Origin of the sequence: Sphingomonas pseudosanguinis (assembly GCF_052056765.1) — a bacterium.
In the GTDB taxonomy this organism is placed as follows: domain Bacteria; phylum Pseudomonadota; class Alphaproteobacteria; order Sphingomonadales; family Sphingomonadaceae; genus Sphingomonas; species Sphingomonas pseudosanguinis.
Genome location: NZ_CP189888.1, coordinates 2,481,410 through 2,935,611, shown reverse-complemented (window position 1 = coordinate 2,935,611; position 454,202 = coordinate 2,481,410). Strand labels below are relative to the sequence as shown.

General features: G+C 67.0%; 421 protein-coding genes and 6 tRNA genes (1 of these 427 cut by a window edge). 246 read left to right on the top strand and 181 right to left on the bottom strand.

All coding sequences use genetic code 11. The annotated features are described in order from the left end of the window. The 8 genes from ACQHGV_RS13280 to ACQHGV_RS13245 all read left to right on the top strand — a co-directional run. On the top strand, positions 1-247 hold the final stretch of the coding sequence (locus tag ACQHGV_RS13280) for a methyl-accepting chemotaxis protein (protein WP_440978544.1). It extends 1,553 nt beyond the left edge of the window; only the last 247 of its 1,800 coding nucleotides appear in the window; its start codon lies beyond the left edge, outside the window; it ends in the stop codon at positions 245-247. A 208-nt stretch (positions 248-455) separates the two neighbouring features. Then, on the top strand, positions 456-2,138 hold the full coding sequence (locus tag ACQHGV_RS13275; RefSeq protein ID WP_440978543.1) for a methyl-accepting chemotaxis protein: 1,683 nt from the start codon (positions 456-458) through the stop codon (positions 2,136-2,138). Then, positions 2,135-2,632, top strand: coding sequence for a chemotaxis protein CheW (locus ACQHGV_RS13270; protein ID WP_183950081.1), 498 nt, complete (start codon positions 2,135-2,137; stop codon positions 2,630-2,632). The genes ACQHGV_RS13275 and ACQHGV_RS13270 overlap by 4 nt, the downstream gene beginning before the upstream one ends. 75 nt (positions 2,633-2,707) lie before the next feature. Continuing rightward, complete coding sequence (locus ACQHGV_RS13265) at positions 2,708-3,559, top strand: CheR family methyltransferase (protein ID WP_440978542.1); 852 nt, start codon at positions 2,708-2,710, stop codon at positions 3,557-3,559. 4 nt (positions 3,560-3,563) lie between these two features. Continuing rightward, complete coding sequence (locus ACQHGV_RS13260; RefSeq protein WP_440978541.1) at positions 3,564-4,637, top strand: protein-glutamate methylesterase/protein-glutamine glutaminase; 1,074 nt, start codon at positions 3,564-3,566, stop codon at positions 4,635-4,637. A gap of 19 nt (positions 4,638-4,656) precedes the next feature. After that, a complete protein-coding gene (locus tag ACQHGV_RS13255; protein WP_440978540.1) occupies positions 4,657-6,366 on the top strand; it encodes a hypothetical protein in 1,710 nt (569 codons plus the stop codon). A gap of 134 nt (positions 6,367-6,500) precedes the next feature. Then, on the top strand, positions 6,501-8,225 hold the full coding sequence (gene poxB / locus ACQHGV_RS13250; protein ID WP_440978539.1) for a ubiquinone-dependent pyruvate dehydrogenase: 1,725 nt from the start codon (positions 6,501-6,503) through the stop codon (positions 8,223-8,225). Beyond that, complete coding sequence (locus tag ACQHGV_RS13245) at positions 8,222-8,773, top strand: FUSC family protein (RefSeq protein ID WP_440978538.1); 552 nt, start codon at positions 8,222-8,224, stop codon at positions 8,771-8,773. The genes poxB and ACQHGV_RS13245 overlap by 4 nt, the downstream gene beginning before the upstream one ends. On the opposite strand, the gene ACQHGV_RS13240 is transcribed toward ACQHGV_RS13245, so the two are convergent. From ACQHGV_RS13240 to ACQHGV_RS13230, 3 genes are read right to left on the bottom strand one after another with little or no spacing between them, the layout of a single operon-like run. Next, positions 8,751-11,333: a cellulosome protein gene (locus ACQHGV_RS13240; protein ID WP_440978537.1), complete on the bottom strand. Its 2,583-nt coding sequence runs from the start codon at positions 11,331-11,333 to the stop codon at positions 8,751-8,753. The two genes, ACQHGV_RS13245 and ACQHGV_RS13240, sit on opposite strands and share 23 nt — an antisense overlap. 23 nt (positions 11,334-11,356) lie before the next feature. After that, positions 11,357-12,745 carry an MFS transporter gene (locus ACQHGV_RS13235; protein ID WP_440978536.1) on the bottom strand — a complete coding sequence of 463 codons (1,389 nt, stop codon included), beginning with the start codon at positions 12,743-12,745 and terminating at the stop codon, positions 11,357-11,359. 17 nt (positions 12,746-12,762) lie between these two features. Beyond that, positions 12,763-14,814, bottom strand: a complete 2,052-nt coding sequence (locus ACQHGV_RS13230) for a glycoside hydrolase family 31 protein (protein WP_440978535.1) — start codon at positions 14,812-14,814, stop codon at positions 12,763-12,765. A 123-nt stretch (positions 14,815-14,937) separates the two neighbouring features. On the opposite strand from ACQHGV_RS13230, the gene ACQHGV_RS13225 reads away from it, so the two are divergent. Further along, positions 14,938-15,999, top strand: a complete 1,062-nt coding sequence (locus ACQHGV_RS13225; RefSeq protein ID WP_440978534.1) for a substrate-binding domain-containing protein — start codon at positions 14,938-14,940, stop codon at positions 15,997-15,999. Positions 16,000-16,275: 276 nt separating this feature from the next. Next, entirely contained in the window at positions 16,276-18,153 is a 1,878-nt protein-coding gene (locus ACQHGV_RS13220; RefSeq protein ID WP_440978533.1) for a beta-L-arabinofuranosidase domain-containing protein, read from the top strand. A 435-nt stretch (positions 18,154-18,588) separates the two neighbouring features. Here the strand turns inward: ACQHGV_RS13220 and ACQHGV_RS13215 are convergent. Further along, a tRNA-Val gene (locus ACQHGV_RS13215) sits at positions 18,589-18,664 on the bottom strand. Between the two features lie 187 nt (positions 18,665-18,851). Between ACQHGV_RS13215 and ACQHGV_RS13210 the strand changes: the two genes are divergently transcribed. From ACQHGV_RS13210 to ACQHGV_RS13120, 19 genes are all read left to right on the top strand, one after another. Further along, a complete protein-coding gene (locus tag ACQHGV_RS13210) occupies positions 18,852-19,325 on the top strand; it encodes a hypothetical protein (protein WP_440978532.1) in 474 nt (157 codons plus the stop codon). After that, complete coding sequence (locus ACQHGV_RS13205) at positions 19,325-20,635, top strand: DNA-packaging protein (RefSeq protein ID WP_440978531.1); 1,311 nt, start codon at positions 19,325-19,327, stop codon at positions 20,633-20,635. Before ACQHGV_RS13210 ends, ACQHGV_RS13205 begins: the two co-directional genes overlap by 1 nt. A gap of 151 nt (positions 20,636-20,786) precedes the next feature. Further along, a complete protein-coding gene (locus ACQHGV_RS13200) occupies positions 20,787-21,890 on the top strand; it encodes a phage portal protein (protein WP_440978530.1) in 1,104 nt (367 codons plus the stop codon). Then, the gene (locus ACQHGV_RS13195) at positions 21,887-22,207 is read left to right on the top strand and encodes a DUF6127 family protein (RefSeq protein WP_183950168.1); all 321 of its coding nucleotides are present in this window, start codon (positions 21,887-21,889) and stop codon (positions 22,205-22,207) included. Before ACQHGV_RS13200 ends, ACQHGV_RS13195 begins: the two co-directional genes overlap by 4 nt. Continuing rightward, positions 22,204-22,584 (top strand): HK97 family phage prohead protease, encoded by a 381-nt coding sequence (locus ACQHGV_RS13190; RefSeq protein WP_440978529.1) that lies wholly within the window; start codon positions 22,204-22,206, stop codon positions 22,582-22,584. The genes ACQHGV_RS13195 and ACQHGV_RS13190 overlap by 4 nt, the downstream gene beginning before the upstream one ends. A gap of 1 nt (position 22,585) precedes the next feature. Continuing rightward, the gene (locus ACQHGV_RS13185; protein WP_440978528.1) at positions 22,586-23,584 is read left to right on the top strand and encodes a phage major capsid protein; all 999 of its coding nucleotides are present in this window, start codon (positions 22,586-22,588) and stop codon (positions 23,582-23,584) included. Between the two features lie 219 nt (positions 23,585-23,803). Further along, entirely contained in the window at positions 23,804-24,277 is a 474-nt protein-coding gene (locus ACQHGV_RS13180; RefSeq protein ID WP_440978527.1) for a hypothetical protein, read from the top strand. Further along, positions 24,274-24,663: a tail completion protein gp17 gene (gene gp17 / locus ACQHGV_RS13175; RefSeq protein WP_440978526.1), complete on the top strand. Its 390-nt coding sequence runs from the start codon at positions 24,274-24,276 to the stop codon at positions 24,661-24,663. The genes ACQHGV_RS13180 and gp17 overlap by 4 nt, the downstream gene beginning before the upstream one ends. A gap of 12 nt (positions 24,664-24,675) precedes the next feature. Next, a complete protein-coding gene (locus ACQHGV_RS13170; RefSeq protein WP_440978525.1) occupies positions 24,676-25,083 on the top strand; it encodes a phage major tail protein, TP901-1 family in 408 nt (135 codons plus the stop codon). Continuing rightward, positions 25,080-25,388, top strand: coding sequence for a gene transfer agent family protein (locus ACQHGV_RS13165; protein ID WP_440978524.1), 309 nt, complete (start codon positions 25,080-25,082; stop codon positions 25,386-25,388). Before ACQHGV_RS13170 ends, ACQHGV_RS13165 begins: the two co-directional genes overlap by 4 nt. Beyond that, positions 25,385-25,582 (top strand): phage tail assembly chaperone, encoded by a 198-nt coding sequence (locus ACQHGV_RS13160; RefSeq protein WP_183950174.1) that lies wholly within the window; start codon positions 25,385-25,387, stop codon positions 25,580-25,582. Before ACQHGV_RS13165 ends, ACQHGV_RS13160 begins: the two co-directional genes overlap by 4 nt. Beyond that, positions 25,575-26,114 carry a tail tape measure protein gene (locus tag ACQHGV_RS13155; protein WP_440978523.1) on the top strand — a complete coding sequence of 180 codons (540 nt, stop codon included), beginning with the start codon at positions 25,575-25,577 and terminating at the stop codon, positions 26,112-26,114. The genes ACQHGV_RS13160 and ACQHGV_RS13155 overlap by 8 nt, the downstream gene beginning before the upstream one ends. A 171-nt stretch (positions 26,115-26,285) precedes the next feature. Then, positions 26,286-28,559, top strand: coding sequence for a DUF2460 domain-containing protein (locus ACQHGV_RS13150; RefSeq protein ID WP_440978522.1), 2,274 nt, complete (start codon positions 26,286-26,288; stop codon positions 28,557-28,559). Beyond that, entirely contained in the window at positions 28,556-29,362 is an 807-nt protein-coding gene (locus ACQHGV_RS13145; protein ID WP_440978521.1) for a DUF2163 domain-containing protein, read from the top strand. Before ACQHGV_RS13150 ends, ACQHGV_RS13145 begins: the two co-directional genes overlap by 4 nt. Continuing rightward, complete coding sequence (locus ACQHGV_RS13140) at positions 29,359-29,727, top strand: peptidoglycan endopeptidase (protein ID WP_440978520.1); 369 nt, start codon at positions 29,359-29,361, stop codon at positions 29,725-29,727. The genes ACQHGV_RS13145 and ACQHGV_RS13140 overlap by 4 nt, the downstream gene beginning before the upstream one ends. Next, positions 29,727-31,859: a phage tail protein gene (locus ACQHGV_RS13135; protein ID WP_440978519.1), complete on the top strand. Its 2,133-nt coding sequence runs from the start codon at positions 29,727-29,729 to the stop codon at positions 31,857-31,859. Before ACQHGV_RS13140 ends, ACQHGV_RS13135 begins: the two co-directional genes overlap by 1 nt. Continuing rightward, a complete protein-coding gene (locus tag ACQHGV_RS13130) occupies positions 31,856-32,359 on the top strand; it encodes a DUF2793 domain-containing protein (protein ID WP_440978518.1) in 504 nt (167 codons plus the stop codon). Before ACQHGV_RS13135 ends, ACQHGV_RS13130 begins: the two co-directional genes overlap by 4 nt. Before the next feature lie 116 nt (positions 32,360-32,475). After that, positions 32,476-33,603, top strand: a complete 1,128-nt coding sequence (locus ACQHGV_RS13125; protein WP_440980211.1) for an OmpA family protein — start codon at positions 32,476-32,478, stop codon at positions 33,601-33,603. A 328-nt stretch (positions 33,604-33,931) separates the two neighbouring features. Next, the gene (locus tag ACQHGV_RS13120; RefSeq protein ID WP_440978517.1) at positions 33,932-34,510 is read left to right on the top strand and encodes a PilZ domain-containing protein; all 579 of its coding nucleotides are present in this window, start codon (positions 33,932-33,934) and stop codon (positions 34,508-34,510) included. Between the two features lie 43 nt (positions 34,511-34,553). On the opposite strand, the gene ygfZ is transcribed toward ACQHGV_RS13120, so the two are convergent. After that, the gene (gene ygfZ / locus ACQHGV_RS13115; protein ID WP_440978516.1) at positions 34,554-35,333 is read right to left on the bottom strand and encodes a CAF17-like 4Fe-4S cluster assembly/insertion protein YgfZ; all 780 of its coding nucleotides are present in this window, start codon (positions 35,331-35,333) and stop codon (positions 34,554-34,556) included. Between the two features lie 47 nt (positions 35,334-35,380). Between ygfZ and ACQHGV_RS13110 the strand changes: the two genes are divergently transcribed. Beyond that, positions 35,381-36,700, top strand: coding sequence for a dihydroorotase (locus ACQHGV_RS13110; RefSeq protein WP_440978515.1), 1,320 nt, complete (start codon positions 35,381-35,383; stop codon positions 36,698-36,700). Next, positions 36,697-37,098: a hypothetical protein gene (locus ACQHGV_RS13105; protein ID WP_440978514.1), complete on the top strand. Its 402-nt coding sequence runs from the start codon at positions 36,697-36,699 to the stop codon at positions 37,096-37,098. Before ACQHGV_RS13110 ends, ACQHGV_RS13105 begins: the two co-directional genes overlap by 4 nt. A 120-nt stretch (positions 37,099-37,218) precedes the next feature. Here the strand turns inward: ACQHGV_RS13105 and ACQHGV_RS13100 are convergent, their stop codons facing one another. Continuing rightward, entirely contained in the window at positions 37,219-37,980 is a 762-nt protein-coding gene (locus ACQHGV_RS13100) for a DUF1134 domain-containing protein (RefSeq protein WP_440978513.1), read from the bottom strand. 165 nt (positions 37,981-38,145) lie between these two features. On the opposite strand from ACQHGV_RS13100, the gene ACQHGV_RS13095 reads away from it, so the two are divergent. The 9 genes from ACQHGV_RS13095 to ACQHGV_RS13055 all read left to right on the top strand — a co-directional run bounded on the left by ACQHGV_RS13095 (position 38,146) and on the right by ACQHGV_RS13055 (position 53,013). Further along, positions 38,146-38,235, top strand: a tRNA-Ser gene (locus ACQHGV_RS13095). 294 nt (positions 38,236-38,529) lie between these two features. Beyond that, complete coding sequence (locus ACQHGV_RS13090; RefSeq protein ID WP_440978512.1) at positions 38,530-39,468, top strand: helix-turn-helix domain-containing protein; 939 nt, start codon at positions 38,530-38,532, stop codon at positions 39,466-39,468. Between the two features lie 346 nt (positions 39,469-39,814). Continuing rightward, positions 39,815-46,981: an Ig-like domain-containing protein gene (locus tag ACQHGV_RS13085; protein WP_440978511.1), complete on the top strand. Its 7,167-nt coding sequence runs from the start codon at positions 39,815-39,817 to the stop codon at positions 46,979-46,981. Positions 46,982-46,996: 15 nt separating this feature from the next. Next, positions 46,997-47,446 (top strand): hypothetical protein, encoded by a 450-nt coding sequence (locus ACQHGV_RS13080; RefSeq protein ID WP_440978510.1) that lies wholly within the window; start codon positions 46,997-46,999, stop codon positions 47,444-47,446. Positions 47,447-47,629: 183 nt separating this feature from the next. Continuing rightward, on the top strand, positions 47,630-49,237 hold the full coding sequence (locus ACQHGV_RS13075) for a TolC family protein (protein WP_440978509.1): 1,608 nt from the start codon (positions 47,630-47,632) through the stop codon (positions 49,235-49,237). Next, on the top strand, positions 49,234-50,967 hold the full coding sequence (locus tag ACQHGV_RS13070) for a type I secretion system permease/ATPase (protein ID WP_440978508.1): 1,734 nt from the start codon (positions 49,234-49,236) through the stop codon (positions 50,965-50,967). The genes ACQHGV_RS13075 and ACQHGV_RS13070 overlap by 4 nt, the downstream gene beginning before the upstream one ends. Further along, positions 50,967-52,283: an HlyD family type I secretion periplasmic adaptor subunit gene (locus ACQHGV_RS13065; protein WP_440978507.1), complete on the top strand. Its 1,317-nt coding sequence runs from the start codon at positions 50,967-50,969 to the stop codon at positions 52,281-52,283. The genes ACQHGV_RS13070 and ACQHGV_RS13065 overlap by 1 nt, the downstream gene beginning before the upstream one ends. 161 nt (positions 52,284-52,444) lie before the next feature. Then, the gene (locus tag ACQHGV_RS13060) at positions 52,445-52,597 is read left to right on the top strand and encodes a hypothetical protein (protein WP_440978506.1); all 153 of its coding nucleotides are present in this window, start codon (positions 52,445-52,447) and stop codon (positions 52,595-52,597) included. 47 nt (positions 52,598-52,644) lie between these two features. Continuing rightward, positions 52,645-53,013 (top strand): DUF4440 domain-containing protein, encoded by a 369-nt coding sequence (locus ACQHGV_RS13055; protein ID WP_440978505.1) that lies wholly within the window; start codon positions 52,645-52,647, stop codon positions 53,011-53,013. A gap of 97 nt (positions 53,014-53,110) precedes the next feature. Here the strand turns inward: ACQHGV_RS13055 and ACQHGV_RS13050 are convergent, their stop codons facing one another. Next, entirely contained in the window at positions 53,111-55,981 is a 2,871-nt protein-coding gene (locus ACQHGV_RS13050; protein WP_440978504.1) for a TonB-dependent receptor, read from the bottom strand. A 232-nt stretch (positions 55,982-56,213) separates the two neighbouring features. Between ACQHGV_RS13050 and ACQHGV_RS13045 the strand changes: the two genes are divergently transcribed. The 4 genes from ACQHGV_RS13045 to ACQHGV_RS13030 all read left to right on the top strand — a co-directional run bounded on the left by ACQHGV_RS13045 (position 56,214) and on the right by ACQHGV_RS13030 (position 61,682). After that, positions 56,214-57,170, top strand: a complete 957-nt coding sequence (locus tag ACQHGV_RS13045) for a ferritin-like domain-containing protein (RefSeq protein ID WP_440978503.1) — start codon at positions 56,214-56,216, stop codon at positions 57,168-57,170. Between the two features lie 32 nt (positions 57,171-57,202). Continuing rightward, positions 57,203-58,246 carry a ferritin-like domain-containing protein gene (locus ACQHGV_RS13040; protein ID WP_440978502.1) on the top strand — a complete coding sequence of 348 codons (1,044 nt, stop codon included), beginning with the start codon at positions 57,203-57,205 and terminating at the stop codon, positions 58,244-58,246. Between the two features lie 237 nt (positions 58,247-58,483). Further along, a complete protein-coding gene (locus tag ACQHGV_RS13035) occupies positions 58,484-58,978 on the top strand; it encodes a nucleoside deaminase (protein ID WP_440978501.1) in 495 nt (164 codons plus the stop codon). A gap of 160 nt (positions 58,979-59,138) precedes the next feature. Then, a complete protein-coding gene (locus tag ACQHGV_RS13030) occupies positions 59,139-61,682 on the top strand; it encodes a PAS domain-containing protein (protein WP_440978500.1) in 2,544 nt (847 codons plus the stop codon). A 14-nt stretch (positions 61,683-61,696) separates the two neighbouring features. Here ACQHGV_RS13030 and ACQHGV_RS13025 read toward each other — a convergent pair whose 3' ends face one another. Continuing rightward, entirely contained in the window at positions 61,697-62,968 is a 1,272-nt protein-coding gene (locus ACQHGV_RS13025) for an MFS transporter (protein ID WP_440978499.1), read from the bottom strand. 163 nt (positions 62,969-63,131) lie between these two features. On the opposite strand from ACQHGV_RS13025, the gene ACQHGV_RS13020 reads away from it, so the two are divergent. Next, positions 63,132-65,630 carry a PAS domain-containing protein gene (locus tag ACQHGV_RS13020; RefSeq protein ID WP_440978498.1) on the top strand — a complete coding sequence of 833 codons (2,499 nt, stop codon included), beginning with the start codon at positions 63,132-63,134 and terminating at the stop codon, positions 65,628-65,630. A gap of 23 nt (positions 65,631-65,653) precedes the next feature. After that, positions 65,654-66,010: a VOC family protein gene (locus ACQHGV_RS13015; protein ID WP_440978497.1), complete on the top strand. Its 357-nt coding sequence runs from the start codon at positions 65,654-65,656 to the stop codon at positions 66,008-66,010. A 172-nt stretch (positions 66,011-66,182) separates the two neighbouring features. Here ACQHGV_RS13015 and ACQHGV_RS13010 read toward each other — a convergent pair whose 3' ends face one another. Continuing rightward, complete coding sequence (locus ACQHGV_RS13010; RefSeq protein WP_007403839.1) at positions 66,183-66,362, bottom strand: hypothetical protein; 180 nt, start codon at positions 66,360-66,362, stop codon at positions 66,183-66,185. Between the two features lie 156 nt (positions 66,363-66,518). On the opposite strand from ACQHGV_RS13010, the gene ACQHGV_RS13005 reads away from it, so the two are divergent. The 4 genes from ACQHGV_RS13005 to ACQHGV_RS12990 all read left to right on the top strand — a co-directional run bounded on the left by ACQHGV_RS13005 (position 66,519) and on the right by ACQHGV_RS12990 (position 72,497). Next, the gene (locus tag ACQHGV_RS13005) at positions 66,519-68,654 is read left to right on the top strand and encodes a TonB-dependent receptor (RefSeq protein WP_440978496.1); all 2,136 of its coding nucleotides are present in this window, start codon (positions 66,519-66,521) and stop codon (positions 68,652-68,654) included. Positions 68,655-68,848: 194 nt separating this feature from the next. Continuing rightward, the gene (locus tag ACQHGV_RS13000; RefSeq protein ID WP_440978495.1) at positions 68,849-70,147 is read left to right on the top strand and encodes an MFS transporter; all 1,299 of its coding nucleotides are present in this window, start codon (positions 68,849-68,851) and stop codon (positions 70,145-70,147) included. Further along, the gene (locus ACQHGV_RS12995) at positions 70,144-71,250 is read left to right on the top strand and encodes a metallophosphoesterase family protein (RefSeq protein WP_440978494.1); all 1,107 of its coding nucleotides are present in this window, start codon (positions 70,144-70,146) and stop codon (positions 71,248-71,250) included. Before ACQHGV_RS13000 ends, ACQHGV_RS12995 begins: the two co-directional genes overlap by 4 nt. After that, a complete protein-coding gene (locus tag ACQHGV_RS12990; protein WP_440980210.1) occupies positions 71,247-72,497 on the top strand; it encodes an arsenic transporter in 1,251 nt (416 codons plus the stop codon). The genes ACQHGV_RS12995 and ACQHGV_RS12990 overlap by 4 nt, the downstream gene beginning before the upstream one ends. A 160-nt stretch (positions 72,498-72,657) precedes the next feature. On the opposite strand, the gene ACQHGV_RS12985 is transcribed toward ACQHGV_RS12990, so the two are convergent. After that, complete coding sequence (locus ACQHGV_RS12985) at positions 72,658-73,881, bottom strand: threonine synthase (protein WP_440978493.1); 1,224 nt, start codon at positions 73,879-73,881, stop codon at positions 72,658-72,660. Between the two features lie 248 nt (positions 73,882-74,129). On the opposite strand from ACQHGV_RS12985, the gene ACQHGV_RS12980 reads away from it, so the two are divergent. The 4 genes from ACQHGV_RS12980 to ACQHGV_RS12965 all read left to right on the top strand — a co-directional run bounded on the left by ACQHGV_RS12980 (position 74,130) and on the right by ACQHGV_RS12965 (position 77,438). Continuing rightward, the gene (locus ACQHGV_RS12980; protein WP_440978492.1) at positions 74,130-74,879 is read left to right on the top strand and encodes a dienelactone hydrolase family protein; all 750 of its coding nucleotides are present in this window, start codon (positions 74,130-74,132) and stop codon (positions 74,877-74,879) included. A 95-nt stretch (positions 74,880-74,974) separates the two neighbouring features. Beyond that, positions 74,975-75,556 (top strand): TadE/TadG family type IV pilus assembly protein, encoded by a 582-nt coding sequence (locus tag ACQHGV_RS12975; protein ID WP_440978491.1) that lies wholly within the window; start codon positions 74,975-74,977, stop codon positions 75,554-75,556. Then, the gene (locus ACQHGV_RS12970; protein ID WP_440978490.1) at positions 75,556-76,116 is read left to right on the top strand and encodes a TadE/TadG family type IV pilus assembly protein; all 561 of its coding nucleotides are present in this window, start codon (positions 75,556-75,558) and stop codon (positions 76,114-76,116) included. The genes ACQHGV_RS12975 and ACQHGV_RS12970 overlap by 1 nt, the downstream gene beginning before the upstream one ends. 62 nt (positions 76,117-76,178) lie before the next feature. Next, positions 76,179-77,438 (top strand): pilus assembly protein TadG-related protein, encoded by a 1,260-nt coding sequence (locus ACQHGV_RS12965; RefSeq protein WP_440978489.1) that lies wholly within the window; start codon positions 76,179-76,181, stop codon positions 77,436-77,438. Between the two features lie 25 nt (positions 77,439-77,463). Here ACQHGV_RS12965 and ACQHGV_RS12960 read toward each other — a convergent pair whose 3' ends face one another. Continuing rightward, on the bottom strand, positions 77,464-79,248 hold the full coding sequence (locus ACQHGV_RS12960; protein WP_440978488.1) for an ABC-F family ATP-binding cassette domain-containing protein: 1,785 nt from the start codon (positions 79,246-79,248) through the stop codon (positions 77,464-77,466). A gap of 113 nt (positions 79,249-79,361) precedes the next feature. Between ACQHGV_RS12960 and ACQHGV_RS12955 the strand changes: the two genes are divergently transcribed. From ACQHGV_RS12955 to ACQHGV_RS12945, 3 genes are all read left to right on the top strand, one after another. Next, positions 79,362-79,679, top strand: a complete 318-nt coding sequence (locus ACQHGV_RS12955) for a hypothetical protein (protein ID WP_183950212.1) — start codon at positions 79,362-79,364, stop codon at positions 79,677-79,679. 46 nt (positions 79,680-79,725) lie between these two features. After that, positions 79,726-80,415 (top strand): response regulator transcription factor, encoded by a 690-nt coding sequence (locus ACQHGV_RS12950; protein WP_183950213.1) that lies wholly within the window; start codon positions 79,726-79,728, stop codon positions 80,413-80,415. Between the two features lie 70 nt (positions 80,416-80,485). Next, on the top strand, positions 80,486-81,793 hold the full coding sequence (locus ACQHGV_RS12945; protein ID WP_183950601.1) for a sensor histidine kinase: 1,308 nt from the start codon (positions 80,486-80,488) through the stop codon (positions 81,791-81,793). Between the two features lie 306 nt (positions 81,794-82,099). On the opposite strand, the gene ACQHGV_RS12940 is transcribed toward ACQHGV_RS12945, so the two are convergent. Together ACQHGV_RS12940 and ACQHGV_RS12935 are read right to left on the bottom strand one after the other, a co-directional pair. Continuing rightward, positions 82,100-83,101: an LLM class flavin-dependent oxidoreductase gene (locus ACQHGV_RS12940; protein ID WP_440978487.1), complete on the bottom strand. Its 1,002-nt coding sequence runs from the start codon at positions 83,099-83,101 to the stop codon at positions 82,100-82,102. 49 nt (positions 83,102-83,150) lie between these two features. Then, complete coding sequence (locus tag ACQHGV_RS12935; protein WP_440980209.1) at positions 83,151-85,397, bottom strand: S8 family serine peptidase; 2,247 nt, start codon at positions 85,395-85,397, stop codon at positions 83,151-83,153. A 111-nt stretch (positions 85,398-85,508) separates the two neighbouring features. Here ACQHGV_RS12935 and ACQHGV_RS12930 point away from each other — a divergent pair, with 111 nt between their 5' ends. Together ACQHGV_RS12930 and dapD are read left to right on the top strand one after the other, a co-directional pair. Continuing rightward, positions 85,509-86,174, top strand: coding sequence for a pyrimidine 5'-nucleotidase (locus ACQHGV_RS12930; RefSeq protein WP_440978486.1), 666 nt, complete (start codon positions 85,509-85,511; stop codon positions 86,172-86,174). Positions 86,175-86,176: 2 nt separating this feature from the next. After that, complete coding sequence (dapD, locus tag ACQHGV_RS12925; RefSeq protein ID WP_183950217.1) at positions 86,177-87,004, top strand: 2,3,4,5-tetrahydropyridine-2,6-dicarboxylate N-succinyltransferase; 828 nt, start codon at positions 86,177-86,179, stop codon at positions 87,002-87,004. Positions 87,005-87,393: 389 nt separating this feature from the next. On the opposite strand, the gene ACQHGV_RS12920 is transcribed toward dapD, so the two are convergent. Together ACQHGV_RS12920 and ACQHGV_RS12915 are read right to left on the bottom strand one after the other, a co-directional pair. Then, entirely contained in the window at positions 87,394-88,935 is a 1,542-nt protein-coding gene (locus ACQHGV_RS12920; RefSeq protein ID WP_440978485.1) for a glycine betaine ABC transporter substrate-binding protein, read from the bottom strand. Next, entirely contained in the window at positions 88,932-89,675 is a 744-nt protein-coding gene (locus tag ACQHGV_RS12915) for an ATP-binding cassette domain-containing protein (protein ID WP_440978484.1), read from the bottom strand. Before ACQHGV_RS12915 ends, ACQHGV_RS12920 begins: the two co-directional genes overlap by 4 nt. 151 nt (positions 89,676-89,826) lie before the next feature. Here ACQHGV_RS12915 and glpX point away from each other — a divergent pair, with 151 nt between their 5' ends. Then, positions 89,827-90,789, top strand: coding sequence for a class II fructose-bisphosphatase (gene glpX, locus ACQHGV_RS12910; protein ID WP_183950220.1), 963 nt, complete (start codon positions 89,827-89,829; stop codon positions 90,787-90,789). Between the two features lie 142 nt (positions 90,790-90,931). Next, positions 90,932-91,657 (top strand): CPBP family intramembrane glutamic endopeptidase, encoded by a 726-nt coding sequence (locus tag ACQHGV_RS12905; RefSeq protein WP_440978483.1) that lies wholly within the window; start codon positions 90,932-90,934, stop codon positions 91,655-91,657. Between the two features lie 123 nt (positions 91,658-91,780). Here ACQHGV_RS12905 and ACQHGV_RS12900 read toward each other — a convergent pair whose 3' ends face one another. Genes ACQHGV_RS12900 through ACQHGV_RS12885 form a run of 4 tightly spaced genes read right to left on the bottom strand, consistent with a single transcriptional unit; the run spans position 91,781 to position 95,558 of the window. Then, positions 91,781-92,542 (bottom strand): ABC transporter permease, encoded by a 762-nt coding sequence (locus ACQHGV_RS12900; protein ID WP_183950222.1) that lies wholly within the window; start codon positions 92,540-92,542, stop codon positions 91,781-91,783. Continuing rightward, positions 92,539-93,471, bottom strand: a complete 933-nt coding sequence (locus ACQHGV_RS12895; RefSeq protein WP_440978482.1) for an ABC transporter ATP-binding protein — start codon at positions 93,469-93,471, stop codon at positions 92,539-92,541. Before ACQHGV_RS12895 ends, ACQHGV_RS12900 begins: the two co-directional genes overlap by 4 nt. Positions 93,472-93,504: 33 nt before the next feature. After that, the gene (locus tag ACQHGV_RS12890; RefSeq protein WP_183950224.1) at positions 93,505-94,212 is read right to left on the bottom strand and encodes a DsbA family protein; all 708 of its coding nucleotides are present in this window, start codon (positions 94,210-94,212) and stop codon (positions 93,505-93,507) included. After that, positions 94,209-95,558, bottom strand: coding sequence for a M48 family metalloprotease (locus ACQHGV_RS12885; protein WP_440978481.1), 1,350 nt, complete (start codon positions 95,556-95,558; stop codon positions 94,209-94,211). The genes ACQHGV_RS12890 and ACQHGV_RS12885 overlap by 4 nt, the downstream gene beginning before the upstream one ends. Before the next feature lie 112 nt (positions 95,559-95,670). Here ACQHGV_RS12885 and ACQHGV_RS12880 point away from each other — a divergent pair, with 112 nt between their 5' ends. Next, a complete protein-coding gene (locus ACQHGV_RS12880) occupies positions 95,671-96,051 on the top strand; it encodes a hypothetical protein (protein WP_440978480.1) in 381 nt (126 codons plus the stop codon). Between the two features lie 329 nt (positions 96,052-96,380). Here ACQHGV_RS12880 and ACQHGV_RS12875 read toward each other — a convergent pair whose 3' ends face one another. After that, complete coding sequence (locus tag ACQHGV_RS12875) at positions 96,381-99,044, bottom strand: Rne/Rng family ribonuclease (protein WP_440980208.1); 2,664 nt, start codon at positions 99,042-99,044, stop codon at positions 96,381-96,383. Positions 99,045-99,548: 504 nt separating this feature from the next. Between ACQHGV_RS12875 and ACQHGV_RS12870 the strand changes: the two genes are divergently transcribed. Next, complete coding sequence (locus tag ACQHGV_RS12870; protein ID WP_440978479.1) at positions 99,549-100,796, top strand: N-acetylmuramoyl-L-alanine amidase; 1,248 nt, start codon at positions 99,549-99,551, stop codon at positions 100,794-100,796. Between the two features lie 80 nt (positions 100,797-100,876). Here ACQHGV_RS12870 and ACQHGV_RS12865 read toward each other — a convergent pair whose 3' ends face one another. Then, entirely contained in the window at positions 100,877-101,089 is a 213-nt protein-coding gene (locus tag ACQHGV_RS12865; RefSeq protein WP_183950228.1) for a DUF6289 family protein, read from the bottom strand. A gap of 236 nt (positions 101,090-101,325) precedes the next feature. Here ACQHGV_RS12865 and trhO point away from each other — a divergent pair, with 236 nt between their 5' ends. The 6 genes from trhO to ACQHGV_RS12835 all read left to right on the top strand — a co-directional run bounded on the left by trhO (position 101,326) and on the right by ACQHGV_RS12835 (position 108,112). Further along, positions 101,326-102,279: an oxygen-dependent tRNA uridine(34) hydroxylase TrhO gene (gene trhO, locus ACQHGV_RS12860; RefSeq protein WP_440978478.1), complete on the top strand. Its 954-nt coding sequence runs from the start codon at positions 101,326-101,328 to the stop codon at positions 102,277-102,279. Positions 102,280-102,345: 66 nt separating this feature from the next. Beyond that, positions 102,346-104,844, top strand: coding sequence for a penicillin-binding protein 1A (locus tag ACQHGV_RS12855; protein WP_440978477.1), 2,499 nt, complete (start codon positions 102,346-102,348; stop codon positions 104,842-104,844). Between the two features lie 64 nt (positions 104,845-104,908). Next, positions 104,909-106,036 carry a peptide chain release factor 2 gene (gene prfB, locus ACQHGV_RS12850; RefSeq protein ID WP_183950231.1) on the top strand — a complete coding sequence of 376 codons (1,128 nt, stop codon included), beginning with the start codon at positions 104,909-104,911 and terminating at the stop codon, positions 106,034-106,036. A gap of 25 nt (positions 106,037-106,061) precedes the next feature. Then, on the top strand, positions 106,062-106,790 hold the full coding sequence (locus ACQHGV_RS12845) for a class I SAM-dependent methyltransferase (RefSeq protein ID WP_440980207.1): 729 nt from the start codon (positions 106,062-106,064) through the stop codon (positions 106,788-106,790). Between the two features lie 126 nt (positions 106,791-106,916). After that, positions 106,917-107,363 carry a hypothetical protein gene (locus ACQHGV_RS12840; RefSeq protein ID WP_440978476.1) on the top strand — a complete coding sequence of 149 codons (447 nt, stop codon included), beginning with the start codon at positions 106,917-106,919 and terminating at the stop codon, positions 107,361-107,363. Between the two features lie 8 nt (positions 107,364-107,371). Next, positions 107,372-108,112, top strand: a complete 741-nt coding sequence (locus ACQHGV_RS12835) for a TorF family putative porin (protein WP_440978475.1) — start codon at positions 107,372-107,374, stop codon at positions 108,110-108,112. A gap of 347 nt (positions 108,113-108,459) precedes the next feature. On the opposite strand, the gene ACQHGV_RS12830 is transcribed toward ACQHGV_RS12835, so the two are convergent. Next, complete coding sequence (locus ACQHGV_RS12830; protein ID WP_440978474.1) at positions 108,460-108,855, bottom strand: JAB domain-containing protein; 396 nt, start codon at positions 108,853-108,855, stop codon at positions 108,460-108,462. A gap of 85 nt (positions 108,856-108,940) precedes the next feature. Here ACQHGV_RS12830 and ACQHGV_RS12825 point away from each other — a divergent pair, with 85 nt between their 5' ends. From ACQHGV_RS12825 to ACQHGV_RS12795, 7 genes are all read left to right on the top strand, one after another. Then, positions 108,941-109,735, top strand: coding sequence for a thymidylate synthase (locus ACQHGV_RS12825; protein WP_440978473.1), 795 nt, complete (start codon positions 108,941-108,943; stop codon positions 109,733-109,735). Further along, on the top strand, positions 109,732-110,202 hold the full coding sequence (locus tag ACQHGV_RS12820) for a dihydrofolate reductase (protein ID WP_440978472.1): 471 nt from the start codon (positions 109,732-109,734) through the stop codon (positions 110,200-110,202). Before ACQHGV_RS12825 ends, ACQHGV_RS12820 begins: the two co-directional genes overlap by 4 nt. A 125-nt stretch (positions 110,203-110,327) precedes the next feature. Then, positions 110,328-111,353, top strand: a complete 1,026-nt coding sequence (locus ACQHGV_RS12815; protein WP_440978471.1) for a GGDEF domain-containing protein — start codon at positions 110,328-110,330, stop codon at positions 111,351-111,353. Positions 111,354-111,386: 33 nt separating this feature from the next. Beyond that, entirely contained in the window at positions 111,387-112,337 is a 951-nt protein-coding gene (locus ACQHGV_RS12810; RefSeq protein ID WP_183950237.1) for a bifunctional riboflavin kinase/FAD synthetase, read from the top strand. A gap of 35 nt (positions 112,338-112,372) precedes the next feature. After that, on the top strand, positions 112,373-115,204 hold the full coding sequence (ileS, locus tag ACQHGV_RS12805; protein WP_440978470.1) for an isoleucine--tRNA ligase: 2,832 nt from the start codon (positions 112,373-112,375) through the stop codon (positions 115,202-115,204). Beyond that, a complete protein-coding gene (lspA, locus tag ACQHGV_RS12800) occupies positions 115,197-115,703 on the top strand; it encodes a signal peptidase II (RefSeq protein ID WP_440978469.1) in 507 nt (168 codons plus the stop codon). Before ileS ends, lspA begins: the two co-directional genes overlap by 8 nt. Continuing rightward, entirely contained in the window at positions 115,696-116,115 is a 420-nt protein-coding gene (locus tag ACQHGV_RS12795) for a DUF3035 domain-containing protein (protein ID WP_183950240.1), read from the top strand. Before lspA ends, ACQHGV_RS12795 begins: the two co-directional genes overlap by 8 nt. A gap of 197 nt (positions 116,116-116,312) precedes the next feature. On the opposite strand, the gene ACQHGV_RS12790 is transcribed toward ACQHGV_RS12795, so the two are convergent. From ACQHGV_RS12790 to ACQHGV_RS12765, 6 genes are all read right to left on the bottom strand, one after another. Further along, the gene (locus tag ACQHGV_RS12790; RefSeq protein ID WP_440978468.1) at positions 116,313-117,482 is read right to left on the bottom strand and encodes a TonB family protein; all 1,170 of its coding nucleotides are present in this window, start codon (positions 117,480-117,482) and stop codon (positions 116,313-116,315) included. Positions 117,483-117,642: 160 nt separating this feature from the next. After that, positions 117,643-118,479, bottom strand: coding sequence for a TorF family putative porin (locus ACQHGV_RS12785; RefSeq protein ID WP_183950241.1), 837 nt, complete (start codon positions 118,477-118,479; stop codon positions 117,643-117,645). Between the two features lie 190 nt (positions 118,480-118,669). After that, positions 118,670-119,980 carry a mechanosensitive ion channel family protein gene (locus tag ACQHGV_RS12780; protein ID WP_440978467.1) on the bottom strand — a complete coding sequence of 437 codons (1,311 nt, stop codon included), beginning with the start codon at positions 119,978-119,980 and terminating at the stop codon, positions 118,670-118,672. Next, positions 119,977-121,173, bottom strand: coding sequence for a cystathionine beta-lyase (gene metC, locus ACQHGV_RS12775; RefSeq protein WP_440980206.1), 1,197 nt, complete (start codon positions 121,171-121,173; stop codon positions 119,977-119,979). Before metC ends, ACQHGV_RS12780 begins: the two co-directional genes overlap by 4 nt. 5 nt (positions 121,174-121,178) lie before the next feature. Next, entirely contained in the window at positions 121,179-122,024 is an 846-nt protein-coding gene (locus ACQHGV_RS12770; protein WP_440978466.1) for a sulfurtransferase, read from the bottom strand. A gap of 344 nt (positions 122,025-122,368) precedes the next feature. Next, positions 122,369-123,901, bottom strand: coding sequence for a cryptochrome/photolyase family protein (locus tag ACQHGV_RS12765; RefSeq protein WP_440978465.1), 1,533 nt, complete (start codon positions 123,899-123,901; stop codon positions 122,369-122,371). A 21-nt stretch (positions 123,902-123,922) separates the two neighbouring features. Between ACQHGV_RS12765 and queF the strand changes: the two genes are divergently transcribed. Continuing rightward, positions 123,923-124,363 (top strand): preQ(1) synthase, encoded by a 441-nt coding sequence (gene queF, locus ACQHGV_RS12760; RefSeq protein ID WP_440978464.1) that lies wholly within the window; start codon positions 123,923-123,925, stop codon positions 124,361-124,363. Between the two features lie 68 nt (positions 124,364-124,431). On the opposite strand, the gene ACQHGV_RS12755 is transcribed toward queF, so the two are convergent. Continuing rightward, entirely contained in the window at positions 124,432-124,923 is a 492-nt protein-coding gene (locus ACQHGV_RS12755; RefSeq protein ID WP_440978463.1) for a hypothetical protein, read from the bottom strand. Positions 124,924-125,217: 294 nt separating this feature from the next. On the opposite strand from ACQHGV_RS12755, the gene ACQHGV_RS12750 reads away from it, so the two are divergent. Both ACQHGV_RS12750 and ACQHGV_RS12745 read left to right on the top strand, forming a co-directional pair. Next, on the top strand, positions 125,218-127,488 hold the full coding sequence (locus ACQHGV_RS12750; protein ID WP_440978462.1) for a glycosyltransferase: 2,271 nt from the start codon (positions 125,218-125,220) through the stop codon (positions 127,486-127,488). Positions 127,489-127,553: 65 nt separating this feature from the next. Beyond that, complete coding sequence (locus tag ACQHGV_RS12745) at positions 127,554-128,837, top strand: glycoside hydrolase family 130 protein (RefSeq protein ID WP_440978461.1); 1,284 nt, start codon at positions 127,554-127,556, stop codon at positions 128,835-128,837. Positions 128,838-129,019: 182 nt separating this feature from the next. Here the strand turns inward: ACQHGV_RS12745 and ACQHGV_RS12740 are convergent, their stop codons facing one another. The 5 genes from ACQHGV_RS12740 to hflK all read right to left on the bottom strand — a co-directional run bounded on the left by ACQHGV_RS12740 (position 129,020) and on the right by hflK (position 136,685). Continuing rightward, complete coding sequence (locus ACQHGV_RS12740) at positions 129,020-130,993, bottom strand: OPT family oligopeptide transporter (protein WP_440978460.1); 1,974 nt, start codon at positions 130,991-130,993, stop codon at positions 129,020-129,022. A 325-nt stretch (positions 130,994-131,318) separates the two neighbouring features. Next, positions 131,319-132,929, bottom strand: coding sequence for a helicase HerA-like domain-containing protein (locus ACQHGV_RS12735; protein WP_440978459.1), 1,611 nt, complete (start codon positions 132,927-132,929; stop codon positions 131,319-131,321). A gap of 120 nt (positions 132,930-133,049) precedes the next feature. Then, a complete protein-coding gene (locus ACQHGV_RS12730) occupies positions 133,050-134,579 on the bottom strand; it encodes a Do family serine endopeptidase (protein WP_183950250.1) in 1,530 nt (509 codons plus the stop codon). Between the two features lie 106 nt (positions 134,580-134,685). Beyond that, positions 134,686-135,552: an SPFH domain-containing protein gene (hflC, locus tag ACQHGV_RS12725; protein WP_183950251.1), complete on the bottom strand. Its 867-nt coding sequence runs from the start codon at positions 135,550-135,552 to the stop codon at positions 134,686-134,688. After that, complete coding sequence (gene hflK / locus ACQHGV_RS12720) at positions 135,549-136,685, bottom strand: protease modulator HflK (protein ID WP_440978458.1); 1,137 nt, start codon at positions 136,683-136,685, stop codon at positions 135,549-135,551. Before hflK ends, hflC begins: the two co-directional genes overlap by 4 nt. Before the next feature lie 72 nt (positions 136,686-136,757). Here hflK and ACQHGV_RS12715 point away from each other — a divergent pair, with 72 nt between their 5' ends. The 5 genes from ACQHGV_RS12715 to ACQHGV_RS12695 all read left to right on the top strand — a co-directional run bounded on the left by ACQHGV_RS12715 (position 136,758) and on the right by ACQHGV_RS12695 (position 139,448). After that, the gene (locus tag ACQHGV_RS12715; protein WP_440978457.1) at positions 136,758-137,720 is read left to right on the top strand and encodes an Mrp/NBP35 family ATP-binding protein; all 963 of its coding nucleotides are present in this window, start codon (positions 136,758-136,760) and stop codon (positions 137,718-137,720) included. A gap of 90 nt (positions 137,721-137,810) precedes the next feature. Further along, positions 137,811-138,245, top strand: coding sequence for a CoA-binding protein (locus ACQHGV_RS12710; protein ID WP_440978456.1), 435 nt, complete (start codon positions 137,811-137,813; stop codon positions 138,243-138,245). A gap of 36 nt (positions 138,246-138,281) precedes the next feature. After that, positions 138,282-138,542, top strand: a complete 261-nt coding sequence (locus ACQHGV_RS12705) for a hypothetical protein (RefSeq protein ID WP_440978455.1) — start codon at positions 138,282-138,284, stop codon at positions 138,540-138,542. An 80-nt stretch (positions 138,543-138,622) separates the two neighbouring features. After that, the gene (locus tag ACQHGV_RS12700) at positions 138,623-139,003 is read left to right on the top strand and encodes a hypothetical protein (protein WP_440978454.1); all 381 of its coding nucleotides are present in this window, start codon (positions 138,623-138,625) and stop codon (positions 139,001-139,003) included. Between the two features lie 16 nt (positions 139,004-139,019). Then, positions 139,020-139,448 (top strand): hypothetical protein, encoded by a 429-nt coding sequence (locus tag ACQHGV_RS12695; RefSeq protein ID WP_440978453.1) that lies wholly within the window; start codon positions 139,020-139,022, stop codon positions 139,446-139,448. A gap of 131 nt (positions 139,449-139,579) precedes the next feature. On the opposite strand, the gene ACQHGV_RS12690 is transcribed toward ACQHGV_RS12695, so the two are convergent. Continuing rightward, positions 139,580-140,155 (bottom strand): 3'-5' exonuclease, encoded by a 576-nt coding sequence (locus ACQHGV_RS12690; protein ID WP_440978452.1) that lies wholly within the window; start codon positions 140,153-140,155, stop codon positions 139,580-139,582. A gap of 124 nt (positions 140,156-140,279) precedes the next feature. Between ACQHGV_RS12690 and ACQHGV_RS12685 the strand changes: the two genes are divergently transcribed. Next, positions 140,280-141,569: a homoserine dehydrogenase gene (locus tag ACQHGV_RS12685; protein WP_440978451.1), complete on the top strand. Its 1,290-nt coding sequence runs from the start codon at positions 140,280-140,282 to the stop codon at positions 141,567-141,569. Between the two features lie 175 nt (positions 141,570-141,744). On the opposite strand, the gene ACQHGV_RS12680 is transcribed toward ACQHGV_RS12685, so the two are convergent. After that, on the bottom strand, positions 141,745-142,701 hold the full coding sequence (locus ACQHGV_RS12680; RefSeq protein WP_440978450.1) for an isopenicillin N synthase family dioxygenase: 957 nt from the start codon (positions 142,699-142,701) through the stop codon (positions 141,745-141,747). A 69-nt stretch (positions 142,702-142,770) separates the two neighbouring features. Continuing rightward, complete coding sequence (locus ACQHGV_RS12675) at positions 142,771-143,268, bottom strand: hypothetical protein (protein ID WP_440978449.1); 498 nt, start codon at positions 143,266-143,268, stop codon at positions 142,771-142,773. A 162-nt stretch (positions 143,269-143,430) separates the two neighbouring features. Between ACQHGV_RS12675 and ACQHGV_RS12670 the strand changes: the two genes are divergently transcribed. From ACQHGV_RS12670 to ACQHGV_RS12645, 6 genes are all read left to right on the top strand, one after another. Then, positions 143,431-144,012, top strand: coding sequence for a class I SAM-dependent methyltransferase (locus ACQHGV_RS12670; RefSeq protein WP_440978448.1), 582 nt, complete (start codon positions 143,431-143,433; stop codon positions 144,010-144,012). Between the two features lie 104 nt (positions 144,013-144,116). Then, positions 144,117-145,364, top strand: a complete 1,248-nt coding sequence (locus tag ACQHGV_RS12665) for a multidrug effflux MFS transporter (RefSeq protein ID WP_440978447.1) — start codon at positions 144,117-144,119, stop codon at positions 145,362-145,364. 85 nt (positions 145,365-145,449) lie between these two features. Next, on the top strand, positions 145,450-145,791 hold the full coding sequence (locus ACQHGV_RS12660) for a DNA primase (RefSeq protein ID WP_440978446.1): 342 nt from the start codon (positions 145,450-145,452) through the stop codon (positions 145,789-145,791). Further along, positions 145,788-146,111: an MliC family protein gene (locus ACQHGV_RS12655; RefSeq protein ID WP_440978445.1), complete on the top strand. Its 324-nt coding sequence runs from the start codon at positions 145,788-145,790 to the stop codon at positions 146,109-146,111. Before ACQHGV_RS12660 ends, ACQHGV_RS12655 begins: the two co-directional genes overlap by 4 nt. Positions 146,112-146,340: 229 nt before the next feature. Further along, positions 146,341-146,976 carry an outer membrane protein gene (locus tag ACQHGV_RS12650; RefSeq protein WP_409787598.1) on the top strand — a complete coding sequence of 212 codons (636 nt, stop codon included), beginning with the start codon at positions 146,341-146,343 and terminating at the stop codon, positions 146,974-146,976. A gap of 94 nt (positions 146,977-147,070) precedes the next feature. Next, the gene (locus tag ACQHGV_RS12645; protein WP_440978444.1) at positions 147,071-147,403 is read left to right on the top strand and encodes an HNH endonuclease; all 333 of its coding nucleotides are present in this window, start codon (positions 147,071-147,073) and stop codon (positions 147,401-147,403) included. 419 nt (positions 147,404-147,822) lie between these two features. Here the strand turns inward: ACQHGV_RS12645 and ACQHGV_RS12640 are convergent, their stop codons facing one another. Beyond that, positions 147,823-148,878 (bottom strand): ribonucleotide-diphosphate reductase subunit beta, encoded by a 1,056-nt coding sequence (locus ACQHGV_RS12640; RefSeq protein WP_261268832.1) that lies wholly within the window; start codon positions 148,876-148,878, stop codon positions 147,823-147,825. Positions 148,879-148,929: 51 nt separating this feature from the next. Next, the gene (locus tag ACQHGV_RS12635) at positions 148,930-149,127 is read right to left on the bottom strand and encodes a hypothetical protein (protein ID WP_440978443.1); all 198 of its coding nucleotides are present in this window, start codon (positions 149,125-149,127) and stop codon (positions 148,930-148,932) included. A 56-nt stretch (positions 149,128-149,183) separates the two neighbouring features. Here ACQHGV_RS12635 and ACQHGV_RS12630 point away from each other — a divergent pair, with 56 nt between their 5' ends. Then, a complete protein-coding gene (locus ACQHGV_RS12630; protein WP_183950269.1) occupies positions 149,184-149,435 on the top strand; it encodes a DUF2171 domain-containing protein in 252 nt (83 codons plus the stop codon). Between the two features lie 74 nt (positions 149,436-149,509). On the opposite strand, the gene ACQHGV_RS12625 is transcribed toward ACQHGV_RS12630, so the two are convergent. From ACQHGV_RS12625 to ACQHGV_RS12610, 4 genes are all read right to left on the bottom strand, one after another. Next, positions 149,510-149,938, bottom strand: coding sequence for an endonuclease domain-containing protein (locus ACQHGV_RS12625; RefSeq protein WP_440978442.1), 429 nt, complete (start codon positions 149,936-149,938; stop codon positions 149,510-149,512). Between the two features lie 152 nt (positions 149,939-150,090). Next, positions 150,091-152,004, bottom strand: a complete 1,914-nt coding sequence (locus ACQHGV_RS12620; RefSeq protein ID WP_440980205.1) for a ribonucleoside-diphosphate reductase subunit alpha — start codon at positions 152,002-152,004, stop codon at positions 150,091-150,093. A 371-nt stretch (positions 152,005-152,375) separates the two neighbouring features. Continuing rightward, positions 152,376-152,834: a DUF3429 domain-containing protein gene (locus ACQHGV_RS12615; RefSeq protein WP_440978441.1), complete on the bottom strand. Its 459-nt coding sequence runs from the start codon at positions 152,832-152,834 to the stop codon at positions 152,376-152,378. Positions 152,835-153,216: 382 nt separating this feature from the next. Then, positions 153,217-155,871, bottom strand: a complete 2,655-nt coding sequence (locus ACQHGV_RS12610) for a putative bifunctional diguanylate cyclase/phosphodiesterase (protein ID WP_440978440.1) — start codon at positions 155,869-155,871, stop codon at positions 153,217-153,219. A gap of 146 nt (positions 155,872-156,017) precedes the next feature. Between ACQHGV_RS12610 and ACQHGV_RS12605 the strand changes: the two genes are divergently transcribed. Then, a complete protein-coding gene (locus ACQHGV_RS12605; RefSeq protein WP_183950272.1) occupies positions 156,018-157,541 on the top strand; it encodes a fumarate hydratase in 1,524 nt (507 codons plus the stop codon). A 247-nt stretch (positions 157,542-157,788) separates the two neighbouring features. Here ACQHGV_RS12605 and ACQHGV_RS12600 read toward each other — a convergent pair whose 3' ends face one another. From ACQHGV_RS12600 to ACQHGV_RS12590, 3 genes are all read right to left on the bottom strand, one after another. Then, the gene (locus ACQHGV_RS12600) at positions 157,789-159,576 is read right to left on the bottom strand and encodes an AMP-dependent synthetase/ligase (protein WP_440978439.1); all 1,788 of its coding nucleotides are present in this window, start codon (positions 159,574-159,576) and stop codon (positions 157,789-157,791) included. Positions 159,577-159,640: 64 nt separating this feature from the next. Then, entirely contained in the window at positions 159,641-161,398 is a 1,758-nt protein-coding gene (ggt, locus tag ACQHGV_RS12595) for a gamma-glutamyltransferase (protein WP_440978438.1), read from the bottom strand. Positions 161,399-161,444: 46 nt separating this feature from the next. Continuing rightward, complete coding sequence (locus tag ACQHGV_RS12590) at positions 161,445-162,473, bottom strand: quinone-dependent dihydroorotate dehydrogenase (RefSeq protein ID WP_440978437.1); 1,029 nt, start codon at positions 162,471-162,473, stop codon at positions 161,445-161,447. A gap of 255 nt (positions 162,474-162,728) precedes the next feature. Between ACQHGV_RS12590 and ACQHGV_RS12585 the strand changes: the two genes are divergently transcribed. After that, entirely contained in the window at positions 162,729-163,817 is a 1,089-nt protein-coding gene (locus tag ACQHGV_RS12585) for a catalase family protein (RefSeq protein ID WP_440978436.1), read from the top strand. 28 nt (positions 163,818-163,845) lie between these two features. Further along, complete coding sequence (locus ACQHGV_RS12580; protein ID WP_440978435.1) at positions 163,846-164,619, top strand: metallophosphoesterase family protein; 774 nt, start codon at positions 163,846-163,848, stop codon at positions 164,617-164,619. 4 nt (positions 164,620-164,623) lie between these two features. On the opposite strand, the gene ACQHGV_RS12575 is transcribed toward ACQHGV_RS12580, so the two are convergent. The 3 genes from ACQHGV_RS12575 to ACQHGV_RS12565 form a co-directional block, all read right to left on the bottom strand. Continuing rightward, positions 164,624-165,121: a hypothetical protein gene (locus tag ACQHGV_RS12575; protein ID WP_440978434.1), complete on the bottom strand. Its 498-nt coding sequence runs from the start codon at positions 165,119-165,121 to the stop codon at positions 164,624-164,626. Between the two features lie 14 nt (positions 165,122-165,135). Further along, on the bottom strand, positions 165,136-166,023 hold the full coding sequence (locus ACQHGV_RS12570) for a M15 family metallopeptidase (protein WP_440978433.1): 888 nt from the start codon (positions 166,021-166,023) through the stop codon (positions 165,136-165,138). A 173-nt stretch (positions 166,024-166,196) separates the two neighbouring features. Beyond that, positions 166,197-167,441, bottom strand: a complete 1,245-nt coding sequence (locus tag ACQHGV_RS12565) for a hypothetical protein (RefSeq protein ID WP_440978432.1) — start codon at positions 167,439-167,441, stop codon at positions 166,197-166,199. Positions 167,442-167,795: 354 nt separating this feature from the next. Between ACQHGV_RS12565 and rpoB the strand changes: the two genes are divergently transcribed. The 3 genes from rpoB (at position 167,796) to ACQHGV_RS12550 (ending at position 176,796) form a co-directional block, all read left to right on the top strand. Then, the gene (gene rpoB, locus ACQHGV_RS12560) at positions 167,796-171,974 is read left to right on the top strand and encodes a DNA-directed RNA polymerase subunit beta (RefSeq protein WP_440978431.1); all 4,179 of its coding nucleotides are present in this window, start codon (positions 167,796-167,798) and stop codon (positions 171,972-171,974) included. 86 nt (positions 171,975-172,060) lie between these two features. Continuing rightward, the gene (gene rpoC / locus ACQHGV_RS12555) at positions 172,061-176,347 is read left to right on the top strand and encodes a DNA-directed RNA polymerase subunit beta' (protein WP_440978430.1); all 4,287 of its coding nucleotides are present in this window, start codon (positions 172,061-172,063) and stop codon (positions 176,345-176,347) included. A 269-nt stretch (positions 176,348-176,616) separates the two neighbouring features. Then, positions 176,617-176,796 carry a hypothetical protein gene (locus tag ACQHGV_RS12550; RefSeq protein WP_440978429.1) on the top strand — a complete coding sequence of 60 codons (180 nt, stop codon included), beginning with the start codon at positions 176,617-176,619 and terminating at the stop codon, positions 176,794-176,796. Between the two features lie 1,105 nt (positions 176,797-177,901). Here ACQHGV_RS12550 and ACQHGV_RS12545 read toward each other — a convergent pair. From ACQHGV_RS12545 to rplJ, 3 genes are all read right to left on the bottom strand, one after another. After that, entirely contained in the window at positions 177,902-178,342 is a 441-nt protein-coding gene (locus ACQHGV_RS12545; protein WP_440978428.1) for a nuclear transport factor 2 family protein, read from the bottom strand. 183 nt (positions 178,343-178,525) lie between these two features. Further along, positions 178,526-178,900, bottom strand: a complete 375-nt coding sequence (gene rplL, locus ACQHGV_RS12540; RefSeq protein WP_007403895.1) for a 50S ribosomal protein L7/L12 — start codon at positions 178,898-178,900, stop codon at positions 178,526-178,528. A gap of 70 nt (positions 178,901-178,970) precedes the next feature. Further along, positions 178,971-179,492 (bottom strand): 50S ribosomal protein L10, encoded by a 522-nt coding sequence (gene rplJ, locus ACQHGV_RS12535; protein WP_312488366.1) that lies wholly within the window; start codon positions 179,490-179,492, stop codon positions 178,971-178,973. Between the two features lie 441 nt (positions 179,493-179,933). Here rplJ and ACQHGV_RS12530 point away from each other — a divergent pair, with 441 nt between their 5' ends. The 3 genes from ACQHGV_RS12530 to ACQHGV_RS12520 all read left to right on the top strand — a co-directional run bounded on the left by ACQHGV_RS12530 (position 179,934) and on the right by ACQHGV_RS12520 (position 184,490). Beyond that, positions 179,934-182,414, top strand: a complete 2,481-nt coding sequence (locus ACQHGV_RS12530) for an alkaline phosphatase PhoX (RefSeq protein ID WP_440978427.1) — start codon at positions 179,934-179,936, stop codon at positions 182,412-182,414. Positions 182,415-182,506: 92 nt separating this feature from the next. Continuing rightward, positions 182,507-183,598 (top strand): lactonase family protein, encoded by a 1,092-nt coding sequence (locus tag ACQHGV_RS12525; protein WP_440978426.1) that lies wholly within the window; start codon positions 182,507-182,509, stop codon positions 183,596-183,598. A 187-nt stretch (positions 183,599-183,785) separates the two neighbouring features. After that, entirely contained in the window at positions 183,786-184,490 is a 705-nt protein-coding gene (locus tag ACQHGV_RS12520; RefSeq protein WP_440978425.1) for an HPP family protein, read from the top strand. A gap of 484 nt (positions 184,491-184,974) precedes the next feature. On the opposite strand, the gene ACQHGV_RS12515 is transcribed toward ACQHGV_RS12520, so the two are convergent. After that, positions 184,975-187,299 (bottom strand): TonB-dependent receptor, encoded by a 2,325-nt coding sequence (locus ACQHGV_RS12515; RefSeq protein WP_440978424.1) that lies wholly within the window; start codon positions 187,297-187,299, stop codon positions 184,975-184,977. A gap of 233 nt (positions 187,300-187,532) precedes the next feature. Between ACQHGV_RS12515 and ACQHGV_RS12510 the strand changes: the two genes are divergently transcribed. The 3 genes from ACQHGV_RS12510 (at position 187,533) to ACQHGV_RS12500 (ending at position 190,828) form a co-directional block, all read left to right on the top strand. Beyond that, the gene (locus ACQHGV_RS12510) at positions 187,533-188,981 is read left to right on the top strand and encodes a short-chain fatty acid transporter (RefSeq protein WP_440978423.1); all 1,449 of its coding nucleotides are present in this window, start codon (positions 187,533-187,535) and stop codon (positions 188,979-188,981) included. Between the two features lie 178 nt (positions 188,982-189,159). Beyond that, positions 189,160-189,804 (top strand): DUF47 domain-containing protein, encoded by a 645-nt coding sequence (locus ACQHGV_RS12505; RefSeq protein ID WP_440978422.1) that lies wholly within the window; start codon positions 189,160-189,162, stop codon positions 189,802-189,804. Positions 189,805-189,814: 10 nt separating this feature from the next. Further along, a complete protein-coding gene (locus ACQHGV_RS12500; RefSeq protein ID WP_440978421.1) occupies positions 189,815-190,828 on the top strand; it encodes an anion permease in 1,014 nt (337 codons plus the stop codon). A 276-nt stretch (positions 190,829-191,104) separates the two neighbouring features. Here ACQHGV_RS12500 and ACQHGV_RS12495 read toward each other — a convergent pair whose 3' ends face one another. From ACQHGV_RS12495 to ACQHGV_RS12485, 3 genes are read right to left on the bottom strand one after another with little or no spacing between them, the layout of a single operon-like run. Further along, positions 191,105-192,526 (bottom strand): efflux transporter outer membrane subunit, encoded by a 1,422-nt coding sequence (locus ACQHGV_RS12495; protein ID WP_440978420.1) that lies wholly within the window; start codon positions 192,524-192,526, stop codon positions 191,105-191,107. After that, positions 192,523-195,702: an efflux RND transporter permease subunit gene (locus ACQHGV_RS12490; protein WP_440978419.1), complete on the bottom strand. Its 3,180-nt coding sequence runs from the start codon at positions 195,700-195,702 to the stop codon at positions 192,523-192,525. Before ACQHGV_RS12490 ends, ACQHGV_RS12495 begins: the two co-directional genes overlap by 4 nt. Next, entirely contained in the window at positions 195,702-196,964 is a 1,263-nt protein-coding gene (locus tag ACQHGV_RS12485) for an efflux RND transporter periplasmic adaptor subunit (RefSeq protein ID WP_440978418.1), read from the bottom strand. The genes ACQHGV_RS12490 and ACQHGV_RS12485 overlap by 1 nt, the downstream gene beginning before the upstream one ends. 240 nt (positions 196,965-197,204) lie before the next feature. Between ACQHGV_RS12485 and ACQHGV_RS12480 the strand changes: the two genes are divergently transcribed. Then, the gene (locus ACQHGV_RS12480; RefSeq protein ID WP_409787644.1) at positions 197,205-197,360 is read left to right on the top strand and encodes a hypothetical protein; all 156 of its coding nucleotides are present in this window, start codon (positions 197,205-197,207) and stop codon (positions 197,358-197,360) included. 38 nt (positions 197,361-197,398) lie between these two features. Here ACQHGV_RS12480 and ACQHGV_RS12475 read toward each other — a convergent pair whose 3' ends face one another. Then, positions 197,399-197,575 carry a hypothetical protein gene (locus ACQHGV_RS12475; RefSeq protein ID WP_409787645.1) on the bottom strand — a complete coding sequence of 59 codons (177 nt, stop codon included), beginning with the start codon at positions 197,573-197,575 and terminating at the stop codon, positions 197,399-197,401. Positions 197,576-197,723: 148 nt separating this feature from the next. Here ACQHGV_RS12475 and ACQHGV_RS12470 point away from each other — a divergent pair, with 148 nt between their 5' ends. From ACQHGV_RS12470 to alr, 7 genes are all read left to right on the top strand, one after another. Further along, a complete protein-coding gene (locus ACQHGV_RS12470) occupies positions 197,724-198,356 on the top strand; it encodes a YoaK family protein (protein ID WP_440978417.1) in 633 nt (210 codons plus the stop codon). A 113-nt stretch (positions 198,357-198,469) separates the two neighbouring features. Beyond that, positions 198,470-199,987: a CoA-acylating methylmalonate-semialdehyde dehydrogenase gene (locus tag ACQHGV_RS12465; protein WP_440978416.1), complete on the top strand. Its 1,518-nt coding sequence runs from the start codon at positions 198,470-198,472 to the stop codon at positions 199,985-199,987. A 127-nt stretch (positions 199,988-200,114) separates the two neighbouring features. Next, positions 200,115-201,257, top strand: coding sequence for an acyl-CoA dehydrogenase family protein (locus ACQHGV_RS12460; protein ID WP_440978415.1), 1,143 nt, complete (start codon positions 200,115-200,117; stop codon positions 201,255-201,257). Positions 201,258-201,373: 116 nt separating this feature from the next. Then, entirely contained in the window at positions 201,374-202,423 is a 1,050-nt protein-coding gene (locus tag ACQHGV_RS12455; RefSeq protein ID WP_440978414.1) for an enoyl-CoA hydratase/isomerase family protein, read from the top strand. Positions 202,424-202,449: 26 nt separating this feature from the next. Further along, positions 202,450-203,226 carry an enoyl-CoA hydratase gene (locus ACQHGV_RS12450; RefSeq protein ID WP_440980204.1) on the top strand — a complete coding sequence of 259 codons (777 nt, stop codon included), beginning with the start codon at positions 202,450-202,452 and terminating at the stop codon, positions 203,224-203,226. Between the two features lie 93 nt (positions 203,227-203,319). Further along, positions 203,320-204,309 (top strand): 3-hydroxyisobutyrate dehydrogenase, encoded by a 990-nt coding sequence (gene mmsB / locus ACQHGV_RS12445; RefSeq protein WP_440978413.1) that lies wholly within the window; start codon positions 203,320-203,322, stop codon positions 204,307-204,309. Positions 204,310-204,508: 199 nt separating this feature from the next. Then, the gene (gene alr, locus ACQHGV_RS12440; RefSeq protein WP_440980203.1) at positions 204,509-205,531 is read left to right on the top strand and encodes an alanine racemase; all 1,023 of its coding nucleotides are present in this window, start codon (positions 204,509-204,511) and stop codon (positions 205,529-205,531) included. 51 nt (positions 205,532-205,582) lie between these two features. Here alr and ACQHGV_RS12435 read toward each other — a convergent pair whose 3' ends face one another. The 3 genes from ACQHGV_RS12435 to ACQHGV_RS12425 form a co-directional block, all read right to left on the bottom strand. Continuing rightward, positions 205,583-208,762, bottom strand: coding sequence for a TonB-dependent receptor domain-containing protein (locus ACQHGV_RS12435; RefSeq protein WP_440978412.1), 3,180 nt, complete (start codon positions 208,760-208,762; stop codon positions 205,583-205,585). Positions 208,763-208,950: 188 nt separating this feature from the next. Beyond that, complete coding sequence (locus tag ACQHGV_RS12430; protein WP_440978411.1) at positions 208,951-210,123, bottom strand: acetyl-CoA C-acetyltransferase; 1,173 nt, start codon at positions 210,121-210,123, stop codon at positions 208,951-208,953. Between the two features lie 22 nt (positions 210,124-210,145). Continuing rightward, on the bottom strand, positions 210,146-211,198 hold the full coding sequence (locus ACQHGV_RS12425; protein ID WP_440978410.1) for an alpha/beta fold hydrolase: 1,053 nt from the start codon (positions 211,196-211,198) through the stop codon (positions 210,146-210,148). Positions 211,199-211,237: 39 nt separating this feature from the next. Here ACQHGV_RS12425 and phaR point away from each other — a divergent pair, with 39 nt between their 5' ends. From phaR to hslU, 3 genes are all read left to right on the top strand, one after another. Continuing rightward, positions 211,238-211,801, top strand: coding sequence for a polyhydroxyalkanoate synthesis repressor PhaR (phaR, locus tag ACQHGV_RS12420; protein WP_183950308.1), 564 nt, complete (start codon positions 211,238-211,240; stop codon positions 211,799-211,801). A 364-nt stretch (positions 211,802-212,165) separates the two neighbouring features. Beyond that, positions 212,166-212,708, top strand: a complete 543-nt coding sequence (hslV, locus tag ACQHGV_RS12415) for an ATP-dependent protease subunit HslV (RefSeq protein ID WP_440978409.1) — start codon at positions 212,166-212,168, stop codon at positions 212,706-212,708. Positions 212,709-212,720: 12 nt separating this feature from the next. Further along, positions 212,721-214,016 (top strand): ATP-dependent protease ATPase subunit HslU, encoded by a 1,296-nt coding sequence (hslU, locus tag ACQHGV_RS12410; RefSeq protein WP_440978408.1) that lies wholly within the window; start codon positions 212,721-212,723, stop codon positions 214,014-214,016. Between the two features lie 226 nt (positions 214,017-214,242). Here hslU and ACQHGV_RS12405 read toward each other — a convergent pair whose 3' ends face one another. The 8 genes from ACQHGV_RS12405 to ACQHGV_RS12370 form a co-directional block, all read right to left on the bottom strand. Beyond that, positions 214,243-214,608, bottom strand: coding sequence for a hypothetical protein (locus ACQHGV_RS12405; RefSeq protein WP_440978407.1), 366 nt, complete (start codon positions 214,606-214,608; stop codon positions 214,243-214,245). Then, positions 214,608-215,036: a hypothetical protein gene (locus ACQHGV_RS12400; RefSeq protein WP_409787666.1), complete on the bottom strand. Its 429-nt coding sequence runs from the start codon at positions 215,034-215,036 to the stop codon at positions 214,608-214,610. Before ACQHGV_RS12400 ends, ACQHGV_RS12405 begins: the two co-directional genes overlap by 1 nt. Before the next feature lie 40 nt (positions 215,037-215,076). Then, positions 215,077-215,793, bottom strand: coding sequence for a hydroxyacylglutathione hydrolase (gene gloB / locus ACQHGV_RS12395; protein ID WP_440978406.1), 717 nt, complete (start codon positions 215,791-215,793; stop codon positions 215,077-215,079). Positions 215,794-215,802: 9 nt separating this feature from the next. Then, on the bottom strand, positions 215,803-216,219 hold the full coding sequence (locus ACQHGV_RS12390; protein WP_183950313.1) for a VOC family protein: 417 nt from the start codon (positions 216,217-216,219) through the stop codon (positions 215,803-215,805). Positions 216,220-216,295: 76 nt separating this feature from the next. Further along, positions 216,296-217,075: a tetratricopeptide repeat protein gene (locus tag ACQHGV_RS12385; protein ID WP_440978405.1), complete on the bottom strand. Its 780-nt coding sequence runs from the start codon at positions 217,073-217,075 to the stop codon at positions 216,296-216,298. After that, the gene (locus ACQHGV_RS12380) at positions 217,072-217,800 is read right to left on the bottom strand and encodes an alpha/beta hydrolase (protein ID WP_440978404.1); all 729 of its coding nucleotides are present in this window, start codon (positions 217,798-217,800) and stop codon (positions 217,072-217,074) included. The genes ACQHGV_RS12385 and ACQHGV_RS12380 overlap by 4 nt, the downstream gene beginning before the upstream one ends. A gap of 489 nt (positions 217,801-218,289) precedes the next feature. Next, positions 218,290-218,553, bottom strand: coding sequence for a DUF6356 family protein (locus tag ACQHGV_RS12375; protein WP_440978403.1), 264 nt, complete (start codon positions 218,551-218,553; stop codon positions 218,290-218,292). 62 nt (positions 218,554-218,615) lie between these two features. After that, entirely contained in the window at positions 218,616-220,010 is a 1,395-nt protein-coding gene (locus tag ACQHGV_RS12370) for a UDP-N-acetylmuramate--L-alanine ligase (protein WP_440978402.1), read from the bottom strand. A 74-nt stretch (positions 220,011-220,084) separates the two neighbouring features. Between ACQHGV_RS12370 and ACQHGV_RS12365 the strand changes: the two genes are divergently transcribed. The 6 genes from ACQHGV_RS12365 to infC all read left to right on the top strand — a co-directional run bounded on the left by ACQHGV_RS12365 (position 220,085) and on the right by infC (position 225,602). Further along, entirely contained in the window at positions 220,085-220,900 is an 816-nt protein-coding gene (locus tag ACQHGV_RS12365; RefSeq protein ID WP_440978401.1) for an LD-carboxypeptidase, read from the top strand. Between the two features lie 97 nt (positions 220,901-220,997). Then, positions 220,998-221,663: an SIMPL domain-containing protein gene (locus tag ACQHGV_RS12360; protein WP_440978400.1), complete on the top strand. Its 666-nt coding sequence runs from the start codon at positions 220,998-221,000 to the stop codon at positions 221,661-221,663. A 236-nt stretch (positions 221,664-221,899) separates the two neighbouring features. Further along, complete coding sequence (locus ACQHGV_RS12355; protein ID WP_440978399.1) at positions 221,900-222,103, top strand: general stress protein; 204 nt, start codon at positions 221,900-221,902, stop codon at positions 222,101-222,103. A 124-nt stretch (positions 222,104-222,227) separates the two neighbouring features. Continuing rightward, positions 222,228-222,839 (top strand): hypothetical protein, encoded by a 612-nt coding sequence (locus ACQHGV_RS12350; protein WP_440978398.1) that lies wholly within the window; start codon positions 222,228-222,230, stop codon positions 222,837-222,839. 111 nt (positions 222,840-222,950) lie between these two features. Next, positions 222,951-224,954 (top strand): threonine--tRNA ligase, encoded by a 2,004-nt coding sequence (gene thrS, locus ACQHGV_RS12345; RefSeq protein ID WP_440978397.1) that lies wholly within the window; start codon positions 222,951-222,953, stop codon positions 224,952-224,954. A 114-nt stretch (positions 224,955-225,068) separates the two neighbouring features. After that, positions 225,069-225,602 (top strand): translation initiation factor IF-3, encoded by a 534-nt coding sequence (gene infC, locus ACQHGV_RS12340; protein ID WP_037569087.1) that lies wholly within the window; start codon positions 225,069-225,071, stop codon positions 225,600-225,602. Between the two features lie 732 nt (positions 225,603-226,334). On the opposite strand, the gene ACQHGV_RS12335 is transcribed toward infC, so the two are convergent. Next, positions 226,335-229,079 carry a [protein-PII] uridylyltransferase gene (locus ACQHGV_RS12335; RefSeq protein ID WP_440978396.1) on the bottom strand — a complete coding sequence of 915 codons (2,745 nt, stop codon included), beginning with the start codon at positions 229,077-229,079 and terminating at the stop codon, positions 226,335-226,337. 261 nt (positions 229,080-229,340) lie between these two features. On the opposite strand from ACQHGV_RS12335, the gene ACQHGV_RS12330 reads away from it, so the two are divergent. The 10 genes from ACQHGV_RS12330 (at position 229,341) to ACQHGV_RS12285 (ending at position 236,928) form a co-directional block, all read left to right on the top strand. Next, on the top strand, positions 229,341-230,615 hold the full coding sequence (locus ACQHGV_RS12330; protein ID WP_440978395.1) for a glutamate-5-semialdehyde dehydrogenase: 1,275 nt from the start codon (positions 229,341-229,343) through the stop codon (positions 230,613-230,615). Continuing rightward, positions 230,612-231,211 carry a nicotinate-nucleotide adenylyltransferase gene (locus tag ACQHGV_RS12325; RefSeq protein WP_440978394.1) on the top strand — a complete coding sequence of 200 codons (600 nt, stop codon included), beginning with the start codon at positions 230,612-230,614 and terminating at the stop codon, positions 231,209-231,211. The genes ACQHGV_RS12330 and ACQHGV_RS12325 overlap by 4 nt, the downstream gene beginning before the upstream one ends. 12 nt (positions 231,212-231,223) lie before the next feature. Continuing rightward, positions 231,224-231,628: a ribosome silencing factor gene (gene rsfS, locus ACQHGV_RS12320; RefSeq protein ID WP_058734175.1), complete on the top strand. Its 405-nt coding sequence runs from the start codon at positions 231,224-231,226 to the stop codon at positions 231,626-231,628. 17 nt (positions 231,629-231,645) lie between these two features. Further along, positions 231,646-232,068: a 23S rRNA (pseudouridine(1915)-N(3))-methyltransferase RlmH gene (locus ACQHGV_RS12315; protein ID WP_409787688.1), complete on the top strand. Its 423-nt coding sequence runs from the start codon at positions 231,646-231,648 to the stop codon at positions 232,066-232,068. A 4-nt stretch (positions 232,069-232,072) separates the two neighbouring features. Beyond that, entirely contained in the window at positions 232,073-233,230 is a 1,158-nt protein-coding gene (locus ACQHGV_RS12310) for a murein hydrolase activator EnvC family protein (RefSeq protein WP_440978393.1), read from the top strand. A gap of 244 nt (positions 233,231-233,474) precedes the next feature. Then, the gene (locus ACQHGV_RS12305) at positions 233,475-233,900 is read left to right on the top strand and encodes a hypothetical protein (protein WP_440978392.1); all 426 of its coding nucleotides are present in this window, start codon (positions 233,475-233,477) and stop codon (positions 233,898-233,900) included. Between the two features lie 154 nt (positions 233,901-234,054). Next, positions 234,055-235,404 (top strand): S41 family peptidase, encoded by a 1,350-nt coding sequence (locus ACQHGV_RS12300; protein WP_440978391.1) that lies wholly within the window; start codon positions 234,055-234,057, stop codon positions 235,402-235,404. Positions 235,405-235,406: 2 nt separating this feature from the next. Next, positions 235,407-235,901, top strand: coding sequence for a disulfide bond formation protein B (locus ACQHGV_RS12295; RefSeq protein ID WP_440978390.1), 495 nt, complete (start codon positions 235,407-235,409; stop codon positions 235,899-235,901). Next, complete coding sequence (locus ACQHGV_RS12290) at positions 235,898-236,440, top strand: demethoxyubiquinone hydroxylase family protein (protein WP_409787697.1); 543 nt, start codon at positions 235,898-235,900, stop codon at positions 236,438-236,440. The genes ACQHGV_RS12295 and ACQHGV_RS12290 overlap by 4 nt, the downstream gene beginning before the upstream one ends. A 23-nt stretch (positions 236,441-236,463) precedes the next feature. Beyond that, a complete protein-coding gene (locus ACQHGV_RS12285; RefSeq protein ID WP_183950331.1) occupies positions 236,464-236,928 on the top strand; it encodes a hypothetical protein in 465 nt (154 codons plus the stop codon). Between the two features lie 450 nt (positions 236,929-237,378). On the opposite strand, the gene ACQHGV_RS12280 is transcribed toward ACQHGV_RS12285, so the two are convergent. Continuing rightward, positions 237,379-238,443 (bottom strand): Glu/Leu/Phe/Val family dehydrogenase, encoded by a 1,065-nt coding sequence (locus tag ACQHGV_RS12280; protein ID WP_440980202.1) that lies wholly within the window; start codon positions 238,441-238,443, stop codon positions 237,379-237,381. Between the two features lie 126 nt (positions 238,444-238,569). Here ACQHGV_RS12280 and ACQHGV_RS12275 point away from each other — a divergent pair, with 126 nt between their 5' ends. Together ACQHGV_RS12275 and ACQHGV_RS12270 are read left to right on the top strand one after the other, a co-directional pair. Continuing rightward, the gene (locus ACQHGV_RS12275) at positions 238,570-239,040 is read left to right on the top strand and encodes an Lrp/AsnC family transcriptional regulator (protein ID WP_440978389.1); all 471 of its coding nucleotides are present in this window, start codon (positions 238,570-238,572) and stop codon (positions 239,038-239,040) included. A gap of 196 nt (positions 239,041-239,236) precedes the next feature. Then, entirely contained in the window at positions 239,237-240,652 is a 1,416-nt protein-coding gene (locus ACQHGV_RS12270) for a hypothetical protein (protein WP_440978388.1), read from the top strand. Here the strand turns inward: ACQHGV_RS12270 and ACQHGV_RS12265 are convergent. After that, entirely contained in the window at positions 240,607-241,242 is a 636-nt protein-coding gene (locus ACQHGV_RS12265; RefSeq protein WP_183950335.1) for a DedA family protein, read from the bottom strand. The two genes, ACQHGV_RS12270 and ACQHGV_RS12265, sit on opposite strands and share 46 nt — an antisense overlap. Before the next feature lie 75 nt (positions 241,243-241,317). On the opposite strand from ACQHGV_RS12265, the gene ACQHGV_RS12260 reads away from it, so the two are divergent. Continuing rightward, positions 241,318-242,121, top strand: coding sequence for an aldo/keto reductase (locus tag ACQHGV_RS12260; RefSeq protein ID WP_440978387.1), 804 nt, complete (start codon positions 241,318-241,320; stop codon positions 242,119-242,121). A 17-nt stretch (positions 242,122-242,138) separates the two neighbouring features. Here ACQHGV_RS12260 and ACQHGV_RS12255 read toward each other — a convergent pair whose 3' ends face one another. From ACQHGV_RS12255 to ACQHGV_RS12240, 4 genes are all read right to left on the bottom strand, one after another. Next, positions 242,139-243,227 carry an acyltransferase family protein gene (locus ACQHGV_RS12255; RefSeq protein WP_440978386.1) on the bottom strand — a complete coding sequence of 363 codons (1,089 nt, stop codon included), beginning with the start codon at positions 243,225-243,227 and terminating at the stop codon, positions 242,139-242,141. A 247-nt stretch (positions 243,228-243,474) separates the two neighbouring features. After that, positions 243,475-244,881, bottom strand: coding sequence for a UdgX family uracil-DNA binding protein (locus tag ACQHGV_RS12250; protein WP_440978385.1), 1,407 nt, complete (start codon positions 244,879-244,881; stop codon positions 243,475-243,477). Between the two features lie 162 nt (positions 244,882-245,043). Next, positions 245,044-245,529, bottom strand: coding sequence for a hemerythrin domain-containing protein (locus tag ACQHGV_RS12245; RefSeq protein WP_440978384.1), 486 nt, complete (start codon positions 245,527-245,529; stop codon positions 245,044-245,046). Between the two features lie 80 nt (positions 245,530-245,609). Next, positions 245,610-246,854: a putative DNA modification/repair radical SAM protein gene (locus ACQHGV_RS12240; protein WP_440978383.1), complete on the bottom strand. Its 1,245-nt coding sequence runs from the start codon at positions 246,852-246,854 to the stop codon at positions 245,610-245,612. A 103-nt stretch (positions 246,855-246,957) separates the two neighbouring features. Between ACQHGV_RS12240 and ACQHGV_RS12235 the strand changes: the two genes are divergently transcribed. Next, complete coding sequence (locus tag ACQHGV_RS12235) at positions 246,958-247,689, top strand: DUF4163 domain-containing protein (RefSeq protein WP_440978382.1); 732 nt, start codon at positions 246,958-246,960, stop codon at positions 247,687-247,689. Positions 247,690-247,773: 84 nt separating this feature from the next. Continuing rightward, a complete protein-coding gene (locus ACQHGV_RS12230; RefSeq protein WP_440978381.1) occupies positions 247,774-248,220 on the top strand; it encodes a GFA family protein in 447 nt (148 codons plus the stop codon). Here the strand turns inward: ACQHGV_RS12230 and ACQHGV_RS12225 are convergent. Together ACQHGV_RS12225 and mnmA are read right to left on the bottom strand one after the other, a co-directional pair. After that, the gene (locus ACQHGV_RS12225) at positions 248,211-248,483 is read right to left on the bottom strand and encodes a UvrB/UvrC motif-containing protein (RefSeq protein WP_183950342.1); all 273 of its coding nucleotides are present in this window, start codon (positions 248,481-248,483) and stop codon (positions 248,211-248,213) included. The two genes, ACQHGV_RS12230 and ACQHGV_RS12225, sit on opposite strands and share 10 nt — an antisense overlap. A 15-nt stretch (positions 248,484-248,498) precedes the next feature. Continuing rightward, a complete protein-coding gene (mnmA, locus tag ACQHGV_RS12220) occupies positions 248,499-249,596 on the bottom strand; it encodes a tRNA 2-thiouridine(34) synthase MnmA (RefSeq protein ID WP_440980201.1) in 1,098 nt (365 codons plus the stop codon). Between the two features lie 176 nt (positions 249,597-249,772). Here mnmA and ACQHGV_RS12215 point away from each other — a divergent pair, with 176 nt between their 5' ends. The 3 genes from ACQHGV_RS12215 (at position 249,773) to ACQHGV_RS12205 (ending at position 250,760) form a co-directional block, all read left to right on the top strand. Further along, a complete protein-coding gene (locus tag ACQHGV_RS12215) occupies positions 249,773-250,003 on the top strand; it encodes a hypothetical protein (RefSeq protein WP_183950343.1) in 231 nt (76 codons plus the stop codon). A 95-nt stretch (positions 250,004-250,098) separates the two neighbouring features. Continuing rightward, positions 250,099-250,398, top strand: a complete 300-nt coding sequence (gene sciP, locus ACQHGV_RS12210; protein ID WP_042484057.1) for a CtrA inhibitor SciP — start codon at positions 250,099-250,101, stop codon at positions 250,396-250,398. 104 nt (positions 250,399-250,502) lie between these two features. Then, entirely contained in the window at positions 250,503-250,760 is a 258-nt protein-coding gene (locus tag ACQHGV_RS12205) for a GlsB/YeaQ/YmgE family stress response membrane protein (protein ID WP_042483991.1), read from the top strand. Between the two features lie 180 nt (positions 250,761-250,940). Here the strand turns inward: ACQHGV_RS12205 and ACQHGV_RS12200 are convergent, their stop codons facing one another. Further along, entirely contained in the window at positions 250,941-251,681 is a 741-nt protein-coding gene (locus ACQHGV_RS12200; protein ID WP_183950344.1) for an SIMPL domain-containing protein, read from the bottom strand. 207 nt (positions 251,682-251,888) lie between these two features. Here ACQHGV_RS12200 and ACQHGV_RS12195 point away from each other — a divergent pair, with 207 nt between their 5' ends. The 7 genes from ACQHGV_RS12195 (at position 251,889) to ACQHGV_RS12165 (ending at position 261,426) form a co-directional block, all read left to right on the top strand. Continuing rightward, positions 251,889-253,067: an efflux RND transporter periplasmic adaptor subunit gene (locus tag ACQHGV_RS12195; RefSeq protein WP_440980200.1), complete on the top strand. Its 1,179-nt coding sequence runs from the start codon at positions 251,889-251,891 to the stop codon at positions 253,065-253,067. A gap of 1 nt (position 253,068) precedes the next feature. Further along, a complete protein-coding gene (locus ACQHGV_RS12190) occupies positions 253,069-256,272 on the top strand; it encodes an efflux RND transporter permease subunit (RefSeq protein WP_440978380.1) in 3,204 nt (1,067 codons plus the stop codon). Positions 256,273-256,535: 263 nt separating this feature from the next. Then, a complete protein-coding gene (locus ACQHGV_RS12185; RefSeq protein ID WP_440980199.1) occupies positions 256,536-257,741 on the top strand; it encodes a DUF445 domain-containing protein in 1,206 nt (401 codons plus the stop codon). Between the two features lie 97 nt (positions 257,742-257,838). Then, positions 257,839-258,945 (top strand): ABC transporter permease, encoded by a 1,107-nt coding sequence (locus tag ACQHGV_RS12180; protein WP_409787478.1) that lies wholly within the window; start codon positions 257,839-257,841, stop codon positions 258,943-258,945. Continuing rightward, positions 258,945-259,859 (top strand): ABC transporter ATP-binding protein, encoded by a 915-nt coding sequence (locus ACQHGV_RS12175; protein WP_440978379.1) that lies wholly within the window; start codon positions 258,945-258,947, stop codon positions 259,857-259,859. The genes ACQHGV_RS12180 and ACQHGV_RS12175 overlap by 1 nt, the downstream gene beginning before the upstream one ends. Next, a complete protein-coding gene (locus ACQHGV_RS12170) occupies positions 259,859-260,821 on the top strand; it encodes an MlaD family protein (protein ID WP_440978378.1) in 963 nt (320 codons plus the stop codon). The genes ACQHGV_RS12175 and ACQHGV_RS12170 overlap by 1 nt, the downstream gene beginning before the upstream one ends. A gap of 20 nt (positions 260,822-260,841) precedes the next feature. After that, complete coding sequence (locus ACQHGV_RS12165) at positions 260,842-261,426, top strand: ABC-type transport auxiliary lipoprotein family protein (RefSeq protein WP_440978377.1); 585 nt, start codon at positions 260,842-260,844, stop codon at positions 261,424-261,426. A 634-nt stretch (positions 261,427-262,060) separates the two neighbouring features. Here the strand turns inward: ACQHGV_RS12165 and ACQHGV_RS12160 are convergent. Then, on the bottom strand, positions 262,061-262,903 hold the full coding sequence (locus tag ACQHGV_RS12160; RefSeq protein WP_440978376.1) for an HpcH/HpaI aldolase/citrate lyase family protein: 843 nt from the start codon (positions 262,901-262,903) through the stop codon (positions 262,061-262,063). A gap of 102 nt (positions 262,904-263,005) precedes the next feature. On the opposite strand from ACQHGV_RS12160, the gene ACQHGV_RS12155 reads away from it, so the two are divergent. From ACQHGV_RS12155 to cyoD, 5 genes are read left to right on the top strand one after another with little or no spacing between them, the layout of a single operon-like run. Then, entirely contained in the window at positions 263,006-263,449 is a 444-nt protein-coding gene (locus ACQHGV_RS12155; RefSeq protein ID WP_440978375.1) for a hypothetical protein, read from the top strand. A 50-nt stretch (positions 263,450-263,499) separates the two neighbouring features. Next, positions 263,500-264,387 (top strand): ubiquinol oxidase subunit II, encoded by an 888-nt coding sequence (gene cyoA / locus ACQHGV_RS12150; protein WP_440978374.1) that lies wholly within the window; start codon positions 263,500-263,502, stop codon positions 264,385-264,387. After that, positions 264,384-266,396, top strand: a complete 2,013-nt coding sequence (cyoB, locus tag ACQHGV_RS12145) for a cytochrome o ubiquinol oxidase subunit I (protein ID WP_440978373.1) — start codon at positions 264,384-264,386, stop codon at positions 266,394-266,396. Before cyoA ends, cyoB begins: the two co-directional genes overlap by 4 nt. Beyond that, positions 266,393-267,022: a cytochrome (ubi)quinol oxidase subunit III gene (locus tag ACQHGV_RS12140; protein ID WP_440978372.1), complete on the top strand. Its 630-nt coding sequence runs from the start codon at positions 266,393-266,395 to the stop codon at positions 267,020-267,022. The genes cyoB and ACQHGV_RS12140 overlap by 4 nt, the downstream gene beginning before the upstream one ends. Further along, positions 267,019-267,402, top strand: a complete 384-nt coding sequence (cyoD, locus tag ACQHGV_RS12135) for a cytochrome o ubiquinol oxidase subunit IV (protein WP_183950353.1) — start codon at positions 267,019-267,021, stop codon at positions 267,400-267,402. The genes ACQHGV_RS12140 and cyoD overlap by 4 nt, the downstream gene beginning before the upstream one ends. Before the next feature lie 121 nt (positions 267,403-267,523). On the opposite strand, the gene glgX is transcribed toward cyoD, so the two are convergent. The 8 genes from glgX to ubiA form a co-directional block, all read right to left on the bottom strand. After that, entirely contained in the window at positions 267,524-269,320 is a 1,797-nt protein-coding gene (glgX, locus tag ACQHGV_RS12130; protein WP_440978371.1) for a glycogen debranching protein GlgX, read from the bottom strand. Positions 269,321-269,460: 140 nt separating this feature from the next. Continuing rightward, positions 269,461-271,086 (bottom strand): alpha-D-glucose phosphate-specific phosphoglucomutase, encoded by a 1,626-nt coding sequence (locus ACQHGV_RS12125; RefSeq protein WP_440978370.1) that lies wholly within the window; start codon positions 271,084-271,086, stop codon positions 269,461-269,463. After that, positions 271,083-272,537 carry a glycogen synthase GlgA gene (glgA, locus tag ACQHGV_RS12120; protein ID WP_440978369.1) on the bottom strand — a complete coding sequence of 485 codons (1,455 nt, stop codon included), beginning with the start codon at positions 272,535-272,537 and terminating at the stop codon, positions 271,083-271,085. Before glgA ends, ACQHGV_RS12125 begins: the two co-directional genes overlap by 4 nt. 8 nt (positions 272,538-272,545) lie before the next feature. After that, positions 272,546-273,808 (bottom strand): glucose-1-phosphate adenylyltransferase, encoded by a 1,263-nt coding sequence (gene glgC / locus ACQHGV_RS12115; RefSeq protein ID WP_409787462.1) that lies wholly within the window; start codon positions 273,806-273,808, stop codon positions 272,546-272,548. 78 nt (positions 273,809-273,886) lie between these two features. Beyond that, a complete protein-coding gene (gene glgB / locus ACQHGV_RS12110; RefSeq protein ID WP_440978368.1) occupies positions 273,887-276,040 on the bottom strand; it encodes a 1,4-alpha-glucan branching protein GlgB in 2,154 nt (717 codons plus the stop codon). Then, a complete protein-coding gene (locus ACQHGV_RS12105; protein ID WP_440978367.1) occupies positions 276,037-278,469 on the bottom strand; it encodes a glycogen/starch/alpha-glucan phosphorylase in 2,433 nt (810 codons plus the stop codon). The genes glgB and ACQHGV_RS12105 overlap by 4 nt, the downstream gene beginning before the upstream one ends. A gap of 92 nt (positions 278,470-278,561) precedes the next feature. Next, positions 278,562-279,872, bottom strand: coding sequence for an Nramp family divalent metal transporter (locus ACQHGV_RS12100; protein WP_440978366.1), 1,311 nt, complete (start codon positions 279,870-279,872; stop codon positions 278,562-278,564). A gap of 201 nt (positions 279,873-280,073) precedes the next feature. Beyond that, a complete protein-coding gene (ubiA, locus tag ACQHGV_RS12095) occupies positions 280,074-280,982 on the bottom strand; it encodes a 4-hydroxybenzoate octaprenyltransferase (protein WP_440978365.1) in 909 nt (302 codons plus the stop codon). Positions 280,983-281,151: 169 nt separating this feature from the next. On the opposite strand from ubiA, the gene ACQHGV_RS12090 reads away from it, so the two are divergent. Together ACQHGV_RS12090 and ACQHGV_RS12085 are read left to right on the top strand one after the other, a co-directional pair. Next, positions 281,152-282,204: a hypothetical protein gene (locus ACQHGV_RS12090; protein WP_440978364.1), complete on the top strand. Its 1,053-nt coding sequence runs from the start codon at positions 281,152-281,154 to the stop codon at positions 282,202-282,204. A gap of 67 nt (positions 282,205-282,271) precedes the next feature. Further along, positions 282,272-282,421: a hypothetical protein gene (locus ACQHGV_RS12085; protein WP_409787450.1), complete on the top strand. Its 150-nt coding sequence runs from the start codon at positions 282,272-282,274 to the stop codon at positions 282,419-282,421. Here ACQHGV_RS12085 and ACQHGV_RS12080 read toward each other — a convergent pair. The 3 genes from ACQHGV_RS12080 to ppk2 all read right to left on the bottom strand — a co-directional run bounded on the left by ACQHGV_RS12080 (position 282,418) and on the right by ppk2 (position 285,373). Beyond that, on the bottom strand, positions 282,418-283,425 hold the full coding sequence (locus ACQHGV_RS12080; protein ID WP_440978363.1) for a glycosyltransferase: 1,008 nt from the start codon (positions 283,423-283,425) through the stop codon (positions 282,418-282,420). The genes ACQHGV_RS12085 and ACQHGV_RS12080 overlap by 4 nt on opposite strands. A 101-nt stretch (positions 283,426-283,526) precedes the next feature. After that, positions 283,527-284,537, bottom strand: coding sequence for a glycosyltransferase (locus ACQHGV_RS12075; protein ID WP_440978362.1), 1,011 nt, complete (start codon positions 284,535-284,537; stop codon positions 283,527-283,529). A gap of 80 nt (positions 284,538-284,617) precedes the next feature. Continuing rightward, entirely contained in the window at positions 284,618-285,373 is a 756-nt protein-coding gene (gene ppk2, locus ACQHGV_RS12070; RefSeq protein WP_440978361.1) for a polyphosphate kinase 2, read from the bottom strand. A gap of 77 nt (positions 285,374-285,450) precedes the next feature. Here ppk2 and ACQHGV_RS12065 point away from each other — a divergent pair, with 77 nt between their 5' ends. Together ACQHGV_RS12065 and ACQHGV_RS12060 are read left to right on the top strand one after the other, a co-directional pair. Then, complete coding sequence (locus ACQHGV_RS12065) at positions 285,451-286,194, top strand: 16S rRNA (uracil(1498)-N(3))-methyltransferase (protein WP_440978360.1); 744 nt, start codon at positions 285,451-285,453, stop codon at positions 286,192-286,194. A 45-nt stretch (positions 286,195-286,239) separates the two neighbouring features. Further along, positions 286,240-287,613: a glutamate--cysteine ligase gene (locus ACQHGV_RS12060; RefSeq protein ID WP_440978359.1), complete on the top strand. Its 1,374-nt coding sequence runs from the start codon at positions 286,240-286,242 to the stop codon at positions 287,611-287,613. Positions 287,614-287,713: 100 nt separating this feature from the next. On the opposite strand, the gene ACQHGV_RS12055 is transcribed toward ACQHGV_RS12060, so the two are convergent. The 4 genes from ACQHGV_RS12055 to ACQHGV_RS12040 all read right to left on the bottom strand — a co-directional run bounded on the left by ACQHGV_RS12055 (position 287,714) and on the right by ACQHGV_RS12040 (position 290,425). Further along, a complete protein-coding gene (locus ACQHGV_RS12055) occupies positions 287,714-288,982 on the bottom strand; it encodes a methyltransferase family protein (RefSeq protein WP_440978358.1) in 1,269 nt (422 codons plus the stop codon). Between the two features lie 810 nt (positions 288,983-289,792). Then, entirely contained in the window at positions 289,793-290,101 is a 309-nt protein-coding gene (locus tag ACQHGV_RS12050) for a polyhydroxyalkanoic acid system family protein (protein WP_440978357.1), read from the bottom strand. A gap of 122 nt (positions 290,102-290,223) precedes the next feature. Beyond that, positions 290,224-290,297 (bottom strand) — tRNA-Gly (locus ACQHGV_RS12045). A gap of 42 nt (positions 290,298-290,339) precedes the next feature. Then, positions 290,340-290,425 (bottom strand) — tRNA-Tyr (locus tag ACQHGV_RS12040). 167 nt (positions 290,426-290,592) lie between these two features. Between ACQHGV_RS12040 and ACQHGV_RS12035 the strand changes: the two genes are divergently transcribed. Further along, positions 290,593-292,230, top strand: a complete 1,638-nt coding sequence (locus tag ACQHGV_RS12035; RefSeq protein WP_440978356.1) for a M20/M25/M40 family metallo-hydrolase — start codon at positions 290,593-290,595, stop codon at positions 292,228-292,230. Continuing rightward, positions 292,230-292,973 (top strand): 23S rRNA (guanosine(2251)-2'-O)-methyltransferase RlmB, encoded by a 744-nt coding sequence (rlmB, locus tag ACQHGV_RS12030; RefSeq protein ID WP_183950372.1) that lies wholly within the window; start codon positions 292,230-292,232, stop codon positions 292,971-292,973. The genes ACQHGV_RS12035 and rlmB overlap by 1 nt, the downstream gene beginning before the upstream one ends. A gap of 433 nt (positions 292,974-293,406) precedes the next feature. Here the strand turns inward: rlmB and ACQHGV_RS12025 are convergent, their stop codons facing one another. Further along, complete coding sequence (locus ACQHGV_RS12025; RefSeq protein WP_294199758.1) at positions 293,407-293,724, bottom strand: 2Fe-2S iron-sulfur cluster-binding protein; 318 nt, start codon at positions 293,722-293,724, stop codon at positions 293,407-293,409. Positions 293,725-293,781: 57 nt separating this feature from the next. Here ACQHGV_RS12025 and ACQHGV_RS12020 point away from each other — a divergent pair, with 57 nt between their 5' ends. Continuing rightward, the gene (locus ACQHGV_RS12020) at positions 293,782-294,411 is read left to right on the top strand and encodes a DNA-3-methyladenine glycosylase family protein (RefSeq protein ID WP_440978355.1); all 630 of its coding nucleotides are present in this window, start codon (positions 293,782-293,784) and stop codon (positions 294,409-294,411) included. 3 nt (positions 294,412-294,414) lie between these two features. Here ACQHGV_RS12020 and ACQHGV_RS12015 read toward each other — a convergent pair whose 3' ends face one another. Together ACQHGV_RS12015 and ACQHGV_RS12010 are read right to left on the bottom strand one after the other, a co-directional pair. Continuing rightward, the gene (locus tag ACQHGV_RS12015; RefSeq protein ID WP_440978354.1) at positions 294,415-294,567 is read right to left on the bottom strand and encodes a hypothetical protein; all 153 of its coding nucleotides are present in this window, start codon (positions 294,565-294,567) and stop codon (positions 294,415-294,417) included. Positions 294,568-294,689: 122 nt separating this feature from the next. Continuing rightward, positions 294,690-295,073: a VOC family protein gene (locus tag ACQHGV_RS12010; RefSeq protein ID WP_440978353.1), complete on the bottom strand. Its 384-nt coding sequence runs from the start codon at positions 295,071-295,073 to the stop codon at positions 294,690-294,692. A gap of 142 nt (positions 295,074-295,215) precedes the next feature. Between ACQHGV_RS12010 and ACQHGV_RS12005 the strand changes: the two genes are divergently transcribed. Then, a complete protein-coding gene (locus ACQHGV_RS12005; RefSeq protein WP_183950376.1) occupies positions 295,216-296,562 on the top strand; it encodes a TldD/PmbA family protein in 1,347 nt (448 codons plus the stop codon). 19 nt (positions 296,563-296,581) lie between these two features. Beyond that, entirely contained in the window at positions 296,582-297,358 is a 777-nt protein-coding gene (locus tag ACQHGV_RS12000) for a 3'(2'),5'-bisphosphate nucleotidase CysQ (RefSeq protein WP_183950617.1), read from the top strand. On the opposite strand, the gene ACQHGV_RS11995 is transcribed toward ACQHGV_RS12000, so the two are convergent. After that, positions 297,348-298,049 carry an NAD-dependent deacylase gene (locus ACQHGV_RS11995; protein WP_440980198.1) on the bottom strand — a complete coding sequence of 234 codons (702 nt, stop codon included), beginning with the start codon at positions 298,047-298,049 and terminating at the stop codon, positions 297,348-297,350. The genes ACQHGV_RS12000 and ACQHGV_RS11995 overlap by 11 nt on opposite strands. 40 nt (positions 298,050-298,089) lie before the next feature. After that, positions 298,090-298,437 (bottom strand): hypothetical protein, encoded by a 348-nt coding sequence (locus ACQHGV_RS11990; RefSeq protein WP_440978352.1) that lies wholly within the window; start codon positions 298,435-298,437, stop codon positions 298,090-298,092. A gap of 290 nt (positions 298,438-298,727) precedes the next feature. On the opposite strand from ACQHGV_RS11990, the gene dapB reads away from it, so the two are divergent. From dapB to ACQHGV_RS11970, 4 genes are all read left to right on the top strand, one after another. Next, complete coding sequence (gene dapB, locus ACQHGV_RS11985) at positions 298,728-299,456, top strand: 4-hydroxy-tetrahydrodipicolinate reductase (RefSeq protein ID WP_440978351.1); 729 nt, start codon at positions 298,728-298,730, stop codon at positions 299,454-299,456. 5 nt (positions 299,457-299,461) lie between these two features. After that, positions 299,462-300,124 (top strand): endonuclease III, encoded by a 663-nt coding sequence (gene nth, locus ACQHGV_RS11980; protein ID WP_440978350.1) that lies wholly within the window; start codon positions 299,462-299,464, stop codon positions 300,122-300,124. 55 nt (positions 300,125-300,179) lie between these two features. Then, a tRNA-Arg gene (locus ACQHGV_RS11975) sits at positions 300,180-300,256 on the top strand. Positions 300,257-300,489: 233 nt separating this feature from the next. Then, positions 300,490-301,593, top strand: a complete 1,104-nt coding sequence (locus tag ACQHGV_RS11970; protein ID WP_440978349.1) for an RICIN domain-containing protein — start codon at positions 300,490-300,492, stop codon at positions 301,591-301,593. A 78-nt stretch (positions 301,594-301,671) separates the two neighbouring features. On the opposite strand, the gene ACQHGV_RS11965 is transcribed toward ACQHGV_RS11970, so the two are convergent. Both ACQHGV_RS11965 and ACQHGV_RS11960 read right to left on the bottom strand, forming a co-directional pair. Beyond that, a complete protein-coding gene (locus ACQHGV_RS11965) occupies positions 301,672-301,833 on the bottom strand; it encodes a hypothetical protein (RefSeq protein WP_440978348.1) in 162 nt (53 codons plus the stop codon). Positions 301,834-301,851: 18 nt separating this feature from the next. Continuing rightward, complete coding sequence (locus ACQHGV_RS11960; protein ID WP_183950382.1) at positions 301,852-302,367, bottom strand: DUF4142 domain-containing protein; 516 nt, start codon at positions 302,365-302,367, stop codon at positions 301,852-301,854. Between the two features lie 186 nt (positions 302,368-302,553). On the opposite strand from ACQHGV_RS11960, the gene ptsP reads away from it, so the two are divergent. The 5 genes from ptsP to ftsH all read left to right on the top strand — a co-directional run bounded on the left by ptsP (position 302,554) and on the right by ftsH (position 310,092). Beyond that, positions 302,554-304,827: a phosphoenolpyruvate--protein phosphotransferase gene (ptsP, locus tag ACQHGV_RS11955; protein ID WP_440978347.1), complete on the top strand. Its 2,274-nt coding sequence runs from the start codon at positions 302,554-302,556 to the stop codon at positions 304,825-304,827. A gap of 91 nt (positions 304,828-304,918) precedes the next feature. Beyond that, on the top strand, positions 304,919-305,845 hold the full coding sequence (locus ACQHGV_RS11950) for a helix-turn-helix domain-containing protein (protein ID WP_440978346.1): 927 nt from the start codon (positions 304,919-304,921) through the stop codon (positions 305,843-305,845). A gap of 87 nt (positions 305,846-305,932) precedes the next feature. Beyond that, the gene (locus ACQHGV_RS11945) at positions 305,933-306,871 is read left to right on the top strand and encodes a tetratricopeptide repeat protein (RefSeq protein ID WP_440978345.1); all 939 of its coding nucleotides are present in this window, start codon (positions 305,933-305,935) and stop codon (positions 306,869-306,871) included. Positions 306,872-307,019: 148 nt separating this feature from the next. Then, entirely contained in the window at positions 307,020-308,012 is a 993-nt protein-coding gene (tilS, locus tag ACQHGV_RS11940) for a tRNA lysidine(34) synthetase TilS (protein WP_440978344.1), read from the top strand. A gap of 112 nt (positions 308,013-308,124) precedes the next feature. Then, positions 308,125-310,092 carry an ATP-dependent zinc metalloprotease FtsH gene (gene ftsH / locus ACQHGV_RS11935; RefSeq protein ID WP_409787406.1) on the top strand — a complete coding sequence of 656 codons (1,968 nt, stop codon included), beginning with the start codon at positions 308,125-308,127 and terminating at the stop codon, positions 310,090-310,092. A gap of 213 nt (positions 310,093-310,305) precedes the next feature. Here the strand turns inward: ftsH and ACQHGV_RS11930 are convergent, their stop codons facing one another. Further along, positions 310,306-311,160 (bottom strand): hypothetical protein, encoded by an 855-nt coding sequence (locus ACQHGV_RS11930; RefSeq protein ID WP_440978343.1) that lies wholly within the window; start codon positions 311,158-311,160, stop codon positions 310,306-310,308. Between the two features lie 127 nt (positions 311,161-311,287). Between ACQHGV_RS11930 and ACQHGV_RS11925 the strand changes: the two genes are divergently transcribed. Both ACQHGV_RS11925 and ACQHGV_RS11920 read left to right on the top strand, forming a co-directional pair. Then, positions 311,288-312,196 (top strand): dienelactone hydrolase family protein, encoded by a 909-nt coding sequence (locus ACQHGV_RS11925; protein ID WP_440978342.1) that lies wholly within the window; start codon positions 311,288-311,290, stop codon positions 312,194-312,196. A gap of 40 nt (positions 312,197-312,236) precedes the next feature. Continuing rightward, positions 312,237-312,863 (top strand): glutathione S-transferase family protein, encoded by a 627-nt coding sequence (locus ACQHGV_RS11920; RefSeq protein ID WP_440978341.1) that lies wholly within the window; start codon positions 312,237-312,239, stop codon positions 312,861-312,863. Between the two features lie 35 nt (positions 312,864-312,898). Here ACQHGV_RS11920 and ACQHGV_RS11915 read toward each other — a convergent pair whose 3' ends face one another. From ACQHGV_RS11915 to sppA, 6 genes are all read right to left on the bottom strand, one after another. Continuing rightward, a complete protein-coding gene (locus ACQHGV_RS11915) occupies positions 312,899-313,066 on the bottom strand; it encodes a hypothetical protein (protein WP_183950391.1) in 168 nt (55 codons plus the stop codon). Between the two features lie 166 nt (positions 313,067-313,232). Then, positions 313,233-314,582, bottom strand: coding sequence for a glutathione-disulfide reductase (gene gorA, locus ACQHGV_RS11910; protein ID WP_440978340.1), 1,350 nt, complete (start codon positions 314,580-314,582; stop codon positions 313,233-313,235). A gap of 238 nt (positions 314,583-314,820) precedes the next feature. Continuing rightward, the gene (pgi, locus tag ACQHGV_RS11905) at positions 314,821-316,311 is read right to left on the bottom strand and encodes a glucose-6-phosphate isomerase (protein ID WP_440978339.1); all 1,491 of its coding nucleotides are present in this window, start codon (positions 316,309-316,311) and stop codon (positions 314,821-314,823) included. A gap of 153 nt (positions 316,312-316,464) precedes the next feature. Next, complete coding sequence (locus ACQHGV_RS11900) at positions 316,465-317,229, bottom strand: hypothetical protein (protein ID WP_440978338.1); 765 nt, start codon at positions 317,227-317,229, stop codon at positions 316,465-316,467. A 139-nt stretch (positions 317,230-317,368) separates the two neighbouring features. Then, positions 317,369-317,959, bottom strand: coding sequence for a GNAT family N-acetyltransferase (locus tag ACQHGV_RS11895; protein ID WP_183950395.1), 591 nt, complete (start codon positions 317,957-317,959; stop codon positions 317,369-317,371). Between the two features lie 242 nt (positions 317,960-318,201). Continuing rightward, positions 318,202-320,166, bottom strand: coding sequence for a signal peptide peptidase SppA (gene sppA, locus ACQHGV_RS11890; RefSeq protein ID WP_440978337.1), 1,965 nt, complete (start codon positions 320,164-320,166; stop codon positions 318,202-318,204). A 225-nt stretch (positions 320,167-320,391) separates the two neighbouring features. Here sppA and groES point away from each other — a divergent pair, with 225 nt between their 5' ends. Together groES and groL are read left to right on the top strand one after the other, a co-directional pair. Continuing rightward, on the top strand, positions 320,392-320,679 hold the full coding sequence (gene groES, locus ACQHGV_RS11885; protein ID WP_042484184.1) for a co-chaperone GroES: 288 nt from the start codon (positions 320,392-320,394) through the stop codon (positions 320,677-320,679). 86 nt (positions 320,680-320,765) lie between these two features. Further along, on the top strand, positions 320,766-322,409 hold the full coding sequence (gene groL, locus ACQHGV_RS11880; protein WP_312489483.1) for a chaperonin GroEL: 1,644 nt from the start codon (positions 320,766-320,768) through the stop codon (positions 322,407-322,409). A 633-nt stretch (positions 322,410-323,042) separates the two neighbouring features. Here groL and ACQHGV_RS11875 read toward each other — a convergent pair. Genes ACQHGV_RS11875 through ACQHGV_RS11865 form a run of 3 tightly spaced genes read right to left on the bottom strand, consistent with a single transcriptional unit; the run spans position 323,043 to position 325,070 of the window. Then, positions 323,043-323,783: a DsbA family protein gene (locus ACQHGV_RS11875; protein WP_440978336.1), complete on the bottom strand. Its 741-nt coding sequence runs from the start codon at positions 323,781-323,783 to the stop codon at positions 323,043-323,045. A 28-nt stretch (positions 323,784-323,811) separates the two neighbouring features. Then, a complete protein-coding gene (locus tag ACQHGV_RS11870; RefSeq protein WP_440978335.1) occupies positions 323,812-324,510 on the bottom strand; it encodes a thioredoxin domain-containing protein in 699 nt (232 codons plus the stop codon). Next, the gene (locus ACQHGV_RS11865) at positions 324,510-325,070 is read right to left on the bottom strand and encodes a DUF721 domain-containing protein (protein WP_440980197.1); all 561 of its coding nucleotides are present in this window, start codon (positions 325,068-325,070) and stop codon (positions 324,510-324,512) included. Before ACQHGV_RS11865 ends, ACQHGV_RS11870 begins: the two co-directional genes overlap by 1 nt. Between ACQHGV_RS11865 and mutY the strand changes: the two genes are divergently transcribed. The 3 genes from mutY to nudC are packed head-to-tail and all read left to right on the top strand — an operon-like array spanning position 325,052 to position 328,296. Further along, a complete protein-coding gene (gene mutY, locus ACQHGV_RS11860; protein ID WP_440978334.1) occupies positions 325,052-326,113 on the top strand; it encodes an A/G-specific adenine glycosylase in 1,062 nt (353 codons plus the stop codon). The two genes, ACQHGV_RS11865 and mutY, sit on opposite strands and share 19 nt — an antisense overlap. A 3-nt stretch (positions 326,114-326,116) precedes the next feature. Beyond that, entirely contained in the window at positions 326,117-327,442 is a 1,326-nt protein-coding gene (locus ACQHGV_RS11855; protein ID WP_440978333.1) for a serine hydrolase domain-containing protein, read from the top strand. Further along, positions 327,439-328,296, top strand: coding sequence for an NAD(+) diphosphatase (nudC, locus tag ACQHGV_RS11850; protein WP_440978332.1), 858 nt, complete (start codon positions 327,439-327,441; stop codon positions 328,294-328,296). Before ACQHGV_RS11855 ends, nudC begins: the two co-directional genes overlap by 4 nt. Before the next feature lie 42 nt (positions 328,297-328,338). Here the strand turns inward: nudC and ACQHGV_RS11845 are convergent, their stop codons facing one another. Beyond that, positions 328,339-329,229, bottom strand: a complete 891-nt coding sequence (locus ACQHGV_RS11845) for a prephenate dehydratase (protein WP_440978331.1) — start codon at positions 329,227-329,229, stop codon at positions 328,339-328,341. 127 nt (positions 329,230-329,356) lie between these two features. Here ACQHGV_RS11845 and ACQHGV_RS11840 point away from each other — a divergent pair, with 127 nt between their 5' ends. Continuing rightward, positions 329,357-330,067: a c-type cytochrome gene (locus ACQHGV_RS11840; protein WP_440978330.1), complete on the top strand. Its 711-nt coding sequence runs from the start codon at positions 329,357-329,359 to the stop codon at positions 330,065-330,067. A 167-nt stretch (positions 330,068-330,234) separates the two neighbouring features. Beyond that, positions 330,235-331,293, top strand: coding sequence for an NAD(P)H-dependent flavin oxidoreductase (locus tag ACQHGV_RS11835; protein WP_440978329.1), 1,059 nt, complete (start codon positions 330,235-330,237; stop codon positions 331,291-331,293). 171 nt (positions 331,294-331,464) lie between these two features. Here ACQHGV_RS11835 and ACQHGV_RS11830 read toward each other — a convergent pair whose 3' ends face one another. From ACQHGV_RS11830 to ACQHGV_RS11810, 5 genes are all read right to left on the bottom strand, one after another. Next, entirely contained in the window at positions 331,465-332,352 is an 888-nt protein-coding gene (locus tag ACQHGV_RS11830) for an LOG family protein (protein WP_183950404.1), read from the bottom strand. Between the two features lie 33 nt (positions 332,353-332,385). After that, positions 332,386-333,048, bottom strand: a complete 663-nt coding sequence (locus ACQHGV_RS11825; protein WP_440978328.1) for an extensin family protein — start codon at positions 333,046-333,048, stop codon at positions 332,386-332,388. Positions 333,049-333,090: 42 nt separating this feature from the next. After that, positions 333,091-333,312 carry a helix-turn-helix domain-containing protein gene (locus ACQHGV_RS11820; protein WP_409787373.1) on the bottom strand — a complete coding sequence of 74 codons (222 nt, stop codon included), beginning with the start codon at positions 333,310-333,312 and terminating at the stop codon, positions 333,091-333,093. Beyond that, the gene (locus ACQHGV_RS11815; protein WP_440978327.1) at positions 333,312-333,818 is read right to left on the bottom strand and encodes a DUF2975 domain-containing protein; all 507 of its coding nucleotides are present in this window, start codon (positions 333,816-333,818) and stop codon (positions 333,312-333,314) included. Before ACQHGV_RS11815 ends, ACQHGV_RS11820 begins: the two co-directional genes overlap by 1 nt. A 100-nt stretch (positions 333,819-333,918) precedes the next feature. Then, positions 333,919-334,482 (bottom strand): DUF4328 domain-containing protein, encoded by a 564-nt coding sequence (locus tag ACQHGV_RS11810; RefSeq protein ID WP_440978326.1) that lies wholly within the window; start codon positions 334,480-334,482, stop codon positions 333,919-333,921. 253 nt (positions 334,483-334,735) lie between these two features. Here ACQHGV_RS11810 and ACQHGV_RS11805 point away from each other — a divergent pair, with 253 nt between their 5' ends. Further along, positions 334,736-335,893, top strand: a complete 1,158-nt coding sequence (locus tag ACQHGV_RS11805) for a phosphoserine transaminase (RefSeq protein ID WP_440978325.1) — start codon at positions 334,736-334,738, stop codon at positions 335,891-335,893. Between the two features lie 81 nt (positions 335,894-335,974). Continuing rightward, positions 335,975-337,552: a phosphoglycerate dehydrogenase gene (serA, locus tag ACQHGV_RS11800; protein WP_183950410.1), complete on the top strand. Its 1,578-nt coding sequence runs from the start codon at positions 335,975-335,977 to the stop codon at positions 337,550-337,552. Between the two features lie 52 nt (positions 337,553-337,604). Here the strand turns inward: serA and ACQHGV_RS11795 are convergent, their stop codons facing one another. Both ACQHGV_RS11795 and ACQHGV_RS11790 read right to left on the bottom strand, forming a co-directional pair. Beyond that, positions 337,605-337,994, bottom strand: coding sequence for a hypothetical protein (locus ACQHGV_RS11795; RefSeq protein ID WP_183950411.1), 390 nt, complete (start codon positions 337,992-337,994; stop codon positions 337,605-337,607). 74 nt (positions 337,995-338,068) lie between these two features. Further along, on the bottom strand, positions 338,069-338,665 hold the full coding sequence (locus tag ACQHGV_RS11790; RefSeq protein ID WP_440978324.1) for an exopolysaccharide biosynthesis protein: 597 nt from the start codon (positions 338,663-338,665) through the stop codon (positions 338,069-338,071). Positions 338,666-338,805: 140 nt separating this feature from the next. Between ACQHGV_RS11790 and ACQHGV_RS11785 the strand changes: the two genes are divergently transcribed. Next, complete coding sequence (locus ACQHGV_RS11785; protein WP_440978323.1) at positions 338,806-339,912, top strand: ATP phosphoribosyltransferase regulatory subunit; 1,107 nt, start codon at positions 338,806-338,808, stop codon at positions 339,910-339,912. A gap of 112 nt (positions 339,913-340,024) precedes the next feature. Next, positions 340,025-341,314: an adenylosuccinate synthase gene (locus ACQHGV_RS11780; RefSeq protein ID WP_440978322.1), complete on the top strand. Its 1,290-nt coding sequence runs from the start codon at positions 340,025-340,027 to the stop codon at positions 341,312-341,314. A gap of 242 nt (positions 341,315-341,556) precedes the next feature. Here ACQHGV_RS11780 and ACQHGV_RS11775 read toward each other — a convergent pair whose 3' ends face one another. The 6 genes from ACQHGV_RS11775 to ACQHGV_RS11750 all read right to left on the bottom strand — a co-directional run bounded on the left by ACQHGV_RS11775 (position 341,557) and on the right by ACQHGV_RS11750 (position 346,576). Further along, the gene (locus ACQHGV_RS11775) at positions 341,557-341,982 is read right to left on the bottom strand and encodes a hypothetical protein (protein WP_409787360.1); all 426 of its coding nucleotides are present in this window, start codon (positions 341,980-341,982) and stop codon (positions 341,557-341,559) included. A gap of 62 nt (positions 341,983-342,044) precedes the next feature. Continuing rightward, complete coding sequence (gene aroC / locus ACQHGV_RS11770; protein WP_440978321.1) at positions 342,045-343,112, bottom strand: chorismate synthase; 1,068 nt, start codon at positions 343,110-343,112, stop codon at positions 342,045-342,047. Further along, positions 343,109-343,654: a GNAT family N-acetyltransferase gene (locus ACQHGV_RS11765; RefSeq protein ID WP_440978320.1), complete on the bottom strand. Its 546-nt coding sequence runs from the start codon at positions 343,652-343,654 to the stop codon at positions 343,109-343,111. Before ACQHGV_RS11765 ends, aroC begins: the two co-directional genes overlap by 4 nt. A 201-nt stretch (positions 343,655-343,855) precedes the next feature. Further along, a complete protein-coding gene (gene fabI, locus ACQHGV_RS11760) occupies positions 343,856-344,647 on the bottom strand; it encodes an enoyl-ACP reductase FabI (RefSeq protein ID WP_440980196.1) in 792 nt (263 codons plus the stop codon). 8 nt (positions 344,648-344,655) lie between these two features. Then, entirely contained in the window at positions 344,656-345,627 is a 972-nt protein-coding gene (locus ACQHGV_RS11755; protein WP_440978319.1) for a YihY/virulence factor BrkB family protein, read from the bottom strand. A 7-nt stretch (positions 345,628-345,634) separates the two neighbouring features. Then, positions 345,635-346,576: a DnaJ C-terminal domain-containing protein gene (locus tag ACQHGV_RS11750; protein ID WP_440978318.1), complete on the bottom strand. Its 942-nt coding sequence runs from the start codon at positions 346,574-346,576 to the stop codon at positions 345,635-345,637. Between the two features lie 101 nt (positions 346,577-346,677). Here ACQHGV_RS11750 and ACQHGV_RS11745 point away from each other — a divergent pair, with 101 nt between their 5' ends. Then, positions 346,678-346,908 carry a hypothetical protein gene (locus ACQHGV_RS11745; protein ID WP_183950419.1) on the top strand — a complete coding sequence of 77 codons (231 nt, stop codon included), beginning with the start codon at positions 346,678-346,680 and terminating at the stop codon, positions 346,906-346,908. A gap of 201 nt (positions 346,909-347,109) precedes the next feature. Here ACQHGV_RS11745 and ACQHGV_RS11740 read toward each other — a convergent pair whose 3' ends face one another. Both ACQHGV_RS11740 and ACQHGV_RS11735 read right to left on the bottom strand, forming a co-directional pair. Next, positions 347,110-348,003, bottom strand: a complete 894-nt coding sequence (locus ACQHGV_RS11740; protein ID WP_440978317.1) for a transglutaminase family protein — start codon at positions 348,001-348,003, stop codon at positions 347,110-347,112. Beyond that, positions 348,000-350,453, bottom strand: coding sequence for a circularly permuted type 2 ATP-grasp protein (locus ACQHGV_RS11735; RefSeq protein WP_440978316.1), 2,454 nt, complete (start codon positions 350,451-350,453; stop codon positions 348,000-348,002). Before ACQHGV_RS11735 ends, ACQHGV_RS11740 begins: the two co-directional genes overlap by 4 nt. Before the next feature lie 222 nt (positions 350,454-350,675). Between ACQHGV_RS11735 and pdxH the strand changes: the two genes are divergently transcribed. From pdxH to ACQHGV_RS11720, 3 genes are read left to right on the top strand one after another with little or no spacing between them, the layout of a single operon-like run. Next, positions 350,676-351,257, top strand: coding sequence for a pyridoxamine 5'-phosphate oxidase (pdxH, locus tag ACQHGV_RS11730; RefSeq protein WP_440978315.1), 582 nt, complete (start codon positions 350,676-350,678; stop codon positions 351,255-351,257). After that, on the top strand, positions 351,254-352,204 hold the full coding sequence (locus ACQHGV_RS11725) for a cation diffusion facilitator family transporter (protein ID WP_409787345.1): 951 nt from the start codon (positions 351,254-351,256) through the stop codon (positions 352,202-352,204). Before pdxH ends, ACQHGV_RS11725 begins: the two co-directional genes overlap by 4 nt. Further along, complete coding sequence (locus ACQHGV_RS11720; protein WP_440978314.1) at positions 352,204-353,007, top strand: PhzF family phenazine biosynthesis protein; 804 nt, start codon at positions 352,204-352,206, stop codon at positions 353,005-353,007. Before ACQHGV_RS11725 ends, ACQHGV_RS11720 begins: the two co-directional genes overlap by 1 nt. 137 nt (positions 353,008-353,144) lie before the next feature. Here the strand turns inward: ACQHGV_RS11720 and ACQHGV_RS11715 are convergent, their stop codons facing one another. From ACQHGV_RS11715 to ACQHGV_RS11705, 3 genes are all read right to left on the bottom strand, one after another. Further along, positions 353,145-356,531: a chromosome segregation SMC family protein gene (locus ACQHGV_RS11715; protein ID WP_440978313.1), complete on the bottom strand. Its 3,387-nt coding sequence runs from the start codon at positions 356,529-356,531 to the stop codon at positions 353,145-353,147. 107 nt (positions 356,532-356,638) lie between these two features. Then, positions 356,639-357,049, bottom strand: a complete 411-nt coding sequence (locus tag ACQHGV_RS11710) for a hypothetical protein (protein ID WP_440978312.1) — start codon at positions 357,047-357,049, stop codon at positions 356,639-356,641. 649 nt (positions 357,050-357,698) lie between these two features. Continuing rightward, a complete protein-coding gene (locus tag ACQHGV_RS11705; RefSeq protein WP_440978311.1) occupies positions 357,699-358,934 on the bottom strand; it encodes an NAD(P)/FAD-dependent oxidoreductase in 1,236 nt (411 codons plus the stop codon). Positions 358,935-359,009: 75 nt separating this feature from the next. On the opposite strand from ACQHGV_RS11705, the gene ACQHGV_RS11700 reads away from it, so the two are divergent. Beyond that, entirely contained in the window at positions 359,010-360,023 is a 1,014-nt protein-coding gene (locus ACQHGV_RS11700) for a 4-hydroxyproline epimerase (RefSeq protein WP_440978310.1), read from the top strand. A 227-nt stretch (positions 360,024-360,250) separates the two neighbouring features. Here the strand turns inward: ACQHGV_RS11700 and ACQHGV_RS11695 are convergent, their stop codons facing one another. The 3 genes from ACQHGV_RS11695 to ACQHGV_RS11685 form a co-directional block, all read right to left on the bottom strand. Beyond that, complete coding sequence (locus tag ACQHGV_RS11695) at positions 360,251-361,453, bottom strand: M24 family metallopeptidase (protein WP_440978309.1); 1,203 nt, start codon at positions 361,451-361,453, stop codon at positions 360,251-360,253. A 51-nt stretch (positions 361,454-361,504) separates the two neighbouring features. Then, a complete protein-coding gene (locus ACQHGV_RS11690) occupies positions 361,505-364,843 on the bottom strand; it encodes a class I SAM-dependent DNA methyltransferase (RefSeq protein ID WP_440978308.1) in 3,339 nt (1,112 codons plus the stop codon). Between the two features lie 238 nt (positions 364,844-365,081). Further along, positions 365,082-366,587: a S10 family peptidase gene (locus tag ACQHGV_RS11685; protein ID WP_409787332.1), complete on the bottom strand. Its 1,506-nt coding sequence runs from the start codon at positions 366,585-366,587 to the stop codon at positions 365,082-365,084. A gap of 149 nt (positions 366,588-366,736) precedes the next feature. Between ACQHGV_RS11685 and uvrA the strand changes: the two genes are divergently transcribed. The 3 genes from uvrA to ACQHGV_RS11670 all read left to right on the top strand — a co-directional run bounded on the left by uvrA (position 366,737) and on the right by ACQHGV_RS11670 (position 371,050). Next, entirely contained in the window at positions 366,737-369,637 is a 2,901-nt protein-coding gene (gene uvrA, locus ACQHGV_RS11680) for an excinuclease ABC subunit UvrA (protein ID WP_440978307.1), read from the top strand. Between the two features lie 381 nt (positions 369,638-370,018). Then, on the top strand, positions 370,019-370,426 hold the full coding sequence (locus ACQHGV_RS11675) for a glycine zipper 2TM domain-containing protein (RefSeq protein WP_183950433.1): 408 nt from the start codon (positions 370,019-370,021) through the stop codon (positions 370,424-370,426). A 297-nt stretch (positions 370,427-370,723) separates the two neighbouring features. Beyond that, positions 370,724-371,050, top strand: coding sequence for a hypothetical protein (locus ACQHGV_RS11670; RefSeq protein WP_409787326.1), 327 nt, complete (start codon positions 370,724-370,726; stop codon positions 371,048-371,050). A 4-nt stretch (positions 371,051-371,054) separates the two neighbouring features. Here ACQHGV_RS11670 and ACQHGV_RS11665 read toward each other — a convergent pair whose 3' ends face one another. From ACQHGV_RS11665 to ACQHGV_RS11600, 14 genes are all read right to left on the bottom strand, one after another. Continuing rightward, positions 371,055-372,050, bottom strand: coding sequence for a cell wall hydrolase (locus ACQHGV_RS11665; protein ID WP_440978306.1), 996 nt, complete (start codon positions 372,048-372,050; stop codon positions 371,055-371,057). Positions 372,051-372,209: 159 nt separating this feature from the next. Further along, positions 372,210-375,053, bottom strand: a complete 2,844-nt coding sequence (locus ACQHGV_RS11660) for a M16 family metallopeptidase (protein ID WP_440978305.1) — start codon at positions 375,051-375,053, stop codon at positions 372,210-372,212. 25 nt (positions 375,054-375,078) lie between these two features. Next, a complete protein-coding gene (locus ACQHGV_RS11655) occupies positions 375,079-375,291 on the bottom strand; it encodes a hypothetical protein (RefSeq protein ID WP_183950436.1) in 213 nt (70 codons plus the stop codon). 23 nt (positions 375,292-375,314) lie between these two features. Then, positions 375,315-376,445: a tRNA guanosine(34) transglycosylase Tgt gene (tgt, locus tag ACQHGV_RS11650; protein WP_440978304.1), complete on the bottom strand. Its 1,131-nt coding sequence runs from the start codon at positions 376,443-376,445 to the stop codon at positions 375,315-375,317. Further along, positions 376,442-376,951: an EF-hand domain-containing protein gene (locus ACQHGV_RS11645; protein ID WP_440978303.1), complete on the bottom strand. Its 510-nt coding sequence runs from the start codon at positions 376,949-376,951 to the stop codon at positions 376,442-376,444. The genes tgt and ACQHGV_RS11645 overlap by 4 nt, the downstream gene beginning before the upstream one ends. Further along, on the bottom strand, positions 376,948-377,985 hold the full coding sequence (gene queA / locus ACQHGV_RS11640; RefSeq protein ID WP_440978302.1) for a tRNA preQ1(34) S-adenosylmethionine ribosyltransferase-isomerase QueA: 1,038 nt from the start codon (positions 377,983-377,985) through the stop codon (positions 376,948-376,950). Before queA ends, ACQHGV_RS11645 begins: the two co-directional genes overlap by 4 nt. Further along, complete coding sequence (locus ACQHGV_RS11635; protein ID WP_440978301.1) at positions 377,982-378,734, bottom strand: peptidylprolyl isomerase; 753 nt, start codon at positions 378,732-378,734, stop codon at positions 377,982-377,984. The genes queA and ACQHGV_RS11635 overlap by 4 nt, the downstream gene beginning before the upstream one ends. A gap of 226 nt (positions 378,735-378,960) precedes the next feature. Next, the gene (gene coaD / locus ACQHGV_RS11630; protein WP_440978300.1) at positions 378,961-379,464 is read right to left on the bottom strand and encodes a pantetheine-phosphate adenylyltransferase; all 504 of its coding nucleotides are present in this window, start codon (positions 379,462-379,464) and stop codon (positions 378,961-378,963) included. Further along, positions 379,461-380,348, bottom strand: coding sequence for a polyprenyl synthetase family protein (locus ACQHGV_RS11625; protein WP_440980195.1), 888 nt, complete (start codon positions 380,346-380,348; stop codon positions 379,461-379,463). Before ACQHGV_RS11625 ends, coaD begins: the two co-directional genes overlap by 4 nt. A 17-nt stretch (positions 380,349-380,365) precedes the next feature. Next, positions 380,366-380,605 (bottom strand): exodeoxyribonuclease VII small subunit, encoded by a 240-nt coding sequence (locus ACQHGV_RS11620; protein WP_440978299.1) that lies wholly within the window; start codon positions 380,603-380,605, stop codon positions 380,366-380,368. A 70-nt stretch (positions 380,606-380,675) separates the two neighbouring features. Continuing rightward, positions 380,676-380,873 (bottom strand): hypothetical protein, encoded by a 198-nt coding sequence (locus ACQHGV_RS11615; RefSeq protein WP_183950640.1) that lies wholly within the window; start codon positions 380,871-380,873, stop codon positions 380,676-380,678. Positions 380,874-380,897: 24 nt separating this feature from the next. Further along, entirely contained in the window at positions 380,898-382,622 is a 1,725-nt protein-coding gene (locus ACQHGV_RS11610; RefSeq protein WP_440978298.1) for a diguanylate cyclase domain-containing protein, read from the bottom strand. Positions 382,623-382,863: 241 nt separating this feature from the next. Further along, positions 382,864-385,182 (bottom strand): ATP-dependent Clp protease ATP-binding subunit ClpA, encoded by a 2,319-nt coding sequence (gene clpA, locus ACQHGV_RS11605; RefSeq protein WP_440978297.1) that lies wholly within the window; start codon positions 385,180-385,182, stop codon positions 382,864-382,866. A 203-nt stretch (positions 385,183-385,385) separates the two neighbouring features. After that, the gene (locus tag ACQHGV_RS11600) at positions 385,386-385,580 is read right to left on the bottom strand and encodes a DUF1192 domain-containing protein (RefSeq protein WP_440978296.1); all 195 of its coding nucleotides are present in this window, start codon (positions 385,578-385,580) and stop codon (positions 385,386-385,388) included. A 99-nt stretch (positions 385,581-385,679) separates the two neighbouring features. Between ACQHGV_RS11600 and ACQHGV_RS11595 the strand changes: the two genes are divergently transcribed. The 4 genes from ACQHGV_RS11595 to ACQHGV_RS11580 all read left to right on the top strand — a co-directional run bounded on the left by ACQHGV_RS11595 (position 385,680) and on the right by ACQHGV_RS11580 (position 388,801). Continuing rightward, on the top strand, positions 385,680-386,699 hold the full coding sequence (locus ACQHGV_RS11595; protein ID WP_183950445.1) for an NAD(P)H-quinone oxidoreductase: 1,020 nt from the start codon (positions 385,680-385,682) through the stop codon (positions 386,697-386,699). A gap of 106 nt (positions 386,700-386,805) precedes the next feature. Further along, positions 386,806-387,510, top strand: a complete 705-nt coding sequence (locus ACQHGV_RS11590; RefSeq protein WP_440978295.1) for a hypothetical protein — start codon at positions 386,806-386,808, stop codon at positions 387,508-387,510. Between the two features lie 168 nt (positions 387,511-387,678). Further along, a complete protein-coding gene (locus tag ACQHGV_RS11585) occupies positions 387,679-388,356 on the top strand; it encodes a DUF1013 domain-containing protein (protein ID WP_440978294.1) in 678 nt (225 codons plus the stop codon). A gap of 124 nt (positions 388,357-388,480) precedes the next feature. Then, positions 388,481-388,801, top strand: coding sequence for a hypothetical protein (locus ACQHGV_RS11580; protein WP_440978293.1), 321 nt, complete (start codon positions 388,481-388,483; stop codon positions 388,799-388,801). Between the two features lie 206 nt (positions 388,802-389,007). Here ACQHGV_RS11580 and ACQHGV_RS11575 read toward each other — a convergent pair. Next, positions 389,008-389,083, bottom strand: a tRNA-Trp gene (locus ACQHGV_RS11575). 305 nt (positions 389,084-389,388) lie between these two features. On the opposite strand from ACQHGV_RS11575, the gene rpsL reads away from it, so the two are divergent. From rpsL to ACQHGV_RS11435, 28 genes are all read left to right on the top strand, one after another. Continuing rightward, on the top strand, positions 389,389-389,760 hold the full coding sequence (gene rpsL / locus ACQHGV_RS11570) for a 30S ribosomal protein S12 (RefSeq protein ID WP_007406072.1): 372 nt from the start codon (positions 389,389-389,391) through the stop codon (positions 389,758-389,760). 66 nt (positions 389,761-389,826) lie between these two features. After that, positions 389,827-390,297, top strand: coding sequence for a 30S ribosomal protein S7 (rpsG, locus tag ACQHGV_RS11565; RefSeq protein WP_042491196.1), 471 nt, complete (start codon positions 389,827-389,829; stop codon positions 390,295-390,297). 147 nt (positions 390,298-390,444) lie between these two features. After that, positions 390,445-392,520 carry an elongation factor G gene (gene fusA / locus ACQHGV_RS11560; RefSeq protein WP_183950449.1) on the top strand — a complete coding sequence of 692 codons (2,076 nt, stop codon included), beginning with the start codon at positions 390,445-390,447 and terminating at the stop codon, positions 392,518-392,520. Positions 392,521-392,655: 135 nt separating this feature from the next. Beyond that, complete coding sequence (gene tuf / locus ACQHGV_RS11555) at positions 392,656-393,849, top strand: elongation factor Tu (protein ID WP_183950625.1); 1,194 nt, start codon at positions 392,656-392,658, stop codon at positions 393,847-393,849. 596 nt (positions 393,850-394,445) lie between these two features. Further along, the gene (rpsJ, locus tag ACQHGV_RS11550; RefSeq protein WP_007406109.1) at positions 394,446-394,754 is read left to right on the top strand and encodes a 30S ribosomal protein S10; all 309 of its coding nucleotides are present in this window, start codon (positions 394,446-394,448) and stop codon (positions 394,752-394,754) included. Positions 394,755-395,038: 284 nt separating this feature from the next. Continuing rightward, positions 395,039-395,773 carry a 50S ribosomal protein L3 gene (rplC, locus tag ACQHGV_RS11545; RefSeq protein ID WP_056430750.1) on the top strand — a complete coding sequence of 245 codons (735 nt, stop codon included), beginning with the start codon at positions 395,039-395,041 and terminating at the stop codon, positions 395,771-395,773. 3 nt (positions 395,774-395,776) lie between these two features. After that, positions 395,777-396,403: a 50S ribosomal protein L4 gene (rplD, locus tag ACQHGV_RS11540; protein WP_175313821.1), complete on the top strand. Its 627-nt coding sequence runs from the start codon at positions 395,777-395,779 to the stop codon at positions 396,401-396,403. Beyond that, positions 396,396-396,707, top strand: a complete 312-nt coding sequence (locus ACQHGV_RS11535) for a 50S ribosomal protein L23 (RefSeq protein WP_042491181.1) — start codon at positions 396,396-396,398, stop codon at positions 396,705-396,707. Before rplD ends, ACQHGV_RS11535 begins: the two co-directional genes overlap by 8 nt. Before the next feature lie 4 nt (positions 396,708-396,711). After that, positions 396,712-397,563 carry a 50S ribosomal protein L2 gene (gene rplB / locus ACQHGV_RS11530; protein WP_440978292.1) on the top strand — a complete coding sequence of 284 codons (852 nt, stop codon included), beginning with the start codon at positions 396,712-396,714 and terminating at the stop codon, positions 397,561-397,563. Between the two features lie 6 nt (positions 397,564-397,569). Further along, positions 397,570-397,848, top strand: coding sequence for a 30S ribosomal protein S19 (gene rpsS, locus ACQHGV_RS11525; protein WP_037569384.1), 279 nt, complete (start codon positions 397,570-397,572; stop codon positions 397,846-397,848). Beyond that, positions 397,848-398,225 (top strand): 50S ribosomal protein L22, encoded by a 378-nt coding sequence (rplV, locus tag ACQHGV_RS11520; RefSeq protein WP_007406087.1) that lies wholly within the window; start codon positions 397,848-397,850, stop codon positions 398,223-398,225. Before rpsS ends, rplV begins: the two co-directional genes overlap by 1 nt. Continuing rightward, positions 398,225-398,935 (top strand): 30S ribosomal protein S3, encoded by a 711-nt coding sequence (gene rpsC, locus ACQHGV_RS11515; RefSeq protein ID WP_007406047.1) that lies wholly within the window; start codon positions 398,225-398,227, stop codon positions 398,933-398,935. The genes rplV and rpsC overlap by 1 nt, the downstream gene beginning before the upstream one ends. Before the next feature lie 12 nt (positions 398,936-398,947). Next, positions 398,948-399,382 carry a 50S ribosomal protein L16 gene (gene rplP, locus ACQHGV_RS11510; protein WP_007406071.1) on the top strand — a complete coding sequence of 145 codons (435 nt, stop codon included), beginning with the start codon at positions 398,948-398,950 and terminating at the stop codon, positions 399,380-399,382. Further along, positions 399,382-399,582, top strand: coding sequence for a 50S ribosomal protein L29 (gene rpmC / locus ACQHGV_RS11505; protein WP_007406063.1), 201 nt, complete (start codon positions 399,382-399,384; stop codon positions 399,580-399,582). The genes rplP and rpmC overlap by 1 nt, the downstream gene beginning before the upstream one ends. 12 nt (positions 399,583-399,594) lie before the next feature. After that, complete coding sequence (rpsQ, locus tag ACQHGV_RS11500) at positions 399,595-399,867, top strand: 30S ribosomal protein S17 (protein WP_183950452.1); 273 nt, start codon at positions 399,595-399,597, stop codon at positions 399,865-399,867. 232 nt (positions 399,868-400,099) lie between these two features. Further along, positions 400,100-400,468, top strand: coding sequence for a 50S ribosomal protein L14 (gene rplN / locus ACQHGV_RS11495; RefSeq protein WP_007406105.1), 369 nt, complete (start codon positions 400,100-400,102; stop codon positions 400,466-400,468). Further along, positions 400,468-400,785, top strand: coding sequence for a 50S ribosomal protein L24 (rplX, locus tag ACQHGV_RS11490; RefSeq protein WP_183950453.1), 318 nt, complete (start codon positions 400,468-400,470; stop codon positions 400,783-400,785). Before rplN ends, rplX begins: the two co-directional genes overlap by 1 nt. Beyond that, positions 400,778-401,359 carry a 50S ribosomal protein L5 gene (gene rplE, locus ACQHGV_RS11485; RefSeq protein WP_037569379.1) on the top strand — a complete coding sequence of 194 codons (582 nt, stop codon included), beginning with the start codon at positions 400,778-400,780 and terminating at the stop codon, positions 401,357-401,359. Before rplX ends, rplE begins: the two co-directional genes overlap by 8 nt. 57 nt (positions 401,360-401,416) lie before the next feature. Further along, positions 401,417-401,722: a 30S ribosomal protein S14 gene (gene rpsN, locus ACQHGV_RS11480; protein WP_007406083.1), complete on the top strand. Its 306-nt coding sequence runs from the start codon at positions 401,417-401,419 to the stop codon at positions 401,720-401,722. Between the two features lie 12 nt (positions 401,723-401,734). Continuing rightward, entirely contained in the window at positions 401,735-402,130 is a 396-nt protein-coding gene (rpsH, locus tag ACQHGV_RS11475) for a 30S ribosomal protein S8 (RefSeq protein WP_037569377.1), read from the top strand. Beyond that, positions 402,130-402,663, top strand: a complete 534-nt coding sequence (gene rplF, locus ACQHGV_RS11470) for a 50S ribosomal protein L6 (protein WP_183950454.1) — start codon at positions 402,130-402,132, stop codon at positions 402,661-402,663. The genes rpsH and rplF overlap by 1 nt, the downstream gene beginning before the upstream one ends. Next, on the top strand, positions 402,663-403,019 hold the full coding sequence (gene rplR, locus ACQHGV_RS11465) for a 50S ribosomal protein L18 (protein WP_058733095.1): 357 nt from the start codon (positions 402,663-402,665) through the stop codon (positions 403,017-403,019). The genes rplF and rplR overlap by 1 nt, the downstream gene beginning before the upstream one ends. A gap of 1 nt (position 403,020) precedes the next feature. Continuing rightward, positions 403,021-403,737: a 30S ribosomal protein S5 gene (rpsE, locus tag ACQHGV_RS11460; RefSeq protein WP_007406126.1), complete on the top strand. Its 717-nt coding sequence runs from the start codon at positions 403,021-403,023 to the stop codon at positions 403,735-403,737. A 6-nt stretch (positions 403,738-403,743) separates the two neighbouring features. Beyond that, complete coding sequence (gene rpmD / locus ACQHGV_RS11455) at positions 403,744-403,920, top strand: 50S ribosomal protein L30 (protein WP_183950455.1); 177 nt, start codon at positions 403,744-403,746, stop codon at positions 403,918-403,920. Positions 403,921-404,159: 239 nt separating this feature from the next. Beyond that, the gene (rplO, locus tag ACQHGV_RS11450; protein ID WP_440978291.1) at positions 404,160-404,690 is read left to right on the top strand and encodes a 50S ribosomal protein L15; all 531 of its coding nucleotides are present in this window, start codon (positions 404,160-404,162) and stop codon (positions 404,688-404,690) included. A 157-nt stretch (positions 404,691-404,847) separates the two neighbouring features. Beyond that, positions 404,848-406,212 carry a preprotein translocase subunit SecY gene (gene secY, locus ACQHGV_RS11445; protein WP_183950457.1) on the top strand — a complete coding sequence of 455 codons (1,365 nt, stop codon included), beginning with the start codon at positions 404,848-404,850 and terminating at the stop codon, positions 406,210-406,212. 43 nt (positions 406,213-406,255) lie between these two features. Next, positions 406,256-406,903 (top strand): adenylate kinase, encoded by a 648-nt coding sequence (locus ACQHGV_RS11440; protein WP_183950626.1) that lies wholly within the window; start codon positions 406,256-406,258, stop codon positions 406,901-406,903. 310 nt (positions 406,904-407,213) lie between these two features. Further along, entirely contained in the window at positions 407,214-408,092 is an 879-nt protein-coding gene (locus ACQHGV_RS11435; protein WP_440978290.1) for a tyrosine recombinase XerC, read from the top strand. 6 nt (positions 408,093-408,098) lie between these two features. Here the strand turns inward: ACQHGV_RS11435 and ACQHGV_RS11430 are convergent, their stop codons facing one another. Beyond that, positions 408,099-408,704, bottom strand: coding sequence for a DedA family protein (locus tag ACQHGV_RS11430; RefSeq protein WP_409787116.1), 606 nt, complete (start codon positions 408,702-408,704; stop codon positions 408,099-408,101). A 111-nt stretch (positions 408,705-408,815) separates the two neighbouring features. Here ACQHGV_RS11430 and lepB point away from each other — a divergent pair, with 111 nt between their 5' ends. Both lepB and rnc read left to right on the top strand, forming a co-directional pair. Next, entirely contained in the window at positions 408,816-409,613 is a 798-nt protein-coding gene (gene lepB / locus ACQHGV_RS11425) for a signal peptidase I (RefSeq protein ID WP_440978289.1), read from the top strand. A 26-nt stretch (positions 409,614-409,639) separates the two neighbouring features. Then, complete coding sequence (gene rnc, locus ACQHGV_RS11420; RefSeq protein ID WP_440980194.1) at positions 409,640-410,275, top strand: ribonuclease III; 636 nt, start codon at positions 409,640-409,642, stop codon at positions 410,273-410,275. 127 nt (positions 410,276-410,402) lie between these two features. On the opposite strand, the gene ACQHGV_RS11415 is transcribed toward rnc, so the two are convergent. After that, the gene (locus tag ACQHGV_RS11415) at positions 410,403-410,624 is read right to left on the bottom strand and encodes a hypothetical protein (RefSeq protein WP_440978288.1); all 222 of its coding nucleotides are present in this window, start codon (positions 410,622-410,624) and stop codon (positions 410,403-410,405) included. 138 nt (positions 410,625-410,762) lie between these two features. On the opposite strand from ACQHGV_RS11415, the gene era reads away from it, so the two are divergent. Then, complete coding sequence (era, locus tag ACQHGV_RS11410; RefSeq protein ID WP_183950462.1) at positions 410,763-411,659, top strand: GTPase Era; 897 nt, start codon at positions 410,763-410,765, stop codon at positions 411,657-411,659. A gap of 182 nt (positions 411,660-411,841) precedes the next feature. Here era and queG read toward each other — a convergent pair whose 3' ends face one another. Next, positions 411,842-412,891 (bottom strand): tRNA epoxyqueuosine(34) reductase QueG, encoded by a 1,050-nt coding sequence (gene queG, locus ACQHGV_RS11405; RefSeq protein ID WP_440978287.1) that lies wholly within the window; start codon positions 412,889-412,891, stop codon positions 411,842-411,844. A gap of 39 nt (positions 412,892-412,930) precedes the next feature. On the opposite strand from queG, the gene ACQHGV_RS11400 reads away from it, so the two are divergent. From ACQHGV_RS11400 to msrB, 3 genes are read left to right on the top strand one after another with little or no spacing between them, the layout of a single operon-like run. Then, positions 412,931-413,848, top strand: coding sequence for an ABC transporter ATP-binding protein (locus ACQHGV_RS11400; protein WP_440978286.1), 918 nt, complete (start codon positions 412,931-412,933; stop codon positions 413,846-413,848). Beyond that, on the top strand, positions 413,845-415,068 hold the full coding sequence (locus tag ACQHGV_RS11395) for an ABC transporter permease (protein ID WP_440978285.1): 1,224 nt from the start codon (positions 413,845-413,847) through the stop codon (positions 415,066-415,068). Before ACQHGV_RS11400 ends, ACQHGV_RS11395 begins: the two co-directional genes overlap by 4 nt. 56 nt (positions 415,069-415,124) lie before the next feature. Further along, positions 415,125-415,619 (top strand): peptide-methionine (R)-S-oxide reductase MsrB, encoded by a 495-nt coding sequence (gene msrB / locus ACQHGV_RS11390; RefSeq protein ID WP_440978284.1) that lies wholly within the window; start codon positions 415,125-415,127, stop codon positions 415,617-415,619. A gap of 151 nt (positions 415,620-415,770) precedes the next feature. On the opposite strand, the gene ACQHGV_RS11385 is transcribed toward msrB, so the two are convergent. Together ACQHGV_RS11385 and ACQHGV_RS11380 are read right to left on the bottom strand one after the other, a co-directional pair. Then, positions 415,771-416,283, bottom strand: coding sequence for a CHAP domain-containing protein (locus ACQHGV_RS11385; RefSeq protein ID WP_409787295.1), 513 nt, complete (start codon positions 416,281-416,283; stop codon positions 415,771-415,773). A gap of 206 nt (positions 416,284-416,489) precedes the next feature. Then, positions 416,490-418,352: a M1 family metallopeptidase gene (locus ACQHGV_RS11380; RefSeq protein ID WP_440978283.1), complete on the bottom strand. Its 1,863-nt coding sequence runs from the start codon at positions 418,350-418,352 to the stop codon at positions 416,490-416,492. Positions 418,353-418,458: 106 nt separating this feature from the next. Here ACQHGV_RS11380 and ACQHGV_RS11375 point away from each other — a divergent pair, with 106 nt between their 5' ends. Then, positions 418,459-418,866: an HIRAN domain-containing protein gene (locus ACQHGV_RS11375; RefSeq protein WP_440978282.1), complete on the top strand. Its 408-nt coding sequence runs from the start codon at positions 418,459-418,461 to the stop codon at positions 418,864-418,866. 91 nt (positions 418,867-418,957) lie between these two features. Here ACQHGV_RS11375 and ACQHGV_RS11370 read toward each other — a convergent pair whose 3' ends face one another. The 3 genes from ACQHGV_RS11370 to ACQHGV_RS11360 form a co-directional block, all read right to left on the bottom strand. Further along, entirely contained in the window at positions 418,958-419,194 is a 237-nt protein-coding gene (locus ACQHGV_RS11370) for a hypothetical protein (RefSeq protein ID WP_183950469.1), read from the bottom strand. Between the two features lie 176 nt (positions 419,195-419,370). Beyond that, positions 419,371-419,754: a hypothetical protein gene (locus ACQHGV_RS11365; RefSeq protein WP_312488047.1), complete on the bottom strand. Its 384-nt coding sequence runs from the start codon at positions 419,752-419,754 to the stop codon at positions 419,371-419,373. Further along, positions 419,751-420,428: an EI24 domain-containing protein gene (locus ACQHGV_RS11360; protein ID WP_440978281.1), complete on the bottom strand. Its 678-nt coding sequence runs from the start codon at positions 420,426-420,428 to the stop codon at positions 419,751-419,753. Before ACQHGV_RS11360 ends, ACQHGV_RS11365 begins: the two co-directional genes overlap by 4 nt. A 154-nt stretch (positions 420,429-420,582) precedes the next feature. On the opposite strand from ACQHGV_RS11360, the gene ACQHGV_RS11355 reads away from it, so the two are divergent. Beyond that, positions 420,583-421,575, top strand: coding sequence for an adenosine kinase (locus tag ACQHGV_RS11355; RefSeq protein WP_440978280.1), 993 nt, complete (start codon positions 420,583-420,585; stop codon positions 421,573-421,575). A gap of 183 nt (positions 421,576-421,758) precedes the next feature. Here ACQHGV_RS11355 and ACQHGV_RS11350 read toward each other — a convergent pair whose 3' ends face one another. From ACQHGV_RS11350 to hisB, 8 genes are all read right to left on the bottom strand, one after another. After that, positions 421,759-423,297 (bottom strand): amino acid permease, encoded by a 1,539-nt coding sequence (locus tag ACQHGV_RS11350; protein ID WP_183950473.1) that lies wholly within the window; start codon positions 423,295-423,297, stop codon positions 421,759-421,761. Between the two features lie 377 nt (positions 423,298-423,674). Next, positions 423,675-424,052, bottom strand: coding sequence for a histidine triad nucleotide-binding protein (locus tag ACQHGV_RS11345; RefSeq protein WP_440978279.1), 378 nt, complete (start codon positions 424,050-424,052; stop codon positions 423,675-423,677). Positions 424,053-424,069: 17 nt separating this feature from the next. Beyond that, the gene (locus ACQHGV_RS11340; RefSeq protein WP_183950629.1) at positions 424,070-424,384 is read right to left on the bottom strand and encodes a phosphoribosyl-ATP diphosphatase; all 315 of its coding nucleotides are present in this window, start codon (positions 424,382-424,384) and stop codon (positions 424,070-424,072) included. Positions 424,385-424,416: 32 nt separating this feature from the next. Then, the gene (locus ACQHGV_RS11335) at positions 424,417-424,572 is read right to left on the bottom strand and encodes a hypothetical protein (RefSeq protein WP_183950475.1); all 156 of its coding nucleotides are present in this window, start codon (positions 424,570-424,572) and stop codon (positions 424,417-424,419) included. 391 nt (positions 424,573-424,963) lie between these two features. Beyond that, positions 424,964-425,725 carry an imidazole glycerol phosphate synthase subunit HisF gene (hisF, locus tag ACQHGV_RS11330; RefSeq protein ID WP_440978278.1) on the bottom strand — a complete coding sequence of 254 codons (762 nt, stop codon included), beginning with the start codon at positions 425,723-425,725 and terminating at the stop codon, positions 424,964-424,966. Next, positions 425,722-426,456, bottom strand: coding sequence for a 1-(5-phosphoribosyl)-5-[(5-phosphoribosylamino)methylideneamino]imidazole-4-carboxamide isomerase (gene hisA / locus ACQHGV_RS11325; RefSeq protein ID WP_440978277.1), 735 nt, complete (start codon positions 426,454-426,456; stop codon positions 425,722-425,724). Before hisA ends, hisF begins: the two co-directional genes overlap by 4 nt. Beyond that, complete coding sequence (gene hisH / locus ACQHGV_RS11320; RefSeq protein ID WP_440978276.1) at positions 426,453-427,058, bottom strand: imidazole glycerol phosphate synthase subunit HisH; 606 nt, start codon at positions 427,056-427,058, stop codon at positions 426,453-426,455. Before hisH ends, hisA begins: the two co-directional genes overlap by 4 nt. Continuing rightward, positions 427,055-427,642, bottom strand: coding sequence for an imidazoleglycerol-phosphate dehydratase HisB (gene hisB / locus ACQHGV_RS11315; protein ID WP_440978275.1), 588 nt, complete (start codon positions 427,640-427,642; stop codon positions 427,055-427,057). The genes hisH and hisB overlap by 4 nt, the downstream gene beginning before the upstream one ends. 72 nt (positions 427,643-427,714) lie before the next feature. On the opposite strand from hisB, the gene ACQHGV_RS11310 reads away from it, so the two are divergent. After that, positions 427,715-428,200 carry an SspB family protein gene (locus ACQHGV_RS11310; RefSeq protein ID WP_183950479.1) on the top strand — a complete coding sequence of 162 codons (486 nt, stop codon included), beginning with the start codon at positions 427,715-427,717 and terminating at the stop codon, positions 428,198-428,200. 712 nt (positions 428,201-428,912) lie between these two features. Next, on the top strand, positions 428,913-430,304 hold the full coding sequence (fumC, locus tag ACQHGV_RS11305) for a class II fumarate hydratase (protein WP_440978274.1): 1,392 nt from the start codon (positions 428,913-428,915) through the stop codon (positions 430,302-430,304). Positions 430,305-430,401: 97 nt separating this feature from the next. On the opposite strand, the gene ACQHGV_RS11300 is transcribed toward fumC, so the two are convergent. Then, positions 430,402-431,040, bottom strand: a complete 639-nt coding sequence (locus ACQHGV_RS11300; protein ID WP_440978273.1) for a trimeric intracellular cation channel family protein — start codon at positions 431,038-431,040, stop codon at positions 430,402-430,404. A 147-nt stretch (positions 431,041-431,187) separates the two neighbouring features. Here ACQHGV_RS11300 and ACQHGV_RS11295 point away from each other — a divergent pair, with 147 nt between their 5' ends. Together ACQHGV_RS11295 and ACQHGV_RS11290 are read left to right on the top strand one after the other, a co-directional pair. Next, on the top strand, positions 431,188-431,496 hold the full coding sequence (locus ACQHGV_RS11295) for a glycine zipper 2TM domain-containing protein (RefSeq protein ID WP_183950481.1): 309 nt from the start codon (positions 431,188-431,190) through the stop codon (positions 431,494-431,496). Positions 431,497-431,673: 177 nt separating this feature from the next. Then, positions 431,674-432,237 (top strand): glycine zipper 2TM domain-containing protein, encoded by a 564-nt coding sequence (locus ACQHGV_RS11290; RefSeq protein ID WP_440978272.1) that lies wholly within the window; start codon positions 431,674-431,676, stop codon positions 432,235-432,237. 60 nt (positions 432,238-432,297) lie between these two features. Here ACQHGV_RS11290 and ACQHGV_RS11285 read toward each other — a convergent pair whose 3' ends face one another. After that, a complete protein-coding gene (locus ACQHGV_RS11285; RefSeq protein ID WP_183950631.1) occupies positions 432,298-432,519 on the bottom strand; it encodes a hypothetical protein in 222 nt (73 codons plus the stop codon). A gap of 133 nt (positions 432,520-432,652) precedes the next feature. Here ACQHGV_RS11285 and ACQHGV_RS11280 point away from each other — a divergent pair, with 133 nt between their 5' ends. The 3 genes from ACQHGV_RS11280 (at position 432,653) to ACQHGV_RS11270 (ending at position 434,920) form a co-directional block, all read left to right on the top strand. Next, positions 432,653-433,387 (top strand): hypothetical protein, encoded by a 735-nt coding sequence (locus ACQHGV_RS11280; RefSeq protein WP_440978271.1) that lies wholly within the window; start codon positions 432,653-432,655, stop codon positions 433,385-433,387. Between the two features lie 64 nt (positions 433,388-433,451). Next, the gene (gene crcB, locus ACQHGV_RS11275) at positions 433,452-433,826 is read left to right on the top strand and encodes a fluoride efflux transporter CrcB (RefSeq protein WP_440978270.1); all 375 of its coding nucleotides are present in this window, start codon (positions 433,452-433,454) and stop codon (positions 433,824-433,826) included. Beyond that, positions 433,823-434,920: an RluA family pseudouridine synthase gene (locus ACQHGV_RS11270; protein ID WP_440978269.1), complete on the top strand. Its 1,098-nt coding sequence runs from the start codon at positions 433,823-433,825 to the stop codon at positions 434,918-434,920. Before crcB ends, ACQHGV_RS11270 begins: the two co-directional genes overlap by 4 nt. 252 nt (positions 434,921-435,172) lie before the next feature. Here the strand turns inward: ACQHGV_RS11270 and ACQHGV_RS11265 are convergent, their stop codons facing one another. Next, the gene (locus tag ACQHGV_RS11265) at positions 435,173-435,547 is read right to left on the bottom strand and encodes a glycine zipper 2TM domain-containing protein (protein ID WP_440978268.1); all 375 of its coding nucleotides are present in this window, start codon (positions 435,545-435,547) and stop codon (positions 435,173-435,175) included. Between the two features lie 93 nt (positions 435,548-435,640). Here ACQHGV_RS11265 and ACQHGV_RS11260 point away from each other — a divergent pair, with 93 nt between their 5' ends. The 4 genes from ACQHGV_RS11260 to ACQHGV_RS11245 are packed head-to-tail and all read left to right on the top strand — an operon-like array spanning position 435,641 to position 437,631. Then, positions 435,641-436,018 (top strand): hypothetical protein, encoded by a 378-nt coding sequence (locus tag ACQHGV_RS11260; protein ID WP_440978267.1) that lies wholly within the window; start codon positions 435,641-435,643, stop codon positions 436,016-436,018. A gap of 55 nt (positions 436,019-436,073) precedes the next feature. After that, on the top strand, positions 436,074-436,739 hold the full coding sequence (locus ACQHGV_RS11255) for an HAD-IA family hydrolase (RefSeq protein WP_440978266.1): 666 nt from the start codon (positions 436,074-436,076) through the stop codon (positions 436,737-436,739). Beyond that, entirely contained in the window at positions 436,736-436,951 is a 216-nt protein-coding gene (locus ACQHGV_RS11250; RefSeq protein WP_440978265.1) for a hypothetical protein, read from the top strand. Before ACQHGV_RS11255 ends, ACQHGV_RS11250 begins: the two co-directional genes overlap by 4 nt. Further along, entirely contained in the window at positions 436,948-437,631 is a 684-nt protein-coding gene (locus ACQHGV_RS11245; protein WP_440978264.1) for an ATP12 family chaperone protein, read from the top strand. Before ACQHGV_RS11250 ends, ACQHGV_RS11245 begins: the two co-directional genes overlap by 4 nt. 418 nt (positions 437,632-438,049) lie before the next feature. Here ACQHGV_RS11245 and gmk read toward each other — a convergent pair whose 3' ends face one another. From gmk to rsmI, 8 genes are all read right to left on the bottom strand, one after another. Continuing rightward, complete coding sequence (gmk, locus tag ACQHGV_RS11240; RefSeq protein ID WP_409787138.1) at positions 438,050-438,709, bottom strand: guanylate kinase; 660 nt, start codon at positions 438,707-438,709, stop codon at positions 438,050-438,052. An 80-nt stretch (positions 438,710-438,789) separates the two neighbouring features. Further along, a complete protein-coding gene (locus ACQHGV_RS11235) occupies positions 438,790-438,996 on the bottom strand; it encodes a hypothetical protein (protein WP_183950491.1) in 207 nt (68 codons plus the stop codon). Continuing rightward, on the bottom strand, positions 438,993-439,211 hold the full coding sequence (locus ACQHGV_RS11230) for a hypothetical protein (protein WP_440978263.1): 219 nt from the start codon (positions 439,209-439,211) through the stop codon (positions 438,993-438,995). Before ACQHGV_RS11230 ends, ACQHGV_RS11235 begins: the two co-directional genes overlap by 4 nt. Before the next feature lie 59 nt (positions 439,212-439,270). Continuing rightward, the gene (gene gshB / locus ACQHGV_RS11225) at positions 439,271-440,233 is read right to left on the bottom strand and encodes a glutathione synthase (protein ID WP_440978262.1); all 963 of its coding nucleotides are present in this window, start codon (positions 440,231-440,233) and stop codon (positions 439,271-439,273) included. A 61-nt stretch (positions 440,234-440,294) separates the two neighbouring features. After that, the gene (locus tag ACQHGV_RS11220) at positions 440,295-440,669 is read right to left on the bottom strand and encodes a YraN family protein (protein ID WP_440978261.1); all 375 of its coding nucleotides are present in this window, start codon (positions 440,667-440,669) and stop codon (positions 440,295-440,297) included. Positions 440,670-440,671: 2 nt separating this feature from the next. After that, entirely contained in the window at positions 440,672-441,112 is a 441-nt protein-coding gene (locus tag ACQHGV_RS11215) for a hypothetical protein (RefSeq protein WP_440978260.1), read from the bottom strand. Positions 441,113-441,200: 88 nt separating this feature from the next. Next, positions 441,201-441,569: an STAS/SEC14 domain-containing protein gene (locus tag ACQHGV_RS11210; RefSeq protein WP_440978259.1), complete on the bottom strand. Its 369-nt coding sequence runs from the start codon at positions 441,567-441,569 to the stop codon at positions 441,201-441,203. 61 nt (positions 441,570-441,630) lie between these two features. Beyond that, positions 441,631-442,500 (bottom strand): 16S rRNA (cytidine(1402)-2'-O)-methyltransferase, encoded by an 870-nt coding sequence (gene rsmI / locus ACQHGV_RS11205; protein ID WP_440978258.1) that lies wholly within the window; start codon positions 442,498-442,500, stop codon positions 441,631-441,633. On the opposite strand from rsmI, the gene ACQHGV_RS11200 reads away from it, so the two are divergent. Then, positions 442,499-443,731 carry a penicillin-binding protein activator gene (locus tag ACQHGV_RS11200; RefSeq protein WP_420854081.1) on the top strand — a complete coding sequence of 411 codons (1,233 nt, stop codon included), beginning with the start codon at positions 442,499-442,501 and terminating at the stop codon, positions 443,729-443,731. The two genes, rsmI and ACQHGV_RS11200, sit on opposite strands and share 2 nt — an antisense overlap. Before the next feature lie 681 nt (positions 443,732-444,412). On the opposite strand, the gene hemW is transcribed toward ACQHGV_RS11200, so the two are convergent. Then, the gene (gene hemW / locus ACQHGV_RS11195) at positions 444,413-445,567 is read right to left on the bottom strand and encodes a radical SAM family heme chaperone HemW (protein ID WP_440978257.1); all 1,155 of its coding nucleotides are present in this window, start codon (positions 445,565-445,567) and stop codon (positions 444,413-444,415) included. Between hemW and ACQHGV_RS11190 the strand changes: the two genes are divergently transcribed. Both ACQHGV_RS11190 and ACQHGV_RS11185 read left to right on the top strand, forming a co-directional pair. Continuing rightward, positions 445,566-446,186: a CAP domain-containing protein gene (locus tag ACQHGV_RS11190; protein ID WP_440978256.1), complete on the top strand. Its 621-nt coding sequence runs from the start codon at positions 445,566-445,568 to the stop codon at positions 446,184-446,186. The genes hemW and ACQHGV_RS11190 overlap by 2 nt on opposite strands. Before the next feature lie 29 nt (positions 446,187-446,215). Continuing rightward, positions 446,216-446,602: a hypothetical protein gene (locus ACQHGV_RS11185; protein WP_183950499.1), complete on the top strand. Its 387-nt coding sequence runs from the start codon at positions 446,216-446,218 to the stop codon at positions 446,600-446,602. Between the two features lie 130 nt (positions 446,603-446,732). Here ACQHGV_RS11185 and rdgB read toward each other — a convergent pair whose 3' ends face one another. Beyond that, complete coding sequence (gene rdgB / locus ACQHGV_RS11180) at positions 446,733-447,359, bottom strand: RdgB/HAM1 family non-canonical purine NTP pyrophosphatase (protein WP_440978255.1); 627 nt, start codon at positions 447,357-447,359, stop codon at positions 446,733-446,735. Beyond that, positions 447,356-448,072, bottom strand: coding sequence for a ribonuclease PH (gene rph, locus ACQHGV_RS11175; RefSeq protein WP_440978254.1), 717 nt, complete (start codon positions 448,070-448,072; stop codon positions 447,356-447,358). The genes rdgB and rph overlap by 4 nt, the downstream gene beginning before the upstream one ends. Positions 448,073-448,369: 297 nt before the next feature. Between rph and hrcA the strand changes: the two genes are divergently transcribed. After that, positions 448,370-449,410 carry a heat-inducible transcriptional repressor HrcA gene (gene hrcA, locus ACQHGV_RS11170; RefSeq protein ID WP_409787152.1) on the top strand — a complete coding sequence of 347 codons (1,041 nt, stop codon included), beginning with the start codon at positions 448,370-448,372 and terminating at the stop codon, positions 449,408-449,410. 12 nt (positions 449,411-449,422) lie between these two features. Beyond that, the gene (grpE, locus tag ACQHGV_RS11165; RefSeq protein ID WP_183950503.1) at positions 449,423-449,968 is read left to right on the top strand and encodes a nucleotide exchange factor GrpE; all 546 of its coding nucleotides are present in this window, start codon (positions 449,423-449,425) and stop codon (positions 449,966-449,968) included. Between the two features lie 165 nt (positions 449,969-450,133). Here grpE and ACQHGV_RS11160 read toward each other — a convergent pair whose 3' ends face one another. From ACQHGV_RS11160 to ACQHGV_RS11150, 3 genes are all read right to left on the bottom strand, one after another. Beyond that, on the bottom strand, positions 450,134-451,252 hold the full coding sequence (locus tag ACQHGV_RS11160) for a flagellin N-terminal helical domain-containing protein (protein WP_440978253.1): 1,119 nt from the start codon (positions 451,250-451,252) through the stop codon (positions 450,134-450,136). A gap of 158 nt (positions 451,253-451,410) precedes the next feature. Further along, the gene (locus ACQHGV_RS11155; RefSeq protein WP_440978252.1) at positions 451,411-453,492 is read right to left on the bottom strand and encodes a LamG-like jellyroll fold domain-containing protein; all 2,082 of its coding nucleotides are present in this window, start codon (positions 453,490-453,492) and stop codon (positions 451,411-451,413) included. 158 nt (positions 453,493-453,650) lie between these two features. Further along, positions 453,651-454,085, bottom strand: a complete 435-nt coding sequence (locus tag ACQHGV_RS11150) for a copper chaperone PCu(A)C (protein WP_440978251.1) — start codon at positions 454,083-454,085, stop codon at positions 453,651-453,653. Positions 454,086-454,202: the final 117 nt, after the last annotated feature.

Sequence of the window (454,202 nt, the reverse complement as noted above, 5' to 3'; positions counted from 1 at the left end):
CGCCAGCCAGGCCGAGGAACTGCAAGAGAGCATCGCCTATTTCACGGTCACCCAGGCGGCGCGTGCGAACCCCGGCCGCGGTGCGGCGCCGGTCCGCAAGCCGGCGGCACCGGTGAAGAAAGGCAAGGCGGCAGCGTCGCGCCCCGGCTCGGTCGCCGACCAGCAGGCGCGGGTACGCGGCTTCGCGCTCGACCTGACCAATGGCGGGCCGGACGGCGAGGATGCCGAGTTCGGACGCGCCGCCTGACCTTGCGGGCGGCGAGGCGGGAGTATTGCTTCGCCGCCGGCAAGTGAAGATGTCGGGCTGCTATTATGTATTTGTTATGACAACAGATATATCCACTTTGAACGCAGAAGACCAAAAGCAAACCAATCTTTCATTTCTTGCACTGTAAATCGATTGCAGGGGCCGGCGAGGGGTATGGTGTCGGCCTGTGTTTCAACGGGGATTTGCTATGCGCGCGACGATCAAGATGAAATTGGGGATGACCTTTGCCATTGTCATCGCACTCTTATGTGCGGTCGTAGGGGTTGGCGTCGCCAAGATCGGCACGTTGAATGCCATGATCGCCGACATCGTCGACGGGCCGTCGCGCCGCATTCAACTGTCGTTGACCGCCGATGGCGATATCGGTCGGGCGATTCGCAACGAAAAGAACATGATGATGACCGAGGATCTGGCGTTGAAGCGCGGCTTCGACGTCAAGTTCGCGGACTATAACGGCAAGATCGACGACAGTCTGAACGCGGGCTTGAAGATCGCCACGGAACAGGGGCGTCCGGTATGGACGGCGGCGCTGGAGGAATGGCACGCCTATAAGGGGGTCAGCGACCGCGCTCGCGCCCTGGCGATGCAGAACCGCAATGCCGAGGCCGCACAGATCTCGATGACCGAAGGGCGTGAGATTGCGATTCGGTTGAGCGCCACATTGCTGAAGCTGGCGGGCATCACTCAAGGGCAGATGACGACCGCCACCCGCGAGGCGAATGAATTGTACGACACGGCACGCACGACGTTGCTGGTCACGGCGCTGGTCGCGCTGCTGATCGCGGTGGCGGGCGCGGTCTGGGTGGCCCGACTGGTGTCGAAGGGGCTGCGTACCGTCGGGGAAGCCGTCATGGCGGTCGCCGATGGCGATCTGAGCAAGGAGGTCGTGGTGAACAGCAATGACGAGATCAGGGACCTGGTCGATACGGTCAATCGCATGACCGAGCGCCTGCGCGAGACGATCGGCGAGACGGCGCAGGCCGCGCACAATGTCGCATCGGGCAGTCAGGAACTCTCCTCCTCCTCCGAGCAGGTGAGCCAGGGCGCGACCGAACAGGCCGCCGCCGCTGAGGAGGCCTCGGCCTCGATGGAGCAGATGGCCGCCAACATCAAACAGAATGCCGACAACGCGACCCAGACCGAGAAGATCGCGCGCCAGTCGAGCCAAGACGCCGAACAGAGCGGCGTGGCGGTGCAGGAGGCGGTCGTGGCGATGCGCACCATCGCCGAGAAGATCGGCATCGTGCAGGAGATCGCACGCCAGACCGACCTGCTGGCGCTGAACGCGGCGGTCGAGGCGGCGCGCGCGGGCGAACATGGTCGCGGCTTCGCGGTCGTCGCCGCCGAGGTCCGCAAGCTGGCCGAACGCAGCCAGACGGCGGCGGCCGAGATCAGCGGCATGTCGTCGGCCACCGTCACCGCCGCGACGCAGGCCGGCGAGATGCTGACCCGGCTGGTACCCGACATCCGCCGCACCGCCGAACTGGTCGCCGAGATCAGCGCGGCATGCCGCGAACAGGACATCGGTGCGAACCAGATCAACGAGGCGATCCAGCAGCTCGACAAGGTGACGCAGCAGAACGCCTCGGCCTCCGAGCAGATTTCCTCGACCTCCGAGGAACTCGCCAGCCAGGCCGAGGAATTGCAGCAGAATATCGCCTTCTTCCGTGTCGGCGACGAAGAGCCGCGCCGCTTCCGCGCGACGGGGGGCACCGCCAAGGCGCGCGCCGTCGCGGCGAAGGCGGCCCGACCGGCGGCGTCGCGTCCCGGCTCGATCGCCGACCAGCAGGCGCGGGTGCGTGGTTTCGCGCTCGACCTGACCAATGGCGGTCCTGACGGCGAAGACGCCGAATTCGGGCGCGCGGCATGAGCGCCCCGTCCGGAGACATCCAGGTCGTCGTGTTCGGCCTGGGCGAGGAGGAATTTGCCCTGCCGGTGACGGCGGTGCGTGAAATCCTGGACCATCGTCCCGCCTATCGGATGCCGGGCGCGCCCGCCTGGTTCCTGGGGCTGACCGATGTGCGCGGCGATTCGGTGCCGATGGTCGACCTGCGCGTGCGGCTGGGGATGATCGCGGCGGATACGACGCTGGCGACCCGTATCCTGGTCGTCGACATTCCCCAGGGCCAGGACGGCACGCCGGCGATGGCATTGGGGCTGGTCGTCGACCGGGTGCTGGATGTCAGTACCTTCGGCCCCGACGCGATCGAAGCCTCGCCCGACATTGGCGGCCGCTGGCGGTCCGACCAGATCGCGGCGATCCTGCGCCGCGGCACCGGCTTCGTCGCGCTACTCGACCCGGCGCGCCTGTTCGCGGGCACCGACGGCGTGAATGCCCTGAACGGACTGGGCCTGGCGGCCTGATCCCTCGCTACGCCGGCCGCCATGTCGTGACGTGGTGGCCGGCGATCTTCCACGGACGACATAGGAGCCGTCTTCTTGAGCAATCTGGCCCGTCAGGCGGTGATGTCCGATGCGCTTCGGCGCAGCGATTTCGATCGCATCGCCGCCTATGTCTACCGGGAATGCGGCATTCGCCTGCCGCCGGTGAAGATCACGATGATCGAGGGCCGGTTGCGCCGCCGGGTGCGCGCGCACGGCCATAGCAGCCTGAGCGATTATTGCGGCTGGCTGTTCGACGGCGACAATCTGGCGACCGAGCGCGAGCATCTGCTGAACGCGGTCACGACCAATAAGACCGACTTCTTCCGCGAGCCCAAGCATTTCGACTATCTGGTCGGCACCGCGCTGCCACAGATGCGCGATGCGGGGATCGATCGGCTGCGCGTGTGGAGCGCGGCCTGCTCGACCGGCGCGGAACCCTATACGCTGGCCATGCTGCTCGACGCCTTCGCGCAGGATCGCCAGGGGCCCAATTACGGCATACTCGCCACCGATCTGGACAGCGAAGTACTGCGCATCGCCCGGCGCGGCGTCTATCCCGCGGCGATGCTCGATCCCGTGCCGGCGGCGTTGCGCGCGCGCTATGCGATGCGCGCCAATGACCCCAAGCGCGGCGAGATGCGGATCGCGGCCAGTCTGCGCGCCGCGATCGGCTTTGCCCAGATGAACCTGATGGACGAACGCTATCCGGTCGGCGATCCGATGGACATCGTCTTCTGCCGCAACGTCCTGATCTATTTCGACAAGCCGACCCAGGAAAAGGTCGTGCGACGCCTGACCGAATGCCTTCGCCCCGGCGGCCTGCTGTTCCTGGGCCATTCGGAATCGATCGCCGGCTTCGACCTGCCGCTCAAGACGGTCGCCAACACCGTCTTCGCACGGGTCTGACGCGATGAAGACAATCCGTGTGCTGATCATCGACGACAGCGCCAGCGTCCGCCAGGCGATGACCGCGATCCTGTCCGCCGACCCACAGATCGAGGTGATCGCCGCCGCCGCCGATCCCTTCGCCGCCGCGCGTTACATTCAGGAAGAGGTGCCCGACGTCATCACGCTGGACGTCGAGATGCCGCGCATGGACGGTATCACCTTCCTGCGCAAACTGATGGCGCAGCGGCCGGTGCCGGTCGTCATGTGCTCCTCGCTGGTCGAGGAAGGGTCGGAGACGTTGCTCCAGGCGTTGGAGGCCGGCGCGGTCGACGTCATCCTGAAGCCGCGCGTCGGCGTCGCCGATCATCTGGCCGAGGCGCATATGATGATCCGCGAGACGGTGAAGGGCGCCGCCACCGCGCGGCTGGGCGCGCGTCGCCAGACCCGCACCGCGTCCCCTGCGCAGAAGCTGACCGCCGATGCCGTCCTGCCGCCGCCCACCGGCCGCGCGATGAGCCGTACGACCGAGATGGTGGTGTGCATCGGCGCCTCGACCGGCGGGACCGAGGCGCTGCGCGAGGTGCTGGAGGCGCTGCCCGCCAATTCGCCGGGCATCGTCATCGTCCAGCATATGCCCGAGAGCTTCACCCGCGCCTTTGCCAAGCGGCTCGACGGGCTGTGCCAGGTCGACGTCAAGGAGGCCGAGGACGGCGACACGGTGATGCGCGGCCGGGTGCTGATCGCGCCGGGCGGGCTGCGCCACACCATGCTGGAGCGGCAGGGCGCACGCTATGTCGTGTCGGTGCGCGAAGGGCCGCTGGTGTCGCGCCATCGCCCCTCGGTCGACGTGCTGTTCCGCTCGGCGGCGCGCAATGCGGGGGCCAATGCGGTCGGCATCATCCTGACCGGCATGGGCGACGACGGCGCGCGCGGGCTGCTGGAAATGAAACAGGCGGGCGCGCGCACCTTCGCGCAGGACGAGGCGACGTCGATCGTGTTCGGCATGCCCAAGGAAGCGATCGCGCGCGGCGCGGCCGACAAGATCATCCCGCTGGGCAGCGTCGCGCGCGAACTGCTGCACGCCACCGCCCGCTGACCGGAGAGGACACGCCACCATGTTCATGGAACGCATCACGCCCGATTCGGTGATCCTGACGCCGGTCGTCGCGCTGGCCGACCAGCTGGAAGCGGAGATGAGCGGGCTGGAGGATGCGTTCCGACAGACCGGCGAGACGCTGGCCTCCGCGATCGACACGATCGACGGCATGGCGCGCGGCGTCGCCGACATCCGCCGGTCGCTGTCGCCCGAGACGGCAGGGGCGGCGGTGGAGCGGTTGCGCCAGGTCGCCTATCGTCTGACCGCGCTGCCCGTGATCCAGCGTCGCCGCGCGGTGGAGGTCGAGACGCTGACCGGCCGCGCGCGTGAACTGCGCCGCCTGTTGGAAGAGGTCGGCACCATCCTGAAGCTGCTCGGCATCTATGGGATGAACATCAAGATCGCCTCGTCGGGCGAGGCGGCGTTCTTCAACTTCGTCGTTGGCATGGACGAGAAGCTGGCGAGTGGCCGGCAGGAACTGCACCATATCGAAAAGGAGCTGGACCAGTTCGGGCAGGTGGTCAGCGAGGTGCAGAAGGCCGATCGCTCGCTCGCCGCCGAATGCCAGCGTGCAGGGGATGCCCTGCCGACCGAGCTGACGAGCAACGCCAACGCGCTGCAGGAGCATGTCGAGGCGGTGATGCGCATGACCGACGAGGCCGATGGCGTCATGCGCACGGTGCAGGGCGAGGTCGCGCGTATCCTGGGCGCGATCCAGATCGGCGACAGCGTGCGCCAGCGTGCCGAACATGGCATCACGATCCTGCGCCGGATCGCCGCGCACGACGCGGGCGAGATGACCGTGCCCGTTTATGCATCGGCGCATATGGCGCGGCTGGTGGCGGCGCAGCTGGAGGCGATGGCGGCGGATTTCGGGCAGGAGATCAACGCGATCGTACCCTCGCTCGAACGGCTGGGGCCGCTTGCCGACACGCTGCGCATGCTGTTGGAAGCGAACGGCGGCGATGACGGGCGGATTCTGGTCGAGCTGGAGACCGGCATCGCCAAGCTGGGCCATGTTACCGACCAGCTTTGCCAGGCCGATGCGCAGCTGGCCGAATTGACCGGCTTTGTCGGGCAGACGCTGGCCGATCTGACCAGCGGGCTGGCACGTATCCAGAATATCGCGGTCAATGTGCAGGACATCTCGACCAACACCCAGCTGCTGTGCCGGCGGCACGGCACGCTGGGCCGTGCGGTGGCGGTGATCGCCAAGGAGGTGGCGCCGTGCGCCAGCCGCCTCGACCAGTTAAGCATCGCGGTCGGGCAGCTGATCGGCGTGCTGGCCGCGATCGATCTGGTCCAGGATGCCGGCGCGGCGGATACCCGCCATGTGCTCAGCGATGCGCTGACCGTGGTGCGCGGCGCGTGCGACAGCTCTGGCGCGGCGATGGCGCGCGCCGGGGGGCAGGCTTTGCGCATCGCCGCCTCGCTGGAGGCGACCGCCAGCGATCTGGCGCAGCAGCGCGGCTTCGTCGAGACGCTGCTGCTAGCCGGGCAGTCGTTGTCGCTCTATGCCGATCATGTCGCGCCCCCGGTCGATCCGGATGGCGGTTTCAGCGAGGCGGATGAGGAATCCCTGCGCGAGCTGATGCCATGGGCCGCGCGGCTCTATACGATGGCGTGCGAGCGCGACATCCATGCCGCCTTCCTGCGGCCCGGCATGGCGCCCATGGCGGCGCCCGTCTCGGCGGTGACCTTCGACGATGACGATGACGGGCTGTTTTGACGCCTGTCTGATGTCTTGGTGAAAACAATTTCACATCGTCAGGGGAAGCCAATCGCCGTCCCCATCGTTTCGCTGATGCAGCATGGGCAGGCCCCTCTGGCGGCCGCCCCCTTTCAGCAATGGGATGATGGCATATGGCCGAGACGATCGCCGACCTTCTGAACCGGACCCTGGTCGAAGCCGGGGTGGAGCGCATCTGGGGCGTGACGGGCGACAGCCTGAACGCGCTGAACGACAGCCTGCGCAAGTCGGGCCAGATCGACTGGATGCATGTCCGCAACGAGGAGGCGGGGGCTTTCGCCGCCGGGGCCGAGGCCGCGGCGACCGGCGCGCTGGCGGTCTGTGCCGGCAGCTGCGGTCCGGGCAATCTCCACCTGATCAACGGCCTGTACGACTGCCACCGCAACCGCGTGCCGGTGCTGGCGATCGCGGCGCACATCCCGTCGAGCGAGATCGGCCTCGGCTATTTCCAGGAAACCCATCCGACCGAGCTGTTCCGCGAATGCAGCCATTTCTGCGAGATGGTGCAGGACGCCCGGCAGATGCCCGAAATCCTCCACCGCGCGATCCGCACCGCGATCGGTGAGCGCGGGGTGGCGGTGCTGGTCATCCCCGGCGACGTCGCATTGCAAACGGCCCCCGAAACCCGTGCGGTGCCCTTCCCGCCGCTGGCCGCGCCGCGCATCCTGCCCGATGACGGCGTGCTGGCGCAGGTCGCCGAGCTGCTGAACGGGTCGAAGGCGGTAACGATGCTGTGCGGTGCGGGCACGGCGGGCGCGCATGACGAGGTCGTCGCGCTCGCCGCCGCGCTGAAGGCGCCGATCGTCCATGCCTATCGCGGCAAGGAATGGATCGAGTGGGACAATCCGTACGATGTCGGGATGACCGGGCTGATCGGCTTTTCCTCGGGCTATCATGCGATGATGGATTGCGACACGCTGCTGATGCTCGGCACCGATTTCCCCTATCGCAACTTCTATCCCGAAAAGGCCAAGGTCGTGCAGATCGACCGCGATCCCGGTGCGCTGGGCCGGCGCGTGCCGATCGACCTCGGCGTCGTCGCCGATGTGCGCGAGGCGGCGCGCGGCCTGTTGCCGCTGATCCAGGACGGCCGCGACGACCGGTTCTTGGAAAAGGCGCGCGCGCATTACCGCGATGCGCGCAAAGGGCTGGACGACCTCGCCACGCCGCGCAAGGACGACCAGCCGCTCCATCCGCAATATGTCGCCCGCCTGGTCGACCGGATCGCGGCCGAGGATGCGGTCTTCACCGCCGATGTCGGCACGCCCGCCGTCTGGGCGGCGCGCTATCTGACGATGAACGGCAAGCGGCGGCTGATCGGGTCGTTCAACCATGGCTCGATGGCCAATGCGCTGCCCCAGGCGCTGGGTGTGCAGGGCGCGTTCGCGGGTCGGCAGGTGGTGTCGCTGTCGGGCGATGGCGGTCTGGCCATGCTGATGGGCGACATGCTGACGGCGGTGCAGATGCGGTTGCCGATCAAGGTCGTCGTCTTCAACAACGCCTCGCTGGGCTTCGTCCAGATGGAGCAGAAGGCGGCCGGCTATGTCGACACCAATGTCTCGCTGCAAAATCCCGACTTCGCCGCGATTGCGCGCGAAATGGGGTATCTGGGCGTGCGCGTCACCCGTTCGGATGCGCTGGAGGCGGCGCTGCGCCAGGCGTTCGCGCATGACGGCCCGGCGCTGGTCGATGTCGTGACCGAGACGCAGGAACTGATCATGCCGCCCAAGATCCAGGCCGAGCAGGTGAAGGGCTTCAGCCTCTACGCCGCGCGCGCGGTTCTGAGCGGGCGGGGCGACGAAGTGCTGGAGCTGGCCAGGGCCAATCTGTTCCGGTGACGCCGCGCCCGGCCCTGCGCACCTGGGTCACCGCGCGGTGGCCGCTGACCGAGACGATCCGCACGGTCGCGTTCATCGCGCGCTGCACCGGCGCGGCGGTGGCGGCGCTGGTCATCGCGCAGCAATGGCACCTGAACCACCCCGTCTGGGCCAGCGTCTCGGCGCTGGTCGTCTCGCAGGATCAGCTGGGCGACACCAACCGCTCGCTGGCGTGGCGGATCGCGGGAACGATGATCGGCGTCGGCGTGGCGATCCTCGTCGCGCTCGTGATGACGGAGGCGAGCGCGGTGGCGATGCTGGCGGTCGCGGTCGGCATCACCTCGGCGATCGCCCGGCTGCGCAGCGAACTTCGGCTGTGCATGTGGACGGCGGTGATCGTCCTCCTGACCGTGCCCGCCGGCGGCTCGGTGCTGTCGGCGGCACTCGACCGCGCGCAGGAAGTGCTGCTGGGCGTCGCGGTCGGGGCGGTGCTGCACTGGGCGGCCGACCGGCTGCTCTTCCGGCGGAAGGTGCAGCCGGAGGTGGTCACGGCATCGGCGTCACCGTGATCCGGTCGATATTGGGTGCATAGGCCGAACGCAGCAGCACGCCGGGCCAGGTCTGCGAGGCATAGCTGCGGCCGTCCCAATCGGGCTGTTCCTCGCCCGCGATCCGGATGCTGTTGGCCCCCGCGCGCAAGGCGACGGGCACGGTCATCTCCCACCAGTTATTGGCGTGGAAGCTGTTGGGGAAGGTCGCCAGGACGGGCTTGGCACCGTTGACGGAAATGCGTGCGGTGCGGGCGAGGGGGTCCGGGTTGTAATGCGTCGCCTTGGACTGTTCGTCGTTGGAGAAGCGGATGGTCAGCGCATAGCTGCCCGCCTTTTCCACGGTCACATTCGGGAAGGTCAGCGTGTTGCCGTTGCCGGGCACACCGCCGATGTCGAACACCGCCCGGCCGCCACTGGCGAGCGACACCGCACTGATCCGCGCGCTGCCCGCGACCTGCGCGGCTTCGGCCTCGTAATGGCGGGACGCGGCATCGGGGGCGGGGGCGACGCGCAAGGTGCGGAGCGTGGCGAGCGGCCCCGTCACCACGACCTTGTTGATCCCGCCGAGCAGGAAGGCGGTCTCGCCCGCGACCGGGCGGCCATTGACCGTCATGCGCATCCGCCCGCGCGCGTCGGGCGTCAGCCGCGCCAGACCATCCTGCGCGCCATATACCCAGAAGGTCGCCCGGCCATCCTTCACCATCGCGTCGCGCACGTCATAGGTGGTGGTCGTCTCGGCCGGATCGGCGGCGGTCAGGGTGATACGGTCGACCAGCGCATTGCCCCGCGTCTGCCGCTGTCCGTCCAGGCTGCGCGTCGCGAGCGTCAATATGTGGCGGCCCTGCGGCAGCGAGACGACCGTATCGACATGGTCGAGCACCGAGGGCTTGTAGCCGAGCGGCAGCAGGAGTTCGGTCTCGCCCGCCGCCTGGTTGTCGATGCGCAGGAAGACGTTGGTCGGCCCCTGCGCCTCGGCCAGCGGGTCCTTGTTGAAGGTGCTGGCCAGCACACGCAGATCGTAGCGGCCGGCGCGCGGCACATCGACCGCGAAGTCGAGTGCGGCGTCGGCGCCGGTCTTGAACCCCTCGACCGTATAGGCGCCCGAGACGTGGAAGCGGTCGACATTCTTGGGCGAACCCTCGGGGCCGCGGATGCTCAGGCCGGTGCCGCGCCGGGTCGCCGTTTCCGCCTCGTAATCCTGGGTCCAAGGAATCGCGACCGGGGCGGGGGGCGCGCCCTCGGCGGGGGTCACGACCAGTTCATAGGCGGCTTCCTTGCGCAAAGCCGGCAGCCCGTCCCGGCCGAAGGTCAGCGCCACACCGCCGTCGCGCACCGGCAGGATGCGATCGGCCAGGAGGGCGGGCGGGGTGGCATCACCGAGCTGCCCGGTCCAGCCGATCATCCGCACCCGCACGTGGACACTCGCGCCGAAGGCGGCGGGGAGGCGGTTCAGCGCGATGGTCGCATCGCCGCTCTTGCCGCCGAACAGCACGCGCGACTGGCGACGCGCAGGGTCGAGCGTCGCGACGCCCTGCAGCGTATAGCTCTGGTCGGGATGCGGCGGGGTGACGGCCAGCGTATGGCCGCTCATCGTCGCATAGGCGTTGAGCAGCCACCATTGCCCGTTGCCGCGATTGGCCTGGACGGCGGAGTCGCTCAGATTGCCGTCGATATTCCAATAGGCGATATCGGCATCGACCTTGGAATCCTCGATCGCCGCCACCCATTGCACCATCTGGCCGGGAACCGAGGTGTGATAGTTATAGGCATATTCGTTGATGTTGATGGGCAGATGGCGGCCCTGCCACTTGGTCCCGGCGAACAGCCGATCCTCCCACGCGCGATATTTCCGCACGCTGGTGCGCACCGTCGCGGGATTGCTGAGTTCGTGCCACGTCACGATGTCGGGCATGGTGTCCGCCGCGATGGCGTGGCGCAGGAAACCCTCCACCTCGGGGTAGAGGATGCTGGTGTTCGGCCCCGCGATCCGCGCGCCGGGCAGTTCCTGGCGGATCATACGCACCGCGCGGTCCCAGGCGTCGTTGAACGCGGTCGGGTCCTTTTGCCACCGTATATTGTTGCAGCTCTTGGGACCTTCGGCGAACATGTTCCCGTCGGGCTCGTTATAGGGCACGAAGACGATGCGGTCGCGGTAACGCTTGTCCATGCCCTTCACCTGGCGGACTTGGGCGCGCAGCTTTTCGATATAGGCGGTGACCGATTGCGCGCAGTCGCCGGTCTTCCAGTTATACGGAAACTCGCGGTTGATGTCGGTCATGTAGATATAGGTGTCGCCGCCCGACGCATCGGTCAGCAGCGTCGACACCTCTAGCGCGTCGGCGCCGGGATGCTGGGGCCCGTCCTGCGCCTTGGTCGAGACGGTGCGCAGGCCGATGCCCTCGACCAAATTGGGATGCGGCAGGCGCGCGTCATACAGGCCATAGAGCGTGCCCGACGCCCCGCCATGAAAGGCGCCGGTGTCGCTCGCCATGTCGACCTCCAACCGCTCCTGCGCGACGGCGGGCAGGGCGGCGGAGCCGAGAAGGGCTGCCAGCAACAGGCGAAGCGGGGAGGACATGAGGCGGGCTTTCGTTGAGGGGGTCACTGGCCGCGCTCGGCGGTCATGCGCGCGATCGTCGCGCCGTTCAGGATCAGGCGAGCCGCGGTGATCGCCAGCGCCAGGTGCATCAGGCCGGGGATGATCGTCGACAGCGCACGGATACCGGCCAGCGACGTCGGAGTCTGGTTGCCGGCACCGGCCTTGTAGGAGACGATCACCAGCACCCCACTGATCAACACGCCGGCTAGCGCCCAGGCGAGCTTCACGAAGAACTGGTTGAAGGCGAAGCTCATGCCCGAGGATCGCATCCCCAGCTTCCATTCGCCATATTGGTCGGCCAGCTGGATCAGGGTGAAGTGGAGCGGCAGCGTACAGCCCAGCACGATGCAGCATAAGCCGACCAGCGCCAGCCACAGTATCGGATAACCGCCCGGCACGAAGAAGGCGGCGAAATGCCCGGCGACCAGGATCAGGTTCACCCAGACATAGACGGTCTTCACGTCGAAGCGCCGGGTGAAGAAGGGGACGATCACCGAGCCCAGAAAGCCGCCGGCGGTCGCGGTGCCGAAGAACAGCGCCTGATAGGTCGCGTCGCCGCCCAGCACATAGGTGATGAAATAGAGCGCCGCGCCGCCCTTGGTATTGAAGATGCCGATCAGCAGCAGCGTCATGATGAAGGTCAGCCGCAGCTGATCGTTCTTCAACGTGGTGGCGACCGCGACCTTCAGCGGCACCTCGGCGGAATCGGCGGCGACCACGCGCTCGCGGACGAACAGGAAGCAGATCAGGAACATCGCCACCGCCGCCAGGCTGAGGATCGCCACCCCGTCGCGATAGCCGCGCGCGATGTCGCCGCCGCCCAGTTCGCGCACCATGATCGGCAGGCCGACCGACACGCAGAACGACGCGATCGCGACCAGCGCGAAGCGTACCGACTGGCACGCCACGCCCTCGCGCGCGCTGTCGGTCATGCGGGTGATCAGCGCACAATAGGGCACGTTGTTGAGCGAATAGGAGAAGGCGAGTAGGAAATAGGTCACCGCCGCATAGGCGACCTTGCCGTTATAGCCGAGGTCGGGCGACTGGAAGGTCAGGAAACAGCTGAGCCCCACCGGAATCGCGGTCCACAGCAGATAGGGGCGGAACCGCCCCCAGCGGGTCGAGGTGCGGTCCGCCATGATGCCGATCAGCGGGTCTGAGATCGCGTCGAAGATGCGCAGCGACAGGAACAGGATGCCGACGATCCCCGGCGCCAGTCCGAAGACGTCGGTGTAATAGAAGGTCAGGAAATTGGCGATCAGCCCGGTGACGATCGTGCCCCCGGCATCGCCCAGGCCGTAGCAGATTTTTTCGAAGAACGGGATGTGCGGGTCCGCCGTGCCGATCCGATCCGTATCCCCCGCTCCCGGGGCCGCTGCGATAGCTGTCATGACATCCACCCCCCTTGTCAGTCGATCCGGTCGAACGCCGCTTCGACCGCGGCCCCGGCGCGGACGAACACCGGCAGGCGATCGAGCGGTGCGTCGCACCAGATCTGGCATCCCCCCGCGACCGCCTCGCCCGTCCAGGCATCACGCCATTGCCCGGCGGGCAGATAGACGTCGCGCTCCGACTGGCCGGCGGTCGTCACCGGCGCGACCAGCAGGTCGGGGCCGAACATATATTGGTCGTCCAGCCGCCAGCATTCCGGATCGTCGGGATGGTCGTAGAACATCGGCCGCATCAGCGGATCGCCCGTCTCATGCGCCGCACGCATCAGGCCCGCGACATAGGGGCGCAGCCGTTCGCGCAGCGCCGCGTACCGACGCAGCACGTCGAACACCGGCGCGCCAAAGCTCCACAGTTCGTTGCCGGCCCCCGTATCGCATTGCGCGACGCCGTCGCGGAACGGCTCGGCCGGCGGGGTGATCGGATCGCGGTGGCCGTGCATGCGCAGCACGGGGGTGAAGACGGCCCATTGGAACCAGCGGATCATCAGTTCGTGAAAGCCCGGGTCCTCGACATGGCCGCCATGGAAGCCGCCAATGTCGGTCGTCCACCACGGGATGCCCGCCATTCCCATGTTCAACCCGGCGCTCAGCTGGTTGCGCATCGCCTCGAACGAGGAATGGATGTCGCCCGACCAGACGAGCGCGCCGTAACGCTGGCTGCCCGCCCAGGCGCAGCGAACCAGGCTGACGATCTCGCTTTCCCCCTCGGCGCGCAGCCCGTCGTAAAAGGCCTGCGCATAGTGCAGCGGATAGGCGTTGCCGATCTCCAGCACCGGGCCGGCATGATAGCGGTAATTGTCGAAGTCATAGGCGCTATATTCCGGCTCGGCCTCGTCCAGCCAGAACATCGCCACGCCCTGATCGCGGTAATTGCGCTTTGCCGTGTCCCACAGGAATGCGCGCGCGCCGGGGTGGGTGGTGTCGATGAAGCGCGTATTGCCCAGAAATTCCTGCTGCACATCCAGCCCGCGATTGGCGCGGACCAGATAGCCCTTCTCTGCCATCGTCGCGTAATTCTCCGATCGCGGATCGACCGTGGGCCAGACCGAGACGAGCAGTTCGGTGCCCATCGCCTTCAACTCGGCGGTCATCGCCGCCGGGTCGGGCCATTCGCGCGGGTCGAACCGCCAGTCGCCCTGGACCGGCCAGTGGAAGAAGTCGGCGACGATCACCGCCAGCGGGATGCCCCGCGCATGATAATCGCGCGCCACCGCCAGCAGCTCGTCTTGCGTGCGATAGCGCAGCTTGCTCTGCCACAGGCCCAGCGCATAGTCGGGCATCATCGGCACGGTGCCGGTCACCGCCGCATAGTTGCGCACGATTGCGGCGGGCGTGTCGGCGGCGGTGATCCAGTAATCGATCTCGCGTGCGGCCTGCGCGGTCCAGATCGTGCCGTTGGCGGCGAAATGTGCCTCGCCTACCGCCGGCATGTTCCAGAGGAAGCCATAGCCTTCGCTCGACACGACGAAGGGGACGCTCGCCTGCGAATTGCGCTGCGCCAGTTCCAGCGTGCAGCCGGCGAGATCGAGATTGGGCTGTTGATACTGGCCCATGCCATAGAGGCGCTCGCCCGGCTTCGCCTCGAACCGGACGGCGATTCGCGCGGCGCCGCCGGGCAGCGGCTTGAACTCGCGCCCCGACAGGCCGAGCGCGCTGATCATCCGCACGTCCTTGGTGCCGACCGTCCAGAATTTGGACGTCGTATCGCGCTGCCGCCACTTCTCCTCCAGCAGCAGCGTGCCGTCCGCATTCAGGAAGCGGACCCGGCCCTGAAGGTCGACCTCGGCGGTGATCCGGCCATTGGTGATGCGCGCGGTCGCGCCGTCGCGGGTGACGATCGGTGCCGCGCCATCCGTGCCGTCGTCGAGCAGCGCGCCGGGCCGGGCCGGCTCGGGCGCGAAGGGCGAGGCACGCAGGCGCAGGCCGTCGCGGCCATGCGCCACGATCCGCAGCCACGCCCCGTCATAGGCCCAGGCGATGGCGCGATCCTCAAGCGCGAGCGTGTCCAAGCGGCCAGTCCTCCCCGGGCCGTTCTTTGGCGGCCGTAAACGTTTCCGCATTTGTCATGCAATTGGACTGATCTGTCAACAGTCCCTCTTGTGCGAACCAAAATGTATCGCGATCACGGGGACATGGACATCCGTACCCTCGCCCGGCATCTGGGTCTCTCGATCGGCACCGTGTCGCGTGCGCTGAACGACCGCAAGGACGTCAGCCCCGAGACGCGCAAACGCGTGATCGCGGCGGCGGCGACGCATGGCTATATCCCCAACCAGTCGGGGCGGACGCTGCGCAGCGGGCGGACGGGGACGATCGGCTTCATGCTGACCCTCGAGCATGACAGCGCGATTCACGGCGACCCCTTCTTCATGGCGCTGTTGGAGGGATTGCAGAACGGGTTGAGCGAGCATGACCTCGACCTCGTCGTCCTGCTGGCGCGAAAGGGCGAGGATGGGCTGACGTTCCTGCGACGCCATGTCGCGCGCGGCACCGTCGATGGCTGGGTGTTGTCGGGCACGCATCAGGCCGATCCGCGAATCGACTTCCTGCTCGATCGCGCCATCCCGTTCGTCGCGCTGGGGCGGACGGCGACGGCGCGCGACTATGCCTGGATCGATCTGGACTTCGAAGGGGTGGTGACCCAGGCCATGGCGCTGCTCACCGATGCCGGGCACCACCGGATCGGTCTGGTCGCGCCGCCGGTGACGATCAACAACAGCCATATCGTCGTCGAACGCTACCGTACCGCGCTGTCGCGTGCGGGCCTGCCCTTCGACCCCATGCTGGTCCATCATGGCGAGACGGACGAGAACGATGGCGAGGCGACGGCGCGCGAGCTGATGACGCTGTCCGACCGGCCGACCGCGCTGCTGCTGATGGGCGAGACCGCGCCGGTGGGGGCGTATCGCGCGCTGCGCGGCATGGGGCTGGAGCCGGGGCGCGATGTCGCAGTGATCGGCCTGCGCGACAATCCGGCCTGCCGCGCGCTGTCGCCCGACTTGACCTGCTTCACACTGAATCTCGACGAACTGGGCCTCGCGTTGGCGCAGGCGGTGGTCAGCCTGCTCCCCGGCCATCGGCGGCCGGCGGAGCCGCTGGTCCAATCGCTATGGGTCATGGACCTGCGGCTGGGGCAGAGCCATGCGGTCGTGGCGGGGGCACCGTTGGAGCGGGGGCTTACCGCCGCAGAGTGACATAACAGTCAGACAAATCATAAGTTGGTGCGGTACGGGCCTGATGAGCCGATCCGCCGGACGATTGATCCAGGCGACGTCGGCTTCTTAAAAATACAGTTAAAGACAACGAGCTAGCACGACGTGCGCGCGCCGGATCACGAAAGCGGTTGCTGATCGGGGTGCGAAGTCGCTACGCAAGGGCAAAAGATAAATAGTCGGAGAAGAACGGTGCGCTCATGCTGCCCTGCCTCGCTGTCGCGTCGCGACGTCCTTGCCACCGCCAGCGTGGGGGCCATGGCGACAGGCCTTGGCGGCGCGATGCCGGCCAGCGCCTGGGTTGCCCCGCAAGCGGCCACGCAGCCGCCTGCCACCGTCGTCCAGCCCTTCGACATGGCCGATGTGACGCTGGGCGACAGCCCCTTCCTGCATGCGCAGAAGATGACCGAGGCGTATCTGATGCGCCTGCAGCCCGACCGGCTGCTCGCCAATTTCCGTACCAATGCCGGGCTGAAGCCCAAGGCGCCCGTCTATGGCGGTTGGGAATCGGAGGCGCAATGGGCCGACATCAACTGCCATGGCCATACGCTGGGCCATTATCTGTCCGCCTGCGCGCTCGCGTACCGCGCGACCAAGGACAAGCGCTATCGCCAGCGCATCGACTATATCGCGAACGAGCTGGCGGCGTGCCAGAAGGCATCGGGCAGCGGCCTGGTCTGCGCCTTCCCCAAGGGGCCGGCCCTGGTCGCGGCGCATCTGCGCGGCGAGCCGATCACCGGCGTGCCCTGGTACACGCTGCACAAGGTCTATGCGGGTCTTCGCGACGCGGCGCTGCTGGCGGACAGCGAGCCGTCGCGCGCGGTGCTGATCCGGCTGGCCGATTGGGGCGTTGTCGCCACCCGGCCGCTGTCGGACGACCAGTTCGAAAAGATGCTGGAAACCGAATATGGCGGCATGAACGAGATCTATGCCGATCTGTATTTCATGACCGGCAATGCCGACTATCGCCGGCTCGCCGAGCGCTTCTCGCAAAAGGCGGTGATGAACCCGCTGGTGCAGGGGCGCGACTATCTCGACGGCATGCACGCCAATACGCAGATTCCGAAGATCATCGGGTTCCAGCGCGTGTTCGAGGCGAATGGCGACGCCAAATATCACGACGCCGCCGCCTTTTTCTGGCGCACGGTCGCGCATACCCGCGCCTTCGCGACCGGCGGCCACGGCGACAACGAGCATTTCTTCGCGATGGCCGATTTTGACAAGCACGTCTTCTCGGCCAAGGGATCGGAGACCTGCTGTCAGCACAATATGCTGAAGCTGACCCGCGCGCTGTTCCTGCGCGATCCGCGCGCCGAATATGCCGATTACTATGAGCGGACGCTCTATAACGGCATCCTCGCGTCGCAGGACCCGGATTCGGGCATGGCGACCTATTTCCAGGGCGCACGGCCCGGCTACATGAAGCTCTATCACACGCCCGAGGACAGCTTCTGGTGCTGCACCGGCACGGGGATGGAAAATCATGTGAAGTATCGCGACTCGATCTACTTCCATGACGATCGTGCGCTCTATGTGAACCTGTTCATCCCCTCGACCGTGACCTGGGCCGACAAGGGCGCGGTGCTGACCCAGGCGACCAGCTTTCCGGAGGCGGCGAACACCCGGTTCCGCTGGCAGTTGCGCCAGCCGACCGAGTTGACGCTGAAGCTGCGCCATCCAAAGTGGAGCCCGACCGCGACCCTGCTGGTCAACGGTGCGGAAGTGTCGCGCTCGGACAATCCCGGCAGCTATGCCGAACTGACCCGGACCTGGAAGACCGGCGACACGGTGGAGCTGCGCCTGGTCATGCAGCCCGCCGCCGAAAGCGCGCCCGCCGCGCCGGAGATCGTCGCCTTCACCTATGGCCCGCTCGTGCTGGCGGGTGCGCTGGGCCGCGACGGGCTGGCGCCGGGGGCGGACATCATCGTCAGCGAGCGCAAATACGGCGAGTATAATGACACCCCGTTCCAGGCGCCGACGCTGTCGGGTGAGCCGGATGCTCTGGCGAATAAGATCCGCGCGACGGGCAAGCCGCTGGAATTCACGCTCTCGGCGGCGGACGGCCAGCCGGTGCGACTGGTCCCATACCACCGCATCGCGCATGAGCGGTATGCGACGTATTGGAAGCTGGCCTGAATCTAAGCTCAACGACCGCGGCGAAGGCCGGGGTCCAGTTGCCACGTCGTCGAGACCGACGGCACAATAGGATTTGTTCGCGCGGAGGCGCGGAGGACGCAGAGAGCATGTCCGATCGGCTGCGGCACGGCGTCATCAACACATGGCGGAGAGAGGCATAGAGCGGGATGACATGAGATGAAATCGTCATTGCGAGCGTAGCGAAGCAATCCAGTGTCCGGGCAATATGCTCTGGATTGCTTCGCTACGCTCGCAATGACGTTGTGGGTCACATCGGCGTCGTCGCGTTCCAGAGCCGTCACGGACGATACATCTCCGCGTCCTCCGCGCCTCCGCGCGAACAAACTCTCTTTCGACGCATCAGCGCTCCGCCGACCGCTGACAACTGGGCCCCGGCCTCCGCCGGGGAGGTGTTCTTGAGTGAATGTCGGAAAATGGTGGGCGATGACGGGCTCGAACCGCCGACATTCTCGGTGTAAACGAGACGCTCTACCAACTGAGCTAATCGCCCCCTCTCGGGAAGCCATGCCTAATGCCGATGCGCTTGGCGTCTGGCAAGCCGCTTTTATGCGGCCAACCTATCTGGTTCGTTTGTTGGATACAAACCCCACTGCAGACGGTACATAACAGGAACATCGAGAGGTGGATGCGACCGGGGGAGCGGTCGGGTTCGCGCTCGATGCTTCGGGGGAGTGGGAATGGCCGGAACGGGGGAGGGCGCGCGATGGACGCTGGCGCGGCGACGGCAATTCCTGGCGGCGCTGGCGGTCAGCGCCGATGCGGGGGCGGCGGCACGGGCGGTGGGAGAGACGCTGCGGGCCGCGCGCGCCTTGCGGGCACGCGACCGGGCCTTTGGCGAGGCCTGGGACGCGGCGATCGGCGCGGCACATGCGCTGGTCGAGGAAGGGCTGTTGCGCCGGATGCTCGCCCTGTTGGCCGGGGAGCAGGAGGGGGGAGAGGTCGGTGCGGGGACCACCGGCCTCTCCATCACCCCGCCGCTCTCGGCCACCGAAGTGCAATTCTATCTGAAGCTGCTCGCCCGTCGCGATGCGCTGGCCAAGGCCGGTGGCGGCGTAAGCGAGGCGGCGCGGGTCGATGCGGCCGAGACCGATGCGGCGCTGGAACGCGCGCTTGATGGCCTGGCGCGGCGGCGGTTGAAGGGGATGGCGTGATGGCGGGACAGGATGCGGCAACGCGGCTCGCCACGCTGGCGATGCTGGAACCGGGCGCGCGCGAACAGGCGCTGGCCGCGCTGACGGCGGCGCAAAAGCGCGAGCTGGTCGAGCGATGGGAATTATGGGCGCATGACGGACAGATCGCGCCGCCGGGCGACTGGCGGGTCTGGCTGATCCGGGCAGGGCGTGGCTTCGGCAAGACGCGCGCAGGCGCGGAATGGGTGAGTGCGCTCGCCCGCGACAATCCGGCGGCGCGGATCGCGCTGATGGGCGCGACCTGGCGCGATGTCGAGCGGGTGATGGTGCGCGGCGAAAGCGGGCTGCTGGCGGTGGCGCGCAAAGGCGAGACGCCCAAGTGGATCGGTAGCTTGGGGCAGCTGCATTTCGCGTCCGGCGCGATCGGCTTCGCCTATTCGGCCGCCGCGCCCGAGGCGTTGCGCGGGCCGCAGCATCATGCCGCCTGGTGCGACGAACTGGGCAAATGGAAGGGGGAGGCCGGATGGGACAATCTGATGATGACGCTCCGGCTGGGCGAACGGCCGCGCGTGCTGGTCACGACCACGCCGCGCGCGACCCCCTTGATGCGCAAGGTCATGGCGCTGCCCGATTGCGTCGAGACGATCGGGCGGACCAGCGACAATGCGCATCTGCCCGACAGTTTTCAGGACGCGATGCTGGCGCAATATGGCGACACGCGGCTGGGGCGGCAGGAACTGGACGGCGAGATGGTCGACGACCGCGAGGGGGCCTTGTGGACCCGCGCTTTGCTCGACCGGCAGCGGGCGAAGACGGTGCCCGCGCTCGACCGGGTGGTGGTCGGCGTCGACCCGCCCGCGACCAGCAGCGGCGATGCCTGCGGGATCGTCGCGGTCGGGCTGGGGCGCGACGGCCATGGCTATGTATTGGAGGACGCCAGCGAGGCGGGGCTGTCGCCGGAGGGCTGGGCGGCGCGGGTGGCGGGCTGTGCCCGGCGCAACCGCGCGGACCGGGTGGTGGCGGAGCGCAACCAGGGCGGGGACATGGTCGAAAGCGTGCTGCGGCTGGCCGACCCGACCCTGCCGGTGCATCTGGTCTATGCCTCGATCGGCAAAGCGGCGCGGGCGGAGCCGGTGTCCTTTCTCTATGCGCAGGGGCGGGTGTGGCATTCTCGGGGGTTCCCGGCGCTGGAGGACGAACTCTGCTGGCTGGGGGTGGCGGGGGCCTATGACGGGCCGGGCCGCTCGCCGGATCGCGCCGATGCGCTGGTCTGGGCGCTGACCGAGCTGATGCTGTCCGGGCGGGGCCCGCCGGGGATACGGAATTTGTGAACTGATCCTCCCCGCTCGCGGGGAGGGGGACCGCCGCGCAGCGGGGGTGGAGGGGGATCGCCGCTGGGCGAGTCCCGTGTGGAAGCCCCCCTCCGTCAGCGCTGCGCGCTGCCACCTCCCCGTGCCGGGGAGGAGCTAGAGGAGTTCGATCATGAGGATGTTCGGTCGCAAGACCGGGCGGGGGGCGGCGCGTCCTCTGCTCGGGCTGGGGTTGGCGCGGTCTGGGGTGCCTTTGACGGGGGCCGCCCCTTCCTATGAAACGCAGGTGCGCGAGGGGTATCTGCGCAACCCGGTGGCGCAGCGGGCGGTGCGGATGGTCGCGGGTGGCCTTGCCGACGCGCCGTTGATCGCCTCGCACCCCGAGCTGATCGCGCTGGTCGCGGCGCGCAGCGAGGGGCAGGCGCTGCTGGAGACCGTAGCGACGCATATGCTGTTGCACGGCAATGCCTATGTGCAGGTGCTGCGCGACGCCGATGGCAATGTGGCGGAGCTGTTCGCGCTACGCCCCGAACGGGTCACGATGGAGCTGGACGCGAGCGGCTGGCCCGCCGCGTACCTCTACCGCGCGGGCGGTCGCGTGACGACTTTGCCGGTCGATCCGGTGAGGCCGTCGGTCGTGCACCTGAAGAGCTGCCATCCGCTCGACGATCATTATGGTCTTGGCTGTCTGGGCGCGGCGGCGGGTGCCATCGCGATCCACAATGCGGCGGCGGTCTGGAACCGCGCGCTGCTCGACAATGCGGCGCGGCCTTCGGGGGCTTTGGTCTATGATCCGGGTGACGGCTCGACGCTGACGCCCGACCAGTTCGAGCGGCTGCGCGCCGAGATGGAGGGCTTTGCAGGCAGCGGCAATGCGGGACGTCCGCTGCTGCTGGAAGGCGGGCTGAAATGGCAGGCGATGAGCCTGACGCCCGCCGAACTCGACTTCATCGCGGCGAAGGCGTCGGCGGCGCGCGAGATCGCGCTGGCCTTCGGTGTGCCGCCGATGCTGCTCGGCCTGCCGGGTGACAATACCTATGCCAATTACCGCGAGGCCAATCGCGCGCTCTGGCGACAGGCGATCCTGCCGCTGGCGGGGGGTATCCTCGGTGGCCTGGCGCAGGGGCTGGCGGGCTGGTTCGAGGGGGCGAGCCTGTCGGTCGACGTCAACCGCGTCACCGCGCTGGCCGAGGAACGCCAGATGCTGTGGGCCATGGCGGCGAGCGCCGACTTTCTCGATTCGGCGGAGAAGCGCGCCATGGTCGGCCTGGCATGAGCGGGCCCCAGCTCGACACCAACGTTCTGGCGCGGCTGCTGGCGCAGGCGGCGGACAGCGGCGCGGATCTCGTGACGCTGCGCGCGGTCGCCGAGGAGGCGGGTGAGCTGGGCGCGACGCGGGCGCTCACCCGGCTGGGCCTGTCGGATGCCGATGCCGCCGAGGATGTCGCCGAACTGCGCGAGCTGTTGTCGGCGTGGCGCGAGGCCAAGTCGTCGGTGTGGAAAAGCGCGGTCGGCTGGCTGACCCGGCTGCTCGGCGCGCTGCTGCTGGCGGGAATCGCGATGCGGCTGGGGATGGAGGACTGGCTGAAATGAGCCTGACCTTCACCGGCTATGCCGCGATCTGGGACCGGATGGACCGGGCGGGCGACGTCATGCGGCGCGGGGCCTTTGTGGGGGCGGGCGATGTGCCGCTCCTCTGGCAGCATCGCGGTGGCCCGATGGGGCGGATCGCGACCTTGACCGAGGACGACAGGGGCCTGTCGGTCGAGGGGCGGGTCGACGACCCCGCACTCGCCGCGCTGGTTCGCGCAGGCGCGGTCGCCGGGCTGTCGGTCGGGTATCGGCCGCGCGTCGTCCATCAGGGGGCGGCCCGCGCGATCCTGTCGGCCGAGCTTCTGGAGATCAGCCTGGTGACGGTGCCGATGCAGCCGCTCGCCCGCGTAACTCATGTTTTGACCAAGGGGGACTGATATGGACGTGATCGAACGACCCGTGCTGGACGGCGCGCGGACGACGACGAACGGCGCTTTCGACGGCTATGTGCGCAGCGGCACCACCGTCGAACTGAAGGCCTTTACCGGCACCACCGGCGACAGCGGCGGTTTCGCCGTGCCGCGCGAGATCGATGCGGCGATCGCCTCGGTCCTGAAATCCATCTCGCCGATCCGCAGCATCGCCAACGTCGTGACGGTCGGCTCGGCGGGCTATCGCAAGCTGGTGACCACCGGCGGCACGCCCTCGGGCTGGGCGAGCGAGACGGCGGCCCGGCCCGAGACGGCGACGCCCAGCTTCGTCGAACTCGCGCCGCCGATGGGCGAGCTCTACGCCAATCCGTCCGCCAGCCAGGCGATGCTCGACGATGCGGCGTTCGACGTCGAGGGCTGGCTGGCCGGCGAGATCGCCACCGAGTTCGCGCGTGCCGAGGGGCAGGCGTTCGTCGCCGGCTCGGGCGTCAATCGGCCCAAGGGGTTTCTGACCAACCCGGTCTCGGCCGCCAGGGACGGGGTGCGCCCCTTCGGCACGCTGCAATATCTGGCGAGCGGCGCGGCGGGCGCGTTCGGGGCGAACGCCGACGAGCGGCTGGTCGATCTGGTCCAGTCGCTGCGTGCGCCCTATCGCCAGGGGGCGTGCTTCGTGATGAACGCCGCGACCTCGGCGCGCATCCGCAAGATGAAGTCGGCGGACGGCCAGTTTCTCTGGGCACCGGGTCTGGTCGCGGGACAGCCCGCCACGCTGCTCGGCTATCCGGTGGTCGAGGCGGAGGACATGCCCGACATCGCCGCCGACGCCCCCGCCATCGCCTTCGGCAATTTCCAGGCGGGCTATCTGATCACCGAGCGCGCCGAGACCGCGATCCTGCGCGATCCGTACAGCAACAAGCCGTTCGTGACCTTCTACGCCACGCGCCGCGTCGGCGGCTGCGTCAGCGATTCGGAGGCGATCAAGCTGATGAAGTTCGCGGCGAACTGAAGGTCCTGAAAAGTCGGGGCAGCCCTTCGCAGGCTGCCCCGTAGTTCAGGGAGGATGCCGGACCCGGCCGGGGGGCGCGGGGTCGGCATGGCCGGTGCCCAGGGGGGGCGGGCAGCGGCTGATCCCGTCTCTGCGCCCCGAGTGTGACGCCCGTGTGTCGGACCTGTCGCAACCTGTATCGGTGAAGGAGAATTCATGATGAGCGGGACGAGGGAGCCCATGCCGCCCGCGACCGTCGCAGGCGCGACCGGCGCGGTGCGCGCACTGTTGCGGCTGGAGGAGGGGAATGAGGCGGCGCTGGTCGCGCAGGTGGCTGGCGTCGCGCTGGGACTGGCCGAGGCCTTTTGTGGGCAGATGCTGATCGAGCGGGCGGTCGAAGAGACCGTGGCCGGCTCGGTCGCGTGGCAACCGCTGTCGGCGATGCCGGTGCGCGCGATCCTGTCGGGTGGCGAAGGGGCGGTGGACCGTGACGGGCGTGGCTGGCTGCGTACCGGCGACGCGCTGACCGTGCGCTACCGCGCGGGACTGGCGATGGACTGGGCGGGCCTGCCGCCAGAGATCGCGCATGGCGTGGCGATCATGGGCGCGCATCTGTTCGACAATCGCGATGCCGCCGCCGTACCGCCCGCCGCCGTCGCCGCCTTGTGGCGGCCCTGGCGGCGGATGCGCCTCGATATGGCCAAGCGGGCATGACCGCGCGCGAGGCCCTGCGGGCGGGGCTGATGGCCGGATTGCGCACGACCCTGCAGCCGCTGGGCGTGACGGTGTTCGACGCCGTGCCGGTGCGCGCGAGCGTGCCGCAGGCGGTGCTGGGCGAGCCGGGCGACAGCGACTGGGGCGCGGCGGGGATCGAGGGGCGCGAACTGCGCGTGACCGTGAGCTTGAGCGACGAGGGGGAACAGCCCCGGCGGCTGCGCGCCTGTGTCCAGGCGGTCGAGGCGATCAGGCTGCCGGAGGTGCTGGCCGATGGCTGGCGGGTCGCGGGGCTGAGCGTGATCGCGACGCGCATGGCGAAGACGGGCGCGCGCTGGACCGCGAGCGTCGAATGGCGCGCCCGGCTGTGGCGCGTGGGACAATAGGGGGAAGCAAACATGGCAATCGAAAAGGGAAGCGCCTTTCTGCTCAAGGTCGGCGACGGGGCCGAGCCGCCCGCCTTCGCGACGATGGCGGGGCTGCGCACCACGCAGCTGTCGATCAATGGTGAGACGGTGGTGGTGACCAACAAGGATTCGGGCGGCTGGCGCGAACTCTTGTCGGGCGCGGGTGTGCGGCATGTCAGCGTGGCCGGCGCGGGCGTCTTCACCGGATCGGCGGCCGAGGCGCGGATGCGCGGCCATGCGCTGGCGGGCACGATCGAGACCTATCGGCTGAGCTTCGAGAGCGGTGGGTCGATGACCGGGCGGTTCCTGGTCACGCGGCTGGATTATAGCGGCGATTTCGGCGGCGAGCGGACCTATACGCTGGCGCTGGAAAGCTCCGGCGCGGTGGTGTCGGCATGAGCGCGAATCCGGTGCGCGGCGAGGCGGCCTTGCGGGTCGGGGGTGCCGAACTGGTCGTGCGGCCGAGCTTCCAGGCGCTGGTCGCGGCGGAGGGCGAACTGGGGCCGTTGTTCGAACTGGTCGAGCGGGCGGGCGAGGGCAAACTCTCGCTGGCCGAAGCGGCGGCGCTGATCTGGCACTGCCTGCGCGAGGTGCCGGAGGGGCTGAGCCGCGAGCAGCTGGGCGAGGCGCTGGTCGAATTGGGGCTGGCGGCGCTGGCGCCCGTGCTGCGCCAATTGCTGCGCCAGATACTGGGCGGCCAATGACCTTCGCCGAGGAAGCGGGGCGGCTGGCGGGGATGGCGGGGGCGATGCTGGGCTGGTCGCCCGACCGCTTCTGGCGTGCCACCCCCGCCGAACTTCGGGGAATCGTGACGGCGATGACGGGTGGAGACGGCGGCAGCGAACCGCCTTCGTCCGCCACGCTCGCCCGGTTGCGGGAGATGTATCCGGATGGATGAGCAGGATGTCGCGCCGCGTATCGATATGCGCGGCTTCACCGCCGACATGGCGGCAATGCGCGCCGAATTGTCGCGCGGGCTGGGCGATGCCGCCGAACTGGGCGCACGTTCGGTCGAGGGCGCGCTGCTGCGCGCGGCGCGGACCGGCAAGTTCGGTTTCGAGGAACTGAAGGCGACCGCTTTGTCGGTGCTCGATCAGATCGCGCGGGCCGCGCTGCGGCAGGGCGTCGGGGCGGTCGGCGGCGGATCGGGGTTTGCCGGGTTGCTCGGCAGGCTGGTATCGGGCCTGCCCGGTCGCGCAACCGGGGGACCGGTATCGCCCGATCGTCCCTATCTGGTCGGCGAGCGTGGGCCGGAGGTCTTCGTGCCGACCAGCAGCGGGCGGGTCGAGACGCTGCGCGCCGGGGGGGCTCCGCGCGAGGTGCGGGTGGCGATCACGATCAATGCCGGGGCGGGCGAGGCGGGCGGCGTGCTGCAACGCTCCAGCCGCCAGGTCGCACGCGCGGTGCGTGCGGCGCTGGCCGAGGATTGAGGGCGCGGGGGGCCTTGCCCCTCCACCACGTCCTGCGGACGCGGTCCCCCTCCCCATCAGAGATGGGGGGGATTTGAAGGACCCATTCCTCCCCAAGCTCGGCTTGGGGAGGGGGACCGCCGCGAAGCGGTGGTGGAGGGGCGGCAGCCTCGCAGTTTGGGAGACGAACCCATGCCATGGTGTCTGCACGAGCAGCGTTGCGACCAGCGGAGCGACGTGTTGTCGCGCTTCGATCCGCGATACTGGACGGTCGATTTCCCGCGCCCGATGATGGCGTCCGTCGTCGCGACCGCGCCTGACGCCTTGCGCGTCGATACGGTCTTCTATCGCACCGACGATCTGGCGGGGCTGATCTGGGAGTCCGCCGACCGGCACGACCATGTTCTGCTGCGCTACGACACGGCGCGCGACTATCGGGACTGTCGGTTGCGGTTCCGCTGGCGCTCGGGCGGGATCAAGCCGCTCGATGCGCGGCACGGCCCGACGCTGACCATCGAGGGACGGGACGAGAGCGGCAAGGCCCGGGCATGGTATGTTCGGTTGTGGAACTATGCGAGCGGTACGCCGGAGGATGCCGAGGTCGCGATCGACTTCGCCGACCTGGCCGGCGGGTTCCGCTTTCCCGAGGATCGCGATCCCGTCTGGGCGGGCAATGTCGACCGGATGTTCGTCTCGCTGGTCGCGCCCGATTATGACGCGGGTGCGGGTTTCCTGACGCAGCCGCAGGAGGGTTGGGTCGAACTGACCGGCATCGCCTGCGACGGTCCCGGCGCAGTGATCGGGATCGGCGCGGCGGTGTTGCCCGAACAGGGGTTCCGGATCGCCAGCGGCTATGACGACAGCTATCACCTGACGCCGCAGCGTCTGCTGCGCAACATGCTGCATCTCGGCTACCGTGACGCCATCGTCCATTATGTCGGGATGAGCCATTATTTCCGGCTCGAGCGCAGTGGCGAGGGGCTGTACGCCAGCCTGAACGGCGGGGTGCTGAACGTCGCCTGTGCGGTTTGGCATCGCGCCTTCGCGGGCGAGGCGAAGGCGTTGGGCTACGATCTGATCTGGTCGCTGTCCTACGAGCTGTTCGACGCGCATTGCTGGGGTGACTGGAAACAGCGCTCGGCGGACGGCGCGCCGGCATTGACCGGCTGGGAGCCGCCCTCGACGCTGCTCAGTCCCGCGCATGGCGGCGCGATGGCCTATCTGCAGGCGGTGGCGCGCGCGTTTCTGGCGATCGGACAGGCCACGGGCTTGGCCCCGACATTCCAGGTCGGCGAGCCATGGTGGTGGGTGCGCCCATCGGACGGCGCGCCGTGCCTCTATGACGCGGCGGCGGTGGCGGCGTTCGCGCCGGTGCCGATGGCGAGCATCGCGGGCGCGAAAAGCCAGGCGCAGCGCGACACGCTCGACCGGGCGGGGGCGTGTCTCGCGGCCTCGACGGCGGCCTTGTGCGCGGCGGCGCGGGCGGCGGCACCGGGCTGCGTCACGCATCTGCTGACCTATCTGCCGACCGTGCTCGACCCTCATGCGCCCGAGGCCAAACGCGCCAACATGCCGGTCGGCTGGGCCAGTCCGGCCTTCGATGTGCTGCAACTGGAGGATTATGACTGGGTGACGGCGGGCGACACCGCCTCGACCCGCAAGGGCATCGCGCTGGCCGAGGCGCGGCTGGGCTATCCGCCCGAGCGGCAACATTATTTTTCGGGCTTCGTGCTGCGCGGCGACCAGCGCGGGCAATGGCGCTGGATCGCCGATGCCGCGCGGGTCGCGCGTGCGCGGGGCGTCGCCGCGACCTTCCTGTGGGCGATGCCGCAGGTGATGCGCGACGGGTTCGTCTGTTGGGATGGGGGAGAGGACGCGGTGCAGGCTTTCGACGATGTGCTGTTCCCGCTGGCGCTGGGGCGCGAGGCGGAGGTGACGCCCGGTTTCTCCACCGCGATCCTGACCGGCGCGGGCGGGCGCGAGGCGCGCAATGCTGCCTGGGCGGAGGCACGCACGACCTATGATGTCGGCCCCGGCATCCGTTCGGCGGCGGACATCGCGGCATTGCTGTCCTTCTTTCGCGCACGGCTGGGGCCGGCGCGCGGGTTCCGGCTGCGCGATCCGTTCGACAGCATCGGCACCGACGAGGCGATCGGCACTGGCGACGGCACCACCCGCCGCTTCGCGCTGGTCCGCCATTATGGCGATCAGGCCCGGCGGATCACCCGGCCGGTGGCGGGCAGCGTCTCGGTCACGGTGGCGGGGCGGAGCGTGACCGGCTTCGTCGTCGAACCCGGTGGCTGGCTGCTGCTCGATCCCGCGCCCGCCGATGGTGCCGGCATCACCGCCAGCTTCACCTTCGACGTGCCCGTCCGCTTCGCCGAGGACCGGCTGAGCGTGACGCTGGCGGGGTTCCAGGCGGGGGCCGCCGCGTCCGTGCCGCTGGTTGAGGTGCGCGAGGCATGAGCGGCGACACGCTGACCGGCTGGGTGTTATGCTGGCGGATCGACCGGCGCGACGGGGTGACGATCGGGCTGACCGGGCATGACCATGATCTGTGGATCGACGGCCTCCACTATCGCGCCGCACCCGGCCTGACGCCCAGCGCGATTCTGCGCGGCGATGGCCTCGACGCCGATCTGATGGAGGCCTCGGGCGCGCTGACGAGCGAGGCGATCGGTGAGCATGACCTGCTCGGCGGGCGCTGGGACGGCGCGCGGGTGTCGGCGTTCGCGGTCGACTGGGCGGACAGAACGGCGTCGGTGCCGCTGGGCGAAGGTACGATCGGCGCGGTGCAGCTGGGCGAGGGCGGCTTCAGTGCCGAGCTGCGCGGGATCGGCGCGTCGCTCGACCGGCCGGTGGCGGAGGAGACTTCGCCCGATTGCCGCGCAACGCTGGGCGACCGGCGTTGCCGCGTGGCGATGGCGGGGCGACGGCGGTTCGCGCGCGTGACGGGGTGGGACGACGCGGTGATGCTGACCCTCGATACCGCAGAGCCGAGCGCCAATGCCTATGGTCAGGGCCGCCTGGTCTGGTTCGGCGGGGCCAATGCCGGGCTGGAGACGGTGATCGCGCGGTCGGAAGGCAAGGAGGTCTGGCTGTCCGCCGCGCCGTCCTTCGCGATCGAGGGGCAGCCGCTGATCGAATTGGTCGAGGGCTGCGACAAGCGTCTGCACACCTGCCTGTCGCGCTTCGGCAATGTCGTGAATTTCCGGGGCGAGCCGTTCCTGCCTGGCATCGACCTGCTCACTCGCTATCCCGGCGCATGAGTGCGGTGGAGGCGGCGGCGCGGGCGCTGGTCGGCACGCGGTTCCGGCTGCACGGGCGCGACCCCGCGCACGGGCTGGACTGTGTCGGGCTGGTCGCGGCGGCGACGGGGCGGGGCGCGCCGACCGGCTATGGCTGGCGCAGCGGGGATGCGCGGCGGGTGGCGGCGCTGCTCGACGCGGCGTTCGCGCGCGGCGGGGATGCGCCGGGCGCGGTGCTGTTGCTGCGCGCCGGGCCGGAGCAGCTGCATCTGGCGATCCGGGTGAGCGATGGGATCGTCCATGCCGATGCGGGGCTGCGCCGTGTCGTCTGGCGGCCGGGCGCGCCGCCCTGGCCGGTGCTGGGATATTGGAAGGGGGAGGGGTGATGGCGACCTTGGTCTTGGGGACGGTGGGCCGTGCGCTGCTAGGCCCGGTGGGCGGCGCGATCGGGGCGTTGATCGGCAACCGGGTCGATCATGCGGTGCTGGGCACGCCCCGCCGGCAAGGCCCGCGCCTGGCCGAGCTGTCGGTGCAGACTTCCACCTATGGCACGCAGATGCCCGCGATCTTCGGCACGATGCGCGTCGCCGGGCCGGTGATCTGGGCGACCGATCTGATCGAGGCGCGGGGGACGACCGGCGGGGGCAAGGGGCGGCCGGGCACCGAAAGCTATAGCTATTCGGCCAATTTCGCGGTCGCCTTGTCGGGGCGGGCGATCCTGCGGGTGGGGCGGATCTGGGCCGATGGCCGGCTGCTGCGCGGCGCGGCGGGCGACTTCAAGGTGGCGACGGGGTTCCGCCTGCATCCGGGCACCGAGGATCAGGCGGTCGATCCGCTGATCGCCTCGGTCGAGGGGCCGCGCGCCTCGGCCTTTCGGGGCATCGCCTATGCGGTGTTCGAGGGGCTGGCGCTGGCCGAATTCGGCAATCGCATCCCGCAACTGACCTTCGAGGTGGAGGCCGATGCCGGCCCCCTGTCGTGCGAGGCCATCGCACAGAGCCTGTCGTCCAGCGTGCGGCCGGGCGATGGCGGGACCATGGTCGCGGGCTTTGCGGCGAGCGGGGGCAGTGCGCGCGCGGTCCTGGCGATGCTGGCCGATATGAGTGGTGGGCAATGGGTGGCCGAGGGCGATGGCCTTCGCCTGTCGGTGCCGCCGGGTGAGGCGGCCGCGCGCATGATCAGGGACGAGGGGATGGCTGCGCAAGGAGCCGGCCGTCGCGGCCAGCGGGCGATCGTGGCCGATGCCAGCCTGCCCGCCAGCGTGACGATCGCCCATTACGACCCGGCCCGTGATTACCAGATCGGGATGCAGCGCGCGTCGCGGCCCGGTGGTGTGCGCGACGAGCGGCGTGATCTGGCGGCGGCGCTCGATGCGACGACCGCGCGGACGATGGCACAGGACGGGCTGGCGCGGCTGGCGGCCGAGCGGGTGCGGCGCACCGTGACGCTGGGGCCGGACGCGCTGGCCATCGCACCGGGCACTGTCGTCGCGATCGACGGCGAGCCGGGGCGCTGGCGCGTGATCGAGGCCGCCTGGGAAGCGATGGCGGTGCGGCTGACCTGCGTGCCCATCGGCCATGCCGGGCCGATCCAGCCCGCTTCGCCCGGCCGGATCGCGCGCGACGACGACCGGACGGTCGGCGCGACCCGTCTGATCGCCTTCGAGCTGCCCCCGCTCGACGATCAGCCGCTGGCCGGTCCCCGCCTGTCCGTCGTCGCGGCCGGTGGTCCGGGATGGCGACAGGCCGGCCTGTCCTACAGCCTGGATGACGGCGCGAGCTGGATCGCCCTGGCCGGGACGGCGATGCCCGGCCTGATCGGTCGCCTGGTGTCGGCTGTCCCCGGCGGGGGTGCCGCGCTGCTCGATCGGCGCGGGGCCTTGGTCGTGGCGCTGGCCGGGGATCTCGCCGATGCGGATGCGGCGGCGATCGACGCGGGCGGCAATCTGGCGTGGCTGGGCGGCGAGCTGCTCCAGTTCGGGCGCGCCGAGCCCTTGGGGGACGGCCATTGGCGGCTCACCCGATTGCGGCGCGGCCTGCGCGGGACCGAGGCGATGATCGGTGGCGCGAAACCGGGCGACCCCTTCGTCCTGATCGACGCGGTCAGCATGCGATTGGTCGACCTGCCCCCGACCATGGTCGGCCGGACAGTGCGCGTCCTGGCACATGGCGTGGGCGACGGGATCGACGGGGTGCAGACGCTCGCGGCGGTGACCGGCCAGTCGGTGCGACCGCCGGCACCGGTGCACTGGCGTTGCGTGCGCGGCACGGATGGCCGGGTCACCATCGGCTGGACCCGGCGCAGCCGGATCGGCTGGCGCTGGATTGACCGGGTCGACACGCCGCTGGGCGAGGAGGCGGAACGCTACCGGCTGACCATCGGCGCGCGGGAAGAAGAAGTGTCGGTGCCCGGCTGGACCGGCGCGGCACCCGACGGGACCCGCGTGACGGTGCGACAGATCGGCACCTGGGCGGAATCGCCGCCGCTGGTCGGGATCATTGGGGGAGAGATGGAATGACCGATGCGACGCCGCGCTGGCGGCTGCCGTTCCTGGCGGCCGGACAGGCGCAAAAGGAATTGACTCATAACGAGGCGCTGATGCTGCTCGACCTGTTGTCGAACCCTTGTGTCGAGGCGGTGGGGGTGAACGCGCCCCCCGCCGACCCGACGCCGGGGCAATGCTGGATCGTCGGGGACGATCCGATGGGGGCGTGGGGCGGGCAGGCACGGACGCTCGCCGCATGGACCGATGGCGGGTGGCGGTTCCTGTCGCCGCATGCCGGGCTGAGCGTGTGGAGCCGGGCGGATCGCTATCGCTGCCACTGGGACGGCGATGGGTGGCGACGGGGTTTGGTTCCGGCCCTAGCTATTCATATCGACGGAAAAAAAGTTGTTGGCGCGCAACAACCCGCCGTGGCGATCGGTGGCGGCGGTCAAGTCATTGATTCCGAAGCGCGTTTGGCGCTCAAGGCGGTGATAGGGGCGCTGCAGGCGCATGGTTTGCTGGCGTCGGGGTAGGCCGAAATCTGTGCTCTTAATGCAACACTGGCGGGCTTTTGTTTCCTTGCGTGGAAACCAACGCTCCGATAGTGGGTTTGCGCTGTCCGTAGTGACAACCAAGAAAGGGGACTATGATGCGGAAGATTGCCATTGTTCTGGCACTCGCCTCCACCGCTCTGGCTTCGCCTGCCCTCGCCCGCGACAAGTCGTGGTACGTCGGCATCGAAGGCGGCGGGATGATCGTCGAAGACATCGATTATGATGTCGTCGGCACCAACCGCACTGGCGTTGCCAGCGTCGATCACGACTATGGCTACGACGTCGACGCCGTGATGGGTTATGACTTCGGTGGTTTCCGTCTGGAGACCGAAGTCGGCTACCGCCGCGCTACCGTTGACGGCTTCAGCTCGACCACGCTGACCAACACCGGCATCGGTGCTGGCACCGTTCCGGCCGGCAACTACGACTATGCCGGTGGCTCGACCTCGGCGCTCAGCTTCATGCTGAACGGCCTGCTCGACTTCGGTGCCGATGACGGCATCCAGGGCTTCGTCGGCGGCGGTGTCGGTGTGGCTCGCGTCAAGGCGAACTATGCCCTCAACAACCGTGCGGACTTCCTGAACGACTCGGACACCGTGTTCGCGTGGCAGGCTCTGGCGGGCATCCGTGCTCCGCTGACCGACCACATCGACGCGACGCTGAAGTATCGCTTCTTCAACGCCGAGAACGTCAAGCTGGTCGACGTCGCGAACAACACGTTCGACGGCCGCTTCCGTTCGCACTCGATCCTGGGTGGCGTGGCGTACAACTTCGGCGAACCGGCAGCTCCGCCGCCGCCGCCCCCGCCCCCGCCGCCCCCGCCGCCTCCTCCCCCGCCCCCGCCGCCGGCTCCCGAGCCTGTGGTCTGCTCGCCGGGTCCGTTCATTGTCTTCTTCGAGTGGGACAAGTCGGACATCACCCCGGAAGCAGCGTCGATCCTCGACAACGCGATCACCCAGTACCAGAGCTGCGGCAATGCCCGCGTGATGGTTGCCGGCTTCACCGATACCTCGGGTACGCCGCGCTACAACCAGGGTCTGTCGCAGCGTCGTGCCGACGCGGTGAAGGCGTACATGACGTCGCGTTCGATCCCGGATGGCTCGATCACGACCGAAGCGTTCGGCGAGCAGCGCGACAAGCTGCGCGTTCAGACCGCGGACGGCGTCCGCGAGGTCCAGAACCGTCGCGTCGAAATCACCTACGGTCCGGGCGCTGGCCAGTAAGCCACGCTCAGCCAAGGCTGATTGTAGAAAGAGGGAGGTCGGCGAAAGCCGGCCTCCCTTTTTTGTGCGAATTCCGGGCGGAAAGGCGTGGCCGCTACACAGGCTCTGCCAAGGGCGCTATCACCGATATTTCGGCTGATCCGGCCGCTTCGACCCCTGCTCCTGACGGAATGGCATCCAGATCGCGGTCGCCTTCTGTCGAGGCGGGCTCCCGATCGCAGCCCATGCATGCGCTCGATGTTATGCGGCTCTACCTCGCACCCGTGATTCATCTTTTATTGGCGGCTTGTCCGATATGGGCATGAGGCTTGGGCACAGGGAGAGTCGGATGCCACTTGCAACGCAGTACTTCAAAGCGCGCGAAGCGCGGCGGCAAGTGCTGATCGCCTGCCGGATGAAGTCGGCCACGGGATGGGGGGATGTGTGCATCCACAACATCTCGTCGCGCGGGATGATGATCGCCTCCGATGCCGCGCTTTTCCCCGGTGCCTATATCGAGATCCGACGCGGTCAGCAGACGGTGATCGGGCGCGTCGTCTGGCAGCGCGAACGGTTTTCCGGCGTGCGCACCCAGGATGCCATCGACATCGACGCCCTGTTGCGCGAACCGCGTCTGCAACAGGCGCCCTTACAAGGAAGCGGTGGCGATCGCCGCCGCGACGCGGATCGCCAGCCTTTGCCCAAGCCCGCCAACGACCGGATTGCGATCGAGATCGATGCGGCCCGACGGATCGAACGCAGCCAGGCGATTTCCAGCCGGCTGCAGTTCAGCGCGCTGTGCCTGTTCGGACTGGTCGCGGCGATCGCCATCGCCATGCAGGTGGCGCAGATGCTGGGTAATCCGGCGCAGCGACTGGACGCCGCCCTGTCGATGGACAAGCCTGAGGCCGCCGCGCTGGTGAACTGACCCGGACAGACCAGGCGCCGGCGCATCGAAAGGCCGGCCCGGCTTATTCCGACTCGGGTGCCTGAAGCGCCTGTTCCAGCCATGCCGGCCGCAGCGCATCGCCCAATGCCTCGACCCGGCGATGTTCGACCATCAGCCCCAGCGCGGGATAGCGCGCGCGTGTCCGATCGCCCGCCTCGGCCAGCGGAGCCACCACGAGCCGCCGGTTGACCTTCGAGCGGTGATGCATCCGCGCCGTATTCTCCTGCCCGACATAGCAGCCCTTGGTGAAGCTGACCCCGTTCAGCTCGCGCGCATTGCACTCCAGCCACAGCGTCTCGCCCGACCCCAGTTCGCTCACGCCCTCGGTCACGCCCAGCGACAGACGATGCGCGGTCCAATCGGTCGTCACCTCTCCGGCCGGGGCCAGCCAGCGCTTGCCCAACGCCGCCAGGCGCGGATCGTCGGGCCGTCCCTCCGCCGTCCGACTCCAATGCACCGCCAAATCCGCGACCGGATCGATCGTGATCGCGCGGCGCAGGCGATAGATGGCCAGCCGCCGCGCCAGCCCCTCTGCCTGGGTCGCCTCGGCATCGATCAGCACCGCATCGCCGTCCGCCCACAGGATGAAGTCGAACAGCGCCTTGCCCTGCGGAGTGAGCAGCCCGGCCCAGCGCGGATGGTCCGGCGCCAGCCCGATCACGTCCTGCGTCACCAGACCCTGCAGAAAGCCACGCACATCCTCGCCCGCGACGCGGATCAGGCGGCGGTCGGGCAGGGTGGTGGCGCCCAGGGTCGTGCCGGACATGATGCCGGGCTGCGTCGTCGGGGTGGTATCGGTCATGCCGGCAAGGTAGGAGGGCGCGACCCCATGCGAAAGGCCCGTTTGCCATGACCTTCGATCTGCTTCTCTCCGGCGGCACCGTTCACACCCCCGGCGGCCCGGTTCGTGCCGATGTCGGCGTGGTGGGTGGCCGGATCGTCGAGATCGGCGCGAAAGGCGATGCGGGCCGGGTGATCGACTGTACCGGGCTCGACATCCTGCCCGGCGTCATCGACAGCCAGGTGCATTTCCGCGAGCCCGGCCTGATGCACAAGGAAGACCTCGCCTCGGGCAGCCGCGCGGCGGTAATGGGCGGCGTGACCGCCGTCTTCGAGATGCCCAACACCAAGCCGAACACCGATTCGGCCGACGCGATCACCGACAAGCTGACCCGCGCCCAGACGATGTATTGCGACCACGCCTTTTACGTCGGCGCGACCAACCATAATGCGCGCGACCTCGCCGAACTGGAGCGGATGCCCGGCACGGCGGGGGTGAAGATCTTCATGGGCGCCTCGACTGGCGATCTGCTGGTGTCGGAGGATGCGCGGCTGGCCGAAGTGCTTGCTTCGGGCCATCGTCGCGTCGCCATCCATGCCGAGGACGAGGACCGGATGAACGCGCGTGCGGGCGAGCGGATCGAGGGCGATCCGTCCTCGCACCCCGTCTGGCGCGATGATGAGAGCGCGCTGCTCGCCACCCGCCGCATCCTGCGTCTGGCGCGCGCGGCGAACCGCCGTATCCATATCCTGCACGTCACCACGCCTGCCGAGCTGGAATATATTGCGCAGCATAAGGACATCGCCACCTGCGAAGTCACGCCGCAGCATCTGACCCTGGCAGGGGAGGAAGCCTATCCGCGCCTGGGCACGCTGGCGCAGATGAACCCGCCGATCCGCTCGGGCGCGCATCGCGACGGGCTGTGGCACTGGCTGAACCAGGGGGTGCCTGACGTGATCGGCTCGGACCATGCGCCGCACACGCTGGAGGAAAAGGCCAAGCCCTATCCGGGCAGCCCCAGCGGGATGCCGGGCGTGCAGACGCTGCTGCCGCTGTTGCTTGACCATGCGGCGAACGGCCGCCTGTCGCTCCAGCGCGTGATCGAGCTGACCAGCGCCGGCGCGCAGCGCATCTTCGGCATCGTCGGCAAGGGGCGGATCGCGGCGGGTTACGACGCCGACTTCACCATCGTCGACCTCAAGAAGCGCTGGACCATCGAGGATCAATGGCTCCAGTCCAAGTGCGGCTGGTCGCCTTTCACCGGCATGGAACTGACCGGCAAGCCGATCGGCACGATCGTACGCGGGCAGGTGGCGATGTGGGAGGACCAGCTCGCCGATGCGCCGACCGGTCAGCCGATCCGCTTCGAGGCGGTCGACTTCGGATGAGCGACAGCCGCTGGGTGCGCGACATCCGGGTCTATTGCCCGGTCGCGCGCCCGACGCTGGCGGCGCTGATCGCCGGCGATCCGGGTGCGGTGGAACGCGACGCCACCGCCGCCCCGCTGCTGGCGATCCTGCGCACGCCGCCGCTGGGCGATTTCGGCCGGTATCGCGAGGTGGTGGAACTCGCGATCGGCTATGAGGGGTTCCGGCCGGGCGAGGGCGCTGTGCCGACGCTGGGCGCGGTGGGCGAGGCGAGCTGGTCGCCGACCGTTATTCTGACCGCGATCTATGATGCGGAGGCGGATGTGAAGGCGCTGGCGGATGCCCTGCTCGCCGCGCATCCGTGGGACGTGCCGGTGATCGCGGTCAGTGAGCCTTATCGGTTGCTGGTGCGGGGATAGGATGGCGCGTGGCCTTCGACTTCGCTCAGGCTGAACGGCTGTTTGAGCGCAGCTCCAATCCCAACCTCCGTTCAGCCTGAGCGAAGTCGAAGGCCAAGGGAAAACCTCAGCCTCGAAACCTCAAAACGGCAACCACCGCGCCTTATGCGTGAAGTTCATATACCCCACATTCACGCCCGCACGCCAACCGACGCCCAGCCGCACCGGGATCAGCACGACATTGCCGCGCCGCAAATAGGTCGCCGCGAACCCGCCGACGAAATACAGCCGCCCCTCGGCCGCCGGGAAGCGGTGAAACAGCTCCTCGGTGTCATAGAGATTATAGACCAGCACGAACACCTTGTTCGCATCGCCGCCGATGTCGAAGCCCAGCGACGGCCCGGTCCAATAGACGGGCATCTGCCCCTCGACCTTATGCGTCATGATGCCCGAGCCATAGCGCAGTCCGACGACGAACGCGCCCGAGGCCTCGCGCCCCGCGATATAGGCGTTGGGGCGACCCTGTTCGCGCAGGATGCGCTCGATGATGCCGCCCAGGCCCTCGGCGCCCTTGCCGAACACGCCCTCGCCGGCGGCCAGCAGATCGTCACGTTCGAAGGTATCGGCGGCCTGGCTGGTCTGCGTCGCGCGGCTCTCGGGTGTCTGCGTCGTGGTGACGGGCGGGGGGGCGCTATCCTGCGGCGTCTGCGATTGCGGATAGGAGGGCACGGGGTCGGCCGGCACCTGCTGGCGCGGGGCGGGGCGCGAGGGCTGCGTCGCCAGATCGCTGTCGATTCCCTGATTGGGGTCGATCGTGCGAACCTGCGCCAGGGACGGCGAGGCGGTCGCACCCGCGACCGACAGACCGCAGAGGACCGACAGGCCCAGACAGACGAAACGCATGAACTTCAACTCCCCCGGCGAACCGATGCCGCAACGTTAACCAGTCGCCGCCTTGCAGCGCAATGAATGACACGGCAGGCTCTAGTCGATTTTCTATGAAAAATCGCGCGCAGACCCGGTTGATTGCCTCCGCCGGCCCCGCTATAGCCGCACCTCGCCGCAGCCGGAGACGTGGGTGAGTGGCTGAAACCAACGCTTTGCTAAAGCGTCGTACGGGAAACCGTACCGAGGGTTCGAATCCCTCCGTCTCCGCCATATCGCGCCTCTGAGCGTCAGTGCGGCTCTTCCAAATCGACAGTCAAACGCTCAGCTTTCCTACCTGCAAACCGCATGGCCACGCCGGCCGTGCCAAAACGATGCTGCGCCGTCTCACCGTCCGGCTTTGCTTCGGGATCGATCCATGGCAGCAGCCTGTGTTAATAAACGGGGTGAATGAGCTGAGGGGATGATGCTCGCGGCGCGCATGGTTGGGCAGTGCGCGGCGAGTGCGTTATGTCCGATCGAAGGCTGGCGCCCCGAGGAATTCCTCGAAGGTAGCGGCCCATTTCCATGACCCAAGGCGTCCTGACCAAGTCGCTGGTGCAAACCGATGCCGTGCCGCCCGAGCGGCGCGAGGCGGTGTATCAGGGCGGCATCAACAACACGCTGGCCACCACGTTCCTGAGCCAGCCGGTCTTCGCCGATCTGCGGTCCTGTTTCGTCGGGCCGTTCCACATCATCGAACTCGTGGCGTCGCCGCGGCGGTCGGAGCGGACGGCGGCGCAGATCGCGCGCGATCGGCATGACGGCATCAGCGTCCAGCTGGCGCGTCGCGGCGTGTCGCGCGGCGAGGCGGGGCGGCGCAAGGTTCTCAGCACGCCCGGCACGGTCATGCTGCTCGATTTCGCGCAGCCCTTTTATATGGTCGACGAGGGCGAGCGCGACGTCATCAACGTCTCGGTCCCGCGCGTCATGCTGGCGGAGCGGGTGGACGATGTGCGCGCGCTGCACGGGCGGGTGCTCGATGCGGAGGACAGCGCGCTGCTGGCGGCCCATCTGAACGCGATCGCGCCCCGGCTGGAGACCATGCCGACCAGCGCCGCGTCCGTGCTGGCGGATGTGCTGATGCAGCTCGTCACGCTGGCGATCGGCCAGCCCTCGGGGCCGCCATCGGCCACCGACCGGCGCACGGCGCTGGCGCAGCAGGCGCGGCGGCAGATCGAGGCGCGGCTGGGGTCGAGCGACCTGAGCCCCGAATGGCTGTTCGCGCGCCTCAATATCTCACGCTCCGAACTTTATGCTTTGTTCGAGGAGGAGGGCGGCGTGGTGCGCTATATCTGGCGACGGCGGCTGGAGGCGGCGCGCGACGCGCTGCTCGACGCGAGCGAAAAGCGGCGTATCGGCGAAATCGCTTTTCACTTCGGCTTTTCCAGCGAGGCCCATTTTGCCCGAGCGTTTCGCAGCGCGTTCGGCAAGACGGCCAGCGAAACGCGGCGCACGCGTGGTTAATGTCTTCGAAAGGGACAAAGCGGCGCCGGCTGAACGGTCAGTCAAGTAAATTGGACGCCCGGCCAATTGCGGCTCGGTGAACGAACCTTAAAAAGATCGTCATCGGCAGGGTTCGATCGATTGGCGGTCGAGCGGTCCGGGGGAACAGGGACGAGCGCGCCGCGGGCGCGCCAAGGGGACGGAACGCCGCTGATCCGGGGGGATAAGCGGTGGTATCACAGCTTTTGACGAACGCGGTCGCATCGCAGGGTGCGGCACTGATCGCTGGCACGCGCCCGATACCGGTCGGGCGTGACCCCTTGTCGTTTCCAAACACCCGGACGCCTCGCCCTTTGGGAGACGCGCAGTGACCATCAATCTCGGCCTTGGCATCAGCATCGGCAACGGTACCAGCAACGCGAACCAGACGATCACCGGCAACGACGCCTCGAACGTCCTGCGCGGCGGCAATGGCAATGACCGGATCACCGGCGGCGCCGGCAACGACGTGATCCATGCCGGCGCGGGCAATGACCAGGTCGATGCGGGGGCGGGCAACGACCTCGTCTTTGGCGGCGACGGCAATGACAGCATCCTGGGCGGCACCGGCAACGACTCGCTCTATGGCGACAGTGGCAACGACACGCTCGACGGTGGCGAGGGCAATGACACCCTGTCCGGGGGCGAGGGCAACGACACGCTGCTGGGCGGGGCGGGCAATGACCTGCTCGATGGCGGTATCGGCAACGATTATCTCGATGGCGGTGCGGGGCTGGACACCGTGCTCGGCGGGCTGGGCAACGACACGCTGGTCTATCGGCTGGCCGATCATGGCCCGGCGTCCAAGTCATGGTTCGCGCCGCAGGATTCCTATGACGGCGGCAGCGACACCGACACGCTGCGGCTTGTCTTCACGCGCGACGAATGGCTGCGCAGCGACATCCAGGCCGATGTCGCGCGCTATGTCGCCTTTCTGAACCAGGAGGCGAACAGCGTCCTCGCGCGCGTGTCCGCCAAGCTGGGCACCAACGAATATTATGGCACGTTCCAGTTCGACGCCTTCGACCTGACGGTCAGCCGGGTCGAGAAGTTCGAGGTCATGATCGACGGCCTGCTGCTCGATCCGCGCGACGAAGCCGTGATCGCACGCGCCGATGCGATCACCACCGACGAGGATCACGCATCGCTGGCGTTCAACCTGCTCGCCAACGACTCGGTGCCCGATCAGGTGCGTTCGGTCTCGGTCGGCAATCCCGCGCATGGCACGGTGACGCTGACCCAGAATTATGCCGATCCCGCCAATCCGGTCGCCAATGTCGTCTACACGCCCAACGCGGCCTATTATCAGTATCTCGCACAGGGCGAGAAGGCGGTCGACAGCTTCACCTATACGGTGACCGATGCGGACGGCGACGTGTCGACCGCGACCGTCACGGTGACGATCACCGGCCAGAATGACGGCCCCGCGATCGTCTCGGGCCGCTATCAGGGCGCGGTGGTCGAGGATGCGGCGGCGACGCTGACCAGCGACGGCACGATCACCTTCAGCGACATCGATCTGACCGACACGCACAGCGTCAGCGTCGGTGCCGCGCGCGTCGCCGTCACGGGCGGCGTTCCGGCGGGCTTCGCGCCGGCGGGCGGCTTCGGCACGCTGAGCGCCCAGGTCGTCGAGAATACCGCCGACCAGAATGCGCAAGGGACCATCAACTGGCGCTTCACGGCCGACAATGCCAGCGTGCGGAGGCTCGCCGCCGGCCAGATCGCGACCCAGGTCTATACGCTGACCCTGACCGACAAGTTCGGTGCGACGACGACCCAGGACGTGACGGTCACGCTGACCGGCACCAACGACGCGCCGACCGTCACCGCCGCCGTGGCGAGCGGCGAGGTCATCGAGGATGCGACGACCGCCATCGCCGGCACCATCGCCTTCGCCGATGCGGACCTGATTGACACGCATAAGGTGAGCGTCGCGGCGCAAGAGGATTATTATCGCGGCCATTTCGCGACCGTCATCGACGACACGGCGACGGGCGACGGTGCGGGCAAGGTCCGTTGGACCTTCGCGGTCGACAATGCCGACCTGCAGGACCTCGCCGAGGGTGAGACGATGGTCCAGCACTATATCGTCACGGTCACCGACCAGAATGGCGCCAAGGTGGACCAGCAGGTGACGGTGACCCTGATCGGCACCAACGACGCCCCGGTCGCCATCGCCGATGTCGCCGATCCGGCGATCGAGGACGGCGCGGTCGTCACCGGCTCGGTCGCGGGCAACGACCATGACGTCGATTACTACGCGCAGCTCACCTACGCCCTGAACGCGCCGGTCGCGGGCCTGACGCTAAATGCCGATGGCAGCTACGGCTTCGATCCCGGCAACGCGGCCTATCAGGCGCTGGCCAAGGGCGAGGTGCAGACCGTTGTGGCGGCCTACACCGTCACCGACGAATATGGTGCGACCGCCACGTCGACACTGACGCTGACCATCACAGGCACGAACGACGCGCCGGTTGCGGTCGTGGACGCCGGTTCGGTTGTCGAAGATACGGTCCTGACGGGTTCGGTCGCGGCGAACGATAGCGACGTCGATCACGGCGCGAAGCTGGCGTACTCGCTGAACGCACCGGTCGCGGGGCTGACGCTCAACGCCGACGGCAGCTACAGCTTCGACGCCGGCAATACGGCGTATCAGGCTCTGGCCAAAGATGAAGTCCAGACCATCGTCGCGAACTACACCGTCGCCGACGAACATGGCGCGACGGCCGTCTCGACGCTGACGTTGACCATCACCGGCACGAACGATGCGCCGGTTGCGGTCGTGGATGCTGGTTCGGTTGTCGAAGACGCGATCCTGACCGGTTCGGTCGCGACGAACGACAGCGACGTCGATCATGGTGCGAAGCTGGCGTATACGCTCAACGCGCCGGTCGCAGGTCTTACGCTCAACGCCGACGGCAGCTACAGCTTCGACGCTGGCAACGCAGCGTATCAGGCACTGGCCAAGGACGAAGTCCAGACCATCGTCGTAAGCTACACCGTCACTGATGAACATGGCGCGACGGCCGTCTCGACGCTGACGCTGACGATCACCGGCACGAACGATGCGCCGATTGCGGTCGTGGACGCCGGTTCGGTTGTCGAAGATGCAGTCCTGACGGGTTCGGTCGCGACTAACGACAGCGACGTCGATCATGGCGCGAAGCTGGCGTACTCGCTCAACGCACCGGTCGCTGGCCTGACGCTGAACGCGGACGGCAGCTACAGCTTCGACGCTGGTAACGCGGCCTATCAAGCGCTGGCCAAGGGCGAAGTGCAGACCGTCGTTGCGAGCTACACCGTCACCGATGAGCATGGCGCGACCGCCACGTCGACGCTGACGCTGACGATCACCGGCACGAACGATGCGCCGGTTGCGGTCGTGGATGCTGGTTCGGTTGTCGAAGATGCGATCCTGACGGGTTCGGTCGCGGCGAACGATAGCGACGTCGATCGTGGTGCCAAGCTGGCGTACTCGCTCGACGCACCGGTCGCGGGCCTGACGCTGAACGCGGACGGCAGCTACAGCTTCGACGCTGGTAACGCGGCCTATCAAGCGCTGGCCAAGGGCGAAGTGCAGACCGTCGTTGCGAGCTATACCGTCACCGACGAACATGGGTCGACTGCCACGTCGACGCTGACGCTGACGATCACCGGCACGAACGCTGCGCCGGTTGCGGTCGTGGACGCCGGTTCTGTTGTCGAAGACGCGATCCTGACTGGCTCGGTTGCAACCAATGACAGCGACATCGATCGTGGTGCCAAGCTGGCGTACTCGTTGAACGTACCGGTCGCGGGCCTGACGCTCAATGCGGACGGCAGCTACAGCTTCGATGCCGGCAACGCGGCCTATCAGGCGCTCGCCAAGGACGAGGTCCAGACCGTCGTTGCGACCTATACCGTCACCGACGAGCATGGCGCGACCGCGACGTCGACGCTCAGCATTGCCGTCACCGGCACCAATGACGCGCCGACTGCCGTCGCGGACACGGTGAGCGTGGTCGAGGACAAGATCGTCACCGGCTCACTGGCGACCAATGACGGCGATCCGGATCATGGCACCGTCCTGACCTATACGCTCGACGCGCCGGTCGCGGGTCTGACCCTGAATGCCGATGGCAGCTACAGCTTCGACGCCGGCAACGCCGCCTATCAGGCGCTGGCCGAGGGCGAGGTGCAGACGATCGTCGCCGGCTATGGCGTATCGGACGGGCAGGGCGGCACCGCCGCCGCGACGCTGACCATCACGGTCACCGGGCGGAACGACGGCCCCGTCGCGGTCGCCGACACGGCGGTCGCGGTCGAGGACAGCGCGAAGGTGACCGGCAATGTCGGCGCCAATGACAGCGACGTCGATCACGGCGCGGTGCTGACCTATGCCGCGACCAACACCGTCGCCGGGCTGACGATCAACGCCGATGGCAGCTATGTCTTCGATCCGTCGAACGCGGCCTATCAGAACCTGGCCGCCGGCGCGACGCGGGTCGTCACCGGCACCTATTCGGTCACCGACGCCTCGGGCGCGGTCGCCAATGCCAGCCTGGCGATCACCGTCACCGGCACCAACGACGCGCCGGTCGTCGGCAATGTCGCACTGCCCGGCAACGCCACGGTCGTCGCCAACCGCCTGGTCAATGGCGATTTCAGCGATCCGATCGCGCTGAACGGCTGGACCGTCAGCACGGCGTCCTCGGGCACCAGCTCGGTGTCGACCTCGACCGCGACGGTGCAGCGCAACACCAGCATCATCCCGGGGGACAAGGATGTCGCGGCGCTGCGCTACAGCGCGACCGTCCCCACCGGCTATGGCACCGGGCAGGGGCCGAGCATCACCAGCACCGCCTTTTCGGGCAATGCGGGCGACACGATCCGCTTCGTCTATGTCCTGTCCTCGGGCAGCGATCAGGCGATCGGCACCGGCTATATCCGCGATGCGGCGACGGGCGCGATCGTCCAGACCATCTTCGACTATAAGGTGCCCGTCATCGGATCGACCGGGGTCCAGACGGTCGAGCTGACGCTGGCCCAGTCGGGCAACTACACGATCGACTTCCGCGTCGGCTCCTATGATGCGACCGGCGGGCGGGCGATCGGCGCGACGCTGTATATCGGCACCGCGCAGATCATCCAGACCGGCATCACCGAGGATGGCAGCTTCGCCAACCCCAATGGCCGTAACCTGCTGCTGACCCAGGCGACCGATGTCGACACGGGCGACGTGCTGACCGTGCCCGCCTTCTCGACCACCAGCGCGCAGGGCGCGACCGTGGTGATGGCGGCCGACGGCACGCTGACCATCACGCCTGCCGGTTCGGCGGCGGCACAGGCGCTGGCGCTGGGGGAGACGGCGACCGACACCTTCACCTATCAGGTCTCGGACGGGCATGGCGGACTGACCAGCGCGACGGGCAGCTATACGCTGGTCGGCCAGAACGACGCCCCCGTCGCCCTCGCCGATACCGCGGCGGTGGCCGAGGATGCCACGATCAGCGGCAGCGTCGCAGCAAACGACTATGACGTCGATCATGGCGCCAAGCTGAGCTTCGCGCTGACGGCGCCGGTCGCGGGGCTGACGCTGAACGCCGATGGCAGCTATGTCTTCGACGCGGGCAACGCGGCCTATCAGGCGCTGGGCGAGGGCGAGACGCGCGTCGTCACCGCGACCTACACGGTCACCGACGAGAACAAGGCCAGCGCGACCCAGACTCTGTCGATCACCGTCACCGGCACCAATGACGCGCCGGTCGCGGTGGGCGACACGCTGCGGGTCAGCGAGGACGGTGCGACGGTCGTCACGGCGGCGACGCTGACCGCCAATGACAGCGATGCGGACAAGGACACGCTGACCATCACCGGCGTCGGTGCGACTGGGACGATCGGCACCGTCGCGCTGGTCGACGGCAATGTCAGCTATGCGGCGGGCAGCGCCTTCCAGTATCTGAAGGCCGGCGAGACCGCGACCGACAGCTTCACCTATACGGTGTCGGACGGCCATGGCGGCGTGTCGACCGCCACGACCATGGTGACGATCACCGGCGAGAATGACGCGCCCAAGGCCGCCGACGACACGCTGTTCGCATCGCCCGGCGTTGCAGCGACGGTGGCGGTGCTCGCCAACGACTCCGATCCGGAGGGCGACGCGATCACGGTGCAGAGCGTGACCAACGGCGCGCACGGCACGGTGTCGATCAACAGCGACGGCACGCTCAGCTATACGGCGGCGGCCGGCTATTCGGGCAATGACAGCTTCACCTATACCGCGACCGACGGGGCCGGCCTGACCTCGACCGCGACGGTGGCGGTCGTGGTCGGCGTGCTCGACCATGACACGGTCGGCAACGACGTGTTCCTGCAGGGCAATTATATGGAGATCGGCGTATCGAGCGCGGGCTCGCTCGGCACCGCCAGTGCCGCGCCGGCCAATTATCACCCGACCAACGGCGCGCGCCGGATCTCGTATGTGGTCGACACCGATGGCTGGAATGCGGGGGCGGCGCCCAAGTCGGGCGATTTCACCCTGCCGGGCTCGCCGGTCGACACGATCGGCTTCGGCTTTAACGGCCGCTCGTTCATCCAGGACCAGCGCAGCGGGCGCAACGACATCGCCACCACGACTGTCGACACGACGGTGGGCACGACCCTGTCGACCACCACCACCGGCACCGCCAGCTATAATGGCGGGACCATGGCGGTGAAGCAGGTGATCGAGCTCGACGCCAACGCCACCTATTACAAGACCACGATCACGGTGACGAACACCGGCAGCTCGACCCTGAGCGATGTGCGCTTCCTGCGCAGCTTCGACCCCGATCAGGACGTCGACAAGGGCGGGTCGTTCGCCACCTATAACGACGTGCTGTCCAACCCGACGGCGGGCAACGCACTGGCGATCTCGCGGGCGACGGGGCCGATGTCGGGCGTGTCGGTCAACCTGTTGTCGTTCGATGCCGCCGCGCGCAGCTCGAACTATGGTTTCGCCAATTACGACGTCTATGCCGGTTCGGCCTATGCCAATCCGGTAGACCGCAACGGGACGATGGCGGACGAGGCGATCACCCTGGCCTTCGGCTTCGGCAATCTGGGCGTCGGTGAGACGATGACCAAGACCTTCTACACCAGCCTGAACGGCAGTTCGGGGGCGAACGACATGCTGATCGGCGGCAACGGCAATGACGTGCTGAATGCCGGTGCGGGCGACGACATCCTGCTGGGCCTGACCGGCAACGACACGCTGACCGGCGGCACGGGCAACGATACGTTTGTGTTCACCAAGGGCAGCGGTGCCGACACGATCACCGACTTCACCGGCGGCGCCGGGACCAGCGACGTGATCGAGTTGCGCGGCATGGGCTTCACCAGCTTCGCCGACGTCAAGGCCTCGGCCTTCCAGGCGGCGGACGGGGTGCATATCGATCTGCACAATGGCGACTCGCTGGTGCTGTCGGGCGTGTCGCTCGCCTCGCTCAACGCCGACGACTTCCTGTTCGCCTGAGCCGGAGGCACCGTCATGGCATGGATTCCGTCGAACATCTTCGGGCTGGCGGGGCGGTCGGTGGCCGTCCCCGTCGACAGTCTCTGGGCGCCGCGCGAGGAGGACGGGCCGATGGCCCTGCCCGAACCGGCGGCGCCGGTGATCCGTCCGGGACGTCCGCAATGGGCGGATCATGAACTGATCGCGCATGGCGACGGTGCGGCGGCGATCGATCTGGCGCTGCTGCTCGGCGCTCAGGACGACGTGCGATCGGATACCGCCGTTCCTCAGGTCGCGGTCGAGGGGACGGCTCCGGCACAGGCGGTGATCGTCTCGGCAGTCGCGGAGGATACCGGCGATTTCGCGCAGGTTCCGCTTGCCGCGTTCCAGGCGGCGGACAATGCCCGGATCGATCCGCACGAGGCGTTCACGATGCTTCTGCCCGAGCAGGTTGCGATGGATAGCGGGATGTTCATGATCGTCTGATAGAAATGATCCAAACTCGGTTCGGGGGAGCCGCACCATGGTCGGTGCGGCTCCCCTCGGCCGTTTGCGGCGGCCGGGGGGCCGGCGGGGCTTTCGCCGAACAGGGTATATGGGGTGGGTGCGCGTAGGATGAGGGGGTGTCAGCAAAGGGCCGGAACGGGCGGCCGCGCCATATGGCGGGCCATGCCGATGCTCGTCATCATGGCCACGTCCGCCACCGCGCAGACGAACGGCGCGCCGGGCCCGTCGCCGCTGCAACAAAATCCCCAGATCGGCGCGACGCCCACCCGCCTGCCGCCGTCGCCGACGCTGGCCCCGGCGGGCGACCCGGCATCGCTTCCCGCACCATCCATCCCGGCGGGGTCGCCGGTGCGCATCGGTGGCATGCCCGCGCCGCCCGCCGCTCCGATGGCGTCCCCGGCCCCGGTGATCCCGCGCAGCGGCCTGTGGGTGCAGAATGTCCCCGGCGGCCTGCCTGCCCCCAGCGAAGACCCGCTGCGTATCGATCCGGCGACCGATCCGATCCTGCGACTGGCGCAGACGCAGACGCCGCTCGACGGCTTTCGCCGGGCGGTCGCGCAGGCGGTCCGCCGCAATCCGTCGCTCGCGGAAACGGCGGCGCAGGCCGAGGAGGCCGCCGCCGCGCGCGACGAGGCGCAGGCGCGGCAATATCCCACCGCCGATTTGTCGCTCTCGACCTTCAAGATCGTCAGTCGCGCCTTTTCCAACGATCCGGGCAATGTGCTGGAACGCTCGCGCCCCGACAGCCGGACCGATGGCCTGATCCGCATCCAGCAGCCGGTGGTCGACTTCGGCGCCAGCAACAGCCGCATCGCGGCGGCCGAGGCGCGGATCAAGGCGTCGATGGCCGGCCAGGACGATGTCAGCGCGCAGATCGCGCTGCGCACGATTTCGGTCTGGTACAATGTCTATGGCTATCGCGCGCTGGTCCGGCTGGGCGAGGTGTTCGCCGAAAGCCAGCGCGATCTGCGCGCGCGGACTCAGGAACGCGTGGGGCAGGGCTATGCCGCACAGGGCGATGTCGCGCAGGTCGACAGTTATGTCGCCGCCTCCGACGCGCAACTCGCCGATTTCCGCCGCGCGCTCGCCAATGCCGAGGCGCAATATCTGGGGCTGGTCGGCGCGCCGGCCCCCGCCGATCTGGGCCGCGCCCCCGTGCTCGACGCCGGACCGATCGCGGCGACAGGCCTGCGCGACGACATCGCCGTCCTGCCGACCGTCCGCGTGGCCGCCGCGCAGGCCGGGGCGGCGCGCCGCGATGCCGATGCGCTGCGTTCCGACCGACTGCCGCAGCTGACCGCCGGGGTCGATGCCGGCCGTTACGGCGTGATCGAGAATCGCCGCGACTATGACGTGCGCGCCAATCTGACGCTCAGCATGCGGCTGGGCGGTGGTGCCGCCGAGCGGGTCCGCCAGGCCGAGGCGCGCGTGCACGGCGCCGACGCCCGGCTCGACCGCATCCGCCAGGATGCCGAGCGCGACGCGCGCATCGCCCTGTCGGACATCGCCGCGCTCGAGCAGGCGCGGACCGCGATTGAGCGCAACTATATCGCCAGTCGCCAGTCGCGCGACGTGCTGGCCGAACGCTTCCGCGTGTCGCGCGGGACGCTGTTCGATCTGCTGTCCGCCGAGAACAACTATTTCGGCGTTGCGGCGCGCTATATCCAGGCGGTCACCGAGCTGGATACCGCCCGCTATGTCCTGCTCGCCCGCACCGGCCGCCTGTTGCGTGCCCTGCAGATCGATCCCGCCACGATGGACACGCCATGACCCCGCCCGCCGACATGATCGATCACCCGCGCCCGCGCTTCGCGCCGTGGCTGCTCGAACCGATGCTGCGCAACCGGCGCGTCTATCTGAAGGTCGCGCTGGCGGCGGCGATGATCAACCTGTTCGGGCTGATCACCTCGCTGTTCACGATGACCGTCTATGACCGCGTCGTGCCCAACAACGCCTATGCGTCGCTGGTCGCGCTGTCGATCGGGCTGCTGATCGTCGTCGTCTTCGACTTCGTGCTGCGTATCCTGCGCGCCTATTTCGTCGATCTGGCCGGTGCCGACATCGACCATGACATCGGCACCCGCGTCTTTCAGCGGCTGGTCGGCATCCGCCTGGACCTGAAGCGCGGCTCGACCGGATCGCTGACCGGCATGATGCGCGAGTTGGAGACGCTGCGCGACTTCTTCGCCTCGGCGACGATGACGGCGATGGTAGACGTGCCCTTCGTGGTCGTCACCCTGGTCTTCATCGCGATCATCGGCGGCGCGGTCGTCTGGGTGCCGCTGGCCGCGATCCCGGTCGTCATCGGCGCCGGCTGGCTGACGCGGCCCGCGCTCGATCGCCTGTCCGCCAGGTCGCTGAGCGAGGGGCAGAGCAAGCAGAGCGTGCTGGTCGAGACGGTCGGCGCGCTGGAGATGGTGAAGACCAGCGGCGCGGCGACCCTGCTGGGCCGACGCTGGAGCAAGGCCAATCGCGCCCATTCGGACAGCGCGATGCGCCAGCGGCTGGTGTCGACGATCGCGACCACGGTCGCCGCCTCGGCCAACACCCTGTCCTATGCCGGCACCGTTGTTGCCGGCGTATTCCTGATCGCCGATCACCGGCTGACTACCGGCGCGCTGGTCGCCTGTTCGATCCTGTCGGGCCGCGCGGTGCAGCCGCTGGCGCAGGTCGCGACGCTGCTGACCCGCCTGTCGGCGACGCGCACCGCCTATCGCCAGATCAACACGATGATGGACCAGCCGACCGAGGGACCGCAGAACGAGGCGTTGAAGCCTGCGCGCTTCACCGGCCGGATCGAGTTGCGCGGCGTCGAATTCCGTTATCCCGGCGCGGCGGAAAAGACGCTGGACCGCCTCAACCTTGTCATCCCGGCGGGCCAGCGGATCGGGCTGCTCGGCCGGGTGGGATCGGGCAAGTCGACGATCGCGCGGATGATCCTGGGGCTGTATCCGCCGCAGGAGGGGCTGGTGATGATCGACGGCACCGACATCCGCCAGTTCGATCCCGCCTATATGCGCGCGCGCATCGGCACCGCGCTGCAGGAAAGCGTGCTGCTGAGCGGCAGCGTGCGCGAGAATATCGTGCTCGACCGCCCCGGCATCGACGATGCCGAGATGCTGCGCGCCGCCGAACTGAGCGGCACGCACCAGTTCATGGGCCAGCTCGCCAATGGCTATGACCTGATCCTGGCCGATCGGGGCGAGGGCCTGTCGGGGGGGCAGCGCCAGTCGATCGCGCTCGCCCGTGCGCTGGCGGGCAGCCCGCCGGTCGTGGTGTTCGACGAGCCGACCAGCGCGATGGACCAGCAGACCGAGGCGGCGCTGATCGACCGGCTGGCCGGCGAATTGGAGGGCCGTACCTTCGTCCTCATCACCCATCGCCCGGCGCTGCTCCGCCTGGTCGAGCGTATCGTCGTCATCGACGCCGGCCGTGTCGTCAATGACGGGCCGCGCGATCAGGTGCTCCAGCAACTCCAGCGTCCGCGAGCCGTCGCCTGATGTCCGCCACCGATACCGCCGAACCCCGCCTCGAGGATTATGTCGACCGGATGCGACCCGGCCGCGCGTCCAGCCTGCTGCTCTGGCTGATCCTGGCCTTTGTCGTGATCTTCATCCTGTGGGCCAGCCTGGTCCAGCTCGACCGGACGATCCACGCCTCGGGGCGCATCGTGCCCAGCAACCGGTTGCAGATCGTCTCCAATCTGGAAGGGGGGATCGTGTCGGCGATCCTGGCGCATCCGGGCGACGTCGTGCGGCAGGGGCAGGTGCTGGTGCGGCTCGACCAGACGCAGACCGGCGCCGAGCTGGGCAGCAGCGCGATCACCGTCGATGCGCTGACCGCCAAGATCGCGCGGCTGGAGGCCGAGATCGCGGGTCGCGAACCGGTCTATGGCGCGCCGGCCAATGCGGCGATCGCCGAGCAGATCGGGATCGAGCGCGCGCTGCACGCCGCGCGCATGGCCGATCTCGCCAGCCTGACCTCGGCGGGTGCTGCGCGCGAAGCCCAGGCGCAGCGCGCGGTGGTGGAGGCGGAGGCCGCCTATCGTTCGCGCCAATCGGCACGTGATGCTGCGCAGCGGCAACTCGACCTGATGCGCCCGCTGGTGGCGCGGGGGATCGAGCCGCAGGTGTCGCTGATCCAGCTGGAGAATGGCGCGGCCGTGGCGGCCAGCGATGCCGAACAGGCGGCGGCTACGATCGCCCGCGCCCGCGCCGCCGTGGCCGAGGCGCGCGCGACCCAGGCCCAGGTCCGCCAGGCCTGGCGCGCGCAGGCGGGGACCGATCTGGCGGCGGCGCAGGCGGAGATGGCGGCGCGCCGCCGCACCATGCCCGCGCTCGCCGCGCGCGACAGCCGCGCCGTCGTGCGCGCACCCGTGACGGGCCGCGTCAACCGGGTGCTGGTCTCCACCGTCGGCAGCAGCGTCGCGCCCGGCCAGCCGATCGTCGAGGTCGTGCCCAGCGCCGACGCGCTGACCGTCGAGGCCATGGTCACGCCCAAGGACATCGCCTCGGTCCATATCGGCCAGCATGCGCGGATCAACGTCACCGCCTACGACTCGGCGGTCTATGGCGGGATGGAGGGCGAGGTGGTGACGATCAGCCCCGACGCCACGGTCGACGAACGGACCGGCGAGAGCCATTACACCGTCCGCGTCCGGGGGCGGGCCGACAGCTTCCGCGACCGCGAGGGCCGCCGCCTGCCCATCGGTCCGGGCATGACCGCCGACGTCAACCTGCTGGGCGACCGCCGTTCGGTGATGGCCTATATCCTGACGCCCTTCACCCGGCTGAGCGAGAGCGCCTTCCGCGAATAGCGTGACGCGTTCAGGCCGCACCCGACCGGAGCGAGGGACGTGATCCCGCTCCGGTCGGGCGCGTGGAATATTTTCCTTAAGCGTCATGGCTCTGACCCCGCCGGTCGGCGTTCTAGGACGGTGCCGGCTCGCAAGAGGTCGGTCGACCGACTGGAGCCGTCATGCCTGATCACCCTCGGCCCGCCGCCGATCCCAAGCCGATCGCGCCCGATGAACCGGCCCCGGCCGAGCAGAACGTCGCGTCGACTACCGACGTGGATGCCGTCGCCCGACGCGCCGAAGAGGAAGCCGCCGATCTCGGCGACTTCGCCTGAGCCGGCCTGCCGTCCACCCATTTGATGTCCAACCGGGAGCCTATGCCATGGAAGACGAACGCCTTTGGAGTTTCGAGGAAAGCCTGTGGACCGAGGGTCCCGACAATTACCGGGAAAAGGTCGATCCCGAGGTCGTGATGGTCCTGCCGCACCCGCCCTTCGTCCTGCGCGGTGACGCCGCCATCGCGGCGGTGGCGGACACCCCGGTATGGGACAGCGCCGAGCTGACCGAGCGGCAGGTGTCGCGCCCGCAGGAAGGGCTGATCGTCATCGGCTATCACGTCACGGCCAACCGCGACGGGGAAAGCTACAAGGCGCATTGCACCTCCACGATCCGGCGGCTGGAGCACGAGGTCTGGCGCGTCGTCCAGCATCAGCAGACCCCGGCACTGGCCAAGCCCCTGGCGCAGGATTGATCGCCAGCGTCTGATCGACCCCGGATTGCCGGACGGTCGCAACAAAAAAGGGGTGGGACACATGTCCCACCCCTTTTTGCCGTCACGGACCGGCGTCTCAGAAGCGGGTGCGCACCGAGAGGCTGAAGTTGCGCGAGAAATAGCGCACATCCTGCGGGGCGGCATAGGAACCCCAATAGCTGCGGTTACCATCCGCCGTCAGGTTCGATCCCTCCAGGGCCACGGTCAGGTTCTTGTTGATGTCATAGTTGATCGAGGCGTCGAGCCGTTTGACCGGGTCTAGAAACAGGTTGTTGTAAGGGTCATTGGTATCGACCCACCATTGGCGACGCGACTGCCAGTTATAGGCAACGCGCACGTTCAGGCCGTCCCTTTCGAAGAAGCCGACCAGATTGTACATGTACTTGGATACGTTGAGATACGGCCCGTAGATGAACTCGGCCTCGCTGATCAGCGTGCTATCTGGTTTGAAAACAGGATAGGCTTGGCGGGTCAGGTTCATGGTGCCATTCAGCTCGGCGCCAAAGCTTTTCAGGATGCCCGGAAGGAAGGTGAAGAAGGACGACAACCTGCCTTCGATGCCGCGATGCCGGCCACGGCCCAGATTATAGGGGCGGGTTACCAGGACCGGCACGTTGGGCGACTCGGGCAACACCTCAGGCAACTGGCGATTGCCGACCAAGCCGTCCTGATTCCATTGCCAGACCGCAAGGCTGGCCAGGCCGGTCGGCCCGAAATACCATTCGAGCGAAGCGTCATATTTGTTGGTCGAAACGGCACCCAGTTTCGGATTGCCGCCTGATGCCATTGGCGCGCCACGGTTTAGCAGGTTCAGCTGCAGGCGCGGGTTGATCTGATATACGCTGGGTCGTCCGATTTCGGATGTCCAGGCAAGGCGCAATTGCAGCTTTGGCGTGAAATGCACGATCGCGTTCACGCTTGGCATGAAATCCAGATAGTTGCCGCGCGGATTGATCTGGGCCTCGTCCGTGGTTTCTACCAAGCGGTCGTCGACGTTCACGAACTGGGTCGTGCGCTGTATCGCACGTAGGCTCGTCAAGCTGTTGACGATGCGTGTACCAACAACGCCGTCGATCGGGAACAGTAGTTTGACGTTGTAATGCGCCATTACATAGGCGGCATAGCTGCCGTCCGCGCCGCTGAACCCTTCATAGGGAATATAGTCCGGATAATAGGATTTCAGTTCCGGATAAATGCCCGTGAGCATGCCGCGGATTTGGTTGAAGCTGCCTCGAATGGAGTCGGTGTCACCAATCAGCCATTCCGCATTGGCGGCGGATTTCGATCCCTGAAATCCTTTACCGCTGCTGACCAATTTATAATTGGGTAGACTGGCGATGGGAATGCGCAAGCCCGCATAGCTGCCCCGATAGCCCAGCGCGCGGGAATAGGTGCGATTGGCATAACGAAAACCGGTCTTAAAATAATCGATGAATTTCGAACCTGTATAGAGTTTCAGGTCCCATTTGGCCTCTATCTCAGGGCTGTACGTGAATTCTTTTCTCTGAAGGAAGCCGTCGATATAAAGGTAGTTTTTGGGATCGAGAAGGTCGATATTCTTGAACGTCACATTTGATCCGCCAAGCGGGTCGGTCGTATCATTGAAGATGACGTCGAAGTCGGGCTGCTGGTTGAAACGAATCCAGTGGAACAGCTCGTTGGAATCGTTTTCGGCGCGGGCCCAGTTGATCCAGCTGTTAAACTCGAAGCGCTCGTTCTTGAAATCGACTTGAAAGCGGACGTTGTAGTTGGTGCTTTCATGTTGATAGGAGCTTCGACCTGGGCCCATGGGATCGAGCGAGGTAGACGACAGGGATTTGACCAGGCGGCCATCGGGCCCGAGCACGATGTTGGACAGGACCGGCAACGGCGCGCTGGAATCCGAATAGGTCAGCGGAATGTCGAACCGGTTGTCGGACCACAGCATGCGCTGCTTGCGATAGCCACCCTCCAACGTGATGGCCCAGCGATCATCCGGCTTCCACTGCGTCGAGACGTTGACGTCGGCCCGCTTGGACCAGCCGTTCGGCCCCGAAAAGCCGATGCCCCAAGGCATGTAGATGTTGCGCGGTGTCGTGCTCGGCAGGAAGGTCAGGCGCGAGTCGCCTGGAATTTCCGGCTTTGCGTTCCACCGGATTGATTCATTGTACCGGACATTGTTGGCCGATCCGTTGACCGAAAAGCCGAGTTGGCCGATGTTCGTATCCGCGTTATACGCTACCAGTGCGCTGAAGTAGGGATTCACCTTCTTGATCTGGTCGGCATAGTCGCCGCGAACGCTGAAGGCATAGGTCGCGCCTTCCTTGAAATCGGTCGGGCGGCGCAGCGTCAGGTTGATCACGCCGGTCTGACTGCCCTCGACCTGGTCGGGGGTACGCGTCTTGTAGACCTCGATGCCTGCGACCATGTCCGATGAAATATCATTGAGATAGGTCGTGCGGTCGCCCGCCGAGAAGGTCGGCGATCCGTTGACCGTGGTCATCACTCCGCCCAGGCCGCGGATTTTGACTTCGCCGCCTTCGCCGCGATTGCGGTCGATCTGAATGCCAGGGATTCGCGCCAGCGCTTCGGGAATGTTTTTGTCAGGCAATTTGCCAATGTCTTGCGCTACCACGACGTCGACGATCTGCGACGCCCGGCGCTTGGCGTTACGCGAGGACTTCAGATTCTCGCGAAGCCCCATGACAATGATGTCGCCTTCCAGGCGGCCATTGTCGTTAGATAGCTGCGGCTGCGATTCGGTACTTTTCGCCGCTTCCTTAACCAACCGTTCCTCACGCTTGGTGCGCTTGCGTGATCGTAACTTGGAAGTCTTGCCTCCCGTCAAGACTTTCTGCGCCTTTTCAGTGGCATCCCCTGCTTGTTGCGCTGCCGCATCTTCCACTGGAAGAACGGCTATTAACGCAGCGAACGCAACCCCGCTCGCAAGTCCCCGCATGGACAGCATACCTACCTCCCCCAAAAAACGTTTGCGGCAATTTGTTGCTCGACGGTATACAATATAACTAGACGAATAAGGTCAGACAACTTAAAACTTGCCCATCGGTTGATTCCAGTGGAGCGGCAGGGGTGCCGCACATCGGGGGAAGCGCTTTGACGGGAGCTGCCGCGTACGGGGCCGGGCATCCCATGGCTCAGACGTTCGAAAAGACGCAGTGGCGATAGACAAGGGGAGGGACATGAAAGACTTCAAGACAATGTCGGACGAACGGTCCGGGCTTTCCGGGGCGGGGCGGCGCGAGTTCTTCGCAGCGATGCTGGCGGGGGTCGCTTTGGCCGGTGCGGCCGGATCGGCATCCGCGCAGGTGTCGGCGTCGGTCGATACCGCGCCGCTGCAGTTCGCGCTGAACCTGCATTATCTGTCGACCAACATGCTGCAGCTGGCGATCTACGGAAAGGATCGGCAGTTGCCCGCGCAGTTCATCCGCGGCGGCGAGACGGTCGATCAACCCGGCGTGTCCGCTACCTCGGCCAAGCAGGTCGCCTTTCCGGAGGATGCCCGCGACATCCAGGCGCGCATCCAGGAGATCGCCGACTCGCTCTGGTATCGCACCCTGCTGCTACGGGCGTTGCTGCGCGCCGACTCGCCCGCGCAGAAGCAGATCGACATGACCGCCGAGCGTTTCACCGCCATGTTCCGGCTGGCGGGCGCCATCGGGCCGAACGAAAGTTTCGATCCTTATGCCTCGCCGGTCGATCTGGCTCTGGCGGCGGAAACGATTCTGGCGGTGCAGGCGACGGCGCTCAACGGGCTGGTGTCGCAATATACCAACAGCATCGTGAAGGCGGCGATGGTCTCGATGGCGGCGACCGCCGCGACCGATGTGACGACGGTGCGGACCATATTGATGGCCGCCTCGACCAGCCGGCCGGCGGTGCTGACGATGGTCGATCGCCTGGCGGCCTGGCGCAACGGCATCGATGGCGCAGGCATCACCGATCGCGGCATGTCGCCGGTCACGGCCAACGGCATGATGACGACGCGACTCAGCCTGACCGATGATGACGGGCTTCTCCTGTCGCGCACGCCGGCCCAGGCACTGAACGTGCTGTTCATGACCTCGGCCGCGACCACACAGGGTGGGTTCTTCCCGACCGGGATCAACGGGTCGATCAAGACCAGCGCCGCCAACTGACCGCAACAGATCGCTTCCCAAGGGGGGATGACATGACGATTTCCGACAAGGAACCCGGCGCGTTCGATACCACGCGCCGTCAGATGATCCGCTGGTTCGGCACCGCGTCCGTGATGGCGGGCGGGCTGGCGCTGCTCGAGGGCTGCAACGACGACGTCGTGGGTTCGGAGAATGTGAAGACGCCGACGCCCACCGCGTCCGCCAGCGCCACCGCGACACCGACTCCGCCGCCCAGCTATACCGCCACGGATAACGACCGGCTGAACTTCATGCTTCAGCTGCACTATCTCTATGGCAGCTATCTGGTGCGCGGCCTGACCGGCGGCACGCTGCCGGCCGCGAGCACCACCGGCAGCGGGACGGCCGGCGGCGTTTCGGGTGGCCGCGCGGTGACCTTTACCGACAACATGACGCGCGCGACGGTCGGCGAGGTCGCCAATGCGGTGCTGGGGCGGATCGGCTATCTGCGGCGGACGCTGGGCGGTGCCGTCACGGCACAGCCGGCGCTCAATATCGCCGGGGGCGACAAGGGACCGTTCGACACGATCGCGCGCGTTCCCTCGGACACGCCGCCGGCCAGCTTTTTCGATCCCTATAGCTCGCAGGAGGATTTCCTGCTCGGCGCGGTCGCCCTGTCGGCGGTCACGATGACGGCGTCGGTCGACCAGAGCTATCAGGTCAGCGCGGGAATGCTCGGTGCCGCCGGCGCCTTTGCCGCCGGGGTCGGCGCCAGCGACGGCGCGATCCGCAACGCGCTCTATCAGCGCGCACTGCTTCAGGATCGCTCGCTGCCGGCGACGCAAATCCTGTTCGAACGCTCCTGGCGCATGGCGGAGGCGCGCAACCGGCTGGACGGTCCGCGCAATCTCGATGCCGGTATCGGCTGGTTCGCCGGCGACACCGACTTCGGTTCGGTCATCCAGTTGCGCGACGGCGCCAACTGGGTCGCCCTGCGCCGCACGCCCGAGGAAGCGCTGGGTATTCTTTACGCATCCGGCTCGTCGGTCGCATCGGGGGGCTTCTACCCGAATGGCCTGAACGGGCTGATCAAGACCAGCGGTATCAATATCGTCTGATCCCGCCGGTGGCGGGCTGTCGGGGCCCCTCTCTGACAGCCCGCTCTATCCCCTCAACGAAGAGGGTGTACGCGCCCTCTTCGTGCTTTGTCGTCACGCTGGCGTGGCGGTCGCTATCTCCGCGATAGGACGCGCCGTATCCGCACGGCAAAAACCGATCCGCAAATTTCGTTCGGGCGCAGGCGCTTGGCCGCGCGTCCATGCGTTCCCCCTTGCTGAACCAAGGAGAGGACGGGCATGGACAAGGCGACCGACGAGCGATGGATGCGCATGGCGCTGGAGGTGGCGCGCTCGAAGGGCAGCGACCCCTCGACCTCGCCGCTGGGCTGCGTGATCGTGCGCGACGGACAGGTGCTGGCGGCCGAGCGCAACCAGACGCACGAGCTGCCCGACGCGACGGCGCATGCCGAGATGATGGCGATCCGCCGCGCCTGCGAAAGCCTGGGCGATCTCGAACTGCGAGACGCGACGCTGTATTCGACGCTGCAACCCTGCGGCATGTGCACCATGGCTTCGATCTGGTCGAAGGTCGGGCGGGTCGTCTACGGCGCGGGTCGTGACGATGTACATCCCATGTATTTCGAGGCGCGGCACATCGACACCCTGTCCTTCATCGCCAAGGCGTATCGCGACGACATCGTGATCGAGGGCGGTTGCCTGGCCGAGGAATGCGCCACGCTCTATTATGGCCCGGACGAGGACCTGCCCGCGGAGGAGCAGGCCAACCTCTGACGACGGAAACGGGCTGGCCGACCACCGCCGGGCATGGGATAAGGGCGGCGAGCATCGGGTCATTCCCTGTCGCCCCTTCGGCGCAGCGCGAATCAGGAGGGGCGGGCGGTACGCGTGTCGATCATCGAGTCGTTCCTGACCACCGGCTGCGGTTCGCGCCATGGCTGACCGATCGGCCGCCTGTCGCCTGGATGACGTGATCATCACCGATGCGCTGGCGCATCGGCCCGTGCGCGCACCCGACCATGGCCTCGAAGCCGATGCCATGGCGCGTCTGGCCGAGGAGCTCGCGACCAATCCCGAACGGCTGTTGCAGACTTTGTGCGATCTGCTGGTCGAGCATGGCGTGGCCGGGTCCGCCGGGATCAGCCTGTTGGAGGCGGAAAAGGACGGCGGGCGGTTCCAGTGGGTGGCGCTGGCCGGGGCCTGGGCGTCGATGCGCGGCGGGGTGATGCCGCTCGACGCCAGTCCCTGCGGCGTGGTGGTGGCGCGTGCGGCGATGCAGCTGTTCGACAATCCCGCGCGGTTCTTCGGGCATGGTGAAATCCAGCCGACGGTCCATGAACTACTGCTGATGCCCTTCTTCCATCAGGGCACGCCGATCGGCACGGTGTGGATCGCCGCGCATGACCCGGATCGTAAATTCGACCAGGAGGATGGCCGGCTGCTCGAACGGCTGAGTCGGTTCGCGGCGGCCGGGTTCCAGATGACCCGTGCGCTGCTGGCGGCGCGGATCAGCCAGAACGAGCTGGAGCTGCGCGTCGAGGAACGCTCGCGCGCGCTGCGGGAAAGCGAGGAGCGGCAGGTGTTCCTGCTGCGGCTGTCGGACGCGCTGCGGGCCGAGACTAGCGTGGCGGGCGTGGTGCGCTGCGGCCTCGCGATGCTGAGCGAAAGGCTGTCGCTCGACCGCTGCTATATCGCCCATTTCCGGATGGCCGAGGACCGGGTCGATGTCGCCGAGCAGATCGGCAATACCCGCACTGCGCCGTTGCCCGCGACCATCCGCCTGTCCGATTTCCCCCAGGCGGCGCAGGTGGCGTTCGAGCGGACGCTGGTCATCGACGACATCCCCGCCGATCCGTCGCTGTCCGACGCCGAACGGCGCAATTTTTCGGGCCTGGGGATCGGCGCGCTGGCGGGGGTGGTGCTGCACAAGGGCAAGGGCGATCCGATCTGGTCGCTGGGCGCGATCGCGGCCGCCCCCCGGTCCTGGTCGCGCGGTGAGATCGCGCTGATCGAGGACGTGGCCGAGCGCATCTGGACCGCAATGGAACAAGCTTGCATCCAGGCGACGCTACGCGCGAGCGAAGAGCGGATGCGGCAGTTCGGCGAGGCGTCGCAGGACATTCTGTGGCTGCGCGATGCCGAAACGCTGCAATGGCATTATGTCACCCCGGCGTTCGAGGCGATCTATGGCCTGGGACGCGATGCGCTTCTGTCGGGCGATCATTATCGCAACTGGCTGGCCATGATCCTGCCCGAGGATCGTCCGCTGGCCGAGCGGCATATCGGTCGGTTGCGGGCGGGCGAGCATGCGGTCCTCGAATATCGCATCCGCCGCCCCGGCGACGGCGCGATCCGCTGGCTGCGCGACACCGATTTTCCGATTCCCGACGAACAGGGCGTCGTCCGGCTGATCGGCGGCATCGGCGAGGACATCACCGACACCAGGCTGGCGCAGGAGCGGATCGAACAGAGCGAGGAGCGGTTGCGCAGCGCGGTCGAGGTCGGTCGCCTGGGCCTGTGGGACTGGGATGTCGTCACCAACGAAGTGCACTGGTCGGACGAGCATTTCCGCATGGAGGGCTATGCCGTCGGCGAGGTGAAGCCCAGCTATGAGAGCTGGGTCGCGCGGGTCCATCCCGACGACCGCCCTGCGGCCGAGGCGTTGTTGCAGGCCGCGATGACCGAGCATCGCGAGTTCGACCATGAGTTCCGCGTCGTCCACCCCGATGGCTCGGTCCACTGGCTGCATGGGCGGGGGCGTTTCTTCTACAGCGAAGGCCGGCCGGTCCGCATGGTCGGCGCGGTCGTCGAGACGACCGACCGGCGCATGTGGGAGGAGCGGCAACAGGTGCTGATCGCCGAGTTGCAGCACCGCACGCGCAACCTGATCGGGGTGGTCCGCTCGACCGCCGAGAAGACCGCGCGGTCGAGCGCCGATCTGGCCGAGTTTCATCAAAAGTTCGCGGACCGGCTGGACGCGCTGTCGCGGGTGCAGGGGCTGTTGTCGCGGCTGAACGAGCATGACCGGGTCACCTTCGGCGACCTGATCCGCACCGAATTGTCGGCGCTGGGCGGCGGCGGGCCGGACCGGGTGACGCTGGACGGGCCGACGGGGGTGCGGCTGCGCTCCTCGACCGTCCAGACGCTGGCGATGGCGCTGCACGAGCTGGGCACCAATGCCGCCAAATATGGCGCGCTGGCGCATGCCACGGGGCATCTGACGGTGCGCTGGTCGCTGGAGCCGGTGGGGGCGGATGATCGGCCGTGGCTGCATATCGACTGGCGCGAAAGCGGTGTGCCGATGCCGCCGGCGGGCGCCGCGCCGCAGGGTACGGGGCAGGGGCGCGAGTTGATCGAACGCGCGCTGCCCTATCAGTTGAGCGCGCGGACCACCTATCGGCTGGAGGCGGACGGGGTGCATTGCACCATCGCCATCCCGGTATCGGCCTGCGGCGCGGCGCGTGCCGAGACCGGCTGAGGACCCGCCGCCGCTCAGTCCGGTCGCGGCAGGCGCCGTTCGACCAGGATCACGCCCAGCCCGGTTGCGGTCAGACAGGCGGCGAGGAACAGCATCGGCGCGGTATCGCTGCCCACCCAGTCGCGCAGCGTCGGCACGATCGCCTGGGCGATGAACCCGCCCAGATTGCCGACCGAGTTGATCGCGGCGAACCCCGCCGCCGCCCGTGCCCCCGTCAGGAAGCGCGGCGGCAGCGTCCAGAAGACCGGCTGGCCCGAAAAGATCGCCGCCGCCGCCAGGCTGAGACAGGCGAAACGCAACGCGACATGATCGACCATCACGCTTGAGATAAGCAGGACCACGCCGAGCAGCGCCGGCCCGGCGGCATGGCCGATGGGGTTGCGATAGCGCGCGGCATGACGCGGCACGCCCCACAAGGCGATCGCCACCAGCGTCCAGGGAATGATGTTGAGCAATCCGTTGGCGGTGTTCGACACGCCGAACCCGCGCACGATCGTCGGCAACCAATAGCTGAGGCCGTAAGCCCCCAGCGGAAAGCCGATATAGACCAGACACAGCAGCAGCACCCGCCCGTCGCGCAGCGTCGCCCGGATGTCGCTATGTCCCGTCGTCGGCGCGACCGCCGGGGCGGCGAGTTCACCCGCCAGCCAGCTCTTCTGGTCCGGCGTCAGCCAGCGCGCGCTTTCGGGCGCGCGGGGCAGCAGGAAGAAGACGACCGGCGCCAGCAGGACCGCGGGCAGGCCGGTGGCCAGGAACACCCATTGCCACCCCGCGAGCCCGAGCGCGCCGTCCTGATCGAGCAGCCAGCCGCCGACCGCCCCGCCCACCGCATTGGCGACCGCGCTGGCCAGCATGAACAGCCCGACTGCACGTGCGCGGTAACGCGCCGGGAACCACAGGGTCAGGACATAGAGGACGCCCGGAAAGAACCCCGCCTCCGCCACGCCCAGCAGAAAGCGCAGCAGGTAGAAGACCGGCGCGCTGGGCGTGAAGGCGAGCAGCAGCGTGACCACGCCCCAGCTCGCGATGATCCGGGTGAACCAGATATGCGCGCCCATGCGGTGGAGCAGGATGTTGCTCGGCACCTCGAACAGGAAATAGCCGATGAAGAACAGCGAGGCGCCCAGCCCGAACGCCGCCTCGCTCAGGCCCAGCGCATCGACCATCTGCAGCTTGGCATAGGAAATGTTCTGCCGATCGATATAGGCGACCAGATAGAGCAGGCCGAGCAGCGGCATCAGCCGCCAGCCGATCCGGCGGATGGTTGCCCGTTCGATGTCGGCCATGACCTCTCCTTTTTACAATTGTCTCGACGCTACCGTGGGTTGCGGCGATAGGCGAGGGGGCGGATGGCCGGCGTGCGATGCGGCCGGCTATGGCTTGTGGCTTAAAATGAGTTATGATGACGCAGTCCATGGCCGGCTTGGCGGTGTGGGTCAGGGAATGTTCATGTCCGATCGCGGTGCCCCGACCTTCGCCGAATTGCTGTGCCGGGGCGGCGGCTGTGGCGACCTGATCGCCGCGCGCGACTGGTCGGGCAGCGTTTTGGGGCCGATCGACGGCTGGTCCGCCAGCCTGCGGACCGCGACGCTGATGCTGCTGCACTCGCCCGCACCCATGGTGATGCTGTGGGGCGAAGACGGCATCATGCTCTATAACGACGCCTATTCGCTGTTCGCCGGCGGGCGGCATCCCGATCTGCTGGGCTCGCCGGTGCGGCAGGGCTGGCCCGAGGTCGCCGACTTTAACGACCATGTCATGCGCGTCGGGCTGGCCGGGGGCACGCTGCGCTATCGCGATCAGGAACTGACGCTCTATCGCCACGGCGCGCCCGAACAGGTGCTGATGAACCTCGATTACTCGCCGGTAATCGACGAGAGCGGGCGGCCGGGCGGCGTGCTGTGCGTACTGGCCGAGACGACCGAGCGGATCGCGGCGGAACGGCGGCAGAAGGTGGCCGAGGGCGCGCTGGTCGAGAGCGAGGCGCGCTTCCGCCTGATGATCGACACGGTGCCGCAGATCGTGTGGATCGCCGATGGCGAGGGGCGGATGGAGTTCCTGAACCGGCAATTCTCCATCTATACCGGCGAGGGCTTCGCGGCGCGCACCCCTGGCGAGATGGCCGGCGCCTTCATCCACCCCGATGACGGCCCGCAGGTGGTGGCGGCGTTCCAGGCTGCGCGCGACGCGTCGGGGCCGCATGTCTTCGAGCATCGCATCAAATCGGCGTCGGGCGAATATCGCTGGTTCCTCGACCGGGCCAATCCCTACCGCGATCCCGACACCGGGCGGATCGTGCGCTGGTTCGGCGTGTCGGTCGACATCCATGACCGCAAGCTGGCCGAGGATCGGCTGCGCGAGCTGAACGCCACGCTGGAGCAGCGGGTCGCCGAGCGGACGGCCGAGCGCAACATCCTGGCGACCTTGGTGGAATCGACCGACATCATGATGATGGCGATCGACATGGATTTCACCATCCTGGCGTTGAACGCGGCCAATGCCGCCGAATTCGAACGCGTGTTCGGCGTCCGGCCAAGGGCGGGCGACAATCTGCTCGAGCTGCTGGCCGATCATCCCGCCAATTGCGACGAGGTGCGTCGCGGCTGGATGCGCGGCATGCAGGGCGAGCGGGTGACCTTTATCGAGCAGTTCGGCGACCCCGACCGCGATCGCCCCAGCTACGAGGTCATCTTCCACCCGCTGTTCGACGAGCAGGGCCGGCAAAACGGCGTGTTCCAGTTCGTCACCGACGTCACCGAGCGGTTGCGGCGCGACGCGCAACTCGTCGAGACGATGGGCGCGCTGCGGCAGGCGCAGAAGATGGAGGCGATGGGCCAGCTGACCGGCGGCGTCGCGCACGACTTCAACAATCTGCTGACCCCGATCGTCGGCACGCTCGACCTGTTGCAGCACAAGGGGCTGGGCGGCGCGCGCGAGCAGCGGCTGATCGCCGGCGCCGCGCAATCGGCCGAGCGCGCACGGACCCTGGTGCAACGTCTGCTCGCCTTTGCCCGGCGCCAGCCGCTGCAACTGATCGCGGTCGATATGGGCGCACTGGTCGCAGGCATGCGCGATCTGGTCGACAGCACGACCGGGCCGCAGATTCGGGTCGATATCGACATCGCGCCCGACCTGCCGCCCGCCGATGCCGATCCCAACCAGGTCGAGATGGCACTGTTGAACCTGGCGGTGAACGCGCGCGACGCGATGCCCGGCGGCGGCACGCTACGCATTACCTTAGCGCTCGAGCATCTGAGCAAGGGCCGGCGGATCGGCAGCCACGGCACGGTGCTGCCCGCCGGCCGCTATGTCCGCCTGTCGGTCGCCGATACGGGCAGCGGCATGGATGCCGAGACGCTGGCGCGCGCGGTCGAGCCGTTCTTCTCGACCAAGGGGATCGGCAAGGGCACCGGGCTGGGCCTGTCGATGGTGCATGGCCTGGCGTCGCAACTTGGCGGCGCGCTGACCATTTGCAGCGCGCCGGGGGCGGGCACGCGCGTCGACCTGTTACTGCCATCGGGCACCGCCGCGCCCGACGACATGGTGCTGGGCGAGCCGCGCGTGGCGGAGCGGACGCGCAGCGGCCGCGTGCTGTTGGTCGATGACGAGGACCTGGTGCGGCACAGCACCGCCGACATGCTGCTCGATCTGGGCTATGAGGTGGTCGAGGCGGCTTCGGCGCAGGAGGCGCTGAGCATCATCGAGGATGGCGGGCATTTCGACCTGCTGGTCACCGATCATCTGATGCCGGGCATGACCGGCACCCAATTGGCGGCACGGGTGCAGGCGCGGCGGCCGGACATGGCGACCCTGCTGGTGTCGGGCTATGCCGAGACAGAGGGCGTCGCCGCCCATCTCGCCCGGCTGACCAAGCCCTTCCGCAAGGACGAACTGGCCCGAAGCCTGACCCAACTCGCCGCCAGCCGCGACATCGCGCCGGTCGACTAGCCTTTACAATGGAAGGACAGGGGATGACGCATCATGTCGTCGCGATCGTGCCGGCGGGCGATCTGGACGAGAGCACCGCCTTCTACGCATTGCTCGGCTTTTCGGTGGCGGCGGATTTCGGCCATTACCGCATTTTGGAGGATGGACGCGGCTGGCACCTCCACCTGAACCACATGCCCGGCTGGCCGGCGCGGGTGGAGGACAATCCCTTCGGCCTGTATCTTTATGTCGAGGATGTCGACGCTGTCGCCACGCGCGTGCGCGACCGGATCATCGAGCCCGGGGCGCCGCACGCCAAGCCCTGGGGCACCTATGAATTCGCGGTCAGCGATCCCAGCGGGGTGCTGGTGCGGATCGGACGGGTCGTCGATCAGGGCTGATCCAAACGGGATTCATCCTCCCCTGCAAGGGGAGGTGGCAGGCCGCAGGCCTGACGGAGGGGTGTCGCGGTCGGCGAGGTCGGGCTGAACGGCGACCGGTAACACCCCTCCACCATGCTGCGCATGGTCCCCCTCCCCCTATGGGGGAGGAATATCGATTGGGCGGCCCCCCTCAGTGCAGCTTGGCGATCGACAGCCCGTCTTCCTTGGCGCGCGCCTTCACCGACTCCTCGCTGCGGGTCAGCGCCTTGGCGATCGCCTTGAGCGCCATGCCCTTCTTCGCCAGCGTGTGGAGTTTCTGAATCTCGTCGGGCCGCCAGGGCTGGCGGTGTCTTTCAAAACGTTCGGCCATATCCGCATGATAGCGCGATCCGACCGCGCTGACCATCGCGCCGGCCGCATGATGGACGGCTTACAAATGCGTCATGGAGCGCCAACTCGCTTGCCTTCGGCCCGTGCTGCGGCAAAGCAGGCCTTCCGGGAGACTTTGTATCATGCGAGTGTTTCTATGCGCTTATCCGCCCTCCTGTGTTGTGTCGCGTCCACCGCGATAGCTGTCCCGGCCCTGGCGCAGACGCGGGGTGTCCCCAAGCCCGATGCGGCGGCCTCCCAGACGGACAGCGACACCAGCGACATCGTCGTCACCGCCAAGCGGCTCGACACCGCCCGCGCGCATATCCAGCCGAGCCTCGGCGCCTCCAACTATGAGATCACCAGCGACACCATCAAGGCGCTGCCCGGTGGCGAGAACCAGCAGTTCAACCAGATCCTGCTCCAGGCGCCCGGTATCGTGCAGGACGGCTTCGGCCAGTTCCATGTCCGCGACGACCATAACGGCCTGCAATATCGCATCAACGGCACCATCCTGCCTGAAGGGCTGGCGGTGTTCGGCCAGACCCTGTCGCCGCGCCTGGTCGACAAGGTCAACATCCTGACCGGCGCGCTGCCCGCGCAATATGGCTTGCGCACGGCGGGGGTGATCGACATCACGACCAAGAGCGGGCTGTTCCAGAATGGCGGCACCGCGTCCATCTATGGCGGCAGTCACAACACGATCCAGCCCAGCCTGACCTATGGCGGCTCGAACGGCAGCACCAATTACTTCGTGTCGGGCGATTACCGGCATAGCGGGTTGGGCATCGAGAGCGTCGATGGCCGCTCCAACCCGGTGCATGACGATACCGACCAGTATCAGGGCTTCGCCTATGTCGACCACATCCTGGACGACCAGAACCGCGTGTCCTTCGTCGGCGGCTATTCCAACCAGTGGTTCCAGATTCCCAACCCGGTCGGCCAACAGCCGAGCGCCGGGTGGAGCGTCGGCGGCCAGACTGCCTTTCCCAGCGAGACGCTGAACGAGACTCAGCTGGAAAAGACCGGCTTCGGCCAGCTCGCCTTCCTGCACGATGCCGAGCCGCTGACGGTGCAGGCGTCGCTCTTCGCGCGCTATTCCTCGCTGCGCTATCGCCCCGATGTGCTAGGCGAGCTGCTCTATAACGGGCAGGCGCAGCAGGCGTATAAGCGGGACTTCGCGATCGGCGGGCAGGTGGATGCCGTCTATCATCTGGGCGACACGCATACGCTGCGCGGCGGCTTGCTGGTGACGCGCGATCGTTCGACCAGCGATACCACGACGCAGGTCTTTCCGGTCGACGCCACTGGCGCCCAGACGGGCGAGCCGATCGCGATTCCCGACAATAGCGGCAAGACCGCGACCAGCGTCAGCGCCTATCTGCAGGACGAATGGAAGTTGCTGCCCCGGCTGACGCTCAACTATGGCGCGCGTTACGACCTCTACAACGGCTATCGGCGCGAGGGGCAGCTGTCGCCCCGCGTCAATCTGGTCTGGCAGCCGGGTGACATCTACACGCTGCACGCAGGCTATTCGCGCTACTTCGTGCCGCCGCCCTTCGAGCTGGTCGGCAATAGCAGCATCGCCAAGTTCGTCGGCACCAGTGCCTATCCCTCCGTCACCGACAATGACGCGCCCTATGCCGAGCGGCAGGATTATTTCGATGTCGGCTTCCAGGCGAGGCTCAGCCGTTATTTCACCTATGGCATCGACGCCTATTACCGCATCTCGCAGAACCTGATCGACGAGGGCCAGTTCGGCGCGCCGATCATCCTGACCCCGTTCAATTACCGCCAAGGACGCATCGGCGGGATCGAGGCCAATGTCAGCTATGCGCGCGGGCCGCTGCTCGCCTATGCCAATTTCGCGGCCGCCAAGGCCAAGGGGCGCGGCATCGTCTCCAGCCAGTTCAGCTTCGGCCAGGACGATCTCGACTATATCGCGCGGCATTACATCTATCTGGATCACGACCAGAGCTTCACCGGATCGGCGGGCCTGTCCTATGCCTTTGACGGGGGAACGAAGCTGGGCGGCAGCATGATCTATGGCTCCGGGCTTCGCCGCGACGACGACGTCAATGCTATCCCCAACGGCGCCAAGCTGTCGCCCTATGCGCAAGTGAACCTGACCGCGAGCCAGCATCTGGCCGGGCCCAATCTCGACATCCGCTTCGATGTCATCAACGTGCTCGACCACAGATATGAAATCCGTGACGGGACCGGGGTGGGCGTCGGCGCGCCACAATATGGCCCGCGTCGCGGCGTCTTCATCGGGGTGGCGAAGTCCTTCTGACGCGAGCGGGTGTCGGCCATCAGGTCGCCGCCCGTTCAAGATGACGGCGAATTCACCTTCGCAAAAATTCTGCCTTTTCAATCGAATGCAGGTCGGGGGTGGCGTGCGGTGGCGAAATGCCGCCGTCAGGGGCTTTAACCTGGGATATTTCAAACTGTTGCTGGGTTGGGCCGCGCATCATCTGGAGACGGTGCATGGCGACAGCTGCAGTTTCGAGTCCCCCGGCCAAGGGTTCGCCGGACAGGGGTCAGGATGCCGACCGCCGCCGTGCGACACGGTGGCTTCAGGCGCTGAATTTCTTCATGGCCGATATGCAGGCCGGTATCGGCCCGTTCCTGGGCGTCTTCCTGCAACAGCGCGGGTGGCAGACGGGGCCGATCGGCTCGGTCATGACGCTGGGTGGTGTCGCGGGCATGGTGATGACTGTGCCGGCGGGCGCGTTCATCGACCATACCGACAAGAAGCGCTGGGTGGTGGTCATCACCGGCATCTGCACGGTGCTGGCGTCCTTCCTGATCCTCTGGTCGCAGGCGGGCGTCGTCGTCGGCATCAGCCAGGTGGCGACCGCGATCGCCGGCGCGGCGATCGGCCCCGCCGTTACCGGCATGACGCTGGGCGTGGTTCGGCAAAGGGGCTTCAACGCGCAGAATGGCCGCAACCAGGCGTGGAACCATGCCGGCAACATGGTGGGTGCCGGGCTGTCGGGCTATCTCGGCTGGAAGTTCGGGATGACGGCCATCTTCTTCCTCGCCGCCGCCTTCGGGGTGCTGGCGATCATCTCGGTCCTGTCGATCCCCGAACGCGCCATCGACCACCGCGCCGCGCGCGGGCTGGAGGATGAGGATGGCGATGAGGATGCGGGCGGTCAGGCCGAGGGGTTCAAGGCGCTGCTCGCCAACAAGCCTATGCTGATCCTGGCAGCGGCGCTCGCCTGTTTCCATCTGGGCAATGGTGCGATGCTGCCGCTCTATGGTCTTGCCGTGGTCGGCGCGGGCAAGGGCGATGCGGCGATGTTCACCGCCACCACCGTCGTCGTCGCGCAGGCGGTGATGATCGTCGCCAGCCTGATCGCGATGAAGGTCGCTGCCGGGCGCGGCTATTGGCTGGTGGTGCTGATCTCCTTCGCGGCACTTCCCTTACGCGGGTTCCTGGCGGGCACCTTCATCGAGCATTGGGGCGTGTGGCCGGTACAGGCGCTCGACGGTATCGGTGCCGGATTGCAAAGCGTCGCAGTGCCTGGCCTCGTCGCCTGCCTGCTGAACGGCACCGGCCGGGTCAATGTCGGGCAGGGCGCGGTGATGACCATCCAGGGCGTCGGCGCCTCGCTGTCGCCGGCGATCGGCGGCTGGCTGGCGCAGGAACTGGGCTATCAGACCGCCTTCTACATTCTGGGCGGGTTCGCGGTCGCCAGCCTGGCGCTGTGGATCGGTTTCGCCGGCACGCTGCGCCCCGCCTGTTCCGGTGGCGCGAAGCCCGAGGAGGCCATGGCATGAGCGGCATTTGCTGGGTCCATATTGGCGACCTGCATCTGGACGAAGCGGATGACTGGCAGGGCCTCGACCGGCTGAAGACCATCGTCGCGCAGGTGAACCGCCACCTGGGCGAGGCGGATTTCGTCTTTGTGTCCGGCGACAACGCCAATCACGGTACGCCCGCGCAATATGCCCGGATGATGGACGCGCTCGCGCCGCTGTCGCTGCCATGGCGGATCATCCCCGGCGACCATGATTTCGAGCCGGGCGATCTGTCCCATTACGACGCCGCGATCCCCGAGGCGAACCGGCCCGAGATGGAGGTGATCGCCGGGCATCGCTGCCTGTTCCTCGACATCGTGTCGGCGGGGGCGGGCGGGCCCGATTTCCGGCTCACCATGCATCACCGCAATCGGCTGGCCGAGGAACTGGCGCGGGCCAAGGCGAGCGGACAGGTGCCGTTGGTCTTCATGCACGCCTATCCCGGCGATCTGGCGGCGGACGGAGACCTGATCGCGCGCCAGTTCATCGAGGGCGAGGTCGCCTTCGTCGACACCGGGCACACCCATTACAACGAACTGCTCAATGACGGCCGCGTCGTCTATGGCGCGACCCGCTCGACCGCGCAGATCGAGGAGGATGGCGGCGCGCCGGGCTTCACCATCGTCTGTGTCGAGGACCGGGTGGTCAGCTGGCGTTTCCGGCGGCTGGATGCGCCCTGGCCGCATGTTCAGATCGTGTCACCGAGCGATGTCCGGCTGATCACGCGGCCGACCGATCCGTGTCAGGTACCCCGGCCCGGCGCGGTCGAGGTGGTGGCGCGGCTGTTCGGCGCGGATACACCGCCCGTCGCGCGCGCCGGTGAAAGTGATACGCCGATGACGCGGGGCGAGGATGGCCTGTGGCGCGCGGCGGTGACGCTCATCGAAGGACTGAACGTGATCGAGGTCCGTTGCGGTGACGGTTACGACCGGATCGACTGTCTGGTGCGCGGTGCCCATGCCATCCCCAAGCGCCGCCTGCCCGTCGCACCCGGGGAGGATTGTCACGCCATCGGCGCCTGGCCTATCGCCGGGATCGATGGCGCCCGGCTCGGGCCGAACAAGAATGGGTGCGGATGGTGACGCTGGCTTATGGGGCCACCTGGGCGATTGCGGGGCTGGCGACGGCCGGCGTGATCGCGCGGCCGATGCGCTGGCCCGAATGGATCTGGGCGGTGACGGGCGCGGTGCTGCTGATCCTGCTCGGCCTGATGCCTTGGCACGAAGCGGGGCGGGCGGTGGCCAAGGGGCTGGACGTCTATCTCTTCCTGATCGGCATGATGCTGCTCAGCGAGACCGCGCGCGAACATGGTGCGTTCGACTGGATCGCCGCCACCGCCGTCAACATGGCGGGGCGGTCGCGCGCGAAACTGTTTGCGCTGGTCTATGCGACGGGCGTCGTCGTCACGACCTTCATGTCGAACGACGCCACCGCCGTCGTACTGACCCCCGCCGTGTTCGTCGCGGCCAAGAAGGCCAAGGCCGATCCGTTGCCGCTGCTCTTCGCCTGCGCGCTGATCGCCAATGCGGCCAGCTTCGTGCTGCCCATCTCCAACCCCGCCAATCTGGTCCTGTATGGCGGGCACATGCCGCCTTTGGGGGCGTGGATGGCGGCGTTCGCACTTCCGTCGCTGGCGTCGATCGCCGTCACCTTCGCGGTGTTGCGCGTCAGCCAGCGGGCGCGGATCGCCGGGGGATGCGAGTGCGACGTGGCGCGCGATGCGCTGTCGACCGGCGGCAAGCTGGCGATGGCGGGGATCGGGCTGACCGCGATCCTGCTGCTGGTCGTGTCGGCACTGGACATCGAACTGGGCCTGCCGACCGCGCTGGCGGGGATCGCAACGGCGGTGATCGTGTCGCTGCTGGCCGGGCGTTCGCCGCTGACGCTGGCCAAGTCGGTCAGCTGGGGCGTGCTGCCGCTGGTCGCCGGGCTGTTCGTGCTGGTCGAGGCGCTGGACCGGACGGGCGTGATCGCCTGGGTGGCGCGTGGGCTGCGTTCGATGCTGACCGACCCGACGCGTGCGGCGGCGATCTCGGGCACCACGCTCGCCTTTGTCAGCAACGCGATGAACAACCTGCCCGCCGGCCTGATCGCCAGCAGCGCGATCGCCCAGGCGCAGCCGCCGCAGATCGTCACCGACGCGCTGTTGATCGGCGTCGATCTGGGGCCGAACCTGTCGGTGACGGGGTCGCTGGCGACGATCCTGTGGCTTCAGGCGATCCGGCGCGAGGGGGAGGATGTGAGCTTCCTCGCCTTCCTGAAGGTCGGCGCGGTGGCGATGCCGTTGGCCTTGCTGGCGGCATTGGGGGTGCGGTTGTTGATCGGGTGAGGGTGGTTGGAGCGCGTGGGGCGTGGCCTTCGACGTCGCTCAGGCTGAACGAGGTTCAGGGGTGAAACCCAACATCCGTTCGCACTGAGCGAAGTCGAAGTGCACGCGGCGCGCTCGCCCCTTGGCCTTCGACTGCGCTCAGGCTGAACGGAGGTGGGGATCAAAGCGCCCCCAGATCGATCGCCCCATCCTTGTCCAGCCACTGATCCGCCGCCGGCATCGGGTATTTTAACCCGGTAGCGCAGTTGAACAGCACCACCCGCTCATCCTCATCGACCAGATTGTCGCGCACCGCCTGTTTATAGGCCGCCAGGGTCGCCCCGCCCTCGGGACAGAGCAACAGGCCGTCCTTCTTGGCGCAATCGTCGACGGCTTTCAGGATCGCGGGATCACCCACCGCCAGCGCCGCGCCGCCCGACTCGCGCACCGCCCGCAGGATCAGGAAGTCGCCGACGGCCTTGGGCACGCGGATGCCCGCCGCCACCGTCGCCGCGTCCTCCCAACGGGCCGCATGCTCCTCGCCCGCCTCATAGGCACGAACGATGGGCGCGCAGCCGCTGGCCTGCACCGCGTACATGCGCGGGCGCTTCGCGCCGATCCAGCCCAGCCGCTCCATCTCGTCGAACGCCTTCCACATGCCGATCAGGCCGGTGCCGCCGCCGGTGGGATAGAAGATCGCGTCGGGCAGTTCCCATCCCAGCTGGGTGGCGAGTTCGAGGCCCATCGTCTTCTTGCCCTCGATCCGGTACGGCTCCTTCAGCGTCGAGAAGTCGAACCAGCGCCCCTCGGCCGCGCCGCGCCCGACGATCGCGCCGCATTCGTCGATCTGGCCGTTGACCCGCCATACGCGCGCACCCTGGGCGGCGATCTCGCGGACATTGATCTCGGGCGTTTCCTCCGGGCACAGCACCACCGTCTCGATCCCGCAGCGCGCGGCATAGGCGGCGAGTGCGGCGCCCGCATTGCCATTGGTCGGCATCGCGATCCGGGTTACCCCCAGTTCGCGCGCCATGGCGACCGCCATGACCAGCCCGCGCGCCTTGAACGATCCGGTCGGCAGCCGCCCCTCGTCCTTGACCAGCACCGAACCGCCGCCCGAACGCGGGATGGGGATCAACGGCGTCTCGATCTCGCCCAGCGACACGATGCTCTCCGTCCGGCGGACGGGCAGCAGTTCGCGCCAACGCCACAAATCGGTCTCACGCGCGGCGATGGTGTCGCGCGATACCGCCTCGCCCAACGCCTCCAGGTCATAGCGGACCAGCAGCGGCCGGCCGGCGCGCGACAGGCCATGCAACTGGTCGGCCTCATAGCGCTCGCCGGTCAGCGAACATTCGAGATGGGTGACGAAAGTCGGGCGGTCTTCGGTGAGATTGCGGTTCATGGACGCCAACCTATCGGCGCCCCCGTCGCGGCGCCATAGCCTTGCGGCGGCGCGACATTTTATCCCGATCTCGTGGCGAGCCGGTCGATCACCCCGCCGCTCCGGATCAGCGTCAGCAGGCCCAATCGCCGGTTCGCATGTCGCTCGTCCGTCATGATGGACAGGATAACCGGTCGCACGCCCCCCGCAATCCGTTGTGCGGGCGGGTCCGCAATGTCAGGAGCGAGGGCGATACCGAACGGAAGGCGATGCTCATGATCCTACGCAGCGACGAGACCCAGGATGTCGAGGTGCCCGGCGGCGGCGCGATGCGGATGCACCTCTTCCGGCCCGCGATCGAGGGGCAGTTCCCCGGCGTGATGCTGTTCTCCGAAATCTATCAGGTGACCGCGCCGATCCGGCGGCTGGCGGCGATGCTGGCGGGGCAGGGCTATGTTGTCGCGGTGCCGGAGGTCTATCATGAATATGAGCCCGCCGGCACCGTCCTCGCCTATGACAAGCCCGGCACCGATCGCGGCAACGACCTGAAATTCACCAAGCCGGTCGCGGCCTATGACGCCGATGCCACGGCCGGGCTGACCGCGCTCGCCGCGCATCCGGCGTGCAACGGACGGCTGGGCACGTTCGGCGTGTGTCTCGGCGGGCACCTCGCTTACCGCGCCGCGCTCGATCCGCGCGTGTCGGCGGCGGCGTGCTTCTATGCGACCGACATCCATTCGGGGACGCTCGGCGAGGGACGCCGGGACGACAGCCTGGCGCGGATGGACGAACTGAAGGCCGAGGCGCTGTTCGTCTGGGGCCGGCAGGACCCGCATGTCCCCTATGCCGGGCGTGAGGCGATCCGCGCGCGGCTGGAGGCGGTCGGCGCGTCATACGAATGGCATGAGGTGAACGGCCAGCACGCCTTTCTGCGCGACGAAGGCCCCCGTTACGACCCGGCGCTGTTTTTGCAGGCGATGGACTGGACGCTGGCGCTGTACCGACGCGCGCTTCGCTGATCCCGGTGCGGCTATCGACGGGCGTTTACCAAAAGCGTTGGGGGAAGTTTAACGGGTTGTGACCAATTTGGACGGCAAAAGGATCACGCCCGTCCATGGCCCGCTTTCTCGCCTCACTTCGTCGCGCACCGCGCCGGCGTCCGATCCTTGGCGATCGGCGTGGGGCGGTGATCGTCGAGTTCGCGCTGGTCGCCGCGCCGCTGATAACGCTCATCTTCGCGATGATCTTTGCGAGCCTGGCTTATTTGGCGCAGGAGGCGCTGGAGAGCGCGGTCGAGATTTCCGCGCGCAGCATCATGACCGGACAGAGCCAGTCGAGCGACATTCAGGGGCTGTCCCAGGGGATGACCCGCGCGCAACTGGCCGAACGCTTTCGGAAAAAGGGCTGCGAGAACCTGCCCGGCTTCATGTCCTGCGACCGGCTCTATGTCGAGGTGAAGGCCGCATCGTCGGGCAACGGCCTGCTCGACAGTGCAGTGCGGCTGGTGATCGATGCCAGCGGCAAGATCGGCGTCCCGCTATCCTACGATCTGGGCAGTCAGGGCGCGATCGTCATGGTGCGCTTTTATTATCGCTGGCCGATGCCGATCGCGCCGACCGCAAATCTGAATTCGTGGGGCTCCGGCTCGGCAGTGCTCGTCGCGACCTCGGTCGCCAAAACGGAATCGTACAACTGATGCCGCGTCTTCCCTTTTTGCGCCGCCCGGTCTCGCCGGTGACGGGTGATCGACGCGGCGTCGCGGTCGTCGAATTCGCGCTGATCCTGCCGGTCATGCTGCTGCTCTATTTCGGCGGCGTCCAATTGCAGGATGCGATCGCCTGCGACCGCAAGGTCTCGATCGCGACGCGAGCGCTCGCCGATCTGATCGGACAGAATCAGAGCGGTACGATCTCCGCAAAGGAGGTCCTCGACAGCCTGAACGCGGCGACCCAGGTGCTGGTGCCGTTCGCCAGCGATCCATCCAAGCTGCGGATCAGCGCCATCGCGTCCGACGACCATGGCCGCATCATCGTGCAGTGGAGCCAGGGACTGCGCATGACGCCCTATCGCCGGGGGCAGCAGATCACGGCACCTACCAGCACTATCACGCCCGGCACCTACGTGCTGCTGGCCGAGGTCGATTATGCCTATTCTCCGCCGGTCCGGTTCGGAAATATCGGGCCGCTGACGCTGGGTGACCAGCTGTTCATGGTGCCGCGGAACACCGACAAGATCGATTGCCCGGATTGCCAATGACCAGCATTTTCCCAGCCAAGCGCCCGTTCCGGTCTATGCTCCGCCATCGGCGGGGCAATGTCATGCTGCTCTTTGCGCTGACGTTGCCGGTCCTGACCTTCGGAACGGGCATGGGGATCGACTATGCCCAGGCGATGAAGGCGCAGACGCGGCTTAACGCGATTGCCGATGCCGCCGCCCTGTCGGCCGTCAACAAGACCATGATGGGCAGGAGCGACAGCGAGGCCGCCGCCTATGCGCGTCAGGTGTTCATGGACCAGTACCGGGCGATGCTGGACACCGGCAGCGTCACGGTCAATCAGCTGAACGTCCAGACGGTGACCGACAATAGCGGTCGTCGTACCGCGTCGATCAGCTATTCCGGTGCGCTGCGCAACAGTTTCGGCCAGATCCTGGGGCGCGACTGGATGGCGATCGCGGGCAAGTCGGCGACGACCAATGCGGTCGCGCCCGACATCGATTTCTACATGCTGCTCGACGTATCGGGATCGATGGCGTTGCCGACGACGACGGTGGGCCTGAAAAAGGTTGCCGACAGCAACAGTCGCGGATGCCGCTTCGCCTGCCACTCGGTCAACGACGTTCAGGGGCGTGACGCCAAGGGCAAGATGACCGACCTGTATGGGGTCGCGAAATCCTATGGCCTGTCGCTTCGGATCGATGACGAGGGCCGGGCCGTGTCGCAGTTGACCGACACCGCCAAGACTACCGCCAGCCGCAACGGCGCGAATTATCGCATCGCCATCCACACCTTCCGGGGGCGTGGCGGCTTCACCACGTTGCAAAGCCTGACGAAGAACATGGCAAAGGCGGCGACGAAGACCAAGTATCTGGTTCCGTCCCTCTTCTACAGCAACGGCTGTCCGACCCAGGAGTGCCGTGACGACGATGTCGGAAAGGGCGACCTGGATTCGGCGCACAGCGATGCGTTCGACCGGGTCAACGAAAAGATTTCCAATCCCGGCACCGGACAGCGCGGCACCACACCGCAGGCGGTAGTCTTCGTTGTAACCGACGGCATGCGCGACGAGTATCGCAGTGGCGGCAGGCCCGAGATCAACATCGACCCAGCCAAATGCGAGCAGCTGAAGAGCCGCAAGATCCGGATCGCGATCCTCTATACCGAGTATCTGAAGGAAGCACTGGAGAACGATGCCTGGTCGCAACAGAATGTCGCGCCCTATCTCTACAAGGTCGAACCGGCGCTTCAGGCCTGCGCATCGCCCGGCCTTTATACCAAGGTGTCGACCGACCAGGACATTTCCAACGCGCTGGATGCGCTGTTCCGGACCGCCGTCGCGACCGCGCGCATCACCCAATAGGTGACGCGCGGCGGCGCGGCGCGGCTCAGCCCGCCAGCGCCTCGACTTGTTCGGCGAGGTCCAGCCAGCGCATCTCGGCCTCGTCCTTTTCGTCGCGCGCCTTTTCGATCGCCTTCATCAGCCGGTCGAACTGCGCGGGGTCCTTGGCGTAGAGATCGGGATCGGCCAGCCTGGCCTCGTCGCGCGCGATACCCGCTTCCAGCTCCTCGATCCGCTTGGGCAGCAGCTCGTAATCGCGCTGGTCCTTGTAGCTCAGCTTGGTCTTCGCCTGTGCGGGTGCGGCGGGGGAGGGGGCGGCCTTTGCCGGGGCCTTCTTCGCTTCGGGCGCGGCCTTGCGCTTGGCGACCCAGTCGGCATAGCCGCCCGCCACGACATCGACCGTGCCCGAGCCGTCGAGGCCCAAAGTCACCGTGACCGTACGGTCGAGGAAGTCGCGGTCGTGGCTGACGATCAGGACGGTCCCGTCATAATCGCCGATCACCTCCTGGAGCAGATCGAGCGTCTCCAGATCGAGATCGTTGGTCGGCTCGTCGAGGACCAGCAGGTTGGATTCGCGCGCGAACTCACGCGCCAGCAACAGGCGCGAGCGCTCGCCGCCCGACAGCGTCCCGATCTTCGCCTCGGCCAGCGAGGGGTCGAACAGGAACTCCTTCAGATAGCCATGGATGTGCTTGCGCACTCCCCGCACGTCGATCCAGTCGCCGCCATCCGCCAGTACCTCGCGCACGCGCTTCTCGGGCGCCATCAGCTTGCGCTGCTGGTCGATGATCACGCCGTCGAGCGTCTTGGCGAGGAAGACCGTACCTTCGTCCGGCTCGATCTCACCGGTCAGCAGCTTCAGGAGCGTCGTCTTCCCGGCGCCGTTTGCGCCGACCAGGCCGATGCGGTCGCCGCGCGTGACCTTCAGGCTCAGGTCCTTGATGATCGTGCGGTCGCCGTAGCGCTTGGTGACATGCTCGGCCTTGATGACCTCCTTGGTCTTCACATCGTCCGAGGCGATGCCGAGCTTGGCGGCCCCCTGCGGCCCGATCATCGCGGCGCGGGTGGCGCGCATCTGGACCAGCTTTTCCAGCCGGCCCTGGTTGCGCTTGCGCCGCGCGGTGACGCCGCGATGGAGCCAATGCTCCTCGATCTTGAGCTTGGCGTCCAGCTTCTCGGCGGCGCGCTGTTCCTCGGCATAGACCTGTTCGGTCCAGGCGTCGAAGCCGCCGAAGCCGACCTCGTTGCGGCGCATCTGCCCGCGATCCAGCCACAGCGTCGACTTGGTCAGCCGGGTCAGGAAGGTCCGGTCGTGGCTGATCACCACGAACGCGCCGGTGAAGCGCTTCAGCCAGTCCTCCAGCCATTCGATCGCGGCGAGATCGAGATGGTTGGTCGGCTCGTCGAGCAGCAGCACATCGGGGTTCATCGCCAGCGCACGCACAATCGCCGCGCGCCGCTTCTCGCCGCCGCTGGCGGTCGACGCGTCGCGGGTCAGGTCGATGCCCAGCTGTCCGGCGATCGCCTCCGCCTCGTAACTCTCGGGCGCGCCCTCGCCCGACAGGACATAGTCCATCAGCGTGGCACAGCCGGTCAGGTCGGGGTCCTGTTCGAGATACACGACATGGGTGCCCGGCACGATCATGCGCCGCCCCTCGTCCGAATCGATGATCCCGGCGATCAGTTTGAGGAGCGTCGACTTGCCCGCGCCGTTGCGCCCGATCAGCGCCAGCCGGTCGCGCGGACCGATATGGATGTCGAGATGCCGGAAGAGCCAGCCCGAGCCTTGCACAAGGCCCAGGTCTTCATAGGAAAGAACGGGTGCTGCCATGATGGCATTGCAGTTAGGCGCGGGGAGGGAACCCGGCAAGCGCCTCGCGCGCTGTCGCGCGGCTGCACGATCCATTCAGAGGTTGTTCAACGGTTGCCCTCTATGCCACACCCATGTCGATGACCGTCTTTCTGGCTCTGCTCGCCGCACCGATGGGTCCGCCGCCGATGACCGGTGCCATGCTGGGCATGGGCGCCGATCAACGTCGCGGCGATCAGATGCGTGCGGCGCAGGCGCGCAAGGAAGGCAATCTGTCGCTGCGCGAGATCGAGGCGCGGGTGGTGCCGACGATGCGCGACTCGCAATATATCGGCTTCGACTATGATGCGGGCGCGGCCATTTACACGCTGAAGTTCCTGCGCAATGGCACCGTCATCTGGGTGGAGGTCGACGGCCGCACCGGCAAGGTCATCGGTCGGACCGACGGCTGATGCACCGGCTGGCCGGCAGCCCCATGACAATACAGGGAGTTTTGCGATGCGCGTTCTGATCGTCGAGGACGAGCCGAATCTGGGCCAGCAGCTGAAGTCCACGCTGGAGGGGGCGGGCTATGCCATCGACCTCGCGACCGATGGCGAGGAGGGGCATTTCCTCGGCTCGACCGAGAATTACGACGCGATCGTCCTCGACCTCGGCCTGCCCGAGATTGACGGGCTGACCGTGCTCGACCGCTGGCGCAAGGAGGGCAAGACGACCCCGGTGCTGGTCCTGACCGCGCGCGACAGCTGGTCGGACAAGGTGGCGGGGCTGGATGCGGGCGCCGACGACTATGTCGCCAAGCCGTTCCAGACCGAGGAGCTGATCGCCCGGCTGCGCGCGCTGATCCGGCGTGCCAGCGGCAACGCCTCGTCCGAGCTGACCGCCGGCGACGTTCGCCTCGACACCCGGTCGGGCAAGGTCACGCGCGCCGGTGAGCCGGTGAAGCTGACCGCGCAGGAATATAAGCTGCTGAGCTATCTGCTCCACCACAAGGGCAAGGTGGTCAGCCGTACCGAGCTGATCGAGCATATCTACGACCAGGATTTCGACCGCGATTCGAACACGATCGAGGTGTTCGTGACGCGCATCCGCAAGAAGCTGGGCCAGGATGTGATCACGACCATTCGCGGTCTGGGCTACAGCCTGGACGATCCGTCGGCGGGCGGGGCGGCGGGCTCGGCGGCCTGATCCGGATTTCTTCGTGAAGGACGGTCTCATCTCGCGCCCGACCCTGCGGACGGGGTCGTTGTCGCGCCGCATGATCCTGATCGCCGCCGGGTGGATCATGGTCCTGCTGGCGGGCGGCGGCTTCGCGCTCGACCGGGTGCTGGTGTCCGCCGTCACGCAGAATTTCGACGACCGCCTGTCCTATGTCCTGCGCTCGCTGCTCGTCTCGGCGGAAATCCAGCAGGGCGAGGTGTGGTTCAGCCGCGAGCCGGCCGATCAGGCGTTTCTGGAGCCGGGATCGGGCGTCTATTGGCAGGTGTCCGCGCCGGGACGCGAGGCCTTTCCCTCGCGTTCGCTATGGGATCGCCAGCTCGCTTACGGCACGCGGCATAATGACGATGCCGTCCACACCTATAACAGCAACCAGTTTCCCGACGAAAAGCTGCGCATCGTCGAACGCGATGTGAAGCTGCCCGGCTCGGACGTGCGCTGGCGCTTTCAGGTGGCGCAGAGTCGGCAGGGGCTGGACGCCCAGATCAGCGCGCTCCGTCGGACACTGGTGCGCAGCTTCGCGCTGCTCGGCGTCGGGCTGTTGCTGATGGCGGCAATGCAGACCTTCTACGGCCTCTATCCGCTGCGCCGGGTGCGCGAGGAGATCGCGGCGATGCGCGCGGGCAAGGCGAACCGCGTGTCGGACGCCATGCCCAACGAGGTCGCGCCGATGGTGGAGGAGCTGAACGCCCTCATCGAGCATAACGAGAAGCAGGCCGAGGAGGCGCGGCGCCATGCCGGCAACCTCGCGCATGCGCTCAAGACGCCGTTGACCGTCATCATGAACGCCGCGACCGCGCGCGCCGACGATCTGGCCGACACCGTCATTCGCGAGGCGCGCACGATGCGCCGTCAGGTCGACCACCATCTCGCCCGCGCCCGCGCGGTCGGCCGACGCGGCTCGGCGCACAGCCGCGCCGAGGTCTGGCCCAGCCTGGAATCGGTCGAGCGTGCGGTCGGACGGCTCTATCGCCACGTCCGCATCGATGTGGACGGCCCGAAGGACCTCGTCGTCCATGTCGAGCGGCAGGATCTGGACGAGATGCTGGGCAACCTCGTCGAGAACGCGGCCAAATATGGCGGCGGCAGCGTCTTCGTGACGGTCGGCGCGCAGGCCGGGTTCGTTGAAATCCTGGTGGAGGATGACGGCACCGGCATCCCGGAGAATGAACGCGTCCGTATCTTCGATCGTGGCGTACGGCTGGATACGGGCAAACCGGGCACGGGCCTGGGCCTCGCCATCGTGCGTGACGTGGCGGAGATTTACGGCGGGACGGTCAGCCTCGAGGAGAGCGAGGATCTGGGCGGGTTGCTCGTGCGGCTCCGGCTTCCGGCGGCGGTGGGGTGAACTGGTTTCGCGCGAAGCCGTGATGACGCGAAGATGATGGTTCGCGCAGAGGCGCGGAGGATGCGGAGAGATTGGGCGGCCCAAGCCGGAGCCCTCTCATTCCTCCCCTGAAAGGGGAGGTGGCAGCGCGGCGCGCTGACGGAGGGGTGTCACGTTCTCGATAGGGGGGACACCCCTCCACCATCCTGCGGATGGTCCCCCTCCCCTTACAGGGGAGGAATGATGGGGGGGCGGCTCAGCTTGCCGGCCTCACTGCGTCCTCTGCTCGAACAATGATCTTCGCGTCATCGCGGCTTCGCGTGAACATCAAGCCGCCACCGTTTCCAACGCATCCATCGCCTGCGCCGCGATCGCGATCGAGCGCTTGCGCGCGGCATGGTCGAAGATCGAACTGACAATCATCACCTCGTCCACCTTGGTCCGCTCGACGAATGCGGCCAGTTGGCGTTTCACCGTCGCGGGCGCGCCGATGGCCGAGCAGGACAGGACATGGTCGAGGATCGCCGACCCCTGTGCGCCCAGGCTGTCGCGATAGCCGGGGACGGGCGGGGGCAGCTTGCCCGGTCGGCCGGTGCGCAGCGCGACGAAGGCCTGCTGTTGCGAGCTCGCCAGCAATTCGGCTTCCGCATCGGTGTCGGCGGCGAAGACGTTGAAGCCCGCCATCGCATAGGGCTTGTCGAGCATGGCCGAGGGCCGGAAATCGCGGCGATAAATGGCAAGCGCATCGTCCAAAGCATCCGGCGCAAAGTGCGAGGCGAAGGCATAGGGCAGACCCAGCGCGGCGGCGAGCTGCGCACCGTACAGGCTCGACCCCAGCACCCACATGTGCGGGCGCGCACCCGCGCCTGGCGTGGCGACGATGCCGGTCTGGCCGTCATCGGCAAAATAGCTTTGCAGCTCCATCACGTCGCGCGGGAAGGCGTTGGGATCGCTGTCGAGCGGCCGGCGCAGCGCGCGCGCGACCCGCTGGTCCGATCCCGGCGCACGGCCCAGCCCCAGGTCGATCCGGCCGGGGAATAGCGCGTCGAGCGTGCCGAACTGCTCGGCGATGGTCAGCGGCGCATGGTTGGGCAGCATGATGCCGCCCGCGCCGATACGGATCGTCTTCGTCGCCGCGCCGACATGCGCCAGCACCACGGCGGTCGCGGCCGACGCGATGCCCTCCATGCCGTGATGCTCGGCCGTCCAATAGCGGTGATAGCCATGCGCCTCGGCATGGGCGGCGAGATCGGCGGCGTTGGCCAGCGCCTGGGCCACGGTGCCGCCCTGGATGACGGGGACCAGATCGAGCAGGGAATAGCGTGTCATGCCAACAAGATGGGGAGGCGCGCGCCCCATCGCCAGCTAAGACCGCGTATCAGAAGGACAAGCCGTACTTCATCGCCACGCCCCGCTCGGGCGGCAGCGCGGCGATATTGCCCGGATCGCGCCGCCAGAAGAGGTGGGTCGACAGCTCGCCCGCCCCCAGGGTGACGGCATGGCGCGCCTCGACCAGCAACTCGCGCCCGGTCGGCGATAGCGACAGGCGCCGCGCGTCCCAGCCATCGACGCGGCCACCGGCATAGTCCCAATGCACCGGCAGGTTCAGGTCGAGGCCGCCGGCCATCACCCGTATCGGCTGGGCGAGGCGCAGGTCGAACCGATCCCCGCCGAACAGCCCGGCCTTGCCCGCCTCGACCGACCAGCTCTGACTGGCGAGCGACCCGCGGCCCATGCCGCCATCGGCGCGCGTCCAGCCGTGCCGCCAGCGCCCGCCCAGCGACCAGCCGCCATCGCCCTGCCAGCGCGCGGCCCCCTCGGCGAACCAGCTGATGCCGCGTGGCTGGCCCAATGCCGAGCCGAACCAGCCGCCGAGCACGGTCGACCGTTCGTCGAGGTGCGACGCAGTCAGGCTGGTCGCGACCGGGCCGATATGGCGGTCGATGGTTACCGCCACCTGATCGTAACCGGGTGCGGTCATGCCGGGCGCGGCGGCGGCGGAGAAGCGGCCGCTCTCCATCGCCACGCTGACTCCGACGCCATACAGCGCATGGCGCAGCGCCGCCGAAGCCTGCGGCGCGCGGTCGAAGCCGAAGCCGGGGTCGCTGGTCAGGAAGGCGGGGCCGGCCTGGCCCGTCCAGCCGGCGATCAGCGCCTCGCCGCCGCTGGCAAAGCCGAAGCCAATCGTCGTGCGCGAGCTGACCGTCTGGGTCATCGTGCCGGCGGCGATACGGCGGGTCTGCGGCGTCGCGTCGCTCGGCACGATCGCGCGCAATCGCGCCTCGCCGGGCTGGACGATGCTGCTGGTCAGCGCGACCGTGCGCGTGCCGTCCGATACCAGCCGCGTGTCGATCTGGCCGAGCAGCGCGGTGCCGAGGATCGGGCGGGGCCCGGTGCGGGTAACGGTCGACGATAGATCGACCGCATAGGCGCGGGCATAGCCGTCCAGCGCAACAAGCCGCAGGTCGCGCGCCGCCGCATCGCCCATCGCGGCGGACAGCCGGGCATTGGCGGTCATCGACAGCGACGCACCCGTTCCTGCCACCCCCATGCCGCCGACCGGCTGGAAGGCGGCGGTCAGGTCCAGCGTGCCCCGGCCATAGACCGCGTCCGTCCCCGCCACGCCGGCATCGCGTGCGGTGCGCAGCAGCAGGTCGACGACCTGCGCGCCCGACAAATTGGGAAAGGCCTGAAGCAACAAGGCCGCCGCGCCGGTGATCTGCGGCGCGGCGAGCGAGGTGCCCGACCAGAGCTTGCGCACCCCGCTGGCATCCGGCGCCTCGACCTGCTCGCCCAGCGCGGTCAGGAAATGCGCGGCGGACAGGCCGGCGCGGTTGCTGAAGGCCGATATGGTGCCACTCTGCGCGACCGATCCGGCGATGATCACCTGCCCGCGCGCGATACTGGCGTCGTTGGCGATCTGGGCGAGGATGCTGGGGTCCGACTCGCCGTCATTGCCCGCCGCGATGACGACGATCATGCCCGCGGCGGTGGCGCGCCCGATCGCGGCCTTCACCGCGGCGGGCGGCGTTTCGTTGGACGCCAGCGAGATGTTGATCACGCGCGCCTGTGCGGTGCGGGCCGCGTCCAGCCCCTTGGCGACGGTGTCGAGCGGATAGGCGCAGCCGCCATCCGCGCCGCAGCTGCCCGGCCGATCGGCGCGCAGCACGACCAGCGTCGCGTCGAAGGCGACACCCTGCGCCCGCTTCCCGTCGCGTCCTCCGGCGGCGGTGAAGGCGACGGCGGTGCCATGTCCGCTCTCGTCCCCGATGCCGCGCGTACCGGCGACATCGGTGGAGCTGGCCGAAATGCGCCCGGCGAACAGCGGGCTCTGCGTATCGATGCCGGAATCGAGGATGCCGACGGGGACATCCTTGCCGGTCGCGCCCTTCTGATAGGCGGCCAGCGCGTTCATCGCCACCGCGCCCGCCGTCGCACGGTAGCCGGCGGTGTCGTAATTGGGGGCGGGGGTCGGTGCCGGCGTCGGGGCGGGGGTGGGCGTCGGCGTCTGGGTGGCGGCGGCGGGCGGCGTGGGGATGGACTGCACGCCTCCACCACCGCCGCCGCACGCGGAGAGAATCGCCCCGCCGCCCAGCACCGTGCCGATCCGTGCGGCGGCCCGCATCGCCACGATCCTCACCCCTGTTCCCCTCTCGCCCGTCATGATCCCGTTCGCCCCGATCTTAGGCCGCCTGCGGGTTGCGGCAAAGCGGTCTCGCGCCTACACGCTGCCCCCATGCTGCCCGCCCTGTTCCATATCGACGCATGGATCTTCGATCTGGACAATACGCTGTATCCGGCGAGTGCCAATCTTTTCGCCAATATCGACCGGCGCATGACCGAATTCGTCGGCGATCTGCTGGGTGTCGACCGCGAGCAGGCGTTCCGAATCCAGAAGGAGTATTTCCACGCGCATGGCACGACGCTGGCGGGCCTGATGGCCGAGCATGACGTCGATCCCGCCGCTTTCCTCGCCTATGTCCATGACATCGAGATGGATGTGCTGGAGGAGGACGCGCCGCTCGCCGCCGCCATCGCCAAGCTGCCGGGGCGCAAGCTGGTCTTCACCAATGGCGACAAGCCCTATGCGCTGAAGGTCCTCGACCGGCTGGGGCTGGGCAGCCATTTCGAGGCGGTGCACGACATCACCGCGATGGGCCTGGTCCCCAAGCCGCAGCCCTCGGCCTATGCCGGGCTGTGCGCGGCGTTCGACATCGACCCGACGCGCGCGATCTTCTTCGAGGATATGGCGCGCAATCTGGTGCCAGCGAAGGCGATCGGGATGACCACCGTCTGGGTCGACAACGGTTCCGAACAGGTGCCCGGCGATGCCGCGCGCGAGCATATCGACTATACCGTCCACGCGCTGACGCCGTGGCTGACGAGCATATTGGAGGATTGACCATGGCCCAAGATCTGGCCGCCACCATCGACGCCGCCTGGGAAAACCGGGCCGAGCTGGACTTCGCGACCCAGGGCGAGGCGCGCATCGCCGTCGACCGTGCACTGGCGCTGCTCGACCGGGGCGAGGCGCGTGTGGCCGAGCCCGACGGGAATGGCGGCTGGACCGTCAACCAGTGGCTCAAGAAGGCGGTGCTCCTGTCGTTCCGCCTGAACGACAATGTCCTGATTGACAATGGTCCGGGTGCCGGCCACTGGTTCGACAAGGTGCCGTCGAAGTTCAGCGGCTGGTCGGAGGCCGACTTCCGCGCCGCCGGGTTCCGTGCGGTGCCGGGCTCGGTCGTGCGGCGCGGCGCGCATGTCGCCAAGGGCGCGATCCTGATGCCCAGCTTCGTGAACATCGGCGCCTATGTCGGCGAGGGCACGATGGTCGACACCTGGGCGACCGTGGGCAGCTGTGCGCAGATCGGCAAGAACGTCCACCTCTCGGGCGGTGCGGGCATCGGCGGCGTGCTCGAGCCGCTGCAGGCGGGGCCGGTCATCATCGAGGACGGCGCCTTCATCGGCGCGCGTGCCGAAGTCGCCGAGGGCGTCCGTGTCGGCGAGGGCGCGGTCTTGTCGATGGGCGTGTATCTCGGCGCCTCGACCAAGATCATCGACCGCGAGACGGGCGAGGTCTTCCGGGGCCATGTGCCGCCTTACTCGGTGGTGGTGCCGGGCTCGACCCCGTCGGTCGACGGCAAGCCGGGCCTCTACTGCGCGGTGATCGTCAAGCGCGTCGATGCGCAGACGCGGTCGAAGACCAGCATCAACGACCTGCTGCGGGATTGATCCTTGCGCTGAACGCCTGACACTTGGCACGCCCCTCCCGCAGGCGAGTTTCAGGTCGGTCATGCCCCCCGGCATGACCTAAACGATGCGGGGCATCGTTTACCTGAAACTGGGATGGGGGAGGGAAAGCAGCAGGCGATGGTCTCGGTGAGACTCCATGCCCTCCCCAAACCCCTCCCGCTTGCGGGAGGGGCTTTAAAATTCACGGGAAGCCGCGAAGAATAAGTTTCGCGCAGAGATGCCGCACCCGGCGGCGGCCTTCATCTCGCTGCCCCGGCCCGTAATGAAAGCGCGACGCCCGCCAGGGGCGATCCCCCTCCGCGTTCTCCGCGCCTTCGCGCGAACAAAAATCTTTTGAACTTCGCGCCCTCGCGCCTTCGCGTGAACCCTTACAATCCCACCCGCTTTGCCAGCCACCGCGCCGCCGCCTCAGGACTTTCCTTCGCCGCATCGTCGCGGTCGACCCGGTAGTTCGCCTCGCGCATCGCCTCGACCGGAATCCGGTTCAGCATCGGCCGCAGCGCCCCGACGAACTTGGCATCCCCCGCCCGGTGCTTCGCCACCAGCAGCACCGCGTCATAGCCCGGTATCGCCCGCTTCGGATCGCTCAGCACGGTCAGCCGATCCGCCGCGATCCGCCCGTCCGAGGAAAAGGCCGAGATCACATCCGCGCGCCCGCTACCCAGCGCGCGGTACATGAAGGTCGGGCTGTACGGCGTCATGCTGGCGAAGCGTAAGCCATAAGCATCGCGCACCGCCGCCCATTCGGGCCGGTCGAGAAACTCCAGATCGCTGCCCAGTGTCAGGCGCGACGCGACGCGCGACAGGTCGGCGAGCGACCGCACGCCCAGCCGCCGCGCCGCATCCCCCTTCATCGCAAAGGCATAGGCATTCTCGAACCCCAGCGGCCCTAGCATCGCCACGTCGCGGGTCGCCGCCCAATCCTTGAGCGCCCCCAGCATCGCGGCGCGCGGCGGCGAATCGTGCCGGTGCATCGCGGTGGTCCACAGCGTGCCGGCATAGTCAATATAGACATCGACCCGCCCCGCCGCCGTCGCCTCGAACGCCACCGCCGAGCCCAGGCCGTCGCGATAGCTGACGCGGTAGCCGGCGCGGGTCAGCCGGTCACCGATCATCCGCGCGAGGATATATTGCTCGGAAAAATTCTTGGCCCCGATCACCACCTCGCGCGGCTGGTCGCCCCCTCGCGGCCAGAGCGGCTGGGTCGCCAATCCGCAACCGAGCGCGAGCGCGGCCAGCCCGCCGATCCACAGGCGCCGCCGCCGTGTCGCCAGTCCGCGCTCGACCAGTCCGATCAGCGCATCGACCGTCAGCGCCAGCGCGGCGGCGGCGAAGCACCCCGCCAGCACCAGCGCCCAGGCCTGGGTCTGAAGTCCGGCGAAGATCAGATCGCCCAGCGAGGGCTGCCCCACCGTCGTCGCCAGCGTCGCCGCGCCGATCGTCCACACCGCCGCTGTCCGGATGCCCGCCGCCAGCACCGGCGCGACGAGCGGCGCCTCGACCAGCCGCAGCTTCTGCGCGCGCGTCATCCCCACCGCATCGGCCGCCTGTAATACAGACCTGTCGAGCCCGGTCAGCCCGGTCACACCGTTGCGCAGGATCGGCAGCAGCGCATAGAGCGTCAGCGCCAGCAGCGAGGGCAGGAAGCCCAGCGCGGGTATCCCGCCCCCGACCAGTCCCGACAGGGTCAGCAGCAGCGGATAGAAGAGCGCGAGGAGCGCCAGCGCCGGAATGGTCTGCACCAGGCTGGCCAGCCCCAGCGCGACCCGCGCCAGCCCCGGCCGCCGGGCACAGGCGAAGGCCAGCGGCACCGCGATCGCGATGCCCAGCAGCAATGCCGCCATGCTGACCAGTACATGCTGCGCGAGCAGCGGCGGCACACGGCCCAGCGCGTCGAGAAAGGCGCTCATCGGGCCAGCGCTGCCAGCCGCTCGGCCTGATGCCGGGGGACCGCCATCAGGCTCTGCGCGACCGGGCCGCCTTCGCCAGCCACCAGTTGCGCGGGCGTCGCATCGGCGACGATCCGCCCCCGATCCATCACCAGCACGCGCGAAGCGGTGAGCAGCGCCTCGGCCATGTCATGCGTGACAAGCAGTGTGGTCAGCCCCAGTCGTTCATGCAGATCGACCAGCCGCCCCGCCACCGCATCGCGGGTGACGGGATCGAGCGCGCCCAGCGCTTCGTCGAGCAACAGGATCGGCGGTGCGGTCGCCAGCGCACGCGCGATGGCGACCCGCTGGCGCTGTCCGCCCGACAGCGCCTCGGGCATCCGCGTCGCCACGTCGCGGTCCAGCTCGACCAGATCGAGCATCTCGCCGACGTGGTCGCCGACCGGCTGGCCGGTCAGGGACAGGCCGATCGCGATATTGGCGGCGACCGTCATATGCGGGAACAGGCCATGTTGTTGAAACACATAGCCGATCCCCCGGCGCAAGACGTGCGGGGGCTGGTCGGCGACATCGCGGCCATCGACCGTCACCGATCCCGAATCGGGGTCCTCCAGCCGGTTGATCATGCGCAGCAGCGTCGACTTGCCCGATCCCGACGCACCGACCAGCGCGACGAAACTGCCACGCGCGATGGTCAGCGTGACATCATCGACCGCCGCCAGCGCGCCGTAACGGCGGCTGACGCGATCGAGCGCGATCATGGGGGGCGTGGGATTCACGGCCCCACAACGCCGAATGGCCGCATTCCGTCTCATTCCGTCATGTTTCGGGGCTATGCCTTGTCTACGCCAGACGATAAGGCGTGTAAAACATGTTCAACAAGACGGTCGTGCAAGCCGTCAGGAGAGTAAGATGACCCAGACCGCCAGCCAGGTTCTCGACCGCGTCCTCGTCCTCGAAATGGTTCGCGTGACCGAGGCGGCGGCGATCGCGGCGTCCACGCTGGTCGGGCGCGGCGACGAGAAGGCGGCGGACGCGGCAGCGGTCGAGGCGATGCGTGCCGCGCTCAACGAACTGGAGATGGACGGCACCGTCGTCATCGGCGAGGGCGAGCGCGACGAGGCCCCGATGCTGTTCATCGGCGAGAAGGTCGGCACCGGCAACGGCCCCGAGATCGACATCGCGCTCGACCCGCTGGAGGGCACGACCATCTGCGCCAAGGCGGGTCCGAACAGCCTGGCGGTGCTGGCGATCGCCGAGAAGGGCCATCTGCTTAACGCGCCCGACGTCTATATGGACAAGATCGCGGTCGGCCCCGGCTATCCGGCGGGTGTCATCGACCTGGATCGCAGCCCCAGCGACAATATCCGCGCCATCGCCGAAGCCAAGGGGGTCAAGCCCTCCGACATCGTGGTGTGCGTGCTCGACCGGCCGCGTCACGAGGGGCTGATCGCCGAGCTGCGTTCGCTGGGTTGCGGCGTGGTGCTGATCGGTGACGGCGACGTGGCGGGGGTGATCGCGACGACCGATCCGGAGACGACGATCGACTGCTATATGGGTTCGGGTGGTGCGCCCGAGGGCGTGCTGGCCTGCGCCGCGCTGCGCTGCGTCGGTGGGCAGTTCAAGGGGCGGCTGCTGTTCCGCAACGATGCCGAGCGCGCACGGGCGCACAAATGGGGCGTGACCGACCTCGACAAGCAATATGACCTGACCGAGCTGGCGCAGGGCGACTGCATCTTCGCCGCCACCGGGGTTACCGACGGCTCGCTGCTGGCGGGGGTGAAGCGGCATGCCAAGGTGATGACGACCGAGAGCGTGGTGATGCGCGCCTCGTCGGGCACGGTGCGCTGGGTGAAGGGGCAGCATCGGCTTTGATCTGCGGGGATGAGGGCATCGTCTGGATCAAGCCCCTCGCCTTCAGGGGAGGGGTTGGGGTGGGGCCTTTCCACCAGCGCCGGGTATGCGGAAGCGCCCCACCCCCGACCCCTCCCCTGAAGGGGAGGGGGGATCGATACCCATGCCTCCCGCGCTAACCGCCGCCCTCCTGCTCCTCGCCGCGCTCGGCGGAATCTGGTGGTTCCAGAAGGGCGACCTGGGCGAGTATCGGCGGTTCAGCGCGCTGAACGACGGCCATTCGCGGCGGATGCGGTTCCGGCTGTGGCTGGTCCGCTCGGCACTGGCGTTCCTGTTACCGGTGCTGGTCGGGCTGGTGCTGCTCGGCCGGACCGACGCGCTGGTCATGATGCCGGGCGAGTTCGCCGCCATCGCCGGCCTCATGCCGCCGATCTTCGACAGCGGCGAGGCGATGCAGGGGATGCTGATCGGCGGGGCGATCGGCGGGCTGGCCGTGGGGGCGGTGCTGGCACGCGTCCGCAAGCGCAAGCCGCTGGGCAATATCTCCGCGCTGCTGCCGCGTGATCGGCGCGAAGTGAAATATGCCGCCGGGCTCAGCATCATGGCGGGGGTGACCGAGGAGGCGTTCTTCCGCCTCTATCTGCCGCTGCTGGTCGCGATGGTGACGGGGCAGGCGGGGATCGGTTTTATCGGCTCGCTGATCCTGTTCGGGGCGATGCATCGCTATCAGGGCTGGGTCGGGGTGATCGCCACCACCGCATTGGGGGCGGTGATGACCGGGCTGTATCTGATGACCGGCAGCTTGTGGGTGGTGATGCTGGTCCATGTGCTGGTGGACCTGAACGGATTGGTGGTGACGCCGGTGCTGGGCGGGGTGTGGCGGAAGTAATTATCCTCCCCTGTAAGGGGAGGTGGCAGGCGTAGCCTGACGGAGGGGTGTCGCGCTCTCGGTACGGGGACACCCTTCCACCAGCTTCGCTGGTCCCCCTCCCCTTGCAGGGGAGGAAAGACGTTAGTTCTTCAGTCGCCAGCCGGTGCGGAAGATCCAGCCGATCCATGCCAGGCACGCCAGCAGGAACAGCGCCGTCACCCCCAGGCTGACGCCGGGCGTCACGTCCGACGTGCCGAAGAAGGTCCAGCGGAAGCCGTTGATCAGATACACGACCGGGTTGAACAGCGTCACCGTTCGCCACGGCTCGGGCAGGATCGTCACCGAATAAAAGGCGCCGCCCAGGAAGGTGAGGGGGGTGACGATCAACAGTGGGATAACCTGCAACTGCTCGAACCCGCGCGCCCAGATGCCGATGGCGAAGCCGAACAGCGAGAAGGTCACCGCGACGAGCAGCAGGTAGAAGACCATCGCGACCGGATGCAGGATGCTGAGGTCCACGAACAGATAGGCGGTGGCCAGGATCACCAGCCCGATCACCATCGACTTACTCGCGGCCGCCCCGACATAGCCCAGCACCGTCTCGATCGGTGACAGCGGCGCGGACAGGATTTCGTACATCGTGCCGGTGAACTTGGGCATGTAGATGCCCAGACTGGCGTTCAGGATGCTCTCCGAAAAGATCGACAGCAGCATCAGGCCCGGCACGATGAACGCGCCGTACGGCACGCCCGAAACCTGATTCATCGCCGATCCGATCGCGGTGCCGAACACCACGAAATAGAGCGTCGTGGTGATCACCGGCACCATCAGGCTGGTCCACACCGTCCGCCGGAAGCGCGCCATTTCGAAGCGATAGATCGACCAGATGCCATGCAGGTTCATGCGCGTGTCCCCTCGACCAGATCGACGAAGATATCCTCCAGCGAGGATTTGTAGGTTTCCAGATCGTTGAACCCGATGTCCATGTCGCCCAGCTTGCGCAGCAGCGAGGGGATGCCGGTCCGCTCGGCGCGCGCGTCGAAGATGTAGCGCAGGCGCTTGCCCTCATCCTCCAGCGTCAGGTTCCACTCATCGAGGTCCGGCGGGATCGTCGCCATCGGCTCGGCCAGCGTCAGCACCATTTCGCGCTTGCCGAGCTTCTTCATCATCTCGGCCTTTTCCTCGACCAGGAGCAGTTTGCCCTTGGCGATCACGCCCACCCGGTCGGCCATTTCTTCGGCCTCCTCGATATAATGGGTGGTCAGGATGATGGTGACGCCGCGCTCGCGCAGCCGGTGGACCAGCTTCCACATGTCGCGGCGCAGTTCGACATCGACGCCCGCCGTCGGCTCGTCGAGGAACAACAGGTCAGGTTCGTGGCTCAGCGCCTTGGCGATCAGCACGCGGCGCTTCATCCCGCCCGACAGTTCCATCAGCTTGGCATGGCGCTTGTCCCATAGCGAAAGGTCGCGCAGCACCTGTTCGACATAGGCGGGGTTGGGCGCGCGGCCGAACAGGCCCCGGCTGAAATTGACCGTGTCGATGACGCGCTCGAACATGTCGACCGACAATTCCTGCGGCACCAGCCCGATTTTCCGACGCGCGCCCTTATAGTCGCGCAGCGCGTCATGCCCGTCGACGCGGATCGCGCCGGCCGAGGGCGTGACGATGCCGCACACGATCGAGATCAGCGTCGTCTTGCCGGCACCGTTCGGCCCGAGCAACGCGAAGATCTCGCCCCGCCGGATCTCCAGATCGACGGGCTGGAGCGCGGTGACCCCGCCCTTATAGGTTTTGGTCACGCCCTCGACGGACAGGATCGGGTCGGTCATGCGGCAGTCCCCCGTGTGAAGACCGCCGCTTTATCAACCGTTTCGGGCGTCGGCGATGGCCTTTTGCAATTGTTCGAGCGGCAACGCGCCCGACAGGATGCGGTTGCCGACGATCCAGCTCGGCGTACCCGTCAGGCCCAGCCGCCCGGCGGCCTCCAGATTGCGCGCGATCTCGGCATCCGCTTGCGGCTGGAACGCCGCCATCTTGGTCATGTCGACCCCGGCGGTCTTCGCCGCCGCCGCGATCGTCGCGTCGCTGACCGGCCCGCCGGCATAGAGCGCGTCGTGGAAGGCGGGGAACTTGCCCTGATTGGCGGCGAGCAGGCTGGCGCGCGCGGCCGCCTTGCTCGACGGGGCCAGGATCGGCAGCTCGCGATAGACGATGCGCAGCTTCGGATCGGCCTGGGTCAACTGCTTCAAAAGCGGCAGGCTGGCCCGGCAATAGCCGCAATTATAGTCGTAGAACTCGACCAGCGTGACGTCGCCCTGCGCATTGCCGCTATAGGCATTGCCGAACGGCTTGGTGAGGTCTGCGCCGATCGCCGCCACCGCCTTGCCCTGTTCGCGATCCTGCAGGCGCTGCATCGCCTCCGGGATGACCTCGGGGTGATCGAGCAGATAGGCGCGCACCGCCTCGCCCTGAACGCCGTGCGGGGCGGCGAGCTGCTGGATGCCGATCGCCGCGCCGCCGCCGATCAGGCCGCCGATCACCGCGACCGCGGCCAATGCCTTCACGCTCATTTGCGGCGCTTCTTCTTGGTTCCGGCTTCGGCGTCGGCAGAGGTCATCGCGATATCCTGCGCCCGAATCCATTCGGACGTGTTGGGGGGTAGGTTGGCGAGCGCATAGCGCGCGCTTTGAATGGCGGTGCGGTTGTCGCCCATCATGCTCGCCCGCTCGGCGGTGGCGAGCGCGGCGCGCGGCGTATCGCCTAGTTGCTCATAGGCGGTGCCGAGCTGGACCCAGGCGAAGGGATTGTCCTCGTCGCGCTGCACCGCGACCTTCAGGACCTTCACCGCCTCGGCCAGATGGCGCTTGTCCTCGGTCGCGATCAGCGCGTGGCCGAAGGTCGTGGCGATCAACGCATTCTGCCCCGACACCATCGTCGCTTCGCGCAAAGGGTTGAGCGCCTCTTGCGGATTGCCGGACTCGAGCAGGATCTGGCCCTGGATTTCGAGGAAATAGGGATCGTGCGGATCGCGCGCGATCAGGGCATTGGCCTCGGCATCGGCTTTGTCCGGGTAACCCGCCTTGTGATAGGCATAGGCGCGGGCATAATGCGCATAGACCGACTGATCGCTGGCCGGATATTTGTTCAGCGTCGTCTCGGGCGAGCCGACATAGCCGAGCAGCTTGGCCTTCACCCGCAGGAAGCGCTCCTGCAATCTGGCATCGACCGGCTTGTTCCACGCGGGCGCGGCCTGGAGATCGGCGGTCAGCGCCTGGATACGATCGCTCGACAGCGGGTGGGTCTGCGCGAACGGATCGATATTGGTGTAGCCGTAGCGATATTCCTGGTTCTGCAGCTTCTTGAAGAAGCTCAGCATCCCCTTGCCGGTGATGCCGGCGGTGTTCAGATATTTGGCGCCGGCCGCGTCGGCGGTCGATTCCTGCGCGCGGCTGAACGACAGGACCTTGCCCATCGCCGCCTGCTGGCCCGCCGCCATGATCCCCGCGCCCGCCTCGCCGCCGCCCGCCGCCATCGCGGCCAGCCCCAGCACCATCGACAGCAGGTACATGCCCATGGCGGGCTTCATCGCCGCATCGCCCAGCACGACATGGCCATCGGCGATATGGCCCAGCTCGTGCGCGACGACGCCCTGCACCTCGTTCACATTGTCCGCCGCCTGGAGCAGCCCCGAATGGACATAGACGATCTGCCCGCCCGCCACGAAGGCGTTGATCGAATCGTCGTTGATCAAGACAATCTTGACGGTGCGCGGCGACAGCCCGGCGGCCTTGATGATCGGCGCGGCCATCTCGGCGAACATGGTTTCGGTTTCGGCATCGCGCAGGATCGATTGCGCGGCCGCCGGCTGCGCCCAGAGGACGGCCGTGGCGGCGAAGGCGGCGATCAGACGCTTCATGATTCCTCTATCGACGGGTCGGGGGCCATACACAACCGGCTTTGCACGGGACCCCGCGATGGATAGCCTCTGCCAGCCGATGGCTGAACGCCGGGCGAACGGAAAGGATAAGATGATGATCGCCATCGATGCCGCGCCACCACCGGTCTCCGTCTGTCGGCTGGGACCTGACCAGCGCGCGATCCGCCGCCTCGCCGATCTGCCACCGACGGTCCGGGCGGCGCTGACGACAGCGGCGGGCGGCAATGTCTCCGAGGTGGGCAGCGTCTTCAATGCGACCGATGTTGGCGGTATTGCCAAGGGACCGACGATGCGGTTCATTCAGGGCTTCAAGGTCGGGACGCTCTGGCTCACCTGGGTGGAGCAGGGCGGTATCGCGCACCGCTACCGCGTGGTCGGGCTGCGCGAGACGGGCGGAGGTGTGATGCCGGTGGCGTCGGTTGACGGACAGCGATCCCTATGTGCGACGTCGCAGAAGATGGTGGCGATTTAGACCGCCCGATTATTCCTCCCCTGCAAGGGGAGGTGGCGCGCGTGAGCGCGTCGGAGGGGTGTCCTGCTCTCGAGAGGGTGACACCCCTCCGTCAGGCCTTCGGCCTGCCACCTCCCCTTGCAGGGGAGGATTGAGATGGGGGTGGGCTCGTTCCGAGAGCGGGATGCGTGAAGCGAACTTACCCCTCCCCTGAAGGGGAGGGGCTCGCGTTGATTCAATACGACGTCATCACGGTCTGGCGTCGCCTCCCGCCATAGGGAGGCCCCCAACGAAAAACGCCCTCCTTCCGCTGGGGAAGGAGGGCGTCTTCATTCACACCGTTCGGGCGATCAGGCGCCGAAGGTCCGCTGCCACCAGCCGCGACGCGGGGTCTCGCTGGTCGGGGCCTCGGCGTCCGCTTCCGCTTCCGCCGGTTCGTCGGCGGTCACGGCTTCCGCAGGCGCGGGTGCTTCCTCGGCGACCGGCTCGGCCGCCGCCTTGGGCGCAGCCTTCTTGCGGGTGCGCTTGGGCTTGGCAGGAGCCTCCGCTTCGACAGGCGCGTCCTCGGCGGCCGGCTCGGCGGCGACCTTGGGGGCGGCCTTCTTGCGGACGCGCTTCGGCTTGGCCGGCGCTTCTGCCTCGACCTCGGCCGCAGGGGCGTCCGGCGCCGCTTCGGCCACGGGGGCCTCGACCGGAGTCTCGGTCGCCTCGGTCACCACCGGTGCGGCCTTGCGGGCGCGGGGGCGGCGGCGGGTCTTGGGCGCGTCCGTGGCTTGGGCCTCGGCCACCGCGAGCGGGGTCGTCACCGGTGCGGCGTCGCCCGCCTCGATCGGCTCCTCGATCGACAGCGGCGCTTCGGCCTGGTCGTCGTCCGAGCCGGCGTCAGCCGCCGCCTCGTTCACCGACTCGCCGGCGTCGTTCGTGCCGTTCTCGCTGCGGCGACCACCACGGCGACCGCGACGCCCACGACGGCGGCGACCGCCTTCGCGCGGCTCGGCCTGTTCGCCCTCGACGGTTTCGGCGGTCTCGGCAACGTCCTCAGCCGCGTCTTCCGCGTCATTCTCGTCGAACTCGGCGTCGTCGGTCGTGGCTTCGCCCTCGGCCTGTTCGCCACCCTCGGCATCGCCACGGTTGCGGCGGCCGCGACGGCGGCGACGGCGCTTGCGGCCACCGCCTTCGCCCTCGTCACGCGATTCGCGCGGCGCACGGGCTTCGGTCGCTTCCTCTTCGACCTCGTCCTCTTCTTCCTCCTCGACCTCGTCGATCAGATCGTCTTCATCCTCCTCGACGGGCAGGAGCGTGTCGATCTTCGGCGCATAGGCCGGCGGCGGGCCGGATGCCTCGACCGTCATGCGCGCACCCTCTTCCTCGCGGTCGGGGATGATCTCGACGGTGACGCCGTAGCGATCCTCGATCTCGGCGATGTCGGCGCGCTTGCGGTTCAGCACATAGACGGCCGCCTCCTGGCTGGCGCGCAGCGTCAGGATCGAGCCGCGACCGCGCGCGGCCTCGTCCTCGATCAGGCGCAGCGCCGACAGGCCCGAGGACGAGGCGGTACGGACCAGGCCGGTCCCTTCGCAATGCGGGCAGGGGCGGGTGGACGCTTCGAGCACGCCGGTGCGCAGGCGCTGGCGGCTCATTTCCATCAGGCCGAAGGACGAGATGCGGCCGACCTGGATGCGGGCGCGATCGTTCTTCAGCGCCTCCTTCATCGCCTTCTCGACCTTCCGGACATTGGAGTTGTTGTCCATGTCGATGAAGTCGATGACGACCAGACCCGCCATGTCGCGCAGGCGGAGCTGGCGCGCGATTTCCTGCGCGGCTTCCAGGTTGGTCGCGGTCGCGGTCTGCTCGATATTATGCTCGCGGGTCGAACGCCCCGAGTTGATGTCGATCGAGACGAGCGCTTCGGTCGGGTTGATGACCAGATAGCCGCCCGACTTCAGCTGGACGACCGGATTGTACATCGCGGCGAGCTGATCCTCGACATGCGCGCGCTGGAACAGCGGAACGGCGTCGGCATATTGCTTCACCCGGCGGGCATGCGCGGGCATCAACAGGCGCATGAAGTCCTTCGCCTGGCGATAGCCTTCCTCGCCCTCGACGATGACTTCCTCGATCTCGCGATTATAGATGTCGCGGATCGCGCGCTTGATCAGATCGCTGTCGCCATAGATCAGCGCCGGCGCCGAGCTATGCAGCGTCTTTTCGCGGATACCGTCCCACAGGCGGGCGAGGTAATCGAAGTCGCGCTTGATCTCGGTCTTGGTGCGCTGGAGACCGGCGGTACGGACGATGCAGCCCATGGTCGAGGGCAGCGCCATCTCGGCCATGATGGTCTTCAGCCGCTTGCGGTCGGCCGCGTTCGAGATTTTCCGGCTGATGCCGCCGCCGTGGCTCGTGTTGGGCATCAGGACGCAGTAACGACCGGCCAGCGACAGGTAGGTCGTCAGCGCCGCGCCCTTGTTGCCACGCTCTTCCTTGACGATCTGGACCAGCAGCACCTGACGGCGATGGATGACGTCCTGGATCTTGTAGCGGCGGCGCAGATTCTGGCGACGCTGGCGCAGCGCCTCGACCTGGTCGTCATTGACGGTCGACTTCTTCGGGCGCGGCGCACCCTCGCCGTCCTCATCGTCGTGATGGTCGTCGGCGTGATGATCGTCATGATCCTCGCCGTCATGATCCTCATCATCCTCGGCGTCGAGCTCAGCGCGAAGTGCTGCCTCTTCGGCGGCATGCTCGGCCTCTTCGCGCAGCAGGGCTTCGCGATCTTCCTTGGGGATCTGGTAATAGTCGGGGTGGATTTCCGAAAAGGCCAGGAAGCCATGACGGTTGCCGCCGTAATCGACGAACGCCGCCTGCAGCGACGGCTCGACCCGGGTCACCTTGGCGAGGTAGATATTGCCCTTGAGCTGCTTGCGCTCGGCCGACTCGAAGTCGAATTCCTCGATCCGGTTACCCTTGACGACGGCCACGCGGGTTTCTTCCCGGTGGCGTGCGTCGATCAGCATACGCGTGGTCATTATGAAGTCTCCACGCGCGCGCCGGGCCTCGAGGCTGCCGTCGCGCGCGGTAAATAAGGTGGGCGGCGGCGCGAGGCGCCGGTCCGCTGGTCAAAACGGCGTGTGTGGCCGTCGCAGCCGCAGCGCCGGCGACGGGGCCGGTGCGGACCCACGACACCGCGATCCCGCCGGCAGGGGCCGGTCGGTCAGCGGGGTGGATCATATGCGTCATGCGAGCGTCAACCTGGTTGGCCCCGCGCGCGATCATGCGTCGCGTTCCTGGGCCTTGGAAGGATGGCCCCGTCCCCGATCGTTTGGGAGAGGTGATCGAGGCCGGGGTCCGCGTTGATTGCTAGCATCACGACACGCTTTGCGCAACAGGCGGCGAATCGCCGTTTTGCCGGCGAAAAAATGCCGAATTGCCGGTTAACCATGGGCCGAAACACCCCCGTGACGCTCACGGGTCTAGCCCCTGTGCTGTCGATCCCAGGATCGTCAAAAGGGGTTTGCGTAATGGCTTTTCGCTGGACCGGCAGTCGCCGGGCGCGGCATGACAGCCGGGCCGTGTTGATGTTGCTCACCATCCTGCTCGGGGTGTTCGCCCCCGTCAGCGCCTTTGCCGCCAAGGTGCAGAAGGTGTTCGTGCGCGGCGCGCAGGTGATCATCCGGTTCGATTCGCCGGTCAAGCGCGCGCGCAGCGTCATGCTGAACGAACCGCGCCGCATCGCGGTCGACGTGGTCGGCGCAACACCGGGCGGCAAGGGGCCGGCGCCGATCGACCAGGGGGCGGTACGCACCCTGACCCAGAGCGTGGTCATGCCCGGCGTCACCCGGCTGCGCTTCGACCTGGCCGAGGATGCGACGATCTTCGACGGCGGGTTCGACAGCGATGGCCGGCAATTGTCGCTGACGCTCAAGCCGCTCAAGCGCGGCTATACCCAGGCCAGTTTCACCGGCGCGCTCGACTTCTTCCCGTTCCATTTCCAGTCGCGCAAGCCCAGCTATACGCTGTCGGTGCCGGTGCCTACCGCGACGCGCACCCTGCCGCTGCCGCGCGTCCGCGGGGCCGACGACCGGCCGCTGGTCGTCATCGATGCCGGGCATGGCGGGGTCGATCCCGGCGCGATCAACCCGCAGACGGGCCTGCGCGAAAAGGACGTGACGCTGGCCATCGCCCGGGCGATCCGCGACACGCTGGTCGCGAGCGGCCGCGTGCGCGCCGCGCTGACCCGCGAGGACGACCGCTACATCCTCCACCGCGAGCGCTACAACATCGCGCGGCGTCTGCATGCCGATCTGTTCATTTCGATCCATTGCGACAGTGCCGGTGCGGGCGAGGCGCGCGGGGCCACCGCCTATACCCTGTCCGACGTCGCCTCCGACAAGGAGGCCGCGCGACTGGCGGCGCGCGAGAACAAGGCCGACGTGATCGCCGGCGTCGATCTGGGCGGCAACAGCGATGTGTCCTCGATCCTGATCGACCTGACCCAGCGCGAAACGATGAACGCCTCGGCCAGCTTCGCGCGGCTCCTGGGCCGCGAGGCGCAGCCGCTGATCCCGGTCAAGCCGAGCTTCCACCGCATGGCCTCGCTGATGGTGCTGAAGGCGCCCGACATGCCCTCGATCCTGTTCGAAACGGGCTATATCTCCAACATGCAGGACGCGGCCTTCCTCGACAGCCGCGACGGGCAGAAACGGATCGCGCAGGCGGTCCTCCAGGCGGTCGAAGTGCATTTCGCGCGGCGGATGGCGTCGCGGTGACGTCATCAACAGCCGCCTGAGCGATCATCTCACGAGCGAGTCGATGCGACGAACTAGGGTCCGCCGCATCGAAAACATTTTCAGGGACACATGCCGTTGAAATATCGATAATAGGGGGATGTGGTCCCTGATGTCTCAATCTCTCCACTGCAATAGAAAGTTTCCTGGCCTACGACCCGTGTACGCGATCCGTCGCTGTAATATTGTTTGACGTAATGGTAGTCGTCATATTGCGCTGCGGCGGTCGCGCTGATCGCAATCGTGGCTAGAATGGCAAGCTTCAGCTTCCTCATGTCGCCTTCTCCCTGCCGAGCTATACATATGTATGAGAATCATTGTTGTGCTCGGTCTCGGAAGCCTATCGTAGTTTTAGGAATTGCTCAACGGAAAGAGGGCGGGTATTATTTCTAGAGTTTGCTAGATTGTGAGCTTCTGGGTCCCAATTGTCCGCATTGGCATCGTTTTGGATGAAATGGCGAGATTGGTCTGGCGTCTGGCTTCGCCGTTGCGGAAAGCTTAAAGCCGCCAGATGATCCGCGTCTGTGCCCTTTACCGTTTCGCCACCTTCCCCGACCCCGCCGCGCTGCGCGAACCCCTTTTGGCGGTTGCGGAGGCCAATGGCATTCGCGGCACGCTGCTCCTGGCGAGCGAAGGCATCAATGGCACCATCGCCGGCACGCATGACGGGATCGAGGCGCTGCTGACACATATCCGCACGCTGCCGGGGTGCGCCGATCTCGATTATAAGGACTCCACCGCCGAGGCGATGCCGTTCCACCGGATGAAGGTGCGGTTGAAACGCGAGATCGTGTCGATGGGCGTCGACGGCATAGACCCCACTCGGGAGGTGGGCACCTATGTCGCGGGGGCGGAGTGGAACGCGCTGATCGCCGATCCCAAGACCGTCGTGATCGACACGCGCAACGATTATGAGGTCGCGATCGGGACGTTTGACGGTGCGGTCGATCCGGGGACGAAGAGCTTTCGCGATTTCCCCGCCTGGTTCCGTGACCACCGCGACGAGTTGCTCGCGGGCAAGGCCCAGGTGGCGATGTTCTGCACCGGCGGCATACGCTGCGAAAAGGCCACCGCTTTCCTGAAGGCCGAAGGCGTGGAGGATGTCTTCCACCTCGATGGCGGCATCCTGAAATATTTGGAGACGATGCCCGCCGAGGAAAGCCGCTGGAACGGCGAATGCTTCGTCTTCGATGCGCGCGTCGCGGTGGGGCATGGGCTGGCACCAGGGAGCCATGCGCTGTGCCATGGCTGCCGCATGCCGGTCAGCCCCGAGGATCGCGCCTCGCCGCTTTATGTCGAGGGGGTGAGCTGTCCCGCCTGCCACGGCACGCGCGATGCGGAGCGGCTGGCCGCCTATGCCGAGCGGCATCGGCAGGAGCGGTTGGCGGCAGCGCGGGGCGAGGCGCATGTGGGCGCGCGCTTTGCATCGCCGGACGATGCGCGCGACGAACCGCATAAGGGGTAACGCCCAACGATCGGTAAGGCGGGTGGCAAGCCGGGGCGAACCTGCTACACGGGCCGGCGCAAAGCCATGGCCGTCGATCCCACCCACCCGTCCGAATCCCCCGAAACCCCGCGCCGGCGGCTGTGGAGCCGTTGGTGGGTGAAGGCGCTCGCCGCGCTCGCGTTGCTGGTCGCGATCGGGGCGGGGGTGTTCTGGCTGGTCTTCATGCGCGACCTGCCCTCGGTCGATGCGCTCAAGGCCTATGAGCCGCCTTTGCCGACCCATGTGCGTGGGCTCGATGGCACGCCGATCCAGTCCTATGCGCGCGAACGCCGGGTCGAGCTGTCGTTCAGCGAATATCCGCCGCTGCTCGTCCGCGCCTTTCTGGCCGCGGAGGACAAGAGCTTCTTCGAGCATGGCGGCGTGGATTATCCCGGGCTGGCGGGCGCGGTCTTCGATTATGCCAAGAAATTCGGCAGCGGCCGGCGCGCGCGCGGCGGTTCGACCATCACCCAGCAGGTCGCCAAGAACCTGTTGATCGGCAACGCCTATTCGCCGACGCGCAAGGTGCGCGAGGCGATCCTGGCGTACAAGATCGAGGCGACGCTGACCAAGCCGCAGATCCTGGAGCTGTATCTCAACCAGATCGCGCTGGGCCGCAACGCCTTCGGCGTCGAGGCGGCGGCGCATGCCTATTTCGACAAGGAACTGAACGAGCTGACGCTCGGCCAGATGGCCTATCTGGCGGTGCTGCCCAAGGGCCCGTCCAACTACGACCCGATCCGCCATCCCGACCGCGCGCTGGAGCGCCGCGCCTATGTGCTGCGCGAGATGCTGGACAACAACTTCATCACCCGCGCGCAATATGACGCGGCGATGGCCGAGCCGCTGGGCACCGTGCTGCGTCGCACGCCCAAATATGCGCAGGTCGGCGGCTATTTCGTCGAGGAGGTCCGCCGCCAGCTGATCAAGCAGTTTGGCGAGAATGCGCAGAGCGGACCGCACAGCGTCTATGAGGGCGGGTTGTGGGTGCGGACCTCCTATGACAAGCGCCTGCAGGATCTGGCGACCGAGGCGCTGCGCGACGGCCTCGTCCGGTTCGAGGGCGGGCGCGGCTGGTCCGGGCCGATCCGCCATGTCGATCTGGACGGCGACAATTGGCAGCAGGCGCTGCTCAACACCAATATCGGCCTCGACTATCGCGACTGGCGCGCCGGCATCGTCACCGCCAAGGACACGGGTGAGGCGACGATCGGCTTCGCCAATGGCCGCACCGGCAGCCTGCCGCGCGCGGCCGCGCAGATGCCGCGCCGGGGCACGGCGGCGACCGCGTTCAGCGCGTTGAAGGTGGGCGACATCGTCGCGGTCGCGCCGCAGGGTAGCGGCTTCGGCCTGCGCTCGGTGCCGCGCATCTCGGGCGGCTTCGTCGTCGAGGAACCCGCGAGTGGCCGCGTGCTGGCGATGCAGGGCGGCTTCGACGCGCGGCTCCAGGCGTTCAACCGCGCCACCCAGGCGCAGCGCCAACCGGGCTCGACGATCAAGCCGATCGTCTATTCCGCCGCGCTCGACCATGGCATGACGCCGGCCTCGATCATCGTCGACGGGCCGTTCTGCGTCGATCAGGGTGCCAATCTGGGCACCAAATGCTTCCGCAACTTCGGCAATTCGGCGGGCGCGGGCCCACACACCATGCGCTGGGGCATCGAGCAATCGCGCAACCTGATGACGGTGCGCACCGCCGCCACGGTGGGGATGAAGAACGTCGTCGCCATGATCAAGCAGATGGGGATCGGCGATTTCCCGGCCTATCTGTCCTATGCGCTGGGCGCGGGCGAGACGACGGTGTCGCAGATGGTCAACGCCTATGCGATCCTCGCCAATAACGGGCGCGGCGGCGATCCCTCGCTGATCGACTTCGCGCAGGACCGGCACGGCAAGGTGATCTGGCCGGAGAATTGGCGCGCCTGCGACCGGTGCAACATGGCCGATTATGACGGCAAGCCGATGCCGCGGCCGGTCTCGCACCAGCGCCAGGTGATGGACGCGATGACCGCCTATCAGATGGTCCATATCACCGAGGGCGTGATTCAGCGCGGCACGGCGACGGGTCTGCGCGATCTCGACCGGCCGATATTCGGCAAGACCGGCACCAACAACGGCCCGACCGATGTGTGGTTCGTCGGCGGCACGCCGCAATTCGTCGGCGGCCTGTATATTGGTTATGACCATCCGCGCTCGCTGGGCGGCTATGCGCAGGGCGGCACGATCGCGGTGCCGATCTTCCGCCAGTTCGCGGAAAAGGCTTATGAGGGGCTGGAGAAGCTGCCCTTCCGCGCGGCGCCGGGCATCCGCATGGTGCGGATCGACCGCGCCAGCGGCCGGCCGGTCTATGGCACCTTCCCGACCGGCAACGATCCCAAGCCCGCCGTGATCTGGGAAGCGTTCAAGCCCGAGAGCGAGCCGCGCCGCCGTGCGCGCCGGAACGTCGAGGCCGCCACCACCGCGGCCGCCACGCCCAGCGGCCCGGCGACGCCCGCGCCGCCGCGCGACAGCGATTTCTTGCAAAGGGAAGGCGGAATCTACTAGCCCGCTTCCCATATGACGTTTTTCCGCCGGTTTGGCGGACGCACGACCGATTCGGAGAATATTCATGCGCGCTGAAGCGCAGGCTCATGTCGACACGATCAAGGACGCCCTGGAGCTGCTGCGCCGCTTCCTCGACTGGGACCGCGCGCTGCGCCGCCTGGACGAGCTGAACGCGCGCGTCGAGGACCAGGCGTTGTGGAACGACCCCAAACAGGCCCAGGCCGTGATGCGCGAGCGTCGCCGCCTGGACGAGGCGATCACCGCCACCCGCGCCATCGAGAACGAGCTGTCGGGCACGGTCGAGCTGATCGAGCTGGCCGAGATGGAGGGCGACGAGGAACTGGAGAAGGAGGCCGTCACCAGCTTGGGCGATCTCGCCAAGCGGGCGGAGGCCGACAAGGTCAAGGCGCTGCTGGCCGGCGAGGCCGACGCCAACGACACCTATCTGGAAATCAACGCCGGCGCGGGCGGCACCGAGAGCCAGGACTGGGCCGGGATGCTCCAGCGCATGTACACGCGCTGGGCCGAGCGGCGCGGCATGAAGGTCGAGCTGGTCGATTATCATGCGGGCGAACAGGCCGGGATCAAGTCGGCGACGCTGCTGATCAAGGGCGAGAACGCATACGGCTATGCCAAGGTCGAATCGGGGGTGCACCGGCTGGTGCGGATCAGCCCCTACGACTCCGCCGCGCGTCGCCACACCAGCTTTTCGAGTGTCTGGGTCTATCCGGTGATCGACGACAATATCGAGGTCGAGATCAACGAGAGCGAGCTGCGCATCGACACCTACCGTGCGTCGGGTGCGGGTGGTCAGCACATCAACACGACCGACTCGGCGGTGCGTATCACCCACTTGCCGACCGGCATCGTGGTGCAGTGTCAGAACCAGCGTTCGCAGCACAAGAACAAGGCCGAGGCCTATAACCAGCTGCGCGCGCGCCTGTACGAGCGCGAACTGGCCGAGCGCGAGGCGGTGGCGAACGCGGAGAACGCGACCAAGACCGATATCGGCTGGGGCCACCAGATCCGGTCGTACGTGCTCCAGCCCTATCAGCTGGTGAAGGACCTGCGCACCGGGGTCACCTCGACCGCGCCGGGCGATGTGCTCGATGGCGATCTCGACAGCTTCATGGCCGCCGCCCTGTCGCAGCGCGTGACCGGTGAGGCGGTCGCGGTGGAGGATGTCGACTAAGATGCGTAGCCAGGGGGCGGGATCGATGCTGGCGGTGGCGCTGCTCCTCGCGCTGGGAGGCGCGATGGCCGGCTGCGACGGCTCGAAGCCGCTGATCAACCAGCAGGCCGATGACGACAAGCCCGGCCCCTTCCCGGCGGCAGATCGCCCCGTGGCGGACGTCGTGTCGTCGCGCTGGTCGAGCGAGGATGCGCGCGACCGGCTGCGCGAGGCGGATCAGGTCATGGACCGGGCGAAGATCCGGCCGGGCATGACCGTCGCCGATATCGGCGCGGGCGAGGGCTATTACACCGTCCGCCTGGCGCAGCGCGTCGGCAAGGAAGGCCGCGTGCTGGCCGAGGACATCGTCGCCGCCTGGCGCGACCGGCTGGCCGAGCGCGTCGCGCGCGAGCGGCTGGACAATGTCAGCGTCAAGCTGGGCGAGGCGGCCGATCCCAAGCTGCCGCCCAACAGCTTCGACCGGGTGCTGATGGTGCATATGTATCATGAAATCGGGCAGCCCTATGAATTCCTCTGGCGGCTCCATCCGGCACTGAAGCCCGACGGGCTGGTCGTGGTGGTCGATGCCGACCGGGCGACGCGCGCGCATGGCACCCCGCCCGCGCTGCTGAAATGCGAGTTCGAGGCGGTCGGCTTCACCCAGGTCTCGATCGAGAGCATGCCCTCCGCCGGCGGCTATCTGGCGACCTTCCGCGCCACCGGCCCCCGCCCCGAACCGGGCGCGATCCGTCCGTGCCGGATGAAGGGCAATTAAGTCACCGTTGCGGTGACAGATTTGCAACCTGACAGCTTTGTCATGCATTGATCGGGTATCGACTCCGCACGGTGTCGATAGGCCACCGGCCAGCATGGGTCGGGGCACCGCATGAAGGAGACAAGGATGAACACGCTTTTGATCGCCGGGCTCGCGCTTGGGGCGGCGGTGGCGTCTGACGGTGCAATCGAGCACCGGACGCAGGTCGACCATCATAGCGGACCGGTCGCGGTCCATTATCGCGCCGATGTCGGCGTGACGCACAAGCAGATCGGCGCAGTGACCACCGGTGGCCGCCCCTCGACGCTGCGCTGTCTGTGGTCGGCGAACATGACCGTCCACCGCGAGGCGCGCGCGACCAATGGCGCGACGCTCAGCCGCAGCGCGGCGCATGACAATGTGATCGAGGGCAGCCGTCCGGGCTGGTGCAGCACCAGCCGCCAAGCTATCGCGCAGGAAGTGGCGGAGCGCCGCGACGCGCTGCACGACCATCTGCAGGCGGTGGCGCAGGAAGACCATCCGACGCTGCGCGCCGAAATGGACCGTCTGCACCCCGAAACCCGAGAAGGATAAGAAACCCTTTGCGTATCGCGTACCCCGCCGGCCTGTTGCTGGCATCCCTCGCTCTCGCCACTCCTGCCCTGGCGCAGGATCGTCCCGTCATCGGCGTCGAGCTGAACAGCGATGAGAATCGTCGCGGCCTGAGCTGGAGCGAGGGCAAGGTGTCGCCCTCCGCCGACATCTTCGTCACGCGCGGGGTGCTGGAGGCGAGCGGGCGGATCGTCGCGCTGCGCGAATCACCCCGCCATGGCGGCGCGGGCGCGGTCGGGGATCTCAGCCTCGGGGCGGGCACGATGGTCGGCCCGGTCAGCGTGCGCGGCCGGGTGACCGGTCACTTCTTCGCCGGCGCGGAGTTCGACGCCGATTATGTCGAGCTGGGTGCCTCCGCCGCCTATACGCTGGGGCCGGTTCAGGTCGATGCGGGTGCCGATTACGCGCCGTCGCAGGACGCGATCGGTGGCGACAATCTCTATCTCCATGCCGGCGCGCGGGCCGGGGTGCCGGGCACGCCCTGGACCCTGCTGGCGGGCATCGGCCATTCCACGGGCAAGACCGTCGAGGTCTTCCGCGCCGCACGTTTGCGGCCGGACGGCGACTATACGGACTGGCGGCTGGGTGTGGAGCATGTGACCGGACCGGTGACGCTGGGCCTCGACTATGTCGGGACCGACGTGTCCGAGCGTGAGGCCGCGATCCTGATACTGGCCGATGCGCGTCACTCGGGCGACCGCATCGTCGGGCGGGTGCGGTTCAGCTTCTGAGCGGGCGTTTTGCCCCCGCCATTGCCATATCGACAGCCAGACAAGGCTGCCTTCATTCCTCCCCTGCAAGGGGAGGGGGACCATCCAAAGGATGGTGGAGGGGTGTCCCCGGTCGTGAGTAAAGGCCGATCTCGCCAACGGTGACACCCCTCCGTCAGGCCTGCGGCCTGCCACCTCCCCTTGCAGGGGAGGAATAGATCAAATGTCGATCAGCCCTAAAGAAAGATGACATGAGATGGCTTCGTCATTGCGAGCGTCGCGAAGCAATCCAGTGTCCGGGCAAGACGCTCTGGATTGCTTCGCGACGCTCGCAATGACGGATTGGGTCAAACTGACGTCATCCTGCCCTAAATCGCGCCCATATCCCTTAGGCTAGCGACGCGAGCGCCGCCGCCGAAGATCAGATGGTCGAGCAGCCGTACCCCCAATATGTCCAGGCCCTGTGCCAGCCGCCGGGTCAGTGCGAGGTCGGCGGCGCTGGGGCGGGGATCGCCATCGGGGTGGTTGTGCGCGATCAGGACCGCCTGCGCCGATAGCAGGATCGCGTCCCGTGCGATGCGGGCGATCGGCACCGTCGCCGAGTCGGCATGGCCGATGATGTGGCGCAAGCCCAACAATCTCCGTTCCGGACCCAGATAGGCGACGCCCACCGCCTCGACCGCACGCCCCGACAGTCCGGCGAACAGCGCCTCGGCGTCGTGGCGCGTCACGATGCGGAGGGCGGGGTGGGCTGAGGGGGGCACGACCGGTCCTGCCGCATCGCGCGCGCCGGCGCAGCGGCAGACGCCTCCGCTTGCGACACGATGGCCGCAGCGCTACGCCCCGGCCATGCGCCAATATCTCGACCTCATGGACCGGGTGCTGACCCAGGGTGTGCAGCAGATGGACCGGACCGGCACCGGCACGCTGTCGGTGTTCGGCCACCAGATGCGCTTCGATCTGGCCAAGGGCTTTCCGGTCCTGACCACCAAGAAGCTGCACCTGCGCTCGATCATCGTCGAGTTGCTGTGGTTCCTGCGCGGCGATACCAATGTCCGCTGGCTGCAGGAGCAGAAGGTCAGCATCTGGGACGAATGGGCCGACGAAGCGGGCGATCTCGGCCCCGTCTATGGCAAGCAATGGCGCGACTGGGCGACCGCCGACGGCCGCCATATCGATCAGATCGCCGAGCTGATCGAACAGATCCGCACCCAGCCCGCCTCGCGCCGCCAGATCGTGTCGGCCTGGAACCCCGGCGACCTGCACGCCATGGCGCTGGCCCCGTGCCATTGCCTGTTCCAGACGCATGTCGCCAATGGCCGGCTGTCGCTGCAACTCTATCAGCGCTCGGCCGACATCTTTCTGGGCGTGCCGTTCAACATCGCCTCCTATGCGCTGCTGACCCATATGCTGGCGCAGCAATGCGATCTGGAGGTGGGCGAGTTCATCTGGACCGGCGGCGATTGCCACCTGTACCTCAACCATCTCGAACAGGCGAAGACGCAGCTCGGCCGCGAGCCGGGCGCACTCCCCCGGTTGGAGATCGCGCGCAGGCCCGACGCGATCGATGGCTATGCGCTCGAGGATTTCGTGCTCCACGATTATGTCGCGCAGCCGCATATCAAGGCGGCGGTGGCGATATGATCGTCTTCGTGCTGGCCCGCGCGCGCAACGGCGTGATCGGGCGCGACGGCAAGCTGCCCTGGCACCTGCCCGCCGACCTGAAGCATTTCAAGGCGCAGACCATGGGCAAGCCGATGATCATGGGCCGCAAGACCTTCGAGAGCTTTCCCGCGCCCTTGCCCGGCCGGCGGCATATCGTGCTGACCCGCGATCCGCACTGGGCCGCCGAGGGGGCGGAGGTCGCGCATGACGTCGACGCCGCGCTGGCGCTCGCCGGCCCGGGCGAGGTCGCGATCATCGGCGGCGCGGAGATTTTCGCACTGTTCCTGCCCTGCGCGGACCGGATCGAGCTGACCGAGATCGATGCCGCGCCAGAGGGCGATGCGGTGGTCCCAGCCTTCACCGGTTGGCGCGAGCTCGCGCGTGAGGCGCATCCCGCCGAGGGCGATCGGCCGGGCCATGCCTTTGTCTCGCTCGTGAAACCATGAGCCGTTAACCACGATTCCTGGCCGGCGCCGCTTCAATTGTGTCGGCAAGCCACATACAGCTGCTTCTGACACGCATCAGCGCAGCCATCGGATGCGCCGATGTACCAATCGAGCGGTAAGGCCGGATGATGTGGGGTGAGGCGCAGTCGGGGGCGGATCGGGCGGATGTCGAGGCCGAGCAGGGCTGGGACGCCGAGCAGGAGGCCGCGCTGTTCCTCGACCGGCACCGGCTGGACCAGGGTCCCGACAATCGCGCCGTCGTCCTCTATGCCATCCGCCATCCCGACAGCGCGTTGGGCCGCGAGGTCGCACGGCGCACCGATGGCGGCGTCCGCCTGACGACCGAGGATGTCGCCGCGCTCCGTCCGCTGCTGCGCGCGCATGAGGAGGCGGGGCAGGGGCACGGTGCCTGGCAGCGCGATCTGGGCGTTCAGGCCGAGCGGCTGGAATCGCTGACCAGCGACGCGCGGCAGATCACCAGCGATTTCACCAGCGACATGGCCGCGCTGTCCCGCGCGCAACGGGGCGAAGGCGATGCGAACGGCACGACGGACGTCGCCGCGCTGCTTGAACAGCTGATTGCGCGCATCGCCCGGACCGAACGCGATCTGGCCGAGCTGTCGGGCAGTATCGCAACCTTGCGCGACCGGATCGAAACCGCCCCGCGCGACCCGGATGTCGATCCGCTGACCGGGGTGATGAGCCAGACCGGCGCGCGCCGGCTGATCGCCGAGCTGCCCGATCAGCCGCACGGCTATGCGTTGGCGACCTGTGGCCTCGACGATCTGGACGTGATCGAGACGCGCTATGGCCGGTCGGTGGCGGACAATGTGCTGCGCACCTTCGTCGCGACGCTGCGGCAGAGCTGTCAGGGTGTCGACATCATCCGGTGGGAGGACAATCTGTTCGTCCTGCTGCTGCGCGGGCGGCCGTTGGCGCAGTTGGCGCTGATGATGGAGGAGGCGCGTGCGGCGATGCTGGCGCGCACGCTGCGGCTGCGCGGTTCGGGTGAGCCGATCGGCGTCGTCACCCTGTCGGCGGGGGTGGCGGCGGGCATGGGGGTGCCGATGCAGGACATGTTCGACCGGGCCGAGGCGTTTCGCGCCATCGCCAGCGCCGGGCAGGGCAACCGGGTGGTGTCGCGCGCCTAGCCAATTCGATCGGGCCTGCTATAGCGCGCGGTCATGCAGCGTCTCGATGGCGCGACCCCGCTTCCGCCCGGGCTGGCCGGCGGGATCGTCGCGCTGGGCAATTTCGATGGACTTCATCTCGGTCATCAGGCGGTGGTCGGGGCCGCCGTCGCGCGCGCCCGCGCCGAGGGGCGACCGGCGCTGGTCGCGACCTTCGATCCGCATCCCGTCCGCCTGTTCAAGCCGGACGCCGCACCCTTTCGCCTGACCAGCCTCGACCAGCGCGCGCGGCTGTTCGCCGCCGCCGGGGTCGATGCGATGATGGTGTTCCGCTTCGATGCCGCGCTCGCCGCGCTGAGCGCGCGCGCCTTTGTCGAGGAACGGCTGCTCGGCGACCTCAAGATCGGCGGCGTGGTGACCGGCGAGGACTTCACCTTCGGCCGGGCGCGCAGCGGGACGGTCGCGACGCTGCGCGAATGGGGACGCGAACTGGGCTTTTCGAGCGACGCGGTCGCCCCCGTGGCGCTGGACGGCGAGACGGTGTCGTCGACCCGCATCCGCCAATATCTGGCCGCCGGCGAACCGCGCGAGGCCGCGCGGCTGTTGACCCGGCCCTTCACGATCGAAGGCGTGGTGCAGCATGGCGACAAGCTGGGCCGCACCATCGGCTATCCGACCGCCAATCTCGACATGGGCGAATATCTGCGCCCCGCGTACGGCATCTATGCGGTGCGCGGGACCCTGGAGGACGGGCGGGTGCTCGACGGTGCCGCCAATCTGGGCATCCGGCCGCAATTCGATCCGCCTAAGGAATTGCTGGAGCCCTATTTCTTCGACTTCGCAGGCGACCTCTATGGACAGCGCCTGTCGGTCGAGCTGATCGAGTATCTGCGGCCCGAGGCGAAGTTCGAGACGCTCGACGCATTGGTCGCGCAGATGGACGCCGATTGCGCGCGTGCCAGGGCGATACTGGCCCACATGCCGGCGTCGCATAATCCGGCATGACGTGTTAACCTAAAGTCGTTAAGGGCGTGTCCCCTATGACCGACGCGCCCGATTACCGCGACACCGTCTTCCTGCCGAAGACCGATTTCCCCATGAAGGCGGGGCTTGCCGCCAAGGAACCGGCGATTCTGGATCGCTGGGCCAAAATGGGGCTGTACGACCGCCTTCGCCGGGAGCGTGCGGGGCGTGAGCGGTTCATCCTGCATGACGGTCCGCCTTATGCGAATGGCGACATTCACATGGGCCATGCGCTCAACAAGGTGCTGAAGGACATCATCGTCCGCTCGCAGACGCTGATGGGCAAGGATGCGCCCTATGTGCCGGGCTGGGACTGTCACGGCCTGCCGATCGAGTGGAAGGTCGAGGAGGCGTACCGCGCCAAGAAGCTGAACAAGGACGAGGTGCCCGTCGCGCAGTTCCGCGCCGAGTGCCGTGCCTATGCCGACACCTGGGTCGGCACGCAAAAGGCGCAGTTCGAGCGGCTGGGCATCATGGGCGACTGGGCCAACCCCTATCTGACCATGACCTATGACGCCGAGGCGGTGATCGCGGGCGAGCTGCTGAAGTTCGCCGAATCGGGTCAACTCTATCGCGGCGCCAAGCCGGTCATGTGGTCGCCGGTCGAAAAGACCGCGCTGGCCGAGGCCGAGGTCGAATATGAAGACATCGTCTCGACCCAGATCGATGTCGGGTTCGAGGTGGCAAGCTGCCCCGAATATCCCGATCTGGTCGGCGCGCTGGCGGTCATCTGGACGACGACCCCCTGGACGATCCCGGTCAACCAGGCGCTGAGCTATGGCGAGGCGATCGACTATCTGCACTTCGAGTGCGACGGGCGTCGTTACCTCGTCGCCGAGCCGCTGCTGCCCGCCTTCACCAAGCGCACCGGCATTTCGATGAAGGGCTTCATCGCGCTGGCCAAGGGCCCGGTGCTGGAGGGCGCGACCGCGCTCCACCCGATGCACAAGCTGGGCGGTTTCTTCGCCAAGCCCCGTCCCTTCTTGCCGGGTGAGTTCGTCACCACCGACGCCGGTACGGGCCTGGTCCATATGGCGCCCGATCACGGCGAGGACGACTTCCTGCTGTGCAAGGCGCACGGCATCGACCCGGTCTTCGCAGTGCAGGGCGACGGCACCTATCGCCCCGACTGGGCATGGCTGGGCGGCCAGGGCAGCGTCATCAACAAGAAGTTCGTCGCCGCCGACGGCCCGATCTGTTCGGACCTGCGCGAAGTCGGTGCACTGCTGTCCGCCTCGGACGATTTCCAGCACAGCTATCCGCATAGCTGGCGCTCCAAGGCCAAGGTCATCTTTCGCGCCACGCCGCAATGGTTCATCCCGATGGACCGCGCCGATGCGACGCTGGTGCCGGAAATGGCGATGGCGCAGGTCGACCCGATCTCGGGCGTGACGCCGCTCCTCACCGTGCCGCTGGGCAATGGCGCGACGCTGCGCCAGACCGCGCTCGACGCGATCGAGCGGACCCGCTGGGTGCCCGAGCGCAGCCGCAACCGTATCCGCTCGATGGTCGAGGGACGCCCCGACTGGGTCATCAGCCGCCAGCGCGCCTGGGGCGTGCCGATCGCGCTGTACGTCAACCGCCAGACCGGCGAATATCTGAACGACAAGGCGGTCAACGCCCGCATCATCGCGGCCTTCCGCGAAGGCGGGGCGGATGCATGGTTCACGGCCGATCATCAGGCGCTGTTGGGTGCCGATTACAATCTGGCCGATTTCGAGCCGGTCAACGACATCCTCGACGTGTGGTTCGACTCCGGCTCGACCCATGCCTTCGTGATCGAGGCGCGGTACGGAGAGGGCACGCGCGCGAACCTGTATCTCGAAGGGTCGGACCAGCATCGCGGCTGGTTCCAGTCGTCGCTGCTCGAATCCTGCGGCACGCGCGGCCGTGCGCCGTACGACGCGGTGCTGACCCATGGCTTCGCGCTCGACGGGCAGGGCCGCAAAATGTCCAAGTCGCTGGGCAACGTCGTCGATCCGCTGAAGATCATCGGCGAGTCGGGTGCCGACATCCTGCGCATCTGGACCGCTTCGACCGATTATTTCGAGGATGTCCGCATCGGCAAGGAGGTGCTCGCCACCGCCTCGGACAGCTATCGCAAGCTGCGCAACACCTTCCGCTACATGCTCGGCGCGCTCGACGGGTTTACGGACGAGGAGCGCATCTCGTTCGACGCGATGCCCGAGCTGGAGCGTTATGTCCTGGCCCGTCTGACCGCCCTCGACACCGAGCTGCGCCGTGCGGCCGAGGCCTATGAGTTCAACCGTTACTTACGCGCGCTGACCGATTTCGCGAATGAGGACCTGTCGGCCTTCTTCTTCGATATTCGCAAGGACTCGCTCTATTGCGACGCCGCGACCGATCCGAAGCGTCGCAGCTATCGCACCGTGCTCGACATCCTGTTCCACGCATTGGTCCGCTATGCCGCGCCGATCCTGTGCTTCACCGCCGAGGAAGTGTGGCAGGCGCGCTATCCGTCGGAGGATGGTTCGGTCCATCTGCTCGAATGGCCCGAACTGCCGCAGCTGGGTGAGGACGAGGCGCTGATGGCGCGTTGGGCCGAGATCCGGTCCTTGCGCGCGCAGGTGACCGAGGCGATCGAGCCGCTGCGCCGCGAAAAGACGATCCGTTCATCCAACGAGGCGGAGGTGACGGTGCCGTCGCTGCCGCTCGACGCGCCGGGGCTGGCCGAGGCGTTCATCGTCGCCGATGTCGCGGTGGCCGACACGGTCGGCGTCACGCGGACCGATTATCACAAATGCGGCCGCTGCTGGCGGCATCTGCCCGATGTCGCGGCCGATGGCGAACTGTGCGGACGCTGTGCCGGGGTGGTCGCCCATGGCTAAGCTGCCCGCCCGCGGTCTGGCGACCGCCGCGATCCTGTTCGTCGTCGACCAACTCATCAAATGGGCAGTGACCGGACCGCTGTCCTTGCGCGCGCTGGGCGACGTTCGGGAGATCACCAGCTTCTTCAACCTGCGCTTCGTGCCCAATTACGGCATTTCGTTGGGGCTGTTGACCGCCGACAGCAACGCCTCGCGGTGGGCGCTGGTCGCGATGACCGGGGCGATCGCGCTGGCGGTCGCCTTCTGGATGACGCGTGAGCGCAATCCGGTCGATCAGGTCGCGCTGGGCTGTGTGCTGGGTGGCGCGCTGGGCAATATCCTCGACCGGGTGCGCTTCGGCTATGTCGTCGATTTCGCCGATCTGCACTTCGGCGAATGGCGCCCCTTTTTGGTCTTCAATGTCGCTGACGCAGCGATTACGATAGGCGTTCTGGTTCTGCTGGCGCGCGCGCTTCTCGTGCGCGACCGGCCCGCTCCCGTGGAGAAGAGCAATGCGTAAGTTGGTGCCCGTCATCGCAGGTCTGTCCTGCGCCGCGTTGCTGACGGGATGTGGGGCCGGGCGTGGCCTGGACCGGGCGCGTCCCGACGAATTCGCCGTCGCGCGCCAGCCCTCGCTGGTGATCCCGCCCGACTTCGCGCTGGTCCCGCCGCAGCCGGGCGCCGCGCCCGTGCAGACGCGCGGTGGCCAGCAGCAGACGCTGGACGCGCTGTTCGGCGGTCAGGCGGCGCGCAGCCAGTCGGAATATGGCCTGGTGCAGAATGCCGGTGGCGACGCCGCCGATGCTGGCATCCGCTCCTCGGTCGGCGATCCGGCGACCAACGTCGTCGACAAGGGCGCGACCACCCGTGACATCGTCGCCGCCCCCGAAGGCGACGGCCAGGACGCCCGCGCCGCCGCCGGTACGCGCTGATCCTGCCATAGGTCGAGAGGGAAGGGGCCGGAGCGCGACCAAGCGTTCCGGCCCCTTTTTTCGTGGGGCGGGTGGGTTCGTAAGCCCCTCCCCTTCAGGGGAGGGGTTGGGGTGGGGCCTCTCGACGGGCTCATGGTTTGCGGAAGCGCCCCACCCCCGCCCCCTCCCCTGAAGGGGAGGGGAGAGGAATCAGCCCTTTAATAGACCGGCGGGGGTGCCTCCGGGGCATCGGGGGCGGGCATGTTGTGCGGCCCCATGTTGAACCGCACCCGGTCGACGCAGCCGGTATAGCCCTGCGCGTTGACCTTGAAGCGGGCGCTGCGCAGCACGGCGATCGCGCTCTCGCCGAAATCGCTCGCGGGCTGTGCGGCGATGACCTTCAGATTGCCCAACTCGCCCCAGGGCGCGACGTCATAGCTGACCACCGCCCATCCCTCGATCGAACGGCGGCGAAAGGGTTCGGGGAAACGGAGTTGCGGCGGCGTCGCCCAGTCATGCGCGTCGGGGCAATTGCCCGCGACCTTGGTGTCGCGGATCGCCTCGGGCATGTCGGGGGCGGGCAGCGTGGCCGGCGCGCGCCAGAAGGGATAGAAGCAACCGGTACGCGGGCCACCGGTGAAGCGCGAGGCGCGGATAGCCTTCAACGCGGCGGCGTCGAGCGCGGGATTGGCCGTGCCGGTCAGCAGCGTGGCCCCCACCGGCTTGCCCTTGGCGTCCAGGTCATAGCGGACCATCGACCAGTCGCGCGCGCCGGGCGTGGCGGGCAGCTTTTCGAAATCGGGCAGGACGCGGACCAGCGGCTGGGGCTGCGGATCGTCCTGGCAAGTGCCGCCGGCTGAGCGGATGCGCAGCCAGCCTTCCTTGGGCAAGGCGCCCGATTGCGGATGGATGGTGTAGGACATCAGTTCGGGCACGTCCGCGCGGTCGAGCGGCGTCGCGCGCGAGCTATAGGTGATACGGCAGTCCCGGTGCGCGCCATTCGCCGCGAAGCGGCTGGCGACCAGCGCCGGCGCGATGTCGTTGGCATAGGGGACGAAGTCGGGGCTGTCGCGCATGACCGACACCGCACGGCCGGCCTGGTCGATGTCGAAGCGCAGCGTGACCGCGCGGTCGGCCGTGCTCGCACCGCTCCAGCCCAGCAAATTCCATGGCCGCCGGATCGTCGCCCCGGTGATGCTCACGCCGTCGCAGGTGACCGGGCCCGGTATCCATTGCAGCAATAGGCGCGATGACGGCGCGGGCGAGGCCATCGTAACGATGGCGGGCGCGGGTGGTAGGGTGACACGCGCCTTCCCCGTTTGAGAGGCGGCGGGCGCGCCCGACACCAGCGACGTGGACAACAGGGCAAGGAACAGCGGCCGGATCATCGCGAAAGCCTCCCGATCATGCGCCGGATCGTCGGCACCGATCGTGCCAGCTTATGGAGGCTTCGTGACAGGCGCGAGTCCTGTCCCCGAAACGGACCCGATTTTGACGGGAAAGGGCGGCGCCGCTGCCGGCACCGCCCTTCACCCCCCGGTCAGGCCGTCAGAAGGCGGCGGTCAGCGAGAAGAGGACCGTCGCATCGGCGATGCTCGCACCGCCGGGGACCTGCCCCTTGGAGAAGTTCGGCTGGAGATAGGCCGATTCGGCGGGGCTGATGTCGGTGTCAACATAGGCGACGCCCAGCGTGATGTTCTTGTAGACCGCGACATCGGCGCCCAGCGACCAGTCCCAATATTCGCCGGTCGGCGACAGACTGGTGCCGTTGGGGCCGAGGCCCGGATTGCCCTTGGAATAGCCGATATGCGCCTTGGCGGTGATCGGCGTATTGGGGATGCCGACCGTGCCGTCGCCGGTCAGATAGAGGTTATCCCAACGCTGGCCCCGGCTGTAGCTGGTGTTCGAGAAGTTGCCGAGCGAGGTCTGCTTGGGCGCGTAATAGACGCCGGCGGTCAGGTTGGCGGGACCCGCCGTGCCCGACAGGCGGCCGAACAGCTCGACCACGTCCGACTCGGAGAAGCCGCCCGGATAGGTGTACCAAGTGACGCCGACATCGGCCGTCGCGTTGCCATAGGTGTGCTTGTAGCCGACGATGCCGTCGAGCTCCATGTTGGCGCCGCCGAACGTGCCCCAGCCGGCGAGGTTCGACGCGAAGGTGCCGATATACAGGCCGCTGTCATGCGCGACGGTCAGCGCGGCCTGGACGGCGGCGTTCTTGTTGGTCTGCGAAATGCCGCGCAGGCGGTAATCGGTCAGGATCGCGGCGCTGCCGCTGATCGTGATGGGAGAAGGCGGTGCGGTTTCGCTGCCGCTGTCCTGCGCAAAGGCGGGCGTCGCGGCGACCAGCGAGAGGCCGCCAAGGAGGATCGTGGAGAAGCGCATCGTTTCCCTTTCAAACGGAAATTCGATGTTCTCACCTGCAACCTCGCGGCGATGCGGCCTCTGTCATGTCGGGTGAAACCCGGCGGACCGTCTGCCGTCGCGAGAAGGCCAAGCTGACAGCGCATGATGCACTGCACAAGCATAAACTCGATCCATGATGGTTTTTCGGCGACGCGCTGTGGCCGAACGGTCACGGCTCGGGACTGATGGGCGCGTCCAGATTTTCGTGGCGCAGGCCGCCGGGCAGCGAGCGGATGTGAATGTCGCGCTGCGGATAGGGCAGGCCGACGCCGTGCTCCTTGAACAGGAACCATAGGCGGTTGAGCACGTCGGAGCGAACATTGCCGACGCCACTTTCGGGATCGCTGATCCAGGCCAGGATCTCGTGCTGGAGCGCATGGTCGCCGAAGCCCATCAGCCAGACGGTCGGCTTGGGGCTTTTCAGGACGCGCGGCGATTCGCGCGCGGCGCGCAGCATCAGTTCCTGTGCGAGGCGCAGATCGTTGTCGTATGCAATCGAGACGGGAATGCGGACGCGCACGTTGCGGTCCGAATAGGACCAGTTCTCCACCTCCTGCGTCATCAGATTTTCGTTGGGGATCAGATGCTCCTTACCGTCACGGGTGATGATCGAGACGGCGCGCACCCCGATCTTGTTCACCCAGCCGATCTCGTTCTGGAGCGCGATGACGTCGCCCGGCTTGATCGAGCGGTCCATCAGCAGGATGATCCCGGCGATCAGATTGCCGATCGTCTTCTGCAGCCCGAAACCGATCGCCAGGCCGAAGCCGCCCGAGAACAGCGCCAGGCTGGTCAGGTCGATCTCCAGCAAATCCATCGCGAAGAAGAAGGCGATGACGACGATGGCGATGCTGGCGAGCTTCTGCGCCAGCAGCTTCTGCGTCGGGTCGAGCCCGCGCGCATGGCCGATCCATTGTTCGGTGATCCGGGTGACCGCGCGGGTGACGGCGAGGATCACGACGATGGTGACCAGCATCGTCACCAGCAGCATCACCGAGAATCGCCGCGACCCGACGGTGAAGCCGATCTGTTCGGCCAGCCGGCTGACCGGGCCGAGGCCGCCGATCTCGCGACTGAACAGCGCGACGAAACAGACGATGGCGAAGATCCAAGCCAGCCAGCGTGGCAGGTTCAGCCCGCGCAGCAGCTGGAACCCCGCGCGCGCCATCGACGCGCCCAGCGCCAGCCCGATCGGCACCCCTGCCAGCGCCTCCCAGGGCCAGAGCGCGCCCAGCGTCATCAGCAACAGGGCGGCGGTCAGGTGGCGGGTGATCGCGCAGATGCGGGCGTGCAGCGCCTCGCCCTGCGCGATGGCGAAACGCTGGACCAGCGCGGCGACATGCGGGCCGAGCTTGCGCCCCGCGATCACGCCGCCCGCCAACATGGCGAGCGTCAGGACCGAGGCGACCCCGGCCTCCATGGCCTCGGCACGGGTCGGCAGTTCGATGCCGCTCGCCTGAAGCCATTCGAACAGCGTCATCCGCGCGCGGCCCGGAACCGGGCGAGCCCGCGATCGAGGTCGGCGATCAGGTCGTCGGTATCTTCCAGCCCGATCTGGAGCCGGACCAACGGCCCGGCGAAGTCGCGCCTGGTCACGCTGCGATAGCGGTGCGGATCGGCGGGGATGGCGAGGCTCTCATAACCGCCCCAACTGAACCCGAGCCCGAACAGCGCCAGTCCATCGAGCATCGCGGTGCGCGCGGCGTCATTGCCACCGTCGAGGACGAAGGCGAACAGCCCGCTCGAGCCCAGGAAGTCGCGCGCAAAGATGTCATGGCCGGGGCAGGAGGGGAGTGCGGGGTGCAGCACCTGCGCGACGCCGGGCTGCTCGGCGAGCCATTTCGCGATGGTCAGCGCGCTCTGCTGATGCTGGGCGAGGCGGACGCCCATGGTGCGCAGGCCCCGGCTGCCCAGATAGGCGTCGTCGGGGCTGGCGACCTGGCCCAACTGGAAGCTGGTGTCGCGAAGCGCGGCCCAGTGCGAGGGCGCGGCGGTGACCGAGCCCAGCATCGCGTCCGAATGGCCGACGACATATTTGGTGCAGGCCAGCACCGTCAGGTCTACGCCCTTTGCGATCGCCGGGAAGAACAGCGGCGTCGCCCAGGTATTGTCGAGGATCGTGGTGATGCCGTTCGCCTTGGCGACCGCGACGATGGCGGGAATATCCTGCACCTCGAAGCTGAGCGAGCCGGGGCTTTCGAGGAAGATGGCCTTGGTCGTCGGGCCGATCAGCTCGGCGATGCCCGCCCCGACCAGCGGGTCGTAGAAGCGCGTCGTGATCCCCATCCGCGCCAGCAACCCGGTCGCCAGCCCCCGCGTCGGGTCATAGGCGCTGTCGACCAGCAGCAGTTCGTCGCCCGGCGACAGCACCGATAGGAGCGCCGCCGCGATCGCCGCCACGCCCGACGGATAGAGGAAGGTCGCCTGCGCGCCCGGCTCCAGGCTGGTCAGCGCATCGGCCAGTGACCATTGGGTGGGCAGGCCCTTGCGGCCGTAGAACAGCTTCTCGTGCAGATCGCCCGCCCCCACGCTGCGCATATGCGCGACATTGTCGTACAGCACCGTCGATCCGCGCCAGACGGGGACGTTGACCACGCCCTTGGTCCATTCGGCGCGGCGGCCTGCCTGGACCAGACGGGTGGCGGGCTTGATGGGCAGATCGTCGTCGGTCATCGGCTTCACGCGTCTTTCGCTTTGGGGGTGCTGGGGTCGGAGCCCCATTCGGTCCAGCTGCCGTCATAGACCGGCATCAATCCGCCGATCCGCTCCGCCGCGAAGGCGAGGACGCAGGCGGTGATGCCGGACCCGCAGGTGGCGACCATCGGCCGGTTCGCATCGACCCCGGCGGCGGCGAATTCGGCGGCGATGGCGTGGGCAGACTTCCAGCGGCCGTTGCCCTCGAACATCCGGTTATAGGGCAGGTTCAGTGCACCGGGGATGTGGCCGGGTTCGACGCCCGGGCGCGGTTCGGGTTCGGCGCCGGCGAACCGGCCGGGCGAGCGGGCATCGACGATCTGCGCATCGCCCGCCTCGACATGGCTATGGACCTCGCGCAGGCTGCGCACGCGCGCCAGATCGGCATGGGCGACGAACAGGCCGGGCGTCTCGGTCGCCCCCGCCGCGCCTACCATCACCGGCTGCCCAGCTTCGGCCCAGGCCGTCAGCCCGCCGTCGAGCAGCGCGACCTTGCTGGCGCCGAACAGGTTCAGCAGCCACCAGACCCGCGCCGAACTGTGCAGCGGCGACCGGTCGTAGAGGACGATACGGTCGGCATGGCCGACACCGGCTTCGCTCATCGCGCGGGCGAAATGCTCGCCCGGCGGGAGCGTCATCGGCAGGTCGCTGTCGGGATCGGCCAGGCCGCCCAGCGCCAGGAAGCGCGCGCCGGGAATATGCCCGTCCTCGAACCCGCGCCGCGCGGTCTGGCCGGTCGGATCGTCGAGGAAATAGGTGACGTCGAGGATGCGCACATCCGCCTCGCCCGCGATCGCGGCGAGGTCTTCCGGGGTGATGAGTGGCGGCATCTGGGGCTCCTCGGTCGGTGGGTCCGTACCTAGGCGCGTTGGGGGCGGCGTCGCAAGCCAAGCAAAGCCCCTCTCCCGGCAGGGGGAGGGGTTGGGGAGGGGCAAGGGCCACGGACGACGGTCTCTGTGAGACCCCAAGCCCTCCCCCATCCCCTCCCGCCTGCGGGAGGGGAGCGGCTAGAGGTGAGGGTGGGGCGCGGCCTTCGACGTCGCTCAGGCGGAACGGAGGTTATGGAAGACCTCATATCCCAACCTCCGTTCAGCCTGAGCCCTTCGGCTGGCTGGCAAGCCAGCCGCTCAGGATAAACTTCTGCGCTACGCGCAGAAGTCGAAGGCCACGGGAATCACTCCAACCCCTTCAAAAACCCCGCCGCCTGCACTCGGATCGCTTTCCGGTCCGCCGCGTCCATCCGGTTCCAGTTCCGATACGGCATCGCCATGCGCGGATTCTCGCCGAAGCGCTTCTCATGCCGCGCCAGGAAATCCCAATAGAGCGCGTTGAACGGGCAGGCATCTTCACCCACCCGCTGCTTCACGTCGTAGCGGCAGTGCCCGCAATAATCCGACATGCGGTTGATATAGGCCCCCGACGACACGTACGGTTTGGACGCGATGATGCCGCCATCGGCGAACTGGCTCATGCCGACGACATTGGGCAGCTCGACCCATTCATAGGCATCGATATAGATTTCCAGATACCAGCGATGCACCTCGGCCGGGTCGGCGCCGATCAGGATCGCGAAATTGCCCGTGACCATCAGCCGCTGGATGTGATGCGCATGCGCGGTATCGAGCGTCTGGCCCAGCGCCTGCGCCATGCAGTGCATGTCGGTCTCGCCGGTCCAGTAGAAGCCGGGCAGCGGCCGGTTCGCGCGCAGGAAGTTGCGGTCCACATAATCCGGCCCGACATGCCAGTAGAGCCCGCGCACATATTCGCGCCAGCCGATGATCTGGCGGATATAGCCCTCGACCGAATTGAGGCTGGCATGGCCGTCCTCATATTCCGCTTCCGCCATCCGGCAGAGTTCCAGCGGATCGAGCAGTCCCGAATTGATATAGGGCGACAGGACCGAGTGCCACAGCTGGTGCTGCCCGGTCAGCATCGCGTCCTGATAGTCGCCGAACTTGGGCAGGCCGTGCGCCATGAACGCCTCGGCCTGCTTTTGCGCCTCCTCGGCAGTCACGGCATAGGCGAAACCTTCGAGCGAGCCGGGATGGTTGTCGAAGCGGGCGGCGACCAGCTTCAGGACCTCGCGGGTCATCTTGTCGGGTGCGAAGGTCAGCGGCTCGGGCGGCTTGTCCTTCTTTGGCGCGGGCTTGCGGTTGTCGGCGTCGTAATTCCACTTGCCGCCCTCGGGCTTGTCGCCCTTCATGAGCAGACCGGTCTTGCGGCGCATCAGCCGGTAGAAATACTCCATGCGGAGTTCCTGGCGGTCCTTCGCCCAGTCCTCGAACTCGGCCTGGCTGGCGATGAAGCGGGTGTCGGGGCGGATGTCGACGGGGACGGCGAACATCGTCTCCCACGCTTCCAGCATGGCGGCCACCCTCCATTCGCCCGCTTGCGTGACGACGATGCGTTCGGGGTCGTGGCGTTCGACCGCACGCGCGACCTCGCCGGTGAAACTGCCCGCATTGTCCGGGTCGTCCAGCTTGACGTAATCGACCGTCCAGCCCGCCTGTTTCAGCGCCTCGGCATGGTGACGCATGGCCGACAGGATATAGGCGATCTTGGCCTTGTGGTGGCGGACATATCCCGTCTCGTCCTCGACCTCCATCATTAGCAGGACGGTGCGTTTGGGGTCGGCGCCCTCCAGGCTGGACAGATTCATCGACAATTGGTCGCCGAGAATGGGGATCAGCGTTGGCGCTTTGGGCATGGCTGTCCTACATGGCCTTTCATGAAGCATCTCGGCCAGACCAGCGCGCTGCCCGCTTCCCCGGAAGAGGCGGTGCTCGATTATGTTCCCAACCCCCGTCCGGGGCGTACCTATCTGATCCGGTTCGCCGCGCCCGAGTTCACCTCGCTATGCCCGGTGACCGGCCAGCCCGACTTCGCGCATCTCGTCATCGACTATGTGCCGGGCGAGACGATCGTCGAGTCCAAGTCGTTGAAGCTGTTCCTGGGCAGCTTCCGCAACCATGCCGGTTTCCATGAGGATTGCACCGTCGGCATTGGCGAGCGGCTGTTCGAGGAGATGAAGCCGGTCTGGCTGCGCATCGGCGGATATTGGTATCCGCGCGGCGGCATCCCGATCGACGTGTTCTGGCAGTCCTCCGCTCCGCCCGCCGATCTATGGCTGCCCGATCAGGGCGTGCCGGGGTATCGCGGCCGGGGGTGACCTCCGCCGACCTATCCGAAAATGGCGAGCCGGGTCTTGGGTGCCGCTCAAGACCCGGGCCAAGGTCATTACAAGCTCCTGAGAACGTCGTTGGCCGATGATTCTATCGGACCAGAGGCGGTCGTCACCTTCGACCTGTTGATGTTGAAGACGTTTGTATGATGCCCGTTATGGTTGAATATCTGAAGTTCGTTGTCGACGATTTTGCCGTGAATGCCGAGGATGTCGTCGAAATCGCGTAAAGCCCGCCATGATGATAGCTTTTTGATTTTCGTATCGGCCCGTACGAATTGGCACATATCTATCGACGTCTTCAGGTCGGTTTGCATTCTTAGCGATTGCGCATAATGGGAGTAATTTGTTGGGTCCTCGGGCAGACCCGCGCGAATGGCGGCGGCCGCATCCCGGATAGCGGTTACGACCTCGGCAATGCGATTGATGTCTTCTTGGCTGCTCGCATCCCGACTGCTGCGCTCGATGTGCAAGGTGCCAAGTATCGTGCCCATGACGGCGAATATCGTTGCTCCCGCTTGTAGCCAGTCTCCAGCCTTGATGCCCAAAAGACCTGCTTCATGTATCGTTGCCTAAATCCCCGCTGCTTCGGCGCATGACTGGCGCCAAGTCGAACAAGGCCTTGCGCGGGGATCGTTTCTTCAATCGTTAAAGTCTCTCCTGCGGCATTGGAGTTGGAACCGATCTGAACGCGAAAGTCGGTTGCGCTTCGTCGCTGTATTCCGTCGCAGTGCAGCAAATATGTAACACGCCCTGCAACCTTCCTGCCAAATACGGGTTCATGGAGGTGCGTGGTGTGCAGCGGACTTGCCGTGGCCGCTACGTCTTCAAGGACATGCGATATGGTGGAAGCGAACGGAACCGTGATCGAGCGACTGGCGCTGATTGGCAACTTCCTGCCCCGGCAATGCGGGCTCGCGACCTTCACCACCGACGTCTATCTTGCGATGCGTGATCGCTTTCCCGAGCTGGCGGTCGATGTCTATGCGATGGACGACCATCCCGGCCGCTACGCCTATCCCCCGGCGGTGACCGCCGCCATCGCGCAGCATGATCGCGGCGCCTATATCGACACCGCGCGCCGGATCGAGGCGAGCGGCGCGCAGGCGATCTGGGTGCAGCATGAATATGGCATCTATGGCGGTGCCGCCGGCGAGCACCTGCTGGCGATGCTCGATCGCACGACGCTGCCCGTGATCGCGACGCTGCACACCGTTCTCGAAAAGCCCTCCGTCGACGAGCGTCGCGTGATGGAGGGCCTGCTGCGCCGCTGCGCGCGCATCATCGTCATGGCCGACAAGGGCCGCGACATCCTCCAGCGCGTCTATGGCGCCGATCCGCGCCAGATCGCGATGATCCCGCACGGCGTGCCCGATCGCGACCTGATCGCGCCCGACAGCCTGAAGGCGAAGTTCGGCTGGGAAGGGCGCAAGGTCGTCTTCACCTTCGGCCTGCTCGCGCCCAACAAGGGGATCGAGACGATCATCGAGGCGCTGCCCGCCGTCGCCGCGCACCATCCCGAACTGCTGTATGTCGTGCTCGGCGCGACCCATCCCAATCTGGTGGCGCATGAGGGCGAGGCGTATCGCGACCGGCTGAAGGCGCTGGCCGAGGCGCGCGGCGTGGCGGACAATGTCGCCTTCGTCGACGCCTTTGTCGATCATGACGACCTGATCGAATATCTCCAGGCCGCCGATATCTATGCGACGCCCTATACCAACCCGGCGCAGATCACGAGCGGGACGCTGTCCTACGCGATCGGCGTGGGCAAGGCGGTGATCTCGACGCCCTATGTCCATGCGACCGAGATCCTGGCCGACGATCACGGCGTTCTGGTCGGTTTCGGCGATGTCGAGGCCTTCGCCCGCGAGATCGACCGGCTGCTGTCGAACGAGGCCGCCCGCGACCATCTGTCGCAGCGCGCCTATGCGCGCGGCCGCACGATGATCTGGCCGCGTCTTGCCGAGGCGGCGCTGGAGCAGATCGGCGCGGCCATCACCGCGCGCCCGCGTCGTCTTCAGGCCGAATATCGTCCGGCGATCAAGCCGCTTGCCGCCGATCTGTCCGCCGTCGAGCGGATGAGCGACTCGACCGGCATGTTGCAGCACGCCATCTACTCGGTACCCGATCGCCGCCACGGCTATTGCATCGACGACAATGCCCGTGCGTTGATCTTCATGACGCAGGCGCCCGGCATCGATCCCGTCACGCGCGACAAGTGGACGACCATCTACGCCTCGTTCCTGCAATATGCCTGGAATCCGGAGGCGCGGCGGTATCGCAACTTCATGCGCTTCGACCGCAGCTGGTGCGAGGAGGTGGGGTCTGAGGATTCCAACGGCCGCACCCTCTGGGCGCTGGGCGTCACTGCGCGCGATGCGCAGATGGCCAAGCACCGCGACTGGGCGCAGATGTGGTTCGATGCGACTGCCTCGCTGGCGCTCGACCTGGGCTCGCTCAGGGCACAGGCCTTTGCGATGCTGGGCGCCGCCGCCATGCTGGAGGCGCGGCCGGGGCATCAGCTGGCGCGTGCCATCCTCGAAAAGATGCCCGACCTGCATCTGGCGTTGCTGGAAGAGGCGCGCCGGCCTGAATGGCAATGGTTCGAGATCGTGCTCGCCTATGACAATGCCCGCGTACCGCAGGCGCTGATCGAGGCGGGACGCGCGCTTGGCCGGCAGGACCTGATCGATTGCGGCATTTCGACGCTCGACTGGATCGTCGCCAAGCAGACCTCGCCCGAGGGACGGTTCCGCGCGGTCGGCAGCGAGAGCTTCGGCCGCCCCTATGCCGAGCCGCTGCAGTTCGACCAGCAGCCGCTGGAGGCGCAGGCCACGGTCGAGGCGTGCCAGTCGGCCTATCTTGCGACTCGCGACCCGCGCTGGATCAAGGAGGGCGAGCGCGCCTATGGCTGGTTCCTGGGGGTCAACGACCTCGACCTGCCGCTGGCGACCGCCAATGACGGCGGCTGTTTCGACGGCCTGATGCCGACCGGCCTCAACCGGAACCAAGGCGCGGAGTCGATTCTGGCACTGCAACTGGCCAATTGCGCGATCGCTAGCCTTTGCCAATCCGCCTCAACCATGGCAGGAGCCGAGCGTCACATCGCCTGACGCGCCCATGCGGCACGAAGGGCGATGGGACGAGCGTTTTGGTAGAGTGGCGAGACGATAGCGCGATGGATTTGTTCAACCACCGGCTGCGGCTTCATGCCGATCCTTCCCGCGTCGTGGTCCGCCCCTTTCACATAGCCTGGGGCGGCGGCAACGGCGCACCGCCCAGCCGGACCGAGCGTCTGGTCGGCGAGGTGCTGGCGATGACGCCGGAAGAGGCGCGCGACCAGTTGGAAACCGTGCTGAAGGATTTCGAGGCGCGGCACTGGCAGACGCGGCGCGTCTTCATGACCCGTTACGACCAGATCGAGGATCTGCTGAAGCTCGACGGGTCGAAGATCAGCGACGAGAAGCGTCAGTTGATCGGCGCCTATTTCTGCCACGAATATAGCTATGCCGCCGCCGCGCTGATGAACCCCTCGGCGGTGCCGCATTTCGACCAGACCGGCATCCAGCCGGGGTCGCAGCGTATCCTGATGTCGATGCGCGCGGTGGGTGAGGGGCATATCTCCTCAGTCGCCTTCCGCGAAGGCATCATCAACGATCAGAACCAGCTCCGCCTCGCCCCCGAGCCGCCCTTTGCGACCGCGACCGACGTGCATGGCTGGGGCGACGACGATGTGCCCAACGGCCCCGTCACGGTGCACCGCCACCGCGACTCGACGCTGTCGGGCACGGTCATCTTCCCGATCACCCAGGCCCAGTCCAAGGGGCTGGAGGACATGCGGATCGTCCAGTTCACGCATGACGACGGCGCGGTCGAATGGATCGGCACTTATACCGCCTATGACGGCTCGGGCATCCAGTCCGAGCTAATGCGGACCCGCGATTTCCGTGCGTTCGACCTGGTGCCGATGACGGGTGCTGCGGCCCGCAACAAGGGCATGGCGCTGTTCCCGCGCAAGGTCGCCGGCCAGTATATGATGATCGGGCGGCAGGACGGCGAGAATCTGTTCCTGCTCAAGTCCGACTCGCTGACCCATTGGGACGAGGGCGAGAAGATTCTGACCCCCGTCTATCCCTGGGAGTTGGTGCAGATCGGCAATTGCGGACCGCCCATCGAGACCGACGAGGGCTGGCTGCTGCTGACCCACGGCGTCGGCGCGATGCGCAAATATTCGATCGGCGCAGCGCTGCTCGACAAGAGCGACCCCTCCAAGGTGCTCGGCCGCACGAAGCAGCCGATCCTCGCCGCGAAGGATCAGGACCGCGAGGGCTATGTGCCCAACGTCGTCTATTCCTGCGGCGCGATCCGGCACGGCGACTCGCTGTTCCTGCCGTACGGCATTGCGGACAGCTCGATCGGCTTTGCGTTCGTGAAGATCAGCGAGCTGCTGGCAGCGATGTAACAGTCCCGACGGCGGCGCGCTATTCCTCCCCTGTAAGGGGAGGGGGACCATGCGAAGCATGGTGGAGGGGTGTCACCCCGGGTAAGCGAAGCCCGCCTTTCCCACCGGGACACCCCTCCGTCAGGGCTACGCCCTGCCACCTCCCCTTGCAGGGGAGGAATGATGGTCCGTCTTAGTGCGGCTCAACGTGTCTGCGGCAGGCCAACGACCTGACGGCGCGTATAGCGATAGAGCGCCGCCACTAGGCCCAGGAACACCAACGTCCCCCCGACCAGTGCGGGCGTGGCGAACCCGTCGCCGACCAGCGCGAGCGGTGCGTCCGAGTTGGTCAGGTAGACGATGCCGGCAAAGCCGACGCCCCACAGGCTTTCGCCCACGATCAACCCGGTCGCCGCGAGCACGCCCAGCCGCTCGGCGGTCTCCGGGTTCCCGCTGCGCCGGGCCCAGCAATCATAGGCATAACCGATCACGGCCCCCAGCACGACCGGCAGCGTGGCGGTCATCGGCAGATAGATGCCCAAACCCACACCCAGCGGCGGCAGACGCAGCCAGCCCAGCTTGCCCAGCATCTCGTCGGCGACGATCACCCCGACGCCGACCAGCGCCCCGATACCGATCATCGTCCAGTTGAGATCGCCGCCCAGCACGCCCTTGGCGAGCGCCGAGATCAATGCGGCCTGCGGTGCGGAAAGCGCGTTCGGCCCGGCCCCTGGCGTGCCCGCAAAGCCCAGCGTCGCGTTGAGCAGGTCGAGCACGGGCGGGATCACCAGGCTGCCGAAGACGACGCCGATCACCAGCGCCACCTGCTGCTTCCACGGCGTCGCGCCGACCAGTTCGCCGGTCTTCAGGTCCTGGAGATTGTCGTTGGAGATGGTCGCGACGCCGAACACGACGCCGGTGACGATCAACGCATAGGCGACGAGCGCCTGTGTCGTCTCGGGCGGGGTGCCGCGCCCGAACAGCCCGACGAGCAGCAGCGCGGCGGCCAGCACCGACAAGATGCCGATGCCCGACACCGGGCTGTTCGACGCGCCGATCAGCCCCGCCATATAGCCGCAGACGGCCGCGATCACGAGGCCGATGAGCAGGATGAAGAGCAGCGCGCCCCCGATCAGCGCCACGCCCGATGCGGCCAGTGGCCCGCCCGCGATCACCGACCAGAGTAGGCCCGCGATCGGCACCAGCGTCGCCAGCGCGACGGCGGCGACGATGCCGATCGGCAGATCGCGCTCGCCGACCGCCAGCACCGCGCCGTCGCGCTTGGCCGAGGCGGCGGCGAGCGAAGAGCGTATGCCGCCGATGACCGGACCGATGATCTTGATGAGCGTCCAGATCGCCGCCACCCCGATCACGCCCGCCCCCAGGAAGCGCACGTCGCGGCTGAAGATGCCGCCCGCCCATTCGGCGACGGGCCCGGCCGATGGGGCCATGGCGGTCAGGATCGGCAAGGCGATCCACCATCCGATGGCGATGCCGGCCAGCATCGCCATGCCGACCGACAGCCCGACCAGATGCCCGACCCCGATCAGCGCGAAGGACAGCCCGCCCGCGATCCCGGTCGCGCCCGCGCCGGTGCGGAACCAGACCGCCGCCTCGGCCACCGCCAGCTTGGTCTGCGTCAGGATCGCGAAACCGGCCGAGGCGATGGCGTTGACGACGATCAGCCGCAGCCCGATTGCGCTCTCCGCCTCGCCCTCGCGGCTGCCCGCGCCGACCTTCAACACCTCGGCGGCGGCGCGGCCTTCGGGGTAGGGCAGGTCGGTGTCGACGACGAGCGCGCGGCGCAGCGGCACCGAGAACATGACGCCCAATATGCCCCCCGTTGCGGTGATCCCGGCGGTCAGCAGATAGGGGAAGCCCTGCCACCAGCCGATCATGACCAGGCCCGGCAGCACGAAGATGATCGCCGCCAGTGTCCCGGCCGCCGAGGCGACCGTCTGGACGATGTTGTTCTCCAGCACCGAACTGTTCGGCAGATAGCGCAGGATCGCCATCGATATGACCGCCGCCGGGATCGAGGTGGCGAAGGTCAATCCGACCTTCAGCCCGAGATAGACATTGGCGGCGGTGAACAAGAGGGTGATCAACCCGCCCAGCGCGATGCCGCGAAGGGTCAGCTCGGCGATGGGGGCGGTCGTGGTCGGGGTACGGCTCATGTGCGCAGATGTGGCAGAGTGCGGGGCGCTCGCCTAGCATTTCGTGGGGGCGCTGCGACCTCGCTGATCGGGAGAGGGGGCTCCTCCCAACCTCCGTTCAGCCTGAGCGAAGTCGAAGGCCAAGGGATTCCATCACCACCGACCCTCACCCTTCCGGCGCCAAGGCGCCTCCCTCACTCTCCCACCGGGAGAGGGAAGGGGCCCGCCCGCTCTGGCGGGTGGGAAGGGTGAGGGCGGTGCCTTCGCCTTCGCGCGATTCTTGCAGCAACAGAGGTCAACCCGTGGCCTTCGACTTCGCCCAGGCTGAACGGGGGGTGGGGGCGGCTTACCCCCGGAACAGATTCCCCAGCACGCCGCGCACCACCGCGCCGACGATGCCTCCGCCCGTACTGCTCGACCGCCGTCGCGATCCGCCGCCGAAGACCTGCTTGCCGATCTCGTTGGCGACCTGTCGCCCGATCGAGGAACTGGCCGAGCGGGCCGCGCTGCTTGCCATCTTGGCCCAGGGGGAGTTGGCCGCTTCGCGCTGCTCGGCGATGCGGGCGCGTTCGGCGTCCTTGGCGGCTTTCGCATCCGCCTTCGCCTGTTGCGCTGCCTGTTTGTCCGCTTCGGTCTGCGCTTTGGCTTCGGCCGCCGCAGCGGCGGCTTCCTGCGTCTTGGCGGCGAGCAGTTCCTCGGCCGATTCGCGATCGATCGCCTGATCGTACTTCGTGCCGATCGCATCGGTCTCGATCAGGACCTTGCGCTCCTCGGGCGTGGCCGGCCCGACCCGGCTGCGCGGCGGCGCGATCATCGTGCGCTCGACCGGCGAGGGGGAGCCGTCGGGCTGGAGCAGCGACACCAGGGCCTCGCCGACCTTCAACTCGGTGATCGCACTCGCGACGTCGACACCGGGATTGGCGCGGAACGTCTCGGCCGCCGAACGTACCGCGGCCTGGTCGCGCGGGGTGAAGGCGCGAAGGGCATGCTGCACCCGGTTGCCCAGCTGGCCCGCGATCTTGTCGGGCACGTCGATCGGGTTCTGGGTGATGAAATAGACGCCGACGCCCTTCGACCGGATCAGCCGGACGACCCGCTCGATCGTGTCGACCAAGGCCGGCGCGGCATCGTCGAACAGCAGATGCGCCTCGTCGAAGAAGAAGACGAGCTTGGGCTTGTCGGGATCGCCGATCTCGGGAAGTTGCTCGAACAGCTCGGAGAGCAGCCAGAGGAGGAAGGTGGCGTAGAGCTTGGGGCCCGCCATCAGCTGGTCGGCCGCCAGGATGTTGACCACCCCGCGCCCCGCATCGTCGGTGGCGATCAGGTCGGTCAGCTCCAGCGCCGGCTCGCCGAAGAAATGCTCGGCGCCTTGCGTGCGCAACTGGAGCAGCGCGCGCTGAATCGCGCCGATCGACTGTTTGGAAACATTGCCATAGGTCGTGGTCAGCTCGTTCGCCCGCGCGGCGCATTCGGTCAGCATCGCCTGGAGATCGTCCAGGTCGAGGAGCAGCAGCCCTTCCTTGTCCGCGACATGGAAGGCAATGGTCAGTACGCCCTCCTGGGTCTCGTTCAGGCCCATCATCCGCGCGAGGAGCAGTGGCCCCATCTCCGACACGGTGGCACGCACGGGATGGCCCTGCTGGCCGAACAGGTCCCAGAATTGCACCGGCGTGGCGTCGTAGGACCAGTCGGTCACGCCCAGCTCGGCGGCGCGGGCGGCGAAGGCGGCGTGGGTCTTGGCCAGCGCCGATCCGGCGAGGCCCAGACCCGACAGATCGCCCTTCACGTCCGCGACGAAGCTGGGCACGCCGGCGCGTGAGAATCCCTCGACCATGGTCTGGAGCGTCACCGTCTTGCCGGTGCCGGTCGCGCCCGCGATCAGGCCGTGCCGGTTCGCGCGCTTGAGGTCGATCGCCTGTGGCTTGCCGCCACCCATGCCGATGAAGATGCCGTCCATGGCGCGTATCTTATCGCGGTGGCTGGCGACGGGAATAGCAAAAGGGCCGCCGTACCTGAGAGATATGACGGCCCTTCCGATACCCTCACCCTTTCGGCGGAAGGGGGAAAAGGATGGGGCTTACTTGATGCGCAGCGGCATCAGGCGATCGGCGATGCGGCCGCGGGTGATCTGCGCCAGTACCTGCGGACGGCCGGCGGCCTTGGCAGCGGCGACGATCTGCTGGACATCGGCGGCGCTGCGCACCGGGGTGCCGTTGATCGCCGAGATGACGTCGCCGCGCTTCAGCTTGGAGGCGGCATCGCTCGACGGGTCGACCGCCGCGATCACCACGCCCTGCGTCGAGGGATCGACATTGATCGCCCGCGCGATCGCCGGGGTCAGTGCCTGGACGGTCAGGCCCAGCCCGCCACCGGCAGTCGGCGTGGCCTGCGCATCATCGTCATTGTCCGGGAAGGCGTCCGAACCGTCGCCCATCGACGCGGCGAGCTGCTCGTTCGACGGACGCGTGGCGGCGGTCGCGGTCAGCGACAGCGGCTTGCCGTTGCGTAGCACCTCGAGCTGGACGCGCGCGTTCGGCTGAACATTCGCGACCAGATAGGACAGGGTCTGTTCGGGCGTCACCGCCTGGCCGTTGACCTTGGTCACCACGTCGAAGGCGCGCAGGCCGGCCTTGGCGGCGGGGCCGTTCGGCTCGACCTTGGCGATGATCTCGCCCTGGCCCTTGGGGATGCCCAGCGAGGCCGCGACGTCGTCGGTCACCGGGCCGCCGATCTGTACGCCCAGATAGCCGCGCTCGATCTTCTGGCCCTTCATCAGCCGGTCGATGATCGGCTTGGCGTCCTCCGCCGGAATGGCGAAGCCGATGCCGATATTGCCGCCCGACTGCGAATAGATCTGGCTGTTGATGCCGATGACGTTGCCGTTCATGTCGAACATCGGGCCACCCGAATTGCCCTGGTTGATCGCGGCGTCGGTCTGGATGAAGCGGTCGTTCGCGCCGCCCTGACCGGTCACGCGGTGCACGGCCGAGACGATGCCGGCGGTCACCGTGCTCGACAGGCCGAAGGGCTGGCCGATCGCCAGCACCCAGTCGCCCGGACGCGCGCGCGACGAATCGCCGAAGCGGACGAAGGGCAGATTCGCGCCCTCGATCTTGAGGACCGCAAGATCCGAGGTCTCGTCACGGCCGACGACCTTGGCGGTATATTCCTTGCGATCGTTCAGCGTCACGGTGATCGAGTCGACCGAGGCGCCGGCGGCGCCCGGCGCGATCACATGGTTGTTGGTGACGATATAGCCGTCGGGCGAGATCAGGAACCCCGAGCCCAGCGAGGCGCCTTCACGCTTCTGCGGCTGGGGTCCGGCCTGGCCGCCGAACTGGCCGAAAAAGCCCTCGAACGGCGTGCCGGCGAACGGGTTCGCCTGCTGCTTCACGGTGATCGACTGCTTGGTCGAGATGTTGACGACCGCCGGCTGGAGCTTGGCGACCATGTCGGCGAAGCTCATCGGCGCGCCGGCGCGCGGGGCGACCGCCTGGATCGCGCCCGGCTCGTTCTGCGCGACCTGCGCGGTGCCGGGTTGCAAGGCCAGGGTGGCGGTCGCGCCGCCGAGGAGGAGCGCACTGGTAATGGCGTAGGCGTAACGCACTGGGCTGAGGTCCTCTCAATGAAAATTCAGTTTGACCGTGTCTTATTTGCCACGGTCTGGCTGAACGACGCTTGAATATGAACGAGCAGAAAGGTGGAAAATCCTCCTATCGGCCCGGCGCGGTGAATTCCTTCAGATAGCTGTTGTTCGGCGACAGAATGATCTGGGTGCTGCCATGTTCCTGCGTGCTGCCGTCCGCGCCGAAGGTGTGGCGATAGGACTGCATGGCGCGGTAGAAATCATAGAAACCTGCATCCTTGCCGAACGCCTGGGCATAGATCTGCGCGGCCTGCGCATCGGCATCGGCGCGGACGATCTGCGCCTGCTTCTGCCCCTGCGCGGCGATGGTGATCGCCTCCTGCTGGCGCGCGGTCTGCATCCGGCGCAGCGCGCTTTCCAGCGGCGTGCCCTGGGGCAGCTCGGCCTCCTTGATGCGCACGTCGACGATCTGCACGCCGTACTGGCGCGCGATCCGGTCGAGCCGGACCTGGATCGCGTCCATCACCTCGCCGCGCTCGGGGCTGAGCAGCTCGGAGAAGCGACGCTTGCCCAGTTCGTTGCGCAGCGCCGAGCCGAAGATCGGGCGCAGCTGGTTGGCGACACCCTCTTCGCTGCCGGCGGTGGCCAGCATGCGGCGCGGGTCGACGACGCGGAAGCGCGCAAAGGCATCGACATTCATGCGCAGCTGGTCGGTCGACAGCACCTGGGTATTCTCCAGGTCGAGGTCGAGCACCCGCTTGTCGACCCAGACGATGCGGTCGATGAACGGGATGCGCGCGATCAGGCCCGCGCCGCTTTCGCCCAGCGGCTCGTTGGGGCGATAGCCGTTGACGATGCGGCGGGGCTGCTCGAAGCGATAGACCACCGCCTGCTTCGTCTCGGGCACGATCGCGAAGGTCGCGGCGGCGACGATCACGGCAAGCAGCAATGCGACGCCCAGCACGATCGGGTTGCGAAGGGTCAGGCCGTTCACTGGCCACCTCCCTGCTGCGCGGGCGCGGGCGTGGGAGCGGCGACCTCCGGCGGCGGCGGGGCGTTACGTCCACCCTTGGCCAGCGGCAGATAGGGCACCACGCCCGGCGTCTCCACGATGGTCTTGTCCGACTTGGCCAGCACGGCCTCCATGGTCTCGTAATACATGCGTCGGCGCGTCACTTCCGGGGCCAGGCGGTACTGTTCGTATACCTTGTCGAACTGCGCGGCTTCGCCCTGCGCCCGCGCGATCACCTGCTGGGCATAGGAGCGCGCCTGATTGACGTTGGCGACGGCCTCCTGCTGCGCGGCGGTCACCTTGTTGAAGTCGTCGACGATCTGCGCGGGCGCGGCCGCCTGCTTGACCGCGACGCCCTGGATGCGGACGCCCGACTGATATTCGTTCAGGATCGACTGGGTCAGCTCCTGCACGCGCTGCTCGATGCCGGTACGCCCAGAACCCAGCGCCTGGTCCAGCGTGGTGTCGGCGATGACCGCGCGCATCGCGCTTTCGGCGGCGGCGCGCACGGTTTCCTGCGGCTGCGCCAAACGGAAGGCGAAGTCGCGCGGGTTCGCGATGTCCCAGCGGACCGAATAGGTCAGGTCGATGATGTTCTGGTCGCCGGTCAGCACCAGATTCTCGCCCGAGCCTTCGGGGAAATTCTCGGTGCGGATCTTCTGCACGTCCAGCACGCGGACGCTGGCGATCGGCGCGGGCGCGGTCAGCTGGATGCCCGGCTCCAGGATGCCGGTATAGCGCCCGAAATAGGTGACGACGCCGCGCTGCTGCGGGCCGATGGGGTGGATCGAGGTATAGAGCACCCAGATGCCGACCAGGATGGCAGCGCCGATCGCCCAGAGCGTCCGGCCGCCCGGCGCGCCGGGCAGGCCGCCGAAGCCGCCGCCCGAGCCGCCGGGTCCTTCGCCCGGACCACCGCCGCCCGATCCGCGCGCCTTGCGGATGAATTCATCCAGCGCGGTGGGCTTGCCCGGCGCCTTGCGACCACCCGGCGGCATCGCCCAGGGGTTGCGGGGACCTCCCGCGGAGTCTTCGCCGGACCCTCCCCAGGGGCCCTTTGGCGATTCGGCGGCAAGAATGGGGGGGCGTCGGAAGCGACCCGTCAGCTTTCTCATATCCATCGTTATAGGAACGGTTCATCGACAAAAACAGTGCCAAGCCGTCGATGGCGTCCTATCTGCCGCCTCATGAGCATGATCGATACGGTGAAGGCGGCGGTGGCCGCCGTGGCGGGCAAGCGCGCGAACGTCCGGATGGAGGGCGCCAAGGCGGGCGTGGTCCTCGACGCGACCGGGCTGGACGGCGCGGATCGCCACGCGCTGGAGGAACAGGTCAAGGCCGCCGCGATGCAGCCCGGGGTGGAGGATGTCCGCATCGTCCTGACCGCCGAGAAGCTGGAGCGGCGGATCATCGCGGTCGCCAGCGGCAAGGGCGGCGTCGGCAAATCGACCCTGTCGGCCAATCTCGCCATCGCGCTGGCGCGGATGGGGCGCAAGACCGGGCTGGTCGATGCCGATATCTATGGCCCGTCGCAGCCCCGGCTGATGGCGGCCGAGGGGGTGAAGCCGGTCGCGCAGGACGGCAAGCTGCAACCCGTGGCCACCCCTTACGGCGTCTCGCTGCTGTCGATGGGCCAGCTGGTTGAGGCGGACAAGGCGATCGCCTGGCGCGGGCCGATGGCGGCGGGCGCGCTCAGCCAGCTGGTCGATGGCGACTGGGGCGCGACCGACACGCTGGTCCTCGACCTGCCGCCGGGCACCGGCGACGTCCAGCTGACCATGGTGCAGAAGCATCGCCCGGCCGGCGCGGTGATCGTCTCGACGCCGCAGGATCTGGCGCTGATCGATGCGCGGCGCGCGATCGACCTGTTCGCCAAGGCGGGCGTGCCGATCATCGGTCTGGTCGAGAATATGGCCGGCTATTGCTGTCCGCATTGCGGTGGCCTCTCGGACCCGTTCGGCTCGGGCGGCGCGGAAGCGGCGGCGGCCGAGCTGGGCATTCCGTTCCTCGGCCGCGTGCCGCTGACCATCGCGATCCGCACCGCCTCCGACGCCGGCCGCCCGCCGGCCGCCGGCGAGGACGATGCGGTGTTCGCGCCGATTGCCGCGCAGGTGGCGAACTGGCTTGCGCAGGCGCCGCGCGGCGGATGAAACCAGCGGGGCGGCGGGGCGTTTGACGACGACGTGCCCGCCGCACCTGCGATGACGACCGGATCGGCGGCGAGGCGAAGGGGAAAGCCGATGCCGTTGACCACCGACGAAGACATTCGCGCGCTGCTGACCGAGGCGCGCACCATCGCGCTGGTCGGCGCGTCCGATCGCCCCGACCGCCCGTCCTATGGCGTCATGAAGCGGCTGCAGGATCACGGCTACCGCGTGATCCCGGTCAATCCCCAGATCACCGGCGAGCATGTGCACGGCGAGTTCGTCTTCCGCGAACTGGGCCAGCTGGGCGATTCGATCGACATCGTCGACATCTTCCGCCGATCGGACGCGGTCGAGCCGATCGTCGAAGAAGCGATCGCGATCGGCGCCAAGGCCATCTGGATGCAGCTCGGCGTGGTCAACGAGGCGGCCGCCGCGCGCGCGGAAGCGGCGGGGTTGAAGGTCGTCATGGACCGCTGTCCCGCCATCGAGATTCCCCGGCTTGGCATCGCGCCCGTCGAAGGCGCATGATCACCCGATAATATCGGCGAAGAGGGGAGAATGGGGATGGTTCCGTTTTTGCTGCTGCTGGCGGGTTCGCCTTCGGGCCAGTCGGTGACGCTGCCGCGCCTGACGCCGGCCTGTACGGTCACGACGTGCCCGCCGGTCCACAAGCGCTCGCCCTATCGGTTGGCGCAGGACAATCCGATGCCGATCGATTCCAAGACGCGCGCCTTCGCCAATGACGGCACCTATTGCGCGGTGGTCGGCGACAAATATTGCCGCAGCAAGCCCCGCACATTGCTCCGCGAATCAATCGACCACTGAAACGGTTGCAATCCCGCTGGCGTCGGTCGGTCGAAAGGGGCATCCTCCCGCCGTTATGACCTGATGTCGGGAGGGCTTCTATGGCCGGGATGATGTCGACCCTGTTGCTGACGATGGCGGTGCAGTCGCCCGCGGCCGAAATGCCATCGGTCGATACGATCGTCGCGAACACCCGCCGGCTGACCAGCGTCGAGCGGCCCTGCGTCTACGACCGCAACAGTACCGACATCACCGTCTGTGGCCGACGCAATGCGGACCGGTTCCGCGTGCCGTTCGTCCCGCAGCCAGAACCCGGCGATCCGAAGCACGAGGCGGTGATGGCAGAGCGCACCCGGCTGCTCGCGCGCACGACGCCGATCGACGAGATGTCGCCCTTTCTGGTGAATGGCGGCTTCGCCGGCGTGACGATGGACACCAACCCCCGCGACCACGGCGCGACGCTGCGCAAGCCCGCCCCGTGAGACGAAGGAGCGCCCGATGCTGTCCCTGTTGCTGATCGCCTTGCAGGCCGCGCCGGCCACCCCGCCGGCACCCGGAACGGAGCGTTTCTCGATCCTGTTGCAGGACCCCTGTCCGCCATCGGCCGGCGGCGAGGCAGAGGTGATCGTCTGCGGCCGGCGGCAGGCGGACGACCGTTTGCCGCTGAAGAATGACCTGCCGCCGAGTGGGCCTGTCCCGTCCAATCCCAACCTGACCGGGGCCGGCGCCTTGCGGGCGGAAGGCACGCCCTGCGCGGCGAGCCAATGGGGCTGCCAGACCGGCTTCAACTTGCTCGCCCCGGCGATGATGCTGGCCAACGAGGCGCGGATCGGGATCAGCAAGCTGGTCGACAAGTCGCGCGACAAGAGCAAGCGCATACCCATCGCGCTCGACGGCCCAGGCCCGGCGGGGCATCTCGAACCCTGATCCTCCCCGGCACGGGGAGGGGGACCATGCGAAGCATGGTGGAGGGGGGATGGCCGCAAAGGATGTCGCGGGCGGAAAACCCCCCCCGTCAGGGCTGCGTCCTGCCACCTCCCCGTGCCGGGGAGGATCGGTTACGCCTGATCCGCCCGCATCACCTTGCGCCGTGCACGGGCGGACAGCGGCGGGGTGAACCAGTCGGTCAGCGTCAGCCCGGTCTGCGCCATCGCGCGCAACACCACCTGCCCGGCGGCGCGGGCATCGCTCAGCGCGTCGTGATGGCGGTGCTCCAGCTCCAGAAACGTCGCCAGTGTGTTGAGCTTGTGATTGGGCAGCTCGGGCCAGGCGCGCCGGGCGATCGTCACGCTGTCCAGCCAGCGCGCCGCGATCGGGGGCAGGGCATCGCGCTCGCACGCACGGCCCAGCGCGCCCTTGTCGAACCCGGAATGCGCCACCGTCACCCGCCCGCCCAGATGCGCGGCCAGGTCGGGATACAGCGTCGCGAAGGTCGGCTTGCCCAGCACATGCTCGGCGGTGATGCCGTGGATGGCGATGTTGAAGCTGCTGAAATCGTCGCAAGGGTCGACCAGCGTCTCATAGGCGAGTACCTCGACGCCGGCGGCATAGCCGACGATGCCGATCTGGCAGATGCTGCTGGTACGCGAACAGGCGGTTTCGACGTCGATGACCACGAAATCAGGGGGAGTCATGCGGGGCGTCATAAGGACTTATCGGCGTTTGAGCAATAAAAGGTCCTGACGCGGCTCGACAGCGACCGTTTCTATCCGCTACCGCCCCGGGTCTTACGAACGCTCAAGGATATGGGAAACGAAGATGGGCGACGCATTGCGGGTGGCTTTGGCGGGACTGGGCACGGTGGGGGGCGGCGTCATTCGCCTGCTCGATGCGAACCGTGACCTGATTACCCGGCGCGCCGGCCGGCCGATCGAGATCGTCGCCGTCTCCGCCCGCGACCGGACCAAGGATCGGGGCGTCGACCTGTCGCGCTTCGAATGGGTGGACGATACCGCTGCGCTCGCCTCGCACCCGGATGCCGATGTCGTGGTCGAGCTGATCGGTGGATCGGACGGCCCGGCCCTCACCCTGGCGCGCACCGCGCTGGGGGCGGGGCGCGGCTTCGTCACCGCCAACAAGGCGATGCTGGCGCATCACGGGCTGGAACTGGCGCAGAAGGCCGAAGAGACGAACGCCGCGCTGAAGTTCGAGGCGGCGGTCGCGGGCGGCATCCCGGTCATCAAGGGCTTGCGCGAAGGCGCGGCGGCCAATGCCATCGCGCGCGTCTATGGCATCCTCAACGGCACCTGCAATTTCATCCTGTCCAAGATGGAAGCCGAAGGCCGCGACTTCGCCGAGGTTCTCGCCGAGGCCCAGGCGCTGGGTTATGCCGAGGCGGACCCCAGTTTCGACATCGACGGCGTCGACGCGGCGCACAAGCTGTCGATCCTCGCCGCCATCGCTTTCGGCACGCAGCCTGCTTTCGACGACGTCGCGATCGGCGGCGTGCGGCATGTACTGGCCGCCGACATCGCCCAGGCGGCGTCGCTCGGCTACCGTGTCCGCCTCGTCGGCGTGGCGGAGGAGGGGGCGAACGGCCTGTTCCAGCGGGTGCATCCGCATCTCGTCCCGCTCGACCATCCGCTGGCGCATGTCACCGGCTCGACCAACGCGGTCGTGGCGGAAGGCAATTTCGTCGGCCGGCTGCTGTTCCAGGGCGCCGGCGCGGGCGATGGTCCGACCGCCAGCGCGGTGGTCGCCGACCTGATCGATATCGCGCGCGGTGAATATGGCGCGTCCTTCGCCATGCCCGCGCATGAGCTGACGGCGGCGGTGAAGGCGGATAGCGGCGAGCGGCGGGGTCGCGCGTATTTGCGCTTCACCGTGCAGGACAAGGTCGGCGTATTAGCCGAGATCGCCGCCGCGATGCGCGATGCAGGCGTGTCGATCGAAAGCCTGATCCAGCGCGGCGAAGCGGCGGACGGCGGGGTCATGATCGCGATCGTGACGCATGAGGGGCCGGAGCGCGCGGTGGCGCAAGCACTGGAGCGGCTGCGGGGGAGCCAGAGCTTGGTCGGGCAGCCGCTGCTTATGCATATTCTGGGGTGATTTGTTGGGGGGTAAGGTCTCGGTGAGACACCTTGCCCTCCCCCAGCCCCTCCCGCTTGCGGGAGGGGAGCGGCAAGAACGAACGTCTGAATTTCTGAAACTCCCCTCCCGCAGGCGGGAGGGGCTGGGGGAGGGAAGGCCGCAGGCGACGTCGCCCATGGCTCCCCCCACCCCCTCACTTCTTGATCAACCCGATCTCCACCAACCGCTCATACAGATAATCATGCGCCGTAATCGGCGTCGGATAGCGGTTCGGATTCTCCGCGCTCACCGTCCCCGGCAGCGTCTCGATCAGGAAATCGGGCGCCGGGTGCAGGAAGAACGGCATCGAATAGCGCGAGAAGCCGCGCCGTTCGACCGGCGGGTTGACCACCCGGTGCGTGGTCGAGGGCAGGACGTGGTTGGTCAGCCGCTGCAGCATGTCGCCGACATTGACCACCATCGCGCCCTCGGGCGGACGGATCGCCAGCCACTCGCCCGAATCGCGATCAAGCAGTTCCAGCCCCGCTTCCTCCGCACCCAGCAGCAGGGTGATGAGGTTGATGTCCTCATGCGCGCCCGCCCGCACGCCTTCGGCATCGGCCGGGATCGGCGGATAGTGGAGCAGGCGCAGCACCGAATTGCCGTCCTTCACCGCCGGGTCGAACCAGTGCGGATCGAGCTTCAGATGCCGCGCGATCGCCGAGAGCAGCCGGTCGCCCGCCCGGTCGAAGGCGGCGAAGAGTTCGAGGAAATCGTCGCGGAACCCTTCCGGCCGCTCGGGCCAGATATTGGCGGGCATCTGGTCGGCATAGGCGTGCCCCTCGGGCAGTTCGCGGCCGACATGCCAGAATTCCTTCAGGTCGACGACGTGCGCATCCTTGGCGATCTCGGTCTTGAACGGGGTATAGCCGCGCGCGCCGCCGCCGCCCGGAACGTGATAGCCGCGCTTCTCCGCCTCGGGCAGGTCGAACAGCGCCTTGGTCTGCGCCCAGGCCCGGTCGATCAGCTCGCCGGGCACGCCGTGGTCGGCGACGATCGCAAAGCCGAACCGCTCGAACGATCCGCCCAGTGCGGTGGCGAAGGCGTGCGGATCGCGGTCCTGATCGGCGAGGCTGAGCGTCGGAACCTCGGCGGAGCGGGTGTCGTTCATGGCGATATGTCCAAAAAAGCGAATAGACCCGGGGCTATACCGCGTCGTCGCGCCAGCGAACAGGCCGGCTTATCCGCCCAGCGTGATCGTCCCCGTCGATCGGTCGCCGCCCTCTGGGCGTAGCTCCAAGCGGAACGGCTTTTCTTCCGCCGTCTTGCCGACCAGCGCCGCGCCCTGATCGGTCAGGGTGAAGTCGGCCTCGCCCATCTTGTCACGGAACCAGCTGCGCACCGTGGCGGGGTCGGCCGGGCTGTCGAAGGTCATGGTGAACGCCTTGTCGCGGCCATTGCCGACATCGACGTTGCGGATCGTCGAGCCGGGATAGAGATGCACCCCGTTCAGCTCGAAATTGTCGGCCTCCAGCGACATTTTGGGCAGCTTGAACGCCCCGGAAAAGCCGGGCAGCGCCAGCTTCACCTCACCCGACTTGCCATCGACCGCCGCCAGCGTCTGTCCGTCCGAACTGTTGATCGAAATCGACGTCCCTTCCGTCGGCCGATCGCAGGCGGACAAGGCGAGCGCGGCGAGGAGGGGGAGGGCAAGGGGGGTGCGGGACAGGATGGACATGGCGGTAAACTCCCTCAAGCGTCCTGTGGACCGATATGGCCGGGTTGGGATTGTCCGCCCGGCAAGATTTAGCGACGCTGAATGTCGGTTTGAACGCAGGACGGGCATCCCCGGACCCGCGTGCACCGAGATCCTGGGCCATGGGTTGAAGGAACGCATGACATGACGACCGATCCATCCGCAGGCTGGGAAGCCGTTGCCGAGACGTTCGTGGCGATCCGCTCGGACATTGGCGTGGGACTGGTTCGATCGTGGGCCGCAAATGCCTTTCCGCCATCGACGGCGATCCTCGACCTGGGCTGCGGCTCCGGTGTGCCGATCGCACAGGCGTTGGCCGGTGACGGGTTTGCGGTGTGGGGGATCGACGCGTCCCCGTCACTGCTGTCCGCCTATCGCGCCAACCTTCCGAACATGCCCGCCCGTTGCGAGCCGGTGCAGCACAGCGACCTTTTCGCACGCCGCTTTGACGGTGTCGTCGCAATCGGCCTTATCTTCCTGTTGTCGGAGGCTGAACAGGACACGCTGTTGGCAAAGGTGGCGCACGCGTTAAAGCCTGATGGCTGTTTCCTGTTCAGCGCCCCGCGCCAGCGATGCGAATGGCACGATACCCTGACCGGGCGCGAGTCCCGTTCGTTGGGGGCGGAGGCCTATGCCGCAAGAATGGCCGAGCATGGCCTCGTTCTGGTCGGTGGCCTGACCGATGAAGGGCAGAATTACTATTACGACGCGCGCAAATCCGCCTGATCCCCAGGGAAGGGCTGGCGGCGATGGCGGGATGGAAACCACATCCCGTCATCCGGGTTTTCCCGGTTCCCCTGCCTGCCGATCATCCCTATGTGGCAGTCATCATGTCCGAATCCCGTTCCGCTGATCCGGTGACCCCCGTCGCCGCCGAACCCCCCGGCGCGCCGATCGGGTTTGTCGAGTTCGTCCTCCTGATCGCGGCGCTGATGGCGTTGACCGCGCTGGGGATCGACTCGATGCTGCCCGCGCTTCCCGCGATCGGCGAAGCGTTGAACGCCTCGCCCGCCGCGCGGCCGTTCGTCGTCACCGCCTTTCTGATCGGGTTCGGCGTCGCGCAACTGGTCCATGGGCCGCTGGCGGATCGCTATGGACGGCGGCGGGTGCTGCTGGTGGCGCTGGTCATCTATATCATCGCCAATGCCGCATCGGCGGTGGCGGGCAGTTTCCTGCTGCTGATGATCGCACGCGTCTGTGCGGGTGCGGCGATCGCGGCGACGCGGGTGGCGACGGTCGCGCTGGTCCGCGACTGTTATCATGGCCGTGCGATGGCGCAGGTCATGTCGATCGCCTTCATGGTCTTCATGGTCGTGCCGATCCTGGCGCCGGCCTTTGGCGAGCTGGTCCTGCTGTTCGGTAACTGGCGGCTGATCTTCTGGACGATCGCGGGGCTGTCGACGCTGGTGCTGATCTGGTTCGCGGTCCGTATGCCCGAGACGCTGGCGCCCGAGGCGCAGCTGCCCATCTCGCCCAGCCGTATCTGGAGCGGATGGCGCGAGACGGCGACCGACCGGCTGTCGCTGGGCTATACGCTGGCGGCGACCGCGCTGATGGCGGCGCTCTACGGCTATCTCAACTCGATCCAGCCGATCATGGCGGTGACCTTCGGCCGTGAGAAGCTGCTGGCGCTGATCTTCGCCACCACCTCGGTCACGATGGCGGCGGCCAATCTGCTCAACTCGCGGATCGTGATGCGGCTGGGCACCCGGTTGATCAGCCATAGTGCGGTGTCGATCCTGATCGCGGTGTCGGCGCTGCACTTTGCCCTCATCGCGCTGGGGATGGAATCGCTCGTCACGTTCGCGGTGTTGCAGGCGATCACCATGGCCTGTTTCGGCCTTGCCACCTCCAATTTTTCGGCGATGGCGATGGAGCGGATGGGCGGCATCGCCGGCACCGCGTCCAGCGTGCAGGGCTTCACCAGCGTTACCATCGGCTCGATCATCGGCGCCGGCATCGGCCAGGCCTTTGACGGGACGGCGGGGCCGCTGGTGCTGGGCTTCCTGACGGCGGGGATCGTGGCCTTCGGCGTCGTCTTCGTCACCGAGCGTGGGCGGATGTTCCGCCCGCTCTGATCCCGTCTCGCCGATCCTGGCGGTTCCGGGAACCGCCCCGACGTCAGCGCCGTTCCACCTCCGTAATCGAGGACAGGAGGCAAGCATGGGCGGACATCAGGTTCCCAGCCAGGGATCGGGCGACGATGGTTTCGACGAGGAAGGCTATGACGAGAGCCAGCGCGCCGAGATCCTGGAGGTCACGCGCGACGGCCCCAGCGACGGCGTCCTGCTGACCGATATCGAACCCGATCTGGGCGACGACAGCGTCGAGGACGAGCCGATCGACGAGTTGGACATGGATTCCGAAGAGGTCGGCGAGACCGACGCCTCGGTCGATATGGCCGAAGAGGATCTCGACGAGGACGATCTTCAGGAGGATTTCGAGCAGGACCGCGTGGCCGATGGTGACATCGACGACGCCGACGATATGGCCCTGCGGCCATGAACGGTCTGCCCGTCGCCCTGGCGGCGGGCGCGATCGTGCTGGTCGGTTGTTCGACCATGCCCGATCCGCGCGCCGGCCTGCCGCCGATGATGTCCAGCGGCTTTCGCTGCGACAATGGCAGCCAGTTCTGGGTCCGCTTCGACAATCGCGACGACAGTGCGTTGATGCGGATCGACGACCTGGAATTGCGGATGGAAGGGCAACAGGTGGCCTCCGGCATCCATTATTCCGGGGTCGGTCACGACCTGCGCGGCAAGGGCGATAGGGTGGTTCTTACTCGGCCCACCGGCGAATCGCTTCGTTGTACCGCAATTCGATAAGCAAAGACGCATTTCGCGGCCAAAAAGCGGCACAAATTGACCGTTGCCGCATTCTGCCCGCAATTGGTTCATCTAGGTGACAGGAACTGTGTCTCTGCGGCAACAGGTTCCGATAACGCGACCGAAAATACCACTTCTGTGCAACCGCGAACGTTTTTGCCGGTTAAGCGAGCCTGGGCTGAGCGGTTCATGCCGCCGCCCCACATAGAATAAGAGAAGGGTATCTCACATGCGTAAGCTTTCCCTCGTCGCCGCTGCTGCGGCCGCGTTCGTCGCCGTGCCCGCCATGGCCCAGGACATGAACACCACCACCGACACGACGGCGCCTGCCGCCGACACCGCGACCGCTCCCGACGGCACCCGCGCCTTCGGTATCGAGCCGTACGTTGCGGTCATGGGTGGTTGGGAGCAGTTCGATCGCCAGTCGGTCGCCGGCATCCCCGCGCAGCCCAAGGGCTATAACCTGGACGGCGCGCTGGTCGAGGGCATCGTCGGCTTCAACGTTCCGCTGGGCCCCGTGTTCGTCGGCGCCGAGGGCGCGGTCGCCAAGGGCGTGTCGGGTGACATCGACTGGCAGTATGGCGCCTATGGCCGCGCGGGCTTCCGCGCCGGTGAGAGCGGCCTGTTCTACGGCAAGGTCGGCTATCGCTGGAACAACTTCCACAACTTCGCTCCGGGTGTCCAGGGCGACCTGAAGCGCGACTATCACGGCACCGTGTACGGCGTCGGCGCCGAAGTCGGCCCGAAGGACATCGGTCTGGGCGGCCTGACCGGCAACTCGGGTCTGCGTCTGCGTCTGGAAGTCTCGACCTTCGACGACGCCCACTCGTTCCGTCCGATGGCGGGTGTGGTCGCACACTTCTGATCCTTCACGGGTCCAGTTGGCTTAAGGTGGCGGGGTTCGGCAGCGATGCCGGACCCCGTTTTCCTTTAGGGGCACGCTTCCCATATCGCCGGCCATGGTCGGACGGATAAAGCGCAAGGCAGGTTTGGCCGCAGCGGCGGAGCGGGCGGCGGCGGCGCCACCGCCGACCTGTGCGCTATGCGAGCGACCGCTGGGGGTGAAGGTCGAATGGCACCATCCCGTGCCCAAGAGCGAGGGTGGCCGCGAGACGGCGCCGGTTCACCCGATCTGTCACCGCACGATCCATGCGACGCTGACCAATGCGGAACTGGCAAGGGACTATTCGGATTTCGCGGTGCTGCGGGCGCATCCGGACGTCGCGCGGTTTCTGAGATGGATCGCGGGGAAGCCGGCGGATTTCCATGCGCCGACTAGGGTGGGACGGTAGGTTTTCTTGTTCACGCGAAGCCGCGATGGCGCGAAGGGTTTCGGTTCTCGCTGGGCCGTAGGAGCGGAAGTTGTTGGTTCGCGCAGAGGCGCAGAGGACGCAGAGAGGATTTTTGGAAAGCACTATCCGCTTTCCCCACGCTCCGTTCAGCCTGAGCGAAGTCGAAGGCCAAGGGCAAACATTCCCTCATAAGCCCTTCGGCCGCAGGCCAAGTCTGATCGCGTAAATAGGGCAAGGCGTTGTCCCGTGGCCTTCGACTTCGCTCAGGCTGAACGGAGGAAAGGGAATTTTGCGGGCCTTCCAGCCGTCTTCCGCTTCTTCTCTGCGCCCTCCGCGCCTCCGCGCGAACCAACCGTCTTCGCGCCATCGCGGCTTCGCGTGAACGAAAAAGGGCGGACCGAAGCCCGCCCTCTTGACCATCACTCCGCCGCGACACCCGCCGCCGAGAACATGTCGCCGGTCTCGCCCGGCTCTTCGTTCGCCGCCTTGGCGGTCTTGGCCTTCTGCCGCGTGTCGAACGCGTCCCAGACGTCGTTCCACTGGCCGCGCGTCGCCGCCTTGGAATATTCGGTCGCGCGCGTCTCGAAGAAGTTGGCATGCTCGACGCCGTTCAGCAGCGGGGTCAGCCAGGGCAGGGGATGCTCGTCGATCATGTAGATCGGCTTCAGGCCCAGCTGGCCCAGGCGCCAGTCGGCGATGTAGCGGATATACTTCTTGATCTCCTTGGGCTTCATCCCCTCGACCGGGCCCATTTCAAAGGCGAGGTCGATAAAATTATCCTCCAGTCGGATCGTCGTCTGGCAGACGTCGGCGATGTCGTCCTTCACCGCCTTGGTCAGGCACTGGCGCTCCTGGCAGAAGGCGTGGAACATGCGGATGATACCCTCGCAATGCAGGCTCTCGTCGCGCACCGACCAGCTGACGATCTGGCCCATGCCCTTCATCTTGTTGAAGCGCGGGAAGTTCATCAGCATCGCGAAGGACGCGAAGAGCTGGACGCCCTCGGTGAAGCCGCCGAACATCGCCAGCGTGCGCGCGATGTCCTCGTCGCTGTCGACGCCGAAATTCTGCATGTAATCATGCTTGTCCTTCATCTCGGCATATTCGAGGAAGGCGCCATATTCGCTCTCGGGCATGCCGATCGTGTCGAGCAGATGGCTGTACGCGGCGATATGCACCGTCTCCATGTTGGAGAAGGCGGTCAGCATCATCTTGATCTCGGTCGGCTTGAACACCCGGCCGTACTTCTCGTGATAACAGTCCTGCACCTCGACATCCGCCTGGGTGAAGAAGCGGAAGATCTGGGTCAGCAGGTTGCGCTCATGATCGGTCAGCTTCTGCGCCCAGTCGCGGCAATCCTCGCCCAGCGGCACCTCTTCGGGCAGCCAGTGGAGCTGTTGCTGGCGCTTCCAGAACTCGAACGCCCAGGGGTATTCGAAGGGCTTATACTGCTTGGAGGCTTGGAGGAGAGGCATCGGGGTTACTCCGGATACAAATCAAATGAGGTGAAGAGGGTGAAGGCCGGTTCAGCCGCTGCTTGCCCAAGAGCGCAGCGCGGTGGCGAAACCGGCGAGAATGATCCCGCCCATGGCGAACATGGTGCCCGCGATCAGCCGGGCGTAGCGGCCCTGGTCCGATCGGGGGTGACGGAGTTGCAGTAGCAGGACCGCGCCGATCCCGCCGAGCAGCGCGGCGACCGCGTACATGATGAACGCCGATGTCATGCGACCAATTCCGGCGTTGCGCGTTCCGAAACCGAACCCAACACAGGAGACTGAAAATGGTCGATGTCAGCCAGATCAAGGAACATGCGGAAGTCATCGGTGCGGACGGCGTCCATGTCGGCACCGTCGACCACGTCCAGGGCGACCGCATCAAGCTGACCAAGAACGACAGCCCGCAGACCCAGGACGGGCAGGGCGCCAAGCATCATTACCTGCCGATCGGCCTCGTCGCCGAGGTCGAGGGCGATCAGGTCCGCCTGTCGGCCACCGCGCAGAACGCCGTCGACCAGTTCGAAGAGGCGGAGTGAGCCACACTCTCCCTCTCCCATTGGGAGAGGGAGGGAGCGCCCGTCAGGGCGCGGAAGGGTGAGGGCGGCGTCGTTCATGCGACGTCGCCCTTTTTCTTTGAGGAACTGCCCTCATCCTTCCCACGCGGCTGCACCGCGCGGGCCCCTTTCTTCTCCCGGAGGGAGAAGGAGATTTGGGTGAGGACGCCTTCAAGGTTCTGCATCACCTCCGCATTTGTGACGCGGATCGTCCGATACCCCTCTCGCGCCATGAAATCTTCGCGGGACGCGTCATAATCTTCTTCGACGGCGTGCGTGTCGCCGTCGACCTCGATGACCAGCTTTTCGGAAAAGCACAGCATGTCGGCGAAGAATGGTCCCAGCGGCGTCTGGTGACGCCATTTCAGATGCGGATAGGTTTGGCGTAGCGCGCGGAGCAGGCGGCGTTCGGGCTCGGACGCGTCGCGGCGGAGTTGGCGGGCGCGAGGAACCGTGCCGATCGGTTGCTTCTCGTAAAGGCGCATCTGCCCTCACCCTTCCGCCGCTATGCGGCTCCCTCCCTCTCCCGAGGGGAGAGGGATTAGGCTGCCTCACCCCTCTCCCCTCGGGAGAGGGAGGGGCCGCCCGGCATAAGCCGGGTGGGAGGGTGAGGGCAGCCTATGCTCTCAAAGCCCGATCACTGACACGCCAGGCACTCGTCATAATCGGTCGTTTCCCCGATCTCGAACTTCGGCGCGCTGATCGTGTTGTCAGCTTCCACACCGCCCGACCCTGCGAACCCGGCGCGCTGCACCGACTTCGAGCGCAGATAATAGAGCGACTTGATGCCCAACTCCCACGCTCGGAAGTGGAGCATCAGCAGGTCCCACTTTTCCACATCGGCCGGAATGAACAGGTTCAGCGACTGCGCCTGGTCGATATAGGGCGTCCGGTCGCCCGCCAGTTCGAGCAGCCAGCGCTGGTCGATCTCGAACGAGGTCTTGAACGTGTCCTTCTCTTCCGCCGACAGGAAGTCGAGATGCTGGACCGAACCGCCATGCTCCAGGATCGAGTTCCAGACCGCGTCCGAGTTCTTCGACTTGGCGATCAGGATCTTTTCCAGATAGGCGTTCTTGACCGAGAACGACCCCGACAGCGTCTTGTGGGTATAGATGTTCGCCGGGATCGGTTCGATGCAGGCGCTGGTGCCGCCGCAGATGATCGAGATCGACGCGGTGGGCGCGATCGCCATCTTGCAGCTGAAGCGCTCCATCACGCCGACATCGGCCGCGTCGGGGCAGGGCCCGCGCTCGACCGCCAAGGTCATCGACGCCTGGTTCACCTGCGCGTTGATGTGCTTGAACATCCGCAGGTTCCACGACTTGGCCATCGCGCCCTCGAAGGGGATGCCGCGCGCCTGCAGGAAGCTGTGGAAGCCCATGACGCCCAGACCCACCGAACGCTCGCGACCCGCCGAATAGGCGGCGCGCTCCATGCCCGGCTCGTGACGGTCGATATAGTCCTGAAGCACGTTGTCGAGGAAGCGCATCACGTCCTCGATGAACTGCTTGTCGTCCTTCCACTGGTCCCAGGTTTCGAGGTTCAGCGACGACAGGCAGCAGACCGCGGTGCGGTCCTTGCCCTTGTGATCGATGCCGGTCGGCAGGGTGATTTCCGAACACAGGTTCGAGGTCGACACCTTCAGCCCCAGCTCGCGGTGATGCTTGGGCATGTTCTTGTTCACATGGTCGGCGAAGACGATGTACGGCTCGCCGGTCGCCAGACGGGTTTCGACCAGCTTCTGGAACAGCGCGCGTGCGTCGACCGTGGCGCGGACCTCGCCGGTCTTCGGGCTCTTGAGATGCCATTCGGCGCCGTCGCGCACCGCCTCCATGAAGGCGTCGGGGATCAGCACGCCGTGGTGCAGGTTCAGCGCCTTGCGGTTGAAGTCGCCGCTAGGCTTGCGGATCTCCAGGAACTCCTCAATCTCGGGGTGCGAGATGTCGAGATAGCAGGCGGCCGAACCACGACGCAGCGAACCCTGGCTGATCGCCAGCGTCAGCGAGTCCATCACGCGGACGAAGGGGATGATGCCGCTGGTCTTGCCGTTCAGGCCGACCGGCTCGCCGATGCCGCGCACCTGGCCCCAATAGGTGCCGATGCCGCCGCCGCGCGAGGCGAGCCACACATTCTCGTTCCAGGTGGTGACGATGCCGTCCAGGCTGTCGGGCACCGAGTTGAGATAGCAGCTGATCGGCAGGCCACGACCCGTGCCGCCGTTCGACAGGACGGGCGTCGCGGGCATGAACCACAGCTTCGATATATAGTCGTACAGCCGCTGGGCATGCTCGGCATTGTCGGCATAGGCCGAGGCCACGCGCACGAACAGGTCCTGATAGCTTTCGCCGGGCAGGAGATAGCGGTCGTTCAGCGTTTCCTTGCCGAAGTCGGTCAGCAGCGCGTCGCGCGCATGGTCGACCTCGACCGGATAGGGTTGCGGGCGCACCGACTTGGTGTCGGCGGGCGTCGGGGCCGGGGCGGCAGTGTCCGCCGCCATCTTCTCAAGCATGTCAGTCGTCATGTCGCTATCCCGGTCATCCCTGAAATCCATCATTGATGCCGCTCCTTTGTTCCTGATCCGTTCGAGCCGGCGTCCCGCCCCTTGCACCTGCGCGCCGCGAACGTCGCGATGGCAAGGATGGGGAACCGGCGCCCGGTGATACCGGGTGTTCGTCCGATCCCGATGATGCCGGGTGGCATATCGTCATCCTACCAGTGCTTGGGGCCGCCCCCGGCCTCTTCCACTATATAGTGTAAAATCCCGGCGGTTACCGCAAGAGGGGTAAAGCCTGGGGAGGAGGTTGGTTGCGACGAATGGCGGCGGCGTGCAAGCGCCCTGAACCCGCGACGCGTGGATGTCTGCGGGGTTCATGAAGCGCAAGCCTTAAAAAAACTTTTTTAGCGGTCGGGATCGGCCGTGGGTCAGTTCAGGGACAGCAAAAACAATGCCAGCAGGCCAATCAACGCGACCCCCATTTGTGGGGGCCGCAACCGCGCGAAATGACGCGGCGCCCCGCCCCAGCGCGCCAGCCAGGGGTCGGTAAGCGCGATCGAAGCATAGCCGACCAGCAACAGCGCCAGCCCTACCGGCGGCGAGGCGATCAGCGCCAGCAGCCCCAGCGAAAAGCGCAGGATCATGGTCAGCATCTGCGACACATGCGGTCCGCCGGGGGTGAAGAAGCTCAACCCGCGCGCGACCCCGGCCAGGAAGACGAGGATCGCCCCGCCCCACATCTGCCCAATGACCAGCGCCAGCGGAAAGCCCATCCACGCGCCGATGGCGGCGATCGGCAGGACCAGCACGGGGCCATAGCCAAAGATCAGGCTGAGCCAGGGCGCGTTCGGAGCATTGCCCTCGGGCGTGGGGGCGGGATGGGGCATGAGGTCGGTCATCGGGCGCGAACGTGCGGCCCGGCTTTCCTATCCGCCCAACCCGTTGCGTCGGCGGTCGCCGCACATTCCCATTCCTCCCTGCGAGGGGAGGGGGGCCATGCGATCCATGGTAGAGGGGTGTCGCCCGTCGTGGTTCCGCCCGACCTCTCCAACCGGGACACCCCCGTCAGGCCTGCCACCTCCCCTTGCAGGGCGTCGTTGCGAAATTGGCGCTTCCCCGCTCTTCACCCTCCATTCCGGCGAAGGCCGGGGTCCAGATGCTGAAGGCTCTCCATCCCTTATCAGCGGTTACCCGACTGGACCTCGGCCTCCGCCGGGGTGGTGTAAAGCGTTTTCATAACGATCCCCTCTGTCGGGGGAGGACAGCGGGTTAGGCCGATTGGCGCCGGGGTTCGTCGTCGCTGATCGCCATGTCGAGCCAGGGGTGATCCTCGGGCAGGGGCGTGGCGAAGGCGATGCCGACCCGTCCGTCGCGCTCCCAGCGGATATAGCTGCGCAGCGGCTTGTCGGTGCCGACGCGCAACCCGATCGCGGCACCGCACACGATATAGGCGGGGGGCAGCCCCTCGATCATCATGCCCGATGGCGACAGGTCGCGGATGCGCACGTCGAGGACGGCGCTGCCCGAGATGATCTGGGCGGAGCGCAGCATCTTCACCCGCGTGCGCCGCATCGATTTCAGGCCGACCGGCTCGGCATGGGCATCGCCGTCGTCCAGCATGCGATGCACCTCGGCGACGGGCACCGGCCGGCCATAGACGAAGCCCTGGATATGGCTGCACCCCAGTTCGCGGATCAGTTCGATCTCGTCCTGAAGCTCGACTCCCTCGGCGGTGGTTTCCATGCCCAGCGTATCGGCCAGCGTCACGATCGCGCGGATGATGGCGGCGTTGCGATTGCCCGATCCGACCGCACCGCGCACGAAGGACTGGTCGATCTTGATCTTGTCGAACGGCGCATGACGCAGATAGCCGAGCGAGGAATAGCCGGTGCCGAAATCGTCGAGCGCGAGGCGGACGCCCAGCGCCTTCAGCGCGGCGAACTGGCGTTCCGATTCCTGATCGTCGCGCAGAAACACGCTTTCGGTGATCTCCAGTTCCAGCCGCGATGGCGCCAGGCCGGACTGCGCCAGCGCCTGCGCGACCAGCGCCGACAGATTGGGCTTGGCGAACTGCACCGACGAGACATTAACCGCGACGCGCGCGGGCAGCGGCCAGCTGGCGGCCTCCATGCAGGCGGTGCGCATCACCCATTCGCCGATCTGCTCGATCAGCCCGCATTCCTCCGCCACCGGCACGAACTGGCCCGGGGGAATGTCGCCCTGGGTCGGGTGGGTCCAGCGCAGCAGCGCCTCATAGCCGACGATGCGTGCGTCATGTGTCGAGACGACGGGTTGATAGGCGAGGTGGAATTGCCCTTGCGCGATGGCGATGCGCAAATCCTCCTCCATCCGCTTGCGGCTGCGCGCGCCCTCCAGCATCGTCTCGGCATAGAAACGGTGCACGCCGCGCCCATCGCCCTTGGCGGCATAAAGGCCCAGATCGGCGTTGCGGATCAGCGCCTGCGAATCGTCCCCGTCATGCGGCGCGATGGCGATGCCGATCGAACAGCCGATCGTCACCTCGACCCCCTGGATGTCATAGGGGCGCGACAGGGTGGCGATGATGTCGGTCGCCAGCGAGGATAGCCGCTCGCGCTGGTCGATGCCGGGCAGGACGATCTGGAACTCGTCGCCGCCCAGCCGACCGACCAGCCCGACATCGCCGACCGTCTGTTCCAGCCGCCGCGCGACCTGTTGCAGCAATAGGTCGCCGGCCTGATGGCCCAGCGTGTCGTTGACCGCCTTGAACCGGTCGAGGTCCATCAGGAACAGCGCAGTCGGGCGGTAGGGATTGATCGACTGTTTCAGCGTCTTGTCGAGCGACAGCTTCATGCGTTGGCGATTGGCCAGGCCGGTCAGCCCGTCGAACAGCGCCAGCCGGGTGATCTCCGCCTCCGACCGGCGCTTTTCGGTCAGGTCCGAGCCCGAGCCGATGAAGCCGCGAAACCGGCCGATGCCGTCGATGATCGGACGGCCCGAAATCGACCACCAGCGGTCCTGCGCGCGCGGATCGCCCGACACCGCGCAGATAGTGTAATCGGAAAAGCTGGTGCGCGACGCCATGTGGAAGGACAGGGTCCGCTCGGTGCCGGGTTCCGACGAATCCATCTGGAACAACTCGGTCAGCGATCGCCCGGTGGGATCGACGCCGATCGCACGGAGGTCCTGCGCCACCTTGTCGGACAGATAGGTCAGCCGGCCATGGCGATCGGTTTCCCAGAACCAGCCGGTGCCGTGCTCCTCGAACTCGGCGATCATCTTGACCGCCTGCTGCCCCTGGCCAAAGGCGCGGGCGCGGGCATCGGCGACATTATAATCCATCTGCCCGCTGCATCGCGCGTTCATCACCAGGAAGAGCAGCGGCGGCACGACGGCGGCCAGCGTCAGCGGCAACGATGCGCCCCAGGCCATGGCGGCGATCGGCGCCAGAAAGGCGAAGCCGAACGAATAACCGATCAGCGCGCATCGGACCGGATGCAGGACCGTCGCGGTCGCCCACATCGCACAGAACAGCGTCAGCGCCGATGCCCATCCCGTGACGCCGTCATGTGACTGCGCGGTCAGCAGCAGCAACGGGCCGGACGCGACCGCGATCGCGAAGCCCATCACGATCAGCCACTGCTTCAACCGGTAGAAGGGCCATTGCCATGTGTTGCCGCGCCACAGCACCACCCCGAAGGCCGCCGTAGCGAGCAACAACGCCGCGCCGCCGGTCGCCTTTTCGATGAACAATGTAGAGGGGTCATAGCGCAGGCTGATGCCCAAAATGATCGCCACCGCGACGAGATTCTGAAGAATCGACAGCGGCCAGGTCCGGCACAAGATGCGGACGCGCGTCAGATGCAGCTCGACCAGCAGTTCGTCATTGTCCTCGACGATCCCCATCAGGGCGAGAAAGGATATGCGGTCGGAGGCGGATGACATGCGCGGCTTTGGGTCCCAGGGCGGCTCAGGGCGACCCTGCGCCCGCCGGAGTTAAGATTGATTGAAGTGAATCCCCCCGAGGGAATCGTCATCGCCATCGCACATGGCGTTGCACCGCGCGCGCCGCTGTCGCAAAAGGCGACCCCATGACGACCCTGATCCGCGACACCGACCTGATCGAGAGCGTGGCCGACGCGCTCCAGTTCATCAGCTACTATCACCCGATGGATTATATCCGCGCCTTGGGTAAGGCCTATGAGGCCGAAAAAAGCCCGGCGGCCAAGGATGCCATCGCCCAGATCCTGACCAACAGCCGGATGTGCGCGGAGGGGCATCGCCCGATCTGCCAGGACACCGGCATTGTCACGGTCTTTGTGAAATGGGGGCAGGACTGCCGCCTGTCGGGCGACCGTAGCTTGCAGGAAGTCGTCGATGAGGGCGTGCGCCGCGCCTATCTCCACCCCGAGAACAAGCTGCGCGCCTCGATCCTCGCCGACCCCGCCTTCACCCGCCGCAACACCAAGGACAACACGCCCTCGGTCCTCCATGTCGAGATGGTGCCGGGCAACACGGTTACCGTCGACGTCGCGGCCAAGGGCGGCGGGTCGGAAAACAAGTCCAAGTTCAAGATGATGAACCCGTCCGACTCGATCGTCGACTGGGTGCTGGAGATGATCCCGCAGATGGGCGCGGGCTGGTGCCCGCCGGGCATGCTCGGCATCGGCATCGGCGGCACGGCGGAAAAGGCGGTGCTGCTCGCCAAGGAATCGCTGATGGGCGCGATCGACATGGGGCAGCTGAAAGAGCGCGGCCCGCGTAACGATATCGAGGCGCTGCGGATCGAGCTGTTCGACAAGGTCAACGCGCTGGGCATCGGCGCGCAGGGGCTGGGCGGCCTGTCCACCATCCTCGACGTCAAGATCCTCGACTGGCCGACGCACGCCGCGTCCAAGCCGGTGGCGATGATCCCGAATTGCGCCGCGACCCGCCATGCGCACTTCACGCTCGACGGCTCGGGCCCGGTCTATCTCGAAGCGCCCAAGCTGGAGGAATGGCCCAAGGTCGACTGGAAGCCCGACCTGCAAACGGCCAAGCGCGTCGATCTCGACACGCTGACGCCGGAAGAGGTGAAGAGCTGGAAGCATGGCGACCGGTTGCTCCTCAACGGCAAGATGCTGACCGGCCGCGACGCCGCGCACAAGCGGATCAAGGACATGCTCGACCGCGGCGAGGAGCTGCCGGTCGAATTCAAGGGTCGCGTCATCTATTATGTCGGCCCGGTCGATCCGGTCGGTGAGGAAGTGGTCGGCCCGGCGGGTCCGACGACCGCGACCCGCATGGACAAATTCACCCGCATGATGCTCGACCAGGGTCTGCTGGCAATGGTCGGCAAGGCCGAGCGTGGTCCGGCCGCCACCGATGCGATCCGCGAATATCAGTCCGCCTATCTGATGGCGGTCGGTGGTGCGGCCTATCTGGTCGCGCGCGCGATCAAGGGATCGAAGGTCGTCGGCTTCGAGGATCTGGGCATGGAGGCGATCTACGAATTCGACGTGGAGAATTTCCCCGTCACCGTCGCGGTCGATTCCGAAGGCCAGAACGTCCACACGCTGGCGCCGCTGGTGTGGAAGGACAAGATCGCCAAGGAAGGCCTGCTGACCCCGGCGTGATCCGGTTCACCCTCCCTATCCGCGATGGGGAGGGCGGGCGGCTGGCAGAAAGCTCCCCTTTCCTGACCTCCGTTCAGCCTGAGCGTAGTCGAAGGCCACGGGACAACATCGCCAGCTGACAAAGTCTGGTGCCTCTGTCATCTCTTGGCCTTCGACTGCGCTCAGGCTGAACGGAGCGTGTGCTTTAACCGCGCCCCGTCACATCGCGTGGATTGTTCCTCCCCTCGCCAAGGGGGAGCCTGCACTCTCAATTCCTGTAGAGCGCGTCCAGGCGCTCGCCATACACCTCGCGCAACACGTGCCGGCGGATCTTCAGCGACGGCGTCAGCTGCTGGTTCTCGATCGAGAACGGCTCATGCGCGATCACGAAGCGGCGGATGCGCTCGGTGACCGACAGGTCGCGATTGACCCGGTCGACCGCCGCCGAGATCGCCGCGCGGAAGTCCAGATCGTCGTCGAGCGCCACGCGGTTGCAGCCCGTGCCCGACTTCGCGCACCACTCGGCGGTCCATTCGGAATCGGGCACGATCAGCGCCACCATATAGGGCCGCCGGTCGCCCGCGATCATCGCCTGCGCGATTTCGGGCTGGAGGGTCAGCATCCCCTCGACCTTCTGGGGGGCGACATTCTCGCCCTTGTCGTTGATGATCAGGTCCTTCTTGCGGTCAGTGATGCGCAGGCGGCCCGCCGTATCGAACTCGCCGATGTCGCCGGTGTGCAGCCAGCCGTCCTTCAGTACCCGCTCGGTCTCGGTCGGGTTGCGCCAATATCCGTGCATGACCAGCTCGCCGCGCACCAGAATCTCGCCGTCCTCGGCGATCCGCACTTCGGTATCGACGAGCGGCGGGCCGACCGTTTCCATCCGCACGCCGGCCTTGGGCCGGTTGCAGGCGATGACCGGCGCGGCCTCGGTCTGGCCATAGCCTTGCAGCAGGGTGAGGCCGATCGAGTGGAAGAACAGCCCGATCTCGGGGTTGAGCGGCGCGCCGCCCGACACCATTGCCTTCAACCGGCCGCCGAACTTCCTGGCGATTTTGGGCTTGAACAGCGTGGCGACCGCGAGCTGCGCGGGTCGGTCGACCAGTCGCAGCTTGCCGTCATAGCTGCGCGCACCCAGGGCCAGCGCCTGGTCGAGCAGCCTTGCGCCGAGGCCGCCCTTCTTCTCGATCGCCTTGGCGATGCGGGTGTGCAGTACCTCGAACAAGCGGGGCACGACGAACATGATCGTCGGGCGGACCTCTTCGATATTGGCGGCCAGCTTGTCGAGGCCCTCAGCGTAATAGATCTGCCCGCCCAGCGAGATGGGGAAATGCTGGCCCCCGGTATGCTCATAGGCGTGGGAGAGGGGGAGGAAGGAAAGGAACACCTCGTCCTCCCAGCCAAAATCCTCGGCGATCACCACGCTGCACCCGGCGCAATTGTGCAGGATCGCGCCGTGATGCTGCATCACCCCGCGCGGTGCGCCACCGGTGCCCGAGGTGTAGATGATGCAGGCCAGGTCGCCCCGGCTGAAATCGGCCTCCGCCGCCACGGTGGCGGCCTGGGTCGGATGCGCGGCGATCAGCGCGTCATATTGGCGGCAGTCGATCTGGCTCGGCCCCAGCCTCAGCGGCTCGATCCCGATCACCGTCTGGACATGGTTGGAGCGCAGCGCGGCGGGCATCAGCGTGGCGGCCAGCTTCTGGGTCGAGACGATGATCGCGCGCGCGCCCGAATTCTCGATGATGTGCGCGTGATCGCGTTCGGTATTGGTCGTGTAGGTCGGCACGGTGACGCAGCCCGCCGCCATGATGGCGAGATCGGCGATGCACCATTCGGGCCGATTCTCCGCGACCAGCATCACCCGGTCGCCGCGTTGCAGCCCCGTGGAGCGCAGCCCGCGCGACAGGCTGGCGACCTGTCGTGCCGCCTCGGCCCAGCTGATCGCGTGCCAGGCCCCGTCCTGCTTGCGCCACAGGAAGGGCGCGTCGCCCTTTTCGGCGGCGCGGGTGAAGAACATGGTGACGAGATTGGGAAAATATTCGAGCGTACGCATGGTCGTGCCTCTCCCACCGGCCCGTATCGCGCGCGTCAACGCGCGACCGGGCTCTTTGGTTGTCTTATTCCGCCGGGCGTCCCGGTTTGTCGCCGACCCGCTGGATCACGGTCATCCGCCCGGCCACGTCGATCGCCACGCCCTCGCTGCGCGGATCGGCGGCACCGACCCAGCGACCGCCGACGCGCTCGATCGCATTGGCCTTCAGCCCCATCGGCGCGACCGTCACGGTCTCCCCCAGCGCCCGAAGGCCGGGGACCAGCGCCTCCAGCGCGGTGCCCTGTTCGATCGTGGCGACCTTGCCCGGCGCGAAGACCAGGCCGGTCGCGATCGCGTCCTGCGCGCTCAGCTTCCAGTCGATGACGCCGATGATCGCCTTGGCGACCTGCGCGATGATGGTCGCGCCGCCGGCCGCGCCGACCGCCAGGCGCACCCGGCCGTCCGGGCCATAGACGATGGTCGGCGACATCGAGCTGCGCGGCCGCTTGCCGCCCTCGACCCGGTTGGCGACCAGATCGCCGTCCTTGACCGGCACGATGTCGAAATCGGTCAGCTCGTTGTTCAGCATCGTGCCGTCGATCGACAGGCCGGAGCCGAATGACCCCTCGACGGTGGTCGTCACCTCGGCGACATTGCCGCCCGCGTCGACCGCGACGAGATCGGTGGTGCCCGCGACCTCGCTGACCGGTGCGCGGACCCGCGCCGGCGCCCCCGGTGGCGTGCCGGGCGAGACCGACGCCATGGTGCGATCGGGCGAGATCAGTGCGGAGCGGCTGGCGATATATCGGGGGTCGAACAACCCCTTCAGCGGCACGCGGACATAATCGGGATCGCCCAGATACATGTCGCGGTCCGCATAGGCGAGGCGGGAGGCCTCGGCGAACAGATGCCAGGCCTGCGGCGAATCCTTGCCCAGCGATCCCATGTCGAAGCGTTCGAGCAGTTTCAGGATCGACAGCACCGTCGACCCGCCGCCCGAGGAGGGGGCCATGCTGCAAATCCGGTATCCGCGATAGGTGTCGCACAGCGGCGCACGCGGCTTGGCGGCATAGGAGGCGAGGTCGCCGGTCGTCATCTTCGACGGATTGCGTGGCGCGGTGTTGACCGTCGTGACCAGCTTCTGCGCCTGCGGCCCGACATAGAAATAGTCGGGGCCGAGTTTGGCGAGGCGTTCGAACAAGGCGGCCTGTTCGGGATTGCGGATGATGCTGCCCAGCGGCAGGACCTGTCCGTCGGGACCGGTCAGCCGGGCGCGCGTGGGGGCGTCGACATGTGCGCCGTACCGAGTCAGCGCGGTCTGGAGACGCGGGGTCAGCTGGAACCCGTCGCGCGCCAGCCGGATCGCGGGCTGGAACAGCCGCGCCCAGGGCAGCTTGCCGCCCTTGGCATGGGCCAGCGCCATGCCGCGCAGCGCGCCGGGCACGCCGACGCTGCGCCCGCCGGGCACCGCCTCGGCATGGGTCAGCGGGCGTCCTTCCGGGCCATAGAACCAGTTCGGGGTGGCGGCCATCGGCGCGGTTTCGCGCGCGTCGATGCTGTCGGTGCCGCGCGGCCCGTGGCGGACCCAATAGCTGCCCCCGCCGATGCCCGAGCTTTGCGGTTCGACCACGTTCAGCGCCAGCATGGTGGCGATCGCGGCGTCGGTCGCGCTTCCGCCGGCGCGCAGGATCTCGACCCCGGCGGCGGCGGCGCGCGGATCGGCGGCGCTGACCATACCCTCGGCGGGGGGCTTTGGGGCGGGCTGGGGGGCGGGCTGGCGCGCCTCGACGGGCGCGGCGAGAGGCAGCGCGAGCGCCGCCACGGACAGGAGCCAGTGCTTCATCCGGCCGACCCTAGCGGCAAGGCGCGCCCTGCGCCAAGCCGTAACGTCAGGCGCCGATCGCCTGAGCGATATTCTCGAATCCGTCGCGGGCGAGCAGCGCGTCGAGATCGCGCAGGATGCGCGCGGCCAGCCCCGGCCCCTCATAGACCAGCGCGGAGTAAAGCTGGACCAGGCTCGCCCCCGCCCGGATGCGGGCATAGGCCTCCGCCCCGCTATCGATCCCGCCGGCGGCGATCAGGGGCAGCGCCGCCCCGGTGGCTTTCCGGAAATCGGCCAGCCGCGCGCGGGCAAGCGGGGCGAGCGGACGGCCCGACAGGCCGCCGGTCTCGGCCGCGTTGGCGCTGGTGACATGGGGCCGGGTGATGGTGGTGTTGCCGATGATGATCGCGTCCAGCCGGTTGTCGATCGCGCCGCGCGCGATCTCGTCGATCTGCGCGGGCTCGAGATCGGGGGCGACCTTCAGGAACAGCGGCACCTGGCCTGCCGCCTCGCGCGAGGTGGCCAGCAACTCGGCCAGCGCCGCGCCGTGCTGCAGGTCGCGCAAGCCAGGCGTGTTGGGGCTGGAGATGTTGATCGTGACGTAATCGGCGATCGGTGCCGCCTGGGTCACCCCGTGGTGATAATCGGCGATACGGTCGGCGGCGTCCTTGTTCGCGCCGACATTGATGCCCAGCACGCCTTTGCGCTTCGCCGCCTTCGCGCGCGTCAGCCCCGCGTCCAGCCCACCATTGTTGAAGCCATAGCGGTTGACGACGCCCTTATCCTCGACCAGCCGGAACAGGCGGGGCTTGGGGTTGCCGGGCTGGGGCTTGGGGGTCAGCGTGCCGATCTCGACCATGCCGAAGCCCAGGCCGAAAAAGCCGTCGATCGCCTCGCCATTCTTGTCGACGCCCGCCGCCAGCCCCAGCGGGTTGGCGAAGTCGATCCCCGCGATGCGCGTGGCGAGCCGGGGATAACGCGCCGAATCCACCCCCATCGGTGCGCCCAGCGAACCCCAACGCGACAGCATCGCTACCGTCAGACCATGGGCGCGTTCGGCATCGAGCGCGAAGAGGAGCGGGTGATAAAAGGCCATGCCGGCCCGGTTAGCGGATTGCGGGGGGAGGGGGAAGGTGTGGGCTATCCCTCCCGTCTTCACTGCTCCCCCTCCCGCAGGCGGGAGGGGGCGGGGGGAGGGAAAGGTGTCTCACCGAGCCCGTCGCCTGTGGCATGCCCTCCCCCATCCCCTCCCGCTTGCGGGAGGGGCGTGCCAAGACCGGAGGGCCGGTGTAATCAAAACGGAACGCTATTACCCAACATCGGTTGGTGGGGACCTACAGGGAGAGCCCCGATGAAGACCCCCGTCGCATTCAACCCCCAGGTCGAAGACGTAAAGCCCGAAGAGGGCGACACCGTCGACCAGATGAAACAGTCGTTCGAGCATATCCTCGACACCACCTCGAAGAACTATGGCCACGGCGTCCGCGCCGTCCATGCCAAGGCGCATGGCATCATCCGGGGCAGGCTGAAGGTCCATGACGCGCTTCCCGCCGAACTGGCGCAGGGGCTGTTCGCCAAGCCGGGCGAATATGACGCGGTGGCGCGCATCTCCACCAACCCGGGCGATATACTTGATGACGCCATCGCTCTGCCGCGCGGCCTCGCGCTGAAGGTCATCGGGGTAGAGGGCGAGCGGCTGCCGGGCTCGGAAGGCGATGCCACGCAGGACTTCGTCATGGCCAACGCGCCGGTCTTCACCGCGCCGACGGCGGATGCCTTCGCCAAGAATCTGAAGATGCTCGCCTCCACCACCGACAAGTTCGAGGGCGGCAAGAAGCTGCTCTCGGGCATATTGCGCGGGATCGAGGCGACGCTGGAGACGGTCGGGGTCGAGAGCGCGACGCTCAAGACGCTAGGCGGCTCGAAGCAGGTCCACCCGCTGGGCGAGACCTATTACAGCCAGACGCCGTTCCGTTACGGCGACCATATCGCCAAGTTCGCCCTGTTTCCGGTCAGCCCGGCGCTGACCCAGCTGACCGGCGATACGGTCGACACCCATGACCGCCCCGACGCGCTGCGTGAAGTGGTGCGCGAGGTGATGATCGAGCAGGGCGGCCAGTGGGAATTGCGTGTCCAGCTCAACCGCGATCTCGACGCCATGCCGATCGAGGATGCCACCGCCGAATGGAGCGAGGCGGACAGCCCGTACATCACCGTCGCGACCTTCACCGCCGAACCGCAGATCAGCTGGCAGGACGGCCAGACCAACGCGATCGACGATGCGCTGTCCTACAGCATCTGGCACGGCCTGGCCGCGCACCGGCCACTGGGCAATGTCAACCGCGCACGGAAAGACACCTATCGCTTCTCGGCCGAATATCGCGGGCGGGTGAATGGCTGCCCGATGCACGAGCCGCGCGAAATGGCCGAGTTGCCGTGAGCCGGTCGCAACCGCTAGGACAAGCGGCATGATCCGCCTGTTTCATGTCAGCGACGTGCATTTCGGTGCCGAGGACCCCGCCGCGCTCGCCTGGTTCGCCGAGCGGGTGGCCGAGGAAAAGCCCGACGCCGTCATCATGACCGGCGACCTGACCATGCGCGCGACCAAACGCGAGTTCCAGGCGGGCGGCGAATGGCTGCAATCGCTGGGCGTGCCGGTGACGGTCGAGGTCGGCAATCACGACATCCCCTATTACTGGGACCCGTTCCGCCGGTTCTTCGCGCCCTATCAGCGCTATGCGGCGGTCGAACGGATGATCGAGAAGCCGCTTGACCTGCCCGGCGTGACGGTGGTGCCGCTCAAGACCACCGCGCGCGCCCAGTGGCGGTGGAACTGGTCGAAGGGGCGGGTCAGTCGGGGTTCGCTCCGCCGCGCGCTGGCGCTGATCGAACAGGCGCCCAAGGATCACCTGATCCTGGTCGCCGCGCACCACCCGCTGATCGAGGGGCCGACCAAGGGCACTGCCAAGACCCGCAATGGCGACGAGGCGTTGACCCGGCTGGCGGCGGCGGGCGCGCATGCGGTGCTGTCGGGCCATGTCCACGACCCGTTCGACGTGCCGATCGACCGCGATGGCCGGATCATCCGCATGATCGGCGCGGGCACCCTGTCCAAGCGCACCCGCAAGACGCCGCCCGCCTTCAACGAACTCCGCGTGGAGGGCAAGGGCTTCGAAACGCTGGTCCGCAGCTTCGGCGAAACCGCGCCGCATGTGATTACCGAGGATATGCGGGCGGGATGATGCCTTACTCGAAAGGCGGCGTGCGATAATCCTCGGCCAGCTTGCGGTAATAGGCGGCCGAACCGGCATTCCCTTGTGACGCGAAGCGCCGCGCCGCCGCGCTGGCGCCTGCCGATCCCGTCCTGAACACCTGGGTCAATTGTTCTGGGCGGTCGGCCTCGGGAACGACGCCGCGCCATTCCGGATCGAAGCGATAGGCGGGGATCAGTTGTGATCCGTTGACCCTCAACACGCCCTGTACGGGGCGGCCGCCGGCCATCCTGCCGAGGAAGAACTGATAGGGTTCGGCCTTGCCGAGGCGTAACACGCCCAACCCCTCGGCCCTGCTCTTGATGCAATCGCCCAGCCAGCGTGCAGGCCGCTGAATCAGATCGGCCGGGATGGTCACGCGGCAATCGGCGGCCGACGGCGCTGCCGCACCGCCCCCGGCCGAACAGGCTGCGGCACCGCCGATGGCCAGCATGATACCGATCGCGACGATCGCATGTGGTGGACGGATCATCCCGATCCTCTCCTTCAAAGCCCGAAACTGTCGAGCAGCGACGTGCTGCATTCGAAATGCATCGCATCATCCGTGGGAAAGGTCGCCCCCCAATACCAACCCGCGCGATTGAAGAACGGTGCCAGAGCATCCAGGCCGCGATTGGAACGATGCGATCCGCGCTGGGTCAAATAGCGGTCGATATAGAAGTCGATCGCGGTCCCGAACGCGTGATTGGACAATTTCGTACTCGATCCGCGCTGGAGCCGGTTGACCAGCATTCCCGCATTGCCGAGCAACGGGTAGAGTTCGGGAAGCTCACGGCGCACCGCGCTCAATACGCCCCGCAGGCTGGCGACGGCGGGGTGGATGCCGGTGGCGCGGAAGGGGCCGACATCCTCGATGACGATCAGCGCTCGCAGCTTGGGGTTGGTGACCGGGCCGCCGTTTCGATAGGCGATCTCGCTGGGGCGGCCGCCGAAGCGCCGGATCTGGCTTTCCGGTCCCGGCGATGAAAGCCCATGATTGACCGATCCGCGCGCCGGCAGCGCGGTTTCGGTTTTCCAGAAGGCGCGTCTATCCCCGGATGGCGTGGCAGGCGTCGCTGCGGGAGCGGCCTTACGTGGCAGCGTCGCGGGGACGGTGGGTGCGGTCGTGACCCGATGCCGCGTAGCCGGCGCCGAGGTAGCGGGGGGCGTCGTGGTCAGGCGTCGCCACGTCGGACCATGGACGTCCACCCGGCCATCGGGGCGGCGGAGGACCCGGCGTTGAAACCGCTCGATCGCGGAAATGGTCAGGCGACCGCATCGCCGATCAATGGGGCCGGGATGTTCGCCTGCATCGGTCAGCAATTGCTGGATGATGCCGACATCGGCGGGGCGATTATGGCCGCCCAATCCTACGGACGCTTGAATCTGGCGCATGGCGGAATCGAATCCCGATCATGTGACGGACTTGGTCTGCGACTGGTTTCGTTGCGCTTCGATCTGGAATATAAGGGAAATTCTTCGCGGCGTCATGCTCCGGTTGCGGCCGAATGATCCGCTTCGGACGAAAGGAGAAGTCGAAGCTCACGCCCCGACCTCGCTCCGCGTCATCACCCCCGCATGACGTGCGGCCGTGCGGCGACCTGGTCGTACATCCGTCCCGGCTGGTCGAGCCAGATCGGCGAGAGCTTGGACGAGTCGGTGCGCTCCAGACCCACGGCATAGGCGCAGCGGGCGACGCCCCAGTCGGTGTGTGCGGCGGCGGCCAGGATCGGCACGAACATCGGCCGGCCGGCGGCGTCGATGACGTGGATCGCCTCGCGCGGCAGCGCGCTGACGCCGCGCACGGTGCGGCTCTCGCCGGGTGCCAGTGCGAAGGGCGGGACGATCGGGCGGCCCTGCGGCTGGCGTGCGAGCTCGATCAACTGGCCGTCCAGTTCGCTATGCGCGCTGAGCAGGCGCAGGTCGACGGCGACCCGCCCGATCGGGGTGGCGCCGGTGTTGCGCACGGTGATCTCCGCCTCGATCGTCGCGGACAGCATGTTCAGCCCGACGCGCAGCGGTCGTGCCTCGACTTGCAGGAAGCTGGGTTCGGGCGGCAGCGCCGGCGGTGGCGGGGCGGCGGGCTGGGGTGCGGCGGCGGGCGTCGCCGACGGGCGGGGCGTCGGCACGGCGGCGAGGTCCGGGGCCGGCTCGGCCGGGCGGGGTGCCGGGGCGGGCAGCGCGCGCGTACGACCGGCGCTGCGGCGGCCCAGCCAGATACCGATGATCAGCGCGCCGATGCCGGTGCCCGCGAGCAGCGGCCAGAAGGGCAGGCCGCCGCGATCCGTCTCGCCCTGTTCGGGGGCGGCGGTGTCCGGTGCGACAATGGCGGGCATCGCGCCCTGGCCATTGGAAATGTTCAAGCCGTCCATCGCCGTATCGGGGCGGTTGACGGGGCTGGATTCGGGGTCGGGCAGCCGCGTCGCGGGCGGCTCGGGCGTGGGGCTCGGTTCGGGTAGCGGCGCGGCCGCCGGAGTCGGGCTGGGCGCGGGCGTCGGGGTGGCGCGCGGCGTCGGACGCGGTGTAGGCGTCGCGCGGGGCGTGGGGGCCGGGGTCGGCTCGGGCGTGGCCTGGCCCGGCAGGACCAGGCGCGGGGCCGGCGGCGTCGGCACTGGGGTCGCCGATTGCTGCGGCGTGGTGGCGCGCGGGGTCAGGCTGAATCCGTCCAGCCCCGAGGTGGAGGGGCGGCTGCTGGCATCACTGTCCTGCGGGGCGGCCTTGGCGAGGACGGGACTGGCCAGCGTCGGTGCGAGTGCCGGGGCCAGCGTCAGGACAAGAAGGCGCGCGGCGATGCGCGGCCCGGACGATGTCATGAAATGCAATCCTCGTGGTAACAACAGTCTTCATCGGCCGTTCGGGTCACCGACCCGACCGCCTAGCCGTGCCCGCTCGAACCGGCGGATGCAACCCCCCTCGACCATATGATGGGTCCGGCCCGGCGCGTGTTTGACAGCGGGGGGTGCAAAGCCTATATCGCGGTCCTTCGCCACAATCTTCGGGAAATGACGCGTCGTCGCGCAGCGTGTCGGTCGAATGGGAGATTGCTGGTTCATCGGACGCCGGATGCCGCCGCAAGCGATTGCGAGCGGCCTTTCGGCGTCCTTGCGTCGCGTCCCGTCCGGAGGTTTCCGGGCAGCGATTATACGGCTGACGAGGCAGACAGATCCATGGCAACCAAGGCGATCGACAGCGGCTCCGCCCCGCGCAAGGGCGATGGCAGCACCGCCAAGCGGCGCATCCGCAAGGTGTTCGGCGACATCCACGAAGTGGTGCAGATGCCGAACCTGATCGAGGTTCAGCGCGAAAGCTACGAGCAGTTCCTGCGTTCGGACAAGTCGCGGGGCCATGTGTCCGGCCTCGAAAAGACGCTGCGCAGCGTCTTCCCGATCCAGGATTTCGCCGGCACCGCCTATCTCGACTTCGATGACTATGTCCTCGAGGACCCGAAGTTCGACGTGGAAGAGTGCCGTCAGCGGGGCATCACCTATGCCGCGCCGATGCGCGTCACGCTGCGCCTGACCGCGTTCGAGGTCGATCCCGACACCGAAGCCAAGTCGGTCATCGATATCAAGGAGCAGGACGTCTACATGGGCGACATGCCCCTGATGACGGAGAACGGCACCTTCTTCATCAACGGCACCGAGCGCGTCATCGTCAGCCAGATGCACCGTTCGCCGGGCGTGCTGTTCGACCATGACCGTGGCAAGACCCATGCCTCGGGCAAGTATCTGTTCGCTGCGCGTGTGATCCCGTATCGCGGCTCGTGGCTGGACTTCGAGTTCGACGCCAAGGACATCGTCAACGTCCGTATCGACCGCAAGCGCAAGCTGCCGGTCACGGCGCTGCTCTATGCGCTGGGCATGAACTCGGAAGAGATCCTCAACTATTTCTACAATCGCCTGACCTTCGTTCGCGGTGACGGCGGCTGGAAGATCCCGTTCCAGGCCGAGAACTGGCGCGGTGCCAAGCCGATGTTCGACATCGTCGATGCGAACTCGGGCGAGGTCGTGTTCCCCGCCGGTCAGAAGATTTCGCCCCGCGCCGCCAACAAGGCGGCCAAGGATGGCCTGTCGCAGCTGCTGATCCCAACCGAGGAAATCTTCGGTCGCTACTCGGCCTATGACCTCATCAACGAGCAGACCGGCGAAATCTATGTCGAGGCCGGTGACGAGATCAGCGCCGAGAACCTCGAGGCGCTGGACAAGGCGGGCGTCGACACGATCGAGCTGCTTGACATCGACCATGTCGCCACGGGTCCGTGGATTCGCAACACGCTGAAGGCCGACAAGGCCGAAGAGCGCGAGCAGGCGCTGTCGGACATCTACCGCGTGATGCGCCCCGGCGAGCCGCCGACGCTCGAGACGGCCGAAGCGCTGTTCGCCGGCCTGTTCTTCGATCCCGATCGCTACGACCTGTCGGCCGTGGGTCGCGTCAAGCTGAACATGCGTCTCGACCTCGATTGCCCGGACACGGTTACCACGCTGCGTACCGAGGATATCCTGGCGGTCGTCAAGACGCTGGTCGACCTGAAGGACGGCAAGGGCGAGATCGACGACATCGACAATCTCGGCAACCGCCGCGTGCGTTCGGTGGGCGAGCTGCTGGAGAACCAGTATCGCGTCGGCCTGCTGCGCATGGAGCGTGCGGTCAAGGAGCGCATGTCGTCGGTCGACGTCTCGACCGTCATGCCGAACGACCTGATCAACGCCAAGCCCGCGGTCGCCGCGGTGCGCGAGTTCTTCGGTTCGTCGCAGCTGTCGCAGTTCATGGACCAGACCAACCCGCTCTCCGAAGTGACGCACAAGCGTCGCGTCTCGGCGCTCGGGCCGGGCGGTCTGACGCGTGAGCGCGCGGGCTTCGAAGTCCGCGACGTTCACCCGACGCACTATGGCCGTATCTGCCCGATCGAGACGCCGGAAGGCCCGAACATCGGTCTGATCAACTCGCTGTCGACCTTCGCCCGCGTCAACAAGTACGGCTTCATCGAGACGCCGTACCGCAAGGTGATCGACGGCCGCGTCACCGACGAGGTCGTGTACCTGTCGGCGATGGAAGAGCAGAAGCACACCGTCGCACAGGCTTCGGCCGCGACGGATGCGGACAACCGCTTCACCGAGGATCTGGTTTCGGCGCGTCAGGCGGGCGAATTCCTGATGGCGCTGCCCGATCAGATCACCCTGATGGACGTCAGCCCCAAACAGCTCGTCTCGGTCGCCGCCTCGCTCATTCCGTTCCTGGAAAACGACGACGCCAACCGCGCGCTCATGGGCTCGAACATGCAGCGTCAGGCCGTGCCGCTGGTGAAGGCGGAAGCGCCCTTCGTCGGCACCGGCATGGAAGAGACCGTGGCCCGCGACTCGGGCGCGGCGATCGCGGCGAAGCGTGCCGGTATCGTCGACCAGGTCGACGCGGCCCGCATCGTGGTTCGCGCCACGGGTGAGGTCGATGCCGGCAAGTCGGGCGTCGACATCTACACGCTGATGAAGTTCCAGCGTTCGAACCAGTCGACCTGCATCAACCAGCGTCCGCTGGTGAAGGTGGGCGACGTCGTGAAGGCGGGCGACGTGATCGCCGACGGCCCCTCGACCGAGTTCGGCGAGCTCGCGCTGGGCCGCAACGCGCTCGTCGCGTTCATGCCCTGGAACGGCTACAATTATGAGGACTCGATCCTCATCTCCGAGCGGATCGTGAAGGACGACGTGTTCACGTCGATCCATATCGACGAGTTCGAAGTCATGGCGCGCGACACCAAGCTCGGGCCGGAAGACATCACCCGCGACATCCCGAACGTGGGTGAAGAGGCGCTGCGCAACCTCGACGAGGCGGGCATCGTCTATGTCGGGGCCGAGGTGGAGCCGGGCGACATCCTGGTCGGCAAGATCACGCCGAAGGGCGAATCGCCGATGACGCCGGAGGAAAAGCTCCTCCGCGCGATCTTCGGTGAAAAGGCCAGCGACGTGCGCGACACCTCGCTCCGCCTGCCGCCGGGCGTGGCAGGGACCATCGTCGACGTGCGCGTCTTCAATCGTCACGGTATCGACAAGGACGAGCGCGCGATGGCGATCGAGCGCGAGGAGATCGAGCGTCTGAAGAAGGACGCCGACGACGAGCGCACGATCCTCAACCGGGCGACCTGGAGCCGCCTGCGCGAGATGCTGCTCGACCAGACCGCCACCGCCGCGCCCAAGGGCGTGAAGAAGGGCATCGTCATCGATGCCGAGGTGCTGGAATCGGTCGATCGTCACGAGTGGTGGAAGTTCGCCGTCGCCGACGATGCGCGCCAGAGCGATCTGGAAGCGGTCAAGGCGCAGTATGACGAAGCCGCCAAGCGGATCACGGACAAATTCCATGACCGTCGCGACAAGCTGGAGCGTGGCGACGAACTGCCGCCGGGCGTGCTGAAGATGGTCAAGGTCTTCGTCGCGGTGAAGCGCAAGCTGCAGCCGGGCGACAAGATGGCCGGCCGTCACGGCAACAAGGGCGTCATCAGCCGCATCCTGCCGCAGGAGGATATGCCCTTCCTCGCGGACGGTACGCCGGTCGATCTCGTGCTGAACCCGCTGGGCGTGCCGTCGCGCATGAACGTCGGTCAGATCTTCGAGACGCACCTGGGCTGGGCGGCGCGTAACCTGGGTATGCAGGTCGCGGCGCAGCTCGAGGATTGGCGTGAAGCCAACCCCGACGCCAAGCCGGGCGCGGTGCCGGAAGCGGTCAAGTCGCGGCTCGTGGAGATCTATGGCGATCACTATGCCGAAGACATCCAGGCGCGTGACGATGAGGAAGTGGCCGAGCTGGTCCAGAACATCCGCACCGGCGTGCCGATGGGGACCCCGGTGTTCGACGGCGCACGCGAGAGCGACGTGTCGGAGATGCTGGAGCTGGCGGGTCTGCACACCTCGGGCCAGTCGGACCTGTTCGACGGGCGCACCGGCGATCAGTTCGACCGCAAGGTGACCGTGGGCATCATCTACATGCTGAAGCTCCACCACCTGGTCGACGACAAGATCCACGCGCGTTCGATCGGGCCGTACTCGCTCGTTACCCAGCAGCCGCTGGGTGGTAAGGCGCAGTTCGGTGGCCAGCGCTTCGGTGAGATGGAAGTGTGGGCGCTGCAGGCTTATGGCGCGGCGTACACGCTCCAGGAAATGCTGACGGTGAAGTCGGACGACGTGGTCGGCCGCACCAAGGTCTACGAAGCGATCGTCAAGGGCGACGACACCTTCGAGGCGGGCATCCCGGAGAGCTTCAACGTGCTGGTCAAGGAAATGCGCTCGCTGGGTCTCAACGTCGACCTCAAGTCGATGGAAGACGCCCAGGACGACGGTCTGGCCGAGGCGGCGGAGTAAGACAGGTGACGCCGGTGGGGCACATGCTCCACCGGCGCCTTGCCTACCTCGCCCGATGAATTTTCCCTCCCTGTGAGGAAAGCGAAATGAACGAACTGACCAACTTCGCCAATCCGGTGGCCAAGCCGGAAACCTTCGACCAGATTCAGATCGGCATCGCGTCGCCCGACAAGATCCGTTCCTGGTCGTTCGGCGAGATCAAGAAGCCCGAGACGATCAACTACCGTACGTTCAAGCCGGAACGTGACGGCCTGTTCTGCGCGCGCATCTTCGGTCCGATCAAGGATTACGAATGCTTGTGCGGCAAGTACAAGCGCATGAAGTACAAGGGCATCGTCTGCGAAAAGTGCGGTGTCGAAGTCACGGTGTCGAAGGTCCGCCGCGAGCGGATGGGCCATATCGAACTGGCGGCCCCCGTCGCTCACATCTGGTTCTTGAAGTCGCTGCCCAGCCGCATCGGCCTGCTGCTCGACATGCAGCTCAAGCAACTCGAGCGCGTGCTGTACTTCGAAGCCTATATCGTCATCGAGCCGGGCCTGACCCCGCTGGAGAAGTATCAGCTTCTCACCGAGGACGAACTGCTCGACGCGCAGGATGAATATGGCGAGGACGCCTTCTCGGCCGGCATCGGTGCCGAAGCGGTCCGCATCATGCTCGAAAGCCTCGACCTCGAGGGCGAGCGCGTGCAGCTTCTGGAAGAGCTGGCGACGACCAAGTCGGAGCTGAAGCCCAAGAAGATCATCAAGCGCCTGAAGGTCGTCGAGAGCTTCATCGAATCGGGCAACCGTCCCGAATGGATGATCCTGGAAGTGATCCCGGTCATCCCGCCCGAGCTGCGCCCGCTGGTGCCGCTGGATGGTGGTCGTTTCGCGACCTCGGACCTGAACGACCTGTATCGCCGCGTCATCAACCGCAACAACCGCCTGAAGCGCCTGATGGAGCTGCGTGCGCCGGACATCATCGTCCGCAACGAAAAGCGCATGTTGCAGGAAGCGGTCGACGCACTGTTCGACAATGGCCGTCGCGGCCGCACGATCACGGGTGCCAACAAGCGTCCGCTGAAGTCGCTGTCCGATATGCTGAAGGGCAAGCAGGGCCGCTTCCGTCAGAACCTGCTCGGCAAGCGCGTCGACTATTCGGGCCGTTCGGTCATCGTGACCGGTCCGGAACTCAAGCTGCACCAGTGCGGCCTGCCGAAGAAGATGGCGCTCGAGCTGTTCAAGCCGTTCATCTACGCCCGTCTGGACGCCAAGGGTCTGTCGATGACCCTGAAGCAGGCCAAGAAGTGGGTCGAGAAGGAGCGCAAGGAAGTCTGGGACATCCTGGACGAGGTGATCCGCGAGCACCCGGTCATGCTGAACCGCGCGCCGACGCTTCACCGTCTGGGCATCCAGGCGTTCGAGCCGGTGCTGATCGAGGGTAAGGCGATCCAGCTTCACCCGCTGGTCTGCTCGGCGTTCAACGCCGACTTCGACGGCGACCAGATGGCCGTGCACGTCCCGCTGAGCCTCGAAGCGCAGCTGGAAGCGCGCGTCCTGATGATGTCGACCAACAACATCCTGTCGCCCGCCAACGGCAAGCCGATCATCGTGCCGTCGCAGGACATGGTGCTGGGTCTCTATTACCTGTCGCTCGAAAAGCAGAACGAGCCGGGTCAGGGCATGATGCTGGCGGACATGGAGGAGGTCCATCAGGCCCTCTTCGCCGGTGCCGTCACGCTGCACACCAAGATCGTCAGCCGCGTTCCGCAGACCGACGAGCAGGGCAACCAGTATCTCAAGCGGTTCGAGACGACCCCGGGCCGCATGCTGCTGGGCGAGACGCTGCCGAAGAGCCACAAGGTGCCCTTCGACATCGTCAACCGCGTCCTGACCAAGAAGGACGTCGGCGAGGTGATCGACGAGGTGTATCGTCACACCGGCCAGAAGGAGACCGTCCTGTTCGCCGACGCGATCATGGCGCTGGGCTTCCGCCACGCGTTCCGCGCCGGCATCTCGTTCGGCAAGGACGACATGATCATCGCGCCGGACAAGGATCGTCTGGTCGACGAGACGCGCGAGCAGGTGAAGGACTTCGAGCAGCAGTATCAGGACGGCCTGATCACGCAGCAGGAGAAGTATAACAAGGTGATCGACGCCTGGAGCCGTTGCGGCGACCAGGTCGCGAACTCGATGATGAACGAGATCAAGGCGGTCCGTCATTACGAGGACGGCCCGATGGAAGGCCGTGAGAAGCCGATCAACTCGATCTACATGATGGCCCACTCGGGCGCCCGTGGTAGCCCCGCCCAGATCAAGCAGCTGGCGGGTATGCGCGGCCTGATGGCCAAGCCGTCGGGCGAGATCATCGAGACGCCGATCATCTCGAACTTCAAGGAAGGTCTGACCGTTCTTGAATATTTCAACTCGACCCACGGCGCGCGTAAGGGCCTGGCCGACACGGCACTGAAGACGGCGAACTCGGGTTACCTGACCCGCCGTCTGGTGGACGTCAGCCAGGACTGCGTCATCATCGAAGAGGATTGCGGCACGACCCGCGCTCTCGAGATGAAGGCGATCGTGCAGGGCGGTTCGACCATCGCCTCGCTCGGCGAGCGTATCCTGGGCCGCACCACGGCCGAGGACATCGTCAACGCCAAGACCGGCGAAGTCATCATCGCATCGGGCGTCCTGCTCGACGAGCCGATGGTGGCGAAGATCGAGGCCGCGAACACCCAGTCGGTCAAGATCCGCAGCCCGCTGGTCTGCGAATCGAAGGTCGGTGTCTGCGGTAAGTGCTATGGCCGTGACCTCGCCCGCGGTACGCCGGTGAACATCGGCGAAGCGGTCGGCGTAATCGCGGCGCAGTCGATCGGTGAGCCGGGTACGCAGCTGACCATGCGTACCTTCCACATCGGTGGCGCGGCGCAGCTGAACGAGCAGTCGAACCTGGAAGCGGCCGTGGACGGCACCGTCCAGTTCCGCGACCTGCGCCTGATCGTCGACCAGCGTGGTCGCCGCGTGGTGCTGAGCCGTTCGGGTGAGATCGCGATCGTCGACATGGACGGCCGCGAACTGTCGGTCGACCGTATCCCTTACGGTGCGTACGTGCTGTTCGACGATGGCCACATCGTGTCGAAGGGCGACCGCATGGCCGAGTGGGACCCGTTCACCATGCCGGTGATCACGGAAAACCCCGGTACGGTGAAGTTCCAGGACCTCATCGAGGGCAAGACCCTGACCGAGCAGGTCGACGAAGCCACGGGTATCGCCCAGCGCGTCGTCACCGAGTACCGCGCCTCGACCAAGTCGAAGGAGGATCTGCGTCCGCGCATGACCCTGCTCGACGACAATTCGGGCGAGGCCGGTCGCTACATGCTGGCACCGGGTGCGACGCTCTCGGTCGAGGATGGTGCGCAGGTGCAGGGCGGTGACGTTCTGGCCCGTGTCGCGCGCGAGTCGGCCAAGACCCGCGACATCACCGGCGGTCTGCCGCGCGTCGCCGAGCTGTTCGAGGCGCGTGTTCCCAAGGACTCGGCGATCATCGCCAAGGTCTCAGGGAGAGTCGTGTTCGGCAAGGATTACAAGGCGAAGCGCAAGATCGGCATCCAGCCCGAGGATGGCGGCGAGGTCGTCGAGTATCTGGTGCCGAAGTCGAAGGTGATCGACGTTCAGGAAGGTGACTACGTCAAGCGTGGCGACAACCTGATCGGCGGTTCGCCCGATCCGCACGACATTCTGGAAACGATGGGCGTGGAGCCGCTGGCCGAATATCTGGTCAGCGAAATCCAGGAAGTTTACCGTCTCCAGGGCGTGAAGATCAACGACAAGCACATCGAGACGATCGTTCGTCAGATGCTGCAAAAGGTCGAGATCACCGACGGCGGCGACACCACGCTGCTGAAGGGCGAGCAGGTTGATCGCGAGGAAATGGACGCGATCAACGACAAGCTCGACGCGAACCAGGTCCGCGCGCAGGGCAAGCCGGTCCTGCTCGGCATCACCAAGGCGAGCTTGCAGACCCGCAGCTTCATCTCGGCGGCGTCGTTCCAGGAGACCACCCGCGTCCTCACCGAGGCGGCGGTCCAGGGCAAGCAGGACACGCTGATGGGCCTGAAGGAGAATGTCATCGTCGGCCGCCTGATCCCGGCGGGTACCGGTGCGGGCATGAACCGTCTGCGCGTGGCGGCCTCCAGCCGCGACGCGGCGCTCCGCGCCCAGCAGCGCAAGCTGGCCGAGGCGATCGTCGCGCCGGTCAGCGCGGCCGAGCAGCGGGCGGCGGAAAACGCCCGTTCGCCGCGTGACGATGCGGGCACGGGCAGCGATCCGCTGGCCGAGGTCGTGCCGTCGGGCGAAGGCACCGATGCGGATGCCGGTGAGTATCTGAACGACTGATCCGGCTAACGGATTGGAATCAAAGGGCCGCCGTCCGGGCAACCGGACGGCGGCTTTTTTGCAACCAGACCGGTACATTTTGTCGTTGACGGGCGCGCGCGACTGGCGGAGAGGCCGGCGCGACGAAAACCCCCGATTTGCGCCGAATGGAGGGTGCGCAAGACTTTGTAACGGGAACCGAAACCCCCTCCCAACCATATACAAATATTGGAGAAGATCCCCGAACCGCGCGGGTTATTGGCACGGCGCGGGGACCCTGGAGACCTGAGATGACGTCGCCTGAGATTGACGAAGATTATTTCTACCAACGTGCTGAAACGGAACTGGAACTGGCGCAGAAGGCGACCCACCCCGCAGCGGTTCGAGCGCATTATATCATCGCCAACCACTATCTCGATCGCGTGTACAGCCAGCCCGCCGACGGCGCGGTGATCGAGGCGGCGGAGTAAGACGCGGGGCGGGACGAGCCGCTTTCGGACCATCGGTCGACAGGCGCCTGCGGGCGCCTGTTTCATATCTGGGGGCCGTCGGTTCCCTGGATTGGGCGAATGTCGGGTGACGGCGTGGATATGGCGGGCGGTCCAGGCACGCTGGCGGTCACCGTCACCGGGCATCCTTGCTGGGATGCTGCCCTGAAGCCCGACGCCCAGCCTGGCCTGAGGAACCAAGGGTCGGTTCATGGGGACTGTGCCGGTCCCGTACGAGCCCCACCTTCAACAGGCCTAGAACCGATCGACATTCCTCCCCTGGAAGGGGAGGTGGCAGGCCGCAAGGCCTGACGGAGGGGTGTCCCCATTGGCGGGATCAGCCTTGCCTCACGACCGGAGACACCCCTCCACCATAGTCCGCATGTGTGCGAGTGGCACGGTGCTCCCCAAGCAGCATCTTACTGTGTCGGGGAATGCCAAAGCTCGCACACCTTCCCCTTGCACGGCAGGATTGAAGGCGGCGCGGTCTTTGCGAAAGCAAAGGCTTAGCCGGAGCTGGGTGAGGGGTGCGGCGCTCGCGCGGCGAGCGCGCGAGCCCGCTCAACCCCTCACCTAAGCTGCGCCAGCCAGCACGCTGGCAAGCTCCGCTAACCCTCTCCCCTATCCAGGGGAGAGGGGAGCGTGAATGTCGATTGGCCCTTGGCGGCCGCTTCGCTCAGCGGGCCGGCGATCCGCTTGCCATCGCCCGTCAAGCATAAGCCCTTGAGCAGGGTGACAGGAGATGGACCCACCCCTCGTTACAGGGGACCGTTGCGAAATTGGCGTTTTCTCGCTCTTTACGCACCACCCCGGCGAAGGCCGGGGTCCAGATGTTGAAGGCTTTCCATCGCTGATCGGCGCTTACCCGACTGGGCGCCGGCGTGCGCCGGGGTCGTGTAAAGCGTTTTGCAACGATACCCTTCAGGAGAGGGGGCGGGGGTAGGGCGTATCTGTAAGCGTGGCGTTCGTGGACAGGCCCCACCCCAACCCCTCCCCTGAAGGGGAGGGGCCTGCATCGATCCAGGGTATCATCTCCGTCTTGTCCGACAGGTGCGGGAAAGGCGGGGCGAGGCCATTGTTCATTCGGTCACTGTGCCTTGGCAGGCGGTATCGGCGTGTATTGCGTGGATACCAGCCGCCAGTCGCCCTGGGCCTTGCGGGCGACATAGCGCACGCGCACCGAGCGGGTCGTGCCGTTGGGCAGGCTGATCGTGCGCCGTGCGGTCACGATCCCCACCGGGCCTTGGGCATGGACGACGATGTCGGTGCTGACCATCGGCGGGGCGGGGTGCCTGGCCTCCGGGGCGTAATAGCCCAGCACCTTGTCGCGCATATCCACGTCGCCGATAGGCGAAATCTCTTCATAATCGGGCGCCAGCGTCCGATCGAGCGCGGCCGGGTCGAATCCGGTCCGCGCTGCTTCGAAGCGCTCGACCAGCGCACGCAGGGGTGCGTCCTGGGTGGCGGCCATGGGGGCGGTTGCCGCGCCGACCCATACCAGTCCTGCCATCAGAAAATTCATCGCCATGCTCCCCCTATGCGTCTCGCCCCGCATTCCACGCGAGATCGCGCGTCGGCGCAAGCGGGTTTGCCGCAAGATCAGGGGGCTGCGCGCCTGACGCAAAAGAAAAGGGCGACCCCCGCAAAGGGGCCGCCCTTTCTTTAGCTCGCCAAGCGAACGGGTGCGGAAGGTTGCCCTGCCGCAGTCCGATTACTTGAGCTCGACGGTCGCGCCGGCTTCTTCGAGCTGCTTCTTGATCTTCTCGGCCTCGTCCTTGGCAATGCCTTCCTTGACGGGCTTCGGAGCGCCTTCGACCAGCGCCTTGGCTTCGGTCAGGCCCAGGCCGGTGATCGCGCGGACTTCCTTGATGACGTTGATCTTCTTGCCACCGTCGCCGGTGAGGATCACGTCGAATTCGGTCTTCTCTTCAGCGGCCGGAGCAGCGGCGCCGCCAGCAGCAGGAGCCGCGGCAACAGCAGCGGCGGCCGAGACGCCCCACTTCTCTTCGAGCATCTTCGAGAGCTCAGCGGCCTCGAGGACGGTCAGCTCGCTCAGCTGGTCAACCAGCGCGTTCAGGTCTGCCATGTTCTTATCTCCAATACGGGCCGGGTAAATTGGCCCGAGTGTGTCAGTTCAAATCGTATTCGCCCGAAGATCAGGCGGCTTCCTTGTCCTTGTCGGCATACGCCGCGAGGACGCGGGCGATCTGCGCCGCGGGAGCCTGGGTGATGGTGGCCAGCTTCGTGGCGGGCGCCACGATGAGACCGACCAGCTTCGCCCGGAGCTCGTCCAGCGAGGGCAGAGTCGCCAGCGCCTGCACGCCTGCGACATCAAGGACATTCGCACCCATCGATCCGCCGACGATCTCGAACTTGTCGGTCGTCTTGGCGAAGTCCACGGCCACCTTGGCGGCGGCCACGGGATCGATCGAGCTGGCGATGCCGACGGGACCCGTCAGCATGTCAGCGACACCGGCATAGTCGGTGCCCTGGGCTGCGATCTTGGCAAGCCGGTTCTTCGAGACCTTGTAGGTCGCGCCGGCTTCCCGCATCTTCGTGCGCAGGGCCGTCGACTGGGCGACGGTCATGCCGTGGTTGCGGGTGATGACCACCACGCCAACCTCGTTGAAGTTGCTGTTCAGCTCGGCGACGGCCTGGGTCTTTTGATCGCGATCCATGCCATTCTCCATGGTTGGAACGACCGCGAACGGTCATCCCGGTTGCTTGACCGGGGGGTGTGACCACCCCTCGGGGTGTCCAGCGATGGGGAATGGGCAACCGACGCGTATGGAAACGCGGGGCAGACCGGGCGGGACCAGCAAGCGGCACGACCGGCAAAATCCTTTTCCCCGTCTCGGCAGGAGATTAAGCCAGGGCATATTCCCCGGCACCTGCTGTCTTGGACGGAATCCGTGTGAGCGAACCCAACGGATGCGGGCGGGCCATTGCCATGATCCCGCAGACGAGTCAAGCGGTGCCGACGCATGACTCCTATGTCATGGGAAAGTCATTTCGACGTCATCGACGTGACGCGGAAATGAAGCCGATATGACTTGGTTGCACGGCACATGCTCGCCCGAGACCGCGCCCGTGTCCGGGGCGGTGCCGGGGGATTTTCCATGTCGGATATCAACAACCTGGTCGCCTATGACGATGGCGACATCGATACCAATCGCTCCGCCAACACCCATATGAGCGACCTGATCGCCACCCGCCTGTCGCGCCGCCAGACGCTGCGTCACGGCGTGTCGGCGATGACCACCGCGCTGTTCGGCGGCGCGCTGCTGGCCGGTTGCGACGACGAGACGCCGCAGACCGTCACCGCCAGCGCCTCGGGCAGCACCGCCAGCGTCGCCGCCGGCCGCCCCGTCACGCTGACCGGCACGGTTTCCGCCGGGCAGGTCGCCAACACCAACTGGACCCAGACGGCGGGGCCGTCGGTTACGTTGACCAATGCCAACAGCCTGGTCGCCTCGTTCCGCGCACCCGCCGTGGCGACCGCGACGCAACTGGCCTTCAATCTGGAGATCACCAGCCGCGACGGCGCGGTCACCAACAACATGGTGACGGTCACCGTCACGCCGATCGCGCTCGACTTCACCGCCGTGCCGCACAGCCTGGCCGATGTGGTGACGGTGCCGGCGGGCTATAGCGTCAGCGTGCTCTATCGCCTGGGCGATCCGATCGCCTCGGGCGTCGCGGCCTATGCGAACAACGGCACCGACACCAACTTCGCGCAGCGCGCCGGCGACCATCATGACGGCATGAGCTATTTCGGCCTCGCCGCGTCGGGCAGCAATCCCGATCCGAACAACAGCACGCGCGGCCTGCTGGTTCTCAACCATGAGAATATCAGCGAGCAGTATCTCCACGTCAACGGCCAGACGCCCGCCCCGCGCCCCGAGAGCGAGGCGATCAAGGAGATCGAGTGCCACGGCGTCTCGGTGATCGAGGTGACGCGCACCAATGGCGCGTGGCGCTATGTCCAGGCATCGGTGCTCAACCGCCGCATCACCCCCAACACGCCGATGGCGTTCAGCGGTCCGGTCAAGAACGCGGCGTGGCTGAAGACCGCCTATTCGACCGATGGCAGCATGGGTCGCGGTACGATCAACAACTGCGCCAACGGCACCATGGCGTGGAACACGTACCTGACCAACGAAGAGAATTGGGCGGGCTATTTCCGCCGCAGCAGCGGTGACGCGGCGGTGCGCACCGCGACGACGCCCAAGCAGAATGTGTCGCTCGCCCGCTATGGTATCGGCGAAGGGCGGGGCGGCAATTACAACTGGGCCACGGTGACGCCGTCCGACGCGTCGAGCACTATCTATCGCCGCTGGAACGCGACCGCCAATGCCGCGCTGGCCGCCGACGGCACGGCGGATTTCCGCAACGAGCCGTTCCAGTTCGGCTGGGTGGTCGAGATCGATCCGTTCAACCCGGCATCGACCCCGCGCAAGCGTACCGCGCTGGGCCGTATGAATCACGAAGGCTGCCAGAGCGGTCGGATGATCGCGGGTGTCCGCCCCGCCTTCTACATGGGCGACGACGCGCAGAACGAATATATCTACAAGTTCGTGTCGGCGACGCCGTGGAACGCCTCGGACGCCAGCGCCACCGACCGTCTGGCGGTGGGCGACAAATATCTCGACAACGGCACGCTCTATGTCGCCAAGTTCAATGCGGACGGCACCGGCCAGTGGCTGCCGCTGGTGTTCGGGCAGAACGGGCTGAACGCGTCGAACAGCATCTATCCCTTCGCCGACCAGGCCGATGTCCTGATCAACACGCGTCTGGCGGGCGATGCGCTGGGCGCGACCAAGATGGACCGGCCCGAATGGACCGCGGTCAATCCGGCGACCGGCGAGATGTATTGCACGCTGACCAACAATGCCTCGCGCAAGCCGGTCGCGTCGGGCAGCAACACCGCCGTCGATGCCGCCAACCCGCGCGCCTATGTCGATCCGCCCTCGACCTCGGTCGGCAACCGCAACGGTCATATCGTCCGCATCCGCGAGACGAACGACACGACCGAGGCGACCAGCTTCGCCTGGGACGTGTACGTCTTCGGGGCGGGCGCGGACCTCGATCCGACCAACATCAACCTGTCGGGTCTGGACGCGACCAACGACTTCTCCTCGCCCGACGGCCTGTGGTTCAGCCTGCCGAGCAATGTCGCGGGGCAGGCAACGCCGGTGATGTGGATTCAGACCGACGACGGCGCGTTCACCGACGTCACCAACTGCATGATGCTGGCCGCGATCCCCGGCCGGGTCGGCGATGGCGGCACGCGCTCGGTGACGAGCAGCGCGGGCGGGGCCTCTGCCACCGTCACCACCCGTATCGGCAAGGCGCCCGGCGTCACGCTGAAGCGCTTCCTGGTGGGGCCGAAACAGTGCGAGATCACCGGCATCCACTCGACGCCGGACGGCACTTCGGTGTTCGTCAACATCCAGCATCCGGGTGAAGGCGCGACCAACCCGTCGGCGCCGACCAGCAACTGGCCCGACAGCCAGTCGGGCAGCGCGGCGGCGACGGTGCGTCCGCGCTCGGCCACCATCGTCATCACCAAGAATGACGGCGGCGTGGTCGCGATCTGATCGGCTGACCGCATCGTCGACGCTGGGGGCCGGGAAGGTGATTGCCTTCCCGGCCCCTTTGTCGTTGAAAGGCCGTGACGAAAGGGGACGGCATGGCGACGACACGGCGTGAAGTGATGGCGGGTGCGGCGGTGCTCGGGCTGGGAACGGCGGTCGGGCCCGCGCTGGCACGCGCGCCGGGCGCGAACCGGCTGATCGCCGGCACCTATGCCAATGAGGGTGGCAAGGGGCTGTATCCGATCGTCGACGGGCGGGTCGGCGCGCCGGTGACGGGCATCGTCAATGCCTCTTACGGCGTCGGCAACGGGCCGGGCGGCGCCTTTTATGTCCTGCGCGAACAGGCGGACGGGCATGTCACCGCTTATGGTCCGGGCTGGCGCGTGCGCGGCGACGCGTCGACCGGCGGCAAGGACCCGTGTCATGTCGCGCTCGACCGATCCTCGGCTTGTCTGGCGGTCGCCAATTATTCCAGCGGCTCGGTCGCCTTCTATCAGCTCGACCGGCGGACCGGTGCGCCGGGCGAACCGCGTCTGTTCCAGCATCGGGGGAGCGGCCCCAACGCCGAGCGTCAGGCCGGGCCGCATGCGCATTGGGTCGGGTTCAGCCCCGACCGCCGCTGGCTGCACGCGGTCGATCTGGGGGCGGATGCGATCTTCGCCTATCGCTTCGATCCGGTCGCGCGCACGCTGGCCGAGCCGGTGATCGCGTGGCACGCCCCCGCCGGGGTCGGGCCGCGCCATATGGTCCGCCATCCGACGCTGGCGCGCGCCTATGTCGCGTGCGAACTGGAACCACGCCTGTTCGTGCTCGATGCGCTGCCCGATGGCCGTTTCCGTGACGTAGGCGAGCGGCCGCTGCTGCCCGAGGGGGCGACGGGGCCGTCCTATGCCGCGCATATCGCGATCGATCGCGCGGGGCGGACGCTTTATGTCTCCAATCGCGGTGCCAACAGCATCACCGTCTTCGCACTGGATGCGAAGGGACAGCCCAAGGCGGTGCAGCATGTGCCCACCGGCGGCGACTGGCCACGCTTCTTCCTGCTGCGCGAGGGACGGGCCGAGCTGCTGGTCGCCAATGAGCGGTCGGGCACGGTCAACGCCTTCCGGATCGGCCGCGATGGCCGGCTGACCGCGACGGGGCAGAGCGTCGCCATTCCGGGCGTCGTGTTCCTGGCGGAGGTCTGATCGCCCATCCGTCATTGCGAGCGGAGCGAAGCAATCCAGAGTCTTGGCGAGACGCCCTGGATTGCTTCGCTCCGCTCGCAATGACGGATGTTAAGCACAGGTTATGAGGTGCCGAGGCTTTGCTGATGGCGGGCTTGGGCCGGATCGGGTTAGACGTGCTCCACTCCTTTCCTTGGTCTGAATATCCATGCGCTTCTTCCAACCCCTGCTCGCCGGCGCGACGCTGTCGGGCCGCCTGATCGCCTGTATCGGCGCGGTGATCGGTATCGCCCTGACCATCATCGTCTGTGGCGGATTGCCGCCGCTCGGCCCCGACCTGCCGATCATCGTCGCGCCGCTGGGCGCCTCGGCGGTGCTGGTCTTCGCAGTGCCCGCCAGTCCGCTCGCCCAGCCCTGGTCGGTGGTCGGCGGCAATGTCCTCTCGACCTTGGTCGGGGTGGCGATGTTTCAGGCGATCCCGTCATTGCCGCTGGCGGCAGGCTGCGCGGTCGGGGGCGCGATCCTGGTCATGTCGCTGTGCCGCTGCCTGCATCCGCCGGGCGGGGCGGCGGCGCTGACCGCCGTGATCGGCAGCCAGGGCATCCATGCGGCGGGCTTTGCCTTCGCCTTCGCGCCGGTGGCGATCAACTCGATTGCGCTGGTGGCGCTGGGCATGTTCTTCCACCGCGCGACGGGGCGCAGCTATCCGCACGAGCCGGCCGTCGCGCCGCCGGGCATCGACGCCTCGCGCATCCGCCCGGAGGATGTCGATGCGGCACTGGCGGACATGCACGAGAGCTTCGACATCGCGCGCGAGGACCTGGACACGCTGCTCGCCCATGCCGAGCGCCATGCGCGGGCGCGGGCTGCACCGGTGGCGTCCGGGCGATTGCGGATTTTGCGGCGGGGGTAGGGGCGTGGCCTTCGACTGCGCTCAGGCTGAACGGGGCGGGGGGTGTGGGCGACGGATCAACCGCCGTTCGCGCTGAGCGAAGTCGAAGCGCACGCCTCGAACGGGCGGCTTGGCGGATGTTTGCCCTTGGCCTTCGACTGCGCTCAGGCTGAACGGGGCGGGGGGATGGGCAATGGATCAACCGCCGTTCACGCTGAGCGCAGTCGAAGCGCACGCTCCGACCAAGCGGCTTGGCGGGTGTTTGGGCGTGGCCTTCGACTTCGCTCAGGCTGAACGGGGCGGGGGTGTGGGCAATGCCCCAACCGCCGTTCACGCTGAGCGCAGTCGAAGCGCACGCCCCGACCGCGCGGCTTGGCGGATGTTCGCGCTTGGCCTTCGACTTCGCTCGGGCTGAACGAGTGAGCGGGGCGTTTGCCGTCCGACGAAAAAGGGCCCGTCCCTCGAGGTGAGGGACGGGCCTTCTCCGATCAACCGGTCACACCGATCAGCGATACTTGCCGCTGAACGAAATGCCGATGATGCGCGGTTCGTTGAACACGGCCGCCATATAGTTTTCGATGACGCCCTTCAGGTTCTTCTCGTTCGTGATGTTGCGCGCGAAGACCGACAGGCTCCAGTCGTCATGCGGCGCGGTGTAGCCGATGCTCAGGCCGCCCTCGAAATTGCCGTTCGAAGTGAACTCCTTGGTCCGGTAGAGGACGAAGTTCGTATAGCCCTGCAGGTTCCAGTCGGTGCTGATGAACGCCTTGCCGCCATTGGCCAGCGGCATGTCGTACTTGGCCGCCAGGTTCAGGTTGTACTCGGGCGCGTTGGGCAGCGGGTTGCCGTTGATCTGTGCGAAATAGGCGTTCGCGCCGAACACGCGGCGGGTGACGAACGGGTCGAGCACGGTGCACACCTGCACCCCGTTCAGGCCGCAGGTCTGAGCGAAGACGCGCTTGTCGCGAATCTCGGAGTGCAGCAGGCTGAGGCCCGCCGACAGCGCCAGGTTGCGCACGGGCAGCCACTGCGCATCGGCTTCCATGCCATAGGCGACCGCCTTGTCGGCGTTGAACAGCACGCCATTGCCGTCCGAATCGTTGCCGTTCAGCTGGATGCCCTTCACGCGGTAGGCGAAGGCAGCGGCGTTCAGGCGCAGCGTGTTGTCGAACAGCTTCGACTTGAAGCCGGTCTCGAACGACAGGTTGGTTTCCGAACCGGCGGTGGTGAAGTCGGAGTTGAACACCGCCGAGCGGCCCTGGATCGTCGGGCCACGGAAGCCTTCGGCTGCGCGGACATAGACGTTCAGTTCGGGGGTGACTTCATACAGCGCCGACAGGTCCCAGCTGGGCTTGGTGTCGGACAGGCGCACGTCGCGGCGACCGCGATAGGTCGACACGCCGGCGGCGCTGTCGGCGGTGCGCAGCAGCTGGGTACGCTTGGTATCCTCGCTGACGCGGCCACCGGCGGTCAGCAGCAGGCGATCGGTCGCCTGATAGCTGACTTGACCGAACAGGCCCCAGGACGTGTTGACGTTGTGCAGGCGGACCCAGTTGTTCGGGTTCGCACCGATCAGGAACGCGCGCTGGTAGAAGTCGGTGATGTCGCGGCTGTCGAAATAGATGCCGCCGAACTGCCACTTGAACGGACCGTCCGAGGTCGAGGCCAGGCGGACTTCCTGCGTCCACTGGTCGAGATCACGGACCTGCCCCTGGCTGAGGCCATAGCCGTTGGGCTGGCCGTTCACCGGGAAGTTGGTCGCCGCGCCGCCATCGGTGTCGCCCTTGCTGAAGCCCGAGGTGGTTTCATAGGCGGTGATCGAGGTCAGCTCGGCCGCGCCCAGATCCCAGGCGGCGCGCAGCGAGGCGCCCTGTGTGTCATAGGACTGCGGATTGCCGCGCCCTTCGTCGATCGCGACCTGATCGCGGGGCTCGGCCGACACGTCGCGCGAACCCTTCTTCAACGCCCCGCGATGGAACAGCGTCGAAGTGCCGTCATACCAGCGGGCATGGCCGGCCAGGTTGAACGACAGCGTCTCGGTCGGCGTGAACAGCAGCTGGAGGCGCACGTCGCGCTCGGTGAAGCCGCCCATCGCGTCCTTCTTGGGCGTCAGCGTGCCGTCGGCGCTGGGGCCGGCATAGACATTGTCGACCCAGTTGTCGCGGTGCTGCACCAGCGCCGACAGGCGGAAGGCCAGCACGTCGCGGATCAGCGGGCCGCCGACACCCGCGTCCATGCTGATCGTGTTGTAGGTGCCGATCGAGGCGGTCGCGCGGCTCTTGAACTCCTGGCTCGGCTTGATCGTGTCGAACTTGATGATGCCGGCGGTCGTGTTGCGACCGAAGAGCGAGCCCTGCGGGCCGCGCAGCACTTCGACCTGATCGACGTCGAACACCGGGTTCGATTTCAGCACGACATGTTCGAGGACGACGTCGTCCTGGATGATCGACACCGGCTGCGACGCGCCGAGATAGAAGTCGATGTTACCCAGGCCACGGATGTAGAAGCGCGGGAAGATGCGGCCCGTGGTGGTTTCGGCATAAAGGCCGGGGACGCGGCCCGACAGCGCGAGAATGTCTTCGCCGCCCTGCTGGAAGGCGCGCAGGTCCTGGCCGCCGACGACGCCGACCGACACCGGCACGCGGTTCAGGCTTTCCGAACGACGCTCGGCGGTGACGACGATGTCGTTCAGCCCGGCCTGTTCGTCGCCCTGTTCGCCGGCGGCGTTGGTCGTCGTGCCCTGGTCGGCGGTCTGCGCGATCGCCGGCACGGCCGCCAGCGTTCCCCACGCCGCGCCCAGCAGCGCCACGGTCTTGATAACGGACTTCATCTTGTTCCCCACGCTCGACGGATCGGTCGATGCCGTCCGCCTGATTGCAATTTCTCCCGGTGAGGCGGGCGGTTAGAGGCGCATTATGGCGCTTACGTGACAGAGGTGATGCGCTGCGAGCACAGTTACAAAGGAATTTGCGGTTCGACGGCCGGCACCGTCATGCAACGCAACGCGGCCTGCCGCATTGATGCCCGAAAGGCTGTTTCGACGGCGCAATGACGGGGGATGGCATGGCGGAGGCGGTAACCGGGCGCGAAGCGAGGGGCGGCGAAGGGGCACTGGCGCAGCTGGCATTGCGGTTCACCGGCTGGGCCGAGCGCTGGTTTCCCGATGCCTTCGTCTTCGTCGCGATCGCAGTGGTGGTCGTGGCCGCCGCCGCGATGATCAACGGCGCCTCGGCCCCCGCCGTCGCCAAGAGCTTCGGCGATGGCTTCTGGACGCTGATCCCCTTCACCATGCAAATGGCCTTCGTCACGATCGGCGGCTATGTCGTCGCGACCTCGCGGCCCGTCCAACGCTTGATCGACTGGCTGGCCGAGCGGCCGGGCAGCGCGCGCGGCGCGATCGGCCTCATCGCCTTTGCGACCATGGTCTCCTCGCTGCTCAGCTGGGGATTAAGCCTGATCTTCGGCGGGCTGTTGGCACGGGCCTGCGCGCGGCGGACCGAGTTGCGGATGGATTACCGCGCGGCGGGGGCGGCGGCCTATCTGGGGCTGGGCGCGACCTGGGCGATGGGCCTGTCCTCCTCTTCGGCGCAGCTTCAGGCCAATCCCGTCAGCCTGCCGCCCGCGCTGCTGCCCATCACCGGCGTCATCCCGTTCAGCCAGACGATCTTCCTGTGGCAGTCGATGCTGATCGCCGGCGTGCTGGTCCTCCTGTCGACGATCATCGCGGTCGCCTCCGCCCCCGGTCGCGACACCGCTGTCACCGCGCAGGACATGGGCATCGACCCGGCGCGCGAAGCGGATGATCTGCCGCCGCGCACCCAGCCGGGCGAATGGCTGGAACATGCGCCGCTGCTCACGATCCTCATCGGGCTGTTGGCGCTGGGCTGGCTGGTGCAGGAGTTCGCGCGGCAGGACTGGATGATCGCCATCTCCAACCTCAACACCTACAATTTCCTGTTCCTGATGGCGGGGCTGGTGCTGCACTGGCGGCCCAAGCGCTTCCTGATCGCATTGGGACGCTCGGTGCCGGCGACGGCGGGCATCCTGATCCAATATCCCTTCTACGCCGCGATCGCCGCGATGCTGACCGGCGCGACCAACGCCGCCGGGGTGGGCGTCGCCGACCGGATCGCGCAGGCCTTCGTCGCGCTCAATACGCAAGGGTCGTTTCCGCTGACCATGGGCGCCTATTCGGCGATCCTGGGTTTCTTCATCCCCTCGGGCGGCGGCAAATGGCTGCTCGAGGCGCCCTATGTGATGCAGGCGGCGAACGAATTGCAGGTCCATCTCGGCTGGGCGGTGCAGATCTACAACGCGTCCGAGGCGTTGCCCAACCTGATCAATCCCTTCTGGATGCTGCCCTTGCTGGGCATATTGGGGCTGAAGGCGCGCGACATCGTGGGCTTCAGTTTCCTGCAGCTGATCGTCCACCTGCCGGTGGTGCTGTTCCTGCTCTGGGCGCTGTCCTTCACGCTGCCCTATCAGCCGCCGATGATGCCCGGAACCGGATGACTGTCACATAGTTGTAACCCAGTTTTGCTTGACGTGGTGCCTGCGGCTGGTCAGGGGGGCGGCGTTCGTACCATCTTCCGTTCATGACCCTGTTACGGTCCGGCGTTTCGCCGTGGCCCGATAGGCCATGGGCCAAAGACGTGTATGATATCGGATCACTATCGGGGTTTGCCGACTGATGTTCGCCTGGTTTCAACGCCTTCTGCCGAAGACGGGCAATTTTTTCGAACTGTTCGAGGCGCAGGCCGCGACGATCCTGGCGGGGGCCGAGGCCACCGTCCGGCTGTTCGACACGCAGGGTGACACCGCCGACGAGATCGCCGTCGTCGCCGCGCGCGAGCATGACGCGGACGAGATCACCCGCAAGGTGCTGACCTCGGTCCGCTCGACCTTCCTGACGCCGTTCGACCGCGCCTCGATCACCTCGCTGATCGGCTCGCTCGACGACACGATCGACGAGATGCACGCCGCCGCCACCGCGATCGGCCTGTATCGGCTGACCCGCTTCGCCCCCGAAATGCGCGAGATGGCCACCGTCGCGGTCGAGGCGGCCCGCCTGACCGTCGAGGCGATGCCGCTGATGCGCGACGTCGCGCGCAACGGCGACCGGCTGCACGCCCTGACCGAGGAACTGGTCCGCCTGGAGGGTCGCGCGGACGACATCCATGCGGCGGGCCTGCGGCGCACGCTGGACGAATGCGGCGAGCGCGACACGCTGCGCTTCGTGATCGAGAAGGAAGTCTACAAGCATCTGGAGCGCATCCTCGACGCGTTCGAGGATGTCGCCGACGAGATCGACGGCATCGTCATCGATCACGCCTGAGGCGGCGGCCATGCACGAACTTGCCACTCCCCTGCTGGTCGGCCTGATCCTGGTCGCGCTGGCGTTCGATTATCTCAACGGCCTGCACGACGCGGCCAATTCGATCGCGACCGTGGTGGCGACGCGGCTGTTGTCGCCGGTCGCGGCGGTGGTGTTCGCCGCCTTCTTCAACTTCGCGGCCTATTTCCTGACCGTCGCCTTCCCCAGCCTGCATGCGGTGGCCGAGACGATCGGCAAGGGCCTGATCGACAAGAGCATCGTCACGCCCGCCGTCATCTTCGGCGCGCTGGGCGGGGCGATGGCGTGGAACGTCATCACCTGGCTGCGCGGCATCCCCTCGTCCTCCAGCCATGCGCTGGTCGGCGGGCTGGTCGGCGCGGGCGTCGCCCATGCCGGCATGGACGCGGTGAAGTGGGCGGGCCTCAACAAGACGCTGATCGCCATCGTCCTGTCGCCGATGCTGGGCATGGTGCTGGCGATGCTGGTCATGCTGCTCAGCAGCTGGGCGATGCGCCGGTCGACGGCGGGGCAGGCGGAGCGCAGCTTTCGCGCGATGCACCTCGTCTCCTCGGCGGCCTATTCGCTCAGCCACGGCCTGAACGACGCGCAGAAGACGATGGGGATCATCACCGTCCTCCTCTATTCGACCGGCCGCCTGACCGGACCGTTCGAGGTGCCGCACTGGGTCGCCATCTCCTGCTATATCGCGATCGCGCTGGGCACGATGACCGGCGGCTGGCGCATCATCGAGACGATGGGCACCCGCATCACCAAGCTTTCGCAGCATCAGGGCTTCAGCGCCTCGACGGCCGGGTCGATCGTGATCTTCCTGGCCTCGGCCATGGGTATCCCGGTGTCGACGACGCATACTATCACCGGCTCGATCATCGGTGCGGGCGTGGCCAGGCGGGCCTCGGCGGTGCGCTGGGGCGTGGCGGGCAATGTGGTGATCGCCTGGATCATCACCATCCCCGCCTCCGCGGTGATGGGGGCGGGGTTCTACCTGCTGACCCGGTTGTTCTGATGACGGGGGAGGCGAGGGCCTCCCCTTTTTCTCATACCCAACATCCATTCAGCCTGAGCGCAGTCAAAAACCCTTCCTCCCCTGTAAGGGGAGGGGGACCAGCGAAGCTGGTGGAGGGGTGTTACCCGTTGTGAGTGAGGTCCGCACTCGCCGAGCGGGACACCCCTCCGTCAGGCCTGCGGCCTGCCACCTCCCCTTACAGGGGAGGAATGGGCGGGCTTCGACTGCGCTCAGGCTGAACGGCTGTAGGGGATGGGTTGCCCCACCCCCTTCATATCACGACCCCGTGACCGGCCCTCCGACGGCCTGGAACAGCGCGACCGTGTCGGTCATCCGCGCCGCCTTGGCCTGGATCAGCTGAGAGCGCGCCTGCGCGTCCGTGGCGGTGGCGTTGAGCAATTGCAGCGTCCCCACATCGCCCAGCGCCAGCTGCCGCCGCGCGAAGGTCAGCGCCTGGCCGGCCGCATTGCTCGCCCGCTGTGCCGCGTCGAGCGCCTGGGCGTCGGTCGACAGGCCGGTCAGCGAATCGGCGACATTGCCGAACGCCTGAAGCACCGCCTGGCGATACTGCGCCTTGGCGCCGTCCAGCGCGGCCTCCGCCGCCTTTTGCTGATGGCGCAGCGCATTGGCGTGGAACAGCGGCTGGGTGATGCTGCCGAGCAGCGCCCAGAAAGGATTGCCGCTCTTGAACATGTCGCCGAAATTCTGCGCCGAGCCGCCGGCATTGGCCGAAAGCTGGATGCTGGGCAGACGCGCGGCGATCGCGGCGCCGACATCGACACCGGCACCCTGCAACTGCGCTTCCGCCGCCAGTATGTCGGGCCGGCGATGGACCAGCTCGGACGGTACGATCGCGGGCAGTTCGGTCGGCAGGGTCAGCTGCGACAATTCGGGCAGCGGCGGCAGCGCGGCGCCCGCCGGACGGCCGATCAGCGTCGCGATGATCGTGCGCTGTGCAGCCTCGGCGCGAACGAGCGGGGGCAGCGCGCCCTCGGCATTGGCGAGCGCGGCCTGCTGTTGCGCGACGTCGGATGCGCCGACCGCGCCCAGCCGCTGACGCTGTTGCAACGCGCCCAATATGTCGCGGTTGACCGTCACGGCGGTCTGCGCGGCGGCGACCTGTTCGGCCAGGCTCGCCCGCTCGATCAGCGCAGTGACGAGGTTCGCCGCCACCGTCATCCGTGCCGCGTCCAGCTGATGCCGCTCGACCTCGGCGCGCGCGACGGCGGAGCGGACCTGCGCCCGGTTGCCGCCGAACGCATCGACATCATAGGAGACGCTGACCTGCGCGGTGTGCAGGGTATAGAGCTGCTGGTTCTGGTCGGCGACCGCCGGCGACAGCGCATTGGACACGCGGGTCCGCTGGACGTTGTAGTTCAGCCCGCCCTGCGGAAACAGCAGCGAGCCGCGCGTCGCGCGCGCCTGTTCCCGTGCCTGCCGCAGTGAGGCCTCGGCGACGCCGACGTCGTTGTTGTGCGCCAGCGCCTCGGCGACCAGCGCGTCGAGCTGGGCATTGCCGAAGGCGTGCCACCATTCGGGCGCGATGGTGGCCGAGACGGTTTGTGCCGGGCCGCTGGCCGGTGCTATCACCGGCGCCGGGGCCATGGGCGGCAGGCTGGCATGCGCGTCCAGATCATGCGGGCCGACCGCACAGGCGGAGACGCAAGCGAGCAGCGGCAGGGTCAGGAAACGCTTCATGCCATGGCTCCCGTATCGGCCTGGTCGTCGTGGAAATGGTCGTTCTTCTTCGGGCGCTGCGACAGCGGCAGGCGGGTCGAGAAGCGGCTGATCAGCACCGGCAGGACCAGGAGGATCAGCACGGGCGCGAGCGTCATGCCGCCGACCACGACCAGCGCGAGCGGCTTCTGCACCTGGCTGCCGATCCCGTGCGACAGGGCGGCGGGCAGCAGGCCGATCGCGGCGACCAGACAGGTCATGACGACCGGACGCAGGCTGTTCTTGACGGTGGTGGCCAGCGCATTCTCACGCGGGGCGCCTTCGTCGATCGCATTGTTGAAGGTGGTGACGACCAGGATGCCGTCCATCACCGCGATGCCGAACAACGCCACGAAGCCGATCGCCGCCGAGATACTGAACGCCGTGCCGGTCAGGGCCAGCGCCAGTACGCCGCCCACGATCGCCATCGGGATCGCGGAAAAGGCGAGCAGGCTGTCGCGCATCGCGCCGAAGTTGGCATAGAGCAGCAGCAGGATGAGCACGAGGCTGATCGGCACCACGATCTCCAGCCGCGAGATGGCGTTCTTGAGGTTGTCCAGCTCGCCCGCCCATTCCAGATGATAGCCCGGCGGCAGCTGGACATTCTGGTTGATCCGCGCGCGCGCCTCCTCGACCGCGCTGCCCAGGTCGCGGCCGCGCACCGAGAATTTGATCGGCACATAGCGTTCCTGATGCTCGCGATAGATGAACGAGGCGCCGCTGGTCAGCTTGACGTTCGCCACCTCGGACAGCGGCACCTGGATGGTCCCGTTGCCGTCCGGGCTGGGCGCGCCGATCGTGATGTTGCGCACCGATTCCAGCGAGTCGCGCTGCGCCGGCTGCAACCGCACGATGATCGGGAAGTGGCGGTCGGTGCCCGGCTCGTACAGGTCGGCAGACGACTGGCCACCGATCGCGGCCGCCACCGTCTGATTGATGTCGTCAGGCGTCAGGCCATAGCGCGCGGCATTGGCGCGATCGACATCGATCCGCACGGTCGGCTGGCCCAGAATCTCGAACACGCCGAGATCCTCGATGCCCTTCACCTTGGCCATCTGCGCCTTGATCTGGTTGGCCAGCTTTTCCAGCGTGACCAGATCGGGGCCGAACAGCTTGATCGAGTTCGCGCCCTTTACGCCCGAGGCGGCTTCTTCGACATTGTCCTCGATGATCTGCGAGAAGGAGAAGTCGACGCCCGGGTATTTCTTGGCGAGGCGGGTCGACAGCTCGTCGATCAGCTTCTCCTTGGTCATGCCGCTCGGCCAGGTGTCGAACGGCTTTAGTGGCACGAAGAATTCGACGTTGAAAAAGCCGGTCGCGTCGGTGCCATCGTCCGGGCGGCCATGGGCGGACAAGACCGCCGTGGTCTCCGGATAGGTGGCGATGATCTTGCGCACCTCGTTGGTCACCTTCTCGCCCGCCTCCAGGCTGATCGAGGAGGGGAGGGTGGCGCGGATGTACATGTTTCCTTCTTCGAGGTGCGGCAGGAACTCGATGCCCAGCGAGCGCACGCCGACGACCGCCAGCACCATCATCAGCGCCGCGCCGCCCAGCGTCACGATCTTGTTGCGCAGCGCGAAGGAGGCGGCGGGTTCGTAGATGCGGCGCAGGCGGCCGACGATGAAGGTCTCGGTCTCGGCCAGCTTGTCCGGCAGGAGGAGCGTCGAGAGCACCGGCGCGACGGTGAAGGTCGCGAGCAGGCCCCCGGTGATGGCATAGGCATAGGTCTTGGCCATCGGGCCGAAGATATGCCCCTCGACGCCGGTCAGGGTGAACAGCGGCAGGAAGCTGGCGATGATGATCGCGGCGGCGAAGAAGATGCCGCGGCTGACCTCCGACGAGGCGCCCAGCACCGCGCCGAAACGGCTGGCCATGGTGTAGCGGCCCTGGCCATTCTCCACGGCGGCGGAGCGTTCGACCATGTGGCGGAAGATATTCTCCACCATGATGACGCAGGCATCGACGACGAGGCCGAAGTCCAGCGCGCCGACCGACAGCAGGTTCGCACTCTCCCCCTGCAACACCAGGATCAGGATCGCGAAGGCCAAGGCGAAGGGGATGGTCGCCGCCACGATGATCGCCGAGCGCAGATTGCCGAGGAACAGCCATTGCAGCGCGAAGATCAGGAGGATGCCGACCACCATGTTTTCCATGACGGTATGGATGGTCAGGTTGATCAGGTCGGAACGGTCGTAGATGCGCTCCAGATGGACGCCGGGGGGCAGGATGCCGCTGTCGTTGATGTTGGCGACCTCCGCCTGCACGGCCTTGATCGTCGGCATCGACTGGGCGCCGCGCTGCATCAGGACGATGCCCTGCACGATGTCGTCGTCGTTATTGTACCCGGCGATGCCCATGCGCGGCGCGTTGCCGATCTTGACGGTCGCGACGTCCTTGATCAGCACGGGCGTCCCGCCCGCCTCGCCGACCAGCACGTTCTGGATCGCGTCGGGCGACTGGATCAGGCCGATGCCGCGCACGATCGCGGCCTGTTCGCCGAAGTTGATCGTCTGGCCGCCGACATTGCCGTCGCTCTTGGACAAGGCCGCCAGCACCTGCGCGACCGTCACGCCATGTGCGGTCAGCCGGTTCTGGTCGATGACCACGTCATAGGCGCGCAGCTTGCCGCCCCAACCGGTCACGTCGATCACGCCCGGAATCCGCTTGAACCGGCGCTGGAGCACCCAGTCCTGCAGCGTCTTCAGGTCCATCACCGAATAGCCCTTGGGCGCGGCGATGCGGTAGCGATAGATTTCACCCACCGGCGAGGTTGGCGACAGCGTTGGCTGCGCGCCACCGGCCAGCGGCGGCAGCTGCGACAGGCGGTTGATGACCTGCTGGCGCGCCTGTTCGTTGGTATAGTCGTAGGTGAACTGGATCTTTATGTCCGACAGGCCGAACAGGCTGATCGCGCGGATCGCGGTCAGATGCGGGATACCCGCCATCTGGACCTCGATCGGGATGGTGACGTTGCGTTCCATCTCCTCGGCCGACAGGCCTTGGGTCTGGGTGATGACCTCGACCATCGGAGGAACGGGATCGGGATAGGCCTCGATGTTGAGGTTGATGAAGCCGATGACGCCCGCGACGATCATCGCGAAGAACAGGCCGACGATCAGCAGTCGCTGACGCAGCGCAAAGTCGACGATGCGGTTCATTATTCGCCGATCCCCGCTTCGTTGACGAACAGCGCGCCCGAGGTGACGATCTTCTCGCCCGGCTTGAGCCCGGAGGTGATCGTGACGAGACCGTTGGCGGATTCGCCGGTCTGTACATCGCGCGCGACCAGCAGGCCGTCGGGACGCATGATCCAGACGCGCGCGGCGTCACCCTCATGAATGACCGCGGCGGCGGGGACGCGGATCGCCTCGCCGGCCCCCAGATGATGGATCGCGAAGCTGGCGAACATCTGCGGCTTCAGCGCCTTGTCCAGGTTGGGGATTGCGGCGCGGACGGGCAGGCGGTGGGTCTGCGGATCGAGCGCGGCGCCGACCAGATCGATGGTCGCGTGGAAGACGCGGCCGGGCAGGGCGGGGGTGGTCACCTCGACGGGATCGCCGACGCGGACATTCTCGGCATCGCTTTCGGCCACCTGCGCGACCAGCCAGACGCGTGAGGGGTCGGTGATGGTCATCACCGGCTTGTCGCCACCCTGCGAGACATATTGGCCCGGCGCGACATCGCGCGAGGCGACGACGCCGCTGATCGGCGCGTGGAGCGTGGTGATGTCGTGGATGCCGGAGACTTCGCCGACATTCTCCAGCCGGTTGATCTCGCCCTGCGACTTGCCAAGGATGGCCAGCTTGTCGCGCGCGGCGCCGAGCGAGGCGGCGGCGGTGCGCGCGGTCGCCTGCGCGGCGGCGAGGTCGGCCCTGGCCTGCTGATAATCCTTCAGCGCGCCGCCGGCGGTCTGATAGATTTGTTGCTGGCGATCGGCATTGCGCTGCGCCGCGACCAGCTGCGCCTGCGCGTTCTGATAGGCGGCGCGGGCCGAGAACAGGCCGGCGCGCGCGTCGACGAAATCGCTGGTCTTGATCAGCAGCAGCGGCTGACCCTGCCGCACCACCTGACCCGCATCGGCCAGCACGCGCACGACCTGGCCGGCATAGGGCATCAGCACCGGGGTCGAGCGGGTGGCATCGACCGTGATCGCGCCCGTCGCCATGGTCTGCGCCCCCGAGGCGCCCAGGCCGACGCGCATCGTCGGCATCGCTGTCAGCTGCGCCTTGGACAGCCGCAGCGTCCCCGGCGGCGGCGGGGTGGGCGGCGCCTCCTCCTTATGGGTCAGCTTGCCGACCAGCGTGATCAGCAGCAGCACGCCGACCAGCACGGCGGCGGCGATCGCAACCCAGCGCCATTGCTGCGCGGAGGACAGGCGACGGGTTTCGGGTAGCGTTTCGTCGGCGGGGTTGGCGTGCATCGGCTTCTTTCGGCGCGAAGGACTGGAAATTGCGCCGGGCGATAGGGCCAGTGCCCTGACGGATCGCTTACGGAAAACTTACGAGGCGTTCATGTTGAAAGGGGGCGGCGAACATGTCCCGGATGGGCAGGGCCAGCCATTCGGCGGTGCCGCCCAACGACGCCGCCGCACGGTGTGGGGAACAAGTTGCGCGTCTTGTCGTTGAAAACGAACGATTCGACATAAAAAGGGGCATCCACCATGGCCAGCCATATGCCGCCGCCGCGCATCTCCGATCTGCCGCGCGAGGAGCGCCTCGACGCGCTGTATCGCCGCGCGGCCAATGATCGCGCGCGTTATCTGGCGGCGCGGACGCGTCGTCCGGGCTTGCTCGACCGGTTCCTTCAGCTGTTCTGATCATTCGTCGCGGCTCCCGGGTCGCGACGTCTTCCATGTTAGACCCGACGCGTCTGACGCCGGCGTCGCCGGAGCGTGCCAGTGCGCACGCGATCCGGCCGGGTTTTCAGGCGACGTTCCAACCGCAGATCGCTGTGGCCGATCGCCACCAGCACGATCAGCAGCGATGACAGCGCCGACACCGTCAACCAGATTTCCAACAGCGCGCCGGCCATGCCATTCCCCGAATGTGAATGGCGCAAACGTTCCGATGGCCGATCCGATCCGGTCCTTTTGCCTTAATGGCAATAATTTACGAAAAGCCTCGGCCGATGCGGTCGAGGGGCATCGCGCGGTGCCCGGACGCCGTGATAAGCAGCGTTCATGATCCGATCCGATCGTGCTTCCTGGCCGCTGGCGATCGGCCTGTCGCTGCTGGCGGGCTATGTCGATGCCATCGGCTTTCAGTGGCTGGGCGGCTATTTCGTCTCGTTCATGAGCGGCAACGGCACGATGCTGGCGCTGGGCCTGGCGACGCCGGGCGGGGCGGGGCATGGCGTGGCGATCCTGGCCGCCCTGCTGGCCCTGTTCGTCATCGGCGTGATGGCGGGCACCTTGATTCGCCTGACGCGGCCGCGCCTGGGGCAGGCCATCGTCCTGTTGCTGGTCGCGCTGCTGCTGGCGATCGCGGCGGCGCTTCGCGGTTGGGCGGCGCTGCTGATGGCGGTGGCGATGGGCGTGGCCAACGCGACCTTCGAGCGCGATGGCGAGGTCAGCATCGGCGTGACTTATATGACCGGCACGCTGGTCAAGATCGGCCAGCATCTGGCGCGGACCATCGCGGGGCGGACGCGCTGGGCCTGGCTGCCCTATCTGTTGCTGTGGACCGGGTTCGTCGCGGGCGCGGCGCTGGGCGCGCTGGGCTATGCGGCATGGGGTGTGGCGGCGTTATGGGGTGCGGTCGGCGCCGCGCTGCTGGGCGCGGGCGCGGCCTGGCGGATGGCGCCCGCCATTTGACGCCGGGGAAGGGGGCTTTGTCCGCTTTTCTCGGCACGGCGCTTGGATTTCACGAGCGAGCAATATAATTACAAGGCCGAGAGTCGGGCATCAGACCCGCGACAGGAGAGAATATGCGCGTGATCGATCACTTGGTCGCTGGCGGACAGACCGCGACCGATGCCGCTGCCACCCAGGCCGAGGGCCGTCAGGGCGATGTCTTCGACCCCAATAGCGGTCAGGTGCAGGCCCGCGTGATGCTGGGCGACGCCGCGCTGCTCGAACGCGCCGTCGCCGCCGCGCAAGCTGCGCAGCCGGGCTGGGCCGCGACCAATCCGCAGCGCCGGGCGCGCGTGATGTTCCGCTTCAAGGAACTGGTCGAGCAGAATATGGACGCGCTGGCGCATCTGCTCTCCTCCGAACATGGCAAGGTGATCGCCGACGCGAAAGGCGACATCCAGCGCGGGTTGGAGGTGATCGAGTTCGCCTGCGGCATCCCCCACGCGCTGAAGGGCGAATATACGCAAGGCGCGGGGCCGGGCATCGACGTCTATTCGATGCGGATGCCGCTCGGCATCGGTGCTGGCATCACCCCGTTCAACTTCCCGGCGATGATCCCGATGTGGATGTTCGGCGTCGCCATCGCCTGCGGCAACGCGTTCATCCTGAAGCCGTCCGAGCGTGATCCGTCGGTCCCCGTCCGCCTCGCCGAGCTGATGCGCGAAGCGGGTGCGCCCGAGGGCATCCTGCAGGTCGTGCATGGCGACAAGGCGATGGTCGACGCGATCCTCGACCATCCGGCGATCAGCGCGGTCAGCTTTGTCGGCTCGTCGGACATCGCGCATTACGTCTATCGGCGCGGGGGCGAGGCGGGCAAGCGCGTCCAGGCGATGGGCGGCGCGAAGAACCACGGCATCGTCATGCCCGACGCCGACCTCGACCAGGTGGTCGCCGACCTGTCGGGCGCGGCCTTCGGTTCGGCGGGCGAGCGGTGCATGGCGCTGCCTGTGGTGGTGCCGGTGGGGGACAAGACGGCGGATGCGTTGCGCGAGAAGCTGATCCCGGCGATCGACGCGCTGCGGGTCGGCGTTTCGACCGATGCGCAGGCGCATTACGGCCCGGTCGTCAACGCCGCGCACAAGAAGCGGGTGGAGGACTGGATTCAGACCGGCGTCGATGAGGGGGCCGAGCTGGTCGTCGACGGGCGCGGCTTCCAGTTGCAGGGCTATGAGGAAGGCTTCTTCATCGGCCCCTCGCTGTTCGACCGGGTGACGCCCGCCATGCAGAGCTATAAGGAGGAAATCTTCGGCCCCGTCCTCCAGATCGTCCGCGCCCCCGATTTCGAGACGGCGGTGCGCCTGCCGAGCGAGCACCAATATGGCAACGGCGTCGCGATCTTCACCCGCAACGGCCATGCGGCGCGCGAGTTCGCGGCGCGGGTCGAGGTGGGCATGGTCGGCATCAACGTGCCGATCCCGGTGCCGGTCGCGTATCACACATTTGGCGGCTGGAAGCGCTCGGCCTTTGGTGACGTGAATCAGCATGGCATGGAGGGCGTCCGCTTCTGGACCAAGGTGAAGACGGTGACCCAGCGCTGGCCCGATGGCTCCGCCACGGGCGAGAATGCCTTCGTGATCCCGACGATGGCCTAACAACACGCCCCTCCCGCACGCGGGAGGGGATGGGGGAGGGCAGGCCACAGGCGATGGTCTCGGTGAGACTCCTTACCCTCTCCAAACCCCTCCCGCCTGCGGGAGGGGCTTCAGAAGTGGAAGCACAATGACCCAATTCGACCTCACCGACGAGCAGCGCGAGATCCAGGACCTCGCGCGCCGCTTCACCGCCGATCGCATCACGCCCTTCGCGGCGGAGTGGGACGAGAAGCACATCTTCCCGCGCGACACGATTCGTGAAGCCGCCGAGCTCGGTTTCGCCGCCATCTATGTGTCCGAAGAATCCGGCGGCATCGCGCTCGGGCGGTTGGAGGCGGCGCTTATCATGGAGGCCATGGCCTATGGCTGTCCCTCCACATCCGCCTTCATCTCGATCCACAACATGGCGTCGTGGATGATCGACCGGTTCGGCGATGCGGATGTGAAGGGGCGTTACCTGCCCGACCTCGTCACCATGGAGCGCATGGCCAGCTATTGCCTGACCGAGCCGGGCTCGGGCTCCGACGCCGCCGCGCTCAAGACCCGCGCGGTCCTCGACGGCGATCATTACATCGTCTCCGGCTCCAAACAGTTCATCTCGGGCGGCGGCGAGAACGAAGTGTACGTCACCATGGTCCGCACCGGCGAGGACGGGCCCAAGGGCATTTCGTGCCTGGTGATCGACAAGGACACCCCCGGCGTCTCCTTCGGCGCGAATGAGCGCAAGCTGGGCTGGCATTCGCAACCGACGCGGCAGGTGATGTTCGATCAGGTGCGCGTGCCGGTCGCCAATCGGCTGGGTGCGGAGGGCGAGGGCTTCCGTATCGCGATGATGGGGCTGGACGGCGGGCGGCTGAACATCGGCGCCTGCTCGCTGGGCGGCGCGCAGCGCTGTCTCGACGAATCCGTGGCCTATGTGAAGGACCGCCGCCAGTTCGGCAAGGCAATCGCCGAGTTCCAGAACACGCAGTTCACGCTGGCCGACATGGCGACCGAGCTGGAGGCGGCGCGCGCGCTGCTATATCTCGCCGCCGCCAAGGTTACGGACAATGCGCCCGACAAGACCCGCTTCGCCGCCATGGCCAAGCGGCTGGCGACCGATACCGGATCGTCGGTGGTCGACCGGGCGCTGCAGCTGCATGGCGGCTATGGCTATCTGATGGACTATCCGATCGAGCGCTTCTGGCGCGACCTGCGCGTCCATTCGATCCTGGAGGGTACGAACCAGGTGATGCGGATGATCGTCGGTCGGGATTTACTTAAAGATTAAGCCGTTCCCCGGCGAAGGCCGGGGTCCAGTTTCTAAGCAGCCGGTGGCGCGCCTCATACGTTACCGCAACTTGGCCCCGGCCTTCGCCGGGGAACGGGAAGGGGTTAGGGAAAGATATGAGTGAAGACCTGATCGTCACCCGCGAAGGCCCGGTCGGGCGGCTGCGGCTCAACCGGCCCAAGGCGATCCACGCGCTGACCCGCGACATGTGCGAGGGCGTGCTCGCCGCGCTGGAGGACTGGCGTGGCGATCTGGGCGTCGAGGCGGTCATTATCGACCATGCCGAGGGGCGGGGTTTCTGCGCGGGCGGCGACATCCGGTTGCTGGCGGAAAGCGGTGCGGGTGACGGTGAGGCGGCGCGGGGCTTCTTCCACAGCGAATACCGGATGAACCACCGGCTGTTCACCTATGCCAAGCCGATCGTCGCCGTCATGGACGGAGTCACCATGGGCGGCGGCGTCGGCATTTCCGCGCCCGCGCGCTTTCGCATCGCGACCGAGAATACCCGCTTCGCCATGCCGGAGACGGGCATCGGCCTGTTCCCCGATGTCGGCGGCGGCTGGTATCTCTCGCGCCTGCCGGGGCGGATGGGCGAGTTCTTGGCGCTGACCGGCCACCGGCTCGACGGGGCGGAGGCGCATGCGCTGGGCCTCGCGACCCATTATCTGTCGTCGTCCGCGCTGGACGAGGCCAAGACCGCGATTACGTCTGCGCCGCAGGAAATTGCCGCGACGCTTGACCGGCTCTCCATACCGGCGCCCGAGGCGAAGATCATGGCGCATGCCGCCGAGATCGACCGGCTGTTTGCCGCCGACACGCTGGAGGAGATCATTGCCGCGCTGGAGGCCGATGGCGGCGAATGGGCGACGCAGCAGCTGGCCGTGTTGCGCACCAAATCGCCGCAGGCCTGCAAGGTCTCGCTGCGTCTGCTGCGCGAGGGCAGGCTGACCACCGACTTCGCCGACGAGATGCGCCGCGAGTACGGCATCGCCTCGCGCGTCGTCCAGCGCCCCGATTTCGTCGAAGGCGTCCGCGCGCTCATCGTCGACAAGGACAATGCGCCGCGCTGGGACCCGGCTACGCCCGAAGGCGTGACCGACACGATGATCGACCATATCTTCGCGCCCATGCCCGACGGGCAGGCCTGGACCCCAGATGATCGTTGAAAATGCCGACCGCTGAAGAGGACGCCATGACCGACTATAACACCCTGATCGTCGAGCGCCGCGAGGCGGTGACCCTGGTGACGCTCAACCGGCCCCAGGCGCTGAACGCGCTCAATGCCGAGCTGCTGTCCGAACTGCTGGACGTGATGCGCGCCTATGACGCCGATCCCGAACAGCGCTGCGCCGTCATCACCGGCTCTGCAAAGGCGTTCGCGGCGGGCGCGGACATCAAGGAAATGCAGGAGATGGACTTCGCCGCCATGTACGGCGGCAACCATTTCACCGGCTGGGACGACTTCACCCGCACCCGCAAGCCCGTCATCGCGGCGGTCGCGGGCTATGCGCTGGGCGGCGGGTGCGAGCTGGCGATGATGTGCGACTTCATCCTCGCCGCCGACACGGCCAAGTTCGGCCAGCCCGAGATCAAGCTGGGCGTGACGCCGGGCATGGGCGGCTCGCAGCGTCTCGCCCATGCGGTCGGCAAGGCCAAGGCGATGGAGATGTGCCTGACCGGCCGGATGATGGATGCCGAGGAAGCCGAGCGCTCGGGCCTCGTCGCGCGCATCATCCCCGCCGCAGATCTGGTCGAGGAGGCGCTGAAGGCCGCCGCCACCATCGCGGGCATGGCGCCGATCGCGGTGCGCGCGAACAAGGAAATGGTCAACGCCGCCTTCGACATGGGGCTGGCGCAGGGCGTCCAGTTCGAGCGACGGCTGTTCCACGGTCTGTTCGGTTCCGCCGACCAGAAGGAAGGCATGGCCGCGTTCGTGGAAAAGCGCACGCCCGTCTGGACCAACCGCTGATGAGTCTCACACCCCTCCCGTAAACGAGTTTCAGGTCGATCATGCCCCCGGCATGATCTAAACGATGCGGGGCATCGTTTACCTGAAACTGGGATGGGGGAGGGCGAGGAGTCTCACCGAGACCATCACCCGTGGCCTTTCCCTCCCCCGGCCCCTCCCGCCTGCGGGAGGGGAGCAGAAGAAAAACAAGATATTAGGAGAGCAGACATGGCACGGATCGCCTTTATCGGCCTGGGCAATATGGGCGGCGGTATGGCCGCCAACCTCGCAAAGGCGGGACATGACGTCCGCGCGTTCGACCTGTCGGCGGACGCGCTGGCGGCGGCGAAGACGGCCGGGTGCCTGCCCGTCGACAGCGCCATCGCGGCGATGGACGGTGTCGAGGCAGTGGTGACGATGCTGCCCGCCGGAACCCATGTCGAGCGCGTCTATGCCGACGCCGTGTTTGCCGCCGCGCCGCCCTCCGCCATCCTGATCGACTGCTCGACCATCGACGTCGCCACCGCGCGGCGTGTGGCAGAGGCGGCGCAGGCCAAGGGCATGATGGCGGTCGACGCCCCCGTATCGGGCGGGATCGCGGCGGCCAAGGCCGGCACGCTGACCTTCATGGTCGGTGGCCCCCAGGAGGCGTTCGAGCGCGCCGAGCCGTTTCTGTCGGCCATGGGCCAGGCGGTCATCCATGCCGGTGGACCGGGCGCGGGGCAGGCGGCGAAGATCTGCAACAACATGCTGCTCGGCGCGACGATGATCGCGACCTGCGAAGCCTTTGTGCTGGCCGAGAAGCTGGGGCTGGCGGCGCAGACCTTTTACGACATCGCCTCGGTGTCGTCGGGCCAGAGCTGGTCGATGACCAAATATTGCCCCGTCCCCGGCGTCGGACCGGAGACGCCCGCCGACCATGACTATCAGGGCGGCTTCGCGGCGGCGCTGATGCTCAAGGACCTGAAGCTGGCGATGCAGGCCGCGCAGGAGGCGGGCGCGACCACCCCGATGGGCGAACGCGCTGCAGAGCTGTATGCGGCGTTCGTCGGCGAAGGCCAGCCGCCGGCGGACTTCTCCGGGATCATCCGCACCCTGCGGTGAACGCCACGCCCAACCTCCGTTCCGCCTGAGCGAAGTCGAAGGCCACGTCCTACGCTTTCCACAAGTCGCCTCCCGTGGATCGGGATTCCCTTGGCCTTCGACTGCGCTCAGGCCGAACGAGGGCAGGGGGGAGGGCGGAAAAGCCCATCCCGCCTTTTCCCTCTGATCAATGCGGCCTAAAGCCCGCTGGGTGATCGAAATACCCGCCCCCCTCCGCCTGCGCATCGACCGCGACGCGCTCACGTCCAACTGGCAGGCGCTCGCCCGGCTGAGCGGAACGGCGGCGTGCGGCGCGGCGGTCAAGGCGAACGGCTATGGCCTGGGCGCAACTCTGGTGGCCGAGACGCTGGCCAGGGCAGGGTGCCGCGACTTCTTCGTCGCCAACTGGGCCGAGGCGCAGGCGCTCGCGCCGCTCGGACTGACGGTGTCGGTCCTGCACGGCCTCCGCGCCGAGGACCTGTCCGCCGCCAAAGCCGGCTTCGCCCGCCCGGTGCTGAGCACGCCCGAACAGATCTCCCGCTGGCGCGACGGCGGCGGCGGAGCGTGCGACGTCATGGTCGACACCGGCATGAACCGGCTCGGCGTGTCGGTGCGAGACGTGCGCGACGGCCTGCTCGACGGCCTGACGATCGAGACGCTCATCAGCCACCTCGCCTGCGCCGACGAGGATGTCGCGATGAACGAACGCCAGCGCGCCGCCTTTGCCAGCCTGACCGGCCGTACGGCCGCGCGGCGGATGAGCCTCGCCAATTCGGCCGGGATCGCGCTGGGTGCGGCCTATCATTTCGACCTGACCCGGCCGGGCCTGGCCCTGTACGGGGGGATACCCCGCCCCGACATGGCCGGCCATCTCCGCCAGGTCGCTTATCCGGAAGCCCAAATCCTCCAGCGTCGCCAGGTGCCGGCGGGCGAGACGGTCGGTTACAACGCCACCTGGACCGCCCCCGCCGATACCGAAGTGGCGATTCTGAACCTCGGCTATGCCGACGGCTATCGCCGCGCGTTGTCGGATTTGGGGGCGGCCGTGGCGGATGGAGTGACGCTGCCGGTGCTGGGCCGTGTATCGATGGACCTGCTGGCGATCGACGTCACCGCAACGCCCGACCTCGCCGAGGGCGACTGGCTGACCATGGACTATGATCTGGCCGCCGCGTCCGCCGCATCGGGCGTGTCGCAATACGAACTGCTGACCGGCCTCGCCCAGCGTTTCGCGCGGGCATAAAAAAGGGGCCTTCCCAAAGGAAGGCCCCGATCAGTTGCCGATCCGAATGGATCAGAAGTTGGCCTTGAACCCGGCATAGAAGAACCGGCCGATATTGTCGTACGGATCGCCCGACGCCGTACCGATCAGATCATAAGGCGGCTTCACGTCGGTCAGGTTGTCCACGCCGACATAGAAGCGGAAGCGATCGGTCGCGTTAAAGCCGACCTGGATCGAGTGGTAGAAGGCCTCCGGGTAGTAGACGACCGGGAAAGCATCCGGGTTACGGGGCGGACGGCCGTCATAGCTGTTCTGCGTTTCCCATTCGCCGATCGTCGACTTGCCCTCGTACCGCAGGCGATACTGAAGATCGAAGGTTTCGAAGTTCAGGTTACCGACGAACTGACCACGCCATGCCGAGTAGCCCAGCTCGCTCTTGTAACGGTCGCGGAAGGTAGGATCACCCACGTCGGTGTAGCCGTTGTTCTGCGCCACATAGCTGGCCAGGACACGCAGGCTGAGCGTGCCGGTGTCGCTGATCTTCGTCCGGTAGGACAGGTCGAAGTCGATGCCCGAGGTTTCCAGCTTGGCGAAGTTGAAGCCCTGCGAGAAGAACGATGGACCCGTCGGCGTGAGCGGGATGGTGGTGCCGGCGTGGATCACGCTCGACTGACCCGCGAACGTGCCGTTCGGATTGCGGATAACGGCAGCGCAATACTGGTTATTGATGCCGCTGGGATTGTCATAGCACTGGTTGATCAGCGTCTGAGCCGCCAGCGAGACGATCGCATCCTTGATCGTGATGTTGTAGTAATCGACCGTCAGCGACAGACCGCGGATCGCCTGCGGCTGGATCACCGCGCCGATCGTGAAGCTGTTGCTCTTCTCGGCGTTCAGATTCGGGTTGCCACGATTAACACCGGCGATGCTAGCCGCGGTACCGTTGGTGAACGGCTCGGTCGTGCCGTTGAACGTCTGGGTCGTCGGCACACCCGCCGCCGCGCAATTGCGGGCGCGGTTGGGATTGTTGTTGATGTTGTTCTGGCTGCACGGATCCGACGGCTGGGCGAAGGTCTGATTATTGGCCGTGAACAGTTCGCTCAGCGAGGGCGCACGGACCGAACGGGCATAGCCGCCACGGATCGTAATGTCGCGGATCGGAGCCCAGATCGCGTTCAGATTGTACGTCCAAGGCGTTCCGGCATTGCCGACATTGTAATGCGACACGCGGGCCGCACCCGTCAGCGTCAGTTCGTGGAAGAACGGACGATCGGCCAACAGCGGCACGCTGAGTTCGCCGAACGCTTCCTTGATGTCATACGCCGGCGGCGCAAAGGTCGGGATGGCGTTCAGGAAGGTCGCGCCGCTGGCAGTCAGGTCGTCATACTTGGAGAACGCCGTCTCACGACGATATTCGCCGCCCAGCGAGAAGGTGACGTCGCCGCCCGGCAGGCGGAACAGCTTGCCGTTGACGAAGCCCATCAGGTCGAATTGCTCGGCCTTCTGCTTGCGCGTCGAGGTGACCGAGAAATAGTTCAGCGCCGCCTGGCTGACCTGGCCCTGACCAAAGAGGTTCACGGGTACGCAGGCCGCGTCGTCATTCGCAGTCGAGGCGTCGGCGTTGATACCGCAAACGATCTGACCGGCGGCGTTGCGCACGGCATTGATCGAATTGTTGTACTTCTGCGTGACGTAGTTGCCCGCCGTCCGGTAGAAGGTATCGAGGCGGCCATAGTTGGCCGACACTTCATAGTGCCAACCTTCAGCAAAATCGCCCTCGACGCCGCCGACGATACGGAAGGTCTCACGCGTGTGGTCTTCGCCGCGACCGCCGAAATCGACGTTGAAACGCTGTGCCGTGAAAGTCGTGGCACCGGGGGCCAGAGCAGACTGCAACGTGGTCCGCGCTTGCGAGGTCAGATACGGATTGTTGATGCTGAAGGTGTTGGTGGCGAAGGTCGGCTGACCTTCCTGCAGCGACTTGATGCGGACATACTTGGCTTCGACGAATGGCTTGAAGGCGTCCGAGATATCGAAGTGTGCCAGAAGGTTACCCGAAACACGTTCCATGCGCGGCTGCAACATGCCCAGCAGACGCAGTGTCGAGCCACGGCCGCCGACGCAGTTGGTCGACGCTGGACGCAGATCAGTGATGCAGTTGTTCGCCGTCAGCGTGCCGTCCGGATTGAACGAGAAATTGCGGCCATATTGCGCCAGGGCATTGGAGCTACCGACATTGGCGATGCCAGTGCAGGTAAAGGCGCGGCGGGCAGCGAAGGCGGCGGCGGACTCACCCGTAGCGGCAGCCGTCGGACAGCTCGAAGCGAACATTCCGCCTTCCGAAATCGTCCCGTTGCGGATGCCACTCAGAAGGTTGGTGTCGGGAATACCATCACCGGTTGCAGGTTCGCCACTCGTACGGATGACGCCGCCATTCGGGTTCAACTGCGGACCGGTGTTCTGCACCGCATTGAACTGACGACGGCCCGAAAAGGCGCCCGTGATGTCGTCACGGTCGGTGAAATAGACCACGTCCGAGAAGGAGTATTCGGCTGATGCGGCGATATTGCCGCGACCTTCGGCGAAATTCTTACCGGCGGTCAGCGCACCGAAATAGGAACCCCGCGTGCCATGGCTGGAAATGCCGCTCTGGCCCGTCGCACGGAGACCTTCGAAGTCGCGCTTCAGCACGAAGTTCACGACGCCGGCCATGGCGTCCGAACCGTATACGGCGGAGCTGCCGCCGGTGACCACGTCGACGCGCTCGAGCAGGTCGGTCGGGATGGTGTTCGTGTCGATTACGAAGCTGCCCGGCTGCGCGCTTACGTGACGGCGGCCGTTGACGACGACCAGCGTGCGCTGCGTGCCAAGACCGCGAAGGTCGAGCAGGTTCAGGCCCGAGGTGCCGATGAAGCGGGTCGAGTTCGCCTGGCTGTAGGTCGTGCGCAGCGCCGGCAGCTGGTTGAGCGAGTCGCCCAGGTTCAGGTTGCCGGTCGACGTCAGCAACTCGGCGGTGACCGAGGTGACGGGCGTGGGCGAATCGAGATTGGGTCGCGCCAGGCGCGAACCGGTGACCACGACGTCGCCGGCGGCTTGGGCAGCACGGTCCGTGACGTTGGGATCGGTGGCGGCATCCTCTTCCTGCTGGCCCGCCGTGCTGCCCGAATTGGCGGTCTGCGCAAAGGCGGAGACCGGCATCAGGATCAGCGTGCTCGCCAGCGCAGATGCCCCGAGCAAGGTGCGCATCTTCATTATTAAACCCCCTTGTACGACGGATCATTCGTGTCCGTTCATCCAAGGGAAAGAAATTTTCGGGCCGAAAACAAGCGTTCGGTGACGTTCATGTGAAATTAACGTCACCCTTGTTGCAGGGATGTGACACGTTCGACACATCCCTGCAATCCAACCGTTAATCGCGAAATTTTCGCAAAGTGGTGTGTTTACCGCTCAACACACATGGCGATGCCCATGCCGCCGCCGATGCACAGCGTGGCCAGACCCTTCTTCACGTCACGCTTCTGCATCTCGTAGATCAGAGTCGTGAGCACGCGCGCGCCGCTCGCGCCGATCGGGTGGCCCAGCGCGATCGCGCCGCCATTGACGTTGACCTTGTCGGGGTCGAGGCCCAGTTCCTTGCCGACCGACAGGGCCTGCGCGGCGAAGGCTTCGTTGGCTTCGATCAGGTCGAGGTCGCCGATGGTCCAGCCCGCCTTTTCCAGCGCGCGCTTGGTGGCGGGGACGGGGCCGATGCCCATCACCGACGGGTCGACGCCGGCCGAGGCCCAGCTCTTGATCGTGGCGAGCACGGTGCTCCCGCGCTTGGTCGCTTCCTCGCGGCTCATCAGGACGAGCGCGGCGGCGCCGTCGTTCAGGCCCGAGGCATTGGCGGCGGTGACGGTGCCGTCCTTCTTGAAGGCGGGGCGGACGCCCGAGACGCTCTCCAGCGTGGCACCGGCGCGGATATATTCGTCGTCGGCGACCACCGTCTCGCCCTTGCGGGTCTTGATGGTGACGGGCGCGATCTCGTCCTTGAAGCGGCCCTCACCACGCGCCTTTTCGGCCAGGTTCTGCGAGCGGACGGCGAACTGGTCCTGTTCGTCGCGGGTCACCTGATATTGCTCGGCGAGATTCTCGGCGGTGATGCCCATATGATAGCCGGCAAAGGCGTCGGTCAGGCCGTCATGGACCATGGTGTCGACCATGGTCAGCGGACCCATCTTGGTGCCGCCGCGCATCGCCTGGGCGTGCGGCGAGAGCGACATCGACTCCTGGCCGCCCGCCACGACGATGGTCGCATCGCCATTGGCGATCGCCTGCAGCCCGAGCGCGACGGCGCGCAGGCCCGATCCGCAGACCTGGTTCACGCCATAAGCGGGGACTTCCTTGGGGATGCCGGCGGCCATCGAGGCCTGGCGCGCCGGGTTCTGGCCCTGCGCGGCGGTCAGCACCTGGCCGAGGATCACCTCGGACACGTCCTCGCCCTTGATGCCCGCCTGTTCCAGCGCGGCGGTGATCGCCACCCGGCCGAGTTCGTGCGCAGGCGTGGCGGCGAAGGCGCCCAGGAAGCTGCCCACGGGGGTGCGCTTGGCGGCGGTAATGACGATCTCGGTCATGAAGGCTCCTCTTGTGTCACATCTATTTAGGCGTTGGGAGTTGGGTGATCCAGTCGGCCAGCGGCTGCCAGAGCTGGTGCTCCGCACGGCCGCCGACGACCATGCCGACATGGCCCGTGCCCCCCGCTCGCCGGTCGGACAGGCCGATGGCGGTGGCGGCGGGGACGATCCGGTCGGCGGTGGCGACGAACTCGACGCTAGGGGCGTCGCATTGCGCGGGTGTGACGGTCGTCCCGGCGACGCGCCATTGCCCCTGGCCGGGGCGATCCTGCGCGATCAGCTCCTCGAACAGCTCACGGCCGAAGGCATGGGGCAGGGGGGCGCCCTGATTGGCCCAGTCCTCCAACCGGATGAAGCGCCGGGCGGCCTCGCTGCGCGGATCGAGAGCGGCGAAGGCCGCATATTTGGCGATGGTGCGGCCCGGGTCGAGTCGCCAGAAGCCCGCCTGCAACGCCTCCATGGGGACGAGGCCCAGCGCTTCGGAGGTCGGCTTGATCGCGGCCCATTGCGCGGCCATCGCGGCGCGCGCCTCGTCGCCATAGCCGGTGAAATGCCATGGCGCGGCGATCGCGGCGAAGCCCGCCACTCGGCTGCGCGCCGCCGCCGCCATGGCGAGCGTGCCGCCCAGGCAATAGCCGACCAGCACCGGCGGCTCTGGAAAGGTCGCGATCAGGGGCAGCAGGAAACGCTCGACATGCCCCGCCGCATCGATGTCGCGGTCCTTCACCCCCGGTGTGCCCCAGTCGATCAGCCAGGGGTGGAAGCCCTGTCCCCGCATCCAGCGGATCAGCGAACGGTCGCGTGACAGGTCGAGGATCGAGGGCGGATTGATCAGTGAGGGGATGAACAGCACCGGCCGGCCTTCGCACCCGACGCCGCCATCGCGGAGCCGCACCCGGCCGCGCCGTCGCCGGACGGGCAGGGCGCGCATCGGGCGTTCGCGCTTCGCCGCCTGGAAACGCCGCAACCCCTCCAGCGCCGCCTGCGCCAGTTCGGGGTTTTCTGCAGACTCGCTGCGCAGCATCGCCAGGAACAGCGGCAGCGGACGCGGACCATGTTGCGATGCGAAATCCATGGCGTTAGGCTACACCAAAATCAGGAAAGGCGGGGATCGATGAAGAAGCAGGCGGTGGACGGCATCGTGATCGTCAAGAAATACGCCAACCGGCGGCTCTACAACACCGAAACCTCCTCCTATATCACGCTCGATCATCTGGCGGCGATGATCCGGGCGGGCCGCGACTTCAAGGTGGTCGACGCCAAGACCGACGAGGACATCACGCATAATGTCCTGACCCAGATCATCATGGAAGAGGAAAGCCGGGGCGAGACGATGCTTCCCGTGAATTTCCTGCGCCAGCTGATCTCGATGTACGGCGATTCGATGCAGGCGGTGGTGCCGGGCTATCTGGAGGCGTCGATGGACAGCTTCCGCCGCAACCAGGAACAGTTCAAGTCGGCGGTCGAGGGCGCGTTCGCGAACACGCCCTTCGCCGATATGGCCAAGCGCAATCTGGCGATGTTTGAAGCGGCGACGCAGGGGTTCAAGCCGGGCGGGGTTGCGCCCACGCCGGCCCCGGCACCGGCGGCCCCCGCCGCGAGCAAGGACGCCGAGATGGCGGCGCTGAAGGCGGAGTTGGCGGCGTTGAAGGACAAGATCGAGAAGCTGGGGGAGTAGAGCTTTCCGCTGGCCCCAACCTCCGTTCAGCCTGAGCGAAGTCGAAGGCCACGCTGGAAGGGTAGACTCTAGGCATGAATCAGTTCCTCCGCTGCAAGGGGAGGGGGACCAGCGAAGCTGGTGGAGGGGTGTCGCCAGTTGCGAGTGAGCCCTCATCTCTCCAGCCAAGACACCCCTCCGTCAGGCCTGCGGCCTGCCACCTCCCCTGCAAGGGGAGGAATGGGTACGCCCAGCCGCAATGGCCGGTCGTGGCCTTCGACTTCGCTCAGGCGGAACGGAGGTGATGGATCAACCGTCATCGCCTCCATTGAACCCGCCGCCCCCCGCATCCATATCGCCGCGCATGAGCGGGAATGAACACGCCATGCCCACTTGGCATGGTACGACGATTTGCTCGGTACGCCGTGGCGGCCGGGTGGTGGTGGCCGGGGACGGTCAGGTTTCGATGGGCCAGACGGTCATGAAGCCCAATGCGCGCAAAGTCCGGCGCCTGGGCGACGGCTCGGTCATCGGCGGCTTTGCGGGCGCGACGGCGGATGCCTTCACCCTGTTCGAGCGGCTGGAGGCCAAGCTGGAGCGGCATAACGGCCAGCTGCTGCGCGCCGCGGTCGAGTTGGCCAAGGACTGGCGGACCGACAAGTTCCTGCGCAACCTGGAGGCGATGATGATCGTCGCCGACAAGGACGTGACGCTGATCCTGACCGGAAACGGCGACGTGCTGGAGCCGGAGAACGGCATCTGCGCGATCGGCTCGGGCGGCAATTACGCCCTCGCGGCGGCCCGCGCGCTCGACGACTATGAAAAGGATGCCGAGACGATCGCGCGCAAGGCGATGGCGATCGCCGCCGATGTCTGCGTCTACACCAATGACCGCGTCACGCTCGAAGCCATCGACGGCGCGCAATAACTCAAGGTTCCCATGAACGACCAGCTGACCCCCAAGGCGATCGTCGCCGCGCTCGACGCGCATATCATCGGCCAGGCCGACGCCAAGCGCGCCGTCGCCGTCGCCATGCGCAACCGCTGGCGTCGCCAGCGGCTGGGCGCGGATTTGCGCGACGAGGTGACGCCCAAGAACATCCTGATGATCGGCCCGACCGGGTGCGGCAAGACCGAGATCAGCCGCCGTCTGGCGAAGCTCGCCGATGCGCCCTTCGTCAAAGTCGAGGCAACCAAGTTCACCGAGGTCGGCTATGTCGGCCGCGACGTCGAGCAGATCGCGCGCGACCTGGTCGAGGAAGCGATCCGGCTGGAAAAGGAACGCCGCCGCGTCGCGGTGAAGGACAAAGCCGAAGAGGCGGCGATGAACCGTCTGCTCGACGCGCTGGTCGGCAAGGACTCGAGCCAGGCGACGCGCGAGGCCTTCCGCCAGCGCTTCCGTGACGGCCATCTCGACCAGACCGAGATCGAGATCGAACTGGAACAGGCCCAGGCCACGCCGTTCGAAATCCCCGGCGCCGCGCCGCAGATGATCAACCTGTCCGAGATGATGGGCAAGGCATTCGGCGGCCAGCCGCTCAAGCGCCGCAAGCTGACCGTCTCGGCCGCCTGGACCAAGCTGGTCGAGGAAGAGGCGGACAAGCGTCTCGACCAGGACGAGGTCAGCCGCGCCGCGCTGGCCGATGCCGAGGCGAACGGGATCGTCTTCCTCGACGAGATCGACAAGATCGCGGTCAGCGACGTGCGCGGTGGCTCGGTCAGTCGTGAGGGCGTGCAGCGCGACCTGCTGCCGCTGATCGAGGGGACGACGGTCGCGACCAAATATGGCCCGATGAAGACGGACCATATCCTGTTCATCGCGTCCGGCGCCTTCCACGTCGCCAAGCCGTCCGACCTGTTGCCCGAGCTTCAGGGGCGCCTGCCGATCCGGGTCGAGCTGAAGGCGCTGACCGAGGGTGATTTCGTCGCGATCCTGTCGGACACCAAGGCGTCGCTGCCTGCCCAGTACAAGGCGTTGATCGGCACCGAGGGGGTGGAGATCTCCTTCACCGAGGACGGTATCGCCGCCATCGCGCGGATCGCGGCGGAGGTGAATGCGCAGGTCGAGAATATCGGCGCGCGGCGGCTGCAGACGGTTATGGAGAAGCTGTTGGAGGATATCAGCTTCGAGGCGGAGGATCGTCAGGGGACGGTGCTGACGGTCGATGGAGCGTATGTCGACAGCCAATTGGCGGCGGTGGCGCGGAATACGGATTTGAGTCGGTTTGTTTTGTGATTGGGGTGGGGGCTCGGTGAGACACCGGGCCCTCCCCCATCCCCTCCCGCTTGCGGGAGGGGAGCGGCAAGATCAGACGGTTGAATGAACTCGTGAGCTTGCCGCTTGGCACGCCCCTCCCGCAGGCGAGTTTCAGGTCGGTCATGCCCCCGGCATGACCTATACGATACGGGGTATCGTTTACCTGAAACTGGGATGGGGGAGGGCTGGTACTAGGCCAAATCCCCTATTTCTTCACCCGATCATAGGGCACGAACCCATCGAAGAAGCAGGATGCCGACGGGATCGACAGGCCCTGTTGCAGCACTTGGAACCGGTCGTTTCGGCACAGTCGCGAGCCCCATTGCTGGATCAGCAGCGTGTTGAACGGCCGCAGGCTGGGGCATTCGCCGCGCACTTGCGCACGCCAGATGCGGCGGCCGCCGGCATTGATGATGATCGTGCCGTTGTCGACGATGCTTGGCCCCGACTGGGCCGTGCTGGTATCGACGCATTGCACGGGCGGTCCCGCGACACGGCCGGCAAAGGGATCGGACTTGGCGGCGACGAGCGTCAGGCCCAGCGCCGCCACCATGGCAGGACGGCCACGCATCACTTGGCGGGCCGATAGGGCACGAACGGCCCGAAGCTGCAGCTGCCCGTGAAGAAGCCCGACACGCGGTCGACCGTCTGTGCGATGTCGCCGGCGCAGAGCTGGCCGGTCGTGGTGCGGGTGACCAATATATCGTTGCGTCCGCGCTGGCCGATCGTCTCGCACCCGCCTTGCGTCTCGCTGACATATTTCAGGCGCGGCGAGATCGTATAGACGATGGTCGGGCCATAGGCCGTCACCTGCCGCGTCTGATACTGGCCGATGCACTGGGTCGGCTTTTGCGGGGTCAGGCCGCGCAGCGCCTTGTCCAGATCGGCGCGCTCGGTCGCCTGGCGCTGGTCGATCCGCGCCTGCTCGGCGGGGGTGGGGGTACAGCCGGCGATCGCCGGTAACAGGAACGCCGTGGACAGCATTGTCAGGCCGCGCATCGTCTTCGCCTCCTTCGGTCGGTTCCCCTGCAACATTTCCCTAACCCTTGAACGCGTCCTTGGCTGCACGACGCTCGGCCAGTTCCTGCGCATCGACCGAACGCAGAAAGGGGTTGGTCGCGCGTTCCAGCGCGATGGTCGTCGGGATGGTCGGCTCGCCCGCCTCGCGCATGGCGGTGACATCGGCCAGCCGCGCGGCGATCGCGTCGTTGTCCGGCTCCGCCACCGCTGCGAAGCGCGCGTTGGACAGGGTATATTCGTGCCCGCAATAGACGCGCGTATCCTCGGGCAGCGCGGCGAAGCGGCGCATATTGGCGTGCATCTGCGCCGCCGTCCCCTCAAACAACCGGCCACAGCCCATGGCGAACAGCGTGTCGCCGCTGAAGATCACACCGCGCTCGGGCACATGAAAGGCGATATGCCCCGCCGTATGCCCCGGCACCGACCAGATCACCGCCTCGAGCATGCCGACGCCGATCCGGTCGCCATCCTCCAGCAGCCGGTCGAGCCCCTCGATCTTGGCCGCCTCCGCCGCCGGGCCGGCGACCCGCGCACCGGCGGCGCGCAGCTCGCTCGCGCCGCCGACATGGTCGGGATGCCAATGGGTCAGCCAGACCTGGTCGATGGTCCATCCGCGTGCCGCCGCCGCCGCCGCCACCGGCGCCGCCTCGCCGGGATCGAGCGCGACGGTCTGGCCATCGTCATGGATCAGCCAGGCATAGTTATCGGAGAGGACGGGGACGCGAATGATTTCCATGCGCGGCCTTTACCAGCTTCCGACATTGGGCATCGAGGCCCAAGGTTCGGCCGGGGGCAGCGCACCGTCCTGTAACAGTTCGATCGAGATGCCGTCGGGCGTCTTGACGAAGGCCATATGCCCGTCGCGCGGCGGCCGGTTGATGGTAATGCCGGCATCCATCAGCCGCTGGCACGTCTCGTAAATATTGTCGACGCGATAGGCGAGATGGCCGAAATTGCGGCCGCCGGTATAGATTTCGGGGTCCCAATTATGGGTCAACTCAACCTCGGCGCGGCCCTCGTCGCCCGGTGCCGCCAGGAAGATCAGCGAGAAGCGCCCACCCTCGTTATCGATCCGCCGCACCTGTTCCAGCCCCAGCAACGCGAAGAAGCGGATGGTGGCGTCGGGATCGCTGACGCGGATCATGGTGTGGAGATAACGCATTCGATTTCCTGCCTATTAGGGAGGGCACGCTGTCCTACCCGCAAATAAAGGGCAAGACCTTTACCTGCGATAAGGCTCAGCGTGAGGGGAACTGCGCCAGCGCCTTGGCGGCGATCGCGCGGACCGGGCTGTCGGGCGGGGCGAGTCGCGCAGCCTCGCTCCACGCCTTGCGCGCGCCCGCTTCGTCCCCGCCGGCGGCGGCGATGTTGCCGGCCTCCAGCTGGACATTGGCGTCGTCCGCCGACCGTGCCAGCGCCTCGCCGATGTCCTTCTTCGCACGGGGCAGATCGCCGGTGCGGCGCGCCAGCGTCGCCGACAGCAACCAAGCGAGCGGATCGCTCGGCACATGCGTCAGCGCGGCGTCCAGATCGACCCGCGCCGCCGCCGGCTGTCCGCCCGCGACCAGCGCGCGTGCCCGGTCGAGCAGCGCTTCGCCCAGCGCGAAGCCGGTCAACTGGCCCGAGGCGAGCGCGGCATCAAGCGCGGTGCGGGCATGGGCGGCGTCGCCCCCCGCCAGATAGGCATTGCCCGCCTGCGCCCAATAGGTGGCGGCACGTATGTCGCGACCGGTTTCCGCCGCGCGTGCCGCCTGTTCGAAGGCGGTGGCGGCGGCGCTCCAATTGCCCTCTGAGGCATAGGCGATGCCGGCGCATTGCTGCGCGAAATAGCCGCCGCCCGCCAATTGCCAGCGCCCCGCCTCGGCCCGCCCGGCGACGGGATCGCGCGTGGCGGTCGCGACGCAGCGTTCATGCCGCGCCTCGCGCGGATCGGTGGGGAGGGCGGCGGGCTTGGCGGCGGCCGGAGTCGGGGCCTGGGGCTGAGCTGCGACGGCGAGTGCCAGGGAAAACAGGATCATGGGTGGTTCAACACGTCCTCAACGCTGCGGATCAACAGCGCGATGTCCTGCTCGCGCGACAGCCGGTGGTCGCCGTCCTTGACCAGGATCGTCTGCACATCGGCTGAACGGAACAGCCCCGCCAGATGGGTGGTGCGCTGCCACGGGACGTCGGGGTCCTGCATCCCCTGGAGCAGCCGGACCGAGCCGTCGAACGCGATGGGACCGAAGGTCAGCCGATTGGCCTCGCCCGACGTCCAGAAGCCGCGCGTATAGAGGGTGGGTTCGGGGCCATAGGGATTGGGCCGCTCCAGCCGACCCGTCTGGAGGATCGTCATCTTCTCGTCTTCGGAAAAGCCCCAGTCGGTGAAGTCGGGCGCGGGCGCGATGCCGACCAAGGCCGTCACCTGTTCGGGCCGGGCCAGCGCGGCGAGCAGCATCAGCCAGCCGCCCATCGACGATCCGACCAGCACCGCCGGCCCCTTCACCACATCGTCGAGCATCGCCACGACATCGTCGCGCCAGTCCGCCAGCGCCTGATCCGCGAACGCGCCGTCCGATGTGCCGCATCCGCCATAATCGAAGCGCAGGAACGCGCGGCCGTTCGCCTGCGCCCATGCCTCCAGCGCGAGCGCCTTCGACCCCTGCATGTCCGAGGCATAGCCGGGCAGGAAGACGATCGCGGGGCCGGCGCCGTCCGTCCAGTGATAGGCGAGCTTGGGGCGGGGCGTGGGGCTGTCGGTCATGCCCGGAGTGTAGGGAAGGGCTGGGGCGATGGAAACCCGATCGCGGCTTTGCGGCGTCATCCCAACTTCCGTTCAGCCCGGACGCGGTCGAAGCCCAGGGGGCACGCGCAACCCGTACCCGGAGGAGAATGCGTCCCGTGGCCTTCGACTGCGCTCAGGCTGAACGGGGCGGGGGGAATTGCACCGCATGGCGAGGACTGCCAGTCCCTCGCAAGCGATCCCGAAAGTCTTCGGTCCTACGGCCGCCAGTTTCACCGTGTCACACGCGATGCGCGGGCCTGTTACACTTCGCACGCCGGATCGACCAGTTGTGCGACGATCACCTCGATCGGGGAAACATGCTCCCCCCTCCGTTCAGCCTGAGCGAAGTCGAAGGCCACGTCCAGCCTTCGCCGCCGGCGATGGAGGGGAGTGCATCCCTTGGCCTGCGACTTCGCTCAGCCTTAACGGCGGTGAGAGCGGCGATAACAGGCTTTGAGGGGCAGTGCCTCAGATCACATATTCGACGGTCTTCGCCTGGGTCTGCGCCGCCTGCTTCCTGCGCCGCTTGGCGACCATCTCGGCATGGAGCCGTGCCACCGTGTCGCTGCCGGTGGTCTGGCACAGCCCCGGTACGACGGCATGCACCAGCGCGCCGACGCCGCCGACGATCATGATCGCCCCGAACCGCGCCGCGACGCCGAAATGCTCGACATAGCTTTCGCCGACACTTTCGGGATGCTCGGTGAACAGGCGACGGAACATGGCGGGCATTCTCCTTTGGCCGTGTCCGATGATCCTATCATGGCCCTGGGGATTGGCAAAACCGGGTATCGTCACCCGGTCCAGGCCAGCCTCTCCACCATGTCCTCCGCCAGCAGGCTGAGCGTGTCGTCGCGCGCGCCCATCACCACGATCCGGTCGCCCGGCCGCGCTTCCGCCACCAGCATCGCCGCCGCCTCGGCGCGGTCGGCGATGTGGCGGGCGTCCACGCCGCCTGCGCGCAGGTCGGCGACGATGTCGGCGCTGGTTACCTCGCGCGCGACGGTGCCGCCGAAATAGGCGGGGTCGGGCAGGACGAACACGTCGCCGTCCCGCATCCGCCGCGCGATGCTGTCGACCAGCTCGGTCCGCATGACCTTCAGCGGGCCATAGCCGTGGGGCTGGAACAGGATCAGCAACCGGCCGGGAAAGGCGTGGAGCGTGTCGAGCGTCGCGGCGATCTTGTCGGGGTTGTGGCCGAAATCGTCGATGACGGTGACGCCGTTCGCCTCGCCGACCCTCTCGAACCGGCGCTTGAGGCCGGTGAAGCGTTCGACCGCGCGGATCGCGTCGATCAGGGGGATGCCAGCCGCCACGCTCGCGCCGATCGCGGCCAGCGCATTGGAGACGTTATGGCGGCCCGGCACCGACAGCCGAACATGATAGCCGGCGCCCCCGGTGATCAGATCGAAGCTGATGGCGAAGGGTTCGGGCTTCAGCGCCTCGGCGACCAGATCGGCCGCGCCCTCGACCGCGAAGGTGGTGAGGTTGGGGATGTCGGCCAGCAGCGCCGCCGTCTCGGCATCGCCGGCATTGGCGACCACGTGTCGCGCACGGCCTGCGAACCCGCCGAACAGGTCGCGCAATTCCTCCAGCGACTTGTGGTCCAGGCTGACATTGTTCAGCACCGCGATGGCGGGGTCGTAGAGCGCGATCGAGCCGTCGCTTTCGTCCACCTCGCTGACGAACGCCTCGCCGCCGCCGACCAGCGCGCTGGCGAAGGGACTGTCTGGCGAGACGAAATCCTTCATCACCGCGCCGTTCATCGCGGTCGGATCGCGCCCCGTCTGGTGCAGGATGAAGGCGATCATGCCGGTGACGGTCGACTTGCCGCTGGTTCCTGCCACGCCGATGGGGAGGGTGCTGTCGTTGAACAGGTTGGCCAGCATCTGGGCACGGGTGGCGCGCGGGCAGCCCAGACGGTTGGCGGCGACGATGTCGGGCACCGTCTCCTCCACGGCGGCGGAGGCGATGACGAGCTGGTCGGGCGAGGTCACGCCCGATCCGTCCTGCGGGTAAAGCGCGATGCCGGCGTTGCGCAGCGCATCGAACTTGGCGGCGACGCGGCCCTGGTCGAGGCCCCGGTCCGAACCCGAAACCGTCCATCCGCGTGCGCGCAGGATCATGGCGAGCGGCATCATCCCCGATCCGCCGATACCCACCAGAAAACAGGAATTGCCGTTGGTCATGGCCCCACGCTATCGGCGAGTTGACGGCGCGGGGCAATGCCCGGCCGGCTGACCAAGGCGAGGAACGCGCTGACATGAAGATCGGAATCCTCGCTCCCTCGAGCATCGGCAACCCCGCCGCCGAAGCGCCGGTCAGCGCCTTCGCCGCGATCGCCTATCCGGATGTCGACCTGATCTTCCATCCGCAATGCTATGAGGAGGACGGGCATTTTGCCGGTAATGACGAACGCCGCGCCTCGGCCTTTCTGGAGTTCGCCAACGATCCCGGCATCGACGCGATCTGGTTCCTGCGCGGCGGCTATGGATCGAACCGCATCCTGTCGCGGGTCATGCCCAATCTGAACGGCGCGGCGGGACACAAGACCTATATCGGCTATTCCGACCTCGGCTTCGTGCTGGCCGCGCTCTATGCCCGGCGGATCGGGCGGCCGGTGCATGGGCCGATGGCCAGCGACATACGCCGCCAGCATGGCGATGTGACGGTGGCGCGCTCGCTCGGCTGGCTGACCAGCGGCGACCGGCAGGGGCTGGAGCCGGGCCTCGACGGGCGCCCGGCGGCGGCGTTCAACCTGTCGATCCTCGCCGCGCTGATCGGCACGCCCTGGCTCCCCGACCTGACCGACCATGTCCTGATCATCGAGGAAGTGTCCGAGCATCTGTACGCGGTCGACCGGATGCTGTTCACCATGGCGAACGCCACGCAGTTGAAGGGCGTGGCGGGTGTCCGGTTGGGTGCGGTCAGCAACGTGCAGGAGAATGAGCCGGAATGGGGCGAAACGCTGGAATTCATGATCCAGCGCTGGTGCGGCGAGATGGGCGTGCCCTATCTGGGCCGCGCACGGATCGGGCACACGCAGGACAATCATCTGGTCCCGTTCGGAATCGCGTGAGGGGAGAAGAACGATCAAGTCATGGACTTTAGGCTTATGTTTCGCGCTGACGGCGACGGCCGCGGGCGCGCAGACAAGCGCGCCCTCCCAGATTCTGGTGTCCGCCACCGGCACCGCGCAAGCGCCGCCCGACCGGGCGACCATCAGCTATACCGTGCGTGGCGAGGGGACGACGTCCGACGAGGCGACCGCCAAGCTGCGCGATCAGGCCAAGGCCATTCGCGCCGGGGCCGAGCAGGTGGTGCGTGGCGCGATGGAACTGCAAAGCTCGGATTTTCGGATCGAGCCGGTGCGGTCGCGCGAATGCCAAAGCGGCTATGGTCAGGTCCAGCTGTCGACGGGCGCGTGCGCGATCCAGGGCTATGTCGCAACCATGCCGGTGCGTATCGATACGTCGCGCGTCGCCGATGCGGGAACGCTGGTCGGTGTCATCGGTCGACTTGGCGGCTTGCAGCCCCAGCTTCAGAATTACTGGCTCAGCAATTCGGAGCCGGCGCGGCAAAAGGCGATGCGCGCCGCGCTCGCCGGGGCCAGGGCGCAGGCGCAGCTGATTGCCGAAGGATCGGGGCAGAAGCTGGGTCGTTTGCTGCGGGTACAGGACAGCGACTATCGCGAGATCGTGATCGAGATGCCCGAAGGCGCGCCCGCCGGGGCATCCTCCGCACCACCCCCGCCTCCGCGAGCGCCGATCCGTATCGACCTGTCGCCCGCGCCGATCGACATCAAGGTTACGTTGATGGCGGCTTACGCAATCGATCAATAGTCGTATCCTGGATCGCCTGACATCGGCCGGCCATTGTCCGTAATTTCTGGCGTGGCGAGGCGATCTCCCCTGCTGGGGATAATGATATGGGTGAAGCGGTGCGTCCTTGTTGTCGCTTCGCTCCACTAACCAGATCATGATCTGCTGCTTATGCAGAATAATATTATTGGCCTTATTCTAGAAACTTGATCTCGCACCGTTTCGTCTTCCCGCTGCGGGGGCGCAGTAGGAGAGAGATGATGGCAGACAGCAATGGCGACGGTGGCCGCGAGAACAATCCGGGCAATTTCGCCAATGACCGCGAAAAGGCCTCCGAAGCGGGCCGCAAGGGCGGCCAAGAAAGCGGCGGCAACTTCAAGAACGATCCCGAACGCGCGGCCGAGGCCGGGTCGAAGGGTGGCCAGGCCAGCCATGGCGGCGGCGGTCAGCAAGGGCGCTGACGGCTTTGCCTGACACGGATCGGGCGGCGGTGGCGCGGACCACCGCCGCCCGGTTTTCGTGAAGGGCTGGAGCGCTGGCGGAAACGGCCCGTTCGGAATGTGAGATGTGCTTTGTGCAGCCCGGATGGCCGGGTATATTGGCGGCATGTCAGCCCTGCTCTTCATCCTCGCTTTGCCGGCTGCTCAATCCGCCTTGCCGGTTTCGCTCGACTGGATCACGATCGAGGTGGCCGCCGAGCGGGTGGCGGCTTGTCATGTCGGGCAGGTTACGATCAGGCCGCTGAGCAAGTCGGACGATGCCGCATTGATCATCGACGCGACCGACATTTCCGATCGGCAATCGGATTGCGTGCACAAGGCTGCCAGCTTTCACAAGGTGGTGTTGCCTTCCGCCGTTCAATCGCGCTACGACGCCCGCCGTATCGAGCGCCTGAGAGCTTGGTGGGCGGCGGATGGCCGCCAGACGCTCAAGGAAATGGGCCTTTTGGAGCGGCTCCCTCCCTATGTCCCCGGTAAGACGGACGACGCTGCATTCGCGCAGCAGGTCGAGGTCTTATGCCAGGCCAAAGGCGCTCTCCATCCGCGCGCGACGGCTAAAGCCGTCAATCCGGCATGGTTCGACCGATTGACCTATAGCGAAATCATGCAAGGTCGCGCCAAGTGCGTCATCGCTGCGATACTGGCCAGCGGATTTCGCAGCGCCAAGGTCAACCGGGAGCAGGCCGTCCCGGAATAAAGGTCGTCTCCAAGGCCAAACTATACGCGGCGGCCTTTCTACCCTATAGACCGCGCCCGCGCCGGCCGTTCCACGCAGGCGCGCCATCCGCATCTATCGAAGAGAGTTACCATGTCCGCGATGTTCCGTATCACGCTGCCCGACGGTTCCGTCCGTGAGGTCGCGCCCGGAACCACTCCCGCGGACATCGCCGCCGCGATCGGGCCGGGTCTCGCCAAGGCGGCGATCGCCGCGCGTGTCGATGGCGAATTGCGCGACATCATGCGGCCGTTCGAGGGCGACTCCGCCCTCGCCCTGGTGACCGCGAAGGACGAGGCCGACGCGCTCGAACTCGCGCGCCATGACTATGCGCATGTGCTGGCCGAGGCGGTGCAGGCGCTGTTCCCCGGCACGCAGATCACCTTCGGCCCGGCGACCGATGACGGCTTCTATTACGATTTCGCGCCCAAGGATCGCCCCTTCACCGAGGAGGACCTGCCCGCGATCGAGGCCGAGATGCGCAAGATCATCGCGCGTGACGAGCCGCTGATCCGCGAGGTCTGGACCCGCGAGCAGCTGATCGAGCGCTGGACGCAGCAGGGCGAGAGCTTCAAGGCCGAATGGGCCGCCGAGCTGCCCGATACCGAGGAACTGACCGTCTATCGTGCGGGCAAGGGGGAGGACGCCTGGCTCGACATGTGCCGCGGCCCGCACCTCGCCTCGACCGGCAAGCTCGATCCCAATGCCTTCAAGCTGACCCGCGTGTCGGGGGCATACTGGCGCGGCGACCAGAAGAACGCGATGCTCAGCCGCATCTACGGCACCGGCTGGCTGAACAAGAAGCAACTGGCCGAGCACCTGACCCGCTTGGAGGAAGCGGCCAAGCGCGACCATCGCAAGCTGGGCAACGAGATGGACCTGTTCCACCTTCAGCAGGAGGCGCATGGCTCGGTCTTCTGGCATCCCAAGGGTTATCGCATCTGGCGCGAGCTGGAGGCCTATATGCGCCGCGCGATCGATGCGGGCGGCTATCGCGAGGTGAAGACCCCGCAGGTCATGGACGCGCGCCAGTGGGAGCAGTCCGGGCACTGGGGCAAGTATCGCGAGAACATGTTCGTGATCCCCGACGAGGTGCCGAACGTCGACGACGAAGGCCCGCTGGTGTCGGACGATGCGCAGTGGATGGCGCTGAAGCCGATGAACTGCCCGGCACACGTCCTGATCTTCCGCCAGGGGATCAAGTCGTACCGCGACCTGCCCTTGCGCTTCTACGAGAATGGCTGCTGCCACCGCAACGAGCCGCACGGCGCGCTGCACGGCCTGATGCGCGTGCGCCAGTTCACCCAGGACGACGCGCACATCTTCTGCCGCGAGGACCAGATCGTCGAGGAAGTCCGCGCTTTCTGCGAACTGGCGGACCGTATCTACAAGGATTTCGGCTTCACCTATTCGATCAAGCTGGCGCTGCGCCCCGAAAAGCGCTTCGGCACCGAAGAGATGTGGGACATGGCCGAGACCGAACTGCGCGACGCGGTCGTGCGGGCGGGGCTGGCGACCGAGCAATATGGCTGGGAAGAGCTGCCGGGCGAGGGGGCTTTCTATGCGCCCAAGCTGGAATGGCATCTGACCGACGCGATCGGCCGCACCTGGCAGGTCGGCACCATCCAGTCGGACCGAGTCCTGCCCGAGCGACTCGACGCGTCGTACATCGGCGAGGATGGCGAGCGGCATCGCCCGATCATGCTCCACCGCGCAATCTTCGGCTCCTATGAGCGGTTCATCGGCATCCTGATCGAGCATTATGCGGGCCGCTTCCCGGTCTGGCTCGCGCCGGTGCAGGCGGTGGTCGCGACCATCGTGTCGGACGCCGATGGCTATGCCGAGGACGCAGCGGCCAAGCTGGCGGCGGCGGGTATCCGGGTCGAGACCGATCTGCGCAACGAGAAGATCAACTACAAGGTGCGCGAACACTCGGTCGCCAAGGTTCCAGTGCTGCTGGTCGTCGGCAAGCGCGAGGCCGAGGAAGGCAAGGTCGCCGTCCGCCGTCTGGGCAGCCAGGCGCAGGAGATCATGACGCTGGACGAGGCCATTGCGATGCTCCGCGAAGAGGCGACTCCGCCCGATCTGCGCGGCTGAAACATCATGGGTTGAGGATAAGGGCGGGACGTTTGTCTCGCCCTTTCAAATTCGGGCCCGATCGCTTATATTGAAATCGTAATTGCCACAGGAGAAATACCCATACGTCCTCCCATGATGCGCCGTCCGATGCAGGCGCCGCCGATGAACGGTCCTCGGTTCAACGAGTGGATTCAAAGCCCCAAGGTTCGCGTGATCGACCATGAGGGCGAGAATCTCGGCGTGATGTACACGCGCGAGGCGATGGCCCAGGCCCAGGAACTCGGCCTCGACCTGGTCGAGGTGTCGCCCAACGCCGACCCGCCCGTCGCCAAGTTCCTCGATGTCGGCAAGTATAAGTACGAGGCGCAGAAGAAGGCGAACCTCGCCCGCAAGTCGCAGAAGACGCAGGAGATCAAGGAGATCAAGATGCGTCCGAACATCGACGACCATGACTACGACACCAAGATGAAGAAGGTGGTCGAATTCATCGGCGAGGGCGACAAGGTGAAGGTCACCATGCGCTTCCGCGGCCGCGAGCTGAGCCACGGCCAGCTCGGCATGAACGTGCTCCAGCGCGTCGCCGAGCAGGTGGCCGAGGTCGCCAAGGTCGAAGCCTATCCGCGCATGGAAGGCCGCCAGATGCTGATGGTGCTGGCCCCGAAGTGATGCGTGACGACTCGGGGGTGTGAGCCCGCCGAGTGGCGCGATGTTTCCGAAACCCCTGGTGGCCCGATGGGTCACCGGGGGTTTTGTTTTTTGGGTTCGCGCAGAGGCGCGGAGGGCGCAGAGGTTTTGCGAGTTGTGCGGCGGGACTGCACGGTTTTCCTCAACCTCCGTTCAGCCTGAGCGAAGTCGAAGGCCAAGGGAATCCAGCTGGTCCAAGTGGCCTTTCGAGGGTGGTCAGGAGGCGGGGGCGGGACGTGCACTTCGACTTCGCTCAGTGCGAACGGCGGGGAGGATTTGGGGCGAGCGAAATTTGGCAAGTCTGATCTTCCTCCCCTGTAAGGGGAGGGGGACCAGCGAAGCTGGTGGAGGGGTGTCACCGGTCGCGAGGGCGGGTTACCTCTCCGTCCGGGACACCCCTCCGTCTGGCCTTCGGCCAGCCACCTCCCCTTCCAGGGGAGGAAAGATTGCTGTTCGTCTGAAAGACCCTCTGCGTCCTCCGCGCCTCTGCGCGAACCTCCGTTCGCACTGAGCGAAGTCGAAGTGCATGTGGCGACCTTCGACCCGTTGCCTTCGACTTCACTCAGGCGGGCCGGGGGTAGGGCGGCTAGAGAAGGATGATATGGGATCTGTCATTGCGAGCGTAGCGAAGCAATCCAGAGCGTCTTGCCCCGACACTGGATTGCTTCGCTACGCTCGCAATGACGGAATGGGCCAAACTGACGTCATCGCGATCTACGCCGCAATCTCCATCGCTTCTCCCGCCGCTGCCCCCAGCAATCGCTTCTCCAGCGTCTTCAACCGCCCGCCATTGGTGATCCGGTCGCCGGTCAGATCGGTCAGGTAGAACACGTCGACCGCGCGCTCGCCATAGGTCGCGACATGCGCGGAGTGGATCGTCACCTTCGACTGGAACAGCGCATGCGCCAACTGGTTCAGCAGCGCCGGCCGATCCCGCGCATGCACCTCGACCACGGTGAAGCGGTTGGACGCGCGATTGTCGATCAGGACATTGGGCGCAATCGGGAAGGCGTCGGCGCGGGGGCGGACCAGCGGCTTGGCGACCAGCCGGTCGGCCAGCTTGCTGCGGTTGGCGAGCGCATCCTCGATCGCGCGGCGTAGGCGCGACAGCTGGCCCGGATCGTCGAAGGGGCGGCCGAGCGGGTCCTGCACCAGGAAATTGTCGATCGCCATGCCGTCGCGCGTGGTGTGGATGCGCGCATCGATGATGTTGCCGCCCGCGACATGGATCGCGCCGGCGATGCGGTAGAATAGCCCCGGATGGTCGGCGGCATAGATGGACACCAGGGTTGCGCCACGCTCGGCATACACCTGCGCATCGATCGACAGCTGCGCATCGCCCGCCGCCGCCATCTGGCGTGCATTATGCGCCAGCACATCGTCCGGCTCGGCGATCCAATAGGCCTCGGGCAGGCGGCGGACATGCGCGGCGAACTGCTCCTCAGACCAGTCCAGCGCTTCGCGAAGGCGGGTATGCTTGCTGGCGATCCGCTCGGTACGGCCGCGCTGCTTGTGGCCGAGGCGCAGCACCTCCTCGGCGGCGTCATAGAGATCGGCGAGCAACTGGCGCTTCCAGCCATTCCAGGTGCCCGGCCCCACCGCGCGAATGTCGACGATGGTCAGCAGCAGGAGCAGACGCAGCCGCTCGGGGCTTTGCACCGTCTCGCAGAAATCGAGGATCGTCTTGAAGTCGGACAGGTCGCGCTTGAACGCGGTGGCGGACATCAGCAGGTGCCAGCGGACCAGCCAGGCGACCGTCTCGGTTTCCGCATCGCTGAGGCCCAGGCGGGGGCATAGCCGCTCGGCCACTTCCGCGCCCAGGATCGAATGGTCGCCGCCGCGCCCCTTGGCGATGTCGTGGAGCAGCACCGCGACATAGAGGACGCGCCGCGACACGATCTGGTCGATGATCGCCGAGGCGACGGGGTGTTCCTCAACCAGTTCCTGCCGCTCGATCCGGGCGAGCAGGCCGAGCGCGCGGATGGTGTGCTCATCGACGGTATAGTGATGATACATGTCGAACTGCATCTGCGCGACGACGCGGCCGAAATCGGGCACGAAGCGGCCGAACACGCCCGCCTCGTTCATCCAGCGCAGCACCAGTTCGGGATCGCGGCGGCTGGTCAGCACGTCGAGGAACAGCGCATTGGCGCGGGCATCATTGCGGATGTCGTCGGCCAGCTTGGCATCGCGCGAGGCGGCGCGCATCGCCAGCGGATGCACTTCCAGCTCGTAACGGTCGGCGAGCTGGAAGATCTCGATCAGCCGGACCGGGTCCTCCTGAAAGAAATCGTCGCGCGGCAGAGCCAGGCGCCCGCGATCCAGCACGAAGCCGTTCAACCGGCGCGGGCGGCGGCGGATGGTGGGCAGGCCGAAGCGATGCCCGCGCGCCGCGAACCGCTCGTCCAGATGCGCCAGGAAGGCCCCCGTGAGCGCGCCGACCGTCTTCACCTGCAGGAAATAGAGCTGCATGAACCGCTCGACCTTGGCCTTGCCCGGTCGGTCGGAGAAGCGCATCCGCTCGGCGATCTGGCGCTGCACGTCGAAGGTGAGGCGATCCTCGGCGCGGCCCGTGATGGTGTGCAGGTGACAGCGTACCGCCCACAGGAAATTGTCGGCGCGGTGGAATTGCCGATATTCCTCGCGGGTGAACAGGCCCCGGTCGATCAGGTCGGCGGCGCGGTCGACGTCATAGACATATTTGCCGATCCAGAAGAGCGCGTGGAGATCGCGCAGGCCGCCCTTGCCCTCCTTCACATTGGGTTCGACGACATAGCGGGTATCGCCCATCTTGCGATGGCGCAGGTCGCGCTCGGCCAGCTTGTCGGCGATGAACTGACGGTGGGTGTCGGTCTGGATTTCCGCCTTGAAGCGGCGCGACGCCTCGTCATACAGCGCCTGGTCGCCGCACAGGAACCGCCCTTCGAGCAGCGCGGTGCGCACCGTCACGTCGCCACGCGCCTGGCGGATCGTCTCGTCGATCGAGCGGCTGGAATGGCCGACCTTCAACCCCAGGTCCCAGAGCGAATAGAGCATCGATTCGATGACCTGCTCGGCATGCGGCGTCTGCTTGAAGGGGGTGAGGAAGCCGATATCGACATCTGAATAGGGCGCCATCTCGCCCCGGCCATAGCCGCCGACCGCGATCAGGGTCAGCCGCTCGCCCGCTGTGGGGTTGCTCAACGGGTAGAGCGTGTCGGTGGTGAATTCGAACAGCAGTTTCAGGATCTGATCGGTCAGATAGGCCTGCGCCGCCGCCGCCTCCAACCCGCGCGAGGGGTGGATGGACAGCCGCCGCGCCACCTCCTGCCGCCCGGCGTCGAGCGCAGCGCGCAGGACCGGCGTGACCTGCGTGCGCCCCTCCGGCCCGGTGATCCCCAGCGCGGCGATCTGTTCGGCCAGCGCGCGACGGTCGACGATGGCGCGGCGGTTGGGGAGGGATTCGAAACGGCTGTGCATGGGGATGTCATAGAGGGTCGGGATGAACAAATGGAGAGGGGGGTGAGATTTGCGAGGGGGCTACCCCTCCACCACCCGGCTCCGCCGGGCGATCCCCCTCCCCAAGCACAGCTTGGGGAGGAATGGGCTACACAAATCCTCCCCAAGCTGTGCTTGGGGAGGGGGACCATGCGCAGCATGGTGGAGGGGCAAGGCCCTGCCCTTTCGACGGGCCAAGATTCCGATGCTTGGGCCCATCGCCCGTCCATGATACCGACCCGCATGGCCGACCATCACGACATTCCCGCCCTGATCGCCGATATGGGCCAGCGTGCCCGCACCGCTGCTCGGACTTTGGCGCAGATGCCGACCGCAGCCAAGGCGAACGCCCTGCATGCCGCCGCCGCCGCGATCCGCGAGGCGACGCCGGCCATCCTGGAAGCCAATGCACAGGATGTCGCGGCCGGCGCGGCGAACGGCCTCAGCCCGGCCATGCTCGACCGGCTGAGGCTGGACGATGCCCGGATCGCCGGCATCGTCGCCGGCGTCGAGGCGGTGGCCGGTCTGCCCGATCCGGTCGGCGAGCGGATCGACGAGCGCACCCGGCCCAACGGCCTGAACCTGTCGCGGGTTCGCGTGCCGGTGGGGGTGATCGGCATCGTCTATGAAAGCCGCCCAAACGTCACGATCGATGCCGCCGCGCTATGCGCGATGGCGGGCAATGCCGCGATCCTGCGTGGGGGCACGGAGGCGGTGCACAGCAACCGCGCGCTGCATGCCGCCTTCGTCCGGGGCTGGACGGCGGCGGGCGGGCCGGCGGATGCGGTGCAATTGGTGCCGACCACCGACCGCGCGGCGGTGGGCGCGATGCTTGTCGCCGATGGGCTGATCGATCTCCTCATCCCGCGCGGGGGCAAGAGCTTGGTCGCGCGGGTGCAGGCGGAAGCGAAGGTGCCGGTTCTCGCGCATCTTGACGGGATCAATCACGTCTATGTCGACGGATCGGCCGATCCCGTCATGGCGACCCGCATCGTGCGCGATGCCAAGATGCGCCGCACCGGCATTTGCGGCGCGATGGAGACGCTGTTGATCGACCGCGCCTATTGCCACGCCGCCGAGCTGGTCGCCGCGCTGATCGATGCGGGCTGTACGGTGCGCGGCGACGAGTCGATTCGGGAGATCGTGCCCGGATTGGAGGCGGCCACGGCGGAGGATTGGGACACCGAATATCTCGATGCGATCGCCAGTGTCGCTTTGGTCGACGGGGTGGACGGCGCGATGGCGCATATCGCCGCGCATGGATCGCACCACACCGACGCGATCGTGGCCCGGGACGAAGCGGTTGCCGAGCGCTTCCTCGCGCACGTCGACAGCGCCATCGTGCTGTGGAACGCCTCCACCCAGTTCGCCGATGGCGGCGAGTTCGGGCTGGGTGCGGAGATCGGCATCGCCACCGGGCGGCTGCACGCGCGCGGGCCGGTCGCGCTCGAAGGGCTGACCACCTATAAATGGATCGGGCGCGGGACCGGGCAAATCCGCGCCGAGAATATGGGGTGAAGATCGGTCTGCTCGGCGGGTCGTTCAACCCGGCGCATCGGGGGCATCGCCGTATCACGCTGGACGCGATGCGCGCACTGGGTCTCGACGAGGTCTGGTGGCTGGTGTCGCCTGGCAACCCGCTCAAGGACGGCGCCAGCGACATGGCGCCCTTCGCCGCGCGCTTCGCCTCGGCTGAACGCATGGCCCGGCGCGCGCCGATCCGGGCGAGTGCGATCGAGCGGGAGCTGCACACCCGCTACACGCTCGACACGGTGCGCAAGATCATCCGCCGCTACCCCGGCCACCAGTTCATCTGGCTGATGGGCGAGGACAATCTGGAGCAGTTTCACCGCTGGCGCGGGTGGCGCGATATTGCCCGCGCGATCCCGATTGCGGTTATCGGCCGTCCGGGGTACAATGCCGCCGCCCACGCGACACCCGCGCTGGGCTGGTTCAGGCGTTTCCAGAGGCGTCCGGGCCAGGCGAAGAACTGGACGATGTGGAGTTTGCCGGCCTTCGTGCTGTTGCGCTTCCGCCCCGACCCGACTTCCGCCACGGGCCTTCGGGCCCGCGATCCGGACTGGTTTCGGCATATGGGCCGAAACGTCCCCTGAACAGGAGCTCACTTGGCCACTTCCCCGCAATCGCCGCGTCCGTCCGATCCTGCCGAGGTGGAGGCGCTCCACCGCCTGATCCTCGCCTCGCTCGATGACGACCAGGCGGTGGAGACGATCTCGATCCCGCTCGCGGGCAAGTCGTCGATCGCAGATTTCATGGTGATCGCCAGCGGTCGTTCGACCCGGCAGGTCGCCTCGATGGCGATGAAGCTCGCCGAGAAGATCAAGGCCGAGTTCGGCCGTTCGGTCCGGATCGAGGGTCTGCCGACCGCCGACTGGGTGCTGATCGACGCGAACGACGTCATCGTCCACCTGTTCCGGCCCGAGGTGCGCAGCTTCTACAATCTGGAGCGCATGTGGGCGTTTGGCGATGCGCCGACTCCCCCTGCGAGTCCCGCCGACCGCAACCTCTGACGCCTTAGAGGCCGCCCGTGCTGCTGCATATCGTCGCGCGCGGGCGGATCGGCCGTTCGCCCGAGGCCGAGCTGGTCGATCGCTATATCAAGCGGATCGGCTGGCCGACCAAAATCACCGAACTTCCCGATACCGGCGGCAAAGTGCCGCCGCTGGAAGGGCAGGCGCGCCTCGTCCTGATGGACGAGAAGGGCGAGAATCTGTCCTCGATGGATTTCGCGCGCCGGCTGGAGCGCTGGCGTGACGACGGCGTGCGCGAGTGTCGCTTCATGATCGGCGCGGCGGACGGGTTCGAGGATGTCGACCGGGCACGCGCCGACCTGCTGATCTCCTATGGCCGGGCGACCTGGCCGCACATGATGGCGCGTGCGATGCTGGCCGAGCAGCTGTTCCGCGCGACCAGCATCCTCGCCAACCATCCCTATCACCGCGAAGGCTAGGCGCATGGCGCGGCGGTGGCTCGCGGCTTTTGGCGGATTGCTGCTGCTGGGGGCGACCGACATCGCTGGCGACCAGCGCAGGCTGGCCGAAGCGCGCGTCGGCGCGGCGGAAGCGCAGGCCAGGGTCAAGGCGCTGGAGGCGCGCGCGGGTCAGGAACGCGATGCCGCCGCCGCCGCCGATGCCCGGGAGCAGGCCATGGCCGCCCGCGTCGCGGCGACCGAGGCGGAGGTGCGGGCGGCGCGGGCGCGGGTGACGCTGGTCGCCGGGCTGCTCGACCGCCAGCGGACCCGGCTGGCGCGGGCGCAGGCGCCGCTCGCGCATCTGCTGGCCGCGATGCAGGACATGGCGGCGCGCCCGCCCATCGCGGCGGTGGCGCAACCCGGATCGGTCGCCGACCTCGCGCATGTCCGCGCGGTCTTCTCCACCATCGCCCCCGTCATCGCCGAGCGATCGGCCACGGTGCGCCGCGAACTGGCCGCATCGCGCCGGGTCGAGGCGCAGGCCAAGGTGGCGGCGCAGGCGCTCGCCACGACCTCCGCCAGGCTGGAGGGCCAGCGTCAGATGCTCGCCCGGCTGGAAGCGCTGCATCGCGGCCGCGCCGACAGCCTGGGGCGCAGCGCGATCGACGAATCCAACCGCGCGCTGGCGCTGGGCGAGGCGGCGCGCGATCTCGTCGACCAGATGGCGGAGCGCGGGACGGCACAGGCGACCGCGGGAGAGCTGGTCCGGCTGGCGGGGCCGGTCGCACGGCCGCTGGCGCTGGGGGTGAAGGGGCCGGAGATTGCGCCCGGCACCTACCGCCTGCCGGTGCGGGGTCGCGTCGCGGGCGGCTTCGGTGAGATTTCGGATGCCGGCGTGCGGGCGCGTGGCATCACCCTGGCGACCGCGCCCGCCGCGACCGTGGTGGCACCGGCCGCCGGCACGGTCCGCTACGCCGCGCCGTTCCGGGGCTATGGCGGGATCGTCATCCTCGACCATGGTGAAGGCTGGACCAGTCTGGTGACCGGCCTGGGCGCGCTGGCCGTGCATATCGGGGAGCGGGTCGAAGCCGGCGCGGTACTCGGCCGCGCTGGCAACGGCCGTGGCGGAGCCGCCCCGCGAGTCACCGTGGAACTGCGCCGCGATGGCCGGCCAATGGATATTGCCGCTATACTGGGGTGAAAATGGAATATGATGTGGATTGGTAACCGGCTCTCGCAGCTTTGGTCCCCATCGTATAGCAGCACATCATACGATCACGCGGGCGTAGAAAATTGGCTGATTCGTGGTGCAAGGAAGGATCATGGTGGACCTGAGCCAATCTTCGCCTGCCTGATGGCTTGCCCATGATCCATTCCAATCGTTCGGCAACAGGTGAAAATCACATAGTGGTCCAGCGGCATCTTCCTCATTGTTCTGGTTTGCGATGACCCGTGAAAGACGACGCGCCGCGCTTGTGATGGCGGGCATAGGCCTGACGCTGTCGCTTCTCTGCGGTTGGCTGCTGATGGATGCGATCGGTACGGTCGTGGCCGCATGGCGTGGCGGGGCGGCGGAAATACGGGTGTCGGGCGGTGATGTCGGTATGCTGGCATTGATGCCGGTCTTCGTCGCCTTGGCGGCCTGGGGCGTGGTCGCGGCATTTCGGGATGGTGTCGCACTGCGCCGGGCGGGGAATGGAATCGCGGTTACGGCGATGATCGCGCTGGTCATCGCGCTGACGGGGTCCTGGGTGTTTCAGGACTGGGCGGAGCGGCGGTTGGTCAAGGACGGCTATGTGCGGTGCGGGGTGGAACGCGCCGGTCGTTTCACAGCACTGACCCTATGCGCCCGCAAGGTGGACCCGGCGTAAAGCCGGCTGGTGGCCGAGATCGGGAAGGCATCGCCGCCATTGCCCGAACTCGACCCCGCCACTCCCGCTCAGCCTCGGTTCAGCACGGTTACGCTTTGATTGCAGGCGGCTTGCGGCTACAAAGGCCGCCATATTACCAGGTCCAGGACCCTCAATGCCCCGTCCGCTTGCAAAACGTCCGTTTCTGACTGCTACTGCGATCGTCGGCGCGCTTGCCATGGTGCCGATCACGACCTCCGCGATGGCCGCTGTCGACAGCTCCACCGTTCGCCAGTTCGATCGCTTCCTCGACGTCTATAACCGGATCAAGGCCGATTATGTTGACAAGGTCGACGACGACACGCTGATCAAGGGCGCGATCCAGGGGATGCTGGCCGCGCTCGATCCGCATAGCAGCTATGTCGACGCGCTCGATTTCGACAACCTGAAAATCCAGACCGAGGGCAATTATGGCGGCCTGGGCCTGACCGTCTCGATGGAGGACGGCGCGATCAAGGTCATCGCGCCGCAGGAGGATACGCCGGCGGGCCGCGCGGGCGTGAAGTCGGGCGATTACATCACCCATATCGACGGCAAGCTGATCTATGGCCAGTCGCTGGACGAGGCGATCGGCCAGATGCGCGGCAAGCCCGGCACCAAGATCAAGCTGACCCTCGTCCGCCCCGGCCGCGACAAGCCGATCGAACTGACCCTGACCCGCGAGGTCATCGTCCAGCGCCCGGTGAAGTGGGAGGTGAAGGGCGATGTCGGCTATATCAACATCAACACCTTCTCCGAGAATACCGGCGCCGACACACGCGGGGCGATCATGGCGATCGACAAGGCGCTGGGGCACCGGCCGCTCGGCTATGTCGTGGACTTGCGCGACAATGGCGGCGGGTTGCTGACCCAGGCGATCGCGGTCAGCGACGCCTTCCTCGATCACGGCGAGATCGTGTCGCAGCGCGGTCGCGAAAAGTCGGACATCGAGCGCTATTACGCCAAGCCCGGCGACGACGCGCATGGTCTGCCCATCATCGTGCTGACCAACTCCGGCACCGCCTCCGCCTCGGAGATCGTCGCGGGCGCGCTGCAGGATCATCACCGTGCGATCGTCATGGGCGAGCGCAGCTTCGGCAAGGGCTCGGTGCAGACGCTGCTGCCGCTCGGCCCCGAAACCGCGCTGCGCCTGACCACCGCGCGCTATTACACCCCCTCGGGTCGGTCGGTGCAGGAGGGCGGGATCGAGCCGGACATCAAGGTTCCGCAGATTTCCGACCCCGATTACAAGACGCGCCCCGTCTTCCGCGAGGCCGATCTGCGCCGCCACCTGATCAACGAGGTGAAGGCCGACAACAAGATTCTGGAAGAGGACAATAAGGACGATCCGCGCTTCGCCGCCACGCCCGAGGCGCTGAAGAAGCAGGGGGTCGAGGACTTCCAGCTCTATTATGCGCTGAAGACGATCGCCCGGCTGGGCGGCGCCGCGCAGGTCGCCGCCGCCATCAAGCCGCCGGTGAAGTGACGATGGCCGTGCCGCGCACCCGCAACGAGAGGCGCGCCAATATGCTGGCGCTGCTGATCCCCGCCGCGCTGCTGGCGGGCGCCTGGGCCAGCCAGCTGATCGGCGGGCTGTACCCGTGCGAGATGTGCCATTGGCAGCGTTGGCCGCATTATGCCGCGCTGGTGCCGGCACTCCTCGCCTTTGTCGTGCCGCAGCGGAGCATTCGCGGATCGCTTGTCATCCTTGCCGCGTTGTTGATCGCGGTGTCGGGGGCGATTGGTGTGGCGCATGCCGGGGTCGAATATGGCTGGTGGCAGGGCTTCACCGCCTGCACCTCGACGGTGGATTTGACGGGGTTGAGCGCGGCCGACCGGTTGAGCGCCATCATGAAGGCGCCGGTCATCCGCTGCGACGTGGCGCAATGGACGCTGGGCGGCATCTCGCTGGCGGGGTTCAATGCGATCATCTCGCTGGGCGGCGCGGCGGCGATCCTGTTGTTGATGAGGAAGGCACGATGAGCCAGCTTCGCTGGATGCCGGGCGACCGGCGCGAGACGATGAAGGCGATGATCCGGGTGGATCAGGCCGGGGAATATGGCGCGACCCGCATCTATGCCGGGCAGCTGGCGGTGCTGGGCGACCGGCATCCCGCCTCGCGTGCGATCCATCACATGGCCGAGCAGGAAGAGCGCCACCGTGCCTTTTTCGACCGGATGATCGCCGAGCGCCGCGTGCGGCCGACGCTGTTCCAGCCCTTCTGGGACAAGGCGGGCTTCGCGCTGGGCGCGATCACGGCGGCGATCGGGCCGAAGGCGGCGATGGCCTGCACCGCGGCGGTCGAGACCGAGATCGACAAACATTATCAGGCACAGCGCGACCAGCTGGGCGACAGCGATCCCGAATTGTCGGACGCCATCGCCGATTTCCAGGCCGAGGAGCTGGAGCATCGCGACCATGCGCTGGGCGCGGGCGCGGAAGAGGCGATCGCCTATCCGGTGCTGTACGGCGTGATCCGGGCGGGCTGCAAATTCGCCATCGCGGCGGCCAAGCGTATCTGAGCCGGACCAACGGGAGAGAGAGGATGAAGAACCGGACCTGGGCCGCAGTCCTGCTGGCCACCCTCGCCATGACCGGCACCGCGACGGCGCAGCAGGTCGCCGCCCCCGGCGCGATCAAGCCCAAGCCGGTCGAAGGGCCGGGCGAAGTGTCGCGCAACGCGCCGGTCAACGGCGTGCTGACCCTGTTCGGCAACGAACGCTGCCCGACCGACAATAGCGGTAACGAGATCGTCGTCTGCGTCCGGCGCGGCGCGGAGGAGCAGTTCCGTGTCCCGAAGGAGCTGCGCGATCTGCAGGTGACGCCCGAAAATGAGAGCTGGGCGGTGCGCGCCACCGGCACGGTGAACGAGGGCGTCGGCGTGAATGGCATCGGCAGCTGCTCGGCGGTCGGCGCCGGCGGCGCGACTGGCTGCTTCGCGCAGCGTGTCCGCGAAAACCGGGCGGCCAATGCCGACCGGCGGCGGCAGGAGGAAGCGGGCAACCGCTGATCGCGTTTTAGAGCGGGATAACGTCAGTTTGACCCAAGCCGTCATTGCGAGCGAAGCGAAGCAATCCAGAGCGTCTTGCCTGGACACTGGATTGCTTCGCTACGCTCGCAATGACGAATCCACCTCATGTCATCCTTCTCTAATATTTCCGGAGGGGGGCGTGCTGGCTCACGGATCGGGACACCCCTCCGTCAGGCCTGCGGCCTGCCATCTCCCCTTGCAGGCGAGGATGAGTCCTGTGCCCGCTCAGCGCGAGCTCACCAGCGCTCTATCGTGAGGACATTGGGGATAAGCGGACCACCCCACCTCCGTTCAGCCTGAGCGAAGTCGAAGGCCACGGGACTACGGCAATGCCGAGGGAAGGCGAGGGCAGGACATACGCTTCGACTTCGCTCAGTGTGAACGGCTTTGGTGGCCTGGGGCCGAGATTCGCGCGGCCGCTGTAGAACCTTACGCCGCCACCGCTTGCACTCGCCGGGCCTGCGCCATCCGGTCCATGGCGATCGTGCGGGCCGCCTCATTCGGCGTCATCCCCTCACGCACCGCCAGCGCGAGCGTGGTCTTTAGCCGCTGGCCGACGCCCATGACCCGCCGCCGCACCTCGGAGGCGTTCCAGCCGAGATGCTCGCCCGCGACATTGATGATCCCGCCGGCATTGACCAGGAAGTCCGGGGCATAGAGCACGTCGCGCTCGGCCAGGCGGACGGCCAGATCCGCATCGGCGAGCTGGTTGTTGGCCGCGCCGCATACCACCCACGCACGCAGTTGCGCGACGGCTTCGGCATCCAGCACGCCGCCCAGTGCGCAGGGTGCGAACACATCGGCGCGGGCGGACAGCAGCGCCTTGCTGCTCATCACCATGGCGCCGAAGCGATCCGCCGCGCGCGCCGCCACCTCGCTGCGCGGTTCGGCGACGATCAGCTTCGCGCCCATGCCGTGCAGCAATTCGCACAGCGCGAAGCCGACATGGCCCAGCCCCTGCACCGCCACCGTGACATCGGACAGTTCGGCGTCCAGCCGGTGACGCACCGCCACCCGCATCGCCTGTACGACGCCCAGCGCGGTCCAGGGAGACGGATCGCCGCCCGGCCGGCCATCGCGCGGCGGCAGGCCGGCAACGTGGCGGGTTTCGCCCGCGACGACTTCCATATCCGCGACGCCGGTGCCGACATCCTCGGCGGTGACATAGCGGCCCTTCAGCTCGTGGACGACCCGGCCAAAGGCGCGGAACAGCGCGGCGCGGTCATGCGGCCGTTCGGGACTGCGCAACACCGCCTTGCCGCCGCCAAAGGGTAGGTCGGCCAGCGCGTTCTTCAACGCCATGCCCTCGGCCAGCCGCAGCGCGTCGACGACGGCATCCTGATCACTCGTATAGCGCCAGAAGCGGCACCCGCCCGCCGCCGGCCCGAGCGCGGTCGAATGCAGCACGATGACGCCGCTCGCCCCGCTCTCGGCATCGCGAAAGGGCACCACCTCTTCGGGCGGCAGGCTGTGGCTGTCATGGGGCAATCGCATCGTCTTCATCCTCGATCTGATGCAGGCAATCTAGCCGAGGGGCCGAAGAGAAACTGGTCGCATTCGAGGGGTTTTTCACCAAAGCGGGGATGGATCGTTCGATAATCCTCTCTTACGAGAATGATCATGCCGCATGATCTTGATATTTGGGAACGTCGTATCCTCGCGCTGCTGCAAGAGGATGCGAGTCTGTCGACCGCCGCCATCGCCGAGACGGTGGGGTTGTCCGCCTCGCCCTGCTGGCGGCGGATCGACCGGCTGGAGCGTGACGGGATCATCAAGCGGCGCGTGGCGCTGGTCGATCGCACCAAGATCGGGCTGAAGGCGCAGATCTTCGCGCAGGTGAAGCTCAACGCGCATGGCCGCGCCAATCTCGACGAGTTCACCGCCGCGATCCGCGAAGTGCCCGAAGTGATGGAGTGCCACGTCCTGATGGGCTCGGTCGACTTCACGCTGCGCATCGTCGCGGCCGATATCGAATCCTATGAACGGCTGTTCTTCGAGCGGCTGTCCAACCTGCCCGGCGTGCAGGAGATCAACTCGACGGTCGCGCTGTCGGAGATCAAGTCGACGACCTCGCTGCCGATTCCGGGCTAACCAAATTCCTCCCCTGCAAGGGGAGGTGGCACGGCGAAGCCCTGACGGAGGGGTGTCGCCCTCTCGATAGCTGGACACCCCTCCGACGCGCTTATGCGCGCCACCTCCCCTTGCAGGGGAGGAATTTGGTGGTCGCGCGCTTGTCCCCGATCTTGCAGGCGGCTAGCGCCAAGGCGACCAACCAGGGGGTGATCCGATGACGCGGTGGCAGGGCTTGGGCGGCATTCGGGCGGGCCTGTTCCTTCTGGTCTGGCTCTCCTGCGCCTGGTTCGGCTCGTGGGAGTTGAATCCCAACAACGCCACCCGCCTGTTCGCCGCGATCCGCATGGTCGAGGATGGCACCGCGACCATCGATCCCTTCGCGCCGCTGACCATCGACAAGGCGCAGTTCGGGACCCATGCCTATCTCGACAAGGCGCCGGGCATGACCCTGATGGCGGTGCCGGCGGTCGCGCTGACCGATGCGGTGACCGGCGATCGCGCCGACCGGTATCAGCCGAGCGTCTTCGACTTGGGCTTCGTCGACTATCTCAAGCTGCGCACGCGGGTCGCCGCCGCGACCGGCTCGGCGCTGCTGACCGCGATCGCGGCGGTGATGCTGTTCGACCTGGCGCTGATCGTGACGGGCGGCGTCGGTGCGGGCCTGTTCGCGGCCCTGGCCTATGCGCTGGGCACGCCGATCTGGGGCTATTCCACCACGCTGCTCGGCCATGCGAGCGTGGCGGCGCTGTTCGTCATCGCGCTGGTCGGGGTTGCGCGGGGCGGCGGGCGCTGGCTGGCGGTGGCGGGGCTGGCGCTCGGCTGGGCGGTCGTGGTCGAATATCAAGCGGTGCTGGCGGGATCGGTCATCGGGTTTTGGGCGCTGTGGCGGCACCGCACCGACCGCAGGGCGATCTGGCCGTTCCTGGTCGCCGGCTTGGTCGGTGTGCTGCCGCTGTTCGCCTATAATCTCTTTGCCTTCGGGACGCCGTTCCGCATCGGCTATTCGGGCGTCGTCGGGTTCGAGGGGATGCAGCAGGGGCTGTTCGGGCTGACCGTGCCGCATATCGCGGTGCTGCGCGAAATCCTGGTCGGGCCGACGCGAGGGCTGGTCTGGGTCGCACCGATCCTGATCCTGGCGCCGATCGGCCTGTGGCAGCTGGCGGAGGCGCGCGCGACGCGCGGGCTGGCGCTGACCGCCGCCGGGGTGGCGCTGATCGCGCTGCTGGTCAATGCGGCCTATGTCTATTGGGACGGCGGCAACGCCACCGGCCCGCGCCATGCCATGCCGCTGGCCGGGGTCGCGGCGCTGGGGCTGGCGCCGCTCTGGGCGTCCTTGCGCCGGGGATGGCAGCGGGCGGCGCTGGCGCTCCTGCTGGCGGCATCGGTGGCGATCAACCTGACGATCGCGGCGGCGGAGATTTTCGCGCCGCCCGAATATCGCTGGGCCTGGTGGCAGGCGGTGATCCAGCTTCGCTTCCGCCACGGTGACCTTCGTACCATCCCCTCCGAATGGTGGGGATGGACGACATGGGCCGGCCTGTATTTGTGGGTGGCCGTCGCGATCCCGCTGGCCCTGTGGCTGGTTCAGCGCGCGTGGCGCTTGAGCCCGCGCACCCGGTGCCAGATGTAGAAGGCGATCAGCACGACCAGGACGATCCCGATCGCCAGGTCGGCGCGGTGGAAGAAGGCCTTCACGCGCGGGTCCGAATCCCACTTCTCGCCCAGTTCGCGCCCGACGATCGCCAGCACCAGGCAGAAGGGCCAGCTGCCGATAAAGGTATAGAGGTGGAAGGGGACCAGCTTCATCCGCGCTACGCCCGCCGGAAAGGCGATGAAGGTACGGATGACCGGCAGCAACCGCCCGATCAGCACCGCGATCGAGCCATAGCGCGCGAAGAAGCGGTCGGCCGCATCCAGCTCGCCCGGCCCGATCAGCAGATATTTGCCCCAGCGCTCGGCGACCGGTCGCCCGCCGCGCTTGCCGATCTCATAGGCGACGACCGACCCCAGATTGCACCCCAGCGCGCCCGCCGTCGCGGCGAGGTAGAGGTTGAACTGTCCGGTCGACACCAGATAGCCCGCGAACGGCATGATGATCTCGGAGGGGAGCGGAATACACGCGCTCTCGATCGCCATCAGCAGCATGATGCCCAGATAGCCGCCCGTCGAGATGACCCAGATGGCAAAGCTCGCCAGCGCGGAAAGAATATGTTCGACCATGGGGCCAGCGACTTGCGCGATCGGGGGGCGGGGGTCAATCGGAACCGCGCGGGGCCACGGTCGGTTTGGGACGCCATGACCAAGCTGACCCTGAATGACGGCCGCAGCCTGCCCCAGCTGGGCCTGGGCACCTATCAGATCCCGGACTCGCAGGCCGCCATGGTGGTGCGGCGCGGACTCGACACCGGCTATGGCCTGGTCGACACCGCCGCCATCTATGGCAATGAGCGCGGGGTGGGCGACGGGTTGCGTGATGCCGATGTCTTCCTGACCACCAAGCTGTGGAACGACCGCCACCGCGATGCCGAGGCGGCCCTCGACGAAAGCCTGGCGCTGCTGGGCGTCGACGCGGTCGACCTATATCTGATTCACTGGCCGGTGCCGGCCGAGGATGCCTATGTCGAGGCGTGGCAGAGCCTGATCGCGCTGCGTGAGGCGGGCAAGGCCAAGTCGATCGGCGTGTCGAACTTCCTGCCCGAGCATCTCGACCGGATCATCGAGGCGACCGGCGTGGTGCCCGCCGTCAACCAGATCGAACTCCACCCCCGTTTCCAGCAGCGCGAGGCGCGCGCCTATCATGAGGCGAAGGGCATCGTGACCCAGAGCTGGAGTCCGTTGGGGCAGGGCGGCGAACTCTTGAAAACGCCCGAGATCGCCGCGATCGCGGACAAGCATGGCCGCTCGGCCGCGCAGGTGGTGCTGGCCTGGCATCTGGCGCACGGCCTGTCGGCGATCCCTAAGGCGGCGGATGCGGCGCACATGGCGGACAATTTCGCAGCGACCGACCTGACGCTGGACGCCGAGGACATGGCCGCGATCGATGCGCTGGACGATGTGGACGGGCGGATCGGGCCTGATCCCGCGAACATGGGCGCCTGATCCGGACCAGCCGTTCCCTATAGCGGTAACGGCTGTCCCGCCTGCCGATTGTCGGATCGGCCTCGAGCTGTCCATCGCAGTGGACGGAGCAGATGTCCGGTGACATAACGCGATAGCGGCCGTTCCAGATAGACATGGCCTAGCAGCGACAGGGTACAGGTGATCGCCATGATCATGATCGTCGCGAACAATGCCGGGGCCAGTCCGGGCGTGACGTGAAACACGTCAAACAACAGGCCGGTGACGGTTATGATGACGTAGAAATGGACCAGGTACAGAAAGTATGATGCATCGCCCAAGGCGACCGGCCCGCGCCACCGCATCCGCATGAAATAGGGTTCGGCCATCATGATGCCGAAAACGAACAGGAAGGATGCGGCAAACCAATAAGGGTGGCCGTGATTATAGTCGTGATGCCCGTAAAGCATGACCATGCCGGCCAGCCCGGCCAATGCCGTCATGATCCCGACATGGGGTGGCAGGCGATCACCGAATTTGTTCAGGAGGAACCAGATCAGCCCACCCGCTGCGAACTCGAGGATCAGCGGGTTGCCGACGATACGCCCGGTATATTCCGCCACTATCCCGACAAGAACCAGCGCCGCCAGGGTCAGCGATATGGCAATCAGGCGTGTCGAATTGCGGGTGATCGCCAGAATGGCCACGCCTGACAGGAGGTAGAAGAACATTTCATAGGCCAGCGTCCATCCCACGCCGACGATCGGATTGGCGTCGAGGAACAGCAGGTTTTTCACGACGCGTGATGTCCGGAAATAGTGGTTCATGCCACTGAACAGATCATTGCCCGTGATTTGCCAGACCAGAATGACCGACAGGATGACGAGCCAATAGATCGGCACGATACGCCCGATACGTTTGGCCGCGAATATATAGGCCTCACGTCGCCCCTGGGGCAGGCCGTCCATCAGCCCGAACATGACATAGCCGCTGATGATGAAGAAGATGTCGACGCCGATCCCACCGATCCAGCCGTCGTAAAACTCCATGCCGTGTTTCAAAAGAAAGTCATGATTATGCGCCATGACGACCATCAGCGCGGCCATCGCCCGAAGCCATTGCAGGCCGATCAATTTTTTCTGCAGCATGAAGTTGGATGTTCCGACGGAGCATGCCCGTGACGCGCACAGGCGATCGCGCGCGAAGACCGCGCATGGTGATCGATGGCGATCCGCCGCTAGGTCGATGAATTCGTCATGGTCCGCCCCCGATTGGCAAGGGGCGTGGTGAACATTGGCGCTTCGGTGCGATGATGGATTCGTCGACGGTCTCTGTCAGGATCAAGCGCCGGCCGAGTGTCCGGCCTGCCCCATGCGCTCGCCCCTGCGACTGTCGTCAATCCCCCTGCGCCACCGCCTCGGCCGCCATTTTCAGGTCCGCCACGAACCTTGCATATTCGATCTCTTTAGCTGCCGGGTCGGGCAGGCGCAGCAGGTAACTGGGGTGGACGGTGATGAAGGCCGTCCCGCCATCGGACAGGGTCAGCGCCTTCCCCCGCTCGCGGCCGATCGTCATGGCCTTGCCGAACAGCGACCGGGCCGCCGTCGCGCCGAGCGCCACCGTGACTTTGGGCTGGATCAGCAGGCGTTCCTGCTCGACCCACCAGCGACAGGCCTGGATTTCGCCCGCATTGGGCGAGCTGTGGATGCGGCGCTTGCCGCGCGGCTCGAATTTGAAATGCTTGACCGCGTTGGTGACATAGGCGCGCGCGCGGTCGATGCCGGCCTCGGCCACGGCGCGGTCGAAGACTTGCCCCGCCGGGCCGACAAAGGGGTGTCCCGCCAGATCCTCCTGGTCGCCGGGCTGTTCGCCGACGAACATCAGGGCGGCGTCGACCGGGCCTTCGCCGAACACCGTCTGGGTCGCGGGGGCATAGAGCGGGCAGCGCGTGCAGGTCATCGCCTCGTCGCGCAGCGCCGCCCAGGCCGCTTGCGCATTGCCGCCGCGCCCGGAGCGGACATCCACCTTCGCCGTATCGATCATGCCCGTCTCCCGCGCCTGCGCGCCTGCGATCAGTTGCGGGACCAACGCGGTTTCCGGCATGTTTTTCCAGTATTTGCGCGGCATCTCCTTCAACATCGCGCCGATCTTGACGCGGGCGGGATTGAAGATGCTGGCATAATAGGTCTTCCACACCGCCTCGGTCGGATCGCCCTCGGGGGCGTCGGCGCGTGCGGCGCCGGGGCCTTCGGTGAGCGTCTTGCCGTCCCAGTGAAGCGAGACCTCGGGCGTCAGGATCGACCAGCGCATCGTGGTGAAGCGGTTGACGAAGAACGCCGCATTGGCGCGGACGATATGATGTTCGGGCTCGAACCAGGCGACATAGCGCGGGCCGTCGCCGTCCTCGGTCTCACGGAAGCGGAGGAAGGCGCGCATCTTGTGGATGTCGCGCCGCACCGCCTTGGCCAGCCGGTCGAGGCGGCGGATCAGCGGGTCGGCCTGATCCTCGATCAGCCGGGGCTGGCGGCGCAGTCGGTCGAGCGCGGTGTGGAGCAGTGCGAACCGCTCCGGGTCGTTCGACAGGATGACGCTGCGCGCGAGGTCGATGAAGCCGCGGGAAACGTTGAAGCGGGGGGCGGCGGCGGCCGGGCTGTCGTCGGCGACCGCGCCGAACAGGTCGGCGGGTTGGTCGCCGACCTGCCATACGACCTGATCAGGCGGCACGCTGTCGGCGATCAGCCCACGTGCGGCGTCGCGCCAGGCGTCGAAATCATCGGGGGCGGGGAGGGTTATGATGCGCATGGGTAGTAGAGGTGACCCAAAGCTATTCCTCCCCTGCAAGGGGAGGGGGACCATGCGCAGCATGGTGGAGGGGTGTCCCGCTCTCGATAGGTGGACACCCCTCCGTCAGGGCTTCGCCCTGCCACCTCCCCTTACAGGGGAGGAATATGCTGGCAGCTAAATTCAATCGCGCTCGTCTCCGCCGGGCGGGTTGGCCTTGGCTTCCTTCGCCTCGATGGGTTTGCGCTCTTCGTAAATCTCCGCCAGCTTCTGCTCGGTCGCGTCGTCGAGTTCCTTCTCGGCGGCGGGGAACATCTCTTCTTCTTCCTCGTCGATATGATGCTCATAGCGATGGCGCATGTGGAAGAATTTGGACTCCCACTCGTCCGACGCGAAGTCGAGGTCCATCATCTCGCCGAGCAGATCGTCGATCTCCTTATGCTCGGACACCGAGTGGCGCGCATCGTCGCGCAATTCGGGCTCGCCTAGCATGGTGGCGTAGAGCGACTCTTCCTCGGCGGCGGCGTGGCTCTGGATTTCGATGCGGAACGCCTCGAACAGCTTCTTGCGCTTAGGCCCGTCGCCCTTCATCTCGGCGAGTTCCTTCAGCATCTCGCGCTGCTTGTCGTGATCGCGCTTGAGGTCGGCGTAGATTTCGGCGGTGGCCATGATCGTCTCCTTCGCGATGCCCAACGGCGCAAGGTGACGCCCGTTTCACCCGCGAGTCACTCTCAAGGAATCAGGGGCACTCAGCCAAAGAGTTCGAGCTGCTCTGTCTTCGGCTTGACCAGCGGTTTCAAATCCGCCCGCTCGGCCAGCGCCACCGGCCGCCAGTCCTCGGCGATCAGGAAGGGGCGCAGTTTGGTGATCGAGACGGTCAGCCGCCCGACATCCTCCAGCCGCAGCTTGCGCCATTTGCGGGTGGCGATGATCCGGTCGACTGCCTTCACGCCCAGTCCCGGTACGCGCAGCAGCATCTCGCGCGGCGCGCGGTTCACGTCGACCGGGAAATGCTGACGGAATTTCAGCGCCCAGGCGAGCTTGGGATCGATGTCGAGCGGCAGCATGCCCGTCGCCTCGTCCGCCGCGGCCGCTACCTCTTTCGGCTGATAGTCATAAAAGCGCATCAGCCAGTCCGACTGGTACAGCCGATGCTCGCGCATCAGCGGTGGCCGTTGCAGCGGGAGGACGGCGGAGGCGTCGGGGATGGGGCTGAACGCCGAATAATAGACGCGACGCAGGCGAAAGCGATCGTACAGAGTCGCAGCACGCCCGACGATGTCGCGGTCGGTCGCGGCATCCGCGCCGACGATCATCTGGGTCGACTGGCCGGCGGGCGCGAAGCCGGGGGCGGATCTATACTTTTTCGCCGCGTCGGTGCGATCTTCGATCGCGGTCTTCACGTCCGCCATCGCGCCTTCGATCCGGCCCGCATCCTTTTCGGGCGCGAGGCGACGCAGCCCGCCGACGGTCGGCAGCTCGACATTGATCGACACGCGGTCGGCATGGACCCCCGCCAGCCGCACCAGTTCGGGATCGGCGTCGGGAATGGTCTTCAGATGGATATAGCCGCGAAAGCCGTGATCCTCGCGCAGGGACCGCGCGACCTCGACGATCTGCTCCATCGTGTAGTTGGAGGACTTGATGATGCCCGAGGAGAGGAATAGCCCCTCGATATAATTGCGCCGGTAGAAGGCGAGCGTCAGGTTCACCACTTCCTGCGCGGTGAAGCGCGCGCGGCGGGCGTTCGACGATTTGCGATTGATGCAATAATGGCAGTCGAAGATGCAGCTGTTCGTCAGCAGGATCTTCAACAGCGAGATACATCGGCCGTCAGGCGCATAGGCGTGGCAGATGCCCATGCCCTCGGTCGAGCCGATCCCCTTGCCGTCGCGGCTGTTGCGCTTCGAGGTGCCCGACGACGCGCAGGAGGCGTCATATTTCGCGGCATCCGCCAGGATCGCCAGCTTCTCACGGGTGTCGAGTTGCGCCATGTGTTCGATATATGTTCGCGCCTGCGGCGGGGCAAGCGGAACTCCGCCAGTCATCGGCCGTACAGCCCGTCTGATCCAGATTGGCGGTGTCGAGGGGAGACGGATGATGCGTAAGATGATGATCGTGCTGGCTTTGGCGGGTATGAGCGGGGCGGGGCTGAGCGGCCCCGTGCTGGCGCAGGCGGTGGAAACCAACGTCAAGACCGCCGACTATGAATTCGCCTATCGCTATCCCGCCGCCGCCGCGCGGATACCGGGCCTGAAGGCGTGGCTGGAGAAGGACAAGACGGCGATCCGCGCCAAGACCGCGCGCGACGGTGCCGCCGGCCGGCGCGAGGCGAAGCAATCGGGCTTTCCCTATCGCCGCTATTCCTATGAAAAGACGTGGAAGGTGGTGACGGAGACACCGCGTTTCCTCAGCCTGTCGGGCGACAGCTATGACTATACCGGCGGCGCGCATGGCACGCCGGCATCCTCGGCGCTGCTGTGGGACAAGGCGAAGGCGCGGCGGCTGGATACGACATCGGTCTTCGCCTCGCTGCCCGCGCTGCAGGGCGCGATCCGTGCCGATTATTGCAGCAAGCTCAAGGCCGAGCAGCGGCGGCGGACCGAGGGCAGCCCGTCATCGATGAACATCTGCCCGCCGCTCAAGGACCTGACCCTGCTGCTGGGGTCGTCGAGCGGCCGGGCGATCGACCGGATCGGACTGATCGCCGATCCCTATGTCGCCGGCTCCTATGCCGAGGGGGCCTATGAGGTGACGTTGCCGGTCACGCAGGCGGTTTTGGGAGTGGTGAAACCGGAATATCGTGGGGCGTTTGCCGTGCGGCGATAAGAAAGTTCGACCGAAACTATTGGCGCCCGGGGCCCGCTCTTTCCTATGATCCCCGCACAACATCAGGCGCTAGGAGGGCCTTCGATGGCGGACGCGAAGAATTGCTGGATGGGCCAGTGCCATTGCGGCGCGGTTCGTTTTGAGGTGGGTCTCAGCGACGGTTTCAACACGGTACGCCGCTGTAACTGTTCCTATTGTCGGATGCGTGGCGCGGTGGCTGTTTCTGCCGAGATGGGAGGCGTGACGATTGTTCAGGGACAGGACCAGCTGACAAGTTACCGTTTCAACACCGGGAAGGCCGAGCACTTCTTCTGCTCGGTATGTGGCATTTATACGCACCACCAGCGACGCTCCAATCAAAACCAGTATGGCGTGAACGTCGCCTGTCTAGACGGCGTGTCGCCGTTCGATTTTACGGACGTGCCCGTTCATGACGGAGTCCATCACCCCAGCGATACCCTTAAACCGGCAAGGCGTGTTGGCGTACTTCGGTTCGTTTCAGAGGGGCATCAGAACGCTGATCAACCCTGACGCCGCCCGCGCCCTTTGGTCATCGGGTCGGGCTTTTTCGGCGGGACCCAGCCTTCGGGGCGTTCGGGGCGGGACTGGCTGGTACCCAGGCCCATCGCGCCAGGGCGCTGGCGGGTCAGGCCGCTGGTGTCGACGTCCGTATCGTCCGCGCCGCCGCGTAAGAGGTTGATGCGGTCGCGCAAGGCCCGCGCCTCCTCGAAGTCGAGGCGTTCGGCGGCCGCCTCCATCTGGCGGCGCAGCTCTTCGAGGGTGGGGGCGGTCATGCCCGGATCAACGCCTCAGGCGGCGATGCGTGCCGCCTCGGTCTCGGCGATCCAGCCGCCGCCCAGCACCCGGTCGCCGTCGTACAGCACCGCCGCCTGACCGGGCGACACCCCATATTCGGGCGCGTCGAAGACCAGCCGGTCGCCGACCATGCGCGCGGGGACCGGCTTGGCCATCGAGCGGACCTTGGCGAAGAGCGGACCGTCCAGCGGGCCCAGCACGTTCATGCCCGTCAGCCGCGCGGCTTCGACCGCCAGCGCGGTGCGCGGACCGACGACGACGCGCTTGGTATCGGGCTCCAGCCGGACGACATAGAGCGGCTCGGGGCTGCCGCCGATCTCCAGCCCGCGCCGCTGGCCCACCGTATAGTGAATCAGCCCGCGATGCTCGCCCAGCTTCGTGCCCGCCAGGTCGACGATGTCGCCGCGTGTATCCGATTCCGGACGCAATTTTTTGACGAGGCCGGCATAGTCGCCATCGGGGACGAAGCAGATGTCCTGGCTGTCGGGCTTGGCCGCGACGCCCAGACCCAGTTCGGCGGCGATCTCGCGCACCCGCGACTTCGGCAGCGCGCCCAGCGGGAAGCGCAGGAAGTTCAACTGCTCTTGCGTCGTGGCGAACAGGAAATAGCTCTGGTCGCGCGCCGGATCGGCGCCGCGATGCAGCTCAGCGCCGGCCGCCCTCTCGACCCGGCGGACATAATGGCCGGTCGCCAGGCAGTCCGCGCCCAGATCGCGCGCCAGCTTCAGCAGGTCGGTGAATTTCGGCCCCATATTGCACTGGACGCACGGGATGGGGGTGCGCCCGGCGAGATACTCATCGGCGAAGCGGTCGACCACCTGGGTCCGAAAACTGTCTTCATGATCAAAGACATAGTGGGCGATACCCAGCCGATCGCACACCGCGCGCGCGTCGCGGATGTCGCGTCCCGCGCAGCACGCGCCGGCGCGGCCGACCGCCTCGCCATGGTCATAGAGTTGCAGCGTGACGCCGATCGTTTCGGCGCCCGTGGCATGGGCGAGCGCGGCCACGACCGAGCTGTCGACCCCGCCCGACATCGCCACCACGATCCGCTTGGCCCGGGGATCGCCCCCAAGCTGAAAATCCACCATCTGCTCCATGGTCGCCCCCATACGCCTTTCCGATGGGTCATGCAAAAAGCACGGCTCGACGATCGGGGCGGGGGTGGCGGGGGTTGCGAAAAAAGGGGAAGGTTTCACGACCTTTACCGTGTTTTCATATCCGGCCGATATGCAGGGGACAGACCAGACAGGGATGGATTGCGCTTTTGGACCTCAGCTTCAACCGGTTCGATCGGGATACCGAACTCACCGTGTTGCCGCCCGATCTGGCGGTGCTGATGGTCGGCGTGACCGCGCGTCAGGCGGCGAGCCTGACCGCGGCCGTCCAGGCGGGTCTGGTGCGCGCGGCCCCCGATCCGTCGCTGTTCGCGCCGCTGGACGGTGCGTTCAACGGCCCGATGGCCCGGGCTTTGACGCAATGGAGAGCGGGTGAATGATGCGTTAACCGCACGGCGATAGGTGATGTTCAACGGCCCGTGTCCATAAAGGCCCTGGTAAACGATATGGGGTAGGGAGCCCCGACGAGGTAATGATGATCGAGAACCAGAAGATCCGCCCCGCAAAGGTAATCGGACCGCTCGGCGAACCGCTGACGCTGGATACCTTGCCGCCGCCCAGCACCACGCGCTGGGTCGTCCGTCGCAAGGCGGAAGTGGTGGCGGCCGTCAATGGCGGCCTGCTCTCGGTGGATGAGGTGTGCGACCGCTACGGCCTGACCGTGGAGGAGTTCGCCGGGTGGCAGCGGGCGATCGATCGCTCGGGCATGCCGGGGCTGCGCGTCACCCGCATCCAGCATTATCGCTCGCTCTACGAACGTCAGCAGAAATATTGACAAATCGATTTTGCGCCGAATCGATGATACGGGCGCGGAACAAGTAGCGCATTCGCACGTCTTTTCCCCGTGTCCCGCTCGCGGGCCCAACGGAGGGAAAGACAATGGGTATTATCCTGTGGCTTATCGTCGGTGGTGTCATTGGCTGGCTGGCCAGCATCATCATGCGTACCGATGCTCAGCAGGGCATCTTCCTGAATATCGTCGTCGGCGTTGTCGGCGCATTCATCGGCGGCCTGATCTTTGCGGGCGGTTCGATCAACAATGCGGGTCTGACCCTGACCTCGTTCCTCGTTTCGCTGCTGGGCGCTGTCGTCCTGCTGGCGATCGTGAACCTCGTTCGTCGCGGTCGGGTGCGTTAATCGCATCTGCCTGACGAAGGATCGAAAGGCCGTCCGGGTGACCGGGCGGCCTTTTTGCATATGGGTATTCGGCCGCAGCGCCCTCATGGCGCGGAACCGGTCGTCCCGGCCGGTTTGCCATGACGAACGGGCCGGTGACGCCCGCCCCCATGCCCGGACGGCGATGGGGGCGGGATCGGTTCAGCCCAGCAGGAAGCGGACCGAGACGTTGACGGTGACGTCGCGCTCGCCGGGGGCGATGCTGGTCGGGGCGGCGACTTCGGCCGCCATCGCACGCAGCATGACGGGGCGGACGGGACCGCCGGCATTCTCACCATTTTCAGTGATCGACACGATGCGCACGACGCGCAGGCCGGCCGCCTTGGCATAGAGCTCGGCGCGGGCGCGGGCGCGCTTGACCGCATCGGCGCGCGCCTCGTCCAGCGCCGCGTCGGGATTGTCGAGCGACAAATTGGGGCCGTCGATCTGGTTGGCACCCTGCGCGACCAGCGCGTCGAGCACGCTGCCCGACTTGGCGATGTCGCGGAAGCGGATGCTGAGCGTGTTGGTCGCCTGATAGCCGGTGATCACCGGCGGCACATTCTCGCCATAGCGATATTGCGGCTGGAGCTGGACGGTCGCGGTCTGGATGTCGCGATCGGCGACGCCGGCACGCTTCACCGCCGCCAGCACGCGCTGCATCCGCGCGGCATTGTCGGACAGCGCGGCGGCGGCGGTCGCCCCCTGGCTGACCACGCCGGCGCGGATCGTCGCCAGGTCCGGCACGCGGCTCGTCCGCCCCTCGGCCGAGACGTCGAGGACGGTGCCGGCGGCGGGCACCAGCGGCTCGACCGTGGTGGGGGCGGGTGCCGACTGCGCGCCGGCGATACCGGGCAGCAGCGCGGCGGGGGCCAGCATGGCGGTGAGCAGGATCTTGTTCATCAGTGTCTCCCTCGATGTGGACAAGTCTTTGGCCTGATGCGGCAAAACGTGCGATGAACGCGCCACATTCCTTCTGGAGCCGCCTGAATCGGGTGATGTGCAAAGGCGCTTGAGGAGAGTGATGTATTTCTATAATACAGCATCAAAGTGGCGCATCCTGCGTGGTGGAGCGACATAGAGGATGCGGAGCGGGGATTGGTGGCGAACATGAATTACGAGACGGGCGCGATCGGTGGCGGCCAGCATCTGGAGCTTGAGGGGCCGGCGCCAAGCAAGCGGTCGCGCTGGATCGCGATCGTCGCGGTCCTGCTGGTCGCGGGGCTGGCCGCCTGGTTCTTTCTCGGCAACAAGAAGCATGAGGCCGGCGCCACGGCGGGGGCGGGGACCCAGGTGCCCAACATCACCGTCATCGTCCCCGGCCAGCAATCGGTCAGCCGGCTGATCTCGGCCACCGGCACGCTGGCGGCGCGGCGCGAGATGCCGGTCGGCGTCGCGGGTGAGGGCGGGCTCGTCACCCGCGTGCTGGTCGAACCCGGCCAGTGGGTCGGCGCGGGCCAGGTGCTGGCGACGGTCGACCGCTCGGTCCAGACCCAGACCGCCTCGGCGCTCAACGCGCAGGTCGCGGTGGCGCAGTCGGATCAGCAGATCGCGCAGGCCGAACTCGACCGTGCGCAGCAGCTGGTCGATCGCGGGTTCATCTCCAAGGCCGATCTGCAACGCCGCACCGCGACCCGCGATGCCGCCGCCGCCCGCGTCCGCGCGGCGCAGGCGACCTATCGCGAGGCGCAGGCGCGCAACGGCCGGCTCGACATCCGCGCCCCCGCCGCCGGCCTGATCCTGACCCGCGCCGCCGAGCCGGGCCAGATCGTCAGCTCGGGCTCGGGCGTGTTGTTCCGCATGGCGATGGGCGGGCAGATGGAATTGCGCGCGCAGCTCGCCGAATCCGATCTCGTCGGCCTCAGCGTCGGCGCGCCCGCCACGGTCAAGCCGGTCGGCGGCGACCAAAGCTTCAAGGGCGAGGTGTGGCAGGTGTCGCCGGTCATCGATCCGCAGACGCGACAGGGCGTCGCGCGCATCGCGCTGTCCTATGACCCGGCCCTGCGCCCGGGCGGCTTTGCGGCGGCGACGATCCGCGGCGGCACGGCCAATGCGCCGCTGCTCCCCGATTCGGCGATCCAGAGCGACGACAAGGGCAGCTTCGTCTACATCGTCGGCCCCGACAACAAGGTCGCGCGCCGCGACATCAAGATCGGTCAGGTATCGGACAGCGGCGTGACCATCGCCTCGGGCCTGAACGGCAGCGAACGGGTGGTGCGTTCGGCGGGCGGCTTCCTGGCACCGAGCCAGGTGGTGCACCCGATCCTCGCGGGCCGGGAGGCCAAGTGACATGAGTTTCCGCAACATCTCCGCCTGGGCGATCCGGAACCCCGTTCCGCCGATCGTCCTGTTCGTCGCGCTGACGCTGGCGGGGATCGTCAGCTTCATGCGGATGGACGTCAACAACGACCCCGACATCGATTTCCCGATCGTCGTCGTCGTCGTGAACCAGCCGGGTGCTGCCCCGACCGAGCTGGAGACGCAGGTCACCCAGCGGGTCGAGGCGGCCTTGCGGAACCTGCAGGGCGTCGACCAGATCACCTCGACCGTAACCGAGGGCACGTCGCAGACCTTGGTCCAGCTCGACATCGGCACGCCGATCGACCGCGCGGTCAGCGATGCGCGCGATGCGATCACCCAGATCCGCTCGATGCTGCCCGACGGCATTCTCGAGCCGCAGGTGATCCGCGTCGATTCGACCGACAACGATCTCGCCAGCTATTCGGCGGTCGCGTCCAACATGACGCCCGAACAGCTCAGCTGGTATATCGACAACAACGTCACCAAGGAGCTGTTGTCGGTCCCCGGCCTCTCCAAGGTCATCCGCAATGGCGGCGTGACGCGCGAGATCCGCGTCATCCTCGATCCGCTCAAGCTGCAGGCGCAGGGCCTGACCGCCAGCGAAGTCAATGCGCAGCTGCGCATGACCAACCTGAACGCCGCTGGTGGCCGCGCCGAGATCGCGGGCACCGAACAGGCGGTCCGCGTGCTGGGCAATGCCCGCAACGCCTATGACCTGGGCCAGACCCAGATCAACGTACGCGGTGGCCGCACCGTGCGCCTGGCCGACATCGCCACCGTGCGCGACCTGTATGCCGAACAGCGTTCGCAGGCGGCGGTCGACGGGCGGCAGGTGATCAGCTTCGACTTTCAGCGCGCCAAGGGCGCCTCCGACGTCAGCGTCTTCAACGGCGCGGTCGAGAAGCTGAAGGGGCTGGAGAAGCGCAATCAGGAGGTGAAGTTCGTCCTCCGCTCGAACAGCGTGAAGTACACCGAGCAGCAATATGAAAGCGCCATCCATGCGATGATCGAGGGCGCGGTGCTGGCGGTCATCGTCGTTTTCATCTTCCTGCGCGACTGGCGTGCGACGGTGATCTCGGCGCTCGCCATCCCGCTCTCGGCGATCCCGGCCTTCTGGTTCATGGACCTGCTGGGCTTCACGCTGAACCAGATGACGCTGCTCGCGCTCAGCCTGGTCGCGGGCGTGCTGGTCGACGATGCGATCGTGGAGATCGAGAATATCGTCCGCCACATGCGCATGGGCAAATCCGCCTATCAGGCGTCGATCGACGCGGCGGACGAGATCGGCCTGGCCGTGCTGGCGACCACCATGGCGATCGTCGCGGTGTTCCTGCCCGTCGCGCTGATGCCGGGCGTCCCTGGCCAGTATTTCAAGAATTTCGGCCTGACCGTCGTCGTCTCGGTGCTGATGAGCCTAGCCGTGGCGCGTCTGATCACGCCGATGATCGCGGCCTATTTCCTGAAGTCCGCCGGTCATGCCAGCCATGGCGAGGGCAAGCTGATGGACGCCTATATGGCGACGCTGCGCTGGTCGCTGCGCTATGACCGACCGACCGACGGGGCGCGGCGCGGGGTCTTCCGGCGCTTCTTCGGCCGGTTCCGCGACCACCGCCTGTGGGTGATCGGCATCGGCTTCGGCGCGTTCGTGCTGACCGTGGTGATGTTCGGCATCATCCCCAAGACCTTCCAGCCGCCGCAGGACAATGACCAGGCGGTCGCCAAGATCGAGATGGTGCCTGGCACCACGCTGGCGCAGACCGATGTGGTCGTGCGGCAGGTGGCGCAGTTCCTGAAGAAGCAGCCCGATGTCGAATCGGTCTATTCGCGCACCAGCGTCGGCAATGGCCGCGTCGTGGCGACGTTGAAGGAGGATCGCTCGATGAAGAGCACCGACTTCGAACGCTCGCTGTCGCCGCAGCTCGCCGCCATTCCCGATGCGCGCGTGACCTTCCAGTCGCAATTCGGCTGGGGATCGAGCGGGCGCGACCTGACCATCACGCTGGGCGGCGACGACCCCGCCGTGTTGCGTGACACCGCCAACAAGATCGTCGAGCAGATGGGCACGCTGCCCGGCCTGATCGCGCCACGCATCGTCGGCAATCTCGACCGGCCGGAAATCGTCATCCGCCCGCGCCTCGACCTCGCGGCCAATCTGGGCGTGACGACACAGGCGCTGTCGAGCGCGATCCGGATCGCGACGCTGGGCGATATCGACCAGAATTCGGCGCGCTTCTCGCTGTCCGACCGACAGGTGCCGATCCGCGTCGCGCTTGACCAGAATGCGCGTGCGCGCATGTCGACGATCCAGAATCTGCCGGTGCAGACCCAGACAGGCGGATCGGTGCCCTTGAGCGTCGTCGCCGATATCGGCCTGGGCGCCGGCCCGACGCAGATCGACCGCGTCAACCAGCGCCGCCAGGTTACGGTCGGCGCCGATCTGGCCAAGGGCGTCATCAGCGGTGACGCGATGAAGAAGGTCCATGACCTGCCGATCATGAAGAACCTGCCCATGGGGGTCAGCGAGATGGTGCTGGGCCAGGCCAAGATGCAGGCGGAGATGATGCAGAACTTCTTCACCGCGATCATCTCGGCCATCTTCATGGTCTTCGCGGTGCTGGTGCTGCTCTATCGCCGCTTCCTGCCGCCCTTCGTCAACATGGCCTCGCTCCTGCTCGCGCCGCTGGGCGGGTTGATCGCGCTCTATGTGACCGGCAATCCGCTGTCGCTGCCGGTCTATATCGGCCTGCTGATGCTGCTGGGCATCGTCGCCAAGAATTCGATCCTGCTGATCGACTTCGCGCTGGAAGAGATCGCCAAGGGCGTGCCGATCCGTGAGGCGGTGCTCGACGCCGGCCACAAGCGCGCGCAGCCGATCGTCATGACGACCGTTGCGATGGTCGCGGGCATGGTGCCGACCGCCCTGTCGCTGGGCGGCGACGGATCGTGGCGCAGCCCGATGGGCGTGACGGTGATCGGCGGCCTGACCATGTCGACGATGCTGACCCTGTTGATCGTGCCCGCCGCCTTCAGCCTGGCGGTCGGGGTCGAACGCTGGATCGGCCCGCGCCTGGGTCGCCGCCTGCTGACCTACAAGCCCGGCGACGAGCAGGGTGGGCCGGTGATCGAAGGCCCGGCGGGCGGCCCCGCGCTGCCGCCCGCGACCGGCAAGCTGGGGTATGATCCGGCGGAGTGACGAGCCATGATGTCCTCCCCTGTAAGGGGAGGTGGCAGGCCGAAGGCCTGACGGAGGGGTGTCGCGCTATCGAACTGGTGACACCCCTCCGACGCGCTGCGCGCGCCACCTCCCCTTGCAGGGGAGGAATGAAAACCATCCCGCTTCGTTACGCTCGGGAAAGATTCCGCTTGAACAAAGCCGTCGCTCGCGAATTGTTCTGATTGATGGAAGTCGCCATGCGATCGGGGGGTAGCCAGACCGTTCCACCCGCCCTGCGGAAGATGCGGGTCGTGGCGACCGGTCTGCTGGTCACCATGGCGGCGTTGTTCTTGCTCGCCCGCTATCTCCAACCGATCCACCCCGCCTGGGGCTTCGTCCGCGCTTTTGCCGAGGCGGCGATGGTCGGCGGGCTGGCCGATTGGTTCGCGGTCACCGCGCTGTTCCGCCATCCGCTGGGCCTACCGATCCCGCATACCGCGATCGTGCCGCGCAACAAGGACCGGATCGGCGATACGCTGGCCAATTTCCTGCGCACCAATTTCCTGATCCCGCGCGTCGTCGCGCGCCGGATGAACCGGCTGGACGTCGCCGGTGCCGCCGGCCGCTGGCTGGCCCAGCCGCCGCAGGAGGGCGGGCGCATCCGGCGCGGGGCGTCGCGCCTGTTCGCCGAGATGCTGACCGCCTTCGATCCGCAACGCCTGGGCGGCATGGTGAAGGCGGGCATCGGATCGCGGCTGCGCGCGACCGAGGTGTCGCCGATCCTCGGCCAGTTGCTCAAGGCCGCGATCGCCGAGGGGCGGCATGTGCCGTTGATGGAATCGGTCATCCGCTGGGCCGGGCAGGCGCTCGCCGCGAACGAGCCGGTGGTGCGCGCCATGGTGCATGAACGCGCCGGCGCGATCCTGCGCTGGACCGGCCTGGACGAGACGGTCGCCGACAAGCTGATCGACGGCCTCGACAAGCTGCTGCACGACATGGCGGACGACCCCGACCATCCGATCCGCCTCAAGATCGAGGAGGGGCTCGATCGGCTCGCGTGGGACCTGCAATATGATCCCGACATGCGCGCCCGGGTCGAGGCGATGAAGGCCGATCTGATCGCCAATCCGGCGATGCAGCGCTGGCTCGACGGACTGTGGGAACAGGCGCGCGAGGGGCTGTTGCGACTGGCGCGCGATCCCGAGGCGGTGACCGCGGGCAAGCTGGGCGAGACGCTGCGCCAACTGGGCCAGACGCTGCAATCCGATCCCCGGCTGGCGGCCACGATCAACCGCTTCGTCCGACGCGCGGTGGTGGGGATCGCCGCCGATTATGGCGACGGCATCGTCCGGCTGGTGTCGGAGACGGTGCGCGGCTGGGACGCCGACACCGTCACCAGCCGGCTGGAGAATGCGGTCGGCCGCGATCTGCAATATATCCGCATCAATGGCACGCTGGTCGGCGGCAGCGTCGGCTTGGTCCTGCATGTCGTGGACCGGTTGCTTTGAAAACGTCACCAAACCGTCTAATTAAGGCACGGCTTCGATTCGTCGCGGGGACGAAGCGCCTTGTCGATGTCCGCGCTTTCCCGCAAAGAGGCAGGTGATGAACGCCAAGGCCGATTATCAGCTCGATCCGGCGGACGGGGGCGCCCTGCGCTTTACCGGCAATCTGTCGTTGGCGACGCTGGGCGACCTGCCCGAACGGCTGGATCGCGAGGATGCCTCGGTCAAGCGGATCGACCTGTCGCAGGTCGAACGGATCGACACCGTCGGCGCCTGGCTGGTCCACCGCTTCGCCGCGCGCAACGATGCCGCGATCGAGGGGCTGAACGAGAATCAGCGCAATCTGGTCGACAAGGTGGTCGAGGCGGATCAGCCGGTCGCGATGCGGCCCAAGCCGATCAGCCCCTTCGCGCGCGTCGCGGGCGAGGTGGGCGACGCCGTCGTCACCGCGATGAAGACCCTGTACGGCCTGCTGGGCTTCATGGGCGCGACGGTGCTGGCCGGCCTGGCGGTGCTGCGCCATCCCCGCCGGTTCCGCTTCAACGCGGTGGTGCACGAGTTCGAGACGGTCGGCGTCTCGGCGCTGGCCATCATCGGGCTGATGAGCTTCCTGATCGGCATCGTCATCGCGCAACAGGGCGCGGTGCAGCTTCGCCAGTTCGGCGCGGAGGTGTTCACGATCAACCTGGTCGGCCGCCTGACGCTGCGCGAACTGGGCGTGCTGATGACCGCGATCATGGTCGCCGGCCGCTCCGGCTCGGCCTTCGCCGCGCAGCTCGGCACGATGAAGCTGACCGAGGAGATCGACGCGATGCGCGTGATCGGCGTGTCGCCGATGGAGGCGCTGGTCGTGCCGCGCACCATCGCGGCGGTCACGCTGATGCCGCTCCTGGGTTTCTATTCCTCGCTGATCGCGATGATCGGCGGATGCTTCCTGGCGGCGGTGTCGCTGGGCATCCCGCCCGTCACCTTCATCGCGCGTATCCGCGAGGTCGTGCCGATCACCGACCTGTATGTCGGCCTGATCAAGGCACCGGTCTTCGGCGCGATCATCGCCATCGCCGGCTGTTTCCAGGGGATGCAGGTCAAGTCGGATGCCGAGCAGGTCGGCCTGCGCACCACGGCGGCCGTGGTGCAGGCGATCTTCCTTGTGATCGTGCTCGACGCGTTCTTCGCGGTCTTCTTCACCTGGATCGGATGGGACTGATGGCCGGCGGGGAAAACATCATCCAGGTCCGGGGCCTGCGCAACAGCTTTGGCGAGCAGGTCATCCATGACGGCCTCGACCTCGACGTGCGCAAGGGCGAGATCCTGGGCGTGGTCGGCGGATCGGGCACCGGCAAGTCGGTACTGATGCGCACGATCATCGGGTTGCAGACCCCCGATGCGGGCGAGATCACCGTGTTCGGCGAACCGACCATCGGCCGCGAGGCGACCGAGGCGACCGAGGTGCGCAAGCGCTGGGGCGTGCTGTTCCAGGGCGGTGCGCTGTTCTCGACGCTGACCGTGGCGGAAAATGTCGCGGTCCCCCTACGCGAATTCTACCGCGACCTGCCCCAGGCGCTGATGGATGAGATCGCGTCGTACAAGGTGGTGATGACCGGCCTGCCCGCCGACGCGGGGCCGAAATATCCCGCCGAACTGTCGGGCGGCATGAAGAAGCGCGCCGGCCTGGCGCGCGCGCTCGCGCTCGACCCCGAACTGCTCTTCCTCGACGAGCCGACCGCCGGGCTCGACCCGATCGGTGCGGCGGCGTTCGACCAGCTGATCGCGTCGCTCCAGAAGACGCTAGGGCTGACCGTCTTCCTGATCACCCATGACCTCGATACGCTCTATGCCATTTGCGACCGTGTCGCGGTGCTGGCCGACAAGAAGGTCATCGCGGTCGGCACGATCGACGAGCTGATCGCGCTCGACCATCCGTGGATCGAGGAATATTTCAAGGGACCGCGCGGCCGCGCCGCCATCGCCGCCAAGGACGAGGTCGCCGGCATGGCGCCGCGCTCGGCGGACGCGGATGCGGCGCGCCACCCCACCGAAGTCGAAGCCCATGCCACCGGCCAGCATAGCCAGGGCAATGCGGCCGATGCCCATGCGAGAGGCGAAGCAGGGACACGCTGATGGAAACCCGTTCGAACCACGTCCTTGTCGGCTCTGTCGTGCTGATCCTGCTCGCAGTGCTGGCGATCTTCACCGTCTGGATCGCCCGGCTGGGCGGCACGTCGGAGAAGCAATACGACATCTTCTTCCGCCAGTCGGTGGACGGCCTGGCCGTAGGCTCGGGGGTCACCTATTCGGGTGTGCCCTCGGGGCAGGTGAAGGAGATTGCGCTGTGGCGTCCCGATCCGCAGTTCGTGCGCGTGCGTGTCGCGGTCAAGGAAGAGACGCCGATCCTGCAGGGCACGACCGCATCGATCTCGGCCAGCTTCACCGGCACCAGCACCATCTCGCTGGATGGCGCACGGAAAGGCGCGCCGCCGATCGCCTGTCCGCAGCCCGAGAATCTGACGCTCTGTCCTTACGGCGTGCCGGTCATCCCGACCAAGCAGGGCGGTATCGGTGCGATCCTGAACTCCGCGCCGCAGCTGCTGGAACGGCTGTCGACGCTCACCGAGCGGCTGACCGGGCTGTTGTCCGACCGCAACCAGGCGTCGATCGCGGGAATTCTCGACAACACCAACCGCCTGACCGATGCGCTGGCCGATCGCGGGCCGGAGATTGCCGCGACGCTGGCGCAGACCCGCGTGGCGATCCAGCAGGCGGGCGATGCGGCGCAATCGATCGGCCAGCTGGCGGCGACCACCAACGGCATCCTCGCCGATGAGGTGAAGCCGACCATGGCCAATCTGAACAAGGCGATCGCCTCGGCGCAGAAGAGCGCGGACACGCTGAACTCCGCGATCGGCGATGCGCGGCCGGGCCTGCAGACCTTCTCGAAGCAGACCGTGCCCGAGGTCGATCGTCTGGTGAAGGACCTGCGCGTCATGACCCAGTCGCTGTCGGCCGTCGCCGAAAAGGTCGACCAGCAGGGCGCCGGGTCGCTGATCGGGCAGCAGAAGCTGCCGGACTATAAGGGCAAGTGAGGAAGCCGATGAGGACCGTCATGAAGACTCCGCTGATCGTTCTGATGGCATCGCTTCCGCTGGCCGGGTGCATCAGCTTCGGGGCCAAGCCGCCCCCCTCGCTGATGACGCTGCAGGCGCAGTCGGCGCCGACCGTGGGCCAGACGCAGAATTCCGCGCGCGCCAAGTCGATCACCATCCAGGTGCCGACCACGCCGCAGGAGCTGGCGACCGCGCGCGTGCCGGTGCAGGAGGACACGACCAGCATCGCCTATGTAAAGGACGCGCAATGGGCCGAGCCGCCCGCGCGGCTGTTCGCACGGCTCGTCTCCGACACGCTGACCGCGCGTGAAGGAAGGGTGGTCTTGTCGGCGCGCGAGTCGGTGGCCGATGCCGGCGATCGCCTGGCGGGCGAGCTGCGCCAGTTCGGCATGGACGCGGTACGCCGCGACGCCGTGGTGGTGTTCGACGCCTCGCTGATGCGCGACGGCCAGACCGCGATCGAGAAGCGCCGTTTCGAGGTGCGCGTGCCGGTCGGCAAGATCGACGCGGAGAGCGTCGGCCCCGCGCTGAACCAGGCGGCGAACCAGGTCGCCCAGCAGGTGGCGGACTGGGTCGGACGGTAACCGCGACCAATCCTCGCCGGCGACGGCCAATCGACGTTCATTCCATTCCTCCCCTGCAAGGGGAGGTGGCAGGCCGAAGGCCTGACGGAGGGGTGTCCCCGTTGGCGAGATAAGTCTTCGCTTACGACCGGGGATGCCCCCCATCATGCCCGCATGGCTCCTCTTACAGGGAATCGTTGCGAAATTGGAGAAGGATGACATGAGGTGGATTCGTCATTGCGAGCGTAGCGAAGCAATCCAGTGTCCAGGCAAGACGCTCTGGATTGCTTCGCTACGCTCGCAATGACGGCTTGGGTCAAACTGACGTTATCCCGCTCTAGCGTTTCCCGCCTGTCAGGCACCACCCCGTCGAAGGCCGGGGTCCAGACGCTGAATGCTTTCCATCGCTTATCAGCGCTTACCCGACCGGACCTCGGCCTGCGTCGGCGTAGTGCAGAGCTTTGCAACGGTCCCTAACCGGGGTGGACGGAGGATGGCCTTGTCTGAATGTCGATACGCCCCAGGGGGGGGCAAAGTTTGACATGCCCGGACGATGTCGGGAGCAGGGCTCGGCAGTTGAACCGCTCTCGCGACCAGTGACACCCCTCCGTCAGGCCTTCGGCCTGCCACCTCCCCTTGTAGGGGAGGAATGGATTCAGCCCGCGTGCGCGATCGCTAGCACCCGTTCCGCGTCGGCGAGATGCAGCCGCTCGACCATCTGTCCGTCGAGACGGATCGCGCCCAGCCCGGCATGCGCCGGCTCGGCGAACGCCGCCACCACCTTGCGCGCCCAGGCGATTTCCGCCTCGCTCGGGCCGAAGCCGTGATGCGCGGCGGCGATCTGGCTGGGGTGGATCAGTGTCTTGCCGTCAAAGCCCAGCCGCCGCCCCTCGGCACATTCCTCCGCCAGCCGCTCGGGCGCGTCGATGGCGTTGCAGACGCCGTCGAGCGCGATCAGCCCCGCCGCGCGTGCCGCGACGACGATCTGGACGCGCAGCGGGCGCAGCGCCTCGGGGGCGGGCGGGGAGGGCAGGCGCATTTCCTTGGCCAGATCGTTGGTCCCCGCGACCAGACAGGTCAGGCCCAGTTCCGTCGCCGCCCCGGCCAGCGCGCCCAGCGACAACACGCCCCGGCACGTCTCGATCATCGCCCAGAGCGGCACGCCCGGCCCCAGCGCCTGCCGGGCCGCCGCCAGCGTGGCGACGTCATCGACCTTGGGGATCAGCACCGCCGCCGGCCGCACCTCGGCGAGCGCCGCCAGATCGTCGGCGGCCCATGGCGTGTCCAGCCCATTGCTGCGCACCACCAGCAGGTGCTTGCCAAAGCCGCCCTCACGCACCGCCGCGACCGCCGAATCGCGAGCCGCCGCCTTGGCCTCGGGTGCGACCGCATCCTCCAGATCGAGGATCACGGCATCGCTGTTGAGCTGGCGCGCCTTGGCGATGGCGCGGGGATTGGAGGCGGGCAGGAACAGCGCGCTGCGCAGGATGGCGGTCATGGATCAAATATATGCGGATGTAGCCCATCATGCCATTGGCGAAGCGATGGCCGGTCACCACTTCGCCGGTGTCAATCGGGGGAGGAGCAGGTGGGGGGATCGATGATGCTGGTCGCAATCATGGTGGCGGCGATGCTGATGGTACGGCTCCATCCCGGCCTGCCGGTCAGCCGCTGGCTGGTCGGGGTGACGGTCGATCCGCTGGCGCGGCGGCTCAACCGGACGACGCCGGCCCAGTGGGTCGTCCTGATCGGCGGCGTAGCCCTGATCGGCCTGGCGATCTGGTTCGAGATCGACGAAATCCGCATGTTGGCAGGGCTTGGCGGCTCGGTGGGCGAAATCACGACGCTGTTGTCCACCATCGAATGGAGCGGGATGGTCGAGCTTGGCATGGCCGGGCTGATGTCGCGGACGGTCGTGGCGCGCTTGCCAGTCTTTCGCCATGTCGTTCGCATGCGTTCCCAGCGGAACACGACGCGATCCGTTCGCTCCCGGACCCCGGCGAATGACGAAGGCGATGGAGGGCCGGTCCGACTGATCGCTTGATCCGGATCAGGCCATGGAACGAAAGCCTTGGCCTGCCGTTCAGCGCCGTGATGATCCGCACGCCGCGCCTGCCCATTGGAATTGCGCGCGTTACGTGCCTTCTACCCTGTCTTGTCCTCGCCGCCTGTGAGCCCGGTATTCTTGATCCGGCCGGGCCGATCGCTGCGGGCGAGCGCAGTATCTTTTTCAATTCGCTGGCGGTGATGCTGGCCATCGTCGTGCCGGTGATCATCCTGGCCTTCGCTTTCGGCTGGTGGTTCCGGGCGAGCAACACCCGCGCCAGGCATCTGCCCGAATGGGCTTATTCGGGGCGGCTGGAGCTTCTGGTCTGGTCGATCCCGGCGCTCGCCATCATGTTCCTGGGCGGCATCGCCTGGATCGGCAGCCATGATCTCGATCCGCCCAAGCCGATCGTGTCGAAGGCTAGGGCGATGACGGTGGAGGTCGTCGCGACCGACTGGAAATGGCTGTTCCTCTATCCCGAACAGGGGATGGCGACGATCAACCGGCTGGTCGTGCCGGTCGGCACACCGGTCAAGTTCCGCATCACCTCGGCAGGCGTGATGAACAGCTTCTTCGTGCCGCAGCTGGGCAGCCAGATCTACGCCATGTCGGGCATGGACTCGACGCTGTACCTGCGCGCGGACAAGGCCGGGCGCTATCGGGGGCTGTCGGCGCATTATAGCGGGGAGGGCTTTGCGGATATGGACTTTTTCGTCGATGCGGTGCCGCAAGCCGATTTCGACCGCTTCGTCGCGACGGCCAAGGCCGGGCAGGGCAAGACGCTCGACTGGGCCGAGTTCGTCGCGATGGCGCACCCCAGCCGCAATGTCCGCCCCGCCAGCTATCCCCGGCTCCAGCCCGGCCTTTACGATCAGATCGTCATGAGAAACGGCGCGCCCGAGGGTGAGCAGGCCAAGGACGGGCGCGAGCAATGAGCCTGACCGGCAAGCTGGGCTGGGACTCGATCCCGTTCCACGAACCGCTGCCCCTGGTGTCGGCGGGCGTCATCGGCCTGGTGCTGCTGGGCGTGTTCGTCTGGGTGTGGCGGCGCGGGCATCTGCCCTACATCTGGAGCGAGTGGATCACGAGCGTCGACCACAAGCGGATCGGCGTCATGTACTGTCTGCTGGCGGGCGTCATGCTGCTGCGCGGATTTTCCGATGCGCTGCTGATGCGGTCGCAACAGGCGATCGCGTACGGCAATGAGGGCTATCTGCCGCCCGACCATTACGACCAGATTTTCTCGGCGCACGGCACGATCATGATCTTCTTCGTGGCGATGCCGTTCATGATCGGACTGATGAACTTCGTCGTGCCGTTGCAACTGGGCGTGCGCGACGTGGCGTTTCCGACGCTCAATTCGGTCAGCTTCTGGCTGACGTGCAGCGGCGCGCTGCTCATCAATATGAGCCTGGTCATTGGCGAGTTCGCCAAGACCGGCTGGCTGGTCTATCCGCCGCTGTCCGAGCTGCGCTTCTCGCCCGGTGTCGGCGTCGATTATTATCTGTGGGCGCTGCAGATATCCGGGATGGGGACGCTGCTGTCCGGCGTGAACCTCGTCACCACCATCCTGAAGATGCGCGCGCCCGGCATGGGCTATAGCCGGATGCCGATGTTCACCTGGACGTCGCTGGCCTCCAACCTACTGATCGTCGCGGCCTTTCCGGTGCTGACCGCCGTGCTGGCGATGCTGATCCTCGACCGTTATCTCGGCTTCCACTTCTTTACCCCGGAAGCGGGCGGAAACCAGATGATGTTCGTCAACCTCATCTGGGCCTGGGGCCACCCTGAGGTCTATATCTTGATCCTGCCTGCGTTTGGCGTGTTTTCGGAGATCATCTCGACCTTCTCGTCCAAGCCGCTCTTCGGCTACCGATCGATGGTCATTGCGACCATGGTGATCTGCATCCTGTCCTTCATGGTCTGGCTGCACCATTTCTTCACCATGGGGGCTGGGGCCGATGTGAACGGCTTTTTCGGCATCACGACGATGATTATCGCGGTGCCGACGGGGGTGAAGGTCTTCAACTGGCTGTTCACCATGTATGGCGGGCGCATTCGCTATACGTCGATGATGCTGTGGTCGATCGGGTTCATCGTGACCTTCGTGATCGGCGGCATGACCGGCGTGATGCTGGCGGTGCCCCCGGCCGATTTCGTGCTGCACAACTCGCTGTTCCTGGTCGCGCATTTCCATAACGTCATCATCGGCGGGGTGCTGTTCGGTGCCTTTGCGGGCTTCACCTTCTGGTTCCCCAAGATGTTCGGCTTCACGCTGGACGAGACCTGGGGGAAGCGTGCGTTCTGGTTGTGGCTGAGCGGTTTCTACCTCGCCTTCATGCCGCTCTATGTGCTGGGTCTGATGGGCATGACGCGGCGGATGCAGCATTATGACGTGCCGGGGTGGCATCCCTGGCTGATCGCGGCGGGTGTTGGCGCGCTGCTGATCCTGGGCGGCATCGCGTGCCAGGTCATGATGCTGTATGTCTCGATCAAGACGCGGAAAGACCGGATCGACGAGAGCGGCGACCCCTGGGACGGACGCACGCTGGAGTGGATCACCAGTTCGCCGCCGCCGGCCTTTAACTTCGCCGTACTGCCCGATGTGAAGGGCGAGGAAGCCTATTGGGGCATCAAGGCGAAGGCGCGCGAGAATCGCCGTCTGTCCGACCGCCCCGATTACGAACCGATCGAGATGCCGCGAAATTCGCCGACGGGGATCGTGACCGCCTTTTTCGCCACCGCCATGGGCTTTGCGCTGATCTGGCATATCTGGTGGCTTGTGGTGCTGGGCTTCTTCGGCGCATGGGGGACGTTCATCGTCTTCGCGTGGCGCGACAAGGCGGAATATGAAATCCCGGTCGAGGAGGTCGAGCGGCTCGATCAGGCCCGCCGCCGCAGCAAGGCGACCCTGCTCGACCTGCCCGAAGAGGCGCTGTCATGACGGCGCAGACCCATGATCCCAACAAGCTGGGCCGCGCCACCGAGCCGAACCCGGACGGCCCCGCGCCCAAGCGGGTGGTGGTGTCCTATGGCTTCTGGATATTCCTGCTGTCGGACTTCATCCTGTTCGCGTGCTTCTTCGCCGGATATGCGGTGTTGAAGGATGCGACGGCGGGCGGGCCATCGGGCAAGGAGTTGTTCGAGCTAAAGCTGGTCGAGGCGGAGACGGTGCTGCTGCTCCTGTCCAGCTTCGCCTGCGGGCTGGCGGGGATCGCAACGCTGGCGCGCGACATGCGCTGGTTCCAGATCGCAATGGCGGCGACCGGATTGCTTGGTGCAGGGTTTCTGGCGCTGGAGTCTTACGAGTTTCTCCACCTGATCGGTGAGGGCCATGGCCCGGGGCGCAGCGCGTTCCTGTCGGCCTTTTTCGCGTTGGTCGGGTGCCATGGGCTGCACGTTCTGCTGGGGATGCTCTGGCTGACGACGATGATGGCGCAGGCCTGGGCCAAGGGGTTCCGCAAGGACATATTGCGCCGCATCCTGTGCTTCAGCCTGTTCTGGCACGCGCTCGACATCATCTGGGTGGCGCTGTTCACCATGGTCTATCTGATGGGAATGCGGGGATGAGCGAGCGGCCCGACGAGGAAATGGCGCGCGACGAAACCGCGCCCGGCGAGGATGCCGAGCGGGATTCGATCGTCGGCGGCATCCGCAGCTACGCGATCGGCCTGGTCGCGGCGGCGATCCTGACGGCGGCATCGTTCGCGCTCGTCCAGTTCGACATCGTCTGGGGCCCCGCCGTGCCCGCCGCGCTGGTCGCGCTGGCGATTGGGCAGATGGGCGTGCATCTGGTCTTCTTCCTCCACATCACGACCGGGCCGGACAACAGCAACAATGTGCTGGCGCTGTTGTTCGGCATCCTGATCGTCGCGCTGGTGCTGCTCGGGTCCATCTGGATCATGGGGCATCTGAACCACAATCTGATGGGACCGATGGCGACGCCGTGAGCAAGGGTTAAGCCCCTCCCCTTCAGGGGAGGGGTTGGGGTGGGGACTATCCACTTGCCGTTCGCCTGTTGCAGCGCCCCACCCCCGGCCCCTCCCCTGAAGGGGAGGAGAGCGTTTAAGTTCAGCTTTCCAGCATTCGGCCCCGGATGGCAGAGACGCCACGCTTATGGTCGAAGCGCAGTATCAGGCTCTCGTCGCCGACCGGCAGGTGCAAGGCAAAACCATCGCCTTCCCAGTCTTCCGGCGTCATCGCATCACCGGACAGGTTGCGCCACTCCGCCTTATCCAGCCAGTCCGTCCAGTCGAGCGGCGTCTCCCGGCGAAAGGCGCTCAGCGCCGCAACAAAATCCTCCAATGCCTCGTCGCGGTTTCCCCAGTCGAGCCACGTAGTCTCGTTATCTTGGGCATAGCCGTTATTGTTGCCCCGCTGGCTGCGGCCGAATTCGTCGCCGGCGGTCAGCATCGGAGTGCCGCGTGACAGGAACAGCGCCGCCAGCATCGCACGGACCGAGCGGATACGCGCCGCGCTTATGGCGGGATCGTCGGTCTGGCCTTCCTGTCCATGGTTCCAGGACACCTCGTCACCATGCCCGTCGCGATTGTCCTCGCCATTGGCGTGGTTGTGGCGCTGGGCATAGGCGGTCAGGTCGGCGAGCGTGAAGCCGTCATGCGCCGCGACGAAATTGACCGAGCGGCTGGCAGGGCCGGTAAAGACATCCGCCGACCCCGCGATCCGCGTCGCCAGATCGCCGCTGCGTCCGTCGCCGCGCCAGAAGCGGCGTACCTGATCGCGGTACTTGTCGTTCCACTCCAGCCAATGCTCGGGGAAGTGGCCGAGCTGGTATCCGCCGGGGCCGATGTCCCAGGGCTCGGCGATCATGATGCGGGTCGAGAGGATCGGATCGGCGGCGATCTCGGCGAAGATGGGGGCATGGGCGTCGAAGCCCGGCCCGCGGGCCAGCACCGGGGCCAGGTCGAAGCGGAAGCCGTCCACCCCCGCTCTCGCGAAATGGCGAAGCGTGTCGAGGATCATTGCGTGCACGCTCGGTCGGCTGGCGTCGAGCGTGTTGCCGGTGCCCGCATCGTTGATGAGCGTGCCATCGGGGGCATGCGCATAGGCGTCCGGATCAAGGCCCCGGAAGGACAGCGTGCCGCCCTGCACGTCGCTCTCGCCCATATGGTTGAAGACGAGGTCGAGGATGACGCCGATCCCGGCCTCGCGCAGCGTCGCGACGGTGGCGACCAGTTCGGCGACGCCGCCAGGCACCCGCTCGGGGCAGAGCGCCATCGGTACGACCGGGTTATAACCCCAGGCGTTGCGCAGCCCGAGCGGCGGCAGGTGCCGTTCGTCGATGGCGGCGGTGATCGGCATGAGTTCGACCGCGGCGACGCCCAGCTTGCGGAGGTGATCCACCACCGCCGGATGCGCCAGCGCCGCCACTGTGCCGCGCTGCTCCGGGGGGATGGCGGGATGGCGCATGGTGAAGCCGCGCACGTTGAGTTCGTAGATCAGTCCGCCCGGTCGGAATAGCGGCGGGGCGGGGCTGGCAGCCGGCGCGGCGATCATGCGGGCACGGGGGACGATGTCGGCCGTGTTCTCGCCATAGGTCGCGAGCCGTGGAGACTGGACGAAGGGGCGGTCGAGTTCGAGCGCGTAAGGATCGACCAGCAATTTGGCGGGGTCGAACCAGAGATTACGCGCCGGGTCGTAACGTCCGTGCGCGCGATAGCCATAGAGGTGGTCGGTGCCGGGGACGATGACGCTCCACACGTCTCCGTCGCGCGTCATGGCGATGCGGTGTTCGTCGGGGCCTTCGAACAGGCAAAGCTCCACCCGCTCGGCGGTCGAGCGCACGGCGAAGCGGGTGCCGCCGGGGACAGGCGTCGCGCCGAGAGGTAAGGCAAGCTGATTCGTCATGGTGACAGCATTGCAATTCCTCCCCTGTAAGGGGAGGGGGACCAGCGTAGCATGGTGGAGGGGTGTCCTCGCTGATGGTGACACCCCTCCGTCAGTCCTGCGGACTGCCACCTCCCCTTGCAGGGGAGGAATGATGGGGGTTAGGTCACCACATCGGGTTCGGTGCGGCCGGTATGCCGGGTGATCCCGGCGATCTCGTCCGCCGCCTGGATAATGTCGGCGAGCATGTCCCGCGTCTCGTGGTCGAGTTGGTCGGCCGAGTACCGCTCGAGATAGACACGCAACGTCGCGCCGCTGGTGCCGGTGCCCGACAGGCGGAACACGACACGGCTGCCGCCCTGGAACAGGATGCGGATGCCCTGGTTGCGGCTGACCGAGTGATCGGTCGGGTCGGTATAGGCGAAGTCGTCCGCCGTCTCGACCGTCAAGCCCGCGAAACTCTCGCCCGGCAGGGTCGCCAGCTTGCCGCGCAGATCGGCCATCAGTGCATCGGCGCGCTCGCTCTCGACGCCCTCATAATCGTGGCGGGCATAATAATTGCGGCCATAGGTCGCCCAATGATCGCGGGCGATCTGGTCGACCGACTTGCCCGACGCGGCGAGGATGTTGAGCCAGAGCAGCACGGCCCACAGTCCGTCCTTCTCGCGCACATGGTCCGAACCGGTGCCAGCGCTCTCCTCGCCGCAGATCGTCGCCATGTCGGCATCGAGCAGGTTGCCGAAGAACTTCCACCCCGTCGGCGTCTCGTAGGCGGGGATGCCCAACTTCTCAGCCACGCGGTCGGCGGCGGCGCTGGTCGGCATGGAGCGCGCGATACCCTTGAGGCCACCGGCATAGGCGGGCGCCAGATGCGCGTTGGCCGCCAGCATCGCCAGGCTGTCCGACGGCGTGATGAAGCGCCCGCGCCCGATGATGAGGTTGCGGTCGCCGTCCCCGTCCGACGCCGCGCCGAAATCGGGCGCGTCCGGGGCCATCATGCGGTCGTACAGTTCCTTGGCGTGGACCAGATTGGGGTCGGGGTGATGCCCGCCGAAATCGGGAAGCGGCGTGCCGTTCTTCACCGTGTCGGGCGCGAAGCCGAGGCGCTTTTCCAGGATCTCGATCGCATAGGGGCCGGTGACGGCGCTCATCGCGTCGAACGACATGGTGAAGCCGCCCTCGACCGCGCGACGGATCGCGGCGAAGTCGAACAGGCTTTCCATCAGCGCGGCATAATCGGCGACCGAGTCGATCACCTCGACCGTCATGTCACCCATCGTCACCTCGCCCAGCGTATCGAGGTCGATGTCCGCCGCCTCGACGGTCAGCCAGCGGCTGATCGACTTGGTGTTGGCGTGGATCGCGTCGGTCACCTTCTCCGGCGCAGGGCCGCCATTGGCGATATTGTACTTGATGCCGAAATCCTCGTCCGGACCGCCCGGATTGTGGCTGGCCGACAGGACCAGGCCGCCCAAGGCTTTGCGCTGCCGGATCACGTTGCTCGCCGCCGGGGTCGACAGGATGCCGCCCTGGCCGACCACGACGCGGGCAAAGCCGTTGGCGGCGGCCATGCGGATCGCTACCTGGATCACCTCACGGTTCAGGAAGCGGCCGTCGCCGCCGATCACCAGCGTCTGACCGGTCTTCTCGTCGCCCAGCGCGTCGAATACCGACTGGACGAAATTCTCGGCATAATTGGGTTGCTGAAAGACACGCACCTTCTTGCGCAGGCCCGAGGTGCCGGGCTTCTGGTCGGGATAGGGCGTGGTCGCGACGGTCTTGATCATTGGTCCCCCAGGACGGAACGATAGAGTTCGGCATAGTGGCGGCCGCTATGGTGCCAGCTATAGTCGGCATTCATGCCATTCACCTGAATGGTACGCCATTGGTCTTGATTGGCGTACAGTCTCATAGTGCGACGCAGCACCGCGACGATGTTGTCGGCGGTGACATTGTCGAACTGAAGTCCGGTCGCGACGCCGGTCGCCAATGCGGCCTCGTTGGCGTCGATGATCGTGTCGGCCAGTCCCCCGGTGCGCGCGACCACGGGCACGCAGCCATAGGCCAGCGCGTAGAGCTGGGTCAGCCCGCACGGCTCGAACCGTGAGGGGATGACGATCGCGTCGCACCCGCCCTGCAGCAGATGCGAGACCGGCTCGTCATAGCCGATCCGCACCGCGACGCGGCCGGGATGGCGGAGGGCGGCGGTGGCGAAGGCGATCTCCAGCGCCGGGTCACCGGTGCCCAGCACCACCAGCCGCCCGCCCATCGCCACCAGGTCGTCGATCACCTCGACCAGCACGTCCATGCCCTTTTGCCAGGTCAGGCGGCTGATGACGGTGAAGATCGGGCTGTCGTCCGTGTCCAGCCCGAACGCCGTCTCGACCGCGCGTTTGTTGGCGATGCGATCGTCGAGCGTCTCGACGGTGAAGGGCGCGGGCAGCGCGGCGTCGGCCTTGGGGCTCCAGATGGCGGGGTCGATGCCGTTGACGATGCCGCTGACGCATTCGGCGCGCGCGGCGATCAGGCCTTCGAGGCCCATGCCATACTGCACCCGGTGGATTTCCTCGGAATAGGTTGGGCTGACCGTGGTGATCGCATCCGCCGTGCGCAGGCCCGCCTTCAGATAGCCGATCTGGCCATAATATTCGACGCCGTCGACCGACCATGCCTCGGGCGGCAGGCCCAGATCGGGGAAATGGTGCGCCGCGAACGAGCCCTGGAAGGCGATATTGTGGATGGTGACGATGCTCTTGGCGACCTTGCCGGGGCCAGGTGCGTAATGAAGGAAGGCCGGGGCCAACGCCGCCTGCCAGTCATGCGCATGGAGCAGGTCGAAGTCGTAGCCCGGCACCGCGCCCGAGGCGAGGTCGGCGCCCGTGCGCGCCAGCACCGCAAAGCGCCGCCAATTGTCGTGCCAGTCATTGCCGTCCGCATCGACATAGGGCAGCCCGCCCCGCTCCCAAAGCTGGGGCGCGTCGATGACCAGCAGGCGGTGGGTGCCGATCATCGCCTCGCGCAACCAGGCGTCGGTGCCGATGATGTGCGTCCAGTGATGGACGCGGGGTGCATCCTCGCCGATCGCGCGCATGACCTTCGGATAACCGGGGATCAGCGTGGTGACGGCGATGTCGTGTGGCGCCAGGGCCTCGGGCAGCGCGCCGACGACATCGGCCAGACCGCCGGTCTTGATGAGCGGAAACGCCTCCGAGGCGACCGACAGGACGGAAAGGGTCATGGGGACTTTCAGTTGGCCAGACGGTCGATCATCGGCTGGGTGATCAGGCAGATGCCCTTGTCGGTGCGGCGGAAACGGTGGCCGTCGAGCACCGGATCGTCGCCGACCACCAGCCCGTCGGGAATCTTGACGCCGCGATCGAGGATCACGCGCCGCAACCGCGCGCCGCGCCCGATATGGCAGAAGGGCAGGACCACCGCCTCGTCGAGCATCGCGAAGCTGTGGGTGCGAACGCCGGTCGACAGCAGCGAGCGGTGGATCGAGGACCCCGACACGATGCAGTCGCCCGCGACCAGGCTGGCGACCGCCGACCCGCGCCGGCCATCGATGTCATGGACGAACTTGGCGGGCGGGGTGATCTCGGCATAGGTCCAGAGCGGCCAGCTTCGGTCATACAGATCGAGCTGCGGCACCACGTCGGTCAGGTCGAGGCTGGCCTCCCAATAGGCGTCGACCGTGCCGACATCGCGCCAATACGCGCCCGGCTCGTCATGCGAGCGGACGCAGGAGGCGGAGAAGCGGTGCGCCTGCGCTTTGCCGTGTTCGACCAGATAGGGGATGATGTCCTTGCCGAAGTCACGGGCGGAGCCCGGCGTCGCGGCATCCCGGCGCAGCTGCTCGAACAGGAAGGCGGTGCGGAAGACATAGATGCCCAGCGACGCCAGCGACACGCCCGGATTGCCGGGGATGGAGGGCGGATCGGCGGGCTTCTCGACGAAATCGACGATGCGGTCGGTCTCGTCGACATGCATCACGCCGAAGGCGCTGGCCTCTTCGCGGCTGACCTCCAGACAGGCGACGGTGACGTCGGCGCCGCTGTCGCAATGCTGCTGGAGCATCAGCTCATAGTCCATCTTGTAGACATGGTCGCCCGCCAGGATGACCATAAATTCGGGCGCATAGCTTTCGATGATGTCGATATTCTGGAACACCGCGTCGGCGGTGCCCTCATACCATTGGAACTCGCTGATCCGCTGGCTGGCGGGGAGGATGTCGAAGCTCTCGTTGCGCTCGTCGCGCAGGAAGTTCCAGCCGCGTTGGAGGTGACGGATCAGCGAGTGCGCCTTGTACTGGGTCGCCACGCCGATGCGGCGGATGCCCGAATTGATCGCGTTGGACAAAGCGAAGTCGATGATCCGCGCCTTGCCGCCGAAATAGACGGCGGGCTTGGCGCGGGTGTCGGTCAGTTCCATCAGCCGGCTGCCACGGCCGCCCGCCAGCACATAGGCCATGGCATCGCGCGCCAGCGGTTGTCCGCGCCTCAGGTCCATCGTCCGTCTCCCATTCTTCTGTCAGTGTCGCAACGCGCATTCAGGGCGTTGGTATTCGGCTAAAGTCGTGAACCTGGATCAACCGTCGAAGCGCAGGATGACGGTCGCCAGCGGCGGCAGCGTGACCCACGCGGCACCGTCATGCGCATCGACGCCGCCCATATTGCCCAGCCCCGATCCCCAATATTGGGTCGCGTCGGAGTTCAGCACCTCGGTCCAGCGGCCGTCATGGGGCAGGGGCAGGCGGTAGGGGGCGCGGGCGACCGGGGTCATGTTGGCGATGACCGCGACCGGCTTCTCGCCCGGTGCCTTGCGCAGCCAGGCGAAGACCGACTGCGCGCTGTCGTCGGCGACCAGCCATTCGAAGCCCTCGCGCTCGCAATCGCGGGCGTGGAGCGCGGGTGTGTCGCGGTAGAGATGGTTGAGGTCGCGGACCAGCGAGCGGACGCCTTCATGCGAATGGCTGCACCGTAGATGCCAGTCGAGCGGGCGATCCTCCGACCATTCCTCGCGCTGGGCGAATTCCTGGCCCATGAAGAGCAGCTTCTTGCCCGGATAGGCCCACATGAAGGCGTAATAGGCGCGAAGATTGGCGAATTTCTGCCAGTCGTCGCCCGCCATCTTGGTCAGCAGGCTGCCCTTGCCGTGGACCACTTCGTCATGGCTGAGCGGCAGGACGAAATTCTCGTCAAAGGCGTAATGCAGGCCGAACAGGATCTCGCCATGATGGTGCCGCCGATGCACGGGTTCGCGCGCCATGTACTGGAGCGTGTCGTGCATGAAGCCCATGTTCCATTTGAAGCCGAAGCCCAGCCCGCCGTCATGCGCGGGGGCCGAGACGCCCGGCCACGCGGTGGACTCCTCGGCGACGGTGAAGACGCCGGGATGCTGGCCGTAAACCTGCCGGTTGACCTGGCGAAGAAACTCGACCGCTTCCCAATTCTCGCGCCCGCCCTGCTCGTTGGGCACCCACTCGCCGTCCTTGCGGCTGTAATCGCGATAGAGCATCGAGGCGACCGCATCCACGCGGATGCCGTCGATATGATAACGCTCGGGCCAGAACAGCGCGTTGTTGACCAGGAAGCTGGCCACCTCGCGCCGCCCGAAATTATAGATGGCGGTGTTCCAGTCGGGGTGGAAACCCTGGCGCGGGTCCTCATGCTCGTAGAGCGCGGTGCCGTCGAAATGCGACAGGCCATGCGCGTCGGTAGGAAAGTGCGCGGGCACCCAGTCGAGGATCACGCCGATCCCGGCGCGGTGCGCGCCGTCGACGAAACGCGAAAAGCCCTCGACATCGCCGAACCGCGCGGACGGCGCATAGAGTCCGGTCGTCTGATAGCCCCAGCTGGGGTCGTAAGGGTGTTCGGAAATGGGCAGGAATTCGATATGGGTGAAGCCCATATCGACGACGTAAGGGATCAGCCGGTCGGCGAGCGCATCCCAGCTGAGATACCAGCCATTCTCGTCGCGATCCCACGACCCGGCATGGACCTCGTAGATGCTGATCGGCACGCGGCGCGGATCGACGCCCGCCCAATGCTCGCGGTGGGGCGCATCCTGCCAGACATGCTGGGGCGGGGCGGTGGTGATCGAGGCGGTCTTGGGGCGAAGCTCGGCGGCGAAGGCGAAGGGATCGGCCTTCATCGGCTGTTCGGCGCCGTGCGGACCGGTGATCGCGAATTTGTAGGCGCGGCCCTCGCCGATGTCGGGAATGAAGATTTCCCAGACGCCGACGTCCAGGCGGCGGCGCATGACGTGGCGGCCGGGATTCCAGTCGTTGAAGTCGCCGACGACCGCCACCCGCTCGGCATTCGGCGCCCAGACGGCGAAGTGGACACCCGCCACGCCCTGATGCGCGATCAGGTGCGCGCCCATCTTGTCATAGAGGCGGAAGTGATTGCCTTCGCCCATCAGGAAGTCGTCGAGGGGCCCAAGCACGGGGCCGAAGCTGTAGGGGTCGGTGATCCACCATTCCGCCCCGTGCCCGCGCGCGCGGTATTTCACGGGCTGGACGGGGCCCTCGATCACGCCCTCGAACAGGCCGCGCGGGTCGACGCTTTCCAATTCGCCCAGCGCCAGGCCGGACAGGTCGAAGGCGGTGACCGCCTCCGCGCCCGGCACCAGCGCCCGCAGGAACGTGCCGCCCGGTCCTTCATGAGGTCCCAGCAACGCGAACGGATCGGCGTTGCGGCCCTCGATCAGGGCATCCAGAGCGGCACGGGGTGGCTTCACATCACGTTCCAGATTTCCTCGGCATATTGCCGGATGGTGCGATCGGAGGAGAACCATCCGACTTTCGCGACATTGTGGATGGCCGAGGTCGCCCAGCCCGCCTGGTCCTGCCAGCGGGTGTCGACCTGGCGCTGCGCGGCGGCATAGGCATCGAAATCGGCGGCGACCATGAACCAGTCGCCGTCATACAGCCCGCCCATCAGCCCGGCATAACGGCCGGGATCGTCGGGCGAGAACACGCCCGAGGCGATGGCGGAGACGGCCTGACGCAACTCCGGGCTGCCCTCGATCACCGCGCGCGGATTGTAACCGTCGCGGCGCTTGGCGGCAACCTCGTCGGCGGTCAGGCCGAAGATGACGATATGATCGTCACCGACATGCTCCTTGATCTCGACATTGGCGCCGTCGAGCGTGCCGATGGTGAGCGCGCCGTTCAGCGCGAACTTCATGTTGCCGGTGCCCGACGCCTCCATGCCCGCGGTCGAGATCTGTTCGGACAGATCGGCGGCGGGAATGATCTTCTCGGCCAGGCTAACATTGTAGTTGGGGACGAAGCCGACCTTCAGCAGATGACCGACGCTCGGGTCCGAATTGACGCGGCGGGCGACGTCATTGGCCAGTTTGATGACCAGCTTGGCATTGTGATAGCTCGACGCCGCTTTCCCGGCGAACAGCTTGACGCGCGGCGTCCAGTCTCGCTCGGGATGGCTGCGGATCTGGTCGTACAGCGCCACCGTCTCGATGATGTTGAGCAGCTGGCGCTTATATTCGTGGATGCGTTTGATCTGGACGTCGAACAGCGCATCGGGGTCCACGCGCAACCCGGTCGACTCTCTAAGATAATTTGCCAGCCCCACCTTGTTGGAACGTTTGATCTTCAGAAAGCGTTCCCTGAAATTCGCGTCTTGCGCAAATTCCGTGAGCGCTATCAATTTTTCCGCGTCATCCTCGAATTCCGGCCCGATCGCCTCGCGGATCAGCGCGGTCAGTTGCGGATTGCATTGTCGCAGCCAGCGGCGCGGGGTGATGCCGTTGGTCTTGTTGTTGATCCGCGTCGGATAGAGGTGGTGCAGGTCGGCGAAGACCGTCTGCTTCATGAGTTCGGTGTGGAGCGCGGCGACGCCGTTGACGCTGTGGCTGCCCGCAAAGGCCAGGTTCGCCATGCGCACCCGCCGCTCGCCGCCCTCGTCGATCAGGCTGATTGCGGCGATGGCGCGGTCGTCCATCCCTTCGACCGCCCGCGCCTCACGCAGCAGCTTGGCGTTGATCGCATAGATCAGCTGCATGTGACGCGGCAGCAACCGCTCGAACAGATGCAGCGGCCAGCTTTCCAGTGCCTCGGGCAGCAGCGTGTGGTTGGTATAGCCGAAGGTGCGCCGGGTGATGTCCCACGCCTGTTCGAAGCCCAGGTCGTGATGATCGACCAGCAGGCGCATCAACTCGGCGACCGACACCGCCGGGTGGGTGTCATTCAGCTGGATCGCGGCCTTGTCGGGAAGCGTGCGGATGTCGTGGAAATACTGGATGTGCCGGCGGACGATGTCCTGGATCGAGGCGGAGGAGAAGAAATATTCCTGCCGCAGCCGCAGTTCCTGACCCGCCGGCGAGCTGTCGGACGGGTAGAGGACGCGGACCAGCGTTTCCGCCGCCAGCTGTCCGGCGAGCGCGCCGGTATAGTCGCCCGCGTTGAAGCGATCGAGCCGGATGGGATCGATCGCCTGCGCGGTCCAGAGGCGCAGTGTGTTGACCCGCTTGCCGCGCCAGCCGACGACGGGGGTGTCGACCGCGATCGCCTCGATCGCCTCGGCGGGTTTCCAGTGGACCGCACCCGTCTCGGTGCCCACCACCTCGCCGCCGAAGCCGACGAAATAGGCGCTCTCGCGGCGTTCGAACTCCCAGGGGTTGCCGTGGCTCAGCCAGGTTTCGGGCAGCTCGACCTGCCAGCCATCATCGATCCGCTGGCGGAACATGCCGTTCACATAGCGGATGCCATAGCCATAGGCGGGCAGGTCGAGGCTGGCGAGGCTCTCCATGAAGCACGCCGCCAGCCGTCCCAGGCCGCCATTGCCCAGTGCCGCGTCGGGTTCGATTTCCTCCAGATCGGCGAGATCGACGCCCAGCGTCTGGAGCGCGCCCGCCACCTGCGCCATGACGCCCATGTTCGACAGCGCGTCGCGCAGCAGCCGGCCGATCAGGAATTCCAGGCTGAGATAATAGACGCGCTTGGCGCCCGCCGCATGGGCTTCGCGGGTGGAGGCCATCCAGCGTTCGATGATGTCGTTGCGGACGGTCAGGATGGTCGCGGCCAGCCAGTCGTGCGGCCGCGCATTGGCGGCATCCTTGCCGATCCGGTGCACCAGCGTGTCGACGATCGCGTCGGCCAGCGGGCCGGTGTCGTCGACGTGCAGGGTGGTGATGGTCGTCGTCATTGATTCGGGCGTCCCTGTCGGTCCAGTCGCGCCCAGCTTAGCCGCGTAAGGGGTGAAGTCACGCGGCATTCCTTCGCAATTGCGAAAAGCGATCAGCCCGTCGCCAGGCCCCATAGCAGCGTCAGATTAAGCCCGATGATGATGGCCGCAATGATCCAGGCTAATATCCGCAACCAGACGGGGCTGGCGAACGGCCCCATCATCCCTTTGTTCGCGGTGAAGCGGACTAGCGGCACCACCGCGAAGGGAAGCTGGAGACTGAGGATCACCTGGCTGAGGACCAGCAGCTTGGTCGCGCCCGCCTGACCGCTGGCGCCGACGACCAGCACGGCGGGGATGATGGCGAGGCCGCGGGTGATCAGCCGCCGCAGCCAGGGCGCGAGCCGCAGGTCTAGAAAGCCCTCCATCACGATCTGTCCCGCCAGCGTCCCCGTGACGGTCGAGTTCTGCCCCGAGGCGAGCAGCGCCACGCCGAATACCACGCTCGCCGCGCCCGCGCCCAGCATCGGGGCGAGCAGGCGGTAGGCCTGGTCGATCTCCGCCACATCGGTGCGCCCCGCGACATGGAAGGTTGCGGCGGCGACGATCAGGATCGCGGCGTTGATAAAGAAGGCGAAGAACAGCGCGACCGTGCTGTCGATCGTCGCCATCTTGATCGCATCGCGCTTGCCATTCTCGGATTCGTCGAAGGCGCGGGTCTGCACCACCGAGGAGTGGAGGTAGAGATTGTGCGGCATCACGGTGGCACCAAGGATGCCGATCGCGATGTAGAGCATCGCCGGGTCGGTCACGATGCGCGTCGTCGGGATGAAGCCCGCCATCACCGCGCCGGGGTCGGGACGTGAGGCAATCAGCTCATAGAGGAAACAGCCGCCGATGATGAGGAGGAGCGCGATGATGAACGCCTCGACCTTGCGGAACCCGTAACGCTGGAGCGCGAGGATCAGGAAGACGTCGAACCCGGTGATCAGCACGCCCCAGACCAGCGGCAGGTCGAACAGCAATTGCAGCGCGATGGCGGTGCCCAGCACCTCGGCCAGGTCGCAGGCGATGATGGCGATCTCGCAGAGCAGCCACAGGATGCGCGAGACGGGCTTGGAATAGGCCGCCCGGCACGCTTGGGCCAGGTCCAGCCCGGCGGCGATGCCCAGCCGCGCCGACAGCGCCTGCAGGATCATCGCCATGATGTTGGACAAGAGAATGACCGACAACAGCGCATAGCCATAGGCCGAACCGCCCGCGATGTCGGTCGCCCAGTTGCCGGGGTCCATATAGCCGACCGCGACCAGATAGCCGGGTCCGGCAAAGGCGAACAATCGCCGCAGGAAGGACGCGCCCTCCGGAATGGCGATCGAACGATGGCTTTCGGCAAGCGAGCGGGTGGCGGGCGTGGCTACGGTCATCGACCGCGAGGTGTGGCGGAGTTTGGGCTAGGCGACAACCCGCCAATGCGTTGTGGGGAGCTGTTTGGCGAGGGTTCTTAATTCCTCCCCTGCAAGGGGAGGTGGCGCGCGTAGCGCGTCGGAGGGGTGTCGCGCTCTCGATAGGGGGGGGCACCCCTCCGTCAGGCCTTCGGCCTGCCACCTCCCCTTGCAAGGGAGGAATTACAGCGAGGTTCCCACCACCGCGCAGGCCAGCGCCATCAGCAACCCGGCGAAACGGTTCGACCGGAACCGGTACAGTGCGCCCGCGCCGTCCTCCGGCCGCAGCGTGATCACCTGCCACGCCAGATGCAGCGCCACCGGCACCAGCGCCAGAACCGCCAGCACGTCGGGTCGCACCAGCCAGATCGCCCCCGCCCAGCACAATATCGCCGCCAGGTAGAACGCGCCCACGCCCGGCTTTACATGCGCGCCCATGCGCAGCGCCGAGGAGCGCACGCCGATCAGCGCATCGTCCTCGCGGTCCTGTAGCGCATAGATGGTGTCATAGCCGATCACCCAGGCGATCGACCCGGCATAGAGCAGCCAGAGCGGTGCGGAAAGTTCGCCCGCCACCTCGGCCCAGCCGACCAGCGCTGCCCAGCTGAACACCATGCCCAGCCAGGCCTGCGGCCACCAGGTGATCCGCTTCATGAAGGGGTAGGCCGCGACGGGCGCCAGGCTGGCCACCGCGACGATCGCGGCGAGCGGGCGCAGCTGCACCAGCACGATCAGGCCGATCAGGCACAGCGCGACCAGCCAGATCGCCGCCAGCTTCACCGAGACCAGCCCCGAGGGGATCGGCCGCGCCCGTGTCCGTGCGACCTTGGCATCCAGATCGCGGTCGACGATGTCGTTGAACACGCAGCCCGCACCGCGCATCGCGATCGACCCGAGCAGGAACCACAGGACCAGCGGCCAGCGCTCGGGCAGCCCGCCGGCCAGCGCGATCGCCCAGACGCCGGGCCAGAACAGCAGCCACCAGCCGATCGGCCGATCCAGCCGCGCCAGCAGCGCCAGCCCGCGCCACCGGGGCGGCAGCCGCCCGACCAGTCCCTTATGCTCGCTATCGGGTACGATCTCGATCGTCATGGCGCGGGCCTATGGGGGCGGGTGTCACCATGCAAGGGGGTATGGACTAGGCGACAGGTGTATCAACCCTGGTCAATCGCGCCGCATGGCCGTGACAAAGCCGCTCCGCCGGCGATCACCGATGCGCTAGGCCCCGCTGCCAGATGATGGGCCGTGACGGTGGGGAACGATGATGCAGGGGTTGATCCAGCGAATAGCGCGGCATGGCCGCTTCCGGCTCGGGCAGATGGCGGAGGCGTCGATCGTGCTGCGCGCCCGGCGCCTGATCGACCGGTCCGACGCCCGTCACACCCCGGTTCGGATCGAGGGCGTCGAGCGGCTGTGCAACCCCAGCATCCTGCGCACGCTCGGTCGGGGCGAGGGCGCCTGGACCGTCATGGTGCGCAGCCCCAATTACCGGATGCTGTCGGACGGCGCCTATATCGTGCCCGGCGGGATCGAATGTTTGTCGTCGGACAATTGGCTGCTCGGTTATGACGAGGATCTGACGCTGCGCTCGACGGTCCGGCTGGCGGACGAGGATGCCAAGGCGGCCTCGCCGGATGCGCACAACGGCTTTGAAGATCCCCGCATTTTCGACTGGAACGGGACGCTTTACGGGCTTTGGAGTGCGTGCCGGCTGGGGCCCGATCAGGTCGCGCCCGATGCGCGGGGCGCCAGCAAGCCCAACTGGAACGGCAGCCGCAACGTCATGGCGATCGCGCCCGTCGTGCACGGCGCGATCGGCCGGTCGCTGTCGCTGCCCTCGCCGCATGGCTGCGCCCGCGAAAAGAACTGGATGCCGGCGGTCGACGGCGATCGCCTGATGCTGCTTTACCGGCTGGACCGGATGGAGGTGTACCGGGTCGCCGATGGCGCGCTGGCGCCGGTTCACCGGGCCGACCGGCCGATCCGCCCGCTGGTCGGCTGGTCGGGATCGTCGCAGCTGATCCCGTGGGAGGACGGTTGGCTCTGCGTCGCGCATCTGGCCTGCCGGCAGCTGAAGGCGAGCATCTCCGCCGGCCCCTTCTACCCGCATCGCTTCGTCCGCATATCGCGCGACTGGCGGGTGACGGGGCTGTCCGATCCGTTCTTCTTCGAAAAGCGCGGCGTCGAATTCTGTTCAGGGATGGCGGTCCATGACGGCCGGGTGATCATGTCCTATGGCATCGACGACTCTGCCGCCGCGCTGATGTCGCTGCCCGTCGAGAGCGTCGGGGCGATGATCACGCCGCTATGCTGAGGTCCGTGGCGTCCGGCGCTTCGGCTGGCTATTAGGGACGGACCATGGACAGCCGGCCCCTTTTTCGATGATCGGCCTGTCGGTCGCGGTCGGACGCTTTGTCGAGGCGCTGTTCTGGGCGATCCTGCGCGTCGCCGGAATGGTCGGCGGCGTCGCGCTGCTCGGGCTGGTGCTGCTGGGCGCCTTGTGGTGGCTGATCCGACGGCGGCGGCGCTAGGCGGCGAGCGCCTTCAGCTGTGAGCGCAGGACGTCCAGATTATGCTGTGCCAGATGGCTGCCACGTCCAGCGACGCTGCCATCCAGTTCGGGGCGCTCGCCGATCGTGAGGCATTGTTCCCACGCCGCCTCCGCCAGCGGGAGCCAATGCCCCACCGCCTGGGCCGGATCGGCCATCGCCTGATCGAGCAGGACATCCCCCAGCACGAAGAAATAGTCGGGCGATTCCGGCCATTGGCCGAACTCCGCATCGGCCAGCGCCAGCGCATCCGGCACCCGACCCGCCTGCGACATCAGGGGGATGGCGGTGGTGACCAGCGCATGACGCCAGTTCGCCTCCACCGGGGTCGCCGCCAATGCGCGCGCGAGATAGTCGCAGGCCGCCGGCAGGTCGGCGCGCATCTGGGCATCCTTACCGAGCTGATAGAGGAGATAGGCATCGTCCGGCAGCGCGGCGAGCTCGCGCAGCAGCAGCATGTGATTGCGGTCGCGCTTCACGGCGATCTGTTCGTCGCGATAGCCGTCATGCCCGACATGGAGGGGCAGGCGCACCCTCGGCAGCGGTGAGGCGACCTGCTCATGGACGCGGCCCTCGAACCGGGCACCGCGCGGCAACAGCCGCGTGATCCAGCTTCGCGCGGTATTGGCCCCGTCCTGCGTATCGCTCTCGACGCAGATTCGGCCCAGACGTGGCGGGCCGGCACAGAAGTCGCGCAGCGCCTCGCCCCCGGCCATGATCCATTCGTCGGCGTCGATGACAAGGTTCCAGTCGGCATCGGCACAGGCCAGCGCATGATTGCGCGCGGCGGCGAAGTCGTCGGGCCACGGCAGGTGATGCACCTCGGCTCCGGCGGCCCGCGCGATGGCGACGGTGTCGTCGATCGATCCGGTATCGATCACGACCATCCTGTCCACAAACGGCGCGACGCTCGTCAGGCAGCGGGCGAGGCAGCGTGCCTCGTTTCGAACGATCAGGGTCGCGGCGATCGATGATGGTCCAGACATGGCATAGATAGAGCCATGATATGGTAAAGATCGCGCTAAGGTCCGCATGTCGGCCGGCGGGTTCCCGACCGACTGCCGGGCATGTGCGGTCGGTCCTGCGGTCAGGCGGCCAGCGTCGCCAGCTGGGAGCGGACGATGTCCAGGCTCTGCTGCGCCAGATGGCTGCCGCGCCCCGCGACGCTGCCGTCCAGATCGGGGCGTTCGCCAATGGCGAGGCAGCGTTCCCACGCGCCCTGCGCCAGGGGCAGCCAATGGTCGATCGCCTGCGCCGGATCGGCCAGCGCCCGGTCGAACAATATGTCGCCCAGCACGTAGAAATAGTCGGGCGAGTGCGGCCAGTGCGGAAACTCCGCATCGGCCAGCGCCAGCGCCTCGTCGCGCCGACCCATATGGGCCATCAGCGTCATGGCGCTCGTCACCAGTGGATGCCGCCAGCCGGCGTCGCGCGGCGCGGTCGCCAGCGCGCGTTGCAGATAGTCGCAGGCGGTGGGCAGATCGCGCCGTGCCTGAGTCTCCATGCCGAACTGGAACATCAGATAGGGATTGTCCGGCTGCTCGGCGAGTTCGCGCTGCAACAGCTCATAGTTGCGATCGATCTTCTTCGCCTTCTGCGCGGCGAGATAGCCGTCATGCCCGACATGGATCGGGGTGCGGACGATCGGCAGGGCGGAGACGACATGTTCGTGGACGCGCCCCTGATAATAGGCACCGCGCGGCAACAGACGCGGAATCCAGCTGCGCGTGGGATCGGGGCTGCCGTCCACCTGATTCTCGATGCAAACGGCCCCCAGTCGTGGCGGCCCGGCGCACCAGCGGCGCAGCTGCTCGCCGCCGTCGCTGATCCACTCGTCGGCGTCGAGCATCAGGTTCCAGTCGGCATCGGCGCAGGCCAGTAGGTGGTTGCGCGCCTCGGCGAAGTCGTCGGGCCAGGGCAGGTGATGCACCTCGGCCCCGGCGGCCTTGGCGATGGCGACCGTCCTGTCGGTCGAGCCGGTATCGAGCACCACCATCCTTTCCACGAACGGCGCGACGCTTTCCAGACAGCGGGCGAGGCAGCGCGCCTCGTTCCGGACGATCAGCGTGGCCGCGATCCGAGGGGCAGGGGGCAACATCAGGCGCTATCCTCGACAAAGGGTCTTGTCGCGCCCTCTATCATCCGCCCCGTGAAGATTTGGCTAACCGGACCGTAACCCTATTTCGCCAGCCGTCCGTCCTCCAGCGCGGCCATGTCGAACGGGAAGAGGATGTCGGGATCGGGGGCCTTCACGTCCTTGGCAATGTCGGCGGGCGCGATGCGGTGCAGGATGTGGCGGATGATCGCGATGCGGGCGTCCTTTTTGTCGTCGGCGCGCACGATATGCCACGGCGCGAAGGGGGTGTGGGTGCGGGTCAGCATCGTGTCGCGCGCCGCCGAATAATCGGCCCATTTGGCTTGTGCGACCTTGTCCATGTCGGACACCTTCAGCGCCTTGAGCGGATCGGTCCGCCGCGCCTCCAGCCGCTCGGCCTGTTCCTTCTTCGAGATGTCGAGCCAGATTTTGACCAGCCTGATGCCGCTTTCGACCAGCATCCGCTCGAAATCGGGGGCGTCGCGCAGGAACGCCTCCTGCTCGGTCGCGGTGGAGAAGCCCATGACGACCTCGACGCCGGCGCGGTTGTACCAGCTGCGGTTGAAGATCACGATTTCCCCGGCGGCGGGCAGGTGCGCGGCATAACGCTGGAAATACCACTGTGTGCGTTCGCGGTCGGACGGCTTGGGCAGCGCGATCACGCGCGTGGCGCGGACCGAGAGATGCTCGGTGATCCGTTTGATCGTGCCGTCTTTCCCCGCGCCGTCGCGACCCTCCAGCACGATGACGACGCGCTCGTCCGATCCCGCCATCGCCATCTGGGTACGGACCAGCGCGAGTTGCAGCGCTTCCAGTTCCTCCTGATAATGTTTCGCCATCGTCACCTCCTTCGCCCAAAGAAACGTCTGACGCGGCAAAAGTGGCATGATGCGCGGGCACGGTGTAAGCGCACCCCATGCCCGCTACCCCCGCCTGGCCGCCGCAATCCACGCCCCGCCTGTTCGTCGACCAGATGCTCGCCGAAGGACCGATCCGCATCGACGGCCCGGCTGCGCATTATCTGGTGTCGGTGATGCGGACCAAGGTCGGCGATCCCGTCAAGCTGTTCGACGACCGCACCGGCGAATGGCTGGGCGTCGCGGCCTCGGTCGGCAAACGCGACCTGACGCTGGACGTAACCGAATTACTTCGCGAGCGTGAGGCGGTGCCCGACCTGTGGCTGTGCGCCGCGCCGCTGAAGAAGGGCCGGGTCGACTGGCTGGCGGAAAAGGCGTGCGAGCTGGGCGTGGCCAGGCTGGTCCCAGTCGTCACCCGCCGCACCGTGGTCGACAAGCCCAATACCGAACGACTTCGCGCGCATATGATCGAGGCGGCCGAGCAATGCGGCCGTACCGCACTGCCCGAGGTCGCCGAGCCGGTGAAGCTGGCCGCGCTTCTCCGCGACTGGCCCGAAGGCCGTGCGCTGTTCTTCGCCGACGAAACCGGCGGCGTATCCGCGCTGGAGGCGATGCGAGCCCACAAAGGCCCGGCGGCGATCCTGATCGGGCCGGAAGGCGGCTTCGATGCCGAGGAACGCGCGGCGATCCGCGCGCATCCGTCCGCTATCGGCATCGGTCTCGGCCCCCGTATCCTGCGCGCCGACACGGCGGCGGCGGCGGCGGTGTCGCTGTGGATGGCGGCGGTAGGCGACTGGTGTTGATTCAGCCTATGGCGTGGACGCGCGCTCGCGCGTAAGGCGCGGTTCATGAGCACCAAGACCGCGAGCACAGCCAAGAGCGCCATCATCGAGTCGCGCGACCAGTTGATCGCCAGCTTCGCGCGCGGCGAAAAACCCAGCGATCGCTGGCGGATAGGCACCGAGCACGAGAAGTTCGTCTATGCGCTGGGCGACTATCACGCACCCTCCTATGACGAAGCCTCGGGCATCCGCGCGCTGCTGGGCGAGCTGGAGCAATATGGCTGGGAACCGGTCATGGAGGGCGGCAACGTCATCGCACTGACCGGCGCGGACGGATCGATCAGCCTGGAGCCTGCGGGCCAGTTCGAGCTGTCGGGCGCGCCGCTCGACAATCTGCACCAAACCTGTGCCGAAACCGGCCGCCATCTGAGCCAGGTCAAGGCGGCGGGTGACACGCTGGGGCTCGGCTTCCTGGGGCTGGGCATGTGGCCGGACAAGACCCGCGCCGAGCTGCCGATCATGCCCAAGGGTCGCTATGCGATCATGCTGCGCCACATGCCGCGCGTCGGGTCGCTCGGCCTCGACATGATGCTGCGGACCTCGACGATCCAGGTGAACCTGGACTATGCGTCCGAGGCCGACATGGTGAAGAAATTCCGCGTCGGCCTGGCGCTCCAGCCGCTGGCGACCGCGTTGTTCGCCAACTCGCCCTTCACCGAAGGCAAGCCCAACGGCATGCTGTCCTTCCGCAGCCATATCTGGTCGGACACCGACCCTGCGCGCACCGGCATGCTGCCCTTCGTGTTCGAGGACGGCTTCGGCTATGAGCGCTACGCCGACTATGCGCTCGATGTGCCGATGTACTTCGTCTACCGCGACGGGAAGTACATCGACGCGGCGGGGCTGTCGTTCCGCGACTTCCTGAAGGGCGAGCTGTCGGTCCTGCCGGGCGAGCTGCCGACGATGGAGGACTGGAACGATCACCTCTCGACCGCCTTCCCCGAGGTGCGGTTGAAGACCTTCCTGGAGATGCGAGGGGCCGATGGCGGCCCGTGGAACCGCATCTGCGCGCTGCCTGCTTTGTGGGTCGGGCTGCTGTACGACAATGGCGCGCTCGATGCGGCGTGGGACCTGGTCAAGGGCTGGTCGCTGACCGAGCGGCAGAGCTTGCGCGATGCGGTGCCCGAGCTGGCGCTGGACGCGCCGCTGCCGGGTGGCGGGCGCCTGCGCGACATTGCGGGCGAAGTGCTCGACATCGCGCATGCGGGCCTGGCGGCGCGCGGACGGCTGAACGGAGCGGGGGATAACGAGACTGGCTTCCTCGATCCGCTGCGGGAGATCGTGCGGTCGGGCAAGGTGCCGGCGCAGGTGCTGCTCGACCGCTATCATGGCGAATGGGGCGGCGACATCTCGCGGGTCTATGGCGAGGCGAGTTTCTGATCGAGCAGCGTGGGCTTCGACTTCGCTCAGCCTGAACGGGTTGTGGGTTTTGCCCCCCTACCTCCGTTCAGCCTGAGCGAAGTCGAAGGCCAAGGGAAATCTACCGCCCCAAAACCCAGCGAAAGAACCGCGGCACCAACCCGTATCGCGCCATCCAGTCATAATATTCCCGATACGCCGGATCGGCCGACAAATGCCGCTCCTCCGTCCGCGCGCGCCAGTAATAGACCCCGCTGACCGCCCCCAGCAGCAGCGTGCTCCGGCATGCATCGACCCAAGTCCCGGTCGACAGCACGGGGATCGTCGCGATCCACCAGAAGATGTTCTTCGACAGATAGGCCGGATGCCGCGACACGGCATAGGGCCCGTGGGTCAGGATGCCCCGGTGCGTCAGGTTGGAAAAGCGGATGCCGAACGCCACGGTCGACCAGGCATAGATGGCGGTCAACGCCACCAGCGCCGCGCCGATCGCGGCCAGCAATACCGGGTGCCCGGCGAACCAATAGCTCCACTCGGCGGTGCCCGGCCGGTAGTCCAGCGGCCCGCCATCGGCCATCATGATCGTCGGCGGATAACAGATCAGCGCCGCCATCCACGCCGCCGCATAGGGGTTGGCCGAGCGGATATGCGCATCCAGCGGCCGCAGGGTCAGCACATAGCCGACGGTCGCAAAGGCGACGTCGATCACGAACATCAGCGTGATCAGCCAGTTGGCCAGCGCCACCGGATCGCGCAGCACGGTGGACAGGTCGCCGCGCACGAAATTGCCGAACCCGCCGGGCAGCACCGCCAGCATGAAGGCCAGGAAAAACGCCTTCACCCCCCAGGCGCGCAGATGCGCATAGATCGGCTCCGCTGCGACGCCCTTCTGCCCCGCCAGCCACGCGCCGAGCGCCCAGGCGCCGTCCTTCGGCTCGACCAGCCGCCGGTCGAGCCATAGCACATAGGGGATCGACAGCAGGAACAAGGCCGGGGCGATCCATTCGAAACACCACATGGCAAAGGCGAAATTGCCCCGCCAGTAGAAGCGCCCGGTGGCATAGATCAGCCCGATCGCGGCAAAGGTCGCCCACAGCCCGACCAGTTTGGTCAGGCTGATGTCCAACGTCTCCCGCGCGGGGCGGGGACGCGCCCAGTCGATGCCGGTGGAGGCGTGGCGATGCACCTTGTCCACCAGCAGCGACCACAAAATCATCGGCAGGCCCGCCGCGAGCAGATGGACGAGCGCGGCATAGGGGCCGTCCAGATGCCACCACCGCGCCACCGCGATCCAACCGAGCGACCCCGCCAGTCCGGCCAGCCCCACGCCATGCGTCACCGCCGAAGCGGGGCGTGGCGGGCGGGGCGGGGCGGGGGGCGTGTCGGACATGCGGCCATGGCCTTAGCGTAATTTGGTAAGCGGGGCGTTAGGATGTTCGGGTTCTTGGGTTGAGGGTGAGGCGTGGCCTTCGACTTTGACGCATCCCGCCGAAGTTCATCCTAGGCGGCTGGCCTGCCAGCCGATCGAAGGGTTCAGGCCGAACGGCGAGTGGAAACCGACGGGCAATCCCCGACCGCCATCAATGTTGTAAAGGGGCGGGACGAAAAGGGCGGTGGCCCCAAAACCAAACCGCCGTTCACGCTGAGCGAAGTCGAAGCGCACGTTCCGCACTCGCCCAGCGCGCTAACCCGTCAGTGTTGGATGGCGAACGGGTGCGCGTTGCCTTCGACTTCGCTCAGGCTGAACGGGTGTGGGGGTTGGGGGCAAAATCGATGCTGAAAAATCCCGAGCGCCATCACTCGCGGACGGGCGGGATGGAAGAGCCGGTTGCCACGAAACCAAACCACCGTTCACGCTGAGCGTAGTCGAAGCGCACGTTCCGCGCTCGCCCAGCGCCGCAATTCGTCAGTGCTAGGTGGCGAACGGGTGCCCGTGGCCTTCGACTTCGCTCAGGCTGAACGGGGTTGGGGGTTGGGGAGCAGGATCGCTACCGGCACTCCCTAACGGCCATCAATGTCGCGAAGGGGCGGGATGGAAGGCCGCTTGCCCCAAAACCAAACCACCGTTCACGCTGAGCGAAGTCGAAGCGCACGCTCCGCGCTCGCCCAGCGCCCTAATCCGTCAGTGGAAGCAGCAAACTCATGCCCTTCGACCACGCTCAAGCGGAACAGACGTAGGAAAGCCGTCCTCCCCGCACGCTCAACCCTTGGCCAGCATCTTCTCCGCGCTGGTCTTCACGAACTCGCTGATCGGGCCGGCCATCATCGACAGCATCATCGGGATCGCCACGGTGCCGGTGATCGCATGGTCGGCGATGTTCATGTCGGCCTTCACCGTCTGGCCCATGGCGATGATGGTCAGGATCAGCCGGTCCTCGGCGGGCCATTCGGAGGTCACCTGGCCGCCGCCGGGGATCTTCGATTCCAGCTTGGGCAGGCCCTGTTCGATGCGGCGGCGCGCTTCGGCCCGGCCCAGATCATGCGGAACGTCGAAATTGACCGATGCCATGGCTGCAACTCTTTCCAATCGATGGGAATCGCGGGGGGAGTGGCGAGCACTGACGTAATCGTCAAGCAGGGGCCGATGAAATATTCAGCTTGGAAGGCTGATGCATCGCCGACGGTGAGGGGTGGAGCGGGTAACGGGAATCGAACCCGTGTATTCAGCTTGGAAGGCTGCTGCACTACCATTGTGCTATACCCGCTCAGATCCGGCGCCGTGGTCGACCCTAGCCGATCGGCGGGGATGGTGGAAGGGACTGGATTCGAACCAGTGTACGCTCACGCGGGCAGATTTACAGTCTGCTGCCTTTAACCACTCGGCCACCCTTCCGGGGTGTCACTCCATCGGAGCGAGGCGCGCCCAATGCCGAAGCGCGGCGGGCCTGTCAACGCCGTTTTGTACGTTTTCTGCCGATTGCGCTTGATCCGGTTGCTTGCATGTCGCGCAATCGGGACATAGCCTCTGACCCATAGACGATTTTCCGGGGGTTCTTTTCCATGCGTCCATCCTTGCTCGCCGCCGTCGCGGCGGTCGCCCTGCTGCCCGCCGTCGCGGCGGTCGCCCTGCTGCCCGCCGCCATCGCCTCCGCGCAGGACCGGAGTGCGGCCAATCGCCTCATCGACGAGGGCATGAACCACAGCCAGGCGATGCAGACCGCACAGCATCTGACCGACGTCATCGGCCCGCGCATGACGAACAGCCCCGCGATGCGGACCGCCGAGGCGTGGACCGCCGAGCAGTTCGCCAAATGGGGGCTGAAGAACGTCCATAAGGAAGGCTTTCCCTTCGGGCGCGGCTGGTCGATCGAGCGGTCGAGCGTGCGGATGGTCAGCCCCCGGCCGCTGCAACTGACCGCGATCCCGATCGCCTGGACTCCCGCCACCAACGGCGCGGTGACCGCCCCCGTCATCGTCGCGCCGATGAAGCGCGAGCGCGATTTCGACAAATGGCGCGGCCAGCTGCGTGGCAAGATCGTGATGGTGACGATGCCCGGCACCGGTGACGAGCCATCGTCGGCACCCTTCCGCCGCCTGTCGGGCGAGGACATCGCCAAGCTCGACGTCTATGTTCAGCCCGAGCATGACCCCGAAAGCGCCGATCGCCGGCTCAAGCGGCTCGACTTTTCGCAGAAGCTCGATGCGTTCCTGAAGGCCGAGGGCGCGGTCGCCTATGTCACGCAGAGCTATCGCGACGGCAAGCTGCTGCACGGTGAGGGCTATCTGTTCGGACGCGGCGAGACGCCGGCGGTGCCCGGCATCGAACTGGCCGCCGAGGATTATCGCCGGCTCGCGCGCCTGGCCAAGGCCGGCCCCGCGCCGACGATCGAGGTACTGAGCGACGTCCGCTACGACGACAGCGATGTGAACGCCTATAACATCATCGCCGAGATTCCCGGCACCGATCCCAAGGCGGGCTATGTGATGGCGGGCGCGCATCTCGACAGCTGGGTCGCAGGCGACGGCGCGGCGGACAATGCGGCGGGCAGCGCGATGGTGATGGAGGCCGCGCGCATCCTGGCCGCCACCGGACAGCGGCCGAAGCGGACCATCCGCTTCGCGCTCTGGTCGGGTGAGGAGCAGGGCATTCTGGGCTCGATGGCCTATGTCGAGCAGCATCTGGCGACGCGCGGGCGACCGGGCGATGCGCCGCAATCGGGTCTGAAGCGTTATTATGGCTGGACCAATCGCTGGCCGATCACGCCCAAGCCGGGTTACGCCGACCTGGCGGCCTATTTCAATATCGACAACGGCTCGGGCAAGCTGCGCGGGCTTTATGCCGAGAATAATCCGGCGGCGGTGCCGATGCTGAAGGAATGGCTGTCTCCCTATGCCTCGATGGGCGCGGGCAATGTCGTGCAGCGGACGACCGGCGGCACCGACCATGTCTTCATGCAGGCGGTCGGCGTGCAGGGGTTCCAGTTCATCCAGGACCCGCTGGATTATGGCAGCCGCATCCATCACAGCTCGGCCGATACCTTCGACCATTTGAAGGGCGAGGACATGCGCCAGGCCTCGGTCGTGCTCGCGGGGGTCTTGCTCGCGGCGGCGAATGCGGACAAGGCGTTGCCGCGCCCGCCGGTGCCGACCCAGCCGGCGCCGACCAACCCCTTTGCATATACGGACACCGACGACTGATGGCACGCCGAGGACATCGCCCCAGCCAGGCTTCTTCCAACCGCCCCCGTTTCTGGGGGCGGCATGCGGTGACGGCGGCGCTCGCCAACCCGAACCGCACGGTGCGCAAGATCTGGGGCACGCGCGAGGCGCTGGCCGCGCTCGACCTGCCGCCGATCCTGCCGGTCACCTTTGCTGATGCCGCCGATCTGGGTCGCCTGGTCCCCGCCGATGCGCCGCATCAGGGCCTGGTGGCCGAGGTCGATCCGTTGGAGGACATCTGGCTGGGCGACCTGCTGCACGAGGGGCAGGACGACCGCCGGCCGCTGGTGGTGCTCGACCAGGTGACCGATCCGCATAACGTTGGCGCGATCCTGCGCTCGGCCGCCGCATTCGACGCGCTGGGCATCGTGACGCAGGACCGGCACGCGCCGCCCGAATCGGGCACGGTCGCCCGTTCGGCCAGCGGCGCGCTGGAGACGGTGCCGTGGATTCGCGTCGTGAACCTGGCCCGCGCGCTGGAGGAGATCGCCGAGGCCGGTTTCTGGCGGATCGGCCTGACCGGCCATGCGAACCAGACGCTGGCCGAGGCGATGGGCACGCAGCGCATCTGCATCGTGCTGGGCGCCGAGGGCGAGGGCATGCGCCAGAATACCGAGGCGCATTGCGACGAACTCGCCAAGCTGCCGATCAGCCCGAAGGTGGAGAGCCTGAACGTCTCCAACGCGGCGGCGATCGCGCTCTATGCGGTAGCGGCGCGGTGATGTGTCGGGGCGGTGGGGTTGGTCCCCCGCCGCCTTTTTCGGTTCGCACCCAAATCGTGCTTGTGGTGAGGGCGGGGCGTGCGCTTCGGCTTCGCTCAGCGTGAACGGCTGTTTGGTACGGGGGCATGATCCCCACCCTCCGTTCAGCCTGAGCCCTTCGGCTGGCTGGCAAGCCAGCCGCTCAGGATAAACTTTGGTGCGATGCGCCAAAGTCGAAGGCCAAGGGATTTTGTTCGCGCAGAGACGCGGAGGCGCGGAGATGTCCGGCGCGCTGTGATCGAACACTACCTCGCGACCGGAAGACCAAGCTGCGCCGATGATAGCAGGCTGGCCTTGCGGCCGGACATGCCATCTCCGCGCCTCCGCGCCTCTGCGCGAACAAAAAAGGGCGGGGCCGAAACCCCGCCCTCCGGCGTTCATACCGGATGCCCGGTCAGTCTTCCGCCGCGATCCGCACCCGCATCCCGTCCTGCGCCGTCCCGAACGGCAGCTGGCACGACAGGCGCGAGGTCGCGTCGCGATCGCTGGTCGAATCGAGCAGGTCGTCCTCGTCCGGGCCGATCGCGGGCAGCGTGTCGGCGAAGGCCGGATCGACATGGACATGGCAGGTCGCGCAGGAGCAGCAGCCCCCGCACAGCGCCAGCAATTCGTCGACACCGGCATCGCGGATCACTTCCATCACCGACAGGCCGGCCTCGCCGTCGATTTCGCGTTCTTCCCCGTCGCGGGTCACGACGATAAGCTTGGGCATGTCCATTCTCCTTGTTGGCGGCGGCTCTGCCGGGCCTGAACGCGCGGATCAAGCATCATGGGGCTGAGCGCCGAACAGATTCGCGAAAGCATGGATGCGCTCGCCGCCTCCGAACCCGCCATCGCGGCGGCGCTGGCGCGGATCGGCTATCCCGAACCGCGCATCCGGGCGCGCGGCTATGCCACGCTGGTGCGGACGATCCTGGGCCAGCAGGTCTCGGTTGCCTCGGCCGACGCGCATTGGCGGCGGCTGAATGAACTGCTGGGCGACGCGAGCGATCCGACGCGGATGCACGGTGTGACCGACGAGGAACTGCGCGGCGCGGGCATCTCCCGGCAAAAGGCCAGCTATCTGCGCAGCCTGGCCGAGGAGGTGACGAGCGGTCGCCTGAACCTCGCCGACCTGCCCGCCGACGACGAGGAGGCGATCGCCAAGCTGGTGGCGGTCAAGGGCATCGGCCGCTGGTCGGCAGAGGTCTATCTGCTGTTCGCGGAAGGCCGCACCGACATTTGGCCCGCCGGCGATCTGGCGGTGCAGATCGAGATGGGGCGCATCCTGGGCCACGACGCGCGACCCTCCGAAAAACAGGTCCGCGCGCTCGCCGAAGCCTTCCGCCCGCACCGCAGCGCACTCGCCATCTTCACCTGGCATCATTATGGCGCCGGCGCCGACGCCGCGCCGGTGTGAGGATCACCGATCCCGCTTCGGCAGATGCCGGGTCGCCACGCCGACCAGCACCGCCGTCGACAACAGGATCGACGATACCAGCCCACCGATGGCGAGCAGGCCGCCGCTGGTCAGCCGGATTTTCAGGCGAAGTCGGTCCGACCCGCCCAGCGACACGCAAAGGCTCGCTTTTTGATAGACGGGCGACCGGTACGGGGCGGGTTTTGCGTGTCTGGCCATATGCGACGAACGTGCGCCTCCGCCCATGGGTTCATCTGCCCGGCGCGGCAGCCACCTGATCAGCCATTACAGACCGCCGCCAGCTTATTGCCGCTGGGGTCGCGTAGATAAGCGGCATACCATGTCGGCCCATAATGCGGCCTGGGGCCGGGGGCGCCGTCATCGGTGCCGCCATGGTCCATCGCAGTGCGGTAAAAGGCATCGACCTGCTCGCGCGACGACACCAGGAAGCCGGTCATCGCCCCGTTGCCGGGCGCCGCCGGCTGGCCGTCAAAGGGGGTGCAGATCCATAAGACGAAGCCCTCGCCGCTGCCGCCCTCGGAATAGCCGCGCCAGCCGGGGAAATCGGCATGGCTCCGCCAACCAATGGCCGCGAGCACTGCGTCGTAAAAGCCATGCGCCTGATCCAGGTCGACCGCACCGAGTGTCGCATAACTGCCCACGAAACATCCTCCCTGATGTGCGGTCCGACATAGCGGAACTTTCGGAACATAAAAAGAACATTCTATCGCTCGCCATGTGATAGCGCGCGGGAGTGGCGTACGGGACTGGCATCCCCGCCCATGCGCCCTTAAGTCCCATGCCATGTTGACCCCCGAACAGGCCCGCGACCGGGCCGCCGAGATCGTTGCCCGGGCCCGCGCCGCCGGTGCCGATGCCGCCGATGCCGTTTTCGCCGCCGACGCCGCGCTCGAGGTTTCGGTGCGGCTGGGGCAGCTGGAGGATGTCGGCCGGTCGGAGAGCGAGGAGTTGGGCCTGCGCGTCTTTGTCGGGCGGCGCTCGGCCAGCGTGTCGACCTCGGACCTGTCGGGCGATGCCATGGACCGCGCCGTCGAGCGCGCCGTCGCCATGGCGCGTGAAGCGCCCGAGGATCGCTGGGCCGGCCTCGCGCCCGAGGAGCGGCTGATGCACGGTGCGCCGCCGATGCTCGATCTGGACGATGGCGGTGAGATCGCGCCGGAAGAGCTGCGCGCGTTGGCGCTGGCGGCGGAGGATGCCGCGCGTGGCGTGGCGGGCGTAACCAATTCCGAAGGCGCCGGGGCGTCCGCCTCGCGCATCGTCACCGCGCTGGCCACCAGCCATGGCTTTGCCGCCGGCTATGCCGCGACCGGCTATGGCCTGTCGGCCAGCGTCGTGGCGGGCGAGGGCGCGGGCATGCAGCGCGACTATGCGCATCATGGCGCACGCCTGTACCGGCTGCTGGAAGGGGCCGAAGCGATCGGCCGGCGCGCGGGCGAGCGCGCGGTGGCGCGGCTCAATCCCGGCCGACTGGCTAGCGGGGCGATGCCGGTGGTCTTCGATCCGCGCGTCGGATCGTCGCTGGTCGGCCATCTCGTCTCCGCCATCGCCGGCAGCGCGATCACGCGGCGGACTAGCTTCCTGCTCGACGGGCTGGGCGAGCGGGTGATGGCCGAGGGTATCCGGATCGAGGATGATCCGCACCGCCCGCACGGCCTCCGCTCGCGCCCCTTCGACGGTGAGGGGCTGGCGGTGTCGCCGACCGCGATCGTCGAGGACGGGGTGCTGGAGACCTGGCTGCTCGACTCCGCCTCCGCCCGGCAATTGGGTCTGGAGCCGACCGGCCATGCCGCGCGCGGCACCAGCGGCGCGCCGGGCGTGTCGACCAGCAACCTTTATATGGTCGCCGGGCACGTCCCGGTCGACACGCTGATCGGCGACATCGCTGACGGCGTGTACGTCACCGAGCTGATCGGCAGCGGGGTCAACCCGGTGACCGGCGATTACAGCCGGGGCGCGGCGGGCTTCCGTATCGTCGGCGGGCGGATCGCCGAGCCGGTTGCGGAGTTCACCATCGCGGGTAATCTGAAGGATATGTACCGCGAGATGACGCCGGCCAATGATCTGGAATTCCGCTACGGCGTCAACGTGCCGACGCTGCGCGTCGACGGGATGACGGTCGCGAGTGGCTGATCCCGTGCCGGCCCCTGACATGGTGCCGGCCGTGGTCGCGGCGGCGCGCGAGGCGGCGGCGATGGCGCTCGCCCGCTGGCGCACCGATTTCCGCCAATGGGAAAAGGTGCCCGGTAGCCCGGTGTGCGAGGTCGACCTGGACGTCGACCGGATGCTCCACGCCCGGCTGACCGCGCTGATCCCCGATGCCGGCTGGCTGTCGGAGGAAACGGCGGACAAGCCCGACCGTCTGGCCGCGCGCCGCGTCTGGGTGGTCGATCCGATCGACGGGACGCGCGATTATATCCGGGGCCGCGAGGGCTGGGCGGTATCGGTCGCGCTGGTCGAGGATGGCCGGCCGGTGATCGGCGTGCTTGCGGCGCCGGCGCGCGGCGAGCTGTGGCTGGCGCGGGCCGGCGGCGGCGCGACGCGCAATGGCCGCACACTGTGCGCGGGGCATCGCCGCGCGATGCCGGGCGCGCGCGTGCCGGTCGATGCGCTGCCCAAGGCCGACCGCGATCTGGTCGCGGTGTTCAAGCCCAATTCGATCGCGCTGCGCATCGCCATGGTCGCCGCCGACGAGGCCGATCTGGTCGCCACGCTGCGCTGGGGCAATGAGTGGGATATCGCCGCCGCCGCGCTGATCGCGTCGGAAGCAGGGGCGGGGGTGGCCGATGCGCTGGGCCAGCCGCTGCTCTTCAACAAGCCCGATCCGCGCGCCTTCGGCGTGCTGGTGACGGCGCAGGGGCTGCAGGACGCCGCCGTCGCGCGTCTGGAGCCCCGCGCCCGCGAGGTGATCGTGCCGCTCAGCGGCTGAGCATGTCCTCGACCCATGCCGGCACCAGTGTCCCTGCCGGGCCGAAGCGGCTTTCGTCGAACCAGCCGCTGCCCTCCGACGGATCGAGGTTCAGCTCCAGTGTCGCCGCGCCATAGGCCTTCGCCATCCGCACGAACCCCGCCGCAGGATAGACCGCGCCCGAGGTGCCGATCGAGACGAACAGATCGGCCTGCGCCAGCGCCGCCTCGATCCGCTCCATCTGATAGGGAATCTCGCCGAAGAAGACGATGTCGGGCCTCAGCGCCGGGGCCGCACAGGTGGGACAGGACGTGCCGGGCGGCAGGTCGTCGGCCCAATTGAACCGCTTGCCACAGGCCGCGCACAAGGCCTGCTTCAACGCGCCATGCATGTGCAGCATCCGGGTCGCCCCCGCCCGCTCATGCAAATCGTCGACATTCTGCGTGACGATCAGCAGGTCGCCCGCCCATTCCTGATCCAGCCGCGCCAGCGCCTCATGCGCGGGGTTCGGCCGGACGGACGCCAGCGCCGCGCGCCGAAGGTCGTAGAAGCGATGGACCAATGCCGGATCGGCGGCGAGGGCTTGCGGCGTGCAGACATCCTCGACGCGGTGCCCCTCCCACAAGCCGCCGGGGCCGCGAAAGGTGGCGATACCGGATTCGGCGGAGATGCCCGCGCCGGTAAGGATGACGATGTTTTTGGGGTCAGCCATCATCGAAGAATAGGTCATGCGCGTAACGGCTGGAAGTCGTTCAAAGCGGGCGCTGCCGCCGTGATCGAAAAAGACGCCGCTGAGCTTCGTTGATCGAACGATCGTCCCAATCGATTTCCCGCCGGGAAGACGGGAGATAGTCACGACGCGATGGTTCGTCGTAATTCAGTGTGGCGTGGATGCCCTGCGCCTCGCTTTTGAGGATAGGGCGTTCCCACACACGAGTGAATATCTCGTCGGCGACTGCTTCCCCTGTTCGCTCGATCACATCCTCGGCCACCTCGATCTCCTGTCCATTGGGGAAGAGCATCGCGAACTCCTCGTCCGTGGCTTGGAAGACGCTGAAGGTCGCGTTTAATGCGCCATCGACAATCAGTATATTCTTCACAGCGTTCCTACGTCAGTTGCTGGAGTGTCTGCGGGTGGAAGTGGTCGATCTGGAACATCTGAAAATAAGCGATAGCGTCCGCCCCGAAAGTCGACCGGGACTATCGTCCTTTCACCATCAAATGCCTTATTCGGGTCCAGTGGGACCGCGATCTGTAACCCTGCCATAGGACACAGCGCAACGTCGGTGGTTGAGCCTTGCCGTTGGGCAATCGGTTTCCCCGCGCCTCAACCTGTGTCAAGGAGCGCTCCCATGACCATGTCCTCACCCATCACTCGGCAGGAGCAGCTATGACCGCGATCGGCATTTACGGCAGCGCGGGACGCATGGGCCGCGCCATCGCGCAGTTGATCGAGGATGAGGGCGCGACGCTGGCCGGCGGGTGCGACTCGCATGACGATCCGACGGTACTGGCCAGGGCGGCCGATGTGCTGGTCGATTTCTCGATCGCCGGTGCGCTCGATTCGCATCTGGCGGCGGCGCGGGCGGCGGGGACGCCGATCGTGATTGGTACCACCGGCCTGTCGCCGGCGCAGCATGCCGCGATCGATGCCGCCGCCGCCGACATCGCGGTGCTGCAGACCGGCAACACCTCGCTCGGCATCACGCTGCTCGCCAATCTGGTGCGCGAGGCGGCGGCGCGGCTGGGCACCGACTGGGATATCGAGATCACCGAGATGCATCACCGGCACAAGGTCGATGCCCCCTCCGGCACCGCGCTGCTGCTGGGCGAGGCGGCGGCGGCGGGGCGCGGGCATAACCTGTCCGAGCTGCGTGTCGATGGCCGCGCGGGCCTGGTCGGTGCGCGTACCGAGGGGACGATCGGCATGGCCGCGCTGCGCGGCGGCTCGGTAATCGGCGACCATGAGGTGATCTTCGCGGGCGAGGGCGAGCGGCTGACGCTCGGGCATTTTGCACAGGACCGCACCATCTTCGCGCGCGGCGCGGTGCGGGCGGCGCTGTGGCTCGCGGGGCAGGCGCCGGGGCGCTATCGCATGGGCGACGTGCTGGGCCTATAAGACCGATGAAGAAGGCGGACGTCGTCGAATTCTACCACCGGCTGGCGGAGGCGAACCCGCATCCCGAGACTGAGCTGGAATTCCGCAACCCCTATACGCTGGTCGTCGCGGTCGCGCTGTCCGCGCAGGCGACCGATATCGGTGTGAACAAGGCGACGCGCGCGCTGTTCGCCGAGGTCGATACGCCCGAGAAGATGCTCGAACTGGGCGAAGAGGGGTTGAAGCGGCACATCAAGACGATCGGCCTGTTCAACACCAAGGCCAAGAACGTCATCGCGCTGTCGCAGATGCTGGTCGACGATTATGGCGGCGAGGTGCCGAAGGACCGCGCGGCGCTGGAGCGATTGCCCGGCGTCGGGCGCAAGACCGCCAATGTCGTGCTCAACGTCGCCTTCGGGCAGGAGACCTTCGCGGTCGACACCCATATCTTCCGCGTCTGCAATCGCACCGGTCTGGCCAAGGGCAAGACGGTGCTGGCGGTCGAGCTGAAACTCGACAAGGCGACGCCCGCACCGTTCCGGGTGCATGCGCATCACTGGCTGATCCTGCACGGCCGCTATATCTGCAAGGCGCGGCGTCCCGAATGCTGGCGCTGTCCGGTCGAGGATCTGTGTGCCTATCGCCCCAAGACGTCGGCCCCGGCGGCAAAAGCGACGGCATCGGCCTGACGGCGCACAAAAGGGCTGGCGCGCGCGGACGGGCGATGCTAGTCGGCTCGCCCACGCACCCGTAGCTCAGCTGGATAGAGCGCTGCCCTCCGAAGGCAGAGGCCACAGGTTCGAATCCTGTCGGGTGCGCCACTTTCCCTATCATCATAGACGCTGGAATGGCCCCGGTCCGAGGGTCGGGTGCGATACCGTATGCGCCATGCGGAAAGCCGCGGCCCCAGGCTTTCGCGGCCGCCGTCACCGGTTCTGAAGCCCCGTCTCTTACAGCATTAATTTGTCTTACTTTTCATCTTTACATCCCCTTTGCATGTGTCAAACTCGAATATGAAAATAAGTTCATGATCGGTGATACATGGGAGAGTGACATGCGAAAGGGTCTGCTGCCGCAATCATCACGTCTGGCGATCGCACTTGGATTGAGTGTGCTGGCATTTGGCTTGGCCTCCTGCGGCGGGGAGGGGGCGTCCGATGCTGTCTCGGTCGTGCCGGGCGGCACGGCGTCGGCTAGCACCACGACCGTCGCGAGCACGCCGCCCTCTGCCGCCACCACGCCTCCGCCTGCCGGCACGACCGCTGCAGCCCCGGCCGAGCTGGAATATTACAAGATCGGCCAGCTGACCTGGTCGCTCGACACCGACGTGTCCGAGGATATTCGCAACCGCATCACCGATGCGATGAACTGGACGATCAACCACACCAATACGCTGGCCGGCTATAGCGGCCATGTCAGCGTCACCTATCATGCCGGCACGCCCACCGCGGAGGCCGGCTATCGCTGGCGCATCCAGTTCGGCGGATCGATCGGCCGGCGCGTGGCGCTGCACGAAATGGCGCATTGGCTGGGCTCGGGGACCTATGGCGAGTGGGAACGCTATATGGTCAACGGACGCTGGACGGGGGCGGTCACCAACGCGCGGATCAAGGCGTTCGACGGCCCCGACGCGGTGCAATGGGGCGACCGCATCCATTTCTGGCCCTATGGCCTGAACTACGACAGCGAGTTCTTCGAAACGCAGCGCAATGTGCAGCTGGTGTCGTCCCAACTGGCCGATATGGGGCTGGGCGATGCGGCGACCCAGTTCGCCGGCAATCGGCGCTTCGTCAATCGATCGAGCAAGCTGCTGCTCGACGGCACCGGCACTGGCCCGGTAGCCAATAGCGGATCGGCGGCAACGCTGGTCTGGAACGTCCGTTATGCGGATGGCTATGTCGAGCTGGTCAGCGCGGACGGCCGGGCGATCGACTCGCTGGGCAATACCAGCAATGGCGACCCCACCGGACTGGCGCCGCGCTCGCAGGGCGTCGGCCAGCAATGGGAGGTCCTGCCGACCGAGGACGGCTGGTTCCTGCTGCGCAATCGGCAGACGTCCAAATGCCTGGACAATATCGGCGAGCTGGGGGCCGGCACCGCGATCCGCGTCTGGGACTGCGGCGGTCATCCCAACCAGCAATGGCATCTGGTGCGATAAGCCAGCCGGATCGGGTTTCGTTCGATCCGCTGCACCGGGGAAGGTCCTGCCTTCCCCGGAACAGCCTTCTTTTCAAGCTCAGGTCAGCGAGGATTTGCGCGGCGGGGCGTCCTGTCCCTCCGTGCTCGTCTGGCCCTGGTCGAGCGTGTCGCGCGGCCGGCGGGCATCGCCGGATTTCTGATGCTCGGTCGACAGGTTCGGCCGATCGGTTTCAGTGGTGGGTTTGACGGCGTCGTCCATGGCCCTGTCCTTTGCGGCTCAGCGCTGCAGCTGTGACAGCATCTGGATATGCTGCTGAACGATCGGCACGGCGGCCTGGGCGCTCGTCTTCAGCGCGGGCTGATCGCCATTCGTCGCATAGCTTTGGTGCAGGTCGAGCGCGGCCTGATGCGCGGGGGCCTGCTGGCCGAGATAGAGGCGGTCGAAGTCGGCGGCCTTGGCGCGGCGCAGTTCCTCGATCGAGGCCTTGGCGCCGCCCAGTTGCGGCGGCGTCGGGGTCAGCCCGGCCTGGCGCGCGGCCTGTACGGTGGCGGCGGTGGTGTGGCGGTGATGCTCGATCATCGCCTGGGCGAAGCGCCGCACGCCCGCGTCGCGCGACTTTTGCAGCGCAATCTCGCTGGAGGTGATCTCGTACAGGTCGCTCATCCCGGCGGCCTTCACATAGGCGGCGGCCTGCGCCTTGGCGGCGGCGGGCGGGGGCGGTGGCGGGGTCTGCGCGACGACCGGCGCGCCGGCGAGGATGAGGGCCAGCGCGATGGGCAGGGGCTTCAGCATGGTGATCTCCCGTGACGGTGATGTCAGGGCAACCGGCGTCACCGACCGCCGTTCCGCTAAATCGTTGAATTGTGATCCGTATCAGTATGTTTATCGTTGGGCGGCAGCGGGGATGCCGGAGCAATTCGACGCCGGCGTGCGATTAGCGCATGACACCGCCGCATCCGGTCTGATAGCCCTGTCGCCATGCCCGTTTCGGCCGCCGCCTCCGCCCGCGAGATCCTCGTCCGCCTGCACGACGTCATGGCGTCGCGCGCACCCGCCCAAGCCAAGCTGAACCAGGTGGTCCAGATCATCGGCGAGTCGATCGGCAGCGAGGTGTGTTCCATCTATCTGCTGCGCGAAGGCGTGCTGGAGCTGTTCGCGACGCGCGGCCTGGCCGAGGAGGCGGTGCACGTCACCAAGCTGGCGCTGGGCGAGGGGCTGGTCGGCACCATCGCCGAGGATGTCGAGGTGCTGAACCTCGACGAAGCCGCCAGCCATCCCGACTTCGCCTATAAGCCCGAAACGGGTGAGGACCGCTTCCACAGCTTCGCGGGCGTGCCGATCATCCGGCGCGAGCGGGCGGTGGGCGTGCTGGCGGTGCAGCATGCCGAGCCGCGCAAATATGCCGATGTCGAGATCGAGGCGTTGCAGACGGTCGCGATGGTGCTGTCCGAGCTGATCGCCAATGCCGGGCTGATCGATGCGGCGAGTGCGGCGGGCGCGCGGCCGCAGATGACGGCGACGGTCCGGCTGGCGGGCCAGAAGCTGGTCGACGGCATGGGCAGCGGCTTTGCCGTCTTCCACCAACCGCGCATCGTCATCGAGCATACGGTGGCCGAGGACATCGATGCCGAGCGTCGCCGCGTCTATGCCGCGTTCGACAAGATGCGCGAGCAGATCGACCGCATGGCGCGCGAGGCCGAATTCGGCGTGGCGGGCGAGCATGTCGAGGTCATCGAGACCTATAAGATGTTCGCCTATGACGAGGGGTGGGCGCGCCGGATCAACGAGGCGATCGACAGCGGCCTGACCGCCGAGGCCGCGATCGAGCGGGTGCAGCAGCGCACGCGCCAGCGGATGCGCCAGATCGACGATCCGCTGCTCGCCGACCGGATGCACGACCTGGAGGACCTGTCCAACCGGTTGCTGCGCATCGTGTCGGGGCAGATGGGCACAGCGGCGCAACTGGGTCTGCGGCAGGACACGATCCTGATCGCGCGCAACCTGGGGCCGGCCGAGCTGCTGGAATATGATCGCCGGCGGCTGAAGGGCGTGATCCTGGAGGAAGGGTCGCTGACCGCGCATGTCATCATCGTCGCGCGCGCCATGGGCGTGCCGGTGCTGGGCCGGGTGCGCGATGTGCGGCGGCAGATCGCCGATGGCGACCAGCTGCTGCTCGACACGACCGAGGGCAGCGTGCTCGTCCGCCCGACCGCGGCGATGGAGGAGGCGTTCGAGGCCAAGCTGGCGCTGCGCCAGAAGCGGCGCGCGGCCTTCGCCGCGCTGCGCGACGTGCCGCCGGTGACCAGGGACGGGCACCGCGTCACGCTGATGGTCAATGCCGGGCTTCGCGACGATGCCGCCGCGCTCGACACGACGGGGGCGGACGGTATCGGCCTGTTCCGCACCGAGTTCCAGTTCCTCGTCTCCGCCACCCTGCCGCAGCGCGAGCGGCAGCAGCGGCTGTACCGCGACGTGATGGAGGCGGCGGGCGATCGCCCGGTCGTCTTCCGCACCATCGACATCGGCGGCGACAAGGCGTTGCCCTATCTGAATGTCGAGGCGGGGGACGAGGAGAACCCCGCCATGGGCTGGCGTGCGCTGCGCCTGGCGTTGGAGCGCGAGGGCCTGATGAAGGCGCAGGCGCGCGCGCTGCTGGAGGCGGGCTCGGGCCGCACGCTCCATGTCATGTTCCCGATGGTGTCCGAGGCATGGGAGTTCGACGAGGCCAAGGCGCTTTTCGAGGCGCAGCGGGTGTGGCTCGCCGGGCGCGGCCGGCGGTTGCCGATCGAGGTCCGCTACGGCGCGATGCTGGAGGTGCCGGCGCTCGCCGAGCAGCTCGATCTGATCCTGCCGAACGTCGATTTCCTGTCGATCGGCACCAACGACCTGACGCAGTTCCTGTTCGCCGCCGACCGCGCGAACCCCAAGCTGGCTGAGCGCTATGACTGGCTCAGCCCCTCCATCCTGCGCTTCCTGCGCCGGGTGGTCGAACCGGCGCGCGCGGCGGGTGTGCGTGTGGGCGTGTGCGGCGAAATGGGTGGCCGTCCGCTGGAGGCGATGGCGCTGATCGGGCTGGGGCTCGACCGGCTGTCGATCACCCCGGCGGCGGTCGGTCCGGTCAAGGCGATGATCCGCTCGCTCGACCGTGCGGCGATCACCGAGGAGATGACGCGGCTGCTCGCGCATCCGGTGCGCGACATGCGCGGGGCGCTTGGTGCCTGGGCTGCGACGAACGGTGTGGAATTGGCCTGATCAGGGGCCGGGCTTCGCGTTGACTTGAACCCAACCGTCTGAAAGAACGACCGCGATCATGGGGTGGGCCATGGTCACTTCGGAGTTGAGAATGGACGAGGTCAATCCCGGCCACGATGCCGCACCAGCGGCACCTGCCCGCGCCGGTGACGTCCTGCGCACGGCGCGTGAGGCGCAGGGGCTATCGCTGGGCGATATCGGTGCGCGCACGCGCATCCCCAGTCGTCATCTCGCGGCGATCGAGGCATCCGATTATCAGAGCCTGCCATCGGCCACCTATGCGGTCGGCTTCGCCAAGGCCTATGCCCGCGCGGTCGGCGCCGACGAGGTCGCGATCGCGCAGGCGGTGCGCGCCGATGTCGACCGGATGGGCCGGCGGGTCAGCGAATATGTGCCGCAGGACATCGCCGATCCCGCCCGCGTGCCATCGCGCGGGCTGGCGATCATCGGTGCCGGCATCGCGCTGGCGCTGCTGATCATCGCCGGGCTGTGGTACGGCACCGACCTGTTCCGCCGCGATCGCACCGCGCAGGATGTGCCGGCCGTCACCCCGCTGACCAATGCCACCGACGCCGGCACCACTGCGCCGGTCGCCAGCCCGACGCCGGTGACCGGCGGCAAGGTGCTGCTGACCGCCAATGGTGAAGTCTGGCTGCGCGTCTATGACGCCGACAACAAGACGCTGAAGATCGGCACATTGAAGCAGGGCGAGCAATATGAAGTGCCCGCCGACGCCAATGGCCCGATGCTGAATGTCGGTCGTCCCGACAAGCTGACCGTCACGCTGAATGGCTCGGCCATCCCGCCGCTGGGCGACGGATCGCGCGCGATCAAGGACGTGAAGCTGGATCCTGCGTCGATCGCGGCCCGGGCCTCGGGCGCGCCGCTGGTCAGCGCGCCCGCCGCGCGGGAGACGGCGACGCCGCGTCGCGCGCAGCGTCCCGCCGCCGCCACGCCGGCCGCGCCTGCGCCCACGCCGTCGCCCAGCCCTGCGACGACGGCACCGGCCGATCTGTAAGGGTCGGTCTTTCAGGCTGGCGACAGCTTCGGCGGGGCAGATAGGATGTCCCGCCTTTTCCAACAGACCCACCGGGGGGTGAGAGCGATGCGTAACCTGTTGCTGGCCGGCGTTGCGGCCGTTCTGATCGTACCGACGGCGGCGTCGGCCCAGTCCAATATCGAGGGCCGCGTCGGCAAGCTGGAAAGCGAGATGCGCGCGGTGCAGCGCAAGGTGTTCCCGGGCGGCGCGAACCAATATGTCCAGCCCGAGATCACCGCGCCGCAGACCCAGACGCCGGTGACGGGCGTGCCCGCCACCAGCGCGCTGGCCGATCTGAGCGCGCGCGTCACCTCGCTGGAGGAGCAGTTGACGACGCTGACCGGGCAGGTCGAGCAGAGCGGCTATCGCACCCGCCAGCTTCAGGATCAGTTCGACGCCTATAAGCGCGCGACCGATGCGCGGTTGAAGGCGCTGGAATCGGGCCCCGCCCCGATCGCGCCGGCCGGCCAGAGCACGCCGCTCGATACGTCGGGTGATGGTGCCGCCACGACTACGCGCCCCGGCCGGACCCCGGCGGCGGTCGTGGCCAGTGGCGATACCGCGACGGGCACCCCGGCGGCGGCTACGGCTGCGGTCGACAAGCCCTCGACCGGCGATCCGGCCGAGGACGCCTATCTCTATGGCTATCGCCTGTGGACCGCCAAGCGCTATGCCGAGGCGGAGACGCAGCTCAAGAAGGTGGTCGCCGACTATCCCAAGAGCCGCCGCGCCAGCTTCGCGCAGAACCTGCTCGGCCGCAGCTATCTCGACTCGGGCAAACCCAGCCTGGCCTCGATGGCCTTTTACGAGAATTACAAGAAATTCCCCGATGGCGAGCGCGCCCCCGACAGCCTGCTCTATCTCGGCCAAGCGCTGACCAAGCTCAACAAGCCGGCGGACGCGTGCAAGGTCTATGACGAGCTGAGCGACGTCTATGGCGCCAAGATTTCCGCGTCGATGAAGACCCAGATCGAGGCGGGGCGCAGCGCGGCCAAGTGCAAGTGATGGCGTGACCGCGGGACACCGGGCGTCGCCGGATCGCGCGGCGTCCGATGTCCGACGCTTTCGATAGGCGTTCGGGCCGGAAATCACTTGCACGCGGCTTGGGGAGGGGCCTAGAGCCGGGTCTTCCCTGACCAGCTTTGAGAATATCATGGCCACCGACGCCACGGCCGAGGATCAGATCGCGCGTTTCGCCGCCGATCTGGCGACGCTTCACGATCTCCGTTCGAACCCCGCGCCGCTGTTGCTGGCGGTCTCCGGCGGCCCCGACAGCATGGCGATGCTGACATTGGCGGCGGCGGCCTATCCGGGGCGGATCACGGTGGCGACGGTCGATCACGGCTTGCGGCCCGAGGCGGCGGACGAGGTGCGGATGGTCGCGGAGCATTGCCGCGATCTGGGCGTGCCGCATCACGGCCTGCGCCCCGCCGAGGCCATCGCCGGTGCCAGCCTACAGGCGCAGGCGCGCGAGGCCCGCTACGCGCTGCTCGCCGATCATGCCCGGACTTCGCACGCGGCGGCGATCTTGACCGCGCATCATGCCGACGACCAGGCGGAAACCTTCCTGATGCGCGCGGCGCGCGGGGCGGGGCTGTCGGGCCTGTCGGGGGTACGGGCGCGCACGGAGATCGGCGGCGTGGCCGTGCTGCGTCCGCTGCTCGACTGGCGGCGCGCCGAGCTGCGCCAGATCGTGCGGCGTGCGGAAGCGCCCTTCGTCGACGATCCCGCCAATCACGATCCCCGGCATGACCGGACCCGGTTTCGCCAGCTGCTCGACGCCAATGAGTGGCTGGGCGTCGCGCAGATGGCGCGCGCCGCCGCACAGCTGGCGGAGGCCGATGCCGATCTGCGCGCGACCGTGGAATGGCTGTGGCGGGAGCGCGCGCAGATCGACGGCGACAATGTCCGTATCGCCGCCGCCGACCTGCCGCGCGAGCTGGGTCGCCGGCTGGCCCGCCGCGCGATCGGCACGGTGCGCCAGGCCGCCGCGATCGAGTCGCCCGCCTGGAGCGATGGGGCCAATATCGAGAAGCTGCTCGACGCGCTGGCCGGCGGCAGCCGTGCGACTCAGGCAGGGGTGATCGCCAGCGTGCGGTCGGGCGTCTGGCGCTTCCGACCCGCACCGCCGCGCAGGACCGGCTGACGGGCGCGCAAGACTGACGCTTCTGTCACCGATCGATCACTTTGATCGGTGTTGTTCCATTGCCATTAACCTCGCTGCGCCTATCTTGGAGGCGGAAAGGTATCCGGCACCGATGAACGACAACGACAAGCAGCAGAGCCCCGATCCCAATGGGGGCGGCAACCCCTGGATGAAGAGCCTGTTGATCTGGGTGGGCATCCTGATGGCGCTCGCCCTGTTCGTCAGCCTGTCCGGCGCGGGTTCGTCGGCGCAGAGCGGCAACCAGATCGAATATTCGACCTTCCTCGACAAGGTCGACGAGGGCACGGTGAAGACCGCGACGATCTCACGCGAGTCGATCACCGGCACGCTGTCGTCGGGCGAGAAGTTCCGGACGACGCCGGTCCCCGATTCGCAGCTGATCCCGCGCCTGCGCGAAAAGGGCGTGACCTTCACGGCGAAAACCGAGGAAGGGCCGTCCATCTGGATGCTGATGCTCTATAATTCGCTGCCCTTCCTGCTGTTCATCGGCATCGCCTTCTTCGTGCTGCGCCAGATGCAGAAGGGTGGCGGCGCCAGCGGTGCGATGGGCTTCGGCAAGAGCCGCGCGCGCATGCTGACCCAGAAGGAAGGCAAGGTGACCTTCGACGATGTGGCCGGCATCGACGAAGCGCGCGAAGAACTGCAGGAAATCGTCGAGTTCCTGAAGGACCCGTCGAAGTTCGCACGCCTCGGCGGCAAGATCCCGAAGGGTGCGCTGCTGGTCGGCTCGCCGGGTACGGGCAAGACGCTGCTCGCCCGCGCCATCGCGGGTGAGGCGGGCGTGCCCTTCTTCACCATTTCGGGTTCGGACTTCGTCGAGATGTTCGTCGGCGTCGGTGCCAGCCGCGTGCGCGACATGTTCGAGCAGGCCAAGAAGTCGGCGCCGTGCATCGTCTTCATCGACGAGATCGACGCGGTCGGCCGCCATCGCGGTGCGGGCCTGGGCAACGGCAATGACGAGCGCGAGCAGACGTTGAACCAGTTGCTGGTCGAGATGGATGGTTTCGAGGCCAATGAGGGCATCATCATCATCGCCGCGACCAACCGTCCCGACGTGCTCGATCCCGCGCTGCTGCGTCCTGGTCGTTTCGACCGTCAGGTCGTGGTGCCGCGCCCCGACATCGATGGCCGCGTGAAGATCCTCGAAGTTCATATGAAGAAGGTGCCGCTGGCCCCCGACGTCGACGCCCGCGTCATCGCGCGCGGCACGCCGGGCTTCTCGGGCGCGGATCTGGCGAACCTGGTCAACGAGGCCGCGCTGATGGCCGCGCGCAAGGGCAAGCGCCTGGTCGCCAGCGCCGAGTTCGAGGAAGCCAAGGACAAGGTCATGATGGGCGCGGAGCGCCGCTCGATGGTCATGACCGAGGACGAGAAGCGGATGACCGCCTATCACGAGGCGGGCCATGCGATCATCGCGCTGCATGAACCGGCGTCGGACCCGATCCACAAGGCGACGATCATCCCGCGCGGTCGCGCGCTGGGCATGGTGATGCGCCTGCCGGAGCGCGACTCGTACAGCTATCATCGCGACAAGATGTACGCGAACCTGGCGGTCGCCATGGGCGGTCGCGTCGCCGAGGAGATCATCTTCGGCTATGACAAGGTGTCGAGCGGCGCGAGCGGCGATATCCAGTACGCCACGGGTCTGGCGCGCGACATGGTCACGAAGTGGGGCATGTCGGACAAGGTCGGTCCGGTCGAGTACGCCCAGCCGGAAGGCGAGAGCTTCCTGGGCTATTCGTCGAGCCAGCCGGTGCGCATGTCCAACCAGACCGCGCAGCTGATCGACGACGAGATCAAGTCAATCGTCGAGGGCGGTCTGCATCGCGCCAAGCATGTGCTGACCGAGCATGTCGATCAGCTCCATCTGCTGGCTGGGGCGCTGCTGGAATATGAGACGCTGTCGGGCGATGAGATCAAGAAGCTGATCGCGGGCGACGACATCGGTCGCGACGATCCCAAGGCGAAGGCGACGCCGGTTGCCAAGGCGGGGACCTCGATCCCCAAGACCCGGCGCGGCGCGGGTCCGTTCGGATCGCCGAGCCCGCTCGGCGCCTGATCCGTCGGGTTTCGGAATGTGGAAAGGCCGTCCCTGCGAGGGGGCGGCCTTTTTGCTTTTGGGGGGCGGGCGTGGCCTTCGACTTCGCTCAGGCTGAACGGAGCGAGGGGAGTGCGGCACGGATACTCACCGGGCGATGCATGAGAGTAGCACCACTCCGGAATCCCCGTTCAGCCTGAGCGAAGTCGAAGGCCACGCCCAAACCCCAGCCCCTCATTTCAAATCCGCCACCGCCTTGGCGATAACCGGCGACGCACACAGCCGCACGTCCGTCTCAGTCAAGGGCGAATCCCCCGGCTCGGCACAGCGATGCGCCGCCTCGCGCGGCGGAATCATGTCGAGCGGCGCGACCGACGCATCCCGTCTGGCGATCACCGTGCCCAGCTTGCTCAGATACGCATCCCAGCCTCCGCCGGTCCCCGGTTGCCCGACCAGCGGCAGCGCGTCCCGCCGCATCGCCTCCGCCCCCGCAAAGTTGCCCAGCTGGCGCAGCTGATTGGCCGCGCGCGCCGTCATCCAAAGCCGGTCCTTCGGCTCGGTATCGGCCGGAAGCCGGCGTACATGCTGGACGAACTCCCTGGCGTATCGAGCGCGCCGCGCCTGCATCTCGGGCGTATCGCGGCCTTCTCCCAGTCCGGGCGTCTCTCCCCACAGCGCCGCCTGGAGCCAGCCGAGCACATCGGCCTCCGGCCGGCTCAATCGTGCCGCCAGCCATGCCGCGCGATAATGCGGCGAATCCCCTTGCGCGACCATCCTGGCGTAGTCTGGCGTGGCGATCAGCACCGCCAGCGCCGCCTTGTCGCTATCCGAAAACCGATCGAACACGACCAGGTGATTGTCCGGACATTCGGGCACGGGCAGCGGGAACATCATATAGCTATAGGGGCGCCCATCGGGCCGCTCGCCATAGGTCGAGTAGCTCCCCATCTGCCAGCCCGAGAATGTCTCGCCGCCGATCGGGCAGGTCATCGGCACGTTGCCGCCATGAATCGGGGGAGGGGGCGGCGGCGGTGGCGTCGGGGCCGAGGCCTGCGCCTGAAGCAGCGCCCATGCGAGACCGATCATCATGCCCATCCTCCCCCTATAGTCCCGTCGAGCCTAGCCGATCGGAGCCGCAGCGACTATGCTGCTGGCGTGGTCGTGACATAAGCACAGGGTGGCAGACCCGTCGCGCGGCCCGATGGAGGATGTCCGCATGACCGAAGTCCCCCGCAACGACACACCGGGCGACACGCTGCGCGACCGCGCGGTCCGCCTCTACGACGCCTTTACCCATGACCATCACGACCGTCGCACCCTGCTGCGCCAGATGACCGCGCTTGCGGGCTCGGCGGCGGCGGCCGAGGCGCTGATCCTGGGAATCGCCGCCAGTCCCGCCGCCGCGGCGATGACCGATCCGCAGGACGCCCGTCTACGGATCGATCGCCGCGAGGGGATGGAGGCCGGCGCCCGCTCCGCCGCCTATATGGTCGCCCCGCGTGACGCGAAGAAGCGGCTGGGCGAGGTTCTGGTCATTCACGAAAATCGCGGGCTGACGCCGCATATCGAGGATGTCGCACGTCGTCTGGCTTTGGCCGGCTTTCGCGTGACCGCGCCCGATCTGCTGGCGCCGCAGGGCGGCACGCCGGCGGACGAGGATCGCGCCCGCACGCTGATCGGGACGCTCGACTATGATCTGGCGCTGGCCCAGGCGCGGGCGATGATGGCGCGCGCCGCCGCCGACAAGGCGGGAACGGGGCGCGTCGGTTCGGTCGGCTTCTGCTGGGGCGGGGCGTTCGTCAACCGGTTGGCGGTGGCGGCGGGGCCGGCGCTGGCGGCGGGCGTCGCCTATTACGGCCCCGCGCCCGCACCCGGCGAGGCGGCCAGGGTCCGCTCGCCGCTGATGCTCCATTATGCCGGCAAGGATGCGCGGGTGAACGCCACCGGCGAACCCTGGGTCGCGGCGCTGAAGGTGGCGGGTCGACCGGTCGAGGCCTTCACCTATGCCGGCGTCGACCACGCCTTCAACAACGACACCAGCGCCGAACGCTATGACCGCGCCGCCGCCGAACAGGCCTGGGCGCGGACGACGGCCTTTCTGCATCGCCATCTCGATCACGGCTGACGCCCCGATGGGGCGGGGCACCATTCAGGGGAGACATGTCATGACCACCGAGTTGACGCTCTACACCAACCCGCATTCGCGTGGCCGGATCGCGCGCTGGATGCTGGAGGAGACGGGGGCCGCCTATGACACGGCGATCCTGGACTATGGGACGACGATGGTCGCCCCCGACTACCGCGCGATCAACCCGATGATGAAGGTGCCCGCGATCGTCCATCGCGGCCAGGTAGTGACCGAGACGGCGGCGATCTGCGCCTATCTGGCCGAGGCGTTTCCCGATGCGGAGCTGACCCCGCTGCCGGAGGAACGCGCGGACTATTATCGCTGGCTGTTCTTCGCGGCGGGGCCGCTGGAGGCCGCCATCACCAATCGTGCGTTGAACGTCACGCCGACCGCCGAGCAGCAACGTATGGCCGGCTATGGCGATTTCGACCGGGCGGTCGGGGTCGTCGATCAGGCGGTGGCGCGCCATCCCTATATCGCGGGCGAGCGGTTCACCGCCGCCGATGTCTATCTCGGCTCGCAACTCATGTGGTTCACCCAGTTCGGGCTGATCCCGCGCAGCGACGCGATTATGGCCTATATCGGCCGGCTGGCCGAGCGCCCCGCCCATGCCCGTGCCACTGCGCTGGACGATGGCAAGGTGGAGGAGGTCATCGCCGACTAGCAGACGACACCGCCCTCCGGCCCGTGCTCACAGGCTCAGGCCGGATCGTGGGCCTCGACCTGCTGGGGGCAGGCGGCGCGCAGGATGTCGAGGCCGGCGGCGATATGATTGCCCGCCAGCGGCATGCCCAGCGCATCGGCGCCCTCCATGGCGGCCTGGGCCAGGGCGATGACATGCTCCAATGTGACGTTCGGGTGGCTCATCGGACGGATAACTCGAAAAGGCTTGGCCGTCACGCGACGGCCGGGGGGAGGGGGTGTTCGACCGGAAGATTGCACCAACCTGATGCTTATCGCGACAAGTATTTTTGCAATCGATTCTGACCACCTGCCCCCAAGCGGGACTCCGCCAAGGGGCAGGTGAGGAAAATTATCGCATCAGAACAAGCTCTTCCGACATGGTCGGATGCAGCGCGACCGTGGCGTCGAACTGCGCCTTGGTCAGCCCGGCCTTCACCGCGACAGCGGCGGCCTGGAGGATTTCAGGAACGTCGGGGCCGATCATGTGCAGCCCGACGACGCGGCCCGTCACGCCCTCGCACACCATCTTGTACAGCGCGCGCTCGTCGCGGCCGGCCAGCACATTCTTCATCGGGCGGAAGTCGGAGGTGTATACCTGCACCGAGCCGAGCTTCTGCCGCGCCTCCGCCTCGGTCATGCCGACTCCGGCCATGGGCGGGTGGCTGAATACGGCCGCCGGGATGCAGTCATAATCGACCCGCGTCGGCTTGTTGCCATAGACGGTGTCGGAAAAGGCCTGCCCCTCGCGAATCGCGACCGGGGTCAGCTGGACCCGGTTGGTCACGTCGCCGACCGCATAGATGCTGGGGCAGGTCGAGCGATTGTCCTCGTCGACCTTGATCGCGCCGATCGCGTCCAGCTCGACCCCCGCCGAGTCGAGCCCCAGGCCATGGGTGTTGGGTACGCGGCCGGTGGCGAACATGACCAGGTCGACCTCGATCGGATCATGGCCCGACATGGACACTTTCAGTGAACCGTCCGCCTGCTTCTCGATCCCCTGGAAAGTCGCGTCAAAGCGGAAGTCGATGCCCTTCATCATCGAAATTTGGAGCAGTCGGTCGCGGATCGTCAGGTCATAGCCGCGTAGGATTTCCTTGCTGCGGTTGATCAGCGTGACGTGCGCCCCGAACTGGTGGAAGATGCCGGCGAACTCGTTGGCGATATAGCCCGCGCCCGCGATCAGCACACGCTTCGGGATCGAGTCGAGATGGAACGCCTCGTTGGAGGTGATGCCATGCTCATGGCCGGGGCAGGACGGGATGGCGGGATGCGCGCCGACCGCGACCAGGATGCGCTCGGCGGTCTTCTCGGTGCCATCGGCCAAGCGTACGCTGTTGGGGCCGGTGACGACGGCGCGCTGGTCGATGATCTCGACGCCGTGGCTCTCCAGCGTATTCTTATAGGCGCCATTGAGCCGGTCGACCTCGGCCAGGACATTGTCGCGCAGCGTGCCCCAAGAGAATTCGCATTCGCTCGGCACCTGCCAGCCGAAGCGGCGCGCGTCCTTCAGATCCTCGGCGAAATGCGCGCCATAGATCAGCAGCTTCTTCGGCACGCAGCCGCGAATGACGCAGGTGCCGCCGACGCGATATTCCTCGGCCACCGCCACGCGTGCGCCATGCGCCGCCGCCACCCGCGATGCGCGCGTACCCCCGGAGCCTGCCCCGATGACGAACAGGTCATAGTCATACTCAGCCATGGGACGGTTTCTCCGGGAAGGTCAGAACAGCGGGCTTGCAGGCCGCCTAAAAGCACAACGGGGGACGCCGAGCCAAGTTCAGCATCCCCCTTACAGTGATCGATATTCCGAATTCCTCCCCTGCAAGGGGAGGGGGACCATGCGCAGCATGGTGGAGGGGTGTCGTCCTCTCGATGGCGGGACACCCCTCCGTCAGGCCTTCGGCCTGCCACCTCCCCTTGCAGGGGAGGAATGGCGTTTACCCGAACGCCCGCTGGATCAGGTCCTCGGTCGAGGGATCGAAATCCTGCCCGCCCTGGTCCGCCGCCTTGGCCATTTCCTTGCCCAGCTCGACACCGAACTGGTCGAAGCTGTTGATGCCCAGCAGCACGCCGTTCACGAACACGCGGTGCTCGTAAAAGGCGATCAGCGCGCCCAGCGTGCGCGGATCGAGCGTGTCGAGCAGGATGGTCGAGGACGGACGGTCGCCCGAATAGCTGCGCGCGGGATCGTCGGTCTTCTTGCCCTTCATCAGCGCCGCACCCTGCGCGAACGCATTGAGCAGCAGCTGGCGGTGATGATCGTCGCTCAGCACATCGCCCGGCTCGATGACCGCGATGAACTCGACCGGCACCAGATGGGTGCCCTGATGGAGCAGCTGGAACACGGCATGCTGCGCATCGGTGCCGACCCCGCCCCAGGTGATCGCGGCGGTGGGACGGCCGACCGGCTGGCCATCGACGGTCACGCCCTTGCCGTTCGACTCCATCTCCAACTGCTGGAGATAGGAGGGGAGCAGGCGCAGACGCTCGTCATAGGCGAAGGGCGCGCGCGTCTCGGCATGGCGGACCTGGGTGTAATAGAGGTCGGCAAAGGCGGCGAGCGCGGGGGCGTTCTGCGCCAGGTCGGTCAGGCGGAAATGGCGATCCATTTCGGCCGCGCCCTCCAGCAGTTCCTCGAACGCGTCCCAGCCCAGGCCCAGCGCGGCGGGGAAGCCGATCGTCGACCAGAGCGAATAGCGCCCGCCGACCGACTCGGCGAAGGACAGGATGCGGGTCTCGTCGATGCCCCATTCGACCGCCTTGGTCGGGTTGGCGGTCAGCGCGATGACGCGGCCATAAGGGTCCTCGACGCCATGCTCGGTCATCCATTGCAGCGCCGAGGTGGCGTTCAGCATCGTCTCGGTGGTGGTGAAGGTCTTGGACGCGACGACCAGCAGCGTGGCGGCGGGATCGAAGCGCTTGAACACCTCCTCCAGCGCGACCCCGTCGACGTTCGATACGATCGCCACGTCGTAACGGTCGGTATCGCGGCCGAGCGCATCGACCAGCAGGTCGGGGCCCAACGCCGAGCCGCCGATGCCGATATGCAGGACATGGCGGATGGGCCCGAGCGCCTCCGCCTCGATCGCGTCGATCAACGCGCGCATCCGGGCGTGCGACTGGCGCGCGGTGGCGACGCTTTCGGGATTGCCCTCGCCACGCTCGGCAGTGTGCTCGACCGCACGGCCCTCGGTAACGTTGACGACCTCGCCGCCGAACAGCGCGTCGCGCTTGGCGGCCAGCCCTTGCGCCTTGGCCAGCTCGGCGAAGGCGGCAACGGCTTCCGGGGTCAGGTGGGTCTTGGACCAGTCGAAATGGATGCCCGCCACGTCCAGGCTGAATGAGGCCAGCCGATTGGGATCATTCGCGAAAAGATCGAGAAGCGGGGTCTGCGGGAGCGATTCGATCGTCGACCAGTCGGCAGCCATGATGCCTGTTCCTTCCTTGCGCGCGCCCGGTTGGGCTTCGCTTACGGCGTTAGACAAAGCCGGGGCGCAAAGCCAAGCCCTAGATTGGTATGGTGGGTTGGGAAGGTATGACGGAAAGGCGGTGGGAGCCGCTCTTCCCTTCGTTCGACATGGCTAGAAGGTTATTCGACGCAGCTGCTCGATGATCTGGCCATTCGGCCGCACGATCTGGGCGGCACAGGCCAGCACCCGCCCGGCGGCGAATTGCGGCCTGCGACAGCGTTGTTCGGTACGGATGCGGGTCAGGTCCGAGGCGCGGTAGATCGACATGCGGTACAGCGCCGCCTCGCCGACCTGTTCGACCGCGCAGGCGATCGCGATATAGCCGCCGTTGCGGGCGACTTCGACCTGATGACAGTCCCGTTCGATCACACGACGCGGGCCGGCGACATCCTCCACCGCCATGCGAAGACCTTCGCGGGGATCATTGGCATCGGGCACATACCAGGGGCGAAGCAGCAGTCGCGATCGGACGGTGCTGACGATATCCGATCCGTCGAGATTGACGGGCCGATCGCGCATCCTGGCAAAGCTCGGATCGACCGCCGGCAGACCCAGCGCGGCGACGCTGCCCGCCTTTGGCGTGCAGCGCTTCACATAGCTGCCGGGGCTAGGCGCACCAGACGGCCGCGTCTGGCCCGGCCGGGCGAGGACATAGACGCCGGGGCGGAACTCGACGCAATCCGAACCCGACATGACCTGCGCACCCGGCGCCCGCCGTGCCGCCGCCGCCCCGACCAAGGCCAGCGGATCGCGCGCGCTCTGGATGATCGTCCAAGTCGATCCAGTCGGGCGGCTTTCCACAGCCGTTGCGGGGCAGGCCAGGCCCAAGGCGGCGGGCATGAGGGCGGTGCACAACAGGCTGAAGACGTTTCTCATGGCCCAGTCTCCCGTTTGCTCGCCGCAACGTCGGTCCTTCTGACGACGTGCGTGACGAGTCCGCTCCGCCTGCCGCCCGGTCGCTTGTCATTCAGCGGCGATGGCCAATGAAAAGCGTGACCTGTGCCGACGATCCAGCTTACCGATGCTTCCCCGCCACCGGATCGCGGACCACGCCGACATCGGCAAACCGCTTGGGTTCGGCGGGGTGGGGGGCGGGTTCGGCGAGTTCGCGCTGCCAATAGCCGACATCGATCCAGCGGCCATGCTTGTGACCGACTTCGCGGAAGACGCCGGCGCGGCGGAAGCCGACCGCTTCGTGCAACTTGATCGAGCCGTCATTGGGCAGTGCGATCACGCCCATCGCCTGGGTGAAGCCCTGCGCAGTCAGCGTGTCGACCAGCGCTTCGTAGAGGAGGCGGCCGACGCCGGCGCGCTGCGACACGTCGGCGACATAGATCGTCGTCTCGACCACCCAGCGATAGGCCTCGCGCTCGCGGAACCGCGCGGCATAGGCATAGCCGATAATACCCTCTTCCCGGCCTTCCTCGTCGCTCAGCGTCGCGACGATCCAGGGGTAGAGGCCGTCCGCCCCCTCCATGCGCGCGCGCATCGTATCGGCGTCGGGGGCCTGGGTCTCGAACGAGACGACGCCGGCCAGGACATGCGGCGCATAGATGGCGGCGATGGCGGCGGCGTCATCGGGGCGGGCGGCGCGGATGGCGATCATTGGGGTCTCCGAAGGCGATGGGCTTGCGTAGCGTGGGGATGCGCGGTTCGGAAAGCCCTGATTCCAACCTCCGTTCACACTGAGCGAAGTCGAAGTGCACGTTCCGCGCTCAGTGGCGAGGCATTCCCGTAGCCTTCGACTTTGGCGCATAGCGCCAAAGTTTATCCTGAGCGGCTGGCTTGCCAGCCAGCCGAAGGGCTCAGGCTGAACGGAGGTTGGGGATGCGATCGTGCGGGATCAGATCATAGCCCCAACCGGGCGATCAACAGGTCGAGCAGCCGCTCGTCGCTCGCGCTCGCCATCGGGCCGAGCGCGCCGCATTCCAGGCACTTCGCCTGGACCGAGCCGCCGCGCACCAGGCGCTGGACATCGCCCAGCGCGCGCGCGGCCACCGCACGGCGTTCGGCCGCGGCGATGGCGAAGACGTCGCCGCCATTATCGGTCGAATCGTCGTCATTGCCAAAGCCCTGGACCAGTTCGGCGGCGAAGCCGGGCTTCTTCTCCAGATATTCGGGATAGACCTTGGCGGGGTCCAGCTTGGCGCGGCGCGCGGCCTCGGCGATCGCGTCGGACAGGTTGCCGAACCGGTCGACCAGGCCGATCTGGCGGGCGGTGCCGCCGTCCCACACGCGTCCTTGCGCGATGGTGTCGACCTTTTCGGGCGTCATCCGTCGCGACTCCGCCACGCGGGCGAGGAACTGGCGATAGCCATTCTCGATCCCGGCCTGCAGGATGGTGTCGAGCATCGGGGTGAAGCCGCCCAGCACATCGGGCTGGCCGGTCAGGGGCGTCGTCTTCACCCCGTCGGTGGTCACGCCGATCTTGGCCAGCGTATTCTCGAACGAGGGGATCAGGCCGAAGATGCCGATCGAACCGGTGATCGTGCCCGGCTCGGCGAAGATGACGTCCGCCGGGGTCGACACCCAATAGCCGCCCGAGGCCGCGAGGCCGCCCATCGAGACGACGATGGGCAGCTTCTGGCGCTTGGCCTCCAAGATCGCCTGGCGGATCTGTTCGGAAGCCAGCACCGAGCCGCCGGGCGAATCGACGCGCACGACCAGCGCCTTCAGCTTCTTGGTGGCCAGTCCGTCGAGCAGCGCCTTGGAGATGGTCTCGCCCGCCGCCGTGCCCGGACCGCCCTCGCCATCGACGATCGAGCCGGCGATGGTCACCACGCCGATCGCATCGCCCTTGGTGGGCAGCGGATTGGCGCGGACCCAGGCGTCATAGCCGATGGTGCGGAAGCTGCCGGCCGGCTTGGCATTCTCGACGCCGGCGATCTCGGCGATGCGCTTGCCGAACGCCATGCGGTCGCCCAGCTTGTCGACCAGCCCGGCCTTCAGATTGGCGTCGGCGATATTGCCGCCCGAGGCGAGGATCGCGCGATCGGGCTGGGCCAGGAAGCCGGCGAGCTGCGCCCTGGGCCGCGCCTTGGCGATCGACTCGCGCCACTGGGCGAACAGCGTGCCATAGAGCGCCTGCGACGCGGCGCGGGCATCGGGGCTCTGATCGGTGCGGATATAGGGTTCGACGAACGACTTGAACTTGCCGACGCGGTAGACATGGGTGGTGACGCCCAGCTTGTCGATCAGCCCCTTATAGTAAAGCTGGTTGCCGCCCGGCCCGGTGAACAGCGTGCCGCCCAGCGGATTGACCCAGATCTCGCTGGCATGCGCGGCCAGGCGGTACGCGCCATCGGTATAGGCGGTGGCATAGGTCAGCACCGGCTTGCCGCTCTGGCGGACGCGCGCCATCGCGTCGCCGATCTCCTGAAGCGCGGCCGGATAGGCGCCGCCGAAGGAATCGAGGTCGAGGACCACCGCCTTGACGCGGCTGTCGCCCTTGGCCGCATCGATCGCACGGACGACATCGCGCAGGCGGAATTCGCGTGGGCGACCGCGCCCCGACAGCATGGCGAAGGGGGCGATCGCCTCGGGCTGCTCGACGACGGGGCCGTCCAGCTTGAGCAGCAGCGCGCCGTCGGTGATCGCCTTGGTCCCCGGCCGGGCGTTGAGCGCGGCAAAGATCAGCCCGAAGAACAGCAGCATCGCCGCCAGCACCAGGAAATCCTTGATGCCGACCAGCAGCCGCCAGGCGCCGCGCACCAGCCGCCAGCCGCTGCGCCGGCCGGCCTTGCGCCCCGGTCGGCTGAAATCCTGGTCGAGCGGGGAGGCGGGCGGAAAGGCGTCTGCGCGAGCGTCGGTCATGCGCCATGGCTAGCCCAGCCGCGAATAGTCGGCAATGGTCCGTATTAGAGGGCCAATACGGATGGACATCGCCGAAATTTGTTCCCGCCGGCGGGGCGCTTCGTCGAAATTTTTTGGGGGCAGGCGTTGACGGCCTGAACGCCCGTTCACATATCCGGTCCTGTTGGCACTCCCACCCGGTGAGTGCCAGAAAAGTGTAACACGCCAGATTAAAGGGACATGGCAATGAACTTTCGTCCGTTGCACGACCGCGTTCTCGTCCGTCGCGTCGAGGCCGAGGAAAAGACGGCTGGCGGGATCATCATCCCGGATACCGCCAAGGAAAAGCCCCAGGAGGGCGAGGTCGTCGCCGCCGGTTCGGGCGCGAAGGCCGAAGACGGCAAGGTCACCCCGCTGGACGTGAAGGCGGGCGACCGCATCCTGTTCGGCAAGTGGTCGGGCACCGAGGTCAAGGTGAACGGTGAAGACCTGCTCATCATGAAGGAATCGGACATTCTGGGGATCATCGGCTGAGCCGATGAGCGCCAGCCCCGGCGAAGGCCGGGGCCCAGATCCAAAGACTCCTGATCTCCACATCTTAATCTGAAAGGGTAGCCACCATGGCAGCCAAGGAAGTCAAGTTTTCGCGCGACGCGCGTGAGCGCATCATGAAGGGCGTCGACATCCTCGCCGATGCCGTCAAGGTCACGCTGGGCCCGAAGGGCCGCAACGTCGTGATCGACAAGTCGTTCGGTGCCCCGCGCATCACCAAGGACGGCGTTTCGGTCGCCAAGGAAATCGAACTCAAGGACAAGTTCGAGAATATGGGCGCCCAGATGGTGCGCGAAGTGGCGTCGAAGACCAACGACATCGCCGGTGACGGCACCACCACCGCGACCGTCCTCGCTCAGGCGATCGTCCGCGAGGGCATGAAGTCGGTCGCGGCCGGCATGAACCCGATGGACCTGAAGCGCGGCATCGACATTGCCGTCGCCAAGGTGACCGAGGACATCAAGTCGCGCTCGAAGCCCGTTTCGGGCAGCCAGGAAGTCGCCCAGGTCGGCATCATCTCGGCGAACGGCGACCGTGAAGTCGGCGAGAAGATCGCCGAGGCGATGGAAAAGGTCGGCAAGGAAGGCGTCATCACCGTCGAGGAGGCCAAGGGTCTCGAATTCGAACTCGACGTCGTCGAGGGCATGCAGTTCGACCGTGGTTACCTGTCGCCCTACTTCATCACCAACCCGGAGAAGATGACGGTCGAACTGAACGACCCGTACATCCTGATCCACGAGAAGAAGCTGTCGAACCTGCAGGCGATGCTCCCGATCCTGGAAGCCGTCGTCCAGTCGGGCCGTCCGCTCCTGATCATCGCCGAGGACATCGAGGGTGAGGCGCTCGCCACGCTCGTCGTCAACAAGCTGCGCGGCGGCCTGAAGGTCGCAGCGGTCAAGGCGCCGGGCTTCGGCGATCGTCGCAAGGCGATGCTGGAAGACATCGCCATCCTGACCGCGGGCGAACTGATTTCGGAAGACCTGGGCATCAAGCTCGAGTCGGTCACCGTCGGCATGCTCGGCACCGCCAAGCGCGTCACGATCGACAAGGACAACACCACCATCGTCGATGGTGCGGGTGATGCCGACGCGATCAAGGGCCGCACCGAGGCGATCCGTGCGCAGATCGAGAACACCACCAGCGATTACGACCGCGAGAAGCTCCAGGAGCGTCTGGCCAAGCTCGCTGGCGGCGTTGCCGTCATCAAGGTCGGCGGTGCGACCGAGGTCGAGGTGAAGGAGCGCAAGGACCGCGTCGACGACGCGCTGCACGCGACCCGCGCGGCCGTCGAAGAGGGCATCGTCCCCGGCGGTGGTACGGCGCTGCTGTACGCGACCAAGGCGCTGGACGGCGTCAAGGGCGTCAACGACGACCAGACCCGCGGCATCGACATCGTCCGCAAGTCGCTGACCGCGCTGGTGCGTCAGATCGCGCAGAATGCCGGTCATGACGGTGCGGTCGTGTCGGGCAAGCTGCTCGACCAGAACGACACCTCGTTCGGCTTCAACGCGTCGACCGACACCTATGAGAACCTGGTTGCGGCCGGCGTGATCGACCCCACCAAGGTCGTGCGCACCGCGCTCCAGAACGCGGCATCGGTCGCGGGCCTGCTCATCACCACGGAAGCCACCGTGGCCGAGCTGCCCGAAGACAAGTCGCCCGCCATGCCTGCCGGCGGCGGCATGGGCGGCATGGGCGGCATGGATTTCTAAGTCGGATTTTGGAGACCGGCGGGGGCGACCTCGCCGGGAACCGAACCGGCCTGTCCTTGCGGCACAGCCAAACGGAAAAGGCCCGGGGCGCGATCCCCAGGCCTTTTTTCGTGTCCTGCAACCGCCGTTCGGGGGGGGGGGGGCGGTTTTGTCTGAGGAGGACGCAGGGCGTGCACTTCGACTTCGCTCAGTGCGAACGGAGGTTGGGGGGTGGGGATGTAGTGCTGGTCGGGAGCCAGTGCTTCTCGCACCTTCCGCCCAATTCAAAGGCCTCATTCCCCCACCTCCGTTCAGCCTGAGCGAAGTCGAAGGCCAAGAGAATCCCGCGGGACAAACGGTCGGGCCTGCGCTTCGACTTCGCTCAGCGCGAACGGGCGGTGGGGCAGCCACTCTATGGACGGGGACGGAAAGCCGGAGTGCCGTTCCGATGTCGCTGACCGGGTGCAACTCGATGCGGGAGGGGCAAGACGGAGCGTCTGGATCGGCATCTCACGAAACGTCCTGCGCATCCTTGAAGGTGTCCCAACTAGGCCCCGGTCTTCGCCGAGGTCCGGCGGGTGTGGAGGGAGGAAACAAAAAAGGCGGCCGGACTTTTGCCCGACCGCCTCTCCGAAACCGGAAAACCCGAACCGCTTACGCGCCGGCGTTCTTCAGCGCCGCCTCGACGTCCTTCCAGCCGATCGCGCCCTGTACCGGCTTGCCGTTCAGCAGGAAGGTCGGGGTGCCGGTCACCGTGCCGTCGGCGCCGCGATCCTGGGTCTGCTTGGTCAGGCGGTCGATCTGGGTCATGTCGGCCAGGCACTGGCGCGCCTTGGCTTCGGGGATGCCGCGCTGCTTGACGAAGTTGATCAGGTCCATCTGTTCGGCCATCGCCTTGATCGCGTCGACCGGCTTGGCGTTCTGGAGCTGCTGCTGCATCGCGGGCGTCATCGCCTGCAGCTTGTCGTTGAAGCCCTGCTGCGCCTGGTACATCTGCTCGAGCAGCGGGAAGAAGATCGTCTCGCCCTGGCAGATGCCGAGCAGCGCGGGCGGCAGATCGGGCGCGCCGTGGATCAGGAATTCGCGGAATTCCCAGCTGACCTTGCCCGACTTGACGTAATTGTTGGTCAGCGGCTCGAAACCCTCACGCGCGAACGCGCCGCAGGCCGGGCACAGGCGCGAGCCATATTCGACCAGCTTGATGGGGGCATCCGGGTTGCCCATCACGTAACCCTCGTCGGTCTTGCGAACGACCTGGGTCCAGTCCTGGCCGGCCGGCGCGGGCACGGCGGGCAGCGGCGAGGCGGCCGGAGTGCTGCTGTTGGCGTTGCCGCTGTTGCCGCCACAAGCGGCGAGCGCCAGCGGCAGGGCGAGGAGGAGAAGGCGAGACGTCATCGACAAATGCTCCGATGGGGAAAGGGGATCAGCGGGCGCCGGCGGCGCGCAGCAGCGGTTGCAGGGCGTCCCAGGTAAAGACGCCCATGGCCTGCTTGCCGTTGATGAAGAAGCCGGGCGTGCCCTCGATCGTGTCGGGGGCGGCGGTGGTGATCGCGACCACCCGGTCGGCGGCGGCGCGGTCGGCCAGACACGCGCCGATCTGCGCATCGCTGAGGCCCCCGGCCTTGCCGATCGCGCTCAAGCCCGCGCCATCGGCCAGCGCGCGCATCTGTGCCGCCAGCGGATAGGTGCCGATACGCTGGCCATTGGCCTGTTCATAGTCCATGCCGCGCGCCAGCCACGTCTTTTGCTGCGCGGACATCGCGGTGTTCAGACTGGCGAACTTCGCCGCCCCGCCACAGCGCGCGATCAGCGCGGCGGCGAGGTCGAGCCGGTCGCGGATGAAGTGGCGGATCTCGACGCTGGTCGAACCCGATCGGACCATCTTGTCCTTCAGGACGGGCTCGGCCTTCACCGCGAAATCGGCGCAGTGCGGGCAGGTATAGCTGACATATTCGACCAGCTTCACGCGCGCCGCCGGATTGCCGATGACGTAGGTCCCGGCGGGCGTCTGGGTGACGTGGGTGGTCCAGTCGACGCCCTTGCGCTGCGCTTGGGCGGCCATGGCCGTTGCGGGGAGGGCGAGACCGAGGCCGATCGCGGCCAGCGACAGGAAAAGACGCATCACGACACCTTGGGAAGGCCGCGCGTCGCGGCGACGCCGGCGGCAAGCGATTCGAGCACGGCGCGAAGCTCCGGATCGGCGATCTGGCGCAGGCCGTCGCCCATTTCCGGCGGCACCGGCTGCGGCTTGGGTGGCGCGGCGCGGCGGGGGGCGGCCATCGGCAGTTCGCCCTGGCGAATCTGCAACCGTGCGACCGCCGGATAGCCGAAGAAGCGGTTCACCCGCTCGATGATCTCGGGCGCAATATGCTGCATCATCGGGGCGTGGGCGCCGCGCACGACCAGGGTCAGCACGCCGTTCTGCTTCTCGCCCTGCGGAAAGCGGATCGATTCGGGCGCGCTGGCGGTCGACAGGCGCGGGCCGACGATGTCGGGCCAGCGGCTGACGATCGCGCTCTGGACGAAGCCGAAGCGGCGAAAGGCCGCGCCGCCGATGGCGGGCAGCAGTTCGGACACCGCGCGGGGGCGGTTGGAACGGGGGGGCGGCTCCTGGGGGGCGCGGACGCGCTTGCTCATATCGGGCTCCATGCCATAGCGGGCGGGTGGACGCCAAGCTTTCATCATCGCCCGCCCCCTTGGACGGCGGCCCCGCCGCCCGGCTGCTCACCTGGTACGACCGTCACGCCCGCGACCTACCCTGGCGCAGCAAGCCCGGGGAGGTGCCCGACCCGTACTGTGTCTGGCTGTCCGAGGTGATGCTGCAACAGACGACGGTGGCGGCAGTCACTCCGCGCTTCACCGCCTGGGTGGCGCGCTGGCCCGATGTCGCGAGCCTCGCCGCCGCGCCGGACGAGGACATCATGGCCGCCTGGGCGGGGCTGGGCTATTATGCCCGCGCCCGCAATCTGGTGAAGGCGGCGCGGGCGGTGGTCGCCGAGCATGGCGGACGCTTTCCCGGGACCGAGGCCGAATTGCGCGAACTGCCGGGGCTGGGCGCCTATACGGCGGCGGCGGTGGCGGCGATCGCGTTCGGCGAGCGCGCGGTGGTGGTCGATTCCAATGTCGAGCGGGTGGTCGCACGCGTGTTCGCGATTCAGACGCCATTGCCCGCCGCGCGGCCCGCGATCCGGGACGCAACCGATCGCATCACCCCCGACACGCGCGCCGGTGATTTCGCGCAGGCGATGATGGACCTGGGATCGTCGATCTGCACCGTGAAGAAGCCGCAATGCCTGCTCTGTCCGATCGCGGTCGATTGCCGCGCGCGGGCCGAGGGGATTGCCGAGACATTGCCCGCCAAGGCCCCGAAGAAGAAGCGGCCCTATCGTCACGGCACCATCTTCTGGATCGAGCGGGATGGCCATGTCTGGCTGGTGCGGCGGCCGGACAAGGGCCTGCTGGGCGGCATGCGCGCGCTGCCGACCGGGCCGTGGACGGACGAGCGGCCGGGGCTCGCCGATGCGCCGGCCGAGGGGCCGTGGGTCATGCTGAACGACACGGTCGTCCATGGCTTCACCCATTTCGAGCTGGAACTCGCGCTGGCGCGGACCGGGGGCGAGCCGGCCGATCCCGATGCGGGAGAATGGTGGCCGATCAAGGATTTGGGAACTGCCGGCCTGCCTACGCTGTTCGCGCGGGCAGCCGATCGATTGAAAGGGGCCTGAGTGATGATGCGTCATGTGATATTGACGGGCGGGGCGATGCTGACCCTGCTGGGTGCCGCCGCCCCGGCGCAGGTCGCGCGCCCGGCCCAGCCAGCCCCAAAGGCGACGGCCGCCAGGCTGCCCGCGACGCAGGGGCTGTTCGACAGCTATGTCCGCTCGGGCAAGATGCCCGGCATCGTCGCGGCGATCGGCCGGCAGGGCCAGTCGCCGGTCTTCATCTCGGCCGGGCGCACCGCGCTCGCCGCCAATGCGCCCGCCGTCGGGCCGGACACGCTGTGGCGCGTCTATTCGATGACCAAGCCGGTCACCGCCATGGCGGCGATGATCCTTATCGAGGAAGGCAAGCTCGGCCTCGACCAGCCGCTGTCCGACATCTATCCCGCCTATCGGCAGATGCGGGTGCTGACCAATGCCGACACCTCGTTGGAGAGCCGGCCCGCGACCAGGCCGATCACCATCCGCAACCTGCTGACCCACACGGCGGGACTGGGGTACAGCATCACCACCAAGGGGCCGCTGCTGAAGGAATATGAGCGGCTGGGCATCGTGCCCTTCGCCGCCAATACGCAGGTGGAGGCGGCGGTGCACCGGGTCCGCCCCACGAGCCTCCAGCAATTCGCCGAGCGTGTCGCGACCCTGCCGCTGATCGCCGAGCCGGGGACGAAGTGGAGCTATTCCATCGGCCTCGACGTCATGGCGGCGGTGGTCGAGAAGGTGTCGGGCATGCCGTTCGAGCGCTTCGTCCAGACGCGTCTCTTCGATCCGCTGAAGATGAACTCCAGCTATTGGCGGGTGCCCGCATCGGCCGCCAACCGGCTGGTCACCAACTATACGTTTCTGGGCGATCAGTTGGTGCCGGTCGATCCGGGCGCGACCTCGGTTTTTCTCCAGACGCCCAGCTTTCCCTATGGCGGCGCGGGGCTGGTAATGTCGGCGCGCGACTATGACCGTTTCCTCCAGATGCTGCAGAATGGCGGCACGGTCGACGGGGCCCGCGTGATGAAGCCGGAGACGGTGAAGCTCGCCATGTCCGACCTGTTGCCCGCCGGGGTCCGCTTTGCCGGTGTATCGGGATCGACCGGGGGTAGCGGGGGCGGGGTGCCGACCGGCTATGGCGCGGGTGGATCGGTCACGCTGGCCGATACGCCGGGCGGGCCGGGCAAGGGCACATATGGCTGGGGCGGCGCGGCGGGGACGGTCGCCTATGTCGACCCGACGCGCGGGGTCCGCGGCACGATCATGGTCAATTATTTCCCCGCCGACCGCTGGCCGCTGAAGCGCGATCTGGCGGCGGCGCTCTATCAGGACATGGGGGCGGCACGCCGGTGAGTATTTTGGGTTTTACCGGCGGTCGGCTCGACCGTGCCGATCCGCTGCGGCACGACGAAGCGGGGTTCGCGGCCGCGCTGGCCGATCCGGCGGCGCGGCGGCTGGTCCTCGACGGCTATGAGCCGGCCATGGCGGACGGGCGGCTGGGCTGGACCGCGATCGACCCGGGCGACGCGGCGGAGGATCATGTCCTGCTCGGGCTGGAAGACGGCGTGCCCCATTTCGCCCGGCTGACGACCGAGCCGGCCAGCGGGCGTTCGTTCGAGATGATCGCGGCGCTACATGCGCTGGCGCCGGGCGAGGCGGCGACCTATGCGGCGGCGCGCTCGGTGCTCGACTGGCATGCGCGGCATCGTTTCTGCGCGCGCTGCGGGGCGGCGACGCATCCCTTTCGCGCGGGCTGGGGCCGGCGCTGCCCGGCGTGCGGCACCGAGCATTTTCCGCGCGTCGATCCGGTCGTGATCATGATCGCCGAGCATGACGGTCGTGCGCTGCTGGGTCGTCAGCCCGCCTTTCCGCCGGGGCGCTATTCGGCGCTGGCCGGATTTCTGGAGCCCGGCGAATCGATCGAGGAAGCGGTCGCGCGCGAGCTGTTCGAGGAAGCCGGCGTGCGGGTGCGGGATGTCCGCTACATCGCCAGCCAGCCCTGGCCGTTCCCGTCGTCGTTGATGATCGCCTGCGTCGCGACCGCGCTGGACGACCGGCTGACCATCGACCGGACCGAGCTGGAAGATGCGATCTGGGTGTCGCGCGACGAAGTGCGGGCCGCGCTGGCGGGGGACGAATCGCGCTTCGGCGTGCCGCCGGCTTACGCGATCGCGCATACGCTGTTGAGGGAATGGGCGGACGGCTGAATCAAAACCTTTCCTCCCCTTGCAGGGGAGGAAATTTGCGATCTACCCCCGCTGCCGCGCCTGGCGGTAGGTCCCCAGCAACCGCACCCATTTGCTGTGGAACCCCAGTTCCTCGATCGCGCGGTCGAACGCCGGCTCGCCCGGCCGGCCGACGACGTCGCAATAGAACTCGGTCGCCGCGAAACTGCCCCCGCGCTGATAGCTTTCCAGCTTCGTCATGTTGACGCCGTTCGTCGCGAACCCGCCCATCGCCTTGTAGAGCGCGGCGGGGATGTTCTTCACCTCGAAGATCAGGCTGGTCATCCACGGGCCCTCGCCGACCGGCGGCTGGCCGCCGCGCGCCAGCACGACGAAGCGGGTCATATTGTGTTCGCCGTCCGACACGTCCTCGGACAGCAGCGTCAGTCCGTAAAGCTCGGCCGCGCGTGGCGGGGCGAGCGCGGCGATACGGGGATCGGCCATCTCGGCGACGCGCGCGGCGGCGCCCGCCGTATCGGCATAGGCGATCGGGCGCAGGCCGTGCGCGCGCAGCCAGTGGCGGCACTGGCCCAGCGCCTGCGGATGGCTCATCACCTCGATCAGTTCGTCGCGCGTGCCCGTCGTCATCAGTGCGTGGCGGATCGACAGGAAATGCTCGCCGATGATGACCAGCCCGGATTCGGGCAGGAGGAAATGTATGTCGGCGACGCGGCCGTGCAGCGAATTCTCGATCGGGATGATCGCATGATCGACCTTGCCCGACTTCACCGCCTCCAGCGCGTCGGCGAAATCGAAGCAGGGTAGCGGCAGGCCATCCGGAAACGCCTCGATCGCGGCGACATGGCTGTTGGCGCCCGGCGCCCCCTGGAACGCGACGCCGCGCGCGGGCTCGGCCAGCGCGGCATGGGTCATCGCCTCGACGATGGGGCGGGCGGGGGCGGCGTAATTGTCCATGGCGCGGTGGCGTAAAGCGGGGGAGGCACGCGATCAAGGCGCGAACCCCGAAGCAAAACTTGCCGTCCGCGAAAGCCGCACCTAAGGTCGGCGTTCAGGAGAGATATTGGCGGGGCAGCGACAAGCGATGGACCTAAAGACCAATACGATCGCGGGATGGGTGCTTGGCGCGGCTGGTGCGGCGCTTGGACTCTCGATCGTCGGCGGCATGATCTACCATGGTGGACGTCCCGAAAAGATGGGCTACCCCATCGAAGGCGTGGAGGCCGAAGGCTCCGGCGGCGGTGCCCCCGAGGTGCCGATCGCTTCGCTTCTTCCCGGCGGTGACCCGGCCAAGGGCGCCGAAGTGTTCAAGAAATGCGCGGCGTGCCACACCATCAACCAGGGCGGCGCGAACGGCATCGGCCCCAATCTCTATGCCACGATGGGCGAGGCCATCGCGCAGGGTAAGGGCGGCTTCGCCTTCTCCGATGCGCTGAAGGCGGTCGGCGGCACCTGGGACTGGGACAAGATGAACGCGTGGCTGACCTCCCCGCGTAAATTCGCGCCCGGCACCAAGATGACCTTTGCCGGCCTGTCCAATCCGCAGGACCGCGCGAACGTGATCCTGTATCTCAACCAGCAGGGATCAAACCTGCCGCTGCCCGCCGCGCCCGCTGCCAAGGCGGAACCGGCCGCCGGCGAGGCGCCCGCCAACGCTGCCGACGCAGCGGTCCAGAAGGTCGAGGACGATCCGCGCGGCGAGACCGGCGCGATCGCCAATACCGGCACGCCGGCCAGGGGCGCGCCCTCGGTCGATCCGCAGGCCGCGATCGAAGGCGCCAAGGCGCCGCGCTGAGGCTGGTCGACATTCTCTCCATTCCTCCGCTGCAAGGGGAGGTGTCAGGCCATGGGCCTGACGGAGGGGTGTCCCCATGCGCGGGATCGATCTTAACTCACGACCGGCGACACCCCTCCGTCAAGCCTTCGGCTTGCCACCTCCCCTTGCAGGGGAGGATATGAACGATGCGGGAGTTTCTCATGGATGCGTGGCTGTCCGCCCTCGGCGTGACGCATCCTGTGTTGCAGGCCCCGATGGCGGGGGTTTCCACGCCGGCCATGGCGGCGGCGGTGAATGCGGCCGGCGGGCTGGGCGCGATCGCGCTCGGCGCCAGCGATCCGATCCAAGCGGGCGCGATGATCGCCGAGACGCGTGCGCGGACCGATCGGCCGTTCAACGTCAATCTTTTCGTCCATGCCCCGCCCCGCCGCGACCCGGTGGTGGAGGGGGCGTGGTGCGAGGCATTGCGCCCGGCCTTCGCCGAGCAGGACGCCGAGGCGCCCGCACATTTGCACGCCATCTATCCCAGCTTTGCCGAGGACGATGCGATGCTGGCGCTGTTGCTGGAGGCGCGGCCGGCGGTGGTCAGCTTTCATTTCGGCCTGCCCGACGCGGCACGCATCGCCGCGTTGAAGGAGGCGGGTTGCCTGTTGCTGGCGAGCGTGACCTCGCTCGCCGAAGCGCAGAGCGCGTGCCGGGCGGGCATCGATGTGCTGATGGCGCAAGGCTATGAGGCGGGTGGACACCGCGGCGTATTCGACCCCGACGTGCATGACGACCGGCTGGGGACGCTGGCGCTGACACGTTTGCTCGCGGTGAAGGCGGATCGCCCCGTAATCGCGGCCGGCGGCATCATGGATGGCAGCGGCGTGGCGGCGGCCCTCAGCCTGGGTGCTGCGGCGGCCCAGCTCGGCACGGCCTTTATCGCCTGCCCCGAAAGCGCGGCCGATGCGGGCTATCGCGCGGCGCTGATGGGGGAGGGGGCGGCGCATACGGTGATGACGCGCGCCATTTCGGGGCGGCCGGCGCGCTGTTTGCCCAATCGCTTCACCACACTGGGGGCGGGACTGTCGGCGCGTGTGCCCGATTATCCGGTGGCCTATGATGCGGGCAAGGCGCTGAATGCTGCGGCCAAAGCACGCGGCGAGGTCGGCTATGGCGCGCAATGGGCGGGGCAGGGGGCGCCCTTGGCGCGGGCGATGCCGGCGGGGGATTTGGTGCGCGCGATCGTCGCGGAGATGTGAGGGGCGTGGCCTTCGACTTCGCTTGGGCTGAACGGCTGAAATATTGTGCGTCCTTTAGGCCGAATGGATAACATACTGCCCCCGTTCAGCCTGAGCGAAGTCGAAGGCCACGGGCTAACCGCGCCCCTAAAGGACGAAGCCCCCACCCCGAAGAGCAGGGGCCATCATCCATTACGCCTGTTCGGCGTCCTTGCGGGCGCGTTCCTCGTAGAAGTTCCGCACCACGTCCCACGCCTCCTCGGCGGTTTCGACATAGGTGAAGATGCCGAGATCGCGCTCGGACACCACGCCCTCCTCGACCAGCGCTTCGAAATTGACGACGCGTTCCCAGAATTCGCGGCCGAACAGCAGCACCGGGATGGGCTGGATCTTGCCGGTCTGGATCAGCGTCAGCAGTTCGAACAGCTCGTCGAACGTGCCGAAGCCGCCCGGGAAAGCAGCCAGCGCGCGTGCGTGCAGCAGGAAATGCATCTTGCGCAGCGCGAAATAGTGAAACTGCAAGGACAGCGACGGCGTGACATAGGGGTTCGGCGCCTGTTCGTGCGGCAGGACAATGTTCAGGCCCACCGACTCGGCGCCGACGTCCGCCGCGCCGCGATTGGCGGCTTCCATGATCGAAGGGCCGCCGCCCGAGCACACCACGAACTGGCGCATACCCCTATCGTCGCGGGGCAGGCGGCTGGTGATCTGTGCCAGTTCGCGCGCGATGTCGTAATATTTGCTCTTGGCGACCAAATTCTCGGCGATCTTGCGCGACTTGTCGTCATGCGCCAGCTCGAGCAGCGCCTGCGCCTTGGCCGGCTCCGGAATACGCGCCGAGCCATAGAAGACGAAGGTCGAGGCGATCTTGGCCTCTTCGAGCAGCAGCTGCGCCTTCAGCAGTTCCAGCTGGAAACGGACGGGACGAAGGTCTTCGCGCAGCAGGAAGTCCATGTCCTGAAAGGCCAGCGTATAGGCGGGGCTTTCGGTCTGCGGCGTCGAGACGATCGTCTTGGCGCTTTCGGCGTCCTGGCTGGCATTGGGGAAGACGCGGTTCGGTACTTGGGTTTTATCGGTCATTTTGGATGATGTAAGGGATCGCTTCCGCTCGCGCTACCGGCAAAAGCGCGCGTTATCGTCCTCCAGATGCAAATGATTGCGGTGCGCGGCATTGTAATCCGGAGTTAAAACCGTGCCGAAGCGCTTGCAGGCCGAGGCGCGGATCGTCGCCCAGAACTGGCGGACCTGCGGATCGGTCGAATACCAGTCGTTCAGCAGCGTGATGCGCCGCCCGTCCTTCAGCACGAATCCGCCGACATCGACCGCATTGGCCAGCGCATGGCCCGAACGCCGGTCGCCGATCCGCTTGGTGCCGACGATGTTGCGACAGGCATAGGTGCCCATCCCCTCGACCTTGACCAATTGCGAGCCCAGGATCTGCCACGCGGCGGGGGCGACGGCGTTGCGCACCCATCCGGCAAAGGCGCGTGCGTTGCCGCAACGCATCGCGGTGACGCCGGTGACCGGCACGCCGATATCGGTCAGCTGCACCGTGCCGTACAGGCCGCAGCCAGGGCCAAGCTCCTTGTCCGGCAGGCGGCGATAATCGACGCCTTCGCGCCGCAGATCGGCCTCGCACTGCGCGGTCTCACGGATCGGCGGGCGATAGGGTTCGGGGCGCGAGGCCTGCTGGGTCGGCCGATCGGGACGGCCACAGGCGGAGAGCAGCGCCGCCCCCAGAATCGGAAGGGCGAGAAACAGGGGAACGCGAACCATATTTCCCCTTGTTCCCCGCCGCTTCGCGTTTGTCAGCCCCGATCAGCCATGCGGAGGCGTGTCTGCGACATGCTCCAATATGTCGCCCGGCTGGCAATCGAGCGCGGCGCAGATCGCATCCAGCGTGGTGAAGCGGATCGCCCGCGCCTTGCCGGTCTTCAGGATCGACAGATTGGCAAGCGTCAGGTCGACCCGCTCGGCCAGCTCGGTCAGCGACATGCGCCGGTCGAGCAGCAGCCGGTCGAGATTGATGCGGATCGCCATCAGATGGTCCCCTCCGCATCCTCGCGCAGCCGCACGCCCTCGCGAAAGATCTGCGCCAGCACCAGGGTCAGCAGGATCGCGAAAGCCCCATCCACACCCATCGGCTTGACCATGTCCCGCGCGTCAAAGGGCAGGATCGGCGGCAGCGCGAATTGCAGCAGATAGGCGACTGTGATGGTCCCCGCGATCCAATGCAGCCGCTTGACGTTGGCAAGGGTGAAGGGCGCGCCCGCTGCCGTGCTGCGCAACATCTGGATCAGCGGCAACAGCGCGGCCCAGGCCAGGCCCAGGGCCATCAGCATGACCGCCAGCGCGGCGGCGACCACGCCGGGGGTCTTCATGTCCAGGGCTTGCGCGTTGACATGCATCGTCCCCAATGCGCCGGGCGAGATCGCGTCGACGATCAGGACGCCGACCGATGCCAGGATGACGGCGGTGACGAATGCCAGGATGGCGAGCAGCGCGGCGTATAGGAACGTGCTGATATGGCTGGCGAAGCGTGTCATGGCGTCCTGTCCTCCCTTATCGAATCAATGTTGATATTCGATATGAAAATATCGAATATCAATCAATATAAATATCGCTAATCGATATGGGGCAGCCTTCTCATGCCTGGGGCAGCGGTTCGTGCCCGGCCTGGGCATGCGACGCCGATAGGTCGATATGTCGGCTCTGCAGCGTCGCCACGTCACTCAGCAGCCGACACGTCAGCACGGCCAGGAGCACGTCGATGCCGAGACCGGCGACCTGCGTCCAGATCGCGGGCAAAGACAGGCTTGGCGTGTTCGTCACGTTCAGAATGACGCCCGTGACATTGCCATAGACCGACATCGCGATCCAAAGGCCCCACCAGATCCACCGCCAGGTCGGAGTCGGCACCGCGCCGGGCGCGTCAGGGTCGATCGACGCACCGCGCGTTTCGCAAATCCCCCTGAATGGCATCCCCAGCGATGCGACGGGCACGAGAAACCAGCCGACATTCCAGCCGGGGTTGATCGACATCGAATCGCTCCACTGCTGCGCATTGCGATTGGTGACGTAGACCCAGCGGAGAAAGGCGACGTGAAACAGAACGCTGATCAGGAGGAATGGCATCTGTACCGGGTCGGTCGCCTCGACCGCCCGCGCGACGGCGTCCGGCGTGGCCGCGCTGCCGCCAGAGCCGCCCAACAGGTTGATCTACCAGAGATATAATCCTGTCCGGCCGAGACTTCCCAAAAGCCAGAGGCAGACGAACGGGATGGTCCAGCGCGTCAGACGCCGTGGATCGCTGAGCATACTGAAAATCCCCCATGGCATGTTCACCCGGACGCAATATTGCGTCACAACGATTGTGGTTGTCATCTTCGTTCGACATCGCTAGGGCCGTCGACGGGCCACGCGGTCCCAACGCCGCGCGTGCTCTCTGTGAGGAGAGTCTTAAATGACTGATACGACTGCCGCTGACGCCACTCTTGCGCCCGCGAAGCCCGCCACCAAACCGGCGCGTCCCTATTTTTCCAGCGGCCCCTGCGCCAAGCCTCCCGGTTGGGAAGCCGCCAAGCTCGCGACGGACAGCCTCGGGCGTTCGCATCGCTCGAAGATCGGCAAGCAGCGGCTGCAATATTGCATCGACCTGATGCGCGAGCTGCTGAAGCTCCCCGACACCCACCGCATCGGCATCGTCCCCGGCTCCGACACCGGCGCGTTCGAGATGGCGATGTGGACCATGCTGGGCGCGCGTCCGGTCACCACGCTCGCCTGGGAAAGCTTCGGCGAGGGCTGGGTGACCGACGCGGTCAAGCAGCTGAAGCTCGACCCCACTGTCCTGCGCGCCGATTACGGCCAGATCGCGGACCTGGAGGCGGTCGACTGGTCCAACGACGTGCTCTTCACCTGGAACGGCACCACCTCGGGCGTACGCGTGCCGAACGGCGACTGGATCGCCGACGACCGCGAAGGCCTGTCCTTCGCCGACGCGACAAGCGCGGTGTTCGCCTATGACCTGCCCTGGGACAAGATCGATGTCGCGACCTTCTCGTGGCAGAAGGTGCTGGGCGGCGAGGGCGCGCACGGCGTCCTGATCCTCGGACCCCGCGCGGTCGAGCGTCTGGAGACCTACACCCCCGCCTGGCCGCTGCCCAAGGTGTTCCGCCTGGTGTCGAAGGGCAAGCTGGCCGAGGGCGTGTTCAAGGGCGAGACGATCAACACCCCCTCGATGCTCGCTGTCGAGGACGCGATCTTTGCACTCGAATGGGGCAAGGGCCTGGGCGGTGCCGCGGCGCTGATCGCGCGTTCGGACGCCAATGCCGCGGCGCTGAACCGGATCGTCGAGGAGCGCGATTGGCTCGGCCATCTTGCCGCCGATCCGGCGATCCGTTCGACCACTAGCGTCTGCCTGACGGTCGAGGGCGCGGACGAGGCGGTCATCAAGAAGATGGCCTCGCTGCTCGAAGCCGAAGGCGCGTCCTATGATGTGGCGGGTTACCGCGACGCGCCCGCTGGCCTGCGCATCTGGTGCGGCGCCACGGTCGAGACCGCCGATATCGAGGCGCTCGGCCCCTGGCTCGACTGGGCCTACGCCACCGCCAAGGCGGCCTGATCCTTATTCTTCCCCCGGCCAGCGGGCCGGGGACCTTTCCCATTCCACAACCCCGGCCGTACCGGGGTGACGAGGTGAACCATGCCCAAAGTTCTCATCAGCGACAAAATGGACCCCAAGGCTGCCCAGATCTTCCGCGAGCGCGGGGTCGAGGTCGACGAAATTACCGGCAAGACGCCCGACGAGCTGAAGGCGATCATCGGCCAGTATGACGGCCTGGCGATCCGCAGCTCGACCAAGGTTACCAAGGACATCCTAGAGCACGCGACGAACCTGAAGGTCGTCGGCCGCGCCGGGATCGGTGTCGACAATGTCGACATCCCGGCCGCCAGCGCCAAGGGCGTGGTGGTGATGAACACGCCGTTCGGCAACTCGATCACCACCGCCGAACACGCCATCGCGCTGATGTTCGCGCTCGCCCGCCAGCTGCCCGAGGCCGATGCCTCGACGCAAGCGGGCAAGTGGGAGAAGAACCGCTTCATGGGCGTGGAACTCACGTCCAAGACGCTGGGCCTGATCGGCGCGGGCAATATCGGCTCGATCGTCGCCGACCGTGCGCTCGGCCTACGGATGAAGGTCGTCGCCTTCGATCCGTTCCTGACGCCCGAGCGCGCGCTGGAGATGGGCGTCGAGAAGGTCACGCTGGACGAACTGCTCGCCCGCGCCGACTTCATCACGCTGCACACGCCCTTGACCGACCAGACCCGCAACATCCTGTCGGCGGAGAATCTCGCCAAGACCAAGAAGGGCGTGCGGATCATCAACTGCGCGCGCGGCGGCCTGATCGACGAGGATGCGCTGAAGGCGGGGCTCGACTCGGGCCATATCGGCGGCGCGGCGCTCGACGTGTTCAAGGTCGAACCGGCCAAGGAAAGCCCGCTGTTCGGCACGCCCAACTTCATCTCGACCCCGCATCTGGGCGCGTCGACCACCGAAGCGCAGGTCAATGTCGCGATCCAGGTCGCCGAGCAGCTGGCGGATTATCTCGTCTCGGGCGGCGTCACCAACGCGCTCAACATGCCGAGCTTGACGGCCGAGGAAGCGCCCAAGCTGAAGCCCTATATGGCGCTGGCGGAAAAGCTGGGCAGCCTGGTCGGCCAGCTGGCGCATGGTGCGGTCACCGGTATCGCGATCGAGGCGGAGGGTGCCGCTGCTGCGCTCAACCTCAAGCCGATCACCGGAGCGGTGCTAGCGGGTTTCATGCGCGTCCATTCGGACACGGTGAACATGGTCAACGCGCCGTTCCTCGCCAAGGAGCGCGGCCTGGACGTGCGCGAAGTGCGCCATGACCGCGAGGGCGATTACCACACGCTGGTCCGCGTCACGGTGACGACGGCGGACGGCGAGCGCTCGGTCGCGGGCACGTTGTTCGGCGATCAGGCGCCGCGCCTGGTCGAACTGTTCGGCATCAAGGTCGAGGCGGATCTGGCCGGGCCGATGCTCTATGTCGTCAACGAGGACGCGCCGGGCTTCATCGGTCGCCTAGGCACGACGCTGGGCGAGGCGGGCGTCAATATCGGCACCTTCCACCTCGGCCGCCGCTCGGCGGGCGGTGAAGCGGTGCTGCTGCTCTCGGTCGACGAAGCGGTGGATGCGGAGCTGCTGGCCAAGGTCAAGGCGCTGCCGGGCGTGAAGACCGCGATGGGTCTGGCGTTCTGAACCTTTGAAGACGGCGATGCCCCCTCTCCGTGGGTGGAGAGGGGGCATAACCCTACGATGCCCAGAGGAAGCGCACCGAACTCATCGCGAGCGCGAAGAAGAAGGCATAGCCGAAGCGATCGAGCGCCACGAGCGGCGCGCCTTTGCGGACCTTCTTTCTGGCCAGAAACCACATGATCCCTCCCGCCGTGACGGGCGTGATGACGAGGTTGGCCATACGCAGCCACTCGTTCTGGATCATCAGCGCAGGCACGAGCAGCAGGCTGATCCCGCCCGCCATGCCACCCAGCAGAATATAGCCGAGCGTCTTGCGCAGCGGGCTCGCTGGCCTCGAAAACGGCGCGCCAAGGGCATGGACGCCCAGCTTTACGAGGAACTCGCCGATGAGCTGCAACAAAATCTCGCCGACAAACTGCAGGACGACCTCGAGCAGCACTTCCATTTGTCCATCCCCCGCCGGCTAGCTTCGGCCATCGTGCGTGGCGAAACGGCGGTCGTCCAGCGTGGATGTCGTGCTCAGGCTTTCGTGATTGCGAAACCGGTGCCGAGCGCCACCGCGCCGATGGCGAGTAGGATGAAGACGATCATCACCGCCCCGTCGCGCACCATCAGCGCCAGCCCGAAGGTCGCGATCGCCGCCATCGGCGCGGTCGTCGCGAGCGGCAGGAGTTCGAGTGGCGGCACCGTCAGCGCGAGCAGGATGCACGCCACCGCCGCGACGCGGACGAACGGCCCCTTGGTCAGCGCAGGCAGCCGTCCGTGGAACCAGCGATCCGCCCAGGCGGCGGGCTTTTTGGCCTTGTCGACGATCTTGCACACCGTCTTGCTCGCCAGCGAACGGCGGGCGAGAAACCCCGGCACCCAGAGATGATCGCGCCCCAGCGCCAGTTGCACCGCGATCAGGATGATGATCGCCGCCAAGACCGTGGGCAGCCCGGGGATCGACCCGACCGGCGAGATGTCGATCAGCGCGGGTAGGAGCAGGAACGGCCCAAACGAGCGTCCGCCGATCGCCTCGATGACATCGCCCAACTTCACCCGATCCTGCTTGTCGGCAAGATCCTTCAAAATCTTGAGAATGTCTTCGATGCTGCTGGGGGCGTCCGACATCATGGGCAAACGGCATCGCGGCGATCGGGTTCCGCCGGCCGCCATGCCGTCCGGCGCGCCATGCGGGGCGAACGAGGTTGACGCGGTGAGGCCGGACGGCCAAGCACCCCGTCGAACACCGTCCGTTTCATGGATCAGGCCCGATGACCGCGCTCCTTCCCGAAGGCTATCACGACCGTCTTCCCCCGTATGCCGATGCCGCCGCGTCGGTCGAGGCGCGGGTGCTGGAGGCGGCGCGGCTGCACGGTTATGAGCGTGCCGATCCGCCGTCGATTGAATTCGCCGAGGCGCTGGGCTCGCGGTTGAAGGCGGGCGGGCTGCATGACGCGGTGCGCTTCGTCGATCCGGTGTCGCAGCGTACGCTCGCCATCCGGCCCGACCTGACCGCGCAGGTCGCGCGGATCGCCGCCACGCGCATGGGGCATCACCCGCGCCCGGTGCGGCTGTCCTATGCGGGCACCGTTGTCCGCCTGCGCGGTTCCGAACTGGCGCCCGCGCGCGAGTGGCGGCAGATCGGGGCGGAGTTGATCGGGCTCGACTCGACGGCGGCGGCGACGGAAGTCGTGCGCGTGGCGGTCGAGGCTTTGGTCGCGGCGGGCACGACCGGCATTTCGATCGACTTCACGCTGCCCGATCTGGTCGACCTGCTCGCCGCCGGACCGCTGCCCGTCGCGGCCGATCAGGTGGCGGCCTTGCGCGACCGGCTCGACGCCAAGGATGCGGGCGGGGTCGCGGCGATCGCGCCGGACTATCTGCCTTTGGTCGAGGCCGCCGGGCCGTTCGCGACCGCGATGGAGCGGCTGCGCGCCTTCGACGCGCAAGGCGTGCTCGCCAGCCGCCTCGATGCACTGGAGGCGATCGCGGCCGCGCTGGGGGAGGGGGTGTCGATGACGCTCGACCCCACCGAGCGGCATGGCTTCGAGTTCCAGAGCTGGCTGGGCTTCTCGCTGTTCGTCGCCGGTCCTCCGCGTGAGGTCGGGCGTGGTGGCACCTACACCATCTTCCACGAGGATGGCGCCGAGGAAAAGGCCACCGGCTTCTCGCTCTACGCCGACGCGATCGTCGCCACCGCCCCGCCGACCGAGCGGCGGCGGCTGTTCCTACCCTTCGGCACCGCGCCTGAAACGGGCGCATCGCTCCGGGGGCAGGGCTGGGTGACGGTGCAGGCGCTGGAGGCGGGCGACACGCCCGAAGCGCAGCTGTGCACTCATATTCTGGCGGACGGTCAGCCGACCGCCATCGCCGGTTGACATACGGGGCCGCGTCCCGCTAGGCGCGCCCCGCACATTATTGGAAACCCCCATCCGCCGAGTCCTGTCGAAGGGCGCATGGGGCCCGTCCGGCAGGCGGAGCATAGCATCCATGGCAAATGTAGCAGTCATCGGCGCACAATGGGGCGACGAAGGCAAGGGCAAGATCGTCGACTGGCTGGCCGAACGCGCCGACATGGTCGTCCGCTTCCAGGGCGGGCATAATGCCGGTCACACGCTGGTCGTCGGCGAGAATGTCTACAAGCTGTCGTTGCTGCCTTCGGGCATCGTGCGCGGCACCCCCAGCGTCATCGGCAACGGCGTCGTCCTCGATCCTTGGGCGCTGAAGGCGGAGATCGAGCGGCTGGCCGAGCAGGGCGTCCATGCCTCGCCCGAGACGCTACGCGTTGCCGACAATTGCCCGCTGATCCTGCCGATCCACCGCGATCTCGATGGTCTGCGCGAGGACGCCAGCGGGGCGGGCAAGATCGGCACGACGCGGCGCGGTATCGGCCCGGCCTATGAGGACAAGGTCGGTCGCCGCGCGATCCGCGTATGCGATCTGGCACATCTGGACGACCTGGGGTCGCAGCTCGACCGCCTGTGCGCGCACCACGACGCGCTGCGCGCCGGGTTCGGCGAGCCGCCGGTCGATCGCGAGCGGCTGCTGGCCGATCTGCGCGAGATCGCCGCGTTCGTCCTGCCCTTCGCCAAGCCGGTGTGGCGCGACCTCAACGAGGCGCGGACCGGCGGCAAGCGTATCCTGTTCGAGGGCGCGCAGGGCGTGCTGCTCGACATCGACCACGGCACCTATCCCTTCGTCACTTCGTCCAACACCATCGCGGGTGCGGCGGCGGGCGGCTCGGGCCTGGGACCGTCGGGCGTCGGCTTCGTGCTGGGCATCGCCAAGGCGTACACCACCCGCGTCGGCTCGGGGCCTTTCCCGACCGAGCTGGAGGACGAAACCGGCCAGCGCCTGGGCGAGCGCGGGCATGAGTTCGGCACCGTCACGGGCCGCAAGCGCCGCTGCGGCTGGTTCGACTCGGTGCTGGTGCGCCAGTCGGCGGCGGTCGGCGGCATCACCGGCATCGCGCTGACCAAGATCGACGTGCTCGACGGGTTCGACGAGGTGAAGATCTGCGTCGGCTACAAACTGGGCGACGAGACGCTCGACTATTACCCGACCCATGCGGCGGATCAGGCCAAGGTCGTCCCCGTCTATGAGACGATGGAAGGCTGGCAGGAATCCACCGCCGGTGCGCGTAGCTGGGCCGATCTGCCCGCCCAGGCGATCAAATATATCCGGCGGATCGAGGAGCTGATCCGTTGCCCTGTGGCGCTGGTGTCGACCAGCCCCGAGCGCGAGGATACGATCTTGGTTCGCGATCCGTTTGCGGATTGATTTGCGAGGCCCCGGCGACAGTCGGGGCCTTTTTTGTGATGACGTCAATTTGGCCTATTCCGTCATTGCGAGCGTAGCGAAGCAATCCAGGGCGTCTTGCCAGGACACTGGATTGCTTCGCTACGCTCGCAATGACAAATCCTTCCATGTCATCCTTGTCTGAATGCCACGCCCCGAACCCAAACAAAAGGCCCGGCCGCTCACGCGACCGGGCCTTTGCCGTAGTGACGAACCCGAAAGGGTTACATGCCGCCGCTGCTACCCGGGGGCGTGGTGGTGCCGCCGGTGGTGCCGCTGCCCATCGAACCGCTGGTCGTCGGATCGCTGCCGAGCGTGCCGCTGCCGGTGGTCGTCGACGAACCCGTCGTATCCGGCATGGTCGACGGCGTGTTGACCGTGCTGTCGGGCGTGGTGGTCCGGCTGCGGTTCTTGCTACGCGTCGTCGAGCGGGTGGTGGTGCTCGGCGTCGTGGTCATCGTGTCGGGCTGACCCATGGTGGTCTGGCCCGGCATGGTGCCGGTCTGTCCCGGCATCTGCCCGGGCATCGTCTGGCCGGTCGTGGTGCCGGTCTGCCCCGACATGCCACCCGTGGTGCCGCCGGTCATCTGCGCGAAACCCGCAGCCGGGATCAAAAGGGCACCGGCGGCGATCATATGCATGTAACGCATCGAATCTCTCCTGCTTTGTTCTCGTAATAGTTAACGAGGCAGGAGAACGTCCGTTCCTCCATTTAACCACATTGACCGCGATGAAGCAACGCCTGATCGGCTAAAACCAGCGCGACCATCGCCTCGACCACCGGAACGCCGCGAATGCCGACGCAGGGGTCATGGCGGCCCTTGGTGGCGATCTGCGTCTCTTCGCCGGTGCGGGTGATGGTGTCGACCGGGGTCAGGATCGAGCTGGTCGGCTTGAACGCGACGCGCATCGTGACGGGCTGGCCGGTGGCGATGCCGCCAGCGATGCCGCCCGCATGATTGGCCAGGAAGCGAGGGCCGCCATTGCCGGCGCGCATCGGATCGGCATTCTGCTCGCCGGTCAGCGCGGCGGCGGCGAAACCGTCGCCGATCTCGAAGCCCTTGACCGCATTGATGCTCATACAGGCCGAGGCGAGTTCGCTGTCCAGCTTGGCATAGAGCGGCGCGCCCCATCCGGCGGGCACGCCGGTCGCTTCACAGGCGACGACCGCGCCGACGGAGGAGCCGGACTTGCGCGCACTGTCGACGATCGCTTCCCAGCGTTCGGCCGCCGCCGCGTCGGGGCAGAAGAAGGGGTTGGCGTCGATCTGCGCATCGTCGAACACCTCATAATCGATACGGTCGCCGCCGATCGACTCGACCCAGGCGCGGATACGGACCTGTGGGATCACCGCGCGCGCGACCGCGCCCGCCGCGACCCGTGCCGCCGTCTCGCGCGCCGAGGAGCGCCCGCCGCCGCGATAGTCGCGAAAGCCGTATTTGGCGTCATAGGCGTAATCGGCATGGCCGGGGCGATAGGCGAGCGCGACGTTCGAATAGTCCTTGGACCGCTGGTCGACATTCTCGATCATCAGGCTGATCGGGGTGCCGGTCGTCTTCCCCTCGAACACGCCCGACAGGATGCGGACCTGATCGGGCTCGCGGCGCTGGGTCGTGAATCGGCTGGTGCCCGGACGGCGCTTGTCGAGCCAGGGCTGGATGTGCTCTTCGGAGAGCGCGATGCCCGGCGGGCACCCGTCGACCACTGCGCCCAGCGCGGGCCCATGGCTCTCGCCCCAGGTGGTGAAGCGGAACAGGCGGCCGAAACTGTTGAAGCTCACGCAGCGTCTCCCAGCCGGGCAAAGGCCGGCGCATGTGTGGCGGCCCCGCGCACGCCGCAGGGGATCAGGCCGCCCTGGAGCGGGGCAGCGAGGAAATACTCACCCGCATAGGGGCTGTCGAAACCGCTCGCGACATCGGCCGCGAAGCCGAACCGCCCGTAAAAAGCAGGATCGCCGAGCGCGAAGCAGAGCACGACGCCTTCCTTCTCCAGCCGTTCCAGTCCGGCGGCGACCAGTGCCTCGCCGACGCCCTGCTGTCGCCACTCGCGCGCGACGGCGATGGGGGCGAGGGCGACCGAATTGATCGGCTTGCCGCCGATTTCGACGGCCATGCGGCTGAACGCGATCGCGCCGATCAGGGCGTCCGTGGCCTCGTCGATCGCGACCAGCATCAGCACCATGTCGCCCTCGACGCACAGGTCGCGGACGAGCACGGCTTCCGCAGGGGCGGGGAAGCTGGCGACGAGCAACGCGTCGAGCGCGGCGACGTCGGCCCCTTGCGCGGGGCGGATGGTGATGGCGGCGGTAGGCTGGTCGGACATGGCTTGGTCTTTAGCGTCGCCGGAGCGCAAGGCGCGATAGATAATGTTGGCCGCCCATTCCTCCCCTGGAAGGGGAGGTGGCAGGCCGCAGGCCTGACGGAGGGGTGTCACGGTTGGCGATGGCAGTCTGCCCTCGCTGCCGGTTACACCTCTCCACCAGCTTCGCTGGTCCCCCTCCCCTTACAGAGGAGGAAAAGTTTATTACGCCAGCGCGATGTCCGGCGCGTCTTCGGCTTTCATGCCGATGACGTTGTACCCGGCGTCGACATGGTGAATCTCACCCGTCACGCCCGACGACAGGTCGGACAGCATGTACAGGCCAGCGCCGCCCACATCCTCGATCGTCACGGTCCGGCGCAGCGGCGAGTTCAGCTCGTTCCACTTCAAAATATAGTTGAAGTCGCCGATGCCGCGCGCGGCCAGCGTCTGGATCGGGCCCGCCGAGATCGCGTTGATGCGGATATTCTCCGGACCCAGATCGACCGCGAGATACTTCACGCTCGTCTCCAGCGCCGCCTTGGCCACGCCCATGACGTTGTAATGCGGGATGACCTTTTCCGCGCCATAATAGGTCAGTGTCAGGATCGACCCGCCCTCCGGCATCATTGCCCGCGCGCGCTGGGCGACGGCGACCAGCGAATAGGCCGAGATGTTCATGGTCATCAGGAAATTGTCGAGCGTGGTGTCGTAATAACGCCCGCGCAGCTGCGACTTGTCCGAAAAGCCGATGGCGTGGACCACGAAGTCGATCGTCGGCCATTCTGTCTTCAGGTCGGCAAAGAGTTTGTCGAGCGACGCCATCTCGGACACGTCGCAATCGAACAGGCGCGCCACGCCCAGCTGTTCGGCCAGCGGGCGGACCCGCTTTTCCATCGCCGCGCCCTGATACGAAAAGGCGAGCTCCGCGCCCGCCTCCGAAAGCTGCTTGGCGATGCCCCAGGCCAGCGATTTGTCATTGGCCAGGCCCATGATGAGCCCCCGCTTGCCTGCCATCAATCCGTTCACGCCGTTACCGCTCCTGCCGGTTCACTTCCATCAATCGCCCTCTCTAGCGCCGGTTCGGGGGGTTCCGCCAGTGCCGCGTTCAAATGCGCACCGAAAACCAGCCCCAGGCCGATCAGATAGAAGAACAACAGCATCACGACGACGCCCGCCAGGCTACCATAGGTCATGTCATAACCGCCCAGTTGCGACAGCACCCAGGGGAGCAGCGCGGTCATGCTGACCCACCAGGCGGCGGTGAACAACGCCCCCGGCCATTTGCGGCATTCGCTCTCGCGATATTTGGCCGGGGTGACCGAATAGAAGAGCAGATACAGCGCCCCGAACATGACGACGCCCGGGATCAGCCGCGACAGTCCGACCCAGCCCGCCACGTCCTGCGAGAAGGGGACAAGACGATAAATGAACTGTTCGGCCGCGGTCAGGACGCCGGCGACGAGGAAGGACAGCAGCGCAACGATGACCGATGCGATCATGACCAGCGTCGAGGACAGCCGCGATTTCCAGAACGCCGCCGTCGCCTTCACCCCATAAGCGCGGTGGAAGATGTCGCGGATCGTCTCGATGAAACCGCCGACCGTCCACAGGCCGACCAGCCCGCCCAGCCACAGCAGCGAGCCCGTCCGCGCGGCCAGCACATCGGCGATGGGTTTGCGCAACAGGTCGCTGACATCGGGGGGCAGGACGTGGAGGAAGCTCTCTACCGCATGCTGCGTCTCGTTGCTCTGTCCGAACAGCGACAAGAGCGCCGCCGTCGTGATGAAGAACGGAAACAGCGTCATCAACGCCAGATAGGCGAGGTTCCCGGCATGGATGAACCCGTCGTTGAACACGCCCAGGCTGGTCCGCTTCAATACCTCGAAGGCATAGGAGCCGGGACCGACCTTCGCGATCTGCCGGTCCAGCCGCTGGCGGGCCTTGCCGGGGTGATGGGCGCGTTCTTCAGGAGTCAGGCCGTTCGCATCGCTCATGGAACGATCAGACGCCCATGGCGGCCCTCGGGTTCCTGCCGTCGGTCCATTCGGCGGCGAAGCGTTGCAGCGCGGCATCATCGGCGGGAATGTCGATGATCAGGGTGATCAGCTGATCGCCGCGCCCGCCATCCTTCTTGTGAAAGCCCTTGCCCTTCAGGCGCAGCGTCTTGCCCGAGCTGGTCCCCTTGGGCACGGTCAGCATGACCGGGCGCTCGACCGTCGGCGCCTTCACCTGGCCACCGAGCACCGCCTCGGTCAGCGAGATGGGCAGGTCGAGGCGGACATCGTCGCCGTCGCGGGTGAAGAAGGCATGTGGGCTGACCTCGATCGTCACGATCGCGTCGCCCGCACCGCCCAGTCCCGGCTCGCCCTTGCCGCCGAGCCGCATCTGCGTGCCCGTCTCGACCCCGGCGGGCAGCTTCAGATCGATCGTCTTGCCGTCGCCCAGCGTCACCCGCTGCGGGCTGAGCGTCGCGGCGTCGATGAAGGGGACCTTCAGCGCATAGGCGATGTTGGCGCCCTTGGGGGCCTGTCGGCGACCGCCGCCAAAGCCACCGAAACCGCCCGAAAAGCCGCCACGCCCGGCCCCGCCGAACATCCCCTCGAAGATGTCGGACATGTCGGCGCCCTCGCCGCCGAAATCGAATTGCTGGCGGAACCCGCCGCCGCCCGCACCCGGGCGCGGACCACCGGCCCCGCCGCCAAAGCCGAAGGGCGAGGCGGGATTGCCGTCGCCATCGATCTCGCCGCGATCGAACCGCGCGCGCTTGTCCTTGTCGTTCAGCAGGTCATAGGCGTTGGTGACCTGGCTGAACTTCTCCGCCGCCTTGGGATTGTCCTTGTTACGGTCGGGATGCAGTTCCTTCGCCAGCTTGCGATAGGCTTTCTTGATATCGGCTTCGCTGGCCGTGCGGCTTACGCCCAGCGTCTGATATGGATCGGCCACTCTGTTCCCCGTTGGCAGTGTATTGCCTTTCCATGTGGGGAAGTCCGCGCCGGAGCGCAATCCGTTGCCCATGCGTTGAGCCATGACAAAGGAGACGGATCATGACCCAGCCGATGCAAGCCGTGGATAAGGACGGGAAGAAGGGCGCGCCCGACGGCGTGTCGGATGCGCCGGGCAAACATGGCGGCGAAAGCCAGGGTGGCGGCTATGAAGGCGTGCCAGAGCGGGAAGGCGACTTCCATGGCGGCCAAAGCGGGGCAGCGTACCATGGCAAGGGCGGCCATCCCGACCCGGACAAGGACAATCCCAATGCGGTGACCGAGGAGGGATAACCCAATCCTCCGTTCAGCCTGAGCGAAGTCGAAGGCCAAGGGAAAACGCTCGTGGCAAAGCGGAGGGCGTGCACTTCGACTTCGCTCAGTGCGAACTGAGGTTGCATCGGCCCCAACCCCGTTCAGCCTGAGCGAAGTCGAAGGCCAAGGGAAACCTTTGAACGGGGGGGGCGGGATAGAAGATGGTGGAGGTGGGCCGGCCTACCCCGCCACCATCTCCTCCAGCGGCGCGACGTCGACGCTGACGTCCATCTTCTGCGCGCCCGAGCCCAGCACCACGCCATCGACCGGCGCAATCTCGGCATAGTCGCGGCCGACCGCGACGATGATATGGTCGCCCGCCATCCAGATGCCGTTGGTCGGATCGACCCCGACCCAGCCCGCTTCCGGCCCGCCCCAGATCAGCACCCAGGCATGGGTGGCGTCCGCCCCCACCAGTCGCGCCTGTCCAGGTGGCGGCAAAGTGCGGATATAGCCCGAGGCATAGGCCGCCGGGATGCCCGCCGCCCGCAGTCCCGTGATCATGATCTGCGCAAAATCCTGGCAGACGCCGCGCCGCTGGCGGAAGGCTTCGGCCGGGGGCGTGTCGACCAGCGTGGCGGTGGGGTCGAAGGCGAATTCGCGCTGGATACGGTTCGCCAGCGCGAAGCCCGCCTCCAGCGCGCCGCGGTCGGGCGACAGGTCGGCGGCGCACCACTCGGCGATGGCGGGGTCGAGTGGGATGAGGGGCGAGGGGAAGATGTAATTGGCCGGACTCGCCGCCGACAGATCACGGCTGCTCCGGGCGAGCGCGGACACATCGGCCAGCGTCGGGTCGCTCGGGGAAGGCATCGGCACCGGCCGGTCGACGACCATGCGCGCGCGGCTCTCGATGGTCAGGCTGCGCACCGGGCGGTCGACGACCAGCCGGGTGACATGCGCCAGCCCCGCCTCGGCATGGGCGGCACGGGTGCGGCCGACCGGCTCGACGATCAGGTCGTAGCTTTCCAGCGTCTGGCCCGGCCAGTCGATGGGCTTCAGCCGTAGATTGCAGCGCGCATATTTGACCTGCGCGCCATAATCGAAGCGGGTGATATGGCGGATGTCGTAGATCATGCGAGCGTCAATCCACCCGCCCGCAAGGGCTCCGCGCCCTGCAGGAAATAGCGCCTGGCGATCGCCTCGGACAACAGGCCCAGCCGCCGCTCGACATCGCCCAGCGTATCGGCGTCGAGCGTCCGCGCGTCCGCGGTTTCGACCGCCGCGCGGATGGCGATGGCCTGCGCCTGTTGCGGCTCGGCCATGTCGTCGTCGGACAGGACCGGCAGGCGCGACAGACAGTCGGTGATGCGGGCGGTCTGATAGGCGAGCGCGCGCGGATTGTTGGGGTCGAGCGCGACCAGATCGACCACCGCGACGCGCGCCAGGCCGGTCGGATAACGCTGGCGATAGCTGATCTGGCTGTTGGCCAGGTCGAGCAGGGTCGACAGATCGTCCGCCGATGCGCCCGCCATGCCGAACAGCCGCGTCGCGCGAGCGACCGCGATGGCGCGCTCTACCCGGCGGCCGAGATCGTGGAAGCGCCAGGCGGTGGTGCGCACCATATGCTCGGCCGACAGGCCGGCAATGGCCGCATAGCGGCGCTGGAGCGAGCCCGCCCGGTCGAGCATCCCGACATGGCTGGGGAAGGGGGCCTCGAGCAGCCGCACCATGTCGGCGGACAGGCGGTCACGTGAGCCTTCGCTGATCCCGCGCGCCAGCCGGTTGATGCGCGCGACCGAGTGGAACCCCTCATCCTCCATGGCGGTGCGCGCGAACTGGGTCAGTGCGGCGCGGTGCAGGCTGTCGGGATGCGGCGCGGCCCCGCCGCCGGTGATCAGCCCGACCAGCCGCCCGACGGTCCGCGTGTCGAGCGCCGCGCCGCCATCGACATCGATCGAATTGCCGAGCATCACCCGGATCGCCGCGAGCAGCGCCTCACCCCGCTCCAGATAGCGGCCGAGCCAGTAGAAATTGTCGGCCACCCGGCTGGGCAGCGTCCCCGGATTGCGGCGGACATGGAGCGAATCGGGCGCGGCGAGCAGCGAGACCGGCGCTACCGGCTCGGCCCCATGGACGCAGACATCGGCGGACCACAGTCCTTCGCCGATCATCGCGGCGGTCGCCTCGGGGTGGTCGCCGATGCGACCGAAGCCACCGGGCAGGACGGTCCACCGCCCCTCGCCGTCGCGCGCGGCAAAGACGCGCAGCGTGAAGGGGCGCGGCGCCAGCTGGTCGCCGATGACCACGGGCATGGTCGACAGGCGGACGATCTCCTGCCCGACATAGTCCTGCGGGCGCCGGGCCATGTCGGCGAGCAGCGCGGCGCGCGCGTCGGGCGACAGGCTCGCGCCCGGCCGCGCGCCGGCGGGTAGGCCCAACGGCCTGGGGCCGAAGGCGGGGGCGATCAGCAGCGTGTCGAGATGCTCGGCGACATGCGCGGCCTGGCGCGCGCCGCCACACCACCAGGTCGCGATATTGGGCAGCCGCAACGCCTCGCCAGTCACATGCCGCGCGAGCGCGGGGAGGAAGGCGGAGACGGCCGGGCTTTCCAACACGCCCGCGCCCGGCGCGTTGGCGATCACCACCTGCCCCTCGACATAGGCGTCGATCAGGCCGGGCACGCCGATCTGCGAATGGCTGTCGAACGCCAGCGGATCGAGCATCCGGGGATCGAGCCGCCGCCACAGCGCGTCGATCCGCTTCAGCCCCGCGACCGTGCGGACATACACCTGTCCCTCGATCGCGGCGAGGTCCGCACCCTCGACCAGCAACAGGCCGAGATAGCGCGCCAGATGCGCCTGTTCAGGATAGCTCGGGTTGAAGCGGCCGGGCGTCAGCAGCCCGATCCGCGGATCGGCGCGACGGCATTGTGCGGCGAGGCCCGCGCGGAAGGCGGCGAAGAAGGGCGCGTGCCGCTGTACGTTCAGCCGGTTCTGCAGACCGCCCAGCGTCCGGCTGACCGCCAGCCGGTTCTCCAGCGCATAGCCCGCGCCCGCCGGATTGCGCAGGTGGTCGGCCAGCACCCGCCATTCGCCGTCCGGCCCGCGCGCGAGGTCGAAGGCGACGAAGCTGAGGTGATGGCCGCCCGGTGGGGTGATCCCGACCATCGGCCGCAGGAAATAGGGGCTGCCCGTCGCCAGCGCGGCGGGGATGTGCCCGTCGGCGACCAGCCGTCCGGGACCGTAGAGATCGGCCAGGATCGTCTCCAGCAGCGCGGCGCGCTGGATCACCCCCGCCTCGATCCCCGCCCATTCCCCGGTGTCGATCAACAGCGGGACGGGCGAGACGGGCCAGGGCCGCTCGTCGGTTTCGCCGATGATGCGAAAGCCGGTGCCGATATCCGCCGCATGACGCTGCACCCGCTCGCGCGCATGGGCCAGATTGCTGGCGACGGCGGCCAGTTCTTCCAGCATGGCGGCCCAGGCCGGATCGTTCGACCCCGCCATCACGTCCACTCCGGCGGCGGCGCGATAGGCAGTGATCCAGGCGGCGGCCTGGGCGGGGCTATCCTCGGAGGGGTCCATCGGTCGGGGAAAATCGCCGCATCGCGCGAAGGTTGCAACAGGCGATTGGTGATCGGGCGGGATTTGCGGTGTGGGATGCCCGGCGCCACATGGCCATTCCCGACATTCCTTCCCTGCAAGGAGAGGAATGACCCTACCCGTCGCCAAACGCCCTCCAGACCCCGGCCAGCGTTTCCGTTCGCGACATTGGTTTTCCCTTTCCACAGGCGTATGGGCGGGCGCATGGCTGACGATCCCTTTGCCCTGTTCGACATCTGGCTTGCCGAGGCGCGTGCGAGCGAGATCAACGATTACAATGCGATGGCGCTGGCGACGGTCGATGCGCACCTGCAACCCTCGGTGCGCATGGTCCTGCTGAAGGGCCATGATCCGCGCGGCTTCGTGTTCTATACCAACCGCGAAAGCCGCAAGGCGCAGGAGCTGGGCGAGGGCAGCAAGGCCGCGCTCCTGTTCCATTGGAAGTCGCTACGCCGCCAGATCCGCATCGAGGGGCCGATCTCTCGCGTCGGTGACGCCGAGTCGGACGCCTATTTCGCCAGCCGGGGTCGCGATTCGCAGCTGGGCGCCTGGGCCTCGGACCAGTCGCGCCCGCTCGACTCGCGCGAGACGTTCGAGGCGCGGTTCGAAGATATGCGCGCCCGATTCGAGGACGGCGATGTGCCGCGTCCGCCGCATTGGGGCGGATACCGCGTGACACCTGAGCGGATCGAGTTCTGGCTCGATCGCGAACACCGGCTGCATGAGCGCCGCGTCTTCACCCGCACCGGCGAGAATGGCTGGGACGAAGGGCTGCTGTTCCCGTGACCCAGGACGAACGCAAGAAGGTCATTCCGCTGGCGACCAAGGCGGCGCTGGCCAGCGTCGCGATGGCGCTGTTCCTGCTGGCGCTCAAAGGGTTCGCCGCGTGGCGGACCGGATCGGTCGCGATGCTGGGCTCGCTCGCGGACACCGCGCTCGATCTGCTCGCCAGCCTCGTGACGCTGTACGGCGTGCGGCTGGCGGCGACCCCGGCCGACCATGACCACCGTTTCGGGCATGGCAAGGCGGAGGCGCTGGCGGCGCTGTTCCAGGTGGCACTGATCACCGCGTCGGCGGCGGGCATCGCCTGGCGAGCGGTGATGGCGCTGGGCGCGGACAATCCGACCAGCGACGCCGAGTTCGGCATCGGCGTGTCGGTGATCGCGATCCTGGCGACGGTGGTCCTGCTCGCCTATCAGCGCAGTGTCATCCGCCGCACCGGATCGGTCGCGATCCTGGCGGACAATGTCCATTACCAGTCGGACGTGCTGCTCAACGGATCGGTGATCGTTGCGATGGTGCTCGACCAGTATCTCGGCTGGCACGGCGCGGACCCGGTCTTCGGCATCGCCATCGCGCTGTGGCTGGCCTGGGGCGCGTTCCAGGCGTCCTCGACCGCGATCGACCAGCTGATGGACAAGGAATGGCCCGACGACCAGCGCGCCGCCTTCCTCGACGTCGCCGCGCGCCAGCCGGGGCTGAAGGGCATCCACGACTTCCGCACCCGGCGTTCGGGCAGCCACGACTTCGCGCAATTCCACATGGAGGTCGACCGCGACATGACGGTCGCCGCCGCGCATGACGTGGTCGAGGGCGTCGAGCGCGCGCTGCGCCGCGCCTTCCCCAAGGTCGAGGTGCTGATCCATCTCGATCCCGAGGGCCATGTCGACACCGACAATCCGCTGGTCGAGGCGGACGTCACCCCCCATTGGTTCGGCAAGCGGGTCTATTGATGCGTATTCCCTTCACCCAGGTCGATGCCTTTGCCGATGCCGCGTTCGGCGGGAATCCGGCGGCGGTGATGATGCTGTCGGCGTGGCTCGTCGACGCCACGCTGCGGCGAATCGCGCAGGAGAACAACCTGTCCGAAACCGCCTTTCTGGTGCCGGCGGACGGTGGCGAGGCGGATTTCGAGCTGCGCTGGTTCACCCCCGGCGACGAGGTGGAGATGTGCGGTCATGCCACGCTGGCGAGTGGGCATGTCGTTCTGACGTCGGATACCACGCGCGAGCGGGTGCGGTTCGCGACGCGCCATGCCGGGGTGCTGGAGGTGGCGCGCGACGGGCTGGGGTACAGCATGTCCCTGCCCGAACGCACGCCATCGCCCGAAACGCTGCCGGGCGTGGTCGAGGCACTGGGCGTGGACGGCGTGGTCGAGACGCTCCGCCATCCGGCGGGCTATGCGGTCGTCGTGGTCGACGATGCGGCCAGGGTACGGGCCTGCACGCCCGACTTCGCTGAGCTGGCCAAGGCGGGGCGCTATGTCGTGATCCTGACCGCGCGCGGCGGGGCAGGGGAGGCCGATGTGGTCAGCCGCGTCTTCGTCCCCGCCTTCGCGATCGACGAGGACCCGGTGACGGGCGCGGCGCATGCGGTGCTGACGCCGTACTGGACTGAAAAGCTGGGCCGCGACTCCTTCGTTGCGGAACAGGCGAGTGCGCGGGGCGGGCGTTTGACCTGTCGGCTGGACGGCGAGCGCGTGATCCTGAACGGCGGGTGCGTGACCGTGATCGAGGGGACGTTCCTGCTGCCGTAAGGGTTTCGCGTGGCCTTCGACTTCGCTCAGGCTGAACGGAGCGTAGGATTAGGCCAAATCATCCCGCAACCGTTCCCGCTGAGCGAAGTCGAAGCGCACGTCCCATCTTTGCGGCTTGGCAGAGGATTGAGGCGGTCTCACTCCGCCGCCAGCAACGTCTCCGCCGCCTGCAAGTCCACCGAGACCAACCGGCTGACCCCGCGCTCGATCATCGTTACCCCGAACAAACGGTGCATCCGGCTCATCGTCACCGCATTATGCGTGACGATCAGATAGCGCGTATCTGTCTCGCGCGTCATCCGGTCGAGCAGCCCGCAGAACCGGTCGATATTGGCATCGTCCAGCGGTGCATCGACCTCGTCCAGTACGCAGATCGGCGCGGGGTTGGTCAGGAACAGTCCGAAGATCAGCGCCACCGCCGTCAGCGCCTGTTCGCCGCCCGACAACAGCGTCAGCGATTGAAGCCGCTTGCCCGGCGGCTGCGCCATGATCTCCAGCCCGGCCTCCAGCGGATCGTCCGAATCGACCAGCGCCAGATGTGCCGACCCGCCATCGAACAGCGTCGCGAACAGCGTCTGGAAATGGCCGTTCACCGCCTCGAACGCCGCCAGCAGCCTTTGCCGCCCCTCGCGGTTGAGCAGCCCGATCGAGCCGCGCAGCCGCGTCACCGCCTGCGCCAGATCCTCGCGCTCGGCGGCATTGGCGATACCGGCGGCCTCCAGTTCGGCCAGCTCGCGCTCGGCGACCAGATTGACCGGGCCGATGCGTTCGCGGTCGGCGGAGAGCTTTTCGTGCAGGCCCCCCTCGACTTGCGGCGAGCCAACACTGGCGGCCTCGAACGCCAGCCGTTCGGGCAGCACCGGCGCGGGACAGGCGAAGCGCTCGCCCGACACGCGGCCCAGTTCGACCCGGCGGAGTTCATGATTTTCCACCCGCGCCAGCGCCCCCGCACGCGCTTCGCGCGCGGCCGACAGCAGGGCGTTGGCGCCGGCGTGCACGGCCTCGGCGGCGCGCAGCGCGCGCTCGGCGTCGGCCTCCTCCGCCTGGGTCCGCTCGGCATCGGCGCGCGCGGCGTCATGCGCGGCGGCAAGCGTCGCGATCTCCTCGGCGAGCTGTGCGGGGCGATCGGCGAGTGCGGCGGCCTCGGCGGCCAAGGTCGCGGCGCGCGCATCCATCTCGGCGATCCGGCCTGCCGCCTGGCCCTCGCGCTGGTCCCAGCTTTCCGCTTCGGTCGTCGCCGCCTCCAGCCGGTCACGGGTCTGCGCCAGACTGCGGTCGAGCGTCGTCCGCTCGGACCGGGCCAGCGCCACGGCGGAGCGCGCCAACTGCGTCTCGGTCTGGAGCCGCGCCGTCTCCGCCGCACTGGCCGAACCGTCGGGCAGCGCCTCCAGCGCGGCGGCGGCGCGTTCGCATTCGGCCAGCGCCTCGTCCATCTCGGCGGCGATGCGCTCGGCCCGAGTGGCGAGGTCGGCGCGCTGGCCGGCCAGCCGTTCGACCTGCGCCTGGGCACGATCCTCGGCGCGCTGCGCGTCGCGGTGCGCGGCCTCCGCCTTTGCCAAGAGCGCGCGTGCACTGGCGGCGGCCAGGCGGGCGCGGGCGATGCGGTCGTCGATCGCGGCGCGCGCCTCGGTCGCGACGCGCAGGCTGGTCTCCACCGCCGGCCGTTCGGCCTCCAGCTTGGCCAGCCGATTGCGCCGCTCCATCCGTTCGGCCGCCGCCGCGCCACCGCCCTCGCCGATATAGCCGTCCCAGCGCCGCAGCCGCCCCTCGCGCGTCACCAGCCGCTGCCCGACCGCCAGCGCCTGCCCCGAATCCGCCTCGACCAGGAAAATCTGCGACAGTCGGCGGGCGAGGGTGGGTGGCGCCTTGATCCGCGCGCCGAGCGACAGCGTCCCGACCGGCGCGGGCGGATCATCCGCCGCCATCTCCGAGCCGTGCCAGTCGGCCAGCGGCGTATCCAGTTCGTCGCCCAGCGCGGCGGCGAGTGCGCGTTCGAAGCCCGGCTCGGCCTGCACCTCGTCCAACAAACGGTCGCCGCCCTTGCGCTCGGTGGCGCGGATCAGCGTCGCGACTTCGGCGTCCAGCGCGGCAAGCGCGGCGATGGCCTGTGCCCGCGCGGTCTCCGCCGCATCGCGCTCGGCGGTGGCGGTCAGTTCGCTTTCCTCGGCCCAACCGAGCGCGGCGCGGGCTTTGTCGGCGTCGATGCGCGCGGCGGCCTGGGTGGCGATGGCGGCTTCGCGCTGCGCCTCCTGATCGGCCATGTCGGGCAGCGCGGCGATGGCGGCGGCGACCCCGCGCGCGTCGCGTTCGGCGCGTTCGTGGCGACCCCGCGCCGCCGACAGCGCGCCCTCGGCGATCCGGCGTTCGGCCGCCTCGGCGGCTTGGGCGGACAGCGCCTTGGCCAGCGCGATCTCGGCGTCGCGGTTGCGGCTCTCCGCCTCGGCGAGCAGCGCGTCGAGCCGGGGCATGGCCTGTTCGGCATGGGCGATGCGGGCGTTCAGGTCTTCTCGCTCGTCGGCCAAGCGGCGGATCGCGGCGGCGGCGTCATGCGCCAGCGCATCCTCGCGCGCGCGATCCTCGTCGATGCGGGTGCGCGTGGCGGCCAGTTCCTCGATCCGGCGTTGCAGGCCGTGGCGGCGGTCGCGCGCGCGGGACAGCGCATGGCCCGCCTCGCTCAGGGCATCGCGGGCGGCGAGTGCGGCGGCGCGGGTACGCGCGGCGAGCGCGACCGCCTGTTCCTGTGCCTCCGCCGTGCTGCGCTCGGTGGCGGTGGTCGCCTCCACCTGCGCCTCGGCGGCGGCGGCCTCGGCCTTGGCGGTGGTCGCGGCGGCGGCGGCATCGCGCCAGCGCGCGAAAATCATCCGCCCCTCGGCCACCCGGATCTGGTCGGACAGCAGGCGATAGCGTTCGGCCGCGCGTGCCTGTCGCCGCAAGGCAGCGACGCGCGCGTCCTGATCGGCGATCGCCTCGTCCAGCCGCGCCAGATTGGCCTCGGTCGCGCGCAGCCGTGTCTCAGCATCGCGGCGGCGGACGTGCAGGCCCGAGATACCGGCGGCTTCCTCCAGCATGGCGCGGCGCTCGGCTGGCTTGGCGGCGATGACCGCGCCGATCCGGTTCTGGCTGACGAGCGCGGGTGAGTGCGCGCCGGTCGCGGCATCGGCGAACAGCAGCGCCACGTCCTTGGCCCGCACGTCGCGGCCGTCGATCCGGTAGGCCGAGCCCGCGCCGCGTTCGATCCGGCGGACGATCTCGGTTTCCTCGCCCTCGCGCTCGGCCAGGATCGTCACCTCGGCGAAGTCGCGCGGCGGGCGGGTGGCGGTGCCGGCGAAGATCACGTCTTCCATACCGGCGCCGCGCATCGACCGCGCGCTGTTCTCGCCCATCGTCCAGCGCAACGCCTCGAGCAGGTTCGACTTGCCGCAGCCATTGGGCCCGACAACGCCGGTCAGCCCCGGTTCGATGACCAGATCGGCCGGATCGACGAAGCTCTTGAAACCCGAAATGCGAAGCCGCTTGATCTGCACGGACCCGGTCGCTGCCCTCACGTCGATACGTGGTTAATCGATAGCGAATGGGGGGGGATTGTCGAGGGGGGCGTCGACACAAGCCGCACGCGGTATCCGGCGGCGATCTACTGGGCCGGCCCTTCGCGCGCGACGAGGCTGTTGCGAAGAAGGACCATGCTGGAGACTGCGCTGATCAGCGTGAGGGCAAAGCCGATCGCCTCCGGCATCCCATCGCCGCTATCGATCGCCAGCGCCAGGACGGCGCCCGCGATGGCGACGCAGAGGAGCAGGGCCGGTTTCCACCAGCGGACGGGCCGGGGTTCGAACCGCGCCAAGCCGGTCGACCACCAGACCGCCGGGAGCATCAGTATCCAGTAGAGCGGATTGGTGCGTGCCCGATACTGGCTGCCCTCCACCAGCAGACCGATCAGCATGACGGATGCCGCGATCGCGGCGAGCGCGGCCATCCCTGCCGCCCAGTTGGAGCGGGGGTCTTTGCGGAGCCGTTGCCAATAGTCCTTGTCCCGACGCATCATCGACCTCGTCCTGCCGCTTGCCCGCGATCCGAACCATCCATGGTCGATGACGGGCAGGGAGCCGATCGCATATTGTCGTGTTTCCGGACCATGAAATGCAAGCTGCTCCTGTTCTGTCTGCTCGCATCGTGCGGTTCGCAAGGGCGCGAGGTATGGACATCGGTCGCGATGGACGGGCGGCCACGATCCGGGTTCGAGATCGTCACGCAGGACGGACAGATCGTTGCGGGGTTCGACGGCTGCAACCGATGGGTCGTGTCCGCGCAAAAGGATATGATTGACACCCAGCTGGAAGAGTGCGCGTCCGATCCCCTGCGGGCGGCCTATTGGGCTCTGGTGCGGGATGGAGGGGCAAAGCCGGTCCGCCAGGAGCACCAGCTTCTATTGCGACGAAGCGGCCATCAAGGGGTATTCATCCCCAAGCGATAGGTGCGGTCAGCCGGCAGGCGAGTGTTGGCCTAAGGGTGGATCGACATTCATCCTGTTCCTCCCCTGGAAGGGGAGGGGGACCATCCAAAGGATGGTGGAGGGGTGTCCCCGGTCGCGGATGCGGTTCAACCTCTCAGACCAAGACACCCCTCCGTCAGGCCTTTCGGCCTGCCACCTCCCCTTCCAGGGGAGGAAGGAGATGAATGTCGATCCGGCCGTCTTAGCTGAAGCGTTCCAACCCGAATGGGGTCAGCGACACCGCTGTCGCATCACCCCCCAACATCCCCGCGACCAGTTCCCCCGTAATCGGCGCCAGCGTCAGGCCGAGATGGTTGTGCCCGAAGGCATAGGACACCCCCCGCACGCCCGGCACCCGGCCGATGGCGGGCAGATAGTCCGGCAAGGTCGGCCGTGCGCCCATCCAGGGCTTGGCGTCCTCGCCGATCGGCAGGCCGAGCGCCGCGATGTGGCGGCGCAGGCGGTTCCACTTGGCGGGGTCGGGCCTGGCCTTGGCGCGCGCGAATTCGACGATACTGGCGGCGCGTAAGCCCCCGGCGAAGCGGGTGACGATCATCGAGCGGTCCTCGAACACCACCGGGGGCAGGTCGGCGGGCCAGTCGACCTGGGGGCCGGTCTGCAGGTGATAGCCGCGCTCGGCGATGATCGGGGCTTTCAGGCCGAAGGGGCGGAGCAGCGCGGCGCTCGCCACGCCCGCCGTCACGACGATCTGGTCGGCGGTCAGGCGGCGGTTGTCGTTCAGACGGACTTCGCCGTCGCCGATCGCCGCGACCCGACCGGTCAGCAGCGTGCCGCCGTCCGCCAGGAAGCGCGTCCGTGCGGTGTCGGCGAGCTGGGTCGGGTCGGCGATCTGGCCGCTGCCCTCGAAGCGGATGCCACCCGCGATCGGGCTGGCGATCCGGCTTTGCCATTGCGCCAGCTCTGCCTCGGTCAATGCCCGGAAACGTGCTGTGCCGGTGTCCGCCGCCTGCCAGCCCGCCAGTCCGCGTGCGGCGCTCTCGGGCGTTTCCCACAGCACGACATGCCCGTCCTCGCGCAGCAATCCGGGGGCGTCCAGCGCCGCGACATGCCGCCGCCAGGCGGGCATCGCCTCCGCCAGCAGCGCGGCCAGCGCGCTATGTGCCCGCGCATAGCGATCCGCACGCGCCGCCCCCAGCAGTCGCAGCGCGAAGGGCAGCCAGGTCCCGATCTCACGCGGTGGAAGCGCCAGCGCACCGCCCCGGCAGAACAGCTTGCCGGCAAAGCCGCGCACCATCTTGGGCGAGGCGATCGGCTCGGCCTGTTCGGTGGCGATATGACCGGCATTGCCCCAGGATGCGGCCTGGGGGTTCTCCTCCGCCTCGACCAATGTCACCACCCAGCCGCACCGTTGCAGCGCCAGCGCGGTCGTCATCCCCACGACGCCGCCGCCGATGATCAGCGCGGTTCGATCGGACATGGAGGGAGACGCATTTTCCGGCTTGGGCATGGGCCATATGATACCGTATACGGATTGGGTAGCAAGGAAATCCCGATGACGACACCGACGATCCGCCACACCTTTTTCTGTATCGACGGCCATACCGCCGGCAATCCCGTCCGGCTGGTGGCGGGCGGCGCGCCGCTGCTGCGCGGGGCCAGCATGGCCGAGCGGCGGCTGGATTTCCTGGAACGGTTCGACTGGATTCGCACCGGGCTGTGCTTCGAGCCGCGCGGGCATGACATGATGTCGGGCGGCTTCCTCTATCCGCCGTGCGAGGCCGACAGCGACGCGGCGATCCTGTTCATCGAAACCAGCGGCTGCCTGCCGATGTGCGGGCACGGTACGATCGGCATGATCACCTTCGGCCTGGAAAACGGCCTGATCACCCCGCGTGAGCCGGGCAAGCTGAAGGTGGAGGTGCCGGCGGGCACCATCCATATCGAATATGAGAAGCAGGGCGCGAAGGTCACGGCGGTGCGCATCCGCAACGTGCCCGCCTATCTGGCGGCCGAGGGGATCGCGATCGACGTGCCGGGATTCGGCCCGCTGACGCTGGATGTCGCCTATGGCGGCAACTATTATGCCATCGTCGAGCCGCAGGGGGCCTATACCGGGCTCGACAATCTGGGCGCGTCGAAGCTGGTGGAACTCAGCCGCACGATCCGCGAACTGGTGCGCGAGAAGTTCGAGCCGGTGCATCCGCTCGAACCTTCGATCCGGGGGGTCAGCCATGTGCTCTGGGCCGACAAGCCCTCGGCCGGGGATGCGGACGGGCGCAACGCGGTGTTTTACGGCGAGCGGGCGATCGACCGTTCGCCTTGCGGCACCGGCACCTCGGCGCGTCTCGCCCACCTGGCGGCCAAGGGGCGGCTTAGCGTCGGCGACCGCTTCGTCCATGAAAGCTATATCCGCAGCCGGTTCATCGGCCGGGTCGAGGAGGCCACCGAACTTGGCGGGCAGGCGGCGATCATACCGTCGATCCAGGGTTCGGCGGTATCGACCGGCTTCAACACCATCTGGATCGATCGCGAGGACCCGTTCTGGGCCGGGTTCACGGTGGTATAAAGGCACCACGCGAAGCCGTGAGGACTCGAAGAGGAAGAGGTTCGCGCGGAGGCGCGGAGACGCGGAGGGGCAGGACTCGCTGCGTCCGCGGCCTTAAGATATTGGCCTTTCGATGATGCCAAGACGCTGCCGCGCGGGCTGCCTTCTCCGCGCCTCCGCGTCTCCGCGCGAACAAAATCTTTCGCGCCTTCGCGTAGACCCGCCCCGGCCTTGGCCGGGGCGATTTCTCAGCCCAGGTCGTCGATCGCGGGCTGGGGTTCGGTGAACCAGGTGGCGCCCGTTTCGGTCACGTAAAAGTGATCCTCCAGCCGCACGCCGAAGCGTTCGGGCACGACGATCATCGGCTCGTTGGAAAAGCACATGCCCGGCGTCAGCGGCGTCGTGTCGCCGCGCACCAGATAGGCCGGCTCATGGATTGACAGGCCGATGCCGTGCCCGGTGCGATGCGGCAGGCCGGGCAGGCGATAGTCGGGGCCGAGGCCCGACCGGTCGAGCACCGCGCGCGCGGCATAGTCGACCGCCTCGCAACGTGCGCCCGGGCGGACGGCGGCGAGGGCGGCGGCCTGGGCTTCCTTTTCGATGTCCCAGATGCGGCGCACCTCGTCGCCGACATCGCCGAACGCATAGGTGCGGGTGATGTCGCTGTGATAGCCGTCGATCAGCGTGCCGGTGTCGACCAGCACGACATCCCCGTCGCGCAGCACATCGTCCTGCGGCAGGCCATGCGGGAAGGCGGTCGAACGGCCGAACTGCACCGCGCAGAAATAATTGCCGGTCGACGCGCCCAGCGCCCGGTGCGCGGCGTCGATGAAGCGGATGACGTCGGACGCGCGAATGCCCTCATGCAGGATACGCGCGGCGCGGCGCTGCACCTCCAGCGTGATGTCCATCGCCTGTTGCATCAGCGCGATCTCGGCGGGCGACTTGATCATGCGGCACCCGTCGACGACCGGTGCGCCGCTGACCAGCGTGACGCCGGGTGCTGCGGCGCGGATACGCTCGACGAACAGGAAGGCCATCGCCGGATCGATGGCGAGCGTGGTCGCTCCCGCCGCCTTCAGCGCGTCGGCGACCAATGCGGAGGGGCTTTCATCCTCTTCCCACAGGCGGATGTCGGTGGCGGGGATGGACAGGCTCGCCTCGAACGATCCCAGTTCGAAGGCCGGGCAGACGAAGATCGGATCGCCCGCGATCGGCAGGAGCATCGCGACCAGCCGCTCGGTCGCACCCCAGGCGACGCCGGCGAAGTAACGCAGGCTCGCACCCGCACCGATCAGCAGCGCATCGGCGCCCATATGGCCCATCCGTTCGCGCGCACGGTCGATGCGGCGGGCGCGTTCCTCGGCGCTGATGACGGGGGCGGGGTTGGCCCAGGGCGACAGGCTCGCCAGTTCGCGCTCCGCCGTCGATCCGCCGATCATCCCTGCCATGTCACTCGCTCCATTTCGTATACGGTTGCGGCTCTAGCGTGGAATGCGGCCTCATGCCACCCGGCGCAGGCGATAGCCCTCCGGCCCGTGCGCGACATAGCCGAGCCGGACCGCCCCCTGAAGCGCTGCGACCACCGCGCGTTCGACCTGGCGGCCTTGCGCGAAATGCCGGGCGATGGCGGCGGCGGTGAGGGGGCGGTCGGTGGCGAGCAGCGCGAAGACGCTGGCGATGCGCCCGCCCAGATCGCGTGGGAAGCTGGGCTTGGCATCGATCGGTTCGGCGAGCGGCAGCGCGCGGTCTGCCTGGGCGAGAGGGGTCGCGCCGGCGCGGCGGCTCTGGAAATCGGGGCGCAGCCATGGCACGCGGCCGCTCCGTTCCTCACCGCGTCGCTCGGCATTGAGCGCGACCAGCCGTGAGACCATCTCCGGCGCGGCGATGTCGGCGGGCCAGCCATAGGCGGCGATGACGGCGGCATCGATCTGGTCGTGCAGCCGCGCGATCAGGTCGACCGATCCGATGCGACGCTGGCCCTCTTCCTCAGCGGTCAGGGGCTGGCCGGCGACCAGCTTGGCGCGCAGATTGTACAGTCCAGTCAGGGTCAGGTCGGGCACCTCAGCCAAGATGCGCTTGCGGGTGGCATCGAGTTCATTGGCCAGATCGGCGATTAGCTGGCGTGTGGTGTCGTTGGCGTCAGGGAATGGGAAAGGATCGAAGCTCGTGGTTTTGACGTAGACCGCCGGCTGATCATAGACGCCCAGCATACCAGCGTTTGCAAGATACCACGCCTCATGCGTCGAGGATTGAAGGGCGCCGAGAAGCCAGCCATCCTCAGTGGCAATGCAGATGAGCTTGTTGTCGGGTAGCGTATTTGAATCGAGAAACTGGAAGATGCGGTGCTTGGCCGTTTCGACCGTCGCAATGTAGCGGGAGAGGCCATTAAGGGCGGGACGCAGTTCCGTGCGGGGCTTCCCCATGATCCACCAGCTATCGAGATAGGCCCGGGCATCTGCGGTCGGTGATTTGTTGAATTGCTGTTGTCTGGCCTTTCGAACCGTTCGCAGCAAATGCCCATACACCTCGGGAAAGCGCTGCCGCACCTCGGCTTCGGACAGGCCGAGCAGGTCGATCACCATCGCACCCCGCGTCCGCGCGGTCAGGTCGCGGCCGTGGCAATAGGGACGGATATGGCGCTCCAGCCCTTCGCGGCGGCCAAGACCCAGCATCTCCGCCTCCGCGCGCGACACGATGAAACCCGCGCCGTGGAGCTTGACCCCGGGCGAACACAGCCATTGATTGGCGAGCAGCGGCTGGGCCTGTGTCACGTCCGTACCCACCGACAGATCGGCATTGATCCGTCCGATCGTCTCGGTGAAGCGGATGTCGGGCGTGTCGCTGTCCAGTCCGCTTTCGTGCACGATGCGCAGGCGTCGGCCATCCTGCCTGCCGCGCGCGACGACCGTCATCGCGATCCGCACCATCGCGGCGTCGGAGGTCGCCTTGGTCCAGGGATGGTCGGGGATGGCCAGCAGGATCGACAGCGGCGGCGACGCCTCCAACGCACGCGCGATGACGCGGCGGCCAAAGGTCTGGGTGATCGAATTGGTGGTGACGAAGCCGAAACGGATCAGCGGCGATCCCCTGGCGGCCAAGGCCTGCGCCGCGCGCTCCCACCAATAGAGAACATAGTCCGCCGCGCGCGGCATCTTGGGATAGGCGCGCCACAGCGCCTCGGCCATGCCCGCAGGAAGTCGGCCGCGCAGGTCCTTGCCGCCGATGAAGGGCGGGTTGCCGATGATGAACTCCGCCTCGGGCCAGGGCGTGCGGGCACCCGACGGGGTGAGCAGCGCATCGCCGGTGACGATCGACTGGACATCCTCCAGCACCGGGTCGGACACCTGCCCGCCATTGCGCAGCTGCCAGCGGATGTAGCCCAGCCACAGCACCAGCTGCGCGATGGCGGCGGCGCGGGCATTGACCTCGATCCCGTGGAAATTGCGGGGGTGCACCGTCTCGGTGTCGAGGTGGAGGATTTCCTCGCCCGACAATTCGGCGAGCACCTCCAACACCTCGCCCTCCAGCCGCTTCATCAGCTCGAGCGTGACATAGAGGAAATTGCCGGTGCCGCAGGCGGGGTCCAGGATGCGCGTCGCCGCCAGCCTGCGGTGGAAATCGCGCACCCGCTGCACGGCGGCGCGGGGATTGTCGGTCCGCTCATTCTCCATCGCGCTCAGCACCTGCGCCCAATCGTCGCGCAAGGGCGCGATGACGGTCGCGGTCACCAGCCGCTCGACATAGGCGCGCGGCGTATAATGCGCGCCCAGCCGCCGCCGCTGGTCGGGATCGAGCGCCTGTTCGAGCAGCGTGCCGAAGATCGCCGGCTCGACATCGCGCCAGTCGCGCCTGGCGGCGGCGAGCAATTCGCCGATCTCCTCGCGATTGAGCGGCAGTGCGTCGGCGGTGTGGAACAGCCCGCCATTGAACCGCCGCACGGCACAGCGCAGCACATTGGCCTCGCCGCCCCGGTCCATCGAGCGCCACAGATCCTCGATCCACGGCACGAAGGCGTCGGGCCGCTCGCGCGCATCGGCCAGCAGCGTGACGAAGCCGTCCGGCGGCAACAGCCCGCTATGCTCGGCGAACATGGTGAACAGGCAGCGCATCAGGAACAGCGCCACCTGTTCCGGGTCATGCCCGCGCTCCTCCAGTAGCTTGGAGATGCTCGCGAGCCGCGCGGCCACGTCGCGGGTGACGGCGGCGGCGTGGCGGGTCGGATCGAGCGAGAGCGGCGCCTCCCAGATCGCCGCCAGCCGCTGGCGGACATCCTCGCGCCGCAGGTCGTCCAGCGTGATGCGGAAGCGGGCGCGGTCGGGGAATTGCTTGTAATGTTTGCCCTGGCCGGAAAAGTCGGCGAACAGCTCGATCACCCGGCCGACATCGACGACGATCAGGAAGGGCGGCCAGCCATGCTCGACCGGCAGCGCCCTGGCATATTGCTCGGCCTGTTCGCGCGCGCGGCGCATGAGGAGGTCCCATTGCCGCGAGCGGGGGGCGGGCTCCGCTTCGTCGGGCAGCAGGCCGGGCAATATGGGGCCGAGATCGGCGAGCGATTTGGCGCCCAGCCCCTCGCGGCTCTGCTTGGCCTCCAGCACGAAACAGCCGCGCTTGTAGAGGTCGATCCGGCCGCGCCGATCCTCCTCGCCCGGCAGGACGACCGCGCGTTCGAAGACATAGTCGTTGCGCGCGCTGGTGGCGTGGGCGGGTTGGGGCGGGGCGACGCCGATGATCGCGCACAGCTCGGTCAGGAACAGCGCATAGTTCGCGCGCTCCGCCCCGCCTTCGCAGGCCTGCCAGCGCCGGATGAACGCCTCGATCGCCGTCGGGGTCGCCATATGTCGAAATCCTCCCGATGGGGATCATCGGGAGGATTTGGATTTACGCGAGCAAATGCCGGGCCGTTTCGGATGTCCGAAACGGATCTTTTTATGCATCACCGCGCGCTCCGTTCAGCCTGAGCGAAGTCGAAGGCCAAGGGAATCACCGGGCCAAGCACGAACCCGCAAAGCGTGCGCTTCGACTTCGCTCAGCGTGAACGGATGTGGGGATATTGATCCGTAACGGATACAGACCTCACCCCCCATACATCGCCATCGCATCCCGGCGGAACGCGGCCCCGCTGTCCGACCGGCTGTAGAACATATGCCCGCCCGGATAGACGTTCAGCGTCACTCGCTGCGCCACGCCGTAGCTCGGCATCTGGTCGACGATCAGCCGCGACGCGAAGTACGGGCAGGACAGGTCGTCCCAGCCATGCACGATCATCACCTTCATCTTCGGATCGTTGGCGATCGCCTTGCGCAGGTCGGTAACGGGCGTGTCCTCGGGCCGGCCGCGATCCCAGGCGGCGTTCACCTCATAGGATAGCGCGTGATAGCGGGCATCGGTCTTCCAGCCCACTTCGCGCGTCACGAAATCGACCATCGCGCTGGTCGTCGGCGCGATCAGCGAGTCGAGCAGCGGGTCGTTCGATTTCTGCTGCGACGACCAAGGGAAGGGGTCGAAGGCGGTGACGTTGGAGTCGTAGATGCTGCCGATCGTCGCGTCATTGCGGTGAATCTCGCGCAAATAGGTCCGCGTGTCGATCCGCCCGCCCAGCTTGCGGACCAGCGCGGGGTCCAGCCCGGTCAGCTCGGTGACGCGGGTCACCATCCGGTCGACCGCCTGGGTGTCGGACCGGCCACGCATCAGGTCGCGTAAGTAATCGCCGCGGGCATAGGCCTCGACCCCCGCCATCGCCTCCGGGGTCAGCTTGCCCTGCCGCTCCAACTGCGCGGCGGCCATCGAAGGCAGGTCGATCATCCACGGCAGCGGCGACAGCGCGGTGGCGTCGTCGCCCGAGGCCGGGTCGAGATAGGGTGACACCATCACGATGCCGTTGACGCCGACGCCGATCTGCGACTGGAGTTCATAGGCGATGCGCGGTGCGCGGTAGCCGCCATAGCTTTCGCCCATGATGTACTTGGGCGAGCGCAGCCGCCCTTCCTTGACCAGCCAGTCATAGACGGTCTTCGACAGATACTTGATGTCCGGGTCGTTGGCGAAGAACGCCTTTTTCGTCTCGCCCTCATCGACCAGGCTGCGGCTGAAACCGGTGCCGATGGGATCGATGAAGACCAGGTCGGTGAAGTCCAGCCAGCTATTGGCATTGTCGGTCGTGATCGGCGAGTCGGAAGGAGCATCGCCCTGCGCGCCGAACTGGACCCGCTTCGGCCCGACCGCGCCCATGTTGAGATAGACCGAGGCCGCCCCCGGCCCGCCGTTGAAGGCGAAGGTGACGGGGCGGCGGACATCGCCGCCGGGCACGGTATAGGCGGTGTAGACGACCTGCCCGATCTCCTTGCCCTTGTCGTCGCGCACCGCGATCTTGCCCACGGTGGCCTTGTAGCTGACCAGCTTGCCGCCGATCCGCGCGGTCTGGGTGATCGTCTTGTCGGCGGGCAGCGGCGGGCGCTTGCTGTCGTCGTCCTTGGTTTCGGTGGTCGTCTTGGTCTCGGTCTTCTCGGCCTTTTGCGCGACGGCGGGCGTCGCGCCGGCGGCGATCAGCAGCAGCGCGGACAGATGCAGGATTTTCGGCACGTTCGGAAATACTCCCCCACGGACATTCGCTCGGCCGGGATCATGCGCCCAGTCCGCGCGTTCCCGCAACCCCGCCCCCTCGAAACCCGGACCGCCGCTTCCTATCTCGCCTCTGGCATTCCTCCCGGAACAGAAGTAGAACCTGCCCCATGCTGACCAAGATTTCCGTCCGCGGCGCGCGCGAGCATAATCTCAAGGATGTCGATATCGACATTCCCCGTGACACGCTGACGGTCATCACCGGCCTGTCGGGGTCGGGCAAGTCTTCGCTGGCCTTCGACACCATCTATGCCGAGGGACAGCGGCGTTATGTCGAGTCGCTGTCGGCCTATGCGCGCCAGTTTCTGGAGATGATGCAGAAGCCGGACGTCGACCATATCGAGGGGCTGTCGCCCGCCATCTCGATCGAACAGAAGACGACCAGCCGCAATCCGCGCTCGACCGTAGCGACCGTCACCGAAATCTACGACTATATGCGCCTGCTCTGGGCGCGCGTCGGCATCCCCTATAGCCCCGCCACCGGCGAACCGATCGCGGCGCAGACGGTCAGTCAGATGGTCGACCGGGTGATGACTCTGCCCGAGGGGACGCGCCTCTATCTGCTCGCCCCCGTCGTGCGCGGCCGAAAGGGCGAGTATCGTAAGGAAATGGCCGAGTGGCAAAAGGCGGGCTTCACCCGCGTCCGCATCGACGGCCAGCTCTACGAGATCGACGAGGCCCCCGCGCTCGACAAGAAGTTCAAGCACGACATCGAGGTGGTGGTCGACCGTCTGGTCGTGCGCGAGGACATCGCCACGCGCCTGGCCGACAGTTTCGAGACCGCGCTGAAGCTGGCGGACGGCCTCGCCTATGTCGACCCCGCCGATCCGGTCGAACCCGCGACGCCCAAGTCCGCCGTGCTGGGCAACAACGCGCCCGATGGCCGGATCGTGTTTTCGGAAAAATTCGCCTGCCCAATCAGCGGCTTCACCATTTCCGAGATCGAGCCGCGCCTGTTCTCGTTCAACGCGCCGCAGGGGGCGTGCCCGGCCTGTGACGGTCTGGGCGAAAAGCTGATCTTCGACGAAGACCTGGTCGTCCCCAATCACGAGCTGTCGATCAAGAAGGGTGCGGTCGTGCCCTGGGCCAAGTCCAACCCGCCCAGTCCCTATTATATGCAGGTGCTGGGCAGCCTCGCGCGCGAGTTCGGCTTCTCGCTGGAGACGCCGTGGAAGGATCTGGAGGAGAAGGTCCGCGACGCGATCCTGCATGGCACCAAGGGCAAGGCGGTCACGCTGACCTTCGTCGACGGCAAGAAGTCCTATGACGTGAAGAAGCCGTTCGAGGGCGTGATCGGCAATCTCAACCGGCGGATGCTCCAGACCGAAAGCGCCTGGATGCGTGAGGAGCTGTCCAACTATCAGTCGTCGCAGCCCTGCGAAGTCTGCCACGGCGCGCGCCTGAAGCCCGAGGCGCTGGCGGTGAAGATCGCCATGCAGGACATCAGCTACGCCACGCATCTGTCGGTGGTCGATGCGCTGGCCTTCTTCACCGGCCTCCCCGAACATCTGACCGACCAGCAGCGCGCCATTGCGCAGCCGATCTTGAAGGAGATCGTCGAGCGGCTGGGCTTCCTCAACAATGTCGGCCTGGATTACCTGAATCTCGACCGGACCAGCGGCACGCTGTCGGGCGGCGAGAGCCAGCGGATTCGTTTGGCGTCGCAGATCGGATCGGGCCTGTCGGGTGTGCTCTATGTGCTCGACGAGCCGTCGATTGGCTTGCACCAACGCGACAACGACATGCTGCTCGCGACGCTGCGGCGGTTGCGCGACCTGGGCAACACCGTGCTGGTCGTCGAGCATGACGAGGATGCGATCCGCACCGCCGATTATGTCATCGACATGGGGCCGGGTGCTGGCGTGCATGGCGGCCAGATCGTCGCGCACGGGACGCTCAAGCAGTTGCTCAAGTCCAAGACCAGCGTCACTGCCGATTACCTGAACGGTACGCGCGAGGTCGCCGTGCCCGCCAAGCGCCGCAAGGGCTCGGGCAAGAAGCTGACCGTCCACAAGGCGACCGCCAACAACCTGCAGGGCGTGACCGCGAGCATTCCGCTCGGCACCTTCACCTGCATCACCGGGGTGTCGGGATCGGGCAAGTCGAGCTTCACCATCGACACCCTTTACGCCGCCGCCGCGCGGTCGCTGAACGGTGCGCGCATTCTGGCGGGCAAACATGAGAAGATCACCGGGCTCGACCATCTCGACAAGGTCATCGACATCGACCAGTCGCCGATCGGCCGCACCCCGCGCTCGAACCCGGCGACCTATACCGGTGCCTTTACCCAGATTCGCGACTGGTTCGCCGGACTGCCCGAGGCGCAGGCGCGCGGCTACAAGCCGGGCCGGTTCAGCTTCAACGTCAAGGGCGGCCGGTGCGAGGCGTGCCAGGGCGACGGCGTGCTCAAGATCGAGATGCACTTCCTACCCGACGTGTATGTGACCTGCGACGTGTGCCACGGCGCGCGCTATAATCGCGAGACGCTGGAAGTGAAGTTCAAGGGGCACTCGATCGCCGATGTGCTCGACATGACGGTCGAGGACGCCGCCGAATTCTTCCAGGCGGTGCCGCCGATCCGCGACAAGATGGCGATGTTGGTCGAGGTCGGGCTGGGTTACGTCAAGGTCGGTCAGCAGGCGACGACCCTGTCGGGCGGCGAGGCGCAGCGGGTGAAGCTGGCCAAGGAATTGTCGCGCCGCGCGACGGGTAACACGCTCTACATCCTCGACGAACCGACCACGGGGCTTCACTTCGAGGATGTGCGCAAGCTGCTCGAAGTGCTCCATGCGCTGGTCGAACAGGGCAATACGGTGGTGGTGATCGAGCATAATCTCGACGTCATCAAGACCGCCGACTGGATCGTCGACCTCGGTCCCGAAGGCGGCGTGAAGGGCGGCGAGATCGTCGCGGTCGGCACCCCCGAAGTGGTCGCCGCCGAACCGCGCAGCTTCACCGGCAAGTATCTGAAGCCACTGCTCGACAAGCGGCAGGCGCAGGCGGCGGAGTAACGATCCTCCCCGGCACGGGGAGGGGGACCGCCGCCCAGCGGTGGTCGAGGGGGGGCTTGCCGACAGGGATGCCTTATGTGGCGCTCCCCCTCCGTCAGCGCTTTGCGCCGCCAACTCGGCGTGCCGGGGAGGACCTGGTCCCGTGGCCTTCGACTTCGCTCAGGCTGAACGGGGCAGGGGGATGGGCCTGCGGTCCGTCGTAAAGGACGGAGGTTGGTTGCCAAACAACCCCACCCTCCGTTCGCACTGAGCGAAGTCGAAGTGCACGCTCCGCCTTTGCTCCCGAACCAGCACGCTCCCTCACACAAAACCCACTTAACATATCGCAACCTTTCCCCACGCCGCGCGCTTCCACCGGCATCACCCATGAGGGAGGATGTGATGCGTGCACTGACACTCGGCCTGGTTGCGGCCGCGACTCTCGTTTCCGGTTGCTCGACCTATGGTGGTGGCCTGGGCGGCTTTGGCGGCCCCCGCTACGCCTATGATTATGACCGGCCCGACCCCGCTTATGGCGGCTATTATGCCGACCGCTATTATGTCGACAATGCGCGTTACCGCGAGCGCCGTCTGGGTGCGAACGACCGTGTCTATGTCGGTCAGGACGGCCGCTATTATTGCCGCCGCAACGACGGCACCACCGGCCTGATCGTCGGCGGCATCGCGGGCGGTGCGCTGGGCGCGGCGATCACCTCGGGCGGTTCGCAGACGCTGGGCACGCTGCTCGGCGCAGCCGGCGGCGCGCTGGCGGGCCGTTCGATCGAGCGGAACAACGTCCGCTGCCGTTGATCGACTGATCCGACCATCGGTCGTGAAGGGCCGACCAGTCTCCGCCGTTTCGGTTGGGACTGGCCGGCCTTTTCGCATTCGCATGAAGAGCCGGCCAGGACCGCTCTCAACGTGCAATTCATAGGCGCCGCCTTCCGGCCTCGCGCGACGGCCCGAACTGCCGCCGCAAAGATGAACGAACCGCGCCGACCTGCGACAATTGGTGACAGTTTTGCCGGTCCCCCGTCACAGCTTTGCGAATGGCCGTTCCCATATTGCGAAGCGGGCCAGTATTCGCCCGTTTGTTATGGGAGTGACATGATGAAAGCCATGATCCTTGCGACGCTGGGCGTTGCCACCATCGCGGTTCCGACGATCGCCGAGGCGCAGCGCTGGACGCCGATCGCGCAGCGGCAGGTGCAGTTGGACCGCCGGATCGATCAGGGCATTCGCTCGGGTGCGCTCAACCGGCGCGAGGCGGTTCGCCTGCGCGGCGAACTGCGCCAGCTGAACCAGCTCGAATATCGCTATCGCCGTTCGGGCGGCGGGCTGTCCGTCTCGGAGCGTCGCGACCTCGACCGCCGCTATGACATGCTGAGCCGTCAGGTCCGTTTCGAGAAGAACGACCGCAACTATCGCCGCTGATCGGTCAGCGTGGTGCCGCGCCCGAACCCGTCGGGCGCGGTGCCTCGGCGGGGGTGAGGGGGCGGCTGCTGTCCTTCCACTTGTCGAGAATCTCCCCCGACCGGGCCAGGCGGTCGCTGATGATGGTGCCGCTGGTTGGCGCGGTCGGCGGTGAAGTCAGTGCGACGCGTGCCGTTGCGGCTGGTGGCGTGGCGGCCGGCGTAGGAATTACCGGGGTCGGCAGTGCGGCGGGCAGATCGGCTGCCACGACCTCTCTGGTCGATGGTGCGGTCGGGATCACCTCGCCACCGGCATAGCCACGCCCCATGGCGGCGGCGGTCCCCCAATAGCCCTTCCACCGATGGAACAGATGCGCGCCGACCATGTCGGTCATCACCATCGCCCGGTTCCAGGCCGGCGTGACCGCGAAGGTGTGGTAATGGGTGGCCAGACCCACCGGCGCATAGACCCCGCCGGCGAGTGCCGCAGCGGCGATCCGCGCGGCGCGCGCCCAGCCGCCGGTCGCAGGGGTGCGCGACAACGCGCCGTCGCAGACGAAGCTGAACTGGCAATGCGCGCGCTCGACGCCCTGATAGACGACGCCGCAGACGCTGGCCGGGAAGGCGGGATGACGAACGCGGTTCAGCACCACCTGCGCCACCGCACGCTGCCCGTCGACGCTCTCGCCACCGGCTTCATAATAGATGGCGGCGGTCAGGCATTGCATTGCACGGGCACGGTCGATCGCGGCGGCGCTGCCCCAGCGAAAGGGCTTGGCGGCGACGACCGTCGCGTCGGTGCCGGCCGCACCGGGCGGGATCGGCAGGGCAGGGAGGGCGACCGTTCCCGTGCTGCCGTCCGAGGCGGGCAGGACGTCGCTACCCGGTGTGGGCATGGCGCCGCGCGATGATATGGCGCTGACGGCCGTCGCGCGATCGTCGCCCGCTCGCCCCGATCGCGCGACGGCGATGACACCGACGAGCAGCGTCAGGCCCAGCAGGATTAGCCAGGCCTGGATCATCCGCCTTATCGTCCGCCTCGCCACCCGCAACGCGCTATCGCCCTTCCGATCGATCCTCTCGCCGCAAAAGCGATAGGGGAGAGAGGGTTAAGGAATTCGCGTCATGCGGCCGCGCACGCCCCGTGCCCGATCGAAACCGGGCATGGGGTCATCGGGAGATCAGCGCAGCTTCGGCGAGTCCAGATTGATCTGGCCCGCCGGGATCACCTCGACCTCCGGATGCGCCTGGCGGAGCGCGGGCAGGAACTGCTTGGCATCGCCCACCACGATCACGCTCGCCGCCTTGGGATCGAGCAGCGCCGCGGCGGTTGTCTGGACCGCCGCCGGGTCGACCGCCTGGACGCGCGGGATATAGCGGCTCAACTCGTCGAGCGGCACGCCCTGCAGCGTATAGCCCGCCAGGATGCTCGCCACGCCGTCGGTGGTTTCGATCGTGCGGCCGAAATTGCCGATCAGCGCCGCCTGACGCGTCTCCAGCTCGGCCGGCGCCACCGGCGCGGTGCCCAGCCGGCGCATTTCGGCGTCGATCAGCCCGACCACCTCGGCGGCCGAGGGGTTCTTGGTCTGGGTCCGCGCCGAGACCAGGCCGACATCGCGACCCGCCAGCACTGAGCTGCCCGCGCCGTACGCCAGGCCGCGCTTGATGCGGATTTCCTGGTTCAGTCGCGAGGAGAAGCCGCCGCCCAGCACCGTATTGGCGACCGCCAGCGAATAATAGCGCTCGTCGGCGCGACGGATGCCGGGACGTGCGACGACGACGCCGGCCTGTCCGGCATCGGGCATGTCGACGACGATGACGCGCGGGGCGGGGAAGGCGGGCTCAGCCGACGTCGCGGCCGTTGCCGCGCCGGCGGCGCGCCACTGGCCAAGGTGCTTTTCCGCCAGCAACCGCGCCTGGGTCGGCGTCACGTCACCGACCAGCAACAGCGTGGCCTGACCGGGCTTCCAGCTGCGCGCATAGGCGGCGGTCAGGTCGGCGCGGGTCAGCCCCTTCAGTGAGGTCGGCGTGCTGACCTGACCATAGGCACGGGTGCCGTACACGACGCGGTCGGCGACCATGCCCGACAGCTGCGCGGGGTTCTTCATCGCGACGTTCAGCCCGTCGATCGTCTGGCTGCGCGCGCGCTCGATCTCGGCGGGGGCGAAGGTCGGGTGGGTGGCGACATCGGCCAGGATGGTCATCGCGGTATCCACCTGCGCCGAGGGCACGGTCAGGTCGATGCTGGCGCCGTCATCCGACGCGCTGCTCTCGATCGAGCCGCCCAGGCTTTCGACCGCGCGCGCGATCTCGGTCGCCGAGCGGGTCTGCGTGCCCTTGGTCATCAGGTCGGCGGCCAGGCTGCTGGCACCCGCCTTGCCCGCCGGATCGGTCGCGGACCCGCCCAGCGCCACCAGCGAGGCGGTGACGAGCGGCAGATCGTGCCGCTCGACCGTCACGACGCGGATGCCGTTGGACAGGGTGGCGACGACCGGCTGCGGCAAAGTGGGCGCGATCGGCGCGCCGGGGGCGGGGGGCAGGATGCGCTGTCCCTCGGGCGCGGGCGTCACCACCGCGATATTGGCGGGCGGGGTGAGCGCGGCGACCTGTACCGTCGGCGCGATCGCGATCGGCGCGTCGGTGGTGCCCGCGGGTTTGCCCTCGGCCGGCAGGTAGCGGATCGTCGCGCTTTGCTGGTCCTTCAGATATTCGCGCGCCACCCGCTGCACATCGGCGGCGGTGACGGTCTGGATCGCGGCGATCTGGCGATCGGCGGCGGTGGGATCGCCGTTCACGATCACGCTGTTGGCGATCAGGCTGGCCTTGCCCTCCGCCGTCTCGCGCTGCTTGAGCGCGGAGGTGAGCAGCTCGTTCTTCGCCTCGGCCAGTTCGGCCGGCGAGACGGCCGCATCGCGCACGCGGGCGATCTCGCGCTTCAGCGCTGCTTCGCCCTCGGCCGCCGTCTTGCCGCTGGCCAGCATCGCATAGGCGACGAAATTGCCGGTCGACTGCTTGGTGTCGAGGAAGGTCGAGGCCGACTGTGCCAGCTGGTCGCGGTAGACCAGGCTCCCGTACAGGCGCGAGCTTTCGCCCGCCGACAGAATGGCGTTCAGCACCATCAGCGCCGGCGTGTCCGCGCTGCGCTCAGGGGGCAGGTGATAGCTGATGAGGACCGCCGGCAGCGGCGTATTCGCCTCATAGACGGTGCGCGACACCGCGGCCGTGCGGGCCGGCTCCTGCACCGTCACGCGCGGGATGGGCGCGGAGGGGCGCTTGATGTTCGCGAAATACTGGTCGACCCAACGGTCCAGTTGCGCGGGGTCGAAATTGCCCGAGACTACCAGCACCGCATTGTCGGGCCGGTAATAGGTGGCGTGAAAGGCGCGGACATCGTCGATACCCGCCGATTCCAGTTCCTCCAGGCTGCCGATGCCCGGCCGTGCATAGGGATGCACCGAATAGGCGAGCTTGGGGTAGTAGATGGAGAACAGCTTGCCATAGGGCTGGGCGAGGGTGCGCTGGCGCAGTTCCTCCTTCACCACGTCGCGCTCGCTGGCGAAACTCTTGGGTTCGACGACCAGCGCGGCCATGCGGTCGGCTTCCGCGAACAGCAGGCGTTGCAGGTGGTTAGAGGGCACCACCTCAAAATAATTGGTGTAATCGTCGGCGGTGGAGGCGTTGTTATAGCCGCCGACATCCTCGGTCAGGCGATCCATCTGTTCGGGGACGAGGTTCCTCGTCGCCTTGAACATCAGATGTTCGAACATGTGGGCGAAGCCCGAGCGGCCCTTGGGATCGTCCTTCGACCCGACATCATACCACACCTGGACCGAGACGTTGGGCGTCGTCGTGTCGCGAATGGCATAGACGCGCAGCCCGTTGGGCAGAGTGCGCGTGGTGAAGTCGATCGGCTTCACGCTTTCCGTGCGTGCTCCCATGGCCGTTTGCGGCGGAGCAGCCTGCGCCCCGGCCAGAGTGGGAAGGGCGGCGACGCCGAGCAGGAGCGCGGCACGGAAAAGGCGCATGAAGACCCTCTTTATGGTTTGCGGATTACTTGGACTTGTTGCGCGTGCCGTACAACACGGCGGCGGCGATCGCGGCCGAACCGATGCCGACGCCTAGGCCGATCTTGCCCATCGGCCAGTTGCGCGTCTTGTCCTTTACCGAGGCGGCGGTCGCTTCGGCGGCGGCGACGGCGTGGTCCTTGGCCTCCTTGGCGGCGGCGAGGATCTCGTTGGGGGCGTCTTCGGTGTGATCGGTCATGTTACTCTCCTACTATCCCCGGATTACTGGCCGGCAGCGTAGCGCGCCCGGAAGTCGTCCGCAAAGGCCGTGAGGCGCCCTTCGGCGATCGCGGCGCGCAGATCGGCCATCATCTGCTGGTAGAACCAGATATTATGCTCGGTCATCAGCATCGCGCCCAGGATTTCGCCCGCGCGGACCAGATGGTGCAGATAGGCGCGGCTCCAGGTCGAACAGACCGGGCAGCCACAGGCGGGGTCGAGCGGCCCCTGATCCTCGGCGAAGCGCGCATTGCGGATGTTGATCGGGCCCTGGCGCGTAAAGGCCTGCCCCGTGCGGCCCGAGCGGGTGGGCAGCACGCAGTCGAACATATCGACCCCGCGCTCTACGGCGCCCACGATGTCGGTCGGCTTGCCCACGCCCATCAGATAGCGCGGTTTTTCGACCGGCAACTGGCCCGGCGCGAAGTCGAGGCAGCCGAACATAGCCTCCTGCCCCTCACCGACCGCGAGGCCGCCGATCGCATAGCCGTCGAAGCCGATGTCGATCAGCGCGTCGGCCGAGCTCTTGCGGAAGCCCTCGTCCAGCGCGCCCTGCTGGATACCGAAGATCGCATTGTCCTCGGCATGCTGACCGCCTGCGTCGAAGGCATCGCGGCTACGCTTCGCCCACCGCATCGAGCGTTCCATCGCGCTGGCCTGTACCTCGCGGGTCGAGGTGGTCGGGACCAGTTCGTCGAACGCCATGACGATGTTCGAGCCCAGCAGCCGCTGGATCTCGATCGAGCGTTCGGGGCTGAGCAGATGGCGCGTGCCGTCCAGGTGGCTCTTGAACGCCACGCCGTCCTCGGAGCGCTTGGTCAGTTCGGCGAGGCTCATCACCTGATAACCGCCCGAATCGGTCAGGATCGGCCGGTCCCAGCCCATGAAACCGTGCAGGCCGCCCAGCCGGTTCACCCGCTCCGCACCGGGGCGCAGCATCAGGTGATAGGTGTTGCCGAGGATGATGTCCGCGCCGCTCGCGCGCACGTCGCCGGGCTTCATCGCCTTGACGGTGGCGGCGGTGCCGACGGGCATGAAGGCGGGGGTGCGGATTTGCCCACGCTTCATGGTGATGGTGCCGGTGCGGGCGCGGCCGTCGGTGGCGTGGATGGCGAAAGAGAAGCGGGCGGTCATTTTCTGTCTCTGGGGCGCTCGCCCTTGGGGCGGAGCGGGCCGGTCGGGCCATTGGCGTCGACGGCGGTGGTACGGATGGTCAGGGCCTCGGCCCGGCTGATCGCGCCGTCACGGTCGCGGTCGAAGCGGGAGAAGAGCCGCGAGAAATGCGCCTGCAATTCGGGCAGGGTGATGCGGTTGTCGCTGTCCTTATCGACATCGAACGGGCTGGGCAGCGCGTTGCGGTCGCCCAGCCAGCGCTCGGCCCAGTCCGCGAACTGGAGATAGCCGAGCGAACCGGCGTGCGCGGTATCGATCGCGTCGAACGAGCGCTTCACGCCCGCCTCCATCTCCTCGCGGCTGGTCTTGCCGTCGCCGTCCGCGTCGAGCGTCGCGATCATCATCGCCACCGGCTCGACCACCATGGTGGCGGGCGTCTGCGCAAAGGGCTTGGGCGGCGCGGTGACGGTCACCGTCTCGTTCGCCCCCGGCGTCGCCGCCTGGAGCAGCAGCGCCAGCAGGATCACGAGGACCGCCCCGGCAACAGCAACGAGGCGTCGCCATAGGAGTAGAAGCGATAGTCGTTCGCGATCGCATGGGCATAGGCCGCCTGCATCCGCTCCAGCCCCATCAGCGCGGAGACCAGCATGAACAGGGTCGAGCGCGGCAGATGGAAATTGGTCATCAGCCCGTCGATGCCGCGAAAGCGATAGCCGGGCGTGATGAAGATCGCCGTGTCGCCTTCGAACGGACGGATCACGCCGTCCTCTCCCGCCGCGCTCTCGATCAGGCGCAGCGAGGTGGTGCCGACCGCGATCACTCGGCCGCCGCGTGCCTTCACCGCGTTCAGCCGGTCGGCGGTGGCGGCGTCGATGCGGCCCCATTCGGCGTGCATCTTGTGGTCGACCGTATCCTCGGCCTTGACCGGAAGGAAGGTGCCCGCGCCGACATGCAGCGTCAGCGTCGCATGCTCGATCCCCGCCGCCACCAGCGATTCCAGCAGGCCGGGCGTGAAATGCAGCGCCGCCGTGGGCGCGGCGACCGCGCCGGGTTCTTGCGCGAACATCGTCTGATAGTCTTCGGCGTCCTTCTCGGTGACGCCACGCTTCTGCGCGATATAGGGCGGCAGCGGCATGGTGCCGGCGCGTTCCAGCAGCAGTTCGACCGGCTCGTCGCCGGCGAAGTCCAGCGCGAAGCTGCCATCCTCTGCGCGGTCGTTGGCGGTCGCGCTGACGCCCGCGCCGAAGTCGATGACGTCGCCTTCGCGCAGGCGCTTGGCGTTGCGGATGAAGGCGCGCCAGCGGCGGGTGCCCTCGCGCTTGTGCAGCGTCGCGCCGATCTTGGCGTCGCCGCGCGTGCCCTGCAACTGGGCGGGGATCACGCGCGTGTCGTTGAAGACCAGCAGATCGCCGGGGCGCAGCGCGTTCGGCAGGTCGCTCACCCGCTCGTCACGGGTGGCGTCACCGTCGAGGATCAGCATCCGCGCCGAGTCGCGCGGCGATGCCGGATAGAGCGCGATCCGCTCGGGCGGCAGCGCGAAGTCGAAGAGATCTACGTTCACTTGGTGGCCGTTGCCGCCTTCTTGGCCGGTGCCGCCTTGATAGCGGGGCGGCGTACGGGGGTGGCGCGCGCGGCACCCGGCAGGGTCACCGGCGCGCCCAGGCTGGGGGCAGGCGCGGGCGCGAGGGGCACATAGGCCGGGGGATTGTCCGCCGCGATAAAGGCATGAACGATCCGGCTGGGGTTCGCGGGCGGCTCGCCCCGCTCGATCGCATCGACATATTGCATGCCGTCGAGCACGCGGCCGAACACGGTGTATTTCTTGTCGAGCGCGAAGCGCGGCTGGAAGACGATGTAGAACTGGCTGTTGGCGCTGTTCGGATCATCCGCACGCGCCGCCGCCACCGATCCGCGCACATGCGGCAGATAGTTGAACTCGGCCTCGACATTGGGGAGGTCCGATCCTCCGGTGCCGTCGCCCTTGGGATCGCCGCCCTGCGCCATGAAGCCGTCGATCACGCGGTGAAAGGCCAGGCCGTCATAGAAATGGCGCCGCGTCAGCGTCTTGATCCGCTCGACCATCTTGGGCGCGACATCGGGGCGCAGCCAGATCGTCACGCGGCCGCCGGTCGACAGGTCGAGCAGCCAGAGATTGTCCTTGTCGGTGATCGGCGGCGGGGTCGGGCGGCCGGTGACATTGTCCTCCAGCACCTGCGCGACCTTGGCCGGCATCTGGATCTTGGATTGCGCCTGCGCCGGAACGGCAACCAGGCTGGCCATCATCATGGCAAGAGCGGCGAGAACGCGCATCACATCTCTATCGACAAGGAAAGGAACGAGGGCGCTGTAGAGCAAATCCCGCCTTGCGCCAAACTGAACCTTCGATCCCCAATTCCTCCCCTGGAAGGGGAGGTGGCAGGCCGAAGGCCTGACGGAGGGGTCTCGCCCGTGGTTGTCGGGCAACTCCATCACGACCGGGGACACCCCTCCACCAGCTTCGCTGGTCCCCCTCCCCTTTCAGGGGAGGAATAGAGGGTCACGATCCCTTGCGGCCGATCTTCTCGACCCGTTCTACCACATCGGTGCACACCGCCGGGGTCACGAACTTGGCGATATTGCCGCCATACACGGCGATTTCCTTGACCAGGCGGCTGGCGATCGGCTGCAGCGCGACATCGGCCATCAGGAAGACGGTCTCGACGCGCGGATTGATCTGCTGGTTCATGCCCGCCATCTGATACTCGTACTCGAAATCGGCGACGGCGCGCAGGCCACGGACGATCACCTTCGCGCCTTCGCGCTCGGCGAAATCCATCAGCAGCGAGTCGAAGGCGACGACATGGATTTCGCCCGCGACACCGGCGACCTCGCGCCGGACCATCGCCATGCGCTCGTCGAGCGTGAACATCGGCGACTTGGACGGGTTCGTCGTGACGCCGATCACCAGCCGGTCGACCAGCTTCGCGCCGCGCCGGATGATGTCCATATGGCCGAGCGTCACGGGATCGAAGGTGCCGGGATAGACGCCGATCCGGGTCACCGGTCGCGCTCCACCACATAGGCTGCGATGGCGCGCAGCAGATCGGCCTCGGGGCCATAATCGCGCAGGTGCGCGATCGCCTGGTCGACCAGCATCCGGCATTGTTCGCGTGCGCGCTCGACGCCCAGCAGGCTGAGGAAGGTCGCCTTGCCGGCATCCTCGTCCTTGCGCAGCTTCTTGCCCGCCGTCGCCTCGTCACCCTCGGCATCGAGCAGGTCGTCGGCGATCTGGAAGGCGAGGCCCAGATCATGCGCATAGCCGCGCAAATGGGTGCGCCCCTCGGGCGGCACGCGGCCTAGGATCGCGCCCGCCTCGACCGCCGCGCAGATCAGCGCGCCGGTCTTCATCTGCTGGAGCCGGGTGACGGTGGGCAGGTCGAACACCTGCCGCTCGGCCTCCAGGTCCATCATCTGGCCGCCCGCCATGCCGCTGGGGCCCGACGCACGCGCCAGGTCGAGGATCAGCTCGGAGCGGACGAAGGGATCGGGATGGGTGGATGGATCGGCCAGGATTTCGAAGGCGAGCGCATGGAGGCAGTCTCCCGCCAGGATCGCCGTCGCCTCGTCGAACGCCTTGTGCACGGTCGGCTTGCCGCGCCGCATATCGTCGTCGTCCATCGCGGGCAGATCGTCATGGATCAGCGAATAGACGTGGATCGCCTCCAGCGCGGTCGCCACCCAGCCGGCGCAGTCGCGGTCGACATCGAACAGCCGCGCGGTCGCGAAGACGAGCAGCGGGCGCAGCCGCTTGCCGCCGCCGATCGCGGCATGGCGCATGGCGGCATAGAGCGAGGCGCGCGGATCGCCGGGATCGGCGAGCAGCTCGGCAAAGCGGCGGTCGATGTCCTGCGCGACGTCGTCGAGCGCGTCGCGCAAGTTCGGCATGACGGTGGTCGCCACGCTCAACCGGCCCGGAAGGGGCGGGTGCCCGCGGCCTTGCCCTCGGCGTCGAGGCGGATCGCCTCGATCCGGGCCTGGGCGGCGTCGAGCCGTTCGGCACAGCGCTGGCGCAGACGATCGCCGCGCTCATAGAGGCGGATCGATTCGTCGAGCGTCGCTTCGCCGCTTTCCAGTCGGCCGACGATCCTCTCCAATTCCTTGAGGGCGTCCTCGAACGTCAGTTCTTCGATGGGCGTATCCATGACGCCGCTATGGGGCAGCCCCGCGACACGCGCAAGCAGCGTCGCGCGGGGAAATCGCGCGTGGCCGCGCCTATCGCAGGCGCCTGACCGTCCAGGTGTAGAGAAACGAGACGCCGAAGGCGCCCAGGTCGAACGCGGCTTGCACCCGGCGCGGCGATCGGTCGGTCAGGTCATGGGTGATCAGGCGGATGTCGGCGGTCGGATGACGCTGCGCCATGGCGATCACCGCCACCAGTATCGCCACGATCGTGATCCGCCGTCTGTCCAACGTCCCGCTCCCCCGTCGGCGACGTTACGGCGTGGCGTGGTGGCGGACAAGGGGGGCGATGACCGGCAAAGGCGGGATCGGCACATGCAGTTCGGGTGCCCAGCACGCGCGGTCGCGCCCGCCATTCTTGGCGGCGAACAGCGCCTGATCCGCCTCGCGATACAGGCGCCGCCAATCCTCCTCATCCTGCAGCAGGCCGGTGCACAGCCCCAGGCTGGCGGTCACCTTCAATCCGGCCGGATAGGTGGCCGTGCGCAGCCGCTTCAGGAGGACTTCCGCGTCGGGGGCATGATCGGCATCGGCCAGCAGCGCGAATTCCTCGCCGCCGATGCGTGCCGCCAGCGTTCCCGGCGGCAGCGTGTCGATCAGCGCCTGGGCGAAGCCGCGCAGCACCTCGTCGCCTTCGTCATGGCCCAGCGTGTCGTTGATCCGCTTGAAGTGATCGATATCGGCCAGGATCAGCGTCTGCGGACCGCTGCGCCCCACCGCCTGGTCGAGCAGGGCGCGGCGGTTGAACAGCCCGGTCAGCGGATCGGTATCGGCCAGGCGGCGCGCGGCGCGTTCATGCGCGCGGGCCTGATCGCGCTCGCGGCTGAGCAGATAGATGCGATAGGCGACGCCCAGGCTGGCGATAAGCGCCTCGGCCCCCATCGACAACAGCGTCGACTGGTCGATCCAGGGCCGCCACTGGATCAAGTGCAGCGCATGCAGCACGCGGAACATCGCCAGGATGATCGGCGTGCCCCAAGCGATGGCGAAGGCCCAGAGGAAGTTGCTGCGCCGCCGCCACGCGCTGACCAGCACCGCGATCAGGAACACCAGCAGCACGAGGAAGCCGATGACGACGGCGGTGTCGAGCGGGCGAATCCAGCGCGGGGCGAGCAGCGCGAAGGCGGCGTTAGGAATGGCGATCAGCACGAAGGTGACGATCGCCCAGCGATCCAGCCAGCCCTCGAACACCTTTCGCTCGAAGAAATGGCGCGCGAAGATCACCAGCGTCAGCGCGACGCCGCCGAGCATGATCGCATTCCACCGATGGCGCTCGTTATTGTCGAGCCAGGGTAGCCATTGCCCGATCAGCCCCGACGAACATAGCGCATAGCCGGTGATGAAGAACAGCAGCATGCAATAGACCGGCTGCAAGGGCTGGCGCAGCGCGGGCCAGAGCGCGAGATTATAGACGGCCAGGCCGACCACCAGCCCCATGATGATGCCATAGATCAAGCTGAGCGACGATTCGACCGCGAGCGCATCGGCATGGTGGACCAGATGTGCGCCGCGCACGACGCCGCGCATATTGGCCGCGCCATGCGCCTCCCACAGGATGCGGACCGGCCGTGTCGTCGCGCGCGGCAACGGCACGGCGATGACCGCGCCGAGCAGCAGATAGGGGGCGGTGGTCGCGCTGGTATAGGCGACGTCGCGGATGCTGCCATCGGCATAGAGGATGTGCAGCGTCGTCGCGTCCTGCCAGGTGCTGGCGAAGGTGACGGCCAATCGCTCACGCGGATCGCCCGGCAGGACGGGCAGGGGATCGGAGAGGACCCAGAAATCGCCCGCGCCATAATCGGATTGATCATGCGCGCAGTCGAAGCGTTGCGGCGCAAGGAAAAGCGCGTGCGGCGTATCGCCGGGTTGCATGGGGCGGATACAGCCGCGCAGAACATCGCCCTTGTCGGCCCGCGCGGGGGCGAGCGGCAACAAGGCGACAAATATCGCCAGAATCAGCGCACCAATTCCGTATCTCACCGCCCCCATTGGCAAGCGCATAGCAGAATATGGTAAATATGGCGTTAAATTTTTGTCGGCTGCTCTCTCGTCAGCCGAGCCGAAGTCGTATGACAGTTTGCTTACACCGCATGACGTCAGTCGGCGCAAGCAAACATCACCGGCTAACCTAACATCGATTACTGTCGGCGCGCGGTTCGACAATAAAAAGGGCCGGGTATCGCTACCCGGCCCCTGATCACTTGCTTGCGGTCCCGGACGATCAGCCGGCGTCGACCGAGGCGGGCTTGCCGCCCTTCTTCTTCGGCTTCTTGGGCGCCGCCGGTTCGATCGCGAAGGACAGCGCGCCATCCTTCATCTTCACCGTCACCTCGCCGCCATGGACCAGCTTGCCGAACAGCAGTTCCTCGGCCAGCGGCTGCTTGATCTTCTCCTGGATCAGGCGGCCCATCGGACGCGCGCCATAGAGGCGATCATAGCCCTTCTCGGTGAGCCAGCTCTTCGCCGCCTCGTCCAGGCTGATATGGACGTTGCGGTCCGCCAGCTGGAGTTCGAGCTGGAGGATGAACTTGTCCACCACCCGCGCCACGACTTCGGGCGGCAGGTAGCCGAAGGGTACGATCGCATCCAGACGGTTGCGGAATTCCGGCGTGAACATCTTCTGCACGGCCTGCTCATCCTCGCCCTCGCGGGTGAGGTTGCCGAACCCGACCGTCTCGCGCGCCATGTCGGCGGCACCCGCATTGGTCGTCATGATCAGGATCGTGTTGCGGAAATCGACCGTCTTGCCGTGGTGATCGGTCAGCTTGCCATTGTCCATCACCTGCAACAGGATGTTGAACAGATCGGGATGCGCCTTCTCGATCTCGTCGAGCAACAGCACCGAATGCGGATTCTGATCGACCGCATCGGTCAGCAGACCGCCCTGATCATAGCCGACATAGCCCGGAGGGGCACCGATCAACCGGCTGACCGAGTGACGCTCCATATATTCGGACATGTCGAACCGCTGGAGCGGAATGCCCAGGATGGTCGCCAACTGCCGCGCGACCTCGGTCTTGCCGACGCCGGTGGGGCCGGTGAACAGATAGTTGCCGATCGGCTTGTCGGGATCGCGCAGGCCCGCCCGGCTCAGCTTGATCGCCGAGGACAGATTCTCGATCGCGGCATTCTGGCCGAACACCACACGCTTGAGATCGGTCTCCAGCGTTTCCAGCTGCTGACGGTCGTCGGTCGACACGCTCTTGGGCGGGATGCGCGCCATGGTGGCGATCACGGCCTCGATCTCCTTGGGCGTGATCGTCTTCTTGCGCTTGCTGACCGGTACCAGCATCTGCATCGCGCCGACCTCGTCGATCACGTCGATCGCCTTGTCGGGCAGCTTGCGGTCGTTGATATAGCGCGCCGACAGCTCGACCGCCGACTTGATCGCATCGGGGGTGTACTTGACCTGATGGTGATCCTCGAACGCGGTGCGCAGGCCGGCGAGGATCTTGATCGTATCCTCGATGGTCGGCTCGTTCACGTCGATCTTCTGGAACCGGCGCAGCAGCGCGCGGTCCTTCTCGAAGTGGTTGCGGAACTCCTTATAGGTGGTCGAGCCGATGCAGCGGATCGTGCCGCCCGACAGCGCGGGCTTGAGCAGGTTCGACGCATCCATCGCCCCGCCGCTGGTCGCGCCCGCGCCGATGACGGTGTGGATCTCGTCGATGAAGAGCACCGCGTGGGGCAGCTTCTCCAGCTCGTTGACGACCGCCTTCAGCCGCTCCTCGAAGTCGCCGCGATAGCGGGTGCCGGCCAGCAGCGCGCCCATGTCGAGCGAGTAGATGACGGCCTGGCGCAAGACCTCGGGCACGTCGCCCTCGACGATCTTGCGCGCCAACCCTTCCGCGATCGCGGTCTTGCCGACGCCGGGATCGCCCACATAGAGCGGGTTGTTCTTCGACCGGCGGCACAGGATCTGGACGGTGCGGTCCACTTCCGGCCCGCGACCGATCAGCGGATCGACCTTGCCCAGCTTGGCCTTTTCGTTGAGGTCGACGGTGAACTGCTTGAGCGCGCTCTCAGCCTTGCCCTTCTCAGTAGGCTTGGCGGGCTTTTCCTCCTCGACGCCCTTGGGCGGGGTCGATTCGCTGGTCGCACCACCCTTGCCGACTCCGTGGCTGATGAAGCTGACGGCATCCAGGCGGCTCATGTCCTGCTGCTGCAGGAAATAGACAGCGTAGGATTCCCGTTCGGAGAACAGCGCGACCAGCACATTCGCGCCGGTCACTTCGTCGCGGCCCGAGGACTGGACGTGCAGGATCGCGCGCTGCACCACGCGCTGGAACCCGCTGGTGGGGGAGGGGTCGGTCGCCGCCTCGACCTTCAGCGCGTCGAGTTCGGTGTCGAGATACTGGGCGACCGTCGCCTTCAGCTCGCCCAGGTCGACATGGCACGCTTCCATCACCTTGGAGGCATGTTCGTCGTCGATCAGCGCGAGGAGGAGGTGCTCCAGCGTGGCATATTCGTGGCGCCGCACGGTCGCGGCTTCCAGCGCCTTGTGAAGCGTGGTCTCGAGCGCGGGGGCGAAAGATGGCATCTATGATACTCCTTCCGAAACGCCCCGGACGGACGCCTCGTTTCGACCAATGTCGGGATGGTGAGGCCCGGCATCAAGCTGGTGTAACGCGCGGCCGCTGAACAAAGCGTATCGCGCAAACAAAAACTGTCGGGGTGAAAAGCGCGGGTGCGAGACGGATCGGGCCGGGCCGGCGAAGGGGTACGCGCGGAGGCCCGGATGCCTCACCGCTTGAAGAGCGCGTCGGCGCTGGCGCGGTGGAGCGCGGCGCGTTCCATATGGCGGCGGGTGCGTCCGATCTCCTGTTCCAGCACCGCGATTCGCGTCTCCAGCTCGGCGAGCGAGAGCGGTTCGAGATCGGCCTGGACCAGCGTGGTCAGGCTGTCGGGAATGCGGAGCGGGGAGTCGTCCTGTTCCATAATGGGATGCAGCGTTGACCCGACCGCCGCCGATGTCAATAACAGGCGCGAGAAAGCCTGGACGAACGGGGGAGCAGCGTAATGCAGGCGGATGGCGGAATGACGGGGCAGGTCCCCGAAACGATGGTCGCGATCGATCCGGACGCCGCCGGCGGTCCCGAAGTGCTGGTCCCGACCACCCGCGCGGTTCCCCGGCCAGGCAAGGGCGAAGTGCTGATCCGCGTCGCGGCGGCGGGCGTCAACCGGCCCGACGTCATGCAGCGCCAGGGCCTGTACCCGCCGCCGCCCGGCGCGCCCTCGATCCCCGGGCTGGAGATCGCCGGCGAGATCGTCGCGGTCGGCGACGATGTCGGCGCGGAAATGCTGGGCCAGCCGGTCTGCGCGCTGATCTCGGGCGGCGGCTATGCCGAATATGCGCTGGCCGATGCCGAACATTGCCTGTCGGTGCCGCCGGGCCTGTCGATGGTGCAGGCGGCCGCGCTGCCCGAAACGCTGTTCACCGTGTGGACCAATGTGTTCGAGCGCGCCTATGCCCGCGACGGCGAGACGCTGCTGGTCCATGGCGGCACCAGCGGCATCGGGACGATGGCGATCATGCTCGGCAAGCTGTTCGGCTTGCGGGTGATCGTGACAGCCGGATCGGACGAGAAATGCGCGGCGGCCGAAAAGCTGGGCGCGGCCAAGGCGATCAACTACCGGGCCCAGGATTTCGTCGAGGGGGTCAAGGCCTTCACCGAGGGCAGGGGCGTCGACATCGTCCTCGACATGGTGGGCGGCGACTATCTGCCGCGCAATCTGCAATGCCTGGCCGAGGAGGGCCGGCACGTCTCGATTGCGGTGCAGCGTGGGCCCAAGGCCGAGGTGCCGATCTGGGAGATCATGCGCCGGCGCCTGATCCTGACCGGCTCGACGCTGCGCGGGCGCGACCGGGCGTTCAAGGCGATGGTCGCCGATGAGATCGCCCGCATCGTCTGGCCGCATGTCGAGGAGGGGCGGTTGCGCCCGCTGATCGACAAGACCTTCCCACTGGCCGAGGCCGCCAAGGCGCATGAACGGATGGAGGGCGGCGATCACCTGGGCAAGATCGTGCTGGTCGTCCGCGAGGCGCAGGCCGGCTGACTTAACATAGGCTTGAACAATCCTTTGTGGCCTGCGATGGACCGAAAGGCCGGATCGGCCGTTTTGCCGGGCTGATCCGATAAGGGACGTCCGGGGGCATGGTTGAATGAAGCAGCGTTATCGCCGGGTGATTCCGATCATGGTCGCGGCGATGATCGCGGGGCTGGGCTCCATGCCGGCGGCGGCGCAATCGGCACGCGACATCCTGACCCAGGCGTCCTTCTCCGACGGCGATGAGGCGAGCGCGCTGCGCCGGGTCGCCGTCGCCTATGCCACGGCGGGGGCGACGCTGGCGCGCAAGCCCGACGATCACGAGGCGCAGCTGATGCGCGCGACCGCGCTGGGCTACCGTGCCAAGCTGACCGGCAACCGCGCCGATGCGATCAGCGCGCGGCACCAGTTCGAGGCGATGGTCGCGCAAAATCCCCGCGATGCAGAGGCGCAGCTGGCGCTGGGCGCCTGGCATATCGGCGCGGTCAAGAAGCTGGGGACGATCGTCGGGCGCGCGGCGGTCGGCGCGCAGCGGGCGGTGGGGTTCGCCTCGCTCGACCGGGCGGTCGCGCTGGGTGGCGATCGCGCGTTGTTTCCGGCGCTCTCCGCGCTGTTGCGGCTGGAGCTCGATCCGCGTGACCCGCGCGGACGTGCCCTGGCCGAGGCGGCGGCGAAGGCCGATGTCGTGACGCCGATCGACCGTATCCTGCAACGCGGCGCGGTCGCGATCCTGACCCCGCTGCGCGCCGGCGATGTCCAGGCGACCCGCAAACTGGCGTCGCGGCTGCTGCCCTTCGGCCGATTCGACGACGACAATTGACCGGCGGCCTTTGGCGGGCTACCGAAATGGGCTGGCGGCCCTGCGGCCGGTTTCCAAGACTTTGTGGCACCGCACCTTGCTCTTGGGAGCGGGTCGCATTAGGTTTGCCGCCGCTACGGCCGCTCCGATGAGGGGCGGCCCTTTTATTTTCCGACTGGAGTGATCCCCGTGGCCCAGCCGCTCATGCCCCATGCGACCGCTTCCTGGCTGGTCGACAACACCTCGCTCTCCTTCGAGCAGATTGCGGATTTCTGCGGCCTTCATATCCTGGAAGTGCAGGCGATCGCCGACGACACGGCGGCGACCAAGCTGACCGGCCGCGATCCGGTCCGCGCGCACGAAGTGACGCAGAGCGAGATCGAGAAGGCGCAGGCCAATCCCGATTATCGCATGAAGATGACCAAGGGCCCCGAGCAGGTCCGCCGCACCAAGGGGCCGCGCTACACGCCGGTCAGCAAGCGGCAGGACAAGCCCGATGGCATCGCCTGGATCATCCGCAACCACCCGGAAATCTCGGACGGCGCGATCTCGAACCTGATCGGCACGACCCGCACGACGATCGCCGCGATCCGTGACCGCAGCCACTGGAACATCGCCAACATCACGCCGAAGGACCCGGTGACGCTAGGCCTGACCACCCAGCGCGAGTTGGACTCGGCGGTGGCCAAGGCGGCGAAGGCGACCGGCGGCAATGCCGAGGCGCAGCCGACCGACACCCGCCTGGAGGGCGACCGCGAAGCGCTGCTGGCGTCGCTGCGTGCCGAGCGCGAACAGCAGAGCCGTGATGCCGACAGCGCCAGCCATGGCGGCGACATCATCGATCCGCACTCGCTGTTCCGCAACTGATCGGCGGGGCTTCGGCCCGGCCGTCGCGATCAAGGGGGCGTCCACCGATCCGGTGGGCGCCCTTTTCGTTTGTCGGGAACGGCGTCTCCCGCGCTCCGTTGACGGGGGCGAAGGAGACTGCCCCATGTCCGAAGTGGAAAAACGCCCGTCCCAGCCTTTCGACCGCGACAAGGGCTATAGCGGCCAGGGCTATCACCGCGATGACGAAGCCGCACTGGGCCGCGCCGAGCCGGCCGGCAGCGTGACGACCAGGCCATCGGTCGATACCGGCGGCAATGCGGAAACCAGTCTGCCCGACGACAATGGCAAGCGTGCCTCGGTCGACCCGAAGACGGGTGAAGTGCATGGCAGCGGGGCAGGGGCCGGTGGCGGCAATCGCGGCGATGAGATCGACGAGGTCGATCCCGCCACTCCGCCTGGTGTCGGGCCACGGCCGGTGAATTGATCTCTATTCCTCCCCTTGCAGGGGAGGTGGCAGGCCGCAGGCCTGACGGAGGGGTGTCACCAGTAGCGAGGTCGGGCTGCGATCGGAACCGGCTACACCCCTCCACCAGCTTCGCTGGTCCCCCTCCCCTTGCAGGGGAGGAATAAGGGGGACGCGAACACCCACCGCAACAGCGGCGCCGCTCAATCCATCGATGTCATGAAAAGTGGCAGGAGTGCACGGACTCGAACCGTGGGCCCTCGGTTTTGGAGACCGATGCTCTACCAACTGAGCTACACTCCTGCGAGGCGGCCGCCACTAGCCCGACTGGCGGGGCGAGGCAAGAGCCAATATGCGATTTTCGCAATGCGGACGAAAACGCCCGCCCGGACCTGAAGTCGTCCCGACATTGACCCCCGACCGACTCCCGCGTATAGGCCGCCGCTGCACGAAGGCGATTTCTCGAGATTCGGGACTTATCCGTCGGGCAAGCTTGAACATTGCTGGATGCGAATAGGGCCGGGCGAAAGCCATGATGGCCCCTTTTTGTATTCCGAAGTGCTGTGATGGCTCCAGCAAAGTAACCTCATGGAAAGGTGAAGGCTTCAATGCCGACGATCAACCAGCTGGTCCGCAAGGGCCGCGAACTGCAGAAGGCCAAGTCGAAGGTCCCTGCAATGGAGCAGAACCCGCAGAAGCGCGGCGTTTGCACCCGTGTCTACACGACGACCCCGAAGAAGCCGAACTCGGCGCTTCGCAAGGTGGCCAAGGTCCGTCTGACCAACAGCCGCGAAGTCATCTCGTACATCCCGGGCGAAGGCCACAACCTGCAGGAGCACTCGGTGGTGCTCATCCGCGGCGGCCGTGTGCGCGACCTTCCCGGCGTGCGCTACCACGTGCTGCGCGGCGTTCTCGACACGCAGGGCGTGAAGGATCGCAAGCAGTCCCGCTCGAAGTACGGCGCGAAGCGTCCGAAGTAAGCCGGTCGGGCCTGTCCGCAGGCTCCTCGACCATCAAAGGCTGAAGTTTTGTAAGGAAATACGAGAATGGCTCGTCGTCGTCGTCCCGAAAAGCGGGAAATTCTGCCGGACCCCAAGTTCGGAGATGAGGTCCTGTCGAAGTTTATGAATTCGGTCATGCTGGACGGTAAGAAGTCCGTGGCCGAAGCCATCGTTTACGGTGCTCTGGAAACCGTCGAGACGCGTGCCAAGCGCGATCCGATCGGCGTGTTCCACGATGCGCTGAACAACATCAAGCCGGGCATCGAAGTCCGTTCGCGCCGCGTCGGCGGTGCGACCTACCAGGTTCCGGTCGAAGTCCGTCCGGAGCGCGCCCAGGCTCTGGCCATCCGTTGGCTGATCGGCGCGTCGCGCGCCCGTTCGGAGAACACGATGGCTGCACGTCTGTCGGGTGAGCTGATGGACGCCGCGAACAACCGCGGCAACGCGGTCAAGAAGCGCGAAGATACGCACCGCATGGCGGAAGCGAATCGCGCCTTCTCGCACTACCGCTGGTAAGGGCCTTGCGGCGGACCGGATTTATTTCCGGTCTGCTGCAACCTTTTCAGGGTGCGGTGCCGGCGGTCTTCCGCTGGTCACGCAAACAGCCTATATAAGGGGGAGCCGGGCCAACCGGCTCCCCCCTACGCTTGAGGAAGATCGATCATGGCCCGCAGCCATCCGCTCGAGAAGTATCGCAACATCGGCATCATGGCGCACATCGATGCCGGCAAGACGACCACGACCGAGCGCATTCTTTATTACACCGGCAAGTCCTACAAGATCGGCGAAGTGCACGAAGGCACCGCCACCATGGACTGGATGGAGCAGGAGCAGGAGCGCGGCATCACGATCACGTCGGCCGCGACGACCTGTTTCTGGAACGACAACCGCATCAACATCATCGACACCCCCGGGCACGTCGACTTCACCATCGAAGTGGAGCGTTCGCTCCGCGTGCTCGACGGCGCGGTCGCTTGCTTCGACGGCGTGGCGGGTGTTGAGCCGCAGTCGGAAACCGTGTGGCGTCAGGCCGACAAGTACGGCGTGCCGCGCATGTGCTTCGTCAACAAGCTCGACCGCACCGGCGCCGACTTCTATTTCTGCGTGAACTCGATCATCGAGCGTCTCGGCGCGCGTCCGGCGGTCCTGTACCTGCCGATCGGCATCGAGGGCGGCTTCAAGGGCCTGGTCGACCTGGTCCACAACCGCGCGATCATCTGGCTCGAAGAGTCGCTGGGCGCCAAGTTCGAATATCAGGACATTCCTGAGGAACTGGCCGAGAAGGCCGCCAAGTACCGCAGCGACCTGATCGAAATGGCCGTCGAGCAGGACGATGCCGCGATGGAATCGTACCTCGAGGGCAACGAGCCGTCGGTGGACGAGCTGAAGAAGTTGATCCGCAAGGGCACGCTGGAAATGGCGTTCGTCCCCGTGGTCTGCGGCTCGGCGTTCAAGAACAAGGGCGTGCAGCCCCTGCTCGACGCGGTCATCGACTATCTGCCGTCGCCGCTCGACGTTCCGGCCATCAAGGGCGTGAAGCTCGACGGCGAGACGCCGGATGAGCGTCCTTCGTCGGACACCGAGCCCTTCTCGGCGCTGGCGTTCAAGATCATGAACGACCCGTTCGTCGGTTCGCTGACCTTCGCCCGCATCTATTCGGGCAAGCTCGAGACCTCGTCGCAGGTCCTGAACTCGGTCAAGGACAAGAAGGAAAAGATCGGCCGCATGCTGCTCATGCATGCGAACAGCCGTGAGGACATCCAGGAAGCCTATGCCGGCGACATCGTCGCTCTCGCGGGCCTCAAGGACACCACGACCGGTGACACGCTCTGCGCGCAGAACGCCCCGATCATCCTCGAGCGCATGGAATTCCCCGAGCCCGTGATCGAGCTGTCGGTGGAGCCCAAGACCAAGGCCGACCAGGAGAAGATGGGCGTCGCGCTCAATCGTCTCGCTCGCGAGGACCCCTCGTTCCGCGTGACCTCGGACGCCGAGTCGGGCCAGACCATCATCAAGGGCATGGGCGAGCTCCATCTCGAGATCCTGGTCGACCGCATGAAGCGCGAGTTCAAGGTCGAGGCGAACGTCGGTGCGCCGCAGGTGGCGTATCGCGAATACCTCAAGAAGCCGGTCGACATCGACTACACGCACAAGAAGCAGTCGGGCGGCACCGGCCAGTTCGGCCGCGTCAAGGTCAAGCTGACCCCGGGCGAGCGTGGTTCGGGCTTCGTCTTCAAGGACGAGATCAAGGGCGGTAACATTCCGAAGGAATATATCCCCGCGATCGAGAAGGGCTTCCGTGAAACCGCGGAAACCGGTTCGCTGGTCGGCTTCCCGATCATCGACTTCGAAGTCCTGCTGTATGACGGCGCGTATCACGACGTCGACTCGTCGGCGCTGGCGTTCGAAATCTGTGCCCGCGGCGCGATGCGCGAAGCGGCCCAGAAGTCGGGCATCACGCTGCTCGAGCCGGTCATGAAGGTCGAAGTCGTGACCCCGGAAGACTATCTGGGCGACGTCATCGGCGACATGAACAGCCGTCGCGGCCAGATCCAGGGCACCGACACGCGCGGTAACGCGCAGACGGTCGAGGCGATGGTCCCGCTGGCGAACATGTTCGGCTATGTGAACGCGCTCCGCTCGTTCACCCAGGGTCGTGCGCAGTACTCGATGCAGTTCTCGCACTATGACGAAGTGCCGCAGAATGTTGCGGACGAGGTCAAGGCGAAGATGGCCTAATCGCGTCCGTCGCGCCCTCGGGGCAACTGGGGGCGCGACGACGCTAGGGGCTGGCAATCGCTTCAAACACCCGCTATGGGGCCGCGTTCGCGTGGCCTCGGATGCGGCACCGAATTCGATTTAGAAGGTAGGAAAATGGCAAAGGCAAAATTCGAGCGGAACAAGCCGCACCTCAACATCGGCACCATCGGCCACGTCGACCACGGCAAGACCTCGCTGACCGCAGCGATCACCAAGGTTCTGGCCGACAACGTCGCCGGCAACGCGGCGGTGGACTTCGCGAACATCGACAAGGCTCCGGAAGAGCGTGAGCGCGGCATCACCATCTCGACCGCGCACGTCGAGTATGAGACCGAATCGCGCCACTATGCGCACGTCGACTGCCCCGGCCACGCCGACTATGTGAAGAACATGATCACCGGCGCGGCGCAGATGGACGGCGCGATCCTGGTCGTGTCGTCGACCGACGGCCCGATGCCGCAGACCCGCGAGCACATCCTGCTCGCCCGTCAGGTCGGCGTGCCTGCGATGGTCGTGTTCATGAACAAGGTCGACCTGGTCGACGACGAGGAAATCCTCGAGCTGGTCGAGCTGGAAATCCGCGAGCTGCTCAGCTCGTACGAATTCCCGGGCGACGACATCCCCGTCGTCAAGGGTTCGGCGACCTGCGCGCTGTCGGGTTCGAACGACAAGTTCGGCAAGGACGCCGTTCTCGAGCTGATGAAGCAGGTCGACGAATACATACCGCAGCCGGAGCGTCCGCTCGACAAGCCGTTCATGATGCCGATCGAAGACGTGTTCTCGATCTCGGGTCGCGGCACCGTCGTCACCGGCCGTGTCGAAACCGGCATCATCAAGGTTGGTGAAGAAGTCGAGATCGTCGGCATCAACGACACCCGCAAGACCACGGTCACGGGCGTCGAAATGTTCCGCAAGCTGCTCGACTCGGGCCAGGCCGGCGACAACATCGGCGCGCTGATCCGTGGCGTCGCTCGTGACGAAGTCGAGCGTGGTCAGGTTCTGGCCAAGCCGGGTTCGATCACCCCGCACACCGACTTCCAGTCGGAAGTGTACGTCCTGTCGAAGGAAGAAGGCGGCCGTCACACCCCGTTCTTCGCGAACTACCGTCCGCAGTTCTACTTCCGCACGACCGATGTCACCGGCACCGTCGAGCTGCCTGAGGGCACCGAGATGGTCATGCCGGGCGACAACGTCGCTCTGGGCGTGAAGCTGATCGCTCCGATCGCCATGGACATCGGTCAGCGCTTCACGATCCGTGAAGGCGGCCGTACCGTCGGCGCGGGCGTCGTCAGCTCGATCGACAAGTAAGTCTCGGGCGAAAGCCTGAAACTCTACAGGAAAGGGCCGGCCCCGGCGACGGGGTCGGCCTTTTTCGTTTATAGCGTTGGGAGCGAGGCACTCTCACCCTTCCGGCGCTGGCGCGCCTCCCTCCCTCTCCCGGCGGGAGAGGGAAGGGGCCCGCCCGCGTGAGCGGGTGGGAAGGGTGAGGGTGGTCGCCTCGCCACGTCCGTTCGCACTGAGCGAAGTCGAAGTGCACGCCCGGCGGCACGACCAGAGCATGGCCTTCGACTTCACTCAGGCTGAACGGAGGGTGGGGTTTGTCGCGACCGACGACAGGTTCCACCCCTCCCAACAAAAACCCACGCCCACCCCTTGCGGCACCCCGCGCATCTGCGTATAGGCACACGCCTTGAGGGAATCGGCTGGCACCGGAAACACCGGAGTCGGCCGTTTGCTTTTAGTGAGGGCAGGGTGGTTCGCCGCTCCTGTCGTAACCCAGAGTTTGTTTCGGCCCAGGGTCGCCTTCACGGCGGACGGTCGAGTGCCTGGTCGGACAGACCGATCGCACTTGCCGTCGTCGTGATCGTGAGCCGAAAGCCCGCTCTTTCGCATCGGTAGGGATCATGGACAGCAATATCCGCATTCGTCTGAAGGCGTTCGACCATCGCGTGCTCGATCAGGCGACCGGCGACATCGCCGACACCGCGCGCCGCACCGGCGCTCTTATCCGCGGTCCGATCCCGCTTCCGACGCGCATCGAGAAGTTCACGGTCAACCGTGGTCCGCACATCGACAAGAAGTCGCGCGAGCAGTTCGAGGTCCGCACCTACAAGCGGATGCTGGACATCGTGCAGCCGACCCCGCAGACCGTTGATGCGCTGATGAAGCTCGACCTGGCCGCAGGTGTTGATGTCGAGATCAAGCTGGCGTAAGAGAGCCAGCGTTCCCGTGGTCGACGATTCCGTCCCACGGGATTTTGGCGTTTCCCCGGCCTGAAGCTGCCGGGAAGCGCGCCGAGGTCGCTCCCGCGATCCGGCACTCTTAAGGGATACCGCCCGGCGATGTCGCGCAAGCGATAGGGTGCCGGGGCAGCGTCCCCCGTCTGACCGGTCCGCCGGTCGCCAGCCCGGGACGGGGGCTCGCTTCGCTTTATCCGGGCTGGATACGCCCCCCTTGAATGGTTCTTGGGGGCCTCTGTCGAGGAAGGAACAGGATCATGCGTACCGGCGTGATCGCGAAGAAGCTGGGGATGACCCGCCTGTTCCAGGACGATGGTCGGCACGTGCCGGTCACCGTCCTGGCGCTTGAAGGCGTACAGGTCGTCGCTCGCCGCGAGATGGATCGTGACGGCTACACCGCCGTCCAGCTTGGTGCAGGTGTCGCCAAGACCAAGAATGTTGCCAAGCCGCAGCGTGGCCACTTCGGCAAGGCCGAAGTCGAGCCCAAGCAGGTGCTGGTCGAGTTCCGCGTGAACGAAGACGGCCTGCTGGACGTCGGCGCGGAAATCTCCGCCGACCATTTCGTCCCCGGCCAGTATGTCGATATCCAGGGTCGTACCCAGGGTAAGGGCTTTGCCGGTGCGATGAAGCGCTGGAACTTCGGTGGTCTGCGCGCGACCCACGGCGTCTCGGTCTCGCACCGTTCGCATGGTTCGACCGGTAACCGTCAGGACCCGGGCCGCGTCTTCAAGAACAAGAAGATGGCCGGCCACATGGGCGACAAGAACCGCACGCAGCAGAACCTCGAAATCGTGTCGACCGACGTCGAGCGCGGCCTGATCTTCGTCAAGGGCTCGGTGCCCGGCTCGAAGGGTGGCTGGCTGATCGTCAAGGACGCGGTCAAGGTTTCGCGCCACGCGGACGCCCCGTTCCCCGCCAGCATCAAGGCGGCCGCCAACAACAACGCTTCTGCCGAGCCTGCTCCGGAAGCCACCGAGAGCCAGGAGGGCTAAGTCGTGAAGGTCAAGGTTCAATCCTTCGCCGGCACCGACGCCGCGGACATCGAGCTCAACGACGAGGTCTTCGGCCTCGATCCGCGCGCCGACATCCTGCACCGCGTTGTGACCTGGCAGCTGGAAAAGCGTCGCGCCACCGCGCGCGGCACCCGTGAGCGCGCCGATGTCGCGCGTTCGGGCAAGAAGCTCGGTCGCCAGAAGGGCGGCGGTGTCGCTCGTCACGGCGATCGTCGGGCCCCCGTCTTCATCGGCGGTGGTAAGGCGCACGGCGCCCGCGTCCGCGACTTCAACCCGGGCCTGAACAAGAAGGTTCGCGCTCTGGGCCTGAAGATGGCGCTGTCGAGCCACGCCAAGGCGGGTTCGCTGATCGTGATGAACGATCTGGCCGTCGAGGGTAACAAGACGAAGACGCTGCAGGGCGATCTGGTGAAGCTCGGCTTCGGCAAGACCGCGCTGGTCATCGATGGCGACGCCGTCGAGACGTCGTTCGCACTGGCCGCAGGCAACCTGAAGGAAATCAACGTCCTTCCGGCCGCTGGCGCCAATGTCTACGACATTCTGAAGCATGACACCCTGGTGCTGACGCGCTCGGCTGTCGAAAAGCTGGAGGCCCGTTTCAATGGCTAAGCAGCAGAAGGCGGTCGATCCGCGTCATTACGACGTGATCGTCGCGCCGCACATCACCGAGAAGGCGACGCTCCTGAGCGAGCACAACGCCGTGGTGTTCAAGGTCGCCCCCGGTGCTACCAAGCCCGAGATCAAGGCGGCGGTGGAAGCGCTGTTCGACGTGAACGTCACCGGCGTGAACACCATCGTCCAGAAGGGCAAGACCAAGAAGTGGAAGGGCGCTCCGTACCAGCGCTCGGACATGAAGAAGGCGATCGTCACCCTCAAGGACGGTCAGTCCATTGACGTGACGACGGGGATCTGAGCCGATGGCACTCAAGCATTATAACCCGACGAGCCCGGCCCGCCGCGGCCTGATCCTCGTCGACCGCTCGGCGCTCTGGAAGGGCGCGCCCGTCAAGGCGCTCACCGAAGGCAAGCGCAAGACCGGCGGCCGCAACAACAAGGGCCATGTGACCAGCCGCGGTATCGCGGGCGGCCACAAGCAGCGTTACCGCTTCATCGACTTCAAGCGTCGCCAGTGGGACGTCGAGGGCACCGTGGAGCGGATCGAATATGATCCCAACCGCACCGCCTTCATCGCGCTGATCAACTACGGCGCCGATGCCGAGGGCAAGGACAACCTGGCCTATATCATCGCGCCGCAGCGTCTGGCCGTTGGCGACAAGGTCGTCGCCGGCAAGAAGACCGACGTGAAGCCGGGTAACGCCATGGAGCTGGGCCAGATGCCGGTCGGCACGATCGTCCACAACGTCGAGATGAAGCCCGGGAAGGGCGGTCAGATCGCACGTTCGGCCGGCACCTATGTGCAGGTCGTGGGCCGCGACAAGGGCATGGTCATCGTCCGTCTGAACTCGGGCGAGCAGCGCTACATCCATGCGAACTGCATGGCGACCGTCGGCGCGGTGTCGAATCCCGACAACGGCAACACCAACCTGGCGAAGGCTGGTCGCAACCGTTGGAAGGGCCATCGTCCGCTGACCCGTGGTGTCGCGAAGAACCCGGTCGACCACCCGCACGGCGGTGGTGAAGGCCGGACCTCGGGCGGCCGTCATCCGGTCACCCCGTGGGGCAAGCCGACGAAGGGTGCGCGCACTCGTCACAACAAGGCGACGGACAAGATGATCATCCGTAGCCGTCACGCCAAGAAGAAGGGCTAACACGCAATGGCTCGTTCCGTTTGGAAGGGTCCTTTCGTGGACCTCCATCTCCTGAAGAAGGCCGAAGTGGCGCAGGATGCTGGCAACCGCGCAGGTCCGATCAAGACCTGGTCGCGTCGCTCGACCATCCTGCCGTCGTTCGTCGGCCTGACCTTCAACGTCTACAATGGTCGCAAGTTCGTTCCCGTCTCGGTGAACGAGGACATGGTCGGCATGAAGCTCGGTGAATTCGCGCCCACGCGCTACTTCCCCGGCCACGCTGCCGACAAGAAGGGTAAGCGCTGATGTCCAAGCCCGCATCCCCCCGCAAGGTCGGTGAGAAGGAAGCGCTGTCGGTCGGCACGCAAATCCGTGGTTCGGCGCAGAAGCTGAACCTGGTCGCAGGGCTCATCCGTGGCAAGAAGGCCGGCGACGCGATGAACATCCTCGCCTTCTCGACGAAGGCGATGGCCGTCGACGCGCGCAAGGTGCTCGCCTCCGCGATCGCCAATGCCGAGAACAACCACAACCTCGACGTCGACGCGCTCGTCGTCGCCGAGGCGTCGGTCGGCAAGTCGATCACCATGAAGCGTTTCGCGACGCGCGGCCGTGGCAAGTCCACCCGCATCCTGAAGCCGTTTTCGCGGCTCCGCATCGTCGTCCGCGAGCAGGAAGAAGCATAATGGGTCAGAAGAGCAATCCGATCGGCCTGCGTCTCCAGATCAACCGCACCTGGGACAGCCGCTGGTTCGCCGAAGGCCATGACTATGGCCGCCTGCTGCTGGAGGATCTGAAGATCCGCCAGTACATCATGAAGACGCTGCCCCAGGCCGCGATCTCGAAGGTCGTCATCGAGCGTCCGGCCAAGCTGTGCCGCATCTCGATCTTCGCGGCGCGTCCGGGCGTGATCATCGGCAAGAAGGGCGCCGACATCGAAAAGCTTCGCAAGAAGCTGGGTTCGATGACCTCGTCCGACGTGTCGCTGAACATCGTCGAAATCCGCAAGCCCGAGATCGACGCCAAGCTCGTCGCGCAGGGCGTGGCCGACCAGCTGGAGCGCCGTATCGCGTTCCGCCGCGCCATGAAGCGTGCGGTGCAGTCCGCGCTCCGTCTGGGCGCCGAGGGCATCCGTATCACCTGCGGCGGCCGTCTGGGCGGCGCGGAAATCGCGCGTACCGAATGGTATCGTGAAGGCCGCGTTCCGCTGCACACGCTGCGTGCGAACGTCGACTATGCCGAAGCGCAGGCGCACACCGCTTATGGCGTGTGCGGCGTGAAGGTGTGGATCTTCAAGGGCGAGATCCTGGGCCATGATCCCATGGCGCAGGACCGGCTGATGATGGAGGCTCAGACCTCCGGCGTGCGCCCGGCGCGCGACGATCATCGCCGCTAAGGAACATAAACCATGCTGCAACCAAAGCGCACCAAGTTCCGCAAGGCCTTCAAGGGCCGCATCCACGGCGATGCGAAGGGCGGCACCAGCCTGAACTTCGGTTCCTATGGCCTGAAGGCCATGGAGCCGGAGCGTATCACGGCTCGCCAGATCGAGGCGGCTCGCCGCGCGATCACGCGTCACATCAAGCGCCAGGGTCGTCTCTGGATTCGCATCTTCCCGGACGTGCCCGTCTCGTCGAAGCCCGCCGAAGTCCGCATGGGCTCGGGTAAGGGTTCGCCGGAATTCTGGGCCGCCCGCGTGAAGCCGGGTCGCATCCTGTTCGAACTCGACGGCGTCGACGGCCCGCTGGCCGCCGAGGCGTTCGAGCGCGCCGCGATGAAGCTGCCCATCAAGACCAAGGTCGTTGCCCGCCTGGGCGACACCTCGCACCTCGGAGGCGAGTAATGGCCAAGACTGAATATACCGGCCAGAGCGACGACCAGCTCGTCGAGGCGCTGGGCAACCTGAAGCGTGAGCAGTTCAACCTGCGCTTCCAGGCGGCCACCAGCCAGCTCGAAAAGCCCAGCCGGGTCAAGGAAGTCCGTCGCGACATCGCGCGGATCAAGACCATCCAGGCGCAGCGCACCGCTGCGGCTGCCAAGTAAGGACCGAGACACATGCCGAAGCGCGTGCTGACCGGGGTGATTGTCTCGGACAAGACCGACAAGACGGTCGTCGTCAATGTGGAGCGGAAGGTTAAGCACCCCCTCTACGGCAAGATCATCCGTCGGTCGAAGAAGTATCATGCTCACGACGAGAGCAATGAGTTCAAGGCCGGTGAGACGGTGCGGATCGAAGAGACCGCCCCGATCTCGAAGCTGAAGACCTGGAAGGTCATCGAGCGGGTCAACACTCACTCGACGCCCGAGCGGGCCTCGGCCGAAGGCTAAAGCCTTTGCATTTCGCGCCCCGCTTCTCCTGACGGAGGGGCGGGGTTCGGAATGAAGAGCCTCCCTTCGGGGTGCAGAGCGGATTGGTCGAGGGGGCGAGCGACTCGCTTGCCTTTCGTATCAGGAGTGGCTATGGGGCCTCTCCCCCTGGCGCAGGCCTCTGCGCCGGGGGTCGTTTTTTAAGGCGGGGTAGGGTCGGTATCCTCCCCAGAAGAGAGAAGGAAGCGGATCTATGATCCAGATGCAGTCCAATCTCGACGTCGCTGACAACAGCGGCGCGAAGCGGGTGCAGTGCATCAAGGTGCTGGGCGGCTCGAAGCGCCGTACCGCATCGGTCGGCGACATCATCGTCGTCAGCGTCAAGGAAGCGCAGCCGCGTGGCCGCGTGAAGAAGGGCGACGTTCACCGCGCGGTGATCGTGCGTACCGCCAAGGACATCCGTCGCGCCGACGGTTCGGTGATCCGTTTCGACGGTAACGCCGCCGTGCTGGTCAACAAGAACGAGGAGCCGATCGGCACCCGTATCTTCGGCCCGGTCGTGCGTGAGCTTCGCGGCAAGAAGCACATGAAGATCATCTCGCTGGCGCCGGAGGTTTTGTAATGGCCGCTGCACGCATCAAGAAGGGTGACAAGGTCATCGTCCTGTCCGGCAAGGACAAGGGCAAGACCGGCACCGTGTCGCTGGCGATGCCGAAGGACGGCAAGGTCGTCGTGGACGGCGTCAACATCGCCACCCGTCACCGCAAGCCGACCCAGGCGAACCCGCAGGGCGGCCTGGAGCGCGTTGCCGCTCCGCTGCATATCTCGAAGGTTGCGCACGTGACCGCCGATGGCAAGCCGACCCGCGTCCGTTTCGAGACGCAGGATGGCAAGAAGGTCCGCGTGGCCGTCAAGACCGGGGAGAAGATCGATGGCTGATTACAAGCCCCGCATGAAGGCTATCTATGACGATAGCATCATCAAGGCGATGACCGACAAGTTCGGTTACAAGAACGTCAACGAGATCCCCCGGATCGAGAAGATCGTGCTCAACATGGGCGTGGGCGAAGCGACGCAGGACAAGAAGCGCGTCGACCAGGCCGCCTCCGAGATGGAGCTGATCGCGGGTCAGAAGCCCGTCATCACCAAGGCGAAGAAGTCGATCGCGCAGTTCAAGCTGCGTGAAGGCATGCCGATCGGTGTGAAGGTCACGCTGCGTCGCGAGCGCATGTACGAATTCCTGGATCGCTTCATCACGATCGCGCTGCCGCGCGTTCGCGACTTCCGCGGCCTGAATCCGAAGTCCTTCGACGGTCGCGGCAACTATGCCTGCGGCATCAAGGAACAGATCATCTTCCCCGAAATCAACTATGACCGCATCGACAAGGTGCGCGGCATGGATGTGATCGTGACCACCTCGGCGAAGACCGACGACGAAGCGCGCGAGCTGCTGCGTCTGTTCGGCTTCCCGTTCCCCAAGGAAGACGCTGCCGACGAGAAGAAGGCGGCGTAACCGGACTGCCCCCTCTCCACGCCGGGGAGGGGGTCCTTACAGAAAGAGCTTAAGTCCATGGCGAAACTGAGTTCAATCAACAAGAACGAGAAGCGTCGTCTTCTCGTCAAGAAGTATGCCGGCAAGTACGCGAAGCTGAAGGCGATCGCGAACGACCAGAGCCTCGATGAGACCGAACGTCTGATCGCGCGCCTGAAGATGGCCGAGATCCCCCGCAACGGCAATCCGACCCGCATCCGCAACCGTTGCGAGATCACGGGCCGCCCGCGTGCGTATTACCGCAAGTTCCGTCTCGCTCGCGTCATGCTGCGTGATCTGGCCAACAAGGGCCTGATCCCCGGCGTCACCAAGTCGAGCTGGTAAGGACCATTTGAGATGGCAGTGACCGATCCCCTGGGTGACCTGCTCACCCGCATCCGTAACGGCCAGCGCGCGCGCAAGGACTCCGTCCTGACGCCTGCGTCGAAGCTGCGCGCCCGCGTGCTCGACGTGCTCCAGCGCGAAGGCTATATCCGTGGCTACAGCGAAGAGCAGATGGGCCCCGCGGCCGGCATCCGCATCGAGCTGAAGTATTTCGAAGGCCAGCCCGCGATCAAGCATGTCGCGCGCGTGTCCAAGCCCGGCCGCCGCATCTATTCGGGCGCGCAGGAGCTTCCGCGCGTTCGCAACGGCCTGGGCATCACCATCGTGTCGACGCCGCGTGGCGTTCTGTCAGACGCCGAAGCGCGCGAGCAGAATGTCGGTGGCGAAGTCCTGGCGGAGGTGTTCTGATGAGCCGCATCGGTAAGAAGGCGGTCCCGGTTCCGGCCGGCGTCACCGCGACCATCGCCGACAAGGTGTTGAGCGTGAAGGGTCCCAAGGGCACCCTGTCCATGCCGCTCGCCGACGAGATCACCTATGACGTCCAGGCGGACGCCATCGCGGTGCAGCCTGCCAATGCCACGAAGCGCGCTCGCGCGTTCTGGGGCATGCAGCGCACCATGGTGCAGAACCTTGTCACCGGCGTGACCGCAGGCTTCTCGAAGAAGCTGGTCATCACCGGCGTCGGCTACCGCGCCGCCGCGCAGGGCAAGACCCTGAAGCTGCAGCTCGGCTACAGCCACGACGTCAACATCGACGTGCCGGAAGGCATCGAGGTGAAGACGCCGGACGCCACCACCGTCGAGATCAGCGGTTCGGACAAGCAGAAGGTCGGCCAGCTGGCCGCCGAGATCCGCCGCTGGCGCAAGCCCGAGCCGTATAAGGGCAAGGGCATCAAGTACGACGGCGAGTTCATCTTCCGCAAGGAAGGGAAGAAGAAGTAATGACCAAGGGTCTCTCTCTTTTCGAGAAGCGCCGTCGGCGCAACCGTACCGCGCTGCGTGCGCGTGCGGGCACCCGTCCGCGCCTGTCGGTGCATCGCTCGGGCAAGCACATCTATGCCCAGGTGATCGACGACGAGGCAGGTCGTACCGTGGCTTCGGCCTCGACGCTGGAAAAGGACGCACGCGGCCAGTCGGGCGCGAACGTCGCAGCGGCGACCGAAGTCGGCAAGCGCGTGGCCGAGAAGGCCAAGGCCGCCGGCGTCACGCAGGTCGTTTTCGACCGTGGCGGCTTCCTGTTCCACGGTCGCGTCAAGGCGCTGGCCGAGGCGGCACGCGAAGCGGGATTGGAGTTCTAATATGGCTGACGAGAACAACGTGGCCGTTGCCGGTGCCGAAGGCGCCGCGCAGGACGCGACCCAGGGTCGCGGTCCCCGGGGCGGCCGTGGCCGTGGTCCGGGCGGCGATCGCGGCCGTGGCGGCCGTGACGGCAACCGTGGTCGTCGCGACGACCGTCGCGGTGGCGCCGAGGAGCAGGGCGAAGAGCTGATCGAAAAGCTCGTCCACATCAACCGCGTCTCGAAGACCGTGAAGGGCGGTAAGCGCTTCGGCTTCGCCGCGCTCGTCGTGGTCGGCGACGGCAAGGGGCGTGCGGGCTTCGGTCATGGCAAGGCGCGCGAAGTGCCGGAAGCCATCTCGAAGGCGACGGCTGCCGCCAAGAAGGCGATGGTCCGCGTTCCGCTGAAGGACGGTCGCACGCTGCATCATGATGGCAACGGCCATTTCGGTGCGGGCCGCGTGACGGTGCGTTCGGCCCCGCAGGGTACCGGCATCATCGCCGGTGGTCCGATGCGCGCCATCTTCGAATCGCTCGGCGTTGCCGACGTGGTGACGAAGTCGGTTGGCACGTCGAACCCGTACAACATGATCCGTGCCACCTTCGAAGCGCTGGGCGACCAGACTTCGCCGAAGGCGGTGGCGCAGCGTCGTGGCAAGAAGATCGCCGACCTGCTGGGTCGCGGTCACGGTGCCACCCAGCAGACTGCCGAGGCGGAAGCCGCGGCCGTCGTGGAGTAAGCGACCATGGCTACCATCAAGATCAAGCAGACCGGTTCGCCGATCCGCCGCACCAAGGACCAGCGCGCGACCCTCGTCGGCCTGGGCCTGAACAAGATGCACAAGGTCGCCGAGCTTCAGGATACCCCTGAAGTCCGTGGCATGATCCGCAAGGTGCAGCACATGGTTCAGGTGGTGGACTGAGACCACAGGGGATTGCTCCCACGCTCCGTTCGCATCGAGCGAAGTCGAGCTTCAGGCCCTTGGCCTTCGACTTCGCTCAGGCTGAACGGCGGTTGGGAATAATCTCGGTCTCATATCCGTCACATTGAACAGTGACAAACACGGGGAAGGGGGCTATGCGGCCCCCTTCCTTTTATCTAGCGGCCGCGATTCCCAGTGATCACGGCCATGCGCGAAACAAGCGAAAGCGAGTGCAAATCATGAAGCTGAACGAACTTTTCGACAACCAGGGTGCCCGCAAGTCCAAGATCCGCGTCGGTCGCGGTATCGGTTCGGGCAAGGGCAAGACCGGTGGTCGCGGCGTCAAGGGTCAGAAGAGCCGTGAGGGCGTGTCCATCGCGGGCTTCGAGGGCGGTCAGATGCCGCTCCACATGCGTCTGCCGAAGCGTGGCTTCAACAACATTTTCGCCAAGGACTATGCCGAGGTGAACCTGGGCGCGATCCAGAAGGCGGTCGACTCGGGCAAGCTGAAGACCGACGGCACGATCGACCACGCCGCGCTGAAGGCCGCTGGCCTGGCGCGTGGCGGTAAGGACGGCGTCCGTCTGCTCGGCAAGGGCGAACTGACCGCGAAGCTGTCGTTCGTCGTGCAAGGCGTGTCGGCCTCGGCTCGCGCTGCGGTCGAGAAGGCCGGTGGCTCGGTCGACGTGCCGCACATCGTGCCGGCCGCCGAGAAGGCCGCCGCGAAGAAGGGCCAGACCCGCGCCGCGAAGCTCGCCGCCAAGGCCTGAACCGGATAAGATCCGCCGCTGTTACCGGGCTCCGGTCCGAATGACAGCGGCGGATTTTGCATCCGGGTTAGACAAGCGCGTCTTCGCGCCTATATGAGCGGCGGGGCGGTTCAAAACGCATCCCGCCGTTTTTCGTTTCCAGGATAACGCAACAGCTATGGCATCCGCAGCCGACCAGATGGCGCAAAGCATCAGCCTGGCGAAATTCGCCAAGGCCACCGACCTCAAGAAGCGGCTGTGGTTCACGATCGGCGCGCTGATCGTCTTCCGCCTGCTCAGCTATGTTCCGCTGCCGGGCGTCGACCCGACCGCGCTGGGCCTGTTGAGCCAGAAGACCACGGGCGGCGTGCTCGACTTCTTCAACACCTTCTCGGGCGGTTCGCTGAGCCGCATGTCGCTGATCGCGCTCGGCGTGATGCCGTACATCACGGCGTCGATCGTCGTGCAGCTCGCGACGTCGCTCAGCCCGCAGCTCGCCGCCATCAAGAAGGAAGGCGAGAGCGGCCGTAAGAAGCTGAACCAGTATACCCGCTACGGCACGGTGCTGCTGACCGCGATCCAGGGCTATTTCATCGCCGTGGGTCTTGAAACGCTGGGCGCCAGCCAGGGTATTCAGGCGGTGATCGAGCCGGGCATGACCTTCCGCATCGCGGCGGTCATCTCGCTGATCGGTGGTACGATGTTCCTGATGTGGCTGGGTGAGCAGATCACCAGCCGGGGTATCGGCAACGGCGTGTCGCTGATCATCATGGCGGGCATCGTCGCCCACCTGCCGACCACGCTCGTTAACCTGCTCGAAGGCGGCCGCACGGGCAGCATCGATCCGGTCCGCCTGATCGGCATCATCGTCGCGGTCGTCGTCCTCATCCTGTTCATCTGCTTCATGGAGCGCGCGCAGCGCCGCATCCTGATCCAGTATCCCAAGCGCGCGACGCAGCGCGGCATGCAGGCCGATCGCAGCCACCTGCCGCTGAAGATCAATACCGCGGGCGTGATCCCTCCGATCTTCGCCTCGTCGCTGCTGCTGATGCCGCTGACCATCTCGCAGTTCGCAGGGCAACGTGTCGCGGGTGAGAGCCGCTGGGGCGACTTCATCATCAGCCTGAACCAGTATCTGCAGCACGGCTCGCCCGTGTACATGCTGCTCTATGGTGCGGGCATCATCTTCTTCTCGTTCTTCTACACCGCGGTTGTCTTCAACCCGGAGGAGACGGCGGACAATCTGAAGCGCTATGGCGGGTTCATCCCTGGCATCCGTCCGGGCAAGAATACCGAGACCTATCTCGATTACGTGCTGACCCGCATCACGGTCATCGGCGCGGCCTATCTGACGATCATCTGTCTGCTTCCGGAATATCTGGTCTCGGCGTTGCAGATTCCCTTCTATCTGGGCGGCACCAGCCTGCTCATCGTCGTCAACGTGACGATGGACACGGTGACGCAGATTCAAAGCCACTTGCTCGCGCATCAATATGGCGATCTGATCAAGAAGGCGAAGCTGAAGGGTGGTCGCCTGCGCTGAGCGCAGGCGGATATAGGGCAAAAGAGGGGAGATTGACGTGGGCGTGAACATCATCCTGCTGGGGCCGCCGGGCGCGGGCAAGGGAACCCAGGCGCAGCGGCTGGTGGCCAATCGCGGCATGGTGCAGCTGTCGACCGGCGACATGCTGCGCGCGGCGGTCAAGGCGGGCAGCCCCGTCGGCCTCCAGGCCAAGGCGGTGATGGACGCGGGCGAGTTGGTGTCGGACGCGATCGTCTCGGCGCTGATCGGCGAGCGGCTGGACCAGGCCGATGCCGAGGGCGGCGCGATCTTCGACGGCTATCCGCGTACCGAGGCGCAGGCCGAGGCGCTGGACATGCTGCTGGCCGAACGTGGCAAGTCGCTCGATCACGTTATTGAGCTGGCGGTCGACGAGGACGCGCTGGTCGAGCGTATCACCGGCCGTTTCACCTGCGCGTCGTGTGGGGCGGGCTATCACGACAGCTTCAAGCCGACCCAGGTGGAGGGCGTCTGCGACGTCTGCGGCTCGACCGAGTTCAAGCGGCGCCCCGACGACAATGCCGAGACGGTGCGCACCCGCATGGCCGAGTACCGCGCCAAGACCGCGCCGATCCTGCCGATCTATGAAGCGCGCGGCATCGTGACGCGGGTCGACGGCATGGCCGCGATGGACGCGGTGGGCGCGGAGATCGACGCGATCCTCGATCGCTGATCTCGTCGGCTTGGGTTTTGGGAAGGGGCGTTTCCGTGAGGGGGCGCCCCTTTCTCGTTCCGGTTTGTGATGGGGCGAGGGGAGGGGTGCAGGGCGTGCGCTTCGACTTCGCTCAGCGTGAACGGAGGTTGGGGCAGAGCGCTCACCCAGCTGGCATGTCCCCAAATCCCCCGCCCCGTTCAGCCTGAGCGCAGTCGAAGGCCAAGGGATTGCCTCGGCGAATGTCGCCGCGTCGCGCTCTGCAAGCGCTCAGGCTGAACGGAAGACGGAAAAGGTTCAACCGACGGTGATTTTCCCCTAACCCAGCCCGATGACCGCGCTGATCGCCGACTATTATCGCCACCTCACCGTGGACGTGCGACGATCGGATCATACCGTGCGCGCCTATGTCGCCACCGCCGAGCGGTTGACCGGCTTTCTGACGCAGCATTGGGGGGAAGCCGTCGATAGCGGAACCCTGTCCCGCATCACCGCAGCCGACCTGCGCGCCTATCTGGCGGCGCGGCGCGGCGAGGGGCTGACCGCCGCGTCGACCGCGCGAGAATTGTCGGCGATCCGGACCTTCCTCCATTTCGCCGGCATCGAGCCGCCATCCCTCAAAGGCCCTCGCCGCAAGCGCAGCATGCCCCGCCCACAGGCCCCGGCCGACATCATCGCGCTGGCCGAAGATGTCGCGGAGGACGCTGCCGAACCCTGGATCGCCGCGCGCGACTGGGCGGTGTTGCTGCTGCTCTATGGCGCGGGATTGCGGATCGGCGAGGCGATGGCGCTGCCCGCCGCGATCCTGCCGCTGGGCGAGACGCTGCGGGTACGGGGCAAGCGTGACAAGATGCGGATCGTGCCGCTGCTGCCGCAGGTGCGCGAGGCGATCGAGCGTTATGCCGCACAGATGCCCTTCGCCGTCGCAGGCGAGGAGCCGCTGTTCCGGGGTGCCAGGGGCGGTCCGCTTTCCCCCGCCATCATCCGCCGATCGGTGCGCGGCGCGCGCGAACGGCTGGGGCTGGGTGCGCGGACGACGCCGCACGCGCTACGGCATAGTTTCGCCACGCATCTGCTGGGGCGCGGGGCCGATCTGCGCCAGCTCCAGGAACTGCTCGGCCATGCCAGTTTGAGTTCGACGCAGATCTACACCGGCGTCGATGCGGCGCGGTTGCTGGACGTGTATCGCACCGCCCATCCGCGCGGGTGACGTCGCTCAGCGATCGCGGTGCGGCTTCCAGGTGACGACGCGCCAGAGATAGCCGATGACGATGACGACGGTCATCACGATCGCCGCCGGCCCGACATAGCGATCGATCGCCTGAAAATTGGCGCCCAGCCACAGACCCGCATAGGCCAGGATCGCATTCCAGATGATGCTGCCCGCAAAGGTCCAGAGCAGGAACTTGCCCAGCGGCATGCGTGTGATCCCGGCAGGCAGCGAGATCATCGTGCGGAAGGCGGGCATGAAGCGGAACACGAACACCACCCAGCCGCCATGTCGGACGAAGAACAGGTGCAGCCGTTCGACATCGCGCCAGTCCATCGTCAGCCAACGGCCATGGCGCTCGACGAAGGGGCGAAACCGCTCATAGCCGATATAGCGCCCGACCGCATACCAGGCGTAATTGCCGGCGGTCGTCCCCGCCGTGCCCCAGAGCAACAGCGGGACCATCGCCATGTCGCCGCGCGCGACCGCCATCCCGCCTAGCCCCATGATGACCTCGGACGGGATGGGCGGCAGGATGTTTTCCAACGCCATCAGCAAAAATATGCCGAAATAGCCGCCCCAGGCGATCAGGTTCAGGATGAATTCGGTCATGGGTGAGGGATGTACCGATGAAGGGACGGGCGGTTCCCCTATCGTCGATACCCCGATGTGGAAAGGCGAAGCGGCTTGACGGCGCGAGCGGGTTGCGCGAACCCGCCAGACATGGCCGATACCCCCGAAAAATCGGAGACGAAGGACACGCTGCGCTTCTTCCTGAAGCTGGCGCTGTTCGTCTTCATCCTGCGCAGTTTCATCGTGACGTCGTTCGTCATCCCGTCGGAATCGATGCTGCCGCGCCTGTTGATCGGCGACTATCTGTTCGTGACCAAGTGGAATTACGGCTATTCGCGTTGGTCCTTGCCCTTCGGCCTGCCGTTGCTGCCCGGGCGTATCCTGGGCCGCGATCCGGCGCGCGGCGATGTCGTGGTCTTCCGCTCGCCCGGGCCGGACGATCATGACGTCATCAAGCGGGTGATCGGCCTGCCCGGCGACACCATCCAGGTGCGCAATGGTCAGGTCATCCTGAATGGCCGCCCGGTCCCCAAGCAGCGGATCGCCGATTTCGTCCTGCCGCTGACCCCCAATTTCAACGCCGACAAGTGCGGGGCCGAGCATCTCGATACGGTCGCGGGGCAGGGGGTGTGCCGCTATGCCCGGTTCCGCGAGACGCTGCCGGGCGGCAAGAGCTATGACGTGCTCGACCAGGGCGATTTCCCCGATCGCGACGATACGATCGTCTACACGGTGCCGGCCGGCAACGTCTTCCTGATGGGTGACAATCGTGACGACTCGGCGGACAGCCGCTTCGCACCGCCCATGGGCATGGGCTATATTCCGATGGAACGGCTGGAGGGGCGAGCGGCGGTCACCTTCTTCTCGACCGACGGCACTGCCGAATGGATCAAGCCCTGGACCTGGGTGTCGGCCGCACGCTGGAGCCGGATCGGAGAAGGGTTTTGAGCGCGCTCGACAGCTGGCTGGCCGGGATGTTCGGCCAGCCCCCCAAGGATAGCACGCCCTTCCAACGCGCGCTGACCCATGGCAGCCAGGCGGCGGAAAATTACGAGCGGCTGGAGTTTCTGGGCGACCGCGTACTCGGCCTCGTCATGGCGGAATGGCTGTGGGAGCAGTTCCCCAGCGAGCCCGAAGGACAGCTGTCGCGCCGGCTCAACTCGCTGGTGACGGGCGCGGTATGCGCCGATGTCGCGCGCGATCTGGGCGTGCGCGATCATTTGCGGCTGGGTAAGCAGGCGCGCGACGATGGTGCGTCGGACAGCGACAATGTGCTGGGCGACGTGATGGAGGCGCTGATCGGCGCCTGGTATCGCGAGGCGGGGCTGGACGCGGCACGGGCTTTCATCCGCAAGGCCTGGGGCGACCGGGTCCATTCGCAGGGGAAAGCCCCGCAACATCCCAAGTCGGCGCTGCAGGAATGGGCCGCCGCGCATAATCGCAAGGCGCCGGAATATGTGGTGACCGACCGCTCGGGTCCGCATCATGCGCCGCGCTTTACGGTGGCCGTCCGGATCGGCCGGACTGCCGAGGCGAGTGCGGAAGGAGCGAACAAGCAGGAGGCCGAGACGGCGGCCGCCAAGGCGTTGCTGGCGAAGTTGAAGGCTTGAGGGATTCCCTTGGGCTTCGACTTCGCTCAGCCTGAACGGCTGTTCTGGAAGACCGCCGCACACCCCGACCTCCGTTCAGGCTGAGCGAAGTCGAAGCCCACGCCCCAACCTCACCCAGCGATCGACGTTAACGCCCCTTGGCGGCGGCCGCGTCCTTCTTGGCCTGGACCTTGGCGCGGTGATGCCCGACTGCGCAGCCCGCCGCGGCACCCAGCACCGCATGACCCTTGCCGACGAAATGCCCGCCGACCGCGCCGACCGCCGCACCCTTCAGGCAGCCCTTGGCCGAGGCGGGGCCGGCGACGGTCAGCAGCGCGGCGGCCGACAGCGCGGTGAGAAGGGTCTTCATAGCGTCTCTCCTTTCACTCGAAATCGTGGCCGGAAAAATGCGCGCTGGTCCGTGGCCGTTCCGTGATCCGGCCATTACATTCTCTTCATACGGGCTGGCCGTTGCGGGACGGGGGCGGGGCCTGTACCGCTGATGCCCATGACTGAACAACGTTGCGGCCTCGTTGCCGTCGTCGGCGCGCCCAATGCCGGCAAATCCACCCTCGTCAACGCGCTGGTCGGCCAGAAGGTCGCCATCGTCAGCCCCAAGGCGCAGACGACCCGCGCCAAGCTGCTCGGCGTCGCGATCGAGGGGGATGCGCAGATCCTGCTGGTCGACACGCCCGGCATCTTCGAGCCCAAGCGCCGCCTCGACCGCGCGATGGTCGCCGCCGCCTGGGAAGGCGCGGAGGGGGCCGACATCCTGGCGCTGGTGGTCGACGGCAAGGGCGGCATCGGCCCCAAGATCCACGCCATCGCCGAGTCGATCGCGCACCGGCCCGAGCCCAAGCACCTTATTCTCAACAAGGTCGACATCGCCGACAAGGCGCGGCTGCTGACCCATGCCGAAAAGCTGAACGAAGTCGTCAAGTTCGACGAGACCTGGTTCATCTCGGCGCAGACCGGGGATGGCTTGCCCCAGCTGAAGTCCCGCCTCGCCGCGCTGATGCCCGAGGGGCCGTGGCATTACCCGGAAGACCAGGTGTCCGACGCGACCGAGCGCGCGCTCGCCGCCGAGGTGACGCGCGAGCAGATCTATCTCCAGCTCCACGCCGAGCTGCCCTATGCCAGCGCGGTCGAGACCGAGGCGTATAAGGAGCGCGAGGACGGATCGGTCGAGATCCACCAGCAAATCCTGGTCGAGCGCCCGACCCAGCGCGCGATCGTGCTGGGCAAGAACGGCGTACGGATCAAGGAGATCGGCGCGCGGGCGCGGGCGCAGCTGTCCGAACTGCTGGGGCAGAAGGTGCATCTGTACCTGCATGTGAAGGTCAAGCCGGGCTGGGACGAGGATCGGTCGGTTTACAAGGATATTGGGTTGGATTGGGTGGAGTGATGTGTTGGGTGGGGGCTCGGTGAGACACCGTGGCCCTCCCCCATCCCCTCCCGCTTGCGGGAGGGGCGTGTTGCTTGGCTGATGGTTCGCATAAGCAACAGGGCCATCGCTATTTGAAGTGCATGTCGGTGATGCTTGGCACGCCCCTCCCGCAGGCGGGAGGGGATGGGGGAGGGCAGGGGCTAGGCGACAGACCCGCCAAGCCGCCCCAAAGCCCACTCTACCGCCTCCACCACCACCGGGTCATCATCCCCCAACAACCCCCGCAACACCGGCACCAACGCCGCCGCACCGCTATTCCCCGCCGCGATCGCCGCATTGCGCACCATCCGGTTGCGCCCGATCCGCTTGATCGGCGACCCCGCAAACACCTGCCGGAACCCCGCATCGTCCAGCGACAGCAAATCCCCCAGTTCCGGCGCGGTCAGCTCCGCGCGGGGATGGAAGGCCATGTTCGCCTGCGCCGCCGCCGCGAACTTGTTCCACGGGCAGACTGCCAGACAGTCGTCGCAGCCATAGATGCGGTTGCCGATCGCGACCCGGAACTCCTCCGGGATCGGCCCGGCATGCTCGATCGTCAGATAGGAGATGCAGCGCCGCGCATCGAGCTGGTACGGCGCTGGAAACGCCTCGGTCGGACAGGCTCGCTGGCACGCGTCGCAGCGGCCGCAAGTGTCGCGTGCCACCGCATCGGGCTCCAGCGCCAGCGTGGTGTAGATCGCGCCGAGGAACAGCCAGCTGCCATGTTCGCGGCTGACCAGATTGGTGTGCTTGCCCTGCCAGCCCAGCCCCGCCGCCTCGGCCAGCGGCTTTTCCATCACCGGCGCGGTATCGACGAAGACCTTCAGGTCGCAAGCCGCCTCGTGCGCCAGCCAGCGGCCCAGCGCCTTCAACTGACGCTTCACGACATCGTGATAGTCGGCCCCTTGCGCATAGACCGAGATACGGCCGATCCGCCCCTGATCGGCCAGCCGCATCGGGTCCTCGGCGGGGGCATAGCTGACGCCCAGCGAGATGATGCTCTTCACCTCGGGCCACAGGCTGGCGGGGCTTTGTCGCTGGTGCGCGCGGTCGGCCATCCAGATCATCGATCCGTGCCGCCCCTCGGCCAGCCATTGGTGGAGCCGCTCGACCGTCCTGGGTGCGGCATCGGCATGGGTGATGCCGATCGCGGCGAAGCCCAGTTCGGCCGCCTTCGCCTTGATCCGGGTTTCCAGCTTGTCTTGCGCCACATCGGCCCGCTACCACAGGGGATCAGGGAGGGACAGGGCTTGGACAATCAGTGGGCGGTCAGCGCCACGGGCCTGGCAAAGCGTTTCGGCGAGCGCCGCGTGGTCGACGGGGTCGACATCGCGGTGCCGACCGGCGCGGTGTACGGCGTGCTCGGCCCCAATGGCGCGGGCAAGACGACGACGCTGCGCATGTTGCTGGGCATTATCGAACCCGATGAGGGGCAGCGTATGCTGCTCGGCCATGCCCATCCGCGCGATGCCAGCGATCTGGTCGGTTATCTGCCCGAGGAGCGCGGGCTGTATCCGGCGATGAAGGCACGCGATGCGATCGCCTTCATGGGCGCGCTGCGCGGACTGGACTGGAAGACGGGCCGCGCGCGGGCGGGCGAACTGCTCGAACAGGCGGGGCTGGGCCATGCCGCCGACAACAAGATTCGCAAATTGTCCAAGGGCATGGCGCAGCTGGTCCAGTTGCTCGGCTCGGTCGTGCATCGGCCGAAACTGCTGGTGCTCGATGAACCCTTTTCCGGACTGGACCCGGTCAATCAGGAACGGCTGGAAGCATTGATCCTCGGCGAGCGTGACCGGGGGGCGACGATCCTGTTCTCCACCCATGTCATGGCGCATGCCGAGCGGCTGTGCGACCGGCTGGCGATCATCGCGGGCGGGCGTCGCCGGTTCGAAGGGACGGTGGACGAAGCGCGCGGCACCCTGCGTGCCCGGGTCCGCTACCGCCCGCGCGATCCGGAGCGGGTGTCGCCCGACCTGCTGCCCGCCGATGCGGTGCGTGAGGGCGCGGACTGGCGTTTTACGCTGCCCGAAGAGGGGATAGAGCCGGTGCTGGGCCGATTGCTGGCGGCCGGCGCGGGCATCCTGAACCTGTCGATCGAGCGCCCCAGCCTGCACGAGGCCTTTGTCCGCATCGTCGGCGAAGCCGCCATGGAGGCCAAGGCATGAGCGCGCGCCGCCTGATCCGCCAGACGATGACGATCGCCCGGCGCGATTTTATCGCCACCGTCTTCACGCCGATCTTCCTGCTGTTCCTGTTCGCGCCGCTGATCATGGTGGCGTTCAGCACCATCGGTGCACTCGGCGCCCGTCAGGCCGCCGATCATGGCAGCGAGCGGGTGCGCATCGTCGCGATCGTGCCCGATGCCGTCGCCCCCGCCATCGCCGAAGCCGACCGCCGGGCGCGCAAGGTGTTCCGCCGCGACGAGGAGCCGCCCGCGCTGATGACCATGACGCCGACGCGCGATGTCGCGGGCCAGGCGCGTGCGACCTTCGAGGCGGGGGGATATGACGCGACGGCGGTGCTCTATGGCCCGCTCGACCGGCCGACCGTCCTTTACGGGCCGCGCGGCGCGCGCACCGCCGACTATCTGGCGGTGTTAGCGGGCAGCGCGCTGGCGGCGGAGCGGCTGGGAGGGACGTTGCCCAGCATCTCGCCCACCAAGATCGCCTTCACCCGCCAGCGGCCCACGCTGGGCGGACAGAACCAGACCGCGTTCCTGGCGGTGTTCGGCGTCTTCTTCCTGACCCTGTTCCTCGCAGGCCAGGTGGTCGGCACCATGGCCGAGGAGCGGTCCAACAAGGTGATCGAGGTGCTGGCCGCCGCCGTGCCGCTGGAGGCGGTGTTCCTGGGCAAGCTGTTGGGCATGTTCGGGGTCGCGGTGCTGTTCATCGGCTTCTGGGGCACGGTGCTCGGGCAGGTGACCAGCCTGTTGCCGCCGAGTTTCGCGGGGATGGTCGGCGAATTGTCGCCGGCGGTCGGGCTGCCGATGTTCGCGCTGCTGTTCATCGCCTATTTCACCATGGCCTATCTGCTGCTGGGGTCGGTGTTCCTGACGATCGGGGCGCAGGCCTCGACCATGCGCGAAATCCAGATGCTCTCGCTGCCGATCACGATCGTGCAGGTCGGCATGTTCACCCTGACGCTGAGTGCCCTGTCCGAACCCAATAGCTGGCTCGCGCGGGCGGCGGAGATATTCCCGCTATCCTCACCCTTCGCGATGGCGGGGCTGGCGGCGGCGGACGATGCGCTGTGGCCGCATGCGCTGGCGCTGGCGTGGCAGGGGCTGTGGGTCGCGATCTTCGTGACCATGGGGGCTCGGCTGTTCCGGCGCGGGGTGCTGCAATCGGGGAGTTCGCAGCCCTTCTGGAAGCGTAAGCGGGGGTGAGGCGTGCCAAGCGGGATGGCCTTTGCGTAAGCTCTTGGCCTTCCTATCTTGGGTTTATGACCGCATCATCCTCGGATCGCCGCGCTTTCCTCTCGCTCCTGGGGCTGGGCACGCTTGGCGTTGGGCTGTCGGCCTGTGGTCGCGAGGCGGTAGCGGCGGAGCGCTTCCCCGTGTCGATGAGCGATGCCGCGTGGAAGCAGAAGCTCGGACCGGCGGCCTATGATGTCCTGCGTCACGAGGGCACCGAGCGGCCCTATAGCAGCCCTCTCAACGGCGAACATCGCAGCGGCATCTTCGCATGCAAGGGCTGTGCGCAGCCGCTCTTCTCATCGAAGACCAAGTTCGAGAGCGGCACGGGCTGGCCGAGCTTCTGGGCGCCCTTGCCCAAGGCGGTGGGCACGCGCCGCGACCGGTCGCTGATGATGGAGCGGGTGGAGGTGCATTGCAGCCGCTGTGGCGGGCATCTCGGCCATGTCTTCGACGATGGGCCCAAGCCGACGGGCAAGCGCTACTGCATGAATGGCGTGGCGATGACGTTTCGGGCGGCTTAGCGTGTCGCTGGGCGGGGATTCCCGTGGCCTTCGACTTCGCTCAGGCTGAACGGGGTTCGCAGTAGTAGCTCGGCTTCACTCCTCACTCCGTTCACGCTGAGCGAGGTCGAAGTGCACGTTCCGCCTTTCGTGAATATACTCGAACCGCGAATTACTGGATCGGCGCCGCGAAGGTCAGGATGCCGTTGACGCGGCCATCGGTGTTCGATGCGATTTCGGTGGCGGGCAGCGGTGCGACGCTGGGCTTGTGACCGGCATAGATGAAGCCCTTGGTCGGATAGGCCGAGGTGCCCAGGCCGCCATTGGGGCCGTACCAGACCTTGACCATCGACCAGTCGTTGTTCGGCGAGATGTCGATCGCGCGGACGTCGCGCTCGATGCCGCCGCGGCGCGACCAGTTGGCATGGGTCAGGAGGACTTCGCGGTCGCTGACGACCTTGCTGACCATCGCGACATGGCCGACGCGCATGCGGTGGGTCGCCTCGAACGCCAGGACCGAACCTTCCGCTGGCATATGGCCACGCTCGTAGCGGCCCTCGGCCTGGCCCCACCAGGTGTTGGCGTTGCCGTGAATATCGATGCCCGAAATCTCGCGGGCATAGGGCGCACACTGCCAGAATTGGGCTGCGGCGGGAGCGGCCATCATCAGGCCGCACGATGCCATCAGCGCGAATCGCACTGCAAATGCCTTGAACTTCACGTGACCCCCCGGTCGGAATGTCGGTGTGAGTGTCGATTAACTGGGGCTAAACACATTGGAAAGCGCGGCCGGAACCATATCCGGTGAACGGTGTTTCGGCGGCGGTGACTTGAAAATACGGCGGCGAAACGAGTTTTTCGTTCCTCGTTTCGCCGCTCGCTAGGCTCGGCTTATCGTCCGAGGAGGCGGTCGACCGTCACCTGCGTCACCGAGTGATAGCTGGGACGCGCCTTCTCATAGATTCGCTTGGCCAGCGCCTGGCCCCACGCGCCCTGTCCCTGAAGCTGCTGGAACAGCGGCGCGACGAACTTGCGGCGGCCCTGCGAGGTCAGGAACTGGTCGGCGGATGCCTCGGCCGGCGGATAGCGGTTGGCGAGCGCCAGCTTCAGCCAGGCGAAGCGGATCTCGCTATTGCCCGTCTCGTTCCAATGGAACCGCCCGTCGAGTGCGGCGAGCCGCTCGGCCGACAGCTGGCGCGGCAGTTGGTCGAGGAAGCGGACATATTCCTGTGTCGTGACCTTGTCCGGCACCGCCGAGACCGGGCCACCCGCCGCGAAGGCCTTGGCCGCCGCGTCGATCGCGGGGAAGGCGTCGGAGCGGACATGGACGGCATTGGCGGGGATGCCGGGCTGATAGACCCATTGGTCGACACCGATCTTCGTATCCTCGCCGGGCTTGAGCAGGTTTTTGCGCAGATCGGCCAGGAAGCCCGCACTCGTCTGCGGCTGGAAGGCATGGCGATCGAAATAGCCGCGCAAGTAAGCGTCCCAGCGCGCGCGGCCGACGACCGACTCGATCGTCCGCAGGAAGGTCGCGCCCTTGTCATAGGCGATCTGGGTCATGCCGTCGTCGGGATCGCGGGCGGCGTTCAGGTCGAGATGCAGCTTGGTGTCGGGCGATTGCGGGCCGCCGGCTTCCTTCACGGCGTTCATCATGTCGGTCCAGGCGAGGTCGGCCTCCATGGCGGCGCGGCGCTTGCCGTACATCGACTCCATGATCCGGTTCTCGAAATAGCTGGTGAAGCCTTCATTGAGCCAGAAATCGTCCCAGGTCGCGTTGGTGACGAGATTGCCCGACCAGCTATGCGCCAGTTCGTGCGCGATCAGGCTGACGAGGCTGCGGTCGCCCGCCAGCACGGTCGGCGTCGCGAAGGTGAGGGTGGGGTTCTCCATGCCGCCGAACGGGAAGCTGGGCGGCAGGACCAGCACATCGTATCGGCCCCAGCGATAGGGGCCATACAGCCCCTCGGCGGCGGTCACGAATTTGTCGAGCCCGGCAAACTCCCAGGCCGATTTGTCGAGCATCGCGGGTTCGGTCCAGATGCCGGTGTTGGCGCTTAAGGGCTTGAACTTCAGGTCGCCGATGGCAAGCGCGATCAAATAGGGGGCGACCGGCTTGTCCATGCGATAGCTGGCGGTGTGGCGGCCGCCCTCGCACGGCGTCTCGGCCGTCCGCTCGCCGCTCATCACGACGATCAGCGCGCAGGGGGCGTTGACCTTGGCGTCCCAGGTCTGGCGGATGCCGGGCGAATCCTGGGTCGGAATCCAGCTGCGGTTGAGGATCGCCTCGCCCTGGCTGAACAGATAGGGCTGCTTCTTGCCCGCCGTCTGCTCGGGCGACAGCCATTGCAGCGCCTTGGCCCCCGGCGCGGAGGCATAGGCGATCTTGACCGTGCGCGCGCCGTTCAGCGTGATGGTCAGCGGCGCGCCATGCACCTTGTCGACCGCGCCGACCGTATAGGGCAGGGGCCGGTTCTGCGCATCGGTGACGGTGACGATGCGCAGGCCGTTATCGTCGACCACCAACTGCCTGGCGTCCGCCTTGGCATCGACCGACAGCGTCGCGACGCCCCGCACCACATGGGTGTCGAAATCGGCATAGAGGTTCAGCGAGACATGGGTGACCCGCGCCTCCAGCGGCCGGGCATAGCTGTGCACGTCGCGCGCATCGGCGCTGGTCAGGACGGGGGCGACCATGGGGGCGGAGGAAGGGGCTTGGGCGGCGAGCAGCATCGCCAGGGCGGCCAGGGGCATGGGGACTCCGAATGGGACAGGATGATTGCACCATAGCGCGATCGACGGGGAATGGGAGGGGCGGTGCCCCCTGGACGCGAGGTGCCGCAACCACCAGCTAGGGGCGATGGACGAGATGACGCTGGCGGTGGTGGGGATCGACTTCCCCAATGAGGACAAGGCGCGGAGCAACCGCCGGTTCGAGTGGCTGGCCTCCGCCATCGGCGATCCGGTGACCTTGCAACCCGAGCCGCGCAACCGCCACGATCCCAATGCCATCGCGGTCTTCAGCGCGCGAGGCGTGCAGGGCGGCTATCTGTCGGCCGAACGCGCGCCGCTGGTCGGTGCGCGTATCCGTCGCGGAGAGGAGGTGCAGGCCGTCTTCCAGGGACTGGACAAGGCGGTCGCCTATATCCGGGTGCGCTTCGGCGGCGGCGCGCCAACCCTGCCCGTGTCGAAGCCGGCCCCGACCGGTCGCGGCGATGGGAATGACGATTTCTATCCCGATGCCGAGGGGCCGGACTGGGGTGCCTGAGACCCCCAAAACAAAAGAGGGAGCCGAAACCGGCTCCCTCTCCACGCATCGGATGCGTTGACCTTTGGGCGGGCAAACCCGCCCGGCAAGATCAGTTGCTGTCCGCGCTGTCGTCCTTGACGATCGCGACGACGCCGATGGCGACCACGCCAGCAGCGATCAGCGCGGCGAGGATGCCGCCGCCGGCCAGCTTGTTGCCCTTGGCGGTCGGAGCCGAAGCGCGAACCGACTTCGAAACCGACAGGCTGGCGGCCGGGTTGGTCGGAGCGGCAGCAACCGGAGCAGCGACGAGGGCGGTGGCGGCAACAGCAGACAGGAACTTCATCATATATAATCTCCCATGGCGAACGACCGCCAAGACGCGGCATTGTTCATCGTCCCGATAGCGCAAAAGGATCGGAGGACAAAATTGTTCCCGCACTGCATCAATTTTTTTCGACACTGTGGGAACCATATCGCACATTCCGTATAGGGAATGTCGATTAGGGCCGTAACGGTTTTGTCTCAGCGGCCACCATCACGCCGCGTCAGCGCGGCGACGCAACTGGCGCGATCGATCGCGCTGCCATCGGGTTCGCGCGCGTCGATATAGGATACGCGCGGCTCGCCACCGTCCTTGGGATAGAGATAGGCGTCGAGGACGCAGAACTTGCCCTGATATTGCAGCTTGCGCGCCTGTCCCTCGCGGACATCGGCATCGGCCGCGCCGAACAGCTTGGTCAGCCCCGCCGCATCCTGGCCCAGCACCCGCTCCAGCCCGACGCTGGTATAGGGCACGGGGACGGGCGCCATGCCACGCACCGGGGCGGCGGTCTGGGGGACGGTACAGCCGGCCAGCGCCATGGGGGGAAGCAGGAACAGCGCGGGTCTGCGCCAATGGGGGGTCATGCGGGTCGCCTCCGATGAAAGACATGCGTCGCCATGCTCGCGCCCAAAACGGGGGCCAGCAGGTTGAGCCCCGGAACCACGAACAGCACCGCCACGGCAAGCCCCAGCAGCAGGCGCCGCGGCCCGGTCGCCCTGCGCCAGCGACGCATCGCGCCCGCATCCATATGCCGCGCCGCCACCATGTCGCCCAGATCGCGCGACAACAGCCAGCCATTGACCAGCAGGAACGCCGCCGCCGTGCCGATGCCGGTGGCCAGCAGCACGATATAGAGCGGCAACAGGACCAGGTTGATCGCGATCACCCGCCCCGCCGAGCCGAGCCCCATCGCCAACCCGCGCGCCAATGGAACGGGGCGGGCGCTAGCCAGCGCTTGCGGATAATGGCGCGCCTCGACGGCGGCGACGATGTCGTCGGCGAACAGGCCGATCACCGCCATCGCCACCGCGCGAAAGGCCAGCCACAGCGTCACGATCTCGACCACCACGACCAGCGCCGCCGACCACCCGCCGGCCTGCGCGCCCAGCCATCCCGCCAGCGCCGCGCGGACGCCCCACCACAGCGCGACGCCCGCCACGACGAACACCGCCAGCGTCACCGCCAGCGAGCGGATCAGGACCCGGCGGATGACGGGATCACCCAGCTGCCCCAGCGACAGGAAAAAGGCGCGGATCATGGCCGCAGGGATGGCGCGGGCGGTGGGGGCAAGTCAATGTGCGCAAACGGGTTTCGCGGGGCCTGGGGCGGGTGCCGTGTCGTCGATCTTGCGCCGGGGTAGCGTGCTGACTAGGGCGGCGGGCATTACAGCTTGTTTTCCCGGAGTCCGTTACTTGACCAACCCCACTTACGACGTGGTGGCGATCGGCAATGCCATCGTCGACATCCTTGCCTCCGCCGAGGATGACTTCATTGCCGAGAACGGCATGACCAAGGGCGCGATGCAGCTCGTCTTCTCGCCCGAGGAGGCCGATGCGCTGTACGCCAAGATGGGCCCCGGTCGCGAGATTTCGGGTGGCTCGGCCGCCAACACGCTGGCCGGCATCGCCGCACTGGGCGGCAAGACCGCGTTCATCGGCCAGGTCGCCGACGACCAGCTGGGCGAAGTCTTCGCGCACGACATCCGCGCCGCCGGCGTCCGCTTCGACACCCCGGCCCGCGCCGGCCAGCCGACCACGGCGCGCTGCATGATCTTCGTCAGCCCCGATGGCCAGCGGACGATGAACACCTTCCTGGGCGCATCGCACTATCTGCCGGCCGAGGCGCTGGACCGGTCGCTGATCGCCGATGCGGCCTATCTGTATATCGAAGGCTATCTCTGGGACCCCGAAGAGCCGCGCGCCGCGATGCGCGCCGCGATCGAGGTCGCGCGCGAAGCGGGCCGCAAGATCGCCTTCACCGCCTCCGCCGAGTTCGTGATCGACCGTCACCGCGCCGATTTCCATGCGCTGATCGACGGCGGCATGATCGACGTGATCTTCGCCAATGAGACCGAGATCGTCGCGCTGACCGAGACGGCGGATGTCGAGGCGGCGGTCGCCTCGCTGAAGAACAAGGTCGAAACGCTGGTCGTGACCCTCGCCGAAAAGGGCGCGCTGGCGCAACGCGGCGATGAGCGCGTGACGGTTCCCGCCCATCCCGTCGACAAGGTCGTCGACACGACGGGTGCGGGCGATCTGTTCGCCTCGGGCTTCCTCTATGGCCAGACGCATGGCCAGGATCTGAAGGCCTCGCTGACGCTGGGCGCGGCCTGCGCGGCCGAGATCATCAGCCATTTCGGCGCACGTCCGCAGGTCGACCTGAAGACGCTCGCCGCCAGCCTCTGAGCGGCTGGCTTACCAGCCAGCCGAAGGATGCAGGCTGAACCGAGCGACTGACAACCCGATCCTCCCCAAGCTGTGCTTGGGGAGGGGGACCATCCGAAGGATGGTGGAGGGGCAGGAGCCGCAAAGCAAAAGGCCCGGAGGATCGCTCCTCCGGGCCTTTTTCGTGCCTTCGTGATAAGCCGATCAGCGGTCGATCGGCTTGGCCACTTCGGGCTGCATCGCGGGGTCGTCGACCACGTCGATGATGCCGCGCCCGACATGGCTGCGTTTGCGGCTGTAGAGGAAGTAGATCGCCAGACCCACCGCGCCCCAGCCCGGCAGGACCAGGATCGCGATCAGCGGCAGCGAGAAGTACAAATACGCGCAACCGATCATCGCGGCGGGCGCGACGATGAACACGGCGGGCGTGCGGAACGGCCGCTTGCGGCTCGGATCGGTCTTGCGCAGCACCATCACCGACAGCGCCACCATGAAGAAGGCGAACAGCGTGCCCGAGTTGGAATAGTCCGCCAGCTTGCCGACCGGCAGGAAGGCCGAGGCGATGGTCGCGGCGATGCCGGTCACGATCGTCACGACGTGCGGCGTGCGATAGCGCGGATGCACCGAGGCGAGCTTTTCGGGCAGCAGGCCGTCACGCGCCATGGTGAAGAACACGCGGGTCTGGCCGAACATCATCATGAGGACGACCGAGGGCAGCGCCAGCGTGGCGGCCAGGCCGATCAGATTTCCGATCTTTTCCCAGCCGATGGTACGCAGGACGTGCGCCAGCGCCTCGCGCGAGCAGGACAGCGGCTCGGCCGCGCCACTCGCCACGATCGCTTTGCACTGCGCGGCCAGTTCCGACGTGCCCGGCGACAGGACAACGCCGGCGGCATCGCGCACCGGCTGCGCGCCCAGCGGCGAGCCGATCGCACCCGCCGAGACGAGCAGATAGAAGACGGTGCAGAACAGCAGCGACGCGATCAGGCCGATGGGCACGTTGCGCTGCGGATTCTTGGTCTCCTCGGCGGCGGTCGACACAGCGTCGAAGCCGACATAGGCGAAGAAGATCGACGCGGCCGCGCCGGCGACACCGGTCAGGCCGGTGGGCATGAATGGCTCGAAATGCGCGCCGTTGATCACCGGCACCGACAGCGCGATGAACAGGGTGAGCGCGGCGACCTTGATCGCGACCAGGATGGCGTTGACGCGGGCGCTCTCGGTGGTGCCGACGACCAGCAGCCAGGTGACGAGCAGCGAGATGATGACGGCGGGCAGGTTGATATAGCCGCCCGAGGAGGGGCCGTTGACCCACTCCATCGGTATGTCGATGCCCAGCAGGTTGCGCAGCTGCCCCACGACATAGCCCGACCAGCCGACCGCGACGGCGCTTGCACCGACCGCATATTCGAGGATCAGCGCCCAGCCGACCATCCAGGCGAGAAGCTCGCCCATGACCGCATAGGTATAGGTATAGGCCGAGCCCGCGACCGGCACCATCGAGGCCAGCTCGGAATAGCAGAGGGCCGCCACCGCGCAGACGAACCCGGCAAGGATGAACGAAATCATCATGCCCGGCCCCGCCTTTTGCGCGGCTTCGGAGGTGAGAACGAAGATACCCGTGCCGATGACGGCGCCGATACCCAGCATGGTGAGCTGGAACGCGCCTAGCGATCGTTGCAGCCCCTTCTTCTCGGCGGTCGCCAAAATGGCGTCCAGAGGCTTAACGCGCCCGAAAATCATGAATGTCCAATCCCCCCAAGGGAAGGGCGGCCCCGACATGGGACGCGCCCGGAGTCCGGTGAATGGTCGGGGAAGTTAGCTGCAATTTTATTACGCGCAATCCCTAAGGTGCGCGGGATGCGGTCAGGGGAGTGGATAAAAGCCTCTCTCCCGCCAGGGGGAGGTTGCCGTGGCTTCAAATGGCGTGGTTCCGTTCCGCAGTAAGCCCCTCCCGCAGGCGGGAGGGGTTTGGGGAGGGCAGAGTGTCTCACTGAGAGCATCGCCCGTGGCGTTTCCCTCCCCCATCCCAGTTTCAGGTAAACGATGCCCCGCATCGTTTAGGTCATGCCCCCGGCATGACCGACCTGAAACTTGCTTGCGGGAGGGGCGTGCCTAGGTCAGCGCGCCAGCATCGGGCCGAGCGGCTTACCCGCCAGGATATGGACATGAAGATGCGGCACCTCCTGCCCGGCATCCGCACCGATATTCGCCAGCAGCCGGTATCCCGGCTCGACTGCGCCTGCTTCCCGCGCGACATGGCCGACCGCGCGGACGAAGCCGGCGATCTCCGCCTCGCCAGCGCGCGCGGAGAAATCGTCCCAGGACACATAGGCCCCACGCGGGATCACCAGGATATGCGTCGGCGCATGCGGGGCGATGTCGTGGAACGCGACCGCCCATTCATCCTCGTAAACCCGCCTCGACGGGATCTCGTCGCGCAGGATCTTCGCGAAGATATTCTGATCGTCGTAGGGAAGGGTGGCGTCGATCGGCATCGAAATTCTCCGTGGGATTAACGGGGCCGCGCGGCCTTTTCGTCATGCCCCGACACGCCCTCGCGCCGCGCCAGTTCTGCGCGGACATCGTCCAGCGTGTGGCCGGTATCGGCCAGCAGCACGATCAGGTGGAACATCAGGTCGGCGGCCTCGGACACGATCTTGTCAGGCTGCGCCATGGCGGCGATGACGGTCTCGACCGCTTCCTCGCCCAGCTTCTGCGCGATCTTGGGCCGCCCCTTGGCGAAGAGGCTCGCGGCATAGGAGGTGGCGGCGTCGCCTTCGTCGCGGCGTGCGCGGATCGTGGCTTCGAGGCGGTCGAGCATGTCCATGGCGGCGTGGGTGACGCGACGCGGCGCTCGCGTCAATCCTTGCGGTTGCGGCGGCGCATCAGATGTCGGAGCAGCCAGATCGCGCCGATCGCAAAGACGAACAGGCCGATGTCGGACCATTCGGGATGACTTCGCGGCTTGGGCACTCCGCTATGCGCGGCGGCGGTGGTCAGGGAGGCGAGGGGCATGGGGGTGTTTTAGCAGGGTGGCGGGCGGGGGTCATCCGGGGGATTTTGGTTCGCGCGAAGACGCGGAGGGTTTGGTTGCGAGGTTGGTAATGGACCTTCCACACTGACGTAAAACGTCTTCCGCTCGCCACCTGAACCCCACCTCCGTTCACGCTGAGCGAAGTCGAAGCGCACGCCCGGCGCTCCGCCCAGTGGCGCGGTTATCCCTTGGCCTTCGACTTCGCTCAGGCTGAACGGGGGTTGGGGGGGCATCTCAACCCACCCCGTCGATCGGAAGACACGCGCTCGCTGAGAGGTGCAGGCCAATGCCCGCCCCTTAACCACCCTCTCCGCGCCTCCGCGCCTCCGCGCGAACCAAAAATCTTCGCGTCTTCGCGTCCTTGCGCGAACATCAATGCGACCGAACCGGCACCCCCGCCGCCGCGAGCGCCCGATGTGCATCCGCAATCGACGCATCGCCGAAGTGGAAGATCGACGCTGCCAGCACCGCCGAGGCGTGACCGTCGCGCACGCCCGCGACCAGGTCGTCTAACCCGCCGACGCCGCCGCTGGCCACCACCGGCACGCTGGTCCGGTCGGCGATGGTGCGGATCAGGTCGAGGTCGTATCCCCCACGCGTCCCGTCCCGGTCCATCGAGGTGACGAGCAACTCGCCCGCGCCCAGCTCCGCCAGCCGCAGCGCATGTTCGACCGCATCGATGCCCGTAGCGCGCCGACCGCCATGGGTGAACACCTCCCAGCCATCCGCCGTCCGCCGCGCGTCCACGCTGGCCACGCAGCACTGGCTGCCGAATCGCTCGGCAATGTCGGAGACGACTTCCGGGCGGCTGACGGCGGCGGAGTTGACCGCCACCTTGTCGGCGCCCGCCAGCAGCAGCGCACGGGCATCCTCGGCGGTACGCACGCCGCCGCCGACCGTCAGCGGCATGAAGCACACCGCCGCCGTCCGCCGCACCACGTCCAGGATCGTGCCGCGCGCCTCATGGCTGGCGGTGATGTCGAGGAAGCAGAGTTCGTCCGCGCCTGCCGCGTCATAGGCGCGCGCCTGCTCGACCGGATCGCCCGCATCGATGAGGTCGACGAAGTTGACGCCCTTGACCACCCGGCCATTGGCAACGTCGAGACAGGGGATGACGCGCGCGCGGACGGTCATGCGGCTGCGGCCACCGACAGGGCCGCCGCCAGATCAAGCCTCCCGTCATAGAGCGCCCGGCCGGTGATGACGCCCTCGACCCCGTCCTTGTGATGGACGGCCAGCATATGGATGTCGCCGATCCCCGCCACGCCGCCGCTGGCGATGACCGGAATCCGCACTGCGCGGGCGAGGTCGACCGTTGCGGGCACGTTGCAACCTTTCAGCATCCCGTCGCGGCCCACATCGGTGAACAGCAGCGAGGCGACGCCCGCATCCTCGAACCGGCGCGCAAGGTCCTCGACCGACACCGTCGAGACATCGGCCCAGCCGCGCGTGGCGACCATGCCGTCCTTGGCGTCGACCGCGACGACGATGCCGCCGGGATAAGCCTTGGCCATGTCGCGCACGAAGTCGGGATTCTCCAGCGCCGCGGTGCCGATCACGACGCGCGACACGCCCAGGTCGAACCAGCGCTCGACATTCTCAGGGTTACGGATGCCGCCGCCCAACTGGACATGGCCGGGAAAGGCTTTGACGATCGCCTGCACCGCCTCGCCATTGACCGATTCGCCCGCAAAGGCGCCGTCGAGGTCGACGACATGCAGATACTCCGCGCCCGCCTCGGCGAAGAGCATCGCCTGATGGGTGGGATCGTCACCATAGACGGTCGCGCGGTCCATATCGCCCTCGGCCAGGCGGACGACCTGGCCGCCCTTCAGATCGATGGCGGGGAAGACGATGAGGCTCACGGATGCCACTCCAGGAAACGGGTGAGGAAGGAGAGGCCATAGCGCTGGCTCTTCTCGGGGTGGAATTGCGCGCCGACCACGGTGTCGCGGCCGATCGCGGCGGTGACGGGACCGGCGTGATCGGTGGTCGCCAGCACATGCTCGCCGGTGAAGGCATAGCTGTGCAGAAAATAGGCCTCGCCCGGCACGATCAGCGGATGCTCGCGCGTCGGGCGGACATCGTTCCAGCCCATATGCGGGACTTTGGCAGCCGGATCGGAAGGGATGAGGCGCGTCACGCGACCGGGAATCCAGCCCAGGCCCCGATGCTCGCCCATCTCGTCGCTGGCGTCGGCAAGCAACTGCATGCCGACACAAATGCCCAGGAATGGCCGCGCGCGGGTGAGGGCGGCGTCGCGGAGCGCCTCTTCCAACCCGTTTATGGCGCGGAGATTCGCCGCACACGCCCCGAACGCACCGACGCCCGGCAACACGATCCGGTCAGCCTTGGCGATCACATCCGGATCGGCGGTGATGACCACATCGCTTGCCCCCGCCGCGCGCAGGGCATTGTCGACCGAGTGGAGATTGCCCGACTGGATGTCGATCAGCGCCAGCGTCACAGCATGCCCTTGGTCGAGGGGATGGCGTCGGCCTTGCGCGGGTCGATCTCGACCGCCATTCGCAAGGCGCGGGCGAGCCCCTTGAAGATGCTCTCGGCGATGTGATGGTTGTTGTGGCCATGCAGCAGCTCGACGTGCAGCGTGATGCCCGCTTCCTGCGCGAAGCTGTGGAACCAGTGCTCGATCATCTCGGTCTGGAGCGTGCCCAGCATCGGATTGGTGAACGGCACCTTCCACACCAGCCAGGGGCGGCCCGAAATGTCGAGCGCGGTGCGGGTCAGCACTTCGTCCATCGGCGACAGCGCCTCGCCATAGCGGCGGATGCCGCGCTTGTCGCCCAGCGCCTTGGCAAGGGCCTGTCCGATCGCCAGCGCGCTGTCCTCGGTGGTGTGATGCCCGTCGATATGCAGGTCGCCCTGAACCTTGACCGACAGGTCGATCAGCGAATGCCGCGACAGCTGGTCGAGCATGTGGTCGAGAAAGCCGATGCCGGTGGCGTTCTGATAGACGCCGGTGCCGTCGAGATTGACGGTGACGTCGATGACGGTTTCCGCGGTGGCGCGGTGGACGGTGGCGGTGCGCATGGCCTCCCCCTTAAACACCTATCCGTCCCATGCAATCTTGACCCGCGATCAAAGGCCGCTAGTCCATGGGCCATGACCGAAGGATTGCCCGACAGCCTCATCCCCTATGACGACATCGTGCAGGAGGCCCTGCGCGCCGTGGTGGGGCGTGTACTCGGCCCGGTGGCGGAGACGGGGCATCTGCCCGGCACGCACCATTTCTACATCACCTTCAAGACGCAGGCGCCCGGCGTCGACATCCCGCAGCGGCTGATGGAGCGGTTCCCGGACGAGATGACGATCGTCCTGCAGAATCGCTTCTGGGACCTGACGGTGGACGAGAATCGCTTTTCGGTCGGGCTCAGCTTCAACCAGGTGCCCTCCAAGCTGGTGATTCCCTATTCGGCGATCACGCGCTTCCACGACCCGGAAGTGCAGTTCGAACTGGGCTTCCACGTCGCCGACGATCCCCAGGGCGATCCCGATCCGCACGATTCGGCCGAAAATGACGAGCCCGTCGCCAAGCCGGTCGAGGACGGCAGCAACGTCGTCGCGGTGGATTTCAAGCGGAAGAAGTGATGTCGCGCAGAGGCGCGGAGGACGCAGAAGATGTCCCGCGCCTCGCCAGCGAAGCCTGTTTGCTGCCGGCGGATGGGGCAAGGCCGTAGACGGCCATGAAGCGAACCCCCTCCGCGCCTCCGCGCGAACCAAAATCGTCTTCCCCGGCGAAGGCGGGGCCCAGGCTCCACCAGGCGGAAGGTGTGCGAGCCATTGCGGGGGAGGCCAACTCCCGCGCTATCGATAGCGCACGGTAACTGAACCCTGGCCTGCGCCGGGGTGGCGGGATTGGCGTAGCTGGATCGAAAATCCATCCGCTTCCGATTGAGTCCCTTGATCATTACCCGGGCCCGCGCCAAAACCGAATCGAGCGGAAGAAATGATTTCGCGCAGAGGCGCAGAGGCGCAGAGGACGCAGAGATGCCCTGCGCTTCGTCGGCGAATCCTGTTCCCCACCGGCAGATGGGGCAAGGCCGTAGACGGCCCTGAAGCGACCCCCCCTCCGCGTTCTCTGTGTCTCTGCACGAACCAAAATCCTCTTCCCCGGCGAAGGCCGGGGCCCAGGGTCCACCAAGCGGAAGGTGTGCGAGCCATTGCGTGGGAGGCAAACTCCCGCGCCATCGATAGTGCACGGTAACTGGACCCCGGCCTTTGCCGGGGTGGCGGCATCTATCGAGCATGCTTGGCGTGGCCGGATCGGGGAACCCATCCGCCCCCGGTGAGTCCCTCCATCATGACCCAGACCCGCACCGAAACCGACTCGATCGGCCCGATCGAGGTTCCCGCCGACGCCTATTGGGGCGCGCAGACCGAACGCAGTCTCGAGAATTTTCCCTTTGGCGAGCGGGAGACGATGCCGGTCGGCATCGTCCATGCGCTGGCGATCGTCAAAAAGGCCGCCGCGCGAATCAACCGGGGTTACGGACTGGCGGCGGACAAGGCCGATGCGATCGAGGCGGCGGCGCAGGAGGTGATCGACGGGCGGCATGACGATCAGTTTCCGCTGGTCATCTGGCAGACCGGCTCTGGTACCCAGTCCAACATGAACGCCAATGAGGTGATCGCGGGCCGCGCCAACGAGATGCTGACTGGCACGCGCGGCGGCAAGTCGCCGGTCCATCCCAATGACGATGTGAACCGGGGCCAGTCCTCCAACGACACCTTCCCGACCGCGCTCCATGTCGCCGCCGCCATCGCGGTGACGCGGCAACTCTTCCCCGCGCTCGACCGGCTCCACACCGCGCTCGATGCCAAGGCGAAGGCGTGGGACGACATCGTCAAGATCGGCCGCACCCATTTGCAGGATGCGACGCCGCTGACGCTGGGCCAGGAATTTTCGGGCTATGTCCAGCAACTCGCCAATGCCCGCGACCGGATCGAGGGGACACTCCACCGCAATATCCTGCCGCTAGCGCAAGGGGGTACGGCGGTCGGCACCGGGCTGAACGCACCGAACGGCTTTGCCGAGGCGATCGCCGCCGAGATCGCCGAGGCGACCGGCATTGACTTCGTGACCGCGCCCAACAAGTTCGAGGCGCTGGCCAGCAATGACGGGCTGGTCGACCTGCATGGCACCTTGAACGTGCTGGCGGTGGCGCTCACCAAGATCGCCAATGACATCCGCTTGCTCGGCTCCGGCCCGCGTTCGGGGCTGGGCGAGCTGGAACTGCCCGCCAACGAGCCGGGCAGCTCGATCATGCCGGGCAAGGTCAACCCAACCCAGTGCGAGATGCTGACCATGGTCGCTGCGCAGGTGATCGGCAACAATGCCGCCGTGACGGTCGGCGGCTTGCAGGGGCATCTGGAGCTGAACGTCTTCAAGCCGCTGATCGGCGCCAACGTGCTGCGCTCGATCCATTTGCTGGCGGTCGGGATGGAGAGCTTTGCCGAGCGCACGGTCGAGGGGATGACGGTCAATCGCGACCGGATCACCGAGCTGCTCGACCGCTCGCTGATGCTGGTGACCGCGCTGGCGCCGGAGATCGGTTATGACAATGCCGCCAAGATCGCCAAGCATGCGCATCAGCAGGGCCAGACGTTGAAGGAGGCCGGGCTGGAGCTGGGGCTGGTCGACGAGGCGACCTTCGACCGGGTGGTGCGGCCGGAGTTGATGCTGGGGCGGTGAGGTTGAAGCGTGGCCTTCGACTTCGCTCAGGCGGAACGGAGGTGGGGGGCTTATCCCAAACGCCGTTCAGGCTGAGCGAAGTCGAAGCCCAAGGGAATCACCGCTCCTCAAGCCCCCTGGCCGGATAGGCGGGCAGAGCGATCCGGTAATGGATCGCCGCTCCGCGCAGCAGGAACCCGGCCAGCGCCGCGATCGGGCCCGCCAATGGCACGCCGAGCGCGGTCAGGATCACATAGCTGGTCGAAGCGAGCGCGGCGGCGGTGACATAGAGTTCGGGGCGCATCAGGATCGACAGCTCGCCCGCGATCACGTCGCGGATGATGCCACCGACACAGGCCGACACCACGCCCAGCATCGCCGCCGGGATCGGCGTGATGCCATAGCCGCTCGCCTTGGCCGCGCCGTACACGGCATAGGCGGCCAGCCCCACCGCGTCGAACCAGTCGAGCGCGCTGCCGCGCCACCATCGCTCGGGTGTGGCCCACACCGCGACGGCGGCGGCGAGGCACACCACCGGCACGCGGGCATCATGCACCCAGAAGACCGGCGCATCGATCAGCAGATCGCGCAGCGTGCCGCCTCCGACTCCGGTGATCAGTGCGAAGAAGACCAGAGTGACCATCGTCTGGCGATGCTTGGCCGCGACCAGCGCGCCCGACACGGCGAACACCGCCAGCCCGGCGAGGTCGAGCCAAGGCATCGCGGCGGGCAGCATGGCGGTGGGTTCGGGCAGCATCGCCCCCGGTCTTAGGGCGGGGACGGGCGGGGGGAAAGGCCGTCGCAACGATGCCCTTCGATGAACGGCACGTTATGTTTGGTTCATGCAACGGACAGTAGGATGCGAACGTTACGGCATCAGATCATGTTTGAAAGGAAGATTGTCATGCGGAAATTGATGCTCGCTCTGGGTTGCACCGCCATGGTCGTCCCCTCGATGCTCGTGCCGGTCACCGCCGCCGATGCGCAGCGCCGGTACAAGTATCGCGAGTGGCGCGACGATCGCGGCCGCGTCCGCTGCCGCAAGCCCGACGGCACGACCGGTCTGGTCGTGGGTGGCGTCGCCGGCGCGCTGCTGGGCCGCACCATCGACACGCGCGGCGACCGTACGCTGGGCACGCTGGGCGGTGCCGCCGTCGGCGCGCTGGCGGGTCGCGAGGTCGAGCGCGGCACGAGCAATCGTCGCTGCCGCTGATCGCGGCCTTCCATTCGGAAAGCCAAAAGGGCGTCACCTCCGGTGGCGCCCTTTTTCTTGTGTCATTCCGGTCGTTACTGATGTCCCATCCATGAACGAAAGGTAGTTTTCAGTTAACGAAACGACTCCCGCAGACAAGGCGTTGAACCCGCATCTTTGAAAGACGGGAGTATCGTCATGCGTATCGCAATTCTGTCGGCCACGTTGACCGCGATGACTTTTACCGCCGTGCCGGCGGCGGCCCAGAGCAATGGCTGGGAAGCCCGCCGCGAATATCAGAACGAGGTTCGCGATGCCCGCCGCGACTATCGCCGCGACGTCCGCAACGCCGACTCGCGCCGCGACATTCGCGAGGCGCGCCGGGAGTATCGTGAGGATATTCGCGATGCGCGCCAGGACTATCGCCGCGACATGCGCAACGTCCGCTGGCGCAACTACGACTATAACCGGTTCGAGCCGGGCCAGCGCGGATACTATCCCGAGCGCTATTATCGCGACGGCCGCTATTACCAGCCGCGCGCGCTCGGCCGGAACGACCGCATCTATCGTGGCATGAACGGCCGCTTCTATTGCCGCCGCAATGACGGCACGACCGGTCTGGTGGTCGGTGGTCTCGCCGGCGGTGCGCTGGGCAATGTGATCGCGGGCGGCGGTTCGCGTCTGCTCGGCACGGTTATCGGCGCCGGCGGCGGCGCGCTGCTGGGCCAGCAGATCGATCGCGGTCAGGTCCGCTGCCGCTAAGCCCGACAGGCTTTGGAATGACGACGGCCCGGCATGTTCGCATGCCGGGCCGTTTCACGTTCAGATCAGGCCGCCGCCCAGCATCAGGCGCAGGCCGAAGATCAGGATGAGGATCAGGTTGAGGTTGCGTCCGCCATTGCGCGACGACAGCGCGCCCACCGCCGCTCCGACGATGGCGATCGGGATGACGAACCAATAGCCCCAGGCGAAGAAGGGCAGGAACGGCACGATGCCGAGCAGGAGCGCGACGACGCCGATGACGATCGAGAACAGATTCAGCATGAGGCTCAAGATGGCGGCGCCGGACGCGATATACAAGCATGCCACACCGCCATCCCGGTGCGGGACATAATCCGATGCACATCGGATCGACCCCATTAACGATCGGATGATCGGCGCATGCTAAGGAGGCGGCATGACGGTCCCGTCCTTGCGAATCCTGGTCCCGCTCACCGCCCTGCTGCTCGCCGGTTGTGGTGCTAAGACCGACGACGATGCGCAGCTGAACGCGCTCGACAATGAACTGGCCGCGATGAACGAGGCGCGGCCGGCGCAGGACCCGCAACTGGCCGAGGCGCTGGCCGGGCAGATCATGGTCGATCCGGGCCTGACCCAGACGTCCAACGCCAATGCGGTGCGCCCGCCCAACCGGCCGGACAGCGATCAGGTGCCGGTCCTGCCGCCGCCGGGCGATCCGGTCGACCCGCGCACGTTGAAATCCGCGCCGAAGGCTACGGAGGATTGTCCCGAATGTCGCGCCTCGGGCAAGGCGCTGACCCTGGCGGCGCTGGCCGGGCAACAGATGGGCAATGGTCCGTGCTTGGCCGGGCTCCGCTACTCGGCGGAGTGGGCCGCGCGACTGCCGGCGTCTTTTGCGATCTATCCCGGCGGCCGGGTGAGCGAGGCGGCGGGCAATGACGCCAATGGCTGCGGCTTGCGAATCGTCAGCTTCCGCGCGGGCGGCGGCGTCGACAAGGTCGTCGACTATTATTTCACTCGCGCCACCGCCGCCGGCTACGACGCCGAGCACAAGCGCGACGGGGCGCTGCATGTGCTGGGCGGTACCAGGGGCGCGGCGGCCTATATCGTCTATGCCACCGCGCGCACCGATGGCGGCACCGATGTCGACCTGATCGTCAAGGGCGGCTGAGCCGGCGGGGCGCGTGCAACCATTCTTTGCGCGCAAGCCGGCATTGCGCTAGGGGAGGGCGGTTATGTCTCCGCTTCTTCTCGTGATGCTGGGCGGCGCGCTGGGATCGGGTGGGCGATATCTGACGGGGCGGGTCATGTCCGACACGCTCGGTCCGGCTTTTCCGTATGGAACGCTGACCGTCAACTGGGTGGGATGCCTGTTCATGGGTATCCTGGCCGGGGTGCTGGCACGCACGGGCGCATCGGAGGGGTGGCGGCTGTTCATCGGCGTCGGGATTCTGGGCGGGTACACCACCTTCTCGTCCTTTTCGCTCGACACCATCACATTGATCGAACGCGGACAGACGGGACTCGCGCTCGGTTATGTCGCGCTGTCGCTATTGGGTTCGCTGGCCACACTGTGGGCCGGGCTTTGGGTTACAAGGATTATGGCATGACGGACTCGGTCCGCCAATTCACGGTCGGTTACGACGATGACGGCATCCGGCTGGACCGCTGGTTCAAGCGCCATCTGCCCGACACCAGCTTCACCACCGTCGCCAAATGGGCGCGGACCGGCCAGCTGCGCGTCGACGGCGCGCGCGCGACGCCGGGCGACCGGATCGCGGCGGGCCAGGTGCTGCGCGTGCCCCCTGCCGAGCCCGCGCTGGCCGAGAGCAGCAAGCCGACGACGCGCCCGCGCCATATCCTGTCCGAGGATGAGGAATCGTTCGCGCGCGAAATGGTGATCCACAAGGATCGCGACGCGCTGGTCCTGAACAAGCCGCCGGGTTTGGCGACGCAGGGGGGGACCAAGACGACCACCCATGTCGACGGCCTGCTCGACGCGCTGCAGTTCGAGGCGGAGGGGCGGCCCAAGCTGGTCCACCGGTTGGACAAGGACACGTCGGGCGCGCTGCTGGTCGCGCGCAACGCGCGGTCGGCGGCCTTCTTCGCCAAGGCGTTTTCGGGGCGCACCGCCAAGAAGATCTACTGGGCGCTGGTCGTCGGCGTGCCCTCGATCGAGGACGGCACGATCGAGTTGCCCATCGCCAAACAGCCGGGCACCGGCGGCGAAAAGATGCATGTCGACGAGGAGAATGGCCAGGCGGCACGCTCGCGCTACCGTGTGATCGAGCGGGCGGGCAATCGCTGTTGCTGGGTCGAGTTGCAGCCGTTCACGGGGCGCACGCATCAGCTGCGCGTGCACATGGCGGCGATCGGCCACCCGATCGTCGGCGACGGCAAATATGGCGGCGCGGCGGCCTTCCTGACCGGCGGGATCAGCCGCAAGATGCATCTGCACGCGCGCCGCATCCGCGTCGACCATCCCGATGGCGGGCGCATCGACCAGACCGCCGAGCTGCCCAGCCACTTCGCCGAATCGATGAACCAGTTGGGCTTCGACGAGATTCGCGGCGACGTCCTGCCCCAGGACGAGGATCGCGGCCCGCCGCCCAAGGACGTGCTGAAGCAGCGCGCCAAGGCGCATGCCAAACAGTATCGCAAGGAACGGCGCGGTGAACGGCGGGGTCGGGGGGCGCGGCAGTAACAGCCGTGCGCCCAGCGCTCGCGACCGCCCCGAACACCGCCCCAAAACCCCGTTCAGGCTGAGCGTAGTCGAAGCCAACGCAGCGCCCTGTCCGCAAGCGAATCCCATGCGCTTCGACTTCGCTCAGCGCGAACGGCGGGATGGGATGATGAATGGGCAGGGTGAACGGGGCGGGTATGACAAACCCCGCTGGCCCAAGGGCCAGCGGGGCTTTTGTCTGACGGAGGGGCCGAAGCCCCTCACGCCCGGTTATCAGCGGCAATAGCCGGGGTTGTTCGACTTTTCGATCGCATGACCAGCCAGCGCACCGGCGCCACCGCCCAGGATAGTGCCGAGGGTACGGTCACCCCGGCTGTCGATCGTACGGCCCAACAGGCCACCCGCGATCGCGCCGACGATGGTGCCCGTGGTGCCGTTGTTGCAACGCTGCGGGCCGCGAGCATAGCCGCGATTATCGTAATAGCGGCGCTCGTAACGCGGGCCACGATTGTAACCGTCATAATAGGCGTCGCCATACGCGCGCTCATAACGGTCGCCATAATAACGCTGCGCCGAGGCGGCGGTCGGAACCATGGCCGTCGCGCCGACGGTAAGGGCGGCTGCAGCGAGCGAGAGCTTCTTGAACATCGTCATCTCCCTTGATCTTCAATCCGGCGGCGGCGGGATGATTCCCGTCGTCGTTGAGAAGCTTTTGCCCGATTCGGTGTGATGCGATGCTGAATGTGGTTGTTAGCCAATATTCATCAAAATATTCGGTTGCTGACATCTTGGGGGGGCATGATGACACCGTCGATGCTGTTTCACGGCCTTCGCACCGTCGCAGGGGCAGCCATGCTGACGGCAACGCCTGCGGCGTTGGCCGTCAATCGGGTGCCGGTCCCGCCGGCATTCACCGTCCCTGACGATCCCGCCGGTTGCGTCCTGGAACGCGAGGGGCGGCCGGTCGATGATGCCGTGCTGACCAAATTGGGAAAGCAACATGGCCGCCAGACGGTGACGCTCTCCGCAAGCGCGACCATTCCATATCGCTGCATCGGTGGCATCCTCTATCGCATGCAGCAGGCCGGTTTCCGGCGCGTGAACTTTCACGGCATGTGATCGGGATGGTGTACCCGCGCTTCCCCCGGCCGGCGGGGCGCGATAGGAGGGCGCGATGACGCGACCGCGCCTTGCCCTGTTCGATTGCGACGGCACCCTCGTCGACAGCCAAGCCAATATCTGCCTCGCGGCGGTGGAGGCGTTCACCATGGCCGGGCTGACCCCGCCGCCCGCACCGGCCATCCGCCGCATCGTCGGCCTCAGCCTGGTCGAGGCGATGCAGGTCCTGGCACCCACGCTGGGCGAGGATATGCACCGGCAATTGGCGAGCGATTACAAGGCGGCCTTTTTTCGCCTGCGCACCGAAGGCGCGATGGAGCCCGAGCCGCTGTTCGACGGTATCCCCGCGCTGCTCGACCATCTGGCCGCGCAGGGCTGGCTGATGGGCGTGGCGACGGGCAAGTCCGATCGCGGGCTGGCGCGTGTGCTGGCCGAACATGGGCTGGCGCATCATTTCATCACGCTGCAAACCGCCGACCGCCATCCGTCCAAGCCCGATCCCTCCATGGTGCTGGCCGCCATGGCCGAAAGCGGGGTCGCGGCCGGGGATGTGGCGATGATCGGCGATACGAGCTTCGACATGGCGATGGGCAAGGCGGCGGGCGCCTTCGCGGTCGGTGTCGCCTGGGGGTATCATGACGTGCACGAACTGATGAGGGCGGGCGCCGATGTCGTCGCACAGGAGGTGGCCGACCTCCCCGCGCTGCTGGTGCGGCCATGAGCGGGCGCGACCCGGCGCGGCGGCGCTGGTTCATCATCGCGGGCGTGCGCCTGATCGGCGTGGCGGGGGCGCTGCTCGGCGTGGTGCTGGTATCACGCGGCGTGACCTGGCCGCACAAGGTGCTGGGCGTCGCGATCGTCATGTCGGCCCTGGCGATGATCGCGATCGTACCGGCGGGGCTGGCGCATCGCTGGCGGAGTGGGGGCGAATGAAGCGGTTCTGGACGAACGTCACCATCGATGCCGATCGCGTCGTCCGGCTGGACGACCGACCGGTGCGGACACCCGGCCGCACGCCCCTGGCGCTCCCGACGACAGCGCTGGCCGAGGCGGTGGCGGGCGAATGGCGCGACGTGGCGGAGACGGTCGACCCGCGCGCCATGCCGCTGACGGGGCTGGCCAATGCCGCGATCGATCGGATTGCCGCCGACCCCACGCCGTTCGCGGACGGGCTGGCGCGCTATGCCGAAACCGATCTGCTCTGCTACCGCGCCGATTCGCCGCCCGAACTGGTGGCGCGGCAGGTGGCGATCTGGGACCCGCTGCTCGACTGGGCGCGCGATCGCTATGACGTGCATTTCACGCTCGTCACCGGGATCATGCACCGGCCCCAGCCTGATGCGACGGTCGAGCGACTGGCGGCGGCGGTGAAGGCGCTCGATCCGTTCCGGCTCGCCGCCTTGTCGCCGGTGGTGACGATCACCGGTTCGCTGGTGCTCGCGCTGGCGTTGCTCGAGGGCGCGGCGGCGGCGGACGTCGTCTGGACGGCGGCGCATGTCGACGAGGATTTCCAGGCCGAGGAGTGGGGCGAGGACTATCTCGCCATCGAGGCGCGCGAGGCCAAGCGACGCGAGTTCGACGCGGCCGTGCGGTTTCTGGCGGCGTTGGGGTGAGGTTGGTGGCCGGGGCAGGGCGTGGGCTTCAACTGCGCTCAGCCTGAACGGGGGTGGGGATGTGCGGCGGCCGCTGGCCACGTTGGCCTTTGCCCGCCCTCCGTTCGCACTGAGCGAAGTCGAAGTGCACGGGCTTCGCTTGCGGCCAGGCTTTCCCTTGGCCTTCGACTGCGCTCAGCCTGAGCGGGGGTGGGGGTGTGCGGCGGCTCTTGGCACCGTTGGCCTTTTCCCGCCTCCCGTTCGCACTGAGCGAAGTCGAAGTGCACGGGATTCGCTCGCGGTCAGGCTTTGCCTTGGGCTTCGACTACGCTCAGCCTGAACGGAGGTGGGGATGTGTGGCGGCCTCTGATAAAATTGGCCATCTCCCATCCTCCGTCCGCGTCCAAGTGGACGCAGACGCCCCCGACCGGCCCAGCGCTTACTTCGTCGTCAACTTCCGGATGAACCCGATCAACCCGGTCTGGCGCGAGCGCTTCAGGCGTTCGGCCTGAAGGATGGTCTTCACCCCCTGGAAGCATTGCTCGACATCGTCATTGACCAGGACATAGTCGTACCCGTCCCAATGGCTGACCTCATTGGTGGCGCGCGCCATGCGGGCGTCGATCACCTCGATCGAGTCAGTCGCGCGGCGCTCGAGTCGCTGGCGCAGTTCCTCCATCGACGGCGGGAAGATGAAGACGCGCACCACGTCGCCGCCCGCGATCTGGAACAGCTGCTGCGCGCCCTGCCAGTCGATGTCGAACAGCACGTCCTTGCCGGCGGCCAGCATCGCCTCGACCTGCGCGCGCGGCGTGCCGTAGCGATTGTCGAAGACGTGCGCCCATTCCAGGAACTCGTCATTCGCCACCATGCGGCGAAATTCCTCGAGATCGACGAAGTGGTAATCCTTGCCCTCGACCTCGCCGGGGCGAATCCCGCGCGTCGTCGCCGACACCGACATTTGCAGGCCGGGATCATCCGCCAGCAACTTACGCGCGATCGTCGACTTGCCCGCGCCCGATGGCGAGGACAGCACGAACAACATGCCGCGGCGCTTCAGCTTGTGGGGATCGTCGGAATGGGCGGGCGAGTTGGGCATGCCTGCCTTTGACGCACGCAGTTGCAGCGCGTCAAGACATGCTTGACGCGCTGCGGCAGATCGACCGTTCGGTCGTGGGATCAGTAGTGGCCGGTGACCTTGCCGGCCTTGCGACGGTCATAGGCCTTCTTGGCCGCATAACCACCGCCGAGCAACAGGCCGAGCGGGCCCAGGCGACGCATGCCGCCGACCGCCAGCGCGCCGAGCGCCGCGCCCTTCAGGCCGTTATTGCCGTCACGACGGCTGACTTCGCGCCCGACAAGCGCGCCGATGATGCGTCCGATCATTGTGCTTCTCCAAAAACGCGGTCCTTGAGCTCGCCGGCGCCACGCAGCACCGCCCAGCCCACGGCATAGGTGATCGCCATCGGCAGCACGATCTTCAGGACATTGGCGGTCACCGCGCCGATGATCGCGCCGTCGGCGACGCCATCGTCACCCGACATGCCATCGATTGCGGCACCCACCATCGCACCAATCGTCGTTGCACCCATCGCGAACATACCCTTTCTTTCTCGCGAAGGGAGAAGTCCGGAGAAGGACAGGAGTTCCGCCTGTGGGATCAGGCGCGGGCGGCGACCTTGCCCTCGATCGCGGTCCAGATCATCGCGGCGACATCGGTGCCGTCGAACTTTTCGATGGCGACGATGCCGGTCGGGGAGGTGACGTTGATCTCGGTCAGCCACTCGCCGCCGATCACGTCGATCCCGACGAACAACAGGCCGCGCCGCTTCAGCTCGGGGCCGAGGACTTCGCAGATCTCGCGTTCGCGCGCCGTCAGCTCGGTCTTCTCCGCCGAGCCGCCGACCGCCAGGTTGGAGCGGATCTCGCCCTCGCCCGGCAGGCGGTTGATCGCGCCCGCGACCTCGCCGTCGATCAGCACGATCCGCTTGTCGCCCTTGGCGACGGCGGGCAGGAAGGCCTGCACCATATGCGGCTCGCGGTACGCGGTATTGAACACCTCGATCAGCGCCGACAGGTTCGCGCCGTCGCGGCCGACCTTGAAGATCGCCTTGCCGCCATTGCCGTGCAGCGGCTTGATGACGATCTCGCCATGCTCGGCCAGAAAGGCGCGCGCCTCGTCCAGCGAGCGGGTGACCAGGGTCGGCGGCATGAACTGCGGATAGTCGAGGACGAAGACCTTTTCCGGCGCGTTGCGCACGCTGCGCGGATTGTTGACGACCAGCGTCTTCTCGGCGACCCGCTCCAGCAGATGCGTGGCGGTGATATACCCTAAGTCGAAGGGCGGGTCCTGCCGCATCAGCACGACATCGGCCTCGTCGCCGAGGTCCAGCTTCACCGGCTCGCCGAAGCGGTAATGGTCGCCCGCGACGCGCTGCACGGTCACGGGATGCGCCTTGGTCCACAACCGCCCGTCGGACCAGTTGAGGTCGCCCGCGTCATAGTGGAACAGCCTATGCCCGCGGTCTTGCGCCGACAGCATCAGCGCGAAGGTCGAATCGCCCGCGATGTTGATCTGGTCCATCGGGTCCATCTGGACGGCGACGGTCAGCGGCTGGGTCATGGGGCGTTCCTTTGTTCGGACGGGTTTTCGGCAGGGGAGGTAATGTTTCGCCCGCGTCCTGTCACCCGCACCATGCGTTTTCGATGTGACGCGGCCGCGTGCCCGGTGCGAGCAGGATGACGTCGATGCGAATATCGTCACCCGGCCCGGCATAGGTCGGCATCAGCATTTCCGCCGCCGCCGCGACCCTGGCGAGACGCCGCTCGTCGATCGCGAAATCGAGTTCGGCGGCGGTCTTGCGCGTCTTCACCTCGACAAAGGCGACCAGCGCCCCGCGCCGTGCGATCAGGTCGACCTCGCCGGCTGGCGTGCGCACGCGCCGGTCGAGGATCGTCCAGCCCTTCAGCCGCAGCCACCATGCCGCGAGCCGCTCCCCGCGACGACCTGCGGTCTCCGCCCTCCGCCTCTGCTCCGTGTTTCTTGTCGAACCAATCATATTCAGCCCCACATCCGGGCATGCAGATACATGGAAAGACCTCGCGTATGTCGGCCCCAATGTGGAAACAACAGTCGAAAGCAGAACGCCGCGTCACCCAGCCCGTAATTCTCACTCCACCACACGACTTCACGTAAATCGTGTGTGATGTCAGCAAGATCGTCGACGCCATCTCCCATCATTCTGGCTGCATCAATCGAGGCGAGCGGATCGGCAAGGGGGTAGAGACCAAGATACGGAAAACGATTTGCCACATCCTGGTATAAGAGATTGCCATCAATCGGGGGTGGGTCCGCGTCTTCCTCGGTGCAATCACCGGAAACTACATCGTAAGACTGCGCTAACAGGCAATCGATCGCCCGAGCAAGCGTTTCGATGTCAGGGACTTCGTCTGCCCAGACGACCGATAGAAATCGATGTGCGACATCAGCGGCGGCAAGCATGACCGGGACACTGGCATCGACTCCCAAATGCCACAAGACGGCTGGACCAAGAGTGTGGGCGGCATGCCAGCGCGATTGCGCCCCTGGATCAGGCCGCCACCTCTTCCGGCGCGGTCAGCCAATCCAGACTGTCCTCCGCGCGATCGAAGACGCGTAAGTAGGGCTGGGTCATCAGCCGTGCGATCTGCTGTCGCCCGATCGCGCTGCGGTTGATCATCGCGATGCGGCTGGCGCGGGGAAAGTCGCGCAGGCACTCGTGCACGGTCATGATCGCCTCGCGCGGCTGGACGGCGATGTCGCTCATGTCGATGCGCAGGCGGTAACCGGGGCGAAAGCCGCTGCGCCGGAACGCGTCGACCAGTTCGCGGGCATAGCGCGTCGCGATCTCGGGCGTGAACAGCCCCGTCCAGCGTATGTCGAGCAGGTTCAGATCGTGGCGAAAGTCATAGGCGTACATGGTCGGCTCCCCGACGCGATCATGGCCGGGGGACCGTTGCCGAATCGCTAACGTACGCGACCTAATCCTCTGATTTGTCGCCCTTCATAGCCAGCGCCCGGGCGTAGAGCGCCTTGCGGTCCAGCCCCAGCGCCTTGGCAACCTCGCTCGCCGCGCGACCGACCGGCAGGCGGGTCAGCGCCTCGGCCAGCGCGGCGTCGGCATCCTGCTCGCTGGCGGGGGGCGCTTCGCCCGGCGGGGCGACGACGATCGCGATCTCGCCCTTCGGCCCGCCCTCGGCATAGCGTGCGGCGAGGGTGGAGAGGGTGCCGGTCACCGCCTCCTCGAACTTCTTGGTGATCTCGCGCGTCACCGCCGCCTCGCGGTCGCCCAGCCCGTGCGCCAAGGCGGTCAGCGTCGCCGACAGGCGCGGTCCTGATTCGTAGAAGACCAGGGTCGCGCGGATGCCGGCGATCTCGGCGATGGCGTCGGCGCGCGCCTTTTCCTTGGGGGGCAGGAAGCCGGCGAACAGGAACCGGTCGGTCGGCAGCCCCGCCAGCGTCAGCGCGGCGATCGCGGCGCAGGGCCCTGGGATCGTCACCACCGCATGGCCGGCGGCGCGGGCATCGCGCACCAGCTTGTAGCCCGGATCGGAAATCAGCGGCGTGCCGGCGTCGGAGACGAGCGCGACGGCCTCGGTCGCCATACGCGCGATCAGGCCGGGGCGGACATGTTCGGCGTTATGGTCGTGATAGGGCTGCATCGGCCGCTTGGCCCCGATATGGCGGAGCAGCCCGGCGGTCACGCGGCTGTCCTCGACCGCGATGACATCGGCGTTTGTCAATATGTTGGCCGCGCGCGGGGACAGATCGCCGAGATTGCCGATGGGGGTCGCGACGATGTAGAGGCCGGGTTCGAGTTTATGTTCGGATTGGGTCACGGGGAGTGTCATGACAGAGGCAGGGCTGTTCGTACAACCGGGGGCCGCACATCCGGCGCTTCGCATATGGGGTGGCAAGCGGCTGAACCGCACGCTGGCGCTGGCGGCGACGCTGTTCCTGGGGGCGTGCCAGACCCTGGTCCCGCGCGGGCCGACCGAGGCCCCGCCGCCGCGCCCCGAAACCACCGCGCCGCGCCCCACCACCGAGGTCGAACCCGGCCTGCCACGCGACACAGCGCGCCACCGTGTCGCGCTGCTGGTGCCGTTGTCGGGCAGCAATGCCGGTGTCGGCCAGTCGATCGCCAATGCGACGATGATGGCGCTGCTCGACAGCCAGGCCGACACGGTGCGCATCACCAATTATGACACCGCGACCGGTGCGGCGGCGGCGGCGCAGAAGGCGATCGCCGAGGGCGCGCAGCTGATCCTGGGGCCGCTATTGTCCGAGGATGTGCGCGCCGTCGCGCCGGTCGCGCGCGCCGCCAAGGTGCCGGTCATCAGCTTTTCCAACGATGCCGGCGTGGCCGGCGGCGGCACCTATCTGATGGGCTATACCCCCGCGCAGTCGATCGAGCGGGTGGTCGATTATGCGCGCGGGCGCGGGGTGACGACCTTTGCCGGGTTGGTGCCCAATGGCCTTTATGGCGAGCGCGCCTCGACCGCGTTCCTGCGCGCGGTGGAAGGGGCGGGGGGGCAGGTCGTTTCGCTCCAGCCCTATGGCCGGGTCGCGGGCGGCATCGCGGGCGCGGCGCAGCGGCTGAATGCCAAGGCGCCTTATGACGCGGTGTTGATCGCCGATGGCGGCGCGGCGGCGGCCACGGCGGCCCCGGTCATCAAGCGCGGATCGGGGGCGAACACCCGGCTGCTCGGCACCGAATTGTGGAATTCCGAATCGAACATCGCGGCGCGCCCGACGCTGAACGGTGCCTGGTTCGCCAGCGTGTCGAACAATTTCTACCGCCAATATGCGACCAAATACCGCGCCCGCTATCGCAGCGCGCCGTATCGCCTGTCGAGCCTGGGCTATGACGCGGTGCTGCTGACGGTGCGGATCGCGCGCGACTGGAAGATGAACGCGCCGTTCCCCGAATCGCGTCTACGCGCATCGGACGGTTTCGCCGGCATCGACGGCGCGTTCCGCTTCGGCCGCGATGGCGTGGCGCAGCGCGCGCTGGAGGTGCAGGAAATCCGCGACGGAACCTCGGTCACGGTGTCGCCGGCGCCGACCGGGTTCGGGGATTGATATTTCCAGGTCACTTGAAAAGTGACTCATTTGGTTTCTTATCCGGCGGATCTATACACAAACTCGCTGGATTTTCTCGTTCCATTACCACGGCGTTTGCCGCACTTTGACAAAGCGTGCGGCAAACCCCGGTAGCCTTTATATCTTATGGGCACGTTGCAAAATACGCCATCGTATAGTGGATGGTTTGCGTGCCATGGCTGACGGGATCGCTCTCGCAATAGTAATCCATGTATCCCACGGCCGTAGTCTTCGAAGCGTCCGAATACCACACACGTTGTGCCCACCGAATGTCATGCTGTGCAGCGACGGGACCCGATGCAAAGCTGATGATTGCAGCAGACGCAGCAACGTAGGTACGTGCTTTACATATATGCTTACGCATTTGAAAATTCTCCCGTTGAGCCGACTCCGGCCACGACAGAGTATTTTCCGGAAATCATGAGTCAAGAATTATTATGTCGGCCTAATCGGAGTGGCCAGGTGAGATGGTGGCCTCTGTTAAATTTTTACTCAGCTCCGCATCAAAAGACCAATGAAACTCTCGGTTTCATACTGAGTCGCATTGGCGTTTCGAACCAGTTTTGCAATCCTGCAAGGTTTGTAAGCACCATTTGGTGATATTGACCGGCCGATCGATCACTTTTTGCGGCCGGGCTGTTGCTCATCTCAGACGTCGGGTCACATCACCAAGTCGCGCAGGATGGCGTCGAGCAGTAATGACCCGGCTTCGGTGATGATCAAGCGGTTGCCATCGCGTCGGAGCAGCCCCTGGGCCGTCATCCTCTCGGCGGCGCGGTCGTCTACCATCTTACGCCCTTCCGCCAACGCGGCGACATGGCCCAGATCGACACCCTCGGTCAGGCGCAGCCCCATGACCAGCGCCTCGGTCGCACGGGTGACGGGGGCGAGGTTTTCCTCCAGCTCGATGCCATGGCCGTTGCGCGCGACCGCTGCCATCCAGTTCTCCGGCTTCTTGCGCCGCGCGGTGGCGACGCCTTCGCGGCGACCATGCGCGCCGGGGCCGATCCCGGCATAATCGCCATAGCGCCAATAGGTCAGGTTGTGGCGGCTCTCGGCCCCCAGCCGCGCATGGTTGGACGTCTCATAGGCGGGCAGCCCGGCGGCGGCGGTGATCGCGCGCGTCGTCTCGAACAGATCGGCGGCGGCGTCGCCGTCTGGAATCGTCAGCCGCCCGGCCGCCGCCTCGGTGGCGAAGCGCGTGCCCGGTTCGATGGTCAGCTGATAGAGCGACAGATGCTCGGTGCCATAGCCGATCGCGCGGGTCAGCTCGGCCTCCCAATCCGCCAGCGGCTGGCCGGGGCGGGCATAGATCAGGTCGAAGCTGACCCGGCCGAACTGCTCCTGCGCCGTCTGGAGCGCGCGCAACGCCTCATCGACCCCATGCGCGCGGCCAAGGAAGTGCAATGCCCGATCGTCCAGCGCCTGTACGCCCAGCGAAGCGCGATTGACCCCGGCGGCGGCGAGGTCGGCGAAGCGCGCCGCCTCGACCGACGAAGGGTTGGCCTCCAGCGTGATCTCTATCCCCTTGGCAAAGCCCCAATGGCGCTCGGCGGCGTTCAGGATCGCGGCGACGGTGGCGGGCGGCATCAGCGAAGGCGTGCCGCCGCCGAAGAAGATCGAGGTCAGCCGCCGCCCCGGCAGCATGGCCGCTTCATGCGCCAGATCGGCCAGCAGCGCCTCGGCCCAGGCGGCCTGGTCCACCGACTCGCGGACATGGCTGTTGAAGTCGCAATAGGGGCATTTGGAGACGCAGAAGGGCCAATGGACATACAGCGCCAACGGCGAGGGGGACGGCGATATTGCGGAGGACATGATGCGCCCCGATATGGCGGCGATGTTCGCGCTTCGCCATCTCTTATCGTTGCCGTTGCTGACTCTCTTTCTGTCGAGCTGCGGTCCCGTCGTTCCCGCGACACCGCTGTCGGGGGAGGCGCGGCCGGCCAGGGTCGTCGAACAGCGTTTGTCCGACTCGCCCGCGCCGCGCGGGGCGGGGCTGTTGCGACAGGCGATGCTGAACGGCCACCGGGCGGCCCGGGCCGAGGTGGGATTGCCGCCGCTCGCCTGGAGCGACTCGCTGGCGGCCAGCGCGCTCGCCTATGCGCAGGACCTGGCGCGGACCGGGCGTTTCCAGCATGCCGAGCAGGTGCAGGGGCCGGCGCGGCAGGGCGAGAATCTGTGGACCGGCACGCGCGGCGCCTATCGCTATGATGAGATGATGGGTCATTGGCGCGCCGAGCAGCGCCATTTCGTGAACCTGCCGATCCCCAATGCCAGCCGAACGGGGCGGTTCGGCGATGTCGGCCACTATACCCAGATCGTCTGGGCGCGTTCCACGGCGGTCGGTTGCGCGATGGCGGGCAATGCGCGCGACGACTTCCTCGTTTGCCGCTATAGTCCGACCGGCAACGTCTTTGGCGAACGGGCCTTTTGACCCGGCGGGCGTCGCAAAGGAAAGCGCTTATGGCCAATCCCTATGATCCGATGGCGTGGATCGGTTTCTGGACCGCACCCGCCCGCTTCGCGGTGATGGCGGGCGAGGCGATGCTGAGCGCGCAGAGCGTGATCGCGACCCGCATGGGGGCAATGGCGACGGGCACCTCCTCGCCCGCCGAGATGACCCTGATGGTCAGCGAGAAGGTGAAGGCGTTCGACCAGTCGGCCAAGGTTTGGAAGCGCGACCAGGCGGCGCTGTCGCGCCTGTCACGGCACGACCCGCGCGGCGGCATGCTGGATGCGTGGGAAGCGATGGCCCGCGCGATGCTGATCGGCGCATCGATGCCGCTGCAGGCCATGACGCCGGTGCACCGTGTGGTGACGGCGAACCAGAAGCGGCTGGCGAAGGGTTAGCCTTGTTCCTCCCCTGTAAGGGGAGGTGGCGCGCGTAGCGCGTCGGAGGGGTGTCACCCTCTCGATAGGGTGACACCCCTCCACCATCCTTCGGATGGTCCCCCTCCCCTTACAGGGGAGGAATAGCGGTTCAGAACACCGCCTTCACCAGCTGGCCGAACGCATCCGCGCGGTGGCTGATGCGGTTCTTTTCGTCCTGGTCCATCTCGGCGAAGGTCTCGGTGCCGCCGATCGGCTGGAAGATCGGGTCATAGCCATGGCCCTTGTCGCCGCGCGGCGGCCAGACGATGGTGCCGTCGACGCGGCCCTCGAACCATTCGACATGCCCATCGGGCCAGCCGATCGCGAGCGCGCACACGAAATGCGCGGCGCGGCTCATGTCGGGTTCCTCGTTCAGCCGATCCTCGACCGCGCGCATCGCCATGCCGAAGTCCTTTTCCGGCCCCGCCCAGCGGGCCGAGAACAGCCCCGGATCGCCGCCCAGTGCCTCGACGCACAGGCCGCTATCGTCCGACAAGGCGGGCAGCCCCGACAGGTCGGCGGCGGCCAGCGCCTTCAGCTCGGCATTGGCGACGAAGGTGGTGCCGGTCTCCTCGGGCTCGGGCAGGTCGAGATCGCCCGCCGCGATCACCTCCATGCCATAGGGCGCGAGCAGTTCGCGGAATTCGACGATCTTGCCCTTGTTGTGGCTGGCTAGCACCAGCTTGCCTGGGCTTAGCTTGCGGATCGCCTGGCGGCCGTTTCCTTCGCCGCTCATGCGCGGATCGCCCGGTCCTGCGCGGCGAAAATCTCGGTGCAGCCCATGCGCGCGAGACGCAGCAGACGCAGCAGCGCCTCTTCGTCATAGGTGGCGTGCTCGGCGGTCGCCTGCACCTCGGCGATATGGCCGTTTTCGATCAGCACGAAATTGGCGTCGGCATCGGCGTTCGAATCCTCGATATAGTCGAGGTCGAGGACCGGCGTGCCCTGATGGATGCCGCAGGATACGGCGGCGACCTTGTGGCGGATCGGGTCGCTGGCCAGCTTGCCCTCGGCCATGAGCTTGTTGACCGCCATGCGCAGCGCGACCCATGCGCCGGAGATCGCGGCGGTGCGGGTGCCGCCATCGGCCTGGATCACGTCGCAGTCGAGGGTGATCTGCCGCTCGCCCAGCGCCTTCAGGTCGCAGACGGCGCGCAAGCTACGGCCGATCAGCCGCTGGATTTCCTGGGTACGGCCCGACTGCTTGCCCTTGGCCGCCTCACGGCTGCCGCGCGTATGGGTGGCGCGGGGGAGCATGCCGTACTCGGCCGTCACCCAGCCTTCACCCTTGCCGCGCAGGAAGGGGGGCACGCGCTCTTCGACGCTGGCGGTGACGAGTACCTTGGTATCGCCGAACCCGATCAGCACCGAACCTTCGGCGTGGCGGGTGAAATTCGGCTCGATCGTGATGGGACGCATCTGGTCGGGCATCCGGCCGGACGGGCGCATAGTCTTCTCCTTGTTCCTTGCCGACAGCCCTAACCGGCCCCCGCGCGATGCGCCAGACAAGACGGTGGCGATCGGAAGACACTCCTCTTCTCTCTGCGTCCTCTGCGCTTCTGCGCGCAAAAAAGAAGGATGGTTCACGCGGAGGCGCGGAGACGCGGAGGAAGAGCCGAACAATCTCCGCGTCTCCGCGTCTCCGCATGAAAAAATTTCGCGCAGAGGCGCAGAGGGCGCGGAGAAGAAGGGGAGGGTCTTCCGATCGCGGTTGAGTGGTGTGGGGCTAATGCCTACATTTCCGTCATGGTCACACTTCCGATCACCGAGTTGACCGACCGGGCGCGCGATATTTTTCGGGTGGTGGTCGACAGCTATCTGACCAGCGGCCAGCCGGTGGGGTCGAAGACGATCGCGCTGTCGGGGATCAACCTGTCGCCCGCCTCGATCCGCAATGTGCTCCAGGAACTGGAGGAACGCGGGCTGCTTGCCGCGCCGCATACCAGCGCGGGGCGGATGCCGACCGATATGGGGCTGCGGCTGTTCGTCGACGGCATGATGCACGCGATGGAGCCGAGCGTCGAGGAGCGCGCCGCGATCGAGGCAAGGGCTGCCCGCTCCGGCCCGGTCGAGGAGGCGCTGGCGGCGACCACCGCGGTGCTGTCGGGCCTGTCGGCCTGTGCGGGCCTCGTCATGGTGCCAAAGCGTGAGATGAAGCTGCGCTCGATCGGTTTCGTGCCGCTGTCCGCGACGCAGGCGCTGGCGGTGCTGGTGGCGGAGGACGGCGCGGTCGAGAACCGCGTGCTCGAACTGCCGCTGGGCATGACGCCGTCGGCGTTGATCGAGGCGGGGAATTATCTCTCCGCGACGCTCGCCGGCCTGACGCTGGGTCAGGCGCGCGAGCGGCTGGAGCGCGAACTGGCGGCGGGGCGCGCGGCGCTGGACGGCGCGGCGCGGGCGCTGGTCGAACAGGGACTGGCGGTGTGGAGCGAGGATGGCGACCGGCGTCCGATCCTGATCGTGCGCGGGCAGGGGCGGCTGATCGATGCCGCCGCCGCCGCCGATCTGGAACGGGTGCGCGACCTGCTCGACGATCTGGAGGGCAAGCAGGAGATTGCCAGCCTGCTCGATTCCGCACGCGCCGGCGACTCGACCCGCATCTTCATCGGCGCGGAGAACAAATTGTTCGCGCTGTCGGGATCTTCGGTCATTGCGCGGCCGTTCCGGAATCTCGACGGACAGGTGGTGGGTGTCGTCGGGGTAATCGGGCCGACGCGGTTGAACTATGCCCGCGTCGTGCCCATGGTGGATTTCACGGCGGCAACGCTCGCCCGAATGATGGGCTGAACAGGGATTATGATGAGCGACAATACGACCAACGCACCCCAGACCGACCTGCGCGAAGAGACGGCCGAGGCCGCGCCCGAAGTGGCGGGGCAGGACCGTCTGGCCGAGTTGGAGAACCAGCTGGCCGAGGCCAAGCAGCAATATCTCTATGCCCAGGCCGAAATCCAGAATGTCCGCCGTCGTGCGGAAAAGGACGCGGCCGATGCGCGCAACTATGCCGCGACGTCGTTCGCGCGCGACGTGCTGTCGGTGGCCGACAATCTCCAGCGCGCGCTGGCCGCGATCCCGGCCGACCTGCGCACCGACGACAAGTGGAAGGGGCTAGTGACCGGCCTCGACGCCACGGGTCGCGAGATGGAGAGCGTGCTGGGCCGCCACGGCATCACCAAGATCGAGGCGATGGGCCAGGCGCTCGACCCCAACAAGCATCAGGCGATGATCGAAATGCCCTCCGACCAAGAGCCGGGCACGATCGTGCAGGAAATGCAGTCGGGTTATATGATCAAGGACCGCCTGCTGCGCCCCGCGCTGGTGGCGGTGGCCAAGAAGCCGGAGTGATCTGGTCTCAGTGAAGTGACGGAAGGGCGGGCCGAGAGGTCCGCCCTTTTTCGTGGAATTCTGCCCCCTCGTCATTGCGAGCGCAGCGAAGCAATCCAGTGTTAAATCACGACGCGCCGGATTGCTTCGCTGCGCTCGCAATGACGGGGGCGTGTATCGTCGGGTTTACTGGCCGAGCAGTTTCAGCACGTCCTTCTGGCTCTGATTGGCCTGCGCCAGCATCGCGGTGGAGGCCTGCGCCAGGATTTGAGCGCGGGCGAGCTTGACCGACTCGTCCGAATAGTCGGTGTCGGCGATCCGCGAGCGCGCCTCCGACAAATTGGTCGTGCCGCTGGTCAGCGTGGCGATTGCGGACTCCAGCCGGTTGCCGGTCGCGCCGAGCTGACCCTGGACGCTCGCCACGGTCGATAGCAGGGCATCGACCCGACTCATGGTGTGATCGGTGCGATAGCGATTCATGACGTTGAGTTCGTCGACCAGCGAGAACTGGCGACGCACCAGATACGCGTCATAATTGTCATCTCGATCATAGGTCGTCCCATTGGGATCGTACCATTGATCACCATCGCTCTGGTACACGATCCGGCCGATGTCCTGTCGTGTGACCGTCGTCCCGCCGATCTTGCCGCGTGCCATGTAATCGTCGAACGTCACCAGATGCGATTGGCTCTGATCACGGAATTTGGGGTCGGTCAGCCGACCTTGATAGCCCCAGGCCCAATAGCCATCGACATTGTCGCGGGTGAACGCGATCGGCACCGGATCGATCGACACCGGGATCGTATCGGCGATGTTCGGTCCGGCCTGCACGTTCAGCTTGACGCTGGCATCGACCAGATTGTTGTCGGCGTCGTAAATCGGCGCATTGGCGTTGAACAGGGCGACACCGTTAAACGATGCCGATCGGATCGTCTGATCGACTTGCGTGGCGAGCGCGGTGACCTCCTTCTGCAACGCCGTGCGGTCGGTCATGCTGTACGTTCCCGACCCGGCCTGCACCGCGAGTTCGCGCACCCGTTGCAGCATGTTGGACACTTCGGTCAGCACACCGTCCGCCGTCTGGATCAGCGAGACGCCGTCCATCGCGTTGCGCATCCCTTGCGTCATGCCGCGAATCTGCGCGGTCATCGAGCTGCTGATGGCAAGGCCGGCGGCGTCGTCCTTGGCCGAATTGATCCGCTGTCCCGAGGACAGCTTCGCCATCGACTGCGCCAGATCGGTATTGGCGCGTTGCGTGGCCGCCATCGCACGAAGCGCGGCGCCATTGGTATTGATGACCGTCATGGTAACTCCCATCCCGTGACGAGCGCGGAGTGATCCCCACGCGCGAACGGGATGGTTGACGCGATTTAACCATGATCGGCTATCCGGGTTTTTCCCGGATGGTCAGTGGTTTGGCGGCCCTGAGGGCGGGCGACACGGCGTCGCCCGCCCGATCGGCGTCAGCTGCGCCGCGCGGTCAGCCACTGGTTGCTGGCCAGCGGCTTGGCGACGACGCGGACCTCGCCGATATTGCCGAAATAGCCGTCCTTGCGCGCGCCGTCCCACCAGGCGGCACCCAGGACCCAGGGCATGTCGGCGGCGAGCGCCGCGATGCCGACCTGGCCGGCGCTGTTGCGCAGCACCGGCGCGCCGTCGACATAGAGGATGGTCTCGTTGGCCACCGGATCGTTGACGATCGCGATGTGATACCAGGTGTCGACCATCACTTCGCCTGACCAGTTGGCCTGCGGATAGGCGGTGTTGGAGGCGGGCACGACCTCCCACTGGATTTCGCGCAGCGACGAGATGGCGAACAGGATCGGCGGCGCTTCCTTGTCGCCGCCGGCAAAGCCCGGCAACTTGCCGCGATTGCCGTTGCGGGTCAGGATGTTGCCCCAGCGGTGGTTGGTCACCGTCCAGTTGGCGTCGATCTTGATGAACGCCTCGACCGTATAGCCCGCGCCGAAGGTCGCCGCGTTGATCGGCGCGTTGGTGGCGGTGGCGAAGGCGCTGCTGCGCGCGGTCACCTTGTCGGTGTTGCGGAAGCGGACGCTGCCCGGCGCCGAGGACAGGCGGTGGCGATCGGTCGACCAGACCACGTCCTCGACCATCGCCGGCCCCGACAGCGGCACGCGCGTCATCGGGTTGCGGCCCGTGACGTCGGGCAGCGTCTCGCCGACCTGGACGATCCGGCCATCGACGATGCCGCTCGCCACACGCCAGTGCGCGGCGGTCTCGGCGATCTTGGGATAATCGTCGGCATCGCGCGGCAGCACCTCGGCCGGCGCGGCCGGCTCGGTATAGCCTGACAGCAGCGCGGTGCGGACGCGCGGCAGGATCGGCGTGCCGGCCGTCATCTCGGTATAGGCGAAGCCGGGCAGGAAGCGGGCGAAACGCTTCTTGAAGTCCATGGCGATGGTGAAGCGGTTGTTGGCATCGTCCAGCACCGCGCGGTCGAACTGGTTGAGCGTCGCCTTGGGCTTCTGCACGACCCAGGGCGAGAAGCTCATCACGTCGATCTTGTTGGCCGAGAAATCGATCTCGTACAGCCGCATCAGCGCGTTGCCGCCCTGATAGGCCATCTGGTAATCGACGACCATCTCATGGACCGGATTGCCGAAGTCGTTGGTCTTGGTCAGCAGCGCGGCGCCGTGATGATGGCCGTTCAGCGTCATGAAGATCTGGTCGTTGTCGCGGATCAGATTGTTCCACAGCATCAGACCGTAATCGGTCTCCAGCGGGCTCTTGCCGTCCTTGTCGATGTTCAGCAGCTGGTGGTTGGCCAGGATTACCGGCAGCGTCGGGTTGCGACGGATCACATCGCGCGCCCACAGGATGCCGGCGTCCGAGATGCGCCACGACAGCGACAGCACCATGAACTTCACGCCGTACATCTCGAAGATGTGATATTCGTGGAAGCCGGTGCGGTCGCGCTCGCGGAAGGTCGACTGGTTCTGCGCACGCGTGGCCGGGAACCAAGTGAGATAGGGCTCGGCCGACAGGGTGCGCTGACTATCGGTGCCCGCCTGCTGGTCGGCAGGGACGCGATAGTCCAGGTCCGACAGCACGTCGTGATTGCCCGCCAGGATCGAATAGGGGATTCGCGCGGTCTCCAGCCGCTTCATCGCGGCATCGGCCACCGCCCATTGCGCGGGCTTGCGCACCTGATCGACCACGTCGCCCAGATGGATGACGAAGGGGATCGAATAGGCCTTGGCGTTGTCGACGATCCACTGGGTCTGCGCGGCGAACGGCTCCGAGCCATATTTACGCTGGAACTGGCGGTTCTCGTCGGCGGTCGCATAGCGCGAATAGAATTGCGTGTCGGGCAGCACCGCGATCGTGAAGCTGGTCGTGCCCACCGCGCTGGCCGTCGATGCGCTGGCGGTCGGCGTGGGATCGCTGTTCAGTCGCGTGTCATCGTCGCACGCCGTCAGCGCACCGGTCAGCGGCAGCATCGACAGGCCGGCCGCGCTGCGCAGCAATGCGCGCCGGTCGGCGATCCGCCGCAGGCTGAAACGGGTGTCGTTCGTATCGGACATGGTCAAAAATCCCCCAATTTTGCTCGGTCGAGCAAAGTCGGGCGGCCTTTATGGGGCTAGTTTGACACATAAGGGACCGATTGATTACCGATTTGGGTCGGAGCCTGAAAAATATTCCAGGCATCCGTCATTTTTCGGTCATTCGCCCCGTGGACCCGTCATTGCGGCGCCGGATCGCCCGCCGCGATCACGCGCGCCCCCTGACGCAGGCGGGTGCCGTCGGAAAAGGTCAGCAGCAGCGACAGGATGCGCCCCGGCTTCACGCCCGGGTTCATGTCGTAGAGCATCACATGCCGACCGCCCGGCGCGAAGGGCACGGTCGCGCCGGCGGGGATGGGGACGCGGTCGACCTTCTTCATCGCCATGCCGCCCTCGTGCATTTCGCTGGTGATCGCGACATCGCTGCTGACCGAGATCAGGTCGACCGGCCTGGGGCCGCCATGGACGATGAAATAGGCGGCGGCCGGCCGGCCGGGCACGGCGGCCAGGCGGACCCAGCCCTCCTCGGCGAACAGTTCCGCCTTCTCGCTGCACCCGCCCAGCGGGACGCCCAAGGCCAGGGCGCAGAACCCCAGAAAAATAGCGCGCCGCATGACATACCCTCCCGTTTCGGCAAATCCTGAACCCATCCTAGGTTCCATCCAATCTTGCGGCAACAAAACGCCCACCTATATCCGCCTCGTGAACGGGGTTTTCGGGTTGCCGCTTTC

Coding starts and splice junctions, on each gene's coding strand:
- ACQHGV_RS13275 (WP_440978543.1), top strand. CDS start 456: ATGCGCGCGACGATCAAGATGAAATTGGGGATGACCTTTGCCATTGTC.
- ACQHGV_RS13270 (WP_183950081.1), top strand. CDS start 2,135: ATGAGCGCCCCGTCCGGAGACATCCAGGTCGTCGTGTTCGGCCTGGGC.
- ACQHGV_RS13260 (WP_440978541.1), top strand. CDS start 3,564: ATGAAGACAATCCGTGTGCTGATCATCGACGACAGCGCCAGCGTCCGC.
- ACQHGV_RS13255 (WP_440978540.1), top strand. CDS start 4,657: ATGTTCATGGAACGCATCACGCCCGATTCGGTGATCCTGACGCCGGTC.
- poxB (WP_440978539.1), top strand. CDS start 6,501: ATGGCCGAGACGATCGCCGACCTTCTGAACCGGACCCTGGTCGAAGCC.
- ACQHGV_RS13240 (WP_440978537.1), bottom strand. CDS start 11,333: ATGTCCTCCCCGCTTCGCCTGTTGCTGGCAGCCCTTCTCGGCTCCGCC.
- ACQHGV_RS13235 (WP_440978536.1), bottom strand. CDS start 12,745: ATGACAGCTATCGCAGCGGCCCCGGGAGCGGGGGATACGGATCGGATC.
- ACQHGV_RS13225 (WP_440978534.1), top strand. CDS start 14,938: ATGGACATCCGTACCCTCGCCCGGCATCTGGGTCTCTCGATCGGCACC.
- ACQHGV_RS13220 (WP_440978533.1), top strand. CDS start 16,276: ATGGCGACAGGCCTTGGCGGCGCGATGCCGGCCAGCGCCTGGGTTGCC.
- ACQHGV_RS13210 (WP_440978532.1), top strand. CDS start 18,852: ATGGCCGGAACGGGGGAGGGCGCGCGATGGACGCTGGCGCGGCGACGG.
- ACQHGV_RS13205 (WP_440978531.1), top strand. CDS start 19,325: ATGGCGGGACAGGATGCGGCAACGCGGCTCGCCACGCTGGCGATGCTG.
- ACQHGV_RS13200 (WP_440978530.1), top strand. CDS start 20,787: ATGAGGATGTTCGGTCGCAAGACCGGGCGGGGGGCGGCGCGTCCTCTG.
- ACQHGV_RS13195 (WP_183950168.1), top strand. CDS start 21,887: ATGAGCGGGCCCCAGCTCGACACCAACGTTCTGGCGCGGCTGCTGGCG.
- ACQHGV_RS13190 (WP_440978529.1), top strand. CDS start 22,204: ATGAGCCTGACCTTCACCGGCTATGCCGCGATCTGGGACCGGATGGAC.
- ACQHGV_RS13185 (WP_440978528.1), top strand. CDS start 22,586: ATGGACGTGATCGAACGACCCGTGCTGGACGGCGCGCGGACGACGACG.
- ACQHGV_RS13180 (WP_440978527.1), top strand. CDS start 23,804: ATGCCGCCCGCGACCGTCGCAGGCGCGACCGGCGCGGTGCGCGCACTG.
- gp17 (WP_440978526.1), top strand. CDS start 24,274: ATGACCGCGCGCGAGGCCCTGCGGGCGGGGCTGATGGCCGGATTGCGC.
- ACQHGV_RS13170 (WP_440978525.1), top strand. CDS start 24,676: ATGGCAATCGAAAAGGGAAGCGCCTTTCTGCTCAAGGTCGGCGACGGG.
- ACQHGV_RS13165 (WP_440978524.1), top strand. CDS start 25,080: ATGAGCGCGAATCCGGTGCGCGGCGAGGCGGCCTTGCGGGTCGGGGGT.
- ACQHGV_RS13160 (WP_183950174.1), top strand. CDS start 25,385: ATGACCTTCGCCGAGGAAGCGGGGCGGCTGGCGGGGATGGCGGGGGCG.
- ACQHGV_RS13155 (WP_440978523.1), top strand. CDS start 25,575: ATGGATGAGCAGGATGTCGCGCCGCGTATCGATATGCGCGGCTTCACC.
- ACQHGV_RS13150 (WP_440978522.1), top strand. CDS start 26,286: ATGCCATGGTGTCTGCACGAGCAGCGTTGCGACCAGCGGAGCGACGTG.
- ACQHGV_RS13145 (WP_440978521.1), top strand. CDS start 28,556: ATGAGCGGCGACACGCTGACCGGCTGGGTGTTATGCTGGCGGATCGAC.
- ACQHGV_RS13140 (WP_440978520.1), top strand. CDS start 29,359: ATGAGTGCGGTGGAGGCGGCGGCGCGGGCGCTGGTCGGCACGCGGTTC.
- ACQHGV_RS13135 (WP_440978519.1), top strand. CDS start 29,727: ATGGCGACCTTGGTCTTGGGGACGGTGGGCCGTGCGCTGCTAGGCCCG.
- ACQHGV_RS13130 (WP_440978518.1), top strand. CDS start 31,856: ATGACCGATGCGACGCCGCGCTGGCGGCTGCCGTTCCTGGCGGCCGGA.
- ACQHGV_RS13125 (WP_440980211.1), top strand. CDS start 32,476: ATGCGGAAGATTGCCATTGTTCTGGCACTCGCCTCCACCGCTCTGGCT.
- ACQHGV_RS13120 (WP_440978517.1), top strand. CDS start 33,932: ATGCCACTTGCAACGCAGTACTTCAAAGCGCGCGAAGCGCGGCGGCAA.
- ygfZ (WP_440978516.1), bottom strand. CDS start 35,333: ATGACCGATACCACCCCGACGACGCAGCCCGGCATCATGTCCGGCACG.
- ACQHGV_RS13110 (WP_440978515.1), top strand. CDS start 35,381: ATGACCTTCGATCTGCTTCTCTCCGGCGGCACCGTTCACACCCCCGGC.
- ACQHGV_RS13105 (WP_440978514.1), top strand. CDS start 36,697: ATGAGCGACAGCCGCTGGGTGCGCGACATCCGGGTCTATTGCCCGGTC.
- ACQHGV_RS13100 (WP_440978513.1), bottom strand. CDS start 37,980: ATGCGTTTCGTCTGTCTGGGCCTGTCGGTCCTCTGCGGTCTGTCGGTC.
- ACQHGV_RS13090 (WP_440978512.1), top strand. CDS start 38,530: ATGACCCAAGGCGTCCTGACCAAGTCGCTGGTGCAAACCGATGCCGTG.
- ACQHGV_RS13080 (WP_440978510.1), top strand. CDS start 46,997: ATGGCATGGATTCCGTCGAACATCTTCGGGCTGGCGGGGCGGTCGGTG.
- ACQHGV_RS13075 (WP_440978509.1), top strand. CDS start 47,630: ATGCCGATGCTCGTCATCATGGCCACGTCCGCCACCGCGCAGACGAAC.
- ACQHGV_RS13070 (WP_440978508.1), top strand. CDS start 49,234: ATGACCCCGCCCGCCGACATGATCGATCACCCGCGCCCGCGCTTCGCG.
- ACQHGV_RS13065 (WP_440978507.1), top strand. CDS start 50,967: ATGTCCGCCACCGATACCGCCGAACCCCGCCTCGAGGATTATGTCGAC.
- ACQHGV_RS13060 (WP_440978506.1), top strand. CDS start 52,445: ATGCCTGATCACCCTCGGCCCGCCGCCGATCCCAAGCCGATCGCGCCC.
- ACQHGV_RS13055 (WP_440978505.1), top strand. CDS start 52,645: ATGGAAGACGAACGCCTTTGGAGTTTCGAGGAAAGCCTGTGGACCGAG.
- ACQHGV_RS13050 (WP_440978504.1), bottom strand. CDS start 55,981: ATGCTGTCCATGCGGGGACTTGCGAGCGGGGTTGCGTTCGCTGCGTTA.
- ACQHGV_RS13045 (WP_440978503.1), top strand. CDS start 56,214: ATGAAAGACTTCAAGACAATGTCGGACGAACGGTCCGGGCTTTCCGGG.
- ACQHGV_RS13040 (WP_440978502.1), top strand. CDS start 57,203: ATGACGATTTCCGACAAGGAACCCGGCGCGTTCGATACCACGCGCCGT.
- ACQHGV_RS13035 (WP_440978501.1), top strand. CDS start 58,484: ATGGACAAGGCGACCGACGAGCGATGGATGCGCATGGCGCTGGAGGTG.
- ACQHGV_RS13030 (WP_440978500.1), top strand. CDS start 59,139: ATGGCTGACCGATCGGCCGCCTGTCGCCTGGATGACGTGATCATCACC.
- ACQHGV_RS13025 (WP_440978499.1), bottom strand. CDS start 62,968: ATGGCCGACATCGAACGGGCAACCATCCGCCGGATCGGCTGGCGGCTG.
- ACQHGV_RS13020 (WP_440978498.1), top strand. CDS start 63,132: ATGTCCGATCGCGGTGCCCCGACCTTCGCCGAATTGCTGTGCCGGGGC.
- ACQHGV_RS13015 (WP_440978497.1), top strand. CDS start 65,654: ATGACGCATCATGTCGTCGCGATCGTGCCGGCGGGCGATCTGGACGAG.
- ACQHGV_RS13010 (WP_007403839.1), bottom strand. CDS start 66,362: ATGGCCGAACGTTTTGAAAGACACCGCCAGCCCTGGCGGCCCGACGAG.
- ACQHGV_RS13005 (WP_440978496.1), top strand. CDS start 66,519: ATGCGCTTATCCGCCCTCCTGTGTTGTGTCGCGTCCACCGCGATAGCT.
- ACQHGV_RS13000 (WP_440978495.1), top strand. CDS start 68,849: ATGGCGACAGCTGCAGTTTCGAGTCCCCCGGCCAAGGGTTCGCCGGAC.
- ACQHGV_RS12995 (WP_440978494.1), top strand. CDS start 70,144: ATGAGCGGCATTTGCTGGGTCCATATTGGCGACCTGCATCTGGACGAA.
- ACQHGV_RS12985 (WP_440978493.1), bottom strand. CDS start 73,881: ATGAACCGCAATCTCACCGAAGACCGCCCGACTTTCGTCACCCATCTC.
- ACQHGV_RS12980 (WP_440978492.1), top strand. CDS start 74,130: ATGCTCATGATCCTACGCAGCGACGAGACCCAGGATGTCGAGGTGCCC.
- ACQHGV_RS12975 (WP_440978491.1), top strand. CDS start 74,975: ATGGCCCGCTTTCTCGCCTCACTTCGTCGCGCACCGCGCCGGCGTCCG.
- ACQHGV_RS12970 (WP_440978490.1), top strand. CDS start 75,556: ATGCCGCGTCTTCCCTTTTTGCGCCGCCCGGTCTCGCCGGTGACGGGT.
- ACQHGV_RS12965 (WP_440978489.1), top strand. CDS start 76,179: ATGCTGCTCTTTGCGCTGACGTTGCCGGTCCTGACCTTCGGAACGGGC.
- ACQHGV_RS12960 (WP_440978488.1), bottom strand. CDS start 79,248: ATGGCAGCACCCGTTCTTTCCTATGAAGACCTGGGCCTTGTGCAAGGC.
- ACQHGV_RS12955 (WP_183950212.1), top strand. CDS start 79,362: ATGTCGATGACCGTCTTTCTGGCTCTGCTCGCCGCACCGATGGGTCCG.
- ACQHGV_RS12950 (WP_183950213.1), top strand. CDS start 79,726: ATGCGCGTTCTGATCGTCGAGGACGAGCCGAATCTGGGCCAGCAGCTG.
- ACQHGV_RS12945 (WP_183950601.1), top strand. CDS start 80,486: ATGATCCTGATCGCCGCCGGGTGGATCATGGTCCTGCTGGCGGGCGGC.
- ACQHGV_RS12940 (WP_440978487.1), bottom strand. CDS start 83,101: ATGACACGCTATTCCCTGCTCGATCTGGTCCCCGTCATCCAGGGCGGC.
- ACQHGV_RS12935 (WP_440980209.1), bottom strand. CDS start 85,397: ATGCGGGCCGCCGCACGGATCGGCACGGTGCTGGGCGGCGGGGCGATT.
- ACQHGV_RS12930 (WP_440978486.1), top strand. CDS start 85,509: ATGCTGCCCGCCCTGTTCCATATCGACGCATGGATCTTCGATCTGGAC.
- dapD (WP_183950217.1), top strand. CDS start 86,177: ATGGCCCAAGATCTGGCCGCCACCATCGACGCCGCCTGGGAAAACCGG.
- ACQHGV_RS12920 (WP_440978485.1), bottom strand. CDS start 88,935: ATGAGCGCCTTTCTCGACGCGCTGGGCCGTGTGCCGCCGCTGCTCGCG.
- ACQHGV_RS12915 (WP_440978484.1), bottom strand. CDS start 89,675: ATGATCGCGCTCGATCGCGTCAGCCGCCGTTACGGCGCGCTGGCGGCG.
- glpX (WP_183950220.1), top strand. CDS start 89,827: ATGACCCAGACCGCCAGCCAGGTTCTCGACCGCGTCCTCGTCCTCGAA.
- ACQHGV_RS12905 (WP_440978483.1), top strand. CDS start 90,932: ATGCCTCCCGCGCTAACCGCCGCCCTCCTGCTCCTCGCCGCGCTCGGC.
- ACQHGV_RS12900 (WP_183950222.1), bottom strand. CDS start 92,542: ATGAACCTGCATGGCATCTGGTCGATCTATCGCTTCGAAATGGCGCGC.
- ACQHGV_RS12895 (WP_440978482.1), bottom strand. CDS start 93,471: ATGACCGACCCGATCCTGTCCGTCGAGGGCGTGACCAAAACCTATAAG.
- ACQHGV_RS12890 (WP_183950224.1), bottom strand. CDS start 94,212: ATGAGCGTGAAGGCATTGGCCGCGGTCGCGGTGATCGGCGGCCTGATC.
- ACQHGV_RS12885 (WP_440978481.1), bottom strand. CDS start 95,558: ATGAAGCGTCTGATCGCCGCCTTCGCCGCCACGGCCGTCCTCTGGGCG.
- ACQHGV_RS12880 (WP_440978480.1), top strand. CDS start 95,671: ATGATGATCGCCATCGATGCCGCGCCACCACCGGTCTCCGTCTGTCGG.
- ACQHGV_RS12875 (WP_440980208.1), bottom strand. CDS start 99,044: ATGCTGATCGACGCACGCCACCGGGAAGAAACCCGCGTGGCCGTCGTC.
- ACQHGV_RS12870 (WP_440978479.1), top strand. CDS start 99,549: ATGGCTTTTCGCTGGACCGGCAGTCGCCGGGCGCGGCATGACAGCCGG.
- ACQHGV_RS12865 (WP_183950228.1), bottom strand. CDS start 101,089: ATGAGGAAGCTGAAGCTTGCCATTCTAGCCACGATTGCGATCAGCGCG.
- trhO (WP_440978478.1), top strand. CDS start 101,326: ATGATCCGCGTCTGTGCCCTTTACCGTTTCGCCACCTTCCCCGACCCC.
- ACQHGV_RS12855 (WP_440978477.1), top strand. CDS start 102,346: ATGGCCGTCGATCCCACCCACCCGTCCGAATCCCCCGAAACCCCGCGC.
- prfB (WP_183950231.1), top strand. CDS start 104,909: ATGCGCGCTGAAGCGCAGGCTCATGTCGACACGATCAAGGACGCCCTG.
- ACQHGV_RS12845 (WP_440980207.1), top strand. CDS start 106,062: ATGCTGGCGGTGGCGCTGCTCCTCGCGCTGGGAGGCGCGATGGCCGGC.
- ACQHGV_RS12840 (WP_440978476.1), top strand. CDS start 106,917: ATGAACACGCTTTTGATCGCCGGGCTCGCGCTTGGGGCGGCGGTGGCG.
- ACQHGV_RS12825 (WP_440978473.1), top strand. CDS start 108,941: ATGCGCCAATATCTCGACCTCATGGACCGGGTGCTGACCCAGGGTGTG.
- ACQHGV_RS12820 (WP_440978472.1), top strand. CDS start 109,732: ATGATCGTCTTCGTGCTGGCCCGCGCGCGCAACGGCGTGATCGGGCGC.
- ACQHGV_RS12815 (WP_440978471.1), top strand. CDS start 110,328: ATGATGTGGGGTGAGGCGCAGTCGGGGGCGGATCGGGCGGATGTCGAG.
- ACQHGV_RS12810 (WP_183950237.1), top strand. CDS start 111,387: ATGCAGCGTCTCGATGGCGCGACCCCGCTTCCGCCCGGGCTGGCCGGC.
- ileS (WP_440978470.1), top strand. CDS start 112,373: ATGACCGACGCGCCCGATTACCGCGACACCGTCTTCCTGCCGAAGACC.
- lspA (WP_440978469.1), top strand. CDS start 115,197: ATGGCTAAGCTGCCCGCCCGCGGTCTGGCGACCGCCGCGATCCTGTTC.
- ACQHGV_RS12795 (WP_183950240.1), top strand. CDS start 115,696: ATGCGTAAGTTGGTGCCCGTCATCGCAGGTCTGTCCTGCGCCGCGTTG.
- ACQHGV_RS12790 (WP_440978468.1), bottom strand. CDS start 117,482: ATGATCCGGCCGCTGTTCCTTGCCCTGTTGTCCACGTCGCTGGTGTCG.
- ACQHGV_RS12785 (WP_183950241.1), bottom strand. CDS start 118,479: ATGCGCTTCTCCACGATCCTCCTTGGCGGCCTCTCGCTGGTCGCCGCG.
- ACQHGV_RS12780 (WP_440978467.1), bottom strand. CDS start 119,980: ATGACGCTGTTCGAATGGCTTCAGGCGAGCGGCATCGAACTGCCGACC.
- metC (WP_440980206.1), bottom strand. CDS start 121,173: ATGACCGACGACGATCTGCCCATCAAGCCCGCCACCCGTCTGGTCCAG.
- ACQHGV_RS12770 (WP_440978466.1), bottom strand. CDS start 122,024: ATGCCGCCACTCATCACCCCGGAAGACCTCGCCGCGATCGCGGGCGAG.
- ACQHGV_RS12765 (WP_440978465.1), bottom strand. CDS start 123,901: ATGCCCAAAGCGCCAACGCTGATCCCCATTCTCGGCGACCAATTGTCG.
- queF (WP_440978464.1), top strand. CDS start 123,923: ATGAAGCATCTCGGCCAGACCAGCGCGCTGCCCGCTTCCCCGGAAGAG.
- ACQHGV_RS12750 (WP_440978462.1), top strand. CDS start 125,218: ATGGTGGAAGCGAACGGAACCGTGATCGAGCGACTGGCGCTGATTGGC.
- ACQHGV_RS12745 (WP_440978461.1), top strand. CDS start 127,554: ATGGATTTGTTCAACCACCGGCTGCGGCTTCATGCCGATCCTTCCCGC.
- ACQHGV_RS12740 (WP_440978460.1), bottom strand. CDS start 130,993: ATGAGCCGTACCCCGACCACGACCGCCCCCATCGCCGAGCTGACCCTT.
- ACQHGV_RS12735 (WP_440978459.1), bottom strand. CDS start 132,929: ATGGACGGCATCTTCATCGGCATGGGTGGCGGCAAGCCACAGGCGATC.
- hflK (WP_440978458.1), bottom strand. CDS start 136,685: ATGAGAAAGCTGACGGGTCGCTTCCGACGCCCCCCCATTCTTGCCGCC.
- ACQHGV_RS12715 (WP_440978457.1), top strand. CDS start 136,758: ATGAGCATGATCGATACGGTGAAGGCGGCGGTGGCCGCCGTGGCGGGC.
- ACQHGV_RS12710 (WP_440978456.1), top strand. CDS start 137,811: ATGCCGTTGACCACCGACGAAGACATTCGCGCGCTGCTGACCGAGGCG.
- ACQHGV_RS12705 (WP_440978455.1), top strand. CDS start 138,282: ATGGTTCCGTTTTTGCTGCTGCTGGCGGGTTCGCCTTCGGGCCAGTCG.
- ACQHGV_RS12700 (WP_440978454.1), top strand. CDS start 138,623: ATGGCCGGGATGATGTCGACCCTGTTGCTGACGATGGCGGTGCAGTCG.
- ACQHGV_RS12695 (WP_440978453.1), top strand. CDS start 139,020: ATGCTGTCCCTGTTGCTGATCGCCTTGCAGGCCGCGCCGGCCACCCCG.
- ACQHGV_RS12690 (WP_440978452.1), bottom strand. CDS start 140,155: ATGACTCCCCCTGATTTCGTGGTCATCGACGTCGAAACCGCCTGTTCG.
- ACQHGV_RS12685 (WP_440978451.1), top strand. CDS start 140,280: ATGGGCGACGCATTGCGGGTGGCTTTGGCGGGACTGGGCACGGTGGGG.
- ACQHGV_RS12680 (WP_440978450.1), bottom strand. CDS start 142,701: ATGAACGACACCCGCTCCGCCGAGGTTCCGACGCTCAGCCTCGCCGAT.
- ACQHGV_RS12675 (WP_440978449.1), bottom strand. CDS start 143,268: ATGTCCATCCTGTCCCGCACCCCCCTTGCCCTCCCCCTCCTCGCCGCG.
- ACQHGV_RS12670 (WP_440978448.1), top strand. CDS start 143,431: ATGACGACCGATCCATCCGCAGGCTGGGAAGCCGTTGCCGAGACGTTC.
- ACQHGV_RS12665 (WP_440978447.1), top strand. CDS start 144,117: ATGTCCGAATCCCGTTCCGCTGATCCGGTGACCCCCGTCGCCGCCGAA.
- ACQHGV_RS12660 (WP_440978446.1), top strand. CDS start 145,450: ATGGGCGGACATCAGGTTCCCAGCCAGGGATCGGGCGACGATGGTTTC.
- ACQHGV_RS12655 (WP_440978445.1), top strand. CDS start 145,788: ATGAACGGTCTGCCCGTCGCCCTGGCGGCGGGCGCGATCGTGCTGGTC.
- ACQHGV_RS12650 (WP_409787598.1), top strand. CDS start 146,341: ATGCGTAAGCTTTCCCTCGTCGCCGCTGCTGCGGCCGCGTTCGTCGCC.
- ACQHGV_RS12645 (WP_440978444.1), top strand. CDS start 147,071: ATGGTCGGACGGATAAAGCGCAAGGCAGGTTTGGCCGCAGCGGCGGAG.
- ACQHGV_RS12640 (WP_261268832.1), bottom strand. CDS start 148,878: ATGCCTCTCCTCCAAGCCTCCAAGCAGTATAAGCCCTTCGAATACCCC.
- ACQHGV_RS12635 (WP_440978443.1), bottom strand. CDS start 149,127: ATGACATCGGCGTTCATCATGTACGCGGTCGCCGCGCTGCTCGGCGGG.
- ACQHGV_RS12630 (WP_183950269.1), top strand. CDS start 149,184: ATGGTCGATGTCAGCCAGATCAAGGAACATGCGGAAGTCATCGGTGCG.
- ACQHGV_RS12625 (WP_440978442.1), bottom strand. CDS start 149,938: ATGCGCCTTTACGAGAAGCAACCGATCGGCACGGTTCCTCGCGCCCGC.
- ACQHGV_RS12620 (WP_440980205.1), bottom strand. CDS start 152,004: ATGGATTTCAGGGATGACCGGGATAGCGACATGACGACTGACATGCTT.
- ACQHGV_RS12615 (WP_440978441.1), bottom strand. CDS start 152,834: ATGCCCCATCCCGCCCCCACGCCCGAGGGCAATGCTCCGAACGCGCCC.
- ACQHGV_RS12610 (WP_440978440.1), bottom strand. CDS start 155,871: ATGTCATCCGCCTCCGACCGCATATCCTTTCTCGCCCTGATGGGGATC.
- ACQHGV_RS12605 (WP_183950272.1), top strand. CDS start 156,018: ATGACGACCCTGATCCGCGACACCGACCTGATCGAGAGCGTGGCCGAC.
- ACQHGV_RS12600 (WP_440978439.1), bottom strand. CDS start 159,576: ATGCGTACGCTCGAATATTTTCCCAATCTCGTCACCATGTTCTTCACC.
- ggt (WP_440978438.1), bottom strand. CDS start 161,398: ATGAAGCACTGGCTCCTGTCCGTGGCGGCGCTCGCGCTGCCTCTCGCC.
- ACQHGV_RS12590 (WP_440978437.1), bottom strand. CDS start 162,473: ATGGCCTTTTATCACCCGCTCCTCTTCGCGCTCGATGCCGAACGCGCC.
- ACQHGV_RS12585 (WP_440978436.1), top strand. CDS start 162,729: ATGAAGACCCCCGTCGCATTCAACCCCCAGGTCGAAGACGTAAAGCCC.
- ACQHGV_RS12580 (WP_440978435.1), top strand. CDS start 163,846: ATGATCCGCCTGTTTCATGTCAGCGACGTGCATTTCGGTGCCGAGGAC.
- ACQHGV_RS12575 (WP_440978434.1), bottom strand. CDS start 165,121: ATGATCCGTCCACCACATGCGATCGTCGCGATCGGTATCATGCTGGCC.
- ACQHGV_RS12570 (WP_440978433.1), bottom strand. CDS start 166,023: ATGCGCCAGATTCAAGCGTCCGTAGGATTGGGCGGCCATAATCGCCCC.
- ACQHGV_RS12565 (WP_440978432.1), bottom strand. CDS start 167,441: ATGACATCGTCCGGGCCGCGCATCGCCGCGCGCCTTCTTGTCCTGACG.
- rpoB (WP_440978431.1), top strand. CDS start 167,796: ATGGCAACCAAGGCGATCGACAGCGGCTCCGCCCCGCGCAAGGGCGAT.
- rpoC (WP_440978430.1), top strand. CDS start 172,061: ATGAACGAACTGACCAACTTCGCCAATCCGGTGGCCAAGCCGGAAACC.
- ACQHGV_RS12550 (WP_440978429.1), top strand. CDS start 176,617: ATGACGTCGCCTGAGATTGACGAAGATTATTTCTACCAACGTGCTGAA.
- ACQHGV_RS12545 (WP_440978428.1), bottom strand. CDS start 178,342: ATGGCGATGAATTTTCTGATGGCAGGACTGGTATGGGTCGGCGCGGCA.
- rplL (WP_007403895.1), bottom strand. CDS start 178,900: ATGGCAGACCTGAACGCGCTGGTTGACCAGCTGAGCGAGCTGACCGTC.
- rplJ (WP_312488366.1), bottom strand. CDS start 179,492: ATGGATCGCGATCAAAAGACCCAGGCCGTCGCCGAGCTGAACAGCAAC.
- ACQHGV_RS12530 (WP_440978427.1), top strand. CDS start 179,934: ATGTCGGATATCAACAACCTGGTCGCCTATGACGATGGCGACATCGAT.
- ACQHGV_RS12525 (WP_440978426.1), top strand. CDS start 182,507: ATGGCGACGACACGGCGTGAAGTGATGGCGGGTGCGGCGGTGCTCGGG.
- ACQHGV_RS12520 (WP_440978425.1), top strand. CDS start 183,786: ATGCGCTTCTTCCAACCCCTGCTCGCCGGCGCGACGCTGTCGGGCCGC.
- ACQHGV_RS12515 (WP_440978424.1), bottom strand. CDS start 187,299: ATGAAGTCCGTTATCAAGACCGTGGCGCTGCTGGGCGCGGCGTGGGGA.
- ACQHGV_RS12510 (WP_440978423.1), top strand. CDS start 187,533: ATGGCGGAGGCGGTAACCGGGCGCGAAGCGAGGGGCGGCGAAGGGGCA.
- ACQHGV_RS12505 (WP_440978422.1), top strand. CDS start 189,160: ATGTTCGCCTGGTTTCAACGCCTTCTGCCGAAGACGGGCAATTTTTTC.
- ACQHGV_RS12500 (WP_440978421.1), top strand. CDS start 189,815: ATGCACGAACTTGCCACTCCCCTGCTGGTCGGCCTGATCCTGGTCGCG.
- ACQHGV_RS12495 (WP_440978420.1), bottom strand. CDS start 192,526: ATGAAGCGTTTCCTGACCCTGCCGCTGCTCGCTTGCGTCTCCGCCTGT.
- ACQHGV_RS12490 (WP_440978419.1), bottom strand. CDS start 195,702: ATGAACCGCATCGTCGACTTTGCGCTGCGTCAGCGACTGCTGATCGTC.
- ACQHGV_RS12485 (WP_440978418.1), bottom strand. CDS start 196,964: ATGCACGCCAACCCCGCCGACGAAACGCTACCCGAAACCCGTCGCCTG.
- ACQHGV_RS12480 (WP_409787644.1), top strand. CDS start 197,205: ATGGCCAGCCATATGCCGCCGCCGCGCATCTCCGATCTGCCGCGCGAG.
- ACQHGV_RS12475 (WP_409787645.1), bottom strand. CDS start 197,575: ATGGCCGGCGCGCTGTTGGAAATCTGGTTGACGGTGTCGGCGCTGTCA.
- ACQHGV_RS12470 (WP_440978417.1), top strand. CDS start 197,724: ATGATCCGATCCGATCGTGCTTCCTGGCCGCTGGCGATCGGCCTGTCG.
- ACQHGV_RS12465 (WP_440978416.1), top strand. CDS start 198,470: ATGCGCGTGATCGATCACTTGGTCGCTGGCGGACAGACCGCGACCGAT.
- ACQHGV_RS12460 (WP_440978415.1), top strand. CDS start 200,115: ATGACCCAATTCGACCTCACCGACGAGCAGCGCGAGATCCAGGACCTC.
- ACQHGV_RS12455 (WP_440978414.1), top strand. CDS start 201,374: ATGAGTGAAGACCTGATCGTCACCCGCGAAGGCCCGGTCGGGCGGCTG.
- ACQHGV_RS12450 (WP_440980204.1), top strand. CDS start 202,450: ATGACCGACTATAACACCCTGATCGTCGAGCGCCGCGAGGCGGTGACC.
- mmsB (WP_440978413.1), top strand. CDS start 203,320: ATGGGGGAGGGCGAGGAGTCTCACCGAGACCATCACCCGTGGCCTTTC.
- ACQHGV_RS12435 (WP_440978412.1), bottom strand. CDS start 208,762: ATGAAGATGCGCACCTTGCTCGGGGCATCTGCGCTGGCGAGCACGCTG.
- ACQHGV_RS12430 (WP_440978411.1), bottom strand. CDS start 210,123: ATGACCGAGATCGTCATTACCGCCGCCAAGCGCACCCCCGTGGGCAGC.
- ACQHGV_RS12425 (WP_440978410.1), bottom strand. CDS start 211,198: ATGGATTTCGCATCGCAACATGGTCCGCGTCCGCTGCCGCTGTTCCTG.
- phaR (WP_183950308.1), top strand. CDS start 211,238: ATGAAGAAGCAGGCGGTGGACGGCATCGTGATCGTCAAGAAATACGCC.
- hslV (WP_440978409.1), top strand. CDS start 212,166: ATGCCCACTTGGCATGGTACGACGATTTGCTCGGTACGCCGTGGCGGC.
- hslU (WP_440978408.1), top strand. CDS start 212,721: ATGAACGACCAGCTGACCCCCAAGGCGATCGTCGCCGCGCTCGACGCG.
- ACQHGV_RS12405 (WP_440978407.1), bottom strand. CDS start 214,608: ATGCGTGGCCGTCCTGCCATGGTGGCGGCGCTGGGCCTGACGCTCGTC.
- ACQHGV_RS12400 (WP_409787666.1), bottom strand. CDS start 215,036: ATGCGCGGCCTGACAATGCTGTCCACGGCGTTCCTGTTACCGGCGATC.
- gloB (WP_440978406.1), bottom strand. CDS start 215,793: ATGGAAATCATTCGCGTCCCCGTCCTCTCCGATAACTATGCCTGGCTG.
- ACQHGV_RS12390 (WP_183950313.1), bottom strand. CDS start 216,219: ATGCGTTATCTCCACACCATGATCCGCGTCAGCGATCCCGACGCCACC.
- ACQHGV_RS12385 (WP_440978405.1), bottom strand. CDS start 217,075: ATGATCCTGTTTTCCCTGGCACTCGCCGTCGCAGCTCAGCCCCAGGCC.
- ACQHGV_RS12380 (WP_440978404.1), bottom strand. CDS start 217,800: ATGACCGACAGCCCCACGCCCCGCCCCAAGCTCGCCTATCACTGGACG.
- ACQHGV_RS12375 (WP_440978403.1), bottom strand. CDS start 218,553: ATGCCCGCCATGTTCCGTCGCCTGTTCACCGAGCATCCCGAAAGTGTC.
- ACQHGV_RS12370 (WP_440978402.1), bottom strand. CDS start 220,010: ATGACCAACGGCAATTCCTGTTTTCTGGTGGGTATCGGCGGATCGGGG.
- ACQHGV_RS12365 (WP_440978401.1), top strand. CDS start 220,085: ATGAAGATCGGAATCCTCGCTCCCTCGAGCATCGGCAACCCCGCCGCC.
- ACQHGV_RS12355 (WP_440978399.1), top strand. CDS start 221,900: ATGATGGCAGACAGCAATGGCGACGGTGGCCGCGAGAACAATCCGGGC.
- ACQHGV_RS12350 (WP_440978398.1), top strand. CDS start 222,228: ATGGCCGGGTATATTGGCGGCATGTCAGCCCTGCTCTTCATCCTCGCT.
- thrS (WP_440978397.1), top strand. CDS start 222,951: ATGTCCGCGATGTTCCGTATCACGCTGCCCGACGGTTCCGTCCGTGAG.
- infC (WP_037569087.1), top strand. CDS start 225,069: ATGATGCGCCGTCCGATGCAGGCGCCGCCGATGAACGGTCCTCGGTTC.
- ACQHGV_RS12335 (WP_440978396.1), bottom strand. CDS start 229,079: ATGCACAGCCGTTTCGAATCCCTCCCCAACCGCCGCGCCATCGTCGAC.
- ACQHGV_RS12330 (WP_440978395.1), top strand. CDS start 229,341: ATGGCCGACCATCACGACATTCCCGCCCTGATCGCCGATATGGGCCAG.
- ACQHGV_RS12310 (WP_440978393.1), top strand. CDS start 232,073: ATGGCGCGGCGGTGGCTCGCGGCTTTTGGCGGATTGCTGCTGCTGGGG.
- ACQHGV_RS12305 (WP_440978392.1), top strand. CDS start 233,475: ATGACCCGTGAAAGACGACGCGCCGCGCTTGTGATGGCGGGCATAGGC.
- ACQHGV_RS12300 (WP_440978391.1), top strand. CDS start 234,055: ATGCCCCGTCCGCTTGCAAAACGTCCGTTTCTGACTGCTACTGCGATC.
- ACQHGV_RS12295 (WP_440978390.1), top strand. CDS start 235,407: ATGGCCGTGCCGCGCACCCGCAACGAGAGGCGCGCCAATATGCTGGCG.
- ACQHGV_RS12290 (WP_409787697.1), top strand. CDS start 235,898: ATGAGCCAGCTTCGCTGGATGCCGGGCGACCGGCGCGAGACGATGAAG.
- ACQHGV_RS12285 (WP_183950331.1), top strand. CDS start 236,464: ATGAAGAACCGGACCTGGGCCGCAGTCCTGCTGGCCACCCTCGCCATG.
- ACQHGV_RS12280 (WP_440980202.1), bottom strand. CDS start 238,443: ATGCGATTGCCCCATGACAGCCACAGCCTGCCGCCCGAAGAGGTGGTG.
- ACQHGV_RS12275 (WP_440978389.1), top strand. CDS start 238,570: ATGCCGCATGATCTTGATATTTGGGAACGTCGTATCCTCGCGCTGCTG.
- ACQHGV_RS12270 (WP_440978388.1), top strand. CDS start 239,237: ATGACGCGGTGGCAGGGCTTGGGCGGCATTCGGGCGGGCCTGTTCCTT.
- ACQHGV_RS12265 (WP_183950335.1), bottom strand. CDS start 241,242: ATGGTCGAACATATTCTTTCCGCGCTGGCGAGCTTTGCCATCTGGGTC.
- ACQHGV_RS12260 (WP_440978387.1), top strand. CDS start 241,318: ATGACCAAGCTGACCCTGAATGACGGCCGCAGCCTGCCCCAGCTGGGC.
- ACQHGV_RS12255 (WP_440978386.1), bottom strand. CDS start 243,227: ATGCTGCAGAAAAAATTGATCGGCCTGCAATGGCTTCGGGCGATGGCC.
- ACQHGV_RS12250 (WP_440978385.1), bottom strand. CDS start 244,881: ATGCGCATCATAACCCTCCCCGCCCCCGATGATTTCGACGCCTGGCGC.
- ACQHGV_RS12245 (WP_440978384.1), bottom strand. CDS start 245,529: ATGGCCACCGCCGAAATCTACGCCGACCTCAAGCGCGATCACGACAAG.
- ACQHGV_RS12240 (WP_440978383.1), bottom strand. CDS start 246,854: ATGGCGCAACTCGACACCCGTGAGAAGCTGGCGATCCTGGCGGATGCC.
- ACQHGV_RS12235 (WP_440978382.1), top strand. CDS start 246,958: ATGATGCGTAAGATGATGATCGTGCTGGCTTTGGCGGGTATGAGCGGG.
- ACQHGV_RS12230 (WP_440978381.1), top strand. CDS start 247,774: ATGGCGGACGCGAAGAATTGCTGGATGGGCCAGTGCCATTGCGGCGCG.
- ACQHGV_RS12225 (WP_183950342.1), bottom strand. CDS start 248,483: ATGACCGCCCCCACCCTCGAAGAGCTGCGCCGCCAGATGGAGGCGGCC.
- mnmA (WP_440980201.1), bottom strand. CDS start 249,596: ATGGTGGATTTTCAGCTTGGGGGCGATCCCCGGGCCAAGCGGATCGTG.
- sciP (WP_042484057.1), top strand. CDS start 250,099: ATGATCGAGAACCAGAAGATCCGCCCCGCAAAGGTAATCGGACCGCTC.
- ACQHGV_RS12205 (WP_042483991.1), top strand. CDS start 250,503: ATGGGTATTATCCTGTGGCTTATCGTCGGTGGTGTCATTGGCTGGCTG.
- ACQHGV_RS12200 (WP_183950344.1), bottom strand. CDS start 251,681: ATGAACAAGATCCTGCTCACCGCCATGCTGGCCCCCGCCGCGCTGCTG.
- ACQHGV_RS12195 (WP_440980200.1), top strand. CDS start 251,889: ATGAATTACGAGACGGGCGCGATCGGTGGCGGCCAGCATCTGGAGCTT.
- ACQHGV_RS12190 (WP_440978380.1), top strand. CDS start 253,069: ATGAGTTTCCGCAACATCTCCGCCTGGGCGATCCGGAACCCCGTTCCG.
- ACQHGV_RS12185 (WP_440980199.1), top strand. CDS start 256,536: ATGCGGGTCGTGGCGACCGGTCTGCTGGTCACCATGGCGGCGTTGTTC.
- ACQHGV_RS12180 (WP_409787478.1), top strand. CDS start 257,839: ATGAACGCCAAGGCCGATTATCAGCTCGATCCGGCGGACGGGGGCGCC.
- ACQHGV_RS12175 (WP_440978379.1), top strand. CDS start 258,945: ATGGCCGGCGGGGAAAACATCATCCAGGTCCGGGGCCTGCGCAACAGC.
- ACQHGV_RS12170 (WP_440978378.1), top strand. CDS start 259,859: ATGGAAACCCGTTCGAACCACGTCCTTGTCGGCTCTGTCGTGCTGATC.
- ACQHGV_RS12165 (WP_440978377.1), top strand. CDS start 260,842: ATGAAGACTCCGCTGATCGTTCTGATGGCATCGCTTCCGCTGGCCGGG.
- ACQHGV_RS12160 (WP_440978376.1), bottom strand. CDS start 262,903: ATGACCGCCATCCTGCGCAGCGCGCTGTTCCTGCCCGCCTCCAATCCC.
- ACQHGV_RS12155 (WP_440978375.1), top strand. CDS start 263,006: ATGATGCTGGTCGCAATCATGGTGGCGGCGATGCTGATGGTACGGCTC.
- cyoA (WP_440978374.1), top strand. CDS start 263,500: ATGATCCGCACGCCGCGCCTGCCCATTGGAATTGCGCGCGTTACGTGC.
- cyoB (WP_440978373.1), top strand. CDS start 264,384: ATGAGCCTGACCGGCAAGCTGGGCTGGGACTCGATCCCGTTCCACGAA.
- ACQHGV_RS12140 (WP_440978372.1), top strand. CDS start 266,393: ATGACGGCGCAGACCCATGATCCCAACAAGCTGGGCCGCGCCACCGAG.
- cyoD (WP_183950353.1), top strand. CDS start 267,019: ATGAGCGAGCGGCCCGACGAGGAAATGGCGCGCGACGAAACCGCGCCC.
- glgX (WP_440978371.1), bottom strand. CDS start 269,320: ATGACGAATCAGCTTGCCTTACCTCTCGGCGCGACGCCTGTCCCCGGC.
- ACQHGV_RS12125 (WP_440978370.1), bottom strand. CDS start 271,086: ATGATCAAGACCGTCGCGACCACGCCCTATCCCGACCAGAAGCCCGGC.
- glgA (WP_440978369.1), bottom strand. CDS start 272,537: ATGACCCTTTCCGTCCTGTCGGTCGCCTCGGAGGCGTTTCCGCTCATC.
- glgC (WP_409787462.1), bottom strand. CDS start 273,808: ATGGACCTGAGGCGCGGACAACCGCTGGCGCGCGATGCCATGGCCTAT.
- ACQHGV_RS12105 (WP_440978367.1), bottom strand. CDS start 278,469: ATGACGACGACCATCACCACCCTGCACGTCGACGACACCGGCCCGCTG.
- ACQHGV_RS12100 (WP_440978366.1), bottom strand. CDS start 279,872: ATGACCGTAGCCACGCCCGCCACCCGCTCGCTTGCCGAAAGCCATCGT.
- ubiA (WP_440978365.1), bottom strand. CDS start 280,982: ATGACGATCGAGATCGTACCCGATAGCGAGCATAAGGGACTGGTCGGG.
- ACQHGV_RS12090 (WP_440978364.1), top strand. CDS start 281,152: ATGATGCAGGGGTTGATCCAGCGAATAGCGCGGCATGGCCGCTTCCGG.
- ACQHGV_RS12085 (WP_409787450.1), top strand. CDS start 282,272: ATGATCGGCCTGTCGGTCGCGGTCGGACGCTTTGTCGAGGCGCTGTTC.
- ACQHGV_RS12080 (WP_440978363.1), bottom strand. CDS start 283,425: ATGTCTGGACCATCATCGATCGCCGCGACCCTGATCGTTCGAAACGAG.
- ACQHGV_RS12075 (WP_440978362.1), bottom strand. CDS start 284,537: ATGTTGCCCCCTGCCCCTCGGATCGCGGCCACGCTGATCGTCCGGAAC.
- ppk2 (WP_440978361.1), bottom strand. CDS start 285,373: ATGGCGAAACATTATCAGGAGGAACTGGAAGCGCTGCAACTCGCGCTG.
- ACQHGV_RS12065 (WP_440978360.1), top strand. CDS start 285,451: ATGCCCGCTACCCCCGCCTGGCCGCCGCAATCCACGCCCCGCCTGTTC.
- ACQHGV_RS12060 (WP_440978359.1), top strand. CDS start 286,240: ATGAGCACCAAGACCGCGAGCACAGCCAAGAGCGCCATCATCGAGTCG.
- ACQHGV_RS12055 (WP_440978358.1), bottom strand. CDS start 288,982: ATGTCCGACACGCCCCCCGCCCCGCCCCGCCCGCCACGCCCCGCTTCG.
- ACQHGV_RS12050 (WP_440978357.1), bottom strand. CDS start 290,101: ATGGCATCGGTCAATTTCGACGTTCCGCATGATCTGGGCCGGGCCGAA.
- ACQHGV_RS12035 (WP_440978356.1), top strand. CDS start 290,593: ATGCGTCCATCCTTGCTCGCCGCCGTCGCGGCGGTCGCCCTGCTGCCC.
- rlmB (WP_183950372.1), top strand. CDS start 292,230: ATGGCACGCCGAGGACATCGCCCCAGCCAGGCTTCTTCCAACCGCCCC.
- ACQHGV_RS12025 (WP_294199758.1), bottom strand. CDS start 293,724: ATGCCCAAGCTTATCGTCGTGACCCGCGACGGGGAAGAACGCGAAATC.
- ACQHGV_RS12020 (WP_440978355.1), top strand. CDS start 293,782: ATGGGGCTGAGCGCCGAACAGATTCGCGAAAGCATGGATGCGCTCGCC.
- ACQHGV_RS12005 (WP_183950376.1), top strand. CDS start 295,216: ATGTTGACCCCCGAACAGGCCCGCGACCGGGCCGCCGAGATCGTTGCC.
- ACQHGV_RS12000 (WP_183950617.1), top strand. CDS start 296,582: ATGGTGCCGGCCGTGGTCGCGGCGGCGCGCGAGGCGGCGGCGATGGCG.
- ACQHGV_RS11995 (WP_440980198.1), bottom strand. CDS start 298,049: ATGGCTGACCCCAAAAACATCGTCATCCTTACCGGCGCGGGCATCTCC.
- dapB (WP_440978351.1), top strand. CDS start 298,728: ATGACCGCGATCGGCATTTACGGCAGCGCGGGACGCATGGGCCGCGCC.
- nth (WP_440978350.1), top strand. CDS start 299,462: ATGAAGAAGGCGGACGTCGTCGAATTCTACCACCGGCTGGCGGAGGCG.
- ACQHGV_RS11970 (WP_440978349.1), top strand. CDS start 300,490: ATGCGAAAGGGTCTGCTGCCGCAATCATCACGTCTGGCGATCGCACTT.
- ACQHGV_RS11965 (WP_440978348.1), bottom strand. CDS start 301,833: ATGGACGACGCCGTCAAACCCACCACTGAAACCGATCGGCCGAACCTG.
- ACQHGV_RS11960 (WP_183950382.1), bottom strand. CDS start 302,367: ATGCTGAAGCCCCTGCCCATCGCGCTGGCCCTCATCCTCGCCGGCGCG.
- ptsP (WP_440978347.1), top strand. CDS start 302,554: ATGCCCGTTTCGGCCGCCGCCTCCGCCCGCGAGATCCTCGTCCGCCTG.
- ACQHGV_RS11950 (WP_440978346.1), top strand. CDS start 304,919: ATGGACGAGGTCAATCCCGGCCACGATGCCGCACCAGCGGCACCTGCC.
- ACQHGV_RS11945 (WP_440978345.1), top strand. CDS start 305,933: ATGCGTAACCTGTTGCTGGCCGGCGTTGCGGCCGTTCTGATCGTACCG.
- tilS (WP_440978344.1), top strand. CDS start 307,020: ATGGCCACCGACGCCACGGCCGAGGATCAGATCGCGCGTTTCGCCGCC.
- ftsH (WP_409787406.1), top strand. CDS start 308,125: ATGAACGACAACGACAAGCAGCAGAGCCCCGATCCCAATGGGGGCGGC.
- ACQHGV_RS11930 (WP_440978343.1), bottom strand. CDS start 311,160: ATGATGATCGGTCTCGCATGGGCGCTGCTTCAGGCGCAGGCCTCGGCC.
- ACQHGV_RS11925 (WP_440978342.1), top strand. CDS start 311,288: ATGACCGAAGTCCCCCGCAACGACACACCGGGCGACACGCTGCGCGAC.
- ACQHGV_RS11920 (WP_440978341.1), top strand. CDS start 312,237: ATGACCACCGAGTTGACGCTCTACACCAACCCGCATTCGCGTGGCCGG.
- ACQHGV_RS11915 (WP_183950391.1), bottom strand. CDS start 313,066: ATGAGCCACCCGAACGTCACATTGGAGCATGTCATCGCCCTGGCCCAG.
- gorA (WP_440978340.1), bottom strand. CDS start 314,582: ATGGCTGAGTATGACTATGACCTGTTCGTCATCGGGGCAGGCTCCGGG.
- pgi (WP_440978339.1), bottom strand. CDS start 316,311: ATGGCTGCCGACTGGTCGACGATCGAATCGCTCCCGCAGACCCCGCTT.
- ACQHGV_RS11900 (WP_440978338.1), bottom strand. CDS start 317,229: ATGAGAAACGTCTTCAGCCTGTTGTGCACCGCCCTCATGCCCGCCGCC.
- ACQHGV_RS11895 (WP_183950395.1), bottom strand. CDS start 317,959: ATGATCGCCATCCGCGCCGCCCGCCCCGATGACGCCGCCGCCATCGCC.
- sppA (WP_440978337.1), bottom strand. CDS start 320,166: ATGACCGACGCTCGCGCAGACGCCTTTCCGCCCGCCTCCCCGCTCGAC.
- groES (WP_042484184.1), top strand. CDS start 320,392: ATGAACTTTCGTCCGTTGCACGACCGCGTTCTCGTCCGTCGCGTCGAG.
- groL (WP_312489483.1), top strand. CDS start 320,766: ATGGCAGCCAAGGAAGTCAAGTTTTCGCGCGACGCGCGTGAGCGCATC.
- ACQHGV_RS11875 (WP_440978336.1), bottom strand. CDS start 323,783: ATGACGTCTCGCCTTCTCCTCCTCGCCCTGCCGCTGGCGCTCGCCGCT.
- ACQHGV_RS11870 (WP_440978335.1), bottom strand. CDS start 324,510: ATGCGTCTTTTCCTGTCGCTGGCCGCGATCGGCCTCGGTCTCGCCCTC.
- ACQHGV_RS11865 (WP_440980197.1), bottom strand. CDS start 325,070: ATGAAAGCTTGGCGTCCACCCGCCCGCTATGGCATGGAGCCCGATATG.
- ACQHGV_RS11855 (WP_440978333.1), top strand. CDS start 326,117: ATGATGCGTCATGTGATATTGACGGGCGGGGCGATGCTGACCCTGCTG.
- ACQHGV_RS11845 (WP_440978331.1), bottom strand. CDS start 329,229: ATGGACAATTACGCCGCCCCCGCCCGCCCCATCGTCGAGGCGATGACC.
- ACQHGV_RS11840 (WP_440978330.1), top strand. CDS start 329,357: ATGGACCTAAAGACCAATACGATCGCGGGATGGGTGCTTGGCGCGGCT.
- ACQHGV_RS11835 (WP_440978329.1), top strand. CDS start 330,235: ATGCGGGAGTTTCTCATGGATGCGTGGCTGTCCGCCCTCGGCGTGACG.
- ACQHGV_RS11830 (WP_183950404.1), bottom strand. CDS start 332,352: ATGACCGATAAAACCCAAGTACCGAACCGCGTCTTCCCCAATGCCAGC.
- ACQHGV_RS11825 (WP_440978328.1), bottom strand. CDS start 333,048: ATGGTTCGCGTTCCCCTGTTTCTCGCCCTTCCGATTCTGGGGGCGGCG.
- ACQHGV_RS11820 (WP_409787373.1), bottom strand. CDS start 333,312: ATGGCGATCCGCATCAATCTCGACCGGCTGCTGCTCGACCGGCGCATG.
- ACQHGV_RS11815 (WP_440978327.1), bottom strand. CDS start 333,818: ATGACACGCTTCGCCAGCCATATCAGCACGTTCCTATACGCCGCGCTG.
- ACQHGV_RS11805 (WP_440978325.1), top strand. CDS start 334,736: ATGACTGATACGACTGCCGCTGACGCCACTCTTGCGCCCGCGAAGCCC.
- serA (WP_183950410.1), top strand. CDS start 335,975: ATGCCCAAAGTTCTCATCAGCGACAAAATGGACCCCAAGGCTGCCCAG.
- ACQHGV_RS11795 (WP_183950411.1), bottom strand. CDS start 337,994: ATGGAAGTGCTGCTCGAGGTCGTCCTGCAGTTTGTCGGCGAGATTTTG.
- ACQHGV_RS11790 (WP_440978324.1), bottom strand. CDS start 338,665: ATGATGTCGGACGCCCCCAGCAGCATCGAAGACATTCTCAAGATTTTG.
- ACQHGV_RS11785 (WP_440978323.1), top strand. CDS start 338,806: ATGACCGCGCTCCTTCCCGAAGGCTATCACGACCGTCTTCCCCCGTAT.
- ACQHGV_RS11780 (WP_440978322.1), top strand. CDS start 340,025: ATGGCAAATGTAGCAGTCATCGGCGCACAATGGGGCGACGAAGGCAAG.
- ACQHGV_RS11775 (WP_409787360.1), bottom strand. CDS start 341,982: ATGCGTTACATGCATATGATCGCCGCCGGTGCCCTTTTGATCCCGGCT.
- ACQHGV_RS11765 (WP_440978320.1), bottom strand. CDS start 343,654: ATGTCCGACCAGCCTACCGCCGCCATCACCATCCGCCCCGCGCAAGGG.
- fabI (WP_440980196.1), bottom strand. CDS start 344,647: ATGGCAGGCAAGCGGGGGCTCATCATGGGCCTGGCCAATGACAAATCG.
- ACQHGV_RS11755 (WP_440978319.1), bottom strand. CDS start 345,627: ATGAGCGATGCGAACGGCCTGACTCCTGAAGAACGCGCCCATCACCCC.
- ACQHGV_RS11745 (WP_183950419.1), top strand. CDS start 346,678: ATGACCCAGCCGATGCAAGCCGTGGATAAGGACGGGAAGAAGGGCGCG.
- ACQHGV_RS11740 (WP_440978317.1), bottom strand. CDS start 348,003: ATGATCTACGACATCCGCCATATCACCCGCTTCGATTATGGCGCGCAG.
- ACQHGV_RS11735 (WP_440978316.1), bottom strand. CDS start 350,453: ATGGACCCCTCCGAGGATAGCCCCGCCCAGGCCGCCGCCTGGATCACT.
- pdxH (WP_440978315.1), top strand. CDS start 350,676: ATGGCTGACGATCCCTTTGCCCTGTTCGACATCTGGCTTGCCGAGGCG.
- ACQHGV_RS11720 (WP_440978314.1), top strand. CDS start 352,204: ATGCGTATTCCCTTCACCCAGGTCGATGCCTTTGCCGATGCCGCGTTC.
- ACQHGV_RS11710 (WP_440978312.1), bottom strand. CDS start 357,049: ATGATGCGTCGGGACAAGGACTATTGGCAACGGCTCCGCAAAGACCCC.
- ACQHGV_RS11705 (WP_440978311.1), bottom strand. CDS start 358,934: ATGTCCGATCGAACCGCGCTGATCATCGGCGGCGGCGTCGTGGGGATG.
- ACQHGV_RS11700 (WP_440978310.1), top strand. CDS start 359,010: ATGACGACACCGACGATCCGCCACACCTTTTTCTGTATCGACGGCCAT.
- ACQHGV_RS11695 (WP_440978309.1), bottom strand. CDS start 361,453: ATGGCAGGGATGATCGGCGGATCGACGGCGGAGCGCGAACTGGCGAGC.
- ACQHGV_RS11690 (WP_440978308.1), bottom strand. CDS start 364,843: ATGGCGACCCCGACGGCGATCGAGGCGTTCATCCGGCGCTGGCAGGCC.
- uvrA (WP_440978307.1), top strand. CDS start 366,737: ATGCTGACCAAGATTTCCGTCCGCGGCGCGCGCGAGCATAATCTCAAG.
- ACQHGV_RS11675 (WP_183950433.1), top strand. CDS start 370,019: ATGCGTGCACTGACACTCGGCCTGGTTGCGGCCGCGACTCTCGTTTCC.
- ACQHGV_RS11670 (WP_409787326.1), top strand. CDS start 370,724: ATGATGAAAGCCATGATCCTTGCGACGCTGGGCGTTGCCACCATCGCG.
- ACQHGV_RS11665 (WP_440978306.1), bottom strand. CDS start 372,050: ATGATCCAGGCCTGGCTAATCCTGCTGGGCCTGACGCTGCTCGTCGGT.
- ACQHGV_RS11660 (WP_440978305.1), bottom strand. CDS start 375,053: ATGCGCCTTTTCCGTGCCGCGCTCCTGCTCGGCGTCGCCGCCCTTCCC.
- ACQHGV_RS11655 (WP_183950436.1), bottom strand. CDS start 375,291: ATGACCGATCACACCGAAGACGCCCCCAACGAGATCCTCGCCGCCGCC.
- tgt (WP_440978304.1), bottom strand. CDS start 376,445: ATGACCGCCCGCTTCTCTTTCGCCATCCACGCCACCGACGGCCGCGCC.
- ACQHGV_RS11635 (WP_440978301.1), bottom strand. CDS start 378,734: ATGCGCGTTCTCGCCGCTCTTGCCATGATGATGGCCAGCCTGGTTGCC.
- ACQHGV_RS11625 (WP_440980195.1), bottom strand. CDS start 380,348: ATGCCGAACTTGCGCGACGCGCTCGACGACGTCGCGCAGGACATCGAC.
- ACQHGV_RS11620 (WP_440978299.1), bottom strand. CDS start 380,605: ATGGATACGCCCATCGAAGAACTGACGTTCGAGGACGCCCTCAAGGAA.
- clpA (WP_440978297.1), bottom strand. CDS start 385,182: ATGCCATCTTTCGCCCCCGCGCTCGAGACCACGCTTCACAAGGCGCTG.
- ACQHGV_RS11600 (WP_440978296.1), bottom strand. CDS start 385,580: ATGGAACAGGACGACTCCCCGCTCCGCATTCCCGACAGCCTGACCACG.
- ACQHGV_RS11595 (WP_183950445.1), top strand. CDS start 385,680: ATGACGGGGCAGGTCCCCGAAACGATGGTCGCGATCGATCCGGACGCC.
- ACQHGV_RS11590 (WP_440978295.1), top strand. CDS start 386,806: ATGAAGCAGCGTTATCGCCGGGTGATTCCGATCATGGTCGCGGCGATG.
- ACQHGV_RS11580 (WP_440978293.1), top strand. CDS start 388,481: ATGTCCGAAGTGGAAAAACGCCCGTCCCAGCCTTTCGACCGCGACAAG.
- rpsL (WP_007406072.1), top strand. CDS start 389,389: ATGCCGACGATCAACCAGCTGGTCCGCAAGGGCCGCGAACTGCAGAAG.
- rpsG (WP_042491196.1), top strand. CDS start 389,827: ATGGCTCGTCGTCGTCGTCCCGAAAAGCGGGAAATTCTGCCGGACCCC.
- fusA (WP_183950449.1), top strand. CDS start 390,445: ATGGCCCGCAGCCATCCGCTCGAGAAGTATCGCAACATCGGCATCATG.
- tuf (WP_183950625.1), top strand. CDS start 392,656: ATGGCAAAGGCAAAATTCGAGCGGAACAAGCCGCACCTCAACATCGGC.
- rpsJ (WP_007406109.1), top strand. CDS start 394,446: ATGGACAGCAATATCCGCATTCGTCTGAAGGCGTTCGACCATCGCGTG.
- rplC (WP_056430750.1), top strand. CDS start 395,039: ATGCGTACCGGCGTGATCGCGAAGAAGCTGGGGATGACCCGCCTGTTC.
- ACQHGV_RS11535 (WP_042491181.1), top strand. CDS start 396,396: ATGGCTAAGCAGCAGAAGGCGGTCGATCCGCGTCATTACGACGTGATC.
- rplB (WP_440978292.1), top strand. CDS start 396,712: ATGGCACTCAAGCATTATAACCCGACGAGCCCGGCCCGCCGCGGCCTG.
- rpsS (WP_037569384.1), top strand. CDS start 397,570: ATGGCTCGTTCCGTTTGGAAGGGTCCTTTCGTGGACCTCCATCTCCTG.
- rplV (WP_007406087.1), top strand. CDS start 397,848: ATGTCCAAGCCCGCATCCCCCCGCAAGGTCGGTGAGAAGGAAGCGCTG.
- rpsC (WP_007406047.1), top strand. CDS start 398,225: ATGGGTCAGAAGAGCAATCCGATCGGCCTGCGTCTCCAGATCAACCGC.
- rplP (WP_007406071.1), top strand. CDS start 398,948: ATGCTGCAACCAAAGCGCACCAAGTTCCGCAAGGCCTTCAAGGGCCGC.
- rpmC (WP_007406063.1), top strand. CDS start 399,382: ATGGCCAAGACTGAATATACCGGCCAGAGCGACGACCAGCTCGTCGAG.
- rpsQ (WP_183950452.1), top strand. CDS start 399,595: ATGCCGAAGCGCGTGCTGACCGGGGTGATTGTCTCGGACAAGACCGAC.
- rplN (WP_007406105.1), top strand. CDS start 400,100: ATGATCCAGATGCAGTCCAATCTCGACGTCGCTGACAACAGCGGCGCG.
- rplX (WP_183950453.1), top strand. CDS start 400,468: ATGGCCGCTGCACGCATCAAGAAGGGTGACAAGGTCATCGTCCTGTCC.
- rplE (WP_037569379.1), top strand. CDS start 400,778: ATGGCTGATTACAAGCCCCGCATGAAGGCTATCTATGACGATAGCATC.
- rpsN (WP_007406083.1), top strand. CDS start 401,417: ATGGCGAAACTGAGTTCAATCAACAAGAACGAGAAGCGTCGTCTTCTC.
- rpsH (WP_037569377.1), top strand. CDS start 401,735: ATGGCAGTGACCGATCCCCTGGGTGACCTGCTCACCCGCATCCGTAAC.
- rplF (WP_183950454.1), top strand. CDS start 402,130: ATGAGCCGCATCGGTAAGAAGGCGGTCCCGGTTCCGGCCGGCGTCACC.
- rplR (WP_058733095.1), top strand. CDS start 402,663: ATGACCAAGGGTCTCTCTCTTTTCGAGAAGCGCCGTCGGCGCAACCGT.
- rpsE (WP_007406126.1), top strand. CDS start 403,021: ATGGCTGACGAGAACAACGTGGCCGTTGCCGGTGCCGAAGGCGCCGCG.
- rpmD (WP_183950455.1), top strand. CDS start 403,744: ATGGCTACCATCAAGATCAAGCAGACCGGTTCGCCGATCCGCCGCACC.
- rplO (WP_440978291.1), top strand. CDS start 404,160: ATGAAGCTGAACGAACTTTTCGACAACCAGGGTGCCCGCAAGTCCAAG.
- secY (WP_183950457.1), top strand. CDS start 404,848: ATGGCATCCGCAGCCGACCAGATGGCGCAAAGCATCAGCCTGGCGAAA.
- ACQHGV_RS11435 (WP_440978290.1), top strand. CDS start 407,214: ATGACCGCGCTGATCGCCGACTATTATCGCCACCTCACCGTGGACGTG.
- ACQHGV_RS11430 (WP_409787116.1), bottom strand. CDS start 408,704: ATGACCGAATTCATCCTGAACCTGATCGCCTGGGGCGGCTATTTCGGC.
- lepB (WP_440978289.1), top strand. CDS start 408,816: ATGGCCGATACCCCCGAAAAATCGGAGACGAAGGACACGCTGCGCTTC.
- rnc (WP_440980194.1), top strand. CDS start 409,640: ATGTTCGGCCAGCCCCCCAAGGATAGCACGCCCTTCCAACGCGCGCTG.
- ACQHGV_RS11415 (WP_440978288.1), bottom strand. CDS start 410,624: ATGAAGACCCTTCTCACCGCGCTGTCGGCCGCCGCGCTGCTGACCGTC.
- era (WP_183950462.1), top strand. CDS start 410,763: ATGACTGAACAACGTTGCGGCCTCGTTGCCGTCGTCGGCGCGCCCAAT.
- ACQHGV_RS11395 (WP_440978285.1), top strand. CDS start 413,845: ATGAGCGCGCGCCGCCTGATCCGCCAGACGATGACGATCGCCCGGCGC.
- msrB (WP_440978284.1), top strand. CDS start 415,125: ATGACCGCATCATCCTCGGATCGCCGCGCTTTCCTCTCGCTCCTGGGG.
- ACQHGV_RS11385 (WP_409787295.1), bottom strand. CDS start 416,283: ATGGCATCGTGCGGCCTGATGATGGCCGCTCCCGCCGCAGCCCAATTC.
- ACQHGV_RS11380 (WP_440978283.1), bottom strand. CDS start 418,352: ATGCCCCTGGCCGCCCTGGCGATGCTGCTCGCCGCCCAAGCCCCTTCC.
- ACQHGV_RS11375 (WP_440978282.1), top strand. CDS start 418,459: ATGGACGAGATGACGCTGGCGGTGGTGGGGATCGACTTCCCCAATGAG.
- ACQHGV_RS11370 (WP_183950469.1), bottom strand. CDS start 419,194: ATGATGAAGTTCCTGTCTGCTGTTGCCGCCACCGCCCTCGTCGCTGCT.
- ACQHGV_RS11365 (WP_312488047.1), bottom strand. CDS start 419,754: ATGACCCCCCATTGGCGCAGACCCGCGCTGTTCCTGCTTCCCCCCATG.
- ACQHGV_RS11360 (WP_440978281.1), bottom strand. CDS start 420,428: ATGATCCGCGCCTTTTTCCTGTCGCTGGGGCAGCTGGGTGATCCCGTC.
- ACQHGV_RS11350 (WP_183950473.1), bottom strand. CDS start 423,297: ATGATTTTCGGGCGCGTTAAGCCTCTGGACGCCATTTTGGCGACCGCC.
- ACQHGV_RS11345 (WP_440978279.1), bottom strand. CDS start 424,052: ATGCCGATCGACGCCACCCTTCCCTACGACGATCAGAATATCTTCGCG.
- ACQHGV_RS11340 (WP_183950629.1), bottom strand. CDS start 424,384: ATGGACATGCTCGACCGCCTCGAAGCCACGATCCGCGCACGCCGCGAC.
- ACQHGV_RS11335 (WP_183950475.1), bottom strand. CDS start 424,572: ATGCCCCTCGCCTCCCTGACCACCGCCGCCGCGCATAGCGGAGTGCCC.
- hisF (WP_440978278.1), bottom strand. CDS start 425,725: ATGACCGTCCGCGCGCGCGTCATCCCCTGTCTCGACGTTGCCAATGGC.
- hisB (WP_440978275.1), bottom strand. CDS start 427,642: ATGCGCACCGCCACCGTCCACCGCGCCACCGCGGAAACCGTCATCGAC.
- ACQHGV_RS11310 (WP_183950479.1), top strand. CDS start 427,715: ATGACCGAAGGATTGCCCGACAGCCTCATCCCCTATGACGACATCGTG.
- fumC (WP_440978274.1), top strand. CDS start 428,913: ATGACCCAGACCCGCACCGAAACCGACTCGATCGGCCCGATCGAGGTT.
- ACQHGV_RS11300 (WP_440978273.1), bottom strand. CDS start 431,040: ATGCTGCCCGAACCCACCGCCATGCTGCCCGCCGCGATGCCTTGGCTC.
- ACQHGV_RS11295 (WP_183950481.1), top strand. CDS start 431,188: ATGCGGAAATTGATGCTCGCTCTGGGTTGCACCGCCATGGTCGTCCCC.
- ACQHGV_RS11290 (WP_440978272.1), top strand. CDS start 431,674: ATGCGTATCGCAATTCTGTCGGCCACGTTGACCGCGATGACTTTTACC.
- ACQHGV_RS11285 (WP_183950631.1), bottom strand. CDS start 432,519: ATGCTGAATCTGTTCTCGATCGTCATCGGCGTCGTCGCGCTCCTGCTC.
- ACQHGV_RS11280 (WP_440978271.1), top strand. CDS start 432,653: ATGACGGTCCCGTCCTTGCGAATCCTGGTCCCGCTCACCGCCCTGCTG.
- crcB (WP_440978270.1), top strand. CDS start 433,452: ATGTCTCCGCTTCTTCTCGTGATGCTGGGCGGCGCGCTGGGATCGGGT.
- ACQHGV_RS11270 (WP_440978269.1), top strand. CDS start 433,823: ATGACGGACTCGGTCCGCCAATTCACGGTCGGTTACGACGATGACGGC.
- ACQHGV_RS11265 (WP_440978268.1), bottom strand. CDS start 435,547: ATGTTCAAGAAGCTCTCGCTCGCTGCAGCCGCCCTTACCGTCGGCGCG.
- ACQHGV_RS11260 (WP_440978267.1), top strand. CDS start 435,641: ATGTGGTTGTTAGCCAATATTCATCAAAATATTCGGTTGCTGACATCT.
- ACQHGV_RS11255 (WP_440978266.1), top strand. CDS start 436,074: ATGACGCGACCGCGCCTTGCCCTGTTCGATTGCGACGGCACCCTCGTC.
- ACQHGV_RS11250 (WP_440978265.1), top strand. CDS start 436,736: ATGAGCGGGCGCGACCCGGCGCGGCGGCGCTGGTTCATCATCGCGGGC.
- ACQHGV_RS11245 (WP_440978264.1), top strand. CDS start 436,948: ATGAAGCGGTTCTGGACGAACGTCACCATCGATGCCGATCGCGTCGTC.
- gmk (WP_409787138.1), bottom strand. CDS start 438,709: ATGCCCAACTCGCCCGCCCATTCCGACGATCCCCACAAGCTGAAGCGC.
- ACQHGV_RS11235 (WP_183950491.1), bottom strand. CDS start 438,996: ATGATCGGACGCATCATCGGCGCGCTTGTCGGGCGCGAAGTCAGCCGT.
- ACQHGV_RS11230 (WP_440978263.1), bottom strand. CDS start 439,211: ATGTTCGCGATGGGTGCAACGACGATTGGTGCGATGGTGGGTGCCGCA.
- gshB (WP_440978262.1), bottom strand. CDS start 440,233: ATGACCCAGCCGCTGACCGTCGCCGTCCAGATGGACCCGATGGACCAG.
- ACQHGV_RS11220 (WP_440978261.1), bottom strand. CDS start 440,669: ATGATTGGTTCGACAAGAAACACGGAGCAGAGGCGGAGGGCGGAGACC.
- ACQHGV_RS11215 (WP_440978260.1), bottom strand. CDS start 441,112: ATGCTTGCCGCCGCTGATGTCGCACATCGATTTCTATCGGTCGTCTGG.
- ACQHGV_RS11210 (WP_440978259.1), bottom strand. CDS start 441,569: ATGTACGCCTATGACTTTCGCCACGATCTGAACCTGCTCGACATACGC.
- ACQHGV_RS11200 (WP_420854081.1), top strand. CDS start 442,499: ATGACAGAGGCAGGGCTGTTCGTACAACCGGGGGCCGCACATCCGGCG.
- rsmI (WP_440978258.1), bottom strand. CDS start 442,500: ATGACACTCCCCGTGACCCAATCCGAACATAAACTCGAACCCGGCCTC.
- ACQHGV_RS11190 (WP_440978256.1), top strand. CDS start 445,566: ATGATGCGCCCCGATATGGCGGCGATGTTCGCGCTTCGCCATCTCTTA.
- hemW (WP_440978257.1), bottom strand. CDS start 445,567: ATGTCCTCCGCAATATCGCCGTCCCCCTCGCCGTTGGCGCTGTATGTC.
- ACQHGV_RS11185 (WP_183950499.1), top strand. CDS start 446,216: ATGGCCAATCCCTATGATCCGATGGCGTGGATCGGTTTCTGGACCGCA.
- rdgB (WP_440978255.1), bottom strand. CDS start 447,359: ATGAGCGGCGAAGGAAACGGCCGCCAGGCGATCCGCAAGCTAAGCCCA.
- rph (WP_440978254.1), bottom strand. CDS start 448,072: ATGCGCCCGTCCGGCCGGATGCCCGACCAGATGCGTCCCATCACGATC.
- hrcA (WP_409787152.1), top strand. CDS start 448,370: ATGGTCACACTTCCGATCACCGAGTTGACCGACCGGGCGCGCGATATT.
- grpE (WP_183950503.1), top strand. CDS start 449,423: ATGAGCGACAATACGACCAACGCACCCCAGACCGACCTGCGCGAAGAG.
- ACQHGV_RS11160 (WP_440978253.1), bottom strand. CDS start 451,252: ATGACGGTCATCAATACCAATGGCGCCGCGCTTCGTGCGATGGCGGCC.
- ACQHGV_RS11155 (WP_440978252.1), bottom strand. CDS start 453,492: ATGTCCGATACGAACGACACCCGTTTCAGCCTGCGGCGGATCGCCGAC.
- ACQHGV_RS11150 (WP_440978251.1), bottom strand. CDS start 454,085: ATGCGGCGCGCTATTTTTCTGGGGTTCTGCGCCCTGGCCTTGGGCGTC.